Source organism: Legionella stuttgartensis, assembly GCF_977063405.2.
On sequence record NZ_CDRUHA020000011.1, the window covers coordinates 288,358 to 693,263 of the forward strand.

The window sequence follows — 404,906 nt, forward strand, 5'->3', positions numbered from 1 at the left end:
ACAATACATATCTCAAATAGGTCTCATACTACCATTCAGGGGGAAGTCATGGGCGCTCAAGTAAGTTTGCGGACATTAGGTGATGCTATTATTTGCTTTACCGGGGGCTTACTGATTGTTGTATCCATTATTTTGCCCATTGTTTTATGTTGTATTACCGCATTGATTGCGAGTATTTTGTGTGTGCTCTATTTAAAACCCACAGCTCATAATTAAAAATTCAGTGTTCTCAAAATTCAAATCGCTGTGGGTTGACCAGTAAAAATGGTGTTTAACGAAGTCTTGGATAATCAGTATATCCTTCTTTTCCACCACCATAATAAGTCCTATTATCAGCCACAGTAAGAGGAGCATTTTCAGTAAACCGTACAGGAAGATCCGGATTTCCAATAAACAAGGAGCCGAAAGATATTGCATCTGCGAGCCCTTGTGAGAGAACCTCTTCAGCTGTTTCTTTAGTGTAGCCCATATTCAAAACGAGAATGCCAGAAAATATTTTTCGTATCTGAGGAGCAAGAGGTTGTATCTCTTTAGGTAGATGGGTAGGCTCCATAAAATGAAGAATTCCCAGTTTTCTTTTTTCCAGTTGCTCTACTACGTATAAATAGGTTTGCTCAGGTGTTGAGTCACTCATACCATTAAAGGGATTCCTCGGCGATAAGCGGACAGAAACGCGTTCAGGTCCCCAAACACTAATGGCCGCATCGGTGACCTCAAGTAAAAATCGCGCTCTATTTTCAAGTGATCCACCATACATATCATCACGATGATTTGAACCATCTTCTAAAAACTGATGGGGTAAATACCCATTGGCACCATGTATTTCTACTCCATCAAATCCTGCCAATTGGGCTGCCTCAGCTGCTTTTCTATACTCTTCAATTGTATTTTTGATTTCATCAAGGAGGAGTGCACGTGGAGTCAGGGTATCTTTAGGCCCTTGCAGAGTAAATGCTTGTCCTTTAAATGAAATCGCAGAGGGGGCAACAGGTAGTTTTCCTCCCTGAAAATCAGGATGAGATACTCTTCCCACATGCCACAATTGAGCAAATATTTGGCCTCCATTTTCATGTACTGCCTGAGTTACTTTTTGCCATCCCTTAATCTGTTCTTCGGTATAAATTCCTGGCGTGAAAATATAACCAATTCCCTCTGGGCTAATTTGTGTTCCTTCCGTAAAGATTAAACCTGCAGAAGCCCTTTGCGCATAATATTCTGCCATAAGATCATTAGGTATTTGGGTAGTGGCTCTAGACCGCGTCATTGGTGCCATAAAGACTCGATTTTTAAATTGAAGATTCAATTTGTTTAGGGGCGATATAAGTTTTAAAGTGTTCATAAAACGATCCTTAAATGTTTCCTTTTATTAAAAGATAGCATGTTTTATCTATGGGATAATCATTTGATTTGGAATTAAACTATTGCAATAATAGAACTATGAAAGTCGATTACGAAAGTATTAAATATTTCAATAAGGTTGCGGAAAAATTAAGTTTTGTGCAGGCGGCCAATGAATTGAATATTCAGAAATCATTACTGAGTAGGCATATTGCTGAGCTTGAAAAACAACTTGGAGTCAGGCTATTTCATCGGACTACACGCAGGGTAGCACTTACAGAGGAAGGTCAGACTTTTTTTCAAGAGATTCGCGATGGGGTTCATATTTTTGATCAGGCCATTGAATCCGTGCAATCAACTCAAAGTACTCCGCATGGGACGGTGAGGATTTCTACACCTGTAGAATTAGGGCTTTATTTGCTTGAGCATGTTATGCCAGGTTTTCTTGAAGCTTATCCGTTAGTTAAAATTGAATGGGATTTTTCTTCTGAGAAAAGAAATTTATTGCAGAATCGACTTGATTTAGTGATTCGTGCGGGTCGTCCACTTGAAGACTCTCTGGTAATTCGAAAGATCGGAAAAGCTTCTTTTAGGGCGTTTGCTTCGCCCGAATTGAAAATTCCTAATCTCGAAAATTGTTCTATTAATATCATTGAACAATTACCTTGGATTTTATTCGAGCCCCATAATAAAAAAGCAGGTAATAAAATTAAAATAAAAAAGGAAGGAAGAGAATTTGAATTTTCACCGAATAAAATAGCATCGTATCAAGTAAATAACATTACTGCAGTAAGAACGCTGATAATGCAAGGTATTGGTATTGGTTTCTTACCTCGTTTAATATTTGAAAATGAAGTTGAGGCTGGCACGATAAAAGAACTTGTTCCAAGAATCGAATTGCAAACTGATACGGAGCTCTTTTTAGTTTTCCCATCTAAAAGCCATATATCGCCTAAAACCAGGGCATTAAGTGAATGGATTCTTTCTCGAATCAAGCTTGATTAAAATGTCCAATCCTAGGCCTCAATGAACTCGACCCGATTTCGTCCTCGCGTTTTTGCACGATACAATGCATCATCAGCAAGATTTAATAGACTGGTTGAATTATTTTCCTTGGGAATGCAAACAGCTACACCAACACTAATCGTTATAAAAGGAGATACATCTGAATCTGGATGGGGGAGCTCCAACTTACAAACGGCTTGTCGTAATGACTCGGCGAATTTGATTGCATCGGCAATTTGAGTATCGGGCAAAATACAGGTAAATTCTTCACCACCATAGCGTGCAAGTAAATCAGTGCTACGGGTAACTCTGTTTTTTAATGCTTGAGCGACATATTTTAAAGCATCATCACCCGCCAGGTGACCAAGACTGTCGTTGTAACGTTTAAAGAAATCAATATCCATCATAATAATTGCTATGGGTTTGGCATACCGCAAGGCACGGCTCCATTCCTGTTGAAGAAAGTCATCGAATCGACGACGATTCGCTATCCCGGTTAATCCATCCAAATATGACATTTCTTGTAGTAAAACTTGGAGCTTCTTTTTTTCAGTAATATCTTCACCTACACCCACAAAATGTTGAATTTCTCCATGAGTATTAAAAACAGGGGCAATGCTCCACGATTGCCAGAGGGTAATGCCATTTTTTCGATGGTAGAGAAGCTCTCCCCTCCAGCACATACCCGATTTAATTGTTTTCCATAAATTAGCTAAGTCATTTCTTGGTGTCATGTTCCCATGAAAAATATCTGTTTTTTGACCGTGCAATTCTTCTCTGGAATAGCCTGTCAATTTGATAATTTGCGGATTGGCGTAAATAATTGTTCTTTGTTTATCAACGATCAGAACTGATGCGGGGCTTTGTTCGATAGCCGCTTGCATTTCACGTAAACGATTTCTCTCCTGCATGGATTGAGTAATATCATGAAATGCGACCACAATCCCGTGGGTATTTTTTTTTAACTTAATTGGCGTTGTAATTAGAGAAACAGGGAAGCAGGTACCATCTTTACGCCAAAAATAATCCTCATCACTCATGTAAGGTTTTTCTGTTTGTATTACTTCCAAATTTTTACAATCTTCGATTGGATAGGGGATGCCACTATGGTAGGAGTAATGAAATAGTTGATGGGCGTTTTGACCAAGCATTTCGGCTTCTTCATAACCTAGGATGTTGCACGCTGCGGCATTCACAAACTCGATCTTAGCTTCTTTATTGATAACTAATAATCCCTCGCCTAGTGCAGATGTAATGTCACGTAAATATTGTTCACTTTGTTCCCCCTGCTTTTTGGCTTGTTGTAAATCACGGGCTATTTTTGCATTTATTTGGAGTGCTTCTTCTAATTCTTGGGTGCGTTTTCTGACTTTATCTTCAAGAATAATAGTATTTTGAAATACTCCAAAATCGGTACGTGGAGCATTCATATCTTGTTCTGCTCTATCAATCAACGCCTTAACAATTTTATTGAGGCGTTCGATTTCCGCCTGCAATTCTTTGTTATTAAGGGTGCTCTTTTCAGGCATCGCGGTTTTCCTGTAATGCACCTATAGCTAGGCCAGTAATGGTTTGATTTATATGAATACCCTTGAATTGTTCTCCATAAGTGCTAAAGCCAACAACGTTATTATTCTGAAAAATCTTTTCTACGTCTTGTTTCAGTCCCTGACGTTGCATCTCCAAATTACGGAGAATGCAATCACAAGCCAGGACCAATTGTGGCTTGCCAATGGATGTTTGAATGTCTTGGAATGTTTGCTCTACATTTTTTATTAGATCAATTCCGTGAGCAGCCATAAACACTAAACCGTTATCGATTGCGCAGTAAAACTTTAAACTGCCATCTGGATTAGCTTTTTGAATCGAGCGCACATAATCAACACCGTTAATGCGTATCACTAAGGGTGTCGCAGAAAACTGCATGGGATCTAGTTTATCCACTTGCGTTTTTACTATGCGAGCATATTCTTCCACTGCCGGATAGCCATTAATTTCATTCACAATACGTTGTTCGGGATCTGCTTGGGTCACGACCATTTTTTCGGTTCCACAAACAAAATGTTGGGCTTTGAATAATTTAAACGGATAGATCGTATTAATCAGGATAAGGGCTACAGAATCAGTGTGGAAAGCACCTTCAGCAAAGACCCATGTTTTCTTAAAACGGAGATCATCGCCGGCGGAACCACCAAAAAGGGCAATTTCTCCTAAGATATCTTGTAATACATTAGTTACTTGTTCTTCGCGTTGAGACAATCCATCCACTAACAAAAAGGCGAAGCTATTTTCAGAATTAGTAGAAGGCGCTCGTGCTTCAAGTCGCTGTAGCAGGTTATTCACAAACACCTGCCCTTTATCGTAATTAATATTTTTTAAATCGCTTAGGTATCCAGCAGCGGCTGTAAATCCATCCGATGCGAAGCTAACCCCTGAAAGAGTATGATCTGTATAACCATGGGGTCCAATTTCACCTGCGGTTGTACATCCAATCACCTTCACATTTGGAAAAAGGGAATTTATTGCATTAGCTATGCCATTAAGATCATAATGACTTGAACAAAAAAATAGAACAAGTTCCATATTAGGCTGACATACTGCGGCATGAAACTCCCTGACTGCGGTATGCGGTTCTTTCGAAGAGGACTGTCCAACACGAATGGATTGCTGAGTGCTCATCTAACCTACTCCATGTTTTAGATGCATGCTTGCAAAACAGGCTCTAAATCTCTTAATTGTTAATTATTCGCAATAACTAAATTAATATAAATATAGCATAGGCCTTTTTCACAATGAAGGTTAATACCAAAGAACTAAGGTCAACCTTAATGATACTAATTTAAGAATACTTTTCTATATCCTGTCTGCCTACGTCCCGCGACTTGTTCGGGGGATCCAGCTAGAAAGCCTACGTTTCGCGAACACGTAGCGGAACGTAGGCTCCAGGAGAATAAGCGGAACTTAGTGTCATTGTGATAACACCTATTTTTCCATATTAATAGATAACGTTTGTAGGGTGGCAGGAGAGAAAATTTTCCAGCCGCTCTAATTGTACGTGCAATGGGCTTCTATATTGGGATTGTTGTCGATAGTATTTGGCTTTGATAAAAAGCCATGTTGAAGCATGCTTGATAAAGGCCATTGTAGTTGCTGATGCTCCATTACTTTACCATTACACGAACTCAAAATAAGTTGTCCATTACGATTAAAAATAGAAAAATTTTTGTCATCCGGTAAATTTTGTATTCTTTCCACAGATAAGGAGGTCATTCTGGGATTGGTGATGAGGGCGGCATACATAGAGTCCATACGGTTTTCTAGCAATTCATTAGACATCGATTCAAAATATTTTTGCGCGCAAAGGGATAATGGGGCTGCGCTGCCTGCAAGAGTTTTTACTAATCCGTACTCTCCTGAGGGTAAAATCCCTTTTTTCAGAAGAAAATCACCTTTATTATCTGCCAAATAGAAACTATTTTGTTCCTTGAAAATATCCAAGGCTCCTAGTTTATAGGCTCCATCTTTACAACCTGTGGGACCTAAAGCATCCGTGACAAGAATAATTTTGTTTTTAATTGTATTTTGTATAAGAGAAATAAATGAATGTGATAAGTGTACTCCATCAACAATGAGCTCCACGCCAGCGGGACAACGATCCGGATTTTCAAGTATCCATTGGACAACGTGACTTTTCGAATCGTTTAAAGTAAGTTCTCGTGTTTCTCGGCTACATGATTCTTGGCAGCCATTACCGAGATGGGTAAATCCGCAGGCACCTGCTGCAACAGCACGCCCAATGACCTCTTTATCACTTGGATTGCAATGCCCAATGAATACTTTTACAAAAATGCCTTCTTGCTCAAGCGCTTTTGTTTGTTTAATAAATTCTTCTGCACCAGGTAAATCGGGGGCAATGGTAATTTTCCATTGTTTTATATTAGGTGCCACGCTAATAATATCTCTAAATTTTTCTAGAGAAATACTGTCTTGGAGCGCATCTTCAGCATGAGCTCCCTTACAACTCTTGGCAATGAAGGGGCCTTCTAGATGCACTCCAACAATTTGAGTGTGTCCTGCGGTAGGGGAAAGGTCTTGTTTCAGAATAAAATCATTAATTTTTATCAGTGATTTTTTTAGGGCGGGAATTGGCATAGATACTAAAGTTGCTAATGCGTAAGAAAGTCCGGTTTTTCCTAGAGCTTTAACGATGCATTCTAATGGTTCGTCACTCATTTCATTGTTTAAGTCAGCGAAATCAATACCACCTTGACCATGAACATGAGCGTCTAACATCCCTGGCATTAAGAAATAGGAGCCTTTAGAATCAATAATTTTTTCCTCTTGCAGAAGCGATAAATCATCCTCTAAATTGAATAATACTTTGACACCCTCATTGGTAACTTGTACATGCTTTAATTCTTTAATCCCTTCATCGTTATAAACATAAATATTTTTAATTAGCATCTAAATACCCTCATAGGGATAAACTCCAGTTAAGGATCTAAAATAATCTAAAATATATCTTTAAGAACTTAACCCCCTCAGGAAATGCCCTAGAGTTCCGCTGCTAAATTAGCTAGAATCGTAAGTCGATAAATCAAGTGTTTTACTATTCATTGGCATCCTGCGCAATCGTAATTGTAACAAAATATAAGAGTGAGATGAATGAATGGTTTGTGTCGCTTTTAGTCAGCCACTCTTTTTTATTCTGAATTCTTGTTTATATCGGATATAACGCCTCGAACTCTCGGAGAAAATATTTATGTTTAGTCGCATTTTTGTTAGGGAAACACCTGAAGGTATGGCAAGTAGGGCTGCTCGAGAAATTCAAAAGAAAATTATAGAAAATAATAAGAAAAATAAACCAACAGTTTTAGGACTCGCAACAGGAAGTACTCCTGAACCTTTATATAAAGAATTAGTTCGTCTGCATAAAGAAGAAAACTTAGATTTTTCATTAGTGATTACATTTAATTTAGATGAGTATTGGGGCTTAGAAGCAAACCATAATCAATCTTATAACTACTACATGCATCATCATTTTTTCAATCATGTGAATATCAAAGAAGAAAATATTCATATGCTTGATGGAACTGTGCCACTTGAGTTAATTGAAGAGCATGCGAAAAAATATGAAGAAATGATTAAAAAGGTTGGTGGCATAGATATTCAAATTTTAGGTGTAGGTTTAAACGGTCATATTGGTTTTAATGAACCACGCTCCCCATTTAATTCGATAACACGATTAATCGAGCTAGATGATAAGACTCGTATAGCGAATCAACGATTTTTTAAAACAATAAACGAGGTTCCGACTCATGCAATAACCATGGGAATTGGAACGATTTTGCAAAACAGCAAAGCCTGTTATTTGCTAGCGACAGGTCCGGCCAAAGCAGATATTATTTCTGCTGTTTATGCTGCCTCTTCACCGAATGAAGAGATTCCTGCAACCGCTTTGTATGCTCATAAAGATGTTACGATAATACTTGATAAAGAAGCAGCATCTAAGTTGCCGGCCTCGCTTCAAACTAGTAAATCATCATTATTATCTGGAAGTATTTATGCTCTTAAAACTCCAGTCGAGCCTCAATTCGTTCCTGTTTCTGAAGCACTTCAGCACAATAGTCTAACCCAGTAAAATAATACCGGTGCTCTATCTTTTGCCGCTTTAAAATGTATTAAATTTTCAAGCGGCAAAAATCGCTTAATCTAACAGAGGATTTTGAATTATCGTAACCTCTGGTGCGGGGGAATGAAACAAATATATAATCAGTACAATGAGAAAAATCACTGTAGAAATATAAAATACAATTTTAGCATTAGCTATGGACCCAGGATCGGTTCCTTTAAATGCAATGTATCCTGAGGCAATCGCTATAACTAAAAAAATAAAAGCTGCGGTTAACATTTTATCGTTCCTTTTTCAGAGTAAAAAGTATTAATTACATTGGTTACAATAGATTTTAAAAGTGGTCATACTTTTTACGTTCTATTCGTTCTAATTATAGATATCTTTGGCAGGGTTAGTATTTGCAGAGGTATTAACAGGTTAGGACCAAGCTCTGGTCCTAACCTACGTTTCGGAATTGGTAATTTTATTAATAACCTACCTGTCAATTTTGAGGAACCATTTGGCTTTTTCTATATGTTCCTTGTGATTGACCAGCCTGATAATTTACCTGTCCTTTTTGATAAGTTCCTTGACTATAATTAAACTGGGTATTTTGCTGGCCTAGCTGATTACTTTGGTAATTAACTTGGGAATGTCTATATCTTTTTTGATAATTGACTTGACCACCTTGATAACCGACCTGGTTCTTTTTATATCCTAAGTGGTGGTTATAATACTTGGTATTACCATATCCAACATAATTATTGTGGTATCCAATATGTCTATTATAGTTTCTATAGCCGGAATAATATCCTATGTTTCCAGTGCTATATCCTAAATTGTTAGAGTAATACCCGACCCCCGAGTAATAGTTAGGTGTATACCTATAAGAAGAAGTATTATAGTAGCGATAAGGACTGCTGTAGTAGCCACTATTCCATCCTACTCCATGATAACCTCTAGTATATCCTGGTGAAACATAGCCAGAAGAATAGGCATAGTTAGTACGGTATCCAGGTGAGTTAACAGACTCCGTTGTAGTACAAGCACCTAGACCCAGCATAGTTGAAGCAATACATACAAAATTGATAGTTTTATTCATTACGACCTCCATGTGATAAATGCAACTTTAGTGTAGTAGCTGATCTTAATTTAATCAAACTGAATTATTATCAAGCATTTATCTTGGTTGGGTCATACTGGGGTTCATTTATATGAATTAACGTTTATTACTTATAAATAATTACCCCATGAATTATGACGAAAAATGAAACAAATTGCGGGTAGATACCTAATTCTATCCTGGAATAAACCCGCAGAAAAAACGAGGGCGCCAATGTATATTATAATTAATGTAGTACATATGGAGTTAGCTACTCGATTCGATGTACCAGATAGGGAGACGCAACATGACTACTCAGGTTGATATTTTGTATGTAGAAGATGATGAGGTGGATATTGAGACGATGCAACGTGAGTTTACCAAAATGAATAAGGCAGTCGGGATTGCTATAGCAAAAAATGGGAAAGAGGCGCTGGATCTGCTATATGGACGTCATGGTAAGAATAAGATTAAGCCAAATGTGATATTACTTGATCTCAACATGCCTCAAATGAACGGCATTGATTTTTTGAAAAAGTTAAGGAAAGGCTTTGATTTTGGCGATATAAAGGTTTTTGTGCTTACTAGCGTATACACTACGGAAGAAAAGCTCATCACCAGGGATTTGCATGTATCTGGTTGTATTATCAAACCTCTGCAGTATACGGATGCGCTAAATATTTTGTGGTGTGCCTCTGCAAGTGATGAAATGTCAAAATTATTTTTTATGCAGTAAGTGACAGTATAGTTTAGTATGATTTCGAATATCTAATCCCCATAATCCTTTCTTTTATAAAGATATCAAAAATATCTACGTTGTTTGTGTATTGATGCTAACTAAAACTTTATTTTTGCGAATCAATAAAAGCTTTAATTTTGATAAAACAATAATGAAGAAATTGTTCATTGAGTTTAATTCGAGAAACTCCTTCTTCCTGATTCTGCAAATTAATTAGTTCAATTAGAGAGGCGTTTGCATCTGAGTTAAGAGAGTTTATGGTCTCTTTGGTATCTACTCCATATCGGTCTGAATCTAATCTTCCATTTCCATGTACGAGGCAATTTCGAACTTTAGAAATATCGATTAATGCGCTCCAGTACTCACTATCAATACGATATCCTAGTTCTCTAAGGGCCATTTCAAATCGCGATATACTTGCGTTTTTCTTAATTAAATGAGCACTGCACTGATGATACAAGGCTGCTTCTAATTGGGAATAAATTTGTAGAAAAGTCGATTCAATCAAGATATTTAAACGTTCTCTAGAACACTCGAGAGTATTTGCTTCATCTCTTGTTTGTTCCTGGTTGTTCTTCGATTCTAAAAGCGATATGTCTCTTTGGATTGATGCGGCTATCAATTCGTAAGTATTTAGTTGATAATTAATTATTTTTATAAATTTAAATTGATTCATTAATCATTATCCAAGATTATAAAAGTCGTTCTATTTTTTAATGGAAAACACAGCTGCAGATTGTAACAAAATAATATTAAATAATTCAGCTAAATAAGGACGAAAATGATTTTAATGAGTTTTTGGAGTTTTTTAAAAGAACTATTTAATAATTGGAGTGACGATAGAGTTTCAAGTAAGGCTGCAGCCCTAGCATATTATATGCTGTTTTCACTTGCTCCAATTTTATTAATTTGTATCTCCATTGTTGGTATGGTATTTGGAGAGGAAGCGTCTCGTGGCCAAATTTTGTCCCAAGCAAGCAGTTTAATAGGAAGAGAACCTGCGTTACAAATTCAAGAAATAATTCAAAATGCGAGCAAGCCCACCAACTCCTTTATTACTAAAATAGTAAGCTTCATTATTCTTTTGTTTAGTGCATCGGGCGTTTTCACGGAAATTCAAGTGGGATTAAATGAGATATGGGGCGTCAAAATTAATCCGAACAGGGGATGGTTTACCAAGATAAAAAATCGTTTTTTTCCTTTTGTAATTGTTTTAGGTGTGGCTTTTTTATTATTAGTCTCATTAATTTTTAGTACTTTTTTAGCACTTTTAGGTAAGTATTTAAATTATATTGTAGGTACAAGTATTTTAATGGATTTTATCATCAGCCATTTGCTCTCGTTTGTTCTAATTACATTATTATTTGCTATGACATTTAAAGTTCTTCCTGATGTGATTTTGCGATGGCGTGATGTGTGGTTAGGCGCATTAATCACTTCGGTATTATTTAGCTGCGGTAAAATTCTCATTGAATATTATCTGATTCAATTTCATAAATTTTCTATATTTGGAGCTGCAGGCTCTTTAATTATTATCTTGATATGGATGTTTTATTCTTCGCAAATTTTCTTCATTGGGGTAGAAATTACAAAAATACTCTTTATAAATGAGGGTAAAAAAATTGTAATTATGAGAAATGCCATTAAAGAAAATTAAGTGAATTAATACCTATTATACTGAGAAGATGAATCAGGCAGAGACTCGACCGTGTTCTGTGCCTCTTTGGGGGTGGTAAACGATGGTATTTGTTTAAATAAAGAACCGAAACAAGGGATATCCTCTAGAGTTTCCAGAACCTCATCTGAATTTTTTGGTAATTTGCTGTAGCTGTGTTTTATCGGCGTTTCGTCATTATTCATATCGAGTGCCGTAAAAAGACGACTTATTGCATCTTTTGCAAGAAGATACGCGCTACTCACGGCTAAGGCGGGGATCAATAAAGTGCAAATAACCCCTGCTGCAAGAACCGCTCCTACAGCAACGGGTGCTGGGAGTAATAAAAGGAAGAGGAGAGTTGTTGATATTGAGCTAATTAGAGGCCCATTTCCTGGATCTAATTCCTTATTTTGGTTTGGGAATAACCATTCCGTAAATTTCTCTGAGAGATACCCTGCGCCTTTGAAAGTACCGCCAAGAACTAGGACGGGAAAAACAAGGGCGAGCATGGCAAGCAACAATGCAACTATTGCAACGCTTGCAAGTGCAGTGAAGGGTAATAAAAGTAGGGTCAATATACCAGCTAGAGCGTTTCTCATTTTTATTGTTACCCCAGAGGTGGTTTGTTTTTTATATTAGCATAGTGATTATTAAGTGATGCTTAAGATGCTGTTTGGAACAGCATATATCGACTTCTTAAGCTATACTTTTGGGTATGGAATATTGCTAGAAAAATGATTATGCAAAGTAAACAAAGTAAATCGGATTCCCAACGATTAATTTCAGAAATAAAACAAAATCTTGAAGATTGGAAGCATTCGTCAATGCCTCCTCAATATCGCCAGGCAAAGGACGAGCTTAGAAAAGCGATTAAATTGCAAGTCAAACAGTTAGAAGAAGATATAGAGGATGTAACTAAGGTCGATCAAGCGCATAAGTCGCTCGAAACCTTGCATAGTAATACTAACAAAGCACAATTGTTAAGTAACGCTGTAATTATGACTTATGAGCGGACTAAAGACGAAAAAATTGATCCTGGTGCAGTTCTTAGTAACGCTAAAAATTCGATGAAAATCGCTTGGAACTTGGCTACTGGTTTTGCTTTCGATGATTCTAAGTCGCTGAAAGAAAAAGCAATCGGTTTTGCAAAGGCTTGCATTCAAGGGACTATTGGTATGTGTCAGGGAGCTTTAAAAGGTTATGAAGAAGGCAAAGGTTTTTTTGATACGGCCGCAAAAATGTGGGCAGGTAGTTTTGACCAAGGCATGAAGGGATATACTAAATCACTTGCGATGAGCACCTTAGATGAGCAAGATAGGGCCAAGAAAATTATAGAGGATATTAGAGCTGAACATAAAAAGGTACTGAATGACCCTGATGATAAAGACTTGATGAAAAATGCGCGAAAAAAAGTCATTGCGGCAGAGGAAGACTATTTAAAAGAACTGGAGGGAAAATTAAGCTCCAGCACTTCTAAAGAAGATCTTTCTAAAACAGTTCGTTCTTTAGAAGTATTACAATTGAGCAATGCAGCTACCTCCTTGCAAAGCACAGGGCTATCGTTCTTGCAACGGGCAGTTCTTGCACAAAATGACACCACTAAAGAATCAAACGAAGCAGAAAAGGATACTTCAAAAGCAGAGAATCCTTCAAAAGTTACCCCACAAGTATTAGAGAAATTAGGTAAAGACACTTTAAATGTCACCAAAAATTTGAATCGGATACTTGACGATGAAAAACAAAGTTTCCCATCAAAATTATGGACTATGACTAAAGCCTATGTTAACGCGGGACTAGAGGGAATAAAGTCATTCTTTCAAAGTTTTGAAGGAAAAGATTTAAAAGAAAAATCCGTTAATGCAGTGGTCGGTGGTTTTTCCAGTTTTATGAGTAAATTTTCTGAATCCCTTGAGAAAAGTAATTCAAAATCTGAATCACTTGAGCAGAGTAAAACGGAATCTCTCTCACTGGAAGAGGATGATGAGCCTATAGATATGACTCCTCTGTCTACGAGTAACATAGGCACGGTTAAAGAGATACCTCTAATCCCCCAAGATTCACCATCCTCTTCCAAAGAAGAGGTAACCAAAGAAGACACGCTAAGCATGACTACCCCACATAATTAGCTCCATCATATCTCACTTAAGGAGTTACTGAGCGCATGATGGGATTTTGTAATGAGATCAAGGTTTCAGTTGATTGTATTTCCTCAATAAGCTGAATTTTGTTAACTAAGAGCTGCTGTAACGTGTCTATTGAATGACACATTACTTTAATGAAGATATTAAAATGATGGCCAATCGTGTAATAAGCTTCAATGACTTCCTCTAAATCTTCCAGTTTTTTTAAGACTGCCTGGTAATCTTTTGCATGATTAAGAGTAATTCCAATGAAACAACAGACATCATAACCTAATCGTTTAGGGTTAACATGCACATGCACCCCTTCAATAATTCCGGCCTGACGCATTTTCTCTACACGTACATGAATCGTAGCTGGGCTTACAGCATACGCTTTAGCTAATTCGGCATAAGCGGTACGCGCATTTTTTATTAAGGCATTAAGTATTTTTTTGTCCAGATCATCGATTTGATAATTTTCAAGGTCTTTCATGGTAGTTTTTTAAATAAATTATAAAAATATTGCCATTTTAATGAATATTTTTTTCTTTATCTATATTTATTTTAAATACACAATAAATATAATCAAAAAAAGCAATATAATGTTAACTTTATTAATTTTGAAGGTTGAATTATGAAACAGGCATTTATCGAAAAACAAAAACAAATAAGCTTTGTTAAGGCTTTTTTTTCTCGTGAATTGGAAGAAAAATTAGGACTGATTGAGGTACAAGGACCATTATTAACGTGTGTCGGGGATGGTGTACAAGATAATTTATCAGGCACAGAACAAGCAGTCTCTGTTAAGGTGAAAGCCATACCGGATCGTTCTTTTGAGATTGTTCATTCATTAGCGAAATGGAAAAGAAAATTATTGGCAGACTTTGGATTTCAAGCAGAAGAGGGTATTTATACTCATATGAGTGCTTTAAGACCTGACGAGGAAGTGTTAAGTGCCACCCATTCAGTTTTTGTAGACCAATGGGATTGGGAGCGTGTCATTGATAATCAAAATCGCGGTTTAAGTTATTTGAAAAAAACGGTTATTGAGCTCTATGGAGCAATAAAGAAAACGGAAAAAATGGTTAGTGGATTATATGGATTAAAACCATTTCTCCCCGAATATATTCATTTTATTTATTCTGAAGAGTTACTCGCCTTGTATCCGCATCTATCACCAAAAGAAAGAGAACGGGCTATTACTAAAAAATATGGGGCAGTGTTTCTAATTGGAATTGGTGGGGCACTATCGGATGGAAAACCCCATGATTTACGAGCCCCGGATTATGACGATTGGAGTACGGTGAATGAAGTAGGATTAACTGGACTAAACGGAGATATTCTAGTTTGGAATCCGATACTTTCAGATGTTTTTGAAATTTCTTCTATGGGTATTCGCGTTAATGAATCCATCTTAAAATACCAACTGGCATTAACAGGGTGCCAACATCGATTGGATTTTGATTGGCACCAGAAATTAATATCCGGTTCTTTACCGCAAACAATTGGGGGCGGTATTGGTCAGTCGCGCTTGGTAATGCTTTTGTTACAGAAAAAACATATTGGGCAGGTTCAATGTGGCGTTTGGCCCCAAGCTGTAGAAATTTGAATAAAGATAGAGTATGGCAACCGTAATCCAAGATACTGCAAAGCACTTGGATTATGCGAGAAGTTCATCCGAAAAACTTTAATTTATTTCCTAAAAATATACTTATTTATAATGCCGAGGTTCATTTAATCAACTATAATTTTTTTATTATAAAGTTCGCTTTTTAATGGATAAGTAAATGAAAAAAGGACGGATTTCATTTTTATTCGGCAGTGTGGGCGGGATTATATTCATATTTCTTAATCTTGTTCAGCCCTCATTTGCCCAAGAAATCCAAGCGAGTAGTCAAATACCTATCAAGATTGGAAGTAGTACGGCCTTAGAGGGACCAGCACAAACCCTGGGACAAGGCATCACTCTTGGTGAAAAATTATATTTTGACAGAATAAACGCTGCCGGAGGGATCAATGGTCGAAAGTTAACATTGATCGTACTTAACGATTCATATGAACCTTCGCTTACGGCGCCTAACATGCGCAAATTAATTACTCACGAGCAGGTACTTGCTATTATAGGCAATGTGGGATCACCTACAGCGGCGGTTTCAGTTCCTATCGCTAAAGAATTAAAGACATTACTCTATGGATGTTACGCTGGGGCGCAAGTACTCCGTAAAACTCCCCCTGATCGATACGTTTTTAATTTTCGGGCAAGTTATGCAGAAGAAACTGCTTCCATGGTAAAAGGGTTACTGAAAGCAGGAATTAAACCGGATGAGATTGCATTTTTCACTCAAAATGATTTATTTGGGGACTCTGGATATTTTGGGGCTATAACCGCATTAAAAGAGGCCGGCTATAAAGATTCAAACAAATTGGCCCATGGCCGCTTCACCAGAAATACACTAAATGTGGAAGAGGGGTTATCAGAGATTCTGGATGCAAAAAAAACTCCTAAAGCCATCATTATCGTTGCTCCTTATCAGCCCGCTGCCCAATTCATTAAGTTGGCGATGAAAGACTTGCCACATACCTTGTTTCTTAATGTTTCTTTTGTAGGAAGTGAAACTTTAGCAAAGGAACTTGGAGCTGCTGGAAATAATCGTGTGATCGTGACCCAAGTGGTCCCGAATTATGCCTCGGATCTCCCCGCCGTCAAAGAGTATCGAGAAAGTCTAAAAAAATATGCAAAGGATGCCGCTCCTGACCACATATCATTGGAAGGTTATCTGGCGACGAAGTTATTTGTGTTGGCATTACAAAGAGCTGCAAATGCGAATAAGTTGACACGAGAAGGGATTGTTGATGTCATGGAACACTTGAATGATGTGGACATAGGAATCGGTATTTCCATTAGTTATGATAAAAACAATCACCAGGCCTTGCATACGGTTTGGCCTACTATATTAAGAAATGGAAAATTTACCTCTTTCGAATGGACTGAATTAAATCCAGTTCAGAATAAATGGAAGGAGCATTAATGTACCGGAAACTAAAATTATCATTGGCCAATGTGTTTCTGTTATTTTTTATTCTTACCCTTATTTTCACACTGATTCTTAGCTCGGCGGCGCTATATCTCAACCATCAACTGATTCAAAATCAGAATCTTTTATTAACCGTTTTTTCAATCGAAAGTGCCCGGTTTAAAATGAGTAATGCTCGCGCGCTATTTTTAGTGAGACAACAAAACATTTTAACAGCACGTGAAGAGCGTGATTTATTGAATTTAGAGCCTCGTCTACCTATAGAGATTCGTTTTATTGAAGGTCAAGAAAAGTTAACTAGGGTGACCAGTCAAGCTGCTTCTGTTTTGCAAGCCCTGAAAAATCTTAAGGTCATCTATCAGGAATTTCTAAAAATCGATGATAGATTATTGATATTGACTCAATCTTTCCTGAAAGTAAAAAAGGAATTAACTATACAAAAACAAATGGTTGATCAAGAAGTTAAAACCATCCACAACCAGTCAGAAAATATCAGTGGTCTTCTGACGTATCAATATAAAAAAAATATCCGCCAACTTCGTGGTTACCTTCAGGAGGGGAAACTGGGACACAGTGACCAGCTTAATAAAACTTTAGAAGATTTGATTTTTAATAATATTTCAGATGCCTTCCGCGTAGATGAAAAAATTAATACCGAACTGGCGCTGCTGATAGGATTAATCGAGCAACTTGCGGAAGAAGAGAATTCAGATGAATTGAATAATTTAGAAGAGAATCAATTGTTACCACTGATACCGTTAATTCATTCTAAGTTGCAGCAATTAATCAATTTATTACAGGATAATCCACAACTCCATCAATCTGCATTAGATTTAAGTCGTCAATTTGATGTGGTTGCTAATCAATTAACTAAAGGTTCTGGAAGTATTATTTCTCTAAGGAAAGAACTCAATAATTTCCATGTGCAATTACAAATAAATCACAGCGAAGTACAAAAAAATCTAGTAGGTCTCTCGAAGCAATTTGACAACTTGGATGCCATAATAAAGAATTTAAAGGAGCAATCATTATTGAGGTTTCAAAAGCTTATTTCCACCAATCGTATGATTATGATCAGTTTACCCATTGGAATTTTGTTTTTAACGATTATTGTGGCGTCCATTTTAATCCATGCTATTTCTAAGGCATTGAACACATTGACTGCGGCAATGCAAAGAATAACTAAAAATAATAGCTTACAACATCGTTTACACATGACTCCCTACGAGGATCTGAACAAGGTCGTGACAACGTTCAATGCAATGTCTGAAAGCCTACAATACACGCAAGAGCATTTACACGAATTGGTCGAGTCAAGAACCATGGAGCTGAAGAATGTAAATCAAAACCTGGAAAAGCTGGTGGTTCAATTAAACGAAGCGAAAAAAGATTCGGAAGTAGCCAATAAAGCAAAATCTGAATTTATTGCTAATACCAGTCACGAATTACGTACCCCGCTTAATGCCATCATAGGGTACTGCGAATTATTAGAAGAAGAGATGGAAGATGAGGGACATGAAAGTTATTTGGACGACCTCAAGAAAATAGAGTCCTCAGCAAAACATCTGTTGTCCCTTATCAACGATATATTGGATTTATCGAAGATGGAAGCGGGCAAGATGGACATTTTTCTGGAAGATGTCAACGTTCCCAATATGATAAAGGAGCTGGAGGCTATTATTGTTCCCTTGGTGAATAAGAATATGAATTCATTTAAATATGAGCTTGATCCTCAAGTGAATATCATGCACACCGATCTCGTCAAAGTCAGGCAATGTCTATTAAATTTAATAAGCAATGCAGCTAAATTTACTAAAGAGGGCACAATCGTTTTATCCGTGAAGCAGATAATGAGTAATGGTAAATCGTACATCCAATTTGCGGTCAGTGACACGGGAATTGGCTTGACCCGTGAGCAATTAGGAACATTATTCAAAGCGTTTTCTCAAGCAGAGTCATCCACATCCCGTCGATTTGGTGGTACTGGATTAGGTCTTTATCTGACCAAAAGCTTCTCTAAAATCTTAGGGGGTGATGTCACTATTGAGAGTGAATATGGTAAAGGCTCGACCTTTACTATTATGTTACCAACGATTAGTACCGTGGGCGTTGAGAAAATGCCCACGGAAAAATTATCAAAACTGACGGTCAAGGATGAGGCTGCAGTTAAAACGGTGTTAGTGGTCGATGATGATCCTGAAATACATAAAATATTGGAAAAAAGTCTGAATCAATCTGGAATTCGTGTATTGCATGCGTTCCATGGTGAAGAATGTCTTTCTTTGGCAAGAAAATATCATCCTGACTTAATTACTCTTGATGTTATTATGCCCATGATGGATGGATGGGCTACTTTATCGGCATTAAAATCTGATGCCAATCTTGTCGATATTCCCGTGATTTTAGTTTCTATGTTGCTAGAAAAAGACCTGGGTTTTGCTTTAGGTGCAGTTGACTATCTTAATAAACCGATTGAGCCAAGAGCACTTATGGATAAAATTGAGCACATCCTGCCTCAGGATGCACTCAAATCCGTATTAATTGTGGATGATGAAGCGGATGCGCGGCAAATCATGCGACGATCCATCAAAAAATCGAATGGGAATGTGCTGGAGGCTAAAAATGGTCGTGATGCTTTAGCTCTTTTGGCTGAACAAACCCCTTCTCTTATCCTCTTGGATTTACTCATGCCCGAGATGGATGGTTTTGCTGTGATTCGCGAATTACAAAAAAATGAAAAATGGGCTCAAATTCCAGTAATTATCGTCACTGCAAAAGAATTAACTCAGGAAGAACGCGATTTTCTAATGAATTCGAGTAAAGTTGTTTTACAAAAAAATTCTTATAATCGCGAGCAACTTATTGCAACGATTACAGAGCAGATTGGGCAAATAATTAAAAAACGGTAGGAGATAGTGCTATGGCGCTAAAGATCTTGATTGTGGAAGATAATGAATTGAATCTTGATATGCTATCAAGACGTTTGCAACGTAAGGGATATGAGGTGCTCAGCGCAATCGATGGAGAAAAAGGAGTCATCATGGCCCGAACTGAACATCCTGACCTTATTTTAATGGACTTAAGTCTACCTGTTTTAGACGGTTATGAGGCGACGCGACAACTCAAGTCAGATCCCAAAACCCAAGTTATCCCTATTATTGCTTTAACGGCCCATGCGATGGTGGGGGATCGGGAAAAAGCGGTCGCTGCAGGGTGTGACGAGTACGAAGTAAAGCCTATAGAGCTTCCGCGTTTACTTGAGAAAATTGAGCGCTTAGTAGAAAAACCTGCAGAGTAAAAAAGGATTAACTCGATTAGGAATAGAATGAGTCTCAATAAAAAAACAAAGCAAGATCGTGACTTAACACGGACACGTGAACGAGAAGCTTTATTTGCCAGTCTTCGGAGTGAGTTCTCTACACCTCTGGATGTTATTATTGGCTATGCTGAGATTTTACTCGATGAACTTGCATTCTATCAACTTGACATGCATGAGGATGATCTTAAAAAGATTTTACAATCAGGAAAACTTTTGCAAAGCCGTGTCGATGAAGTATTAAGCTTTGGGACGATTGCGAGAAAAACTAAAGCATTTAATTTGAAAACATTTAGCAGTGATTTGCAATTTAATTTACTTACACCGCTCAATTCGGTGATTGGCTATTGTGAGTTACTTTTAGATGAAGAGTTCTCAAGAGAGCAAGAACAGTTTGTTCATGATATCGAAAAAATTCTTCTGGCAGCAAAATTCTTTATTGAGTACATTGACGAAATCAATAAACTAGCTGAAGTACAATGGAAGGGTTCTGATTTATTAGCGCAGTTTAAGAAGTCGAACATAATAATTCATGATGTGATTATCTCTATTCCCCCCCTCGAAAAGAAAATTATATATCAACCTAAAGCATACAGAGGCTCTATTCTGGTGGTTGAAGATAATGAAATGGCACGAGACTTATTAATACGCCGTCTCAAGCATTATGGGTTTGATGCCACACCTTGCGGGGATGCTTCCAAAGTACTTGACGAAATCGATATTGGCAATTTCGATTTAATTCTTTTATCCATAATTACATCAGGGATAAGTGGCTTTGAAATTTTAAAAAGAATTAGAGGACACAATCTTTATTACTACCTACCTGTGATTGTCATTTCTCCTCTTAAAGAAATTGATGCAGTTGTACGTTGCCTCGAAATGGGAGCTGATGATTATCTGCTTAAACCATTTAATCCGGTTATTTTTAAAGCACGAATAGAATCGTCCATAGAGAAAAAAATGCTAAGGGATAAAGAAAAACTTTATCTTGCCCAATTAAAAGAAGCAAAGAAAAAATCAGATGATCTATTGTTGAGTATTGTACCAGGTGCTATTGCAGAGCGCTTAAAACAGGGCGAACAAACAATAGTTGAGCGATTTTCCTCGGTCACAGCCGTATTTATTGATATTGTCAATTTTTCGAAATTAGCTGACAAGCTGACTCCCAGTGAGTTAATCGAGATGTTAAATTTCATATTTTCAGCTATGGATGAGCTTACGGATCAATTCGGTCTTGAAAAAATTAAAACGATAGGCGATTGTTATATGGCGGTAGCAGGGGCACCAATCAATAACCGATTTCATGCTGAAAGCGTAGCTAATTTTGCATGCAGTGTCCTGGAAAAGATTAAGACGGTAAATGAAGACTCTCTTTTTCCCATTCATCTTCGCATAGGAATTCATACTGGCGCTGTAGTAGGTGGGGTTATTGGAAAGAAAAAATTTGCATATGATTTGTGGGGAAAAGCCATCAATATAGCCAGCCGCATGGAGTCTCATGGTGAGGCCGATCGAATTCATGTAAGTGAAGAAACTTATCAACTGCTTAAAGATCTCTTTGAGTTTGAAAAAAGAGGAACCATTTTAGTTAAGGGAATAGGGGATATGCCAACCTATTTTTTAGTAAAGCCCAAACCGACTAAGTGATTAGAAGTATATACATTAGGGTAGTTCTAGGGCTCGATTATTGATTTAATAAGGAATTACATACACTGTAGATTCATTTCATATAATTATAAATTAAAGTACTAAAATTAACTTATGGATACACTTTACCTTCACTTATATGGACATAAATTACAAGCTCGCAAGAAGTTCAATTATTTTAAAAGAATACGTGAGCAAGTATGCTTATATAGGATTAAGCATTTCGTTTTGCAGTATTTTAATCGCTTCCCTGGTTGTGTCTTATCAAATAACCGGATTTGTCAATCTGAATGGTTTTGTTAGGGCGCAAACAACAAACCCTGCCATTTGGATTCTCGATTTAACTCCTTTCCTCTTTGCTTATTGGGGACAATCATTTTTCCATGGATTGGTGAATACCACAGAATCACTTGTTGCTGATAAAACTGAAGCTCTTCTATATAAAAGTAGCGATCTTGAATCAAAACTAAAATATAAAAGCGAACATGATTATTTTACACAGTTACCTAATGCCTTTCTGTTTAGTGAGCAAATTAAACAAGCTATTAGTAAAATGGAAGAATTAAATGAATTGGCGGTCATTATATTAAAATTAAACGACTTTAAGGTGATTCACGATAATTTCGGTAATTTTAATGCCAACAGTGTTTTAATTCAGTTTGTTAAAAAATTAAAAGATATGTTAATTAATCCTTTTATGCTCAAGGCTACTATGGGGATAAATATTATTGCTCGGGTAGAAAGCGATGAATTTGCTTTATTATTACCCAGACTAAATAAACATGTTAATTATAATCACCTGTTGGAAACCATTGTTGAAACCACGACTCTTGATTTTATAGTAGATGGTATTCATGTAAATATTGGTACCACTGCCGGAGCTGCCATTTATCCTCGTGATGGAGAAGATGATGTTTCGTTAATCAGTCATGCACGAACAGCAGTTTTTCATGCAAGAAAGAAAGAAAAGCTTTTTGCTATTTATAATGCAAATATGGAAGAGGACTTTACTACCAACCGAATTGTAATGAATGCCTTAAAGAAATCCATAGAAAATCAGGAGATGAAAATCTATTATCAACCTTCTGTGGAACTGAAAACAGGGAGAATCATTGGGGCTGAGGTTATGGTTCGATTTGTGCATGAACAATATGGCTTAATCAGTCTGGAAAAATTTATGCCACTTATTGAGCGATCGACTCTAACCCAACAATTAACCTCGTTCATGTTAATAAATGTTACGAAACAATTAGCGCTTTGGCATCAGGCTGGACATAAAATTTTTGCATCCGTTAACCTTTCCGTTCAGGATGCGATTGATAAAAAATTACCAAAGTTTGTAGAGAAATTACTTAAAGAAAATAAAATTGCTCCTGAGTATCTCACCTTAGAGTTTAATGAGCGCGCTTGTTTATCGGATCAGGAACAATCAATTGAAGTGTTAAATCAATTAAGTAGTTTGGGTGTGAAGCTCTCAATACATGATTTTTGTAGTGGTTATGCTTCGATTCTTTATTTAGTCAATTTCCCAATCAATGAAATAAAAATCGATAAGTCCCTTATTTTAAACATGATTAAAGATCAGAAGAAATCTAAAATTGTTGAAGCCATTATTAAGTTGGCACAAACCTTAGAGCTAGAGGTTTTGGCTGATGGAGTAGAAAATAAGGAAATTAGAGAACAATTGAAACAATATGGTTGTAAATATGGACAAGGAACTTATTTCTCAAACCAACTAAGTCCTTATGAATTTATGGCTTTATTGAATTCTGGTATCAGGTAATTAGTACTTAAGGTGGTGGGAGGTCTTGGTTGTGCCTCCCCTTGATCACTTATTCTACTTCGGTTGAAAAGCCAGGCCTTGGAGAATTATTGGTTTCAGTGGGAGTGGTCTCACTATTTGTAGCATTAAAAATCCCAACTTTACCTAGGGCATCACTTAAAGCATGAGGATCTTTAATATTAACAGATGATCTAGCTAGCGCACCGGACTCTGGTACCGGAACAGATGTTTCTACCAGATTGTTATTGGCATCTAGTGGTGGATAGGTTTTAGATATCCCATCTTTAGTTGCTGTTTTCGTTTGCAAAATTACATTACTTAGTTCTATTGTGTTTGCAAAATCTATTGCACCTTGTACATATTCAACATTAGCTGACTCCAAAATTAACTTAACCTCTTTTCCAGCGAAAAATTTATTTATCGTGCCATCAAATAAAAAGGGCGCCAACTCTTCCTTTTTGTGAGTACATAGATTTAAATCGCCTCTATAAGTTACTTTATCAAAATCTCCACTCTGTTTAATGGTTGTTAATAATTCAAGGAGCTTATTTTTTACATCGTTATTATCATATTGCTCAGGAAGCTCTTTATCTAGTTTTTTTAAGTCTCCTGGTTTTAAGCCATCATTTTTAACTAAAGCGAAGCCATTAACCATGGATTGGACTTTTTCGTGATAGCTTGAGATAAATAGCTCTTTTTTGGGAGTAATTGCGTAAGAGATATAAATTTTAGGGGACATGACCAGAACCTCCCTTATTCATTTAAAATAAGAATCATTTGTAATTATTTATAATATAGACCATTTGTGCTATTTTAGATCAGAAATTGAGCTGTTCGAGCCCGGATCTGAGCTAGCTGCAATAGAATTTGTATAATGTGCAATAAAAAAATCCTTGGCTTGTGGGGGTAGTTCAAATCCCATAGAATTACTGCATTTAAGGCCCCTACCTATACTTGCATTTTGAATGCTGTACTCGCTCTTCTTTAAAATTAACTCTGCATAATCCAGTGCTTCTATAACATGAGCATATTCGGACTTTGCTTCTTCAGTCTTAGAATTATTGAGCAACCAAAAGCAGTAATGAGATATTGCTTCTGCTAAAACCATATAGCCATAACTGCCATAATGTGGAAGCATCAGTTTACTATTGGCGATTAGTTCTTGATAAAGAGCATAAGATTCTTCCGTGCTAGCCTGTTGCAGTTTTAGATAAATATATTCATTGTAACGTTGAATTGCATGAACAGAACCATATCGAATTGCAAATTTGAGCGATTCAAGCTCAGAAAATCCAAAATTGTTCTTTATATTTTTTCTTAGTTCTTGCGAGAGGTGAAAAAAATAGGCTCCCCGTACTAAATCAAATTGATTTAATTGGGGTTGAGAAAAAAACATCATCAAAGGTAAATTATTTTGTTCAGCTAAAGCTATCCCATAGGCACTCCATATTTTCCCCCAGTATTCATCTAATTCTGGATCTTTGCAAAAAACTTCGATAGAAGGAATGTGAGAGGCGATGCGCGCAATTGTTTCAATCTTCTGATTTTTAATCAGCCCCAACTGTTTTTCACGATTTGATTGGTTAAAAAGATAAATAAAAATTCTATCTTGTGCTGTTAATTTTAATGACATACCCAATCTCTTAAAATCAAAAAATCCATACATATTCGTACCTACTTGCTAAGTTTGAACTTGATTGAGAAGAGGGGGACCGTTACATCGTCAGTCTTTATCTCCTTGAACTCTATGTAATGATAGCATATCACTGAGTTTAAAATATGCGCATATAATGAGGAGTCGAGTAAGTTTGAGTTATGAGAAAATTAGATGAGAGTATCTCGTGCGAGGCTCGGAGCCCTTGCTCCGAGCTAAGACTACTATTTTGCAGCAATTTCTTTCCACCAATTTGTTTTGGTTTCTGTTACCCAGTGGCCTGCACGCATACGAGCAACAAATTCCTCAGCTTTTTCAGGAGTTGATGATTTTTGATCTAATTTGATGCACCAATCCCATTCACCTGATGTAGACCACATTTTTTCTACGCCATCCCATTTTGCCATTGCATTCATATCAGACATTGACTTGTTACTTTTTACAAAAATTACACTATTCCATGCATTCATTATTACTATCCTTATAATAAATTGTTTAAGTAATCTCCTTGAGTCGATGACTCAAGTTTATTAAGAATAGAATAATTCTCGAGTTCTTTCCATTTATCTGATAATTTTTTATTGATTGATTTTTATGATGATTTTTTAAATATTAACCATTAGCAATACAATCTAGTCTGGGTGCCCCAAAGCAGAACCCGGGTGTTTAATATCAGCGGCAAAAAACTACCGAATTCTTTTTGCGGTACCCCAGACTCCATAGTGAACACTTAAGTTTAACTGGATCATCAATTATACAATTGGTTTTTTTTGTATCCATACGCTTTTTTTGTTATTATTCGGCTCAAATTCAATATTGTTTAAAAAAATGTTTGAGAAAAAATTCGATATCCTTTCGTGTACCATTGAGCAAGATCAGGTTGCTGTTGCTCAGCAATGGGTTAAAACCTTTATCTATAATCCAAAGAATGATATTGCCGTTAATATGACCCAGTTATTGCTGTCTTGTTTAGCTTCTGGTGATTTCAAGGTACGCCCTTATTTATCCAAATCCTCAGAACTACAAGCCCCCTCGGATCAATTAACCATCGCTGATTATTTATCTCATGCCAGTCGTATTACTCTTGACTATAAAGGGTTAACTTTAGCAAATAGAGAGGAGTTATTAAATTATTTTCCTCCTGATGGAAAAAATGTTTTTTCGCGCTCAGCAACGCATAATGTGCGTCGCGGTAAGGACGACAAAGTTGTCGAAGGGAAGGGATTTTTGCTGGGTTTAATGGGGCAATTACCTGGACTTATCAAAACCCCCCAAGATTTTGGTATTAATATCGCTATGGGCGGTGAGGGGCAAGATAATTTTTACGGAAAAAAAATATCAGCCAATGGTTACAGTGGTCATTTTTATTTTCACCGCAATGACAGTGATTGCTTACTTATGCTTGGTCTTGAGCAAACAGCACCAGCCGCTTCAGCATTAGAATTTTTAATGGGGACAAAGAAGTATCCTGATAATGTCCAGCAAGATCATGATCAATTCGGTCAAGGCCATTCATTAAAGGGGGCCTCTGACACTTATACCGCTGCCGGCTCCTTATATTTTAGTGACCCCATATATCAATCAAAGCTAATGTATGAAAAAAAAGTTTTTCCACCGGATAAATATGGGGCAATGCAAGTCACAATTACCGATAAGAATTGGCCGGAGATCAAAAAAACTTTAGATAAACTCAGATTACTGGCTGACGAAGATCATAAAGAAAATTTACTAGCATTCCTGCTCACCAAACCCGAAAGTGCTGTAGCTATTGAAAATAGTTCCTTAAGTTACATTGCGCTTGATTTTGATAGTTATTTGAAACGTATTTATCAAGTGTTCATTATTGAGTGTCAATTGGATCTTGAGAGTCAACTCATCCTCTCCAATTTACAAGCTAATTTATTAGTGACGATTAAAAATTTACAACAAGGTCATATTGAAAGTTATGAAACGTTGAAACATCAGATTTCAGAAATTATTCAATTAAAAAATATTCCACTTCCTTATCAGAAGGCAATAGATCGTATCCAGAAGTTGTTTGAGTTACAGCTTAAGATTGATCCGAAACTGAATCAAACTCATCAGGAACTTTTACTAAAAAATCAATACGATGATTTACAGGAAGAAAGTAAAGTTGTCTTGGAAAAGTTATTGATTATTCAGAAACATTTTCAAAAACAGCCGATTACCCAAGAGCAAGAAGCACTGCAATTCTTTCTTCAACAGATTGAAAAGCAAATTAAGACTCTGGAAAATCCATTTCCATCTTCTCTTGAAGCGATGTCCGATTTGAGTACGAGCTGGGTGTTGTGCGATGAACCAGTTTCTATCAGCATGGATTCAATTGATAAACTGAGAAAGATCATAGATAAAGCTAAGGTATTGATTCAACCAATTACTTTAACTCCTGAAGAAGAAATTTCCTTTCCTCAACTGATATCAGGAATACAACAAAATCTCTTACCCCATGCTCAAATCAATCTTATTGATTATACGAGATTAGATTTAAATAATCTGGCTAAGCAATTTAATCAATATGTGGATTTTTTAGCACAAAACGCAGAAACACTTAATCTTTGGGAGCATGCTTCTTCGCAGACAGCAAATATTTTCGTTGACTACTGGAATAAAAATGCAGAGCTTAGTCTTGGACATGCTTTTGTACCTCAGTATCGTGAAAGTACTATCTTAAGACGTTTATTTACTCTTGATCTTAAAGATCTTGGTTCTTTGCGTTTTAAACCTTACGAAGATCCTGCCCAGCTATATGAAACATCTCATCCTTCTTCTTATTGGAGCAAGGTCAGTAGACTTCTTACTGCAGGCTCTGATGTGATTGCCATGCTCCGAACTTTAAAAAAACAACAGACGAATAAAGCCTCATGGGATGATATGAGGGATACAGTAGATATGTTTCAAGAAGCCGTAGAGCGATTTAAAGAAGCAAATGAATTGATAGCAAAAAAGCATCTCGGTGCTATAGAAAAACCTTCTGACGAAGTTTTTGAAAGTCCTTTTTTCTATTTCATCAGTGATGAAGCACTACACCAAATGAATGGTGTGCAACTTGTTACTCTATGTTTGGAAGAGTTACATGCAGAAATGCCGAGTGTTTTGGTACAACGTGTCACGAATAATCAAGAATTGTGGCAACGTATGGATAAAGCACTTCAAACTGAAGAGGCTGATTTCAAAAAGCGTAAAGATAATGTTGAACAGAAAATTATTAAATTACGCACAATCCACTATTTTGGAGAGCAAGTTCGTCAGTTTAAAGAACATGCCGATCTAATCTCCAAAGAGAAATTTTTTACAGAATTGCAAAAATTATCCCAAGAATTTTCCTTTATTTTTGAAGCGAGCAAAGCCGTTGAAAATGCTCAGGTAGAGCTCGCAAACCTACGAGAATTCCTAGAGCTCCTGCACAATTTTTCAAAAGAGGAAGATAAAAATGCAGCGCTTAAATTATTGAAACAAAAATATCAGATGCTTCCAGAAAAAGAGCAAGAATATTATGCTGCTCAATTAAGCGAGTGCACAGCACTTGCTTTTAAGACGTATCTTGAAAGAATCAATTCAGCGCAAACGATTACTGAGAGAGGAAGAAATTTTGCTTTCTTAAATCAATTAATTGGAGAGTTACCAGCAGAACCGTTTCAAGTTGAACATAAAATAAAACAAACAGAGGATAGTTTGTATCGATTATATTCTAAGCTAAGAAGAGCAACTTCTGTAAAGGAAAAAAAACTTATATTTGATAATCCATTATTTTCTAGCATCATAATGAATTTTGAACAATTAAATCCTGCAGTAACTGCTGAATGCGCCAAAAAAATTCATAAGCAATTAACGATGATCAAAATTATTTATGAAAAGCTTCTTGAGGCCAAAGTTATTTCACTTGAATCTTCAAACAAGTCTCTAGATTTACTTCTAAAACAACTCGGACCAATACTTGATGGCATTAAAGAGCCTCTTCAAAGTCAATTAATGAACGCCGTGTTGCAGGATAAAATTTTTAAGATAGCAATTCTAAGGCAAGGGAAATATAAAAAAATCACCTCAGTTTTGCTTCAAGATCTATTAACCCTAAAAGAGTTCCGCGATCAAAAAATTGCCCTAAGTAAAGAGAAAGAATATGAAAACGAATACGATCAATCAATTGATCGATTTTATAAAAAAGCGTTGGATATTCGATTGTCAGAGCTTCCCATTAAAAAACAAGCTGATGACATAATGATTGCTGCTCACACTGAGTTTAAACCTCGTCATGACGCTCCCCGTCTAATTGCCGATATAGCTATGATTTTGAGTTTCACTCTTTTTGGCTTAGGTGTTTTTATAGGGTTAGGGCGCTTAGCTGCAGGTAATCCTTTCTTTTTCAGTAGGTTTCTTAATGAGGTAAAAACGGATCGAGAAGTGGATTTAAAAGATCATTGGTTTGCTAAGAAATTATCGGAAGAAGAAGGCGAAACTCGCTTACTGAACGCTCCGGCTGCTTAAGAAGCGGTCAGAGCGTAAGCATCAAGATGGGAGTTTTATAAGTAGTAATTAAGTGCTAGTGCACCAGTTACGAATTTAGCTGCATGGGGTCCTGTTACAGAAAACCAAACACCACCAATAAGGCCGAGATTGGAGTTAAAATTATATTCAATTGCAGGAGCAAGCGATACTTGTTCGTTTGCTTTTCCGCCGATACCTGCAACAGTACCGCCAGGAGTGAATCCTGGATTACCTTCGAAATGACTGCTGGGGTTGTGTACATACAACACTTCAAAAACAGGAACCCAGCTTTGGGTTAACGTATACTCAAACGCTAAGTCAGCAGAATAACTATTATCAAGTTTTACTCTACCTTCGGTCGTAGGACTACCACCAAAAACATTCACACCTTGAACTGTGACATCAGAAAACTTCGCTCCGACCAAGCTCAAACGAGTCCGTAAATAATGGTCATTTTTCAACAGAAACAATCTTTGAAAGTTAAAGCCAAGATAAGTTTGATAAGATCCTAAACCTGTTTGATCGGTGCCCAATCTGTTAGGATCTAAGTTATCAAAGCGTCCTGTAGGGAAGACCTCTTGTACAACTATACGGAGATCTGGCAGCCATGAACCTTCTGTTTGTCGCAAAGCTTGAAATCCTAGAGCCAAGCTGTAATCTCCAACACCATCTCCATGCTGTCCTTTATCCCAACTGAAATCATAAGGAACAGAGGTTTGTAAATCTACAAAACTAAATACTCCGACGCTGAGAATTGGAACCACTTCAAAGTTTCTAAAGCCTTGTGGATAGCCGCTATAAAATGCATAGGGTTCAAAATTTAGATGCCCCCTCGGTATGGTTTTTCCAGCGGGTGCAAGTAATGGTCCTGTGAACCATGGACTTGCAATTGCAGCTTTAGCAAAGAAGAGAAATAAAAATAGAAGTCTTAAGCGCATGGTGAAATAGTTCTTAGTATTAGTAGACGAAAGATAGAATTTAAAGCTTTTTTTGTATTAATGGAATCTATTTTTACACGCTTCTTAGACTTTTTTGTGAAAATTTTTACTCCTCGGGAGTGAAGCGTCAAAAAATTTTCACAGTCTACAGTTTTGTATCCAATACTTAGTTCAGAAAATGGGTAGCAAGAGGGAGAAGCACTACATTTATAAGACCTATTAAAATCATAACTAAGCCCGCAATCGCTCCTTCGGGGTTCCCTATTTTATGGGCTTGTGCTGCCCCTGCTGCGTGTGCTCCCGCACCGAAAAGAGACCCGCGAGCTAAGGTTGAATGGAATGAAAACCGTTTGAGAATGAGATCACCAATAATCGCTCCCGATATTCCTGTAATGATCACGAATATGGCGGTTAATTCAGGGTTACCTCCAATTCTATGTGAGGCTTCAAGAGCAAAGGGTGTACTGATAGAGCGAGGTAACAGACTTAATTGTATGTTTTTATCAAGTCCTACCAGTTTCGCTAATTCCCAACTCGATAATACGGAAGTCAAACTTCCGACAAATACTCCAATTAATAATACAAGCCAATGTTGGCGAATGAGGGCACGTTTCTCATAAATGGGAATTGCGAACGCAACGGTCATCGGTCCAATCAATTGGACTAACCATTGTGTTCCGCGAAAATAATCCTGATAATTTTGATGGAGCAAAAGAACAAGGCTGGCAATAATGATAGGAGCTAATACCAGTGGCATCAACCACCAAAATGGCCAACGTCTATATAATTTTTTGGAAATAAAATACATACTAATGGTTATAAGTGACCAGAAGACGGCTTGTATTATTGGCCCAGAACGAATGTTACTTAACACGGTCAGTCCTCCAATGATAACAGTAATCTACAATAGTCCCGGTGACTAACATAACACAAAGGGTACTAAGTAAAATAACGAAGAGAATTTTAAGGCCCAAAAGACCAATGAACTCGTGATGCTCAAGGAGTGCCAGTACCGCAGGAATAAAAAAAAGCAGCATATCTGCAAGGATTAATTCAGCTCCATGTTTTATGAGGTTGAGGGTTAAGCGTTTTGTTGCTAAAAGTAGTAAAACCATTCCCAAACCAAAAATTCCTCCGGAAAATGGAAGCTTTAAAAAGTGAACAATAAGTTCGCTAGACAACCAGAAGAGACATACTAATCCAACTTGGAGAAATGAATTGTGCTGGATTTTTGATGTTATATATTTATTCATTATGATTATTCCCATTTCAATAAAGTGTACACTTTTTCATAATATGAATAAAATGAATTTATAGACTAATAATCATTCTAAAATGGAATAATCATGGAATTAAAATTACTTCGGGTATTTATTGAGGTTGTTCGACAAGGTGGTTTTTCTAAAGCAGCAGAAACTCTTTTTGCGACGCAGTCAACCGTGAGTAAGGCGATAAAGCAGCTTGAGGAAGAACTTGGTATTCCTCTTATTGAGCGCACTAAAAAGGGTAGTGTACCAACGGTTGCGGGTGAGATTGTTTATCGTCGAGGGATTAAACTTCTCGCCGATCGCGATGATCTTCTTAAAGAATTGGATGAAATTCGTGGTTTGAAGCAAGGACGATTGCGACTTGGTATTGCCCCAGTGGGAAGCAGTACTCTATTTGCTCCTCTTTTTGCTCGTTATAACCAACGCTATCCTGGTATTGAAGTAGAACTTATTGAACACGGAAGCGTAAAGCTGGCCGAATGTTTACGGGCTGGGGAAATTGATTTTGCTGGAACATTATTAACTACTTCTGATGAATTCGATAACCAATTAATCCGTAGTGAGCCATTAGTTGCTCTTCTAGCTGCGAGTCACCCTTTGGCAACTCGGCATTCAATTTCTTTATCCGAGCTTAAAGATACGCCATTTATCTTATTTGGTAGTGGTTTTGCCTTATATCGAATTATACTTGATGCGAGCCATAGGGCGGGTTTTGAACCCAAAGTAGTTTCCCAAAGCAGTCAGATTGATTTTATGTTGGAGCTTGTTGCTGCAGGTCTTGGAGTTGCGTTTTTGCCAAGAATGATTGCTCGTGAAAAGTCAAACCCTCAAATTTCCTTTCCGTTATTGGAAGGAGATGAGTTTCAATGGAATATGGCAATGACCTGGAGACGCGATGCTTATCTTTCTGATGCCGCAAAAGCATGGTTAGCTCTAGTACGCGAAGTACATGTTGAGTCTTAGTTTTTTTCCAATTTTACTAAACATCTAAACTCTTTCGAAAATTCACTAAGGTTGGGTCAATGACCCAACCTTAGGGTTGGTTGTTATGAAATATAAGCGTGTGACAGTTCTGATAACGCCTGATCGAGTGTTTCAAGGATGAAATTGACCTGCTCTCGATTAATTGTTAAAGGTGGCGCTATTCGGAAGACATTACCAAACTGTCCTCCTTTTCCAACTAAGAGCCCTTTGTCCTTGCAAAGATCCATTAATTGAAATGCTTCATCAGAAGCGGGTACTTTTGTTTGGGGATCTTTGACTAATTCAATTCCCAAAAGTAAACCGCGGCCTCGAACATCGCCGATGAGAGGATATTTCTTTTGTAGCTGGCAGAAACCATCTTTTAACAAGTCTCCCATGGCACGTGCATTTTCAACGAGTTGTTCTTCTTTAATAATTTCCAATGTCAGCTTAGATTGGATCATTTGTAGTGGGTCGCCTGCAAACGTATTAAAATATGTTTTGCCAGTCATTGTTTCCGCAACTTCACTTTTCATAAGCACAGCGCCGACTGGAGCACCATTACCTAAGCCTTTAGCCATGGTCACCATATCAGCATCGATATCTAAGGTTTTTGTGAGTAAGAGATCACCTCCCCCACGACCAGCCCCAGTTTGTACTTCATCACTGATGTATTTGCCACCGTAATTATGAACAATACGGGCCACTTCACTAAAATATTCATCGGGAGGAGTAATAAAGCCACCTACACCCATCACTGGTTCCAGAATAAAGGCTGCGATTTTTCCATGGGTTGAATTCTGAATGGTTGTTTCAACATTTTTTGCACATGATAGATCGCAACTATCGGGTTTTTGATTAAACGGACAGCGATAACAGTAGGGTTCAAGCGCAGAAGTTACGCCGGTGACGGGTTGTGCCTTGAATCGCCATATTGAATGGCCACATGAGGCAAGGGCAGCAGAGGTTCCGCCATGGTAAGAATGACGTACATTCACGACCATAGTTTCTCCTGTCGCATGGCGTGCTGCCATGATTGCCAATTCATTGGCTTCTGAACCGGAATTCGTAAAGGATACTCTATCCATACCATATGGGGCCTCTTCCAACAAGCGTTCGGCAGCTTCAATGGGTGCTTGATTTAAATAAAGAAGACTTGTGTGCTGAGGGACATCATTTTCAAGAGCTTCAATCAGTGCTTTTTTGATTTTAGGATGGTTATGTCCGGCTGAGATGCAAACAATTCCGCCTATGGCATCAAGATAACGTTTTCCTTCTGAGTCCCATACATAAGTGTCTTGGGCTTTGACGAGTTGGATTGGTTCTTTGTGGTAAAATCCTGCGGTAGGTAAAAAATGTTTTTTTCTGAAATTAGTTAATTCTTCGTTTGAACGTAATTGTACTGAATCGTTATTTTCATTCATGAGGGTTGCTTCCTTTTATGTTTATAAAGACTCGAACTCGTAAATAAAGAGCTTTTACAGACTCCTTTTACTTCAAATTCTTGCTGAGTTATTTTGAGATTTACATCTTTTCCAAGTGTTTGTTGAACACTATATTCTTCGAAATTCATATCTTTATCCTTCTCCTGTGTCTATTTTCGCTTAAAAAATGAATATAAATTGGCTCGACGTATCTAGGTTGGAGCCCTATTTTTTAACTTGCATAAACGTCAAATAATTTATCAGTGTTGATATCATCTTGAATATGCAAGATGAATAGATGCCACATTTCTTGGAGAATTAAAAGAGTTCTGTTCAATTTAATTTTGATTATTGAATAAGTACAGTAACTTACTAAAAATATTGAATAATTTTTAATTTCTAGACAAATAGCACAATTGGCAATGTGTTTACAGTTGCAAAATGTTGGTAGTCCTGGGCTAGAGCCTAATGTTTTAAACAAAATATATTCAACTTCAACGTCCAGCGGCTTGTCCTCGGGATCTACGGACTCATAGATAGAGATTATGACTACTTTAGTCATTGGTCAGCAGCTGCTTTAAGACTTGCTATATCCAGTTTATTCATTTTCAATAAAGCATTCATTACTTTTCCTGATGTGGCAGGATTTTGCATTAATTGATCCAAAACTGTTGGAGTCACTTGCCAGGAAACACCGAACTTGTCTTTGAGCCAACCACAAGGTCCTTCTTCACCACCTTTAGAAAGATTTTTCCAGAAGTAATCGATTTCTTCTTGAGTATCACAATTCACGATGAATGAAATGGCTTCATTGAATTTAAAGTGAGGACCGCCATTAAGTGCCATATATTTTTGGCCATTGAGATTAAAAATTACCGTCATAACACTGCCGGCAGGTCTTTTGTGGATTTCAAAGCCTTCTTTTCCATAATAAGAAGTTTTTTCAATATTCCCATTCTTAAAAATAGAAATGTAAAAATTAGCCGCTTCTTCAGCTTGGTTATCAAACCAGAGACAGGGTGTTATTTTTTGCATTAGCTTATATCCTTAAGAACTAATAAATAAAATAAGTATAGTAATTTACTGAATCATGACAAGAAGAACATTCGAATACCATGATTTAAGAGTATTTTGCACCTTATCTAACGTTTGAATTCCCAGCAGTACGTAATGCCTCTTCTGCAGTCGGCGCCGAGTCTTGGGTATCAAAAAAAGTATGTTTTAAAGAGGAAAGCATCCGCGTTGATTGGAGACGTGTTGCAACGGATCGCGCATAGGAGGCATCAGGAGTGAGGTGATGAGTTTTTGAACTATAAGGGGTCATCACACTCAATGCCGCCTGATTATTGTGATTCTTTGCGATCTCGTAAGCGGTTTCTCCGTTGAGGTTTGTGAGCTCGATTTCGGCTCCAGCGTCTAAAAGCAACTTAAATAATGCAGGATTTTTTTGTGTGTATGATGATTGACATGCCAGCATTAATGGTGTCATTTCTTCGGAGTCCTTGATATTCACCTTAATATTACTATCCCGAAGCAACAGTTGAACCACGCTTTCATTTCCATACTCGCAGGAAACACCAAGAGGCGAGCTCCCATTATCACAAGGACTGTTGATATCAATTTTTGGAATATTTTTTAGTTGATTCATAATATGCGAGCGATTGCAGGCCGCAGCATAAAAGAATGCATGTTTTAATTCAGATTGGCTAATTACAGGAAATGTATTATGTAATCTCAGTATTTTCGAAACCGTGTTCCTGTCATCATTTTGAACTCCAATGGCCAGTGCACCATAACCGCGACAATTGCTGATTTGAGCGTTCCTTAAATTGATGGGGTACAACGCATCAAGAGACTTTATTTGCTGGGTTAAATTTCGTTGGCCAGGTTTGGCAATAAAGGAACAATGAAATACTAATTGTTTACTGGTCTCAAAAAGAGATTGATATAATACGGGACAAAGTTCTTCACTTGTTAAAAGTTGATAAGGATAATCCTCACTTTGTTCATATAAGTGGTTGATATCCATGAATAACCATTCATTGTTTTTATACTTTTTAAAACCTACAGTGTGTTCTTCGCTACTACAGACTATTACGACATCATTTTTAGTGAAGAGGAGTTCGTTGAGCTGATATAAAAATTGGGTTACATCTCGAGGAGATGCAAAACTCATTGTTTTGCCAAATAAGTTTTTAACTGTATTTTTAGTTCTGCAGAGATGAAGTTGGATCATTTTGTAGATTGCATCGATATTCGATTGTTGGAGTGCCTGAGCATAGAACTCATAGTAATCATTAGGGGACTGAGCCAGGCATATGGCCTCCAAAAAAGGCCTTATTTCATTCCGTTTTTGTTCTTTTTCAGATAGAGTTTGACTTAATTTTATTTTTTCAGTGATGGCGTATAGGCTATTGGGTAAGGTCTGCTTTTCTCGTTTAATCAGATTTAGGCGATTATAAAATTGATAGTCAAAACCCAATGCTGCTTCTTGAGCCCAGGTTAAGGTAAAACCATGGCACACACCGTCATCGTGTTCATAATTAAATTTATCAAAAAGAGTCAACAAATCTTCGTGTTCTAAAGTATTACCTTGGGATGTATAAGAGGATAAAGTTGGGAGTACTCGATTAAATGCTATGAAATGCTTGTGCACCAGAATTAGTAGAAAGATTAAGATAAGCACGAAGAGAGCGTATATCATTTTACTAATTAGTTAATTCCTTTACCAAATCAAATCATAATCTGTAAATGAAAGCAACTTTATAAAAATAAGAAAATATGGACAAAATGGAACATGGAACTACACTTAATGTATCTAAAGTCTCCTGTTTGAATGGCAAAATAAATGATGGAGTTATTTCTCTCTATATGAGGAAAAACTCCAAATAAGTAAAGTATCACGGAGGATATAATGAGAATTTGGCAATCAATTGTGGTTGGAATTGTACTGCTGCTTTCCTTAAGTCAGTCCAATGCGCAAACGAACATCACCCCACTTACGCCTACTAACAATATCACTAGTTTTCTTCAATTAGTGGCAGCGGTTGAGAGTGGTAATGATGTCCGCGCAATTATTCATTTTGATGACTGTGAAGTGACAGGCTCCGCACTTCAGGATCAAATAAGAAGAAAATTAGAAGGAGCTACAACTCGCTTTAATTTTACTCAGTTTTTTCATGGCAAAGTAAAGATTGAAGATCGCACTTTCGATACTGTCACTACGTCCATGAAAATTTTGATAGAGAGTTCTTCAGGGGAGTTCTTAACGCTTTCTGGTCGCTTAAGTGTTTTTGATGATAATACCGCGACACTGCACGTGGATTTCTTCGACCCAATTCTGCATAAGCAAAAATTAGTTGTCGATTGGTTTTGCGCTATAAGTAATGGAGAAGACAATAATGGCTTGGTGTTATTTAATTTCTCTTAGCCATGAAAAAGTCGGAGGTATCCTCTTCATTCATTTCCTACGCCCCGCGGTTTGTCCCTAAGCGATCCACGCGAAATCTTAAACCCCCACATACCGTGCTTTATGCGCGGTATCCAGAACAACGGTCTATCCTAATCAGAACCTTCTGTGCTGCAATAACATCTTTTGGATACCTCGCATAAAGCGCGGCAAGTAGGGAGTTAAATAGATTCCATTGAATGACCCAATTTTTTTATAAAAAAATTATTTGTTAATCAATCCTTAAGCTTAATTGTTTTACACTGATGAAAAGGCAAGAGGAGATTAACATGTCAAACAAAAAACTCACTGAACGTTTGAACTATGAGCTTGATGAACTAGGTGTTCCAGCCTTAATGACAGAACGAGTTCAAGTATGTTCTAAATTATTTGAATTACCTAAATATAAAATAGAAGCGCTGTTATATGGTGTGGTTGCTCTAGATGCTCCCTCTATGCATAAAATTGCTGATGAGCTTGAAGTTAGTTTTGATTGGCTATTCGGTCAAGCAAAAGAAAAAGCACGACACTAATTACAAAAATCCCGTATTACAAAACATAATACGGGATTTTATTTCACCTTTCTCAACATTCTTTTAAACAATTTGCTGTCTGAGCGAACAGGACAGTTCCGGTTTGACCGATAGGTTTTGTCATACTAATCTGTAATTATCTACTTGATCCAAGGTATACCATGACACGGAATCGTTCCTTTAGTAGAGCATTTTACTCTAGCAATGAATCATTCGTTCGTTCTAGAGTATCTCGAAGTAAATTGGTTCTAATTGTTTTTATCGGACTATTGTTATCATATACCACCATAGCGAGGGCTTTGAATGTAGAACTGAGTGAGACAAGTCCGGCATCACCTGCAGTATTACATCAAGACGAAGCGCTGTATGTTCTTATTCATTATCAAAGTGAGCAGCCATTACGTTTCCAGGCTATAGGAACATATCTTGGAAAGGAGATAAAGGATAATATTCATATGAATCCCTCCCAAGCCTACTCTGTAGGTGAGGGGCAAGCTATTGCTTGGGTATCTTATACTAAGGGGGCAAAAATCGATTCCGTAATGGTCACGGTTTATAATGCCAATTGGCAGCCTTTGGAAACCCAATCCATTTCACTTTCAGCAGTCTGGCAGGAGGATAACAGTACTTTATCGAATCCCAAGGCTCCTTGGGTCAATGAGCTGAATCAGCAACAGCAAGCCAGTGTGAGACCCACAGAATCTCTTTCAACTTGGGATATTCTCTTTGTACAATTACTTTTTTTTTCGATACCCATATACTGGATTTTACAGATAAGATTGTTATGGACATGGTCTGGTAGAAGGAGAACGTATGCTTGCATTCCTTTATTAATTAGCCTTCCTTTGCTTGCTTATACTGTTTTTGCGCTCTTCCTGGGTTCGAATCTTTGGCCATTAATGATGCTTTTTATTACCCCAGTGGCTTTATTAATGTTGATAATCATTTGGGTTATAAAAAAATGAGGTCAAAGAGTTGACCGCAGTACCGCTTTCTTATTCAAACTATATTTTTGTTCAAATATGGGAAAGATGCTTAATGTTTTCGTTTTTCTTAACAAACTAAATATTCGTTAATCAGTTCTTAATCAATCGTATTTTATAATGATAAAAAGTGAATGAGTGTAAGAAGCTTCCTTGCTAGGTCAATTATACGCTCATAGTGTTTTATGAAAGAACAAAAAATGGCTTATAATTAGAAAATTAAGAGGTATGTTTTTTATATTTCTATTCGTTGAGTGAGTAAGTATTAGCTTTTAGTGGTACTCCAAGCAAAGAGGAGAAAATAAATGGCTCTTTCTAAACATGAAATTGAACAATTAGATGATGCTCTTATAAAAATGCAACTGCCAAAGGGAGCCTCGCGATTTTTTGAATCATCCTTCTCATCTGTCATGAACAAACTAAAGGATGAGATTATAAAGGGAGATAATCGGGAAAAAAGAGGGGATCAATATGCAGAGCTTATAATAGAGTTTGAGCTAGCCAAGAAAAAATTTGAGGATGCTGCAAAATCAATAAGAGAAGGAGGTTTTAAAGAAAAAAAGGATGCTGCAAAATCAATAAAAGAAGGAGGTTTTAAAGAAAAAAAGGAGGAATTTGAAAAATCAACAATGCAGTACTATGCCGCTTTAAAAGTTTTTAGTGAGTGCCACCTGGGCATACACAACCAATCAATATCAATGGTAAACTTAGAAAAAGAACATAAAACACTTGCAGGCAATATCACTTCATATAAAAACACATTAGAGGAGGTCGCGTTAGCTATAGCCGATCATCAATTAAGAGATATTGAGGAAGGAGAAGAGGTACGGCTTGAAGAAGTGATTCCCCATGTAAAAAAGGTATACGAACAAGCATATCATGATGAACATAAATCATTTTGGCGTTGGATTAAGATAAATGTATTGAGACAGAGCGATAGAGTTCAAGAAATTGATTTTTTAAATTCCATATCTCAACACCCAGATTGTAATGAATTTATTAGGTTACAAGCGGCACGTTTAGTGCATGATAAGATTATTGCAACTGAAAGATTTGGTAAAAACAGCAAGCTTGCTCAACAACTAGGTGAAGTTACTGAAAAAGGACACGTTTCTTTTGATGAAAATAGCCCTACAAAGCTAGTTACATTTCTGTATGACAATCATCTGGATGATAAAATTCCAGATAGTTTAAAGGAATATTTAAAGCAAAACCGAGAAAAATATGATATAGCTCCCAATGAATATATAACTCATACATCTCTTGTTTAATCTTTAACAAGAGATATCTATTAACCAAGGTGAAGCGGATTTTCAAGGACTCAGTGGGGCTCAATACTGTGACCTGCATGTCTATAATATAATAAGGATGTGCTGATAGAGGTCATCATGAGAGCCCGAGTGTTATTTGAATCGAAAAAATTAGATGAAATAGAGGCTATTTCACCGGATGCGAGGCACGTTAGTGCATATGCTGTATTGTTAAGAGATTTAGTTCATCAACTCGAGAACTATTTTGTTAAAAATGAAAAAACTTTAAAGTCATATACGCTGCAATTCTTTGAACCTCAATCAAAAATATTTAATATAGATAAAAAGTCTTTAAGTGTGATCCTTGAACATTTGGCAGGAGTGATGGATCAACACATAGTATCGTTTATTGAACATGACTTAAAACAATATCGGGAACAAGAATATGGAATTCCTGTAGATGCTGATTATAAAACGATAAACAAACTCATGAGGGAAATCGCATTAAATCGTCGGACGGAAAAAAAACCAATGACAGAAAACGAGGAAAATGCGTATTTTGATGCCTTTTTGAGAGATGAACTTAAAAAATATTATGCACAGCGCAAAGATTTTGCTGAATATTTTGCTCATTATCCTCAAATGGAACAATCGCTTCGTCAAATTCAGCAAGATGCGATACGAAATATCGAGAAAATGCTTCAACGTATTGAACATGATTTCCCAGTACTAGAAAAAGGTTTTTTAAGTACGATGAACGAGCCAAAACTAGTTGGTATTACACCAAGCGGTAGCGATATGCATAAGCAAGGCCAACAAGTTTATTTTTTGACATTTAGAGACAAGGATGAAAAAGAACTTAAAATTGTTTATAAGCCAACCTCTGTTCAAGCCGATGCTATGCTCGTCGGTGATGTGAACAGTCTAAAAAAATTAGATGCAAGTTATGAAGGACATGAGAGTTTAGCAGAAATATTTAATAGGCGTGCATTAGAAACTATCCCAACTTATTTAATCTTACCAAGAACTGACGATCCCGCCTCAAAATCTGTTACTCAGCACTATGGTTATATTGAATTTTTACCCTCACAATCGCATTTGGACCATGATATGGCAACAAAAGTAGGGCGGGCTAAGTTTAGCGAAGCATTATCTTTAGCTGCTCAAGATGAGAATTCTTCTTGTATTTTGAGGACAGAAAAGGAAGCTCAACAATTTTCATACATCATGGGAATGACTGTTCTATTAGTTCAGTCTGTTTCTGGCTCTGATTTTCATCATGAAAATTTGATTATTTCTCGAAAAAAACCCACCATTATTGATGCAGAGTGTATTTTTAATCCGCTTGTAACTCCGACATTTTCGGGTTGTTCTTTTCTTTTTCAGCCACTACAAGGCCCTTTAACAGGAGCAATCTCTCCATTTTCAATGAACTGCGAGACCTATTATTATCATAGTGATATTAATAATAAAGTTGAAGGAGCGCGCGAGTTTACGGCAAAAAATCGTGCGTATTATTATGATGCGGATACACAACAATTAACTTCCTATGCTGTAAATCAAGAATCTTTTATGGCCGGTTATCGGCATGGTTTAAATGTTATTACCGAAGATAATGATTTTTTAAAATGGTTTGATCAAGACAAAGTGAGAGAGATGTGTATACGTGTTATTCCTTTTGCAACCCAAGATTTTGGAAGACAAAATATTGAATATTGTAGCCAAAACTTTTCTTATGAATCATTTAAGGAATATGCTGAGAAGAAGTTAAAAGTAGGTTTACAGACCTATCAAGATGATTTAAGTCAGTATGAGAAAATTCAATCTCAAAAAAAAGATAAGGGAGATAGGGAAGAAAAATGTGAAGATAAGATATCAAGATATTTGCCAGTAATGCCTTTACCTAAGGCAGTTATCTATGCTGGTGAGAATAATTATAACCAAGAGCTATTAAACGAAGCGGCCTCTGCTTCAATTCCTTATTATTGTACACGTGCTGATGATCGGCAACTTTATGACTTTAATGGTAAACCAATTTTTATTCCGTTAAATTTCTTTATGGCGAGAGAGGAAGTGTTCAATCAAGAGTATGGTGACGGTACCAGCATCGATCCAAATGCTTTTTTTATGAAATCACCATTAGATTTGGCACGAGAAAGAGCAACTGCAATCGTAAGTAATCCGGAGCTAAGAGAGTTAATGTGTGAAGATGCCCAAAATAATCTGGCTTTATTGCATGCTGGTTTAGAATATCACATCCAATTAGAAGCAGAATATGTAGTTTCGATGACTGTACAACCACAAGTAACTGTGAAAAACTTTTAGTAGGAGGATAATAAATCCTACTGTTAATTTTTAAAAATATTAGCGGAACTGCCCATTTACCTTAATTCTTTTAAGTAAAACCGCCATTGTATAAAAAATACCTAGAATTTAAAATGAATTATCCTGGATTCATAGTCATTTAAACGGACTTAAAACTAGTTTTCATTAAGTATTTTTTCAATAAAAAACCATTGCTTTGAACTGCTAATAATAAAGGAATATGAAATGTCAGAAAAAATAAAAGGAACAGTAAAGTGGTTTAATGAACGCAAAGGTTTTGGATTTATTCAAAGCAATGATCAGGAGTTTTTTGTACATTTTAGTTCCATTCAAGGAGATGGTTTTAAAACACTTCAAGAAGGTGATGCGGTTGTCTTTAAACAAGGTAAAGGACAGAAAGGTCTTTTAGCGGAGGAAGTGCAAGTGGTTTAGTTTATCTATGGCACCTTTATTTTTTTCTTGATAGGCTAAACGTTGTAAAATTAGATAAGTTAATGAAAAACCCACCATTGAAATTCCGCGGGCCATCGTCCGCGGAGCTTCTTGTAAAATCCACATTAATTTTTGTTAAATTGAAACAAAATACATGTATTATCACTGAACTTGCGCTTATGCTTCAATTTCTTCTGGCAAATCAGCATCAACTTTTGCTGAGAATTCGTTTTTCATTGCGTATTTTTTCAAAAGATAAACCACGATTCCATCGATTTGATTGTCTATTTCTTCAAACGTTTCTTTATTTTTACTATCCATAATGACTCCATTCTTTAGGTTACTTCGATGTATTAATCAAGATACAGCGCAACTAAGCTATTATGAAACATTGATACTATACTGGCACATCAGTAAGTCTGTTTGATTATCAAATAAAAATCGATTGAAAATCATTCTAGCGTATTCATTTTCCGGAATAAAGTGTTATTGAATTTCTTAAGCAGCAATTGTTGCCATTTTAAGTTCTATCTACTATTTTTAACATCATTGATCGTACTTATAAAATTAAGGAAAACAGGTATGCGTTGCAAATTGTGAGAAGGGGGCTTGATGTAGAAATGAGCAAGGGTCAACGTGACCGAAGTCCCACTCCTCAGGAGATGCAATTTTATGGTTAGTAGTTTATCTTAAATTTTTGCAACGTTTGTTTTCATATACATCCCTGCTTCAAAATGACCTGGGATATTGCAAGAAAAAACCACTTCATGTTTTGAGCTAGATTGAAACTTCCAAGTCAGTTTTTTGGTTTCGCCTGGGTTAATGGTAATTGTATTTCCATCTTCATGAACCATTCCTGGCATGGCACGCATCATTTTCTGGTGTTCTTTTTGTTCCTCTTCATCCCCTATGGAAAACTCATGGGCGACTTTTCCCGTATTTGTCACTTCAAATGTGATAATCTCACCCTCACGAGGTTCAGGTTTTTCTGAAAACGTAAAGCGCATATCATCTGAAGCCGTTACCTTTATGATTTTGGTTTTTTTTGTTGCCGCCACAGGCTTTCCTATAGAACTTGTTTCATGATGAGTATGTGCATATGCGTTGATATAAATTCCGGTAAGAAGACTCGCCAACGTAATGTTTTTTGCTAATGCTGTTATCATATTTAAGATCCTATATTAATCAATAAATGTCGAATTAAATCCGTTGTGATGATTTAAAGTTGACAGTGTATCATTATGAGGCAATAACGGCATCCCATTTACACAACAAGAAAGCTACTTGGGTAAAGTAAAAACAAACCAGGCCCCTGTTCCATTATGATTTCGTATCGAAAGTTTTCCTTCATGGGCTTCTATGAGATTCTTGCAAATATTAAGACCCAAACCGGTTCCTTGTTTTTTTGTGGTAAAGTAGGAGTTGAAAATTTTACCTATGTGTTCCGGAATTACCCCTTTACCATTATCACGAAAATGAACTTCAACATGCTCTTCTTCATTTTTGGTTTGAATGGTGAGTTCTGGGGTATGATTTGGAATTTCTTGCATTGCTTCAATACTGTTTCGAGTTAAGTTAATAATGATTTGCATTATTTGAATTTTATCCATATTTATCTGAGGCAGATCTTGGTCCAATTCTAAATTGATTTTTAATTTTGAATTAGTTAGTTCATAATCTAAAAAAATGATTGTGTCTTTAATTAGTGAATTCAAATCGGTTAACTCGAGTAAATACACATCTTGATAAATAAAACTTTTCAATCGTTTCATTATCTCACCAGCATGTTTTGCTTGTGTAATAATTTTATTCATTAAGGATAATAAATTAGGATCTAATTGATTTTCTTCAACAAGTTTTTTTATTTGCAAAAGACATGTTTGACTGTATAAAAAAATCGCCGTCAGAGGTTGATTCATTTCATGTGCTAAGGCCGATGCCATTCCCTCCATCGTATTTAATCGAATAGAGTCCACTAATTTTGCTTGTTCCTTCATTTTTAATTTTTTTTGTAAATAAAACTCGGTTAAATCTTTAATTAGCAAAATAATTTCAGTATTTTGGGTAGTGTGGTTGTGGATGGGATTAAAATTTATTTCAAAACAAAAATTAGCTTCAGGTATCCCACAAGGGTTTTCAATTAAAATACTGGTTCCTATTCCTAAAAGCGCTTGATGGCACGCTTGAGTAAACTGCTGTTTATATTCTGTGAAAGCAGAAATAAGCGTTAAGAAATTCATTCCCCGTTCGATTCTTAGGGCAAAAATTTTAGAAAAATAGTTAATAAAAGATGGGGTGACTACTTTAAAATTAAATTCACTGTTTAAAGTAGCTATAGAGTCCGAAACATTTTGCAATAAATTGGTAATGGTCTCAATTGATTGATTTAATTGAACTTGCTGTGACTCTAATTGACGTATATATGTTATATCTCTAAGAAGCAAAAGAATTAACTTATCTTTGGTAAAGAAACATTCGATATTGATATATCTTCGGTTCCCTCCTTTTTGTAATAATTCTACTTCACAAACTTGTTTCACATTTTTTTTGATTAGGCTTTGGACACATTTTTTTAATGTATTTTCGTGAAAAGGATTAATAAAATTTAAGATATTCTGATTTATTAATTGCTTACGGGTGTATTCGAGTAAAAGAGCGCCTTGAAAATTTACAGCATGAATAAGAAAGTTCTCATCGATAGTAAAAAAAGCTGAGGAATTGAAATCATAAAATTCCATAAATTGATTTTTTAATTCATCTATTTCTGTATGGAGGGAGCTTATTTCTTGTTCTTTTTCATTTAACTTATTTCTTTTGAATAGCAGGCGGTCTTGTAAGTGTTTAATTTCTTTTTGAATTTGGGACGACGACTCTTCAATAACCGTTGAATCCATTATAGTTTCCTTTAAAGTCGGATTAAAAAATTCTTCTATTTCCTAGAACACGCGTTCTTAAAAATCCTAAGCTAGTAAGGGAATTCAAATGAATTTGAATTCCACCGATATCTATCTATTTATCTATTTACCCATTTTAAAAAGAACTAATACATAATCCAATAATTTTTGAATTGCTATTTTGCAAGAGAATCATTATCAATCCCTAGCATCCCTTCATAGTAGGTAATTTGTTTGGTGCTAAATTCCTCTAAAAAATGTTTCAATTTATCTTTATCTAACTTTAATTTTGATTTGAAAATATTTTGGGCCAGGATGTTTTCTTTATGTTCATTAAATTTGTTTTTTAAAGTGCTCATTAGCTAAAAGGATCTTAAACTGTTTATCTAAAACCAGGGCGGGAAATGGAGGCGTACTAATGATGTGACCTTCCATTTCTTTAGTAATTTGAAATTCTTTCTCGATTTTTATTTACAGGAATTTTAGAATAACGACTTATTATTTGATCTAATCGACAAATCGAATGAACATGCATTACTATAAGTATTGCTGCAGGAAATTCAGCAGGGAAAGGAGCAATTAAGCTTTGTAAAGCTTGGATCCCGCCAGCAGAACAACCGATTAAAATAGCATAACTTTTATACAATCTGTGCTCCTCCTAAGATGATCCACTATATTTCAAATTTGCTGATTCAAATATAGGGTAAACCTTAGCTCATCGAATGAATTACATAATATTTTTTTTCTTATCAATGTTATATTTTTAAATTGAAAAGCAATTTTGTAACTTATTAAATAACGTGCTTAATTGTTTGATTTAAAATTTTTCCGTTCCTACCTACTCTATAAACTAAATATGGCGACTTATTTCGATGTCTATAAAAAATGGAACAAGTCGCATATGCGCACAAAGAGTAAAATCTTTGAATTACAAGATTTTTTTTAGGGCATGAAATAAATCATTAAGTTCAAAAGGTTTGGGTAAAAAAGTTTCATACGGCATTTTTTCCATTTGTTCCAAATTAGTTTTAGCGGAGGTTATAATTGTTGGGATATTTTTTAGCCGCGGAGATATCTTTTTTTTCTCTCGAAATTCAAAGCCATCGAGAACAGGCATCATAAGATCTAAAAAAATAGCCATCGGCAGAGGATCCTTATCAAGCAGATTTAATGCTTCTTCACCATTTTGAACAGTCATAGTTATGTATCCTGCATATTCTAAAGCCCAAACTAAAGCTTCTTGGACCGCGCAGTTGTCTTCAACCAATAAAATGAATTGCTCTTTTTTTTCTAATTGCATGGATTATAGTAGTAAAGTTAAAAAAATGTGTTGCCGCAGCAATACCTTTAATAAATTAGGTTTGAAGTAAATTATATTCTACTGCAATTGACATATAACTTAGTTCCTCACTTATAGGAGTGCAAAAAAAAATCAATTGAGCTATGTTTTATGTAGGCGAATCGATGATTCTAGCATACATCAGGTTAATTTTTATAAGCTCAGCTAAAGACTTTGATTCCATTTTTCTCATAACATTCGCACGATGGACTTCGACTGTTGATATAGATATATTAAGTTCATAAGCAATCTGTTTATTTAATTTGCCTTCAACAACTAAATCCATAACCTCTTTTTCACGTTTGGTTAAACTATTTATGCGATCGTGAAAATTAGACTGCGATGGAATGGTACTGCTTTTAATTTTTTTAAGACATTTTTGCGTTGTTTCCAATAAACTCTGATGGTTGACCGGTTTTAGAATGAAGTCTTCAGCTCCTGCTTTCATAGCCCGTATTGCCATTGAAATATCACCATAACCCGTGATTACAATCACTGGAAGTGGAGCATTTAATGAGTTCAAATGCTCCAATAATTCTAAACCGCTCATTATTGGCATTCGCACATCGATGATTAAACACCCGGGTTGATTCGTATAATTATCAAGAAAATCCTTAGCATTTTTAAAAGTTTGAACTGAAAGATTAATCGATTCAAATAACCATTGAAATGATTGGCATATCTCAGGATCATCATCAACAATAAAAACAGTTACATTTTTAGAAGGCATATCCATTACCCTTAGTGAGAATTAATTGAAAACAACTTGCATCCATAAACAATTCAGCAAGTAGGTTATCATTATCTTTATTAAGTAAGGTACGACAATAAATTAGTTCGCTTTCAACATCTTCTTCTCTTATTAAAAAATTACTTTTTATTATAATTTTCGCTGCATTTTTTTCTTTATGAGTTTGAATCTCTAATTTTGCTTCAGGAATCTTATTTTTTTCTATGGTATTAATACATTGTTTCAATAAACGAAATAAAACCTGTTTGACCTGAAATTGATTGATATGGAAATCGGAAAAATTTTTTTGGAAGTTCAGGGTTAATTTTATATTGTGTTGTTCTATTTCATAGGAATAAAGAGAAATAATCTCTGTGATAATATTTTGAAGATCAATAGAGTCTTCCAATAATCGTTCTTGCGTTGAAAGCTCTTTCATGAATTCAATTTTACTTTTTAATAACTCAGTATGTTCATTAATTTTTTGCAAGACCCCGAGCATTTGTTTTGGATGTAGGTCATTTTTTTGTAGTCTGAGTTCACAACCGCCAAGATAGGCTTTAATTGCTGTTAATGGTTGATTTAAATCGTGGATCAGGTTTAAAAGCTCTTTCATTTGTGAATTTTTTTGAATTGGTATTTTCATTTTAACTCCCAACAAATATACATTAAATCAAGATAGCTTGATTATCTTGTTTCGATGTGTTGGGAAAACCTAGTTCTTAATCATTTCTTACACAAAGAACGATCATAGTAATCGATGTGATCTTTATAGTTTATTCTGGATAACCCCTAGTGAGATCCATGGCAACGGTTGGATATGAGCGATAACAGGTTTGAAAAGAGGGTCTTTTTAGTGTTTGTGCCTATGATGAATATCTGGAAAATGAGGATGGGAATGATATAAAGGCTTATGTTTATGCCAATGAGTATGAGGTACGCCGGGTGGATCGGTAGGTTGATGTTCATGTTGGTGATGTTCATCGTGAACATGACGATGTTCATGCTCCATTTCTTCATGTTGATGTCCATGAGCGTGAAACTCTGAAACGTGTAACCAAATACCATATCCCATAAAGAGAGACGCAAGAATAAGCTGAATGCTTACTGCTTCGTTTAGAAAGAGAATTGCAAATACTGCTCCAACGAACGGTGCCAGGGAAAAATAAGCCCCTGTTCGCGCAGTACCTATGTAACGTAAGCCTAGGATGAAGAATAATAAACTTAACCCATAACCTAGAAAACCCACTATTCCTGCAAAGAATACAAACACCGATGCAGGAAGAATGGCTCCATAGATCAGAGCAATAGACGTATTAGTCAATCCTGCAACAAGGCATTTAATTATTGCGATTTGCAGAGGATTTGCCGCAGAAATTTTTCGTGTAAAGTTATTATCCATTGCCCAACACAAACAGGCAGCAGCGATCAGTAACGGACCTGAAAAGCTTTGATAATTTAAATTCCCTTTCCAGGACAACATGAAACTTCCAACAACAATCGACAGCATACCTAAAGCGATTTTGCGGTCAACGTGCTCTTTAAAAGCAAACCATGCAATTAAGGCGGTAAATACCGATTCAAGATTTAATAGCAATGAGGCCGATGCAGCAGGAAGTCTCATTAAGCCGATCATCAAAAAAATCGGGCCAAGAATACCCCCAAGGAATACAGCGCTACAAAGCCAAGGTACATCACTATATTTCAGCGATGCCTCTTTTGTTGCTGATTTTGATAAGCAGGATTGAATAAAAAATATAAAGAATAACCCAATAGCAGACCCGAGATAGAGTAATCCCGCTAACAACAATGGATGAATTTTATCTAATAAAAATTTAGCCGCTGGTGTCGCGGCGCCAAATAATACGGCAGAAAGAATGGCATACCAGTATCCTGGATTGGTATTCGTTTTATTGTTCATAATACTAATAATAGCTTATGGTACTTAGCCAATTTTTGTTTCTTAGATTATCTAGGTATCGATATTCCTTTCATTCAAATCCTAATAAAATGCAATGATCTAAAAAGTTTGTGTTTATTGAATCAGTTATAGCAATTAAATGGTATAAAACCAGAGTAAATCAGGTTACACTGAAACAGTATTATGGAATGGAATAATTAAAGGTAAGGGATGCCAGTGGCTATTGGATTACTTGGGGAGGGCAGTTTGAGCAATTGCAATCTGCATCACAACGCTTAGAGCTTGTGGTACCCCGTTACCTTATTAGGTATCTTTTTATTATTATTCATGAGTTTTGGAAATGTTCGTGATGCACTCTTAGTTTTTTCAGGTATTCCTCTTGCGCTCACTGGGGGCGTATTTGCACTATGTATACGAGGGATTCCCTTATCTATTTCTGCCGGGGTGGGGTTTATTGCTTTATCTGGGTGGCTGTTTTAAATGGTCTTGTGATGATTACTTTTATCAATAAGTTGCGGGAGCAGAAAAAGTACTATTTAAAGGATGCAGTATTGGAGGGTTCTTTGGCAAGACTTAGGTCCGTATTAATGACCGCACTGGTTGCCTCCTTGGGGTTTGTACCTATTGCTTTGGCAACGGGCACCGGTTCAGAAGTACAAAGACCTTTAGCAACCGTAGTCATTGGCGGAATTATTTCTTCTACTTTTTTAACACTACTGGTTTTGCCGGGTTTGTATTATGTGTTTCATCAACGCCATAAAAAGAACAAATGAGTTTCACTAGTAAAAGTTCCAGGTCCTTTTTAGCCTGAATTGTGTTTGCAGTTTTTTTTAGGTAATTTATATTTAAATACAATATCTTATCTATGGAAGGTACTATGACCAATCTGATTATTTTGGCAGCGCGCAATCCTACAGTGACTTTTTTTATTTTAGGTTTGTTATTCTCGCTCGCAGGATGGTTGATCCAATCCAGGCCTATGGATAAAGTCAAAATTATTGAAATTATATTTTCCTGGTTTTTGCTGTTTAATATTGGTCTGTCCTTTATATTTAACTTTATCATGCATGTGTTCTTTGGCGATTTTACCGCACAGTTTATTGGCTGGCCACAAAGCCCATTTCAAATGGAGTTGGGGTTTGTAAGCTTGGGAATTGCTATCAATGGGATAATTAGCTTTAGAAGCAACATAGCGTTTCGTGCTGCAACGATTATAGCTCCTGCCGTATTCTTATGGGGGGCTGCAGCTGTGCATCTTTCTCAAATGTTTACTGCCCATAATTTCGAACCAGGTAATGCGGGTACTGTATTTTGGACTGATATTCTAATGCCTGCTCTCGCTTTTCTATTACTCTGGCTGCAATATCGAAATCCTCCTCGTTGGGTGGAGACGAATTGAGCGCAATTCCTCGCTGTTTTTGCTCTATACATTCATTTGACAAAACTACTATATGTACCAAAATTTTATAAATAGCATAGATTATATGGAGGTGCATCATGAGCAAAGTGACACAATTTAAGAAAGGAACCCCAAGTAAAGGTTCGTCCAGTAAAGGATCTTCCGTTCAAATTAATCGCCCACAAAATCCGTTTTTAAGTCTTCAAAATGAAGTGGATAGATTATTTAGCGATTTTAATGATTTTTTTTCTCCATCTCGATTTAATTGGGGAAAATTTGAAAAAATGGATCTTGCTCCTTCAATGGACATTGTTGAAGATAAAGAGCATTTTTGTGTTCAATTAGAAATGCCTGGTATGGATGAAAAAGATATTAAAGTAGCTATATCTGACAACGTGCTCACTATTAGTGGCGAAAAATCCAGTTCGAAAAAAAATGAAGGTAAAAAATATATTTCCCGAGAAATTAGTTTTGGACGATATGAGCGCTCTATTTCTTTACCTTCAACTGTTGATTTGGCTAAAGCGAAGGCAACCTTTAAAAAAGGAATGCTTTGGGTTGATTTACCTAAAAAAACAGAATCTAGAACAGGTTCTCACGATATAAAAGTTGAACAAGCCAAATAGTTTTATAATGGTCCTATAGTAAGGCTATAGGAGCCTAGGTATTATCATCAAGGTAATTATGTCATCCCCGCTTGCGCGGGAATGACAATATAAGGACTTAGGTGACAATAACTTAGGTTGTTTGAGCCATCAAATTTAAACTGTAAACAGTTGAGGAGGCCTAGGGGCCCTGCCTTAACTACTGCAGTTACTCAGGATTTTATCCAAAAAAAACGAACTAAAACGTACAAAATTGTCATGCCTAGAATAGGGATAACGAGAAAGGCAAGAAAGTTATAAAATCCTATTCTATTTTCCGCTGAAGCATTATAAAACTCTTTAAATTTTTTCCAGAGAGACATGAGGCAAAAGACTCCAGTTCTTAATCAGTATATCTTATGAGATTATAGCAAGCATAGCCCGTAAGGAGCAAAGCGGATTACGGGATTACTCAATTAATGATAAGATCTTCCATAGAGAGCAAGATAAAATAAATAAGTATGGGGATGTAATATGATACTTTTTAGCACGGCGTTATTTAACCATAAATTGAAGTTTACTCCGTTATCAGAATGTATGGAGCATTTGTCTCTAGCTGCAACTTGGATAGAAGGTGAGTGGGGATATATTCGCAATAAAGGGGTTGCATTTCGCCAGACGGTTCTTAATGGCTTGAAGGATTATGTATATGTAGGAACCTTGGGTGGTGAACCTGTCGCGCTCTTTGCTATTTTTCCTAAAGAAATGGCGGCGGAGTTTAATAACAAGAAATTTAAAGCGCCTGCTGTGAGTGAGTTAATGTATGTTTATGTGGACAAACCCTATCGCGGATTAGGATTGGGTAAGCAGATAATTGAGGCGGCGCAAGAAATAGCAAAAGCACAGAAAGCAGAATTTATCATGCTGGATACTTTAAAACCTTCATTAAATCGATTTTATGGGATTGCCAAGGAAAATTCCCAGACCGAAGTTATTGCAGAGAATCAATTATATTCTCATCCTACCGATGTATTAGTAATGAAATTGTAGTAACCAAATATTAATCATTAGTTATACCTGGGTAAAGCAGGGATCTCCAGAAGATCGATATGAGTCAAAATCAGGAGATCCTTCGTCGCAAAGTCCTCAGGATGACGTGGTTGTGAATGCCGCTACGATGATTAAAAATTATAATATAACAACTGGCGAGCTACAGCTCAAAAAGTCAAAATCACCAAGATCGGCGCCAAATTTTGCACTTGCTTGAACCAGGGTATCGGTGATCACTGCTTCCATAATGTCTGTGAGTGACATTTCATCTTTATAGCGTCTCATGGATCTAATGCGTTTTTCCAAATTTTGTCCAGCAACTGTTTGTGGATTGGTGCGGTTCAATTGAAATTGTCCTAGACCAATTTCACTGGTTACCTTATTCAATGCATCTTGATAACCGGCAGTCATACTGGATTTCATCGTCTGTACTAAAGGGGCAACTGTAGAACCTTGTTTTATTAACTGCGCGCATATAGTGGCTAATCTATTGATCTCATTGAGATAACTTTGTTGGTTGCGTAACATTAATATCTTCATGGCCGAAGTTGCTGTAGAACCCACATGGTGTATCTCTACAGTTTCCTCAAAGAGCTCTTCTAAAGAGAATAGGGATTGATTGGCTAAATCATTTTTACCTTGCACAGCAGACTCCAAAAAATAGGATTGAGACGAATGGGTTAATATGAGTAAAACAAATATTTGACCATTATGTGGTGAACTTGCTCAACTGTAAAGGCTTTTTAAAGCGAGAATACGCTCATGTTTAAGTATAAATAGGTCAGATGACGTGTATCTTTGGGACACTATATTTCATTTCCTGATATAATAGGTCGTTTTAATTTGAAACTGTTTTAGTGAGTAGTTAAATTGATTACCAATCGTATGGAGCTTCGTTCCTATCATACTGAAAGTTGTAGTCATTCCCATGATTTTGCACAATGGGTTCTTCCTCTTTCTGGCTCTATGGAGTTAGAAGCTGGTTATTATTCTGGGGTTGTGGATAATCATGTTGGCGTATTTATTGCGCCTAATGAACGGCATTGTTTTGCTGGGAGTAGGGAAAATCTTTTTTTAGTGATTGATGTGCCTACCCAAAACCATCTGCTCGAAGAACGCGGATCGCATGCTTTTGATTTAACTGCGAACATTAAAAAACTCATATATTTTACCCATCATTATTTGGCAGATCATGAAGGGGATATTTTTGCTGATTCTTTAATTAATCAACTACTAATTCATTTTGCCACTAAATCGTGCTCTCCTGAGTTGGATCACGTTGCGATTAAGGCAAAAAACTGGATTGATTTAAATTTCGCCAATCCAGTTGATGTAAGTAACGTGGCACAATACTGCTATCTAAGCGTAAGCCAATTGCAACGCCGATTTAAACTTGCTCTAGGATGTAGTATGGGAGAGTATTGGCGATTTAAAAAATTACACCATGCTCAGAAATTACTGTCCTCTAAAGATTGTTCTATTGAGGCCATAGCTTTAGCCGTAGGTTATGAAAATGTGTCTGCGTTTAGTCGACGATTCAGTAACGTATTTGGTGATTCTCCGTCACAATGGAGAATAAAGGCGTTATCAGCACATAAAATGCGTGAAATGGATAATTCAAATTAAGTTCAAAATTGATAAGCTATGAATTCGTTTCATGTGTCCTTCAATGAAGTAATTTATTATGAATAAATCCAGTGCTTCTTTTTTACAGGGTATGTTTTTCCTTATCTTGGCTCAAATTATGGTAGGGGTAAATATTGTTTTTTCCAAGTACGTCCTCTCTTCAATTCCAGTCTTAGTTATATTAACACTTCGCTTTACTTTGGCGGCGATCATTTTATTTCCTTTGCACTGGTTTACAGCAGCTAAAACTAAACCGGTTGGTTATTATTTTTCGCGTTTGACACGCAAAGATTGGTGTTTTATTGCGGCGCAGGCAGTCTCTGCAGGGGTATTGTTTAATTTCCTTATTCTATGGGGATTAAATGCTACGGATGCAAATGTGGCAGGTATTATTACCAGTGCGTTGCCTGCGATAATTGCGATTATGTCCTGGATTATTCTTGGTGAGAAAATTTCTGGTAAGAAAGCCATTTGTGTAGGGTTTGCCACACTGGGATTAATTGTGATTGCATGTGATAAGCTTGCTGGGATGCGAGTGAATCATTCTTTTAAAGGGGATGCACTTGTTTTAATTTCTCTTTTGCCTGAAGCAACCTATTATATTTTAAGTAAAATGCATGCGAATACGTTGCCAGTCTTTTTAATTTCTTCATTGCTGAATGCAATCAATGCCGTTTTATTATTGTTTTGTTTGAGTTTTAGTTCGTGGGTCGATTTAACCATTCATCCTGTAGATTGGCTTATTTTGATCATTTTAGGTTTAAGTTCGGGTTTGTTTTATGTTTTTTGGAATTTTGGTTGTCAAAAAGTAGATGGAGTAATGGCTTCCTTATCTACGGCGGTGATGCCCTTGGCTACAGTACTTATTGCCTGGATGCTGCTTGGTGAGCGTTTGACCTCTGGACAATCTATAGGGATGGGAATGGTTATTCTATCTATTGGGGTATATGCAAAGCGTTAGGCTAGTGAGGGTGATTTACTTTGCAACATCTCCTCCAACCACGTTATGATTTACAATGCTAATTTTTTAAGTTTGATTATTATGCCTCATTTGATTTTAGAATTAAGCAATAATATTAAGTCTCGGCCTTTAAATCAGTTATTTGATAAATTACACCATATGCTTGCAGAAAAACTCCCTACTCAATTATCAAATTGTAGGGGCAGATGTATTATGCATCCCTTGTTTTTTATTGGCGATCAAAGTGCAGAAAATGCATTTGTACATTTAACTCTGAAAATACTTCCGGGAAGAGATGATGCGAAGAAGAAAAACATTGCTAAAAAGCTTTTTGATTTGTTAGAAGATTTTTTTAAAACAGAAGAAAATAAATTAAATATCATGTTTTCGGTAGAAATTTTGGATTTGGATCATCATTATTTCAAAGGTTAAAGTATCTTTCTCCTGAACTAGGGTTCGCTAATTCAGGTCATTCTCAAGCAAATAAGAACGGGATTCTAATGAGTGCGCAAAAAACATGGGAGCATTTCTCTCACGAATCAGATATAGGGGTGAGAGGCTACGGTTCTACTTTATCCTCCGCTTTTGCCATGGGGGCTTTAGCTCTGACCAACGTGATTACTAACGCACAATTGGTCCAACCTGCCAAGACCTTGCATATAACGTGTGAGGCTCCAAGCGAGGAGATTTTATTCGTCGACTGGTTAAATGCCATTATTTATAAAATGGCAGTTCATAATATGCTCTTTAGTCAGTTCGATGTCTCCATTAGGGATTTGCAGTTAACTGCTATAATTGCAGGAGAGTCAGTAGATATCAAACGGCATCAACCTGCAGTAGAAGTCAAAGGTGCTACGTTCACCGAATTAAAAGTGTATCACAGCAATAATTCTTGGGTCGCACAATGTGTAGTTGATGTGTAAAACTTAAATTCATTTTCAATAGGCCCTTAGGAATTAAGGTGGGAAGCTAATGGACTTAAATCTGTTAGAAAAAATAAGTGATGTTGAGTGGCGAATTCCCAAACATGGGAACATGCGTGTGCCTGGGATTATTTTTGCTTCAGAAGAGTTGATCCGCAATATGGATATGAAAGTCTATGAACAAGTTACCAATGTAGCGACTTTACCAGGCATTGTTCGTGGCTCTTATGCGATGCCTGATGCCCATTGGGGGTATGGATTCCCAATTGGGGGTGTTGCAGCATTTGATCCAGATAATGACGGCGTGGTCTCTGCTGGTGGTGTTGGTTTTGATATTTCTTGTGGCGTAAGACTTTTATCTACAGGTCTTAAACGCGAAGAATTTGAACCTTACAAGGAGCAACTGGCCGATGCGCTTTTTGCCCATATTCCTGCAGGTGTAGGTAGCAAAAGTCGTATTAATCTAACGATGAAGCAAATGGATGATATGCTGCGTGGGGGCGCTGTTTGGGCTGTCAAGCAAGGATATGGTGAACGTGAAGATTTGGAACGAATTGAAGATAATGGTCGAGTAGAAGGGGCGTTACCCGAACATGTTTCAGAACATGCCAAAAAGAGACAAAAAAGTGAAATGGGTACTTTAGGCTCAGGAAATCATTATTTAGAAATTCAAGAGGTACGTACCATATATTGTGAAAAAACAGCTGCCGCATTTGGTTTAGCCAAAGGAGACGTGGTAGTAAGTATCCATTGTGGTTCTCGGGGCTTAGGCCATCAAATTGGAACTGATTTTCTGCGTTCCATGTTAATTAATGCACAACAACATGGTATTCAACTCATTGATCGGGAATTAGCCTGCGCGCCAATTCGTTCACCAATGGGTGAGCGTTATTTAGGCGCGATGCGCTCAGCAATTAATTGTGCTCTGGCAAATCGTGAAATTATTACTCATTTTATGCGTGAGGTTTTTCAGAATGAGATGCCAGGAACGAAAATAAAACTCATCTATGATGTATCGCATAACACCTGTAAGGAAGAAATGCATGAGGTAGGGGGTAAAATGATGCGTTTATTTGTTCATCGCAAAGGAGCAACGCGAGCTTTTGGTCCGCAACACCCCCAATTAACCGAGGCCTTTAGCCATGTAGGCCAACCGGTGATTATTGGTGGCAGTATGGGAACTTCATCTTATGTTCTTGTTGGAACAGCAAGTGCTGAACATAAATCGTTCGGGTCTGCTTGTCATGGTGCAGGACGGGCGATGAGTCGACATCAAGCAACCAAACAATGGCGGGGTAGTGAAATCATTGAGCGATTAGCACAACAAGGCATTCTAATTCGCAGTAGTTCTTATCGTGGTGTCGCAGAGGAAGCTCCTGGGGCGTACAAAAATGTTGATTTTGTTGTTGATTCGGCCCAGGCATCGGGATTAACAAAAAAAGTCGCTAAGCTTATACCCATTGTTTGTGTTAAAGGATAGGAACTTATTATTGAATTTTTCTGCACTCATCAAACACTATAAGTTATCGAAAAAAAATCCTTTTGAAAGACAATCTCCATACACAGGGTGTTCAAAAATAAATCAACTATAATAAGGATATTGTAGTAGAGATAAGCTGGAGCATTGTTATGCCTTTGAGTGCCAGATCATATAAAGGTGCAATTAAAAAATTAAGTGGTTCTTCAAATCATAGTAGTTACCAAGGTCGTTCGGATAGTGTTAATGTAGTAGCTTTTGATAGAGAAGATGAGGGATGGGGAATTCTATCTAATTACGCAGAAATCCCCATTAAAATGCAAACTCCGTTTGGAGAAAGAACGTTTCCCACGGTCGAGCATTATTTCCAATATCAAAAAGATCCTAAGGATGAAGAATATCTAAAGAAGATTCTTAAGGGAGACGCGCAGAATGCGAGAAATTTAGGGCAAGATAAACAATGGGCAGATTTTAAATTAGCAGACGAGGCGATGAAAAGGGCAATTCAGGCAAAATTAGAAAATCCCTTAGTCCGAAAAGCACTGAAAGAAACAGAAAATGCTTGTCTTATAGAAGATACAGGGAGTAGAAGCCCTCAAAATCAGGATGGTAATTGGGGTTGGCAAACAGGGGGGCAAATCAAGGCTTATTCTAAAACAGGTAATAAGCTTGGAATTTTATTGATGGAAGAGCGCAATCGTATACATCAACAAGAAGGTCATCCCGCCTTAGTCGTTCAAAATCCCAGAGATTTATCTGAGCGAGCTCGTGGTATTATGACCCGAAATCACAGCAAAACGGATCTTATTCATCTCAGTAAGCATTTGCCTGACGCCATGCCAAAACAGGACAGCTTTCCTTCTTCGCGCGTGAAAAATTCGTTGCACCAACTGACTCACAACCCCCCCACCCCTGATTCCAATAAGGAAGTCAGTACAATGATTCGCACGCTGATGACGACCTCTTCTTCAATTCCAGATATTCCAGTGGTTGGGAAGGGGGCAATGAATGGTACATTCAAAATTGCTTTTGATAACCCTCAAGATGCTGCTGTTTTTAGAAGCTTGCTGCAAAAGCAGGGTTTTGAAACTACTTATTTCGGGAATAATGAGCGTTATCCAATGGAGTCTTCTGGGAAAACTTTGAATCATATTGTTCGATTCGAGAATAAAGGTCCAAACACAGAAATTCCTAAAGAAGCTTTGCGGTTTCTCAAACAAAAATTTAACGATGATGATAGAGTTGCCAATATTATCGAAAAAATGGGATTTGACCGACCTAGCGTTCAGCAATCGATACATCCGTAAAATTAATCGATAGGGGCATGATAAGTCTTCCAGAAAAGACTCAGAATCTTTTCTGGCATGAAGCAATAGTTATTGCGTTTTTTGCGCCAGTAAAAGCCCGAAGAGGCCCTGAATAGGTTTGCCTGATTCATCAAGCTTATGCAGTTTTCCCAGGGTTTCTCTGTATTCTAAAATTGCCCAGCCGCAGTCTTGGTAATAATGGTAGAGTTCTTCGGGATCCGCCAAGTAAGTAAAGAATGAAGGTAATTCAAATTGCTCTGAGCGAATAGGGAAGACCAGAAAATGAAATCCTTGCACTGCGGTTGCTTCATGTAATTCGTGCAAAAGTGATGGAATTCGTTCCGCATTTAAAAATTGTAGCGATACGGTTGCAATGACTAAATCATAAGCTTCTTTTTTAAGCTTTAACGGATGATGAAGATCGTGAAGTACGGGAGTAAGGGTGGTTATTTTTTCATCATGAGCTATTTGACGAATTTTCTCTATTGCCGCCTCATTATGATCCATTCCAGTTACCGCATGTCCTTTGAGTGCGAAGAAAAGAGGGTTTCTTCCTGAACCACAGCCTACATCAAGAACATTTAATTTGTTTTGTTGCTGGAGGTAGGTGGTATAAACATAATATAAATCAGTATGTACATTACCTAATTTGTATTTTTTATCAAAATAGCGATGGGCTTTACAATAAAAGTCTAAAGTTGCATTAAAAACCGGGCTGATGGGTATTATTTTGTGCCACGAAGCGGGGGGAATTATGATTTGTGCATTCTTTTTATTCAAGCGATGGCGAGATAATTCGTCTCCATTTCCATCTAAAAAAACAAAATCAATTTCACCGGTATGAACATGTAACTTACCCCAAGTCCCTTCTTTGGTGCTGTGTTTTTCAAGAAAGAATTTAAGCTTCCCATCATGGGTTATTTGTAATTGTTTATAACAAATCAAATCGTCATTAAAAGCAGCCATGCATTCTCCTCGAGACTAGAATAGGTGAGTAGATCCCCAAGTGGAAATTATAGCGTTATTTGCCTAGTGTATTAAAAGGATTAATTAATATTTTCAACGAAAGGGTAGGTTAATTTGAGATGAACGCCTCTTTTATCTTACATCCGGTGGCGCCATTTAGATTGGATTATACTGTTTTTGCTTTACGCAGAAGAACCAAAAATAATGTGGATCTCTGGGATGGGCAACATTACACAAGACTATTAGTCATAGACAATGTACCTGTCAAAGTGGTTATTGAACAAAAAAAAGGGCTCAATGAGCCGGAGCTGTTGCTTTCTCTAGAAAGCGAATGCCACGAGCTACCTTCAAACCGAATCGTTGATGAACTAGAGATGGTCCTGGGTTTAAAACAAAATCTTGATGATTTTTATCAAATCATCAAAAACGACACTCAATTAAATTCCCTTGTTTGCCAATTTAAGGGCCTTAAACCACCACGATTCCCTTCCATTTTTGAAGCACTGGTTAATGCGATTTCCTGCCAGCAAATATCTTTAGATGCAGGGTTACAAATTCAAAATCGATTGACCGAGTTCTTAAGTATAAGCCTACAGGATAAAGAGCAAGTGCTTTATGCATTTCCAAGACCAGAGGCGGTTGCTAGTTGCACTGTTTCTGAACTTAAAAAAATAGGTTATAGCACTCACAAAAGTGAGACATTAATTCAACTCGCAGCGGCAATCGTGGACGATCCTTCAAGTTTTAGTTCCTTGAAGAATAAATCCAATGATGAGATCATTAACTTTTTAGGTCATTTTAAAGGAATAGGGCGTTGGACTGCTGAATATGCTATATTACGCGGTTTGGGACGAATTGATATTTTTCCTGGTGATGATGTGGGCGCACAAAACAATTTATATCAATTGCTCCATCTGGATAAGAAGCCTGATTATAAAAAAATAGCGGAAATTACTGCAAAACTGTACCCCTATGCAGGGCTCGTTTATTTTCATTTGTTATTAAAAAAGTTATATGAAAAAAGAGCTCTAAAATAATGATTCAAGCTCAAAAATCAATTCGATGAAGGACTTTGTTTTGCAATAAATCTTCTATAAAATTATGAGCTTATTTATGAGCAAACAAGAATATTCACATAAGGAATGTGTCCAATGGATAGTCTACCCTCAAATGCTGAGCCTATAGACTCGAATCAAGTCTCCAACGTATTAAAATGGGTTCTTTTAATTACGGCAATCATTTGTTTTATTGTATTAATTTGGGGCACCTATAAAACCTATCAACTTGTTCCTCCCTTACCGCAGCAATTTCAATCTCCTTCGGGACAGATCGTGATGACCGCAGATGATATAGTCGCGGGTAAAGCAGGTTTTCAACGTGCAGACCTTATGGATTATGGAAGTCTTTATGGGATGGGCTCTTATTTTGGCGAGGATTATACGGCAAAATATTTAGTAAGCCTTGGTCGAATTACAGAGGATAAAATAGCACAACAACGTTTTGGCAAACCTTTTATGAGTCTGGACGAAGGGAATCAATATGTGGTGCGCCAAACAATGCAACGAGATTTACAGCAGACGGATCTGAGTGAGCCAACCAGCATGCTGTCGCAGCCAGTTGCTGATGCAATATTACAATTACGAAATCAAATTTCACAAACGCTACTCAATCATGATCCAGAAGCAGGTTGGACTAAAGCGTACAGTTTGAATGAGCAAACGGCCTTACAGACGGCTGATTTTCTTATTTATTCTTCGCTCACTACGATTGCCCATAGACCCGGAAAAAATAGTTCATATACCAATAATTGGCCTTATGAACCTACAATGGGTAATACACCTACATCCAATACTTTCTTCTGGACTTGGGTATCGTTTTGTTTCGTATTCTTAGGATTTGGCGCAGTACTTTATATTTATCATCGCTTTTTAAGTGGGCCTGATGATGCATTCAAAACGCCTGTATTTTGGGGATTTGAGCCGTTGACGCCGAGTCAGCGTAAGGTGGGGCAGTATTTTGTAATTGTTGCACTTGTTTTGCTGATTCAAATCGCTGTGGGCGCAATTATGGCACATTATTATGCAGAGCGTACGGGTTTTTATGGAATAAATATTAATGAATTTTTACCCTTTAATTTCTTGCGTGATGTACACATCCAAACCCCGATTGTTTGGATTGCTCTTTCATGGGTGAGCGCTGCAGTTTTTATGGCCCCGCTTATTAGTAAAAAAGAAGCGAAAAGACAAGGTCTTCTTGTCGACATTCTGTTTTGGGTTACTCTGTTTATTGTTGGTGGCGCCATTGTTGGTAATTACTTGGGAATTATGGGGTATGTGAACGAATCCTGGTTTTGGATAGGTAATCAGGGATTATCTTATCTGCAGCTCGGTCGATTATGGCAAATTGGATTCTGTTTGGGGCTTTTCCTCTGGAGCTTTATCGTGTTCCGTGGGATGTGGCCGACGTGGAGTGGCTTAAAAACCGCAACCGTTGAGTTTTGGACAGGGCGTATTCGTTTAGAGCATCTTTTTTGGGCAAGCACGATAAATATCGCTGTATTATATTGTTTTGGCATGATTCCGTTAACCGGAATTGAAAAGTCGTTCACCATCACTGATTTTTGGCGTTGGTGGGTGGTCCATCTTTGGGTGGAGCAGTCATTTGAATTTTTTGCAGCTTGCGCTACTGCTTATCTTTTAATGGGAACAGGACTAGTTTCCCGTGCTCTAGCAGAACGAACAATGTATTTTGAAACAATTTTAGTATTTTTAGGCGGTATTATTGGCACGGGTCATCATTGGTATTGGACCGGTACTCCTGATCTCTGGGTGCCTTTAGGCACTATGTTTTCATTTATTGAAGTATTGCCTTTGGTTCTTCTTATTATTGATTCCATTGAACATCGTCAATTGATTAAACGAGAGCGTGCATTTACTTATAACCTGGCCTACATCTATATATTGGGAGCTTCTTTTTGGAATTTTGTTGGTGCAGGGGTATTTGGTGGCGGTACGCTCAATGCTCCACTTGTAAATTATTATGAGCATGGCACCTTTCTCACTTTAAATCATGCCCATACCGCATTATTTGGCGCATTTGGTTTATTGGGTCTTGGTTTAATTTATTTTTGCTTACGTTATGCCGCAGGAGATCGCTACCCCTGGAGTGATCGTTTAGGAATTTGGGCCTTTTGGTTATATAACCTGGGTCTTGTTTTATGGATTGTATTGAATTTCTTTCCTATTGGTTGGGCGCAGTTGATGGATGTGTATGAACATGGTTTTGCTCATTCACGAAGCCTTGAATTTTATAATACAACCTTGTTATGGCAATGGTTACGATTACCTGGGGATGTTGTATTTGCTCTAGGTGCATTATTGATGGCCTATGATTTTATCAAAAAGCTGGGCCCATTTTTTCCACGTTGGGCTGGAGCGAAGAGTTTAGAACAACAACCTGTTGAGGATATTTAAGGAGCCATGTAAACCCAAATTGCACTGTTCCTTTCTATTCTGCAGCTTGGGTGAAGCGCAGTGAATGTTTAGGCAACCATCTTGGGTTCTGCTGCGCTTCACCCAGGCTACAAAAAGCGGAGAATACGTCATCCCCAACGCAACGAGGGAACTCCAGAAGATTGTTATGTGTCAAAATCAGGAGATCCTTCGTCGCAAACTCCTTAGGATGACGTGGCCGTGAAAGTGGATTACCATCCCCCCTGATAGGGTCTATGTTTCTTCATTTGGCTTTCATTTTCACCGCGATGATAATGTAATTTCCAAACCGATTGATTGGCTTTTTTATCCCAAAACGGATGATAGTCAATGGCAAAACAGCGTCTTAATTTGCCATTTCCCAGTTCCTTATAAATATTGAAGCCACCTCCACCGCTTTTCTCATACAAAAGAAAAGCTGCTCTGTAATTGCCTTTGCGAAGTAGGGCATAAAGCGCTAAAGAGCTGGTTAAAAAACCAACTGTTCGATTTAATGTTTTTTGACTTTCTGGGGATATGTTTACCTCTGGGGATATTTTTTCGTTTTTATTCATCATTTTTATATTGTGACTAAGTACAAGGGCATTATAGAGCTGGATTTTATATTATTTTCGATGCTCTTGCTCAAAATTTTAAACCACCATAAAATCAATAAGTTAGTTGAAATAGTTCACAGTGCGGATGTTTTGATATACTTTGAATTAATCTAATATTCAATTTTGCCAAAATGTATATTAAATCCAGTCAATTAGTTTTTTCACCATCGGATCTCACTCAGTTTATGGAGAGTCCTTTCGTCTCTTGGATAGAGCATCTTGCCGTGGTGCACCCTAACTTATTACCTCCGCCTGATGAGAAAGATGATTTAATTGATGTATTGCAGCATTTAGGTCATCAACATGAATTAGAGCTCTTGGCCTTTTTTGAAAAACAAGGATTATCTGTTGCGAATTTGCATCAACAGACCAATTCATATGAAGCAACATTAACGGCCATGAATGATGGGGTCGATGTGATCTATCAGGCTCATTTGCAATTGCTTCCCTTTCAAGGTTATGCAGATTTTTTAATAAAAACTGCAGGGAAAAGTCGATTTGGTGAGTACAGTTATGAGGTTTGGGATACCAAACTTGCCCGCTCGGTGAAACCTAGTTTTCTGTTGCAATTATGTTGCTATGCGGAAATGCTCGAAGCCATGCAGAGTTGTCGAACAGAATACATCACCGTCGTTTTAGGAAATAAGGAGCAGAGACGCTTCCGTACTGCCGATTATTTTTATTTTTATCAGAATTTGAAACACCAGTTTTTATTGGCGCAGCAAAATTTTGATCCTACTGCATGTCCTGATCCTGCGGCATCTAAAAGTTGGGGAAGATGGAGCACTTATGCTGAGGAATTATTAGTCAATGCAGATCATCTAATTCAGGTTGCAACCATTACGGCAGGACAAATCAAAAAGCTGTATCAGGCGGATATTAAGACCATGACTGCATTAGCTCATGCAGATTGTTCCTGGGTAAAAGGAATTAAACCGGATCGTTTTGCGCGTTTGCAAGAACAAGCTAAAATCCAAAAAGAAAGTAGTGGCAAGGACATTCCTTTATATAAAATGATCCATCATGTTCCAGGTCACAAGCAAGGCTTGGCGCTTTTACCTTTTGGATCATCCCAAGATGTATTTTTTGATATTGAAGGGTTTCCTCTTGAAGAAGGAGGACTGGAGTATCTTTGGGGGATTGCTTATTTTGATGAGCAAGGTCAACGCCAGTATAAGGATTTTTGGGCTCATAATTCAGAACAAGAGAAAGAAAGTTTTCAAGCGTTTATAAAGTGGGTTTATCAGCGTTGGCAAGAAAATCCGCAAATGCATATATATCATTATGCCAACTATGAAATTTCTGCATGTCGCCGACTCATGGGGCGATATGGTGTGTGCGAAGAGGAGGTGGACCAGCTTTTACGTAATGAAGTATTTGTTGACTTATATAAAATCGTCAAAGCGTCTCTAATTATTGGTGAGCCGCGTTATTCCATTAAAAATATAGAGCATTTATATCGAGCCAAACGGGATACGAAGGTGGGATCTGGGGGGGATTCAGTCGTTGTTTACGAACATTGGCGAGAAAATCCAGATGGAGAAAATTGGCAAACGTCAAAAATATTAAATGATATTCGCGCTTACAATATTGATGATTGTTATTCCACTCAGGAGTTGGTTGATTGGTTAAGAGCGCGACAACAAGAACAAGGTATTAGTTATTTAGGTAAAACGGAACCTGTTGAACTCAAGGTCAAGGAAGAATTGAGTGAGCGTATTCTATTACGCGATCGATTACTGGCTAAGGCAGAAACCTTAAAAGCAGAGGGTAATTTACCCTTAGCCCAAATCAATTTGATTTTAGCATGGTCAATTGAGTTTCATCGACGTGAAGCCAAACCCGTGTTCTGGCGTATGTTTGAACGTCTGGGTCTGACTGGAGAAGAACTACTAGATGACATTGATTGCTTGGCCTATTGCCGACGAACTCCTAAACCACCGTATAAGCCTTCACCAAAATCGCGCAATATGGCTTATGAGTATTTTTTTGATCCAGAACAGGAGTTTAAAGGAGGAGCCCAGCAATATTTTATTTTAGGTCAGGAAACAGCAGAGGGGAAAACAGTTACTGCCAATTATTATGAAAAAGACAGTGATTTAGAACATGGGATTATTGTCTTACAAATGAAAAATAAAGTAGATGATCCCGTTACCTTGATTCCAAATGAATATGTAGATCCTCATTCGATTCCTGATGCAATTGCCAAACAGGCTGCTTTATTTGAACAAGGCTTACTTGAAAATACTGCGATATTGGATTTTCTGAACAAATCTTACCCGCGAATTAAGGATCATCCTGAAGGATTCGCGATAGCCCCAAGTCATCATCCCGAGGAACGATTAGATGAAATTATTCGTGCTGTTTTAAATTTAAATAATAGTTATTTAACACTTCAAGGACCTCCAGGTGCGGGGAAAACCTATACCGGGAAACATTTGATCGCCGAGCTTATTCAGAGAGGAAAAAAAGTAGGCATTTCATCAAATAGCCATAAAGCAATCAATAATTTGTTATTGAGTACCGCCGATTATTGCCACAAAAAAGGAATAAAAGGACACTTTGCTTGTATACGTAATACCGATGGCAAAATTGACGCTTTGGATATTGCTATACTGGAGAATAAAGATATTGTTAATTTCATTCAACCTGGGTGTGTTGTAGGCACTACCGCTTGGGGGTTGAGTAGAGAGGAATTAGCTGGTGCTTTTGATTATCTGTTTATTGATGAAGCTGGACAGGTGAGTGTGGCGAATTTAATTGCCATGAGTCGTTCAACGCACAATATTATATTAATGGGCGACCAAATGCAGTTGGGACAACCTTCCCAAGGAAGTCATCCTGAAGAAAGTGGTTTATCCATATTAGAGTACTTGTTACACACCACCCCAACAATTCCAGATTCTATGGGAGTTTTTCTGGGTACTACCTATAGAATGCATCCTGCAGTAAATCAATTTATCAGTGATGCGATTTATGAAAGCAAACTGGAAACTGCCCCTGAAAATGAACATCAATTAGTCATCGTTCCTCAGGGATATCAGGGGTTGCTGAATAAAGAAGCAGGAATTATCCCTGTACCCGTCACTCATGAGGGAAATACTCAAGCCAGTGATGAAGAGGTCCAGCAGATTGTATTGTTAAGCAAAGAACTGTTAGGCAGAACTTTTAAGGATAAAAATGGCACACAAAAAGTAATCGATTGGGAGGATATCCTTTTTGTGGCCCCATACAATCATCAGGTGAATAAATTAAGGATTGCACTTGGTGAACAGGCTAAAGTAGGAAGCGTCGATAAATTTCAAGGACAAGAAGCGCCAATCGTTTTTTTGAGTATGTGTGCGAGCAATGCAGATGAATCGCCTCGGGGACTTAATTTTCTTTTTGATAAAAACAGAATAAACGTTGCCATCTCTCGAGCCCAGAGTTTGGCGATTGTTGTCTATTCGCCTTCATTGCTTGATGCGATCCCAACGAACGTCGAGCAAATTGCGATGATGAATGTATTTTGTCAATTGGTAAAACATTAATTAACGTTTACGCTCTCTTCACTGAGCGGCTGTATTTAGCCTATCTTTCGCGAAAATATTACTTCGGAAGCTTCGCATACTCTGTATGCTCTGATGGCACTTTGTTAAGAATATTTTTCTATATTTGTTTTCTGTCTACGTACCGCGAACACGTCGCGGAACGTAGGCTCTAGGAATAATAAGCTTAACTTAGTGCCTTTAATGTATGCTACGTTTCCTCAGCATTTTCGTGCAAATCCACAGCTACAAAATTAGATGATCTTAGCAAGCAGTGAGGCCGTAATTAATTGAAGCCCAATGATTTCTAATAAACGCGGCGGGGCTTTAATTTATGAGCAATAATGGCAAGTATACTTACAATAGGCAATATAATTGGAAATAAAATACATTCAATTATTTTCATCAGATATTTTTTTACGCCTGTCGCTAAAGCATAACGTTCACTAAACTTTTTAACGATTGGCCAATTACTAATTAAAAAACCAGTTGGCTCTTTAAATCCGAGGAAAAAATATCCTGTAAAATATCCATAAATATGCAGTATTTTTTTAGGATAAAAAATATAACACGCAGAAGAAGAAGGCTCGAGATATTCAGTATAATGCCAACAATTTCTTGGCATAAATAACATATCACCTTTTTCAAGCGTAACTCGATACCCTTTAGCTTGGTTTGTTCTTGGATATTGTTGACTAATTTCCTCCAAGGGTTGGCTAAAGTCAATCAAGCTATCGCTCACAAAAGGAAGTTTATAGAGCGCATCGCTCTGATCTTGAGTAAATAATAAGAACCTCTTTCTTCCACTTAAACATACATGAAGATTGCTACAATGCTCTCTGTCATAATGCATATAGGTATGAGTGTTCTGGCCACCAAAAAAATAGATTACTTTTAAAGTCTTATTAAAGTATCTTGGTCTTAAAGGAATATGTTGCCAAAGGGGTATATGCTTTTCAATCTCAGCTGACTGTTTTTCAGTAAGAATTTGGCCAAAGATTCGATAGGGCATATTTTGTTTTATTTTAGCTATGATTGTTCCAAAATCAGCAGGTTGATGTGCGACCCGACGATTATTTTCAAAGGTAGCATAAGTTGTATCTGCCTGAATGTGTTTTTCAAAATAATCTAAAGTAAAGTTACCCCTAAAGTTTTTTATTTTTATGAGCAGAGGTTCGGTTGAATTGTATAGAATTTTTTTGATTTTCTCTTCATCGCCATAAGAATAATCTATGGTCTTAACATCCATGATCTTCATTGATTTACCTTTTGAATTAAATAATAAAAATAAAGTTTTTTACCATAGATAAGGTTTTTTTTACGTTCCTTTTTTGCAATACGGCTAAGAGATGACTTTTTAAACAAAAATACCCACCAGGGAAGGAATGCTAATCCCATAGAACCAACGAAATCTGAAAGCTCTGAACTCATTCCCTCTTCATCATCATCGAGCATCGAATGAATATAAGGTAATATTTTTTTCTCATTTACAACCAAGCGATGAAAAATAGCCGATTGAACCATTCGAGTTATATCTACCTTTTGAATTACTTTTAACGTTTTGCTTGTCTTAAGATATTCGTCTAATTTTTGTGCTTGTAATTTATCTTTAATATTAAGATCAGAATAACAAAAAAAACCATTAGGAGATAAAATCCGTTCTACTTCGGAAAAAAACAGCTCAATTTGTGGGTAAAGATGAGAGCTTTCAAGGTTTGTTATAATATCAAAACTGTTATTTGCAAAAGGTAAATACTCAGCATCGGATTGTATGTAATTGATTTTGTTTTCTTGGTAGAAATTATGGTGTGCATGTTTTACTAATTCGTTTGTTAAATCAACACCTAAAGCATATTTTGTTTTTAGTAATTCGGAACTAACTCTTAAACCAATCCCATTACCAGACCCAACTTCAAGCAGTTTTTTATCAAAAAATTGCCTTTGTATTAATGGTCTTATTAGATAAAAGACCAGTAAGGGAGAATAAATATCTTGTATCGTACATATTTTTGAAAAATCAAAGTTCAATGCAGCGTATTCTTTATATACGTGTTTATTCCATAAGCCCCAATTCAAAAAGGATTTATCAAAAATAATATGTGCGAAACTTTTATAGCTCTCTTGAATTTGATTTTTAATTAATTTTACTTCGGAGGAATGAAGCATCGTTCGTCTCAATAAGGAACGAATTTGCTTTAAAGCCTGGCCATACGTTTTAATGTTATTTTCCGAGATTAAATTACGCATTAAATAACCTATCATGGAGCGTTGTATTAATCAAATACAACTCCTTTTCAACTGCGACAAAGAAGTATTCTTGCTCTGTTTTTTTGTTCTATTGAATCTTTTGTGCTATTAAATAAGTATGAGTGTCGAGATGTTCATTTTCAAGGCACTTTATGAATAAATTTTTGAGCTATAACGTTATTGTGTTCAGATGGAATAAAGGTAGTGGGGATATGTTGTAGAAGCATATAAAAGAAACTGATATTCAACAATAAATAGAATTAAGGTGTGTTTATCCTATCGCGCAAAGATTCAGTGTCTTGTTATAAGTCCTTATTATTGCTATTTTTTATTTTTATTTTGTGTACTACCTCTGGTGGTCACCGCCATTAAATTTAATGGCATTGTCTCTGGTGGTATGGGAGTATTTTAAAGTGGTGAAAAAAAACCAGGAACTTAATCTAAAAGACATTCTTAATGAACCTCTTGCAATCATTGGAATGAATTGCCAATTTCCTGGTGTTGATTCGGATATAGAAGATGTTGAGGCATTTTATGCGATGCTGCTCAAAGGGCTTTCGCCTATTAAAGAAATGCCAAAAGATCGTTGGGATGTTGATGAATATTATGATCCTGATCGTGAGAAAGCCGATAAAATAATTGGTCGTAAAGGAGGTTTTCTTAATAATCCTCAATTATTTGATGCGTCTTTTTTTAAAATATCTGCAGTCGAAGCCAAACAAATGGATCCGCAACATCGTCTTTTTTTAGAGGTGGCAATTCGTGCTTTAAATCATGCCAATATTTCACTGGACTCATTAAATAATTCAAATGCAGGGGTATTTTATGGCGCTTCTACTCAGGATTACAGTCAACTCAATTATAAAGACAATATTGAATTTAATGCTTATACCCAGATTGGTGCCGCCAGTAGTGCTGCTGCAGGACGACTTTCGCACTTTCTCAATTTAAAAGGACCCAGCATGGCTGTGGATACAGCCTGTTCTTCTTCATTAGCAGCGCTATATGTTGCTGCAAATTCGTTGCGAATGAATCAATGTTCTATGGCAATTGTTGGTGGAATTCATCTCAGTCTTTGTCCTGAAAGTTTTATAAGTGTTACTAAAGCCAACATGTTATCTGCACAGGATCAGTGCAGCAGTTTTGATATCAATGCAGATGGTTATGTCCGAGGCGAAGGGTGTGGTGTTGTGATTGTAAAACGCTTAAGTGATGCGATTAAAGACCAAGACACAATCCATGCAGTACTCAAAAGTATTGCCATGAATCAGGATGGTGATGATGGGACGATTTTGGTGGCTCCAAATATTAAGTCACAGATTGCAATGCACCATGAAGTGCTGGCACAAGCTCATTTAACTCCCAGTGATATTGATTATATTGAGGCTCATGGAACAGGTACAATTGTTGGTGATTCAGTTGAGTTTAATGCAATCCAACAGATCCATAAAGGTTATCATACTCAAGATAAACCTCTAATTATTGGCGCAGTGAAGAGTAATATAGGCCACAGTATTGCATCATCTGGGGTCGCATCACTGATTAAAGCAATTGGTGCTTTGAAGCATGAAACAATTCCAGCCAATTTACATTATACAAAACCGAACAAAACTATAGATCCTGAAAGTATACCGGCGCTTTTACCGGTACAAGCAATTGCTTTTAAGAAACAAAAAAATAAAAAAAGACATGTACAAATATCTAATTTCGGCTTCAGTGGTACTAATGTAAGTGCCATCATTGAAGAAGCAGACAATGATACCGTACCCTCTGCATCATTAGATGATGGACAAGCAAAATGTTTTGTTGTTTCAGCAAATAGTGAGTATTCATTAAAGCAAATGTTAGAAAGCTATTCGCGATATCTTAGAGAGACCTCGACGAGTTTGCATGATATTTGTTTTACACTCATCAACTGTCGCGATCATTATAAATATCGTTGTGCCATTGTGATTCAAAATAAAGGAACATTGATCCAAAAGATTGAGTCTGGTGATTATGAGTTGCACAAGATTACTGTAAAAAAAGAAATACAAAAAATAACTCCTGATGCACATCAGATTCATGAGGCGTATCTTGCAGGATTTAATATAAAGATTGATCCAAATAATGTTCAATATAATAAAGCTGATTTACCACTTTATTATTTTGATAGAAAACCCTATTGGCATGAGTCTAGGAAGAATGGGCTAAATACTTTATCGCTGCAACCCAAAGAACAACAAGTCGAATCGATCAAAGAGAAGCTTGCCTCTCACATCCAATTTCTTTTAAAAAAAGGACACATTGGAGAACATCAGGATTTCGGTTCTTTAGGGTTCAACCAGGAATCATTAACCGAACTCGAGCAGAGTGTTTATGAACTGTTTTCCTATAAAATGTCCATTCCTGCTTTTCTAACTTTGGATAAGTTGGCCAGACACATACAACAAGTCCAGATGCCAGAACCCGTTTATCGACAGCCTACAGTCAATGTACTCAGTAATGAACCGATTGCTATCATAGGAATGAGTTGCCGTTTTCCCAAGGCAGAAACTATTGATGCGTTCTTATCCCTATTGGATCGTGGCGAAACTGGGATGGCGGATATACCTTTGGAGCGATGGGATAATGAGAAGTTTTATGATCCGGACGTGAATGCTTTAGGTCGACTCTATATTAAACAACTTGGCTTAATTGAAAATATAAAAAATTTTGATGCGGATTTCTTTAATATTAGCCCACGCGAAGCCAAACTCATGTCGCCACAATTACGCGTGTTTCTGGAGACGAGTTACCATGCTTTGGAAGATGCAAACTTATCCCTAGCTACGATTAAAGACAGTAAAACGGGAGTTTTTGTGGGATGTGGTACGAATGAGTATCCACGATTATTAGCAGGCCTTGGTGTAGGTTTAGAAGATCTAAATATTTATTTTGCGACGGGGAATGTTTTAAATGCGATACCTGGCCGAGTGGCTTATGCATTTGATTTTCATGGACCAATACAAGCAATTGATACAGCTTGTTCCTCATCAATGACCGCCATTCATGATGCGTGTTTGAGTTTGCAAAACGGTGATTGTGATATGGCGCTCGCTGGTGGTGTGAATATTTTGCTGGCTCCCGATTCAAATATCACTCTTTCAAAAGCCAGAATGTTATCCCCCGAAAGCCGTTGCAAGACATTCAGTGAGGATGCAGATGGTTATGCGCGTAGTGAGGGATGTGGTGTCATCGTTTTAAAGCGATTAAGTACGGCTCTAAAAGATAATGATAATATTCTTGCGGTAATTAAAGGAACTTCCATAAATAGCGATGGCAAGAGTGGTGGTTTTACTGTCCCTAATGGTATTGCTCAAGAAGAGGTAATTCGCAGTGCTCTTGCCAAATCACAATTATCACCAAAAGATATTGATTACATAGAAGCACACGGTACGGGTACGCCTTTGGCCGACCCAATCGAAGTGAATGCACTGAGCAAAATTTTTAGTGAGTCCCATAGCGCAGAAAATCCACTTTATATCAGCTCGGTAAAAACGAATATAGGTCATTCGGAAAGTGCTTCTGGAGTGGCTGGGGTTATTAAGACGGTTTTAAGTCTACACGCTCATAAGATATTCAAACACCTCAACTTCAAGAAATTAAATCCTGAAATTAAGTTAAAAAATACAGTCATTCCATTAGAAACCATGGATTGGGTTAAGGAAGATGGATTGCGATGTGCCGGTGTGAGCTCGTTTGGATTTAGTGGTGCGAACGCACATATTGTGCTGCAAGAGGCCCCTGTACCAACCATAGAAGTACGCACATTGCCGCAAGAGTCCTTATTAGTCATTTCAGCTAAAAGTAAAACTGCCCTTGAATTGCTTTTAACAAGTTATCAAAAGTATTTAGCTAATACAAAAGATGAATTTGCGGATATATGCTATACCGCTGCAACATGTCGAAGTCATTTCTTATTTCGGGTCGCTATTAAAGCACGTACAGCGAAAGAAGCGGCTGAAATGATTGAAAAAAATGAGTACACGCTCGCTCAGATTAAAAGAGAAAAAAGCAATCCAGCTTCTTTGCTACAACCAAGGTCATTGACGCAATTACAGGCTGATTATCAAGCAGGGCTAATTATTCATTGGGTTGAGTTTTATCAGTCACTCAATACCAAGTTTATAAAAGTTAAACTTCCTTTATACGAATTTGCTCGTGAAGAACATTGGTTTGAAACCAAAGACAAATTAAAAGATGCACCTTTACCTCAAGATTGGTGTTTTCAATTGCAATGGCTGCCTCAACTTTGTACTCGCAATAATCGCAAAATGCAGGGAAATAATTGGCTTTTAATCGGCGCACAAGAACTCGCTCCACGTTTAATTGCTCAGGGATTAGATATTCTGAGGGAGGAGGAAAACCCGCCTTTGGAACAATTGGATGGAATTATTTTTGCGGCAGGTTTAGATGCTCCTTCAACAGCAGATATTGAGTCCAGCATCGACTTTCAAAAAAACACCCTTAAAAAGTTATTAGGGCTTGTTAAAGAGCTCGATGATAAAGCTATTAAATTGCAACTCATTGTGCTTACCACCAATGCAATTGCTGAACTTGCATCAGGAGCGCTGAATCTGAGCGATAGCCCACTGATTGGATTTTGCCGAACTTTGGTATTAGAGCTGCCGCAATTGAATACCATTTTGATTGATACCGAAAAAACCGAAGATGAAAATTATGCGGGACAAATTGTAGATGAAATCAGGCATAATTTTGAAGAATGCTATGAACACATCGTCGCGTATCGTGAAAGCAAACGTTTTATTGCGCGATTGCAAAAAACCAAATTAGTTGATAAGCGAAGATCGCTTTATGGAGAAGGTCGTTATCTAATTACCGGCGGTTGTGGCGGTTTAGGCCTGATCACCGCGCAAGCTTTGCTTTCAGCAGGTGCAAGAGAGGTTATCCTTAGTTCGCGAAATGTGGATAAACCCGCAGTAAAAGAAGCCATTAAAAAAATTCAATACAGTTATACCGGGCGAATTATTCGTCCTGTGAGTTTGGATGTTACAGATAAAGAAAAAGTACGTGATTTGCTTCTTGAATTGAATGCAGATGGATTGTTAAAAGGCATTGTTCACGCAGCCGGTGTGGCAATTAAAGCTCCTTTATTGGCACATAACAATGAGGATATAGATTATTTATTTTCTGCCAAGGTACAAGGCAGTTGGTATTTGCATGAGTTAACTAAAAACCTCGATCTGGATTTCTTTGTTGTCTATTCTTCGATTTCCTCAGTATTTGGCAGCAATAAAGAGTCCGTTTACAGTGGTACTAATAGTTTCGTAGACGCTTTGATTGCGGAACGTCGACGTTTGGGATTGGTCGGAAGCGCCATTGAATGGGGGCCTTGGGGCGAGGTGGGGATGGCTAAAAAACGATCTCAAGACCAAGGGTTGAAACAGTCTTTAATCAGTAATGAACAAGGTCATACGTTCATTAAAATTCTTATTAATGACCTGTTGAGCCATGCAGTTATTATTTCCCCGGATTATCTCAAATTTATGCTTGATTTTGTTCCTAAGCCGGTACCTGGTTTCCACAAATATTTAGCTGATAATCTGCATGTCTCAGAGCAATTTGCAAATAAGAATTTATCCTCATGGCTTAATGATTATTTGGAAATTAACCCAGAGAATCGACTCCAAGTCTGTACCGAGTTGGTGCGTTTTATTTGTAAGGAAATTCTTGAGCTAACTGAGGTGGATGAGCTGGATGAAGATGAGGGATTTTTTGAGCTTGGTTTCGATTCATTGATGATCACCGAGCTGGCTACGAAGCTCAAAGAAAAACTAGCACCAACCCTTAAAGTGACTGCGACAATAGGTTTTGATTATCCATCAATTAATAAATTGGCTCAGCATATAGAGTCGGAATTGGGGAAACATTTAGTTATTAAACAAGCCCCCAAACCCATGGTAGAGAAAGCCTATGATGCAGTTGCAATTATTGGCATGAGTTGTACCTTTCCCAATGCCAGCGATATTGAGGCCTTTGAAACGCTCCTTGAAGAGGGCAAAAGTGGGATGAAGGATATCCCCCTGGAGCGTTGGGATAATCGAAAATATTATGATCCCAATATGGATGCACCAGGGAAGTCTTATGTCAATAAACTAGGGTTAATCGAAAACATTAAATGTTTTGATGCAAACTTCTTTGGCATTAGTCCTCGTGAGGCAAAGTTAATGGAGCCTCAACAACGAATCTTTTTAGAGTGCTCGTACAAGGCCATAGAAAATGCAAATTATTTGCCAGAGTCATTACGGGGTAGTTTAACGGGCGTCTTTGCAGGGGTAGGTCCGAATGAATACTATGCCCAGCTGGAGAAATCAGGCTTTTCTAACGAAGAACTCAGTGTTTACTCGATAACGGGGAATGTATCTAATCTAATTCCAGGACGGGTAGCGTATACTTTTGATTTGAAAGGCCCATCCATCAGTGTGGATACAGCCTGTTCATCATCATTAGTCGCCATTCATTACGCGTGTCAAAGTTTAAAAAACCAAGAAATTGATTATGCGCTTGCGGGTGGTGTCAATGTGCTTTTATTGCCTGAAGCAAATATTACTTTATGCAAAGCCAAAGCGTTAGCCCCTGATGGTCACTGTAAAACTTTTGATGAACATGCAGATGGATATGCGAGAGCAGAGGGTTGTGGTGTCCTGCTACTGAAAAGATTATCTGATGCATTACGTGATAAAGACACCATTTTAGCTGTTATAAAAGCTTCGGCAGTAAATAGTGATGGACGCTCTGCTGGATTGACTGTTCCTAATGGCAAAAGCCAGGAAGAAGTGATGCTAAAAGCATTGAGTCAAACGGATTTATCCAGTGGTGATATCAGTTATATTGAAGCGCATGGAACAGGTACACCCTTGGGCGATCCCATAGAAGTCCATGCAATCAATCAGGTTTATGGAACGGGACACGCTCCCAATAATCCCTTATACCTTGGTACTGTAAAAACCAATATTGGCCATCTTGAAAGTGCTGCTGGTGTAGCGAGTGTTATAAAAACCGTGATTAGTCTGCAAAAGAAGAAAATTTATAAGTTGCTCCATTTTAAAAAATTAAATCCCCATATTCATCTCGGAGATACTCGTCTCGCCTTGCAAAACATAGAATGGGAAACAAACTCAAAACTAAGAAGTGCTGGCGTTAGTGCATTTGGTTTTAGCGGAACAAATGCTCACCTTATCTTACAAGAGTTTCCTAAAACTGCAGAGCAGGAGGCAGTTCAATCCACTAAAGCCCAACTTTTGGTCCTCTCGGCGAGTTCGCAAACCGCTCTAGAACATTTGACTCAAAGTTATCAGCGCTATCTGGCAAAAACATCAGATGATTTTAGCGATATTTGTTTTACAGCATCTACCTGTCGTCCGCATTATACTTATCGATTGGCGTTGGTTGCTCATACCGCTCAAGAGGCCAGTCAATTGTTGAAATTAGGTCAGTTTGCTCTATCTCACGGAAAAAGCATTACTCTTGATTTACAAAATGAGCCTACACTCAAGTCCATTGTGACAAGTTACATGCAAGATAAATCAGTCGACTGGAATCTATATTATAAAAATAGTAGTAATGAATTTAACAAAGTTAATTTACCTCATTATGTATTTGATGCGACTGAATTTTGGGTTGATAAAAAAAACTCGACTCAGTCACCTCCAGATGTCGTGCATCCTCTTTTAGGACAAATGTTGTCGCTGCCTGGAAATGAGTTTTTATTTAGTAACAAGCTGGACTTAGAACATTTAACCTACATCAATCAGAATTTCGTTTTTGATAAAGTTGTTTTTCCGGCAACCGCTTTTATTGAGTCGGGTTTGGCGGCCGCCAAACTTGTATTGCAACGCAATGCTTTTTCTATTGAAAAATTTCATATTGAACGTCCATTATACCCAAAGCAGGCTCAAGAGTTTCAGTTGCAAGTCAAACCGAAAAGCGACGAACAATACAAAATTAATATTTTTGCGAAGCAAGATGATAATTGGCAATTATTTTCTGAAATGGAAATCAATTCGCGGTCGCCGGCGCTTTCTGAATCGGCTGATATAAATGAATTAAAATTATCTTTTGAGCGTCGTTTTGATTTATCGAAAATTTATGAGTATTTTAAAAATCATGCGCTTTTTTATCGAGATGAACTCCAGGTTCTGCAAGAAAGTTACCTACATCATGACCGCATTCTTTCCAAAATAGCACTAACTAAAAGCAGCCAAGGCCTCAACTATTATTATCCGCCTATTTTGCTTGATGGGGTGATGCAAAGTATTTTATTACTCAGAATGAATCAGTTTGAGCATTCCACCTATGTGCCTTATACGTTTGCACGAATGACTACAATACAGGAAGTTCCTCGAAGTGTGTGGACCTGTGTAACCCAAAGAACCTCAGAGCATGATAATGAACTGTGTTTTGATGTTAAATTTTATGATAATTCAGGTTTGCTGATTGGTGATATTGAACAGTTTAAATTAAGAAGAGTGACACAAAGTCATTTTATTCCTTATGAATCCTATCTACAGAATCTGTACCAAACTCGATGGATTCCATTCAAGTTTAATGGACTGACGCAAAAGCAGACTCCCATGTTATTGGTGATATCCAATGAGCCAGAAAAAGCAAAAACGCTATTGGGTGATCTGGATTATCAATTAATATCTAGTCTGGATGAGTTGGGACCTATTGAGAATAAAGATATAGTGTTCTTATACAATCAAAGCCAATTCAATGATTTATTTCATTGTTGTCAAAAAATGTTTAGGTCGCGGCCTCATAGCTTCATACTTGTTACAGAAAATGCATATGCGATTCATGAAACAGATAAGGTTAATCCTTACCATACTATGGCATGTGCTTTTTGGAAAACCTTTAGTAATGAACTGGAACTTGTTAACAATTATTCAATCGACTTGGATACCAAGAGTACCTTGTCAGAGCTATTAAAGTATTTATTGGCTACCAACAGCCTTGAAAATCAGTTTGCAATCCGCGACGCATTCTATATTCCCCGACTAAAGAAAGCATCGGTTTCTGCAAATCTTGTGCAACAAGAGCTATTTAAGAGTGATGCAACCTATCTGATCACAGGTGGGACCGGGGGGGTGGCACCAACATTAATTGAATACCTTATTCGTAGAGGGGCGCATCACATTGTCATCACCAGTAGATCTGAATGTTCTGAGGATACCAAAACGTTTATCGAACGGGCCCGCCAAAAACAAGTATTTATTAAACATCATCAGGCAGATGCGAGTAATTATCAGCAAATGGAACAGATCATTAAAGAGATCGAACAGAGCTCCAAACCACTACAAGGCGTCTTTCATCTCGCGGGCATTGTGCAAGATGGTTTATTGGTTAACTTAAGCGATGATGAGATGCAAAATGTATTAAGTGCAAAAATGGATAGTGCTTTGATTTTGCATCAATTAACCAAAGATATCCCACTGGATCTATTCGTTTTGTTTTCATCCTTAGCTTCAGTATTAGGTGCCAGAGGTCAGGCAAATTATGTGGCAGCGAATGGATTTCTCGATGGATTGGCTTATTTAAGACAACAACAAGGATTGCCCGGAATTTCAATTAACTGGGGACCTTTTCATGCAACGGGAATGACTGCAAACTTAAGCCAGGCAATCCAACAACGTGGCTTTAATTTATTAGATAAGGACATTATCGACGTTCTTGATGTTTTATTAACCGCTCACTTGGCGCAAATTGCTGTATGTCCTATCAACTGGGACATTTATTTTAAATATTCACCAAAACAGGCATGGTTGGTTGAGCTTATGAAGCATACGCATCCAGCCGATCAGCATTTCTTAAACTCTCTTCGTCAACATACTAAGGAAGAGTCTATTGCCATATTGAGTCAAGTTTTACGAGAAATTACTGTGGATGTTTTAGGGTTAGATGATATAGAACAAATTGAAGTGGGCGATGGTTTGTTTTCATTAGGTTTAGACTCGTTAATGGCCATAGAAATTCGCAATCGTATTCATGACAAATTACAAAGTCCTACCCTGAACTTATCCATAGAATACTTTATTAATGAGCCAAGTATTAGCAAGATTGCTAAAAATATTGCGAATGAATTACAAAGTTTATTTAACTTTGATAATAAAGCAGCACCTCATGCCGCTATAAACTTCGTTGGCGAAGAAGTGCCTTTATGTGATTTTCAATACGTTTTTTGGGTCCTTAATAGACAAGGCTATTCTTATAATGTTGGAACGCAATTACAAATTCAAGGCAAGCTGAATAAGGATTATGTTGCTCAAGCATTCGATGCTGTGGTGAAACAAAACAGTACTTTTTGGTTGAACTTCAATACCGAAGTGCCAACCCAAGTGTTAAAGAAAAAAGGAAAATTTGAATTAATCTATAAAGACATCTCCCTAGACAATGAAGAGACAGTACTCGATCAAGAATTCCAAAATAATATGAGATGTGGGATTTTGCTAACACATCAACCGCTGATTAGAGTCTTTCTTTATAAGATAAATAGTGATCTGCATGAACTACACATGATAATCCCTCATATCATAGTTGATGGTCCTTCATGCGATCTGGTATTGAGTCAATTTAAAAAATATTATGAAATGCTCGCACAAGGAAAACCGTTGATTCTGGAGGCAGAAAAGGATTCGTTTCTTAATTTTGTCAAAAAAAATAATCATCTTTATGAGGCGAATTTAAATCATAAAATTAATTTTTGGCAGAATTATAATAAAGGGTTCAAAATGCTGTATCTTGGACCTGAATACTTTATGCCTATAGACAGTCAGAAAAAGTATTTATTCCATTATCCTATTGATTCGCATCAGGCTGAACAATTTATTGAGTGGCATCGAGCTAAAAATATGAATGTTAGCACCGGATTAATTGCTGCATGCCATCTTGTTTTTTATAAGCTAAGCCGGCAAAAGAAAATACCCTTTATCCAGATTCATAGTGGTAGAGAGGGCAGTCAATATAATTGGGTTGTCGGTTTGTTTTCAGAATATAAACGAGTAAATATTGCTGTAGAGGATCAATACACGTTCATTGATTTTATTAAGGCTATTGAGGAGCAACAGTTAAAAACTGCTTCTTTTCAAAAGTGCTCTCATGTGATTAAAAACAGTGAGTTTAAAGATTCGGGATTAACAATGAGCCATTATTTATTTTATAGATGGAATAAACTCTGGTTAACCAAGCAATTTAAGAAAAGTAAACTTCATTCGGGTATTATTGATTTTTACCTTAAATATTTAAGTTGGGCGGAGACAATTAGTTTCAATACCTTACTTAAAAGAAAAGTTAATAAATTATTTAAATTAAATGTCCCCCTGAAAAAACCAGAACGATTAAGAGTTTTAGTGAATATTACCCCTTCGTTTTTTAGTAAAGCAGCTCCAGAATCGAGTAATACATCGATTAAATTTCAATATGCAAACCATTTTGGAAGTGAGGATCGTCCTGTAAGTAATCGATCTTTATGGATTTTGTTTTCCAGGAATCAGGAAGGTGAGTATTTAATTTCGATTAATGGGCCCGTAACCACTCATTGCAAAGAGTTAATTGCCCATGAATTTAATAAGGTGATCGCGAGGGTAATAGAACGAGAGGAATATATCGTGGAAGATTTGGTTCGATAATCTTAACTAACACAAGTCTACTGTTTATGAAAGATTTAAATCTGTGTTAAGGATAAATATAACCACGACAACTTGATTCAATAAAATACCGAATGCCCAATAAATAGACATATTTTGGTTGGTTCTGTATAATTAATATACTTATTGTTTTTTTTGTATAATCATTATGCCTAAGTTCCTTATCAAAACTGCCGATATTTTATTGCTTGATGTCCCTCGAGGTAAACGTTATGTCGGTGAGCCGGCAGTGCTTAGAGAACAGCATGCACAAAAGGGAGGTACTTGCGCCCTATATGCATTAAATCCATTGCGTTTTCGTTTTGGTAAAAAGGATAATCAACATCAAAAAGAACGATTTAGTGAGTTAGTTTTCTCTGATTATCGTCGTGGATTAAATAAAATTGAATCTGATAAACAAATTGCAAAAACATTATTAGAAGAATTTGATGATTTTATTCAAGAAACAAAAGATACAAGTAGCCCTCCGGAATTGGTAAAAAATTTCATTAAAAAGTGGGAGGAGGAGCTGGAGAGCCTTAAGTCGCTTTCAACGGATACCCGGCAAATGAAAAAAGAGATAGAAACTTATCTCGAACTGAGTGCTGATTATCTCAAGAAGCAAGATGAATATATTGATTTTGAAGAATACCTCAATAAAAAAGAATATGCGGACTGTGTCGCATTAGCAAAAAAAACGCTTACCAGTTTACACTATATCACTGGACTTGATCCCGAAAATGTAATGCAAAGTTATTTACAATCCTGTGTGAAATCAGTGGTCAATTCTCATGAGCACTATAGTGAGAATATAGAATTAACTAAAGATAATCCCGAGTTTATGGCACCATTTTATCATCAGGCAGTGGTCAATCAGGCTGCCTACTGCTATCAATTAGAGGGCTCCGGGTGGGATCCTTCCCAACCAATTGATGAGCTCATGGATGTCCTTATAGGGGATGGCCCTATGGTTATTTATACCCAACCTTGTGTGGTATTTGTTCCTGGGAAATGTACCATCGAGCGTGCTACTGAGAAATACCAAATTTATACTGAGAAGCAGGGGCCCCAGGAAACTATTGAGGGCAGTCATTCGCTTTTAATTGTTGGGGCAGAACGAGGAAAAGAAGCGAATTATGTTTATTTAATGGACCCTAATGTTCCGGCCCCACTAAACGGTCCCTGTCAATTCTATAAAATTCCCTATGAGGAACTGGTTAATAGGCTTGTCAATATTTATGGTGTATCGTTACATGAAAATGCTGATAAAATTCAGGGACCTTTTGCTTTTCAAGCGAAAAAAGGGAGTTTTGATCGGTTATGCCAATTTGTTGAGGGCTCTGTAGCGTATGAGAAAGTAGCGAATCCCAAAAAAGTTTCTATTGATCTTTTTTTAGAGGATTTTGTGCAACCCGACGAAAAATGGGGTAAAAAAGAATAGCGATATTGAAATGATGCATTTCCCTTTGCCCCAAGCTAGAGGACGTGCTCTTAAAGTTAAGGGAAGGTAAATTATGAAACACGGACATTGTGAACATGAGCATAAGCATCAGAAAAATTCATCAGAACAAGGAAGCGTGCCTCCGTCATGTCATCAACATCATGCGACAAAACAGCAACACCTCCCTGAACATATAATCGCAACAGGAATTTACACGTGTCCTATGCACCCAGAGGTTCGTCAGTCTGGCCCTGGGAATTGTCCTATTTGTGGGATGGCCTTAGAACCGGAAGCCGTTTCTGCAGAACAAGAAAATCCTGAATACAAAAGCATGAAGCATCGGTTTTGGCTTGCGCTTGTTTTGAGTATCCCGGTAGTTGTATTAGAAATGGGTGGCCATCTATTCCAGCACTTTATCGCCGCTAATCAATCTGCCTGGATTCAGTTTGTATTGGCTACACCTGTAGTTTTATGGTGTGGTTTTCCTTTTTTTCAGCGCGGTTTTATTTCCCTGAAAACACGCCAACTGAACATGTTTACGCTTATTGCTATGGGGATAGGTGTTGCATGGGTTTACAGTACCATCGCACTACTGTTTCCCGATCTTTTTCCTGCAGCTTTGCATAATCAAGGAGTAATCAATGTTTATTTTGAAGCAGCTGCAGTCATCACCACTTTGGTTTTACTCGGGCAGGTGCTGGAGTTAAAAGCACGAGAGCAAACAGGTGGTGCTATTCGTGCTTTATTAAACTTAGCTCCCGAAAGTGCCCACCGAATTGATCTGAAGGGCAATGAAGAAGAAGTAACTTTAGATCAAGTCCAGGTTGGAGACAAACTTCGTGTTCGACCTGGCGAAAAAATTCCTGTAGATGGTGAAGTGCTCGAAGGACGCAGTAATGTAGATGAATCTATGATTACTGGGGAATCGATGCCAATAAGTAAAGATGTGGGCTCAAAAGTGATTGGAGCTACGATAAACCAAAATGGCAGTTTTATAATGAAAGCAGAGCATGTTGGCAGCGATACCATGCTCTCACACATTGTACATATGGTAAGTGAGGCACAACGCAGTCGGGCTCCTATTCAACGACTGGCCGATACAGTTTCAGGTTGGTTTGTTCCAATTGTTATTTTAATCGCAGTACTTGCTTTCTTCGTTTGGTTCTTCTTAGGCCCGCAACCTGCGTTTAGCTATGGTTTACTTGCTGCGGTTTCGGTTCTGATTATTGCTTGTCCTTGTGCGCTCGGTTTAGCAACACCTATGTCCATTATGGTTGGTGTGGGCAAAGGTGCGCAGAACGGTGTCTTAGTTAAAAATGCAGTGGCTCTGGAGCAAATGGAGAAAGTTAAAATACTCGTTGTTGATAAAACGGGTACTTTAACGCTTGGACACCCCAAATTAACTCAAATAATTACGGAAAAAAAGTTTGAGGCTGATGAAATACTGGCTTTAGCGGCTGCACTCGAACATCAAAGTGAACATCCACTTGCCAATGCAATCATGACAGCAGCAAAAGAGAAACAATTATCACTTACCAAAGTATCGGATTTTGAAGCAATTTCAGGAAAAGGTGTTATTGGCAAGGTCGATGGTTTAAACATTGCGCTTGGTAATCTGCAATTGATGCAAGAATATGGAACAAATAACACCTCACTTATTGATAGCGCAGATGAGTTACGTGCTGCAGGAGCAACTGTGATGTTTCTGGCCATCTCTGGTGAAACGGTTGCGATTCTGGCAGTAGAGGATCCTATCAAGCCGAGCACACCTGATGCCATACTTGAGTTGCAAAAAAATGGGATTGAGGTCTATATGCTCACTGGAGACAGTCAAACAACTGCCGAGGCAGTGGCGAGTCGGTTAGGTATTAATAATGTAATTGCTGAAATTATGCCTGAAGATAAGCGCCGTATCGTAAGTGAGCTCAAAGAGAAAGGTTCTATTGTAGCAATGGCAGGGGATGGAGTGAATGATGCACCTGCTTTGGCTGTTGCAGATATTGGTATTGCGATGGGTACAGGGACTGATGTTGCAATTGAGAGTGCCGGAATTACTTTGCTCCATGGTGATCTGAATGGAATTGTTAAAGCCCACCATCTGTCTCGAGCAACAATGAGCAACATACGTCAGAATTTATTTTTTGCTTTTATTTATAACGGATTAGGAGTTCCCTTAGCAGCAGGAGTGTTGTATCCAGTAACAGGATTACTGCTAAATCCCATTATCGCCGCAACTGCAATGGCATTAAGTTCTGTTTCGGTGATTATTAACGCGCTCAGATTACGAAGAGTCGAACTGTAAATAGCCTTGTTTCAACGCATGCTATAAACTATAGTTTCGTTATCGGTGTGCTTTAATTGATACAAAAGTTTTTATGCCTAAAATACTCCTGAGTGCCTGTCTTCTTGGCCAAAAAGTTCGTTATGATGGGGGCGATTGTTTGCAAAATCATCCACTGTTACAGCAATGGTTTAAAGAAGGAAAAATAATTACCCTTTGCCCGGAAATGGCTGGTGGATTACCTACACCAAGACCTCCAGCTGAGATTCAGGGTAAAAAGTCAGGTGCAGATGTATTAAAGAACAATGCTTTAGTCAAAACAAAAAACAATCAGGATGTGACTGATTATTTTCTTCAAGGTGCACAAAAAGCACTCGAGCTCGTAAAGAAATATCACATACGTGTTGCGATTTTGAAGGCCAGAAGTCCTTCTTGCGGTGCAAGTGGGATTTACGATGGATCTTTTACACGCACATTAATGCATGGCGAAGGCGTTACGGCCGCATTATTAATTGAGCACGGTGTGCAGGTATTCGATGAAAACCATATTGATGAGGCATTACATGCTGCATTAAGGTAAACCCCAAAAAGGCTAATCTGTAATTTACAAGTCCATTATATTGTGTCTATATTTAACCTAGAAAAAGTGATGAGACCTATTGCACAAGCTATAGGTACTAACTCTGCGAGATTTTCGTGTTGAAAAAAATTTATTTTGACAAGGAGAATTGTAATGGAATACAAATGTCATAAATGTGGAATGGGTGTGAAAAACTTAACGTGCAGCAAGTGCAATTCCCTATTAGTTAGTGATGTTGTAAAAACGGACCATGGCAAGGTTCAGGTATCAAAATGTCCTCATGGGTGTGGGCAAATTAAATCACCAACATGTTGTGGTCATGACATGGTATGTTCTGATTAAATTAGGATATGTCATCCCAAAGGTAGTGAGGGATCTCCAGGGTAAAACGGGGAGATCCTTCGTCGTAGATTCTTGAGGATTACGTGATTTTGAGGCACGGCTTGCGCAATTTACTCATGCTACAAACGTATTCAGGCCTTAACATCTAAGGTAGGCTTGCAAACAGGTGGATTTGTAAATTAAGAATGAATCCATATTTCATGCAATACTCTGCTGCATATTCGTGATTACGTTGATTTTTTTCCAGATCTAAAAGATCCGGCTCCCAAAAGCTCACCACCTCATTGATTTCAGAGCGTTCTGCCAAAGTCAAATTGTGGCCTTTATCACGGATGGCACGAACACGCTGAGGTTCTTTTTGATATATATTCATGGGACTTACAAAAACCTGTTTATTTGTTTTTTCTGCCCACTCATGTGCCCATGCAGGTATTTCACTATAGGCTTTGTATTGTTCCTCTTCGGGGGCTGACATGACAAATTTCAAATAATCAGCTCGTTCCAGCATTTTGGTATTGGGCTCCAAGTATCTAATCGTTTTTCCATTTTTTTCCAAGCATTTGGGACTCACTACTAATATGGTGCTTTTAGGAAGGTCAGATAAAATAGAAATACCATTTGATTCAATTTGGGTATATTGGAAATATGTTTTGGCTTCCTCTAAAAATGCTGATAAATTTTGTTGTAGTGAGGGTTCTCCACCGGTAATGACTAAAACTATTTTTTTTGCTGGTCCCTGCGCCCAGGATGGAGTAGGGAGGCTGCGATTCTGAAAAAAAGCATCAATTAGAGCGTCGGCCTCTTCTAATAAAGAAGTAAAACTTCTCCATTCACCCACATCAAAGTAAGTATCACAAAAAGAACATGCTAAATTACATTTGGCTAGACGGATAAAATAGGCTGGATGACCTCGAAAAGGTCCTTCTCCTTGTAAAGTAAAAAAACGACTGGTAACAAAGAGCTCTCCTGGATTTGCCGCTTTAAAAAAGGATTTTCCTACTTTTTCGTTCAGGCCGAACATTGATTTACCTTGGTATGTATAAAATTTTTACATATTATACTCTATTGCATTCAAAATGTTAGCACCTGCCATTTATTTTTATTTATAAGTTATTAGACATCCTAACCTGGTGCACACGCTGTAGGACGGTGTTCCAATAGGAGATCACTCGTTGCATTCGGGATGACCGGGTTTGCTAAGCTCTGCCCAGGCTACAAGCCATCCATATTCATGATTACTTTTGACTTGCCATGGATTGGATCGAGGAGAAACGCTCAATTAAATGGATGTTTTCTGAGGCCAATTGATAAATTCTCGAGATGGTATTCTGGCCAATTTGATTGAAAATAAGTCTTATTTCATTTTGTTGGGCCTGCGAAATAGGTAAATATCGATGCGAATGCAGAATTTTTTTCATTGAATTCAAATCGATAGCATCAAAAGCATAAAAATTATTACGAGTATAAATTTTAAAGGGAAATGATGCCTTCTTTATTTGGGTATTAAAATCCAATTTACTAAAAGGGAGTTTATTGAAGCAGGAGCAATTCAATTCTTTATATCGTTTTATAAAGTTTATTCGATTTAAATAGAAAAAATCCTGAGAAATGCCGCTTAGTTTTCTATTCACAAAAGAGCAGTTAATTAAGGGAAGGCCAAAGCCTACATAATTAATAAAAAGCAATTCAAATATTTTTTCGATGTAGAGTTCTATTTTATGCTCATGATGACTTAACAATGCTTCGTGAATAAAATGAAAATCTAGTCCTTTCCATGGTGTTGTACCAGAATGTAAATACCAAAGCAGGTAGTAAACTCCATCCCAGGGTTTGGCGTAGTACTGCTCTGCTATTTTATTTTGCAGCTTACGAATCTCATGTACCAGAGACGGTGTAATAATATAAGGAATTTTAGGCTTTAAACAAACCGCCATGCCATTTGTTTTATGATCACGAATGGCGAGTAACTCAATATTATGCACAGCAATCCTTATTAAATAAAAATAAAGAATATCTAAATAAGGGAACAACCTATAAAAGTGTAGTAAAGAAAATAGAGTATTTCAAAAAAAGCTAATTTTATTATTTTTGAGTGTTAGTAACTAATCGTACATCTATTAAATTGGGAATATTTTTTAATAGGTCACAAAGTTGAGTTAATGAGTCTTTAGGTCCAGATATATCAATCAGATTCACAGCAATTTCTCCACGGGATTTATTTTCCATTTGTTCAATGTTGTATTTTAGTTTAGATATATTTTGGGTGATTTTACCCATAGCTCCTGGGGTATTTTTGTTGATCACTAAGATACGGTAACAATTGGGTACTTGGGTTGCAGAGAGGGATATATTAGGGAAATTAACAGAATATTCGATAATGCCATGTTCTAAATAATTACAAATATTGCTAATGACCATCTCTGCAGCACTCTGTTCTGCTTCCTGAGTGCTTGCTCCTAAATGGGGGAAGGACAAAACATTGGGGTGATCGGCCAAATTAATTGTTGGAAAATCGGTGATATATCCCATGATTTGCTGGTTATTTAATTGTTGCAAAATCGCCGCTTCGCTTACTATTTGTTCGCGTGAAAAATTAAGTAACAGCAGATGGGGTTTAACTAAGGCAATATTTTCTTCATTAATTAAATGGGTGGTCGCTGCATTTAAAGGGATATGTAGGGTAATAATATCTGCGTGAGCAAGCAATGTATTCATTTCCATAACTTTTTCAACGCCCGGCATCAATGCCAGAGCATTAGTTAACGTCATATTCGTATCAAAACCCAATACCTTCATCCCTAAAGCCAGTCCTGCATTAGCAACTTTAACGCCTATATTCCCTAAGCCTATAACGCCCAAAGTTTTACCTGAAATTTCATGCCCAATAAATTTCTTTTTTTTAGTTTCGATTTCTCGATTGAATAAATGATTATCCTCTTTTGACAGTTCAGTAATAAATGAGCGCGTTTCGTCTAAATGTCTATAACCCATTATCATGGCTGCCATCACCAATTCTTTTACTGCATTGGCATTTGCTCCAGGAGCATAAAATACCGGAACCCCCATATTCGTAAGTACTTCAATAGGGATATTATCAGTACCAGTTCCGGCTCGTGCTACCGCCTTTAAGCTTTTTGAAAATTGATGGTTATGTAATTTATGGGAACGTACCAGTATGGCATCGGGATCAACAGGGTTAAGACCTAATTGATAAATATCAGGATGGAACAAACTCAAACCCTGTGGCGATATATTATCAAGAATTTGAATGATAAACATGATTATCTCCCTTGATCAGAACACTAGAGTTGTAAATTTCTGTAAGTCCCTGTTCATAATAAGCATAATATTGGGAAGGCAATTTTTTCAACTCATCCTGAGTTAACCCTAAAGGTATTATTGGGTAAAAGCTTGCATTACTGATATAAAAATCAGAATGATTTTTCACCCATTCTTTAGGGCTTAGGCCTGCAAAACCAACAAATCGTGTTACTGCTTCTCGAGCTTCCCAATCACTTACGCCATCACCTACTAATAAGGAGTGCTCACCAGGTTTAAGTACGGAGGCAATTTCTATCGTTTTACCATTTCCTTGGGTCATATTGCTTTGTTCATCAAATCCTAGATAGTTACCTTGCTCATCAAAATATACTTCCACTGCGAGTACATTACTCGCAGGAATTCCCAAACTCTTGGCAAACTGAACTACTGCAAGCCTAATCCCTGCGGAAATAATATAGATTTTTTTATTCAAACGTTGTAATAGTTGAATGAGTTCTTGTGCTCCAGGAGCAATATGTTGTCTATAGCTCTTTGCCAACTCTTCTATTTGTTTTCGGGTGGGTTGTACATAATCCAAGCGCTGACGATAATCACTGGGTGTCATGCCGGTTTTACCCATACATCGTGCAGTAATCTGATGTACTTTTTCTGCAACCCCATTGGTTGTTGCTAAGACATTAATACCCTCAATAAGAGAGAGGGTACCATCACAATCAAAGAAAAAACTATCAATGGGTGTATTTAAAGCCCAGGGATTTTGATTAGGCATGAATAATAGCTCTTATTTTTAAACTAAGGATCATAGAACAGGTGTTCCTGAGTTATGGTTAAACTCTTCTTTGGTCATTAATAAGTGCAATTGTGCCGCAATTGTATGCCAATAGTTTTTATCATAAATTATCTCTGGTTGAGGCTTATATTCATGGCGCTCTAACAGGCGATCGAATTTTTCAAATAAATAAGAGGCAAAAGAGTGGTTCTCATAGCGAGTAGAAGGCTCTTCGAAAAATCGCTCCATCTGTATCATAATTTTATTAGTATCCTCACTTGCCAGTGCCTCATCATTGATTCTCTCTGCTCTTTTTTGCCCATCATCAGAATGGCGCCACCAACTAAACCAACCATTAGGTTGGCGATTATTGATACCTAGTTTATAGTAATTACTATAAGCAACCCATGCATCCGATATCGTATTTTTCAATTCTTTAAGCCAGTCTACAGTTACGTCCATATCCGTTGCTTCATCTGCTATTTGCTCATTTGTTTTAAAAAAATCATGCATTGATGTGGAGTTTCGCTGTGAACGTGAAGGTTTTTTATGCTTTATTTGGGGCCTAAATTTAGTAAGATGAGTGAGCATTCTCGGATTAGTATTATTCTCATCCGTATTAATGGAGGCCATCTCTTTTAATCTTAATTGCTCTTTAGCGGCGATTAACTCTGCTCTTCTTTGAGCAACTAATCCTGTAGGAATATCAAAATTCTTTTTTCTTATAAACGAAGTTGTCTGTTTATTGTTTTTGCCCATTATAATTCCTTATCCCTAAGTTATTAATTAGAGCACTTCTATCTCTTTGTTTCTGAGGTGCTCCTTTACTCCATATATATTCTAATGGCAAGTTATGAGTATTTTTCCATATTTTCTCACCTAAGAGCCTCCATTCCTTAGTTTCCGCGAAACAAGTCCCAAAACGTAGGTTCTAAGACAAAGATACCTTGTACCATCTATATTTATGGAATAGCTCTATATACATCATATTGATATGACTCTATGGCAACTTAATCATATAGGCTCTTTTTTTACTATGCAATAATTCTAGTCCTAAATTCATGTTTCCTGGATGTTAGATAAATTAAGGCTTAACGTCGCACCGGAAGGAATCAGTCTATACTTTGGAATAATATTGGTTCAGGTAAAGGAATGCCCATGAACGCTTATACTGTAGACATCCAACATCCAGTAACTATTCCCAGTAAAAATGTTTATCTCAACGGGTTTTTATTTATCCCTGAAGAGGCGAAAGGAATGGTGATTTTTGTACACGGGAGTGGGAGCAGTCGATTCAGTAGTCGAAATCAATATGTGGCAAGTATCTTAAACGAAGGAAAATATGCAACCTTGCTTTTTGATCTCCTTACCTCACAAGAAGATGTCATTGATAATGTCACTCGTGAGTTTCGTTTTGATATTCATTTATTAGCTTCTCGGCTTCTTGATGTCATTCATTGGTGTACTAGAGAATTTGCAGCATATCATTTTCCAATTGGTTTGTTTGGATCGAGCACCGGAGGAGGTGCAGCACTTGTAGCCGCTGCACAGGGGCCTAATTTAGTTAAAACGATTGTCTCACGTGGTGGAAGGCCTGATTTAGCCGGAGCCTATTTACCTCGAGTCAAAACCCCTACGTTACTTATTGTTGGTGGCAATGATGAGGTAGTTATTGGGCTTAATCAGCAAGCGATGAACCAAATGAGCTGTATCACTCAATTGGAACTAGTCGCTGGGGCAACTCATTTGTTTGAGGAGCCTGGAACATTACAGGAGGTTTCAAACTTAGCCAAAAAATGGTTTGACCAATATTGTATTGAATAATGTTTGTGACCGAGGAGGCTTTATGAATAAGGATGCTCTGCACAAGCTAGTCGATGAATTGAATAATACCATTGTACCTTTGGATGCCCAAGATGAAGAGTACGATGCGGTACTTGAACAAATAGGAGATGCTCGCTTTGTGATGATTGGCGAAGCATCCCATGGAACGCATGAATTTTATCAGACTCGTATCAAAATATCCCAGCGTCTTATTAAAGAGCGTGGATTTATGGCGGTTGCAATTGAAGGGGATTGGCCTGATGCTTATCGTGTCCATCGTTTTTTACGAGGAGAAGGATCTATAGCTCATAGTGAGCGCTCGTTGGATGCTTTTGAACGATTTCCAACCTGGATGTGGCGTAATACGACGCTTCCGCCATTTCTTCATTGGTTACGTCTCTATAATGACAGTTTGCCTGCAGCACAAAAAATTGGATTTTATGGACTTGATTTGTATAGTTTAAATTCCTCTATGCAAGCTGTAATTGATTTTTTAAATAAAGTCGATCCTGAAGCGGCACAACGTGCCAAACAGCGTTATGCGTGTTTTGATCATCTTAATCAAGATCCTCAAATGTATGGTTATTTAATTAACGCCGGCGTTAAAAAATCCTGTATTAATGAGGCTGTGGCTCAATTAGTGGATTTGCAACACCGTGCTTTTGAGTATGTGCATCGTGATGGAATTGCTGCTGAAGATGAGTATTTTTTTGCAACTCAAAATGCTCGATTGGTAAAAAATGCAGAAAATTATTATCGCTCCATGCTCGAAGGTAGGGTTTCTACATGGAATATTCGAGACACTCATATGGCAGAAACACTGAATGTGTTAGCAGATCATTTGGAAACACGATTTAATAAACCGGCTAAAATAATCATTTGGGCACATAATTCTCATGTGGGCGATTCGCGTGCGACTGAAATGGGTGAACGTGACGAACTTAATCTAGGTCGGTTAGTGCGAGAGCAATATGGCATACATGCTTATTCTTTGGGTTTTTCAACTTATGAAGGCACTGTTATGGCCGCATCCGATTGGGGAAGACCTGGAGAGAAAAAGCAAGTAAGACCTGGTTTGCAAGGAAGTTTTGAGGAACTTTTTCATCAATTAAAATGCAAAAATTTTTTCTTAAATTTACTAAATAATGAGAAATTGGAGCACTATTTAAATATTCCTCGCTTGCAGCGGGCAATAGGCGTGATCTATCTTCCAGATACCGAGCGCTTTAGTCATTACTTTTTTACCCGACTTCCTTATCAGTTTGACGGGCTAATTCATTTTGATAAAACGAGTGCTTTACACCCATTAAGTCAAAAGCAGGTTATGGGTAATCAATGAAACAAAAAGAAGTTGTTTTTCGGAGTGTAGATCCTACTGCGTCATCCTGAGGAGTTTACAAAGAAGGAACTCCTCAGTTTATTCATACCCATCTTCTGGTGAGCCCTCTCTACATTTGGGATGACGGGTGGCTAATTGAAGTATCCCAGGAATCCTGGGTTTCGCTGCAGTGCCCCTGGGCTACTTACTTATATTTAATGTCGTTAAATCTTCTTCATTCAGTGTTTCTTTTTTCAATAACAATGCTGCACCTTTTTCTAAAATTTTAATGTGCTTTTTTATAACTTCTACGGCATCGTCAAATGCAGTTTGGATAATTTTTCGGACTGCTGCATCAATCTCACGGGCAGTTTCTTCACTAAATTCTCGATCGTGGTGTACCATAGGAGATTCTAAAAATGGTGAGTTTTCTTTCTGGTAGGTTACAGGGCCTAGTTTTTTATCCATGCCATAGCGCATGACCATGTTTCGTGCAATATCTGTTGCTTTGGCGAGATCGTCTGCTGCTCCCGTCGAAAATCGACCCAAGACAACAAATTCTGCGGCCCTACCTCCGAGCAGCACCATCATTTTACTTTTTAATTCTTCCTCAGTCATCAGATAGCGGTCTTCAGTAGGGCGTTGAATGGTATAACCCAAACTCCCTATACCGCGTGGAATAATGGAAACTTTGTGGACCTGGTCTACATTAGGTAAAGAGAGAGCTATCAAAGTATGTCCCATTTCGTGATAGGCCACTGCTTTTCGCTCTTCGGGGTTGAGTAAGCGATTCTTTTTCTCCAAACCTGCTACAATTCGTTCAACAGCGTTGGTAAAGTCATCCATGCTAACAGAGTCAGCATCATGGCGCGTAGCAAGCAGAGCGGCTTCATTGACTAGATTTGCCAAATCCGCACCAGAAAAACCTGGGGTTAAGGCTGCAATTTTTTCAGGATCAACATCAGCGGCTTGTTTTATTTTTTTCAGATGGACATTTAAAATATCTACTCGGCCTTTTTTATCGGGTCGATCTACGAGTACATGACGATCAAAGCGTCCAGCACGTAATAATGCGGGATCAAGAATTTCTGGTCGATTCGTCGCGGCGAGTAAGATTAATCCTTCACTGGGGTCGAAGCCATCCATTTCTGAAAGTAACTGATTTAAAGTCTGTTCCTTCTCATCATGTCCACCGCCAATAGGATAAGCACCACGTGCTCTCCCTAGAGCATCAAGTTCATCAATAAATATAATTGCCGGAGCCGTTTCGCGTGCATGGACAAAGAGATCGCGTACACGAGCTGCCCCAACACCAACAAACATTTCTACGAATTCTGAACCATTAATTGAAAAAAATGGTACTCCTGCCTCACCGGCTACCGCTCTTGCGAGCAATGTTTTACCGGTTCCAGGCGGTCCAACTAAAAGTACTCCTTTAGGTATGTGAGCTCCGATACGAGTATAATGCTGCGGATTTTTGAGGAATTCGACTACTTCCATAAGCTCGGTTTTTGCTTCATCTACTCCGGCAACATCTTGAAATGATACATGGGTTTCTTTTTCCATGTAGATTTTGGCTTTACTCTTCCCGACATCTAAAACTCCGCCAGCCGCTGAGCCTATGCGTCTTATAAAAAAACTCCACAAAGCAAAAAAAAGCAATGCCGGAATAATCCAAGAGAGCAGCATGGTTAGCCATTTGTTTTCAGCCTTTCCCTTAAATTTGACTTTCGCTGCTTCTAGGGTGGAAACAAGAGAGGGATCATTAATGCGAACTGTAGTGACCTGAGGGTCTTTGCCACCGTATTCTTTGATTTCAGTGAGTTTATCTTCTGGAAGTAATTCTGTTAAACCTTCAGGCTTTAAGTTTGCGGTAATGTAGTCTTCCGTAAGTACGACATTGTCTATTTTTTCTGCTTTTAAAAGTTTGATGAAATCGCTATAAGCTATATCTACAGGATGTGATGCGAAAAAAAAATTCTGGAATAAGAGGATCATCCAGAAAATTATCAGAACATACCAGAGCGAAAACTGCCATTGTTTATTTTCCACCACTCCCCCCAATTTAAGACAATTATCTTATTAGTAGAAAAACGAACTGGTTTTATACAGTATATACCAAGGGATGAATGATGAAGTGTTATAAAAAGACTATTTCTCAGGCTTTTGTGAATTTAGAATCAAAATTAAACCTCAATAATCAAAATTTATCTTGGCCTGATATAAGAGTAAGAAGCGATTCAGTTATTTAGAGTTAGGTAAAATTTCTACATCAATTATTTATTTCTGTCGTTGAGTACCAGCCCTTTATAAAAGCCTTTACATTGATCACTATACCAAACCCCTTGAGTGATTCCTGCTTCACTGTATTTGTATAAAAAATAATCAATTCGATCGTGCCAGGCAGTTTTTGCTGTTTTTCCAGATGCAATCAGACTCCCATTAATAAGATAAATGCCGTCAACTTTATCCATGTTAAACGATATCTGCTTCAGATTGATGCCTTTATTGGTGATAATAGGGCGAGCAATTCCATCCTTTATGGTGTGAATAAAAGTACCCGGACTATGTTCCTTACAGTATTTTTTTGTAACCCCCTTTTTATGCGGGACTGCTTTATAATAAATTCCTTTCCAAGTAATTAAATCAAGATTGGCCAAAGAAGCATTGGAAAAAAATAAGGTATATAAAAAAACTAATGCATATTTCATCATGATTTATCCTTATCTGCATGGGTTCTGCTGTGCTTAACCCAAGCTACAACTACTTAAGTTCATAGTAGTGATTTGTAAAAAGTGGTTGAAAACCAATATGTTTGTAGAGATTAAGCCCTGAACTGGATGCTTCTAAAAAGCAGGTTTGAACTTTTAAATCCAATGCTTTTTTTAAGGCATAAATCATCATTGCATGAGCAAAACCACGCTTTTGAAAGTGCGGCATTGTGGCTAAATCATCGATGCGGGCAAGGTGCTCTTTTACCGTTAATGTCATAGATACAACGACTTCCCCCGAAAAAAAACCAGAAAAATGATAAATCCCTTGGGATTTTTTCAATGCTTCATCGTGTCTTTGTATATAAACCTGGTTAATTTCGGGAGTGGATTGAAAAGCATAAGTCATAGGGATTCCCCAGGTATGTAGCTCATCATTCATCTCTCTGAATTCAAGTTGATTATCTAAGCCTTGTAGTGGGCTTGATAAAAGATCGAATATCATGCCTACACCATTATCGGTTAATTCATAATCGTGTAGAAATTGACTCTTTTGTTGGGAACCAATTTGTGTATGCTCTGAAATTACAATGGTCCATGGTAAATTCTTTTGAACGAAGTAGGATCTGCAATGTGCGAGGTCGGTTGAAAATTCCTTGTCTGTTTGGGTTACAAAAGCAGGATTAAGTCCGGCTGCGAGAACTCCGGTTTCAAAAGCAGTTATGGTCGGATGATTCAGGCAATTTAAGCTAATGAGTGAGAAAAAATGCCGCTCCAACTCATGAAAATCATTAATCAGTTTTTGCATAAAATAAATCCAAAGCGATTTTTGCTTGCATTATAACAAACCCATGAGAGGATACTATGCTTTATTAAAAGTCAGTTAAGAAATACTCCACGAGAACGGATTTTTTTCAACAATAATTGCTTGTGTTAATTGCTATCAAAGCAAGACAGCGAAAGAATTCTCCATTCTTAGCACGCTCGCATATGGATAATCCTTCGCTAACAAATTATTGCAATCAACTCTTTTAGGACTGTTTGCCGCGGATAAGAAGAACTGGTATGGGTGCATTGCGAATAACTCCTTCGGCGACGCTACCCAGTAATAAATGCTGATAACCTCGACGACCATGAGTTCCTATGACAATCAAATCAGCAGGCCAATTTTTTGCTGCTTCAAGGATTTTTTCTGGAACTTTTTCCTTGGACGGATTTATTTCAAGGAGTTGCGCTTCACAATCGGCATATTGTTTTTTTGCCATGGTTTGCATTTTATCCAAAAATTGTTGGCCATATTCTTTGAATGAAGCCTCTAACTTCTCATAATCAACTCCAGTTCCAACATAAGGAGCATAAAATTCATTCGCAATGTGTACAATTCGTAATTTTGCCTTATGCATTTTACTCAGCTTAATGGCTTCCTGGAAGGCTTGCATTGATGTATCACTCTCATCAATCGCAACTAAAATATTTTGATACATTTCTATTTCCTTATAAAGGTAACGATTTCCACTTATGGGGAATATCTTACCTATAATCTAGAATGAAACATAGATAGAATGGTTAATTAAGCTAAAACAAATAAATGAATTATTTTTGATGAACAACCGCATGAGGCAAAATACTATGAACCATGAAACTTTATTTAGTCCCTTCAATTTAAGAGGGCTCCCGCTTAAAAATCGCATTGTTATGGCCCCACTAACGCGAAATCGTTCAATCCATGGAATTGATACTCCTTCAGAGCTTAATGCAGAGTATTATGCGCAGCGTGCAGATGCAGGCTTAATCATCGCGGAGGCAACCCAAATTTCGCCGACAGGAAAGGGATATGCTTGGACTCCGGGAATCTATTCCTCAGAACAAATTGCGGGATGGAAATTAGTTACGGATGCAGTTCATGCCAAAGGAGGTGCTATTTATTTACAGCTCTGGCATGTAGGACGAATTTCACATCCTTCCTTGCAACCCGGAGGTATTGCTCCTGTGGCTCCTTCTGCCATCCCGGCAACAGGACAGCGCACCTTTATTGAAAACGGTACTTTTGTCGAAGTCGGAGCGCCGCGCGCATTAAAGCTTAGTGAAATTCCTCGTATTATTGAAGATTATCGATCTGCTGCCAGAAATGCGGTTTTAGCGGGATTTGATGGGGTGGAAATTCATGCCGCAAATGGATATCTAATCCACCAATTTTTGTGTGATGGGACAAATCAACGAACGGATCAATATGGTGGTTCAATTACAAATCGATTGCGCTTTGCGCTGGAAGTGACCGATGCTATTGTCGCTGAAATTGGCGCAAATCGAACAGGAATCCGTCTTGCTCCTGTAAGTCATGCCAATGGAGTCACAGATACTTCACCTGCAGCTGTTTTTTTTCCACTTGTACAAGAACTGAGCCGACTTGAATTGGCTTATGTTCATGTTATTGAAGGAGAAACTCAAGGACCTCGCGAGTATTACGGTTTTGATTTCCAGGCATTACGCAAAGAATTTAATGGCCCCTGGATGGTAAATAATGGTTATACATTGGAAATGGCCGACGAAGCAGTAACTAGTGGTTATGCTGATCTTGTTGCTTTTGGAAGATATTTTATTTCCAATCCCGATCTGGTCATGCGATTTAGAAAAAATGCACCATTGAATGAATTAGAGCGTGCAACTTTATACGGTGGTAGTATAAAAGGTTATACGGATTATCCTTTTTTAAAATCAAATCAATGATGTGGATGGAATGAAACGATGCTAAAGCAATGGTTGCTGGGTCTCTTTCTTGTTATTTTAATTGTTACCGTAGCGTATTTTTGGCAACGTTATTTCATTTATTTCCCATCTGCTGAAGAACCTAAGCTGCAAGATTTTCAGGCAGAAGATATGCAAATTATTAAAATCCCTGTTGCGGATGGTTTGACTTTAAGCTCTTGGTATAAACCCCCACTGGATACGAAACCAATAATTGTCTATTTACATGGGAATGCAGGACATATTGGTTACCGTATGCCCCTTGTTCGACAGTTCCTCTCACAAGGTTTTGGCGTGTTATTACTTGAATATCGAGGATATGGAGGAAATCCAGGTAAGCCCACTGAATCAGGATTATATAAAGATGCACGAGCTGCAATGCAATTTTTGCAACGACAGGGGATTAAGGGAAATAATATCGTTCTCTATGGGGAATCCTTAGGAACCGGGGTTGCCACACAAATGGCGACAGAATTCCCAGTTTGCGCCTTAGTTCTGCAATCACCATATACCTCATTAACGGCATTGGCTCGCTATCATTACTCCTGGATACCCATGCCTATGATTGATAAGTATGATTCTTTATCACGGATTCAAAAAATTCATGTTCCCATCTTAATGTTGCATGGGAAACTGGATGGGGTGGTACCTTACAATCAAGGTTTAACTTTATTTCATCAAGCCAACCAACCTAAGGAATGGATTGAGTTTTCGGATAAAGGACATCAGAACTTATGGAATGATCAATTTGCAGAGACGGTCATTCATTTTATTCATGCTTATTGTGGCGCGGATTCCAAACATGTCCTTGAACGATATCCTCGGGGTAGCCTGGGTGAGACCTAAGCCGTAATCCGAGAATCCTTTATCTCAACAGCGGATACTTAAGAGCAAAACGCATAAAATATTTACAAAACTCCATTCATCAAGTACTATGAATATAGGCTTCATGGGACGCCTATACCCACAAAAGAGGATCTCACCCTGGTTAGTAATTGATTTATTAATTATTCATTAACCTTTTTGTTGCTAGAGAAGTGGGTGTCTGGCGATAGCAAAGGGGATTCACATGAATAAGCTGCACCCATCATTTAGCGTTGAAGAATGTAAAGTTCAAGCTTCTATTTTATTAAAATCGTTACGCGCTACCAATCAGACAACAGTACAAAACGCCGCAAAACGTTTTCAAAATTTACCTGAGTTTAGAAATTGTTCTCTTGAAGAAATAATTCACGCCGATATTAAGCGTAAACATGCACTTGCTGTTATCGCCCTTGGAAAAGGTTTTAGTTCTTGGAGCGATTTAAAATGTCAATTGCCATTCATTCGTGGCGGATTTCTTAATGTATGGTTTGCACATTATACCGAAGCTAAATCGCATCAGCACGCACAAGGGGGCTTCTTATTACCCTATAAAAATCAATTTTTTATTTGTGATGCGGACTATATTCGTAATCTTGGCTTTAATCCTGAGGATCAGGATTGGAAGTTAATAGGATATGATTGGGTTAATCCAGAAAGCAAAGAGGCTTGGAAAAGACTGTATAAAAAATGGATGGAAATCCAAAGACAATAATAAATTTGATAAATTTTGAACCAATACTCTTGCAGTAGGAAAAAAAATTAACATAGAATGGTTTATGTTTCTTGTTAAGGGGTTATGGATGACCTATTTGAAGCACATTACCATTCTTGTTAATACTTTATTGTTAACTCAGGGATTATGTTTTGCGAAAACACATATAGAAACGAGGATATGCGATGCGAGTATTTATAATCCCTGTATTGTGCAAGACACTGAATTTTCATCTTCTTCATTAAAATGGTTACGTGATGCCTCAATGATTGCTAATGTGTATCAAGGGAATACAATAGGCATTAACGAATTGACCATTTCTGGTAGTGAAGAGCCAAGCGAAAAGGGATGGAAAGATATTTCTGATTATATAGTCAGACATGGGCATTTAAAGGGTAAACCAGTCGTGGTGTTGGACCTTCGTCAGGAAAGCCATGGCTATCTTAACGGCAGAGCGATTACCTTAGTAAGTGAATACGATTGGATCAATCGCGGAAAAACAAATGATCAAAGTCTCACAGATCAAGAAAATTGGTTGAATTCATTAAAAACTCAGAAAAAGATAAGCGGAATTTTATCTTCACAACAGTTTGCTGCTAAGGATTTTTCCAGTGGTAAAAACATCTCGGTAAAAAAGATAAAAAATGAAGCGGAATTAGTTTCAAGATTGGGTTTTGAATATCATCGCGTATACGTTACAGATCATAGTGCACCGTCCGATTCAGAAGTGGATACATTTCTAACCATAATAAAAAATGCGCCTAAAGATACATGGTTTCACATCCATTGTAGAGGAGGAAAAGGGCGGACAACGAGCTTTTTTGTGATGTACGATATGTTAAAAAATGCAGACAAAGTGAGTTTCGAAGAAATTATCGCGCGACACGCTTCAATACCGCCTTATTATAATTTGTTTGAAGTCAATCGAGCAGAGCCTTCCCTTACACCTTATTATAAGCAGAGAGTTTTATTCCTTGCTCATTTTTATCGGTTTGCTCAACAGCGTTTGAAGGGGTATCAAGGAACGTGGAGGCAATGGAATATGAGTAATTCTGAAGGGTTTGATAAGGTTTAATTTGTCCCTCACCCTCTCCCAAAAAAGAGATAGAGGATTTTTTTAGAAGTTCCGTTTTCCCCGGCTAGGAGAGCAAATAGAAATCTCCCTTCTCTCTATGGGGGAGAAGGTGTCCGTAAGGACGGATGAGGGCTAGAGGTTTATAAAAAATAATTGATGCCTTACCAGAGAGAATAATATTGAACAATAATGCAATAAACCTCAGCCGCAAATTGATAAGATATGGCGTTTTTTTATTTTTATTAGGATTAATAACCGGCTTTATATTACCTTTAATGCATAATCCTAGAATGGGGCTTTCCAGCCATCTTGAAGGAGTACTCAATGGTATTTTCTTAATTCTATTAGGATTAATCTGGCCTCAATTAAACTTATCAACATATATACAAAGTTATGGATTCATTCTCTCCCTATTTGGTACCTATACCAATTGGGCAACCACTTTGTTAGCGGGCATCTGGGGGGCAGGTGCAGGAATGATGCCAATTGCTGGAGGTGGTTTTCATGGGATAGGCTGGCAAGAAGTGCTCATTAAATTGGGATTAATTTCTTTGTCGTTTGCAATGCTTATTGTCTGTGGCATAGTACTTTGGGGTCTGAGAGACCCAGTTTGCAAAAAAAGCGAAGAAGAGTTCTAACACGATACTCTTCTGCTATTAGTTTTATAATTTGATACCCTGACAAGGAGCTATCAGCTCCATATGAGTTCCTTCAAGTTATTTTTGTGTGGAGGTAGTCGTATACCATTTATCCCCACGGATGACTTGTTCCCACCAAGAGGGCATTGTTGACTCATTCATTTCTTGCCATTGTACAGGGTGTAACACCAAAGCATCAGCCATTCGTTTTGATAAATCATACATGGCAATTCGTTTAGGAAGAGAGTCTGTCTCCCATTCAATAATTGCTTGCTGAAAATCATCATATTTCCTGAGATGTTCGCTAAGGCTAAATGCATCCTGAATGGCTAAGGAAGCACCATTTCCGACATGGGGGCGTAATATGGTACTTGCGTCCCCCAATAACAGAGCTCCGTGAGTCACAAGACGATGAACACAGACATCAACAATTTTCTGCATAAAAGGAGATTGGGTATCAAGGATTATTTGTGCTGCCGCCTGAGGTAATTTTTCATGTGCTAATTGATAAAGATGTTCTTTTGCTTTTACAGAGAAGTCGATTAAAGAGGTTGAACCCAAGTCTTGTAGATCTTCAAGTGTTATTTTTTCGTAAAAAACCCAGTTTAATTTATTTGTTTGGTGATGATATACCGGATAAGTTAATAAATGTCCTTTATTAAAACAGTAATAAAGTCCTTGCTCATTAAAAAGCGCTTGATTTTTTATTCGTTCAAATTCTAGGGTACCCCGCCAAGCAACATAACCTGAATATTCTGGTTTAACATTGGATATCAATGATCTACCTACAGATTGAATCCCATCTGCAAAAACAATTAAATCAAATTGCAGTGTTTCGCCAGATTCTAAAGTAATTTGTCCAGGACCCTTATCCTTGAGTTGTACGTCCACGACTTTAACGCCAGAGCGGTATATCGGCTCGGGTATCCTTTTTCTTAAATTAGTAAATAAAGTATCCCAGTGCAGGCTTGCCATAGAAATTCCCTGCTGCCATAAAAATTTTCCATAAACAGATTCATTATCTGCTTGGCAATAAAAACTGCGTGCGGTACATGTATGAGATAATGTGTCTTGATCAATAAGATTTTTGGCGAGTAGAGCGTTCAGCAATTCGATAGAAATCGTAATTCCCGCTCCACGCGAATGTAAATTATCTACTTGCTCAAAAACCGTAACTTGGAATTGATCTTTTAATAATAAGGCCAGGGCGCAACCTGCTATAGAACCACCAATAATACCGACTTTCAATGTAATTTCTTCCTGGAAATTGAATGAATACAGTGGATTATATAAAGTAATCAAACAAAATCAATAAAGACCAATTAAACGCACAGGAGCTTCAGTTAAACCAGCAATTTTCATAGGCAAAACCATGCTGAAAGCTCCTGAAGCAGGTAATTTGTTTGCATTAAAAATATTTTCAACAATGTATTTTTTGTTTTCGAGCATAATTTGGTGAACGATATAGTCATTTTCTGGTCTATCTGGGGATAAGGTATCAATACCAATACCTGCGCAATTTCGTTCTACTAATAATTGAGCGGCTTCTTTGCTAACGCAGGGAAAAATTAAATTATTCCTATATTGCTTCGCATCATGCCAATGTCTTTCCCATCCAGTATAAAAAATAACGAAAGTATGTTCTGCTATTGCGCCATGGATTTTCTCGAAATTCAGAATGTCGTTCAGAGCAATGCTATAGCACTCATGTGATTGATGACTTACATCAATCACCACACATTGAGTAATCAAATGATGGTCAACAAGATTTAGCTCCGCAACATGAAGCCCATTTTTGATGCAATGTGCAGGGGCATCAATATGAGTGCCAATTCCTGCGGGCATGCTGATTTCTTGTACCTTAAATTGAACAGTAGTAGAACATTCTTCGTAATTCAGAATTGTTTTATGGTTAAACCCACAGCCAACGTCCCATGAGGGACTCTCGATAGTAAGAGTATGTGTTAAGTCAATGATCTTAAATGGAAGAGTCATTAGATTCTCAGGAAAGCAATATATTCATATGTTTTGCCATAATTTCAGGAAAAGGAAAATAGTTATTCATTTTTCTTATGAATAGTTTCTTGTGATTAAAACACCTGGATGCTGGGGTAGGGGCATAACTTAATGTTATTAAATAAAATATACTCAAGTTCTGATTGCCGCGCGCTTTATGCGCGGCTCATAGGCAAGGTATGGGCTCATTAAATATGAGCCACAAAGCGCAGAATTCCATTTGTACCTTGAGGACGATTTCTGGCATCTTGTTCAGAGTAGACATTAAAAAAGATAAAATGGTTTTTGCTAAGACTATAGACCATACCAGGACCAATCGCCCAAACACTTTCTTTACGACCTGGGAAGCCAACCCCATTAACCAAGGTGTCTGTAATCTGATTAAAAAAGTAGCCATTAACGCCCACAGTAAACTTCTCTATTATTGCGTAACCTACAGCAATGTCTGCAAAAATAGCCTGTCCTGCTTGGATAGATGAAACATTTGGTCCAAAGGCAACATTAGGAGTATGATTGACATCATTCCACAGATAATGAAATCGCGCAGACGTAGATAATTTAGGGGTCATCCAAAAGGTAAAAGCCCAATAGGGATTTATAGACCAGAAGCGGCTGCTGGCATTAATTGCATTAATGCTACTGTATCGTCCTATTGGAGCGACAATATCCAGTTCGAGGCGCGAAACAAATAAAGGTCCTTTGCCATCTTTTCGCATAATCGGAGCAAATTGCAGTGCAGGCCCAATCCACAAATCACCTGGGCCATTTTCTGCTTTTAATACTGTATTCCCCAATCCATCATCTACACGGTCATTAACTACCCAAGGTAATAGCGTAGAAAAACCTAAATTAGCTCCGAAAATTTTTATTGTTGTAACATAAATAAGCTGGGTTATATTTGCAACCACATCAAGATCAGTACGGGGCAGGGGAAGTTTGTTACCCTTGTTGTCGTTAAAGCGATTGGAGGTGTAGTATTGTAAATAATCTTGGAAGTAAAAGCCTGGTCCAGAAGGCGGACTTCCATCATAAAAACTTGTATAACCGAGATTCACAACCGGTTCATCGTAAGCTAGTGCTGATGATGCCAACAATAAGATTACTAAACTAAAACAAGAATGCAGTATCCCTTTCCATTGCATAAAAAATTGTCCTTTCTAAATCAGTCTCTTTTCGAGACTTGCTCGGTTGCTATGTTCTATTATATTGGTGCGGTGCTGAAATTGAAGAAATATTAGCTTGCTCGCTTCTCAGTGTTTTGCTGTGGAAGATCCCGATCATTCTTTTTGTATGTTTATTTTGCATAATTAAGTCATAATTCTATGATGCATCATGAAATTATGTCTGATTTATACAAGAAGAACAATATGAAAAAAAATTGATTTTTTCATATGAATCAATGAGTAAACGTAATGAGAGAATTTAATAAAATGAGTCCCATAGTTTTTATAGAAAATCCAAGTGAAGAAGATCATGGCGCTATATGCAAGGGAATTGATCAGTATGCAGCTCAACTCGGCCTTGCTGGAACAGGCGGTTATTTTTATGTGGCGTACGATGATGAGAACAACATAATTGCCGCAATCTCTGGTTTTGATAACTTTGGACCAGCGGAAATAGGTGGTTTATGGGTCGATGAACGGTATCGAGAGCAAGGCTATGGAAAAGCCCTACTTGCTAAAGCAGAAGAGTGGGCGAAACATAAAGGATGCAAGATGATGAGCGTATTTACATTAAAAGATTGGCCAGCATGTTCTTGGTATCAAAAGTTGGGTTTTGTTATCGAGTATGAGCGGCCTGGTCATGCAAATGACTCCATAGGGTGTTATTTGATAAAAAAACTCTAATTTTTTATTGATATTGGTACTCGAGGAGGTAAATATGATGCGTACCGCATTTATAGGTCTGGATTATATTATTGATATTATGCATCCACAAGGCAAGATTGCGCGTTCGGCAGCGCATGCCCAGCAACGTGATATAATTAAAAAGGTAAATAAAGCTCTTGAAATTGCAAAGTTAAAAAATTGGTTAACCATAATGGTAAAAGTTGGTTTTAGTGCACATTATACGGAACAACCAAAGAACTCACCTATCTTTGGTAAGGTTCATGAATTGGACGCACTAAAGCTTGGCTCCAAAGGAACCGAATTTCATCCAGAATTACAGATTGGTAATAGTTTAATAATAGTCAAACCAAGAGTTAGCGCATTTTATGGAACGGCTCTTGATTCAGCGTTACGAGCAAATCAAATTGAACGAGTGATACTAGGGGGTGTAAGTACTTCCTGGGCAGTTCAAAGCACGGCTCGCGATGCTCATGATCGGGATTATAAAGTGTGTATCGTTGAGGATATTTGTGCGGCAGCAAATCAGGAGGAACATCAAGGCTCCATCCAATTAATGGAAAAAATAGCGCAAATTGTCACCGTAAATGAATTAAAAGGTATCTAATGCATGTTATTTCTAAGACAATACAAGCACTAAAAGATGAAATTCAGATTGGATCTTTGCTGCGAGGGATCATTGTATTGTTGCCCTTTGCCCTTCTTTATTTGACTACCAATAATCCGATTTGGCTTCAATCTTCTGTTTTAACTATGTCGACCCTTATTGTAGAAGAACGACTTGAGTTGACTGCATTAGGGGTGTTACTTCATGGTTGTATGATCATTGTAATGTTTTATTTACTTTTTCTAACTCAACTTATGCCAGTGCTGTATATTGTCTCATGTACCCTCGCGGCTACGACAGTAATTTTGGTGACGATGAAGGGGGAGAAATTGCGTCCTTTAGGGAGTTGGACTTTTATTCCGGCCATAATTCTTGCTACAGAGTTTGCTGCGGAAACTAATCCTACAGAAATGTTACATCGGGCTCCTCAATTTTTACCTTATTTATTGATCGCATTAGTCCCTACTTTATTGCTTGCTCAATTTGATGAAATAAGCGCATATTACAAAAAACGAGAGATTCATTACCATCCATTGCGATTGGGAGGTTTAAATGATTTTGGAGCGCAAAATCCTTATGTTGAAAGTATGATCGCTATGGCAATCGCCGTTTGTATTTCAGCATTTCTGGTTGAATATTTTCACATGCAAAACGGTCAGTGGATGATTTGGGGGACTGCCAGTGTGGTTACTGGTAACGTAACGACCTCACCACAAAAATTGAGTCAACGCGTTATCGGGGTATCATTAGGTGTCCCCTTAGGCATTATATTCGGACTGATTCTACCCAGTACGCCTTTTGATTTGACCCTTGCCATTTGTGGCATTTTCTTAACTTTGGTTGCCTTCCGTCGTTATGTCATTGCATATTTTTTCCGCTGTTTCTTTGTTGCAACAACAGTGATGTTAGTCACTCATTCAGCCAGTGTCGCATCAGAACGCTTGACGCATGTTATATTGGGTGGACTCATAGGGTTCGGCTCAGTGATATTTTGTCATCTCGCTCAAACGTATTTGGTGAAAAAATAAAATCAAAACGTAAACTTAGCTGAGTTTTTACGATCATTTGTCTTTGTGTCGCCGCTGTATTTTAGCAAATTTCTTCTGTATTATTTTAAAGATCATCTGCAATACACCTTACAGGAGGTACCCATGCGTAGAATTGGTTTTTCAAAGTCTCTTAGTGCTGCTTTATTGACTTTTTTTATTCTTCCGACGCCCTCATTGGCAGCACAAAAATCTCATCTACGTGGAGAACGTTATTGTGAGATTATTATTTCTAAAAGCCTCAGTGAGTACGCGGTATACAATACAATCGGTCTTAATGATTGCCCACAAAAAATTTGGGAAAAAATAACCACTGAAGATGTAAAAAAAGAAACGAGATCTACTCACGTACATTTAAATGGTCCTCGCTACTGGATGATAGATGGGATGCAAAACTCCAATTTAGTGAACTCTAATGTCAAAACATTTAACGGGTTAGCTATGCGAGAGGCGGGTATACTCCATATTCCTTTAAAAGATTTATTATTAGATGCTCCTTATCGGCCTCTGGATGTTGCGCGTAAAACCACATGGATCTATGAAGGTGGAAAACCTGTTTATGAACTTATTGACCCTGATGGTAATGTGTTTGTAATGCAATCCTATAGTGTTCAAAAAATCCCACAAACCAAGCAATCTCTGTCGCAATTGGGCTCAAAATTGAAGTTGCCTGCTAATTGGCAATTTAAAACCGGAGTTCTTAAAAAAACGGATACTGTGCAAGCGATTAATGATATGGCGGTGGTTGTTCAAGACAACTTTTTAAACACCTATCAAAAAGCGACTCATGATTTGCTTGCAGACAAGTAAGTTCATGAGAGCTATCAACTTTAAAGTTGATGCGTATTATCTAAATATTCGTATTTTGGAACGATCTAGAGTTTAATGCTCATTGTTTGATAATGAGCCTTTCTGCGCTTGTTACAATAACCCAAATCCTTTATTTCCAAGCTAGAATTTCTGGGGATTTACGTGAAACCTCAGATGGTTCACCAGCTGGAATCCCTACAATAATTGGGGCAATTGCTGTGATATCAGAGGGAAGATTGAGTTTCATTTTCCACTCTGGAGTATTCAAAGTTGAAACAGCAAGGCCAATAACACAAGTACCTAGTCCTTGAGCACAAGCAGTCAACATTAGGTTTTCAGCCGCTAACCAACAATCAGCAGCTACAAAAGGACCATGTAATTTGCTGTAAATAACAATAAGGGTACTTGCATTATAAAACGCATGAAAATCAGGATTATTAACCAGTTCTTGCAGATATTTCATTTGCATTTTGGAATAATTATGGGCTTCAGTATAAATCAAGGCTTTCACGCTGTCTGATAAGCGATTTAAGATATCCTGATCTTGAATTATCACAAAGGACCAGGGTTCTTCATGCATCGCAGTAGGTGCTTGTACTGCAGCATCAAGCAATGAATGAATGAGCGCTTGATCCAGTTTTTGCGGTTTATAATTACGTACAGCGCGACGTTTATAGATTGCGTCAATTTCACTCATTAGGGCCGTTTCTTCCTTAACTTTTTTTGAAGTAGCCATAATTCTCTCCACATAAACCCCGTGACTTATATAGTTTTTTCATAACATCTTCTGGTTCTTAAATTCTGGTTCATCTTCCTACTTTGTCAAGTTTAATACTTAGAATTTCTGATGCACACAGTTCTTATCAAATAGATTATTTGCTTGTATAATAAATGGATATTTTGTTTATTTATAAGATTAAGAATGTCTTTTAAAGAATTAATGGAAATTGAGCGGTTAAAACTGAATGAGATCAGCGAACCAAAACAACGCGTTGAGCTTTTGACAACGATTCACCAAGTCTATATAAAAGAAATTAATTGTCTCATAGAACAATTAAACCAAAGCCAAGAGGATGAACGCAGCAAACTATTAAAGCAAATTAAAGAAACAGACCAACTCTATCTTGAATTAAAAGGGATTCAAATTACTGGTCATTTCTTATTTAGTCGTCATGGAAAATGCAGCGGTTGGGAACAAAAGAAATTTGGTTTAAGCCCCAATGCTGCTCTTTCTGAAGAAGCTGAACGAAACATGGAACAAACCAGTCAATCCACTAGTGACTTATTATTTTATTCAACAAGTGAGCGGCCTTTGTCAATTGCCATTTCACCGATGAATCGAGCACTGCAAACCGCTGGATGGGTGATTCCTAAGGAAATTAAAAATGCAAGAATCGCTGTTCTGCCTTTTTTGGCAGAAAACAGTAATGCACCCTCCGGCTATGATGTTCGTTCAATTGCTGATATGCAGAAATTATATGACAAGCTCTCTTTTTGGACATCCCCTATCAAAAAGCTTCTTTTAAAACTGTCCTTATGGATTTATAGTGAGGAAGACTTTGTTAGGCTTTATGAAAAGAGAAAACATGCGGCTGAAAAAATACAGGAGCATGGTAATAAGATTCTTCTCGAGGAACATGATGATGTGTACCAAGATTTGGATTACGCGGCTGACAAAATAGAAGAGACTAATATTTTTATTAGAAACCTGGAACAGCAAGATTGTTGGTTGTTTGGACATGGAAAAAATTTCAAAGCCTTTTTTCAAACAGTTTTAGGTATCACATTAGATTTTGATTATGGTGAAACACGCCGTGTTTATAAGATAGAAGATGAGGATCATAAATCGTCATTATTTGCTCCTCCCTATGTGATGCTCATTGATCAAGAAACGGGAAAAATAAAAGGAAAATATACTGGGGAAATTGGCACCTCCCTACAACTGGAGTCTGTAACTTCATCAGTTTCATCCAAGGAAGAGGCATACCCCAATGTATCAACGGCTATAGCCAATTTAGGGATGCCTATTCCAACAGCAGAAAACGAAATAGAACAATCGATTACCCCTTCAATTAGTATTGAGAGACCTACCGAATCAAAAACACAACATCAGGAGAGTCAGCCTCTAATCGTGAAAAATTTCTAATAGGGACACACAGATTTGATAGCAACTTTATAATCAGATTTATGTAATTATAAAATGATGCTAAAGTTTCTATGAAACTCAGCTTAATAAGGTACTTGGGAATATCATGTATGATGCGATTATCTTTGATTTTGACGGTGTTATTTTAGATAGTGAGCCCATTCATTATGACGCCTGTTGTTATGTTCTTAAGCCCCTAGGAATAAGCATAAGTTATTCTGAATATATGGAAAACTATTTAGGTCTAGCCGATAAAGATCTGTTCCCTAAGCTATTGCACAATAAGGGTGTTAGTAGTTCTGATACGGAAACTAAACGTTTGATTCAACAGAAATCCGAGGTCTACGTTCATATTATTAATACCTGCAACCCGTTGCCGCTGATTGTAGACTTTGAACAATTTATTTTTAAAATAGCTTCTAAAGTAAATAAAATTGCCATTTGTAGTGGATCCAGCCGTAGTGAAATATCGGCAGTACTTTCTAGAGTCAGACAGGGTAAATTGCAGGCTTATTTTGATGCAATTGTGACAACCGAGGACGTACAAAGCGGAAAGCCATCTCCTGAAGGGTATTTATTAGCGGCGACACGTCTCAATGTGATCCCAGGACGTTGTTTAGTCATCGAAGATACACTGCATGGAATAAAGGCAGCTAAAGCGGCCGGAATGCAGGTAATTGGTTTGACCACAACATATGGTCGAAATCAGTTTTTGCTTGCAGATCAAGTCATTACAGGTTATCGACAATTATTAAGCAGGGTGTGGTAAATTTCGTTATTGATTGGCTAACCAATCCTCGTAGGTGAGAGCAAAACGAAAATGATCACACCATATGCCATTAATTTTTAAGTATCTTGGTGAAAACCCTTCCTTGAGAAAACCATTTTGGGTGGCTAGGTGGATGGATGCAGTATTGGTTGGTTGAATGTTTGCTTCAATCCGATGCAGTTTTAGTTCTAAGAAAATTTCTTTTAAAACCAGCTTTAATGCCTGACTCATTAAGCCTTGGCCCGCATAAGTTACTGATGCAAAATATCCCATATAGGCGCTTTGAAATACGCCTTGAATTATTTCATTAATATTGAAGACACCGATAATGTGATCGTGTTGATTTAATGCCAAAAAGCATCGACGATCCTCGTGCTCGAATTTTTGTATATAGGCTTGGAATTCTTCACGAGTTTGGGGTGCAGTAACAAAAGGGTAGTGGAAGTTCCGGCTTTTTTGCATGGTCAAGAGAAAATTCGCTTCATCATATTGATTTAATTGGCGCAGGTATATCTTGTTTGTACTGTGCATGGGCGATAGGCATCTTGAGAAATAGGAAATTCTACCACAGTTCTTATTGTCAAGAATTAAGGGTAACTCTTAATTTGAAACACTCTATTTTTTGGAGTAAGATTGCGCGAAAAAATAACAGCTTATAATAATCATGCCAATCATTGTCAATTTATCATCCATACATGCTTTGCATCATATAAGTACATGTATACAATCATTTGAAGATATTTGCGATGATTAATCTACAGACTATTTTTAGTTCATGCTCGAGTTTCTTTCAGTCATGGACAGATTATGCTTAGGCATTATGCTATTTTTATTCTTAATCGGGAATTCAATGAGTATGATTATGGATATAGTAACTATAGAACAGCCTGAATACCGTCAGGTTCTAAAAAGTAACGCCCAAGAGGTTCAGTTTCCTTTAAGTCAAGCAGATAAAGATTTAATCACTGCTATGAAAAGTAAATTGTATGAGTTAGGTGGTGTTGGTTTGGCGGCTCCCCAGGTTAATTTTCCAAGAAGAATCATTACCGTATACATTCCTGAAGAGGCAACTTTATTAAGGGATAATGTTAAAAAATTCTATTCTATGCATGCGATGATTAATCCAAGCTATGAGCCAGTGTCAGGTTCTGTCATGCATCATGATTTCGAAGGGTGTTATTCTGTTTCCAGCAAATCAGGAAAGGTCCCTCGATATGAGCAAATTACAGTGAGCTATTATGATGAGTCAGGCCAGTTTCATCAGAATATGGAGGAAGGATTTTATGCTCGGGTTTTACAGCATGAAATTGATCATTTAAATGGCTTTTTAATTCTCGATCGTCTTACTCCAGATTGCATCCAAGGTTCTCTTGAAGAAATGATGGCTTTGCGGCGAGAGTCCTTGCCTCCAGAAAAAAGAGCTATCTTTGATCAGGTGATGGCGCGTAAGGCAAAAAAATAGGTTTGAATTTAAAGCTCAAATTACATTGCATTGCTCGTAGGATACGAAGGGTTTCTCTTTAATAACTCAGCTAAATTTTGAGCGGTAAGTTGAGCTTTTGCTTGTTCATAGCCTGCTTCGGTAATTTCTTTGTATTTTTTAAAATCCAAAATACCGAACTGGTCTACTTTTAAAGTAATACCATAGTCTGCCATGGCCATCATTTTTGCCGTATTTTGATGGGAGCTGATGGTTAATAATCGCAACACCAACTCACCTAAATTAATGGGCAATATTGATTCTTTCCCCATGAATTTGTTGTAAAGCAACTTCCAACCTGAAAGTGAATAAGGTATTGGCGTTAATTTGAAGAGGCTACTATTATTATTCACATTCGAAGCAATAATTTTACTACTGTGAGAATACCGTCTCATGACATCAGTAGGTATGTTATTCAATACTCCACCATCAATAAGCAGTTTGTCATTAAATGATACCGGTGGGTAGATAAAGGGTAAGGATATACTCGAGCGAATTGATTCCCATAACCGTCCTCTATCATGAATATATAAATTTTTGCTGATTAAGTCCGTTGAGACACAAAAGTAGTTCAGCCACAAATCTTCAATTTGACTGTCCTCACCATAGAGTTCAATTAAGCTGTCTGTGGCTCTTCTGCCGGTAGCAATTGCAATATATGGGAAGGTAAAATCAATTTTCGCTCCTTTGATTAAATATTCTTCTACATATTTTAAGAGCTCACTCGAAGAATATCCCTTCGCTAAAACAGCGGCAAGCATTGCACCCATACTTGTTCCGGCAATGTAATCTACCGGTATTCCCCGTTCTTCTAATAAGCGATAAACACCGATGTGCGCAAGACCGCGTGCTCCACCACCGCTGAGAACTAAAGAAATGGTATTGTCAGTGAAGATTCGCATCATGCGAGAAATACCTTCATCTGTATTGCTTCGAACATGAAAATGGCCATTTACGGCTCGTTTTTCTAGCCAGTTTTTAGTATTTCTAGGTGGGTTTGCAGTTTGGTGAAGAAGTACTAATACATTTCGTTTAATAAAATTATGTTGCATATTTAACATGTAATGCTCTACTTCAGATAAGTCAGCTTCATGTTCTTCGGCAAGCGCTAAATAGGCGAGCGAATCTGCTTGACGGGCACAAAATTTAGTCCAATTTGTTATTGTTTCATCGGCTAGATAAAAAATAAAAGAGTACTCTTTTTCGAGCTGGTTAATCCATAAAATTCCCTCATTACTCATATTCCCATTGTCATCTAAGAGGTCTTGTCTTTTCTCTAAGCAACTACTGGTTAATAAAAGAATTTTTTCCCCATAAGAAAAACGAAAAATCATTTCTTGTAATTGAAATTCGAGGTCTTTTATGGGTTGTATAGGAATTAAAGCAATTGATTTATTCCGTGAGGAGGCAGCATGCATTCCCTGTAGTGAATCGGTTAATCGCTTAATTGTGAATTGAGTTATTTTATTAAGTAGTTCTGGATAGGATCTACATAATTTTAAAAAATTTTTCTTCGATAATTTCAAGATGATGCTGTCGCGTAATGTATAGACATTAGCAGAGCGGGGCAAATCAGATAAAAGAGCCATTTCACCGATGATTGCGCCCTCATGTAACTCGCCTTGAAACGTCACATTCCCTTCGGAATCTGTTACCTGATAGTAAAGGCGGCCTTTAATTAGAATGTAAAGATCATTCATGTTTTCCCCTTTTTGAATCAAAAGGGAATCAGCAGTTCGAGATTCTATCTCCAAAACACGGGAAAGTTTTGAAAGACATGCTTCGCTCATGAAACTAAAAGGCTCATGTTGCTGAATGAATTCAAAAATCTCTTTTGGTGTGAATAGGGGTTGATTCATATTTTATTATTAATAGTCCGCTAATTATCCTTAATTATAGACATGTTTTTAATTAAGGGTGCCTTGCAAGGATAAAGCCTTTAAATAATAATCTTTAATTTATAAGTTATTCTTTTTACCAGGGAAAAGGAGAAAGGGAGCGTGTCACATAATTACAGTGAGTTTGATGCTGATGAACGAACTGGAACAGACTTGCGTATCGCGGTTCTGGGTATCTGTCTGCTTGCTTGTGCCTTATTTGCCCTAACCATGTTTCTTGATGTCCAGGCTCATAAGGGTAATATCAAATACCCAGGCTGGATTTCAATAGGTGATGTTGATGATGCCAGAGTGATGCTTGTTGCAATTATTGGTGCAGTGAGTACCGTTCTGGGCCTTGTTTTTTCTGTTGTACTTCTGGTGTTATCCATGGCATCAACTCAGTTTGGCCCTCGTCTTTTACGTCGATTTATCATTGAGCAGAATGGACAAGGAACAATAGGCCTATTCTCATCTACGTTTCTTTTTAGTTTATTTACCTTAGTCGTCGTTCGGTATCAGGATGGACATGAATTTGTACCTCATTTGACTACGTTAACTGCTGTTTTGATGATGATTCTCTCATTTGCAGCACTGATTAATTTTAGCCAAAATATCCGCAAAGAGATTCAAACCGGAAATTTGATTGCTAAAGTTGATGAAGATTTGTCTCGGGTAATTACTAACTATGTCGCATTGAGGAAGGAGCGCACCAAGGAAAGTGCAAATATCGCAGCAGAGGAGCATCCTGAGGTATTACGTAAACGCTCATTGGATGAGGGATATTCAGTTCTTGCTAGTAATCCAGGCTATTTACAGTCAATCAATTATAGTAAGTTAATCAAAGCTGCTACACGTGAAGATGCGGTGATTATTTTAAAAGTTCGCCCAGGTCATTTTGTCATTACTGATACAACCCTGGCTGAGATTATCCCCAAGGAAAAAGGTCATATTTTAATAAAAACCATCCATGACACTTTGCGCATAGGACCAAATCGAACATTATCACAAGATCCGGAATTTGCTATTGCCCAAATTGTTGAAATTGGGACTCGTGCTTTGGGAGATGCAATTAATGATACTTTTACCGGGGTTGCGTGTGTTGATTGGCTTACTAACAATATTAGTGTTTTAGTTGATCTGCCTGAAACTGGGGAATCTTGGCAAGATGAAGCAGGGCGTACTCGACTTATTGAAGTGCCTGTACAATTTTCCCGTCTCGTTGGTGCCGCATTTGATATGATTCGAGAGTCAGGGGGAAGTAATCCGGCAATTCTAATACGGATGTTGCAAAACTTTACCCGCATCGCACCTCATTTGCGCAGCGATAAGCAACGTGTTGCGATTCTGCGTCAGGTAACAGCAATTAGAGAGTTTGTCGATTTACACCCATTTACGCGCACCGACATGAAGGACATGATCGAAATTTATGATAAAGCGTGTGCTGCATTGAAGATTACACTTTAAGGAAAACCATTATTTTTCAAAGGTGAACTTGACAAAATTAAATTTTACTTCCTAAAATGCAAGTGGCTAAATTATATTTTGCCTATAGCTTATTTAACTAACTCTAAAAGGAATTAAGTAAATGAACAAATTACAATTAACTGGCGTTGCTTTAGCAATTGGTGCTGCTTCTATGTTTGCTATTGCTCCTGCTTTTGCAGCAGATGATGCTGCTGCTGGTATGGTAAAATGCCAAGGTGGTAACACTTGTAAAGGACAAGGCGCTTGCAAAACTGCTGACAATGCTTGCAAAGGCCAAAATGCTTGCAAAGGCAAGGGAATCGCTGAAATGACTAAAGAAGACTGCCAAAAAGCTGGTGGTACTGTAGCTCAATAATTTCAATTGAGTTTCGCATTATTCCAGGTATGCAAATGCATGCCTGGTTTTATCTATTCCTCGGATTTAATGTATGGAAAGCCCAAAATATAAAGTGACTAAAAAAATGCCTTTCTTAGGGTTTGGATTGGGATTACGACCCGATTATTATGAAGAAATCTTGCAGCAAAAGCCTAATTTAGATTGGTTTGAGATACTCACTGAAAATTATATGGTTCCGGGCGGAAAGCCACTTTATTATCTTGACCAAATACGATCCCATTATCCCATCGTAATGCATGGTGTATCCCTTTCATTAGGAAGTACTGATCCACTGGATAGTGATTATTTAAAGCAATTAAAGAAACTCGCAACTCGAATTGAACCCGTATGGATTTCTGATCATTTATGCTGGACAGGTGTTAACGGAATTAATGCACATGATTTGTTACCTATACCCTATACACGCGAAGCTGTAAGTCACATTGTATCGAGAATCCAACAAGTACAAGATTTTTTAGGACGGCCCATTTTAATTGAAAACGTTTCCAGTTATCTAACATACAAACAATCTGAAATGTCGGAGTGGGAATTTATCCTGGAAATTGTAAAACAAGCGGATTGTTATATTTTATTAGACGTGAATAACGTTTATGTCAGTTCGGTCAACCATCAGTTTAATCCAATGGATTATATTTTTGCCATGCCTCCTGAGCGTGTCGCCCAAATCCATTTAGCAGGACATTCGAATCATGGGAATTACATTATTGATACGCATGATGCACCCGTAATTCAACCCGTTTGGGATCTTTACGCTGCAACATTACAGCGTTTGGGGCCAATATCGTCAATGATTGAACGGGATGATAACATGCCTCCTTTTGCAGAGTTGCTTGCGGAAATCAATCATGCAAGGCGGATTGCTGAATCAATTTTGATTGAGGAGGTGCATGTATGAGTGGACTTTTACAGTTAGAAGATCAATTTCAAAAATTTCTATTATCAGGTCAGGCAGCAATTCGTGAGTCCATTGTGCAAACTGAATTGGTTTCGGTAGATACTCGTTTAAGCATATATCGTGATGCGTACAAACTTCGACTTATTGAAAGTTTGAGTATTAATTTTCCTGCCCTATATGCTTATTTAGGGACTGAGGAATTTAACACGTTAGCAACTTATTATATTGACGCCCACCCTTCTTCTTATCGTTCAATTCGCTGGTATGGTGATTTATTATCTGATTTCATTAAACACAATTACTCGCAATATCCTTATTTAGCAGAACTCGCTGATTTTGAATGGAAAATGAACTGGGCTTTTGATGCTGCTGATGACCAGGTTGTACGGGTTGAGGATATGGCTACTATTCCTCCTGAGGCGTGGGCGAATTTACAATTTGTGCTTCATCCATCCCTACAAAAAATCAATTACTCATGGAACATCATTCCCCTTTGGCAGGCTTTAGTTCATGATCGGGAACTGCCTGAATTGCAACAAAGTTCGGAGTCCACTGCTTGGGTCGTCTGGCGTGCACCAGAATATAAAATTCAATTTTACAGTTTATCTCAAGAAGAAGCTTGGGCTTTGGATGGCTTATCGCAAGGACTATCGTTTGGTGCTCTTTGTGAAGGATTATGTCAATGGATACAACCTGAAGAAGTGGGTATGACGGCTGCTTCTTATTTAAAGGGCTGGATTCAAAAGGGCATGCTATCGCAATTGCTCATTGTAAATTAGCCTACTTGTTCTTAAAACAGAATACTTACTATTGCGAGTTAACCTCTCTCGTAGCATAATATGTGAGCATCTTGTATTCCTAGATGTGAAATCGGGGGGGGAGCAAAAATCAATGTCTATGAGTAAAACTGAAAGTAGCAAGGAACAATCCACGGCTAATCTCAGCCCCGAAGATAACCTTATTATAGAGTTGCAAGAAAGAATAATCGATAATCCTGCCAAAGGTAATTGTGGTTATTATGCCTTCGCAATTGGTTTAATTAATATTATTCAACAAGAAGGAAATGGAATAACTTTTTACAAATGGACTCAATTGGACCCCTCAATAACAGATTATTATGAGGCCATTTGCAAATTTGATTTTGACAAACCTGATAACAAATTACTCGAAGTATTGCAAAGAGCATTAAGATTAATGACTTATAATTTGCAGATCGACGAATTACGCTGGGCATGCACATCGGCGCAAAAAAATGATGAATATAGAGCATTAGTAGCAATAAGTACCTATAGAAAATTTGCTGAAATGTATCATGGAACTGATTTAGATCCCCGTTTCAACCAATTTCTTTCATCCGCTGCCATTAAAGAAGCGTTTAAAAAAATTAATCATTCCAGCATTGTGGAGGAACACGAAGCATTGGTGTTGGTACCATTATTTATCTCATTAATTTATGGTGAAGAGGTCGCTCCAGGGACTATTACACTCTTGACCGAACCTAAATTTAATTCCCCAGTAATTCAGGCATTACAAAACATTACTCAAGATTCTGTTTGGGCAACTCATTTGGAACTGGATTATTTAGCTAATGCATTTGAGGTGAATCTGCATACGTTGGAAAATGGGATGCAGCGATATGAATACCAGGATATACCTTCGCAACATACTATTACGCTAAATAACCAGAATAATATTCATTGGACTACAAAAGTAGCAATAACTAAATCCCGAAAAGCTTCCGCTCAATCTCACGATTCCTCTGGAGTTACTTCGCTCGGTTTAAACAGAAAGAACATAAAAAGTTTGGACTCGGAACCTCATGTCCAAAATCAAACTGGGAAAGAGAAAGATACGGTTACATTAACTGTTCTAGATGTAGACTCACAGAAAAAGAAACCGGGTGTTCAAGGTAAAATTCAGCCTGTACGAATGAATGTTGCAAAAGGGCATAACAAAAAGCCGAGTAGACCCCAAGATTTTTCTGATAAACGCAATTTTTTCAGTCAACGTGAAGAGATACCCTTGGAGTTGATGACTTCAAAAGCAGAGCAAAGAGAATTGAATCGGTTAATCCGAATAGTAAATAGAGCGGTCCTGGACTATTGTTCTTACAGTGAAGGAATTTTTTTTTCAATTTTTCATAGACATAGTAATTCCGGTAGGGTACGAGCTCGGAATTTTAATGGTGAGTTCACTAAGTTTAATGATGGGTTATCTAAGACTGGTGGAGAATTTGTTGCTGAAACATCTCTTACTCAAGCCAAAAAAATGCTAATTGATTATCTACGCGATAGTAAAAACGGTAACACTCATCCGCATTCATTTAGGACGATGCTCTTACAGGGTTTATTAAAAGATATATTAAAAAGAGAAATGAATCTTAAAGATATTTCTAAAAATTATTCTGATATATTGGCCGAATTTCAAGAGTTGTTAATTCCAGATGCGGCGTACCAATATAGTTGATTAGGGTTTGTAACCTGAATGTAAAATTCAGGTTACTTTCTATTTGCCCAAAGTTCGCTTTCGATTTAGTAAAGTAAGAACAGGAGGTAATAGAGAGATGAAAATAATGCCGTAAATTACTATCGAGAAATTTTCTTTAACTATGGGAATTGAACCTAGGAAGTAACCTAAACTCAATAGGCTTAGGATCCATATTAAGGCGCTTACTAAATTGTAAAGGGTAAAATGAAGAACACGCATCGAGCCTATACCCGCAACAAAAGGAGCGAAAGTACGTATGATTGGAAGGAAACGGGCAAAAATGATCGTTTTACCTCCGTGTTTTTCATAAAATGCATGAGTTTCTTGTAAGTGTTTTTTATTAAGTAACCAGGACTTATCAGCAGAAAAAATTCTTGGTCCGAGTAAGCGTCCAATCATAAAATTGATTTGATTTCCTAAAACTGAAGCAAGAAAAAGTAGGAAAAATAAAATCGAAATATTTAATGGGTTTCCAGCTTGGGCTGAAATACTCCCTGCAGCAAAAAGCAAGGAATCACCTGGTAAAAATGGGGTCACTATTAGCCCTGTTTCACAGAAAATCACCGCAAATAAAAGCAAATAGGTCCAAAAACCATAAGTTGAAACGATGGTATTTAAATAGACATCAATATGAATTATGTAATCAAAAATAGAGTTCAAATGCATTTTATGTAACATTGGATTAAATAGAGTAAATATTTTTACACACTTATTTGTTAATTAATATAAATTTTATATCTTAAGGGGAATTTGCTTTGCTATTCTTTTATAAAATACTATTACAAGGAGTATGATGAAGACTTTATTTCATCTTGCGTTTCCAGTGCATGATCTCGCCTTAGCGAAACAGTTTTATCATCATCAATTAGGTTTTTCATTAGGACGTGAATCCGAACATGCATTGATTTTAGAATTTGGTAATCATCAAGTTGTTGCCCATAAAATTGACACTATTCTTCCCCCACAAGAGGGCATCTATCCGAGACATTTTGGTTTAATTTTTCTTGAGCGAGATGAGTTTGATGCCTTTGTGGAACATCTTAAAAAGGAACAGATTTCTTTTGAGATTCCATTGAAAATACGTTTTAAAGATACTCGAATTGAACATGAATCTTTTTTCTTGAAAGATCCCAGCAATAATTTGCTGGAATTTAAATATTACCAATTTGGATCAGCCATTTTTGGTGAAAAAGATTATAAAAGAATTGGCGAGTCATCTTCTCAGGAATGAGGGTAATGACAGAAAATCGTTGTCTGGTGAAACGAAGCGGGACCCTGGGCTTTATTTTTAAACGGTAGACCAAAAAACCGAGGATATGTTAATCCCGAACGCAGTGAGAGATTTCCAGAAGATGGGTAGAAATAAAAATCAGGAGATTTTTCGTCGTAAACTCCTCAGGATAACGTGGTCGTGAATGCATCGTAGAAACTGTCTTTAAAAGCACGTTAGTTTTCATTTGCTTGGCGTTTTTGAAAGCTTAAAAATAATAACCTAAAACATGATAAGTTGAATAACAGTTTTTGAAACTTTACAATGTTCTTTATGAGAGGTTTTCGAGTCAAGGATGCTTTGGTGCGTTTTTTATTCCCCATCACCTTATTCTTAAGTGCCATTCTTTTATTTAGCATACAGCCCATGGTGGCTAAATCTTTATTGCCCGTTTATGGAGGAACACCGGCAGTTTGGACCATTTGCATGCTTTTTTTTCAGGTATTGTTGCTTCTCGCCTATGGATATGCTGTTGTGCTTGGTTTTTTTTATAAACCTATAATATGGCGAACGATACATAGTGTTTTCATTCTTTTGAGTTTCACTGCCTTGCCTCTTTTATTTCAGCCCTTGATTATGAGTGGATCTCCTGAATGGAATATTTTATCTAATTTGGTAACCCAACTGGGATTTCCCTTACTTGTTATTGGCGCTTCAGCTCCATTGTTGCAATTTGCTTACAGCCAGAGCAAAGAAAAGGACGCCGGAGATCCTTATTTTTTATATGTTGCTTCTAATCTGGGGAGTCTCTTATCTTTATTAATTTATCCTTTGGTAATTGAGCGTTTTATCGGAATAAAAAATCAATTTTATTTATGGAGCATAGGGTATGGAATTTATGTCGCTCTATTGTTCTTTATTCTCTATGCTAATCGTTATCAATCATTGAAAAAAAAGAATGAGATTATTATCTCCTTGCCTTGGGAAAACATGCTGTATTGGATTTTTTTAAGTTTTGTCCCATGCAGTTTAATGCTTGGAGTGACCTTGTATATTACTACGGATATTGCAGCAACCCCTTTATTTTGGGTGCTACCCCTGGCTCTATACCTGCTCACTTTTGTGCTTGTATTCACTAATAAACCCTTGATTTCATTTCCATGGATCGCAAGAAATAGTATTTTTTTCCTTATTTTTCCAATTATTGGATTTATTTTAAATGCAGGGCAAATAAATATTTGGCAAAGTATTTTGTTTCATTTGTTGAATTTTTTCATTTTGGCCTTACTTTGTCATCGCCAGCTATTTTTAGATAGGCCTAAACCCCAAATGCTGACATTGTTTTATTTTTGTTTGGCTCTTGGTGGTGTATTAGCGGGAGTATTTAATGGGATTTTGGCGCCCCATTGGTTCAACGGGATTTATGAATATCCTTTAGCAATTTTACTGAGCTTATTTGCTTTGCCGCAATTGCCCAAGAAGAATGGTTGGTGGGTTCCTATTGTAGTTCTGATTACTTTGTTGCTTCACTACTGCCTCCCTGGTGTTCATTGGCCTGGAGGTTTTTCTTCTTTTCAAGTGTGTGCCCTATTGACGTTAATTATTATAGTTGTCTGGCAAAAAAGTAAAATTAGTTTGATTTTATCTTTATTGATTTTATTTGGATTTATTTTTTCACCATTATCACAAAATGACACTATTTTGATGCAGGCACGTGATTTTTATGGGGTAAAAAAAGTAGTAGATAAACAAGAGACCCATGTCTTAATTAATCAATCAACGATACATGGACTGCAAGTTATAGGAGAAAAGCCGAATGGGATGACTTCTTATTATGGAGCAATTAACCCCATCGTGGTTGCCATGCAACACCAAAGGAGCTCTTTATCAGTAATAATTATTGGTTTAGGTATTGGTACAATGGTCTGTCAATTTCGAGAAGAGGACCGGGTGAAAGTTATTGAAATTGATGATCAAGTCATTGATCTCGCAAAGAATCCCCAGTTATTTACTTATTTACGCGATTGCCCAGGTGTGACCATCATAAAAAATGATGGCCGTCTAGGAGTGGAGCAATTACCTGCACACTCCCAAAATTTAGTTATTGTGGATGCTTTTAATTCAGATGCAATCCCAATACATTTATTAACTCTTGAAGCATTCACTTTATACCAACAGAAAATTACAAAAGACGGGGGCATATTGATTCATTTAAGTAATCGACATTTGCAATTATTGCCAGTAATCAATGCGGCAGGAAAGTTTTTACAGCTGAAGATGCTTTATATAAATAACAAAGGTAGTCTGTCCTTGAATCAATTTGATTCGGAATGGGCTTTTTTGACTGCGAATGAACATTTGGCGTTTCAATTGGCGAAAGAGACGAATTGGCAGTTTTTTAAAGGTGATGAACAAATCTTATGGACTGATGATTATTCTAACATTATCCCGTTATTAAAATGGTGACATCTATGGTAGGACGGGGAAGGTGTAACTTGAAATAAGGTAAGGATTCTAGGCTGCCATTAAGTTAAGGAATGTCATTCCTACAAAGGCAGGAACCCATTTCTAGCAAGACGTAGTGCCAATCTAAGATAGATTCTCGCTTTCGCGGGAATGACAAAAAATTCTTAACTTAATGGAAGTGAATCCCCGGTATCACTTAGCTTCATTGCTATCGATAGGATGTTTGAATCCAAACAGCAAGTAGTCATTAAAGATTAAACCTCAGCTAAGTTACCTTTAGTTTCTAACCAAACTTTTCTATCGCTTGCCCGTTTTTTATTTAACATCATATCCATAATTGCTTCAGCCCCTTCCTCATCTTCCATCGTGAGTTGAACCAATCGTCGGGTATTGGGATCCATAGTTGTTTCACGTAGTTGTATGGGATTCATTTCACCTAGACCTTTAAAGCGTTGCACATTGGGTTTCGCTCGAGTTGTTAAATGGTTAAGGATACGAGTCTTTTCTTCATCGTCCAGGGCATAATAAACCTCTTTACCTGCATCGATTCGATAAAGTGGCGGCATCGCGACGAATACATGGCCGGCTTGAACCAGTGGTTTAAAGTGGCGTAAAAATAAAGCACAAATCAAAGTAGCAATGTGGGCACCATCTGAGTCTGCGTCTGCGAGAATACATAGTTTACCGTAACGAAGCCCGCTTAGATCAGAAGAGCCTGGATCTACTCCTATAGCGACGGAAATATCATGAATTTCCTGAGATGCTAAGACTTGGGAGGAATCCACTTCCCATGAATTAAGAATCTTTCCGCGCAACGGTAAAATCGCTTGGAAATCTTTATTGCGCGCTTGTTTTGCTGATCCGCCTGCGGAATCACCTTCCACTAAAAATAATTCAGCTTGGCTAAGATCAGTCAGCAAACAATCAGCTAACTTACCTGGGAGAGCGGGGCCTTGGCTCACGCGTTTACGTGCTACTTGTTTCGCTTGTCTTAAACGTTTCTGTGCGCGATCGATTGCCAAAGAAGCGATAGCTTCACCTTGGTTACGATGTTGATTGAGCCATAGTGCAAAAGCATCTTTAACTACATTACTGACAAAGGCAGAGATTTGGCGGGAGCTTAAGCGTTCTTTGGTTTGACCTGCAAATTGCGGTTCTTTCATTTTAACCGATAATACATATTGGCAGGGTTCCCATAGGTCATCTGCTGTAAGTTTTATTCCTCTGGGAAGTAGATTTCTTAGCTCACAAAATTCTGCCATCGCATCAAATAAACCGGAGCGTAAGCCATTGACATGAGTACCACCTTGGATGGTTGGAATTAAATTTACATAGCTCTCACTAAAACCACTATTTGACCCATTAGACCAAACCAAGGCCCAGTCAACAGTGGCTTCATCGCTTTTGAATTCACCGGTAAAGGGTTCTTCAGGTAAATAATCTCCATCGGACAATGATTGATTTAAATAATCAATAAGTCCTTGTTCATAACACCAATGCATTTCCTCATTAGTTGCCTTATTAATAAAAGTCATAGATAAACCCGTGCAAAGCACGGCTTTTGCTCTCAATACATGGGTTAAATGTTTTACGGAGATACGTGTCGTATCAAAATACTTAGGATTGGGCCAAAAGCGGATAATTGTGCCGGTATCTCTTTTTTTAGTGATACCTGTTTCATTTAATTCGCATAATTTATCACCATTTGCAAAAGACATTTGGTACACAATGCCATTGCGTTTGATGGTTACATCAAGACGGTCAGAAAGGGCATTTACCACAGAAACACCCACTCCATGCAATCCACCTGAAAAGCTGTAATTTTTATCAGAAAATTTACCTCCGGCATGTAATCGAGTCATAATGACTTCGACACCACTTAAGCCTAATTGTGGATGTAAATCCACAGGCATGCCGCGACCATCATCTTCCACTTCAATAGAGCCGTCTTCATGAAGTGTGACGCGGATATGACTTGCAAAGCCAGCCAGCACCTCATCCACACTGTTATCAATCACTTCTTGGGCCAAGTGGTTTGGACGCGTCGTATCGGTATACATGCCAGGGCGTCGTTGAACAGGTTCGAGTCCACTTAAGACTTCAATTGCTTGGGCAGTATAGTTTTCTGACATGGGTATTTCTCAAATAAAAGTTAGGTTTATTTTACCATATATTATGATACAGTAGACGAAAGACGAATAGTTCCTTTGTAAATCTATTATAAAGATCCCCTGTTCTGCAAGCGGGAGAAATCAGGATGAGTTATTGCAGCCTGGATTTGGCGAGCCTTAATCTGGGAAATGAATCAAGATGATTTCCTGATGCACGCTTTGATTAGGCCAGGCAAAATAGAAGACATATGCAAAAAAACAGTGCTGAAATTCACCAATTATCTGTAGCTTTTCAACAACACCATAAAACGGTGCCTGCTTTGGATGAAGTCAGCTTTAATTTATGTCCTGGTGAAACCTTAGTTTTATTGGGTGAATCAGGTTGTGGCAAATCCCTCACTTCTTTGGCGTTAATGCGCTTGTTACCTAAATCCGGTGTTTATGGCATTGATAGTTTAATCCATGTGGATGGACAAGATATTTTGGATTTACCAGAACACATGATGCGCCAATTAAGAGGTCGTAAGATGGCTATGATTTTTCAAGAGCCAATGACTGCACTTAATCCAGTAATGACAATAGGAGAACAGTTAACAGAGGCCTTAGTAAAATGTAACTCATTTAATGCTAAAGAGTTGCAAGAAGCATTATTATCTTTGCTTCATGAAGTGGAAATGCCTCAACCAGAAATTAAAATCCATCAATATCCGCATCAATTGTCCGGTGGACAGAAACAGCGGGTAGTTATTGCTATGGCTTTAGCCTGTAAGCCTGATATTTTAATTGCTGATGAACCAACAACCGCTTTGGACGTTACAATTCAAGCTCAAATCCTTGCTTTATTAAAAAAAGTACAAAGAACCCATCAGATGAGTTTATTATTGATTACTCATGATCTAGGAGTGGTGAGAGCCATGGCATCACGGGTCTGTGTGATGTATGCAGGACAGGTGGTAGCTCAATCTTCTGTAGAAGAATTTTTTTCGCGAGTTAAACAACATCCTTATGTCCAGCAGTTACTGGCTTCTATACCTTCTTTGGCAAAACGCGAAGAACGTTTGTCAGTAATTCGTGGATTGGTACCTGCTTTGGATGAAATGCCGACGGGGTGTCGTTTTCATCCTCGTTGTATTTATGCTTTTGAACGCTGTCCCGTGGAGGAGCCGCAATTACAAGAACAAGAGGGCCGATTGGTACGATGTCATCTCTACCCTGACTTTGAAGAGTTACCTCCTTTGCAAAAAAACAAAATAGTTTGGGATGTGGCGACTACGGAGGCAAAAACAATACTCACGGTGAATGATTTATCCGTTGGTTTTATCCAGAAAAAAGGTCTATTTAGTCGTCATAAAGTTTTATTTAAAGCTGTAGATGGTCTTTCATTTCGTTTGTTGCAAGGAAAAACGTTGGCTTTGGTGGGTGAGTCAGGGTGTGGTAAAACCACAGCAAGTCGTGCTTTGTTGCGTTTATTACCCATTAGCGGTGGTGAAATACACTATAAAGAACAGGATGTGTTGGCATTAAAAGGGCGTTCATTAAGAGAATACCGAAAAAAAGTACAAATTATTTTCCAAGATCCGTTTTCTTCTATGAACCCGCGCATGACAGTAGGTGAAATAATCGCCGAAGGCATGCATGCCCAAGGGATGAAACGTTCATTAATTAGTGCAAGACAAAAGGAACTACTCAATCAGGTGAATTTACCAAGCGGTAGCTTGCACCGTTATCCTCATCAATTTTCAGGTGGGCAAAGACAACGAATTTGCATTGCTCGTGCTTTAGCTACAGGACCAGATATCTTGATTTGTGATGAACCAACCAGTGCTTTGGATGTTTCAGTGCAGGCACAGATCCTTAATTTATTAAAGGAGTTACAGCAAGAAACAGGCATTTCTTATTTATTTATCACGCATAATATGGGGGTGGTTTCCTATATTGCCGATGAAGTATTAGTCATGAAGAATGGAGTTGGCGTCGAGTTTGGGAGTTGTGAATCTCTTTTTAAATGTCCTAAAGAAGCCTATACACAACAGCTTTTGAATGCTGTTTTGGATGTTTTTTAATTCACCTATTTAAGTCAGTAATGTTCTTCTTTCATATTTTATTCATTAAAAATGTGATATATTTGCGCACTATATGGATAATAAAGTCTTAGTATTTATTATTTGGGGGACATGGCTGCATGAGAATCACTCTGGGCGAATATATCTTTGATGAGATCGATAATTTTACTGCCTATTTAGAAACTACCTACGAGCAAGATAAGTTGGGTTCTGGAGAAGTCACTTTACTATTGACGTGTGATGCATTTAACCAAGAAGACTTTAACAAGTTGGTTGATTTTCTTTCAAAACCAGGACGTAGACCTTATAAATTTGAAATTGCCCCTCCGCTGACTCGATATCAATTAGCTTTTGATAATGCATATCTTATCAGTAAACGACAAAAATTTTCTTTCGAATTCCAACAACAAGTAGAAGAGTTTTCTAACTCAGCAATCGCTTTTCATCCCCATACGAATAGAGTACGAAAAGCTAAAAAAAATTGGGTTGAAGGTATAAAAACTCCCAGTATGGGTTTACAACTCCAATATCAAATTCCCTCGCAACATGAAGCTCTGCATCAAGAACGAAAAGCGACGCTGCGTAAGCGTAAAAATAATGAGGAACCACCATATCAACATCCAGAACAAGGGACTCCTTTGACGCAAGTTCCTGAGTTTGCTCAAGAAAATCCACGTAATATCGTGGGTTCTTACCGCCAATTCAGTTTCTTGAAAAATGACTTGGAAGACCGAGCTCGTTATAGAAAAGAGTTTAATGATTTACTGAGTGAAAGCAGCTCGCCGGAACAACGGCAAGAGGCTTTTATTTTATTTTTGTCTGACGTGACAGAACCTGATGCACCAAAATTAAAGAAGATAAAACGACTACTCCAGATAGTACCTTTAGCTGATCTTAATTATAAAGGTCTGGCTCAAGTGTTAATTCATACTGGAACTGATGGCGTTTTACTTTTATTGCAACATCTTAAGGAATTACATGATAAGGAGTTGTTTCAAGACTTTGATAAGTTATTTCTTGATCAACCCGAAAACTATCTTGCATTAATGTCATCCCAAGGTTTGGCAAATCTTAAAAAGTTGAGTGAATTAAGCCCTGAACAGAAAATATGGTGGATTGCTTTGGTTTCTCAACATAAAGCAACAAGTGTTCATACTGAATTTAATGATTTATTTGAAGCTTATAATTATTTTCTTGGGGAACTGGAGAAGAAAAATCTGACCTTGCCATTCTCCTGTACATTAGAAAATATCGGTCCTATGAAGCCCACATTAGATCGCTTATTGTTCATTATAAATAACAGCAGTGATCCAGAAGAGCAGTTGACTTATTTAGATGGATTAGATCTTAATGGAGCCTATCATGCCAGTCGTAATAACAATTACAAACTGGTATCAAGGCAAATGAATTTAAAATCCAATGTTGATGCAGAAACTCTTGATTATTCAACCCCTACAATGCCGGAGGAGCTGGGTATATGGTTATGCCCCATGAACCTTCCCTACGAGGAGGTTGTAACTCGTTTCTATCGTTTTATTGGCACGCAAGAGTGGGCATATAGTCTGGATGTATATCAAAAGATTGAGCGGGAAATTAGTAACAATTCAAAGTGGAGTGTCGACAATAAAGTATTATTACTCAATATCGCTGCGTTGATGACTACGGGGGAGCAGGCATGTACTAAAACAGAAGACCCTTATACCAGCTTTACATGTTTGCTTAACAGGTTTACGGCCATAGCCAATCGTTTTGATGAGCACATGAGTGACCAGTTATCAAAGGTGCTTCCTGTTTTTTTAACTGCTCTAAGGTATTCAAGTTGGGAGTTAATGCCTAGCATTAATGAGTTAATAAGACTTATTGATTTCTTGTCGCTCATGCAAAAAACGAACGTCCCAATCTCACAACAAGACCAGAGTGATTTTTATGAAGCATGTTCTCTGGCCTTGAGTCTCATGATACAACATGGTGATGCGGCTTCATCTATTATCAACAATTACGAACTGCGTTCGGGTATAGAACAGGCTCAAACGGTCCCCATTCAGAAATTTCCTTTTTCTTCATTGCTTCAACATTTAGTTCTTCCTTCTAAATTAGCCACTTCTTTATCTGAGCTTTTTCATGATCAAACTGAGTCATTATCTCCGTTTTTGGTGCTCCTCTCTTTGGTAAGTGATGAAGTAACCAAAGCATCACAACATGAACAAGACGAAAGTGAATTTGAAATAAAAATAAAAGCATTGGCAGAAGCCATAAATGCTATGCGGGCTGAGCGTAGAGAACAGTTATTAGCAATTCTCACTGATATTAATATAGAGGCTTCTTATCGTTTGCCTTCTCTTGAGCAACTTATAAAAATTGTTAACTCAGTTACCGAGGCAGAAAAGGAATTAGATACCTTTGCTAGCGTTGAAAATCAAAATAAAGCGCTTCTTGCTATGGTTCGTGCTGAATTGCCTGAGGTAAAAATAGGAAAAGATGGGATTACCGAAACAGAAATTAACCTCTTTAGCGTGCTTGAACAAACTTATGATGATTGGAAAATCCAAAGTAAGTTTGAAGATTTTCCAGAAAAACTCGAGGGATATTTGGAATCCTGGATAGGCTCCCATCAATCTGTTTTGTGGTATTTGAGACAACGTCCCGTGAATGCCCGAAGAGTGCACGAGGCTTTGGCTGAGGAAGAACAAGACGCAAAGAATTTGTTAAGCAGTAGGTGGTTTTTTTGGACTTTATCTGGATTTCCAGAAGAAAGAAAACAAATGGATCAGGTTTTGGGCAACGAGTTTTTTACACAGAAATCCTTCCTGGCAGTACTGAGACCCAGAATAGACGCTGGTTGCCAAGCCAGTTTAAGAACCGCTATAAATACATTACAAACATCAAATAAAGATTTTGACCGTATTTTATTTAAGCAGGTTAAAGAATTAGATACTGATCTACCTATTGATGAAGCCTTGTTGAAATTGGAAGAGCAATTAAATGCAGTGAATGGATTAATTAATTCATTAATTCGCATTAAAAACCAAAATAACATTGAGTTTCACCGCTCTATTCCATTATTAACAAATGTAATTAAGTCCACAGTACTTGGAAAAAATTCTCAAACAGTAGTTCAGATAAAGAATTTACTGGATGATTTAAGTCAAGTAAAAACTTGTACAGTGGCGTCCCCCTTAGCCATTTTATGCAAGATATTAAAAGAAACACCGGATTTCTCAACAGACCAGCTACAAAATGCTTTGAGCGAGGTTACTTATTTAACAAAATACCGAGAAATGCTTGGGGAAGAGGCATATGAAATCCTATTGCGTTGTTCATTTAGTCATAATTTAACTCAGCAATCCTTATTTCCATTAAAAAACATGATTGAATTGAAATCTTTAGAAGGTGTGGACAAACAACTTTCAGAAAATTTGCTCCATGCGTTAATCAATGGAATAAAAAAAGCAGGTCCGAAAGTTGATGAGAACTTACTAAATAAAGTTATTAATAAAACCGTATCGGTTATTCAGTCGAAGGCAGAGGTGCGTTCACTAGTCCCATTGCTTACTTTATTAATGCAATCATGCACTAAATGCGATGAGGATGAATTAAGTCGTTACTATAACTTAGTCTGCACGTTAGAAGGTACTAATAATTCTGATTTAAGTAATTGGGCTAAAATATTACTTGTGTTGGGTAAGCATACAACGGATGCAAATCTTCATCGCTTGTTGGCGGTTCAAGCAGGACTGGAGTTAAATCCGTTGAACCTTTCAGAACTTGCGGGATTATTTACTTATCCTCCTTATCCAGAGATGGAGCCGTTTATTAATGTGCTAAATGGATATGTTAACGATCTTAGGGATTATGTTGATGCATTTGATAAGGACCCTAAATCGGGACGTGCCCCACAAAAAAATGCATTTGATGTTATTATAAAACATGCAGACCAAGTTCTGAAGGAGCAATTTGAGACCGCAAGCGTTGCTCAAGTTATTGCTGATATTAAAAATATTGTTGAAGGAACCGCGTTAAGTAGTCAGGATCAATATGATTTAGCTCAACAAATTATCTATATCAATGCAGTAGGAAGACCAACAACATACCAAATTAAAAACCACCATGATTTAACGCAAGTCAGTCGTGCGCAACTTCGTGAATTATCAGATACACTGATTGCCGAAATAAGAGCACCGCATCTGGATGCCCACGATAAACTAAAAAATCAGTTGAGATTGCTTGCTGTGCTACGAGAACAGTATTTCCGGGCTACAGGTAAATTTGTTGATACCACACAGCTCATTGCCGTTTTAATGGCAATAAAAAATCAGCAAAACAATATGCTGATGGAGCTCAATACGGACGAAGGTAGCATTGCCACTGCACTGTTTTCTGTAATGCAATGGGTTGAAGCTGATGGTGGATCTGTTGATGTATGTGCCCCCAATCGCGATTTGATGATTCAGAGTTCTCAACATGATGAAGATTTTTTTGCTTCTCTAGGTATTCATTTCAGGCGTGTTGAGGTGGGTTCACCGAAAGGAACTTATCAGGTTGGTGGGATAAATTATTCTACTATAGGTGATCTGGCTGCATATAGTTCTCGGGCCAGGCTCGAAAATGAAGACATGACAGCGTATAAGGATGGTCATCCTCTATCGAGTAATCTAATTCTTTATGGAGCTGATTTCTCTGAATTAGATGAAAAGACTTTGTTTAATCTCGCTCTTAAGGGAGATGGAAATGATGAGGATAGTTCTTATGCCTGGGTTTATCCTTTAATTAATGAATTCATTAATCACAAAGGATTTAGAATTCTCGACAAAGGCTGGAGCGAAACTCGGGATATAACCCAGTTAAAAGAGCTTTTGGACCGGCATGCACCAACAGGTTCGCATAAAGCGCAGTTAAACGCCTTACCTGATAAGAAATTTAGTCTATGGATTAATGCCGCTATAGAGGCGCGACGTTTCGTTGAAGGGGTAGATTTTATTATTCCACCGTCTAAAACAACACGTCATGCAGCCATTCCCTTAAATCAAAAAGCCTCTCAAGATGAGTTAAGCTTTATGGTGCATCAATTTCTGCATGCTCGATTACAAAAGAAATACCCTGATTGGGAATTCGTTATTGAGCCTGAGATGCATTGTATTGATTCTGTTTCAACCATGGATTTTATTGATCACTATAAAAAACCGGGGCGGATTATTAGCCTCTCGAATACTTTAGGTCGAAAAGAGAGGTTAGTTGAACTATGCAATAAGTTCGATATGGATATCGCATGTACAATATCATCGCATAGAAGAATTAAACGTGAGGAACTGGCTACAACAGTTATTGCAAATAAAAACGCTCATGTACGCGTTATAACAGCAGCGATTAATCAAGCACAAGACGGGCAACCTATTGTCCTATTTGCGAAAGATGTTAATGAAGTCAAACTTCTTGAAGAAGAACTAAAAACACGATTCAGGGAAAGCCATATTGCAGCATTTACGGGTACTGAATCAGTAGATGAACGAAAAAAATGGATTAACAATCAGTCTGGAAAACAAAATACCATAACGATTACTACTGCAACACTAGCACAAGATGCTCATTTTAAGACACAACATCCGAAGGGATTTTTAGGGATTCAAACATATTTGGATGTTCGTGCAGCACAACGTGTCACACGGTGTCTTGGTGGAAAAGATAGGCCAGCTAATTACGTTGTACTCTATAAAACACAAGGTGCATCCGTTTTACAATCTGGGTTCTACAAGACCCAAAGTGAACGGAAAGAACTACTTGCTTCTTTAGCAGAATTGCAACGTCAGCAAAATGAGGAAGTTGCTGTTACCCGTCATTACATGCAAACAGTAAGTAATATACAACAAGTTGTTCTGCAACAATTCCAAGATTGGAAAGAGTTTTTACATCTTGTCTATCCAAAAACCGAGTGGCGCACACTAGATGCAGGCTTAGTACTACAAAGAGAAGATTTGATTCGTTCCTTGAGTGAACATTGGGATGAATGTCTAGAAAATTCTAAACCACAAAAAAAATATCCTAATCCATATATTCGCCATACTGCAAATAAGAAGTTACAGACTATTGCATTAGATAAATCACTAGCCGATTATGAAGTCGCTGCACGCTATGTTTGGGATCAGCATCGGGCGCTTCTTAAAGAAAAAGCTGAGACTTTTCTAGTAGAGGGTTCAATTAATGCATTACGTTGTCAGTATCTGGATGAGGTCTCCTTAGATGAACAATTAAAAGTTAATCGATTGGCTCTACGTACAAGCAAGAAAGAAATGCTTGCTCAGAAGAAAAAAACACGTCGTTATGTTGAATCCGGATTAGATATAAACGGAGCAATGTTACGATTTGCTGATAGTAATTTAGAAAGCTATCGTGAAGCTTTTGCTACAAGCCAAGTGAAATTATTTGTTAAGGACATTAGTGGTCTTATAGAAAATAATCCTCATTTAAAGAGCATTGTGCGATCCCTATTGGTTCAACAAGTGAAGGATGCAAGAAATTTAGATAATCTCATTGATCACTTATTGGAGTATGCCAATAGATTGCCTGAAGATCGATTTACTGATAAATACGCTATGCAACCAGTAATTCAAGAGTTGTTCCGGGTATATAAAGAAGCTGGCCTTGAAGCGCCAAGCGAGCTGGGGGATTTAAAAGCAGTTTATTTTGATGGAGTAATAGCCGAACTGGTTGATGAGTTGCAAACCAGTCTTTCCTGGGCTAGCGATAAACATCGTGGTTTAGGATATTTGCTTGAGCGTACCGCTGTAACGGATGCAGCTAGAGACATATTAAACGCTGCAAATTTGTTAGGTGAAGCCAATAAACTAAACGAAGATGATACACTAGACGAAGAAGAAAAAATTCTTTCGCAACAAAGTGCAATGAAGAATTTGTATCGAGTATTGGCAGAGCATGAAGCGAAACTTGAAGATTTATGGATATTTCCCTGGGGACATAAGAATACACGCACTCTAATTAAAGAAACATTAGCTACCCTTGATGGACTAACAGCTATTGGCACAAAGAGAAATAAACTAGACGCTGATTTCATCCATGATTGTAAAGAAGAGTCTATTTGTGCAGTAACAAAAGGAAAATTGAATTCTGCGATCCAAGCCATAGAAGAGGCGGAAATAGGTTTACAGAAAAACAGAGATTGGATTTCAATCAAGAATACATTAAATGCAATACGAGCCGAGAGCAATTCGATCTATGCTTTTCATGAGATGTACTTTGTCCTCTCGAATAAAATGGAAGAGCTCGCTAGAAAAAATTCTAAATTGCAGGGACCTCTAGCTCGACTACGAGGAGAGGTGCGACATCTTTGTGAATCATTAAGCCAGGAACATAAAGAATTACTTAATACAAGTAAGTATTTGAGATGTAAGGCTGAAAATCTCCAAGAAAAACTTAATGGACTAAACGGGTTTAGTGTCCGCGAGGTTAAGCTCAAGGAGGGGAGTAATGGCTTTAGCGATTATTTTGATTTGGTGATTGAAGGCACCGGTTTTCATCCACTATTGCAACATTTTACTCATTATAATTCACGTACTCAGGATTTAAGGGAGCAACAAGATTCTTTAGAAAAAAGTTTAATGCAAACTCAAGAAAAGATGAGGGCTTTAGATCAATTGATTAAAGAATACGTACCGCTACTTAAATGGAAAGAACAAACTCAGGAAAATGTGGCTAAGTTTCCTGAGCAATTTCAGGAGCAGGTCAAAGAAATTCTTGGTTTAAAAGGATTGATCGCTGAGAAAATGCCGGAAAATTTGGATTCTTTTCCTGAACCAGTTCGCAAGCATTTTCGTGACAGAGAGTTAATCAAAACATTTGATTTTCCTGATTTAGAGGAAGAAAAAATTGAACAAATTGAAAATATAATGCTAAGAATCGGATTCAGGGACTTGCATGAACGAATCGTAGAGGGGATGAAGCCCAAAACTTTATGGGGTAATATTTATGCTTACGTATTTACCCCCGAAAATATGGAAGATTGGCGTCTGGAGTTTGATGAATTGATGGGAAGACCTGTAAGACATTTGAATGATGCATTTCGTCTGGATATTGAAAAAAAACAGAATGCATTAGCGGGTCAACTCGACCAGTTACGTCAACAAATGGGAGAGCAAGCTGAGTCGCTGCAACAACAAGTTGCATTCTTGTATGAGAAAATTGATGAGGAAGAGAAAAAAGAAGGGATTTATGCCCTGCGAATTACCGATGTAGCAGAGCTTTTTAAATTTGAAAATGAACTAATGGCTGTTAAAGCGAAAGAAGCAGCTAAACCGTCTCGCCGAGAGATTCCAAAATCTAATGTATTACCATCACGTGTACCTATTGATATTCCTGACACAAAACTTGAATCAGTAACATTGGTCATGTAATTACCTGTAGCGCGGGAAACCGCGCTTCCCAATTATAAAGCTGATTCAACTACGTATTAAAAATAAGTAATCTTCCGAACAAAATTGTCTTTTTTGTTTAAATATTGAACTATACTCAAGTTTAGGTGATGTTGAAATTTTGGAATGGCAATGTTATCTCAAGATGTAATAAAAGTTATTGATACTATAAGCGAAAAAATCGAAACAAGTAATTTTGAGTCATTAACTTTTGAAGATATAAAAAATGCATGTTTTATGGTGATGGGACATATCGAGCATATAAAAACCAGCAACCAATTTCCTACAGAAGATCATTCTAAAGAAAAGGAACTCATTGCCTATAAGCGTATTGTGCTGCACTTAGTTGAATGGCAAGCAAGATTTATAGAAATGAAGAAAAGTAATGTGTTAGGGAATTATATTGCAGATTTAAATTTCTTACGTGATATGGTCCATTCAATTCCGGAGGTAGTAGGTGATGTTTATAAAGAAAAGATAGAGAAAATTAATTTCTACATTTCCAACATTCTTACCAATATAAATAGGCTGAAAGCTAAATTACTTGAAGCAAATTGTTTTGATGTTTCTCTAATGGCGCATACACAATGTGCTTATGAAGTTACTTTTTTATATTCTAAATTACTCGAAATGCACTACACCGAAAAAATGCGTTATTCAGTTGTCATTAAAGGTTATTTTGAAGCAATTCAAGAGACGTTCGATTTTTATTTAAAAGAAATAACCTATTTTCGTGACCTTGAGATTACCAATGCAAAATGTTTGAGCTACTGCGTGATGAATTATCTACCTAAAAATGTACGGCATTGAACACAGATTTGCTCGATTTATTCCTCTTTAAAATTGGAAAACCATTACTCGATTGCCCATAATTAGATCGTATAGAATAAAAAATACTATACTTTATTGAAATATGAGCAATAAAGCGGGTAATCACTGATGGGAATTCTTCATATATCACCAGATGAGCATTTAAAGCGTGTAATGGGCGATCCCAGCGATGCCATCTTAAAACAACGTGAGTTATCTGAAGCAACCTACCCTCTTTTAATTTCTTATTTAGAATGGCTTAGAAGGCTAAATTCGATCAAAAATAAAAATGATGTGATTCGTCAAAATGAACAATTTTTAAGTGAATTTATTCATTTGTGTGAGCACAATTTACTCTTTTTTCTTACGGTGACTGGCCAGTTTGATATTATCCGCTCGCTTTTTGAAGATAAAGATTTATTGGCAATAGAAATTGCCTTGCTTGAGGAAATAGAAAAAGAACAAGCTCAGGCTGCAGCAGCACAGCTACAGGATTTTGTGTTTGTTCCCCGAAAAAAAGAATCATCAACACCACAAACTGAAACACATAAATCATTTCCACCCCCCACTTCTGAATGGGAAAAATCGCTTTATGGTTTAACTAATATGGAGTTGTATCGATATTATGAAGATGAAATGAAACGAATTACTCATATCTACCATGGAAAGCAAATAAAACAAATCGATACATCTTATGAGCAACATCTTAAACTAATGCGAGAGACCTTAAATATAATTAATAAAGATGAAAATATTAATGAAGAAACAAAACAAAAAGCGCTATCACTTTATAAGAAGTTAGTAGTAATAAAAGAGGAAATGGATGCACAATGTCTGGAGATAACTTCAGTAGATGGAGAAGCTCCTTTAGAAATACAGGTTCTTGAAAAACAGCATCAAATCAAAGAAGAAAAATTTAAAGAAGCGCAAGGAGCTCTGGAAGCATTTTTTGAAGAAGTTCGTCATGAGTCACCACAATTACAAAAGATTTATGAAGAACACCAAACAATTACCATGAATTTTCAGAAGGAAAGTCAAGCGATTCAAAGCGAATGGAAACAGGCGATGGAGGAGCTTACTGTTCATTATGAAACTGCACGTGTTCATGCTTTAGAGGATGTAGATAGTAGTTTGAGTTTAATCATAGAGGAATTAAAAAAATGTCCTGTTCATGAATTGAATGAGGAGCAGATTAACAAACTTGATATGAGCGTTATGCAATTAGAAAAATATAAAGAAGAATTAAAAACAGTTAAAGATTATGATTCTACTCAGATTTTATTAAATAAATGTAATCAAGAATTAGAAAATATAGTGAGTATTGTTGAACCAATATTAGCAGAAGATGCAAAAAAACGTTTTGATGTTAATGTAAATTTAATAAAAACAATGTTTATCTTAACTCCAAAAAATTCTTCTATAGCTCCAGAATCTCTCAATGTGGATTCCAAAACATCTCCTCAAATGCCTACTAACCTTGAATTTGAAGAACAAAATTTGGATTTGAAATCAAGTATACCGGTTGTTGAACCTGTGAGTGAAGAATCGCTTGATTCTCTAGTACTCAATGAAATCCACTCTGCTTCCATACCTGAAGAGCAAGACCTTGACCTGAAATCAAGTACCCTTACTGTTGAGCCCATGAGTGAAGAACCGCATGATTCTACGGTCCTTAATGAACATACTTCCATTCCTTTTATGTCTACTGAGCGAGACGTTGACCTAAAATCGAGCAGCTCTACTGTTGAGGTGATGAATGGAGCGTCTAAGGATAGCCTTGATGAAAAACCTCATAGTGTTCCTATTCCAGATGCGCAAAATATTGATACGAAACCAAATACGTCTGTTATTGAACTTGCCAGTCCTAAAAAAGAGGGGTCTGAAGTTATTCCTAGTGAAGAACCACGTAATTCAGTACACGTTCAACGATATCGATTCTTTATGAATACCATCAGGGATGGTACTGAGCTCATTGAGTTTGATCCGGAAAAACAGCGTAATTATGAATCAATGATCGAAGAGTTATCCATTGTTTTAAGTGAATTGAATGAAGAAGCCGAACCAGAAATCGCAGAAAAAATAAAAAGAATCGAAAATCTCATTGAAGATGTAAAATCCATTGGCTTTGATAAAGGAAGCCCATCCCACATTCAAAAAATTTGTGAGGCATGTAATTTAGGCATTGATTATGAACCATTAAATCAAGTAAAAGATAACCTTGCCTCTATGTTTCAGCTCAAAAATAGCCCACAAAGTGGTGTGGGAATGTAAATGATTTTTGTATCATAATTGAAATTTTATACCACAGCATGCCTCTTTTTTGCTATAATGTGTCTAATTTTTTATAAAAGGGAGAGAAAAATGACGCCACATGAAGAAGCACTATGGCAAGCTGTAACTAAAAAAGAATATGAACAAGTTAAAAATTTGATTAATGATCATCCAGAGTTAATCAATGCAGTAAATACCAGTGGAAGAAGTCTTCTGATGCGAGTCGTTCTTCTCTTAACACCTCCGTTAGATTTGATAGAGTTTATTGCACAACACCCTGATCTTAGCTTTGAAAATCCTAAAGCCACTAAAACGACTATGAGTGTTATTTTATCCACAGGTCGTCCAGAAATTTTAGAAATATTTGCAAAAGATCCTCACATTATTTTTGATGGTGAGAATTTAGCTTATACAGCCGCCAAGAAGCTCGTAGAAGGTGCAGCACAAGAGAAGGTTGAAAAATACACAAAAATGCTGACAATCATTCGTGACGCGACTATACGCCATGCAATTAAAACAAATGATCCTTCTTTATTGGAGCGTTTAGAAAAAGCAGGGGATAACTTGGCTCAACCATTAAGCGATGGCAAACTTCCCGTGCGCCTAATCACTAAAGAGTGTCCTGCTCCTCGTGTTACATCATGGTTTCAATCTCAAATTGGGAAAAACCAAATAAGCATTGCAAGTACGGTCGATTCGTTCTTTTCTAATACACGTAAAATGCAAGATGCTCAAAAGGAGATGGAGGAAGCTAATCGACGTATGTTAGAGAGTGATATCCGATTACTTGGAAAAAATTATAGTAGTATGGAACAAGTAGCGTCTTCTATTAGTCTTACTAACTAAATCAATTGGATCATCTGGGTGAATGCGAAGCTGTAGCCCAGGATCTGATCTTCTCTAAGCTAATTTATCTTGTAACCCATTAATAAATCCTTTAACTTGGGTTATTTAAAACGCCAAAGGGTGATGGGATAAGTGTGGTATCAACACGATGCTGAAGGGTTAACCCTTCGTTTATATGTTCAGCCAGGTGCAAAAAAAACAGAGATTGTCGGTCTTCATGAGGGTGAGCTTAAAATTCGCTTAAATACACCACCTATTGAAGGTCGCGCTAATAAAGCACTTTTGAGATATATTGCAGAGATATTTAAAGTACCAATAAGACAAATAACCTTGCAACGAGGAGATAAATCCAGACATAAAGTACTGTCTATTATTGGTTCTATGGTAGATCCTGATGATTTGCTTTGAATCGTAACGTGAATTTTGCGATAGTAAATGGACTAATAACGTAATCGACAATCTTATGAAAATTGAACAATTCCCCATAGCCTTTAATACTTCAGGTCGAGGTACTCAGGATATTACTGCTAACGTAAAGACTGTGCAATCAAAAGCCGCAATCCAAAAAGGCTTATGTCATTTATTTCTCAAGCATACAAGCGCTTCTTTGATGCTTTGTGAAAACTATGACCCTCAAGTTCGCAAGGATTTGGAACAGTTTCTGGTTCGATTAATTCCCGATGGGGATCCACTTTTTAAACATGTGATTGAAGGGCAAGATGATATGCCCGCACATATTCGTACTGTATTAACTCAAACCAGCTTAACCCTACCTATACAAAATGGGCAATTAGCTTTAGGTACGTGGCAGGGGATTTATCTCTATGAGCATCGCTATCAAGCGCAAGAACGGCACCTGCTTATTACCGTTGTAGGAGACTAATCGAGTTTTTGCTATACTATTATTCTTTTTGAATGGAACAAACTATGTCCTCTCTACCTCAATGCCCTAAATGTAGTTCAGAATATACTTATGAAGATGGTAATCAATTAATTTGTCCTGAATGTTCCTATGAATGGGCAAAAGATGGAGCAGAAGAACAGATTCACGATGATCTACGCGTGATTAAAGATGCAAATGGTCAGATTCTGCAAGATGGAGATACGGTTACTGTAATCAAAGATTTAAAAATAAAAGGATCGTCTCAAGTAGTAAAAGTTGGTACCAAAGTAAAAAATATTCGTTTGGTTGAAGGGGATCATGATATTGATTGTAAAATTGATGGAATTGGTGCCATGAAATTAAAATCTCAATTTGTTAAAAAAGGATAACAGAGATGCATAAACCACTGCACATTACTTTCTTATTCTATGAAGGGATGACCGCTCTGGACGCTATTGGTCCCTATGAGGTACTTAGTCGTTTGCCAGAAGTAATTGTGCAACGGGTTGCTTTAAAGAGTGGACCGGTACGTACTTGTTCCGGACTCACACTCATTGCTGAGCATGCATTAACGGATATCTCCCATACTGATATTGTGTTGATTCCAGGTGCTGGTAATGCAACTGCATTACGTGAATGTCCTGAAATCCTTAAATGGATCAAAGAGATTCATGAGCATACTTTATGGACTACCTCAGTATGTACTGGAAGTTTGATCCTAGGTGCTGCAGGAATTTTATCTGGGGTGAAGGCAACCACGCATTGGGCGGTAATGAATCGATTAGAAAATTGGGGTGCCATACCGATGCATAAACGCTTTGTAACCGATGGAAAAATCATTACTGCAGCTGGGGTTTCAGCGGGTATCGATATGGCCTTGTTTCTTGCTGCAAAACTGACAGACGAAAACGTAGCGCAAAGTTTACAGCTCGGTTTGGAATATGATCCCGAACCACCTTTTGATTCAGGATCACCAGATAAAGCATCAAAAATATTGCTTCAATCGCTTCGTGAACGTTTGAAAAATAAGTTTGAACCGGAATAATTAGGGTAATACATAGAATATCAAAGAAACTAATCCGGCAAGACCCATTATAGGATGAACGAGTACTGCCAATTTAGGAATTTGTTTTCCTTTCTTAGCAAGTGCAACCAAGCTTAATCCACCCAATGCAGCAATAATTAAAAGAATTAAGCTCGCGACAAGTAGTGTCGCTTTACCTGTCATGAATGCAGACGTGTGAACAATGACGATGAGCAAACCTAAGGCTGCAAAAACTGCATGTAAATTCCTCACCGTTCTATTTACAGGTCTGTCTTGTAGTATTGCTGTAAAAAGAAAAAAGCCACACACTATTGCAAGAAGAAAAAAAACAATAGCAATTATTAACATATAATCTCCTGTACTGATTTACTTGTTCACATTGTATACCTGGGTGCAGCGAAGAGGACCCCGGGGACTGCTTAAGAAATACCTGGGCTCCATTTCGCCGCACCCAGGTAGTAAACGAATTTACTCAGGTGTTACATAATTTTCTTTTGGCTTTGGAAAACTCAAGAATTCGCTTTCCAGTTGCTCCCCAAGGGTATCTTTTTTCATAGAGGGAGAGAAATTAATGATTGGTGCTGGATTTTTCAGCGCCTCAGCTAAGCTAATAAACTTATATCCATTTTTTTGATACATTTCTAAAATATCCCCTAATAAATAGCTATTAAGAAGGTTGGCATGAATTAATAATATTTGCTTGCTGTTTTCACCCTTAGCATTTTTTTCCGCTCTTAAGGTTTGTTTCCATATATAAGCTAAATATCGTGGTTTTATTTTTTGAACATATTTTTCTCGGGAACGAAATGGGACTTTATAAAGCATTTCATTAAAGTCAAAATCTTTACTATCAATGGTTACCGGGGCAATGGTGTAATTATGTTCTTTTAAATAATCAAATACTTTTTGCTTTTTATCTTTATTGCCTTCTGCGAGATAGGGATAGCGAAAATATTTTGGTTGGGTCATTATTGGCGTAAGAATCTTATCGGCACGAGCCACATCAGCAATATATTTATCAGCACTGATCTGATTCAGGTTATAATGTGAATAAGTATGATTTCCCAACATAAAGCCTGCTTTCTGGAATTGCTCTAAGAAATCCCATTGCCCTTTTTCAATCGCTCCTGCAATCACAAATCCCGTGACTGGAACTTTATATTTTTGGAATGTTTGCACGATTTGGCTAAAACGTTCGGTGGAGCGTTGGCGATTTCCTGGAGTGTCCATTCTTGAAGCGACAAGGGGCAAATCATCTATAGTGATGGCAATTTCTTTTTCATCAGCAAAACATACTGAAGAAATCAGTGTAATAAAAAGAAAGAGTAATTTAAGCATCGATAGTCCTTATCAAGATCTAATAACAGGGATGGTATCATAATTCGTTAAATACGTTAAAAAAAGATTAGTCAACTGTGACGCCCTACATCATCAACGAGAGATCTTCTAGCGAAACATAGAGCTACAGAGGGCTATCTCTCGTTGCACTCAGGCGGACCTGCTCGGCTGAGCCTTCACTCAGGCTATACTGAATTCTTAAAAGTTCTGGCATTTATAAACATTCAGTGCATATTCCTTATGCTTAAAAGGAAATATATGTGTTGGTATTTTTTGACATTGATCAAAATATTGTGCCAAGCAATTCTGACGATCATACTGATCAATATACACTATTTCTTTCAATGTCTTATTTGCAATTTTTTTATTAATGTCAGTATTCCATAATGCATATTGGTTTTGCTCAGTGCCACAACCCAGAGTATAGATGATAGGCTTGTTTTGGAGAAAAAAGAGCATGCGTGCTGCAAACCAACCAGAAGTAAAAATCGTATCGGGTAATTTTGGATTTGTCGCATTCAATTGTTGTATTAAATGATAGAAAATAAGTTTTTTTGATTTGATAAGATTAAATTTAGAGGTGTTATCTATGAGAATGAACAAGCTAATTAGTACGTACAATATAGGCAATAAAATAGCGAATTTACGATAAGGAAAAGTGGTCAGCCAATATCCCAATAAAATCACACTGCTAATTAGATAAGGCGTTAGCCAGAACTCTCTTATCCCAGCTTGGCTTGCGGTATATAAGTAAAAACAGAGAAAAGTAATACAAATGATACGACACAATCTAATAATTAATGCACTTTTTTCATCCAGTTTTTGATTTCGTACTAAAAATGGAGGAAGCAGCATAATATTTAATGAAGGAACAAATAAGGTAAAAAATGTTTCTATCGTATGATAAAAAGGGTTTACTCCAGAATTAAGTTTATGAGTAGTTAACTGATAGATAAATGATTGCCACTGATTTTGATAGTTCCAGAGCATCACTGGACTAAAAATAATAATGGCTAGAAGCGTAGCAAAATAAAAATGTTTCGATTTCAAGATTGAGCGATAAGTACTAAAAATTAAAAAAATAAGCAGAGAAAGGATTAAAACGATGCCGCTATATTTGGATAACATCATCAAGCCTGCACTAATCCCTATTAAGTAGAGTTCTTTTATTTTATTGGTTTTAATAAATTTTATAGTGTAATACAGAGTTAATGACCAAAATAAAGTAAGGGGCGAATCATAGGTTGTTTGTTTTAAAATATCTAAGGTGACCAGTGGAGATAATAGCCACGATAACATTGCAATACAACTCGCTTCGCGGGATAAAAAAAATCGAGCACTTTTATAAATAATCCCACTCGTTAATGCAATGCAGATAATGCCTATAAAGCTCAATGCAAATAAGTTATCTCCGAATAATGAAGTTGCTAACCTAATGAAATAGGCAATCATAGGAGAGCCATCATAGTAGGATAATGCCAAGTGGCGACTCCAATCCCAATAATAGTACGTATCAAGCGATAATACATTAATAGGTGCTAACAGGAGTAAAATGATAAAATACAGAGTTAAAAACAGATAAACGCTTCGTGAGCTAAAAAATTCCCACGAAATAAGCCTATAGTGTGCTCTTTTCCCTGATGGATATCCATTTCCCGATTGATTCATTCTTGTGACAATTGTTATCTTTAATTACTAGAGACATATTTTTCTGCCCATATATGACGTGAATAAGTATAGTAATTTAAAAGAGATATTAAACCGATGCCGATACCCATGATTATATTTTCACGTAAGGGGCCGGCGCCAAAACAAACAACTCCTAGGCGTAACCAATAACTTTGTAAGTTTATTATAAATATGGAATAAATAGAAAAAAACAATAAACGCCTTATTTTCAATGGCCATGGTGATTTCTTTTGAACGCTAAATGTAATTTTGCTATTCAAAACGAAATTATTTATGATTGCTGCGCATACCGCAATTTGGGACGCGTCAAAAGGTGAGAATTGAAAATATTCACGCAACACATTGTAGATAATAAATTGTACAAAAATACCCAACGAGCCAACAAGACACATTTTTAAATAACGTTTAATTTCATGATAACGCAAAGTAAAAACGACACGCAGCGAGTCGACAATGCTGTTTTTAGGTAATTTGCTGTATCCTTTATTCCGATCGATGAAATCAATGGGATATTCACGAATTTTTGCTTTATTTTTATGTAAAAGCCACAACAACTGCATTTTATATGCATAGTGATTTGTAAGAAATTGATGAGGTAGAATTTTTAAAAGTTGCTGCCGGCGAGTGGCACGAAAACCACTGGTAAAATCCTTATATTTAGGTGTGAGTACTGCTCGAGCAACGTAATTACCTAAAACGGAGAATAATTTGCGATGTAATTCCCAATTATCCGGAATACTCCCTCCCTCGACGTAACGACTTCCCAGCACACAATCACACGTTTGTAACATATCTAACATGGGTTGAATATATTTGGGTTGGTGGGAAAGATCTGCATCAAACTCAAAAACAATATCTGCATTCAGAGCAGTTAATGCATAGTTCATGGCTTGCAAGTACGCAGACCCAAGGCCAGATTTAGTGGGCTCATTTTGTAAATGTAATTTGGGATAATTATTCTGTAACGAAGTAACAATATTTTTGGTGTTATCTGTAGAGGCGCTATCAAAAATTAAAACATGCACATCATGTTGCTCAATTTGTTCTACTGATGCAAATACTTGTTCTATTGTTGATTGAATGACCAATGCTTCATTATGCGTTGGAATAATAATAACCACTGTCTCTTTTTCTAAAGAATTTTTTTCAATGGAATCAGAGGAATTATTTGCATCAAAAGTCAACTTTATTTCTCGGGATTATAGATTATTTGGGGTGTGAGTTTATCAATTAGTCTTTATAAAAAAAAGAGGGGGGCTTTGTACTTAAATCATCCGTTTAATTTTTATTTTGATCATTTCTTTATTTTTAACTGTTTTTTTGCAGAAAATTAACAGTATTGATTTAATCTGTTTTTAATGACCCATAGTACAATTGAGCAATTCTTCACAATTCATCTCAAAGAGTTCTTTTATGGGAAAATCAAATATTGGTCTCATAAAGCATACTTTTTTTAATAATTCATTTAAACAAAATGATTTTTCCTTTAAAGAAGACGAGTTTCATTTAGATCGATTAAAGGATGAGTTCTTATCGTTAAATCAAGTGATTATATCGAATAAGTCTTCTTGGACCGAAGAGAGTGCCACAGTACATTATTTATACTTTTTATGTGATTTACTGATTTCTTACTATCAACTCGATTTTGTTGATTCTGATTTGAAAAAATTAAAACAACTTCGAAAAAATATAGAAGCATTTTATAAAATAGATCTTGCACAAGACAAGCGAGGATCAATTGATAGTTTCCCTGGGTACATTGCAGAGGAATTTCAAACAAGTATTTTAGATTATCTGTCCTCCTTCATTAGTATTTCCAAGCTACGTCAAAAGATCGGTACACTAAATACTAGGCGTTCTCAATTTTCCTACAGTCGTGGTCTTGCAAATTATGTAATTATTTATCTGCAAAAGAGTTCTTTATCCGACTTGATTCAAGAGATCAATAAGGTTCTTGGTAATCAATACAGTTTTATCGAAGGTCTTAATTTCCTGAATAACTCACGTGAAGCCATTACTGATCTGGGTATTTTGCTCTATATGTTCCGGTTTATGATTAATTTAATCTTGATGCTCAAGCATATTCTCCAGTCTGCAATAAGTGAGGAATTATCAACAAAGAAAGTACTGCAACAAGAAATGGAAAAGCGCGGTTTTATCATGGCTAGTGACTTAGTTTGGGGGGTAGTAGGTTTGTTAACTACTTATAATAACTTTTTTCATATAGCGGATTCTGTTGTTCCACTAATCACGGTTGTGTTCCTTACGTTTGATACATTATTGTTTCTAGCGCAGTGGCTTTTTGAAGCCAGCCAATACCAGGAGCATATGCACGAATTGCAGGCACAATTAAAGGATGCAACCCCCTTCGAAAAAGCAGTCATACAACGTCAAATTGATGTACTCAATGATGAATGGGGGGCTCAATGCACTTATTTTGCAATTAACATAGTAGGAGCCAATATAATTGCCACCTGTTTTGCAATCAGTATGTTATGTAGCGGTCCACTTGCTTTAGCCGGACTAGCCTTATTTAGTATGCTAGGGAATGCTCTGTATAACACCTCAGAGGAATATAAACAGTACCAAAGATCCTCTATTGCAGTACGACGTGAGTTGACAAATGGTACAATCTTGGACGATGAACATCATCGGCAAATCCTAAAAAAACTCAATGAGGAATGCAGCAAAAATTATCTCGAATTTTTGAAAAACTTGGCATTCAATGTTGGGGGAATTGCATTTCTTATTACTGCGGCCGTAGCTTCTTGGCCAGTCGCGTTGGGGGTAACCCTTATCTTTATAGGGTATCGATTAAATGATGCTTATCAAAAACAACTCCATCCTAAGGAGGAAACTCCTCAAGAGGTTTATCGTATTTTAGATCTTGATTCAGAGCAATCAGAGACCTCTTTAGAGTTTGCCTATAATTAATTTGCTACTACATCATATATTGTCTACATCAACTGTCTCTTGTGTTAGCTGCAGCGCATTCTTATAACAATGACAAAATCCCATCTACACTATGTATATAAAAGGATAATTTTTAAGGAATAGATTATGGCCGTAACCACAGGATTATCTGGAAACGAACTATTTTGTTTGCAACTTAAAAATTATTCTCCGGGTGTTATTGTGGTGGGAAACAGTGTTCATTCCTTAGGAATTATAGGCAGTGTTGGCTCGGGTTTTAAAGCAATGTTAGGTGGTGAATTAAACCAGATTACATCACTTATTGCGGAAGGAAGAGAAACTGCTTATAAGCGCTTGTTAGAAGAAGCTGTAAGCAAAAATGCAACTGGAATCACTGGAGTTACAAGTCAATTGATTTTACATGGTGCTAATGTTGAATTTTTATCAATAGGCTCAGTGATTTATGCTGAAAGTAACACGGATAAGGAAACATTCTCAACTTCGGCGGATGGACAAGAGTTATATGCACAACTTGATGCGGGTTATAAACCAATTTGTTTTTCTTTTGGTAATGTCGCCTATTCTATGGGGTTAGGTCGGGGATTAATCGGTAGTTTAAAAACTTTAGGACGTGGTGAAATCAAGGAGTACTCCGATATTTTTAATAAAACCAGGCACCTGGCTTTAAATCGTATTATTGATCATGCACGACAATACAAAGCAAATGCGGTATTGGGTATTAAAACAACAGTGTTGCCGTTTGGAGGAGTGAATGAAATGCTCATGATAGGCACCGCTTCTCAAAATCCTCAATTAATAACCAATGTTGATAATGATGTCGTAACGAGTGATATGACGAATATTGAGATGTGGAATATGGCTCGTTTAGGGTATGCTCCTGTGAAATTATTATTAGGTACATCGGTTTACTCTCTCGGTTTGGTTGGAGGAATTACTTCAGCAATAAAAGCATTTGTGCGCGGTGAAATTAATGAACTGACGCGCATGATTTATCATGCACGTGAGAATGCATTAGCAATTATCAATGACGAAGCGCAGGCCATAGGTGCCGATGATGTCGTAGGGGTTAAAACCTATGTGTATCAGTTAGGTAATGGTCTTATCGAGTTTCTGGCTATAGGTACAGCTGTTAAAAAGAACAATCGTATCAGAACAGAATCAGAACAATTACCACCCCAGGCAATTGTTGTTGATAAAGATACTTTTTATGATTCAACCAACTCAGACAGTATGAATGTCAACGTCAATAGCGGAGCAAAACCGATTAATAAAGGAAATTTAGCCTTATTTGTCCCTGTATTCATTATTATATTTTTTGTACTCCTTCAATTCTTTTTCACGCATATTCAATCTCTTTTTAGATAGATCTAGTGCTGAACTTCATATTTCAAATTTATAAACAAATTTTCTAAAAATTTACATTATTAGTTAATAATTACTTAATGTGGGTAATTTATAATCACCCGGTGTGGGGGCAAATAAACAAGAGTATCTTATATGAAAGATAACAAAACGAAACAGAAACAAAGAAAAAATCGGACACCTATAATTGAATCGTTTTCACCTGATCTGGAGTACAAAGAAGAAAAACATTTAACGGACGAAGCTGAAGCATTGGCCCAAGTAGTAACTACTCAGCAAAAAACCTACCGCTGTGTGGAAATCAATCAAGATGCAAAAGCCTTAGTATCGAAATTCAATAGTTGTACCGTTCATTTACTGGAGCAAATAAAGGCGATCGAAGAGCGTCTTGAAGAGCGTATGCCCAGAAGTGCGCGCATTATTTTACTTCAGAATCATAATAAACTGATGAAAGCAGCAATTGCAGAGAGAGGCCAGATTGAAACGGCTCTTGTTGCTATTGAAGAGGATTTATACCCTACACTTGATCCTCAAAAACATGGTGCTCTTTTTTTAAAAAACAAAAGCGCTGTTGCTTCACTTTATGCCCGATTAAAACAACGCAGTTTTGAAATCCAATTTAAACTAGAAAATATTGATCCTAGTTTACAGAACGCAATTCGGGCAGATCTGGAACGTTTGCAAAAACTTCTTGAGGAAATAGAGCAAATTACGGAGAAAACAAGCGAAATTTACGAGAATTTAAAAGGGGGAAGAATAACTTCCAACTTATATGCGGACATGGCTAATAAAGTATATGAGATTAATAAGAAAAAATTTGATTTCGAACAAGTCTGTAAACTAATTGAAGACAAATTAGAGATATCCAAATCATTAGATGCAGAGATTAGGAAACAGATTAAAGAGCTTAAAACCCGACAGCAAGGGTTATCTGCTGTGAAAGGGATTATTGATTCTGTTTATCATAATACAAATAGAGGTACGAAGGATTTAGCCACAGATTTAGGATCGGTTAATTTAAGTTTTAATGCTACGGACTATGAAGCAAAACTACTTACTTCCTCAATGCAATGGGATGATGATCTAGACACCAGAGAAAAAATTATAAAAGAGCGACAAAATATACTTGCTCAATTAGCTGAGAAAAGAAAATATATTGCCCAAGTTACTAGCATTATCGTAACTCATCAGCACATTATTAAAAATTTAATTGCCGAGGATTTAGAGTTTTGTGCAAAAAGGACCAGTCTTTATGAAGCATTTACCAATGCTCCTCATGAGTTTTACCAACGGTTTCAGAATTACCAAAAAGTGTTGGACTATAATTTTGAACAAGGAATAGATGATGAGAAGTCACAATGGTATTTACATAGACTATTAACTTATACTTTAGGTTTCTCACCCGATTCCCCTGAAGACTGTATTATTGTTCGCCATGTTAGAAATACAAGCAGAGACATTAAGAAATTAAAAGAGCAATTTGAAAAAGATTTTCCACTCCTAACAGAAAAAAGAAAATTTTTTGATTACGATAACAAGTCTTATTATATCTCCGATACGATTAGAAAAAATATAGAGCATTATACTTTAGCACATGCAAAGATTGTTGATGCTTTTGAGACGGGAGAGAAATCGGTCAGTTATACTGATAATATTGATTTTAAACAAGAATTAAAGACTCTTAGAGAAAGTAAAACTGAAATTGAACAGTATATTGTTGCGTATAAAAAAGAGAAAAAAAATAACAGACTGGATCTTTTAGAGGTAAAAAGCAAACTTTCAAAATCTGTTCTTAAATTCACTTTGCAGAATGACTCATTAGAATATCAAGGAGGAACTTATGTTCTGGATATTCAAACTAAAAGATTGGTTGAAGAATATAATCTTGCTCATAAACTATTATCCGAAGACTTAAATGGCGAAAAATTTTCAGTAGATCCAATTTCATTTAGGGATAAAAAAGAGCGGTTCGCTGCATTACAAGAAAATCAAAAAATCATTATTGCGTTTCTTGAAGAGCAAAGAAAAAACAGGCTAGAGTTTTTAGAAATAAAAGAAAAGTTATCAAATTTACAGAAAATTATCTTAAAGGAAAACGCTCTACCTTTTGAAGGTGCTAATTATGTTCTGGATTATACTACGCAACAAATGGTGGTGGTGCATAATTACCAATATGAACAGTTGGCTAAGATTTTTAATGAGTTTTCGTTGGTGTCCCAACCTTTAAATGCCGAATTCTTACAGAAGATAAAAGAACGGTTTACCCGGTTAGAGGAAAATCAAAATAATATCAATGCTTATCTTGAGGAGCAAAGAAACCGAAGACAAGAGCTTTTGGAGATACAAAAAGAGCTTTCAGGATTTTCCCTGTTTACTGTAAATGGAACCTCTCTACGGATTCAAGAAAGGAGTTATCCTTTAGATGACATTACCGAACAAAGAGTTGATAGGTATAATCATCTTCATGAGACCTTAACTAATACTTTACGCGATGAGCTCTCTTCGAAGTCAATCTCTTCAAAAGAGATAGATTTAGAGTCTTTACAGAAGATAAGATCAAATTTTACTCGATTATTAGATAATCATCGTAATATTGTTCAATTTATTGAAAAGCAAGTAGAGTTTGGCGCTTTAATACGTGATTTTTCAAAATACTCACATCTTACTTTAAATGAGTCAGGAAATTTGATTTATAAGGAGAAAACTTATCTTCTAAATGCGGGGCTTAAAAAACAAGTCCAAGAGTATAACAAAACTTATGATCAACTCATGCTAGCTTTTCAGAGCAGCGAGAATGTAGAGACTATAAAAGTATTACTTTCAGAGCTGCCGCAAAAAAGTCCTCTTAACAAAATTGATGAATTTAGCGAATTAATGGAGTCACTTCAAAAACAAAGTGCGCTTATACAAAAGAGAGCGGACATGGTGGGGCAAGTTTTGCAGAAGATAAATCAAGAAATATTCCAGTTAGGACAACTATATTTATCAGACACAGAAGAAAATGCAAAGTTCACGATATTGGATAATTTACGGAAAACATTTACAGAGCACAACGCAGAAATAGACCAATTGGCAGCAAGCGTTCATGAAACTCAGGAAGCTCTGCGTCTGGACAATCTGGAAGATTCAAAAAAACAATTAAGAAGTGTTGCAGTGAATAATAAAGGGAAAGTGGATACTTTAGTTCAGGACCTCACGAACAGATTTAATGAAGATCTTCCAAAACTTTCTTCAGGTAGTTATCTCAATCAATTTATGGAATGGATAGATAAAAATATTGTTGCTCCTGTCTATGAGGCATATTATAAAGAGGAAAAACCTTATAAGCCTGGATTTTTTGCTGCATCCACTGAAGCAAATCTCTTTACATTCCGCAAAAATCTTCTTCCAGGTCTAGAGGAATTTCAAAAAGAAGCCGCTAAAGCTGCACCAGCTGCTTAGAAGGCATATTTTTTATTTCCAGCTCATAGTTTCTAACATCTTTTGTGATTATGAGCTATCATTCAAGCACCTCTAATAAAATAAGGAAATGATTATGTCACAAAATTCTATGGGTCAATTCTGTTGGAATGAATTAGCTACTGCGGATGTGAACAAAGCGAAAGAGTTTTATAGCAAAGTACTGGGGTGGCAATTTAAAGAAATACATTCTGGTGAAATGACATACACTCTGATTCAAGCCAACGATAAAGAATTTGCAGGCATATGGCAAATTCCTAAAAATCAACAAAATGAAATTCCACCCCATTGGATGGCTTATATTTTGGTGAATAATGTTGCCGATACTCTAGCAAAAGCAAAACAAAACGGAGCTCAAGAAATTAAAGAAGTTACCCATGTTGGAGATATGGGGCTTTTTGCGATTATTAAAGATCCTACAGGGGCTCATATTGCATTCTGGGAAACAAAGTAAATGATTTTTAGTTAGTCTGATTGGATCCTACGTCCCTAGGTTTGTCCGCGGGATCTAGAGATCGACCTGGGTCCTGCGGACAAGCCGCAGGATATAGGCAAGACAGTACAACGCAATCGCCGTGCCTGGCCACGAATCTCTGAATCTTATGACTCGTTGTTCTTCTTTTGATTGAGTTCTTGCCAAAGCTCATATACTTTGATTCCTTCAGGATGGGCATGATAGGTCATTGGTAAACTTCTTTCTTGCCAAGGCTTAGCAAATTCATCATAAAAATTGTCTAAGGTAAAATATTTGCGATCATCAATATAATATTTTTTATAATCATCCCTTAAAGTAATAAATGTTACTTTTAGCGGACTGCAATAATACATCGCAGCCAAACACATAGGGCATGGATGGGCTAAAATATAAAACTCACAGTTATGAAGGTGTTCGGTATGCAGTTTTGCGGTAGCTTTTCTTATCGCTACAATTTCTGCATGTGCGGTAGGGTCGTTTGTTTGGGCAACCAGATTGGTTCCTTCAGCAATGATTTTACCGTTTTCTACAATTAAACAAGCAAAAGGTCTGCCGCCTTGTTTTACATTCTCTTTGGCCAGTTCAATGGTCTTTTTAATAAAATCCATTTTAAGTCCCTTTTAATTCAAGATACTTAAAAGTATAGACCCGTTTTTTAGAGTACTGCTCTAATATTGAACCCAATCTTGTTCGGGTGAGTTATCTATAGGCAATAGTTCATAAGTTTTGAAGATATCTCCGTCTTGGGATAAAAGAATCGCTATAGGTCTGGTCTTTTCAAAGTGGGCAAAGATAATCATCATCATGACGGTGATGGGTACTGAGAGAAACATGCCTAATATGCCCCATATCGCGCCCCAAACGGCTAATGCAATTAAGATAATTAATGGGCTTAAATTCAATGAATTACTTAAGAAACGTGGTTCAATCAAATTTCCTACAATAAATTGGATGGTTCCTAAAGCCAGAATGATTTCAGTAAAAGGAAGCCAACTAGCGAATTGAACTAGAGCCAGAGAGGCTGGAAAGGCAATAGCAATAATGGCACCAATATTGGGAATAAAATTGAGAAAAAAGATAAGGAGTGCCCAAAATTCTGCAAAATCTAATCTTACCCATTTCATGATTATCCAGCTTGAAAGTGCAGTAATAATGCTCAAAATAGATTTAATTCCCAGATAGGTCTGTGTGTTATTCGCGATATGGCTGATGATATTGTTTACTAAAAGACGACTTTCCAAAGAGGGAAACAGCGCATCAATTTTTTTGAGAAAGAAATGTTGTTCGACAAATAAAAAGGCAACATACAATAAAATGAGTACTGTAGAGCTGGCAAGGGTTGAGAATACTCCATAGACACTCGTAAAAATCGTTTGAAAATTTAGACTTTTGATCATGCTATTCATACTTGCTAATATTTGAATGTGAAATTTTTGATCAATATTGTTAAAAATTGTTAATAGGTTTTCTTGATAGCGATTGGATGCTGTTATGACATTAGTGACATTATTGGTAATAATATTGATAAAAATTAAAAAGGACACCCCAAGTATTGCAAAGGCACAGATCATACTTAGCCAATTAGGTATCGCGGGTATTCGTTGAATGATGTTACTTATCGTATTAAGAAGATACCAAATGAACACTGCAATCACAAAAGGAATCAATACATGGCTTCCTATTACCAAAAAATAACCAACTATCCATATAATTATTAAACCAGATGTAAACAGAATCATGCGGCTCATAAACTAGCTCCTGAAAAATGGGATGGCCGAGCAGAAAACTATAAATTATTTTAGGTATCTCGCGGAACATAATACACATTCTTTGATTTGAGATCACAATAGTAGCATTGATTGGTGAGGATAAGAATTAAAAATAAGGATGGTGAAATTTATTCATTGAAAATGAATTTTGAGGTTATGAATTTGTAGCCTGGGTTACGTTTTGCTGCCCCCCAGGCTACAAGTAAGAATCGGACTGTATAACAGCCAGGTCACACGAAAATAGGTAACTTAGAATCCAGGCATGCAGCTACATGGATCTTCACAATCATCCTGCGGGGGCATAAGATCAGTTTTTGCTTTGTTAAATGGATCTCTAAAGTTCTTCTCGAGCCCAAGTGTACTTTTCGTAACTTCAAAATCGGTGACCAACCCGAAATATTCTTCTAAAAATGCTTTGAAGTATGCTTTGAACTTATTTCCCCAACCAGGCGCTGCCATTAATGTTGGTTCGTACTTATACAAAGCAGAGCGACATTCTTCGGCAAAATTTCGACAGACCAACCCAAATTGCAAGACAGTCATTTTTTTATTGGTCTCATTGTCAAATTTCTCTCTTGCTTCATCTAATTTAGCTTCCAGTTGCACTAATGCCTCTCTAATATCGTGAGAGTGCTTTGATTTTCCTTTTTCTTGTTTGATTTCGATCATTAGCTTCCCAATCGTTCCATAAATATCGGGCTTATCAAATGATTTGAGTGCATTTGTAACTTGATCAAATTTCTTTTCACCCCAAGTCCAACCAAAAAATCCCGCCATTTTACCACCCCTTACTTTCATTATAAAAAAATCAAATTTTCTCTAACAGAAGAGAAGCCCGCGGCATTTTAGCACAACTAGATCACAAATTAATAGTCATGGAAAAAATAGCATCTAACTGGCTAAAAACAGTGCTTATCATATAAAAAATCAGAGATGATTTTTGCCACTAATATTGGATCTTCCATGTGGACATGATGTCCTCCGTCAATCTCATAAAGACCACAATTTTTTATTGTTTTCATACGTTCTTGAAAAATTTCATTTGGATAGAGCAGTCCTTGTTTTGCCCGTATAAGGCATACAGGTGTTTCAATTGCTGCAAACATCGCCCTTAGTTCATCTTCAAAAGGAAGCGTAGACCCAACACAATGTAAACGTTTATCAAAAGTCCAATGCCAACCTTCTTTACTTTGTACAACACCTCGAGATACCAATGCTTCGGCTGCTTGATAGCTGATCGGACCAATTTTCATACGATCCTGAATGGCGGAAACGCGATCATTAAACATGGTTCTTTGCTGCGGATTATAGGATAAATAAGTTGCTGCATCGCGTTGTAAATTGACTTTTGCTTGTTCTATAAAATTAATTTTTGGTCCTAAAATATCTAGAAAAATCAAAGATCTAACCTGTTGCGGTTGCATGATTGCTATGGTTGTTGCCAGTAACGAGCCCAATGAGTGCGCAATGATATCAAAATGCTCCCATTTGAGTTCTTTGATTAAATGCAACATAAGTAGTGCGTCATTTTTCCAATGCGGTAAGACTCCTGGTGGGTAATGACTTGAAAATCCAGTACCCGGATAATCAACAGCTACAAGTTGTCGATCAGGTATTAACGGAGCTAATAAATCAAAACTTGCTGCGTTATCCAGTTTTCCATGCAAACATAAAATAGGGTCCGGTTTTTCAGGGTGCCAAATTTTTAGGGCAAGAGTAAAACCTGGAATATGGATACGTCGTTCTTCATAGTTCTTCATAGTGCTCATAAAAACATCTTTGAACGTGAGGAGCTGATTCTATATTTTGCATGCGCAGGTTTATAGAGCAATGTGTGTAAAAAAATCGTAATAAAATCGTTAAGTATTAGCCCGCGTAAGACAAGTTTCTATAGCTTGAAAAACCTCACTACAAATCTGATGAATATTCATTTGTTCAGTATTAATACATAATTCACAGTGATCCTGAAAATCGAATCGTTTTAACCAATGAAGAGCAGAGCCTTTTAATCGGTCGCCTCGCGCCTCCTCTCTTTGCGCGATTACTGTTTCGGAGGCATAAAGATAAACAAATAAAATTCCATAGGGTTCTAATGTTTTTTTGTAGCTATTAAACTCATCCATGGTAGTAATAAATGAGTCAACAATAATATTAAATCCTTGTTCAGCCAGGAGTTTCAAGACATTAGGTATCGTTAAATAGAGTTTTGAACAGAGCCCTCCCGGCATAATTTCATAAGTTCCATCAGTATGTTTTCGTGCATAACAAATATCATTAGGGACACATACCTCAGGATTATCAGGATGCAATCCCTCAAATTTATCTCCGAGCATACCCAAATACCCATCAGTACTAAAACTGAGCCAGCCTTCATCAAGTCGGCTTTGCAACTCTAGACAAAGAGTCGATTTCCCTGAGGATGAAGTACCACAAACAATAATAATCATTCTTTACCTTGAAATAATAAAAACACTGCGTTTTAATTGTGATCAAACAATACCAAATTCAGTTGTTATTTAATAAATAGGGTGATTTTAATGCTAAAAATGTATATGCGACAGGGGATTAATTTTAAAAGAACTCAAGAAACGTTAAATGCAGGAACAGAAGTAATAGAGAAGGCGGGTAAAGATTCTACCCTTGATATAGTGCAACAAACAAAAAAAAATGTTGAGAATATTATTTCTGAGCACAAAGAAATTCATGCTGCATCGTCATTATGGGCAGACAATCAAATGAACGTAATGCAAGAGTTAAGGGAAAGCAGGGGGGACGACGCTCAATTAGAGGAGGAAACTGCATTTACCTTAAGTTTCTGATAACAAGAAAGTTTTGTCATTAAAAATAAGGAGGAAAAGGTGTCAAATCATAATTCAATTCGCCCGCAAGATATATTACCCGATGGAGTGGATAACACATCCATCAACGGCACAATTGTAAGAAAAGGTACTATTGCTGCTTTTTTAGCAAATGCAGAGATTCTTGAACAACACAATAGTACAGAAATACAAAAAGAAGACGCAATTAAGACTATGAAAGAGTTGGCACCCGCTGTAATTGCGACAGGCTTGCATCAACATGCAGTATTTAAAAATAAAGAAATTGAGCAAATTCTGATAGATGCTGAGTAATACATAATCGATAAAAAGTAAGGTATGAGCGATCCTATATTCTAGTAATATCGCCTATACTATGTATTGAATTTGCTCATTTACCATTATTCTTATGAATTCACCAAACTATCAGAGCCTTGCTTGGGCCCATCCGCTCGTTCAGGATTGGTTTATTCAGAACGTAGGAAAACCTACTGAGCCACAGAAGCAAGGATGGCCATTTATTTTGGCGGGGAACGATACGCTGATTTCCTCACCAACAGGCTCGGGAAAAACTCTGGCTGCATTTTTAGCATGCTTGGATGGTTTGGTGCGTCAAGCTGTATCCGGAAATTTACAGGATATGACTGAGGTCTTGTATGTTTCACCCCTCAAGGCACTCAGTAACGATGTACAAAAAAACTTACTCGTACCGCTCGAAGAAATTACTGAATTAGCCAGGGAACGAGGAATGCATATGCAGGAAATTCGGGTTGCAGTGAGAACTGGGGATACCCCCAGCAGTGAGCGCCAAAAAATGCTTAAGCAACCACCGCATATTCTTATAACTACTCCTGAATCTTTTTATATTTTATTAACTGCTGAAAAAAGTCGTATCAATTTGGCAAGTATTCATACGGTAATTGTTGATGAAATTCATGCTTTGGCCAACAACAAACGAGGTACGCACCTCGCTTTATCTCTTGAACGTTTGGAGGCGCTCGCTTTAAAACCATTTATTCGTATTGGATTATCGGCGACCCAAAAACCCTTGGAAAAAGTGGCCCATTTTTTAACGGGTGCTAAGAAAACTAGAGCGAAGCTTGTAAACATAGGCCATGCGCGCCAATTGGATTTACACGTTGTGGTGCCAGACAGTGAGTTAGCCGCTGTTGCTTCCAATGAGATGTGGGATGAAATTTATGAAAAAATTGCTGCTTACGCCCGAGAGCATCGTTCTACGTTGGTATTTGTCAATACTCGAAAATTGGCAGAACGGGTTGCTCATCATTTAGAGCAACGTTTAGGGGAGCATAAAGTTTTAGCGCATCATGGTAGTTTATCGCGAAAATTAAGACTCGAGGCAGAAACAAAATTAAAAAATGGAACGCTCCAAGTATTAGTTGCTACAGCCTCTTTGGAGTTGGGTATCGATATTGGAAGTATTGATCTGGTATGCCAAATAGGTTCACCACGTGCTATTGCCACCGCATTACAGCGCATTGGGAGGGCGGGGCACTGGCATGCCGCGATTTCTAAGGGACGTATTTTTGCAACCACGCGCGATGAATTATTAGAATGTGCAGCATTAGTCTATGCAATACGGCAAGGAGATTTGGATCAACTCATTATTCCCCAAGAGCCGCTTGATATCTTGGCACAACAAATTGTGGCCGCATGTGCTACTCAGGATTGGGAAGAAAAATCGCTCTTTAATTATTTTAAAAATGCTTATCCATATCATCATTTAACTTGGGAAAAGTTTGATGAAATTCTTATGATGTTATCAGAAGGAATCGCTGGCTCGCGAGGACGCTATGGTGCATATATTCATAGAGATCAGGTGAATCATGTGATTAAAGCCCGGCGAGGCAGCCGCCTTGCAGCGATTACAAGTGGCGGAGCTATTCCAGATAATGGGTTATTTACTGTTATTGCGATGCCTGATAATGCCATGGTAGGGACGTTGGATGAAGATTTTGCCGTAGAAAGCAATCGTGGTGACATTTTTTTATTAGGGACTAACTCGTGGAAAGTACTCCGCATTGAAAATGGACGCGTACTTGTGGAAGATGCACATGGTGCTCCACCAAGTGTACCTTTTTGGCTAGGAGAAGCACCGGCACGCAGCATCGAGTTATCACTACAGGTTTCGCAGATGCGCGAAAAAATAAGTGAATTGTTACCAGAAAAATGCCCTCAACTTGTTGATATAAAACATTATCCTGAAATTAAAACCGCGATCCAATGGTTAATAAGTCATTGTGGACTGGATAGTTCGGCTGCAGAGCAATTACTGGAATATGTTCGATTAGGTCGACAAATTTTGGGGGCTGTCCCGACCCAAAAAACAGTGATTGCAGAGCGATTTTTTGATGAAAGTGGCGGTATGCAACTGATTATTCATGCACCTTTTGGTGCGCGTATCAATAAAGCTTGGGGATTGGCTCTACGTAAGAAATTTTGTCGATCATTTAATTTTGAATTACAGGCTGCTGCAACTGATAATGGGTTAAATATTTCTTTGGCAGAACAACATAGTTTTCCTTTAGCTGATGTGTTCCATTTTTTGCATACCAACACGTTAAAAGAAGTAGTCACTCAAGCAGTATTGCAATCTCCTTTATTAGGTGTGCGATTTCGTGCAGTGGCCTCACGTTCATTATCTCTATTACGTTTTCGGGGCGGTAAAAAAACTCCTCCAAATATTCAACGGATGTTGGCAGAAGATTTATTGGCTGCTGTTTTTCCAGATGCGGCGGCATGTCAGGATAATTTGGGTGGACGTGATGTCATCTTGCCCCAGCATCCACTGATTGAAGAGACCATGAAAGATATTCTAAAGGAAGCTTTAGATATTGATGGATTTGCTGAGGTTATCCAGGCAATTGAGTCCAAGCGTATTACGTATCTTGCAGTGGATACTCCAGTTCCCTCGGTATTTTCCCATGAAATTTTAAATGCTAATCCCTACGCTTTTTTAGATGATGCACCTTTAGAAGAGCGACGCTCACGAGCAGTCGAAATGCGTCGAGTACTTCCCGAAGCACTTTTGGAGGAGGTGGGTAAACTGGATCCTAAAGCAATTTCTGAAGTACAAGAACAAGCTTGGCCCGATATTCGTTCTGCAGATGAATTACATGATGTCTTACAGACGGTAATTGTTTTTCCTGAAACAATACAATTGTCTGAGTATCAATCTACTTTGCCTACATGGGAACATTATTTTATTGAGTTACAGCAAGAGGGAAGGGCTGTTTTAGCTTCAGTTGCAGGAAAAAACTATTATGTGCCGGCTGAAAAGAAGAAAACTTTTCATTGCATTTTCCCACAAGCAACTTTTGCTAACGAAATTGCTGATATTGAGAATAAACCCAGCTCACAAGATGAGAGTATTCTGAATGCGTTACGTGGTTGGCTTTTACATACAGGTCCAATTACCCAAAATATACTCAGTGAGTGTTTGCAGCTTTCCTCTTTGGATGTGGAGCATGCTTTACTCAAACTGGAAGCCAGTGGGTATATATTACGCGGGAATTTTCGTGCAGAGCATGTCGGAGAAATCGAGTGGTGTGAGCGTCGTTTACTCGCACGTATCCATCGTTATACTACAGAATCCTTGCGTAAACAGATAAAACCCGTTACTCGGGCGCAATTTATGGCTTGGTTACTTAAATGGCAACATGTGGCAAAAGGAAATCAAATGCGCGGTGAGGCTGGGTTGTTGGAGGTTATTAAACAACTACAGGGTTTTGAACTCGCTGCAAATGCCTGGGAATCCGAGATTTTTCCTGCACGCGTGCATGATTATGATCTGTTAATGCTTGATAAGTTGTGTATGAGTGGTCTTGTGGGATGGGGACGGATGTCTCCTCATCCTTCTATAGTGGTTAGTGAAGAGGAAAGAACAAAATCAAGGCGTATAGCACCAACTCGAAATGCACCGATTACATTTTTTGTCCGAGAAGAAGCCGATTGGATTCCTCCTCATGAACTTGTGGATAATATCGAAGAGGTGGATAGCTTGAGTCATCCTGCACGTAATATTTATCAATTCTTACAAAAATACGGTGCCTCCTTTTATGCAGATATTGTCCGTGGCACGGGAAATTTAAAAGTTGAAGTAGAAAACGGTTTATGGGAGTTGGTTGCAGCAGGTATGGTCACCGCAGATAGCTTTGATAATGTGCGTACTTTGATTAGTACAAAACGTAAAAGCAGCAGTAGACATCGTCGCAGACCATTATTCCCACTTAGTACAGGACGTTGGTCTTTGTTGCATGTTCACGCACAAGCTGATTATGAAAAACGTGTTGAAGCTGCATGTTGGATGCTGTTGAAGCGCTATGGCGTAGTATTTCGTGATTTGCTCGTGCGTGAGAAAAATATTCCTCGCTGGCGTGATCTATTGATTTTTTTGCGACGTCTCGAATTACGTGGTGAGGTGCGCGGGGGGCGTTTTGTTGACGGATTCTTAGGCGAACAATTTGCATTACCTTATGCTGTGGACTCCTTACGGGCTATGCGAAATGAGGAGCTTGATGAGGTACCACAAATTATTTCCTCTGTAGATCCCCTTAATTTGGTAGGAATTGTGTTGCCAGGAGAGCGGGTCTCTGCAGCGATAAAGTCAGCGATACAGTTGGTTTCTGGTCAAGTTTCTTCGCAAGTGTAGATATACCCCCTCTCCCTTTTAGGGAGAGGGGCAGGGGTGAGGGTTTAACAGCAAGCCCTTCACGACTCAATGTCACTGCTACGTACGAATTTGACGCCTTGCCCTAGAAGTTCCAGTTTGATTTTTTTAAAAGCCTCTTCGTTCAAAGGTAGGGTACCATCTTCAATCAAATAGCATTTGAATCCTTCTTCCAATGCATCTTTTATAGTGAAATACACACAAATATCGGCGCATAATCCACAGAAATAAAGTTCTTTAGCTCCTTGGGCATTAAGATAACCCGCCAAGCCGATGTTTTTTTTATGGCCGCTATCATAAAAGGCACTATAAGTGTCGATTTCAGGATCCATGGCCTTACGAAAAATAGCTGCTACTGGCCTTGTTTCAAGCTGGGGATAAAATTCTGCGCCCAAGGTTCCCTGGACACAATGATCAGGCCATAATACGTGCTCTACTCCATGCCGCATAATTTTTTCAAACGGTTTTTTTCCAGGATAATTGGAGGCAAAACTCTTATGTTCTGAAGGATGCCAATCCTGAGTAGCAACAATCAATTCAAACTTGGGAAGTATTTGATTAATGATTGGAACAATAGAATCGGCGTGGGGTACTGCCAGGGAGCCACCCGGCATAAAATCATTTTGTACATCAATAACAATTAAGGTTTTCATTTGCTCGGTTTATTTTTTATATTGTTAATTAACACATCGCGTTTTATCTTAAGCTGTTTGCTTAATCCAACCTGATAGGTATTTGGTTTATCAAGTCGCTTGTATTCTTCGGGTAGTTGACTCAAGCGCATCCTGCTAAATTCTGCAATTTGTTGCGGTGTTTTCGAGGGTATTAACTGTTTGCCGTTTTCCATGACTTTTTGCAGCAAAGGCTCTTGCTGCTCAGAAACAACAGACATTAATTTTTCAGATGCAAAGGGCGCATAAACTCCATCAAAATCGGTCTCATCCATAAAACCAATAACATCAACACCTAGAAATGTGTTTTGATTTAATAGCCTGAAAACCTGTTTTTTATAAGGTAACGTAATTTTACTCATTGATTCAGAAAGTTTAAGTCTCGGTTTTTCATCAGCAAAAGCCAGTTTATATACTCCATCCAAGGCGGCATCGGGGGCGCCAATAACTAAATTTGTGCCTACACCAAAAATGTCGATAGGGGCTTTTTGTGTCCGGAGCGTTTTTATCCTGGTCTCATCGAGTTGATTGGAGACTACAATTTTAACATAATGCAATCCTGCCTCATCGAGCAGTTGACGGGATCGTTTTGCTAACTCAACCAAATCACCGCTGTCTAAACGAATGGCTTGCAATCGTTGACCACGTTGCTCCATCTCTTTGCCTATGCGAATAGCATTAGGTACGCCACTGTCCAGCGTGCTGTACGTATCCACGAGAAGGGTGCAATTCTCAGGCCATATCTCAGCAAAATCACGAAATGCAGCTAATTCATCGTCATAACTTTGGATAAATGAATGGGCCATAGTTCCAGAAACTGGGATCCCATAATCACGTCCTGCACATACATTGCTGGTCGCATTAAATCCTCCGATAATTGCAGCACGACTCGCGTAATACCCCCCAGGTCCTTGGGCTCTACGTAAACCAAAATCAACTAATGTACAATCACCTGCAGCGTTTCGTATGCGACTTGCTTTTGTTGCAATAAGTGTTTGAAAATTCAATACATTCAGTAGTATTGTTTCAATCAATTGTGCTTCAATCATGTTGGCTTCGATGGTCAAAATTGGACAATTAGGGAAAACCAAATCTCCCTCAGACGAAGCATAAACAGTTCCATTAAAGCGAAAGCTTTTTAAATATTTGAGAAAATCTGAATGCATTCCTTTACTTTGTAAAAAATCGAGATCATGTTCATTAAAACGATAGGTTTTTAATATCTCTAATAAATCGTCTAGCCCTGCAAAGACTGCATATCCGGAATCAAAAGGAAGTTTTCTGAAAAAGTAATCAAATATGGCAGTATGATTTTTGTGTCCCTTTAGAAAATAAACTTGTGCCATAGTCAGTTGATATAGATCAGTATAACTTCCGGTAAAATCAAACATTTTGAATAAGTATCCTTCTTGCCACAATAAAGTCTATGTAATAGTAGAGGCTGATTATATTGCCATAATAATGCACTTCCAGGAATTGTTGATGGAGAATAATTACCAGTTGTTGCGGTAGATTTGTGAAAAATTGACTTCATTAGGAGTTAAAGTGGCTTGTTTTATGTAATAAAAAACAGCATATTGCTATAGATTTAAAATAAATCTTTTGTTATATATTTAGATAAAATGTCAATAATTTGAAACAGTTGTCAGTGTAAGTTTGCTTGTGTTATTTCATAAAATTTTCCCCGTATAGCCTTCACTCAATCAGACATGGAGTAAAAAATGAAAGTCAGTGAGTTAAAAATACGAATTGGTGAACTTAAAAGTAATATTGAATTATTAGGAGCTCCTAAAGACATCGTTGAATTACTCTCAAGAAAGACTGAGATGATTGCCTTACTCGAGGACGAAAAAGATGTCGATTCGAATGAGATGTTTCCTGTTAAAGAACTCATCAAGCAATTCTGGTTATGGGTTATTAATAATGTTCCTTATGACCAATGGCAAACTGGTACGCTCGTTACGCATTGGCTTTTATTCCAAAAGTCATTGGTTAAAGCAAATTTGTTAGAAGCTGACATCCATCATCCTATTTTATATGAAGAGTTATGCAATCATTTTAATCATCTAGCAGGGAATCGCTTGATGATAACCGAACTCATGCAGGTAATTATTTCCGCTAGTCGACTGTTAGGTTATAAAGAGGTCAATGAGCAGGATTATCCTCTCCTAAGATTGGAGGTAGGGACAATTTCAGAAAAGCCTCAGGTGATTGCAAAAATAAAAGATGAAATGTTTTTGTTAAGAACACTTCTTTATTTAATTTATAGATACTGCACCGTTGAACAATGTTCTTTAATACCAACCCTGATTTATTTTCGTTCCCATACAACAGATGAAGAACGACGTTCCGAGCTGGCAATTTTTAATTGGTTAACCCAAAATACAATTGAATGCATCAAGTTTTTCAATGAACATGATGAATTCATAGATACCCGCTCAATTAAGCTCATTGATGCTTTGCAAAAGGTCGCTCATTTAATTCCACCCTCACGTGTTGATTTTTTATGTGCTACGAACCAAAGTCGTTGGCTTTATCCCTTTGTTCAGCAAAGAAGACTTGAGCAGAGCGAGGCAGAAGAGAACTTAATAGAAAAAACATTTGATTTGTTAGAGCTAGATTTTGCAACTCGAAAAGATAAATCTCTTGCTGCAAGCTTAAGCTTTGCGTCCGTAGTTAATCGGCAAGCACGAATTCTAACAAGCCAAGAAGCAAAAATAGTTCGTTCAGCAACTCGTTTGTTTTGTTTGGAAGAATATAAGAAAAATCGAGAAGAGGATTCGCGCGACAAATATTCTGTATGGTCACTTTCCGGAGACACGAAATGCCAAGCTGCTGAAAAAAGAAAGTTAGCAATTCTTGGCAAACCCGTCAGGCTGGGATTTTTTGAAAATTTAGCCATCAATCAAGGGCGTTTGAAAAAAGTAGATAATTTTCTTGATGAGGAGCAAACCTTAGATTTGGAAGATTACACTTCTTATCTATCTAATTAACTTTTATATCGAATTAAAACGATTGTTTTATATAAAAATTATTCCATTTGAAATTTGCTTTTCCATTTTGCGTAACATATATTTATTATTAGCTTAGGTATCTTAAAATAATTTTTAAGTTATTAAGAAAAGGAGTTCTTATGCGTGTCATCAATAAACTTTCCCTAGCAACCATGTTAGGTATTTTAGCAGTGTCACCCAGTATCTACTCTGCAGATACATCTGATATTTCTGGCTCATATAAATGTTCGTATCACGATCCTTTTACAACGCCCAATGACGGGACTGAAACCGTAGTGTTCAAAAAAAATGGTGATGTTTATAAAATTTCAGGTATTCCTACTGGAAGCGTATTTCCATATTACATTGGTAAAGGCATCTTTAATAAAAATGTCAATAATGCGATTGGCTACATATTTTGGCAACCCAAGTCCCCATCTGTAACAACAATCCAAATTTTTACTGTGAAGCCTGATGGTTCTTTGGATGGTGTTTTTGCAGAAAGTAACAAGGATAAAGGTGGTACTGAAACATGTACTAAGTCAACCCAATAGTAGATTTATTCGCATAAAGGTGAGAAAAGGAATTTATTATGAAAACTGTAATGAAAAGTATTTACTTAGTTACTGCATTATCCCTACCCACTCTAACAGCTTATGCAGATACAGATAATGCGAGCACAACTACTCCGAGTACTCCTAGTAGTAGTTCGAGTACGCCAAGCAACTCAAGCACTCCTACAAGTACCCCTGCGTCAAGTGATGCTTCGACAGGTAAGGCTGGGGCTTCTACTTTTTTAGGGGATTATCAATGTCAACGTGTTGATGGGGCAAATAATACTGCTGCTTATCCTCTTACAGTATCCAAAACAGGAGATACTTATACTTTAGAATGGGATAATAGTAACGGGGATCCAGTTCTTTACGGTACCGGTGTTATGCATCCAAATCAAACTAATGTGGTTGCTTCTTCATTTTGGGATCCAAGGAAACCAGACGTAATTGGTATTCAAATGATAGAAATCAAACCAGATGGTTCATTACAATCCAATTGGGTTTTGCAATCAGACAATCAACTTGGAACAGAGACTTGTACTAAAAGTAAATAATCAAGTTAATTCAAAAAAGCATAAAGGGTTACCTTGAGGGTAACCCTTTTCATTACTAAGTTTCTGACTAAATCATATTGTTGATCATAACGTTCAATAATCACACAACACGAAGAGCAAATAGGCTCATAACCTATTTTTTATTTTATAAAAAATTATTGCAAGCGGTTCTTTGAAAAAGTAACGCGAATATTTGTTCTTTATCCAGCATGTACTCGTTACTGCAGGAGAACTGAATACTTCAAGTCCCAGTTTTTGAGCTACGAGAATGGCTCTGGGGGCATGAAAAGGTTCAGTTACTAAGATAATGGATTTTAATTGTTTTGCTTGTAATAACTTTTTAGAAAAAAGAAGATTTTCAAATGTGGAGGTTGAGGCAGATTCAAGCAGAATGTCTTTGGCAGGTACACCCAAGGATACAGCAATTTTCTTCATGGTTTGTGCTTCATTGACGCCATCTTCCATATCTGTACCGCCTGAAAAAAGAAGTTTTGGGGCATAGTTCTCTTTATATAAATCAACAGCATGTTTTACGCGGGCCACGAGGCAAAGGTTGTAGGCATTATCGCGATAGGCTTTGGCTCCAAGAACTAAAATAACATCGGCCTGTCTTTTTTCGTCTTTTTCCGCATTTTTCATAACATACACTGCCACAAAAGAATAAATAGCAATGGCTGTGAGCACGAGAAAAATACCGATTTCCATGAACAGCTTCATGTTGCTCTCAAAATAATTGACGTAATCATTAGGAAAAGTTTAGCAGATCTTTGTGGAGGCTGAACAAAAAGAGTGGGCTATAAGTGAAAATTTTATCTCTTAATTCTTAAGAATGGGCCAATTTGGCCATTCCTAAGAAAACGTTTTTTTATAATCAATAGTGTTGATGGTATCTAGGGTAGGGTGCACCATTTTCCACTACAATATAATCTCTTGGTGGTGTCCAGCGATGAGCATTTCTCCATCTTGAATGATGATGGTGATGGCGGAAATTTTTAAATCGTGGATAATAATCATGAGTATGATAAAAAGCAAAGGATGCAGTGGAAAATAAAGTAGCCGCGCCTAACATCCCACACAGCAATAATTTTTTGAGCATCATTCGTATATTCCCCTCTTTAATTGTTATCTGCTGCCTAGTCTAAATAATGAATGTAACAGGGATATAACAAGATGATCTGAATTTGTAACAAAGTTGTTACAAAGTGATTAACAATCTATAAAATGAATCGGATTTGTGCATTTTATCGCCAGTTCATTTTCGCTTGTTGTTCTAATTCTTTCTGTGCAGCTATTTCAGTTTCCTTCTGAGTAACTACTTCAGTTAAATCAACTACTCCATCAGGAACCTTAGGCGTGCTGCAATGTGCTATAAGTTTTGATAATAAAATAGAGGCACAGGGACTGAAACATCCTGTAACTATTACCGTGGCAGGTATTGTAGCAAGGAACGTCATAGTCGTTGAATAAGGTGTTCCGGTTGCGCGAAGAATATAATAAATACCAAGATGAACTCCAGAACCCAGTGCCATCGAAGCAAGGGTTGAGCATTTTCTATAACAACAATTGTCGTTAAGTTTTGAAGATCGTTCATTAATCGTTTCTTTTCGTTCTTTTACATTTGCTAAATAAATTCGCTCCTCTTGGCTCACGAGCTTTTGTACTGAAGGATTAATATATTGATTTTCCAGTTCAGGAGGCAATTTTTTATTCTTGTAAAAAGTAAAAAAAAGATGAGGATTTGTTTTTTCGAGCTTCTGTGCTGCTAGAGTTATTAGCTTGGGTATTTGCGTTGGCATAATTAGGTCCCTTTGTAAAAATCTAATGAGGTATTAATGAGTAATTATTTATTATTTTGTATCTATTATTAGGATCTGTTTCGATCTACTCACTTGGTCAAACTATCCGGATGTTTGTTTTTTACCCGTGCACGTTGTGCTTCAATACTCAAAAAAACAGGTAATTTTAGCCCAAGCGCGTGAAATGTAAACAGCCCCTAAAAAATATGTGCTTTTGACAAAATGATTTATGCTATACGATTAATGGTTCTTATGGATTCGTTGTATCGCATTACCCACTATATTTTATAAGACATTGCAAGTTCACTCGGCTTCAGTCATATACATTCTCTTGCGCTTCTCTAAAACATAGTGGGTAATGCTATATTGCATCGAGATGATTTTGATTGAGGATAAAAATGTGGGATTTTTTTCACGGTATGAGCTTTTTGGTTCGAGGGGTTCGTAATCTTTCTACTCGAGGCTTGAGACGTTTTGTTCTATTACCTTTAGCAATTAATTTTATAATGTTCGCCGGTTTATTTTATCTGATATATCATTATGTGTTGCCTTATGCTTATCATTATCTTGATAAGTTGCCTTCTTGGCTCAGTTTTCTTAGCAGCATATTTTTTATCATTTTTATCCTGAGTTTTTTCTTAATGTTTTTGTCTCTTTTTACCGTGTTTTTTAATCTAATCGCAGCTCCGTTTAACGGATTATTAGCTGAGAAAACACAAAAAGTGCTTTTTGGAAGTGCAATTCCTTCCTTATCATTTTATCAAGTCGTACTTCGCAGTATAAAGCGTCAAGGTCAGTTTCTTGGCTATTTTCTGCCCCGGTTTTTCATTATAGGTATTTTATTTTTTGTACCCTTTATCCAGCCTATTTATCCTTTCTTATGGTTTATCTTTAATGCCTGGATACTCAGTATCCAATACCAGGATTTTGCGATGGATAATAACCTTATTAGTTTCAAAGAAGCTCGCAGAACACTTTCTCGTAATAAAATGTGTTCACTTGGATTGGGTTTTTCTATAAATCTGACCAGTTTTATACCCATTTTAAATTTCTTGACCATGCCTGCCGCGGTAATAGCAAGTACTATTCTCTACTGTGAACACAATAAGAATTTGCTTCAGCCTATAAAGCATGAGTTAGAGGTATAGCTTGGGTGTAGCGAGTGGAAACCGGGTTTAGTTAGTTGGATTCCCGGGGTTCGCTGCGCTACACCCGGGTTACGGTATCAATAAGCCTGGACTACAATTTTTCCTACTGCTTTTCCTGATTCGAGCAATGCATGGGCTTTATCAATATTCTCGAAATAAAAAAGATGGGGATCGATAAGCGGCTTTAAAGAACCCTCATCCGCTAATGTCGCGATCTCTTTTAGAATTTTGCCATGACGTTCACGTTCAATGTTACGTAATAATGGCAATAACATAAATACTGCATGTAAACTGGCCGATTTACTATGTAAGGGTGAAAGATCATGATTCGAAGCAGCTTGAATGCTGATCACATTTCCATATAAGGCAACCGCAGCTAATGATTTATCGAGATTCTCTCCACCGATTGTATCAAATACGATGTCAAACCCTTTGCCATGAGTTAGTCGATTAACATAATCTTGCACAGATTCAAGCCGATAATTAATTGTCTCTTTGGCTCCGAGCGATTTTGCTATATCTGCTTTATCTGGAGAAGATACCGTTGCATATACTTCAGCGCCAGCCCATTTGGCAAGCTGAATCGCAATATGTCCAACTCCTCCAGTACCGGCATGAATTAATACCTTTTGTCCGGATTTAATTTTAACTTTTTCAAATAATGCTTCCCAGGCGGTGATTACTACCAGAGGTAATGCAGCGGCTTCAACCATACTCAATGTTTTAGGTTTTTTTGCGATTAATCGGGCATCAGCAAGCATAAATTCAGCTAAAGCACCCGCTTCATTGAGGAATCCCCCTGCACATCCATAAACTTCATCACCTACAGCAAACTCAGTAACGTACTCACCAACTTGTTCAACAATACCTGCTACATCACTATGTAAAACGGCAGGAAATGGAGGGGAAATTTGGCTGTATTTCCCAGAGCGAACTTTGCAATCGACAGGATTTACGCTAGTTGCCACAACTCGAATGAGCACATAGCCGGGTTTAATTTGGGGAGTGGGGAGTTCAATCGTTTCAAAGATTGAAGAGTCACCAAAAGATGATATTGCTTGTGCTTTCATAGCGTCCTCCTAACTTGATGCACCAGACGTTTATTAAAAAATTGAAGAGAGCAGAAAAATCTATCTTCCTTAATGCAAAATAACATTCTAAAAAAAACGCAGAACATTTTCCAGCGACCCTTAGCTTTCTATGGGTTTTTTGGGGTATTAACTTTGCAATTGAGCACTTAGAATAGCAGTTGTAAAAGCAAATTGGCATAGTTGATTTTTACTTCACTATAGTGTTCATTAAACATCAAGTCTATGATTAATAAAAAGTTAAAAAAGGATGAGCAATTATGTGGCAGACAAGATTGGCTAAAAAAATAGATTTAAAATTTCCAATTATCCAGGCCCCTATGGCAGGTGGTGCCACTACCCCAGAATTAGTCGCAGCAGTATGCAATGCGGGTGGTTTAGGTTCATTAGGTGCGGGATATATGCCTCCAACGGAAATAAAAAGTGCGATCAAAACAATTCGAAAATTAACGAATAAACCCTTTGCAGTGAACCTTTTTATTCCCGAGAACCATTATGCCTCTGCAGAGCAAATTCGAAAATCGTGTATTGATATCAAACAATCTTGCCATGAGTTAAATATAGAGATTGAGGCCGTTTCAGAACCTTATGCACAATCTTTTGAGGAACAAATAAACGTTTTAATTGAAGAAAAAATCCCTGTTTTTAGTTACGCGTTTGGTTTGTTGGATTCGAAATGGATAGCCGAGTTTAAAAGAAATCACACTATTTTAGTGGGTACAGCAACCACTTTAGCTGAGGGACATGTACTTGCAGAATGTGGAATCGATGCGATTGTTGCTCAAGGAAGTGAAGCGGGCGGGCATAGAGGAACTTTTATAGGTCCAGCGGAGGATGGATTGATCGGTCTATTTAGCTTGATACCTCAACTAGTAGATCAAATCGACCTTCCTATTATTGCTGCTGGTGGAATTATGGATGGCAGAGGAATTACGGCAGCACTGAGTTTAGGTGCTGAAGGCATACAAATGGGAACTGCATTTTTAAGTTGTTTGGAAGCAGGGATTCCTGAGGTGTATAAACACGCTTTACTATCACAAAAGCAGGATAATACCGTACTTACACGAGCGTTCTCTGGTAAATTAGCACGAGGAATACGCAATCAATTTATCGAGCGCATGAATGCAAAAAAAACAAATATTCTTGATTACCCTATTCAAAATACCTTAACGACTGGGATGCGAAAAAAAGCAAAAGAGCAAAACAATCTCGATTTTATGTCCATGTGGGCAGGTCAATCGGCTCAGTTATGCAGAAACACGAGTGCAAAAGAGTTAATGAGTGCATTAGTGCAGGAAACCGAGGCATTAAACTGAAAGAACCTATTTTTTATTATTCTTTTTTATCTTTTGGGCGAGGAACTTGTAAAATGTGGCAGAGCAGCTTCCAATAAGGGGGGAGGGGCCTGCTTGGTCATTTCCTTGCTCATAAAGTCCTTTGCGGCCCTGATGTATTTTGAAGCATATTTCTTCGTCTTCTTGCGCTGCTTCTAAATAAGCTGCCTGCGCTGCTGCGCATAAGTCTGGATTAGATAACCAAATATCTTTTGGATGAAAAAACTCTACAATATTGATGCATGGATAAGATCTCCTTATCGCATTATATTAAATATCCTCAAAGTATCATCAACGCATATAATAATACTATGAGTTTACGTTTAATCGAAAATGAGAAGATGTGCGTGAATTGGTATTTTAAAAGATTCCGAGAGTATTGCTGCACCTGTGATTACTGAGCGGGTTCTACCAATGTCCCCCAATAAGCCTGGGGACGTTGGTTAGAGATATTTGGATTATAGTAACTATTTTTTTATTATTCTACTGCAATTAGGGTAGATAATTCACGTAGTGCAACAAAGAAAATCGTATAATCAATGCTTGAACTGCCAAGTAACATTTCCAGCAATTTTTCCCATCGCTGTTGAATAAAAGGATTTTTTGAGAACCAGTAGGAAATTAGCTCCTCCGAATTTAGTCCTTTTTGATTGTTCATTAAAATGACAATGGTGAGGCGACGTTGCAAGTTGTCCAATTCATCACGCAAAGATAAGCGTGCCAGGCTATTCCAATGTCCTTCTCGAGAATCATTACCAATTTGGTCACGGAACCAGACCAAACTAAATCTGCTGCCTACTTTAAAATAAACTTCAGCAGTTCTTCCCAAGTCAAATTTATTTTGTGTCGCTACTTCCACTACGTTTAATACGGTATACATAGCACGAGTAGCGGCGATTTTTTTTGCGGCTTGTTCGGGCAAACCAATGTCTACAAACTGAATGACAATTTTATCAAGATATTCTTTGGTAACCCCAGCCATTAAACTGGGAATGGATTGTTCAAGTTTGGCTATAGATCGACTGTAATGGGCAATATTATTGGTAATTCCGCCAGCAAGACGTTTATGGTGCAAGAACCATCGAGTTGCCAAATTCATCAATTGTCTGACGTGATGAAGTAACTCATACTGAGTTTGTACTGTTACTTTATAATTAAGCGAATCAATTAATTGATGTAATTCATCTATCCCATATGCTTTGGCAGCGATAATATAAGCACGTGCAATGTCTGCGACTGATTGTCCCGTTTCCATTTGTAAGCGATACATAAAGGTAATACCCATACTATTCACAATCTGATTACTGAGTTGCGTGGAAATTATTTCACGTCGCAAACGATGCCTCTGCATCGATTTGGCATAGGATTTCATCAACATTGCTGGGAAACCAGTTTCCAGTATGGTTGCAAAGTAGGGATCATCAGGTAAATCAGATTTTAATAATTCACTCGTGATATAAATTTTTGTATAGGCCATTATAATCGAGAGCTCTGGACGCGTTAGGCCTTGGCCAGCAGCTTTACGTTCCAAAAGATGTTTATCATCTGGAAGAAATTCGACGGTTCTATCTAAATGGACCATGCTCTCCAATTCCTTAATATAAACCTGATATAAACCGCTGTAAGCGAGTGCGTTTATCGCAGAAAAGCTTAATACCAGCGCTTGGTTGTAATTATCTTGTAAAACCAGTTGAGCAACTTGTTCCGTCATTTTTGTAAGCAGTTGGTTGCGTTTCTTTTCGGTAAGCTTTCCTTGACTCATTTCTTTATTGAGGAGAATTTTAATATTCACCTCGTGGTCTGAGCAATTTACCCCGGCGGAATTATCAATTGAATCGGTATTAATCAGACCACCGGTAAGTGCAAACTCAACTCTTCCAAGTTGAGTAAATCCAAGATTACCGCCTTCGCCCACAATTTTGCAGCGCAGCTCATTACCGTTAATACGTAAGAATTCATTTGTTTTATCCCCTACATCAGCATTGGATTCAGTGGATGCTTTTACATAGGTACCAATACCGCCGTTGAATAGTAGATCGACAGGGGCTTTTAATATTTCCTGAATAAGTTCATTGGGCGTTAAAGAGTCAGCTTGAATATCGAGTGCTTTTTTTACTTCGGGGGTAATGGTAATGGATTTGCTTGAACGTGGATAAATACCCCCACCTTTAGAAATTAATCGAGGATTGAAATCTTCCCAAGATGAGGTGGGCAAATTAAATAGACGCTGACGTTCTTCAAAAGATTTACGACCGTCGGGATTAGGATCAAGAAATATATGGCGATGATCAAAAGCTGCAAGCAAAAGGGAATGATTGGTATAGGTTAAGCCATTACCAAATACGTCTCCACTCATGTCGCCAATTCCAACAACCGTAAAATCTTGTTTCTCAATATTAATATCTATTTCACGAAAATGCCGTTTAATGGACTCCCAGGCTCCACGCGCTGTAATCCCCATTTTTTTATGATCATAGCCCGCAGATCCTCCAGAAGCGAAGGCGTCGCCAAGCCAGAACTTGTATTCTTTTGAAATGCCATTGGCAATATCGGAAAAGGTGGCTGTTCCTTTATCAGCTGCGACAACAAGGTAGGGATCGGCATCATCATAGCAAATGGTATTCAGGGGGGAGACAACAAGGTCATCCTCAAAATTGTCTGTAAGATCCAGCAAACCTCTGATAAATGATTGGTAACACGCAATGACCTCATGTTTTATTTGCTCTCGATCAAGCAGATTGGCAGCTTTCTTTAAAATAAAACCTCCTTTTGCTCCAGAGGGTACAATAACTGAGTTTTTTACTTTTTGAGCTTTCATCAGACCAAGAACTTCAGTACGAAAGTCCTCGGGACGATCGGACCAGCGAATACCACCACGAGCTACTTTTGCGCTGCGCAGATGTATGCCCTCAAAACGTGTGGAATAGACAAATATTTCATACATGGGTTGACCGGGGGGTAAATCAGGAACTTTGGCAGAATTGAGTTTAAATGATAAATAATCTTTGGGGTTTCCATCAGCTCCTAACTGAAAATAATTGGTGCGAAGTGTTGCTTTGATTAAAGACCAGAAAAAACGGATAATATAATCCTCATCTAGACTGGTAATCGCATCAATATCGGCTCGAATTTCTTTCTCCAATTCAATCCGTTTATTTTTAATTTTGGTATTCTGTTTCAAACTAAATTTTAAACAAAATAGTTCAATGAGTTTTTTGGCAATAGGGGAATAGTTGGCGATGGTTTTTTCAATATACTGTTGGCTGAAACGAAATCCAATTTGTTGCATGTATTTGGCATAAGCACGAATGATCATTATTTCACGCCAAGATAATCCCGCACCTAAAACCAATCTGTTGAACCCATCATTTTCACAAAGACCGACATTTATTTTTATCAAGGCTTCAGTAAAATTATTTTTTACTTGATCCAGAGTCAGTAAATTAGGATAGGAATAAGATACATTAAAATCACCAATCCAAATAAATTGATTGGACTCTATGGCGATTTTATAGGGCCTTTCGGTATAAGTTCGTAATCCCATGTTTTCAATCATGGGTAAGATATCTGACAACGGAATAGAACCGCCATATCGATACAGTTTAATATGTAAAGGATGTTCACCGCGTGGTGATTCATAAAAAACAATGGCCAATGGGTTTTCTAGTGATAGTTTATCAATTTGCGAGAGATCTTCTATTGCCTCTTCAATGGTGTGTTGTTCACAATAACTCATTGATAATGCGGGAAGATATTTTTCAGCAAATTCTTTCCCCTTTTTCGTACCTAATTGTTTTCTTAATTTTTTATGCAACTGATCTTTCCATGTGTTTTCCATTTTAAATCTCACACAGTTGAGAGTTATTATTCAATAAGTATAGGACATGAAATGAATTGCATGTAATGGGTAGATTGTTCCAGATAAATGCAAATTTCCATTGTATTTCAACGAGCATAATGACAATACCCTCATTCCCTACAAACGGAATGATGGGTATAAGTATGGTCTCATTTCACTTTTATTGTGACCAACAAGCCTGTGGCGTCCTTGTGGTATTGAGTCCATTAACAGTCAAGGTTAAAGTGGCACACGAAACACCATTTTGTGTGTCATTAGCTTGGGCACCTTGGGCGGTTGCAGTAAGCGTATACCCCGTTGCGGTATTATTAGTGGCTGCCAAAGCATAGTATCCATTTTCTGTGGTAGTTACTCCGTTCCAAACATTTGCTAAAGTACCATAAGTTGTGTTTTGACCACGGTATTTTTCTTGTGCAAGTTGGATGCTGTTTAGAGTATTAATTCCTTCTGTTCGTCTAGAACGCATAACATAATTAAAGTAACTTGGCATACTAATCATTACAAGAATAGCAATGATAGCCAGGGCGATTACTAATTCAATCAATGAAAATCCCTTTTTTTTCTTGAAATTATCCATTTTAAAGGCTCTCCTTAGTTACCCTCTTTAATCTTAGACTAAACTAATAATATAAAACTAATAATATATATTACCCATTTTGAATTGATTGGTTAGTAAATGGAGTTTCTTTATGACCGTTCAAAGGATTGGCACCAATAAAATGATGGGCTTTAGTTTTCTCGAGTTATTGATTACCGTCATAATACTCGTGATCATCACGGGGATAGCTTTTCCTGCATACACCAATTTTATGAATCAAAAACGTGTGAGGACAGGAACGGAAGAGTTGTATAATTTTATAAAAATCGCGCAATCAGAGGCTCTTACTACAAAGAATACTTTTTATCTTAGTTTTAGACCAACAACATGGTGTTATGGGCTTAGTGATACAGCTCCATGTGATTGCACTGTAGTAAATAGTTGTTTGGTTAATGGCATCCAAACCATAGTACGAAGTAGTGATTATTCAGGTAATCCGGTTGCTCTTTCTATAACTGGATTTTCAGGCACAGGTTCTGCCCCTTACATTGTTTTTGACGGATTTCATGGAACAATTACTTCTGCTGGTTCTATCACCGTTAGTTTATCAGATAAATCGGCCACGATTAATGCCAACAGTATGGGGTTGGTTACTGTGTGTTCCAATACTGTTTCAGGATACCAAACATGTCCTTAATATCGAATAAGCAGCACAAGGGTTATACCCTGCTCGAAATACTCATAGGAATTAGCATAGGCTTATTCTTATTGGGAGGCAGTATCGCGATTTATATTTCTTTAATGCGTTCTTTTTACAATGTCATAGCAGTGAATAGACTTGATCAACAATTACGTTCTGCAATGAATATGATGGTTATCGAAATCCGACGAGCGGGATATTCTGCAAACGCCGCTAATGATATAGGAACCGGAACTATTACTAATCCCTTTATTGCCTCTGCTAATGATATTACGGTTCCTATAAGCAGTTGTATCTTATTCACCTATGATACCGACTCAAATGGAGCTATGCCTTCATTAAATTCAACTGGCTATGATAAACGCTTTGGGTTTAGGCTCTCGAATAATGTCTTACAAGCAAGGGCATCAACGGACTCATTCTTTGATTGTACTAACGGCAGTTGGATCAATTTAACAGATCCCAGTCAGATCCAGGTGACTAATTTAGCGTTCACTCTGACCCCTACGGTCCTCACATTAAGTAACGGAGTAAGCACACTTACGATACGAAATGTTACTGTTAGTTTAACGGGGAATTTGATTTCTGACACTTCGGCGAGCCGAACTTTTGTCCAGGAAATACGAGTACGTAACGATAAATTTCAGCCCTGAATTAGGAGGGTCTATTGTCATGAAACATCAACGGGGCTATGTCCTGCTTGCTACATCAGTGATGATTCTGCTGGGAATTGCAATAACGGCACTATTAACCAGTAAAACAGTCGATTTTGATCAAAAAATCGAAAATAACTTTTATCGCACATCCCAATCATTTATGGCTGCTGAAGCCGGTTTAGAATATGGATTAGCTTATCTTGAAGCTAATAAAACAGCCATTCTTGTTGATTCGAACAATGATGGTTTTATAAATACCTACACCAACGCTCAGATAACCAATGTTCCTTTTAGTAATAATACCAATTATACCGTCACTTATAGCAACCCGGTATATACTAATTTCAACCGCATTACAGTATCTTCGAGGGGAACTGCTGATAATAACAGTGCTTCAACTACTATCGTACAAATCATGCAGATTTATCCCTTTGTACCAACGCCTACACCCGTGCCGCTCCTTGTAAAAGATAATGTGAATTTAAGTGGTTCGCTGACTATTAGCAATACGACAACAGGAACAACTATTTGGAGTGGAGGGGATACGATTTTGAGCGGCTCGGCAAGTACAACCTCAAATGCAAGTTCTGGCTCTAATAGTGGTGGTCTGCAAACTGATGTGGTGCACAATGATTCAAGTTTAAGCAGCTTGAGCGCAGATCAATTTTTTAGTAATTTTTTTGGGACTACAAAAACTTTAGCACAACAATCTGCAGATATTACCTATACTAATAGTAGTACTACAAATTACAGTGGACTCTTACATGGAGTTGTGAGTCAATCTATTTGGATTAACCAAACAGGAGCAAGTTCTGCTACTTTCACGGGTAATGCTACGATAGGTTCTCCTACCAATCCGGTTGTCTTAGTGGTTAATGGTCCTCTGCAAGCTAATGGTACTACTACGATTTACGGTATGGTTTATATCATGGGAGATTGGAATAATAGTGGGGGGGGAACATTGGATATAATCGGAGGAGCTGTAGTAGAGGGTTCTATAACATCTACTGGTTCACCGAATATTACTTATAGCGCAACGGTCCTGAATCAATTGAACAAAGTTGGATCTTTTGTCAAAGTTCCAGGATCTTGGCGAGATTTTTAAGGATTTGATAGTTGAGGAGCGAGCGATGAGCACTCATCAATTCAACTCAACCTCTGGCAAACAGAAAGGCTTGGGATTGGTTGAAGCCATGGTTGTGACCTCGTTATTGATTTTTGGAATGGTAGCTGGCAGCAAGACCGAGGTGCATCTCATTAAAGCTAAGGCCAATACCAATCAAGATTATCTATCAACGCAATTGTTTAACCAAAAAATGGAGCAATTACGTAATTACTCCACTATTGCAGGGTATAATGGCATTACAACGGGCTCCGATGTCACCACCGAATTCGATTCAACTTTTTACCGCACCTGGACAATTACCAATAATTCTAAATATAAAAAAGTGGATCATATTGTTACCTGGACCAATTCTAATAATGAAACCTTGTCTCTGGTATCCGCCAGTTATATTAGTCAAAATGATCCGGCGCTCAGTGGTCAATTGTTTAACTCTACTTACACGACTACGAGCTTACCCGCTATAGGTTCAGGAGTTCCTAATGCAAATCCAAACCCGAACCCTCCTTCTGTTCCATCTGGAACTACCTACACGGTTACAGTTCCTAACTCTGATATTGTGCTCACTTATGATTCAAATAATAATGTCACGTTAATTAATAGTGAACACGCAGTAACGCTATCAGGAACGATTGCTCTGGGTACAGGAGGCAATGCGCCTCCTAATTCTGTTGATCTGTCTAATGTCACTATATCCGTTGATTCATCCAATTCTCAGGTTGCCACATGTTTTTACGTTGGAACTTCAGCCGCTTTTAATTGCATTATGGCTTCAAGTTGGAGTGGCCGGGTCTTGTTGGGGGGAGTGAGTAATGTCAACGTATGCACCAGTAATCAGCAACCTTATACTAATCTGCTTACTTCGTTAAATAATCAAGATTATCTGATTATTAAATCTAATAGAAACTGTCCCTCCAGTAATCCCTATTTATTGCAGTCTCTCTAAAATCGATTTAAATCTTTAGGAATGTAGGAAAACCAAGAAATAAATTGATTATTTTCTATAATTAAAAGATTCAAATAAAAACTGTAGTTGATGCGCTGTTTATGATAAAGGACACATAATATGTACACACCAATTAATTTCAATGCAGGACCTGCAACACTACCCGTACAGGTATTGGATATTATTAATAGAGATTTATTCAATTGGAACAATACAGGTGTTTCAATCCTAACGATTGGTCATCGTACTCCCCAATTTTCTGAATTAGGAGAGAGGCTGGAAGCGTCAGTACGACGTTTGCTTCATGTTCCTAATGATTTTGCTGTTCTTTTTTTACCTGGTGGTGCACAAATTCAATTCGCAATGATCGCGATGAATTTAACGCGAGGTTTTCGATGTGTCAATTATGTCGAAACAGGTTATTGGTCAGGTATGGCTATAAAAGAAGCACAAAAATACACTCAAGTACATTTGGCAGCAAGTAGTAAGGAGCAGCAATTTAAGATTATTCCTCCTGAGGAAACATGGGATCTACGACAAGATGCTGCGTTTTTACATTTCACTGATAACGAAACAATTGGTGGGATTGAATTCCCAGATGTGCCGCAAGTGAGTGATCTGGTATTAGTCAGTGATATGAGTTCCAATATTTTTTCAAGGCCGGTAGATTTTAATCGTTTAGGGTGTATTTATGCATGTGCTCAGAAGAATTTTGGTATTGCAGGCATGAGTTTGGTAATTGTCCGTCGTGATTTACTGGAGCGGGCTTTACCTGAAACACCCGCGGTATTTAATTACGCGATGCAGGATAAAAATCATTCACTTTTAGCAACGCCTACCACCTTTGCCTGGTATGTAGCATCACTTATATGTGATTGGGTTGAGCAAGAAGGTGGGGTTGCAGAGATGGAAAAACGAAGTTTGGCCAAAGCCAAATTGCTTTATACATGTATTGATGAAAGTAATTTCTATCATAATTCAGTAGCAGCTCAATATCGTTCACGGATGAATGTTCCTTTTCAACTTCCAAACCCTCATTTGGAGGAAGAGTTTTTCTTAGCAGCAAAAAAAGCAGGACTCTTGTATTTGGAGGGGCATCGCAGCGTTGGGGGTGCCAGGGCCAGTATTTACAATGCCATTAGTTTAAAAGATGTTAAAAGACTGACTGAATTTTTAAACAATTTTGCAAAAACTCGCTGAATAGATTAAATATGTTCTCGAAAAGTCAAATACTTATGTCCCAGATAGGTTGTAAAAGTGGGGAAAATCAGGCCAATTCCGTGTGCTGTTTCCAGAGTAAATGATTCAATGCCTAAATCAGGCAGGATATGATAGGCAAGGAACAAACTAACGAGCCAAACTTGTAGCATGCCGATTAGATTGACGAGGATAAAAAACATAATCGAACGTAAAAAAGTTTGCTGACTGTTCTTAAATACAAATAATCTACCAAGAGTAAAAGATACAATCATTCCGGTAATATATGCTAAGATAATAGATGTTGAAAAACTGAACTCATAGTTATAGAAAATTCTGCTGTAGAAATTAACAATAACTGCAATTGCTCCTGCGACTATGAAAGCAAGGAACTGTTTTGATTTAAAATGACGTAACACAAAACACTCCCTTCAGTTTTATCATGTATTTAAAATAATAGCCCAATTAATACAGACTTATTTCTTAAATACAGTGTTCCTATTTCGCGAGATTATTCTTTTTGAAATTATTCCAGATTTTCTTCCCTATCCAAAAAACAATCAAAAAGATACAAATCCATAATAAGAGCAATGGTAAAACATACACAAAAAAGGCGATCAAACCATAGGTAAAATTGCGTAATTGATCAATCAATGCATGATAGGAGTCAATGAATGTTTCGGTGATTTTCCATTGTTTTTGTTGTTCTGTTTGAATGATTGGGTTCATGCTTAAATTAATATTGATTAATGAATAAGCAACAGACTCTTTGAAATATTTAATTTGCCCTTGGATCACATCAATTTGTCCTTGGGTATCGCTTAATTGCTTAAATACACTCAGAACATCGGATGTGTTCGTCGCACTATTCATAATTTTTGATAATTGTTCTTTGGCTTTTTGTAAGTTGCTCAGTTGGCTTTGTAAATCGACAAATTGTTGGGTAATGTCTTCGCCAGTTACTGATTCTTGCATAACTTGGGTTGCGAGTGACTTCAATGCACTTAATGCTTTATTTAAGCCTTGAGCGGGTACTCTTATGCTGATATTCGCATTAGTATTATTAGTGGCATCATTATCTTGAGTTACATTGGAACTGACTACATAACCACCTGAGTTTTCCGCTAATTGAGTGATTTTTTCCATCGCAGAGTTAATGTTATTCACTTGCAAGGAAATATTCGCATTACGAATAATCATTCCTCGCATCACATTTTCTGAGGATTGAGTTCCAGAAGCCGGGTTTGTAGTACTCATTGCTACAGTCCCAACAGCGTAATCCGGTTTTCCAACTACCGCTGGCATGGGCGCAGGAGCTCCCCCATACATTGTCGTTCCGGCTGTGCTAAACCATTGGGCGATAAAAAATAATATAGCCAAAGAGCCAATGAAGGCTAAAAAATAGAGGATTATTTTCTTCATTATTATTTCTACTTGTTACAATGGGTCAAATAAAGTGTGGCAAAAGTTTCTTAAATTGTAAAATAATTTGGCTATTTGTTCGTGCTAAAAGTAAAGAATTTAAAACCAGCAATTTGAGCTCCATCAATTGCTGGTTTTGCTTTGATTAGGTTGGAGAGGTAAAAATTTTTATTGTTGTTTGTCACAAAAAGCGACACATACTTTATGCTCTCTGACTTCGCCGCCACACTCTGAATAACATGCTCTATAGGTCGATTCACAGTGACACGAGTTGTTACAACTGCTGCTTCGATCAAAATCAGTTACAGATTTACTAATCGGTAGGCCCATTCTTTTTTGATCTTCTTTATATTGTTTGTATTCAAACATCGCATTTTGTTGGGCTCTCATGCGACAGTTTTCATTGTCTACACGACAACTTTGTTCGCAATCATTTTTACTTTGAATGCATTGGGCAGTACACATTTTTGAAATATCTGATTTTGGCGGAACAAAACTGTATTCGGTATTATAGATGGGACCACAGGCAGTCAACATGCCAGCTAGAACTAAAATAGAAGCAATGAAGAATTTTTGAAGCATATTATCCTCTTTTGGTGAGTTATGTGAAGTAGTAGTTCTGACATGGTGGCCATATAAAATGCAGATGAGTGTCAAACAGAACAAATTTGGCGTAGTTTATTAATGCCTAATTGAAAAAGCAAGCGGGTGTTTGAGCTCGAATATCCAGGATCTTATATAAAGTATCGTTACTTTTATTAATATTTTGATATATAATTAACCAACTTTTAATCGTTCAATGATATGCTTCGCATCATCAACATCTTAATTTAAAAAAACATGGATACTTCATTTTTATTTGGCTTTTTAAGCGGGTGTTTTACTACTGCTTTAGGTGGATGGCAAGTACAAAAATTCGTGAATAATAGGAATAAAACGGAACATATAAAAAAGAAAAAAATATTGGATTTAGATGGACTTTTTAATGATTATCCTCATTTTATGAGTGTCATTAAAAATGACGTTACCAATCCTAATTGTAAAAATATAAAAGAGTTCTTTGTAGTTGATAAGGACGCGATATTGAACTCTGCTGTACCTCGATTCCGATATGAATTGTCTCCAGATATCCTCCCAGCTTTAAATAGACTGGAGGAATTAGGTTATATTGAAAAAGTACAAAATAACTGCCTGCATTATAAAATAGAAGAAGAATTTATAATGCAGCTCAAGTCAATTAATTGATACCCATTTAAGAAGTTATGGCCTGTTCAACAGACACTACACATACTTGATTTTTGGCATGCTTGTGAATTAAATATACCAATGCTGTTCCCAAAAGAGCACACAAAGGGATAAGCACTAATGCATGATGATAAGATTGAATACTGTATTGTCTTAGACCATGTTCTGTGAAACCTCCCTCCCAGTAATGATCCATTATTTTGCCTATTGCTGTATGAAAAAACGATCCACCAAACATATTGATACAGTTTAAAAAGGCTATAGTTATTCCTAAATGTTTGGGGGAAACCAGGGTAGAGCCTGCTGCAAATACAATTACTTGATAACAGCACATGAGCCCAACCGCGAAGAATAGAAGACTAAGTATCCACCAATTACTCATACAATCTGCGAGAAGCATGAAAAAAATTAAGCTCAACCCGATTCCGCATCCTCCTATAACCGCAAAATTTCCTAGTTTTTTGCTCAAAAATGCCAGTAATGGCCCACCAAATAACATGCCTATAAAGATAAATGAGACGAGGAGGGCGGCATCAGATTTAGCAAAACCATAGGCGATAGTTAAATAAGATACCCCCCAAACATCTGCAAAACCTTCCAATGCGCCAACCATGAGTAAATTGGCTAGGGCAAGAGTCCATAATATTCTTGAGGTGAATAAAACAGATAAAGAAGATAGATTTATTTCATTCGCTTTTGTGTTTTTTATATTTTTTGGAGTCCGTACAACTAAATAAACCAAAAGTCCTATGCTGATTGAGCAGAGTGCAAGTGCCTGTCCTACATGTTGACTACCGTAGGTTGTGATCAGTTGCGTTACGGGTTTGCCTCCATAGACTGCTCCTAATAACCCCACACTAAAAGAAAATCCAACCATTTGGGAGTATTGGGTACTACTGAACCATTCAGAAATAACTTTGGATACTCCTAAAAAGCCAACCGCAGAACTGGCCCCAATTAAAAATCTACTTAATAAGGCTAGATAGAAATTATGGGTTGAGGTAAAGAGTAAGGCGCCTAAGCCGCAAAGAAGAGAAAAGGTAAAAACTACTCTTTTGGCACTAAATTTTTCGAGCAATAAGGCCATAGGAATTTGCATTCCTGCATATCCATAATAATAAAATGCAGCTAAAAGACCAAAACCGGCTGCATCTATTGAGAATTGGGTCATTATTTCTTGCATCATCAATCCCGGCCAAAGACGCAAAATAAATTGAAGCGCAAAAAATGATAGTGGGAAAAACCACATGACAAATGGCAAACAATTGTTTTTCAAATTAAAAAAGTTGGTTCGAGTCACGATACCCTCCAGTATTAACAAAGCTGTTATTCTAAACACCCGATGTTCCTCCCTAGAGAGGTTCGGGGATAAGAAACAGCTAACCGCTCTAGGGTAAAGAGGGCAAAATAATAATAATGTCTACTGAAGAGGTTGTTGTCGGTAATGTGTCATGACATGGCGATACCTTTGCAGTGAACACTGCAGCGTAGCTATTGCTTTTGTTCGTATCGCGATGATTCATATTGGTAGCAGTTTGATTAAATTTTATCTATTATTGGATTAACATATCAAATTGGACTTCAATGTGTCAATTTTATTTTTTAGTGTCAATTTTAAGTTTGATTTATTGAGAAAAGTTTTAGGACTTATTGGAGGGCAATCTATGAGACGAACCGCGCTATTTCTTTTATTGATGGCCTCATATCCGGTGTTTGCAACTGATAGTACCCAATGGACTCTTTCACCAGATGGTTTGGGTCCAATTAAAATGAATATGACACTAAAGCAGGTTGAGCGTAGTACTGGGAAAACATTTGAGTCTACAAAACCCAATCTTGATCAAGCTGAAAATGAAGGATGTTTTTATGTCACTTTGAAAGGAGTGAAGAACGTATCCTTCATGGTTTCAGGTAATAAAATTGTGCGGATTAACATTAATTCCCCAGATTATCTGACATCAAAAGGCGCAAAGATTGGCGATACTGAGCCTCATGTACAAGCTCTATATAAAGGTAAGTTAATCATAGAACCACATCATTATGATCCCAAAGGTCATTATCTCACTCTTTTTGAAAAGCCTGAGAATCGTGGTATTCGATTTGAGTCGGATGGCAAAGTAATCACCTTAATCTATAGCGGCAATCATGAAGAGGTTCAGTATGTTGAGGATTGTCTTTGATCGTCCTGAAAGAAGTCAAAGTTTTTGAGACGATGCCCCTTAAAAGCTAATGTATATGTGTCTAATCTGTTGGTGTGATGTTTGCAATGTGGATCATCGCACCCCCGTCGTGTCAATTTTCAATCTCATTGACAAAAAATGAGCCTTGTCGGTACTATGTGCAGTTGCATATTCTTAAATAGGAGTTATCATGCCTAATCCGTACCATCATTTTCTTAAATTGGAATTAAATGACGAAGACCTTAACCAACTGAAAGACGCATTCTATGGCAAAAAGCCACAAAAAACTGACGATTCTTTTCTTAAATTAGAATTAAATAGCGAAGACCTTAGTGAATTAGAAGATGCTTTTTATGGTAAAAAGTCACAAGAAATGGATCCAGCGGAACATTTAATAAAGCGAAAAATAGATTCTATAAAAAAACCAGAAGATGAAAGTCAACCTTCCTTAAAAAAGAGAAAAAATTTCTATTTCTATGAACCTGACCAATATACGCAGATGCAACAAAATATGTTTAATTTAGAGCTTGATATAAATATTAATCAAGAAGATTTTGAGATAAAAAATAAAGAAGAAAAGCAAGTTTTTGCAGATCAAAATATGTTTCTTTTGAACTCTAAAACAGGAAAGGTAACTCAATATCCTCGACGCAGCGGATCAAAAGGCCCACAGCCTCATAAGCAGATGCAACAATATATGTTTGAATTGGATGTGGATATAGAGGCGAATCAAAAAGATGTTCAGACAAAAAATACAGAAGATAAGCAGATTTCTGTAGATAAAAATATGTTTCTTTGGGACTCTAAAACAGGAAATGTAATTCCACCGCAACACAATAACTCTAAAGGTCCCCAACATCGTTATATTTTTCGATTAAATTCAAAAACTGGAAAACTCACCGAACCTAAAGAAGAACAGGAACAAACTTCTTTTTCGGTTAATAAACCTTAAAAATAACTCATTGATTAATTGAAAAACAGGCTCAATTTAGCTCGAGTCTTTTTTTCAATTTTTTCAAGATACTAAATTTAATCACGGAATGCTAAGTCCTTGACGACAATAGCTTTTTAATTATAAGTTGAATTGTTGTACCTAATAAAATTGTTCACTCAAAAATAAGGGATGATAATGAAAGGGCTTATTAGAATAAGTGGTATTCTATTATTTAGTGCAAGTTGTGGAGCATATGCTCATGGATCAATGGAAATACCTATTTCAAGGTCTTACCAATGTTACAAAGAAAATCCTGAAAATCCAAAATCCGCTGCGTGTCGCGCTGCTGTTGAAGTAGGGGGGGCGCAACCGCTGTATAATTGGAATGAAATCAATCAGGCAGCAGCCAATGATCGACATCAAGATCTCATTGCTGACGGGCAATTATGCGCAGGTGGGAGAGATTTTTTTAAAGGATTTAACCTTCCTCGTGCTGATTGGACTACTACTACGATTAAACCTGACTCTAATGGTCATTTTACCTTTACTTATATCGCGACGGCACCTCATCAAACAAAGTATTTTAAATTTTATATCACTAAAGACAGTTATAACTTTAATGAGCCGTTAAAGTGGTCTGATTTAGAAGCCAGCCCATTTTGTACTATCACTAATGTAACTCTTGCTAACGGGCGTTACAAAATGGACTGCCCATTACCTACTAATATGACTGGTAAAAAAATAGTGTATGTAATATGGCAGCGATCCGATAGTCCGGAAGCATTTTATTCGTGTAGTGATGTGTTTATAGATAATGTATCTCAGCCAACCTCCTGGTTTGAATTACAAGATTTTTATGCTTCTGCGGATATTGCGGCAAACACCAAAGTGGTCTTGCGTGTGTTCAAGAATGAAGTTGAAGTCGAAAATAATAGCTTGACGGTCACTGACAGTAATAATAAGGCAACTCAATGGCCTTTGGCTTTGGGACAAATAGTCAATGCTAATTCAAATCTAGTACATATTGGCAGGTTAGATCCACAGACAGGACAAGTCGTTTTAGAGCCCGATCAAGCAAATAAAATTTATCTAAGTGATAGTGTGACCCAAAATTATCATGTGGTAATTGATTTTATTGAGCCGAACAGTCAAGTTGATTACGTCTATCCGGACGGCATCAATAATTATAAAGCAGGTACTATAGTCATGGGGCGTACTGATCATAAACGTTATCAGTGTAAACCTTGGCCTTATTCAGGATGGTGTACGCAAGCCCCACTTTATTATGAACCTGGCGTTGGTTTGGCTTGGAAAGATGCTTGGAATTTGTTGAGTAATTAATTCGTACTCAAAACTTTTTTCTAACAAGTACCGGTTGGGTTTATCCAACCGGCACTATTAAGACCTATCATTTAGTAAGGACTGTTTGAACGGTTTGGACTGGCATATGGACTCTAAGACCGAGTAATACAGTATTTACATATGGCCTATAGCGACCTTGCAATGTTTCATCAGATAATGGTTCGATTTGAGTTCGTTCGATACTACTGTACTGGGTGAATTGATAGGTTAAGAGTAGGTCCAGAGTATTATTTAGTTTGGTGATTGTTCCTGCCTTTAAACCGCCACCGAGTAACCATTTTTTAAAATTCGTACTAACTCCCACATTCCCTGCAGTATTGTTCATGTTCACCGCAAAACGGCTGCCTGAAATTCCTGGCCCTACAAAAAAACGAGCTGACTCATTATATTGGTAGCTAGGTAGGAAAAAGAAGGAGAATCCATATTCTAATTTTTCTTCAGCATCAACATCTTCACTAAAGAACCAATCATTGATTTTATATCGTGACTTCCCTGTGAACAGGTCTGCATCGACCTCTAAAGCTGTAGAGAATCGTGTACTCAAGGGCAATTCATATCCGGCTATAAGTTGTCCATGAAAATTAGTATATGCATTGTTAAAACTTGAAGAAGTGGGTGTCACCTCTTCAAGAGGATAGCTCAAGTTTTTGTGTACAGTAACTGCATTAATACCTAAATTAAGACCGGAATAAACGCTTGTATATGCATTACATGACAAGATACACGCGATGATTGTTGATATGGATTGTTTATTCATATAAAGCCTTTTCTATAAAATACTGGGAATAGTAATTGGGTTTGAGGTTTGACTTATGTGATTTTCATTCGTCGCAGTAATCGTGACATTAGGGACTCTTTTCGGCGTCCGGATGTTTCCAATGACGAAACGATGGTTCTTGAGATCCAACTTCACGGTTGCACCAGGTAAACCATTCACTGTATAGACATCATTGGATATGGAAATACAATTAGAATATAAGACAAATGCTTCATTGGTGTTCATTGGATTACGTTCGGCTGTCGTTAATACTGGTGCTTCAGTCGGAACTGCAGTAATTGAGAAATTATTTTTGGAAATATTAAAGAAAGTCCCATTGCTTGCTTGCACCATAATACGGGCTGTAGTTGTATTTAAATTAGGTGCACAGATTTGTTCTTGTCCATTATTTGGTATGTTTGACAAAAGAGTATAGGGAAATGATTTTCCGCCATTAGTAGATAAAAGAATGGTTACATTCTTGGCATTAACCGGAGAAGAATTGGTATTTGCAACATCCCAAGTAATTGTTTGTAATGACAAGCCCCTCCAACGGATGCCTTTACTACTGGGGGAGGTCACTATAAAAGGACCTGCGTTAGTCGTTGTAGTTATCGTTGTATCTGTATATGCATTGCAAGAACCTCCTGTGGTATTTCCACGTACAGAAACTCTGAATTTCATAACACGAGAAACTGAAGGTAAAACTTCCCAGGTAAAAGGACCTCCATTGCTAAGTGCAGTGAGATTAGGGAAGAAGCGTGTACCTGTCGGTTGTGGGGAGAAACTTCTAAAACTGGGGCCTCCTGTTGCTGTACTGACCGGAGGTTGGGCAGAGACTTCGTTGTTCATTTGTTCCCAGGTATAAGTTAATACTTTGGGACCACTTTTAGTTGCTGATGCAGTCAAAGCAAAAGGGGTTTTGGCAGGAATTATGACTCCTCCATTAACCCGAGAAATCACAGGAGCACTAGGAATATCTGTTGTAACAGGACAGGTATGAGAAGGACTGGAGACAAAAGTGCCCATTTCCTGAAGGTTAATACCATTAAAATAGGCATCTGAATTTTTTTGCACATTAGGAGTACAAATTCCAGCATAACCCATGATTGTGCTGCCACTTCCTGGCTCTACAGCCGTAGGCCCATTTCTTTGACAGCTGTTATTTTGTACGTGATTTGCTCCAAATTGATGACCTATTTCATGAGCTACATAGTCAATATCGAAGGGATCTCCTACAGGACTGGTTCGGCCCGTAACTCCACTGGCTTTAAGTTGGTCCTTACAAACACTGGATAGTGCTGCTAGGCCACTTCCTGCTGAATCGACCACATGGCCAATATCATAATTAGGTGCACCAATAACTTGATTCACATTCTTTTGATTCTCATCAATCATCTTTCCGGGAACACCATGGGTGTAGGGTTCAGTATCAGGATCCGTATAGATAATGAGATCATTATTGGCAATAATTTGCATTGTAATTGCCATATCGATTTCATAAACACCGTTCACTCTGTTTATTGTGGTTGCTTCTGCCCCTAAAGCATCATTTACTGTTCCGCCTTGAAAATTTGTGTATTCTGCTGTTGCTGCCATAGCTAGGCGGTATTTTTTGAGTTGGCAGGGATTAAAATTTGCAAAATGCTTTGAACTAACCGGTGATGTTGCAAATTCATTTGGACTGTGGACGTCGCATTTTAAGCGCTTGGAGGTTATAAAATCCTTTTTATTATAAACAATATAATATTGAGTGTTTCCTTTTCTTAAGGGATCAATAAAAATTGGACTCTGTCCGGGCCTGAGAATCATCGCATGGAAGCCCTGGGGAGTAAGATCGAGTTTAACGAATTCACCTGGATCAGTAACTCCGGACGCATCATAGGTTTTAATAGTGGGGAATTTTGCACTGAGCTCTGGATGTAATGTACTGTTTTCAACAACCTGATACAGCTTAGTGGTCCCATCGGGTAGAGGAAGGGCAATTTGTAATCCAGCTCCTGATTTTAATTCATCTCGATGGGGAGCGTTCTCAAGTTCCGCGTAGAGTTGGCTGAGATCCATTTCAACAAGGCGGAAATGACTCGCCTGTATATTATTTTTCGTCTTGGAAGACATTACTGATGGATTCACATCTTTAAAAAAATGTTCAATCACTTGATCTTGTGCAGAGGCAATGGAACAACAAAATATGAGTGTTGAAGTAAAAAGCGTCCGTGTCATTATATTTATCTCTAATAATTGAGAGGCAAAATTTAACATTAGAATAAAAGGAATTCAATTTAAGGAAAAATTTTTTGCAAAAATAAAATGAGATCGTAGATCATTGTATTTAAAGCAATAAAATTATTTTTTATGTATCATCAAAAAGAATAGTTATAAAGGAGTGGCCATAATGATAATTGAAATAAATGTTATTCTCGGAGGTATTCTTCTTGGAGTTGCGGCCGGAATAATGTTGCTGGTTCGAGGGAGAATTTTAGGTTGCAGTGGTATACTATTCAATTCCTGGAATTTTGCAACGTATACCCCTAATCTCGATAATCTTTTATTTATTATGGGATTATTTTTAAGTGGATTACTTTTTAATTTGTTGCAAACAGTTCCCGATCCCCTCGCTATTTTTAAAACGAATTATTGGTTCATATTCTTTGGAGGGGTATTAGTTGGAGGCGGAACCTATCTGGGTAATGGTTGTACTAGCGGGCATGGGTTATGTGGGCTTTCCCTGTTACGCAAACGCTCCATAATCGCAGTAGCTATCTTCTTTCCTGTCGCAATAATTACCTCTTGGCTCGTGCACTAAGGAGTTAAAATATGAAATCTTTAATCTCATTAATTGCTGGATTGATATTTGGCTTAGGGTTAATTTTAACGGGAATGTACAGTCCAGACATTATTATTTCCGGTTTAAAAATTGGCGCAGCATCATTCAAAATAAATTTATATCTTACTTTTGTTACCGCTTTATTGGTTACTTTTCTTTTATTCCAATTACGTAAATGGCTTGTTAAACCTTTATTAAATGCATGGTATGAATTACCTACTAAAGAAAAAATTGATTGGCAACTTATTCTTGGTGCAACAGCTTTTGGTGTCGGTTGGGGAATTAGTGGAATTTGCCCGGGGCCCAATATTGTAGGACTGGGAATTTTTTCATGGCCATTTTATTGGATAAATTTTGCAGGCGTTATTATTGGATTCTTACTGATTCGGTTTTTTATGACAAAACGAGCGACGCATTCCAAAAACATCTCCTCCTGACCAATATTCAAGGACGCTCCTCGATTACCGAGGAGCAGTATGTTCTTGTATAAATGATATTTTTTTAGCAGAACGCTTTCTTCTTTCAATGCCTTGCTTTAAAATCGTTCTATTCATTACTGAGATGATAACAATGATTTGCCAATCGAGAGGGTAAACTTTGTTCAATATGTTGAAACTCAAAAATGAGGATAGTGTATGTGGCGGATACTCAAAAGATCTTATCTTGCGATAATTTTACTCACTGTAAGTCCTATTCTTTCGGCAAAGGCAATTATTGATGCTGACGTCCTCCAAACTTTTAAACATTCCAGAAGTTCTTCACATGCTCCTTTATCACTTCTGGTTTTTTTACATAATTTCTCAGAAAAAGAATCATTTATTGAAGAAATAAAAAAAATTCCTAATGTAAACATAAAAGATTTAGGATTTATGCCTGCAGTAGGAATACAAATTCCTAGAGATCGTAACCTGCTTTATCGTATCGCTAATTTAAATACAGCGGCACAAATCTCTTCACATCCAGCGGCTATGCCTGAGTTGGATGTTACAGCGCAAGTTTTAAAGCTAACTCCATCTTCCTTTTACCCTAATGTAAGTAATTGGTGGGATCATGGTTATACGGGTCAAAAAGGAGTCATTGGCATAATCGATACAGGAGTAGATCCTTTACACCCTGCTTTATCCGGTAAGCGATTAGTGGTGCGTCAAGATGTAGGTTCTGGATATTCTAATTCGATTAATGGTGTAAAAGAACCCCATGCAACCGGCGTAGCCTGTATTTATGCCAGTAATCATGAGAAATATAAAGGTATTGCTTATGGGGCTTCAGCCATCGTTTCTGGATTAGCAGGAGAGGAAACCGCTGATCCTGCAAGTATTATGCGTTCGATGGAAACTTTGGATTGGATGTTGAATCGTTCTGAACTGAAACCCACTATTATTAATTACAGCATGGGGAATGGTCGGCTCGATTTAAATTGTCCTGCTTGTCCTGAATGGAGCGGGCTAGCAAAAGTCATCGATTATGTAGTAAATACACAAAAAATCCTTTGGGTAAAATCAGCAGGAAATGCTGGATATATAGAACCTGCGCATAAATTTACTTTTGCCTCCACATTAACAGTCCCCGGCGATAATTATAATGCGCTTACCATTGCCAATATGAACACGCTTGTCGCTGAAAATGAAACTATGGTGAAAACCGTAGATAGAACCAAACATCATATAAAGAATACCAGTAGTCGAGGCCCTACACCTTTTGGTCGACGTAAACCTGATTTAACTGCCCCAGGCCATGATACGATGACGTGCGCCCCTGATCCTAAAATTTATGGTTTTGTCTATTCCAATGCGATGAACTACAAAGATGGATACCGCCTCATGGGGGGAACGAGCTCAGCCGCCCCTCATGTAGGGGCGGCTGCATTGTTATTGCAAGATGCAGGGATTCAGAATCCTATGGCCATCAAAGCCTTACTCATTAATAGTGCGGATACGTGGACTGATGCGGGTACAATGGATTCGGGACATACCGAAATCATGGGCTCTGCCTGGAGTCGAACTTATGGTTGGGGCTATCTCAATATGGAAAAAGCATTTCAACAAAGAAATAATATTGTGGAAAGTGAGTTAACCGTAGAACAGCCGACCTGGGAGTATCAAACTACTTTAAAACGAGGCGAAAAAGTTACCCTGGTTCATGAACGACGCGTTGGATATACTACAGAAGGACAAGAATGGAAGCTTAGTCATCTGGAGATAGTTCTTATCGATTTGGAACATCAAAAAGTGATTGATAGCGATAACAGCCCTATAGATACAGTACACCAGGTGGCAAACTGTAAGCGAGAGCCCAATGAAACAACATGTTCTGAGGACAGTAAAACCATGAAGGTCTTAGTAAGGGTTACGCTATTAAATAAAGCTATAGATGGCAGTTCAAGCGAACCGTTTGCTATCGTGGTCCCTCCCAACAATGAAGAACCCTAAAGTTTAATTATCTCATAAGATAAAAGTTAAACTTTTATACTGCGAGAGTAACAGCAAAGTAAATGCTCTCTTGGATGCGTATTTTGAATACTTCCACTATCGAGTATTTACTTAATCCTGAACAACTCACGTCCCCTCGTACATTTACGTTATCCAGAATATAGTGCTTTCAATTCGCTTTGAGTTCTCCGAAAGCCATTGAGCCTATGTGCTGAGACTTGTTCGCAGCATCCAGGAAAAGCGAGATTAGTGCCTCAATCCCTGGATCCCTCGGATAAGCCGAGGCACGTAGGTAGTGTAATAAGTCAATTAAAACTTAAGGCGAATTGAAAAGGTAGTGAGGGATCTCCAAAAGGTGTTTGAACAAAAAATCAGGAGATCCTTCATTGTAAACTCCACGATGAGATATGGTGGTAAAATGCTTGGGGGATGGGATATAAAATTTGCCTCAATTAAATTAATAAACATATACTATCTCCTTTAAAAATATATAGATTTTTTTATGTCAAAACTCTTAGCAAAACAGTTTTTAGAGCGTGTTATTAAAAATTTAAAGAAACAATCAGATCCATCCATTATCCAAAAAGTCCTAAAAGATTTTAGGTTAAATTCACTTAAAATTCGTGATCAAGGGTTCAAAAAATTCTTGGATAAACTCACTGAAGAATCTATTGATTTGAAACAACTTATTGAGTCTGTGACAGAAGGTTTGCTAAACAATCCACCCATATGCGAATTACTTGCTTTTATAGAGCGTGAAAAGTTAATTACAGACCAAGAGTTAAAAGAAATGTCAGAACAGCTGCAAATTCAGCTGAATTTATTATGTTTATTTGAAGCATTTGCAGTGACTATGGTAAACAGCTTCACATTTAATGAAGATATATATAGTTTTACTAAAAAACAAAGGAATACTTTTTATCCCGGAAATCCTATCAATAATTTCTTTTTTAGTTCGAATAAAAATAATTTTTCTATTTTTAAAAGCTTAAAATTAGTTTCTGTTGACCCGGTGATTACTGAGGGTGCATTTATTCGTGCATTGGGAAATGAGGAACTTAGCCAGGAAGAAATTGTTAAAAAATCAAAAGAATTTATTAATCAACATGGATTAGCACTGTGGAATGCCAACATTTGTCCCCCTCCATTAGGCGAAATGCATGATGATTCAGTTAAAAACGTGAGCTTGAATGTCTTAGAGGCAACTTGGGAAGAAAAAAGTAAGGAGGATGGAAAACCGGCTGATAATGCTCTTGCAGGAGCTACGCTTATTCGTCTGTTAGAATGCCTTCGACCATCTCATAGTTATTCTTTTAGAGATTTAGTTTTGCCTGCAAATAGTTCAATTACAGAGGATGAAACATATAGCGTATTACCGGACTTAATCGTTAATCGACTCCCTAAACGAGTCAGTCAATTTTATGTATCTAAAGAATGGATTCATTTGTACAACAGCTGGAATTTATTGTTCGTAATTCGAAATTTAGACGATAGTAAATTTCTAGCGCTTAAACTTCTTATTCCTTCGGTATTGAATGCCATCCCTATGCAATATATGGAAACACGGGTTTTTGTCCTTTATCTAATGGGTAATTTATATCATTTCAATAAATTAAGTATTTTTACAAATGAAGATAAGCTTGCTCAGGCCAATGCCATATTGGATAAATGGGGGGAGATAAATAAAAAATACGCGGATGTTCTGCTAAAAGCATGTGGCGCTGAATTAGATGAAACTCCTGAAGAGGTTTATCATGATATCTTTGGAGAACATGCTAATTTTTCGTTAGCATATCATATAGCAAATTTTATCCGAGATTTTGATAATTTTCGGGTCACCAGTGAAGAATCTCACTCGTATGGAATCGCTGCACCAGGAGGTGTTGTGTCTCGCATTTAAGGAATCTCATAAGTTGAGTTATTGGTTTTTATTTATCTTCGTGATACAACTCCATGTTCCTCTTAGGATAGCAGATTTAACAAAAGGATTAGGTTTCATAATGAGAAAAGTAGCTTTAAGTCTTGCGCTTGTATTGAGTGTAATGATTTCACCACTATTTGCGAAAGATAAAATAAAAAATTCTGATTTCCAATCTAATGAATGTGTTGAAAATATAGAACTACGTGTTAGCGATGGTGGTTTATTTCTGGATCAGTGTCATCTACATGATCGTGATATTCCTCAAATTTTAGCCTATCTCAATGAGCATCCAGAAATCACACGTTTAAGCATCTCGGACAATCAGATTGGTTACCAAGGGGCAGAATTACTCTCTACTAATACTCATATTCGATATCTTTTCCTATCAGGGAACCGTATTGGTTCACTAGGTGCTGAGGCATTAGCAAATAATACCTCCTTGATTTACCTGCTCTTGGGCGATAATCATATTGGTTCCTATGGGGCTGAAGCACTAGCAAATAATACTACTTTGATTTTTCTCTCACTTGATGGTAATCCTATAGGCTCTTCGGGCGCCAAATCATTAGCAAAAAATAAATCACTCATTCATCTTTCTCTAAAAAGAAGTCAAATTGGTGCTGAAGGTGCGAAAGCATTGTTTGAGAATCAAACATTGAAAAGCTTATATCTAGGCAATAACCACTTGGGGAATGAAGGTATAGCCTCTCTTGATAGAAATCAATCCCTCAACTTTATTGATTTGGAAAACAATAATATTGATAAATTGGGGGTCGAGATTATAGCAAGAAAACCCAACTTACTTTATCTCATTCTTAATAACAATCCTTTACAAAATGAGGGAGCAGTATTTCTAGCTCAGGCCAGTACACTTGAATGGCTTTCAATTGCTGGTTGTAGCATAGGTAGCGAAGGGGCTCAGTCTTTATCTGCGTTGAGTCATCTTACTTTACTTAATATCGACAATAATTTAATTAGTGATGAGGGTATTGCAGCTTTAGCAACAATGAGTTCGCTGAATAACTTATATGCGGATAATAATCTTATCGGGGATGAAGGGGCAAAAAGCTTAGCAAAAGCGACACCACTGCAAAATTTAAGTTTAAGTCATAATTATATTGGAGATGAAGGGGCATTAGCCTTAGCTGAAACTGCAACGCTGTATACTTTAGATGTGGGGTTTAATCAAATCACTGCAATCGGAATAAAGGCATTAAAAAGCAATGAGGTATTGGCTTATTTGAATACTGAAGGCAATCCTGGAGATGAAGATACTATTCTCTGAAGGTGTCGTCGGGATGAAACGTAGGGGAACCTGGGTTTGAACCCAGGCTACAGGTTTGAACTATTTTTTTGAAGCCAGTTGAGAGATTGTCTCAATTGCTATATCCAAGCTTAATTGTTGCGTCTCTCCATTCGCTCGATTTTTATATTCAACACAGTTTTGTTCCATATTTCGTTCACTTACTATGATGCGATGAGGAATCCCGATCAGATCGTGATCTGCAAACAAGACACCAGCTCTTTCATTGCGATCGTCAATTAATACATCGATGCCTAACTCTTTTAAACGTTCATATAACGCATCTGCTTGTTCTTGGACTACTTGGGAGCGATGTCCGTTTAATGGAATAATGACCACTTGGAATGGTGCAATATTTTGAGGCCACAGAATCCCTTTTTCATCATGATGTTGTTCGATTGCGGCTGCAACTACGCGAGTGATACCTAAGCCATAACATCCCATTAACATAGTCTCTAATTGACCTTGTTCATTAATGACCGCTGCATTCATGGCTTTAGCATATTTGTCGCCCAGCTGAAAGACATGGCCAACCTCAATGCCACGACAAGAGCGTAATACTCCTTTCCCATCTGGACTGATATCGCCTTCTTTTACATTACGTAAGTCATAAACTTGGTAGTCGCTCACATCTTTATCCCAAGCAGCATGTTGATAATGTTTGTCTGCTTGATTGGCACCACAAATAAAAGAATCCATCGCTAACGCATGATGATCTACGATTACAGGAATCGGTAAATTGACTGGTCCAAGTGAACCAATAGGTGTCTTCAAGTTCTTTAAGACCGATTCTTCATCTATAAATTGTAAGGGAGAATGTACCAAGGGATTTTTTATTGCTTTGACTTCATTGAGTTCATCATCACCTTTTAAAACTAAAGCAACCATAGGATGTTCTTTTCCTTTTACAATCAAGGTCTTGATGGTTTGATTGCTTGCTACACCGAAGAATTTTGATACTTCAGCTATAGTTTTTTGGTTTGGAGTATCAACCAGGATCATTTTTTGAGTGGTAGGAGTTGCTTTTTCTGGTTTTAAACTGGTTGCTTGCTCAATATTTGCGGCATAATCCCCTTTATCACTATAGAAAATTAAATCTTCACCAGAGTCAGCCAGCACTTGAAACTCATGAGATGCAGAACCTCCGATAGCACCTGTATCTGCTTCGACTGCACGATATTTAAGCCCCATGCGATCAAAGATGCGACAATAAGCCTGATACATATCTTTATAGGTCATTTGAAGACTTTCTAAATTTAAATGGAATGAATATGCATCTTTCATAATAAATTCTCGTGCACGCATCACACCAAAACGGGGTCTGATTTCGTCGCGGAACTTTGTCTGGATCTGATAAAAACTTGCAGGTAATTGCTTATAGGATTGCAATTCATTACGCATAATATCCGTGATAACTTCTTCATGAGTAGGGCCATAACAATACTCTCTACCATTAGAATCTTTCATAGTAAGAAGCTGCCCGCCAAAGGTATCCCAACGTCCAGTTTCTTGCCACAGCTCCGCAGGTTGTACTGCGGGCATGAGCAGCTCCATGGAGTTGATTCGATTCATCTCTTCTCGGACTATCTGTTCTATTTTGCGTAATACTTTTAAACCCAAAGGCATCCAGGTATAAAGACCTGAACCTAGCTTACGAATCATTCCAGTCCTCAGCATTAATTGATGAGAAACAATCTCTGCATCGTTTGGAGTTTCTTTGAGAGTGGCTAAAAACCATTGAGACGCACGCATTTCTGCTCCTGAAAATAGTATTGTTCTGAATTGCAAAGCATTATACAGAAGTTTCTATTCAAAAACAGAGGAATGGATGTGTGATATTGGGGCCAACGAGGTAGTCCCCAAGGTTATTAAATCAAAGTGTCCTGGGGTCTACTTCGCTAAAGATAAAGTTATACGTGGATCTTAGATTCTTCTAATAATGTATTTAATTTAGAAGCCAAGTGTTCGTAATTTTTTCCACCAAGTTGGCTTAGTTCATACTCATAATTTTTATAATGAACTTTACCTGTTTGAACATTATAAATCGCACCAACTATGGCTATATCATTTTGTTCGATCATGTCATGCAAGATAGAGCTGCGATCATAAATTTCTTGCATGGTGTGAGCTATGTTTAACTCGGTAACATTATCTACGAAGGTTTTATTTTTACTGTGACGATTTGTTTCGGTTTCGTTTTCAGCATTGATCGCTGGCTTTATTTTATTGAGTAACTCGGTGATATGGCCTTTTTCAACTCCGTCACACGCAGATTGAATGGCTCCACAACGAGTATGGCCAAGAACAATAATCAGTTTAACACCAACCACATGACACGCATATTCAATGCTGGCCAGAACATCATTGTTTACGACGTTTCCAGCAACGCGTACACAAAAAACATCACCAAAGCTCATATCAAAAATGGTTTCTACAGGAACTCGAGAATCAATACAACCAAGAACAATGGCTATAGGATGTTGCCCTTTCGCAGTGAGTTTAATGTCCAATTGGTTTGAACGGTGGATCGGGGTGTCATTGAGGAAGCGTTGGTTTCCTTCATATAAAATATTTAATACCTGTGCTGGAGATAGGTGCGATTGTACGTCATAAGTGGTTACATTTATAAAATCAATATAATTATGAATCTTATAATTTTCTTTGAAACCAATCAGATTCAATGCAATTTTTTTATTGGGAGCTTGCTCTTCTTTAAATTCTTTTAAAAGCTCCGTAATTTCCTTATCAATGTACTGAGAATAACGGGCATCAATAATTAATTGTGATTCTCTAGGTATGGAGTCAAGCTCCGCGACCAAAGCGGCTTTATTAAGGAACGTCATTTGTTGCGGAAGCATTAAACGGTTAATTTCTCCGGTCGGATGAATTTCTTTAAGAATATTAATCCGTGCCTGACTATTTGATTTTAATATATAGAATAAACTTACGGATAATCCGATTAAAATACCCGTCAAGAGGTTAAATACAATGATGCTGATCACTGTAGCAATAAATGGAATAAATCGGTCACTTCCTTGAGCATAAATAGAGCGGTAAATCGAAGGCTTATTTAGCTTATACCCTGTATAGATCAAAATGGCTGCTAAAGAAGATAAGGGGATTTTATTTAAAGTTCCTGGGATTAACATCACCGCAAAGAAAATAAAAACACCATGCAAAATGGCTGATATTTTGCTTTTCGAACCCGCTTGAATATTAATGGATGTTCTCACGATTACAGAAGTAACGGGAATTCCACCAATTAAACCTGCGGTCATGTTTCCAACTCCTTGAGCAACTAATTCTCGGTTTGAGGAAGCATGACGACGTTTTTTATCCAGTTTTTCTCCTGCCTTAAGGTTCAATAAGGTTTCAAGCGAAGCCACAATGCCAATAATAAAAGCATAAAGATAGACTTTGGGATTTGTTAAAGCAGCCCAATGGGGGTATTCCAATTTATTAAATAGCTCACGAAAATTATCTGTTTGAGGAATGTTAACTAATTGTGGTGAATTTTGGATCATGCTTGAGTCGGTCCATTGAAACAACTCATTAAGTAACACTCCCAAAATAACTACGAGTATTGGCGCAGGTATTTCTTTTAATATTTTATTTTTGGTCATATCAAAATAAATTAACGTACTGAGCGAAAGAATCGTAATCAGCATTGCCCCAGTATTGATATGTTGATACAAGGCAAGAATAGGACTTAAGGTAATCTCTTCCGCAGTTTCTAACAAATGCATTTTGAGTTCATTGAAATCTGCAGAAAGAGTAAATGCAAGGGGTAGTTGTTTGATTATTAATAGAATACCGATAGCGCAAAGTAAGCCTTGCACCACATTAGATGGGACATAGTCAGCGACAAATCCAGCGCGTAAGCTCCCTATAACCACTTGAAGTATACCGGCAAGAAACAGGGCAACTAAAAAGGTATTGAAATCCCCAAGTTGAGCAATGGCAGCAACCACCACCGCGGCCATTCCCGCTGCAGGTCCGCTGACACTAACGTGGGAGCCACTTAAGCAACCAACAACAATTCCGCCAATAACTCCACTCAAAATCCCAGAGAAAAGAGGTGCACCTGAAGCTAAGGCAATACCTAGACATAATGGAATGGCGACGAGAAATACGACTATGGCTGCTACAAAATCAAATTTGAAGTAACGCTTCATATAAATTCGAAATATACGTGAGTCAACCGTTGTATTTGTAAACATGGGGTTAGATCCTCTATTAGCAAAATAAAGAAAGGGTTAAGCAAAATTATTCTAATTTTAGACTAAAGTGCTATCTATTAAAACATCATTGTAACAAAAATGTTATTAAAATGTTACGTTTTAGTTAAGAATTTGTGTTTGATACCATCTTATTGATCTGTATTAGAACATTGTGTATGTCTATTAATGTGATTTGGATACGGAACTAACGAGAATAGCGGGAGAGGGAGTGAAGCATGAAGCAAAGAAAGAAAGTTTTGCTAATAACCTGGGAGAGGGGCTGTATCCTCACCCAGGTTTTGGATTAATTTAGACTTCAACTGGATCGAATTCTTCTGCGCTAAAGAGTTCGTCGGTATTTGTTTTTTGATTGGTGATTAATTCATTCTCAAGATTTCTAAAATTCCACATATTTTGATCCATAAGCTGGCTTGGCTTGATGCTTTGTAGCGCATGCAGGATATTACTCGGAACTTTGGGATTTTCTTCTGCAAGTTGATTAATTAAATGGGTTATCTTTTTGCGCATTAAATTTTCCTGAGAACCACAAAGTGTACATGGAATGATAGGGTAAGATTGCTCCTGGGCAAAGTTGATAATGTCTTTTTCTTGAACATAACATAATGGGCGAATGACTATATGCTTTTTATTATCACTCAGTAATTTGGGAGGCATTGAGCGGATATCACCATTATAGAGTATGGACATCATTAAAGTACGAACCAGATCATCTCGATGATGACCAAGAGCAATTTTATTGAAGCCATGCTCTTCGGCATAACGATAGATAATCCCACGACGTAAGCGAGAGCATAATGAACAATACGTTTTACCTTCAGGAATTTTTTCTTTAACGATACTGTACGTATCTCGAGTTAGGATTTCATGTGGAATGGAGCGATCAGCAAGCCATTGCCTTAATGCTGCATCATTCCACCCCGGCTGGGCCTGATCCAGAGTAAAAGAAAAGAGTTCAAATTTATTACCAGAACGCCGGCGTAATTGATCCAAAATCGTTAAAAGCGTAAAAGAATCTTTTCCGCCAGATAAACAGACCATCACCCGATCGCCACGCTGGATCATATTAAAATCTGCAATTGCTTTACCTGTGTAATGGAGTAGTTTTTTTTCAACTTGAGAGGGATTGGACATTATTAAAAACCTGAATAAAAATTGTTATTTAGTGGTAGTGGTCGTGCTTCCAGCAGAAACTAATCCGTTAATACGAGTTGTTTCTAACCATGAATTAATCAGCTCAAGATCATTTACATTTAATGTTCCGGCAAAATATTTTAGAGTTAAAACGGCATTAATTAAACTGTATTGGTCATTAGCAAGTTGGTTTTGTGCTTCGAAAAGACGCTGTTGGGCATTGACCACATCTACCATGGTGCGAGTACCTACTTCAAATTGAGCCTCAGTACTTTCCAATGAATTTTGTTGGGAAATAACAGTTTGCCTGTCTGCCTTTACTTTACTAATTCCATCGGTAATGGTGTTAAAAGCAATCCGGCTGTTTACCACTACATCTCGATAAGTTTGCTCGACTTGTTCGCTGGTAGCCCGAAAATTATGCTTTGCTTGCCGCGTTTGGGAAAGTACTAGTCCACCCTGGAAGGCAGGAAAGTTCAGCGCCAAACCTACACTGGATTGCTTTTGATTTGCCGGCAAGAAAGGGCTTGAGGTGTTGACTTCATTTGTTGTTTCTGTGGAGCTGCCTTGGATCGCAACAGTAGGCCAGTTTCCTGCAGATAGCGCTTTCATATTTTGACGTGCTACTTCAAGACTGCATTTGGCAGACAACAATTTATAGTTCTGTTTAAGACCCGTATCGATCCATTCATCTACATCATTTGGTTCTGGCTTAATGAGAGGAATTTTTCCATCGCGCAAGGGTGCTATGAGTTCGTAAACATGATTGGTTAATTTTCTTAAATTTTCTTTTTGGTTGATTTGGTTGTTCCGTGAGGCAATAACTGTAGCAATTGACTGATCATAAGCTGCTTTTGCTTCATAAACAGAGGTAATTGGATCAAGACCTACCTCAAAGCGCTGTTTGGCTTGCTCATATTGGCGCATGTTTGCACGTTTTTTTGCCTCAGCGAAATTTAAGGTATCTTGGGCAAACAATATATCAAAATAAGCCTTGGCTGTTCTAAGAATCAAATCTTGAGCTGCATTGTTAAACGTGGCTTGAGCCGCTCTAACGGAGGCCCTTGCTTGTTTTACTTTTGCCCAGGCCTGATAATTGAAAACAGCCTGAGATGCGGAAACTTGCCACGTCCGGGATTTGTAATAGTCGTCTTGGACACTAAAAAAGCCATCATTTACATGTAGAAAGTTTCGCGATGTTTGTGCCGTAAGCCCCCCTTGGGGAAGCAATGCAGACCAAGCTTGAGGAAGAGCTTCTTTGTTAGCCATATAGGTTTCATAGGCATTTTTGAATATAGGATCATTTTCAAGAGCTTGATGATAGATATCCATTAAATCTGTTGCAGCAAATGTTGGCGACAACAGACACAAAGTCATGAGATAGCAAATCAACAATTTTTTCATTTAAACTAAATCCTAAAATACAAATTCTTTCTGCATAGATTTATCGATCAACAAAGGAATATTTGTTTCAAAAAGCAGTGCTTCATGCCAATGTTCACTATGATCTAATTCATACAATCGACCTTGCATTACAGGGGATGTTCCTTCAATAACAAATAATTTCCCGCCTGGAAGTATCTGTAATTTTTGAGTCTCATTTATTTGTTCTTTGGCGCCAGTGAATACAACAACATCGTAAGGGGCACTTTCTAACCAACCTTGGCTGGCATCACCAGTAATCAATTCTACATTATTGCAGTGGTGTTTCTTTAATAGACGTGCCGCATTGGTCGTGAAATCGGCATAATAGTCTATGCTGATTACTTTTTTACATAGCTTACTGAGCAAAGCGGTGAAAAATCCACTGCCAGTTCCTACTTCCAAAACTGTTTCATGGCCTTGCAACTCTAGAGCCTGGAGGATTTGTCCTTCTTCTAAAGGCGTAAGCATGCGTTGATCATGATTCAGAGGGATTTGCATATCTGAATAAGCAAAATGGATAAATTGTTCGGGAACGAATTCGTGTCTGAGTACTATATCATACAAATTAAGTATGGATTCGTTTAAAACATCGCCAGTTCGAAGTTGTTGTTTGACCATGTTAATGCGTGCGCTTTGATAACTCATTTGCTCTACCGGGTTGATTGTTTTAGGTTAAGATTGACTATTCATTTGCCATATAACGTTTCGCGATTTATTCGCGGTGATCTACTTTTAATGATTTTAAAATTCCGCAAATATGCTGTGAAACGAGATGGCAGCAGTGAATTGTCAATACACTTTCAAAACTGTGGCATAATCTTAGCAAAAAAATAGCGCATGTGCTAAGAAATAATGTTTGAATCCCAAATTTCGTGGTTACTCTGTCTAAAGTTTGTTATGATCTGCAATTTTTAATGGTTTTTTTAACCGATTTATAATGACCGATACATCATTCAAGAGATGAATGACTGGGAATAAAAGATAATCTAACGTATGGGAGAATGCAGTGCTTGAGCAATTTACTGATTATTTGCAAACTGAAATAGCGACACTTAAGAGCGAAGGCTTATATAAGGGAGAGCGTGTTATTTCCAGCCAGCAACAAGCTGCTGTCACTGTGAATCATAAAGAAGTAATCAATCTTTGTGCTAATAATTATTTAGGTTTGGCCAATGATCCTCAACTTATTACTGAAGGACAAAAAGCACTGGCTCAGTACGGCTATGGTATGGCTTCTGTGCGTTTTATTTGTGGTACCCAAACCCCTCACAAACAGCTTGAACAGAAAATCAGTCAGTTTTTAAGTAAAGAAGATACCATATTATATTCTTCATGTTTTGATGCGAATACCGGTCTTTTTGAAACCTTATTAGGTGAAGAAGATGCGATTATTAGTGATGCATTAAATCACGCCAGTATCATTGATGGGGTCCGTTTGTGTAAGGCTGCACGGTATCGATATGCGAATAACGACATGAAGGCATTAGAAGAACAATTGATTGCCGCCAAAGGTGCACGATTTCGCTTGATTGCTACAGATGGTGTTTTTTCTATGGATGGGATTTTAGCAAATCTTCCAGCAATTTGTGAATTAGCAGATAAGTATGATGCCATGGTTATGGTTGATGATTCACATGCAGTGGGTTTTATGGGGGAAACAGGGCGTGGAACCCCTGAGCATTTCGGTGTGAGTGATCGGATTGATATTGTTACTGGTACTTTGGGTAAAGCCTTAGGCGGTGCTTCTGGCGGTTATACTTCATCAAATAAAACTGTAGTTGAGTGGTTACGCCAACGATCTAGACCTTATTTATTCTCAAATACTTTGGCTCCTGTTATTGCCCATACTTCTTGTGTTGTTTTAGATAATTTGATGGCCAATAATCACTGGGCTGAGAAATTAAAACGAAACAGCCGTTATTTCCGTGAAGGCATGACTAAATTAGGATTTAAGTTAATCCCCGGAGAGCATCCAATTATCCCCGTTATGTTGGGTGATGCGAGCTTGGCAGGACGTATGGCAAATCGTCTGTTGGACTTAGGTATCTATGTGGTTGGTTTTTCTTATCCTGTAGTACCTAAAGGGTTGGCTCGAATTCGTACCCAAATGTCAGCAGCACATGAGTTGCATCATTTGGACAAGGCAATCGAAGCTTTTGAAACCGTTGGTAAGGAATTTTCTGTAATTTAAGTAAAGCGCTTTTCTCTAATTTTATAGAAAAGCTTATTTTGAGGTACTTTTATGAAATCATTAGTCAAGGCGAAAAAGGAACCTGGAATATGGATGGAAGATGTTGCTATGCCAGAATATGGCGTCAACGATGTATTAATAAAGATTAAAAAAACAGCGATTTGTGGTACTGATATCCATATTTATTCCTGGGATGAATGGGCTCAAGCGACTATCCCCGTACCAATGACTGTAGGCCATGAGTTTTCTGGTGAAATTGTGGCAGTAGGGCAGGAAGTACAAGGACTGCATGTCGGACAACGAGTTTCTGGCGAAGGGCACATAACCTGCGGTTTCTGCCGAAATTGCCGTGCAGGTAAACGTCATCTTTGCCGTAATACTTTAGGCGTTGGTGTCAATCGTCCTGGATGTTTTGCGGAATATCTCGCTATCCCTGCCACTAATGTGATTGTCCTTCCCGATAATATTACTGACGAACAGGCTTCAATCCTGGATCCTTTTGGTAATGCAACTCATTGTGCCTTAGCTTTTGATGTAGTTGGAGAAGATGTATTGATTACTGGTGCTGGTCCCATTGGGGTTATGGCTGCCGCTATAGTAAGACATATAGGTGCTCGTCATGTAGTGATTACAGATGTGAATGATTACCGTTTGGATTTAGCCCGCAAAATGGGTGTAACTCGTGCAGTAAATGTTAAATATGAAAAGCTGTCTGATGTCACTGCAGAGTTGGGAATGCTAGAGGGGTTTGACGTAGGTTTGGAAATGTCAGGTAACCCTATGGCACTTAATGATATGATGAAAGCAATGAACCATGGTGGACATGTCGCCATGTTAGGTATTCCTCCTCAGGAAACAGCTATTGATTGGAATCAAGTTATTTTTAAAGGATTAGTAATTAAAGGTATTTACGGACGTGAAATGTTTGAAACTTGGTATAAAATGATTGCTATGTTACAAAGTGGATTGGATATTTCACCGGTTATAACGCATCGTTTCCCAGTGAATGATTTCCAGCATGCATTTCAAATTATGGCATCAGGTCAATCAGGCAAAGTAATTCTTGATTGGTAGGAAACGATGAATTTTAATTGCCTCACCCAGGCTATAAAGACAGTTTAAAGAAGACGGAGTAGTTATGTCACAATATATTTTTACCATGAATCGTGTCAGCAAAATTGTTGAAAACCAACGATTTATTTTAAAAGATATTTCATTGAGTTTTTTTCCTGGCGCTAAAATCGGTGTTTTAGGATTGAATGGTTCTGGTAAGTCAACTTTATTACGCATTATGGCGGGTGTTGATACTCAATTTGAAGGCGAGGCAAGACCTCAACCCGGAATTAAAATCGGTTATCTTGAACAAGAACCTCAATTGGATCCGAATAAAACGGTACGAGAAGTTGTCGAAGAAGGCGTTAAGGAAATGAAAGAAAAACTTACACGCTTTGACGAAATTAGTATGCGTTTTGCAGAGCCAATGAGCGACGATGAAATGAATACACTGCTTGCTGAACAGGGTGAGTTGCAAAATGATATTGAAGTCGGTGGCGGTTGGGATTTGGATAGAAAATTAGATGTTGCGGCTGATGCATTGCGATTACCTGATTGGAATGCTGTAGTGGGTAAATTATCAGGAGGCGAACGTCGCCGAGTTGCTTTATGTCGTTTATTGCTTTCTAACCCTGATATGTTGTTGCTTGATGAGCCAACCAACCATTTGGATGCAGAATCAGTAGCTTGGTTAGAACATTACCTGGAAAGTTTCCCTGGTACTGTTGTTGCAATTACGCACGATCGCTATTTCTTGGATAACGCTGCAGAGTGGATATTAGAATTGGATCGGGGTGAAGGGATACCTTATAAAGGCAATTACTCTGCTTGGCTTGAGCAGAAAGAAGAGCGCCTAGAGATGGAACAAAAGCAAGAAGATGCCCATATGCGCGCAATGAAAGCGGAGTTAGAGTGGGTACGCACCTCGCCTAAAGGACGTCATGCTAAAAATAAGGCTCGCCTTGCTCGATTTGAAGAAATGAATTCGAAGGAATTCCAAAAACGTAATGAGACCAACGAAATATACATTCCGCCTGGGGAGCGTTTGGGTGATCTCGTGCTCGAAGGTGAAAAAATCAGCAAATCATTTGGTGACCGAATCCTGATCGACAATTTGGATTTTAAACTTCCTAAAGGCGGTATTTTAGGAATTATTGGTCCTAACGGAGCAGGTAAGTCTACATTTTTGAAAATGATTACGGGCCAGGAAGAACCAGATAATGGAACGATTCGTATTGGGGAAACGGTACAATTGGCTTATGTAGACCAAATGCGTGATGAATTAGATCCCAATAAAACAGTATGGCAAGAGATTTCTGATGGCCATGACATAATGCAAGTAGGTAGTTTTCAAATGCCTTCACGTGCTTATGTAGGGCGTTTCAACTTTAAAGGAACAGACCAACAAAAGAAAATGGCTCAACTTTCTGGAGGTGAGCGTAACCGTGTTCATTTAGCAAAATTATTGAAAAGTGGTGGCAACGTATTGCTACTTGACGAACCAAGTAACGATTTGGATGTGGAAACGTTACGTGCGTTGGAAGGGGCGATTCTCAATTTCCCTGGTTGTGTTATCGTGATTTCGCATGATAGATGGTTTTTAGATAGAATCTGTACCCATTTGATGGCTTTTGAAGGTGATTCACAAATTACTTTTATTGAAGGAAATTACAGTGATTATGAAGCTGATAGAAGACGCCGTTTGGGTGATGCAGCCGATAGACCTTCACGCATTAAATACAGAAAATTAGAATCTTAAGTTTTAATCGAACGTATGAATACGAACTGTCAAATGGGGGTAAGGAGTAAACATCACTCCTTATTTCTAACTGCAGGTCTAGAGGATATGTTAGTTAATTTCTAGACTCTGCAGTATTTTTTTTAGCTATTCGCAGGGAATGGGGTATAGGGAAAAGAATAAGAACTTCAAGAAAGTTTTAATTAAGTGGAGATAAAATTTAAATGAATAAGTTGTTTTGGGCAGGTTTGTTACTGTGTATTGGGGGCTTAACATCCTGCGTTGAGAATGATCCATCTACTTTAATTACTGATGATGCTGGTTATGTGCATCGAACAGTTCATTATACAAAAGATAAACGAGGTCGTGATTATTATCCGCAGAAGATTCAAGCAACTGGTGAGAGACGTTTTATTTTTGATCCGAAAGTTTCTGCATGGGCTGCTTACGATGAGGATGGTAATCGATTATTGACTGGCGGTGGATCAGCAGGTATTGATGTATGCGAAGAAAATTCCAATCAGTCGTGCAGAACTGTTACTGGAACGTTTAAAGTTTATAATCGCCGGGGACTCGATTGTAAATCTGGAGAATATCCTGTCGATAAGAATGGCGGCGCTAAAATGCCTTATTGTACCTACTTTTATCAAGGATATACCGTTCACGCAGCCTATGATGTTCCTGAACATCCATCGAGCCATGGCTGTGTACGTATTTTCCCAAGTGCTGCAAAGTGGTTAAGTGAAAACTTTTTCAAAATAGGTACAAAAGTAATTGTATTAGAATATCCTAATGAAGTAGGTGTCAATAAACCTGCTGCTGTACCCGCTTAAGGGAACAAATTAAGGAAACTAGTCATCGTAGCCTGGGTTAAGGCAGTAAGCCTTAACCCAGGAATCTGATCCGCTTCATGATCTCCATACTTCACGTTTTAAATGATGCCATTAAGTGAACGGCTATGAATGGAACCGTATTTCCCCGGTTCGCGTTTGCTTCAATCGAACTTCAATCGCAGCAAGTACGTCATCTTGAACCACTATTCGTCCTCCCTCGCACAGTAAGGGATCTCCAGAAGATGGATATGGGTAAAATCAGGAGATCATTCGTCGTAAACTCCTCAGGATGACGTGGTTGTGAATGCCTCAAAGATACGGTCTTTAAACACTTAGCTTGCTTTAAAGACAGTATCTCAAATTCTCAACACAAGAAGGACAATACTCCTAATTAAGGAGTATTGGGGGGTAATGATGGTTGTGTGGAACGATTTTCAGGCAGAGTCGGTTGTCCAGGAGGGGTTTGTGTTGGAGTGGCCGAAGGATTTGCAGTAGTTGGTTGTGTCGTTGTTATTGGAGTTGATGGTGTTGCTTGATTTGGAGCAGTCGTTGTTGCCGGTGCCGGAGAACTCGTTGGCGTTGGAGGATTTTCAATGTTTGGATTCATCACCGTAGCAGGATTGGGGTTAAAATCAGGCGGTAGTTTTTGAGTTACTGTTCCTCTTGGAGCAGCAATCATCTGGGTAATTCCCAAGTCTCCAGTCATTTTACGACCTATAGTTACATCCACGCTAAGTAATTGTGTTACCTTTTCTTTTTCATTCTGATAAACAACTTGCAAAGGCAAATTAATTTTCCATTGATTGTCTTTTGCTTCCGTTAAGATAACTGGTCCGTCTACTTGACTGCTTACTGTTAGCTTTTGAGATTTAATGGCTTCGAGATTGCCTGATTTTTGCAAAGCAGTATTAAATCCAGTCCATCCTTGTTCGGTAAAACAAGGTTGCAATTTTTGTAGTTGAGTTTCCAAATTATTAGGATCAAAGTCAAAAGCTTGGCTCACTGCTTTCCCAGCCCATTTCAAAACTAATGATTGATCAATCGTTTTGGTTTCTGCGGGAATTTTATACTCACAATTGATTGGGGCTGCGGGTGCCTGTGCTGGATTTATTGATGGTATATTTTGACCTGGAGGCGTTGGTGTAGGAGGGGTCTGTTGTACAGCACCTGGAGTTTGAGGCGATGGCGTAGTTGGCTGAGTAACATCGGCATGTACTTGAGTACCAAGCAAAGCAAATAGAGTACTCCAGAGTAATGTGTTCTTCATGAAATTGACTCCTTAAATGGTATGTAGCAATTCTGCGATAATAAGAGCCGCCAGTCTAGCAGTTTTTTGTTCTTGATCCAAAGGCGGTGATAGTTCAGCAACATCAAAACTAACTACTTTGCCACTTTGAATAATGTATTTCAAGAGTGGTAAAATTTGCCAGGGAGTGACTCCCAACGGTTGAGGCGCACTGACTCCGGGAGCAAATGACTCTGCAAAAACATCCAAACAAATAGTCAGATAAATATGATCTAGATTGAGCATGAAATCATCAAGAAAAGCCAGGTGCCACGCTAAGCTGTTCGAATATAACTCTTCAGCAGTTAGGTAATTAACATTCAGTTCATCAGCGCGTTCAAAAAGGGAGGGAGTATTTCCCATTTTTTGGATACCCATACAGCAATAATTAAAAGGTTGATTATTTTCTTTGCAGTAGGCTGCAATTTGTGAAAAGGGCGTTCCCGATGTACCCGGCTGATTTTTTTGATGGGGTCTTAAATCAAAATGCGCATCAAAATTAATAATACCTAATTTAGAATAATGGGGCGCTAAACCTTGATAATGGGCCCAAGCGATTTCATGTCCTCCACCCAATGCAATTGTTTGATGGCCTTGTTGATGACAAAAACTGATTAAATTGGCAAATTGAGTTTGTGCTGTTTCCAATTCATCTTCTTCACAAAAAATCGTACCTAAATCAAAAAGTGGCTTTTCTATAGAGCATGGTAGTTTTGCTAATTGAGTTTTGATTTGATCAGGGCCTAATTTAGCTCCTGGTCTACCCATGTTTCGACGGACACCTGCATCACTGGCGAAACCGAGAAAAACCATTTTTTTCTCTTTAGTGATTAAATCGGTTTGTTTGACAGGAAAAATAATTTTTTGAAAGAATCGCTCCGCATTAATTGTATCTTTTCTACCTTGCCAGAGTGCAGGATTGGCACGTTGGTAATTGGAAAGATGTTCAAACATTAAATTCCCCCTATGATCATTTATGATATTCAAAGATGTGTTTTATAAAAATCTGTATTTATCCTTATCTTTTAAATCCTATAAAATTTTATTCTTTTCCCTCTTTTAACTCTGAGCTTAAATGCAGTTGATGGCAACTACTTTAAAATAATTTGCATTATAAGTTACAGTACATGATTTTGTTCCTGCAGGTATTTTTTGAATTAATTGAATTTGAGTATGTGTATACTCACAAGCAATCCAAGTTTCTTGTTCTCCAAATGTCCATGTTAGTTTTTTAATTTTAGAAGATTCACTATCAGGTGCAAGGCTTGCATGTTCTTTAGGATGTCCTGAATAAAATGTAATCCGTTCAAAATGATTGTTACTATTCAAATTATCTAAGAATCCATGCCATTTGCTTATATCATGCTGTAAAGACTGATTCGTTTGAATGGTCTGAGGGCACTGGATTGTTGCTGCAGACGCTAAGTGGTATGACCCGATAAATCCCAGAAAGAAGCTAATGCAAATAGTAATTTTCATTTTAATTGACCTTTGTGTATTGTACTTATTCAATTTATTATAACATGAGGGCGTCGTGTCAAAAGATTTGACTCTCTTTGCTAATTGGTTTGTTTTTTCGCCAGTTTCCTCAATGCATTACGATCAATCTTCCCTGTAAAACCATAGGGTAATTGGTTCATAATGATGACCTGATAAGGACGCTTGTTAATTGGCAGTGATTCATGAGCAAAATTCATTAATATTTGCGGTGTTAGTTGGTGATCTTGGGCTTTTAATGTTACATACACGATAATGTGATCCTGAAGCTTCTTATGTGTATTGGGTAAAGTAATAGCTGCGGCTTCTTTAACAGCATCCAATTGATAAAAGATCTTTTCAATTTCCATGGGCGAGATAAGTTCTTCATCACAGCGAATAATATCTACCTTACGACTTACGAACCAATAATATCCTTCTTTATCTTGATAAGCTAAATCACCTGTATGAAACCAGCCATCCTTTATGGTTTTTTCTGTTAGAGCCGCATTTTGCCAATAACCAGAACACATACTTTTACCACGAATAATGAGCTCACCTATTTTATCTGCGGTCCCAATGGTTTTGTTTTTTTCATCGATTAAGCGCATTTCCATATTTTCTATGGGGAGTCCAATTGAGCCAGTTTTCTTTTTTCCATAGGGCGGGTTCATGGAATAAATCTGTAATTCAGACATACCACAGCCTTCGGTAATTTCGATATGAAACAGTGCACTAAATTGGTTCTGGAGTGATACTGGTGTTGCATCACCTCCTGAAAAACAAAAATTAAGCGTGCTGATTTTATAACCTGAAGATTCTGCGTGATTGATGAGTTCCAGATAAAGCTTAGGGAAGCCATATATTTTTGTGATCTGATGTTCCTGTAGTTTTACCAATGCATCCTCGGGACGAAACTCAGGTAAGAGCACCACAGTTGCACCTACCGCGTGAAAAGGTAGAATTTGTGATCCCAGTCCAATCAAATAGCATACTGGAAACATCACTAGCGTGTGATCCTCATGATTAATTTGGATTTGTTTGATTTGATTTTGTGTCCCTTGAGCTAAGCTTTGATGGCTGTGTACAACGGCTTTGGGTAGCCCGGTGGTCCCCGATGTAAAGAAGATCAATGCGGGTTTTTCCAATTCAATATCTATATTTGGCAGAAACCCTGTTGAGGCTGAGAGTAATTGTTGAAAGTCGTGCACTCCAGGATAATTGTCCGATTTGGAAGTGAGATAGCATTCATTAATTTCGTTTAATATTTTTTCATCTAACTGATTATAATAATCGGGTGTGGTTATAAAAATACGCGCTTTACTGTGTTCTAGAACGTAATGTATCAGTTGATTATTAAATCGAATGTTGACAGGGACAGCTATAGCTCCTATCAAAAAACAGGCGTAGTAGCATAAAATAATCTCAATACTGTTTGGTAATAAAAAAGCGACACGGTCCCCTTGTGAGATACCTTTCTTCAATAATGAAGCAGCCAGACGTTGGGTTAAGTCATCGAGTTGTTGGTAGCTGTAGTTCTGTTGTTCAATAACCAAGGCAATTTTTTCAGGAAATTGTTTTGCTGATTTACTGAGTAATGTACCTAATTGAGACATAAGACCTCCTGGGTTATTTTTTACAGAATAATCTATTTACGTCAGCAGTTAATTATTGCATATGAATTTTAAATTTACCTAGCGGAGATAAGTTCTATAAATAATGAATCTAAAATCGTATGTAATTTTTCAAAGTCAGATTGAGTATGAAGCAGCATTATCAGTTGTTCGCTTCTTTATTACTTAATCTTTTTGGAGGGATTGCCTGGATCTTCTAGATTAACCTCTTCAATATTTTCTGCTTCATATAATATTTGAGTTGCTTTATCTCGCACGAATTTACTTTTGATTCCGGAAAATAAAGAAAAGAGCGCGCGTGTTTGGGGTTTTCTAATTTTATCAATTTCATCTTTAAAGTCTTGATAGGAAGAAAATGTGTCAACTTTTAGCTGCATCATTTGAGCTATCCTCATAGGAACTTTATAAGAGGTATCCTCATATTGTACAGTTGTTCCTCCATCCACTGATACTTTTTCTTGCCAATAGTTCAGATGTTCAGGATTTTGCGGGTCTAACTTTAACTTTTCTTTTAAAATATCAATTTTATTATTTTCTAACCCTTGTATTACTTGTACGTCGGTTTTGATTTTAAGGAGGGCATCATGAAAAGAATGAGATGTATCTGATCCTTCATAAGCTCTATTATCAGAAAAATATTGCTTCAATTCTTCTTTGAAATCGGCCTCGCATTTATCAATATTTAAATTTAGTACGAATTTTCTAAAACCCTTGCTTTTTAAAGCCTCTGTCCTAAATGTGTTTATACGCTCCTTAAAGAAGGATTGAATCTCTGCTTTTAACTCAAGATCAGCAGGCGCATTCACTTCTAGGATCATATCGAGCGTATCTGGTGGATAAACAAGTATTCTTAAAATTTGAAGATATACTTCTTGCTTAAATTCTTCATTTTTTTTAAGTTTCTCTTTTATTTCTTTTTTAAGTCCTCCAGCCCATATAACGGGGTGAAATACTTTGGGTGACAAAATATCGTCGAGATCCTCGAAACTAAAATCGATATTATTAATATCATTTTCTATGGACATTAATTTTTTAACAAAAGGCCATAAAGAAGAGTCATGATCAATTTTAACGCTTCTTTCATTAGAATTAGTACCAATGTTATCCGATTTTAGATCCGTTTCAGCGAGGACCAATGCACTAACAAGAATACGTGCAAAAGTCTTATAGTCAGTAGGCTCTAATCCTTTCTCCATTATTGTCTTGTAGGTTGTAAAACCAGGAACGCCTTCGGAGGCGACATAACGATTACCTAATTGGTCATTTACAAGACGAGTTTTAGGTTGCGTGTTTCCAATCCAGAACCGATAAACTTCGCCTGAAATCACTTCCAGTTCTAATGGTTCATCTGGGGAATATGCTTGTTTAACAAACCAAATTTTTTTATTACGTGCACTTACCTTATCAGTATCTTTGGTTTTTTTTTTGTAAACCACGGCTGTATGTCCACCAGAGTTGTCTTTAACGCCTTCTGATTCAAAGTTTTCTAGCGTTTTTTTGAGTTTATCTTTCGAGAACATATTCACCAGCTTTAAAATAGTCTGATTAAATATAATTATATCAAAAAATAAACAATTGGATTTTAAAACGAACATGTGTTGTTGTTTTTGATTGAATATTGGTAGATATCCAGTCGAAATGGAATAAAAGTGACGAGTAGGGTAGAATGCCAGTTTTGCTAAAATTGGTGTTCAGGTATGGAATTCTTCTCCCTTCAACCTTATCAATCTATTGAGGAAATGAAAAACGTATGGAGAATAGCCATGCATCTGGCATACGTTACCACCCACCAACAAAATCACACCGCTTTGGATTGTTCACTATGTGTAAATGAAGGAAGCAAGACAGAGTTAGTTAAGCGCCTGCAATGTACGCTATCTCAGACAAAATCAACGGATTTAACTTCATTAACTCTTTTTTGTTTAGGTGTATTTCATACCGCTTCTCAAGCAGATGAACTAACTTTTCAGCGCGGACTAGAATACCTAAGTCAAGCCGTCATAAATAAAAATAAGCATGCGGCTCATTATTTGGCTAGAATCTATTCTGGATGTCATCAAAATACCGACACTTCTTCTCTCAGAGATCAAGAAAGAGCGATCCAGTATTATCTTAGTTCGTTTCGATTAGCGTCTTATGAAGCCTTAAATGACCTCATGTTGAGCTTGAGAGTAGGGGAGGGAGTGATTGCTAGAGATAAAGATCGCTGGCATCATTTATTTATTCAATTATATATTGAGGCAGGAGAGAACAAAAATAATGATCTCATTCCTCATTTAATTCGTTGTCTCATTCAACAAGATTATGTACTTTCAAAAACCGAGCCCTTCTTAGCATTTGTTGCTGAAATTATCAATTCTTGGATGAAAACACCGCAGTGGAATCAACATTACACCAAACTGGTACAAGGTTACCTGGAGCAAGAACAAAAAAAGGGGAATCAAGGGAGCATTTATTTATTTTATAAGCTCGATTTCTTCAAGTCGTCACAAGGAGCCCATTTTTTTAATTCCACAATTTTTTTGAGTGAAGAGGACAGCCATTTCATTCAATACATCGAGGAACTGCCTGATAAATCGGAAGTGGAAATTCCAGAGCAGAGTCACGTGACTCGAGCAAATGAGACCTCTTCTATGCTATAGAAGAGAGAGGGTCATCTCTAATTGACCAAAAGATTGAATAATACTTGAATGAGCGTTGAAAAAGGAATAGGGATTTTCAGTGGAGAACAAAGAATGAGATACTTCATGAATTAAAAAAAGAATATGTTTGAATTCTCGATATTCTCCCCAACGCTTTGTTAAATCTTGTTTTGCTTGATCAATCAATTTATAGCATTTCAACTGAATATCAGATTGTTCTTTATGTTCATTTTGTGCATTCACTAAATGATAAAGCTCTTGTTTTATGAGAGATAAAGATGTTAATGAGTATTCAACATCTTCATTAAATTTTTGGTCAAGATTCTTAATTTTTTCTTCAATTGTTTTTATCGCTTCATATATAGCAAAAAATTTTTTTGTTTTGTTAATTAATTGTGGATGGTCTTCATTCCATTTTTGGATTGAAGGATTTTTGGCAATCATCAGAATAGAACGCCTTAAAGACCAATTTTTTTCCAATAAAGCAATAAGTCGTTGTTCTTCTCCGAAACGCAAACACGAAGTATCTTTAGGTTCAAGCGCTTTTCCTATTAATGCATCAATAAACTCTGCGATGTAGGAAGTAGGATTCGTTAAAGGAAGCATCAGAGAATCAGTCAGATTTCTAATATTCTGTTCTTGTCCTGAACTCAAAGTCCAACGTTGGAACTCTTTTTGATTAAGAAATGGAGCACAAAAGAAATCCAAATTTATCTTAATAAAATGTACAGCGTGTTGCGTATCTTTATGCATAGGTTTAGAAAAGTGAGAATTGATATATTTGTACACATTATAATGTTCTCGAGGATGCGGAGCTAGGGGTGGTGGCCTAGAATCAAATTAATTATAAGAATAAATGAGCATCTTGTGCGTGGTTATTGAACGAAGTTTCATACCCTTTAAAATTTTGAATTTTTCTTTCATTTTTTAGTGATAACACAATCACGCGCATAAAATTATGCCAACTTTATTCAATGTCTGGTATTATTTCTCGCATGTTAAATAAAAAAGTGTAAGAGGATATAGTGATTGTTATTACCGGTGGAGGGAGTGGGATAGGAAGATCATTGGCCTTTTCTTTGGCAAAACGAGAGCAATCCATCTTAATTGTAGGTAGAAGAGAGAAGGCACTGCAAGAAACAGCCGCCTTTTCTGAAAACATCCAATATGTTTGCGCTGATGTATCCACACGTGAAGGTTTAGAGTTAATCAAAAACCGTTTACATAATGAGAAACAAATTAGTGCGCTTGTTAACAATGCAGGAATTTTAAATCCATTGGTACCCATAAAGGAAATTGATTCTAAAGACTGGAATCATGCCTTAAATACTAATTTGAATGCGGCCCTTTTTCTTCCACAAATGATATACGATAAATTGACTCATGGTCGTGTTTTGAATATTGGTTCTGGAGCCGCCTATTTCGCGATTAGAGGTTGGGCTGCATACTGTGTTTCTAAAGCTGCTTTATCGATGTTAACCAAGTGTTGGCAGCTGGAATCTGAGTCCATTGCTTTCGCTAGCGTTATGCCAGGGATAATTGATACGAAAATGCAAGTTGTTGCGCGAAGCGAAGACAACCCAGATTATGAGCGCATAAATTTTTATCAGCGCTTGAAAGAGGAAAATCGATTGATTTCACCGGATACAGTTGCTGAATTTTTGACTTGGCTTTTGTTGGATGTAGACAAGAAAACTTATGTATCTAAAGAATGGGATATATACGAAACCAAGCACCATAAAGCCTGGCTTAAACCACCTCATCAAGTTCAACATTGGGATTTTTAATGTCTGCCTGCGACAAATTATTATTAAATGCGACGACCATTGATGCTCAGGGAAATCAATTAACACAGCAAGCTATTGCGATTAAAGATGGTCTTATTGCCTGGTGTGGATCGCAAGCACAATTGCCAATGCAATTTTACGAAGCGCAAGACAAAGAAGAATGTCAGGGGCAACTAATTACTCCAGGCCTTATAGATTGTCATACTCATTTGGTTTATGCAGGAAATAGGTCTGCTGAATTTCAAATGAAATTGGCAGGAGTTAGTTATGCGGAAATTGCTAAGGCGGGGGGAGGGATTTTATCTACTGTACGCCACACTCGAGAGGCTTCCGAAGAGGAGTTGCTCAAACAATCTCTGCCCAGAATTCTTGCTTTACGCGATGATGGCGTAACTACAGTCGAGATTAAATCAGGTTATGGACTGGATTTGGCTAATGAATTGAAAATGCTACGAGTAGCTAAGCGTTTAGGGGAGTTAACTGGCTTAAGAATTAGAAAAACCTTCCTTGGCGCGCATGCAATAGGTCCTGAATTTCAAGGAAACAGTCAAGCGTATATTGATGTACTTTGTCAGGAAATGCTGCCTGCATTATGTGAAGAGAATTTGGTAGATGCAGTGGATGTATTTTGTGAGTCCATTGCTTTTTCTCTGAAACAAACAGAGCAAGTTTTTACAGCTGCACGTGAATTAAAGCTCCCTTTAAAATGTCATGCTGAGCAATTATCCAATCTTGGGGCAAGCGAACTTGCAGCAGAATTTGGTGCTTTGTCTTGTGATCATTTGGAATTTCTAAATGAAAAAGGGGCATCGGCTATGGCCGAAGCAAACACGGTTGCTGTTTTGCTTCCAGGCGCTTATTACTTTTTACGCGAAAAGCAAAAACCCCCAGTAGAACTTTTGCGTCGAGCTGGAGTAGGTATAGCTGTTGCCACCGATTGTAATCCTGGTTCTTCACCAACTACTTCATTACGTTTGATGATGAGCATGGCCTGTCAATTCTTTTCATTAACAGTTCCCGAAGCTTTAGCAGCGGTTACCAGTCAAGCGGCAAGAGCATTAGGTTTGCAAAAAGAGCTTGGAGCAATTGCTGTAGGCATGAAAGCTGATTTGATATTGTGGTCTGTTAATGACAGTGCGGCTCTTTGTTATTACTTTGCCTATCCCTTACCCCATCATATGATGATTGCAGGGGAATGGGTTTCTACATCAGATAATTACTAGGAATAAAATTTATGTTAAAACCACTTAAAACCATTCTTTCTTTAGGCATTATCGTAAGTTCGTTTACTGCTTGGGCCGTAAATCCGATATCAATAAAAAAAGAAACTCCTGCGTATGTTATTGATGTTAAATATCCTCAGGGATTTAAGGATCCACGTATTAGTGCAGTAGTGCAAGACTTCATCGATAAAACAAAAAGTAGTTTTTTTAAAGAGCTTGCTGATGATGCCGACGTGCCTTTAGATGCACCTGGAAAATCCGGCTTGAATGTCACGTACTCTTTGCCTTACAAAACACAAGATGCTTTGAGCGTTGCATTTAATATTTCGATTAATCATCGTGGAGCTGCCCATCCTTCAAACACTGTTGCCGTGTTGAATTTTATCCATGGAAGCCAGGTCCAGTTAGCTGATTTATTTCGACCTGAAACAGATTATTTAAAACCTATAGCCAGTTTCTGCAGTAAAAAAATTGCTGAGAAAAATATTTCAGACAAAAAATGGCTCGAGGAAGGCACTAAGCCTATAGACAAAAATTATAAGATCTGGTCTTTTTCAAAAAATGGGATAGATATTATTTTTGATACCTATCAAGTAGCAGCCTATGTTTATGGTCCGCAAACGGTAAACATACCTTTGTCACAGATTTCTTCTTTACTAATTCCTGAAGTAAAGAATAGTGTTTGGGGTCGTTAATGGCTGATACTCCTTATATAGCTGCCGACAAAAAAGTGGCTGAACTTACTTTTCGAGTGGTGTTCCTTGCTATCATATTGACCGTGTTGTTAGCGATGTCTAATGCGTATCTTGCTTTGAAACTAGGGATTTTAACTTCAGCATCTATACCTGCTGCAATTATTTCCATGGGGGTCTTACGTTTTTTTAAAAACTCTACCATTCTAGAGAATAATGCCGTGCAAACCGCAGCTTCTGCAGGTGAGGCTGTTGCAGGGGGGATTGTTTATACCATCCCAGCATTGATAATTATTGGTTATTGGAATCATTTTGATTATATGACCAATTTTTTCATTGCAGTATGTGGTGGAATTCTAGGTGTATTATTTTCCATTCCTTTACGACGTATTTTGGTTCATGATCCCTCATTGAAATTTCCGGAGGGACGTGCAATTGCTGAAGTATTAAAATCGTCCGCCGAAAGAACAGGCATCAAAGACATATTAATCGGTGGGGGAATAGGCGCGCTTATCGAATTATTCCAAACTGGATTTAAAGTAATTGCTAACAGTTGGAATTATTGGTTTGTGGTAAAACGCTCTCTATTTGGTCTAGGCGCAGGTTTTTCTGCAACGATGATCGGTGCTGGTTATCTTGTTGGTCATGATATGGCAATCAGTATCTTCTTAGGTGCAGTGATATCGTGGCTAATTGCTTTACCTATTGTTAGTCAATTTTATCCCGAATTTCTAAATCAGCACCCTGCAGAGCAAGCTGCATCCCTATTATGGAATAGTGAAATGCGTTATTTGGGAATAGGGGCTATGTTGTTTGCTGGTGTGTGGACTTTTTTAAAATTGGCTAAACCTCTTTCTAGAAGTATCCAGACGTCCCTGAAAACATATACGTATAAAGGAATGGATGCGCGGGTACCACGTACGGATAAGGACATTCCTTTACCTTATATTTTGATAGGTATCGGTGCCTTAGCTGCAATCCTGTTTCTCTTTTTCCAGCTTGTTCTTCCTTTACATTCAGTAGGATTGGATAATGAATATTCTCCAACCCTAATTTTCATTGCCGTTCTTTATGTCTTGATTATAGGTTTTATTTTTTCAGTTATTACGGCCTATTTTTCTGGTATGGTTGGTGTCACAGCAAGTCCTGGAAGTTCAGTTGTTATTTCGGGGATGCTTTTTGCTGCCTGGTTGTTACTCGTTGCGGTAGATCATTTATTACCCTTACCGCTAAAGCCCGAACAAATTAAGGCTGCAGAAGCGATTACAATTATGATTGGCGCAGTAGTCACTGGTATTGCGGCGATTGCAAATGATAATACCCAAGATCTTAAAGTAGGGCAGTTGGTTGGTGCAACTCCATGGAAACAACAATTGATGCTGTTGCTGGGCGTAGTAATTTCCTCCTTGGTTATTCCGCCGGTAATGCAATTATTATTTAATGTATATGGGATTGCTGGTGTTATGCCACAGGCCGGGATGGATATTACTCAGTCATTACCTGCGCCTACTGCTGCTTTAATGGCAGCCATTACAGAGGCTGTTTTCAGAAATTCATTACCATGGACCATGATGTTTATTGGTTCGGCAATTATTTTGATTATTATATTTCTTAATCACTTTTTGCAATTACGACGCTATTTAAATTTATCCATTCTAGGCGTTGCAATAGGGATGTATTTACCACTTTCTTCTTCATTTCCATTGTTTATTGGGGGAATGATTGCATTGTTTGTTGAAAGACGTTTAAACCGTACAGTGCCTGTTAAAGAACAGGCAGTAATTCGTAAACAAAAAGGAACACTCATTGCCTGTGGCTTGGTAGCTGGTTCTGCTATTATGGACGTCCTGCTTGCAATTCCATTTTCAATTTTCCAAAGTCCTGATGCTTTGCAATTGGTAGGACCAAGTTGGAATAATATAGGTGTTTATTTGGGAATTTTATCCACCTTATTTCTTGCTTGGTGGATCAATCATAGAGTGGTTGGAAAAGGAAACGACTCAAATTCATAATTTGTAGCTTGGGTGGGACGAATCGAACCCGGGTTCCGGTCCTGCGGACCTGGACCCAGGCTACCATTTTTTACAATGACTCAACTCTGATTTTATGTTGCAACAGCTTTTCTTTAGTTTGTTGTGCTTGCGCTAATTTTTCACGTTCTTTAGCAATAATTTCCGCAGGTGCTTTATCAGTAAATTTAGGATTATTTAATTTACCTTCAGCAAGACTAATGTCTTTCTCTAATTTGGATAACTCTCTTGATAAGCGAGTCAGTTCCGCTTCTTTATCAATTAAATCAGCCATTGGAATAAGTAATTCAATTTCACCAAGCACAGCAGTTGCTGAGACTGGTATTTTTTCATCTGCTTCCAAATAATGGATCTGGCTTAATTTACTTAATGCTTTTAACGTGTGTTGATATTTTTCCACTCGGTCTTTAAGGATTGGCGTTATATTCCGAATATAAAGCGGAATAAGCTTAGCAGGTGAAATTGACATTTCACTACGGATTGTACGTATTGCTTGAATCGCTGCTTTTAACCATTCTAATTCTTCTTCAATGGTATCATTAATAAACTCGGGGTTCACTTGAGGATAAGCACTGATCATAATGCTGGAACCGTTATCAATGGTTAACTTTGTAGTACGTTGCCAGATTTCTTCGGTAATGAATGGCATTAAAGGATGCAACATTTTAAGAATCTGATCGAGTACGTGAATTAAAGTCTTACGAGTACCTCGTTTCAATGCACTCAAAGCATGTTCATCTTGTAAGATAGGCTTAGACAATTCGAGATACCAGTCACAGTACTCATGCCAGACAAATTCGTAAATTGTGTTTGATAACAAGTCAAATCGATAGGTTTCGAAATAATGATGTACTTTACTTATGGTATGTTGCAATCGTGATAAAATCCACTGATCTGCGGGGGTATATTGAAAAGCTCCATCATCGAAATCCATTTGTTCTTCAGCTGTATTGAGCAATACATAACGCGCTGCGTTCCATAATTTGTTACAAAAATTACGATAACCTTCAACTCGACCTATATCAAAGCGTACGTTTCGGCCGGTGGATGCAAGAGAACAATAGGTAAAACGAAGAGCGTCTGTTCCATAGGAGCTAATGCCTTCAGGGAATTCTTTACGAGTGTTTTTAATGATGGTGTCACGAACAGATTGCAACATTAAATTAGAGGTTCGTTTTGCAATAAGCGAATCAAGATCAATTCCATCAACAATGTCTAATGGGTCAAGAACATTCCCTTTGGATTTGGACATTTTGTGTCCTTCACTGTCTCGAATTAAGCCGGTAATAAAAACTTCTTTAAAAGGAATCTTTCCGGTAAATTTTAGCCCCATCATGATCATTCGAGCTACCCAGAAAAAGATAATATCAAAACCGGTAACTAGAACCGATGTGGGGTAGAACTGTTCTAATTCAGGAGTACGTTCTGGCCAACCCAAAGTCGAAAAGGGCCAAAGTGCAGATGAAAACCAAGTATCCAAGACATCTTCATCTTGCTTTAACACCGTTGAGTCTTTAATTTTATATTTAAAGCGAACATCATTTTCACTATATCCTACGTAGACATTTCCATTGCTGTCATACCATGCGGGTATTCGGTGTCCCCACCATAATTGACGGCTAATACACCAATCCTCAATGTTATCCATCCATTGAAAATAGGTTTTGCTCCAGTTTTCTGGAATAAAGCGAATTTCGCCATTTTTCACTGCAGCAATTGCAGGCTCAGCGAGTGGTTGAGTTTTAACATACCATTGATCGGTTAATAGAGGTTCTATAATGACATTCGATTTTTCACCACGGGGTACTTTTAATTTATGTGGTTCTGTTTTAACTAATAAGCCTTCTGTATCTAGATCTTTAATGATTTGTTCTCGGGCCACAAATCGATCCATGCCTTGATATTTTAAAGGGGCATTTTTATTAATAGATGCTTTTTTAGTTAAGATGCTGATAACAGGGAGTTCATGGCGCTTGCCCACTTCATGATCATTAAAATCATGCGCTGGGGTAATTTTAACGCAGCCACTACCAAATTCTTTATCGACATATTCATCCGCAATAATGGGAATCGTACGATCACAAAGTGGAAGATGAACCTCTTGTCCAATAAGATGTTTAAAACGTGCGTCTTCGGGATGTACAGCAACCGCCGTGTCACCCAACATCGTTTCAGGTCGAGTGGTCGCAACAATAAGAGACTCGGTTGAGTTCACTACTGGGTAGCGAATATGCCAGAGAAAACCATCTTCTTCTTCGGAAAGTACTTCGAGATCAGATACTGCAGTACCTAATTTAGGATCCCAATTCACTAAACGAGTTCCGCGATAAATCAAACCTTCGTCGTAGAGTTGTACGAATACTTTTTGTACGGCGGCGGACAATCCTTCATCCATGGTAAATCGTTCGCGACTCCAGTCTACTGAAGCCCCCAAACGTCGCATTTGTTGCGTTATAGTATTCCCTGATTCATTCTTCCATTGCCAAACGCGTTCTAAAAACTGTTCGCGGGTAAGATCTTTTCTAGAGGTTCCAGCGGCTTCAAGTTGACGCTCAACAACGAGTTGCGTTGAAATACCTGCATGGTCAGTACCAGGTTGCCATAAAGTCTTATGCCCTAACATTCGATGATAGCGGGTCAATGCATCCATAATCGTATGCTGAAAACCATGCCCCATATGCAGGCTGCCTGTTACATTGGGAGGAGGGAGCATAATACAATATCTTTTACCGTCACCATGCGGTTGGAAATAATGATGATTTTCCCAATTTTTATAGCATGCTTTTTCGATTGCTTCAGGGGAATAGACTTTATCCATGATTAAACCTGTACTGATAAAAGACGAAATATTATCACAAATTCAATCGTAAGTTGAATTAATAAGGGTAACAATACTCAGTGTTTAGATTAATTTAGAGGATATTATTATAGCAACTGCCTTGAATTTTATTTTAAGGCAGTTGCTACTCTTGCTTATTTTCAAACTTCTCTAGAATTAACTATAGCGCATTGTGAGGTATTTTGATCTGAGGTTGATGATTCTGCTAGAGCAAACAGACTAAATTGATTGGCCCTAGTGAACCACTTTGAATTTCATCATTTTGTTTGCTATTCGTTTCGAGGAGTTCTTCAAGCTGAAGGTGGCCGAATTTAAGAAGATGTGCCCGTTCGTACTCTTTGTCCTGATTGAGGGCCAATTTATTCTTGATGTAAGGAAGCTAAAAATTGGATGACAGATAAATAACCATTTTTTGTAGCTTCTATAAAAGCATAGTAATTTTCAGCTGTGATCATCTCTTGCAATTGTTCAGAGTTTTTTTCAGCTAAGAAGAGGAGGACCGATAAATGATCGTTTGCAGCAGCAAGTCTAAAAGCCAAATAGTCCTGAGACGTAATCATCTCTGGTAGTTTTTCAGGATCTTGTTCTTCGAGGTATTGGAGGATATGTAAGTGGCCATGCTCCGCAGACTCAATAAAAACGTTGTAATGATTCGCAGCAATCATAGCGTGCAATGCACTTGTAGAATATTTTGTTATTAAATCTTTAAAATAATTCTTATTCCCCCAATAAACTGCCGCATCAAACATCAATTTATCTGACATCCCCAATATATCTCCTATATTGTGAAGGGATTCTGAATTGAGCTCGGGATGACTGAGTGCAATTCCTAGCCAGATACATATTTTTTTCTTTTTCGAGAATGAAACTACTTCTAGATCATCAGTTAATATTTGAAATAAATCATTGTCCTTTTCTTGCATCAGTGGAATTAAATAGTCGGGAAGCTCATTTATAAAAAACTTTTCCCAGAGAGTCTGTGGGATTAGCTTCGCTTGTGCATGACACATTCTTTTTTCATGCGTTGAAAATTTCACTTCTATAAACTCAAATCATGATATGAATATGTGGCTAATAAGCAACCATTATGTTCATGACAGTGGCTTTGAGTAATTATTAAAAATTGCTTGTTTATATAAGAGGTATACAAATTTCTTATGGAGAAGCCCTAAAAGTGCATTCCAGTAATGGATAAAATTTGAAAGTCTTTTATTTAAAGGATGCAAGTCTTTTACCACTTATTCAAATTTTTAATGCTCGAACTAATTAAGTGGGATAACCAATGAACTCCTTCGTCATATTGACTCTTACTGTGCATTACAAGGTAAATAGGGGTGGGTTCTAAATTGAATGGCAGTGGCTGCATTTTTAATCGAAACTGTTCTGAAAAAATATTAATTAAAAAACTTGGAGCCGTGGAAATCACTGTGTCGGAATTTGCTACTGCAAAAATTGCAGGCAAAATATTTTTTACGAAGAGTATATCATTGCGTATTTTTTTCCGTTTATGTAGATATTCTGCTGAATGACTGTATCTTTCTGGATTAAAACTAAAGGCAATATGTTTACAGGTTAAATAATTTTTTAAAGATAATGGCTTGTGTATGAGTGGATTATTTTGGCTCGCAAAACAAATAATTTCTTCCTCATATAATTTTTCTGCTTTAAGCACCGAAGGAAATGAGTTTTCATTAATAGCCCCTATTGCTACATCGACGTTATCATCAATAAACAGAAGAGGATTATCCGCCATAGATTCAATAGTGGTGTCAATAACAATATGGGGTAGTTTTTCAAGGGCTGAAATTAAGGACGGCAATAAGATTAATTCAACATAATCAGGTAAAGCAATCTTAAATGATCTCTTTGAATGAAGGGGATCGAATCGTTCGCTAGGTTGCAAGATATTTCCTAAATCAAACATTACTTGTTCTAATTGAGGTTGCAATTCTTTTGCTTTTGGAGAAAGAAAATATCCCCCTTTACCAGGAATGAGCAGCGGATCCTTAAATAATTCTCTAAGTTGCTTCAAAGAAGAACTCATTGCGGGTTGACTGACGAATGCTTTAGAAGCAGCAGCACTGACACTTTTTTCGGTTAATAAAGCATCTAGATGCAATATTAAATTTAAGTTCATTCGTTTAAAAGGCGTCACGATTTTACCCTTTATAATAATTCTCCCTTACATGAAGTATAAGAAATTTAGAATTGTTTACAAAAGGTATAAGGATTAAAGGTAGACAAATAGTGATAGCTTTAATATTTAGTTGCTATGCTGATGCTGGTTTAAAGTATGCTGGGTTTGGCTAAGCTTCCCCCAGCTCTTACTTTTAATGATTTTTAGTAGGCACTTGAACATCAGGAATTTTTGCTTCATCAAACTGAGGTTCGGCTTTTTTTAAGCGATGGTCTTCTGCAATGTAGGTATACAAGGTAGGAACCACAAATAAAGTGAATCCTGTTCCAATTAACAAGCCCGTGGCAATAACTAATCCTATATCAAAACGACTCACTGCACCTGCTCCACTGGCAATCAAAAGAGGTAATACCCCAAATACCATGGCCGCAGTCGTCATGAGAATGGGTCTTAATCTAATTCCTGCAGCTTCTTCTACAGCAGCTCGTCTGTCCAGGTTTTTTTCACGTTGTAAATGGTTGGCGAAATCGACGATTAAAATTCCATGTTTTGAAATTAAGCCAATTAGGGTAATCAAACCGACCTGGGTATAAATATTGATGCTTGCCAAACCCAAATTCAAAGGAATTAAAGCACCGCAGATTGACATGGGTACGCTGATTAAAACGATTAGCGGATCGCGGAAACTTTCATATTGAGCTGAAAGTACCAAAAAGATAATGATGATTGCAAAAACGAATGCAAAGAGCAGGGCGCTCCCTTCTTGGATAAATTGCCTTGACTCACCACCATAATCAAAAGAAAAGCCTTTAGGTAAAGTATCATTGGCTGCATCTTGTAAGAATGCGAGACCTTCGCCTAAGGTTTTTCCAGGCATCATGACTGCTTGAATGGTCGCAGAATTCATTTGTTGAAAATGTGATGCTGCGTTAGGTGCAGTTCTTTCTTTGGCGGTGACTACCGTTGAAAGAGGGACCATGGTGCCGTTAATTGTTTTCACATATATTTGCCCTAATTGCTCAGGAGTCATGCGATAGGAGCGGTTTAATTGGGGTATTACCTGGTAACTGCGTCCTTCTAAGTTAAAATAATTTACATAACCACCGGATAAAGCACTGGTTAAGCTGCTTCCTACCGCTTGCATATCTAATCCCATTTCTGAAGCTTTGGAGCGATTAATATCCAATACAATTTGCGGCTTATTGAATTTGAGTGAATTATCGACGTAAATAAATAAACCACTTTTTTGGGCTTTTTCGGTCAGTTTATTGGAAACATCAAGTAAGCTTTGAAAGTCATTTGTGGTTTTGATGACGAATTGAACTGGCGTACCACCTCCGCCACCTGGAAGGGGAGGGGGGACAATTGCAAAAGCATTTAACCCAGCAACTTGTGACAATTTATCTTGCAAGGGTTGTTTTAAAGCAAACTGACTTTTACTGCGTTGATTCCATGGTTTTAATACCATTCCTGAAATGGTTTGACTGCTGTTGTTTACAGTAAAATAATTTTCTGTTTCCGGGAAACTTTTATAAATGTCATCAAATGGCTTGGTGAATGATTCAATATAATTAAGTGTCGCATATTGAGGAATCATCGCCATCACAAAAAAGAAGCCCTGGTCCTCATCGGGGGCTGTTTCAGCTGAAGTATGAGTATAGAGATAAGGCAGCATCAGTATAACAACGGCTGCAAAAAACAACATAATTACCCGAGTGTTCAGCAAACTATGTAATGCTTTTTGATATCTTACTTTGAGTTTATTGAAAAAAGTATCAAGAAAATGAACAAGCTTGCCACTACTAATATCTTTAGATAATACCCTTGAGCACATCATAGGAGAAAGAGTTAATGCAATAACTCCGGAAATGATTACTGCACTGGCTAAAGTAAAAGCGAACTCTTTGAACAAGGCGCCTGTTAATCCCCCCATAAATCCAATAGGTGCGTATACCGCCGCCAAGGTAATCGTCATTGCAATGACTGGAGTGGCTATTTCTCGGGCCCCAATCAATGCAGCGTCAAAAGGAGTTTTTCCTTCCTCGATATGTCGATGGACGTTTTCTACGACAACAATGGCATCATCGACTACCAAACCAATGGCTAGAACAAAGGCGAGTAATGTAAGTAAGTTGATACTGTACCCTAGAATAAGCATCAAGGTGCATACACCAACTAATGAAAGTGGAATGGTTACAACAGGTATGAGTACTGAACGAATGGAGCCTAGGAATAGAAAAATCACTACAATAACAATTAGGCCTGCTTCAATAATGGTATGCGTTACTTCATCCAGAGATGCTCTAATAAATGCTGTCGCATCATAAACTATTGTGCCTGTTAAGGATGGCGGAAACTCTCTAATAACCGAAGGAAGTATTTTTCTTACATCACTGATGACGGTTAGAGGATTTGCAGTAGGAGTCGGCGTAATGGATATAAATACTGCTTTTTTGCCATTGAATGTTACGGAGGTATCGTAGTCTTGTGAACCTAGTTCAATTCTCCCAACATCGCGTAAACGAACAATGGAGCCTTTATCACTTTTAACAATCAGGTTACTAAATTCTGTTGTGTCATTCAGATCTGTTTTTGCAGTGATGCTGATTGCAACGTATTCACCTTTAGTATTTCCTGCTGCAGTGAGGAAGTTATTTTTGGCAAGTACCATTGAGACATCTGAGGGAGAAACCCCCAGTGCAGCCATTTTAATAGGATCAAGAAAAATTCGCATGGAATAGGTGGCGCCACCCAAAATCTCGGCTTTAGCTACACCATCTACTGTTTGCAGCTGCGGCTGTACAACACGGGTAGCATAGTCAGTGATTTGTTGAGGGGTCATTTCTGTACTGTCTAAACTAATGTACATCAATGCTGTTGAGCTATCCGATGTTTTCAATATGACTGGTTGTTGAGACTCTTTGGGCAATTGGTTAAGTGTTTGTTGCACTTTACTCATCACATCAGTAAAAGCCACTTGAGGATCAAAGTTTAATTTAATATTTAGAGTAATAGTGCTTAAGCCTTGAGTACTGGAGGAGGTCATGTAATCAATCCCTTCCGCACTGGCTACGGCTTTTTCTAAAGGTGAAGTAATGAATCCTGCAATAAGATCGGCATCCGCACCAGGGTATCCCGTCATAATGGTAATTACTGTATTGTCCATGCGGGGGTATTGACGAATTTGCATCTTATAGATGGAGTTAATACCAAAAAGCAGAATGAGCAAACTAATTACCATGGCAAGTACGGGCCGCTTGATAAAAAGATCGGTAAACTTCATAACGTGTTCCTGATTAAAAAATTTTATAATAGGTGTGATACCTATAAAAATTAACCTGGGTTACGCTTCGCTGCACCCAGGCTACTACGATTCAATTTAGTTTATTGTCCTAACATATCCGGATTACTAATTTCATTTAGTTTGACATCATTATTGATTACAACAGGCGTGCCATTTTGTAATTTTATTTCTCCGGCACTTACAACTAATTGTCCTGCCTTAATTCCTTTTTTGATTACAGTATAATTTCCGCGTTGTTCTCCTGTGGTAACAAAAACACGCTTAACGGTGAGCAGATCAGAACCGTCGGGGTTTTTCTTACCCTCTGCATTTTTCTCTATAATGTACACTGCGTTACCGTATAAGCTGTAAGATATTGCGGTTGATGGCACAATCACTGTATTAGGCTCAGGAGGTTGACTTATTTCAATTGAAGCAAACATACCAGGTACGAAGGTAAAACTATGAACTTTATTCTTGCTGTTTAAATCAGAATTACAAGTAACAATTCTTTTAGTACCCATTGGCTCTTTTCGGGTTTGAACTAAGGGAGAATGTTCAGGGTCTTTAATTGCAGCTGCAGGGCAATTAGCCAGCGTACCTTGGACTAACATATTGTGTGTGTTTAGATCCACTTTAGAGTTAATCGCAGTTACTTTGGCCTCAAACAGCGCATTAGGAAATCCTTCTACAGAAAATGTAATGCTTTGATTGGGTCGAATACGTTTATACATTTGTTCTGGGAGATAAAACTCTAAATACAATGGGTCAAGTGATTGTAAGGAAACAATCGTTGTTTGCCCTGGGCTGATAAATTGGCCTAGATTTACTTGCCGTATACCTAATTTGCCCGCAAAAGGTGCAGTAATATGCTTTTGATTGATCTGTGCTTGAGTTTGATCTAATTTTGCCTGGGCTTGATCGAGATTTGCTTTAGCTTCATCAACACTGGAAATAGGGGCAGCACCTCGTTTATATAAGTCATCTTGACGTTTGTAGCTAAGTGTTTTCAGAGTTAATTCTGCTTGATTAAATTTTAATACTGCTTGATCAATGCTGTCATCAATAGTAATTAAGGGCGCATTTTTATCAACATACTGTCCGGATTCAAAATCAATTTTTACCACATTTCCTGAGGCCTGAGCGCTTACATCAACCCCATTAAATGCAACGAAATTCCCCACAGCGTTAATGCTAGGCTGCCAGTCAACTGATTTGGCAACCGCTGAGGCAACAGAAACAGCAGGTGGTTGGTAGCTTGCAAAAAAACGCTTAATCAAAAATGCTTTGATCAGGTTAAAAGCAATGATCCCACCGAAAACAATCAGTAAGGCTACTCCCATGATGATCATTCGCTTTTTCATTAATACTCCCCTAAATGCTTAAAAAAAACGATAATTTTGAAACCCGCCAAATATAACATGAAAGATGAATATTATTACCCTTATTGTGCTTATAAGTTTCAATTTTATTTATTTCATGGTTATAAAAATATCCTATTGACTAAATACAACACTTTGCTACTATGCAGCTTTTATTAAACGAAGGAGAAACCATGAAGTTGAAGTCCTTGTTATTTGCTCTTTGTTTTAGCTTGATAGGTCAAGCTTTTGCTGCAAATGCACATTTGCATCCTAAAGCTACCGAAGCTGACAAAAATAAACCTGCTGGTAAATCAATGATGTATCCAGGTTATTGTGAAATTGAAATCATCAATAACAGTGTTGATAATGTTCGTGTATACGGTTCTTTTGATGATGGTGCTCCTTTAGATCCATTCACAATATTTTACTATGATGCACCTCATTACATCAGCTTGTACTACTATGGTTACTGTCACTCTGGCATGAACCTTTTAATCCAATCTCCTTATGGAACTATTTACTCTGGTTGGACTAATGTAAATAGTACCGTACGTATCGTTAATTACCTGAACAAAGGTATTAAAGGTGATAAAGTTGAGATTACACCTAAGAAATAAGTAATTTCTAAAAATAAGCGTTAGCTTATTTGACGATAGGGAAGTTGCATGCAATGCACCTTCCCTTTTTTATTTGTATTTCAGGAGTTGTTCATGAAGCGTTTAATCCCTTGTCTTTTGTTATTACCCCTATTGACTTCGTGTGAGCTGAGCGAACCGGAATATTATGATGCAGGTTATTATCACTCTGTTCCTCCTCGCGCTGAAATTTATGGTTTCGATGAGCGTCCACATGACTACCGTCATCCTTCTCCTTATCATCGAGGTCACAAAAAAACAAATGCAGCACCAAGTCAGGCTAAGGTGCATGGCCATAGTCAACAGACTCATGAGCATACTTCTAATCAAAAACAAGTGGTTGTGAACAACTCAACTCAGAGCAATGTTCATGGACATGAAAAGAAAAAAAATCAGACAGTGAAACAACATCCTTCAGAATCTGGATCTAAGGTTGTAGTTACTGAATAATGAAAAGTACTTATGAATGGAATCTATGTGTGATTTTCCTGGGCATGCTTGGTCATAGCCCAGGGAATGCACTTTTTTAAATCAAAAATACAGCATGATTTTCAATTTATATTCACAATTCGTAACAAAGTAAATTTTGTGGTAGTCTTAGGACGTTTTTTCTTTAGGGGTTTTGAGGATGCGTAACTCACTTAAAATACTGTTTGTAGGACTTTTATCTATACTTATCATAGCATGTGTTGCTTCTCCTGGAAGTGAAAGTACTGGAGAGTTTTTGGATAGTTCGACTACCACTACTAAAGTCAAAGCAACATTAGTGAATCAATTAGGGCGTACGGGTTTAGCCGTCCAAGTTAAAACCTTTAAAGATGAAGTGCAACTTAGTGGTTTTGTTGCTACCCCAAGATTGAAGCAAAGAGCAGGGATGATTGCTGCAAGCGTGGATGGTGTTAGAAAGGTACGTAATGACATCATCGTTAGACCTTAACCATTTTCCCAAGGATTACTCATGTTTGACCGAAGCTATACTATAGAAAATTTTGATAATGAATTATTTCAAGCTATTGTTGATGAGCAACGCCGGCAAGAAGAGCATGTAGAGCTTATTGCCTCGGAAAACTATGTGAGTCCTCGAGTACTGCAAGCTCAAGGTTCGGTGTTAACTAATAAATATGCAGAAGGTTATCCCGGCAAACGTTATTATGGCGGATGTGAGTACGTAGATGTTGCTGAAGAGTTAGCAATCGCTCGTGCTAAAAAACTTTTTTCAGCAGATTATGTTAATGTCCAACCTCATTCTGGATCCCAAGCTAATGCGGCAGTAATGATGGCTTTATTAGTTCCTGGTGATGTTGTTCTAGGTATGGCATTACCTCATGGTGGTCATTTGACTCATGGTTCCAAAGTTAATTTTTCTGGTAAGCTTTATGAGGCGATTCCTTATGGAGTAGATGCGAATACTGGTTTAATTGATTATGATGTATTAGAGAGTTTAGCCCTAGAGCATAAACCTAAATTAATCATTGCAGGGTTTTCTGCTTATTCACGAGTTCTTGATTGGCCACGGTTCAGAGCAATCGCAGATAAGGTCGGGGCTTACTTAATGGCAGATATTGCCCATGTTGCCGGATTGATTGCTGTCGGTCTTTATCCCTCTCCAGTACCTTATGCAGATGTTGTAACCACCACGACCCATAAAACACTCAGAGGGCCAAGAGGTGGAATGATTTTCTGTCGTGCAAACGAGGAAATAGAAAAAAAATTGAATTCTTCTGTTTTCCCTGGAAACCAGGGCGGACCATTAATGCATGTGATCGCTGCCAAAGCAGTTTCTTTTGCTGAGGCCTTACTGCCTGAATTTAAAACCTATCAACAACAAGTTTTGTTGAATGCTAAGACAATGGCTTCAGTACTTATGAGTCGCGGCTATAAAATTGTTTCAGGTGGCACTGATAATCATTTATTATTAGTTGATTTAATTGATAAGAATATTACTGGTAAAGAAGCTGATGCAGCTTTAGATAAAGCAAATATTACTGTGAACAAAAACACAGTACCTAATGATCCTCGCTCTCCTTTTGTAACGAGCGGCTTACGTTTGGGAACTCCAGCAGTTACAACAAGAGGATTTAAAGAAAAAGAAATAACGCTTTTATCTAATTGGATAGCAGATATTCTTGATGACATTAACAATGAAGCGACCATAGCAAAAGTTAAAGAACAAATATTGCTTTTGTGTCGTGAATTTCCGGTTTATGGATAATTATGTTTTGTCCTTTTTGCCACGCAGAAGAAACTAAAGTAGTGGACTCACGCTTGGTCGCGGAAGGTGCCCAGGTACGTAGAAGACGAGAATGTCTTGTTTGTCATGAACGGTTTACTACTTTTGAAACAGCTGAATTAATCATGCCGTTAATTGTTAAACGTGATGGTAGGCGTGAGCCGTTTAATATTGATAATTTACGTTCCGGCATGTTGCGCGCTTTGGAAAAAAGGCCTGTGAGTGTTGATGCTTTAGAGGCATCGATTATTGCGATTACCCAGGAAATTCGCCGTCGAGGAGAACGAGAGATTGACTCCCAGATCATAGGTGAATTGGTCATGAAGGAATTATATAGTTTGGATCATGTAGCTTACGTGCGGTTTGCGTCTGTTTATAAACGCTTTAAAGACGTAAGTGACTTCAGACAAACAATAGATCAGATGAATAAAGACTAGGGTAGCTAGGAAAATTTACTTATTCGGCCACTAGGCCCCCCAATAGGTAAATTTTTAATACCTTAGTATTGGCTTTTTTATGCCCCCTCTTAATTAAATTAAAGAGGGGTTTTATAGATGTTTACAAAGAATTCATGAGGTTAAGGTGGAAAAGCAGTCAATTAGCGGTAAAAGAAAAGCCAGAAAATTAGCACTTCAGGCTCTTTATCAATGGTTAATGTCTGGAAGTGATTTAAATGAAATCGAAGCACAATTTCGAATTGTTAACAACATGGATAAAGTAGACGTAGAGTACTTTTGCCGTATTTTACATGGCGTTCCAACTCATGTTGAAACCTTGGAAGCAAGTATTACTCCTTTTCTTGATAGAGAAATTACCGGTTTAAATCCTATTGAGTTGACTGTATTACGTATTGGTTCTTTTGAATTATTACATTGTCCTGAAATTCCATACAAAGTCGTCCTTGATGAATCAATATCATTGACTAAAGAATTTGGTTCTCAAGATGGGCATCGTTATGTCAATGGTGTATTAAATAGCTTGGCACAACAAGTACGTTCAGTCGAAATCAGTCATAACTATGGATGAATTCTCACTTATTAATCATTTTTTTAAACCACTAGATTGTGAACGTGAAGATGTATTATTAGGTATTGGTGATGATGCTGCCTGTGTGCAGGTTTCCCAGGAAATGAATTTACTGGTGAGTACGGATACTCTGGTGTCAGGAGTGCATTTTCTCCCTCAATGGAATGCCTATGATGTCGCATTCCGAGCAGTTATGGTTAATGTGAGCGATATGGCCGCTATGGCGGCAAAACCTTGTTGGATTACTCTTGCTCTAACTTTACCAGAATTCAATCAGCAATGGTTAACTTTATTTACGCAAGGACTAAACGATTCGCTAAACCAATTTGATATGAGTTTAATAGGCGGTGATACCACACAAGGTCCTTTATCGATAACGCTTACTGTTTTTGGGACTGCGCCCAATGGAAAAGCGATATCACGAAAAGGGGCAAAACCTGGGGACATAATCGTGGTTTCAGGTGAATTGGGTGGTGCCGCTTTAGCAGTAAAACTTCTTGAAAATCAGCACATATCTGAGCAAGATAAAGCTGAATTAATGGGCAAATTAGTACACCCAAAACCTCGAGTGGATTTAATTGAATTTTTACGAGGTTATGCAACTGCAGCAATAGATATTTCAGATGGACTTAGTGCGGATTTAAGCCATATCTGTGTTGCGAGTGGTGTTGGTGCTTGCCTCAATAAAGAAGCAATTCCAGTACACCCCTTGCTTGATAAATATTGGTCTGAGAATGCAGTTGAGTTGGCTTTGACTGGTGGTGATGACTATGAGTTATGTTTTACCATACCAGAATATCATTTAGACTCCTTGATGAATGATTTTAAAAGCGCTAATTTGCAGTGTTACCCCATTGGAATTGTTGAGGAACGACCTGGTTTAAGAATGAAAGATGTGAACCATCAATATCATGAGCTAATCCCCAAAGGATACTCACATTTTTAGCCTAGAGGTACGAATAGAACCGAGGGGAGTGACTATTGTAAATTAATGCATTTTGATCCAACCTTCCAAGATTAGCTAAGTAAGAGAAGAAGAAATGAAACCAATAAATTTAGCAAAAAGTGTTTTTCAGGATCCTATTTATTTTATTGCCTTCGGGTTTGGCAGTGGTTTAATGCCGACTGCTCCAGGTACTTGGGGCACATTAGCTGCTATACCCGTGTATTTACTGCTTATGGGTTCGAATTGGGTGGTATACCTTTTATTTACCCTCCTTGCTTTTCTATTGGGCGTATGGGTCTGTGAGAAAGTTTCTCAAGATTTGGGTGTGCATGATTATAAAGGGATTGTTTGGGATGAAGTTGTAGGCTATTTGTTAACTATGTTTATGGCACCCCACGGAGTAAAATGGATGATCTGTGGTTTTGTTTTGTTTCGAATTTTTGATATTTGGAAACCACAACCTATTGATTACATCGATCAAAAAGTACGTGGTGGTTTCGGAATTATGCTTGATGATGTATTGGCCGCAGTGCCTGCCTGGTTATTGATGCAACTTTTAGCATGGAGTTTTGCATAATGAATGAAAACCATAAAGAGCTCATTAGTATGGGCTTAACTGTTGGGATTGTAGTTCTTAGTTTATTTATTATTCATCGTTTTATTCCTTCATTAATATGGGCCTCCATAATCGTTATTGCTACCTACCCTTGGTATGAAAAATGGCGTAGGTTTTTTAGCAATAAAAATAATTTAGCAGCGTTACTGTTTACAACCTTGATTGGTTTGTTGTTTTTACTTCCATTGAGCTGGTTATTGGGCCTGTTAATTAAGGAATTACAGATATTTATTAATTTCCTGCAAGATATAAATAATCAAGGTGGTGCTGCCCCTGTATTTTTAAGAGACTTTCCATTTTTGGGGAATGATTTAGTTGCTTATTGGGATGAGCATATTGGTAAGCCAGGAATGATTAAAAGTTTATTATCTAATGTACATTTATCGCTCACCCCAACAAGCTATTATGTGAAACAAATAGGGGCAAGTTTAGCTCATCGAAGTGTCCAAGTAGGCTTCACGCTATTAAGTTTGTTTTTCTTTTATCGTGATGGCGATCAACTATTATCACAAATTTACCAAGTAGGAGAATATTGCCTCGGAAAAAGATGGTTTCGTTACGCAGATAGGTTACCCAGAGCATTGAGGGCTACAGTTAATGGAACTATAGTAGTTGGGCTTGGGGTAGGTATCTTAATGGGAATTTGTTATGGCTTGGTTGGTTTCCCAGCACCTACTTTAGTCGGATTTATCACCGCACTGGCAGCAATGATCCCCTTTGTTGTTCCTATAGTTTTTATTACGGTAGCAATGGTTCTGTTTTCTTTTGGTAGTATGATTGGCGCAATTGTAGTTTTGGTTTGGGGAACACTTGTAATGTTTGTTGCAGATCACTTTGTTAAACCTGTTTTGATTGGTGGCGCAATTGAGTTGCCTTTTTTAGCTGTATTATTTGGCATTTTGGGCGGGGTAGAAACTTTAGGTTTGCTTGGTTTATTTGTAGGACCGTTGGTTATGGTTTTGTTCATGACGTTATGGCAAGAACCGCAAATTCTGAATCCTAAAAAAACACTTCAGTATTAAAATAAGGATTAAGGCTGTCTCCATCTCTAGATCCCGCGGACAAGCCGCGGGACGTAGATATTATAAGTCTCGGAAAACTTAAGGTGAATTGAAAGGGCGCTGCGCTCGGGCTTGACGATACCCAACTTAAGATTTGGACTCAAGATACAATTATTTATAATTACATTGATCAAAGCGATAAACGATACCAGCGTTCCCCATCTGAACTTGTAAGGTCCGTCCAAAATCGTCGTTACTGGCTGTTGCTAAATAACGATAGGCAGCATTTAATGCCCAGTTTTCATTAAAATTAAAAGTTAGCCCAGCAGTTCCCTGATATGCAAAGGCACCTTCTGTAACACCAAAAGAGGCTGCTCCAAAAGGACCCGTACTATTCAAAGAAGTCTGAATATATGCATATCCAATACCTACTCCTAGGAAAGGAGAGATTGTCGGTAGGATAACATCAGCAAAATCATAATAAATATTCGCCATACCCACATTGGCATTCGTGTTACCTGATACTCCAGTTTGATCAATGAAGTCAACATCAAAGTCTTTGGTATTAGCCCGTAAGTAGGTGTACTCCAATTCATAACGGATGGGGTTACTTTGATAACCTAAACGTACCCCGGCATTAAAACCATTTTCATAAGCGACGTCATCAAATAGAAATCCCAGTTGGTGTTTTGATACATTCCCTGCTATGTGGGTATATCCACCAAATACGCTGGAATACCATCCATTCACTGGTACTGCAGCTACAGCAATACTACTTGATAATAAAGCAGCTGAAAAAAATGCAAATTTCATAACATCCCTTTGTTATTATTTTTTTTGTCGAATCATGTTAACGTGTTACTTTAAATTTGCAAGTATTAGACACGCATATTTTTTGGAAGGAATGATGGAGGTGCTTTTTAATTATAAAAGAGTGTTTAATTTCGGTAAAATTTATCAGCAATATTCTGGAGTTGGCTCGTGATTAGCAAAAACAGATTACCTTCTGTAAATTTAAAAGGGAAACTCTTTATGGCAAAATTTGGAACAAAGTCTATACTTCCAATTGGCATTTCTTATTTAAGAGTTCTTTGTAATAGGATGCCAATGCCAACAAAGATTAAAGCGAATGCTCAAAACATTCATTAGAGCACCTAGTTTTAGCGAAAGCGAGTCCAAATTTTTTCTTTTTGAAGATGCAAGTCTAGGCCATCGGCTAAATGGAATGATGTTTAGGAATGAACAATTGTATAACTTTGCGCGATGTAGAAAAATTAACATGACTATGCCGATACGATCAATTTAGCATAATAATTTTCTACTTGTATAAAATTAACATTAATGTAATGATGAATTTGCATCATGAAAAGGAGTTTCAAAATGCCAAAAAAAAAATCATTTAAAATACCCAAAGAATTTGTTGAACAAGTAGTAGGTATCATTGCAAATGAGTCCGAAGAAGGACGCCAAAAAATAGTTGCTATTGCTCGAAGAGCAGAAAAAAATTATCAGCAACCTGTAAAATCATGGCTAACCGGTTGGGTATATCAGTACACCAGAACTCGGGGTGAAAAAATAGAACAATCAATTAATGTCATGAAAGACTTCCCTGATGCTTATACTCGATTACTAGAATTAAAACTCATGATTAGCGAAGGTGAGTGGAATGTAAACAGCTCCTATAATTATTTCCTCTTTCTAGAATTAATCGATGCAGTCCCTGATTACCAAATGGTTGAAGACAGCCAACTTCCTAAATTTATTATGGAGCTTAAAGAAGACGTATTAGCAGAGATAAATAGCTTTATGTATCAATATAAAGGGACATTGGAAGAGAAAAAAAAGCAAGAAATTGAACGTGAAGCGATGATTCAATCATCAATGCAAGCAGTTAAAGATGTACTAATTTTTAATAATCTTGCCACGGCGAAAAATCAATCGGTGCAACAAGACAAAATTGTTTTTGCTTTAAGTTATAAAAATCCTCAATGGCATCTTTATTGGGTTGATTCAACGGGAGAGGTCTATCCTCTAACTCCGAGTGAAGAATTGGCTCAGAAGCTAGCCACATTTGAAGACCGAGACATCGAAAAATTAAACTCTGTTCATTTAAAACAAGTTAAACGAGAGTGTCTCAAAGCAAGAGAAGAATACCTTGCTAAAGTTCGTTTACTCATCAATCCAGAGAATACCAAAACAAAACTTGCATTAACTAATGAAGATCTTAAAGTAAAAGGAATTACTTCAACTTTTGTTCTACGTTGTGGCGAAAAGGAAGAGATAAGTCTTTGGTGGATAAACAGTCTGGGTAGTGCAAATAAAATTTCATTATCTGATTATCCCAAGCTGGATTTCTGGTTAGCCAATCAGAAAGGAACATTTAAAGAAGCAGATGTTTTGCAGCTTAAAGCCTATTTATTGCAATTGAACACTACTCAATCCATTGCCTCAGCGAAACTGGATGAAATGAATAGTATGTTTTCTCAAGTATTGCATAATAAGCCGAAGCAACAAGCACCTACCAGTCAAGGCAAAATAAACCTGAAGCAATTTGCTCTTATCGAACAACATATGAAAGCTAGGGTAGAAAAAGAAGCTACAAAAACCGCTAACTTATCTAAGGAAGAGATTGTTGATGAGACTGATGTAGAAGTGAAGCCTGACTTATCTCAACGAGAAGCTGTTAAAGAGAAAGAGACAACTATAGAAATCGATTCTAAAAAGTTAGAAAAAAGTAGATATGAAGCGCTTTCAAAGTTACCGAATTTCTGGCAACAACGTAAAATTGCTGCAGAACAATCAGCGATGGAAGAATCAAAAACTTTAACTAATGGTTAATTTTTATCTCCTCCCAGATGCACAAGCAAAACCAGGATAAATTATTATTTACCACGTCATCCTGAGAAGTTTGCGAACGAAGGATCCTCCTGAATTTAGCGTTATATATTGACAGGAGATCCTTCACTGGCATCTTCCATTCATCTTAATAGTTACGTGACTTATAACAATACCACGTCCCACGGCTTGTCCGCGTGAGGTACTGAGCTCGCTTATTCCTGAATGCTGCGAAGATAAGTGGCTGTCGAGGAAAACTTAAGGTGGATTAGAAGTCTGGCATACGGGATAACAAACTTGCGTTTAAAAACCATTGGTGATTGGATAACGCCAGTCTTTTCCAAAAGCAGTTGGACTTATTTTAATTCCTGGTGCCGATTGGCGGCGTTTATATTCATTGCGTTTGATCAAGTGAATTACTTTGTTTACAGTTTCCGCAGAAAATCCTTGTTGAATGATTTCGGCAGGTGTTAAGTACTGTTCCATGTAGGCAACAATGATTGCATCTAATATCTCATAGTCAGGTAAACTATCCTGATCGGTTTGATTTGCTCTTAATTCAGCCGATGGAGCACGAGTTAGAACACGCTCGGGAATGACTTCAGAAAGACCATTGCGATAACGTGCAAGCGCATAAACCTGAGTTTTAAGTACGTCTTTTAATACGCCAAATCCTCCGGCCATATCTCCGTATAATGTAGCGTATCCTACAGCGGATTCACTTTTATTCGATGTTGTGAGTACCATTTTTCCTGTTTTGTTAGACAATGCCATAATTAACAAACCACGAATACGTGCTTGAATATTTTCTTCGGTTGTATCAGGGGCTAGTCCTGTAAAAGCTGGCTCAAGAGTGGTCATCAGTGCATCAAAGGCGGGTTCAATCGATAGTATGGAATGAGATACGTTCAATTTTTTTATTTGAGCTAATGCATCTTCATTACTCATTTGCGCGGTATAACGCGAAGGCATAAGCACAGCATGAACTCGCTCTGCTCCTAAAGCATCTACTGCTACAGTCAAAGTTAATGCCGAATCGATTCCTCCTGAGAGTCCGACTAGAACTCCGGGAAAATGATTTTTATTTACATAATCGCGAGTACCACAAACTAGGGCGTCATAGATTAATGGTTCAAACTTAAGAAGAGGAGCCACTTCACCTTTGATTTGGTTTCCTTGGATTTCAACAGTACGTAAATCTTCTTTAAATGCGGGAGCGCGTGCGCAAACTGTCCCTTGTGTGTCGATCGCTAATGATTGACCATCAAATAATAGTTCATCCTGGCCACCAATTTGGTTCACATAGATTATGGATATACCGCGTTTTGCATAAGATTTTAAAAGCGATTCTCTTTTGTGATATTTACCGCAATCAAATGGAGAAGCATTCAAAATGAGTAGGACAGAAATTCCATTCTCTATCAAATCTTCGGTGGGGCCGGGATGCCATAAATCTTCGCAAATCATTACTCCTACTTTGTAATGATTTATATCTAAAATACATGGAATTTTTTTGCCTGGAGTAAAATAACGTGCTTCATCAAAAATTTCATAGTTAGGTAGATTTTGTTTGTGATATTCGGAAATCTTTTGCCCATTATGAAAAATACTAACACTATTGTACAGCTGTTGTGAGTTACGAGCAGGATGCCCAGCTAGAACATAGCAATCTTTGGTTACAGCTTGTATTTGTTTTAAATGCTCGTTAACTGCTTCTTGAAATTCTTTGCGAAAAAGTAAATCTTCAGGAGGATAACCTGTTAAAGCCAGTTCAGGAAAGAGGATTACATCATGCGCTTCTTGTTCGCTTTTTATAATCTCTATAATTTTATCTCTGTTTGACGTTAAGGCACCTACTGTGGGATTAATTTGTGCCATAAGTACACTAAGCTTATTTTGCATTATATATACTCTAAAAAGATCCAAAGTTCGAGTAAGCAGGTCTGATGACAACGACACTATCTTGGTCAAAATGATGAGACTTTAAAGGATCCAATTCTCACACACGTCGTAAGTTTCGGGTGTTTTAAAATCTCATCATTTTGTCTTAATCTAGCGAATTGTCAACAGACCCTTACATAAAAAGAATCTTAAATTTGAAGATAAAATTGTTAATTAATTTAAAAATTGACTAAAATAGATCCTTTGCCCAGTAAAAAGTCCGTTTTATGTTAAATGAAGCACTCTCAAAAATGCCAGAAGTCTTTGAAGCCAAAATATTATTGCGAGGTCAAGAATATTTTGAAAATGGACATGTGCTCAATATTCGTTTTAGCGATGGACTGTTAAAGGGACGAGTCAAAGGCAGCTCAAGTCAGATTTATGATGTACATATGGATTTGAAAGCTTGGCCCAAGAAATTAGCGCATTGTACTTGTGCGTATCAATACAATTGTAAACATGCCGCTGCTTGTCTGTTTGCTTTGCGTGATAGAGAAAAAGGAAGTTCGCAATCTGTTTCTGGGACTAAGTTAAATAGAAGACTGGATAGCTGGTTGAAAAATTTGCGGGCCCAAGAAGCTGCTGTAGTGAAAGCACCGGAAGTGACTCATCATTTAGTTTATCTCATAGAATTAAGACTTGATGGCTATGAACACCGAGTGGCGATTAAATTAGCTTTAGCCAAGTTATTAAAACGTGGCGGTTATGGAAAAATGATTCCTTTCAATAGTCTTTCTGATTCCAAAAAGCAACATTTTATTGATGATGATAATGAGCTGGTCGCCTTGCTGCTGTTTAAATGTGGTGTTTCAGGTTGGTTTGATACATTAACCATTCGTAATAGCGAATTATTAGAGAGAGTCCTTGCCACAGGAAGAGCTTTCTTTATACAAAATCAGGAGGAACCAATTCACTTAAGTGAGCCTATTCAAGGTACGTGTGAATGGGTGTTATCTCATAATGGCAGTCAAAATTTGTTATTAATGCATGAAGGAAAAGCACTTGAGCCTTTATTGTTGGATGACTGTTGGTATTTTAATTGTTTCGAAAGCAAAATGGGACATTTAACTACTCCATATCCAATAAAACAATTGGGTTATTTATTGGAAGCACCTCCAATACCAATGGATCAGACGGAATTATTAGCAAGTAAAATGGCTCAAACATGTCCTGAATTTCCCATACCTCAAGTTTTTAAAGAACGCGAAGTTCGTAAAGTTATGCCAGTACCGGTGCTTATCCTAGATGCCATTAGTGAGCTTGGTGAAGAATCCTCCTGGCTTTATGATACTGAAGAAGAATTGCATGCCTTATTCACAGCCCATATTGTATTTGATTATGCGGGTTTAAAGATCTCAGCCTCTGAAGAGTGCGACACCGTAGTTTGCCATCAGGAAGGGGTTTTAATTGAATATAAGCGTGATAGGGATTTTGAGAAATCAAAATGGGATGAAGTGCAGAGTATACTTGAGTTGCGGGTGCCAAGAGCTTGGGAAAATGAACAATGGGAAAAAGTAAAAAAAGCTGATTTTGTTTTGCAGAATATTAAAGTTTTGGCGGATTTGGAATTTCTTTACAGCCAATTATTGCCCGAGTTAAAAAGTCGTGACTGGCAAGTCGAGTGCATTAGTTCTTTGTATCAAGAAGTGATTCATGCTGATGATGTAGAGTGGTATTCAGATCTGTATGAAAATACAACCGATTTCTTCTCATACCAATTGGGAATTTTGGTTGAGGGTAAACCAGTCAGTATTGTACCTTTGGTGGCCGATTTGATTCATCGTTACAGTGGTAATGATTTGGATAATCTGCCGGATACACAATTAGTTAAATTACCCTTACATGATGGGAGGGCTTTGCAGTTAGAAATGGGACGAATTAAGCCTTTGGTTCGTTTGTTGCTGCAATTTGGTGTGCGTCATATAGATGAAAACCAACAGGTACAAATTAATAAATATCAGCTTATTCTGATGCGAGAGGCTGAATTAGCTATTGCAGCTACTAAAACTCGTTGGCAAGGGGCTGAAATCTTAAGAGAGCAAATCCGCCAACTTTCTCAATTAACTCAGATTCCTGAAGTACAGCCTCCCACCGGCTTAAATGCGCATTTGCGGGATTATCAGCGTGATGGATTGAATTGGTTACAGTTTTTACGGACAAGTCATTTTAGTGGAATTCTCGCTGACGACATGGGATTGGGAAAAACAGTACAAACCTTGTCTCATTTACAATATGAAAAAGAACAGGGTCGTATAAAGGCGGCGACCTTAATAGTTGCTCCAACGAGTCTTGTTGGAAATTGGCAGGCTGAAGCAAAACGTTTTACTCCTGAATTAAAGGTTCTAATCTACCATGGTTCAGATCGTCATCAGGATAATTTTGATGACTATGACATTGTTGTTTCTACTTATGGGTTAATACATCGTGATAAAGATAAATTTATAGCTTATCCATTCTATTACCTTATATTGGATGAAGCGCAATTTATAAAAAACGCGCGTACCAAGACCACGCAAATTATTCAGCAATTACATGCGACTCATCGTTTATGCCTGACGGGTACACCTTTGGAAAATCACTTAGGTGAGTTATGGTCTTTGTTTCATTTTTTAATGCCTGGTTTACTAGGTGATGCAAAACAATTTAGACTTTGGTTCAGAACCCCTATAGAGAAATATGCAGACTTGGGTAGACGGGAAGTACTCACTAAGAGAGTACAACCTTTTATATTGAGAAGAACAAAAAATCAGGTGGCTCGTGAATTGCCTCCCAAAACTGAAATGACCCGCACTATAGAGATTGTTGGCTCCCAGCGTGATCTCTATGAAGCGATTCGTATGAGTATGGAGAAAAAAGTTCGTGATGCCATAGCTAAACAAGGATTAGGTAAAAGTCATATTCTTCTTTTGGATGCACTACTGAAGTTACGTCAAGTGTGTTGTGACCCTAGACTATTGTCATTGCCAGCAGCAGAAATCGCCCATGGAACTTCCGCCAAACTAGAAGCACTAATGGATTTATTAGATAATTTGGTGGGTGAGGGTAGGCGCGTTTTGGTTTTTTCACAATTTACTTCGATGTTGCAATTAATTGAAGATGAATTACGCGCAAGAAATTATGATTACTTAAAGTTAACAGGTCAGACAGTACATCGGCAGGCAATGGTGGAAAAATTTCAGGAAGGAAAAACGCCTGTTTTCCTTATCAGCTTGAAAGCCGGGGGTACTGGACTTAACCTGACACGTGCTGACACAGTAATTCATTATGATCCCTGGTGGAATCCAGCAGTAGAAGACCAAGCGACCGATCGAACACATCGTATAGGTCAAGAAAACCCTGTGTTCGTTTATAAGTTGATTACCTCAGGTACTGTTGAGGAAGCTATTTTAGGGATGCAAGAGAAAAAGAGATTACTAGTAGAAGGTATTTTATCTGCTGATCCTGCCAAAGCGATGACTTTAAGTGAAGAGGATGTCGAGCAGTTTTTTATGCCCCTAGTATGAGTTGATGTTATTTTCTAGTAGCCTCCAATGTATATTTTACCCCAGATAAACATCCATTTTTTAAATTTATTCTATTTAAAACTGGCATAGTTTTCGATCATGGCATAAGCTATAAATGATTGTAAACACGGAGAAAATTATGAACTTATGGAAGCTAGCTTGTGGTTTTTTTGTTGCCGCGTTCTATTTACCTGCAGCACTTGCCGCATCTCAAGCACCGGTAGGTACCTGGGTAACAATTGATGATAAAACAGGTAAGAAAAGAGCAGTTGTTACCATTAGTGAGTCTGGTGGTACTTTAAACGCTGTTATTAACAAGGTATATCCACAACCTGGTGATACTGGTATTTGTGAGAAATGTCCTGGTGGATTTAAAGGTAAGAAAATTCAGGGACTACAGTTTATGTGGGGATTAAAAAACGAAGGCAATAATGAATGGAGTGGTGGGCAAATATTAGATCCTAAGTCAGGTAAAATCTATCGTGTCAAACTCACTGTCCAAGGAAATAAACTCTTGGTGAGAGGATATGTGGGTGTTTCTTTATTAGGCCGTACTCAAGTTTGGCAAAAGCAATAATTTATCAATTGAATTCACCCCGAATAGTTTGGTTCGGGGTGACATCCTTTTAAAAGAACATTACAATAGACATCGTTCCAAATTCTCATAATGTCACTACCATGTATGATCTGCAAAATTCCAAAAAGACGGTTGATCCTTTAAAACGCCCACCTCATTCCGTGGAAGCGGAACAATCCATCATTGGTGGATTAATGTTGGACAATGAGGTTTGGGATAAAGTCAGCAATAAATTATGTGAAGCTGATTTTTATCGCACTGAGCATCGAATTTTATTTCGAGCCATTTCTTCTTTGGTGAAGAAAGATCAACCTTTTGATGTAGTGACCCTTCTTGATGCATTAAAGTCTTACAACGAATTGGATGACGCAGGCGGGGAAGCCTATTTGTTTGAACTGGCAAATAATACACCCAGCGTTGCTAACGTATCTGCTTATGCTGATATTGTGCGAGAAAAATCGGTACAAAGACAGCTTATTGCTGTAGCTACTGAGATTGCTGATTCGGCTTATAATCCTGGGGGTAGGCAAGTCCCTGAGTTACTTGATATGGCTGAAACTCGAGTTTTTGCTATAGGTGAACAAACAGCCGGTGATGGTGGCCCTGAAAATATAAAATCCGTTTTAGTTCGTGCAGTGGAAAAAATTGATGCACTTTATCATAATGGTGATGCGATTACCGGACTTGCTACTGGCTTGTCTGATTTGGATGAAATGACCTCTGGATTGCAGCCTTCTGATTTAGTTATTGTTGCAGGTCGTCCCTCTATGGGTAAAACGACTTTAGTGATGAATATGGCAGAGCATGCTGCAATTAAATCTGGAAAACCTGTACTCGTTTTTTCTATGGAAATGCCCTCGGATTCTTTGGCAATGAGGATGATGTCTTCTTTAGGACGTATTGATCAGCATAAAATTAGAACGGGTAAACTGGATGACGATGATTGGCCTCGTGTCACTTCTGCCGTCCATATGCTTTCGGAAGCTCCTTTATTTATTGATGATACTCCTGCTTTAAGTCCTGGTGAAATGCGTGCACGAGCCCGTAGGTTGGCCAAGGATCATGGAAATATTGGGCTAATTGTGGTGGATTATTTACAATTAATGAAAGTACCAGGCTTTGGTGCTGATAACAGAACGGCAGAAATCTCTGAAATTTCACGCAGTCTCAAATCGCTTGCTAAAGAGTTGCAGGTACCCGTTATTGCTTTGTCCCAGTTGAATCGAAGTTTGGAGCAACGTTCAGATAAACGACCCGTTATGTCTGACTTACGTGAATCGGGTGCGATCGAGCAAGATGCTGATTTAATTTGTTTTATTTATCGGGATGAAGTCTACAATGAAGATAGTCCTGATAAAGGAACAGCAGAAATAATTGTAGCAAAACAAAGAAATGGTCCTATTGGTAAGGTACGTGTAGCCTTTATTGGTAAATACACCCGTTTTGAAGATTTAGCGTTCAATGGTTATCAAGGGGTAGATTAAGATGTCCAGACCCACCAGATTGGTGATAGATCCCAATGCATTACACCATAATTTAGCGCGGATAAGACGCTTTGCTCCAGGCAAGAAAATCATAGCTATGGTTAAAGCCAATGCCTATGGCTGTGGTGTACATGTTGTAGCACCAATATTGGAAGGGCACGTTGATGCTTTTGGGGTTGCTTGTATTGAAGAAGCTTTGGTTCTTCGTAAAATAGGAATTCGAACTCATTGTATCCTTTTTCAAGGTGTATTTAGTCCCGATGAGTTTAAGGTCGTATCTCAGCACCAATTTGGTTGTGTTATTCATCAACCCCACCAAGTCCAATGGCTTTTAAATACCCCTTTAGAAAGGCCTATTAAACTTTGGGTTAAAGTGAATACGGGTATGCATCGCTTGGGTTTTAAAACCGATGAGCTGCAAGGAGTTATGGATGCATTACAATCATGTCCTTGGGTGGATAAAGAGATTGGCTTGATGACTCATTTAGCATGTGCTGATGAGCCAGAGCGTATTGAAAATTCCCAACAAATTGCTTTGTTTGAAAATATTGCTGTCACAGGATTTAGTCAACGCAGTATAGCCAATTCTGCGGCTATTATTTCGTTTCCACAAACTCATGCAGATGTTGTCAGACCTGGGATAATGCTTTACGGTGTATCTCCTTTTGCCAATCAGACTGCAATTGATTTGGGTCTGCTCCCTGTGATGCGTTTTGTTTCAGCAATTAGTGCCGTTCATTATAATCCGCCTTTAGCTCAAGTTGGATATAGTGGCATTTGGAAAAGTGAAAAACCTTCAATTATTGGTATTGTTGCTGCTGGTTATGGTGATGGATATCCACGGCATATAGCGGAAAATACACCCGTCTGGGTCCAGGGCAAAGAAGTGCCTATTGTAGGGCGGGTCTCAATGGACATGCTTGCTGTCGATTTAACAGACCATTCAGAGGTAAAACCTGGGGCGCCTGTTGAGCTTTGGGGGACTCATATTTTAGTTGAGCGGGTTGCCCAAGCTGCAGGTACTTCAGGATATGAATTATTATGTCAAATCTCTGAGCGAGTGCGTCACGATTAAGAATATATGTAATCCAGGTGTAACGAAGAGGAATTTAGGGGATGTAGATCAACCCAAATCCCAGGTTTCGCACGCTATATCAGGATACTTATTTAACTATGGATAATAACTGAACGTGATGATAGAATTAAAACCGATTTCTATAACCTTTATATTGGGTGATATGTTATGAAAAAAATAGCTGTTGCATCATTGTCTTTATTATTAGTTGGTTGTGCATCAATGAACCATCAGGATGTTGGTACTATCTCAGGTGGAGTTATTGGCGGATTAATTGGAAGTCAATTTGGAGGTGGCCCAGCAGCTAAATTGGCAGCAACAGCTGGTGGTGCTATTGCTGGTGCTTATTTAGGTGGTCAAATTGGTAAATATATGGATAAAGTGGACCGAATGGAAATGCAACGTGCCTTAGAAACTGCACCCACCGGCAGATCAGTACATTGGTCAAATCCAGACACTGGAAATAGTTATACAGTACAACCCACTCGTACTTATTATCGTGAGCATTTACCTTGCCGCGAGTATTTAACTAAAGCAATCATTGATGGAAAACCACAAACATTACGTGGTAGTGCATGTCGCCAGCCAGATGGCACATGGCATGTTGTAAACTAAAGTAATTATATCTAGCCTGGGTAACGCGTAGCGAAGCCCGGGTTTTTTACACCAATTTCCCGGTTTACGATTTGCTATTCACCCAGGCCATACCATTGAGCTTTATTTAACTTCTTCATCCTTTTTCTTGTCACAGCACACACATTTGCAGCAAGAAAATACATTGTACAACCAGGCAATAATAACACCGGTGATGAATGCGTCAATAAAACCAATAATACCGCCTAATATACTTCCTTGGATTGAAGGCTCATATCCTGGATATAAAGAACCCACTGCAACCACAAAACCACGCCCATAGGTATAATAGTAAGCAATTAATCCCAATACCAAAATAGATACACCCCAAAGAACCCCAAATGCAAGACCTAAAGCTACAGGACTTAATTTGCAACCTTTCATGCTCGTCTCTCCTTATAGTGCCATTAAAATTGTAGCTGGGTGTAGTGTTGCGAACCCTGGGCTTCGTTAATGAACTCCTGGGGTTTACTAAGCTTTACCCAGACTACGAAAACAGCAAAACTACAATAAATTCAATTGCCTTTCTTAAAGTATAGACTACTTTGGCTCAAGCTACTGGGATGTAAACTGCCCTAATTAATTAACAATTTTTCACAAATTGAAAAATATAAAGCTTCTAATTGATATAGATCATTTAAGGAGACGCATTCATTCACTTGATGAATCGTGGCATTAACAGGGCCAAGTTCTACTACTTCAACGCCATAGGGTGCAATAAAGCGGCCATCAGATGTTCCACCACTAGTAGAAAGCTCAGGTGCATAGCCATTAAGCTCGGTGATCGCTTGCTTACAACTTTCTAATAAGGCGCCCTGAGCTGTCAAGAAAGGCTCGCCGCTGAGACGCCATTCAATGATAGGATTCAGATCGTGCTCCTGAAAAGCAGCAAGAACTTTTTCTTTTAATGTGCCATGTGTTTGCTCTGTAGAGTATCTAAAATTAAGGTGTAAAATCAGTTCTCCAGGAATTATATTTGGAGCATGTCCTCCTGATTGAAGGTGAGTAATTTGCATTGAGGTTGGTGGGAAATGATTATTGCCCTGATCCCATAGCGTGGAGGTCAGTTTCGCTAAGGCGGGGCTAATTTTATGGATTGGATTGTCTGCTAAATGCGGGTAAGCAACATGTCCTTGTTTTCCATGTAGACTAATTTTGGCGCTTAATGAACCGCGTCGCCCAATTTTAATCACATCACCAATTTTTTGACTACTTGATGGTTCACCTACTACACAGTAGTCAATGTGAATGCCTTGATTTTGCAAAAGCTGCATAACATAGGGGGTGCCTAGATCGTAATCATCACCTTCCTCACCACTAGTAATAAGAAAACCTAATCTTCCTTGAAATTTGGGATGGGTTTTAATAAATCGTTGTGCCATCAGTAACATGCAAGCTAGGCTTCCTTTCATGTCGGCAACACCCCGTCCGTAGAGCATTCCGTTTTTATTTTGTGTCACAAACGGATCAGACAACCATTTGGTGATATCGCCAACTGGAACCACATCTGTATGACCCGCAAAAACTAGAAGAGGTCCAGATTCTCCATAAGATGCAAAGAAGTTGGAGACAGAGCCCTTATTCATCCGCTGACAGGTAAATCCTGATTGCTCCAAAAATTGAATCATAAACTCTTGGCAACCAGCATCTTCGGGGGTAATCGAGGGAAAGCTCACAAGCTTCGCCACGATTTCTTGTAACTCTTCTATCATTTTTTTTGACTCAATCATATGCTAGTTAGCTCTCAATAGTTCATTAATGCTTACTTTCGCTCGGGTTTTTTCATCCACCTGTTTCACAATGACCGCGCAATATAAACTGTAGCTTTTATCTTCACTGGGTAAGCTACCCGCTACTACCACAGATCCTTCCGGGATACGACCATAGGTAATTTCACCGGTAAGACGATTGTATATTTTAGTACTTTGTCCTAAATAAACGCCCATAGATAAGACAGAGTTTCGCTCCACAATAACCCCTTCAACTACTTCTGAGCGGGCGCCGATAAAGCAATTGTCTTCGATAATTGTAGGATTAGCTTGCAATGGTTCTAGTACACCACCGATGCCTACTCCACCCGAAAGATGCACATTTTTACCGATTTGGGCACAAGAACCCACAGTTGCCCAGGTATCTACCATGACTCCTTCATCAATGTATGCACCCACATTGACATAAGAAGGCATTAAAACACAGTTTTTTGCAATGTATGCTCCTTTGCGGACCATGGCATGAGGTACCACGCGTACCCCTGTTTGTTTAAATTGCTCTTCAGTATAGTTATTGTATTTAAGCGGCACCTTGTCATAAAACTGACAAAAACCGGAATCAATTACTTGATTGGGGTAAAGTCTAAAAGATAAAAGAACTGCTTTTTTTATCCATTGATGTACGACCCATTCATTATTTATTTTTTCAGCAACTCGATATTGACCACTGTCCAAACACGAAAGCACCTCATTAACTGCGGTGACGAGTTCAGGAGGCGCTGTATCAATGGACAACGTTTGACGTTGCTCAAAACCTTGTTCAATTATAGTTTGTAAAGTCTGCATCTGTTTTTCCTCTGTTACTTTTGTATTCAGGGTGTATTGAAAAATTTAATTTGCCAGTGCATATTCCAAATCAGCTTGTAAATCTTCCACATGTTCTATGCCCACTGAGAGCCGAATAAAACCATCTTCAATTCCCAACGCTTTCCGTTGTTCTGGAGGGATCGATGCATGCGTCATAATTGCTGGATGCTCTATCAAACTTTCTACGCCCCCTAGACTTTCAGCTAGAGTAAATAATTCACAGCGAGCAAGAAAGCGTTTGGCTGCATCAATACCCCCATCAATTACCATGGAAATCATACCGCCAAACCCATGCATTTGCTCTTTAGCTAACTTATGTTGAGGATGGTTTGCAAGACCTGGATAAATGACCTTTTTTACTCCGGATTGATTACTGAGCCAATTTGCTAAATGATGCGCATTTTCACAATGTCGCTCCATACGCAACGACAGGGTTTTTAAACTTCTTAAAACCAGAAAACTGTCAAATGGACCTGCAATTCCACCACATGAGTTATGAAGAAAAGCGATTTTGTCCGCTAAATTCGGATCATCGCCCACGACCACGACCCCGCTGACTACGTCTGAATGGCCATTAAGATATTTAGTTGCCGAATGCAATACGATGTTAAATCCTAATTCAAGAGGTCTCTGAATCCAAGGAGTTGCAAATGTATTGTCTGCTACAGCGATGAGATTATTGCGCTTTGCTATTGCCGCTATTTCACGTAAATTGGCTAGTTTTAACATGGGATTTGAAGGGGTTTCTACCCAAAGCATGCGTGTTTTTGGTGTAATCGCCGCTTCTATATTGCGAGTATCAGACATGTCTACAAAGGAGAAGGATAACCCTGATGTGCGTGTTTTGACTTTGTCAAATAAACGAAAAGTGCCGCCATAAAGATCATCCATGGCCACAACATGATCTCCTACATCTAATAAATCAACAATTGTATTAATTGCAGCCATTCCAGAAGCAAAAGCAAAACCTCGTTCTCCAGACTCTAAACTGGCAATACACCCTTCATAGGCACCACGAGTCGGGTTATGTGTACGCGAATATTCATAACCGAGATGTTCGCCCGGTGCAATTTGTTTGTAAGTTGAGGTTGCATATATTGGTGTCATGACTGCACCGGTACTTGGGCAAGGGTGTTGACCTGCATGAATGGCTCGCGTTTCAAAGTGATTCTTTTTCATTGGACTGTCCTTAGGGCTGTAAATTTTTTTAATATCGATACCCTTCATTAGACCTCTTTCCAAACGCGACCGAGGAGATGAATAACTTCGACGAGGCGGTGCTCGCATCCGCATGTACTGGCGTGTACATTTAGGTTCTTCTCACTGCGTCTCTTCGTATTCACTTTCTCAGGGCGTTTGAAAAGAGGTTTATTTATAGACGGGCGATCTTTTCAGAGCGGTTTATGTAGGATATTCTAGTGGGGGTTCTATATATAGGCAAGTTCTACTTCTCTAAAGAACAATGAGGAGTCTAGGTCTAGGCAAGTTTATACTGCAGGGGCGTTTTGACAATGAAATTTGATATTCAAGCTTTATTTTCAGCAAAATACGCACAATGGATTATTATTGCCTTAATTTCGCTTTTTTCCATATTGATTATTACTGAATACGCTACATTGATATTTTCCCCGGCTAATATGCAGACAGAATCTGTAACCACAAATGAGATGCCGGTAATTGCAAAGCAAAATTCATTTGATGCTATTTTACATTCTTCTTTATTTGGTGTTTATGTTTCTGATAATTTAACTACTATTAAGAAATCGATGCTGAATGTTACTTTAGTAGGGATTTTGTTTGCTAATCAGATAAATGATTCTCAAGTAATTATTCGTTCTGCTGATGGAGAGGAAAATACTTATAAATTGGGGGATACTATTCCTGGGGGGGCAGTGATCAAACGCATTATGGCGTCTGGAATTTTGGTTGAACGCAATGGTGCTTTAGAGAGTTTAAGTTTGCCCAAAAATGAATTAATCTTTGAACCAGTAGCCAAGCCTTTGGAAGGGGAATAAAAAATTTATGAGACGTTTATTTAACCTATTAGTCGTTGTAATTTTTATTTCTATTCTTGCTGGATGTGCTATGACTAATGCCATCAATTTGCGTGAAGGAATTGATAACTTCAGACTCGAAGAATACCGCAAGGCGTTTATCCGTTTAAAACCATTAGCTAAGCAAGGTCTGCCTGATGCACAATATGCTGTAGGTTATATGTATTATTATGGCAAAGGAGTGGTAGAAGACCGAAAGAAAGCGTGGTTTTGGATCAATGCGGCTGCCAATTTAGGACAACCTGATGCAAAAGTAGCAATTCAAATATTAGCCAGTGGCGGTTCATTAAGCTAAAAACATTTTAAACTGAGTGTCACTTAAACGACACATTAAATCAGTTCAGTTTTTGGGCTACACCTGTCGTCATTAGACTTTTTTGACGATTGAGAAGAAAAATTTGAGCTGGAGAAATCGAAAAAAAGGAACCCTTTTCTATTTTTAGAATATTCATCCTCTAACTTTAATTGGGTATCCATGGAAATGAAGAGGTTGCCTTCCTGATACTTTTTCTGGATGGATTGAATGAAATCTTGTGGATGTAGCGGTTTATAGGTGGTAATAATCTTATCTTGTAACTTCAATAAGTAGCTATCTACCTTTGTAATGTATTGACGGTCTTTTAACAAAAAACATTGTTCACGTACGCATTTTATTGAGGCAAAAAGGATCAATAAGTTTTTGTGTATAAGGGGTGAGTCAACAGAAATGGAGTCGATTATATTATTGACCAAGGCAAGGGAAATAATTTGCTCGTCGTATGATAATGAATCGGATTTTCGAGCGTTTTGGATGAGAATTTTTAATAATTCATCCTTTGTATAACAATTTGACAAATAAAGTTGTGATGTTTTGATTAAAGTATCAATGGTATCTGAGGCATCAGCACTAATTCGAGTTTGCATCATTTCTTCAGAGTCCACGAAATCACTGATTGCGGAGTGGGTTGTACAAAAATGTCCGAAACTATCTCTGAGTTCAACGAGTTCCTGGACTGAGTTTTCAAGTGATTTTGATTTCTGCGGATCAAAACTAACAAAATATAACTCTTCGGGGTTGGAAAGCATTTGTGGATGTTCGATTATCTTTGTATCAATTAATCGGGCTTGGGCAAACATATTTCTTAAAAGCGCACCATTAGCAAAGTGCTGCCGTTTTACTTCCTCTAAAATTTGGCTGCAATTCATACTTATATAAGCGCCTATCCGCAAATCGACGTGACGATTAAAATCATTCTGGGCGTTTTTCTGTAATTCTTTAAGTAGGTCCTCTGCATAGCTTGCTTTAGCGCATAATCCATATACTTTGCCACATTGCGCTTGGTCGGTATGAAAGAGACCAAATTTTTGGTAGCTTTCATGGATTATTATTGAGAGCTTCCCCTCGACTACAAGAGCTTGAACTGCAGGATCTAAATGCAAATTTTTATACAATGCACTAGTTGCATCAATAATTACTGTCAGTGGCTTCTCTCGTTTATTATCAATACATTTGTATTTTATTAACTGATTAATATCAATACCAGGGATAATACCTTCTTCGTTGACAATTGGGCCAGCGGAAATAATAAACACATCTGCATCAGCAGATTCAGTTTCTTTTGTAATGTGTTCAAATTCATAATAACCGATTCCGTATACCTTAATTGTCGGTGGGAGATCGTCTTTAGTTTTCATTTTTTCAGCCAAATGCATGGCAATGACATATGCATTGGTTCCTGACATTGCAAGTGAAGCAAAAAAAGTCGTCTTCTCTAATTGTTCTTTTTTTAGTCCCAATGTATGAAGTAATACTTTTTCGGTTTCAAACATGAATCTGGAATAATCTTTTTTTAAGTGTCCAATGTCGTTTTGTTGTAATAACGCAAGGCTGATTTCATGGATAACTGTATAAATACAGAATGCAAATTTTGGATAATTATTTTCATAAAAAAGACAAGTTATATTGAGTACAAGCACAATACGCTGGATCGCATTTGGATTGAGTTCAGGAAGATCGATCAATAATTGTTTTAGCCCTTGGGCCAATTTGTTGGTTGTATGTTGGGAACTATCAGCAATTAAATTAAGTTTATTAAATAATTTACTTTTTAATAATGCTTCTTTGCTTGTAACCAAATTGAGCGCTGGGTCGATTTTCTCGAATTTGATAAGAGGATAGGGAGGGGTTTTTACATTGATTGCAATTTCCCAAGGGCTTGCGACCAAGCCACAAATACTCAAAACCCCTTTTATTTCATAAGACTTGGTATTGCTTTGGGGTATAGCAACCAATGCAATAGAATGCTTAGTATCTTTAATAATTTGTGGTTGGGGTTCTTCCTGGGGAAAGTAACGTTTAGCAATATCTTCAACAGGAGTATTATCCAACAATGTTACAGGGACATAATCATTTACTGCACGTGATGCGTCACTAATATTGAATGAGGAAATTAAATTATCCAACAAGATTCCAGATAAATCATCATCTCTATGATATTTTGCTTCGGAGTAAATATAAGGATTATTTATTCGATGTACTGAATCGCTTCTAATTTCTGCGACATGACTTCCAAATAAAATATGGGCGGGGACTCGCTGTTGTTCCTCTTCACTCATCATTGACAAATAAAAAGCATAAGGATTCTCCCCTATCTTTTGTTTTACTTTATAGCTGCGATATGTATGCTGAATTATTTTTGCAGCCCGATTTTGTATGAATTTTTGTTGTTCTTGAGTAAGTGAATTGTCGCTCAGTTGAGTAACGGTTTTCTTTCTAGGGAGAGAAGTTTTTAATGAAACTCCTATTTTTTGCACATACTGGACCAAAGTATTTAAAGCAGAGCTGGACTGAATAAACTCTTTCATTGAACAAGTCAACCAATAAAAAAGCCACGTTTATACCATAGAGCGCTTTAAATATACATATTGTAATGAAAAGATAATATTTTGCTGGTAGGCTGAGCTAATCCTAAAGCGCTTATTTGTTCTTTAGCAAACCACTGCCCTTGTTTTTCAGACAATACTTTACCTAAAACTTTAGTTTTTATGCTGAACGCATTGATTTCTAAATTAAAATGGCTGAAACGATGTTTAAAAGCCATTAGTTTTTGGGGGGACTCTCCTGATAAATCATAGTTCAAACGAATGAAATCAAGAGGGCAATCGCCTTCATCTAGATTGGGCAAACACCATAACCCTCCCCATAGTCCTACAGGGGGTCTTTTTTCTAAATAAATGTGGCCTTGATCATTATATAAGACGAGTAATTGCTGGTGTTGGGTGGGTAATGGTTTTTTTATTTTTCTTGTCGGATATAGATGTTGCTCTTTATGTTTAAATGCCAGACAACTTTTCTGTAAAGGGCAATTAAGGCAATTCGGATTTTTAGGGGTACAACACATGGCTCCTAAATCCATAATCGCTTGAGTGTAGTCAGCGCAGTGGTCTTGAGGCATACAGGAATTAGCGAGTTCCCATAATGTTTTTTTTATTTGTGTTTGTTCAGGATAACCTTTAATTGTGAAAAAGCGCGTCAGAACTCGTTTTACATTACCATCAAGAATAGCAACTGGTTGGTTAAAGGCTTGCGACACAATGGCTGCTGCAGTAGATGGACCAATTCCTGGTAGAGCTTCTAATAACTGATAATCGGCAGGTAAAACACCGTCATGGTTTTGTATCACTTTTTTTGCTGTTTGATGAAGATTTCTAGCGCGACTGTAATAACCAAGTCCTGACCATAAAGAAAGTACTTCATCTTCATTTGCTTGAGCTAGAGCGTAAATGTTAGGAAATCGTTGCATAAAACGTTCGAAGTAAGGGATAACAGTTTGCACTTGGGTTTGCTGGAGCATAATCTCGGAAATCCATACCCTGTAGGGCGTTCGAGGTAATTGCCACGGTAGGTTTTTACGCCCATGAAGAGCAAACCAATTGAGTAATGGTTTACTAAATTTTTTATATAAATTTTGTTTATCCACGTGCGTTATTCTTTGATTCTTTATTATTGGCGTACTGTAAAAAAAGTAATGTCCCGGGTCAATATTATGAAAAAATTAAAGTTCACTCGCGAAGTGTCGATATATGGTCTATCGTTTTAAATAGGGGGCCTGTTGTACTCAGGATGAGTCAAATCAAGCTGAATCATTTTGCTAAAGATTGTAGCGACGCGCTTATTACATTGAGATGGTGAGTTTTTAAGATTTTTTCATCAAACAAGAGTTTAACTGTTTAAAGACAAAAAAGATCTTAAGTGAACGCGCAGGTTCAATGGAAAAAGAGTGTGCTGTAAATCTGTTGGTGAGAGATTTAGGTTCAAAATCAAGGAGAGATTATGCGCCATAGCCAACATGAAATAGTGGTATTAAAGCCTACGGCTGTTTTTTTATCATTTCTTGCTTCACAACTACCTGATACAAAACTACCGGATCTTAGATTATTACAAATTGATAATACGGCTTATGTGTTGCCAAAACAAAATTCGGATGATGCAACTTTAGATGAAATAGAAAAACATTTTTCAAAAATGTTTCGCCATGAAATTTGTCGTTGGTTAGGTGATAAAGCGCGTCATGAAATTGAAACCAACTTTCTTGATTTTCTATGTTGTTTTAAATTTGAACTACACAACCATATTGTGTTGATGGAGCCTTCGATAGAAACAAGTCATCAATTATTGCTTATTCAGCCTCGTGCAGCTTTGCTCGATTGGATTAAAAAATCTCTAGAGGGGCAAGAGGATTTGATGGATGTTATTGAAAAAGTAGAATTATCGCATTTGGAAGAAAATGCTACCGCTTTAGTGAGGAATTTTTCTAATTTGACAGAAATAAAACCGTTCATTAAAGAGCATTATCTACCAATTTTCTCAGCAGCCATGAGTCGTATGTCAAGCCTACCTGATCAATGGCCAACGATTGATTCATATCAAACTTTTAGCGAGTATTTTGCAATTGAAATTCATACTCAATTGATTCATTTGTCTCATTCGAGGAGTTGATTATGGAGCCAGTTAGTATAGCGCTTATTTGTGCTGCAGTATTGGGAACGGTTGTTGTGTTGTCTGCATTTATTAGACAAATTCTGCTGAGCAGAGACAAGCAATTAAATGATACGGCTCAAAGTAGGGCCTTATCTCTGGAAGTCAAAGAACTAGAAAAAATGCGTACTCAAATGCAAAGCGAGAAGCGCTTTGATTCTCATTACCAAGTGCTTGGTACGAATAAAGATGCAATTAGGTACATAGATACTAAAATAGAGGAGATTTTAAGTAAAAAAACAGAGTTAGTTGAGCGTTATGCCAAGGCTATTATAAAAGAATCTGGTTGTATCGTTAGTGGGGAAATTTCATCTGAGCGTAAAATTGCATGTGATCGCTTAAGAGAGGAAATTGATCGTGAAATTGCCTTTTATGATACGGATCTTAAGCAATTACAAGAAAGAAGAGGGCTTCTATGGGATGCGCATACTGATTTTCAAAAATTTCTTTTAAACCAAGAAAAAGTTCGAAATGAAAGTTTGGATAATGTATACAAACAGCATTCAGCGCTATTGGAAAAAGTATATCTACGTCATATCGATAATACAGAAATCATAGCAGTGAAAAGTATCGAAGCTTCAACGACGACTTTTAAAGATATGCTGATGATTCCAATTCAATTTTTGATGCAATATTTTGGGGTTAGTCCTGGCATTTCGTTGATCCAAACGCGAGTAGAGCATGTTGCACGTGTTGAGGTTGATAAAATGCAACACGAAATAAATAATCCGCCAGCAAAGCAACAAGAAAATCAGGTACTTAAAGATGCCAAGTCCCACCAAAATAAGCGTCACGATAGCCTACCTAATGAAGAGAAGGAGGAGGATAGAAATCATTCAATAACATTTGCTTGAAAATTAATCTTCTAACCCATTTAGTGACATTTTTGATTGTTTATATTACAATTCAACTTGCATTTTTTGCAGGAATGCAAAATTTTTAGCTAATTGGTGGAGAATATATTGATGGCAAAACATCGTTTTTTATGGTTTATGACATTTATGTTATGTTCTATTCTGGCTTTGCCGGGGCATAGCACAGGTGTAAACTCTCTTCTTCCTGATGAACAAAATACGGTGACAGTATTTCATGACGCAGCACCAAAGGTAGTGTATGTTCATCGGTTAGCAACAATAACCAACCGATCGTTGCAGAAAAAACAAGTGCCAGATGGCGCGGGTTCTGGAATTGTGTGGAATAACAATGGGTATATAGTTACTAATTTCCATGTCATCAAAGGCGCTGACAAGTTGGCTATTACTTTAGGTAATTTGACAGTGCCGGCTAAGGTTGTTGGTGCAGAACCACGTAAGGACATCGCTGTATTAAAGATTGAGTCACCGCAAGCTTTGGCGTTACTTAAAGCATTTAAACCATTTGAAGTGGTACATCTGCATGAGCTCATGGTGGGACAAAAGGCGATTGCGATTGGTAATCCTTTTGGTCTGGATCATAGTTTGTCTAAGGGGGTAATTTCGGCCTTAGGGAGAAAGGTTCCTGGTATTGGCGGAGTTACAATTCGCAATATGATTCAAACAGATACTCCAATTAATCCAGGAAACTCAGGTGGTCCGTTATTGAATAGCGCCGGGCAGTTAATTGGTATGAACACGATGATTTATTCTCAGTCGGGTTCGTCTGCCGGAATTGGTTTTGCTGTACCTGCTGATGATATTGATCGTATTGTGACGCAAATTATTAAAAATGGTCGAGTTGTTTTGTCTGGCATAGGTATTCAAAGCGTGCCGCCTAAGGTTGCTCGTCAACTAGGCATACGCAAAGGGATATTAATTGCAGATGTTCTAGACAATACACCTGCAGCTAAAATTCATTTGCGAGGTACTCACCGAGATGCTTGGGGTCGTGTCCAGTTAGGTGATATTATTGTTGCACTTAATGGACATGCTGTTCCCAACTACGATGTTTTATACAATATGCTTACCGAAATAAGAGTAGGAGAGCAAATAACTGTATCCATTCAGCGTGGTAATAAGCAAATGGATGTTAAAATGAAAACAATTGATATAGCAGGGATATAGCTTTTACTCGAGTTTTTTCTGCTAATAGGTACAGCCTGGATTGAAGTTTCAAATCCAGGCTGTATGCTTTTATAAGTCTTAAAATTAATGGAGAATAAGGATGTTACTTAATAAAGAGGATTCACTTTTATTATTGGTTGATGTGCAAGAAAAATTAACACCAGCCGTACTGAATAGTGAAGCATTTATTGCGCGTTGTGAATGGCTTTTAAAATTAGCCAGAAAAATCGACGTACCCATTCTGGTTAGTGAACAATACCCGCAAGGTCTTGGTTCAACTCTGCAGCAATTTCAATCGTATTTTGATCCACAACAATGTATTGATAAGGTAAGCTTTTCCTGTATGGGTGAACCTAAATATGTGGAGCAATTAAAGCAGCTTCATAAAAGGCAATTAATTCTTATCGGTATAGAAACACATGTTTGTGTTTTGCAAACTGCATTAGAAATGAGAGAAGCCGGATTTGATGTTTTTGTTGTTGTTGACGCAGTAAGCTGTCGGGGTGAACAAAATATGAAATATGGACTGAAACGAATGAAAAATGAAGGGGTTCATTTGATTACTTCCGAAATGGTATTTTTTGAATGGTTAAGAAAAGCAGGCACTCCCGAGTTCAAACAACTGAGTAAGGAGTTTTTTTAGGGCCTGTTTACATTAAATATAATTGACTCAAGTTTATTGTAGCCTGGGTGCCACGCGTAGCAAACCCAGGTTAACAAACTAAATTTCCCGGGTTTCGATACGCTGTACCCAAACTACAAATTATGGAGAATAAAGTGAATTTTACGAATCAAATCGCATTGATAACAGGTGGTGCTTCAGGTATGGGAAAGGCAAGTGTACAATATCTGCAAACGCGTGGAATGCGAGTTGTGGCATGGGATAAGCAAGTAGACGATCAAAGCGAAGCCGATTTATTTATCAGCTGCGACGTAACCAGCGATGAATCGGTCGAAAAGGCAATGCAACAAACCATTGAGCAATTAGGAGCCCCAAGAGTTTGTGTTAATTGTGCAGGGATTGCCCCAGCAAAACGTATCGTTGGAAAAGAAGGAGCGATGCCTTTAGCAGCCTTTAGACAAGTTATTGATGTAAATCTCATTGGTACCTTCAATGTTATGAGGGTTGCAGCACATGCAATGAGCAGTTTAGAACTGGAAAGTAGTTCCCAGGAGCGGGGAGTCATTATTAACACAGCTTCAATTGCGGCGTTTGAAGGACAAATTGGCCAAGCTGCATACAGTGCCTCCAAGGGCGGAGTTGTCGCCATGACGCTTCCTGCTGCACGCGAGTTAGCTCAGTTTGCAATTCGAGTGAATACAATAGCTCCCGGGTTAATCGCTACGCCTATGCTGTTGAATATGCCGCAAGAAGTTCAAGACAATTTGATAGCAACTATGACCTTTCCCAAGCGATTTGGGAAACCTGATGAATTTGCTTCATTAGTAGCTCATATCATTGAAAATGGAATGATAAATGGTGAGGTGATTCGTTTGGATGGAGCTCTTCGTATGCGATAACTCTCGTGAATTCTAATGTCAGTTGTCAATAGCTACGAAGCATTCACCACCATGTCATCCTGACTAGTTTATAAGGAAGGATCTCCCGATTTTATTCATAACCATTTTTGGAGATCCCTCTCTACGTTCGGGATGACGCATCCTTGCCTGAATGGATTAGTGCGAAACCCAGGAATTTTAAGTTTTTCTTATTCTGAAGTATCTTTTGGTAAGGGCGGGCTAAAGTAGTGGCTCCTGAAACATGCTTAAATTTCTTTTCCTGTCTTAGGTTCTAAGTCATTTGGAATGGGATTTGTTCAGCATTCTCATAACTCTCGTCAGATAGCTTATCTTCATAATGCGGGTTAATTTCATTCGTATCTACTAAAACAACCTGTTTCGGTGGAGTGCCCTGAGGACCTTTTTCCCACCCCATTACAATTTTTTGTTTCCGTGCTTCGACCAGGCCATCATGTGCACCTAAATCAACCCAGCGATGTCCTGAACTATCAACAACCAAATAGGCTTTATAAGCAGCAATCTCAGTATAAATATTTTCATCAGCTAATTTTAATTGGAGCTTCTCTATGAATGCTTTCGCACCTCCAAGATGGCATGCGATGAACGTAATTCGTTTGACTGCGCTTAATGAACAATCCTCTACTAAACGTTCTACCAGCATATCTACGTCACAGCCGGAAAATTTTTGTTTTCCTTGAGCACTGTGTCCGATCAAGCATAAACGAGATTGAGAAGTGAGGTGACTCAGGTCAGGATAACTTTCAAGTAGAGCTGAATAAAACAATCGATTTTCTTCTTTAAAATGAGTACCTAACAAGTTTTTAGAATTTTCCCTTATTGCACTCTCTTTGGTCGACTTATCAGAGAAAAATTCAACTACAACTGTACTGTCATATTTTTTTGAAAAGAATTTCATATCAATTAAAATAAATTTTTATCCTATTATACCTATTTTTATTTTATTGTGTAAAAATAATACTTGTGTTTGGCTGTGTTTCATTAGGGATGGGTTGTTGATTGAGGTTTTTTCTGGGTTCAGCTCTGCTTTCACCCAGAAGTATTGTATTTTTAGGCTTCTTGATGATGTGAATTATCTTTTGTTGACTCAATGTTACCCTGGGAAGTATAGACACTGATCGCGTTTTCTTGATTTCCTGACAGTGTATTGACAATTTCTTGACGCACATAAAGATTGTTAGCTATTACTTGTCCATTGACTGCATTTAATTCGCGACAGCGTGTGAGAAGTTCAGCAAGCTTGGTATTTAACTGGTTGATCTCATTTACCTCTTCAGCACTGCAATCTTTAAGAAATTCAGTTAAAACCTGATTTATTGTTTGATTGGGATTGGTATGATTAAGAAGTTGCAGCCGTTGTTTAGCACTTTCTTCTAACTTATTCGATAATTCCTGTTTTTTATTTGCAAACTCTTCAAGTCTCTTAAATTCTCGAGATATTAATATTTCTTTTTCATCAACCAATAAAGAATTGAGCAGTTCTATCCAATTAATTTCTTGGGTCAAACAGCTACTCAATAAGTTCTTCTTATTATCCATATAATAGCCCTTAGAAATTAAGCAGGTTCTACATTTAACATTTTCATGGCAATTTTGTCACTATCAATCTGATAGTTTCCTAGCGCTATTTCAGTTTTAAAATATAAAACTCGAGCATCGTTGATTTCAGAGACTTCCTTAAGGGAGTTTTTTATTGCCTCTAATTGTTTGGAGGTGTCACTTATACTGACGAGTGAAGAGGGATCTTCAATCAAACTTTTAATTTTTTCTTGATGTTTTGTTTTCAATCGATTGTCTGCATCTAGAGTTTTTACAGGAACTGCATCACTAATTTGATTAAACATAATTTATCCTCAATCACGTTTGACTTCTATATGTATCGGCCGTTTTTTTAAAATCTTTAGTAAAATTTAATTAGTTATTGATTTTTTTAGATAATAACATTCACTTTTTTTGCATCAGTAATCTGAGCTTCAATAATTTTTTTGGAAGAAAGATTACGCACTTTAATGGTGTCACCTAGAGAACCTTCTTCCATAGCTACACCATCCATACTTATAGTTAAATTATTATCATTGACTACGATAGAAACACGTTCTCCTTTATTAATCAATTTTGCTGCCTCAATATTATGAGGATTCAGTGGGCTATTCGGTGAAATATTTTGTTTACAGATTTGCCCTACTAATAAATCCTTTTCAGTAAAATAGCCTTTGTTCAAACGTTGCACATCCATTTCTGTTTGATAGATGTCATCTTCAGTAAGTCGATTGCCTTTTATTAGGGCTCGTTTGGCGACATAGATCGTTTTTAATACGGTTATTTTAACAGGAACATATAACGACCAGTGATTATCATTTTCTTGACATTTAATACCCATCGTACTGGTGCTTAAGATGGGAGATTGATAGGGGTTAAAGACAACCAATTGATCCTCGGCACATGCTTTGAGATTTAAACGAGAATCAATTTTATCTGCTGTAACTCGAACTGTTCCTTCTTTATATGAAGAAAGTTCATTACGTATATGATGTTCTATTTTATTTGTTAATATATCAGGCGACTGAATTGCATCAGCATGTAATTCTGTGCTTGCAAAAAATAGTAAAACACTTAGTATGCACTTGTTCACAAATAATCCCTCTTTGAGTAACTTGCGGTAAGCTGCAAATATTGTGCCAATATTTTGGAGAATATTACATGATGATTCGTTTCAGTATTTATGTAGTCATTTTATTGATATGCCAACTACCGGTGTATGCAAAAACCCATCATCCTCAAGAGTTTTTGCAATCAATTAGTGGTAGCAAAAATGAAGGTGAACAAATCTATCATCATTTTTGTGCCAATTGTCATGCAAATAAACCATTAATCCCTCTAGGTGCACCAAGAATTGGCGAAGAAGCTGATTGGAAAATGCGTTTAAAACAAGGAATGAACGTGCTTTTTAAACATACTGATGAGGGTTTAAATGCAATGCCGGCAAGAGGTGGATGCTTTGAATGTACTGATAAACAGTTAATGAATGCCATTCGATTTATGCTTCCAAAACAACCAAAAAAGCAATCATTTAATGATCGTAGAGTTCATAAAAAACACACAGTGTAAAAAAAATTTATAAAAATACCTAAACCTATTTTTAAATCTCCCGATAACTAAGAAAAAAGAGGGAGAAATAAAGTGAAAAAATATCTAGTGTTGGTACCAGTGTGTGCTTTAGCAACATCCTGTGCTTCCATGGATAGGTCAGTCCCTATAGTTGATGATGCTGGCAACACTCATTATACGATGAGTATGCAATCAGACCATAAGGGTTCAAATTACTTTCCCATGAAAAGACCTGCTACAGGAAAAAAAGTTATTGTATTTGACCCTAAAGCAACAGCATGGGCAGCTTACGATAGAGAAGGTAATAGGGTAAATACCGGTAGTGCTTCTGGGGGTAAGGATTTCTGTGAGGATGCAGGTAAACCATGTCATACTGTGACAGGGACATTCAGTGTTTACTCTAAAAAAGGTGAAGATTGTACTTCCAGTATTTATCCATTAGAAACCCATGGCGGTGCAAAAATGCCATACTGTATGCATTTCCATGGGGGATATTCAATTCATGCTGCGTACGAAGTACCTAACTATAATGCGAGTCATGGTTGCATCCGTGTTTTACCTAGTGCAGCAAAATGGTTAAACGAAGATTTTGCTGATATTGGTACTACAGTAATTGTTAAACCCTACTAATCAATAGGCATCAATATGTTGCTATATTGAAGACATAATCTCCACTTCTGCCCTGCGTAAAGCAGGGCTTTTTCATTCAGAGTACTTCGGAAAATCTATTACAGAGAAAGGATCGCTTGATCGAGATGCTGCTCGAATCCTCATATACTTGCGTGTACACTCCAGTTCTGCGCTCCGTGTCTTCTTGTACTCCTCTTTCTGTAGCGAATTTCCGAAGAAGTCTATTATAAATTCATTCATTTTGCGGACTAATAACTTGCTAATAAAAGCATCGCAATTTACTATCGTGTTTTTTAACCTGGACGCATGACATTATGATTCTTTGTATTGATGTTGGAAACTCTCATATCTATGGTGGTGTTTTTGATGGAGAAGAGATAAAGTTGCGTTTTCGTCACACTTCTACCGTAAGTACATCTGATGAACTGGGCATCTTTTTGAAAAGTGTTTTAAGAGAAAACAATTGTTCTCCTGAAGCAATTAAACAAATTGGTATTTGTTCTGTAGTGCCTCAAATTGATTATTCATTGCGTTCAGCATGTGTTAAATACTTTTCTTTAGAACCTTTTTTGTTACAGGTAGGAGTTAAAACAGGTCTTAATATCAAATATCGTAACCCTATAGAAGTTGGTGCTGACCGAATCGCCAATGCTATTGCTGCAACCCATAGCCATCCAAATCAAAACGTGATTGTTATTGATTTTGGCACCGCAACTACTTTTTGTGTCATCAGTGCTCAAAAAGCATATATGGGAGGCGCAATTTTACCAGGGGTTAGACTCTCAGTTGATGCGTTATCAAAAAATACAGCTAAATTACCTGCTGTAGAAATCATAAAAACTGAAAATTCAGTGGGGCGTTCGACGATAGAAAGTATTCAATCGGGTGTTTATTACGGTGCAATTGGCGCTTGCCGTGAATTAATTCAACGCCTAAATCAGGAGGCTTTTGGTGCTGAGAAAGCATTAGTATTAGCAACAGGGGGGTTTGCTTCTTTATTTGAAAAACAGGGCTTATATGATCATCTGGTTCCTGACTTGGTTTTGCAAGGCATAAGGTTGGCTGCATTGATGAATCATTGATTTAATTGAACAAGATACAAAATTCATTCATATATAGTAGTAACTCCCCACCGTAATCCCGAGCACAGCGAGGGCTCTCCAGCAAAACGGTGCGTATTAAATTAATGTAAAAAAATATCTAAAAAATAATGCGGTTATAATTAAATAGCCGCAGCAGGAACGGCTACGAAAAAATCATATCAACACTTTTAGCAAAGATTGCTGAGCTGGAAAGGGTATCAAAAGCGAACCGCATTAATTATCCCTTGATTATATTCTTGTTGGTTCTCTTCAAAATATTCTTTTAAGCTTTTTGGCATGAGTTTCTTTATTTCTTCATGGTCTTGAAGAAATTGAACTAAATTTCCATGCTCTCCTACCTCTGGATCTTTTCCTTTTAAAAAGCTCTCCAAGATTAGAGCAAGCTGGCTTCCTCTACCAAATAATTCTGATGCGCGAATTTTATTATGTACTAAAGTTGCTGCTTGAACTTGAATTAACTTATCACAGTCGCTGTGTTCTGAAATGGTTTTTAAAAATTTAAGCTCTTGGACTCTGTCGCTCTTTTGAAAGAGACTTTTAATCCATCCCCAAAATCTACCATAGGAGTCCTCATATGCTTTTTCATATTTCGTAGCTATTGTTGGTAGAGAGATTTCTTGATCTTTAAAGTATTTCATTTTTTTGTCTTCAAAATGAAAAGAAACCTCGTTTACTTTTGTTTTAAAAATATTAACCTCTTCTTCTAGAAGTTTGTATTGCGTCTGTAAAAACTCAATTTTCTGTTCAAAATGTTCTCCATTTACTCGATTGTACATAAACAAGGATTCATTTATCACCAGTTGACAATTTCGAAGAAGTTTTAGAGCTTGATAATATTGTTTTGTACCTATTTCAAATTGACGTTTATTATTTGGGTTATCTTCCTGCATTATTTGTTCAGCTGATTGAATGAAGCGGTCTTTATATTTATAAAAGGCTGGTAAAAATTTTGTTGTATATAAAGTTTGTTGCTCATACCAAGAGTCTTTTTCTGCCATTTCATTGTACATCAAGTGTAATGCTATCCTTTCATTTATTCGTTCCATAGTCGTAGCGTTTTTATACGGATTACATTCGGCAAGAGTGTTCCATGCTTTGCGAGTTTTATCTATATTGAGTTGAACTTGTGCTCGTTTGGGGTCTTGACTCACATTTTCTCCATTTTATTCACGACAAAAACTTTATACCAATCATCACATTAAATGATACTTTCGTGATCAAATTATGAACTACATGGCCGTATTTTACAATACTATCTATAAATTTATATTTGGTGGTGTTTAGGCTGTTGCGCATATTATCTTCATTATAATTTGCATTTTTAATCCACGAATTCTGTTGTAGTTTGCAGTTCGGTGTGATTTTTTCCCTCAGCGACTAATCGAGCACAATCTTTTCATAAAGAGCTTTTTTTGATCATTTGTTTCATAATCCATAAATAAATTAACTAAAAAGTGGTTTTTTATCTTGACGCATGGAGAAATGTGTTTCTATAGTGTAGAAAAGTGGGGTAAAATAATAAAAAAGTGGAGAATTGTGGAGGGAGAAAAACTTCCACATAAAAAAAAACATGTTTCGTGGAATAAATGCCATCACCATTGATACTAAAGGGCGCTTAGCAATCCCTACGCGTTATCGCTCCGCGCTGGGTGCTGAAGAAAAAACGCCTTTGGTGGTGACTATTGATACGGAGGAGACATGTTTATTGCTCTACACCGCGGCTCAATGGCAGATAATTGAAGATAATTTGCAGAAACTGCCTAGTTTTAATGCTGCCGCTCGAAGAATACAGCGTTTATTGATTGGACATGCGACTGATGTCGAATTAGATGGTAATGGACGGGTGCTTTTACCCACAGTTTTAAGAAATTATGCACAGTTGGAAAAAGATGTAGTGATGATAGGCCAAGGAAATAAATTTGAAGTATGGAATAAGGATCTTTGGGAAACCCGACGTGAACAATGGTTGGCAGAGGAAAGTTCCGGAACTAGTGGGTTACCCGATGAAATGAAAACGTTTTCTTTGTAATGGAAACAAAAATGGCAATGCATCAATCAGTATTACTTCATGAATCAATAGATGGCCTGGCAATCAAAAGCGGCGGCATCTATTTTGACGGTACTTTTGGCCGCGGAGGTCATAGTAGGGAAATTATGCGTCATTTAAACGAGCAAGGTCGTTTATATGCCATAGATAAAGATTTAGAAGCAATTGCATACGCTACCGAACATTTTGGTCAAGATAAGCGTTTTCATATATTTCAAGGTTCCTTTGCAAGAATTGAAGAGTTTGCTACCGAAGCAGGTGTGTTGGGAAAAGTAGATGGTATTTTGCTGGATTTAGGGGTGTCTTCACCACAATTGGATAATCCAGAAAGAGGATTTAGTTTTATGCAGCAAGGACCATTGGATATGCGTATGGATTCATCGCAACCAATGAGTGCCGCACGATTTGTTAATGAGGCCGAGGCAGAAGAAATGGCTTCTGTTTTCAGATTATATGGTGAGGAACGTTTTGCAGGTCGTATCGCAAAGGCCATTGTTGCTGCCAGAAATGTAACTCCTATTTCAACAACCTTGCAGTTGGCCGAAATTGTTAAAGAAGCAAATCCTAAATGGGAAAAACACAAGCATCCAGCAACTCGAGTGTTTCAAGCAATACGGATTTATATAAATCAGGAATTGAATGATTTAAAGAGCTGTCTGGAACAATGTCTCAATGTTCTAGGGCCTAAAGGTAGACTGGCAGTGATTAGTTTTCACTCCCTGGAAGATCGCATAGTCAAACAATTTATGCGTGATAAAGAAGAAGGGGCCAAGCCTCCTCCCGAGGTGCCCATTCGTTATGAAGCATTAAAAACAAATTTTAAAAGAATAGGTAAGGCGATTATGCCACAAGAAGTTGAAGTAAAAGAGAACGTTAGATCTCGAAGTGCTGTACTTAGAATAGGGGAGAAATTAGCATGAACGCTGCAGCGAAAGTAATCAATCAAGGTACCTTATTTAATGGTCAACTGGCTGATATGCATATGTCAAAATCATTATACATGCTGATTATATTATTAGTGGCTGTGTTAGTGAGTGCTTTGGCTGTTGTGTACAGTACCAATTCATATCGAGTGACATTAAGTAAAGTAGAACAACAGGAGCAGTTAAGTCACTATTTACAGCTGCAATGGGGACAATTACTCTTAGAACAAGCAAGTTTAGCGAGACCAGCACGAGTTGAGGAGTTAGCTACCGAAAAATTACAAATGGTTTTACCAACGTCCACAAATACTTATTGGTTACAAGCACAGCAGTAGAAGTTTTGGTTTTAAACGAGTACCATTGCACCATTTAGTTTTAGTGTAACGTAGCCTGGGTGGAACAAGGTGGTAACCTGGGAGTTTTTGTGCAATCAAACCCAGGTTATGGCATTGCCTTCATCCTGGCTACAGATGGATAGTATCCATGAAAAACTCAACTCATTTGAACAGACTGATTGTAGTATCTACTTTTTTTTCATTACTTTTATTAATTTTGATTTGGCGAATGGTTGATCTCACTGTGCTGCATCGCCAATTTCTACAAGGGCAAGGTAATGCCCGCAGTTTGCGTGTTGTAGATATTCCTGCACATCGAGGGATGATTATGGACAGGAATGGTACCCCTTTAGCAATCAGTACTCCTGTAGAGTCGGTATGGGTGAATCCTAAAGAGTTTTCACCTGACAAAGAACAATTTATGTCTTTAGCCGAATATCTGAGTTTTACTCCCCAGCAATTAAGTAGAAAAATCGTCGATGCAGAAAAAAAAGAGTTAGAATTTCTCTATTTACAAAGACAATTGCCTCCTCCCTTGGCTAAAAAAATAAAAACACTAAAAATCCCAGGTGTTAATTTTCAAAAAGAGTTCAAACGTTATTATCCTGATTCAGATAGTATTTCCCAGCTTGTTGGATTTACTAATGTTGATGATCAAGGTTTGGAAGGAATTGAACTTGCCTATCAAGATTGGTTAAAGGGCGTTGTTGGTAAAAAAAGAGTAATTAAAGACCGTTTAGGACGAATTATTGAAGAGTTAGGTGTGATGAAACAACCGCGCCCTGGACGTGATATGGCTTTGAGTATCGATAGACGGCTACAATATTTAGCATACAGTGAATTAAATAAAACGGTTGAGGAGTTTGCAGCAAAATCAGGTTCTGTTGTCGTAGTTGATACAGAAAACGGTGAGATTTTGGCTATGGCTAATGTTCCTTCCTATAATCCTAATTCGCGGGGACACTACGATAAAGATACGTATAGAAATAGAGCAGTTACTGATACTTTCGAACCCGGTTCGGTTATCAAAACGTTTAGCATCGCCAGTGCATTGGAAACCGGTTTATTCACACCCTCTACGATTATTGATACGAATCCAAGTTGGATGAGTGTTCAAGGTCGGACAGTTCGCGATATTCATAATTATGGCGTCCTCGACGTAACGGGAGTGTTGCAACACTCAAGTAACGTTGGGGTTACAAAGATGGTTTTAGCCAGTCCTCCAGAACAATTAATTGGATTGCTGCAACGTTGTGGTTTTGGACAACGAACTGAAAGTACATATCCCGGGGAAAGCGAGGGAGGAATTGTTAGTGTTAAAGAAGCAAAACCGTTTGTATTGGCTACATTAAGCTTTGGTTATGGCTTGTCAGTTACAGCGCTTCAATTAGCTAAGGCCAATATGGTTTTTGCGAATCAAGGTAAATTGATTCCAGTAACCTTACTGCATAATGATCCACCAACCCCTGGCGTACAGGTAATGAAATCTGAGACAGCGAAACAGGTTTTGTCTATGATGGAAGCAGTTTTAGGAAAGGATGGTACCGGAAAATCAGCAAGAGTACCGGGGTATCGAGTAGCAGGGAAAACTGGGACAGCACGTGTAGCAGGGAAGGATGGCTATAAAGACAGAAAATATACTGCAAGTTTTATTGGTATTGCACCCGTATCAAAACCTAAGTTTGTTGTAGTAGTAATAATTCATGAGCCTTCACGTAAAGGTTATTATGCTGCAGCAGTTGCAGCGCCCCTGTTTGCTAAAGTGATGTCGGGAGCTTTGCGATTGTTTAATATCCCAACTGATGAGTTGGTAGGATAAGTTTTGGCCGTTAAAGATCTTTAGAGCACTTTGTAGCTGCGTGTTTTGTAGCCTGAGTGGCGCGTGGCGAAAACTCAGGATGAGAAAATCATTTTATAAAATCCGGCTGCGCTTCACCCAGCCTACAAAACATCTACTTTTAGAACTACTAGGAACCAAGTGATGAAACTTTCACAATTATTAAAACCTTGGATGCATCACATTAAATCGGATTGTACTGTTACAGGTCTGGAAAATGACAGCCGTCGCATTCAACCAGGTGACCTGTTTATCGCTTATGCTGGCGCAGCAGCTGATGGTCGTTTCTTTATAAGTAAAGCCGTTTCTGCGGGTGCTGTTGCCATTGCCTATGATCCTTATCATTTTCCCAAGGATTGCAGATTACCTGACTCAGTTCCTTGCATTCCTGTTCCCGAATTAGCAACACAGCTGGCCGCAATTGCCAAGCAGTTTTATGATGATCCTGGCCGTTTTTTAAATATAACCGGAGTAACTGGTACTAACGGCAAAACTACAATTGCATATCAATTAGCTCAAGCTCATCATTTATTAGGACAAGGGGCAGCATACATTGGTACTATTGGGCAAGGAAATGTAGATAAACTCCAATTATTGGATAATACAACACCTGATTCTCTTTGTTTACAAAAGCTATTACACCAATATAAAAATCAAGGTATGAGTCAAGTGTGCATGGAAGTCTCTTCTCATGCTCTTGCGCAACATCGAGTTGATGCGATTGAATTCAAGCAGGCTATATTTACTAATTTAACACTGGATCATCTCGATTATCATCTCACTATGGAAAATTATGCAGCTGCAAAAGCATTATTGTTTGCCAGAGAATCATTACAGTGGGCGATTATTAATCAAGATGATTCCTATCAAAGAATCATGGCAGCAGCTGTTAAGCCACATGCAAAAAAAGTAACTTATGGAATACACCAGAATTGTGATGTGAAAGTCATAGATTGGTCTATGGATATAAAAGGTACAGAAATTGAAGTTCACTCGCCATGGGGACAGCATCAATTGAGAATAAAAGCCCTTGGCCAATTTAACATTTATAATAGCTTGGCTGTATTTAGTAGTTTATTGGCTTCTGGTTATGCACCTGCAAAGGTGGTAGAAGTAATGACCCAATTAAAAGCCGCTCCTGGGCGGATGGAAATTATTTCCAATGCACCCTATGTCCTGGTTGATTATGCACATACCCCCGATGCTTTGGAAAATGCGCTTCTCACTTTAAATCAATTGAAAAAAGGACGTTTGTGGGTGGTCTTTGGTTGTGGTGGTGATAGGGATAAAAGCAAGAGACCGGTGATGGGAGGTGTTGCAAGTAAGCTTGCTGATCAAATCATAATTACCAGTGATAACCCACGTACAGAAGATCCACAAATCATTGTTAATGAGATAGCAGAAGGTATTACAAAATCATCCAATGTCATTCAACTTGTTGATCGCGAAGAAGCAATTGCTTATGCATTAAATGAAGCCGATGAAAATGATGTTATTTTAATTGCAGGCAAAGGACATGAAGCCTATCAACAGATTGGTTCCGTAAAACATGCTTTTTCAGATCAAGATGTAGTAAAGAGATTAATCCAGAAATAATTATTAATATTTAAAAATATATTGTATTGTTTTGTTTCCCGGGTGAGGCGCAGAGGATCCCGGGGCTAATCCTACTTGAATCCTCAGGCCCCAGGCTACGATTTTATTAACGAGCTTTATGTATGTATTGCTTAAACTTCATTGGTGACATTTCTTCATAATCTTTAATTGCCACTGCAAAAAGGTCAGGATCATTTGTTTCGTAAATACAAACTAATTCATCATCTTGACCAGACTCAGGAACTCCTGGAGCAGTTAAACCTGCTAAAATGTCATTGGTGATTTCTATTGTATCCTCTTCAGATTCTGCCTCTACAGGCCCAATAGCAAATCCCCAGCTTGAAGAAGTATTGTAATGATTAACTGAATAACCAATGTAATAGTTATAAGCCAGCTGCGACGCCATTGTAATTCCTACAGATTGAATATCACTCAATTTAGGACAGACTGCCTCTTCTGCAAAAGCAGATCCTGTGAGAACTAACGCAACAGCAGCAGAGGTTAATTTTGCTCTTAAAGACATATTATTACTCCTTGTTAAGTCTAATTATTCCGAATTAATTCAAATATCTAATTTTCTTTTTTATTTATGAGCTTTTTGTAAGTATTGTTTTAATTTCATTGGGCTGATTGCGTAATCTCTAACAGCCACAGAATAAACATAAGGATTACCTGTGTCATACAAACAAACTAATGTGTCATTATCCAGTTCTAAAGGAAATCCAGGAGTAGCCATATTATTTAAAATTTCATTTGAGACATCTAATGCATCATCTTCTGTATCTGCTTGCACGGGCCCAATAGCAAAGCCCCAAGTTGCAGAGTTGAATTGACCGATGGTGAAACCAATAAAATAGTTATTACCTATCTGTTGGGCTTCTACGAGTCCTTCGGCTTGAAGATCATTCAGATCAGGACAGGCGTTGTTTGCGAAAGCAGAACCAGCGAGAACGAATGCTGCTGCAAACGTTGATAACTTTACTCCTAAAGACATAACACATACTCCTTTGTTTTTTTAAAAATCGGAAAAAGAGTATCATTTGATATCCTAATTTACAATGGACATCTTTGGATTTGGCAATGAGCATTAGGCAATCAATTTGAACATTGTTTGATTTTCATTTGCCAAGTAATAATTTGCTTTTCTCGCTCAAAATTGAGTCCGCAAAATATTGAGAAAAATCATGGCGTGTTTGATGATTTTTACGCACATTTACGAACGCCGTTTTTTTGTCTGCAGCTTGTTTTAAAGCTAAGGTTTCTTCAAGAGGGTTATAAATTTCTAGAATAGTTTCATACCATAATTTATCTTTTTCAAAGCATAAAATTTGAGGTAATGCAGGGGCTGCAAAATGTGGTAGAGCTAGGCCTGCAATTTGATGCAAAATAGAGCTAACCATTGCAACAGCAGCGTATTTCGCCTCAAGGCTATGACCTGCAATATGGGGTGTACAGAGGGTAGAATTATCGATAACCCGTTTATCAATCTTTGGTTCATTAAGAAATACATCGGTACAGTAAATAAGTGGTTTTGATGAATGGAGAAGTTCTTCTTCATTAACAATTCCACCTCGTGCTGCATTGATAATAATGCAACCTGGTTTTAATTGATCGAGGAAATTCTTATTAATTAAATTGGCACTAGGATAGGGGGGATTACTATGTAGTTCAGCATGAATACATAGTAGATCAACGTCATATAATTCATCCAAACTACAACTTTGAAAAGCAGTGGGTTCGCGTACCGCTTTAAGAGGGTCATAAGTAATGGTTTCGAAATTGACTGCTTGCAAACGTGCCGCGACTTTTGTTCCCACTTTTCCAAGACCAATAATGCCTGCTTTATAACCATGGATAAGATGTTTTTGTTCCAGAAAAGAAAGGCAGGCAACCACATAATCAGCAACCGCTTGCGCATTAGAACCTTTTGCATCAATTACCTGAATATTCTGAGTCCTTAACCAGAAGTGATCCAGATGATCAGTACCACTACTTGCAGTAGCAACATACTGCAAACAATGATTTTTTAATAAAGATTGGTTTACTTTAAGCGTAGAACGACACAGGAGAATATCTTGTCCAGGAAGTAGCTGAGATATCTCGTCGGGATGATGGTATTCCGTTAAGTTAAAAGGCTTGGGAAAAGCCTGACTCAATCCAGGGAGTGAGGCATCAGCAAGAATATTCATAGTGACTTCTTATTCCACATCAAAAGGATAGGCCATCTCAAATTGTTGTCTCGAGCGCTCACATCGTCACCATTTCATATTTTAAAAATGGAGCTTAGTGCAATCAGCCCTAGATTGATTAACGGGGTCAGTATCATTCCCAAAATACCTGTAAACACTAAAATTAGTAGAATAAAAAAACCAAAAGGTTCTATTTTTGCGTAAGCCATCGCTTGTTTAGGAGGTAAAAGGCTACTGACTACTCGACTTCCATCCAGAGGTGGAATTGGAAGTAAATTTAATGCGGCCAAAATTAAATTAATAAATACGCCTGCTTGAGCGGTGGCATAAAGAAAAAGCACTGCCATCGAGGTATTAGGATTTAAGATGAGCGCGATTTTGTCACAGGCAGCCCATAAAAATGCCATAATAATATTCGCAAATGGTCCGGCAAGGGTTACCAAAATCATATCACGTCGAGGATGACGAAATTGGTTCCAGTTAATCGGGACGGGTTTTGCATAACCAATGACAAAATTAAATTGAGTTAAAATACCAACCAGTAAGGGTATGAGTACAGTACCTATCGGGTCAATATGGCGAAGAGGATTTAAACTTAATCGACCAAACATTTTTGCTGTAGTATCGCCGCAACGATATGCAACATAAGCATGTGCTGCCTCATGTAAGGTGATGGCAAGTAAAATGGGAATGGCCCAAATGCATATTTTTTGAATTAAAGTAAATTCTATCATTAAAAAAATGACCAGTAATCAATGTATCCTGATTCTATCGAATAGTTGCTTCCAATAACAAGTAAAAAGGAGCTAAAGTCTCCTTTCCCCTCGAAGTCTTTAATTTTTAACGCTATTTTTGATTTCTTCTTTATAAAAAAAGCAGTTTTTAATCAATTGATTAAATTGAAGTCACAAAGTTGATTGGTTGATCTATGCATGATAATATTCTGGCCGAAAAATAACTAGTCTAGGAGACAAAATGCCAATATTGAATAAATTACAGCCTGAACTTGTTAAGGCATTAGGCAAAACAAAAAATTTTGAAGAGCAATACGAGAACTTACGTGCAAAGAGCAAAGGTGAGTCGCTTCGAGATGATCAAGATGCAATTAAATACGTTGATGATGTAATTAAAAGATATAAATTAATCAAAGGAACCTCTCCTGCTTCACATTTAGTAGAACAAAGAGATTCATATCTTAAGTTATTGAAAGAACATGCTGGCGAACTCAGTGTGCTTTCATTTTCTAAGCCAGAAGATGTGGTTGCTCGACTCCAAGAACTAGATTTTGCCCCCGAAACAATTGACTCAATGGTGAAAGGTATCGAGCAAGCAGGAAATGATGAAGATACATGCCTCGCTATTTTCTTAACATTAGTCACCAGTGAAATTACACTTGGAAGCTGTGAAAATGGTCACCACCATGGCCATCCGAGTCGTTTCTAAATTCTGATATTAGGAACAGCAGTTATGTTAGTGATGAAGGACTGTGCTATTGAGCCAGGGGATATTTTGTTTGTAGTCTCAAATAGCGGTAAGCCTTGGGTACGCTTAAAACAGGCGGCCCAGTCACTAACTACTGCTGGCAACAAACATGGACATAGAGAAGTAATTACAGTTTTTGTTTGTACAGGTAAAAATAAATATGGCGTTATCTGTCATAATTATGAACGACAAATTACTGTATCAAAAGAAGCATTCATTAAGAATCTCCAAGAGAGCACTATAGAAGAATTGACCACGTTACTTCTAAATTATTGCAATAAACAATTCAAGGCCACCCAAATCAAGAAGGTGCTAGCAGGCGGTGCTCCGTGGATGAAGCGACTAGCTGCTACAATGACTGGAAATGAGGATTCAGAGGAGTTAATTGAACGATTTCTTAATGCGACTCAAGAACAAAAAGCAAAACTAATTCAGTTATTGGTTACCTTCTGGCGTGCTTCAGGAGAGTCAGAAGTTCTTCCTGCAGTTCATTCAAGTCTATTAGTGTTTAAACATACTGATACTAAACAAAGAGAGAAATTTCTTAATGCATATCGAGAGCAGGTTAAAGTTACAGAACGATTTCGTCAACAAGGAAAAAGTCGAACCAGTTTCTGGGCGGTGATTAAATCTCTTTTTCAATGGTCAAATCAGCAGGATAAAAAAGACAGAGACAGCATTACTCCCTCTGATGCAACGTTCTGTTCACGCAATGTGATGCAAGTTTTAAATCAGGTCGACCCTAATCTTGTAAACAGATGCAGACATGTGCTCCCCAAAACTCTGGAGGCTGGTCTTCGTGAAGCAACAAAAAGTAGGAAAAAATCAGAAGAGGCTGTAAATCAGGAACAGTTTGACGATTTTGAAGCGATGATTGCAGCGCAAGAACAATTTCTCCCCCCATTTAGATTGCAAATTTTACCTGCAACGGGCAAAGAATTAATGAGTACATTATTGGCGGTGGTAGATAATGAAATTGAGCGTATTGAAAACAAACGTTGGGCTAATCAAGAGGATAAGAAAAAAGCATCTGATTTGAAACAACTCCTTTTACCTTTTCGTGCTCCAAAATATCAAAAATATCCCATTAATTTACAAGTTGATGCGGCATTAAAGCTTATTGCAACTTTGCTCCCGGTACTACAGAGAAAAACAGGTTGGTTAGGTGAATGGTTCCCTGCAACGTCCTATGCCAATGTGAGAGCATTTGCTCGGACCCAAGGAATTTTTGACGGGGACATTCGTGACACATTGGAGAAGTTAAAGAACGAGCCTTCTATCAGTATTCAAGAGGAGGAGATCCCAGACGAAGTAGGTAATGATCATGAACCATTACCTGCTGGTGAAGTTTATATTTTTTCTGATTGGTCATTTTCCAGTTGGCCAACGAGTAAACGTGAATTAATGTTGAAACATATGTTAAAATTGCTTGCGGATGGACATGAGTTATATTGTTGGGAAAATGAGCAACTAATTAAAAAGAATAAAGAGTCTTTAAAAAGTGCTATTAATGGAGCGGACTTTGATGACTTGCTTGCTTCCAAATTAAAACCCGCAAAACATGGTACAATTCTTTCGCAAGCAGAACATCAACAATTAGACTCAACAAAGATCCATTTTCTTGATTATAAAGTCTGCCGCGCAATAACAGAGGATCGTGAATCTCTTGAGACACATCTTAACCAGGTTGCAGCAATATTTTCGCCTAAACTGGATCGGTATTCTTTAGATCAGACCAAGCAAACAATTATTGACGTTGAGCTTGCAAATTCTGCATATGATCAAAAAGAGAAACTCCAAATGCAGACCTTGAAAAAACGTATCGGGACTCAGAACGACATAAAACAAAAAACATATCAAAGCGGTATCGATACCAGGGCTTCCGTGTCTCAATCCTCTTATAGGGCACCCATATTTAAACCCGTAGATTTACTAACGATGACACCATCTCCAAAGTACTACCGCAATGAAGTATATTCTGAGCTGGTAATCCCTGAAAATCCGTCATCTCCATTTCAATATTTTGAATTGGTTGGAATGAATGCCACCGAAAATTTGGTGAAATGTAAATATGAGTTTCATCCTGAAGGAATAACAGAAAAACTAATTAATAAAAGAAAAAAAGAATCAAATCAGGTTCTATTACAAGGAAATAAAAGATTAAGTTTGACAAAAAATTGGCAGGCCTTGCCCTCTGTGCATCCAGGCGAAACCTTACTGGATATGGCAATTAAAGGATTAAAAAAAGACGATTTTGAAATAAAGTACTCTAAAGAGAATCGCTTACATTACATTCGCTTACTTAAACCAACAGCAGAGCCTCGGGACGCTTTTATTAATTTGTTGCTCCGCATGCCCAAGCAGTATCGAACAAATCCTGTTTTTGATACGTTATCAGCCATGTCTTCTGAGCACCAACAGATTCATCGCTTGTTAATGAAATACCTTAAGTTTGGTAAAGATCGTGGAACGCTACGTAACGCCATAGGTGTAACGGTACACAATGGTAACGAATATCTTGAGGAAGCAAGAAAGTTAGGTGTTGCAAGTTGCCGTTTAAGAGCTATTGCTTTTAAGGAAGAAATGAATCGTTTGTATCCTAATGTTCCTGTATCTATTGACGTTAATCCCGATCATTGTTTTATTGAGATGGAATTGAATGGTCAATGGCAGAGATATTGCCTGGGTGGATATAGAGATACTCCAAGTTTAGTGGAATCAGTTAGAGAAGATACTTCGGCGTCCCTCTATTCTAATCCTAAACCCCAACATTTTTTTACTGAAAAAAAGAAGCCCCAACGGCAAATTAATATTGCTACTGAAGAAGAGATGTTTATTAACAATTTTGCTTAGAAACTGGTAGCTAATGAGGTAAAGTGCCAAAAACCAATATAAGGATATCTAAGAAGGTGGGGTATAATGATTAACCTATTTGATGCGCATTTACATATTATCGATTTCCGTTTTCCCCTTGTTGCAAATCAATCGTATTTACCTGATGAATTTACAGTTGTTGATTATCTTAACCGTGCAAAACCATTGAAAATTGTTGGTGGAGCAGTGGTGTCTGGGTCTTTTCAAGCATTTGACCAAACGTATTTGGTAAATGCTTTGCACATATTGGGACCAAACTTTGTTGGTGTGACTCAACTACCGGCTACCGCAAGTGATAAGCAAATTATTGAATTAAATGATCAAGGTATACGAGGGATTCGGTTTAATCTCAAACGAGGTGGTTCAGAACAATTACTCTATTTAAGTGAAATGGCGCATCGAATTTATGAGATTGCCAAATGGCACGTAGAGTTGTACGTTGACTCTTCTGAGCTTACAGAGTTAGCCGATCTGTTGATAAGCTTACCTGCAGTTAGCATAGACCATCTGGGATTATCAAAAAATGGACTTTCAATATTGTTCAAACTCGTTGAAGAAGGAATAAAAGTAAAGGCATCAGGATTTGGCAGGGTTGATTTTGATGTGGCAAACACCTTAAAGATGATTGCATCGATTAATCCTGATGCTTTAATGTTCGGGACTGATCTTCCTTCAACGCGCGCGCCAAAGCCTTTTAAAAAAGAAGATATTACTCTAATTTTGGATACTTTTGATAATAGTATGGCAAACAAAATTTTATTGACTAATGCAGTCGACTTTTATCGTTTACAGCTTAAGTATTAAAATTTCCTGGGTTAGGGCAGTACCTTCACCCAGGAGACTTGGACTAGATTGAAGTTCGAGAAAATCGAGTAATATCAAATGCTAATAACTTGAAATAATCATAGGACATATAAAACTCACCATAATCCCCTACGGAAGTACCCCAAGAGTTACGTAAGAATAATAATCCCTTATGCTTTACTCCATTAGGATCAACGGCAACTGCATTATCATCATATCCGGTGATCACCATTTCATGAGCTGATTCTACATAATCAATACCTGCTATTATTTCTGGAGTTAAAACCCAGCTATCTTTATATATCCACGTCTTATATTTGCCAACTGCTCCGACAAATCCTAAATCAGTACGTGGAAGAAGTACTGCAAAAACAAGACGATCACCAGCATAGAGTGCTTGCTTCACATCATTTAAATTTTTTTCCGGATCAGTTCTTTGAAATACGTCAGTCCAATTAACTTCTTTGCCAAAAATAGGTTCACTAAGTGAACTAAATTGTTCAGGCTCTATAAAAGACTCAGGATCATGTTCTAAGTATGTTGGATATTGTGTCATACCACCACAACCGAATTTTAATTGTTTTATCTTATTAATGGCCCCATACTGCTCGATTTGTTCTATTACAAGACTTGCATAGCTTCCATTCCAACCGCTCATACCATAACCATGTTTTTCTAAATAACTACCTAACTGTAGATTACATAGTTGACTGATATAATCACCTTTAGTCATTGCGGCATCAAGAGCAGCAGTTATCGCAAAGGTAACACAAGTTCCATGGATTCCTTGATCTAATACAGGTACTTTATTCATACCTAAGTTAACACTATTGGGTATCGGTGATGCTATTTTATTGGAGGAAGTATAAGTAAATTGGTGCTTATGCTCTAAAGCATCTTGAGCGCGTTGGGCTAAAAGATTTTTTGTTTCATCAGAAAGTTGCACATGCAGTAATTGAATCACTTTTTCATCGGCCACAAGATTATTTTGTGGCAAATTTTTATTTGATTGTTTTAATGTCTGCTTCAGAGTACCAATAACTGTAACATCCTGGGCATAAACTCCCGTACTTGCCAATGCAGTAATAACAAATGCGTGCATTAACTTCATAGAAAATTTTGCTAAATCCATGCCAATTCGTTCCTGTTGTTAAGAGTTGATGTTGAATTGTTATGCTTATTGATTTTAATGTCAACAAACAAAATGGTGAGATTGAATGCATTTATGAATAAGGCTTAATTTGGCTACTGTAATCAGATGTCTTTATTAAGATTTATCGAATGGTTACAATGGTTAAAAATTCTTGGGTTATGGGGACATGCCGATAATAGATAAAATTTTGGGAAAACCTCTTTCTTTAAGGTCCAAAAAAAAACAAGAATTATCCATAGCAACGGGAGTTCCTGCACTTGGATTAGACTCATTGTCTTCAACGGCTTATGGCCCGGAAGCTACACTCACAGTGTTATTACCTGCAGGGCTAATAGGATTACATTATTTTTTTACGCTCACCCTCTTGGTTATTCTTGTTCTTATGTTTTTGTATTTTTCTTATATGCAAACTGCTGCAGCATATCCAGGTAAGGGGGGCGCTTATATTGTTGCAAGTGACAATTTAGGCAAAAAATATGGTTTAGGTGCAGCAATTTCATTAATACTGGATTATTTATTGAACGTTACTGTCGGAATATCAGCTGGTGTGGCTGCTATAGTATCAGCAATTCCATCGTTGCATCCTTATACACTTACTTTATGTCTTGTTATTTTACTGATGGTTACCCTATTTAATTTGCGAGGCATTCGCGAAACAGGAAGCCTTTTTTTGATCCCTGTCGTTATTTTTATCTTAAGCATGTTCATTGCTTTGGTCCTTGGCTTAGTAGACGTCTGGAATAGTGGTGGACATTCTCAACCTGTACATCAACTAACGAAAATACAAGCGAGTTCAGATGAAAGGGTATCGTTTTGGATGTTGTTAACTGCTTTTGCTTATGGATTAACTGCTATGACTGGTGTAGAAGCAGTCAGTAATGCAGTCTCGTTATTTCGCAAACCCAGAGTTCGAAATGCACAATGGACATTGACTATAATTGTGGGCACGCTCGCACTATTTTTAATACTCATTGGTTATCTTTGTCCCGCTTATCATATTTTAGCGATGAATCAGGATCAGCCTGGCTACCAAACAATATTGTCGCAATTAGTCGAAGCAACCACTGGTAAAGGTATTTTTTATTATATTTCGATTACCAGTATTTTTTTTGTACTTTCCTATTCGGCGCAAACCAGTTTTTCGGGTTTCCCTAGAATATGCCGTTTACTTGCCGAGGATAATTATTTACCTCATTTTTTTGCTGAGCGTGGTCGACGCTTGGTTTTCTCAGTAGGAATAATTATTTTGTCTCTTTTTTCTGCAATCATCCTGATTGCTTTTAAAGGAATTACGAATAATTTGATTCCATTATTTGCTGTTGGTTCTTTTAGTGCTTTTCTCTTTTCTCAGGTCGGCATGGTCGTATATTGGTTTCGTAAGGAGAATCGACATGTACGATATAAATTAGTAATCAATGCGGTGGGCGCAGTAGTAACTGCAATTGCACTTATTCTCATTATTATTACAAAATTTATTGAAGGGGCCTGGATAATTATTTTGCTTGCACCCACCTTAGCATTTTTAATGCATCGTATTAAACATCATTATGATAGAATTGCTCATGAAATAGAAAACCCTATAAAAATAGACCCTTTGACACTCAACCCACCAGTAGTCATTATTCCAATACATGGTTTGGATTTAATTGCAGAAAAAGCAATTCAATTTGGGATGCTGCTTTCGGATGATATTACGGCTGTTTTTATTGATGCTGGATATGGAGGTGTTGAGCGTTTGCAGCAGCTTTGGCATGAAAAAATTGAAATCCCAGCCAAAAGGGCCGGTAAAGAGAGCCCTAAGCTTGAAATTATTAAATCGCCATATCGTCGTATTTATAAACCTTTATTAAATTTTGTGAGTAAAGTCAGAAAAGAGAGGAAAAATCACCTCATTGCCCTTATTATACCTGAGTTAGTAGAACCTAAATGGTATGAGTATTTGTTACACAATATTCATGCTGCTGGCCTACGCGCTTTGCTTTTTTTAGAACGAGATTCCCGTACGATTGTTATTACCATCCCTTGGTATTTACGTGAGAACTAAAAAGAAGGACTTAATTGATGACGCAATTTGAAAAGTTGTTTAATTTTATGAAAAAACCTTGGGTTATTATTTTTTATGCAATTTTGGTTATTTTAGCCTATTATTTTGTAGATCGAACTGTGGCAACTTATTTCCATCAGTTAGATCTTGAAGCCAAATTACCTTTTTTGAGTGTATTGACTGCTTTAGGCAAATGGATTGCTTATATTGTTTTGTTTTTTGTTGCAGGATTGTATTTTCGATACATACAAGTTAATACTGTTTATGAAAACCGATCTTGGTATCTACTTGGATGTGTACTTTTAGCCAATTTAGTTTGTTTGTTTTTGAAAGTTGCTTTGAGTCGTGCTCGTCCTGAATTATTATTTGCAAGTAATGAATTTGGTTTTTATTGGTTTAAATTGAGTTCAAATTACTGGTCTTTTCCTTCAGGACATACAACAACAGTCATCAGTTTGGCTGCAGGATTGGGAACACTTTTTCCTCGTTATTTTTATAGTTTACTTGTCGTTGCCTTGTTAGTAGCTGCATCAAGAATCTTATTATGCTTTCATTATTTGAGTGATGTGATGAGTGCATTTTATATTAGTCTGTTGGTTGTTGGCTTTTTTACTGAATATGTTAAACGGACGAATTGGTTTAATAAAATCGATGATACTGTGTGATAACTAGGTCGCTGAAGCTCACCAGAGTTTAGCAGTATCGATCTAATAGCCAATCTAGGGAGAGTTATGACTATAGAGACTGAATTAAAAACCCTGGTTACTATCTATGCCAGTTATGATGAAGAAAAAAAATGTTACAACAGTGAACTGAATCAAGAAGCTCTTTTAAGGCTCGATGGTGATTTTATTAAATTAATTAATAAATTGTTGCTTAAGAACGGTCCAGATAAAGAAAAAATTAAAACAAATTATAAGGTCTTATCTTTAAAGTTTCATCCAGACCTTTTTGAGAAATTTAGCCCAGAAAGTAAATGGATTGAGAAAAATTTATCTGAAGCGCGCAATGATGGTGCTTGTTTTAAAACATTAAGCATCTGTTATGAAAAACTGACCTCACCTCAGGATTTTAAAACCATCAAATTTGATGAGATTACTACTCGGGAAGATCTAAAAAAATGGATGGAAAATTTAAGAAATACCTCGAGAACATTTACCGAACGTAATTTTTATGCAAGTCTGCTCGGCTTGCTTGACCAATCAACAGGATATTTTGATGAGGTCGGAAAAATAAAACCCACGGGAATTCGTGCTTTAATTTCATTTCTTCCAATGGTTTTCATTAGTTTTGGTACTTTTGTTTTTGCAGAAGAATTATTTGCTGTTTATGCACTTTATTTCGCTTTATTAAAGGGTGGGCAATTTATTGAAAAGAGCGATTCGAAAGAATTGCAAAAACTTGGGACTACCTTACAAAAAATTACTATGGTTTCTGCTACAGCAACTACTACTTTATTGGTTCGTTTACTTGAAATGACTTTTTGGGCATCGAGACACTGCTATGAGATGAGCTTGCAAATAGGTTCTACTCTTTTAACGCCATTAATTTGCGCTGCTCCTGAAATGAAGTTCGATGCCTCAATGGTCGATGAAAATTTATGCCGCGACTTAATACTTGCAAGTCAAAATCCGAATATTAGTGAGAACTTTACAACTCCTCAATTAAAAATGATTGCCGCGCCAATCGAATCCTATCTTGGATTACTAGAACAGCAGTTTTTTAGAAATTGGCGAGCGGGAGGCGAAAAATATCGTGCATTAGATGCATTTTTATTAAGAATGCGTGTAATAGATAAAGACGGCGAATTAAAAGTTGATGAGAAAATTACTCACACTTATGAGGCCTTACAATTAGTGAAAAAAAATTCAAATGTTTATACGGAAGGAGGAAAAACCGCCTTAGCAGTTGATCGGGCTGAACGTGTCATTAATCTCCTAAATGAAGAATCAGAGATGCAACTTTCTTTGGGTAAAACTTAACTTTTAGGGGTAAAATAGGCAATTTTGAGGCGAGATATCTTGTTTCATACTAAATTTTAGGCATTATATTTATTGAAGATATCGTCGTCGAATTCAGGTTAAATAAAAATAACCCCTTGAATTCGGCACGGTATCTCTGGCAAGATGCGGTTGTTTTGATTATCCAGTGAGGAATTATGAAAATTCTCGTGGCAGTGAAGCGTGTAATCGACCCTTATGTCAAAGTTCGGGTCAAATCGGACCATTCCGGAGTTGAAACACAGAATATTAAAATGGCAATGAATCCCTTCGATGAAATTGCTGTGGAGGAAGCCTTACGTTTACGCGAAAATAATTGGGCTACTGAGGTGCTTGCCGTCAGTATTGGTGGAGATAGTTCGCAAGAAACATTGCGTCATGCTTTGGCCTTAGGTGCTGACAGAGCAATTTTGGTTCATACCGAAGATACGTTTGAAAGCCTAAATATCGCTAAAATATTAAAAAAGATTATTGATGACGAAAAACCAGATTTAGTGTTGATGGGCAAGCAAGCTATTGATGGTGATAATAATCAGACACCACAAATGTTGGCTGCTCTATTAAATTGGCCACAGGCAACCTATGCATCTAAAATAGAGGCGACAAGTGATCATCTTCAAGTTACTCGTGAAATTGATGGAGGTCTTGAAACCATAGGCGTGCATTTACCTGCAGTAGTGAGTACGGATTTACGCTTAAATGAACCACGTTACGCTAGCCTCCCCAATATTATGAAAGCCAAAAAGAAACCTTTGGATGTTAGGAAACTGGAAAGTTTAGGATTGTCACTTAAAAAACATATTGAAGTATTAAATGTTACAGCACCTCCGACTCGTAGTGGTGGCGTGAAAGTTGAGTCAGTGACTGAATTATTGGATAAATTACAGCATGAAGCCAAAGTGCTTTGATAAGGGGGAGTGATGAGCACTTTAGTACTCGTTGAACATGATAATCAAACATTACACCCATCTACTCGTAATGCTTTATCTGCCGCATTGGAGTTGGATAACGAACCGACCTTACTTATTGTAGGGCATCAATGCAAGGCAGTAGCAGAACAGGCTGCAACTCTTGCAGGAGCACATGCCGTTTGGTACGTTGATAACCCTTGTTATGAGCATCCCTTAGCAGAACAAGTAAGCGATTTAATTCTTTCCTTTGCGGATTCATTTCAAGCCATCATCGTACCGGCGAGTACTTTTGGTAAAAATATTGCTCCTCGTATTGCAGCGCGACTGGATGTGGCGCAAGTTTCAGATGTTAGTAAAATTATTGATAAAGAAACTTTCGAACATCCAATATATGCAGGTAATGCAATAGAAACTGTACGAGTTCTTGATTCTATAAAAGTTTTAACCATCAGAGCAACGGCGTTTAATCCAGTAACTGCAAATCAGGCTAGTTGTTTCATCGAACAAATTGATAAAGAATTTGTTGCAAAAGAGAGCCAATTTGTTAAGCATGAGTTAAGTAAGTCCGAGCGACCTGATTTAGGCAGTGCTAAAATTGTTGTTTCTGGTGGAAGAGGTCTGCAAAGTGCTGAGAAGTTTCAGTTGATCGAAGAATTAGCTGATGTACTCGGTGCTGCTGTGGGGGCGTCCCGTGCTGCTGTAGATGCAGGGTTTGTTCCTAATGATTATCAAGTGGGGCAAACCGGAAGGATAGTTGCACCAATGCTTTATATTGCTGTGGGAATTTCTGGAGCGGTACAGCATTTGGCAGGGATGAAAGATTCCAAGATTATTGTTGCAATTAATAAGGATGAAGATGCCCCTATTTTTCAAATCGCTGACTATGGTTTGGTTGGTGATTTATTCGAGCTCGTGCCACAGTTAATAGCACAATTAAAAAACCGTTAGGGGAGAAAGTATGTTAGTAGGCGTTCCAAAAGAAATTAAACCTCAAGAAAATCGTGTGGGTCTTGTTCCTTCTAGTATTAGAGAAATTATTAGAGTAGGAAGTTCTGTTATAGTAGAGAAGAGTGCTGGATTAGGAATCGGTATTTCTGATGATGATTATCGAAATGCCGGTGCTGAGGTTGTTGACAGCGCTGATGAAGTTTTTTCAAGAGCTGATCTCATTGTAAAAGTAAAAGAACCACAACCAATTGAGTGCAAGCGTCTTCGCGAAGGCCAAACTTTATTTACTTATCTGCATTTGGCCCCAGATCCTCACCAAGCACGTATGCTTAAAGAGTCTGGAGTTACTGCTATTGCATATGAAACAGTAACTGAAGAAGGCGGTGGCCTGCCCTTATTGGCACCTATGTCTCAAGTTGCTGGGCGTATGTCTATCCAAGCAGGTGCTCATTGTCTGGAAATGGCTCAGGGTGGTAGTGGTATTTTATTAGGTGGGGTTCCTGGAGTCGCTGCGGCAAACGTAGTGGTTATTGGTGGTGGAGTGGTTGGTACTAATGCAGTACGTATGGCAATGGGTATGGAAGCACGAGTGACTGTACTGGATCGCTCTTTGCAACGTTTAAACGAATTGGATTTCCAATTTGGTTCTAAGCTCAATACGGTTTATTCCACTGCAGATGCCATAGAACGATATGTTGCTAGTGCTGATTTGGTCATTGGCGCAGTTTTAGTACCCGGTGCAGCAGCTCCAAAATTAGTAACTCGAGCCATGCTTAAATCAATGCGTCCTGGTTCAGTATTAGTCGATGTCGCTATTGACCAAGGCGGATGCTTTGAAACAAGTCGTCCTACAACACATCAAGAGCCTACATATGTTGTTGATAATGTCGTACATTATTGTGTTGCAAATATGCCTGGTGCGGTGCCAAGAACATCAACGTTTGCTTTGAATAATGCAACCCTACCTTTTGTTTTAAGTATTGTAACTAAAGGTGTGAAGTTGGCTTTATTGAATGATAAACATTTACTCAATGGCTTAAACGTTCACCAGGGTAAGATTACCTTTGATGCTGTTGCCCGTGATTTGGGTTATGAGTACACACCTGCAGCCATAGCATTAGCTGGTCGATAAAATTTTGTTGTTTGATTTACGCTCAATTTGTACCCGGGTGAAGGCGAAGCCATCACCCGGGATTTGAGAAACTCGCTCATTCTAGAAATCCGATTTTCACAGCCTTCCACCCATTACACTATAATTATTTTCTTTATTACTCTAAGATTTATTGATATAAAATTCAGATTCTCTTTTCCATCCATGAGGTTGATATGAGAGTACTTATTTCCGGAGCAGGGGTAGCAGGATTGACCGTTGCGTATTGGTTGAGGCGTTATGGTTTTACTGCCACGATCGTGGATCGTGCAAATTCATTGCTGACTGGGGGTTATAAAATCGATGTTCGAGGTTCGGCCTTACATGTTCTGCGAAGAATGGGCATTTATGAAACCATTGTGGGCGCAGGTACTGATATGCAGGGTGCATTGCTTGTTGATAGAAATGGAAAAGTGATTCAACAAATGAGCGGCGATGAATTCGGACATCGAGTTGGTGATGATGTAGAAATTATTCGTGGTACTTTGTGTCAGATTCTTATGGATCAAGTACTTGATGCAGAGTTTATTTTTGGAGATTGCATTCAGGAGATATCCCAATGTTCTGATCGAGTAGAGGTCAAGTTTCAAAGCAATAAAGTTCGAGATTTCGATTTGGTTATTGGTGCAGATGGACTTCATTCAAATGTAAGACAACTTGTATTTGGTGAAGAGTCACTTTTTTCTCAGCACCTAGGTTTATACCTCTGTGTGTTTACAGTTCCAAACTATTTGAATTTGGATCGAATGGAGATGCAATACTCGGAATTAGGTCGAGTTGCATCGGTTTGGAGTGCTTCAGGAGAACCTCAAGCTAAAGCATGTTTTGGATTTACAACGCCACAATCAATAAAAATCGATCTACGTGATGTAGAACAACAACAGCAAGTTCTGAAGAACGTTTATGAAGGAATTGGTTGGGAGATCCCAAGATTTTTGCAAATCATGCCCAATTCACCTGACTTTTATTTTGATGCAGCAGCACAGATTCATATGGATCATTGGTCTCAGGGTAGGGTGATTTTATTAGGAGATGCTGCTTATTGTGCTTCACCCATGTCAGGCCAAGGTACTAGTCTTGCAATAATAGGTGCTTACGTACTTGCTGGGGAGTTAGCAGCAGCCAATGGCAACCATCAGATTGCTTTTGAGGAATATGAAAAACTAATGCGTCCTTTTGTTCGACTCAATCAGGAGTTAGGGATTAAAGCGGCACAAGTGATGCGTTCTCAAGAGAAGAATAATTTACTCTCCTGGTTACTTAAAAGGCTCATGGAAACTGCTCCAAGTTATCTAATCAAATTTTTTATTAATTGCTCAACACGACGTATTAATAAAGCAGCTCGTTCGATTAAGCTTAAAGATTATTAGCTTTTACGACAGAGCTACTGGCTAAAATCTTTCCGAGGGTATGTGTTTTTTTAATCCCTACATACTGCGGTTTAAGCCCCGTACGTAGACCGTTGAATATATTTCATTTTAAAATAGGTTACATTAATAGAAGGAATGAGAAAGTTCAACATCCCAATGCTTGTCAGCGGGATCCAGCGATGTTGCGTAATTTTTGAATTTTTGTGACAAGAAAGAGCTATTGCATGTACAGCGGAATCTGAGAAAGTTCACTCACATCCGCTGCATTTTGGTAAGCTAAAATAAACTATCTTCGCTTGTTGGAAGTTGCTGCTGATCATTACCTGCATTATAAATAGGCGTTGGATCTTCTTCCGATGGAACTTCTTTATTGCGAAAATATTCGATAATGCCATTGGCCTGATTTGGATGAGCCAATAAGCCGCTGTGGGGATCAATACGAACAGCTACTACATCCTCAGGTTGTTTTATTTCACCCTCAGGTTTTCCTTTCAAGGCAACTTTCATGAAGTCGATCCATAAGGGCAGGGCGAGTCCTGCAGCATACTCATGTAAGGATTTAGGATTATCAAAACCAACCCAGGTGGTTACTACGAGGTCAGAGTTAAACCCCGCAAACCAGGCATCTACTTGATCATTAGTTGTTCCGGTTTTACCTGCTATATCCTGACGATTAAGCACTCTAGCTGCACGTGCAGTACCATGCTGAATCACATCTTTTAAAGCGGTATACATTAAAAAGTTAATATCTTCAGGGATGACTCGTGGTGCTAAAGTTGAATGATCTACATTGCCATCACAATTGTTACAAACAACAGTTGGTTTGGCTTGTAATAAAATCTTACCATCTTTATCAGTAATGTGATCGATGAGATAAGGTTCAATTTTATAACCACCATTTGCGAAAACAGCATAAGCAGCAGTAAGGTCCATAGGACTGACTGACAAACTACCTAAAGCCAAAGATAAACCTCTAGGAAGAGTTTTCTTATTAAAGCCAAAACGAGCTAGGAAATCGATCGTGTAATTAATACCGATGTCATCAAGGATACGTATGGACACGAGGTTTTTAGATTGGACCAGAGCTTGTTTTAAACGGGTTGGTCCATTGAATTTAAGATTCACATTATGAGGACGCCATAAGTTCGGTTGACTTGGATCATCAACAACAATAGGCGCATCATTAATTAATGTTGCTAGTGTATAACCATTGTTTAAGGCTGCAGCATAGACAAAAGGTTTAAAACTGGAGCCTGGTTGTCTACTTGATTGAGTTGCTCGGTTAAATTTGCTCTTTTGGAAATTGAACCCACCAACTAGGACTTCTATAGCACCGTTTTTAGGATTAAGTGCTACCATTGCTGACTCAGCTTCAGGGATTTGCGCTAACTCCCAATGATCCTTTGTTGAATGAACGTAAATAATATCTCCAACGGCAACAACTTGCATGGCTTTAGATGGCGATTTTCCTACCCAGCCATTTTTAAGTGCGGGTCTAGCCCAAGATAAACCTGCCCAAGGAATAATAATGGTACGACCACCTTGTAACGTGGCTGTTGCCTCTTTTTCTCCGACTTCGGTTACGACGGCTGGAGTAAGATGATTCAGCTCAGGATATTTTTCCAGATTTTTTTGAATAGAGTGTAAGGATTTACTGTCATTTTCACCAATAGTGGCGACAGGTCCTCGATAACCATGCCGGTGGTCATAGGCTATTAAATTTTTTTCGACGACATCATTGGCTGTATTTTGCAAATTCCCGTCAATAGTCGTATACACTTTGTAGCCTTTGGTATAGGCATCTGGGCCGAAATTGTCGTATAAAGATTGACGAATCATTTCAGCAACATAAGGAGCTTTTACTTCAATGGGAGTGCCATGATACTTAGCAGTAATCGGTTGATTTATGGCATTTTGATACTGTTCTTCATTGATATAATGTTCTTCAAGTAAACGTTCTAATACGTGATCCCTACGTTTTTTGGCAGCAAGTGGGTTTGCTATGGGGTTTTGTGTTGAAGGGGCTTGTGGAAGTCCTGCAATCATTGCTAGTTCTGATAGATTTAATTCTTTAAGCGGCTTTCCAAAATAAACCATCGCTGCTGCACCAACGCCATACGCGCGATTACCTAAATAGATTCGGTTAAGATAGAGCTCGAGAATTTTTTCCTTGCTCAACTCTCTATCTATTTTTATGGCCAGCATAATTTCATTAAATTTGCGTAAAAAGGTTTTTTTACGACTTAAGAAAAAATTACGCGCAACCTGCATGGTAATGGTACTACCACCTTGAGATTTTGTTCCGGTTTTTACCATGCGAACCGCTGCACGGCCCAGACCAAGAACATCAACACCAGGGTGCTCAAAAAAGCGTTGATCTTCAGTGGCAATCAGCGCATGGATCAACATAGGTGGTATTTCATCATAAGTAACAGGAATTCGTTTTTTCTCGCCATATTCCTGAATTAGCAGACCTTCCTTGCTGAAAATTTGTAGAGGTACTTGTAATTGTACTGTTTTCAACGAATCTACGTTGGGAAGTTGACTTTCAAGATAGAGGTACAACAGACAGCCTGCTACTATTAAAACAAAAGACAGGCTCATCAGCGCCCATAGACCTTTACGCCAGAAGTATGCCATTTTCATAGAGTCATGTGATTTTTAATGAAATTTGGCAGATATTATACAGTGATTCTCGATAAGAATGCGAGTTTTGTGCAAAAAAGAGGGTAATTTTACACTAATATTTAATGTTTCATTGAGTTTTTCTGAGAAAACTCAATGAAACCTAAGGAGTCAGCTAATAATATGAAAGCTTTATTCTATTGTCACACGTGATGAAGTCTCCTCAAAATCATCTATTGTGGGGCCAGTTTGTGATGATGTAGGTGGTGTTTGAATTGCTTGTGGAAAAAATCGAGAATGAACTGCCGGTCTTTGCAACATAGGTAGGCCAGCGAGACCATATAAAGTGGGATATCCAGTAACACGTCTAAAAGGTGCTTCCAATTCGTTTTGTTTTTTTAAGCTCTCGAGTTCGGACTGGACTTTTTGTAATTCCAATTTATTTTTTTCCAGTTCCTGAGTTAATTTCTCAATAATAGCAAGCGGTTCTTTATTTTTTTCTGTTAACTCTACTACCTTGAGTTCAAACTCAGACTTTTGTGCCGCCATTGATAATTTTAGTTGTTCTAACTCTAATTTTTCAGCATTTCTACCTAAATCTTCAGTTGCTTTTTTGGATTTTTCGCTTTGCAATTCCAATTTATCCTGTTGTTCTGAGCAGATATTTGCAGCAATATTTTTAAGTTCTTCATCAGAATCATCGGTTGTCATGTGAAGTACAAAAAGAACTTCATCAATGAGTAATTGGCCTGAATTACAATATTTACTACCTATATATCGATCATTCAATAAACCAGGTAGTTCTTTGATTTTAGAATCTTGAAGCGTTACTGGATGCTTGAGCCCTTTTTTGATGTTTAATAGTTTTCGAAAATCAATGAATAATTGAGTTAATTGCTCTTGGAATGCCTTTAACTCATGCTCTTTGAATGGGGTTTTATTGTCGAGTTGTTCCTTTAAAAAACAGATCTTATTTAAAAGGAAAAGAAGGAATTCTTCCCGGCCATGATAACCCTTTGTACACGCAGTGATTCGTCCTTCCAGATATGCAACAAAATTACAGTCTTGAATTATTTCTACTGCACGGTCATGAGATTTTTTTCTGTGAATTATGGGGTCAACTGCAGTAACTAGTTTATCTTTAGCCTCGATATTGTCTTGGCTGTCATGATAACGAACTATAACGGTTGCCAATGCATAAATTAACTCTTCTAACCTAGTCATGAAAATCTCCTTTTCAAAGCATAAATGCGAAATCCCCTTACAAGTTGGTCTTTCACTATATTAAATGTTTTTGGGTAGTGCAAGATGTTTTAACTAAATGACGAAAATGCCAACATGTAATCATTTTAATGAGTTTCACAAGCTAGAAAACAGTGTAATTTTTTAATAGGTTACGTTAACATCAGCATATGATCCTAGAGGAGTATTTTTTGAATGCATGGAAGACTTAAGGGAATAAGTGGCATGCTCAAATTGTTTCAGCCCAAGCATCGTTCAATTCTCGGAATAGACATTACATCAACAGCCGTTAAAATCTTAGAAATTTCAGGTCAAGGCGATGAGCTGGTTGTAGAAAACTATGGCCGTGAAGTACTGCCTGCAAATGCTATGGATGGCAACACCATTAAAGATATTGATGCGGTCTCCCAGTGTATTAAAAAAGTGATCGATCGGCTAAAAACTTCATGTAAACAAGCTGCTCTAGCTGTTCCTGATTCATCAATAATCAGTAAAGTAATACAAATCAATGAAGGTTTAAGTGACGCAGAGATGGAGGAGTTGATTGTTACAGAGGCAGATAAATATATTCCTTATCCAATAGACGAAATCAATCTTGATTTTGAAATTTTAGGCCACTCTGAAAAAAATCAGAATATGCTCGACGTGCTAATTGTTGCTTCACGAGCAGAAAATGTGAATCAACGTTTAGATGTTGCCGTTCACTCGGGTTTGGAGGCAATAGTGGTCGACGTCGAATCTTATGCTGTAGAACGCGCAGCCCAGCAACTTGCTAAGGATTTACCTGCATCTGGACAAGATAAAACAATCGCTATTATTGATATTGGGGCGAGCTACACGCATTTATTTGTATTACAAGGAATGAAATTAGTTTACTCCAGAGAAGAAAAATTTGGTGGAAAGCAATTAATAGACGCTACTGCTGAACATTATAAAATGACTTTGGAACAAGCTATCCTGGCTAAAGAGAATGGAGAATTACCTGAGGATTATGAAAAGGAAGTATTAGAGCCTTTTAAAGAAGATATTTTGTTGCAAATCAAGCGCACCTTGCAGTTTTTTTATTCCACAAGTCAGGATGGAGATGTAGATCATATTTTATTGGCGGGGGGATTAGCTAAGTTGCCGGGTTTGGTGGCGTTGGTTCAAGAGCGATTGGGGATGAGCACCACAATTGCCAATCCAATTTCACACATGACTCCAGGTAAAATGGTGCATTTGGATTCTATAAATAAGGATGCTCCAGGACTTATGGTCGCGTGCGGTTTGGCACTAAGGGAAGTTAAGTGAGACTATATGACGCAAATTAACCTTCTTCCTTGGCGAGAACTCAAGCGGGAGCAGGAGAAAAAACTGTTTATGACCATGCTGCTTGTCAGCATCGTGTTCGCTGCGTTTACTGTTTTTTTAATTAATTCTTATGCATCAGGATTGGTAAGTAATCAAATTACACGGAATGAAATGCTTCAGAAAGAAATTAATGCTATGGATGCGCAAATAAAAGAAATAAAAAATTTACAAAAAACGCGAGAAATGCTGATTTCTAGAATGTCTATAGTACAGCATTTACAGTCTACACGAACATTAATGGTTCATTTATTCGATGAGTTGATCAATGTAATTCCGGCAGGAGTTTATTTTACTCAGATAGTTGGAAAAAATGATGTTATCACCGTTATTGGCTATGCTGAATCGAACACTTTTGTTTCAATGTTAATGAGAAATATAGAAAATAATGAATGGCTCCATGATCCTATCCTAAGTGAAATCAAAAGAGAGGATCAAGATAAGGATAAAAATAAAGATAAAAACAAACAAGAATCCGCAGAGAATGAGTTTAAGTTAACTTTTGTGCTAGCGCCTCAATTCCAGATTGGGATAAAACTATGAACGGTATTAACCTGAATGAATTAACTCTGGAAAATTTGGGACAATGGCCAGTAGTCGTTAAGGTTTGTGTTCTTGCTGGTGTTAGTATTTTGATTATTGCTCTGGGGTATTGGCTAATCATACAAGATAATTTTACTCAGTTTGAACAACTACAAGCTCAGGAGGTTACATTAAAAACAGATTTTGAAAGCAAGCAACGTCAGTTAGTCAATTTGCCGGCTTATCGCCAACAACTACAGATTATGATGGAACGTTTTACCCAAATGCTTAAACAACTTCCAGAAAAAAATCAGATGCCTGGTCTATTGGAAGCCATTTCCAAAACAGGGGTTGCATCTGGCTTAAGATTTGAGTTATTTGCGCCACAGCCAGAGGTAAGGCATGATTTTTATATTGAGTTACCTATAAAAATTTCAGTAGTAGGTACTTATTTTCAATTGGCTATGTTTATCAGTCGTGTTGCTGAGATGGATCGTATTGTAACGTTACATGACTTTAGTATTGAAAGGGTGTCTTCCAAAGATAAAGAAGTTTCGGAGGATGAGTTGATAATGAGCATCACTGCCAAAATTTATCGATATCGCACACAATGATGAAACGAAAATTAGGGATTAGTTCTATCTGTTCATTATCGTTACTATTGGTTGCTTGCTCCAGTAGTAACGATGATTTGGTGCGATACATTCATGACGTAAAATTTAGAAAAACACGTGATATTGAACCAATCCCTTCATTTGCACCTTTACCTACTTTTAAATTTCCTGATAATAGTAATAGGCGAAATCCATTTAAGCCAACGGTTCAAAAAAAGCCGGAAGTTGATGTAAATGCTCCAGATAAAAACAGGCCTAAGGAATCGTTGGAGGCTTATCCTTTAGATGCATTACAATTTGTAGGCACTTTAACGCAAGGAAATGAAATATGGGCATTGATTAAATTACCTAATAAGGATATTACTCACGTCCGAATAGGTAATTATATGGGACAAAATTATGGCCGTATTGTTTCAATTAAGAATGGCTCCATTCAATTAATAGAAACAACACAAACTTCAGGAAAGTGGGAAAAGCATACAACCACGCTTGAATTACATACTGGGAAGTAGGAGCAAAAGTGCGGAAAATAGCTGCTTTATTCATTTTAATTGGCATGAGTTTAGGTATGGCTTTTGCCCAGAATAATTCTTTAATATCCGTCAAGGTAATTCCTTTGCCAGAGGAAAAGTTGCGTATGGATTTCGAATTTGCACAACCCATAAAGCAAGAGCCTGCAAGTTTTGTGACCCAAAGCCCCGCACGAATAGTCTTTGATTTTATTGATTCAAATCTGCAGTTACCTCAAAAACAAAAAGCCAAAGAAATTAAACTGGGATCGCTTAATAGGTACTCCGTTGTTGCGGTGGGTTCGCGTATTCGGGCTGTATTGGAGTTAAATTATTCTGTGCCTTATTCAGGAACAATATCTGGAAAAGTTTATACAGTTATTTTGAATGGCAAAAGTAATGAATTATTTCAGCCGCCGCAAGCACTGATAATCACGAATCGTCCTGCCAAAACAAATTATGTAATCAATCATTTTGATTTTCGAGGAATTGAACGACAGGGTGGTCGAGCCATAGTGAATGTCTCTAGTACGAGTGTTCCCACTGAAGTTGAGGAGCATGGGAAAGAAATTCTAGTTAAATTTTTAAATACTACAGTTCCTACGAATTTAAGGAAGCGATTCGATGTTTCGGATTTCCACAGTCCAGTGCAAATGGTTACTTTTCAGCAAGTTGGCAAAAATGCACATATGACCTTATTTAATAAAGGAGGTTTTGGCCAAAACGTCTATCAGGTTAATCAGCAATTTATGATTGATGTAATTCCTTTAACTCCAGAAGAGGAACAACAAGCCAAATTGAAAAAGAAAGTTTTTTCTGGAAAAAGACTTTCGTTAAATTTCCAAAACATCAGTTTACGAGCTGTATTACAGCTACTTGCGGATTTTACGGGAATTAATATTGTAGTGAGTGATCAGGTTCAAGGTGATATTACACTGAGATTAAATAATGTTCCTTGGGATCAAGCATTAGATATTATTTTAACTACTCAAGGTTTAGATAAGCGACAGTCAGGTAATGTGATTTTGATTGATAAAAAAGGGGTTTTTGAAACAATGGAGGCAGAACAACTCAAAAAACAACAAGCCATTCGAAAAATTGAGCCTGTACGTTCTGAATTAATACAAATCAATTACGCCAAAGCAACCGATCTTGCTATTTTGATTAAAGACAAACAAAATTCCCTTTTATCTGAGAAGGGTTCCGTGAGTGTTGATACACGTACAAATACCATCTGGATTCAAGATATCGGTGCTAAAATTGATGAAGTTAGAGAATTGGTTAAGCAATTAGATGTACCAGTCAAACAAGTGCTTATTGAAGCACGTATCGTGGAAGTAACGAAAGATTTTGCTCAGGATCTTGGAATTCGTTGGGGGGTTTCTAAACCGACCCATCTCAGTGGTACTTTAGAGGGGGCGAATCAATTAGCACAGGGAGTTGCGCCTGCAAATGTCAGGCCCTTTACCGACAGATTAAATCTCGATTTAATAGCTGCCCCATTAACAGGTGCTAATCCAGCTTCTGTTGGTATTGCATTAGCTCAGCTTGGCGATAATATTCTGCTTGATCTTGAGCTTTCTGCTTTGGAAAGTGAGGGACTTGCAGAATTAATATCTAGTCCTAGGCTCATTACAGCAAATCAACAGTCTGCAGAAATTCAATCAGGTCAGGAGATTCCCTATCAGGAGGCGACTTCAAGTGGTGCAACAGCAGTAGCGTTTAAAAAGGCAGTATTAAGTTTGAATGTAAAACCGCAAATTACCCCAGACAACAAGATACTTATGGAATTGAAGATTAATCAGGATAGGGCATTGCCCAACCTGACATTTAATGGGGTGCCAGCAATTGCAACTAAAGAAATTCAGACGAATGTTCTCGTCAGTAATGGACAAACCATAGTCCTTGGGGGAATTTATCAGCAAGATAAGAGCAAGACCATTACAAGGGTGCCATTTTTTGGTCAATTACCGGTAGTTGGAAATTTATTTAAAAACACGCAAGTTGGTCTTAGAAATGATGAGTTACTTATTTTTATAACCCCCAAAATAATAACAAATTCATTATCTATAACAGCAATTGAAGGTAGAAAAGTAGTGCGTTTTGATGAAAAATGAAATTGATTAGAGATAATAGGTGTCGCTTTGCTTCAACTAGCTACAATAAAGTACCCCATTGTATGAACGTTACTATACTTTGATGCCTGGCTGAATTAGGATAAAAATTACACACAAATAAGCTTGGTTTTATTTATAACTTGCCTTTAACAGGGCATTATTTTATTAATGAAGTGATATAATATAAATGAATAAGAGTAAACAGTTATAAAATATGCTCATTTGTTGTAGAATAATGGGCGGGAATTTCTAACTGCGAAAAATACAGTTAGGGTTGAGCCCCAAATATCCCCCACTTTTGGCTTTTGAATCATGTTTTAGTCTAATGCTAGAATGGGAAGTTATTTCGGACTCGATCTTTAATTAATGACATTTCAGTTAAAGAGGTATGTGATAAAAAATGAGCATAGTTAAAGTACGAAATATTTTTCTCATCGGACCCATGGGTGCAGGTAAAAGCACTATAGGTCGTGCTTTGGCAAAGGAGCTCAAATTAGAATTTTTTGATTCGGATGAAGTGATTGAAGAGCGTGCTGGCGCCGATATCTCTTGGATTTTTGATATTGAAGGTGAAGAGGGTTTCAGACGCCGCGAACAAAAAGTTATTGAAGAATTAACTCAGAAAACCAACATTGTTTTGGCAACAGGTGGTGGGGTGGTGATTACCCCTGAAAACAGGAATGCATTAGCAGGGCGTGGCACCGTAATCTATCTTAAAACCTCATTACAACAACAATTTGAAAGAACTAAGCGAGATACCAAGCGTCCTTTGTTGCAAACAACTGATCTTGAAGGAAGATTAGAATTGTTGAGAGATGAGCGAGAACCATTCTACACTGAGCTAGCTGATGTTAGTTTTGAAACAGATAAATTAACAGTCAAAGCTGTTGCAAACAATATAATTAAATATATTTATGGCGAACTTTGAGATTTATGATCAGGTTGATGTTTCTTTAACGGAACATCAATATCCTATTATTATTTGCCGTAATGGTTTGCAAAAACCAGATTTTCTGCAAACTCTTGTAACTTCTTCACAAATTTTAATTGTTACCAATCAAACAATAGCCCCTTTTTATTTAAACTACGTGCAATCGGCTTTTCCTAAAGCTCAGTGTGATGTGTTGATTTTAGAAGATGGTGAACAGTATAAAAATCAACAAAGTCTATTTGCTATTTATGATGCATTAATCCAAAAGAAACACCATCGAGATACAACCCTTATCGCTTTAGGTGGAGGAGTAATTGGTGATATGACGGGATTTGCAGCATCGACATATCAACGAGGGGTAAAGCTGATTCAAATTCCTACAACTTTACTAGCGCAAATTGATGCATCTGTAGGTGGAAAAACAGGAATTAATCATGCCTTGGGCAAAAATATGATTGGTAGTTTTTACCAACCTCAAGCAGTAGTTATTGATTTAAACACATTAAATACTCTTCCTGAAAGAGAGTTTCGTGCTGGTTTGGCGGAAATGATAAAATATGCCCTACTTGCTGGAGATGAGTTTTTTAAACAACTTAGTGAAGCGCTTCAGCAGGGATTAACTACTAAGAGTCCACAGTTACCTCATTTAATAGCTGAATGTTGCCGTATTAAAGCTCAATTTGTTGAAACGGATGAAAAGGAAGCGGGGCAACGAGCCCTATTGAATCTTGGCCATACTTTTGCCCATGCACTGGAAACTTATACTCATTATCAACAATGGTTACATGGTGAAGCAGTAGCAATTGGCTTATATTGTGCAGCAGTTTTGTCGCATAAAATGAATTTAATTAATAAACAAATGGTCGAACAAGTAGAGCAAATTCTACACTTAGCAGGTTTACCACATAAAATTCCAACAAATATTAATTTAGAAAAACTCAAAGATTTGATGCAATCAGATAAAAAAATTAAAAATAACCGTTTACGCTTTGTGTTGATTAAAAGGCCAGGTGATTGTTATCTTGAATCTGGAGTAACAGAGGATTGTTTGTATAATGCACTTGGTGCAGCTGTAAGAGGAGAATAAAAATGAAAGAGGGAATGATTCAGTCTGATGTAACGGCTGTAATTCAACCAAGAGTGTTATTTAAGCCAGGATCTTGGCTTGCTAAGATTGATTTCGTTAATCATTTGATTCTTTTTAACAATGTGCTCATTACGGTTTTATCCGAAAAAGAAGGAGGTAAAACTTCTTTTGGTACTTTGTTACAAGGCAATTTAGATCAACAGATCAAATCAATTTCTATGACAGTGACGCCTCCTTGTAATCGCGAAACTCTCATTCAGGAAATTGCAACCCAGCTGCATCTTAATTGCGATGAACATACAGATATTAGTTCATTAGTAGCACAAATTAATGAACGTAAAGCACATGTGTTATTACTTATCGATGATGCACAACATTTACCAGAAGCATTTATTAAAGAAGCAATGTTGGCGATAAAGAGTCAAGAAAATTTTAGTTTCTTCCATCTTTGCTTAATTTCGGACTATTCTATCGTCGCAACACTTAATAATTTAGTCGCTTCATTTTTTGAGAATTTAGTACACACTATTGAATTGGGCTCATTGAATGAAAGCGAAACCAGAACCTATGTATTACAGCGTGCCATGGCTGCACATTTGATTAGTAAACCCCTAACTGATGCGCAATTTAAACAGTTTTATCAATTAACGAAAGGGAATGTTGCAAAGATTAACAGCAATCTAGAGGCATTTGTATTTAAATGCGCCACCCAAAAGAAAAAGGAACCTTCTAAGTTGGTGAAAAAAGCAAGTATTGCTGCTAGTGTGGCGTTTTTTGCAGGGCTTGTTGGTTTTTATTTTGCTCAAAATTATGATCTTTCATCATTATATCGATCAATCCCTGATTCTAACCGAGAAGAAATAGCAATAAAGCAACAGACACAATCCGAAGTGCTTGAGAGTCGAATAGCTTCTTGGCAGGATTCTTCAACGCGACAATTGGTATATTCTTCTTTGCCTAAAAAGCAGATTTTGGATGATCTTAATGACGAGGTGCTTAGTGAGCCTCCAGTAGCTATTATTGATAAGGTCGTTGTGATTCCTAAATTGCAAATGCAGCATCTTGCAGAACAAGAGGCCAGAATTCCTGAGTCTGAGTTTCAACGTGAAAACCCAGAAGCTGATCTCCAACGTGAGTCAAAATTAGTTGAAATTCCAACAACAAAAGAAAATAAAGATAAAAAAGACCAGTCTTCAAGTAATACAACTCTTAATTTGTACACCATACAAGTCGCCGCAAGCCATAATAAAAAAGATATTGAACGTTTTCAGCAGAACAATAAGCTCCTTGCAGAGAATTCTAAAATAAGACATTTTAATAATGCTAAAGGGATTTGGTATGTGCTGACGGTAGGAGAGTATGGAACTCGGACTGAAGCACAACGCAGCATAAGTAAGTTACCAGCAAATATAACCAGATTAAACCCTTGGGTTAGACCCATATCAAGCCTGGGTTAATTAATTCAGGGCAAATATCAGAAGTGGCCTGGGTTCAGCGTAGCGTAACCCAGGTGACGTTGAATAAAAATTTCCGAGCTATGACTGGGCAACACTCATGTTGCGTTCTACAGTTACTCTCGAGTATTTAAAGATTGGGTTATTTGTCCAATACGTTCTTCTGCAGCTTCATAGATTTGTTTAAATAGATCAAAAAAATCAGTAAAAGAAAGTTTTTCCAAAGAGTGAGCAGTTACACCATGAGGAGTACTTACACCAGCTCGTAATTGGGAAAAAGAGCGCCCAGATTTTTTTGCTAATTCCGCAGCACCAAACAGAGATTCCAAGGCAATTTTTTCCGAAAGTTCTTCTGGAATTCCTCGGCTGATTGCCGCTTTTTGTAAGGCTTCAAGAAATAGAAAGACATAAGCTGGTGCACAACCAATCGGGGCTGTAAGTGTATCAAGCATGGATTCATGTTCGACCCAAAATGTGTATCCCACTTCATTAAACAGTGTTTCAATCAAGCGCTTTTCTTCAGATGTTGCGAAGGAGTTGGCAAATAAGGCAGAAGTTCCTTTACAAAATTCGGTTGGAGTATTGGTCATCACGCGAATAACCCCTAGGGTTTTCTTATCGAGCCAGCGGGTTATGTTATCAATGTCTATTACACCTGCCAAAGAAATAATAATAGGCTCTCTTGATTGCATGATTGGCGCAATCTCCTCACATACTTCCTGCATAAATTGAGGTTTTACAGCGAAAATAAGGATCTCTGCGTTTTGAGCTGCTTCAATGTTAGTTTTTGCTGAGAGCACCCCTAGTTCCTTCGCTAAACGCTTTGATTTACTGGTATCACGATTGCTGAATGTTATCGAACGTGGAGGATATCCACTTTTAATGAGACCTCGAGCTAACGCACTGCCTAAATGACCTGCGCCAATGATGGAAATAGTCTTGGTTTTAAACATATTGTCTTATATTTCGAATTTTACAAAAAAAATAGCAAGATGAATGGGGTATGTCAAGAATAGATTATGATTGAGTAATCAAAAATAACTCTTTTACATTGAATATCCTGCTTATCCTGTTAAACTAAAAAATTAAAAAGCTTTCTAATTGGTTCTGACCTACCTGTTACCTACTGTTGATAACGTCAGATCGAAAAATTAACTTATCGATTATTTATGGATAAAGAATAGTAATGATGGAAACAGTGCAACTGCAACAAAAAAATCATATTAAATGGCGCGATATCAATGGTTGGAACTATTATTTTTTGTTGAAATTCGCTCTTTTATGGGCAGGATATTTAAATTTTCATGCATTTATTAATTTGGTTTTTTTGGCTTTCTTGTTGTTTCCTTTGCCTTCAATAGTACTTCATCGTTGCCGTAATTGGATAGCTATTCCCATTGGTATTGTAATCTTTTACCATGATACATGGCTACCTGGTATCAGTACCATTATGAGTCAGGGAACAAATCTTTTTGTTTTCAATTTTAGCTATCTTATTGAATTATTAGATCGTTTTATTAATTGGCAACTAATCGGGATGGCATTTGTGCTTTTAGTCGCTTATCTGTTCCTTTCCCAATGGATACGAATTACCACATTTACTACAATTGCCTTAACTTGGTTAAACATCATCACGCTAACAGGTCCTGCGATTAACCTCTTACCCGTTCAAAGTAAGACTGCTGAACATAGCGTACAAGCTGAAGCAGGTGCTAATACAGGTGGGGGAGAACTTAACAGCAATTTGCCACCTACTAATGAAAATCTTAATGCATACTTGAATCAATTTTATGAACAGCAAAAAGAATTATATACGAATTTCCCAAGTTCTCTTGCCACTGATGCTCAGCCTTTTGATGTAATTTTTATTCAAGTTTGTTCACTCTCTTGGGCCGATATAGATGCTGTGCATCTAAGAGATCATCCATTATGGGGTAAATTTGATATTATGTTTAATAATTTCAATTCAGCCGCATCATATAGTGGACCTGCGGCAATACGCTTGTTACGTGCAAGCTGTGGTCAAACCCCGCACACAGGGCTTTATAAGTCTGTTAATCAAAAATGTTATATTTTGGATAACCTGGCTAAGCTTGGTTTTGCTCCGGAGATGATGCTCGATCATGAAGGTCTATTTGGCGATTTTCTCAACGAAATAAAAGAATATGGTGGTTTAGATGATGTATCTTTAATGTCACGAGCAGGTATAAATCCTGATCTTGTTTCATTTGATGGGAAATTGCTTTCAGATGATGGCCAATTACTGGATCGATGGCTTAAGCAACAGAACACGTCCGGTACAAAACGTAGCGTGACTTACTTTAATGAAATTTCTCTCCATGACGGTAATACTTTTATTGGTGAAAGTAAACCAGCCCCTTATGAAGTACGGGCCAAAAAACTCCTCGATCAAACGATGAATTTTTTTACAGCGTTGGAGAAGTCAGAACATAAAGTGATGGTGGTTTTTATCCCAGAACATGGTGCGAATCTTGTTGGGGATAAATTACAAATGCCGGGCTTACGTGACATTCCTAGTCCGACTATTACGCATGTTCCAGTCGGAATTAAATTTATTGGTATGAAAGGGAAGACCTCTCAAATACAAATAAATGACCCGAGCAGCTATCTTGCTATATCAGAGTTAGCCTCTCGTTTGGTAGATGGAAAGATATTTAATCAGGATAATGTAAGTTTAGAAACACTTACCAAAAAATTACCAAAGACGGCTTTTGTTTCCTCTAATGAAGGTGTTACTGTGATGAAGTACCAAGATAAATTTTACATTTTGTTAAAAGGTGACAGTAACTGGGTACCTTACCCTTAGGAGTTCCTCAAATAAGATGTAACCCGGGTTACTCAGCAAAAATCCCAGATGCAAGCTCAATTAATTTTTAAAATTAGCTTCACTGCGGTTATATCGATTATTTCTCAATCGTTTGTAATTAGCATCATTTCGCACAATCCAAAAAAGGCATATCGCTTGGATGAAGCGCACATCATGAGAAGATTCACTCATTTTTGAAACCCGGGTAATACTGTATCAGGTGTACCCAGGTAATGATCTTATCTAAAGTTAGAGTAGGGGACCAATGGGACAATAGGCATGTCCAAATCACCTTGCCAACCTTCAAATGAGTAACGAAGGAAAAGAGAGAGGTGACTGGGGGTATAGTCTGTTGATCGTTGGATATCCACCAGCCCACCTACAATAAAATGTGAACCAAGACGTCGCTCTAATAAGGCAAGGAATGACCAGCCGTAGCCTACGCTTGGTCCACCAGTTTGAATAGAGTTTTGGGTATTGTCAAAATTTGGGATAAGGTTAGGTAATGGATATGATGCAATGTCTTGAGTATTCGCACGAGACCAGGTTACAGTGCCTCCTAACTCATAAGACCAGTTTGCAACTCGTCGTCGATAATTAATCGGGGCAGTTAATGATAAATAAAACTGAGGGCTATAATACCCTCCTTGTCCAAGATTAAAGCCATAGAGATTTTTTTCATAATGCCAAACCATATTTGTAAGTCCGATGATAAAACGGCGATTTTCTTCATTGATTATTTTGTAATAATAGCCATCCAATAAAAGAATACGACTATTAGACACAACATTTTTTCCAGTTAATTCACTGCCAATGATATTTGCCCAAAAACCATGTGCTTCACCTCTATCATAACTGAGTGATAAAGTAAGGCCGGTAGCAACTACTCCACCCCATTCGTTTCCGGTATTGGGGTCAACAGCTCCTGCAAAAGAGAGCAAGGAATTAGTCATGGGTCGTTGCGATGCAGTAACTGTCCAGCCAATATGTCGTATTTCACCGCTATAATTAATACCTCCAATGAAATTCCCTACAGGAAATCCTATAGGTGTTTCGCCGACATCAAATCCCCAAGTTATACCTTGCCATCCTCCATCCCAGCCAATACCCTTTGCTCGTTGAACGATACCTGTAGTACATCCATTGATAGCGCAAGTACCAAAATCATCAAAATAAACTCCATTCACTGTAGAAAAACTACCGGCGCCTAGATTGACTCTATCTGCTCTGAAAAATGCACGGCCATTAGCATAGCCCCAATCTGCTTGAGCAATGGTATCTTCCGCACGCAGATCAGAGGTTCCAGCGGTACCTGTCAATCGCCAATAATCTTCGTCTATAGTGATGCGTGTTTCTTGCTGCTTATAAAGTAGGGCGGATTCAGAACGAATGCTACGTTTAAGCCAATCATCCTCTACATGGTTACGGGTTAACCAAGTATAATAATCATTGCTAGTAGGCCATACGGATGTTATCTCGCTTTGAACCATGGCTTTTTTATAGTCTTCTTGTGCCAACTTTGGCATACGAAGTTGTGTTTCCAAACGGGCTGCATCGCGAAAGATAAGCGCACTATCTGGGCTGGGTACCCCATGGCTGCTGTCTTGTTTGATTTGATTGAAAATAGCTAAAGCTTTTTGGGGTTCTCCAACAGCATTCCAAGCATTTGCTATTCTTCTTTGCATGTTATAATTGAATGTTAACTCTTGTTTTCCCAATTGCTCTAGTAATTGGTGTGCTTCGCTCTTTTTTCCTAGAGCAACTAGTGACTCTATAACCCCGAGATTTGCATCTGCATTAAGTGGCTCATGAATTTTCACATCCTGATAATAGTTTAGCGCATTGTCGAATTCACCATCCAATAAAGCCCAATCTGCTAAAGTAAGCTTAATGGGTGTGGTTTGTTTTTGACTCATTAAATAAGCTTTTGCGCCTTGTATATTGCCACTATCTCGTAATTCTTGTGCGTGTTTTAAAATCAATTCAGTAGTTAGGCGTTCTGCCAACTGACGCATACCTACACTCCATTGCTTTTGTGGAATGGTGTGAAGATGAGCAAGTGCTTGTGGCACCCGCTCCGTGCTCGATAAATAAAGTGCATAAGCATATACTTGGATGGGATTATTTTTTTGTTTTGCTATCAACTGTTGAAACAACTCATTGGCTTTTTGGGTTTTACCTACATGGTTCAATGCTAAGGCGAAATGATAAGTTAACCAGACATCTTCCGGCGTAAGCTTTTGTGCTTGGCTGTACTTTTCAATTGCTTTGTCCCATTGATTTGCTTTTTCAAGTTGTTCTCCTTGTTCTTGAAACAAAGAACTCTCTAAAATTAGCTTTACATCTTTAAATTTGTCTTTCAGATCATCAGGTAAACTGTTCAGATAATTTAATGCCTTTTTTAACGATTGATGTTTGTAAATGCCAAGAAGCCCATATACAGCACTACTTTTTCCTGGGCTAACAAGTAAGGCGTGTTTAAATGCTTTTTCTGAATCAATAAAATTCTTACGGGCAAATGCTACTTCACCTATTCCTACCCAAGCAGAATAATTTGTGTTATCTAGAAGGAGCGCTTGCTGATATCTTTTTTCAGCCAAATTCATATCACCCGATTGAAAAGCTTGTTCTCCACTAGAAACCCACAAGTCTGACACGACTTCTTTGACTGCATAAGACCAATTATCTTTATTGTTATTACTAGAATAAACTTGATGTTCGTTCAAAAAATTATAGATTTCTTGTAAGTGGGTAAATGCAATTTGGCGTTGAGCAGGGATCCTGGATAAGATGCGCCAATATTCAGCACTTAATTCAGGAGTCGGGAAAACACCATGAAAAAGGGCATCATATTGGGCTTTAGCCAAATCGAGATGCCCGGACATTGCCATTACTCTTGCTTGCTGGAGTTTTTGCTTTGCATCAACTTGCGTTAGAAATAAGCTCATTTGAGCTTGTTTGTAATCAACAGAATCAGGTGCTTTTTGTTTTAATTCTTCGAGTAGTTCTTCCGCTAGGATTAGATTTTTTTGGCGTATTGCAAGCCTAATTCGTGCAGCAAGCACAGCAGGATCATTAGGGGCGATCAATTGTAATCGATCGAGCGAATGCTTTACAAAATCATCTCGATAATAGGTTTCGCCCCAAATGACTTGATTCAAAAGGAACTGTTTTGGATCTATATCAACCGCATACGCTTTTTGAACTATTAAACTAAATAACAGTAAAACGAATCTGGCTATAAACATTAACTAATCCAATTGTTCTGTCGAATTATTTCCTTGGAGGTTTCGACTCCAGGTTGATCAAATGAATTTATATTCCAAATCACGCCTTGGACAAAAATTTTATGCTCGTATAAAGAAATTAATGAACCAAGAGTTCGTGGAGAGCAATCGTTCAAGCAGAGTAGATTTACCGGGATTTCTCCAGCAATGTAACTGTGCGGATTCTCACCATGATTTCCACCTTTTGTTAGTACCTCTTTGTGGGCGTGACATATTTTATTAATGACACTTCCATCGAAAGTACGGATACAAATTAAATCAGCAGCTATTTTATTAGTTCCTTGACACAATAGCTGATAATAACTATGTTGTGCATGATTACCCAGACCACCCCAAATAATAGGGCCTGTTGCATAATCTACTCTACGTCCTTGCTTGTTTATTGATTTTCCATTGCTTTCCATATCAAGTTGTTGAAGATAGGGAACAAAGTATTGTAAATCTTGAGAGTAAGCCATAACGAGCAAGTTATTAATATTCAAAAAATTAATGTTCCATAGTCCTAACAATGCTAAAAGAATCGGTACGTTTTTCGTAAAATGTTCTGTGCAGAAATGCATATCCATGTTGTATGCTCCAACAAGGATCTCTGAAAAATGTTCGAAACCAATAGCAATACAGGAAATTAAATTAATTGCAGAGCAGAAGGAATAGCGTCCACCAACCCAATCCCATATAGGAAGAATGGTTTCAAAACCCATTTCTTCTGCTTTCTTAACATTTGCAGTAATTGCAATAAAATGCTGATTAAAATGGGGTTTTTGATCGATCCATGATAAAGCTTTTTGAAAATGAGATAAGGTTTCTGGTGTAGTAAATGATTTTGAAGAAATAATAAATAGTGTGGTCTCAGGGTTTAGTTTTCTAGTAACACGTGCAAATGCGTTTGGATCGACATCCGAAATAAAATGAAACCCCAATTGGTCCGTTACTAAATCACTTAGTGCATTGATACAAAAAAAGGGGCCAAGCATAGAACCGCCAATTCCAATATTAACTACATCAGTTATAGGCTTTCCGGAGTAACCTAGCCATTCACCATTTCTAACTTTTGTGGAAATGTGCTTCATTGTGTTACGAACATTGACTACATCAGCCACAATATTCCGTTCATTTACCGATATGACTTTATTATCTGGGGCACGAAGCGCTGTATGTAAGACCGGTCTATTTTCTGTATTGTTGATAGGTTTTCCATTCATCATGGCATTTATCTGTTCATGCAGATTACACTCGTTGGCAAGTTCAATAAGTGCATCCATAATCTGGGTATTAACATGTTGTCCGCTATAATCCAGGGTGATGTTATCACTAGATATAGAGTAAATTTTTGTTTCTGGATTTTGATTAATGTATGTTTTTGCTAGTTTTTCGAGTTTTTTCCAGGAATTCATTTTTGTAAGTTGTTCCATATACCTTCTCAATCTTATTATTTAATCTTCAAGCCACTTGGAAAAATTTTTCCCTTCAGTAGGATGCTCCTTTCCTAAGTCTACATTCGCTTTAAGAAAACCGAGGACACTCCCACAATCATATCGTTTTCCCTCATAAGGTAATGCTAAAACCGTTTCTTTTTTTACTAACCCATTAATTGCATCAGTTAATTGAATCTCTTTATGTTCCACGCGAGGCAACATTTTGATGTGTTCAAAAATACTTGGGGTAAGAACATAACGACCTACGATTGCAATATTTGATGCAGCAAGGTGTGGTTTAGGTTTTTCCTCAAGATGATGTATGCTCAAAAGGTTTTGATCCCAAGGAGCACCTTGAATAATACCATAACATTCTGTTAATTCTTGAGGAACGTTTTCAACTGCAACAATACTATGACCATATTGTTGATACATTTCGTTCAATTGTTGGATAACTGGTGTTGTATTTGTCATTAGGTCATCTGCAAGAATTACAGCAAATGCTTCATTGCAAACGATTTGTTCCACACATAAAACGGCATGTCCCAAACCAAGTGGTTTTGCCTGACGCACATAAAAACATTCCATATCATCAGGTGTTACTGATTTCACTATAGATAAAAGTTCATTTTTATCATGAAGCTCTAACTCATTCTCGAGTTGATAGGCCAGGTCAAAATGATCTTCAATGGCACGTTTATTATGACATGTGACAAAGATCATTTGGCGTATTCCGGCTGCATAAGCTTCTTCAACCGCATATTGAATCAAAGGCTTATTTACAACAGTTAACATTTCTTTGGGTGCTGCTTTCGTTGCGGGTAAAAATCGTGTACCTAAACCTGCTACTGGAAATACTGCTTTACGTATCGGTGGAAATGTGGCATTCATTTGCTAATCTATCCATTAGTAACAATTAATAAATTGTGCAGTTTATTTGTAAGTATGCACTTAAAATTTTTTGAATTATATAGTTTTTTATCAAATTTTTGGTAAAAAGTAGAGTAAATTTCTGCAAAGGTCATTCAATGTATTCTTTAGATTGGTCCTATGTTAATGGAGTCCCAAAGTCCACTTCATTTTTTAAATGCACTCCCGAAGACTTTCAAGTGAATGAGTTTTTTGATAGTCCATTTTCTGGAGAAGGAGAACACATTGTTCTCAAAATACAAAAATCAGGCTTAACCACTACAGAAGTGGTTAAATCGTTGGCAAAACTAGTGCATAAGCCAGAGAAAGCGATTGGTTATGCGGGATTAAAGGACAGACACGCATTGACGACTCAATGGTTGAGCATTCATGCTCCTGGGGAACAGATTCCAGAAATCGCACAACTTTCGGCACCGGGTTGGCGCATTTTGGAGTGCACACGCCATCATAAAAAATTGAAACCGGGATTTTTAACGGGAAATCAATTTATTCTGCGTTTGCGCGAAATCACTCATCCAGAAGATTTACTCGATCGTATCGAACGAATTAAAAAGCTTGGTGTTCCTAACTATTTTGGAGAACAGCGATTTGGTCGTAATGCAGGCAATGTGTTAAAAGCAGAAGAGATGCTTGTTCGGGGGCATAAGGTCAAAGACCGTTTTTTACGAGGGATGTATTGTTCTGCCGCACGTTCATGGATTTATAATTTGATTCTATCTCATCGTGTTTTGGAACAAAGTTGGAATACTCCTCTGCCTGGAGATGTGATGCAACTTCAAGGATCAAACAGTATTTTTGTTATCGATCGCGTTGATAATGAATTACTTCAAAGGATTCAAGACAAAGATATCTCTCCTGCAAGCCCCTTACCGGGGAAAAGTAAATACAAAGTCAAAGATGAAGCATTACAATTGATTAATAAAATTTATCTTGATTGGCAACCCTGGTTAGCCGGTTTGGAGCGTTATGGTTTAGAGGAGGATTGGCGCGCTAATATTCTGCATGTAGAACAATTTAGCTGCGTGATTAAAGATAATTACGCTGAGTTATCTTTTAGTTTGCCTGCTGGAGCTTATGCAACGGCAGTATTACGTGAATTAACTCTTTATCAGAACGGATAATCCATATGTTGTATTACAGAGCTTTTTCATTAATTTGGCTCGCTCATTAGGATTTGCCTAGTACTTTTCTCATATTGTTTTATACAAACGAACTATACTTTCATTAATAGAATGAAAGATTAGGATAACCATTTAATGGGAAAAGAAGCGTTACTCAAAGCCGCAATTAAACAGGGAAATTTGGTTCAATTTCAATGGCTAATGTCCAGTGTATATGAAGAAAATTTTCTCATGACGGATGAAAGTGGTAATACGCTTATGCATCTGGCAGCAATATATGATCAACTTGAAATTCTGAAGGTGCTTATGAGAAAAGCAGAGGATTTCAATAGTTCAATACTTGAAATTACCAATGATAATGGATTTACCCCTCTAGAGTGTTGTTATTTGCATTCATCATTAAATACGATGCCATTATTAGAATCTAATCCCCAATTAAGTGAGTCTGCAAAATTGGTTATCTCAAAACAGTACAATAGATTAAAGGGCTTGCCTCCAACCGGTTTGCGTAGGCAAGGACTCGAAAAAATTGCCCTAGTTGCGAGTGCTCTTGGTGATGTTACGGCATTGCAGATTCTTTTAGATATTACTCGGAATAAAGAAAATTTACTTCGTCATCAAACCAAAGATGGATGGTCTGGTGTCCATTTCGCTGCATTGAACGATCGATTGGATGCAATTAAATTATTTCCTGAAGAGTTCGCAGCAAAAGTCAGAGACAATTACGGTAATACTCCGTTAATGCTGGCAGCTGGGAGGGGAAATTTAAAAATTTTGGAGTACTTACTTGAAAAAGGCGCAGACCTACATCAAAAAAATATTCACGAAGAAAATGCCGCCTTTTTTGCTGCTGAAAATGGACAATTAAATACACTTGAATTTTTAAGTGGCAAAGGTATTGATCTGACTATCGTGAATGATAAGGGGGAAAACGCTTTACTGGTAGCCGCAAAAAATGGACATTTGGCCTGCGTTACATTTCTGTTAGGGTGTGGACTCTCTGCTGATCTAAAAGACAATCAAGGGAAAACAGCTTTTCAACTTGCGTTAGAGACGTCTCAACTAGAGATCGCTGATTTACTAGCGACTCTTAGTACTTCAAATGAAAAAGACCAAGCTTTGATTGATGCTGTAAACAGAGGAGATTTGGTAACAGTACAATGGTTAGTGGAACATGGTGCTTCTTTATCAGTTACAGATCAATTTCAAATGACTCCTCTATTATTAGCGGCACATTTGGGTAAGACACAATTAGTCGATTATTTTCTTAAGTTAGATCCTTCACCTATTCATGATAAGGATAGGGAGGGAGATAATGCATTGTTTGTGGCAATAAAAAACGGTCAGACTACTCTTGTTGATCATTTAATTTCTGGAGGGCATTTTTCACTGCAAGATAGAAATTCTCAAGGAAAAACTCCATTATTAGTAGCCGCAGAAATTAATTCCGAGGATCTTGTCGAGCTCTTACATCACAAAGGTAGCTCGTTGGAGGAACAAGATGGAGAAGGAAATACAGCATTTCATTTGTTGCTCGCTAAAGGGAATTTCGGAAATGCTGAAAGTTATATTCATTCTCATAGTCCTAATTTGATCCTGAAAAAAAATAATAAAGGCGAATCGCCTTTACATTCAGGAGTTATGCATAAGCAAAGTGATGAAATAAATAAAATACTAAATGTTACTCTAGATCCTAAGACCAGAAACCAGTTGGTCAAATTAAGAGATGCTCAGGGTAATACTGCCTTATTGTCGGCTGTGGAATCTCATAATTTCGATGTCATTCCATTGTTGCTGAGAGCGAAAGCTGATGTCTTAGACAAAAATGATAAAAATCAATCAGTTATTACTATAACCCCTTTGAATACTTTTCCTCAGGAAATGATTAAGCATTTCTTTGATGCGTATCAGATTGATTATAGAGAATATTATGCTAGACGAAGACTTTATTTTATTTTTGGTGGAGAGAAGTTGAATGAAGTTCTTAAATTTCCTAATGCTGATGTCAAATATGGTTCGGGTCTATTTGATGAAGGAATTAAGGTCTTGGGTGACCATTTGCATGATTTTATTAAAGAGAAACATCCAGAGGACTCTTCAAAGTTTGAACCTTTATTAGCTGCGTTAGATAAACTTCAATCTGATACCACAGTTGAAGATATATTAAGGCGTTTAGATAGTGAGGGCATGGCTTTCCAGGCCACGGGTTTTACAGGCCATGCTATTCTTGCTACTTTAAAAAATATGTCAGATGAACATATGAAACTCTCACTTGCTGAGCGAGGTGCTCGGGTAGGTGGCGCTCCTTTTTTGAATGATGAAAACAAAAAATTCGCAGCGATTCGATCGATTGTTGTTCCTAAGGAAAAACGCCAGCAAGTGATCGAGCTTTTATATCAAGCAAGAAACTCATCTCAGGAAAAAGGAGTGGATATTTTGTTTAATCAAATACCTGAGTTGGTTGGAGAACCTTATCAATTTTCTTCGATTTATCAGAAAAAATTCATGGATATTTGTTTTTACAGTAATCCAAAAACAGGTTTATATGAACAATTTGTTGAAATTCTTGGCGATGAGAAGGGCAAGGCTTTTTACAAAGAATTTGAACTCTATATGCGAGAACAGGAGTTAGAGCAATATAAAGAACTCCGTAAATTAACTCATCCGGGGGAACCCTTACAAGAAAATCCAATCGTTGTTAAAGCAGAGGAACTCATTGAAAAAAGGCAGGCGTCAACTCATGCTTCTTTCTCTCATTCAAAGTGATTCAGGTATAGGGGGCTAGCTTGAACACAGTTCACACCAGTAGAGATATCGAAAAAGTAAACTCTTGTTTCACTTTGCTGAAACCTGATCACCATAATTGAGAGGTAACAGGCTAGATAAAATTGATTTTTTTATCAAAGCGAGCTATGTTTTAAATGAATAAGTCCGATTTATAGACAGCTTGTAAGGTGTAGCATGAAGAATCAAATATTAGATTCTCATGGACTGAAATCTCTAGGGCTTCAGGATGATTTGCTGGCACTGAGAAAGATCCACTCTTTACCTCAGTTAACTTATGTAGATGTATCAAAACAACGAATTATCACAGAAATAACCGAACGTTGGACAATATTAAAAGAGCTTTGTGACATGAGCTCAAAAATTAAATAGGAAAAAAAGCATGCCTGTAATTGCGCTGCAAGGAATCCGTGGAGGGGTAGGTGCAACCTCTATTGCTGTTGGCCTGGCTTGGGCATTGCAGCAACTGAAGCAATCAGTATTGGTTATTGATTTTACGCCAGATAATTTGTTGCGTTTGCATTTTAATATGCCTTTTGAACAGGTAGAGGGTTGGGCGCGATCCTATCAGGATAAACAAGATTGGAGCGAAAATATCCAGGCTTACACCCCCCAATTGGATTATTTGCCTTTTGGCAAAATAACTCATGTCGAGCGTGTTAACTTAGAAAACGATCTCCAGAAAAATCCTGATTTTTGGCAAAAAAATATAGAATATTTATTTACTAAAGATAATTATGATTGGATTGTACTAGACTTGCCCTCAGATACTAAGTTACTCACTCAACAAGGATTAGATAACGCTGATGTTGTATTCTTATTGTTGACCCCAGACGTTAATTGCCATATTCGTTTACATCAACAAAAAACTCCAGAGAATTGCTATTTTTTAATGAATCATTATTCTCCAGCCAAGTCATTACAAAAAGATTTATATGAATTATGGCAGCGGTTATTACCTAATTTTTTACCAATAATACTTCATAGTGATGAAGCAATGGCTGAGTCGCTTGCTGCTAAAAAACCTATAGGTGAATATCACCCACATAGTTTAATAACTCAAGATGTTAATGCATTAGCCGATTGGTGCATGAGTAATGATTTTGGAAATACAAAATGAGTAATCTCTTGTATTTTCTTTTGTCTCATGAGGCTTATAAAAAAGTTGAAAAGATTAGCCATCATTTTCGGCATCGTCAAATTTCATTTTTGACCACAACGTGCATCATTTTATTCCAATTAATAGGTTGGACTTTTTTAAGACTGGAGTCGACTAGTTGGCAATGGATGCGTAAGAATCATCAATGTTGGTTTCCACATATTTCAACAAAACATCCTCGTCCTGGAGACATATTTCGGTATTTAATCCAAAGCATGTGGTTAATTTTGTTCTTTCCAGAACAAAATAAAAATTCGGTTTATGATAAAAATAGTCTTTGGAAAAGAGGTCTTGATTATTACTATTCTTGGATAGAACAGCTGCCCTCAAAGATCGAAGCCAGTAAAGTCGGAAAACAGACTACCAAGCATTTTAGACAAGCAAATAATATTGTGCGCCGTATCTTGTTTATTGTATTAAGCATTTTTTCAGCGTTATTGTTATTAATTTGTATTACTCAACCATTTGCACCAATAGCACAATTTATTTTTGTCGTGCTCCTCTGGTTAATGGCAATGAGTATCCGTAAAGTTCCTGGGCATATGAGTACCATTATGCTCGTGGTTCTTTCTGTGATTGTGTCATGTCGTTATCTGTGGTGGAGATATGCCTACACTTTGGTCTGGGATGATACCGTGAGTGTGATATTTGGCAGCTTGCTTATCTTTGCTGAAACTTATATTTGGCTGGTGATGATATTGGGATACTTTCAAAGCCTTTGGCCATTACATCGTCAGCCTGTAGAATTGCCTGCTGATCATTCTACATGGCCCACTGTAGATATTATGATCGCAACTTATAATGAGGATCTCAGTATATTAAAACCTGGAGTATACTCGGCCTTAGGAGTGAATTGGCCAAAAGAAAAACTTAATATTTATATCTTAGATGATGGTAACCGTCCTGAATTTAAAGCATTTGCAGAGGAAGTCGGTGTGCATTATATAGCACGTCCTAACCATGATCATGCAAAAGCTGGCAATATTAACTATGCCCTAAAGCATTCAAATGGTGAGTTGGTGGCAATTTTTGATTGCGACTATGTGATTACCCATCCTTTTTTGCAATTGACTGTAGGTTGGTTTTTGAAAGATCCTAATCTTGCTATTTTACAAACCCCACATCACTTTTTCTCACCAGATCCCTTCGAGCGCAATTTGAAATCGTTTCGCAAAACTCCTAACGAAAGTGCCTTGTTCTATGGAGTGGTTCAGGACGGGAATGATACTTGGAATGCAACATACTTTTGTGGTTCCAGCGGTATTATGCGCCGTTCGGCATTGGAAAAAATTGGTGGTCTTGCAGTAGAAAGTGTTACCGAAGATGCCCATACTTCATTACGACTTCAACGGCTTGGTTATAATTCTGCTTACATTCGAATTCCATTGGCTGCAGGACTAGCCACTGAAAGTCTTGCAAATCATGTGGCTCAACGTATTCGTTGGGCACGTGGTATGACACAGATTTTGCGAATAGATAATCCCTTACTGGGCAGAGGCTTAGACTTTGGGCAACGACTTTGCTATTTCAATGCAATGTTGCATTTTCTTTCTGGACTTCCTCGCTTAATCTTTTTTATCACTCCAGCAGCATTCTTAATTTTGGATGCTTACGTGGTCTATGCGTCTGGAGTGATGATATTGCTTTATGCTATACCTCATATTATTCATGCTGTATTAACGAATAACCAAATTCAAGGACGGTTTCGTCATTTTCTTTGGAATGAAATCTATGAAACTGTTATGGCCTGGTATATTGCGGTGCCTACGACCATGGCTTTGATCAATCCCCATAAAGGGCGTTTTAATGTCACTCCCAAAGGGGATATTACTGCAGAAACACATGTAGATTGGCTGACTGCACGACCTTATATCACGTTATTAATTATTAATATTGCGGGCTTGATCGCGGCAGGTTTTCGTTTGACGGTTGACCCGGCGGCAACAATTTTAGCTGTTCTCATTACAGCAACCTGGTCTTTGTATAATATAGCTATTCTTGGCGGGGCGCTGGGTGTAAGTATTGAAGCAAGGCAAAGGCGTAGAGCACCTCGCGTAACTTTTGTTATGCCCGCAGCAGTTATGCGCGCTGATGGCCATGTATTTCAATGTACTTTGAGGGATTATTCTGATAAAGGAGTAGGTATACAACTGGAAAAACAGGGCTTGTTTGAGGCAGGAGAAGAGATCACTCTTCTTCTCAAACGTGGACATGATGAATTTGCTTTTCAAGGAACTATTGCCTATACCTTTAATCGCAAAATTGGTATTCAATTACATGAGTTATCTCTAAGGCAAAATATTGACTTTATCCAATGCACCTTCGCACGAGCGGATGTCTGGTCGTTGTGGCAAGATGAGTTTAGTCAGGATAAGCCCCTAAAAAGCATGCAAGACGTATTTGCTCTGGACTTGCGTGGTTATTACGATATCATAGAATATACACCCTATAGAATTCGAAAAATGCTAATAGGCTTTAGCAACGCAGTTATTTGGATGGGAACATTTCTTCCTCACAAGCCTAAATTAAAGAGTAATTGCTAATTATTATTATTTGAATTTGAATTAAATTTAAAAACTAATGGATGAGATAATGAGAAGAAGAATAATCCGTATTATATTGCTGACTTTGGGATGTGCTAGTGTTCAGTTAAACGCGGCCCCTGACGTTTCAGTGAATCCTCCTTCTGCAAAACCGATATTATCTGCTCCAGCCAATGTTCCAACCCGAAAAGTTCAATTGTATTTTAATAACTTAAATCAGCAGCAAGGGAATTTTACTTTAGGTAATTTCACTACGGGAAGAAATATCGAGTTCAGCATGCGTAAGGATGAGCTGGTATTTCAAGCAGTATTGCATTTGCAATTCATTCCTTCACCAGCACTGATTCCTTTATTATCACAGCTTAAAATTTATCTAAATGATCAATTGGTAGATGTTATCGCAATTAGTGAGGAACAATTAGGTAAACTAAATTCTAAAGATGTACCCATCGATCCTCGTTTTATAAATGATTTTAATCGTCTCCGACTGGAGTTTATTGGTCATTATAAATCAATTTGTGAAAATCCGGCACACAGCTCCATATGGATAGATATTGACAAACTTAGCTACCTTGAGTTGAATTTTCAAACCTTGCTTTTGAAAAATGATCTTTCACATTTTCCAGAACCTTTCTTCGATCCACTTGATAATAATCAGTTAAATATGCCCATAATATTCGCTAATCAACCTGATTTAATGCAACAACGTGCCGCAGCAATTTTGGCCTCTTGGTTTGGTAGTAAATCCTTATGGCGCGGTGCTTTTTTTCCTGTTTTATATAACCAATTACCCACAGGCCATGCAGTAGTATTTGCTACGAATACCCAGAGACCTGATTTCTTGAAAAATCATAAAACTGTAGAAGCGCCTACAGTCGAGATGATCAGTCATCCAAATAATCCCTATGTCAAACTACTGTTGATTTTGGGGCGTGACGATCAGGATTTATTAACTGCAGTTCAAGGCATTGCACAAGGTAATGTTCTTTTCCGAGGACCAAGTGTAACAATCGAAAACGTAAAAATGTTAGCGGTCCGAAAACCTTACGACGCACCAAATTGGGTTCCTACAGATAGACCAGTATCTTTTGCAAAATTAGAAGAATTTGAGGGGCAACTACAAACCAAAGGCTATACTCCTTATCCAGTTTCTCTCCGATTTAATACACCACCTGATTTATATTTAAATCAAACCAGAGGCATTGATTTACGATTAAAGTATAGTTACTCGCTACCACCAGCAGCCAGTATGTCACAACTGGGTATTAGTCTGAATAATTCTTTTGTGAAAAGCTATCAGCTGGAACCTAAGGGAGAGAAAACGCTTACCGCAAATATGGCAGTAACAAGTAAAAAACTATATGTTCCAGTGAAGTTAGGGGCACATAATCAATTTATCTTTGATTTTGCATATGGCACACAGATTGCCGGGGGAATGCAAAATGATCAGTGTATTACCTATCAGGTAATTAATAATTCGGGAGCTATTGATGGTTCTTCAACCTTAAATTTATCCAATTATTCTCATTTTATTACTTTGCCCAATTTAAAAGTATTTATGAACTCTGGTTTTCCTTTTAGCATTCTGGCGGATCTGTCACAAACAATTGTGTATATTGATCCACGATCACAGACTGAAGCATTGACTACATTACTTAATGTATCCGGTAATATTGGTGCAGCAACAGGTTATCCTATTTTGGCGATGACTTTAACAGATGACTGGTCTCATGTGAAAAATAGAGATGCAGATCTCTTGATAATTGGTGTACTACCCAAAGAGCTTCAAGATAATGACGATCTCAATATATTGATCAATAAAACGGATTGGATTAAAAAACCTTTAAATAGAAATGCGATGCCAGATACACATCGAGAGACTCCTTTCAGCGCTGCTGAGAGCAAAACTACTGTTAGTGCTATGGGGTCTGTAGCTGCTATTCTTGGTATTGAATCACCCTATTATAAAAAACGCAGCATTATTGCTTTATTAGCAGAAAACCAACAAGGCTTTACCCTGCTCAATAGGGCAATAACCAATAATAAAAATGTAGACAAAATCTTTGGTTCGATAGCGGTAATCCGTGATTCTGGTATTAACAGCTTCCGAGTGGGTAATACGTATCAACTAGGATATTTGCCATTTTGGGAGCGTTTTTGGTACTCATTGCAAAAGCATCCAATTAATTTAGCACTCTTATCTCTTTTGGCCGCTATCATAGTCACATTCTTGATTTGGAATGCTTTATTGCGAATTAGTAAGCGTCGTTTAAATAGTTCTCAACAGGATAAAACGTGATTTTTAAATTAAGAAATAAGAAATTAATATCTGGTTTTTTCTTATTTTTATTAGGTATTAGTAACGGTCTGGCAGGTACACAATGGCCAATGTGGGAAAAATTTAAGCAATACTACATTAGTAAGGATGGACGAGTTATTGATCCACAGCTTCCTGAAAGGAAGACTACGTCCGAAGGCCAAAGTTATGGATTATTTTTTGCATTGGTTGCTAATGATCAATCTACGTTTGATCAATTATTACATTGGACAGAAAATAATCTTGCTGAAGGTGATTTGGGAAAACGTCTACCTGCATGGGCATGGGGACAAAATTCCAAAAAAAAATGGACTGTTTTAGACAGTAATTCTGCAGCCGATGCTGATCTATGGATTGCTTATGATTTACTTGAAGCGGGACGTTTATGGAAAAAAGAACGTTATAATTCTCTTGGTAAAAAGCTTCTCCAACGCATTCTTAAAGAAGAAGTTACTCAAATTCCGGGATTTGGACTTATGTTACTTCCAGGTAAATTCGGGTTTAATTTTAAAAATTCCTGGCGCCTTAATCCCAGTTATTTACCGCCACAGTTATTTGCTCGATTTACTTCACTGAACAGCAAATGGAGTAAGCTAGAACGCAACAGCAGGCGCTTGCTGTTAGAAACGTCTCCTAAAGGGTTCGCCCCAGATTGGGTTATTTGGAAAAAGAATGTTGGTTGGCAGCCTGATCAAAAGGATCCTAATTTAGGTAGTTATAATGCGATTCGTGTGTATCTTTGGGTAGGGATGTTAGATCATCAAGCAACTCAGGCAACAGAATTGATACAACATTATTTACCTATTATTAGTTTGACGCAACAACTGGGTGCGCCTCCAGAGAAAATTGATATTGTTAGCGGTAAAACACAGGGTAAGGGCTCTATTGGTTTTACTGCTGCACTATTACCTTTATTTGCAAATATTCCTTCTGAGCTTGTAGTACAAAGACAGCATATTGATGCAGTCGAACTGACAGCTGACAGTTACTACAGTTCAGTACTAAGACTTTTTGGTGAAGGGTGGGATCAAAAGCGATATCGTTTTAACGCTCAGGGCGAGTTGATATTACCATAACAATGGAGGGCTTTTGTGCCCAGTACTCCTGCTTTTGTTGTACTATCTAGGTTGTCGAAGCTAATTGTTCCCTCAGCTCATTTATTCACTATAGTTATTCAAAACAGTAAGGAACTGGCTTCCATAATGAGCCAACTTATGTTGCCCCACACCAGGTACTGCAAGTAGCTGATCCAAGTTTTGAGGTCTTATTTCAGTCATTGCATGCAAGGTTGCATCACTGAAAATCATAAAGGGTGGTTTGTTTTCCTCATCTGCTAACTCACGTCTTAATGCACGCAGCAACTCGAATAGAGGGCTATTTGTGGCTTGAATCGAACGTCGTTCTTTGGCTTTCTTTTTACTGCCCTGAAACTCAGTATTAGGTATGGTCAGTGATATTTTTTCTTCGCCTTTAAGCAAAGGAATAGCTTTGGGTGTTAGTTTAAGAACTTGAAACTGATTCATATCTTGTAGGCAATATTCTTTATGGATGAGTTGCCAGGCGAGTTGCTTCCAGTAATAGGCTGATTTGTTTTTACCAATGCCAAAGGTACTGAGCTGCTCATGGCCATATTGTTTAATTTTATCTGAAGAACTACCACGTAATACTTCTATGGTATACGTTAAACCATAATTTTGACGCAATCGATAAACACAGGATAAGAATTTTTGCGCGTCTTCTGTCGCATCAGCAGTTATTGGTGGATTATCACAGACGTCACAATACTTGCATTCAGTGTCACAGAGCTCATCAAAATAGCGTAATAAAATTTGTCGACGGCAATGAGATGCTTCAGCAAAAGCAAGCATATGGTTAAGCTTGCTGGTTTCAACTCGTCTTTGTTCATCCAGCGGGTTATTCATGATCCACGAGCGTAGTCTGGCGCTGTCTGCTGCGTTATAAAGTAAGAGTGCTTGAGCTGGTAGGCCATCACGCCCAGCACGTCCTGTTTCTTGATAGTACCCTTCAATATTTTTAGGTAAATCGTGATGTACGACGAAACGAACATTAGGCTTATCTATTCCCATCCCAAAAGCGATGGTAGCAACAACAATATCAATGCGATCATATCTGAATAAAGTTTGCACTTCTCGACGCTCATTATGAGAAAGTCCGGCATGATAGGCACGGGCTTTGAATCCCATTTCTTGTAGTTTTTGAGCCAGATTTTCTACCCCATTACGTGTCCCACAATAAATAATTCCTGATTGTTGTTCCACGGTTTGTAAAAACTGATTTAATTGCTTGGCAACATTGGTCTTAGGAACTACTTTGTAATGGATATTGGGTCTGTTAAATGAAGCAATATATTTTTTGGGTAAATAGTTTAACCTATCCACAATATCTTGGCGTGTTTGTTTATCAGCCGTGGCAGTTAAAGCAATAATTGGAATATCAGGAAAATGATTTTTTAAAATACCTAACGCAGAATACTCGGGACGAAAATCATGCCCCCACTGGGAGATGCAATGGGCTTCATCAATGGCAAAAAGTGCGATGTGACATTCGTTTAATCGCTCCAAGAAGGAGGTGCTAATCAAGCGCTCAGGAGCAATGTACAGCAAATCCAGTTCATCTTGATGTAATTGCATTAATACATTCTTTGCTTCTTCACTGGTTAAAGAGGAGTTATAATAAGCAGCACGAATTCCCTGTAATCTGAGCGCAGTTACTTGATCCTCCATTAACGCAATTAATGGAGAAACAACGATACCTACACCGGGTCTTACAAGGGCAGGTATTTGATAACACAGCGATTTCCCACCGCCGGTGGGCATTAAAACAAGCACGTCATGTCCAGCTATAACATCATTAATGATGTCTTCTTGTGGTGTTCTGAACGAGTCAAAGCCAAAATATTCTTTGAGTACAGCAAGTGAGTTTTTATTGCGAGTTACCGGTGCTGCAAGAGTTTCCATGTGATTATTCTTATTATTTTCACGGACGCAGAAAATTCGCAATCATATCATCATCCTTAAAAAAGCAGTAGAGTTCTATTACGAATGCCTAGGGTCATTACGGTTAAGTTAAGGATTTGGGTCATTGGTTTAAGGGTTTTTGTCATTCCCGCGAAGGCGGAAATCTATTCTTATAGTCGTACTGTGTCACTTTAGAAATGGCGGGAGCGACAGTTTTTTCAGTAGTGATACCTAGGGCTATGCTGTTTTTATAAGGATTATGGCTTGGAAATAAACACATTATCTTTGATATAAAAGCGCAGTAATTTTTCTGCCCAATCTTTTGCATAATGGACCCCTATTCTTGGTTTTTCTACAATAGTAATGGATGGTTGATTTTCAGCTTCGGCGATATAGAAGGTATCACCGGTTAGATCGTGTTGGTTTAATTGTCTATCTATATGCATTGCCTTAGAAAGTAGACCAGGTCCTTGGGTTCGTCCTTGAATGTTTTTGATGGGTTCAATTGCGCGCAACAATATCGCCGAACCTGTCCCTTCAGTTTCAGTAACGACATTGGTACAGTAATACATTCCATAAATTAAGTAGATGTAAGCGTAACCAGCAGGCCCATACATAACTTTTGTTCTTTGAGTAATGCCCTTAGAAGAATGGGATGCCAGATCATGTTGTCCTAGGTATGCTTCAACCTCAACGATCCTTCCTATGTATTCGATTCCTGAATAATTATGAATAATGTATTTGCCTAAAAGTTCTTTGGCAACAATAATAGTATCCCGTTCATAAAATGTTTTGGGTAATTTTCGAAGCATATATCTTTCACGGATGGTAAAAATTCGCAATAATAATACATTTGAATAAATTTTCTAAGGACAGTTTATGGATTTTGAATTCACAGCAGAGCATATAGCTTTTCGTGAGATGGCAGCTGATTTTGCACGCGACAAATTAGCTCCCATGGCCGATAATTGGGATGAGCATCATTATTTTCCCATTGAGGTTTTACGTGAGGCGGCCACATTAGGAATGGCTGGGATGATGGCGCGTGAGGATATTGGTGGATCACAATTGACACGTTTGGACTCTGCATTATTGTTCGAACAATTGGCGACTGGTTGTATCAGTACCAGTGCTTACCTTTCTATTCATAACATGGTTACCTCTTTAGTTGATCGATATGCCGATTCTGAGTTACGAAAGAAATGGGGACCTAAATTAACGTCTATGGAAGTAATCGGAAGTTATTGCCTGACTGAACCTGAATCGGGCTCTGATGCGGCTTCTTTAAAAACTCGAGCTATGAAGGATGGGGATTATTACATTCTTAATGGTTCCAAGGCCTTTATTTCAGGAGGTTCAGTAAGTGATGTTTATTTATGTATGGTTCGAACTGGTGATGAATCACATCATGGAATAAGTTGCTTATTGATCGAAAAAAACACTCCAGGATTGAGTTTCGGGAAATTAGAGCAAAAAATGGGTTGGAATAGTCAACCTACCTGCATGGTCTATTTTGAAAATTGTCGTGTACCTGTTGCCAATCGTGTTGGCGAGGAGGGGATGGGATTTAAAATTGCCTTGAATGCTTTAAATGGAGGACGGATTAATATTGCTTCATGTTCTTTAGGAGGAGCTCTCGCCTGCTTACGATTAACGCAAAGCTATATGCATGAGCGTAAACAATTTGGTAAGCCACTTACCGATATGCAGGCATTGCGTTTTTATTTCGCCGATATGTTAACAGATTACGAAGCGGCACGCTTAATGGTTTATCGGGCAGCAAGTGCCATGGATAAAAATGATCCGCAAGTCCCTATATACTGTGCTATGGCTAAACGTTTGGCTACGGATGTCGCGTTTCGCATTTGTGACAAGGCTATGCAAATTCACGGTGGTTATGGTTATTTACGTGATTATAAGATTGAGCGAATATTCAGGGACTTAAGAGTGCATCAAATTCTTGAAGGTACGAACGAAATTATGCGAGAAATTGTAGCCAAGGCAACTTTGGATGAGGAGCACTTTCTGTGCTGATTGAGTGGTTGTAATTTGTAGCTAGTGTTAGTAAACCGGAACCCGAGCTACGTTATGTTCTTCAATAGAAAGGGAGTAAAAGAATGAATTTAATTGAACAAGATTTGGATAGCCAGGGAATTTTAACTTTAACTTTAAACAGACCAGAGAAGTTAAATGCTTTAAGTTCCGAAGTGTTAGATGCTTTAGAAGAATTATTTCATTATGCAAAAACAAATCCAAAAGTTAAGGCATTGATGATTACTGGCAATGGCAAAGCTTTTTGTGCCGGTGCAGATATTAACCGCTTGGCTGAATGTACCGCTCAAACAGGATATGAATTTGCTTGTCGTGGACAAGAAGTGTTTCGACTTTTGGAAACTTTGGGTAAACCTTCATTGGCAGCGGTAAATGGATTTTCCTTCGGTGGTGGTTGCGAATTAGCTATCTCTGCAACATTAAGAATTGCTTCAACAAAAGCTCAGTTTGGTCAGCCTGAAGTAAAGCTAGGGGTTATTCCCGGTTATGGTGGCACACAACGATTAGCCCGTTTAATTGGTAAAGGACGAGCTCTGGATTTGTGTTTGACTGGACGATTTATTAATGCAGAAACGGCATTACATTGGGGATTGGTTAGTGAGGTTGTTGAACCAGAAGCTTTGTTAGAACGTGGTAAAGCATTATTGTATGGAATATTAAGTATGTCGCCTCTTGCTGTAGCGGGTATTATAGAAGTTATAGATCATGGCTATGATTTATCTTTAACAGATGCGTTACATCTAGAGGCAATTCATTTTGCTAAAGTGTGTGCTTCTGAAGATAAGCGAGAAGGAGTTGCGGCATTTCTAGAGAAACGAGTTGCTCAGTTCAAAGGAAGATAATCATGACTGATGAAGTACTTTTTAATCAAGAAGGTTCATTAGGTGTCATTACATTAAATAGACCTAACGCATTGAATGCGTTGACTTTAAATATGATTCTTAACATCCAGAGACAATTAAGTTTTTGGAAGGAAGATGACGCCATACATGCTGTCGTAGTGCGGGCAGTTCCTGGAAATGCTTTTTGTGCCGGAGGTGATATCCGTTCCCTTTATTTTTCCGGGCAAGTTAATGATGCGGAGCAAATGCAATTTTTTTGGCACGAATATCGTTTAAATCATTTTATCCATCATTTTGGCAAACCTTATATTGCTCTGATTGATGGTATGGTGATGGGGGGGGGAGTAGGAATTTCCATGCACGGAAGCCACCCTATAGCCAGTGAGCGTTTTGTATTCGCTATGCCTGAGACCGGCATTGGTTTCTTTCCTGATATTGGTGCAAGTTATTTGTTAACCCGATGCCCAGGATCTTTGGGTATTTACCTGGGGTTAACAGGAAATCGCTTGAGCTCGCATGATGCAATGAAAGCAGGATTAATTAAAAAAATAGTCCCCTCCCAACAAATGCCGGCTTTGTATGATGCATTAATGAATGAAGATTTATCAGCAGATGCGATGGAGCAAGTAAATCGATGTGTGGACGCCTTTTCGACTACCTCTTCTACTGAGGAAGTTAGTCAAATTAAACCTGCGATTAATGTCTGTTTTGCTCATCCAACAGTCGAAATGATCCGCGGGTCGTTACAAAGTGCTAATACAGTTTGGGCTGAGGCGGTTGATAATACTTTAGCACAGAAATCTCCTTTGAGTCTTAAAGTGACATTAGCGCAATTACAAAAAGCCAAGGGGTTATCTTTAGCACAATGTTTGCAAATGGACTATGATATGGTCAGTCATTTTATGCATGGCCACGATTTTTATGAAGGTGTTCGAGCTCTATTAATTGATAAAGATAAGAATCCTCAATGGCATCCAGTGCGTTTGGATTTAGTTTCAGACCAAATGGTTCAGAAGTACTTTGAACGTTCTCATCCTGGTTTGGAATGGGCTTAGAGTTTCAATTTATTATAAAATTGATTGGATTGGTGTTGTAAATTAAATTTTGACAACACCATCCTTAGGTTATTAATTGAAATAAATATGAGGATTTTGAATTAAAAATTTAATTTTGTATTACTGGGGGTATTTTCTTGCTCTTGGGATACTGGCATTTTTTCTTTGCTTTTATCTTGAAACGTTGTGAATCTATAAACTCCGGAGCCTACGGCTGCGGCAGCAAGGGAGTAGCCTGTGGTTTCAGCAACTGCTTTAACAGGTCCAGCAAAAAATCGTGATAGCATTTTTAATCCTTTTAATAACGTTAAACACTGCAGTGTGTACTAAAATTACACACTACAGTATTTATCATACACTATATTTTTACATAACAAACCATTTTTTTGAAAAATTAAATGATTTGTTATGCAATTATCCTTATCACTAATTTAATTTGGAACCAGTGCTATTTTCTTTTTCCTTGGTTTGCTCTTCAACGATTTCTTCAATTCGAGGCGTTGATTCCTTGGTTGCAAACATAGTATGTCTAGATTTTCCAGGTGAAGGTTGATATTTTTCTGGAACAACTTTCTTCAGTGGTTCAGGCCCCATTGTTTCACCAACACCAGCCACAAGACCAAATATTACGGCGCTTAAGGTCATGCGGATAGGAACTTGTTTCAAAGCCATTTGCCCAAAGGATTTCAGCGAAGCTTTTGGATCGTTAATGAAGCAATAAAATAACGCTTTGGTTACTTTATATGTACTCGCATTGTGCAGACGTCCATCAGGTGTAACAGTCGATTGCAAGAGTAAGTGATCTTTAAATACGGTAGGTGTATATGCGAAACCACCAGCAATCGCTCCAGCTGCTGCTCCGGCTATATAATGTGATTTGTCACCTTTAATTGGCAATCTTTTGGCTATAAGTTCTTCAACAACACATAAAGCTTCAAAATTTATCAAACCTGATGCGTATCTGGGTATAAAACCTCCCATCATCAAACTTCCTGCGTTATGAGGAGTTTTCCACACAAAATTCTTAGGAAGGATATTAGCTTTTCGTAGTGTAGATAAAGACTCGGGTATTTGGGTGACCAAAATATCGCCTAATGCCATAGCCATAACATAATGAAAACTCGCTAAGGAATATTTCTTTCCTTCTTCTTTGCTTATCTCTTCTCTCAGAATTCCTTCTTCTACAGGCTTGGCACCACCTTTAGCACCGGTAACATAGCCAGTTCGAATTAGTGAACCTGAAATAGAGGCTGAAGTCCCAGCATACATCGCATTAAAGAATCCCCAAACGCCCCCTTGGTAAGGAGGAACCATCGTACCGTTCTTGGTTAAATTAACCAAGGAGGTTTTGACTGGGCTTTGAACTAATACGATAGTCATACTGGTAAACAATGCAACGATTGAAAAATTAAGTCCATCCCAAGCTGTTTTGTATACTTGATCCATTGGGGGCATCCATTTAGGAAACTCAGGACCTTTTTTCCCTGGAGGTGGAACATTAGGACCTGAACCAACTGGAGTTGTTACAGGCTTTGATGTTTGTACCGATTTGGCTTGCAAATTATGCTTGACTACATCCATTGGTGTAGTAAACCACTGAGTTGGATATAGGGTTGAGAACCATTTTGTGGTTAACTGTCCGGTTGGCGACGTTTTTATTTGTTCTCTTATAAAATCCATTGGTGTTGGAAACCAAGAATTTTTACCAAGATTTGGTAAATTCCATACTGGTGTAATCGGAGGTGCTTTCCCATCTTTTACGTCTTGCATTCTTTGCTTGATCAAATCCATTGGTGACAACGTACTCCATATAGACGGAACTATGATTCTTTGCCCAGATTTTGAATTTGAAGTTTCACTTTTAGTCTGCATAGTTATATCTTATATTAATTGTTGAATTTGAATTCTAATTATACGGACCAAAAATTAACTAAACCTTAACAAATATGATTAATTAGAACAAAATAAATTCTTCGGGATCATTTTGTGGGCATGCGGGTGTTCAAAGTGAAACAAAACCTCCAGTAGGTTGCTTTTTTTGTTGAAGAAAAATTGTATGTTTACAGGAGGTTACATAAGAAATGCATTCTGCTAATTCGGAAACTGAAACTCAATCTGGAGGTCAGGAAATTTATTATTTAGATGCTCTAAATTTTTAAAACTCAAATGTAAAATCAAAATGTGGAATTATTTTAACCAATCACCTAGGATTTCAATAATTTTTTGTGCTTGTTCTGCACTGGAAATATTAAATTTAGATTTTTGCCAGTATTGATTATTACGTTTTTGATAACGTCTAATTGAAAATTTAACTGGGCCGAAATCATTTTGGGCATTATCCCAATCTTGATACTTAAACATAATCGTAGTCCATGCCCCACGAGTTAATACTTTCTTATCCAATTCTTTAACTGTTTCTGTTCCATTTTCGCCATATGCAATAGTAATTTCATCTATACTTGCTGTCATTTCGTGGTTTACCCCAATGAATATTTCAAAAAACAAAGAACGAATCAATAATATTGCGTCTTTGCGCTAAAATTTTGAGAGTTTATCTTATTTTTTGAACTTACCATAGGGTTGAATTGGGATTTACCCAAAAATAGAAAATCAACGGAAAATGAATGTTTGCAGTTTATTGAATGGATTGTAGTTTACCGTTAACAAAAGTCATGGACACAGTAGGTTGATATTCTCCAGGCTGATAGATCCAAACAACAGGTTTTGTTGCTGTGGGCACGATTTCATTGATAAAAGAATTATTTACTAAAGAAGGGCTGCCACAAGCATAATATACTTTTTGCACCGGATCACCGGCCTGAATACTTGCTCCTTGGCATACAGAAACTGCATTGCTATCAGAACCATTCATTTTAATGGATCGTACTTTTTGATTCACAATATCAATTTCAAGCTGTACTCCGCCACTACCGGTAGGCATATTCCATACCCCATAAAAAGCAGTACTCGTTCCCATATTATTGTAAATGAGTTGTTGTACGGGAATTTTTTGCATCACAGGTTGATTGGATTCCTGTTGGCTTACTGGTTGGCCACAAGCCGCGATCACTTCATCTGGAGTCATCCCCACATTAATGTATCCGTGGTTTTGTGGGCAATAATAAGATTGGGTATCAGCAAACAGACTAAAAGGTAACAGGAGCAATCCTAAGCCAGTACTACTGAGGAGCGTCAATTTCATAATTTAATCCTGATAATCCTCTGCTTAAAATTAAGTATAGTCGCTTTTATAATAATCTCCAGGGTAGGCTTGCGCTAATAAATAAAGTAATAATTTTTAATAAAACCAGGATGATAAAGGGTGAAAAATCAAAGCCTGAAATCTCCGGAACAATCTTTCTACCAAGCTTTAACAAGGGCTCTGTTAGCATGCGTAAAAAATCAGGAATTGGGCCTTGCCAATTTGGATTAACAAAACTCATGATGACGCGCACGAGTATCGCATAAAATAAAATATCACAGGGTTGAATGATTAAGTCTGCAATGATGTAAATGAATAGGAATACAATAGGCATTAACCCGCCTAAGGCCAGAACGCTGATGCAGATAATTTTTAATAGCTCCACCAGAACTAAAGTAATAAAAGCGGGAATATCATATTTTTGTCCCGGCTTATAGGGTTGCTTTGTTATCAGTTGAATGGGATTGACTATGGGGTTAGTCACTTTATAAATCAGTTGGCTTATTGGGTGAAGCGCACTAACACGTAAATAGCGTAGGGCGATGCGAAGCCATAAACTGAAAATGACGAGTGAAAAAAATAAAGAAACAACAAAGATCATTACTACGATAATCCCAGACATATATTCCCCTCTACATGTATTTATGCAACTGATTTTTCAGGATTATATCGCGTCGCTTTATTTTTGTCGCTCACCAAATAATGCTCGCCCAATACGGACAATAGTAGCACCGGCTTTAATTGCTGGGACTAAATCATCACTCATCCCCATAGACAAGGTATCCATGTTTAGACCAAGTTCATGATTGAGTGAGTGCATCAATTGATTAAGCTGCATAAATATCTCATATTGAGTTTGTATATCCTGTTGTGGGGGAGGGATGGTCATTAAACCTCTTAATTTAAGATGAGGAAGTTGACTGACTGCTAAGGCTAATTCTGCAGCCTCTTCTGGTGGTATTCCCGATTTGGTTTTTTCCTCTACTAAACTAATTTGTAAACAAATATTGAGTGGGTCTAAATTGATTGGTCGGTACCCATTGAGTTGCTGAGCAATTTTAAGGCGACTAATACTGTGAACCCAACTAAAGGAAGTAGCAATTCCTTTGGTTTTATTACTTTGAATAGGACCGATAAAATGCCAGCATATAGGTATATTTTTTAATGCATTTATTTTTTGTTGGGCTTCTTGGAAGTAGCTTTCACCAAAGTGATTGATTCCCAGATGAAATAATTCATTAATTGCCTTGATGCTTTGTTGTTTGCTGACAGCAAGCAAGAGCACACTCCCAGGTGTTCTGTCGCATTCAAGCTCAGTTTGCGTGACTATTTGTTTTATTTGATTTAGATTGTGATGAAAATTCATGTTTTTTTGGTACATCATGGAAAAGCTTAACAATAGCAAAAGAAACAATGTTTGCCGAGTACCACTTCGTGAGCTAATCTAATAACATCAGATTTAGATTGGGTCATCAAGTCCAATCTATTATTGATTCAATCGGGATGATTAAGCAATGGACATAGCAGAACTATTGGCGTTTTCAGTAAAAAATAAATCATCAGACTTACATCTTTCCGCAGGTTTGCCTCCAATGATTCGAGTTGATGGAGATTTACGTAAAATCAATTTGCCCGCCATGGAACATAAAGAGGTAATGAAAATTGTCTATGATGTAATGAATGATCGGCAAAGAAAAGAATTTGAAGAGTATTTAGAGGTTGATTTTTCTTTTGAAATAACAAATCTAGCCCGTTTTAGGGTGAACGTGTTTAATCAATTACGCGGTGCAGCAGCAGTTTTTCGTACGATTCCTTCTGATATTTTAAGCATGGATGACCTGGGATTACCGGCTATTTTTGAAGAGATGGCCAGTTATCCTAAAGGATTAGTATTGATTACGGGGCCAACAGGCTCCGGTAAAAGTACTACTTTGGCTGCTATTATCGATTACATCAATGCAAATCGTTACGATCACATTTTAACGGTGGAAGATCCTATAGAGTTTGTACATCAAAGTAAGAAATGTTTGTTGAATCAGCGTGAGGTTCATCGTGACACGTTGAGTTTTAATGCGGCATTACGTTCAGCACTCCGTGAGGATCCGGATGTCATTCTCGTGGGCGAGTTGCGGGATTTGGAAACAATTCGTTTGGCAATGACTGCTGCAGAAACAGGGCACCTAGTATTTGGAACCTTACATACCAATTCGGCAACTAAGACTATCAATAGGATTATTGATGTGTTTCCTGCTGAAGAAAAATCAATGGTACGTTCCATGTTGTCTGAATCTTTGCAAGCTGTAGTAGCGCAAACTTTATTGAAAAAAAATGGTGGAGGACGCGTTGCTGCTTTGGAAATTATGATTTGTACCGGTGCGATACGGAACTTAATTCGTGAAGATAAAGTGGCCCAAATGTATTCCTCCATCCAAACAGGTCAAGGCAAAGGAATGCAAACCTTGGATCAGCATTTAACTGAGCTGGTGAAAAAAAATATTATCTCCACCTATACAGCACGTGAAGTGGCTATCGATAAAAATTTATTTTAAAGTGCTTGCTTCTTTGTTATCTCCGCGAAAGCGGATATTCCATTTTTGAGAGCTGAGAGTTTATTTAAAAATAGATTCCCGCTTTCGCGGGAATGACAAACAATGCTTAAATGACAGGAAGGCCGGGACTTTAAGGCTTAGGCATTTTTCTGTAATTCAATTAATTGAGGAATGCCAATTTCGGCAAGTGCCAGCATGTTATTTAGTTCATCGCGATTAAAATGCTTGTCTTCGGCAGTCCCTTGAATCTCTATGAAATGTCCTGCTTCGTTCATTACTACATTCATGTCCGTTTCAGCAAGCACGTCTTCTGCGTAATCTAAATCAAGGACCGCTTGACCTCGATAGAGCCCCACAGAAATTGCAGCAATGTAATGAAATGCAGGCATTCTACGTATTTTTTCTCGTTCGACCATCCAGTTTATCGCATCTCTCATAGCAACGCAGGCACCTGTAATAGCGGCGGTCCTTGTGCCTCCATCAGCCTGAATTACATCACAATCTAGAGTTATTGTATTTTCACCTAAGACTTTTAAATCAACACAAGCTCTTAGAGAACGTCCGATTAGACGTTGAATTTCCATGGTTCTGCCGCCTTGTTTTCCCTTGCTTGCTTCGCGTTCAGTGCGGCTATGCGTTGCACGGGGAAGCATGCCATATTCAGCAGTAACCCAGCCTTGGTTTTTACCTTTAATAAAACGAGGAACTCCATCAGTTACTGAAGCATTACATAACACTTTAGTTTGCCCAAATTCAACCAGGACAGAACCTTCAGCGTGTTTGGTATAGTTTCTGGTAATTTTAACAGAACGTAGTTGATTGGCTTCTCGATTACTTGGGCGCATAGGATAATCCTCGTTAAAAATTATGAATTATAACGCTTAACTCTGGGAGTTGCATCCTAAAGTATATCCGCCGCAATAAAACAAATCAGGATGGGGTTGAAGATTGATTTATTGAGATAATAATATGTTGAACATTATAGAGGAGAATAATTCACACAGAGCACTAATTAAATGCAAAAATTTTCTTTATATTCATATTGATTAATATTGATTCATCATGTAATTTTGAATTCTATCTATAAAAAAGCGTCCATTATGTACAGTTGCAGTCATGAACACCGTGTTGCTTTATCTGCAGATTTATCTGCAAGCTCGCTGTTTGCCTGCGATTTAGTTGTTTCTCAAAATCTTTCTTCTTTATTAGTGATTCTTTTCTTACCCCTTTTTCCCTAGGGCGGTCTTTGTGAATTATCCGCGCCTCTCTAGGGAGGATGCGAGCGGGTAATGAATACAATTTAACATCGCTTTTGGAGAATATTATGACTCAAACTAAATTTGAGGCGCATAAAGACGAGACGCGCCCTAAAGAAAAGAAAAACAATCTAAGTGTAGTTCAAAGCATCATCTCGGGAAGTATTACTGGGGCTTTTGAAGTGTTCGTGGATCATCCTTTGTGGTCTATAAAGACGCGAATGCAAAAAAGAGAACCCTTTACTCTAAATCCACAAGTATTGTATCGAGGTATATTGCCAAATGCCGCCAGCATGGTCCCAATAACTGCAGTACAAGTAGGTTTGAATCGTTTTTTCCAAAAATGGTTTTTTGAGAATAAATATGAATTGTCTGATACTCAAAAACTGATGAGTGCATTTGCTGCTGGGGTTGGTTCTGCTGCAATTAGTTGCCCGACTGAAATGATCATGACCCATCAAAAAACCAGCTTTATTTCAGCGGGAACTCATTTGGTGAGGCAGGGGGGATGCTCTCGTCTTTATACGGGAATGATGGCAACGATGCTGCGAGAGGGGATGTTTTCTACATTTTTTTTGGCGGTGACTCCTGCATTGAAAGTTAGAATTAAGGAGTATTGCCCCAATGATTTTGCTGCTTCTTCACTTGCAGGTATATTTGCAGGAATAGGCGCAACAGTAGCGTCACAAAAATTTGATGTAATAAAGACAGTCCAACAGTCTTCAATTGCTAAAAATCCTGCTGGTTTTTTCAAAACGACTCAAAAGATCCGTGCAGAACATGGCCTTTATGGCTTTTTTAATGGTGGATTTCCTCGCGGTCTGCGGGTTATGTCTGCAGTTACACTGATGAGTTGGATGAATGAGAAAATGACTGAGATGTTGGCGCATCATCAGCAATCAAAATCCATATCAGGTTCCTCGCTAAGTAAATAATTTTTAATCCCGGGTTAAAAATATTAATCCGGGATATCATGCTTCGATGGGTTTTTAAGTTGGGGTCTTTAATTAATTGTCAAATTGATTTAATATTGTTCATGATAATTGCTAAACTGAGGTAAATATCAAGAGATTTGTCTCTGTCCAATTGCTTTAAATTGGGGTATATTCGCGCAAGGTTTATTCATTGGTATTCTATATGCTTCAAAGTATGACGGCTTTCTCACGAGTTCAACAGCAAATCGAAGAGGGTCATTTTTGCTGGGAAATCAAATCAGTTAATCATCGATATCTGGATGTTTCATTTCGTTTACCTGAATCGTTCCGATTTATAGAGCCTCAATTGCGTCATGCGTTGCGAGATGTAATCAATCGCGGCAAATTGGAGTGTCAGCTTAAGTATCAAGACACAAGTTCTAATAATCAGTCTATGCTTATAAATATAGGCATGGTTAATGCATTAGTTAATTTAAGTGAGAAACTTTCTGCATCACATCATTTGCCGAATGATTTAGGTGTTAGTCGTGTCTTATCTTGGCCTGGTGTGGTGCAAGCGAGTGTGCCCGATGCGGATGTTTTAGGGGAGCACGCAATTTCTTTATTTAAAAGAGGGATTGAGCAGCTAAAACAAATGCGTGTAACAGAAGGGAGCGCATTGAAAGCACATATAGAAGGACGATTAAGTGATTTAGGTCAAGAAGTTAAGCGCGCACGATCTATAGTATTAATGCAAACAGAACAAGTAAAAGATAAACTATTGACCCGATTACACTCAGTGAAACTTGAAGTTCAAGAGTCACGTGTGGAGCAGGAAATTGCTTTAATTTTGACTCGTATTGATGTCAGCGAGGAATTGGATAGATTACAGACTCATCTTGATGAAGTGAGTCGGACGTTAAATTGCGATAAAATCGCAGGAAGACGTCTTGATTTTTTGATGCAAGAATTAAATAGGGAGGCGAATACGCTCAGCTCAAAATCGGACTCTGTAGAATTGACTAAGAGTGCAGTGGATATGAAAGTTTTAATTGAGCAAATGCGTGAGCAAATTCAAAATATTGAGTGAGTACTATTGTGGGTGATTATTCCGGTAATTTATTTATTGTTGCAGCACCTTCAGGGGGAGGCAAAACAAGCTTAGTAAAAAGGTTAATCGAAACCATGGACGATATTGAGGTATCCATTTCGCATACAACTCGAACAATGCGGCCTGGAGAACGACATGGAGTGGATTACTTTTTTACTGATGAAAAAGAATTTATGCGTATGATTGATGATTGTGCTTTTTTAGAGCATGCCCGAGTCTTTAATCATTTGTATGGAACATCGATGGAGCAAATTGCAAGGCGTTTGCAAAATGGTATCGATGTGGTTCTGGATATAGATTGGCAAGGAGCGACTCAGATTAGACGTTCTTTTCCTGAGGCTGTGAGTATTTTTATTGTACCACCATCCTTGGAGGTTTTAAGAGAACGATTGTTGAATAGACGACAAGATAAAGATGATGTGGTTAGTGACCGAATGAAAAAGGCTCAAGATGAGTTAAGTCATTATCCTGAATTTGATTATTTAATAGTTAATGATAATTTTGAAAAAGCAGCGATGGAGTTAGGGGCGATTGTGATTGCAAACCGCTTATGTATTCAGCGACAGATAAATAAACAATCAAAATTGCTTTCTTTCCTAATGTCATCGCAGTAAAATACAAGGTTTTGCTACCGGAGAATGATTTATGGCACGAGTTACAGTTGAAGATTGTTTAAAGAATGTTGCAAATCGATTTGAGCTGGTTATGGTAGCCACGAAACGTGCACGCCAAATTGCGGTTCGAGGAGATCAACCGATGGTTGAATGGGAAAATGATAAACCTACAGTAGTGGCGTTACGTGAAATAGCAGAAGGTTTAATTACCCCAGAAATTTTGGATAAAGAATAGTTAATACTATTTATATAGCCTGGGCGAAGCGGACCTGGGTTAGGTAACTAATTCCAGGATTCCGCTTGTTCACCCTAGCTACGAATCATAGAGAGGATGGTGATTATTCGAGGGTGCCTTAATAGGGTGAATTTAGGGGTATAGGGGTATGGTCATGTTAGATACTAGGGAGTACTGCGTGAGCTACTTTAAGGAGCTCGATGAAGAGCTGAAATGCTATCTTGAGCAGTCGCAAATAGAAAAATGTTACCAAGCCTACTTGGTCGCGGAGAAAGCGCATCAAGGACAAATGCGTCGTTCTGGCGAGCCTTATATTACCCACCCAGTTGCAGCAGCCCTGATTCTCGCCCGAATGCGTCTTGATTATCAAACGATTATGGCTACTTTACTCCATGATGTGGTTGAAGATACCTCTGTGAGTAAAGAAGATTTAACACGCCAATTTGGCGAAGAAATTACCTCTCTTGTTGATGGTGTTACCAAACTAACTAAAATCAAATTTGAATCAAAGGCTGAAGCGCAAGCGGAAAATTTCCGTAAAATGGTCTTGGCTATGGTCAAAGACATCCGCGTAATTATCGTTAAGTTGGCTGACCGACTACACAACATGAAAACTCTTGGTGCAATGCCTTATGCAAAGCGCAGACGCATTGCCATAGAAACCTTAGAAATTTATGCACCAATCGCTAACCGTTTAGGGATGCATTCAATTTATGTAGGCTTGGAGGATTTAGGATTCCAGGCTTTATATCCCATGCGTTATAGAGCAATTAAATCAGCTGTTGAAAAATCTCGAGGCAATCGACGTGAGTTGACCCAAACGATTGAACGTGATTTACAACTGGCTTTGGCACAGTTGAATATTCCTTATGAACAAGTATTCGGTAGACAAAAGCACTTATACAGCATATATAAGAAGATGCGTCAGAAAAAAGCCTCCTTTACCGAGATTACTGATGTTTTTGCTTTTCGCGTTATTACTGAAGATATTGATTCTTGTTACCGTATTTTAGGTGCTTTGCATTGTACTTATAAACCGGTGCCTCAACGATTTAAAGATTATATTGGCATACCTAAAGCGAATGGATATCAATCGCTGCATACGACCTTGTTCGGACCTTTTGGGGTTCCTCTGGAAGTGCAAATTCGTACACGAGATATGGATAAAGTAGCTGATAATGGAGTCGCGGCACACTGGATCTATAAATCATCCGGTCTCGAAGTAAATGAGGCACAATTACGCGCAAGAGAGTGGGTACAAAGTTTATTAGAAATGCAACGGAGTACAGGGAGTTCATTGGAGTTTATCGAAAACGTCAAAATCGATTTATTCCCTGATGAAGTATACGTATTTACTCCTAAAGGTCATATCATGGAATTACCCAAAGGGGCGACTCCGGTTGATTTTGCCTACTCAGTACATTCTGGAGTGGGGAATAGTTGCGTCGCAGCGAAAGTAAACCGAAAACTGGTTCCGCTCAGCATCCCCTTATCTAATGGGCAAACGGTTGAGATTATTACTGCACAGGGAGCTCATCCTAATCCGGCATGGTTAAACTTTGTTGTTACAGGAAAAGCCCGTTCTAATATTCGTCATTTTCTGAAGAGCCAACAAAATACCGAATCAATTAGCTTAGGAAAACGACTTCTTGAGCAATCATTAAATGAGTTGTCTAGTGATTATGCTAAAATACCACCTGAATCCTTACAGGCATTATTAAGTGACTTACATTATAAAGTGATGGACGATCTACTCTATGCGATTGGTATAGGCAATCAAATGGCAATGGTAATTGCCAAAAGATTAGTGGTTTCTCAAGATTCTAATGAGTTAGATAAAGGAATTAAAACACGACCATTGGCAATTAAGGGTACCGAAGGAATGGTGGTGCATTTTAGTGAGTGCTGTCAGCCGATTCCTGGTGATAATATTGTAGGGAAATTCCAGCAAGGTCGAGGAATTATAGTTCATAGCAGTGATTGTGCGACCTTAAAAAATTCACGAAGCAATCCAGAACAATTTGTTGCCTTGCGTTGGGATGAGAAAGTTGAAGGCGAGTACTGGGTTGATATTACTGTTGATGTAGTGAATGAACGCGGGGTATTGGCGGCACTAGCAACGGCCATTGCTGAAGCGGGATCAAATATTGGTAATATTAATGTAGATCCGCGTGATGGTCGGCATAATGCAGTTACTTTCTCAATTAGTGTTGTGGATAGAACGCATTTGGCTCGTGTTATGCGTCGATTACGAGCAAATAAAGTAGTCATGCGTCTTTATAGAAAAAAACAAGGGGATAATTAATGCAACCTGTACATACAAAATTGGCTCCTGAGGCTATTGGAACTTATTCACAAGCAATCCAGTGTGGCAATACAGTTTATCTTTCAGGACAAATACCACTTGATCCAGTAACGATGCAAATATGTAGTGAAGATATTAAATTGCAAATTACACAGGTTTTGGAAAATTTATCAGCAGTTTGTGAAGCTGCTGGCGGCAGTTTGGCGCAAATAGCGAAATTGAATGTTTATCTAACTGATTTGCGTCATTTTCCGTTAATTAATGAAGCAATGAGCCGTTATTTTGCGGCACCTTATCCAGCACGGGCTGCCATAGAAGTTTCTGCCTTACCACGTGGCGCTCAAGTTGAGATGGATGGTATAATGGTTTTGTCTTCGAAGTAATTCATTTACAAGTAGCCTTGATGAAGTTTCAAGCCGTAACCTGAGAAATCAATAATAAGAAAACCGAGCTTTGCTTCATCCAGGCTACATATTTTAACGTCAGAGTTAGTGTATGAGTATAGTTTCCCTTCATAGCGTGTCCCTCAATATTGCGGGTAATCAGTTATTGGATAATGCAGATTGGCAGATTCAGCCTCAGGATCGTATTGCATTAGTTGGACGAAATGGAGCAGGTAAATCTACTCTTCTTAAACTTCTGCAGGGAGATCTGATTCCTGATAGTGGTCAAATCAATCAGCTTTCTGGATTGCGTGTTGCTGGATTAACGCAGGAAGTTCCAATCGCAGAAGAAGAGTCTGTCTATCATTTTCTAGTAAAAAGCCTTGGTGAAGTAGGTGAGGTTTTATCCCGTTTTAATGAATTATCCCAGTTAGGCGATATGGATAAATTAGCCGCATGTCAGCAACAAATGGATAATTTACATGCTTGGGATAAATTGCCACAAATTGAGACTATGGCCAGTCGTTTAGGCATAGACACCCGTGAGCGTATGAATAATCTGTCAGGAGGTATGAAACGCCGCGTGCTTTTAGGCGCTGCGCTGATCGCGACTCCAGATTTATTATTATTGGATGAACCGACAAACCATTTGGATATAGAAGCAATTGAATGGCTAGAATCTTATTTGAAAAGTTTCAAAGGATCGGTATTGTTAGTAACCCATGATAGGGAATTTTTAAGTCAAGTATCCAATCGGATTGTAGAAATTGATAGAGGGAAACTATACCAGCACGATTGTGATTATGAAACATACCTGGACAGAAGAGAGTCCATTCGTCTAAGCGAGCAAAAGCAAAATGATTTATTTGATAAAAAGCTAGCTGAGGAGGAGGTATGGATTCGCACAGGAATCAAAGCACGACGAACCCGAAATGAAGGTCGAGTTCGTGCATTAAAAGCATTGCGTGAAGAATATAAGGCGCGTCGTAATCAATTGGGTAAGGTCAAATCATTTTCCTTAGATGTAACTCGTTCAGGTTCAGTAGTCATTGAAGCAAACCATGTTAATTACAGGTTAGGGGATAAAACGATTTTACATGATTTGTCCTTATTGCTGAGTAGGGGGGATAAACTTGGTATCATTGGTCCCAATGGGTGTGGTAAAACGACTTTAGTACGGCTATTGCTTGGAGAACTACAGCCTGATTCTGGGCAGATAAAGCTTGGTACTTCCTTGAGTGTTGCTTATTTTGATCAATTACGCCGTCAATTACATGAGGATCAAACCGTCATGTTTAATGTAGGTGATGGGGCAGATTATGTAACGATCAATGGCAAACAAAAACATGTAGCCAGTTATTTGCGTGATTTTTTATTTTCGTCCGAACGTTTTAATCAACCGGTTTCAGTGCTTTCTGGTGGCGAACGAAACAGATTATTACTCGCAAAACTCTTTGCCAAACCAGTCAATCTGTTGGTGATGGATGAACCTACTAATGATTTAGATATTGAAACATTAGAACTCCTGGAAGGTATGTTAGCTGATTACCCTGGGACGTTAATATTAATTAGCCATGATAGGGCGTTTATTAATCAGGTCGTTACCAGTGTTCTGGTTTATGAAGAAGCAGGACAGTTTAATGAGTTTGTTGGTGGTTATGATGAATATAAAATGCATAAGAAACAACAACAGCGTGATCTGGCAACAAAAGCACCGATTGTAAAACGAACTACTGCCACAAATAAATTAAGTTTTAATGAGCAACGTGAGCTTGCGCAATTACCACAAAAAATTGAGAAATTGGAAGGAAAAATTGCGGAGTTACAATTACAAATGGCTGACCCTAAGTTTTACCAGCAAGATGCTCAGATGATTGCAAAAGTAAATCAAGGGTTGGCTGAAGATGAAACGTTATTATCCCAGCTTTATGAGCGTTGGGAGGTGTTAGAAGATGTTGAAAAAAGGGACAGGTAAATGTTATTGACATTAGCTTTGGTTGTTCTGTTTAGTTCTATTGTAGTTTTCTTTTCAGAAGAATTTATCAAAGCCTTTAAAAAACTCTTTGCTATAAAAGGTGCCAAAATACTGATACCTATGTTTGCTGCCTCCTGGCTCATTTACACTTTTAATTTTTGGGTTTTATGGGCAGTATTTTACGCGCATGAAATATTGCAAGATGTATTAAATTTTTTAGTGCGTATAATGCCTTTTCAAAAGGGCGCGGTCTCATTAGTATTGGTGTTTATGCTCACCTTTCTTTCCGTAGTCCCTGTACTTATTCTTGATGTGATATCCCGAAGAAAAAGTTTTAAAGGATATCAGCATCCGTATGTTGCGAGTGGAGTAATTTGGATACTATCTGTTTTTCTTTTAATCATCATGTGAGCTTTGTAAAGAAATGTAATTTTTTTGTAAAGATTCATTGTTTTTTTAATAAAACCTTAAGTTTTCTTTTTTATACTTCTTGCTTCAAGTTTGGAATTTAATAAAAACAAAAGGAGAATAAAAGTGTCGTATACTCACCATCATAATCATGATCGAGCTACTGGTGTTCATTCTGGGGGCGCTCATAATCACCATCATCAGGGGCCTCGTGTTATAACTCAACCATATACACCTGTTGTTACTACATCCTATAATCCGCGAGTTCACGTTCATACAACTCGTTCTCCTCAGTTGGCAGTAGTCTCTACTCCCGGTTATCGCTCGAATTATTACTATTCTGGAGGTACTGGAGTACTCGTAGGTTCTTTGATCATCCTTCCTATTATTGTTTTGGCCTTGATATTCAAGCTTACTATGGGCTTTACTGCCGCGTCATTAACTACGGCAGGAGTGGCAGGAGCGGGTGTTGCGGGTGCAATTGGTTTGAATGTTGCAACTTTTGGAATTGGTGCACTTGTTTTATATGGCGCATTAGGTTTGGTTTCTTTGTATTCTAGTGCTAAAGAATGCTACAAAAGCGATAAAAATGTATTTGATATGATCAAATCACGAGTTATTAACGAAGATGGATTGAGTTTTAAAGGAGTTATGAAATCTATAGGGGCGGTACTTTGGTCACCATTTTTACTGCTCGGTGGTTTAGCTGGGATGGGCGTTAAATTAGCGGTCAATGCTCGTACTTCAAAATCTTCAAGTACAGAACAGGATGAGGTGGACTTGGATATAAGAGGTTCTTATACTGAGATGAGTAGTGATTTTCCTCCCCAAAATTCTAAAACCCCTCGAAAAGATGTAGAACCAATCTATTCTGAGTTATATACTAAAGCTTCTTCAGACGTTTCTGGTAGCTATCTTTTAGATTCTCAGACATCTTTTGATACTTTAAGTATAAAAAAATAAAGACTTTTTCAATTAAAAGTAAATTACAGGTTTTTGGGTTCGTGGTTACAGAACCCAAAAATCAGAAAAGAAATAGATACTCATTCAGTTCTTAATTAAAATTTCGCCCCATAGTCATACTTGCTCTGTTTGAGATTAGAGGTGTAGTCTGTCTCATAAGCCATTTTCCTCTTAAGTAGCCTATAATTTCATTAATAGTGCTTTGTTGGAGTTTTAATATGGCTTCTAATATATTGAGAATTCCCGAGCATACTATTTTAATAGGGCAAGAGTTAAATGGAACAGAACTAAAGTTTATTTCGAGTCGATTGGAACAATGGTTTACAGATATAGAAAAAAATCGAGCCCTCAATACAGCTGAAACAAATTCTTATTTAACTACTCAATTTCTTTCACATTTCGGACTCAAAAATTCCTCAGAGGTATTTGATTTTCTTAAATCAGCCGGTGGGAGGGCTACATTAACGATGATAGCTCGAGAACTGATAGAAGAAGAGGCACAGATTCAATCTAAGAGAGAACAAAATGCTGAGGAATTGCTTAAAAAGCAACGGTTACTTTATCTTCTGATGGGGTTAATCGCTGATCGGGAAGCTATGGCCAAAAATGTGGACCGACTCGTTAGACTGGAAATGGAAAAATTACTTACAAAGGAGAAGTATGCTGAGACGAGCCAAGAAACAACTTTTGTCCGATCACCAATTGAAATTATAGATGCTATGATTTATTACTACCTTGAGACCATTCAAGCTCTAGATGAAAAACTGGAACAATTGGAATATCAATTAGAAGAAATCGAAGCAGAATTGGCCACGATTGAAGTAGAAGAACAGCGGATGAACGCTTATCACGAAGAACTTCATGCTCATATTGATATATTGGATACCTATTTAAAGCTCCCTATATTGAATCAACCTAAAGAATCGCCTTCAACTGTTGCCGAACGAAGAATAACCGTTCTAATGAAAGATCTTGAAGCGTTTAAAGAACAAGAGAGAATATATAAAAATACAAACTCCGAAGAGAGCAGGCCTCAAGAAATTGAGGAGCGTCGCATTAGTAGACACATTAAAGTACTTGAGCATGAACTCAATTTTCATCAAGTTCATCTGAGCCAAACAGTGACGAATTATGAGGAATTATTTCGTTTAGCTTTAGAACAAACTCGAGCTCAAATACAGGAACTTCAATCGCGACAAACTTATTTCGGACAGTTCGACACTGAAATTGAAGGGTTGCAATTGCGTGAACGAGGATTGGCTTCTGCGTTAAAAGTTATGAGAAACAAGAAAATACTTCTTAACGATCAATTAGAACAAGTTTTTGATTTTACTCAGGCTCGCTTTATTATCAAACCCGAGGATGAAAAACGTCTTATTCAAAAAAGTGATGGTTCATATGCTTTAATCGCACAAGATGTGGATCCTGCGAATTTAACCGAAGAAGATTGGCTACAAGCGAAACTTAATTTTGATCAAACAAAAGCACGTATTCAAACCCCTCGTTTTAATTTTATGGATAAAATACAAGAAAATTTACATAACCAAATTCAGCGCAAAGAGAAACATTTGAAATTAAGGGATGTATTGGTCAATCAAAGATTGGAGATGCGTCAAGCAAGAGAGACTATGGGGCAATGTTTAAACGATGCACAAGCTCAAAAAACACGGATATTAGGTACTCACACACCTACTCCAAAACCTAATCCACAAGGAAGCTATTTGCAAATGGTTGAAAATTTTGAGTTTTTGACAATAAAAGCCCCCAAGAAAGAGGATATAGAAAAAGTACAAAATGTTATTAAGAACTCCTCAATATCTTCTGAAGTTAAAGGAGAGCTTAATAAATTAATCGAAGAGGTTACACCCGAGAAGATTATGGAGCCCGATAGGAGGCTCAAATGGTTGTATAGTGCCAAACGCTTGATAAAGGATGTAGCACCTACGCCTGAGGTGGATGTGACTATGCGAAAAAAAGAGTAACGAAATTTCCCTTAATATAATGTAATTCAGCTCTTATTCATCAGGGATGATGAATGGTTGTAATCCGTGTATAATAGCGGCAATTTATTTTCAGGTTGCTCTATGAATAAACAGGATTTTTACTTTGATTTACCCCCAGAGCTTATTGCGCAGTATCCATTGGCTAATCGCAGTGACTCACGTCTTTTAACCTATGATCGAAAGAAGGGTGAATATGGTCATTACCAGTTTCGTGAAATAGCTGATTTTTTAAATCCTGGCGATTTATTGGTTATGAATGATTCCAAGGTAATTCCAGCCAGACTCTATGGCCATAAAACTACTGGGGGAAAAGTAGAATTATTGGTAGAACGTATTACTGGTGAGTCGACATTTCTTGCTCATATTAAGGCCAGTAAAGCATTAAAAGCTGGCTCAAAGATTAAGTTGGAACAAAATAAAGAAATTGAAGTGATTGATAGACACGATGATTTATTTCTTTGTCAAGCGGATATGGATGTCTTAAATTTATTGAATGGAATAGGACATATTCCATTACCCCCCTACATTACCCGTAATGATGAAACTCTGGATCAGAATCGTTATCAAACAGTTTATGCAAAATACGAAGGATCTGTTGCTGCTCCCACAGCGGGTTTGCATTTTGATGAGCTTGTATTATCCAGCATACGTTCAAGAGGAGTTTCTGTAGCCTATCTTACTTTGCATGTAGGAGCAGGGACATTTAGACCAGTTCGTTGTGATAATATCAAAGATCATAAAATGCATAGTGAGCGCTTTACAATTAGCCCTGAATTATGTGAGGCAGTGCATGCCACAAAAGCTGCAGGAAATCGAGTAATTGCCGTAGGTACAACCGCTTTGCGTAGTCTTGAAAGTGCTGTACAAAATGGAATACTAACTCCATGTAGCAAAGACACAGATATCTTTATTTACCCAGGATATGAGTTTAAGATTTGCGATGGATTAATGACTAATTTTCACTTGCCTGAGTCTACTTTATTAATGCTCGTTTCAGCGTTTATTGGCCATAAACAAGCAATGATGCTTTACCAAGAAGCAATTGAAAAAGGATACAGGTTTTTTAGTTATGGTGACACCAGTTTATTGCTATAAATCAGGAGATCAGGAATGTTGGCTGCAATACAAAATTTTATACCTGTTTTAACTTCTGAAGCAGGTTTGTGTCTTACAACGGCAAATTGGCAAGAGGCAAAGGTTACTGCAGCATCCTATTCATTAGAAAGTTTGTTGTATAAGCCTGGTCGGGATGTACTTCAAAAAATATCTGATTTAGCGAATTATTTGGCATGTCCTGGGATGATGGTAATTAATGCCTCATCACTCATTGCTAATAAAGAAAAAGTTTATGTTCTTAAGTCTCCGTACGATGGTTCTCGAGTCAAATTGACCTCGTGGGAACTCATCGAACTGATTCAGCATCTTAAACCTAATGTAGTACTCTTACCCAAAAATATCATGCGCGATTTCCCGCAAATTTGGGATAATTGGGATGAGAAAATTGTCCCTTTTATTCATAGTGATGATTTCGAAAAGCACGCAGTTATTAAACCACATGGGGTTTATTTTAAGATTTTAAATGAGCCTAATTGGGTTCAATTAGAACAATGGTCCCATATCCCTCGTTATGTAGTGGGGTATTTTGATGCTGAGTTAATCCAACGTTTGCGTCATCTGGAAATAGGATTTATTGAAACGGATGAGCCAGCCCAAGCCGCAATGCAAGGAAGAGTGTATAGTAATACAGGCACTGTGGATCTAATGGATGCAAAAACAGCGATGCAATTTGAACTGATCGATGCGAATTGTGTTTGCCCTACGTGTTCGCAACAATTTACTCGCGCTTATTTGCATCATTTATTGAACCATACTCCTTTGCTATGTCAGCGATTTTTGATTCAGCATAATGTGTTTTATGTGCAGAATTATGGGGTGAGTTGAGGATTTTTTTACCCTCATCCTAGCCCCCTCCCATAAATGGGAGAGGGGCATGCGGTATTCTTTCCATGCATGGAGGGAGCAATTTTCCTCCCTTCTCCCCCTGGGGGAGAAGGGACTCGTCAGAGCGGATGAGAGGCCTCTTATAATATTTGACAGTTTTTCCCATACCAGCTAGCATTACGGGCAATTTGATGGCGCGGGGTGTCGTGATAAACGTCTGAGAAATACCCGTTGAACTTGATCTGGTTCATACCAGCGTAAGAACGCCTTAAATCTGTATTCGTTTTTTGAGCAGTTAATCTCTTAGAGTACTCTGTACCGTATGGTGGGGTAGTCTTTATAAGTTATTCACGGTTCGCAGAATGCAGATTCATTTCTTCTATTAAGTCTTAACGCGATATCTTTAGCCATCCTATTTTATTAATTAATACAAGGAGCTATGGCATGAGCGCGTTATCTACGAGAACTACCCTATTACTTAATTGGTATGCGAACCCTTATCATACCCCCATTTTTGTGGCCCATGCATTAGGCTATTATCAACAAGAAGGTATAAAACTCGCGATTTTAGAGCCCAGCGATCCAAGCGATGTGACTGAAATTGTAGGTATGGGCCATGTTGATTTTGGGGTCAAGGCCATGATTCATACCTTAGCGGCTCGCGCAAAAGGTTATCCTGTTACCTCAATTGGTACCTTATTGGATGAGCCTCCTACAGGTCTGATTGCGCTTAAATCCAGTGGCATCAATTCCTTTCAGGATATTGTTGGCAAACGAGTTGGTTACATTGGGGAGTTTGGTAAAATCATTATCGATAATTTGGCAACGTTAGCGGGAATTGAGCCTTCCAGTTATGAAACAGTTCGCATTGGCATGAATGTTACTGATGCGATTTGTCGTGACATTGTTGATACAGGCATTGGTTTTATTAATTTTCAAAAAGTTGAATTAGAGCATTTACGAGGCGAAACGGTATTTCTGCGTATCGATCAGCTTGCTGGCTTAGGTTGCTGCTGCTTTTGTTCCATTCAATTTATTGTGCCAGAACGCATGTTAAAACAACCTGAAATTCTTAAAGGATTTCTCAATGCTACTCAACGTGGAGCTGCCTTTACCACCGAAAATCCAGATGAAGCCTATGAACTTTTATGTAGGGCAAAACCTCAATTAAGAACCCCTATGTATCATACAATTTTCATCCGTAGTTTACCTTTTTTCTCGCGGACACTTTTAAATGTGGAACGTGATTGGAGTAAAGTAGGGCGTTTCGGCAAGCATTTGGGAATTATCGATGAGTCCTTTGCAGTAAATGCTTGTTATACAAATGAGTTTCTTCCTAAGATGCCTCATTCTGAGCTGGAACCTATTGCGTGTTGTGTTAGTGAGTGAAATTAAGAGCATTGCCTGAATGCAACTGCACTCAGGCTTCCGTCTATTGAGAAAAGTGATTCTAATTAAATGAAAAATGTTGCTGTTGTTGGTGCTGGAATTATGGGGTGTTTATTGGCTTTACGTTTACAAAATGATGGTTGGCAAGTGACATTATTTGAGGCGGAAAGTTTTTTTAATAATTGCAGTAATGCAGCAGCAGGGCTTTTGGCACCCATGTCTGAACTGGATAAAGCGGACCAAGTGATTTTTAATTTGGGAATGGAATCGGTTGACCGCTTATGGGAGTCCATTCTAAATCAATTAGCTGACCCCGTGTATTTTCGCCAAAAAGGATGCCTTGTGGTGCACCATCCTCAAGATAAAGCAGAATGGCAACAATTTAGTGGCAGAATTGTAAATAAATTAAGTGATTCTTGTTATCAGTTACTCACTCAAAATGAACTAAGCCAACTGGAGCCTGAACTGCATCAGTTGAAAATGGCTTATTATTTTCCTAAAGAAGCACAACTTGATAATCAGACCTTGTTGCTGGCACTTAAAAAACATATGTGTCAGTGCGGTGTAATCTGGCGAGATCATACTTTTGTTTCTGGTGTGAGTCCAGGCAAGATAGAAATGGGAGGGAGGTCATATCCATTTGATTTTGTTTTTGATTGCAGGGGGCTTGGGGCGAAAAGTACTTTTCCAAATTTACGTGGGCTTCGTGGAGAACTGCTTTGGCTATATGCACCTGATGTTCAATTAAAAAGACCAATCCGTCTCTTGCATCCACGGTATAATATTTATATTGCACCACGTCCTAATTCTTATTACCTTATCGGTGCCAGCGAATTAGAGACAGAAGATTCCAGTCCCATTTCAGTGCGTACAACACTTGAGTTATTAACTGCGGCATACTATGTGCATCGAGGTTTTGCTGAAGCCCGGGTAATTAAGACTGTGACCCATTGTCGCCCGACTTTAGTGCATCATCAGCCCCGCATAAGATATGCCCCGCAATTTATTGCTGTGAATGGACTTTATCGGCATGGATATTTAATCGCTCCGGCATTAGTAGAGGAAATTCTACGTGGATTAAAGAGCAATCAAAAAGACATTTGTTATCCTGAGCTTTGGGAGGCTTATTCATGATCGTTTATATAAATGATAAACCACTCACTCTTGATTCATCCTGTATCTTACAGGAAATGCTTGAGCAGAGAGTAGGTATTGCCGCACATGTAGCAGTCGCAATAAATAATCAGTTTGTTCCTAAGTATATGTTTTCAAAAACTATATTGTGTGAAGGAGATCGTATTGATTTAATTGTTCCGATGCAAGGAGGATAGGCTATGTGGTATTTAGCAGATAAACCCATAACAAGTCGGTTGCTTTTGGGTACAGCGGGCTATCCATCACTTGAGGTGATGACTGATGCTGTCCGAGCCTCTAAAACCAACGTGATTACGGTGTCTTTAAAACGGCAAATGCCTTGTGATATGGGGGGCGATTTATTTTGGCGAACCATACAGTCTTTGGATTGCAATATACTACCTAATACTGCGGGCTGCCGTGACGCGCAAACTGCGATTACTACAGCCGAAATGGCACGCGAATTATTTCAAACCTCATGGATTAAATTGGAAGTAATAGGAGATGATTACAGTTTACAACCCGATCCTTTCGAATTGTTGCATGCGGCCACCGAATTAGTAAAACGAGGCTTTGAAGTGTTTCCTTATTGTACTGATGATTTAGTTTTATGTCAGCGTTTAGTGGATTGCGGATGTCGGATTTTGATGCCATGGGCCGCTCCTATCGGTTCTGGAAAAGGATTACTTAATCCTTTTGCTTTGGAGACGTTACGGCAACGATTACCTGATGTAACTCTGATTGTCGATGCAGGAATTGGGAAACCCTCTCATGCAGCACGTATTTTGGAATTAGGTTTTGATGCGGTCCTGTTAAATAGTGCAGTTGCTTCATCGATTCATCCAGTGACTATGGCTGAAGCTTTTTCACATGCAGTCATCGCAGGACGCCTTGCTTTTGAAGCAGGTCTTATGCCTGAACGAATTACGGCACAATCGTGTACTCCTTTAATCGACACGCCATTTTGGCATCAGGAGATTGCATTATGACTATTGTGTGGACCAACACTAATAATGAAGCAGATAGACAAACATTTCGCGGCTTGGGTCTTGAGCAAACACTGCAATTTCATAAAGAAAGTCAGCCTGCAGCGATCAAAATAGAAGATCGATTTTCTGCTGAGGACTTTCAGATTCTCAATCATTTTACGGGGCCTGTAGTTCGGGATTTTAACTTATCTTTATCCAAAAATGCTGAAGAAAACAGGAGTAATGTAAGCGCAGGATTTTCTTTTGCCGATGTTTTGGTGCTGAATACACGTGAAACTGAATTTATTTTAAATGGCCAGGTCCGAACACACCAAGCCATGCAAGAAGCGGCACATAAACTCCTAACTCTTGGTGCTAAAAGTGTATTTCTCCTAGGATCGCCTATCCAGAATTCCTCATGGCAGCATGATTATTGGACCAATGGTACTACTTGCTTTTGGCTGACTCAAAATTGTGTTTCTGATGCAAAATACCCAGAACTTCGATCAATTCTCTCCGCGGCAATTACTGGGGCACTGGCTCTTGGTCATTTAATTGAAGATGCATTAATCATTAGTAAAATGTATGTACATCAAGCAATACGTCGAGGACAAAAGAGTGTTTATTACGGTGGTTTTCCAGAGGATGAATCAGATTTACCTTATCTTGCATCTAAACCATTGTACGAAGTGCCGCAACCATTTAAGCCATGTCATCGATTAGGTCTTTATCCGGTGGTTGATCGATTTTCCTGGGTAGAAAGGCTCTTGAATCTTGGGGTAAAAACCATCCAATTACGAATTAAAGAAAAAACAAAGACGCTAGAAGAGGAGATGCGGCAAAGTATTGCTTTGGCTAAAAAGCATCAGGCTACTTTATTTATAAATGATTACTGGGAAATGGCGTTAGAGTTAAATGCAGAAGCAGTACATTTAGGTCAATCTGATTTGGATACAGCAGATCTTGATGCAATTAGAAAACAAGGGCTTTTGCTTGGAGTGAGTACTCATTGTTACTACGAAGTCGCACGAGCGCATGCACTGCGTCCTTCATATATTGCAATTGGACCTGTTTTTCCAACAACAAGCAAAGAAATGTCTTTTGCAGCTCAAGGCATTGAATGCTTACAGCGCTGGAAACGTACGTTAAATTATCCTTTAGTTGCAATAGGGGGAATTAATATTGAGCGTATGCCTAATGTAGTAGCTACAGGTGTTGAAGGTGTTGCTCTTATTTCTGCAATTACAGAAGCTGCAGATCCACAGCAATCCACGCTGAAACTTTTGAGTTTAATGGAACAATGAGAGGCTCAATATGGCTGTTTCATCCGAATTAAAGCGCTATGCACAGCAAATAAAATTAGAAGAAATAGGCCTTCATGGACAAGAAAAACTTCAAAAAGCACGTGTATTATGTGTTGGAGCGGGAGGAATTGGCGCGACGTTACTCCCCTACCTTGCAGGGGCTGGGGTAGGGACCTTAGGCATAATTGATGATGATCGTATTGAAGAAAGTAATTTACATCGTCAAATACTTTATCAGGAAAAAGACATCCACCAACTCAAAGCAACCACTGCAAAAATGAAATTGCAGGCATTGAATTCGAATATTAACATTCAGGCTTATGACGTTCGTTTAAATGATGAGAATGCTGAGGATATAATCTCACAATATGATCTTGTTGCTGACTGTTCGGATAATTTTCATACCCGTTATTTGACCCACGGTATTTGCTATCGCTTGGAAAAACCTTACGTTTATGCCAGTGCATACCAATTCCAAGGTCATTGTTCGTTGTTTTATGGTAGAGAAAATCCATGTTTACACTGTTTGTTTCCAGTAATTCCTGATTCAGTTGCAAATTGTCAGAATGGTGGGGTTTTAGGACCGCTCCCTGGTTTGCTAGGAATTTTGCAAGCCACAGAAATTATCAAATGGATAACTCAAAGTGGTGTTTCTCTATTGAATCGTTTGCTGTGTATCGATTTTTTATCGATGGAAATGAAAAATATTCATTTGGTAAAAAATAAAGAATGTCAGTTCTGTGTTTACGGTCAAGCAATGGAAAAAAATGTTTTTACTCAATGCGTATCATCCTATGACTTGCAGTCTTTTGCAGTATCATCGGATGATTTATCAAGCTTTTTGCACCAATATCCCGATGCATTATTGTTGGATGTAAGAACAGAGGCAGAACATAATAGGTATAATTTAGGTGAACTATTCATTCCACTGTCTGAATTGCCCGATCGCCTTAATGATTTAAATTCTTTGCAGCCCATCCTTATTTATTGTCAATCAGGTCAAAGAAGTCAGCGCGCTCTGATGTTATTAAAAAAGGCTGGGTTTCGTAGCGTTTATCATTTGGCTAATGGACTCGATTCTATGAGTAAGATAAACACCGGGGGGACTAAACCCGGGTTAAGTTTCCTCGATAGCCACTGAGCCCTATATGTTTCGACTTGTTCGCAGCATCGAGGAAAAAGCGAGCTGAGTACCTCAATCCCTGGATCCCGCGGACAAGCCGCGGGACGTGGGTATTGTTATAAATGAAGTTAAACTTAAGTGAATTGCAAGGCGTAGTGAGGGATGTCTAGAAGGGATATGAGTAAAAATCAGGAGATCCTAGGTTTTAGACTCCTCAGGATACCATGGTCTTGAATGCCGCTAGATTTTAATATCATTGTGATGGAAGAAGGACTTTTATTTATGAAAATAATCTTTTTTGAAGTCTGGTAATTTGGTGCCATTATAATTAATAAAAGTCATCATTCCCGTTGCCTCATGATAGAGCATATGGCAATGAAACATCCAGTTTCCTGGATTGTCAGTATCAAATTGTATTTTGACAATGGAATGAGGCAAAACTAAAACCGTGTCTCGCATGGGGCCCTCTTTAAGTAATTGGCCATCAATCTCTGTGACTTCAAATAAATGGCCATGCAAGTGCATTGGATGAGCCATATTCGTTTTATTAATTAAAACGATTTCAATTCGTTTGTTTCTATCAACACGTAATGGAGTAATATCAGGCCAGACTTGATTATTCATTTTCCAAATATAGTTCATCATATCGCCATCTAAAGTAACAGTGAGGGTTTGTTCGGGTTGTTTTACAGGAAGAGGAAATAAGGCGTGGGTTTTCAATTCTTGTTCATTGTTTAGTCCACCTGCGAGTGTAGGTGCTTTTTCGCTAACTGCTATTTTAGAAGCGCCTGGAGTAGATAAAATGAGTCCTGTTTGCAGTTGGGTTCCAGCTCCTTGAGCAAGAATAGGATATGCGCCTTCACCTTTAGGAATTTTGATGAGAATATCAACACGTTGTCCAACCGCCAGTTGAAATTGATTCCCTTCTATTTCTTGGATAGGTTGTCCATCAACAGCAATTGCTTTGCCTGTAAGTTTGCCTAAATTGATAAAAAAATTAGTCATTGCTGCGCCATCAATAATGCGGAGTCGAACTGTTTCTCCGCTGGAGACAGGAATAATTTCCGGATTAGAAAGACTATGATAATTTGTTAGAAAAGCATCATAAGTCACATCATTTAAATCAGGTTTTGAAGCTTTAGAGGCATTGTCAATCGACTTGTTATACGTGGGTGTTTTTTGCTTCATACTATCCATTGCTTTTAGCGGCATAGATCCTTTGTTTTTTAATTCATATAACAGCGTTTTAGGTTTTTTATAACTATAATCGGCAAGAAATAAAACCACATCGTGTTCTTTATTCTTTTCATTAGGGTTGGTAATGATAAATGGAGCGGAAAGAAAGCGTTGAACCTGTAAATCAAAATGCGAGTGCATCCAATAAGTGCCTGATTGGTGTAGTTTAAACCGATAATGAGATTCACCACCTGCAGGGATTGGGAGTTGCGTTACATAAGGCACTCCATCTTGTGAGTTAGGTAAAATTAACCCATGCCAATGAATTACTGTTGGTTTATCGGTGGTATTTTTAACAATTGTATCAAAGTATTGTCCTTGTACTCCACGATACCCCCAAGTTCCATCGGGTTGCTCAATTTTGAATACTTCTGTTTTTTTCCCGTGAATGACAAGAGGTACTTTTTTTATAATAAGGACTGTGGGTTGTTTGGTATTATCTGCAGCATTGGGATTTATTACTGTCGATGAGTAACTTGATAGCAAATAGGTCATTATAAATAAAAAAATAAAGACCTTAAATTGGTTCATTTGAATTCCCTTTTAAATGCTTATAGAAAATTATAGTTCAAAATAAAAACTACTATTGTGAAAAACTGTTTTAATTTCCGCGTTGATTCATTTACCTTAAGACCAATTCGCTATATGATGTCACGCGATTATCAATAGTAGATTAAAGGAGACAATATGAGTTTTTTTATTAGTGATGCTCTAGCTGCAGCGGGGACTACAGCAGCGCCTCAAGCAGATGGAACTTTTTCGCTCATTATGATCGCCGCTATTTTTGTGTTGTTCTACTTTATGCTTATAAGACCCCAAAACAAAAGAGCAAAAGAACATCGTGATTTAATAAGCCGCTTAAAGAAAGGCGATGAGATTATTACCTCAGGCGGTATATTAGCTAAAGTAGTTAGTTTAGATGAGCAATATATGAAGATCAGTCTTGCCGAAGGTGTCGAGATTAATATACAAAGAGGTGCTGTGAGCACAGTATTGCCCAAAGGCACTTTAAAATCGCTTTAAGAAGGTCAGGACACGGAAATGCAAAATAAATATCCTTTATGGAAAAACCTGCTGCTGATTATCATTGCAGTGGTTGGGTTTATTTACGCCATACCCAATTTGTATACAGAAAATCCTGTAGTACAAATTTCGTCTGAAACACCTGTGGATTATGATGAACTAAAAAACCAGGTAGAAGATATCTTAAAAAAAGGTAATCTATCTTATAAATCACTCATCACTCAAGGTGAGTCCGTTGAAGTTATATTTTCATCTACTGATTCCCAGTTGTTAGCTCGCGATGCCATTAAGAATGCTTTGGGATCTCAATATACTGTAGCCTTGAATTTGGCTCCATCTACACCAAGATGGTTGGACTCTATTCGTGCGGCCCCAATGAAACAAGGTCTTGACTTACGCGGAGGAGTACACTTTCTGTTAGAAGTTGACGTGGAAAGTGTGATTAGCCGTCGTTATGAAGGGGTAATGAAAAATATCAGTCAAGAATTGCGAGAGCTTGGTATTCGTTATACCGGTATTCGTTATGTAGCAGACAAAGGCGTAAGTTTACATTTCCGTGATAGCGAGTCGATGAATAATGCCTATTTGGGCTTAAAGGAAAAAATCCCTGATCTTGTTTTTGTAAAAAGTAAAACAAGCAATGAAATTTTAGTGTCGATTTCACCCGTTGAGTTAAACAATACCCGTCAAAATACCATTGAACAAACAATGAGTATTTTACGAAATCGAGTTAATGAGTTAGGCGTTGGTGAAGCGGTAGTGCAACAACAAGGGGCAACCCGTGTAGCTGTTGACTTACCTGGAATTCAAGATGCAGCTCGTGCTAAGCAAATTCTTGGTGGAACTGCAACCTTACAATTCTATATGGTAGATCAAGATAATGACCCGCAAATTGCGAAACAAACTGGGGCTATTCCTGTCAATGATAAGTTACTGATAATGGATGGACGTCCTATTCTGTTAAAAAGACAAGTGGTATTGAGTGGTGATTCAATTACCTCAGCAGTTTCCAGTTATGATCAGCAGTCAGCGACTCCAGCAGTACAAATACAACTTGGTGGGGGCGGGGAAAGTTTGTTTACCAAAGTAACTCGCGAGAATATTGGTAAACGTATGGCCATTGTTTATGTTGAAACAAAAAATTCCATTCAAACTGTAAATGGAGTGGAAAAAAGAGTTACTCATAGAGAAGAGCGTGTTATTAGTGCTCCAGTCATTCAAAATGCTTTGGGTAATAATTTCCAAATTACTGGCCTTACTGATAGTAAAGAAGCAAGTAATTTGGCGTTATTGCTTCGAGCAGGGGCTTTGCCTGCTGCGATCTATCCAATAGAAGAACGCACCGTAGGACCGACTTTAGGTAAAGAAAATATCCGTAGAGGTATTATTTCATTGCAAGTTGGCATGGGCTTAATCCTCATCTTGATGTTGGTTTATTACCGTCTTTTTGGTCTTATCGCTAATATTGCGCTGCTGCTTAACTTGGTTCTGCTTTGTGCATTATTGTCTGTGATCGATGCAACCTTAACCCTTCCAGGTATTGCCGGGATTGTATTGACGGTAGGTATGGCGGTAGATGCTAACGTACTGATTTATGAACGTATTCGCGAAGAGTTGCGGCATGGATTATCACCTCAGGCTGCAATTAATGCAGGATATGAGCGTGCATTTTCTACGATTCTTGACGCAAACGTGACTACCTTAATCGTAGCAATCATTTTGTTTGCTGTGGGTACAGGACCAGTACGTGGATTTGCTGTAACGCTTTCTTTAGGATTGCTGACCTCCATGTTAACGGGTATTACGTACACTCGAGGAATTGTAAATTGGTATTATGGTGGTAGGGCTGTTAAAAAATTATCTATTGGTATTTAAGGCGAGGCTCAGATGGAATTTTTTAATCCAAATTCAAATGTGGACTTTATGGGTGCTCGTCGTTGGACGGCGAGCTTCTCCATATTGATCTTTGTACTTTCTATTGGTGCTTTAGCGATTCATGGTTTGAAGTGGGGACTTGATTTTACGGGTGGAACTCAAATAGAAGTTTCATATTCTTCTGCTGCAGATTTACCTTCAATCAGGGAAAGCTTGAGTAAGGCAGGATTTAAGGAAGCTCAGGTAGTGAGCTATGGTACTTCTAAAGATGTATTAATTAGTATTGCTCCTCGAGAAGACAAAGAACAGGCTCGCTTGGTTGATCAGGTCATGAGTGCTCTGCCTGGGGCCGCAAAACAAAGAGTCGATTTTGTTGGGCCACAAGTAGGGCAAGAGCTAGCGACTAAAGGAGCCCTGGCTGTCGTTGTTTCTTTGTTAGCAACGATGATTTATATTGCCATGCGTTTTGAATACCGACTTGCAGTGAGTTCTGCTGTTGCCTTGGTCCATGATCCTGTGTTGATCCTGGGTATCTTTGCTTTTTTTGGTATTGAGTTTGATCTTAAGGCATTGGCGGGTTTGTTAGCAGTCATTGGGTATTCGTTAAATGATACCATTGTAGTTTTTGATAGGGTGCGTGAGAATTTCGTGAAAATTCGTCGTGCCAGCTCTATAGAAATTATGAATATTTCGATTAACCAAACTTTATCACGTACCATCATGACGTCCATGTTGACGCTCTTTGTGGTGGTTGCTCTGTTTATTTATGGCGGTGAAGCCATTCATGGATTTTCTCTGGCATTGATCATTGGTATTGTGATAGGTACTTATTCCTCTATCTATGTTGCGGGAGCTTTAGCAGTAGCAATGGGGCTTGATCGAAAAGACTTCATGCCTAGTCAGCGCAAAGAAGTGGATAATCGACCCTAATACATAACCTGGGTGTAGCACAGCATGACCCAGGAACTCGGAAATGCAATGATATTGCATCGCAATACGAAATGCATTTCTGAGTTTTTCTTACCCCCCATTGTATTTTCAACAGAAACAGCTTATACAAGGGAGAATGAGTCTCCTAAAGCCTCTTCCTCTTTTGAGGTTTTTCTTGCGTCTTTTTCTTGCTCGACTCCAGTGGATTCAGGTGTTTGAGTGGAGCGAGTTGCCAATTGTTTTTTTAATTCTTCAAGCACTTCAGAGGGAATTTGCATGGGAGTGTTACTGTCTTTTACCTCTTCTCCTTCAATACGAATTTCACCTTCTTCAGTTATTTCAAGAATTTTTTTAGTACACCCTTCTGGTAGAGCATTCTCAGCAACCCATTGAATAGGAATGCCCGCAATGATTGTAGCCCCATCAACAATACGTATTCCATCAATAGGAGCAAGCTCTGGTGTTTTACTGTAGTGACGACTTATGAGCGAGCAAATAGACCAAAGTAAATTATATGCGGCATCAAAAGGGAAACCTATTCCTATTCCTACGCCTTGTCCAAGATATCCCGCTGCAGTTCCCATAAGATGAGCCAAACTGATTGTACAAAAAGATGTAAAGAGTTTCGTTGCAATTACTGGTGCAAAGAGGGCGACGCCTGTTGCTCCTGCTGGACTGAAAATCAATAAGGTGCTTCCAACTAGAGCAGTTAATTGAACCCGAGGGGATATCGCCGTTGTTGAGTTAGTAGCTCCCTCTGCTATTACGACACCTACAGTGGCTCCTACGTATGCAAAGGCAGCGCCAAATAATGGTTGCGTGATGGAGATGACGGGAAATTTGGTGATTTGTTCTGGGACTTCTTTTTTATGGCACATTTCCCCTAAATAATCTGTAAACTGTTTCCATTCTTTCTCGCTAAATGGCTTAAGTCCTTCCTTTTGGAGAAACACATTCGCATGCTCTAGGGCATGGGGCGTTTTTATAAGCCGCTCTGCAGTTAAAAAACATGTTTCTTTATCTTCCTCATCCAGGAAGTTTTCATCAGTTATTCCCAAATTATTCTCAATGATGCGGTATAAGGCAGAATTTCGTTTTGAACTCCCGATTTGGGATTGTACATACAGGCCTGCTGCAATCATAAATCGTGCAGCAATGATATATACTTGTCGTTGTGCCGGAGTTTTGATGTCTTGTTCGTGAAGTAAATGTATTTTAAGAACTGTGTTTATTTTTTCTAAAAATGAAACCTGCTTGCTTCTACTGACAACATCTGTTCCTCCAAAAAAAACAGGTGTTCCTATCATCGAAGGTTTTTCATTCAAATCAACATGTTTTTCTTCTTCATAGGCTTTACGTAGGCTGTTAAATTTTTCAATACGTCCCGGTATAAGAATAAAGTGCATGATAACCCCCCGTCCATTGGCATTCTGGTATGTAATATTCGTGTGTAATTCCTTTTGTATATTTTATCTTACTTCGTAATTGTATAAATGCAATGTTATTTGATTATTTTTTACTAAATTGCTTCAATATATTGAAAGGTTATATTTTATTTAGTGATTAAGCTTTTGAAATGATGCATTTTTTCAGGATTATGATACTTTAAACTTAATGATTATAGTTATAGTAGATGTGCTGGGTATGTAAGTCGTTTAATTTGGGGGCCCAAGTTAGGCGCTACTTGTTGCCTGAGCTGTATTTTACAGGAACAGAGAAGGTGATTGAATTGACAAATGATATAAAAATAGTGAGTGTCATGGAAAGGCTGAAACATTTATTTCTGCTTCTTCGTGTGTCCCACTGGGCCAAAGCCGTCTTTGTGATGCTGGGATTTTGTTATACACCTACTCCTGGATATTTTATACCTGCTTTACTCGCTTCTTTAGCCTTTTGCCTGATTTCAAGTGCCATATACATTTATAACGACCTTGAAGACAGAACCGAAGACAGCTTGCATCCCCACAAACGCCATAGGCCAATAGCAAGTGGAAGCGTTTCTGTTTCTGAAGCAATTTTTATGTTGTTTTTATTGCTACTCACTGGACTTACTTTAGGTTGGTTAATTTCTAAAAAACTAGCGATTATACTCTGTATTTATTTAGTCATTAATGTTGCCTACAATCATCTGTTCAAGTTGATTCCTATTGTTGATGTACTCTGCATTGCTGCTGGATTTATGCTGCGGGTATTAGCCGGGACGTTGGGTATCGGCTTACCCATTTCTATTTGGTTAATTGTTGCAGCAACATTGCTTAGTCTTTTTATTGCTTTAAACAAGCGACGAATGGAAATGCAGTTAGGTCTAAAGCATGCAACACGTCAAGTATTGAAGAAGTATAATCCTTTAATACTTCATTGGCTTATTCTGGTAATTGGTTTTACCACTTTCCTTACCTACGTTTTCTATATTATTTATGCTCGAGATGAATCATTTTATTTTATGCTAACCGTTCCCTTTGCAGCGATCGCATTGTGGCGTTTTGCCTGGCTTGCAACGCAAGACATTGAAAATGATGACCCCGTGATTGTTTTTTTAAGTGATCGATTATCACGAATTAATCTTTGGTGTTTTGTAGTTTTAACGTTTATGGCTTTAGCTCAATGAAATCTGGAGTGCATTGGTATGACAGCACTCTAATTTTAATCTTTGTTTATTTATTTGTTCTCCAGGTCCAAGCAATTTGGCCATTTACTATCGATGATATGTATATTTCTTTGCGCTATGCCAAGCATTGGGCTGCTGGAGAGGGCATATTATGGAATCTGCATGACTCTCCAGTGGAAGGATATTCTAACTTTAGCTTTGTTGCTCTAGGCGCTTTAACCCTCTTATTAAAAGGTAACCCGGTAATTGCTTTAAAAATGGCTGGTCTATTAGGGCTGCTTTTTACGTGTTCCTTCATTTTTTTAATTAGCCGACTTTGGCTTTCCATACGTGAATCCCTTCTTCCATGTATGGGCTTATTATTTTATAAAGGACAAATTATATGGGGGACTAGTGGTTTAGAAACTACAGTATATGAGGCACTTATATGTGGAGCCGTATATTGCTGTTTTAGAGGTATGGGGTATAACCTTTTTCCTAATGTACGCGCAACCCCAAGAAAAGCTTATTTTGTAAGCGCTGGAATTTTGCTTGCTCTGGCTGGAATAACAAGACCCGAAGCACCTGCATTTATTTTATTGTTTTTTATTTTGATGTGTTGGGATAGGCCTAAAGAAAAAATAGAACAATACTGGCATGGAGTATTACTTTTTTGTCTAAGCCTCATACTGTTTTATGGACCTTATTTTTTTTGGCGTCTCACTTATTTTGGATATTTGTTTCCTAACTCAGTTTATTGTAAAGGACTATCTCAATCGCTCTCTTTTTCTTTGGATATTCATTACCTCAAATTAATTTGGCCTCTAGCTCTGATATCTTTGCCTGCCTGCATCAAGTCTCAAGATAAACGACATTATTTTTTATGGTTACCCAGTCTTGTTTACCTAATTATATTAGCAGATGCGGATCCTGTGGTGGCGTTTGATAATCGACTCTTTTTACCTGCTTTTGCTCTGTTGTTTCCCTTGGTAGTACAAGGTATTCGTAGAATAGTGCTTGTAATTAGACAAAAGGAAGATTACATTTTTGCATCGCTTTTTTATTTAAGTTTTTTTGTTGTTTTGTTTCTATTTGTCCCAGCCATGAGTTTGGCCGATTACCGATACTTTACCCAAAATCCAGTCAAAGGCGAACAATTACGTACTAAGGTAGTAGATTGGTTAAATAGTCATGCCGCTCCCAGCGATTGGGTGGTATTAGCGGACAACGGGTTGATTCCTTATGCCAGTCCATTAAATTATATTGATTCATACTGTTTAAATAATTTGACAATGGCCCACTATTCGAAAAAACAGATGTATGAGCAATTTTGTAGTGAAGTTTTGCATAAAAAGCCAGCATTTATCATTTTAACTTCGCTTATTGAGCAAGGAAGAGTAATATATACCCCGAGCGATGTTTGTTTAAAAACAGCTTTGAGCAACAATCACGACTATAAACTAAGTAAGACTTATGTGAGCAATAATCGTGATTCAATTTATCGCTATGAAATATATGAAAATTCCTCTTCTCTTTCATCAGAAAAGAAATAGATGTGAATTAAGGATTACCACGGTTCGTAGTGATTTTTGATGAGATACATATCAACATAGTGTACTATCTTATGATAATAAGAAATAAAATGAGTGAAGGATGATTCTTGTATGATACACAAAATGCCAATATTTCTGCAAAAACTGCATAAAAAATTACCAGTTTTTCTCTGCGATATTCTTGCTATTCCGGTGGCTTGGTATACAGCATATTGGTTGCGTTATAATATGCACCCATCGGCGAAAATATTTACTTCAATGCATTTCGTTATTGCCTTGGCTCTGTTAACAACGATTCAAGTTTCTTGTTACTTCTATTTTAAGACATATCGTGGCCTGTGGCGCTTTTTTTCATTGAACGACGTCATGCGGATTTTAAAAGCTACCCTTTCGGCTACAGTATTGGGAATCCCAGTTTTATATGTTGCATCAATACTTCATGAAGTTCCGCGCTCTGTATTTCCTTTATATTGTCTGATTTTAACCACTCTTCTTTGTAGTTTTAGAATATTGAGAAGAATTTATTGGGATAAGCGAGCTAAGTGGAATAAGTCAACTGAAATGAAACGAGTCCTCATTATCGGAGCAGGTATGGCTGGCGAAGGACTTGGTCGTGATTTAAAACGTTCCAATCAGTATATCCCTGTAGGGTTTATTGACGATAATTTAGCAAAACGTGGTTTAGAGGTTCATGGAATTCCTGTTTTGGGAACGACTAGCCAAATTGCTGAGCGAGTCAAAGAATATGATATTGATTTGATTTTTATTGCTATTCCATCAGCAAGTTCTTCATTAATGCGCCGTATTGTAACCTGTTGTGAGGAAACCCAAACACCATTCAGCACTCTCCCAGGTCTTAATGCTTTAGCGGCAGGAAGAGTAGAGGTTAATGCATTAAGACCCGTTAATATTGAAGATTTGTTAGGTAGGGATCAGGTTAGCTTGCAATGGGACCGATTAACAGCGGGCATCGCTGGAAAGCGAGTATTGGTTACTGGAGGGGGAGGCTCAATTGGTTCAGAGCTATGTCGACAAGTTTTAGCCCTTAAACCTAAGAGTTTGGCGATAGTCGAAAACAGCGAGTTTAATTTATATCAAATTGAACTCGAGCTGAGAGAAAGTTTCCCAGACATTCCTTTAGAACTTAAATTGATCAGTGTTACCGATGAAGTAGCGATTAATCATCTCTTTGCTGATTTTCTCCCGGAAATAGTGTTTCATGCGGCAGCATACAAGCATGTTCCGCTGTTACAAGATCAAATACGAGTTGCTGTGATAAATAATGTACTTGGAACTCAGATTGTTGCCAAGGCTAGCATTACTGTTGGTGTTGGAAAGTTCATTTTGATTTCTACGGATAAAGCAGTAAATCCAACCAACATTATGGGAACTACCAAGCGAGTTGCTGAGATTTATTGTCAGAACCTGAATGGACGGGTTAACACCCAATTCATTACAGTGCGTTTTGGAAATGTTTTAGGTTCTGCGGGAAGTGTTGTCCCATTATTTCAAAAACAATTACAAAGTGGTGGTCCGATAAAAGTAACTCATCCAGATATGCAACGGTATTTTATGACCATTCCTGAAGCATGTCAGTTGATTTTACAGGCTATGGTCAACGGAACAGGAGGAGAAATTTTTGTTCTGGACATGGGTGAGCCTGTTAAAATCAGCTATTTGGCAGAGCAAATGATTCGCTTAGCAGGGAAGGAGCCAGGGAAGGATATTATGATTGAGTACACTGGATTACGCCCCGGAGAGAAATTATTTGAAGAATTGTTCCACGAGTCTGAACAATTGGCTTCTACGGAACATGAAAAATTGTTTAAAGCAAAATTCCGCGAGCTCAATTGGGACGAGTTAATTCAGACTATGCGTTTGTTAAATACAGCGTGTCAGGAAAATCAGAACGATGAATTGTTTATCTTATTAAAGAGCTTAGTCCCTGAGTTAAATACCGACAGTGTAGTATCGGTAAATTAATGGGTATGAATCGGTTTTCTGATTTATGAGGAAGAGGTTTCAAATGATTATATCGTTCGATGATTTTGCTAAAGTTGAATTGCGCTCAGGTACCGTTGTTAAAGTGGAAGAGTTCCCTCGTGCAAAGAAGCCGGCTTATAAAGTATGGGTAGATTTTGGTAAAGAGATAGGTGTATTACAAACCTCTGCTCAAGTGACGGCACATTATACTCCTGAAACCTTATTAGGGCGTTCCGTAGTAGGGTGTGTCAATTTAGGTGAAAAAAATATTGCTGGTTTTACCTCCCAATTTTTGCTGGTGGGATTTTCTGATGAGAATGGGGCGATATGCCTCATAAGATCCGAGCCTAAAGTCCCTAATGGACAAAAGTTGCATTAATTTTTTAGTGAACTTAAAGATGAAGCTTTTTGGGACTAGCCTCCAAAATTTCGAGTTGTTCACTTAAAGGGAGAATATCTTTTCTTTTTAGATATTTTTTAATTTCGGGTAGATTTTCTGCCCATTCTAGATAACTTTTCAAGCTGGTATAAGTTTCTTGATTCCCCTTAAACAGATCATTTTCGTCTATTAATCTCTTAGGTCTAAGTAAGTCAGCTACTTTTACCTCAGAATGAAGTAGATTCTTATCATACAAAAAACAAATCAATTTATACAAAGATAATGAGGAGGGCTTATAATGGCCGCTATTATTATCGATTGAAGTGACTTTCCCATTTTCAACTAACCACATTCCTGCACCTCTAACCTTTTTACCGGAAGTCATCGTTGAATGATGATAGGTACCAGATTCATGAACATGGGTGAAAAAATGATTCTTATCTTTTGCATCCCAGACAAATGCAGCTGCACCCAGCGGGCAGCCTATTTTAAAAACAAAATCATCTAATTTATTTGTATTTAATTCAAATTCATCTTCGGAATTTATTCTTTTAGCCATTAATTTATAATCTCTATCCACATTTACAATATGCACCGATTGATTTTCTGGGGATTCATAACTTACTGGACCCATTTTATTTTTATAATAACCACGCCAATTATCACTTAAATCTCTGGTTGCCGTGCTGAGTGGATGTTTTTCTAACCAAAGAAAAAATGGGGCCTTAGTGCGGCTTTTAATCCATTGGTAAAAGGCCGCATTCATTGGATACTCTGCTGGGTTGCGTTTATTTTTTAAGTCCTTCAGCATAAATTCAATAGGTCGATGAACTGGATCTTGTTTTTCTAATAAGGTGCCACTACTTAGGCGAAAAAATTTCTGTTTATTATGTTCTTTTTCTTCAGTCTTAATTGTTTTAAGTAATGATTTCTTACCTACATATTTAGGATTTGCATGTATATAATACTCATTTAATTTATTTAGATAATTTATTTTTTTGATTGCTCTCTGCTGTAATCCATGAATCCATGGATCTATGGAACCTTTAAGACGTGTATCTTTTCGTGGTTCTTTAGAAGTTGAATATATAGCTGCACAGGGTATTTCATCTTCGATTACATTTTCTTGTTGTTTAGTTATAAATTGATTGCCTAAATATTCCTTATACACTTGAGCAAGCTCTGCTATTTGTGCTAATTTTTTTTGCCTCTTGGGGATATTTTTTAAGTTTGCTTTTGAAATATTATGATATTCTTCTAATAGTTTAGATAATTTGTTAATTAGTTCTTCAGCATTGTGATCATCATGTTGTTTACAACTTTTTAAAATCAGAAGCCAATCATCAAGGGCGTAAACATCTTGCCATATAGCCATGGATTAAAACCTATACTCTAAACGTGTACAAAAACAGATTATACAATTCAATTATAATCCAATTTGATTTAAATGTGAGACTTATATGCCTAGGTACAGAAAAATAAATTTAAATGAAGCAATTGCCTTACTACAAAATAATGTACCAGATTTAGTGTCTTTAGACTTGAGTGATCAAGAGATAAGTAAGGAACGTTTGTATGAACTGGTTGACGCAATCAACGGCAATAGCTATTTAAAACGAATTAAAATGAATTGCTGTATGATTGATGATGAGAAAGTTAAAATCTTATCAAGATTAAGCACTATTGAAGTACTTTCCTTACGAGCCAATAAAATCACCGATAAAGGGATGTACTTAATGGCGGATATGACATCACTTAAAAAATTAGACCTAAGTTCTAATAACGGTTGTAACAAGAATATTACTGCCCAAGGTTTGAAGTTTTTTGTAAGAAATTCGACTTTAGAACAACTCACTTTAAGTGATAATGAACTTGATGATAAATGTGCAAAAAATTTAGCACGAACTAATGTACGTCGACTCATTCTCAGTAATAATCAAATGACTTATAGAGGAGCAAGGTATCTTGCTGCACATAAAAAACTTAACTTTCTCGATATAAGCACAAATACAATAGGTGATGCTGGCGCTATTGCTTTAATTAATCAGAATCAAAGAATTAGAGCGATGATTCTTAATAATAATAAATTAACTATTAAATCAATAGCTAAAATGAAACCTGAACAGATAAAAAAATTAGAGCGATTAGACATCTGTTTAAATCCTTTGGGTCAAGATGGAGTTAAGTTATTACAAGATAAGCGGGGATCAAAGGATGGATTAAGTACTTTTTTTTGTCAAAAAAGAAATAATAGTTTCATTAAAGGATTATTTCATACGGTCCATACTCAATTTTCAACTGACAAAGAAAATAGGGTAGAGCGATCTATGGGGATTAAATACTTTATGTGAGAGTAAGCCTCAGAATTTTTGCTTAAAATAAAACAAGCCCAAAATGAGTTTGGGCTTGTTTGGTGTTGATAATTTGTTGTACTTATTATACTGGAGGAAAGAGATCCTGGAACTTAACACGCGTCTTGAGATGCAGTGCTTTCTTTCTTTTCTTCGACAAATCAAAAATCTTGTAGATTATGATAGGAACGATAAAGCTTACCATACCGATGTAAAAAGCAAGCTTATAGGTAGGATCTTTATTCAATACCAGGAAGAATAAGGCAAAACACATCAGAATGATTGCGAGGATTCCAGTATAGGGGGAATAAGGAGTCACATAGCGCAGGTTCGCTGTGGTATATCCAGCTTGGTATAATCGATTCCTAAAACGAATTTGTGAGGTGCACAAGGATATCCATGCCAGAGTTCCTGTAAATCCAGATACAAGTAGTAAGGCAATGTAGAGTTTGGTTTGTCCGAAAAAGTACCCTACGCCTAGAAGAATCCAGATGGTAATTAAGGTTGCGATAATGGCATTTTGGGGTACTGAATTGTGATTGAATTTAGCAAAAGTATGAGGCGCCATACCATCACGAGCTAAAGCATTCAGAGCACGAACGGTGCCATAGAATCCTGAGTTAGCACAAGATAAGGTAGCGCTCAGAGTCACAAAACTGGTTACAGCACCGGCCCATTTGAGATTGTAATAGTTTAGAGCATCTGCAAACACAGAGTTAGATAATCCAGCTTTTTGCCAAGGAAAAATTAATACCAAGCAAAATACGGGAATGATGTAGATGAAAAGGATTCTTAAGGTTACATTGCGAATGGCGTGTGGAATCATCCGGGCAGGGTTTTCTGATTCTCCTGCAGCAAGACCAATGATTTCAGAGCCTTGATAGTTAACCAGCAAGAGAACCATCGCGGTTAATAAGGACATGGTCCCGTTTGGAAGGAGTCCTCCATCGCCGAAAATGTACTTAGAACCAATAAATCCATCCGATTCTGGACTGTGGATTAGGCCTACGAAAATTAAAATAGCTAAAATAACAAAGCCAAACAAAGCCAAAATCTTAATTAAAGCCAACCAAAATTCGATTTCACCAAAGGTATCTACTTTTGCAAGGTTAATGTAGGTAATCAGTAAGCCAAAACAAACAGCCCATACATAACCATTTACGCCAGTAAACATCTCCATGATGATCCCCCCCGCAACACATTCGGCAGGGATATAGGCTACCCAACTGATCCAATAAGACCATCCTACGCCACAGGCAACGGATGGAGATATAAAGTCAGCGGTATAAGTGACAAAGGAGCCTGAAATGGGAATTGCCACAGCAAGTTCACCCATGCAGAGCATGGTGAGAAAAATAATCAAGCCGCCTAGTATATAAGCTAGAAACACGGCAGGACCGACAAGGTTAATTACTTCACCGGTACCTAAAAAATAACCTGAGCCGATAATTCCCCCCAAGGCTATTAGCTGCACATGACGGTCTTTCAATCTTCGGCTATAACCACTATCTTTAATAGGTTTATCTGTTTCAATCTTACTCTTTTTCACGGGCTGTTTGTTTCTCACAAGTTGTCATAATTTTGGGTGACGCTATGTTATATTCATCTGCAATAATTTAAAACCATTCTCAATTAAAAAATTAGAAATATTTTCTATTTATACTAAATTTCTTTTTTAACTGATATAAAAAATTTTTCAGCACGGCATTATAAATCATTTTTTATCTATTTGGGTATTTTTTTACTAAGTTAGTGAAAATTATTACAGAAAAAAATCATAGTTTATTGATTTATCTAAGAGATTAGCCAGTAATAAGAGATTGTACTCACTAGTTTTTATATAAAAAAGAACTTATTGGCTTGATTCCAAGATTACGAATGATTACAAGCAGTTGCATCATCATCCAACTTGAGTATACTTTTCATACGCCGCTGTAGCTCAGTCGGTAGAGCAGTTGATTCGTAATCAAAAGGTCGTGTGTTCGATTCACATCAGCGGCATTGTAAAATCAAGGCCTAATAGGATTATTGGAGCAGAGTAAGAATTTTTGGTACTAGTTTGGCTACCATTTTTACAATGTAATTAATTGTTATCCTTTGTAGTATCGCTCCCAATTTAGTGACATGCATTTAAATGTTATTTACAACAATGTGTAGGCCAGCTTCCATTCAATCTTAAAATAGTAGTTTGTATCTTACATAAACATGGTGTTTTTGAAATATACTCTTAAATTCAACTGCTTCAATTGAACCTATAATCGCATTCCTGTTTTTGCAGTAGTTAACGACTTCTTGGAGCTCTTAGCTTTTGAGCAAATCTGGATTTTTATTCAAACTGAAAAATTCAAATTTGTTCATTTGTTTTAGATGGATAAATACTTTTAGTCCCCCAGGATTATGGGGCGGTGTAACTATAAGAAATTGGGGTTGTTCTCATTTGAATTACTACGTCCTATTCGATGATATAATTCATATTTAAAAATTAACCATAGCTATTTTAGATTTTTGAATTGGTACATACTCGATGAAACGAAAATATAGTGTTTTAAATAGAAGAAATAATCCCCGAGATAAAACAATAGTCCCAGTAACAAAGAAACTAAGACTATTCGACGTTAATGAAAATTCTGAGCGAAAATCAGCGTTAAATAAAAGCGAAGGTAATGGAAAGTTAAGACTCATTTGTACTATGAACAAATCGGGTTATCAATGTAATGAAAAATGGCCAGAATACATTCAACAAATCATTGCAAATCATCAGCGGAATCCAGCTTGGCGTATTAATCTTTTTGACAGATATTTGGTGTCTCCTGAATTAAAAATAGATTCTCAACTCGTGTTGAGAAATGCTATGCCACATCTTAAACAAGAGGGAATGGGACTTTTTATATTTAAAGATTGTAACGGTTCTATTAGTCTTCAAGAGAGCTCTCTTGAGTATTGCACGCGCTTGATCATCACAAATACTGAACAACACTTAGTTCTAGATAGCCATTTACAAATAGCAGTAGCGGAGATAGATGAATTTATAAATGAAGATTTCAGATATGTAGCGAAATATCTAAAAGAGTGTAACGTAGATTTACATAGTCCATCAACTCAAATCACTGTTATTTATGGACCCTATCCTGATTATATAAATGAAGAAGAGGAAGAGCCAAACGATATCGAGCTTCCTGGATTTTTAATCGCATTTATGTTGGAAGAAACCCTAAAGAGATCTATTGTTTCCATAAAAGCATGTCCTGAAAAAATATCTCAAATTGATTTGGCAACTGGAGTAATCAGCAGAGCGGTTTTAAATAAACAATTAGACAGTGATGCGGATGATGAATATAACATCGATAAGGAAACATATTCTTTTGTAATTTGAGAAATTTAGATTAAAAGAAAACGAGGTCTTATACAAACGCGATTTTAACATCTTGGTAAGGAAAATGTTAACGGTGATTGTATGTGTTTTCCAGACCAGGCATCAGCAAATGATTTTTTCCAAAAACAGGCAGATAAAGGCCGTGCGTTTTTAGAGAAAGAGGTAAATAAAGACAATTATGCTTTTTCTGATGGTAAAGGTCATTATTTAATGGGTAGTGAGGCAGAAATTAACTCTTACTGCGAGAAAAACTCTCTAAAATCGCCATTTAGTCAAGAAAAATCCCTTGAACACAATTATTCACCTGTGATGGCCCCATTAATAATGAAAAATAAGCAAGCGTGGACTGGGCTGAAAAGCTAATTAGCAACCTACTTACTCAATTTTGTCAGAATTTATAAATTAAATTTTATTCAAATCAGGATTTGTCGGGCCGAGGGCCCGACCTACGTATGGTAATGGTTTTATGATATTAAACAACTAGTCTGCGGTCTGTTCTCATCCATCTCGTCAGAGTCTTCCTGGAAGATTTTACTGATTTGCTGAGTTACATCGTTAGCTCTTTGTTGATTGAAAAATCCTTTGAAAACACTAGATTTTTCAATATTAAAAAATTTTAAAATATTATATAACACGTTTAATACAGGTGAAGGAGCAGAGTTTTGCTGTAGCTCATCTCTTACTTGATATAAAATAGGTTTCATTTTTGCTTTATCTTCAAAGCTCTCTATTTCTAACTCATCTAGTTCCATCCATGTTTCTTCTGAAATAAAGTTTTTACCTAGTTCTTGAAGAACTTTAAGCTGCTGTTGAACATAAAGTTTGGTTACTTCTTTTTCAACGAAGTTAATCATACCTGTGTATGTATTTACATCTAGGTAAACAGAGTTATAATTTTTGAATTTTTCAAATTCAACTTTAAATTCGGTTATATATTTAAAAGTTAAAGAATAATCAGGGCCAGTTTCTTTTAATATAGAGTCAGCAAATTGATAATATAGATCAACTAACTTTCGTTGTGTTTTAATTGCTTCTTTAAAGTCAGGACGGTCATAAAGACGACCGCCATCCCCAGTTGTAGCTAAATAGATTACCGCATCAGCCAAAGTTAGCAATCCAGCATGGTCGACCCCTGGTCTACATGGTTCTTTGAATTTATCAAAATTGTAATTTTTCAAAATCTTTTTGGCGATACCTGTTGGGTAAAAGGAAAAGTTGTAAATTAACTTCCTCCCCATGCAATATTCTGCAAGTTCTTTTTTATTAGCAATGCCCATAAAAAACCTCATTAATTCCAATAAAATATATGAGTAGTAATCGTTACAATGCCTTCCATTAATTTAAAATAGCTCATATTGATTCTTTAGCTATCGGGATTATATCACATATTCAGCAAGTATAGCCGTATGCGATGAAATGATGATGTAGAGCCGATTTTAATCATCCCTTAATGTTCGAATGGGTTCTCGAACGCTATCCCATCTTCTTCCTCTTCCTCCTCTTCTTCGTCTTTACTTGAAGGTTCAGAAGCGCTTGCTCGCATTCCTGCGATCTCTGCTTTCATCTTGCATGCGATTGATTGTTCTTGTTGTTCTTCTTCTGAATGTCCATCAGACGAGAACTAATATAAGTATAGTAAATGCTCTTGATTCAATCAGACGATTAAATTAACTTGCTTCCAGATTAAAGATACAATCCCGTTTGCTTGCAAACGGGATTTAACAACACAATAATAAACAAATCTTAACGCGAAGCTGAAGTGTTCCCTGGAGATAAGGGGTTCGGGTTTTCACTGGGTGGTGTTGGTTTTTCTGTTTTCATATTTGCAAGTTGTGCTTTAAATAGTGTCGTTGACACGTGGTCGGCTACTGCAGCTCCATCTGATGGCGGTGCATTGGTTTTAGGATTCGTGGGTTCTTTAATTGGTGGAGATGTTCCTGCAGCGGCAGTGGCGCCGCCAGATTTAGAATGACCATCAATGTGTGCTGTTTTGCTGTGCCCATAATAAGCAAATGACTGATGAGGTGGAGGAGGGCGGTCTGCTTTAATATCGTATAATGGCTGCTTAAATTGGGCGCTTACTGCCGGGTTTCCTGCTGCGGACATTGGTGCAGGAGTTGTCATTTTATGCAGATTTTTTAGGCAGACATCAATACTAGGCCGATCTTTAGGATCGAGACTTTGCATGCTGTTGAGCATATCGATTAGTTCTTTTCCCAATTGTTCTTTATAAGGAGAAAAGTTGTAGGGCGTATTAACATAGGTTGTAATAAATTTCTCTAAATTAGGATTTTTTTTATGCGCCTGGATGGCTGGTGTAAAAAAAACATCGCCCAGATTGGCTGCTTTTTCAAATTCTGCAGCAATGTCTTTTTGTAATTTTGGATCATCTATCGATTTAAAGGCTTCATTCATCCTGGCTCTAATCAGTGCGCGTTTATTCACCCCTAAAATTTCAGCTACAATGGGTGTTGCTGCAAAAACATCCATTGATGGGTGCGCATCTGCTCCTTTAAGGTATTCTGGTGGCATTTCAAAAGCAAATACAGAGGACTCAATGTCAGTATACTTCATTTTTGTTTTGACTGTTTCTGCACAACCAAAATCAATGATTTGCATTTTATGATGCAAGGGATCATAGATAATATTTTGTGGTTTTAAATCATTATGGTTAATCCCCTTCTTGTGCACGGAATTTAAATCCATTAGAAATTGTTCTGCCATCACCAGGCGCTCATGATTATTGATCACGGGGTTTTTTTCGAGATAACGATCAAGCTGTTCCCCTTGTCTTCGCGGCATGACGAGATAACTATGCTGGCCAATATTTTCACGCAACAATTGATCTTCAGGATGTGCAGTTTGGAACATACGGAATTCTTTATCTAATTCTTTGGATTGTGCGTTAGGCAATTTTTTTGCAATTGATGGGGGAGTAATAGTGATATACCCTTGTTTATCTAACTTATAATGTTGCGCTGTATGTATCGCGCCAAAATTTCCTGCATTATGTGCTCCAGAAGCTATCACATAAGCACCATCTGCAGTTTTCATGATGATCGTATTGGGTGGTGGTGGTTTTTTATTGGTTAATACATCGCGCCAATCTAAAGTGGACATTTGAGGTTTTTTATCAAGGGGAGGGAGCCCAGAATATTTATTGAATGTACTCAGTAAGAATTGATTTGCTAGATATTCTGGTCTGGCATCTATCGCTTTTTGTAATGCACTAAAATATTCTTTCTCCTGCTCAGGCGACAGCGCCTTTGCATTAATCCCTAAATTTTTTAAGGCTGTTTCTCCGGCAATGTAGAGATTACTGCCAAACATGGGATTGTCGGGTGCAACGTATTTATATTCCGCCTCAATGCTCTTTTTATTTAATAATAACAGACCGATAAACGCCTTATCTTCATAGTCTGCATTAAAGGTATCAAATGATCGCATAAGGTCTTGAAAAGAATGGTGCATCATGACTCGTTGAGGCGCATTTTCAACAGTGGCATTGTTGATATGAGTGAGTGCAGAGAAATAAGTTGCTTTTTTAGTCATCGAGTATTGTTTTTCTGGATGCTCTTGTTGTAGCTGAGCAAGATAGGTTTTTCCTTCAGGATTTTTGCTGTGTAAAAGAGTACCGATGGCTTGCTTGTCTTGATGTGTTTGTGCTCGTTGCAGCAGAGCATCCACTAAACCATAATCTCTTGCATCTAAAGCGACGGCTAAAATACTTTTACCATCGGCGGGTCTCGGAATAAATGGACTAATTTGGGCTCTTTCCATAAACCGAAATGCACCAACACGATTATTGGTTGTAACTATCTCAAAACCTAATTGTTCGGTTACTCTGTAAAATGGTGCAAATGGTCCGAAACTCTCTTTTCCAGGAGCGTAATCAATGATGCATTGATTATTTACCGTGGTAAAAATATTAATATTTCCTTGGCGCATAAGCCTTATCGCATCATGGGGTTTATTTTGTTGCAACAAGCGGACCGCCTCTTCGGGATTCCACAATAAGCCCTCACGTACAACCGCACTCGTAAAATTGGAATTTCTTATAACATTTTGACTGGCATTGACAAAATTTGCTTGCAGCTCTGGGGTTCGTAAAAGCTGTCCGAGGCGAGCGTATTCAGGATCCGAGCGTGCATTACGTAAAAGGGTTAATGTTTCGCTGATTGCGGCATTTTGCTGTGATGCTTCTTTTATCGCCTTATCATAGTCATTAATTAACACTTTTTTATGGGCCAGTGTTTCATAAACCATGATTTTATTCGCACTGGTGGCTTCACCTAGCGATTGGTCGCCTGTTGATCCCATCAGTGGCCCTGATAATGCAGTACAGGCAATCATAGATTCGTGCGTCATTTTAGGAGCATAAATGGCTCTATATGTTTTACCCGGGCTATCACTATGATACAACACTACCTCTTTCTGTGTGGCTGTATTAAAAAAAGAGATGTGGGTAAACCCATCGGCAATTAATTTATCTTTAATTGCCGCCAATGCCTCCATTTTTTTCTCTTGATTGCCGCCAACCAGGAGTACATCCTGGTTTTTACTGTTGCCTTTTATAAATTCTCGGTGAACACGTAGATAGTGCTCAGCAGCATTACCTACATAAGTATCATGACTATATTGCATGGACAGCTCAGTGCTTGCCTGATAATTCGCAAGCGAGTTAGCTCCATAGATTTGTGCACGGACTTTTCCATCAATTTGATTAAGCAACTGATCTGCTGGGGGAGGAGCGCTCAAAATAATTCCTTTTTCATTTTTAGCGGTGTTAAAACCCGAATAAAGTGTTCTTGTGTATCTGATATTGGATAGTTCTTTTCGAAAATCAGCATGGCGAGCGAGACTTGTTCGGTCTTGATCGCTGTTGAATCCATATTCTGGCAACATAAGTAACGGTATTCCTGTTTCAGATTTAGGAAGCATCTCATTAATTTCTGTGAGCCATTCGTCATTGAATACAGGACCTTCAATGATTTGCCCCACATCAATTGCCTTTTCTGCAATACGCTGTTTTAAGCGGGTTGATGAGATGACTTGAACGTTGAACTCAGCATGTCCTTGAAGCCGTACAATAGCTCCTTTGCCTTCCTCTTGACTGACTACATAAATAGGAGGGGCCTCTCCTTGATACTGATTTTTGATTTGCTCTGCTAATTTAAGCGCAAAAAAGAAGTCTCCATGTCCTTGAAATCCTGTGCTTGCCAGAATAATGATCGCTTTCTTCATAATGAGCGCTTCCTTGCGGTACTTATTATCATTATAGGTCAGCGCTTTGGAACTTGGGGTTCTCGAATCGTATGGAACAAGGAATGTATATGTTTGATTAAAATACCATTTGATCGATCAACAAGATTAACAGTAAAAAATATGTGGATATTCCATTAGATTTGACTCAATTTTTCCATAAGTCTGAATTTATAAATAAAATTTTGATCTCAAATTAATGAATTGTCGGGCCGGGGCCCGACCTACGTCGTATCTCTACCAGTCGATTTGCACATTAACTTGCCTCAGGATAATGGATAATATCATGGAACGTGGCTGCTTCGGCCAAAAGATTTCGGTAGCCATGCGGCTGGTTGGCATTAAATCGAATGCCTTCGCCTTTTGAGAGTTTTTGCCACGTACCATCTACTAAAACCTCTACAGTACCTTGAGCCACCACCACATGCTCAATTACTCCATCTTTATGAGCAGGTGATAAATGCTCACAGCCTGGTAATAATTCGATAACAAATAGTTCAAAATTTAATTGAGGCTCAAAAGGGAAAAGAGGTAACACTCGGATTTTTTTATCGTCAGGATGAATTGTTTGTACCTGTCCTGTACGATACATTGCTTCACTCGATGTTGAGTCGATTTCCTCAATAAACGAAGAGAATGAGACTTCAAAACCCGTTGCTATTTTCCATAACGTAGCAATGGTTGGACTGGATTCTTCTCGTTCTATTTGTCCCAGCATCGCTTTGCTTACTCCGGTAGCAAGGGCTGTTTTGTCCAAGCTCCAGCCCTTTTTTTGCCGTAAATCTTTTAAAGTCGTTGCGATATGTTTGTATATATTTTCCACAAATAATCCACCCAAGCTATTGTGCGTTATGGCGCACAATGATAATATAGGATATTATGCGTTATAACGCACATTTTGTAAATTGTTAAACTAAGGAGTGAATGATGTCTGCTGAGTTCCAAAACAAATTAGTTGCAGTACTTAATAAAAGTATTGATGCGGGTAAAGTCATGAATGCTTTAGCACATATGTGTATTGGGCTAGGTTCAGCTATTGGTCAAAAGGATTTGCGACTTACTGATTACCAAGATGCTGATGGTGGCTCCCATCCTTTTATTTCGGAAATACCCTTTATTATCTTGTCCGAAAACTCGAATAAAATAAGAAAATTACGTCAGGCTGCTCTAGCGGAACATATTTTATTAAATGATTTCACAGATACAATGACGATAGGTACATATCAAGAGCAAATCGAAAGAACTGCTCAAACAAAAGAAGACGATCTAATCTATTACGGTATTGTCTTATTTGGTGAGTGGGCAAAAGTTTCCGAACTCACCAAAAAATGCTCTTTGTGGCGATAAGGAGGCTTTCTCATGTCTAATGAACATAAAATATTAAGCAAAAGCGCTCAAAGCGTACAACACGCTTTAGCCCAAAAAGGGTTATTTTTTGAAGTAATTGAGCTTTCTGAAAGTACCCGTACTGCTCATGACGCTGCAAGTACCATAGGATGCGATGTAGCGCAAATTATAAAGTCTTTGTTATTTTGTTCTGCAACAACAAATCAGCCGATTCTCGTATTGGCAAGTGGTATCAATCGTGTGAATGAGAAAATCATTGAGCAATGGGTGGGTGAAAAAATAGTTAAAGCAGATGCTCCTTTTACGCGTGATATCACTGGCTTTGCTATTGGTGGCGTTCCTCCTGTAGGGCATAAACAAACGATCACCCATATTTTCATTGATGAAGATTTACTGCAGCATAGTGTTCTATGGGCTGCAGCGGGTACACCTAATGCTGTTTTTAGCTTGAATTCCAGCGACATTGAGTCGTTAACACATGGCAAAATCATTGCGATTAAGTAGGGCTATCATGCGAAAAATATTTTGGGAGAATCCTTATCAATCCGATTTAGAAACGCGCGTAGCTGCAGTGGATAAGAATTACGTTTTATTCGAAGAAACCATCGCTTTTTCTTTTTCAGGAGGACAGGAAAGTGACCATGCTTGTGTTAATGGACTCCCTATTGTTGACTCAGAGATAGATGGCAATTTTATTTACTATGTACTTCTAGATGGGCATAACCTTAAGCCTGGTGATGTTGTGACGATGAACATTGATTGGCCTCGACGATACAGGCTTATGCGTTTACATTTTGCTGCTGAATTGATTCTTGAGCTTGTGACCCAAGAACTTAAGCTTGAAAAAATAGGGGCACATATCGCGGAATCTAAAGCAAGAATAGATTTTTTCTGTGATAAAAATATTTCTTTCTTATTTGAAAGGCTGCTGAGTGATTACAATAAAATCATACAACACGATTTAAAGATTAAAACAGGATTTAGTGATCTCCAAAATCAAAGACGCTTCTGGGAAATTGACGGATTTTCCAAAGTCGCTTGTGGGGGGACTCATGTTAAAACTACTTCAGAGGTTGGTCTTATTGCTCTTAAAAGAATAAATATCGGAAGCGAGAAAGAGCGTATTGAAATTAAACTCCTAGATGATAATTTGGGATTGTCTTAATTAAGATGAAATAGGATTATCATTAGCTAAAAATAACTCAACTTATTTAGTCATTCCCGCGCCGGGAAGCCATCTCACATAAAGTTAGGAATTAATTTGATGAATAGATTTCCGCCTATGCGGGATGACTATATATAAGCAATGATCCTATATATATAATCCATAACACTATATGTAAGCATGACACTATAACGATTGCCCATTAATGAACTGAAAAATAGTGTCTAAAAAGGTGACGATATCTCAGTTCATTTGACCTAACACTAGGATGTTTGATTTGTTTGCTGGGTCAAATTCCACCTAATTACTTAGTCCCTTCTCTGATTTTGGTTCGTCCTCCTCATGCTTAATAGATGATAGTTCTCCTTTCAATTTTGTTTGTTGTTTAAAGCGTTCTTTTTCTGTGGTTTCTTGGTGAGTATCAGCTAAACTACTCCAACCCTTAGATAGAAAATCCCATATTAGTCGTAATACACTTCGTACCTCAGGAGGTTGTACATTTAAAACATACTCGGGGACTGCTTTTTTAAACGCCTTAGCAGCAGTTTGATATTCTTCGTGTGTTTTTGCTGTATCTAAACTCTTTTCGAAGTTTGTTAAAGCTAGATAAGGTCCTTCGTTCAGAGGTAACAAACCTGTTTTTTTGAAATGGTCACCTTCTATTTTTTTTAGCGCGGCAGTTATCATAGGCTTCAAATAACTTATTTTTTCTTTGACCTCTTCATCTGTTATTTTTTCTGCGACCTCTTTATCTGCTATTTTCGTTGGTTTCTCTGATGGTAGTTGATTTTGTTTAGGCGCTCTTGCTAAAGCGATAATACTCTTTTGTAAATCTTTGCAATTCTCCTGCTTAGCACTTGTTTTAATCGTCTCAGAGGTAATATTATATTTATCTTTAAATTCCGAGATTTCCTCATCTGAAATGTTACTTTCCTTATCTGTTTTGGTGATAGCAATGATAATAGGAGCATTATCACCTAACTTTAATTGAACCTCTTCCACGTATTTCTCAGCGGCTTTCAATGAAGATGGATTGCTTTGATCGATACAAATAACACTTATTTCTGAGAATGATTTAATAAGGTCAGGGTGATTTAACTTTGTTGAAAAGTCAGATAGACCAAGCAGGATGTTTTCTTCTTTTAAGCTTACGTTGTTTGTGCGGACCGTTGTGTTGCTCGGAGAGTAGGTAGAAAAAGCGTTGCCCGCCAATACATTAACAAGTTGTGACTTTCCACTTCCTGCCCCTCCAAAAAATCCAACTTTGACATGTTTTCTCGGGACCAATTTCTCTGTACTCATGATTTTCTCACAATTATTTATCTATATGATAATTATATATGCATATCGATCATTTGTTGTTGATGGAGGGGTAAGATTAAGATTTTTCCGTAAAAAGACGCAATAGGCAGGTAGATGTCAATTTACGCCAAATTGATGTCATTTCCGCGCAGGCGGGAATCAATCTCCAAACAAAGTAAGGAATTAATTTGAGGAATAGATTCCGCCTGCGCGGGAGTGACATGATGTAGAGCAAGAACCTATATTAACAAAATGACATCTATAACAATGGGCATGACGATTAAAAATAAAATAAAAATAGTGGGAGTCAAGACTGTTTTTTTATTTTTTATTTGTATAAGATAGCTGTATTAAATTCTTTCCCTTATCCTTTTCCTGTGGATATCTTTTTTACCAAATATGAATTATTAATCAGCAATATATAAGAAAACCTTGCTGTGTCTGAATTATATCATTTTTAAATCGCTGCAATTTCCTTTAAGTTATGCACATTTTCTGTGGATAAGTCTGTTTATAGACTGTCAAACTCCTTGTGGAATTGAGTAGTTAAGCAGATGATTCATCATTTACCAATGTGCTCCATATCAATGTGCAGGCAGCTACCTACTTGCTCCATAACTAACAAAGAGCCACTAAATTATTTTTAGTTCGTGTTGCTTAGTTAAGTAAGCCTCGATATTTTCTCTCAAATGAAGTTCATGATAAGTGAAATTGCATGCATTAGAAAAAAATCCACCAATATAGAGTAGATAATTTACATTATTACGCCCTAAGTTGTACGCGACGATATTGTCGGTTGTTTTTACATCAAGGTCACTGGAGTACATTAAATAATCATAAAAATTCTGACATTTCTCAAGATAGGAAACGATTGTTTTGTGCCCATTATTACCACTGCTTTTCGAGATCCTTTTCATTTCTTTAAAATGAAAATTTTTATCTAAAAAATCGCTCACTTCATTCTTCGAATTCATAATTTTTCCCTTGAAATGCGTATGAAATAAAATCCCCCCTAAAATTAATTTACAGGTAAGAATTACGAGTTTCAATGTGTGACGCATAATCTTCATCCCAAAGATCAAACGTGCTTGCCATTGTCAAAATAAAAAAATTACAAGAAAATTTTTATTATTCTCGATGACTTAGTATTGATTTTAGCCTTTGAACCTTTAAGGAGGGATTTACAGCTTGTTTTTCCTTGTCTATGATATTTGTACATAAATCAAAAAAAGAGTCATTATGTCACCACGAGGCGGAAAAAGAACAGGAGCAGGGCGTCCTAGGGGTGAGCCTACCAAAGCAGTTCGTTTAACGGTATCTCAGCTTGCTGAATTAGAGCGCTTAAAGAATCGTAAGAGTTACCAATTGCCCTTATTCGCGAGCAAAATACAAGCTGGATTTCCTTCACCTGCCGATGATTATATAGAGGGATATCTCGATTTAAATACCAAGTTTATTAAACATCCATCAGCTACCTTTGTTTTGCAAGCAACCGGTGATTCGATGATTGATGCAGGGATTTTTTCAGGTGATTGGCTTTTAGTGGATAGAAGCATAGAACCCGCTGATGGGCGTATTGTGATTGCGGCAGTCAATGGTGAGCTCACAGTGAAGCGTCTTTCAAAAAAGTCAGGTAAGGTGCAATTGCTTCCTGCAAATCCCAAATTTAAACCCATTGAAATTACCGAAGGAAATGAAATGGTGATTTGGGGTGTGGTTACTTTAGTCCTTCACGAGCCTGCCTAACATGTTTGCTCTTATCGACTGCAATAATTTTTACGCCAGCTGCGAGCGCTTGTTTCGTCCTGATTTAAAGGATGTTCCCATCGTAGTGCTCTCTAATAATGATGGATGTTGCATTGCGCGCTCGAATGAGGCAAAAGCCTTAGGCATTGCAATGGGGGAGCCTTATTTTAAAATTAAAGATTTGTGCAAAAAGCATGGAGTGCAAGCTTTTTCATCAAACTACACGCTTTATGGGAATATTAGTCATCGAGTGATGTGTACCATTGAGGAAAGCTGGCCACATGTGGAAATCTACTCCATTGATGAAGCATTTCTTGATTTAAGTAGCTTACCGATAGGCTGTTCTACTTCTTTTTGCGAGCAATTACAGCAGAAAATCTTAAAACACACGGGAATTCCTACTTCCATAGGTATTGGATCGACTAAAACATTAGCCAAAGCGGCAAATTATTTATGTAAAAAGGTTTTTAAGATACCGGTATTTAACATTACCTCGAATCACGAGCAATTACTGCAGCAAATTTCAGTAGGGGATATATGGGGGGTGGGGCGCCAATGGGAAAATAAGTTAATCGCCCGAGGTATACATACGGCCTACGACTTGGCAATGACCAATGCTCATTTTTTGAAGAAGAGTTTTAATGTCGTTTTAATGCGAACTGCAATGGAACTTCGAGGAATTGCTTGTGGTGGATTAGATGAAGTGGAACCTAAACAAAATATCATGTCCTCAAAAAGTTTTGGACAAATGCAAACGCACTTTTCTGCTGTGGCCGAGTCTGTAAGTAGTCATTGCGCCAGAGCCGTGGAGAAAATGCGCAATCAGCAATTGGTTGCACAGCGCCTGAGTGTTTTTGTACATACCAATCGGTTTCGGGAAGATTTGGCACAACACTTTCAATCTATAGAGTTTAAGTTCATTAATCCTACCGATGATTTGCGATTAGTTACCAAGATTGCCAAGCGATGTTTGCAACGTATTTTTAGATCAGGATATTACTATAAGAAAGCAGGGGTTTGTCTTGAGGATTTAATTCCCAAAGACCCCATGCAATTGGATATGTTCAATCAGCCCAGTGATGAGCAACTAAACCATACAGAACAATTGATGAGTGTATTTGAGCGAATTAATCAAAAGTATGGAAGAAGCACGATTCGACTGGCTGCTGAAGGATATTCAAAACCTTGGGAAATGCGCGCGGAGCTTAAATCACCTGCTTATACCACGCGCTGGTCTGAGGTTCCTCAAGTTCGTTTGTATTAAGCGGGTTTTATCATGAATGAACTAAAGGATAGAAATTGAGATGAGCCCAATAAGAAAAATCATTCATATTGATATGGACTGTTTTTATGCTGCAATCGAAATGCGAGATTTTCCTGAGCTTGCCGATAAACCCATCGCGGTAGGAGGGGCGGCGGATCGAAGAGGAGTTATTGCAACGTGCAATTATGCGGCACGCGCATATGGGGTACGCTCAGCCATGCCTACAGCAAAAGCACTGAAGTTATGTCGTCACCTCATCTTACGGCCTGTACGTATGGAGGTTTATCGAAACGAAAGCCAATATATCAGATCCTTATTTGAAGAATATACCGATCTCATTGAACCTTTATCTTTGGATGAAGCCTTTCTTGATGTAACAAACTCTACCAATTGTAAAGGAAGTGCTACCTGGATGGCACAAGAGTTACGTGAGCGAATTTATCAGACACGACGACTTACCGCGAGCGCAGGAATTGCGCCGAATAAGAGCTTGGCCAAAATTGCCAGTGATTGGCATAAACCCAATGGGCAAAAGGTGATTAAGCCAGAAGAAGTGGCTTCATTTATGATTGATTTACCTGTACGCAAATTATTTGGTGTGGGGCCTAAAATGGAAAAAAAACTAAACTCTTTAAATATTAAAACATGTGGCGATGTGCAACAGCATTCAGTAGATTATTTATTTAATGAGTTTGGCGTTATGGGTCAGAGACTTTATGATTTAGCGCGTGGAGTTGATGAGCGTCCAGTTAATCCTGAGCGTATTCGAAAATCCATAAGTGTCGAAGAAACATATTTGCAGGATTTACCGGATGTGGAAGCATGTTTTGCTGCTCTGCCCGAATTAATGGCGCGTCTTGAGGTAAGAATACAGCGTATAGGGAAAATTTCAGGTATTCATAGTCTATTTGTTAAATTAAAATTTAATGATTTTCAGCAAACTACCGTTGAATGTATACACGATAAAATTGACTTAATTATTCTACAGCGGCTTATCCAAGAAGGTTTTTGCAGAAAATATATGCCCATAAGATTATTGGGTATAGGCATTAAATTAACGCAAGAAAAGACAACGGAAATGATTCAACTGCCTTTGTTCGACTTATAATTCTTATTTACAGGAGAGCTTAAAAAAGAATTCAATTCAGATTTATTGCCTAGAATAAGATGTGCTGTACCATGGGTACATATAATGAGGGCTATACTTGTTTTATAAAGAATTGGAAAAAATTAATATCAAATGTTATGAGAAAGTTTCATTTAGAAGAAGACAAAACCCCAACTCATGCTAATTTAGCACGTTTTTTGAAGGCTGAGGGGTGGAAGTCAAGTAAGTTTTCGGCGTTGGCCTCAGTGAATGAGGAATGGCTCCATTTTTCACCCCTGATTAGCCAAACCTTGGAGTATAAGCATTTGCTTGCGGCTTTTTTACAAGCCAATCATCTCGACTATTTGATGCCAGAGACTCATTATATCGATGATCAGAATTGGCCTACTGTTTTGACTCATATTAGTAATTCTCATCCTACGAACAGCCCATGGATATTAAAACCATCGATGTTAAATAATGGGCAACACATTCATATATTTAATGATTTAAACGCCATTGAATCCCATTTTCTTTCCCATCAGCGCATGGGAGGTCCCCAAGTTTTGCAACGTTATATTGTAAAGCCGCAATTAATTCAGGGGCCCACATGGGGGCATAAATTTTCTATTCGAGAACTGGTAGTGGTGTCTACACATGCCGGTTCAGCGCTTTTTCCAAGTGGCTATGTGAATATCGCATTAAAACCTTATCAAGAAGATAATTTCAACCAATTGGAAGCTCATCTGACTAATGAGCATCTTAGTGATGATCGGTATAATGTAGTTCAACGTTTAAGCGATGAGATCTCAATTTTCCAACCCTATAAAATGGATATAATTTCTAACTGCCAACTTTTAGTTCATACATTGAAAAATCAGTTTGCCCCTATTTGGCATGATAGCCAGCCTCGAATTGCATGCTTTGGTTTTGATTTTATGGTTGAAGCAGCGGGTAATAAACTTTGGCTATTGGAAGTGAATCATGGGCCTTGTTTTCCTGTTGATGATTCCCATCCTTTATTTAATGCTTTGTATCGCCCTTTCTGGCAACAATTAATCAAGCGGTTTATTGAGAGAGAACCTTCAGATTTTATTGCTTTAGATTGATTTTTTTTATTAAATTCAAACAAAGAAAAGTGGCGTGTAAGTAGTGCCCTAAAGTGTATTTTGATAGGCAATAATAAGTCATTTTTAAAATAACAGAAGGAAGATAGGCCATTACCAAATAATTGGGCTTACTGATTAAGGTCAGTTTTGCAAATGAAAGTTAGGATCGATCTGTCCCATTTTTAAGCAACGTATTTTCTTGTCGAAGTTTAGTTATCTAATAGTTCCTTTATTGTTTGAATTTTTTTTCTATTTCATCAAGCTTGTCTTGGAAGTATTGTACATTCTCAGAATTATTGTGTTTCGCCCGGGTCACTATATTACTTGCAAGACTTTTCTTTTCTTCCAAAGCGCGCGCAATGCTGTCCATAAAGCTATTTCTGCCTTTTCTTGTTTATCCTTGAACAAACCATCGAGTGGAAACTAATTTATTTTACCTATTTTCAATGGATCAAACGAACTTCTACATTATTCTTTTTACATCTCTTTCTTATAAAGTAAATGTGTTGCAGAGTTTGTTCTGGGTAAGTGGTGTATATTATATATATATCTTAATATGGCAGATACGTTATGGACGACTATTTGATAAAAACCAAACATCTCGGTTTGCGCTTACTTAGAAGAGATGATGTTAAGCATTTAAAACATATAGAACGAGATCCAAAAGTCAAAGAATTTTTTCCTGAAGGTCTCTTAAGCGATAAGGAAATAAAGGATTATATTAATGAAACCCTAGTTCTTTATGAAGAAAAGCATTTACCTTCTTGTATTATTTTTAAGTTATCTAATGAAGAGTTTGTTGGTGAGGCTTATTTTAACCAGTTAGAAACTGGAGAAATAAAAGTAGGATATCTTTTAGATCAAAAATTTTGGAATAAAGGGTATGCGACCGAAATATTAAAAGCTCTTCTGAGATGGGCAAGGGAGAATATAGATACAGATTATATAATTGCTTACGCGGATCGGAACAATACTGCTTCATTTCGGGTGATGCAAAAGTGTGGGATGAAATATTATAAAAAAGGACGGTATCTGGAGATGGATTGCTATTTTTACCGAATTCGTAATAAATAAATTTTAAATTTGGTCACTATTGTGTGGATGGGCGCAAAAAAAAGTAACCACATTTTTAATTACTTTTTCGCACATATTAAGTTGTTCTATAGTTACAAATTCATTCGGATTATGTGCTTGTTTAATATCGCCTGGTCCACAAATAACGGTGGGAATATTTGCATTTTGAATGACACTTGCCTCAGTTCCATAGGAAACCTTTAATCGCTCTTTTATTCCAGTTACTGCACGAACGACTCTAAGGATGGTTGAGTTTTCTAAAGCATGAAATCCAGGTGCATCAGAAGTTTCATCAAAATAAATCCTGGCTTCTGAATAGGCCTTTTTCATCTCAGGTAACAGCTCTTCATTGATATAATTTTCAATTTGGCTACGAAAGTTTACAATGGGAAATTGATTGATATAACGAACTTCGAGAATAAATTCACATGTGCCAGGAATGACATTTGTTGCAATTCCGCCACTGACAATATTAATCGTTATGGTACTGAATGGACAATCAAAATCATTATCAAATGGTCCATTTTCTTTTATATAATGAGCAATGGAGTTAATGTAGTTGATTAAACGACTTCCATACTCAATTGCATTACATCCTTCAAAAGCTAGAGAAGAGTGAACTGCTTTTCCCTGTATCTGACAATGATAAAGTTTTCTGGCTTTTCCACCGATAATAGGTCGCATATTAGAAGGTTCACCAACAATACAACCTTCAGGTAGAATCTGATTTTTTTTAATAAAATCAATTACATAATCTATTCCAAGGCAGCCTATTTCTTCGTCGCAGGTAAATGAAAAGTGAATGGGTTTCACTAGGTTAAATTTTTTAAACTCAGGAGTAAGCGCGAGGATCACCGCAATAAAACCTTTCATATCGCATGTGCCACGACCATAAATTTTATTATCTAATTTCGTCGCTACAAAAGGCTCGGTATTCCATATTTGTCCACCAACAGGTACTACATCAGTATGACCCGACAAAAGAATCCCTCCTTCTGTTTGCCCATTACTTGCAGGAATGGTTGCAAATAAATTAACTCTGGACTCCGCGGGGCCAGGGATAACTTGCGAAGGAATATGATGTAATTTGAACCACTCATCAATTGTTTTAATAATTTCCAAATTCGAAGTATTGGAAATAGAATTAAAACTGATGAGCTGTTCAAGCCATTGTAAAGTATCCATCGCCCTCCTTGGTCGCTCAATAAGTAAGCACAATGAGCTATAAATTACATAATAGTCAAGTCAATTAAACATTGCAATTTATCATATTTATATGAGAAATTGCGTTATAATTAATCAAATGGATTGTTATTTTATCAAGGAGGGTTTTTATGAGAAGAAATCTGCCATTTAAAAAATCTTCAGTGGCCTCAATAGGAGTTGAATTAGAACTTCAACTTATAAATCCCAATTCCTTTTCATTAATTTCTAGGGCTAAAGATCTGATTAGAAATATTAAAGCGGGGCCAAATCAAATTAGAGTAAAGCCTGAAATTACCCAAAGCATGATCGAAATCAATACCTCGATTCATCAGTCTCCACAAACTATGGAACAGGAATTAATTGAATTGCAAGCTTATTTATTAGAACAGGCTTCTGATTTGGGGATAGCGATTTGTGGTGGTGGTTCTCATCCATTTCAAACTTGGGCGATGCAAAAAATATTTCCGACTTTAAGATATAAAAAAATATCTACAAAATATCGGTTTCTATCCAAAATGGCTACGGAATTTGGCCAGCATATTCATATAGGTTGTGGGAATTCAGCGGATGCACTTTATCTAACCCATGCCCTTTCGCGGTATGTTCCCCAACTAATTGCACTATCAGCTTCTTCACCTTTTTATCAAGGCGTTAATACCCACTTTTGTTCATCTCGTTCGATTATGTTTAATGCATTTCCATTGAGTGGGTTTATGCCTTATCTAACGGATTGGAAACAATTTTCAGATTATTATTATAAAATGCGAAGCTTAGACATCATAGTAAATATGAAAGATTTTTATTGGGATATCCGGCCTAAGCCTGAATTTGGCACGGTTGAAATAAGGGTTTTTGATGCACCACTGACCATCAATAAAGCAGTTTTAATTGCAGCATATATTCAATCTGTAGCGCTTTATTTATTAGAAGAAAGACCAACTCAAGTTTGCCATGATGTATACAATCTTTACAATACTAATAGATTTGAGGCCTCTCGATATGGTTTTGATGGCACTTTTATTAATCCTTACACTAAGGATCGTAGTTTAATTATTGACGATATAATGGATACTGCAGAGACAATTCAGAAATATACAAATCAATTAGGAAATACTGAGTATGTGGGGCGATTACTTGAGGATGTAAGAAATAAAGTGAATGACACTACTTTATTATTACAAATATTTCACCAAGTGGGCTCCTTGCCTAAAGTGGTTTCAGAGCAATGTAAAATTTGGTCCAAAGAATTGAAACAACATAAATCCATATAAATTTGAGTTATTATTTGCAATAGCGATTTAGATTAAAAGAATTACAAGTTAATATCTTGAGAAATTATTTCAATCTCATCATTATTGGATTTTCTGGCAAGCACAAGAGTATATTCAGGAACTTCAAGCCATGTAGTAGTGTCCTCTGTCAAGGGTTCGGAGGCAATAATAATGCTTTTTTTGGAATCACCACCATTCATTTTATATACATCATCATAAAAGCCGTAATTTTCCCCGTAGGTATACCATAAGGAATGGTAATAAGCATGGGTAGAAGGCAATTCCGATGGTAAAGGCCAACCGTAATCAAACACAAATCGAGTTGCCGCAATGAACTCACCATTTGTAATAAATAAATTCACAGGGGAGTTTATTTTTATTTTTCTCCTTTGCCGCACATTCTGTATTATTTTTAATGTTTCAATAACAGCATTAATAATCTCTTCGGTTTCATAACTACTTGATGAATCGGGTAATTGCGATAAAAATATAGAATAAATCCATTCACTATCAGTGGTTCCATGAATATCTTCTTTATATTCAGGACGGATATATTCTAATAAATCATATCGCATCTCTTCAAAATTGCTTAATGACCCATTATGAGCAAGAACGACATTGGTGTTCGAAAAAATAAAAGGATGAACATTTTGGTTAGAGACGATTTGTTCTTCGTGATAAGAAACCCCGCGTAAATGCGCCAAAAGACAATAAGGGGAAATTTTAGAAGCAAGATTTCGTAAATTACTATCGTAAAATGGTAATTGAGGTGTCTTATATAAGTAAGGAAATTTGGGATTAGGTGATGTAGTATCCCAAGCAGCCATGCCAAATCCCGCCAAATTAAGTAAATGAGACATGTATTTGGGATTATAGCTCTGTTCTATAAATGAATTATCAGGTTTATAAAGCAATTCTTCAATTACTAGCGGTTTTCCAAGATAAGTCAATATTCTGCACATAGCATTTACCTATTGTAGTTTTCAATGTGTAATCGGATGTCTAATTTATCAATCGATTTTTTTAATGATGTAAACGAAGTACAAATTAAATTAAATAGCTTATACCAAAGCTGTGGGTAATTATTTTTAATCAATTGCAGGGCTGATTCGGGTAACTTACATAAAATCGTATGTTCGCAGGTAATATAAGTAAAATTAAATGTGGCATTATTTTCAATGCAACCGATGCTAGCAAGGAATGTTCCTGGACCAATAACAGATAATTTTGCAAGTTTGCTGTCCTTAATAATGCATGATTGAATGCCTCCATATATGACTAGATAACAACATGCACTTTTTTCTCCTTCGCTGATTAATATACTGTTTTTAGGGGCATCTAGAATAATAAAATGAGAACATAACAAAAGGGTTTCTTCTTTAGTTAATGACTTTAATGAGGGAATATTTTGAATCATGGTTTTATCAATTTCTTTCTCACCTAAAATAATTTTCTTTGGCTGATTTAATGAGTAAATCACTCGCTCAAAAAACGACAAACTAGTCATATCTGAATCAGAAATAAAAGAAGTGACCACATCATGTATTGTTTTTAAACGGTTGCAGGTTTGCTGAGCAATAACAAGAAGTAACTTATATTTTGTTTCAGGGTAATCAAGAGAAAGTAGTTCAAAATAGCTCTTGGAAATAATTAAACATAGTCCGTTACTTGTAGCTATAAAAGATGTAGGAGAAGGGCAGTGTTCATTGAGTCCAATGGTAGTTAAGAATTGTCCTGAGTGAAGTGTTTCAAGATTAGTGACTCCACGTCCCATTATTTGGGCGCTTATCAGAATTGTTCCTTTAAGAATCATATAAATTTTATTTATTTTTTCTCCTTGATGAAGGAGGACTTCTCCTGATTCGAATGGAGCTATTTGACTATGTTTCATCAGGAGCTCTAACTCATGCTGATCTAAAAAATCCCCTAAACTTTTACCTAATAGTTTATTTGGACTCTCGGTTAATTCATATTCCAGCTCAACCACATTCTTATTATTCATGTAAAATATCCTTTTCTAATAAGGTGTTTGATTTAAATCGGATCTCTTTTAATAAATTATAGACACATTGCTGTGTTTGTTTTACGTAAGAGGAATGTTACTTTAGAAAAAGATAAATGAGATTTTAAACAACCCACTTTTGATTTTTTAAAAGTAGAGTCTATACTTAAAACATAGGAGGTGTTGTGGAGAGGTCCATAAACGCCACTATTGCGAAAACCACCTTCGGGTGGTTTTTGTCATTCTTAAGACGGTAAGTTCTAATAGTCTCTCCAATAAAAAACGGCTTATGTTAGCTGAGTTATGTACTAACCTCAGCCAGCCGGTGACGACAAGCACCGAAACTACATCTTCCTTGACTCTTATTAGTTTAGTAACAATACTTAAACAGTTAGGCTTTGATTCGCTCAAAGAAATAAGGAGGTGTTTCATGGATGGAACCATTCTTGTTAATTGCCCGGAAGTAGAAACAAGGCAGATACAAACAAATATACGTCCACATGCTGGAATTTTTCTAAAACAAATAATACTTGCCTTTACCTTGTTCATGCTCATTCCATTTGCATCGGCCCAATCGTGTCGTTGGGATGGAACTGCTCCATTTTGCAGTGGTTCTTGTGGAGCAAATGAAACTGAAGTGACACGACTAGATGCAATTCCAGACTTCTGGGTGCCTCCCTTTGTTAATATGACTCCGTCATTCGGATCGAAGTGTGCAACAGGTACTAAGGCATTGTGTTGTTCAACGCCTGGCCGATCCTGCCGTTGGGATGGCACTGCACCTTTTTGCTCAGGTTCATGTAAAAGCAATGAAACGAAGTCAACGCCTCCATCTGGTACTTCAAGTGGTTCCGCATGTGTGACTGGCTCCAAGGTCTATTGTTGTACTAAATTAGGTACCTCCGGACAAATGCTTGTTGTAAAAGATTGCTCTTACGGACCCGGTACTTGCGCTTCAGGATATGTTTGGCGCGAGGCCAATTCAACTGATCATGTTTGTGTCACACCCCAAGTTCACCAAGCAACAAAAAATGACAATAAGCAGGCAGCAAAACGCCGCAATCCCAATGGAGCGTATGGACCAGATACGTGCATTCAAGGGTTTGTCTGGCGTGAGGCTTTTCCAGGTGATCATGTCTGTGTAACACCCAAAACCAGGTCTCAAGCTGCTCAGGACAATCACTGGGCAAAGATCCGTAATGCATGTCCTTAATATGTTGGGTGTTGTCGCCCAAAAAATATACAAATATAGGTTGGGTCATTTGACCCAACATTGGGAGATTGATGGATTGGTTGTTGGGGTCAAAAGACTCCGCCTACTGGTACTACCACGATTTTTCTCATTATTACGCTGTTTAGTTCAGTCTAGGCTTGTTTGATTAGTCTATAATTTAAACTACCAACACAAATTTGGAATATTCTCATGTGGTCGCAGCCTCAAAAAAATCCTTCGAAGCCAGGAGATGATCAATACGCTAAATTCATTAATAAACATCGCGAACTTAGAAATGTTATTGGTGGAGAGTTCACTGTTAATTTAGAGATGGCCCAAAAGGAATTAGCCAAGATAGAACAGGTTATTCAAATTATCGAGGATCATCAACGAAAACCGTTCGATGATCTTGAGGAGCGATTAAAAAAAGCAATGGAATATGGGAAGCTGGTAGAAAGACTGAGCGAGGAAAAACAGCGAGAGGAGGTTGCGAAGAAAAACTTGCAAAGACTTCCTTTACCATTGGAAGAAATAAAATTGCTTTCAAGCATTTTTGGCCATGAGGATGGCGGAATGCAATATTTATCTCAGGAAGATTTTCTAGCCAAATTAGAAAGTCTTTTAACGAGCAAAAATGAGAGGGACCAAAAAATTGTTGCCAAACTTGGACCTGAGGGCGGTGCAGTAGTGCAAAGTCTTATAAGTAACGTTAAAGAGGGCTTAGTCAAAACCCCATGGGATGAAATGAAAGGCATATTAGCCAAGGGAGTTAAGAATTTAGCTGATTATAACGATTGTAGCCAAATCTACAATGAAACGCTTTCTTTGCAAAGAAAATTGGATGCAGAAATCGAACAGTTATCAGGTGAAAAACCGTCTCCAAGTAGTATGGAACATCTTAAACAAAGAAAAGCAGCAATCTCAAAGTATATTCAAGAACTGGAAGCTATAAACAATGTGGAGCGTAAATATTTTACTGCTCTTACTACCACTACAGGCAGGAAAATAACTACTCTAGAAAGGGATCTAAAAGCGCTCGATGTCACTATAAAGCAATGTAAGAAAGATATTAAGGAAGATAAAAAACATGAGAAATCTGCTAAATTTGGCATCATGCGACTTGAGGGGCTTGAACTATCCCAAAAAGTATTATCATCCCTTGCAAAAAAAGGAAAACTGGAGCAAGCCATTCAAGAGATAGATGACGCGTTAGCTTCCAGTCAAAATGTCAAACCTTTTGATGATCTGTTAAAAAGGCTAGATAAGGAAAGCTCCAAGCAAGAGGATCATAAAGTTTTGGTCATGCCTGATAGTCCCTTGAGGAGTCAAAAAGAAGATAAACAAAGAAAATTTGAACAAAATCAACGAGAAATAGCAAAATTAATGGCTTCATTGGATGCAATAAAAATTGAAGGTAAAATTATTACTAAAGAAGAGCGAGAAAAGTGGGAAAAAATAGAGAAAAAAATAGATAAACTAATGTATGAAAATGATGCGCTTAAACCAGATAGTCCTCGAGTAAATGAAGAAGTAATTTATAATTTAAAACAAAGTATGCGAATGACATTAGCTCTAAGTGAGGGGAAAGATAAAAAAACTAAAGAAAGAGCGACTTCGTACTTTAAAAATATAAAACAAACAATAAAAGAGATGAGAGAAGAAGACGAAAAAATTGAGCGGGATGATAGTTATTCTTTAAAATGAAAAGTGAAGTTTGAGTCATGGAGTTCAGAATGAGTCGTACACAAGGGAATTGGTATGAAAAAAAAGCTTTTCGAAAACAAAATTATAATATTAGGATTTGGTTGTATAGGCCAAGCCTTATTACCTTTACTTACAAGTAAACTGGGTATTCCTTCTTCTAACATTTCAATAATTACTAATGAAAATTCTTCAATTCTCATAGCAAAGGAATTTTCAGTGAATATTTTTATACATAATATTAATCAAAACAATTATAAAACTTTGATTGGCTCTTTACTCACCTTTGAAGACCTTGTAATTGATGTTTCAATAGGTATTTCTACTGCTTCCCTTATTAAATTATGTAATGAACATCATGCGTTATATATCAATGCTTCCATTGAAGAATGGGGAGAGAGTATTTTTGAGAAAAACGATCCCGAAACATGGACTAATTATTGGTTACGAGAAAAAATTCTGGGTTTAAGAGAAACAATAAAAAAAACAAGTGTACTAACTCATGGGGCTAACCCTGGTCTTGTTTCTCACTTTGTAAAACAAGCTTTATTAAATATTGCAAAAGATAATTCGCTTCAAATTTCTCCTCCCCAAAATAGATTTGAATGGGCTTCTCTTGCAAAAACACTAAACATTAAAAGTGTCCATATTGCAGAACATGATACTCAAGTTGCGACTTCATTTAAAAAATGGGATGAGTTTGTGAATACGTGGTCGATTAAAGGATTTATTGAAGAAATCAAACAACCCATTGAAATAGGGTGGGGTACTCATGAGCGACACGTTCCACAGGGCGCTAAGTTTCATTCTCAAGGAGCGAAATCCAGTATCTATATAGAATGTCCTAGTGCGAGCATGAAAGTTCGGTCATGGACTCCAAGTTTTGGGGCCTATCATGGATATTTAATTACTCATCCTGAAAATACCTCAATTGCGAATTATTTAACCTTGGAAAAAGACAATAGAGTCTTATATCGACCCACGGTACTGTATTCCTATTGTCCCTGTCCTGATGCACTTCTTTCGTTACACGAACTTCAAGGAAATGAATGGATTCCTCAAAAAAATAGCCGATTGATTGTAGATGAAATAGCAGAAGGCATTGATGAGCTTGGTGTATTATTAATGGGGAATTCTAAAGGTGTCTATTGGTATGGATCTACTCTGTCAATAGAAGAATCACGCAAACTGGTTGCTCATAATAATGCTACAAGTTTACAAGTTGTTGCTGGATTAATTAGCGGAATTATTTGGGCCATTCAGCATCCTAATGAAGGCTTAGTTGAACCAGATGAATTACCTTATGATGAAATTTTAAAGAATGCCGTACCTTACCTAGGTAAAGTACAGGGGCATTATTCAAAATGGAGCCCTTTAAATAATAGAAAAGAATTATATCACGAAGATTTAGATGAGGCTGATCCATGGCAATTTGTAAATATGCAAGTTAAATAAAAACCTTTAATATTGAATCATACTTTTTGAAATGATCTATTTTCAGTGACCTAAATCTCCCTTGTTAATGGTCAACGATTCATTATCAACAGGAATAATAGAACGCTCATCACTTACATTCCAAATATTGGCATCATTAGGAGGAAAGAGTCTAAATTCATTTTTATAAATTTTGCTTGAAGGGAAACTCGGTTTCTTGCCAAACTTATCAGAAATGGGGATTGGAGAAATACAAATATAATAAACAAGAGAAGACATAATTCTTAAGGTATTTGTATTGATATTGTTTATATATAAATTTGGATAAGAACTTTGAAGGATTTCATGCGTAGTCCATTTATTTAACGGAAGAGAAATTGAAATAAATTTATCTGCATTTAATAAAAAACAGAGTTCATGGTAGTCTTTTTCATTATCCCATTGCAAATGAAACCAAAAGCCTAACAATGGATTATTGTTCCAATACAGCTCAGGAGTTTCAATATAAATAGACCATTCTGGAAGCTGGTAAAATTTCGTTTTATCCGGTGTGCTGGTATTCATTTCACCCAGTTTTTTATATAAATTTGAATCAAAGCGATAAATGCCCTGAGTATAACGCCATGTTCCAATTGCTGCCAAATACATCGCCTCTCGGGATTGCTCTAAATCAAGGCTGGAAGTGTTATATTCTTGAGCCACTATTGCTTTCCATGCATTTATAGGTAGAAAGCACCAAGAGGGCCATTCTTCTTTAAAGTAATTAATTGTTCTGTATTTGTTAACAAGATTCCAGGCATTAGGAAATTCATGAGATAATGTGACTAAATGGTCTTGAGGTTTCATAATTACTAATCCTTATTCATTAAACCAAACTTGTACCAAGTACGAATTTTGGTTTGAATGAAACCATATCATATTGAGAAATTAGGGTTTGAACTTATGTCCTTAATTCATATCAAAGTTGATTAAAGGGGATAAATCAGAGATTAGAATTGTTTATAATTATTTTATTTAACGCCAATATCTATAAGTATTCATTTTTTTCTTTGATTAGGAACTAACATTCGTTACGGCTCTATTTAAATTATAGCTTAAACTTTAAATTTATATTTGTGACTATAATTTAATAGGATTTCTATTTTTTTATTGCACTGCAACAAAGTAAATATATATATCAATTTGTTTTCTTAAGCTAAAAGATTTTATTTAATATTCAGGGAAATAATTATGGATAACTTAAGATTATGGTTTCAAAAATTTTCATCTTTTATTAGCGAAGTATCAGGAAGCTTAGTAGCTTTTATTACGGCCTTTTTACTTATAATTGTGTGGTTAATAACAGGTCCTATTTTTAAATTCTCAGATACTTGGCAACTCGTCATCAATACAGGGACAACTATTATTACCTTTTTAATGGTTTTTTTAATTCAACATACTCAAAATCGTGATAATAAAATAATAAATTTAAAATTAGATGAGTTAATAAAATCTCATCCTCCGGCGGATAATCATGCTCTTGATTTAGAAAAATTGACTGATGAAGAGCTACAATTTCTAGAAAAAAAATATAAAAAAATTTGCGGAGAAATTTTAAAAAAATAAACTCCTTTATTTCTGGGATTAAGGTAATAAGGGGAGGATGGTATCTTCCCCCAATAACTCAATTATCGCTTCCCATTACTTAATTTTTTTCCAGCTATTCAAATGAGCTATAATCGCTTTATTAAATTCGGGTATATCATCTGGGTTTCTACTTGTAATTAAATTTCCATCCTTAACTACAGCTTCATCGACCCATATTCCGCCAGCATTAATTAAATCAGTCTTCACGGAAGGCCAAGAAGTAAGACGTTTATTTTTAACTGCCATGGCATTAATAAGAAGCCATGGTCCATGACAAATAGCAGCAATAGTTTTTTGTTGAGCATTAATTTTTTTAGTAAATTCTACAGCTTCTGGCAAGGTACGTAATGTATCGGGGTTCATTACCCCTCCCGGTAAAAGTAATGCATCGTATTCATGTGGGTCGGCATTTTTTAAGAGTATATCTACATCAAAAAAATCTGCTTTATCTGAATGGTTCCAGCCCTGAACTTTTTGTTTATTTGAAATGAGAACAGTTTGAGCTCCTTGAGTTTCCAATGCTTCTCTAGGCTTTACCATTTCTACTTGTTCAAAACCATCTGTTAATAAAATAGCGATTTTAAGTCCATTAAGTGAGTTCATGATTAATCATCCTTAAAAGTAACGAATTTAATAAAGAATAGTAGGCTTTATGATTTTTGTAACTTAAGGTAAATAGTAAAATTTAGAGTTCGAATATAGATGACTAATAGCTATCGAAGTCATTTGATCCATGTTCTGCATAATTGGACGCGTATCTTATTGTTGAGTTAGCGCGCCAGAATCTAGGATTTAGTTTTTATATTTTAGAATTTCTATGAGTATTTAACTTTTTTGCAGACATCGTCAGATGCTTCTTCAGTTATATCACCGATATGTTTAATGTGCGTACCCTCGGGATGTCTTTCTGTTCACTTTTTTTCATTGAAAACTCCTTTTTTCATAATCTTTTAATATTAGTAGAAAATGGTAAAAGTAAAAGTTTTATATTGTTTTTAGATTAGGGGAAAAAGATAATACTTGTAAAAAAAGCTACCCACTTCACAAAAGAAATGGGTAGTCTTAAATTATATTTTTTCATTAGGTATATTTTGTGGGGGCACATTCATGGTGACCTCTTCTTTTCTACAACGCATACCATAACATGCTCCGATGCAGCTGGAAAACGCGCCTATAAAAAAGAGAATAAAAAGAACCCAACCACTCCAAGCTAAATGTTTTGCTTGTACGGATACACCAGGGGCATTGTTATTGTTCTCTCCAGCAACTACTTTATTTCCTACTGCTGAATTAGTAACTTCTATTGGTGCGAAAGAAGGACTTAGACTATTTTCATAGGATGAAAGATAACTTGTTGTAGGACCAATCAGTAAGATACTCAATATTAAAGCAATACTCCAGGTTATAAAACCATAAAGCACGCCACCATGGCAATAACAATGATAAAATCGGCCTATATATCCCGCTACAAATCCAGCGGTTCCCATTGCAGCAATCACCCCAATGATCAAACCAATTACACCACCTATAGCAATTACAGCAGCACCATTTGGAGATGAACTGTAGGCACTCAAGCCAATTGCCACTCCAAAGAGATTGAGTAGAAAACCAAGTCCTACTCCTACAAATGCACCAGCGACAATTGCGGTCCAACAAATATGAGTAGAAGTAGTTTTACAGCACCCTGATGTTTTTATTAGTGTTTCAGTATGCATGATAATTTCCTTTTTAAAGATGAGAGATAAGCCAAATTAATATAAGAATGCTCACTGGTATACCTAACAACCATCCAATAATATAACCCATTGTTTTCTCCTTAATGATTTAAATACAACTTACTCATGCAAATTAAGTATAAATCTTATTTTTTTTCCTGGGACATTTCCGTTTTTTTATCAGAGGCTGTATGTTGAGACGCGTTTCTAGAGGTATTGTTCTTGGATAAATTTGAGCTGGAGCTCGATGCTTTTTTTCTTAAATGAGAAGTGCTTTTAGCAGATGCTCTAGATGGCGAAGAGCGAGACATTTCTTTGCTGGCTGTAGAAGCGTAAGCTTGAGTTTGTTTCATTATATCTTGCGTTTTTTCACGAGCTTCTTGAGATATATTTTCCCACGAATGTCCCCAAATATTAAATAATTGATGCATGTAATCGAGACTATGGTGAGAATTCTCGATAAAAACTTGAACACTTTTTTCTAACAAAACTTGAGGATTATTCATTTGAAAATCTTCTGGTCTTAAATAAGAAAATTTTTGAAATGTTTCATTATTTAATTCTGCAATTTGTTGTAATGGCTGATTCAGTTTATTAAATGAATTCGATTTAAATTGTTGCATAATACGCTCCTTGTTGCATTGCACAATTTTATAATAGTGCATTATGGAGCAAAGTCAAAGAGAGGCTAACCCCTAGATGCTAGGGTAAACAGTAGTTTTATAGGCATGATGAAAAATAGATTACCTAATTATTTTTTACTCACGAATTTCTTGTTTTCTATAAATGATAAAATTACTTTCATTCCATATTCAATAACGCTTAATTTACTTAAAGAAACTGGAACTTTACTTCTTGTAATTTTGGAAAGAATAAATTGAAAGAGTTTTATTTTAAGATAGTTTAATAAAAATCGATATAACATGGTTTTCTCTAAAAAGCATAGACCATCCTATGATGGCCTGTATAATACTTGTATTTTTAATATAGTATAAGATTTAAAATTATCCAATTTACCTAATCATGAACCTTTGTGATTATCTAAATGTTTTAGATTGAAGTACTCGAATCCTCTCTATATTATTAATTTTTATTCTCTAGGTTTTCATTAGTTTTTCCAATTTTATTTAGTATGCTTTTGTTTTGAAAAAAATAGGTTCTTGTTTTCTCAAAACTCATGTTTTTTAAATTAAAAGAAAGATATCGAATTAAAACCAGCAATAAACCTATATTTAAAAATATAATAAGTAGTAGAGCAAGAACAGGACGATTAGAAATTAAAAACAAGGAATATCCTATTAATGTTGTAATTGATAACCAAACGGTCATTAATACAATAAAAAGCATGAATATAGTGAGCAATAGTGGAACAATAGATAATTTGGCGAGTTGCGCCTCCAGGCAAACTAAAGAGTAGGCTGTTTTATAAACAGATATTTTTGCCAATATAAGTTTTTTTAGCTGTTGTAAAAATTCCATTTTTCAGAGCTCGATTAAGTCTATTTCAAATTATTAAAACATAGTTTATTGGTTGTATTAATCCAAGCTTAAATTTAAAGTTTAGGGATTGTCTTAGGAAATCTAGGTATATTACCTAATATCAATCAAGCTAAGTTGGTCCATAGATTTAGATTAGAAAGATAAATTAATCCTATTCCTCCAACTAACCCAAATGACTCCTCTGAACTTGTTTTTTTGACTAAGCAATTCTAAATGCACATTAATTTTCTGTTAAAAGTATAACTAATTAGAAAGTCTGGATTAAAACTTTCATATTGTTGGCCACCGGAATTTGCTCGATCACTTAATTCAGGAGTATTTACTTGAGTTCCCTCACCAATTATTTGTTTGAAATCCTCCCTCTATAAGGAGTTTATTAGGAGGAACTGTACATGCACTATCTGAAAAGGACGGTCTGTTAATTAAAGTGAGTAACATGGTCTTACCCCGACAAGGAGCGCCCGCGAAAAGAGGGAAAGAACAAAGTAAAAGCACAACACTCCATTTAAATTTACTTTTTTATTCATAATTTTGAATCATTTAAAATAATATAATTCAATAACATATTTGCTCTTTTTAGAATTAGGGGATTTAAGATGTACCCTAGATGAAAAATTAAATGAAGTTATAGTCTCTACCCATTCACTATCACTCCTCCATTAGGATGTAGGATTTGCCCCGTCATATAAGATGAATCTTCAGAGGCAAGGTATAAATATGCGGGCGCAATTTCATAAGGATGAGCAGCGCGTTTCATAGGAACTTGCTCTCCAAAATGACTCACTTCATCTGCTTCAAAACTAGAGGGTATTAATGGGGTCCATACAGGGCCTGGGGCCACTCCATTCACTCGAATCCCTTTTTTCACTAAATTTTGCGAAAGTGAGCGGGTAAAGGCAACTAATGCTCCTTTTGTTGAAGCATAATCAATTAAGTGATCATTTCCTTTATAAGCGGTGACCGAAGTGGTGTTTATAATTCCACAGCCTTTTTTAAGATGGGGTAAAAAAACTTTAGTCATATAAAAGCAAGAAAAGAAATTGGTTTTAAACGTGTTTTCCATTTGCTCACAACTAATTTCTTCTAGACTATCTTGAGGATATTGAATTGCAATATTATTAATAAGAACATCAATTGACCCACATTCCTTTATAAATATTTTACTCAGTTCTTCACATGCTGAATACTCTTGTAAGTCGCCATGATTTAACCAACATTTTTGTCCTATTTCCTCTATAATTTTTTTGGTATTTTTTGCTTCATCATGTTCATTTGTAGACAGTGCTAATAACCCGCTAGTAAATGGCGCAGGCCATCAATAAAGTTTCACCAGAAAATACCCCAAGAAGTTTACAAAAAGACCAAGACAGAAAACTCATCTAAAATAAAGGGACTAATGA

344 protein-coding genes, 1 tRNA gene, 2 pseudogenes and 1 riboswitch (1 of these 348 running past the window's edge) are annotated in these 404,906 nt (G+C 37.6%); of the genes and pseudogenes, 206 read left to right on the top strand and 141 right to left on the bottom strand.

The features are described 5' to 3' along the window. Positions 1-216, top strand: the 3' portion of a protein-coding gene (locus tag ACWTEW_RS03575) for an MFS transporter (RefSeq protein ID WP_454780388.1). It extends 1,038 nt beyond the left edge of the window; the window shows 216 of its 1,254 coding nt (coding positions 1,039-1,254); its start codon lies off the left edge, out of view; it ends in the stop codon at positions 214-216. Between the two features lie 55 nt (positions 217-271). Here ACWTEW_RS03575 and ACWTEW_RS03580 read toward each other — a convergent pair whose 3' ends face one another. Next, on the bottom strand, positions 272-1,339 hold the full coding sequence (locus tag ACWTEW_RS03580; protein ID WP_454780389.1) for an alkene reductase: 1,068 nt from the start codon (positions 1,337-1,339) through the stop codon (positions 272-274). A gap of 98 nt (positions 1,340-1,437) precedes the next feature. Between ACWTEW_RS03580 and ACWTEW_RS03585 the strand changes: the two genes are divergently transcribed. Beyond that, positions 1,438-2,343 carry a LysR family transcriptional regulator gene (locus ACWTEW_RS03585; protein WP_454780390.1) on the top strand — a complete coding sequence of 302 codons (906 nt, stop codon included), beginning with the start codon at positions 1,438-1,440 and terminating at the stop codon, positions 2,341-2,343. A gap of 11 nt (positions 2,344-2,354) precedes the next feature. Here ACWTEW_RS03585 and ACWTEW_RS03590 read toward each other — a convergent pair whose 3' ends face one another. The 3 genes from ACWTEW_RS03590 to ACWTEW_RS03600 all read right to left on the bottom strand — a co-directional run bounded on the left by ACWTEW_RS03590 (position 2,355) and on the right by ACWTEW_RS03600 (position 6,807). Next, positions 2,355-3,872, bottom strand: a complete 1,518-nt coding sequence (locus tag ACWTEW_RS03590) for a sensor domain-containing diguanylate cyclase (protein WP_454780391.1) — start codon at positions 3,870-3,872, stop codon at positions 2,355-2,357. Then, a complete protein-coding gene (gene nosP, locus ACWTEW_RS03595) occupies positions 3,865-5,022 on the bottom strand; it encodes a nitric oxide-sensing protein NosP (RefSeq protein ID WP_454780392.1) in 1,158 nt (385 codons plus the stop codon). Before nosP ends, ACWTEW_RS03590 begins: the two co-directional genes overlap by 8 nt. A 366-nt stretch (positions 5,023-5,388) precedes the next feature. Further along, entirely contained in the window at positions 5,389-6,807 is a 1,419-nt protein-coding gene (locus ACWTEW_RS03600) for an N-acetylglucosamine-6-phosphate deacetylase (protein ID WP_454780393.1), read from the bottom strand. Between the two features lie 298 nt (positions 6,808-7,105). On the opposite strand from ACWTEW_RS03600, the gene nagB reads away from it, so the two are divergent. Then, entirely contained in the window at positions 7,106-7,984 is an 879-nt protein-coding gene (gene nagB / locus ACWTEW_RS03605) for a glucosamine-6-phosphate deaminase (RefSeq protein WP_454780394.1), read from the top strand. Positions 7,985-8,050: 66 nt separating this feature from the next. Here nagB and ACWTEW_RS03610 read toward each other — a convergent pair whose 3' ends face one another. Both ACWTEW_RS03610 and ACWTEW_RS03615 read right to left on the bottom strand, forming a co-directional pair. Then, positions 8,051-8,254 carry a DUF1328 domain-containing protein gene (locus ACWTEW_RS03610; RefSeq protein WP_454780395.1) on the bottom strand — a complete coding sequence of 68 codons (204 nt, stop codon included), beginning with the start codon at positions 8,252-8,254 and terminating at the stop codon, positions 8,051-8,053. Positions 8,255-8,459: 205 nt separating this feature from the next. Then, a complete protein-coding gene (locus ACWTEW_RS03615) occupies positions 8,460-9,059 on the bottom strand; it encodes a hypothetical protein (RefSeq protein ID WP_454780396.1) in 600 nt (199 codons plus the stop codon). Positions 9,060-9,366: 307 nt separating this feature from the next. Between ACWTEW_RS03615 and ACWTEW_RS03620 the strand changes: the two genes are divergently transcribed. Beyond that, positions 9,367-9,795 carry a response regulator gene (locus ACWTEW_RS03620; RefSeq protein ID WP_454780397.1) on the top strand — a complete coding sequence of 143 codons (429 nt, stop codon included), beginning with the start codon at positions 9,367-9,369 and terminating at the stop codon, positions 9,793-9,795. A 109-nt stretch (positions 9,796-9,904) separates the two neighbouring features. Here the strand turns inward: ACWTEW_RS03620 and ACWTEW_RS03625 are convergent, their stop codons facing one another. Then, positions 9,905-10,474 (bottom strand): hypothetical protein, encoded by a 570-nt coding sequence (locus tag ACWTEW_RS03625; protein ID WP_454780398.1) that lies wholly within the window; start codon positions 10,472-10,474, stop codon positions 9,905-9,907. A gap of 105 nt (positions 10,475-10,579) precedes the next feature. Between ACWTEW_RS03625 and ACWTEW_RS03630 the strand changes: the two genes are divergently transcribed. After that, complete coding sequence (locus tag ACWTEW_RS03630; protein WP_454780399.1) at positions 10,580-11,455, top strand: YihY/virulence factor BrkB family protein; 876 nt, start codon at positions 10,580-10,582, stop codon at positions 11,453-11,455. Between the two features lie 5 nt (positions 11,456-11,460). Here the strand turns inward: ACWTEW_RS03630 and ACWTEW_RS03635 are convergent, their stop codons facing one another. Further along, on the bottom strand, positions 11,461-12,054 hold the full coding sequence (locus ACWTEW_RS03635; RefSeq protein WP_454780400.1) for a hypothetical protein: 594 nt from the start codon (positions 12,052-12,054) through the stop codon (positions 11,461-11,463). Between the two features lie 141 nt (positions 12,055-12,195). On the opposite strand from ACWTEW_RS03635, the gene ACWTEW_RS03640 reads away from it, so the two are divergent. After that, the gene (locus ACWTEW_RS03640) at positions 12,196-13,581 is read left to right on the top strand and encodes a hypothetical protein (protein ID WP_454780401.1); all 1,386 of its coding nucleotides are present in this window, start codon (positions 12,196-12,198) and stop codon (positions 13,579-13,581) included. 16 nt (positions 13,582-13,597) lie between these two features. Here ACWTEW_RS03640 and asnC read toward each other — a convergent pair whose 3' ends face one another. After that, on the bottom strand, positions 13,598-14,068 hold the full coding sequence (asnC, locus tag ACWTEW_RS03645; RefSeq protein ID WP_454780402.1) for a transcriptional regulator AsnC: 471 nt from the start codon (positions 14,066-14,068) through the stop codon (positions 13,598-13,600). 141 nt (positions 14,069-14,209) lie between these two features. Between asnC and asnA the strand changes: the two genes are divergently transcribed. The 6 genes from asnA to ACWTEW_RS03675 all read left to right on the top strand — a co-directional run bounded on the left by asnA (position 14,210) and on the right by ACWTEW_RS03675 (position 23,356). Beyond that, complete coding sequence (gene asnA / locus ACWTEW_RS03650; protein WP_454780403.1) at positions 14,210-15,184, top strand: aspartate--ammonia ligase; 975 nt, start codon at positions 14,210-14,212, stop codon at positions 15,182-15,184. A 178-nt stretch (positions 15,185-15,362) separates the two neighbouring features. Beyond that, complete coding sequence (locus tag ACWTEW_RS03655) at positions 15,363-16,604, top strand: ABC transporter substrate-binding protein (RefSeq protein ID WP_454780404.1); 1,242 nt, start codon at positions 15,363-15,365, stop codon at positions 16,602-16,604. Beyond that, positions 16,604-19,519, top strand: coding sequence for a response regulator (locus ACWTEW_RS03660; RefSeq protein WP_454780405.1), 2,916 nt, complete (start codon positions 16,604-16,606; stop codon positions 19,517-19,519). The genes ACWTEW_RS03655 and ACWTEW_RS03660 overlap by 1 nt, the downstream gene beginning before the upstream one ends. 11 nt (positions 19,520-19,530) lie before the next feature. Continuing rightward, positions 19,531-19,908, top strand: coding sequence for a response regulator (locus ACWTEW_RS03665; protein ID WP_454780406.1), 378 nt, complete (start codon positions 19,531-19,533; stop codon positions 19,906-19,908). A gap of 27 nt (positions 19,909-19,935) precedes the next feature. Further along, a complete protein-coding gene (locus ACWTEW_RS03670) occupies positions 19,936-21,573 on the top strand; it encodes an adenylate/guanylate cyclase domain-containing protein (RefSeq protein ID WP_454780407.1) in 1,638 nt (545 codons plus the stop codon). Positions 21,574-21,712: 139 nt separating this feature from the next. After that, a complete protein-coding gene (locus ACWTEW_RS03675) occupies positions 21,713-23,356 on the top strand; it encodes a putative bifunctional diguanylate cyclase/phosphodiesterase (RefSeq protein ID WP_454780408.1) in 1,644 nt (547 codons plus the stop codon). 49 nt (positions 23,357-23,405) lie between these two features. Here ACWTEW_RS03675 and ACWTEW_RS03680 read toward each other — a convergent pair whose 3' ends face one another. The 3 genes from ACWTEW_RS03680 to ACWTEW_RS03690 all read right to left on the bottom strand — a co-directional run bounded on the left by ACWTEW_RS03680 (position 23,406) and on the right by ACWTEW_RS03690 (position 25,480). After that, the gene (locus ACWTEW_RS03680) at positions 23,406-24,095 is read right to left on the bottom strand and encodes a hypothetical protein (protein WP_454780409.1); all 690 of its coding nucleotides are present in this window, start codon (positions 24,093-24,095) and stop codon (positions 23,406-23,408) included. A gap of 69 nt (positions 24,096-24,164) precedes the next feature. Further along, entirely contained in the window at positions 24,165-24,989 is an 825-nt protein-coding gene (locus ACWTEW_RS03685) for a DUF5630 domain-containing protein (protein ID WP_454780410.1), read from the bottom strand. Between the two features lie 245 nt (positions 24,990-25,234). After that, entirely contained in the window at positions 25,235-25,480 is a 246-nt protein-coding gene (locus tag ACWTEW_RS03690; protein WP_454780411.1) for a hypothetical protein, read from the bottom strand. A 358-nt stretch (positions 25,481-25,838) separates the two neighbouring features. On the opposite strand from ACWTEW_RS03690, the gene ACWTEW_RS03695 reads away from it, so the two are divergent. Then, positions 25,839-29,513 (top strand): LepB GTPase-activating domain-containing protein, encoded by a 3,675-nt coding sequence (locus tag ACWTEW_RS03695; protein WP_454780412.1) that lies wholly within the window; start codon positions 25,839-25,841, stop codon positions 29,511-29,513. A 35-nt stretch (positions 29,514-29,548) separates the two neighbouring features. Here ACWTEW_RS03695 and ACWTEW_RS03700 read toward each other — a convergent pair whose 3' ends face one another. The 3 genes from ACWTEW_RS03700 to ACWTEW_RS03710 all read right to left on the bottom strand — a co-directional run bounded on the left by ACWTEW_RS03700 (position 29,549) and on the right by ACWTEW_RS03710 (position 31,704). After that, positions 29,549-30,451 carry a hypothetical protein gene (locus ACWTEW_RS03700; RefSeq protein WP_454780413.1) on the bottom strand — a complete coding sequence of 301 codons (903 nt, stop codon included), beginning with the start codon at positions 30,449-30,451 and terminating at the stop codon, positions 29,549-29,551. 166 nt (positions 30,452-30,617) lie between these two features. Continuing rightward, positions 30,618-31,325 (bottom strand): LrgB family protein, encoded by a 708-nt coding sequence (locus ACWTEW_RS03705; RefSeq protein WP_454780414.1) that lies wholly within the window; start codon positions 31,323-31,325, stop codon positions 30,618-30,620. Further along, positions 31,315-31,704, bottom strand: coding sequence for a CidA/LrgA family protein (locus ACWTEW_RS03710; RefSeq protein ID WP_454780415.1), 390 nt, complete (start codon positions 31,702-31,704; stop codon positions 31,315-31,317). Before ACWTEW_RS03710 ends, ACWTEW_RS03705 begins: the two co-directional genes overlap by 11 nt. A gap of 93 nt (positions 31,705-31,797) precedes the next feature. On the opposite strand from ACWTEW_RS03710, the gene ACWTEW_RS03715 reads away from it, so the two are divergent. Then, positions 31,798-32,682, top strand: coding sequence for a LysR family transcriptional regulator (locus ACWTEW_RS03715; RefSeq protein WP_454780416.1), 885 nt, complete (start codon positions 31,798-31,800; stop codon positions 32,680-32,682). An 83-nt stretch (positions 32,683-32,765) separates the two neighbouring features. On the opposite strand, the gene ACWTEW_RS03720 is transcribed toward ACWTEW_RS03715, so the two are convergent. The 4 genes from ACWTEW_RS03720 to ankG form a co-directional block, all read right to left on the bottom strand. Beyond that, on the bottom strand, positions 32,766-34,106 hold the full coding sequence (locus ACWTEW_RS03720; protein WP_454780417.1) for an aspartate aminotransferase family protein: 1,341 nt from the start codon (positions 34,104-34,106) through the stop codon (positions 32,766-32,768). Then, a complete protein-coding gene (locus tag ACWTEW_RS03725) occupies positions 34,103-34,255 on the bottom strand; it encodes a hypothetical protein (protein ID WP_454780418.1) in 153 nt (50 codons plus the stop codon). The genes ACWTEW_RS03720 and ACWTEW_RS03725 overlap by 4 nt, the downstream gene beginning before the upstream one ends. Before the next feature lie 409 nt (positions 34,256-34,664). Continuing rightward, on the bottom strand, positions 34,665-35,141 hold the full coding sequence (locus ACWTEW_RS03730; protein ID WP_454780419.1) for a VOC family protein: 477 nt from the start codon (positions 35,139-35,141) through the stop codon (positions 34,665-34,667). A gap of 103 nt (positions 35,142-35,244) precedes the next feature. After that, positions 35,245-36,810, bottom strand: a complete 1,566-nt coding sequence (ankG, locus tag ACWTEW_RS03735; protein WP_454780420.1) for a Dot/Icm T4SS effector AnkG/AnkZ/LegA7 — start codon at positions 36,808-36,810, stop codon at positions 35,245-35,247. A 210-nt stretch (positions 36,811-37,020) separates the two neighbouring features. Here ankG and ACWTEW_RS03740 point away from each other — a divergent pair, with 210 nt between their 5' ends. The 6 genes from ACWTEW_RS03740 to ACWTEW_RS03765 all read left to right on the top strand — a co-directional run bounded on the left by ACWTEW_RS03740 (position 37,021) and on the right by ACWTEW_RS03765 (position 43,077). Continuing rightward, positions 37,021-37,536: a hypothetical protein gene (locus tag ACWTEW_RS03740; protein WP_454780421.1), complete on the top strand. Its 516-nt coding sequence runs from the start codon at positions 37,021-37,023 to the stop codon at positions 37,534-37,536. A 308-nt stretch (positions 37,537-37,844) separates the two neighbouring features. Further along, positions 37,845-38,087: a hypothetical protein gene (locus ACWTEW_RS03745; RefSeq protein WP_454780422.1), complete on the top strand. Its 243-nt coding sequence runs from the start codon at positions 37,845-37,847 to the stop codon at positions 38,085-38,087. Between the two features lie 161 nt (positions 38,088-38,248). Next, positions 38,249-39,052, top strand: a complete 804-nt coding sequence (locus ACWTEW_RS03750) for a hypothetical protein (protein WP_454780423.1) — start codon at positions 38,249-38,251, stop codon at positions 39,050-39,052. Positions 39,053-39,375: 323 nt separating this feature from the next. After that, the gene (locus tag ACWTEW_RS03755; RefSeq protein WP_454780424.1) at positions 39,376-40,341 is read left to right on the top strand and encodes a hypothetical protein; all 966 of its coding nucleotides are present in this window, start codon (positions 39,376-39,378) and stop codon (positions 40,339-40,341) included. A 117-nt stretch (positions 40,342-40,458) separates the two neighbouring features. Further along, positions 40,459-42,645 (top strand): DUF4135 domain-containing protein, encoded by a 2,187-nt coding sequence (locus ACWTEW_RS03760; protein ID WP_454780425.1) that lies wholly within the window; start codon positions 40,459-40,461, stop codon positions 42,643-42,645. Positions 42,646-42,870: 225 nt separating this feature from the next. Next, complete coding sequence (locus tag ACWTEW_RS03765; RefSeq protein WP_454780426.1) at positions 42,871-43,077, top strand: cold-shock protein; 207 nt, start codon at positions 42,871-42,873, stop codon at positions 43,075-43,077. 177 nt (positions 43,078-43,254) lie between these two features. On the opposite strand, the gene ACWTEW_RS03770 is transcribed toward ACWTEW_RS03765, so the two are convergent. The 9 genes from ACWTEW_RS03770 to ACWTEW_RS03810 all read right to left on the bottom strand — a co-directional run bounded on the left by ACWTEW_RS03770 (position 43,255) and on the right by ACWTEW_RS03810 (position 49,961). Next, entirely contained in the window at positions 43,255-43,398 is a 144-nt protein-coding gene (locus ACWTEW_RS03770) for a hypothetical protein (protein ID WP_454780427.1), read from the bottom strand. A 368-nt stretch (positions 43,399-43,766) separates the two neighbouring features. Continuing rightward, the gene (locus tag ACWTEW_RS03775) at positions 43,767-44,243 is read right to left on the bottom strand and encodes a cupredoxin domain-containing protein (protein WP_454780428.1); all 477 of its coding nucleotides are present in this window, start codon (positions 44,241-44,243) and stop codon (positions 43,767-43,769) included. A 114-nt stretch (positions 44,244-44,357) separates the two neighbouring features. Further along, the gene (locus ACWTEW_RS03780) at positions 44,358-45,971 is read right to left on the bottom strand and encodes a PAS domain-containing sensor histidine kinase (protein WP_454780429.1); all 1,614 of its coding nucleotides are present in this window, start codon (positions 45,969-45,971) and stop codon (positions 44,358-44,360) included. Between the two features lie 176 nt (positions 45,972-46,147). After that, positions 46,148-46,330, bottom strand: a complete 183-nt coding sequence (locus ACWTEW_RS03785) for a hypothetical protein (protein ID WP_454780430.1) — start codon at positions 46,328-46,330, stop codon at positions 46,148-46,150. Positions 46,331-46,410: 80 nt separating this feature from the next. Next, positions 46,411-46,617, bottom strand: coding sequence for a chemotaxis protein CheB (locus ACWTEW_RS03790; RefSeq protein ID WP_454780431.1), 207 nt, complete (start codon positions 46,615-46,617; stop codon positions 46,411-46,413). Positions 46,618-46,899: 282 nt separating this feature from the next. After that, positions 46,900-47,271: a response regulator gene (locus ACWTEW_RS03795; protein ID WP_454780432.1), complete on the bottom strand. Its 372-nt coding sequence runs from the start codon at positions 47,269-47,271 to the stop codon at positions 46,900-46,902. Positions 47,272-47,419: 148 nt separating this feature from the next. Beyond that, positions 47,420-48,040 carry a response regulator transcription factor gene (locus ACWTEW_RS03800; protein ID WP_454780433.1) on the bottom strand — a complete coding sequence of 207 codons (621 nt, stop codon included), beginning with the start codon at positions 48,038-48,040 and terminating at the stop codon, positions 47,420-47,422. Further along, entirely contained in the window at positions 48,030-48,686 is a 657-nt protein-coding gene (locus ACWTEW_RS03805; protein ID WP_454780434.1) for a sensor histidine kinase, read from the bottom strand. Before ACWTEW_RS03805 ends, ACWTEW_RS03800 begins: the two co-directional genes overlap by 11 nt. Before the next feature lie 207 nt (positions 48,687-48,893). Then, complete coding sequence (locus ACWTEW_RS03810; protein ID WP_454780435.1) at positions 48,894-49,961, bottom strand: DMT family transporter; 1,068 nt, start codon at positions 49,959-49,961, stop codon at positions 48,894-48,896. 327 nt (positions 49,962-50,288) lie between these two features. On the opposite strand from ACWTEW_RS03810, the pseudogene ACWTEW_RS03815 reads away from it, so the two are divergent. The 4 genes and pseudogenes from ACWTEW_RS03815 (at position 50,289) to ACWTEW_RS03830 (ending at position 52,994) form a co-directional block, all read left to right on the top strand. Further along, a pseudogene (locus ACWTEW_RS03815) lies at positions 50,289-50,734 on the top strand (efflux RND transporter permease subunit). A gap of 104 nt (positions 50,735-50,838) precedes the next feature. Continuing rightward, on the top strand, positions 50,839-51,360 hold the full coding sequence (locus ACWTEW_RS03820; RefSeq protein WP_454780436.1) for a DUF6790 family protein: 522 nt from the start codon (positions 50,839-50,841) through the stop codon (positions 51,358-51,360). Positions 51,361-51,458: 98 nt separating this feature from the next. Beyond that, on the top strand, positions 51,459-51,986 hold the full coding sequence (locus ACWTEW_RS03825) for an Hsp20/alpha crystallin family protein (protein WP_454780437.1): 528 nt from the start codon (positions 51,459-51,461) through the stop codon (positions 51,984-51,986). A 492-nt stretch (positions 51,987-52,478) separates the two neighbouring features. Then, entirely contained in the window at positions 52,479-52,994 is a 516-nt protein-coding gene (locus ACWTEW_RS03830; protein WP_454780438.1) for a GNAT family N-acetyltransferase, read from the top strand. Between the two features lie 138 nt (positions 52,995-53,132). Here ACWTEW_RS03830 and ACWTEW_RS03835 read toward each other — a convergent pair whose 3' ends face one another. Then, positions 53,133-53,639, bottom strand: a complete 507-nt coding sequence (locus tag ACWTEW_RS03835; protein ID WP_454780439.1) for a hypothetical protein — start codon at positions 53,637-53,639, stop codon at positions 53,133-53,135. Positions 53,640-53,879: 240 nt separating this feature from the next. Here ACWTEW_RS03835 and ACWTEW_RS03840 point away from each other — a divergent pair, with 240 nt between their 5' ends. The 6 genes from ACWTEW_RS03840 to ACWTEW_RS03865 all read left to right on the top strand — a co-directional run bounded on the left by ACWTEW_RS03840 (position 53,880) and on the right by ACWTEW_RS03865 (position 59,288). Further along, entirely contained in the window at positions 53,880-54,620 is a 741-nt protein-coding gene (locus tag ACWTEW_RS03840; RefSeq protein ID WP_454780727.1) for a helix-turn-helix domain-containing protein, read from the top strand. Between the two features lie 58 nt (positions 54,621-54,678). Beyond that, positions 54,679-55,581, top strand: a complete 903-nt coding sequence (locus ACWTEW_RS03845) for a DMT family transporter (RefSeq protein WP_454780440.1) — start codon at positions 54,679-54,681, stop codon at positions 55,579-55,581. Between the two features lie 81 nt (positions 55,582-55,662). After that, positions 55,663-56,013, top strand: a complete 351-nt coding sequence (locus tag ACWTEW_RS03850) for a 5-carboxymethyl-2-hydroxymuconate Delta-isomerase (protein WP_454780441.1) — start codon at positions 55,663-55,665, stop codon at positions 56,011-56,013. A 68-nt stretch (positions 56,014-56,081) separates the two neighbouring features. Beyond that, positions 56,082-56,504 (top strand): archease, encoded by a 423-nt coding sequence (locus tag ACWTEW_RS03855; protein ID WP_454780442.1) that lies wholly within the window; start codon positions 56,082-56,084, stop codon positions 56,502-56,504. Positions 56,505-56,553: 49 nt separating this feature from the next. Then, positions 56,554-57,984, top strand: a complete 1,431-nt coding sequence (locus ACWTEW_RS03860) for an RtcB family protein (RefSeq protein WP_454780443.1) — start codon at positions 56,554-56,556, stop codon at positions 57,982-57,984. Between the two features lie 149 nt (positions 57,985-58,133). Then, complete coding sequence (locus ACWTEW_RS03865; protein WP_454780444.1) at positions 58,134-59,288, top strand: NADAR family protein; 1,155 nt, start codon at positions 58,134-58,136, stop codon at positions 59,286-59,288. 69 nt (positions 59,289-59,357) lie between these two features. Here ACWTEW_RS03865 and tehB read toward each other — a convergent pair whose 3' ends face one another. Beyond that, positions 59,358-60,254, bottom strand: coding sequence for an SAM-dependent methyltransferase TehB (gene tehB, locus ACWTEW_RS03870; RefSeq protein WP_454780445.1), 897 nt, complete (start codon positions 60,252-60,254; stop codon positions 59,358-59,360). Positions 60,255-60,373: 119 nt separating this feature from the next. Here tehB and ACWTEW_RS03875 point away from each other — a divergent pair, with 119 nt between their 5' ends. Beyond that, positions 60,374-61,291, top strand: coding sequence for a DNA-3-methyladenine glycosylase family protein (locus ACWTEW_RS03875; RefSeq protein WP_454780446.1), 918 nt, complete (start codon positions 60,374-60,376; stop codon positions 61,289-61,291). 114 nt (positions 61,292-61,405) lie between these two features. Then, positions 61,406-63,727, top strand: coding sequence for a nitric-oxide reductase large subunit (locus tag ACWTEW_RS03880; RefSeq protein WP_454780447.1), 2,322 nt, complete (start codon positions 61,406-61,408; stop codon positions 63,725-63,727). 230 nt (positions 63,728-63,957) lie between these two features. On the opposite strand, the gene ACWTEW_RS03885 is transcribed toward ACWTEW_RS03880, so the two are convergent. Further along, positions 63,958-64,302, bottom strand: coding sequence for a hypothetical protein (locus tag ACWTEW_RS03885; protein ID WP_454780448.1), 345 nt, complete (start codon positions 64,300-64,302; stop codon positions 63,958-63,960). A 170-nt stretch (positions 64,303-64,472) separates the two neighbouring features. Between ACWTEW_RS03885 and ACWTEW_RS03890 the strand changes: the two genes are divergently transcribed. Further along, positions 64,473-67,871: a TM0106 family RecB-like putative nuclease gene (locus ACWTEW_RS03890; RefSeq protein ID WP_454780449.1), complete on the top strand. Its 3,399-nt coding sequence runs from the start codon at positions 64,473-64,475 to the stop codon at positions 67,869-67,871. Positions 67,872-68,175: 304 nt separating this feature from the next. On the opposite strand, the gene ACWTEW_RS03895 is transcribed toward ACWTEW_RS03890, so the two are convergent. Both ACWTEW_RS03895 and ACWTEW_RS03900 read right to left on the bottom strand, forming a co-directional pair. After that, entirely contained in the window at positions 68,176-69,126 is a 951-nt protein-coding gene (locus ACWTEW_RS03895) for a cupin-like domain-containing protein (protein ID WP_454780450.1), read from the bottom strand. Further along, the gene (locus tag ACWTEW_RS03900; RefSeq protein ID WP_454780451.1) at positions 69,123-70,115 is read right to left on the bottom strand and encodes a class I SAM-dependent methyltransferase; all 993 of its coding nucleotides are present in this window, start codon (positions 70,113-70,115) and stop codon (positions 69,123-69,125) included. Before ACWTEW_RS03900 ends, ACWTEW_RS03895 begins: the two co-directional genes overlap by 4 nt. A 413-nt stretch (positions 70,116-70,528) precedes the next feature. Here ACWTEW_RS03900 and ACWTEW_RS03905 point away from each other — a divergent pair, with 413 nt between their 5' ends. The 4 genes from ACWTEW_RS03905 to ACWTEW_RS03920 all read left to right on the top strand — a co-directional run bounded on the left by ACWTEW_RS03905 (position 70,529) and on the right by ACWTEW_RS03920 (position 86,083). Continuing rightward, on the top strand, positions 70,529-81,784 hold the full coding sequence (locus ACWTEW_RS03905; RefSeq protein ID WP_454780452.1) for an SDR family NAD(P)-dependent oxidoreductase: 11,256 nt from the start codon (positions 70,529-70,531) through the stop codon (positions 81,782-81,784). A gap of 166 nt (positions 81,785-81,950) precedes the next feature. Beyond that, a complete protein-coding gene (locus tag ACWTEW_RS03910) occupies positions 81,951-83,222 on the top strand; it encodes a V-type ATP synthase subunit I domain-containing protein (protein WP_454780453.1) in 1,272 nt (423 codons plus the stop codon). A 73-nt stretch (positions 83,223-83,295) separates the two neighbouring features. Next, positions 83,296-85,524 (top strand): copper-transporting P-type ATPase, encoded by a 2,229-nt coding sequence (copA, locus tag ACWTEW_RS03915; RefSeq protein ID WP_454780454.1) that lies wholly within the window; start codon positions 83,296-83,298, stop codon positions 85,522-85,524. A gap of 73 nt (positions 85,525-85,597) precedes the next feature. Continuing rightward, entirely contained in the window at positions 85,598-86,083 is a 486-nt protein-coding gene (locus tag ACWTEW_RS03920) for a 2-thiouracil desulfurase family protein (RefSeq protein ID WP_454780455.1), read from the top strand. A gap of 487 nt (positions 86,084-86,570) precedes the next feature. On the opposite strand, the gene ACWTEW_RS03925 is transcribed toward ACWTEW_RS03920, so the two are convergent. The 5 genes from ACWTEW_RS03925 to ACWTEW_RS03945 all read right to left on the bottom strand — a co-directional run bounded on the left by ACWTEW_RS03925 (position 86,571) and on the right by ACWTEW_RS03945 (position 91,235). After that, on the bottom strand, positions 86,571-87,446 hold the full coding sequence (locus tag ACWTEW_RS03925; protein WP_454780456.1) for a 7-carboxy-7-deazaguanine synthase QueE: 876 nt from the start codon (positions 87,444-87,446) through the stop codon (positions 86,571-86,573). A gap of 214 nt (positions 87,447-87,660) precedes the next feature. Next, positions 87,661-88,407, bottom strand: coding sequence for a hypothetical protein (locus ACWTEW_RS03930; RefSeq protein WP_454780457.1), 747 nt, complete (start codon positions 88,405-88,407; stop codon positions 87,661-87,663). A 100-nt stretch (positions 88,408-88,507) separates the two neighbouring features. Next, positions 88,508-89,704 (bottom strand): 3-phosphoglycerate dehydrogenase family protein, encoded by a 1,197-nt coding sequence (locus ACWTEW_RS03935; protein ID WP_454780458.1) that lies wholly within the window; start codon positions 89,702-89,704, stop codon positions 88,508-88,510. After that, positions 89,682-90,476 (bottom strand): HAD-IB family phosphatase, encoded by a 795-nt coding sequence (locus tag ACWTEW_RS03940; protein ID WP_454780459.1) that lies wholly within the window; start codon positions 90,474-90,476, stop codon positions 89,682-89,684. Before ACWTEW_RS03940 ends, ACWTEW_RS03935 begins: the two co-directional genes overlap by 23 nt. 30 nt (positions 90,477-90,506) lie before the next feature. Further along, a complete protein-coding gene (locus ACWTEW_RS03945) occupies positions 90,507-91,235 on the bottom strand; it encodes a hypothetical protein (protein WP_454780460.1) in 729 nt (242 codons plus the stop codon). A 399-nt stretch (positions 91,236-91,634) separates the two neighbouring features. Between ACWTEW_RS03945 and ACWTEW_RS03950 the strand changes: the two genes are divergently transcribed. Both ACWTEW_RS03950 and ACWTEW_RS03955 read left to right on the top strand, forming a co-directional pair. Then, the gene (locus tag ACWTEW_RS03950) at positions 91,635-92,300 is read left to right on the top strand and encodes a dienelactone hydrolase family protein (protein ID WP_454780461.1); all 666 of its coding nucleotides are present in this window, start codon (positions 91,635-91,637) and stop codon (positions 92,298-92,300) included. 22 nt (positions 92,301-92,322) lie between these two features. Next, entirely contained in the window at positions 92,323-93,639 is a 1,317-nt protein-coding gene (locus ACWTEW_RS03955) for an erythromycin esterase family protein (RefSeq protein ID WP_454780462.1), read from the top strand. Positions 93,640-93,819: 180 nt separating this feature from the next. Here ACWTEW_RS03955 and ftsH read toward each other — a convergent pair whose 3' ends face one another. The 4 genes from ftsH to ACWTEW_RS03975 form a co-directional block, all read right to left on the bottom strand. Further along, positions 93,820-95,670: an ATP-dependent zinc metalloprotease FtsH gene (ftsH, locus tag ACWTEW_RS03960; RefSeq protein ID WP_454780463.1), complete on the bottom strand. Its 1,851-nt coding sequence runs from the start codon at positions 95,668-95,670 to the stop codon at positions 93,820-93,822. A 224-nt stretch (positions 95,671-95,894) separates the two neighbouring features. Further along, a complete protein-coding gene (locus tag ACWTEW_RS03965) occupies positions 95,895-96,332 on the bottom strand; it encodes a hypothetical protein (RefSeq protein ID WP_454780464.1) in 438 nt (145 codons plus the stop codon). 49 nt (positions 96,333-96,381) lie between these two features. After that, positions 96,382-97,137: a GNAT family N-acetyltransferase gene (locus tag ACWTEW_RS03970; protein WP_454780465.1), complete on the bottom strand. Its 756-nt coding sequence runs from the start codon at positions 97,135-97,137 to the stop codon at positions 96,382-96,384. Positions 97,138-97,360: 223 nt separating this feature from the next. Then, positions 97,361-97,813, bottom strand: coding sequence for a universal stress protein (locus ACWTEW_RS03975; RefSeq protein ID WP_454780466.1), 453 nt, complete (start codon positions 97,811-97,813; stop codon positions 97,361-97,363). Positions 97,814-97,958: 145 nt separating this feature from the next. Between ACWTEW_RS03975 and ACWTEW_RS03980 the strand changes: the two genes are divergently transcribed. From ACWTEW_RS03980 to ACWTEW_RS04000, 5 genes are all read left to right on the top strand, one after another. Next, entirely contained in the window at positions 97,959-99,056 is a 1,098-nt protein-coding gene (locus tag ACWTEW_RS03980; RefSeq protein WP_454780467.1) for an alkene reductase, read from the top strand. Between the two features lie 18 nt (positions 99,057-99,074). After that, a complete protein-coding gene (locus ACWTEW_RS03985) occupies positions 99,075-99,920 on the top strand; it encodes an alpha/beta hydrolase (RefSeq protein ID WP_454780468.1) in 846 nt (281 codons plus the stop codon). 223 nt (positions 99,921-100,143) lie between these two features. Next, a complete protein-coding gene (locus ACWTEW_RS03990) occupies positions 100,144-100,650 on the top strand; it encodes a hypothetical protein (RefSeq protein WP_454780469.1) in 507 nt (168 codons plus the stop codon). Between the two features lie 88 nt (positions 100,651-100,738). Then, positions 100,739-101,725 (top strand): phosphatase domain-containing putative toxin, encoded by a 987-nt coding sequence (locus ACWTEW_RS03995; RefSeq protein WP_454780470.1) that lies wholly within the window; start codon positions 100,739-100,741, stop codon positions 101,723-101,725. Positions 101,726-101,904: 179 nt separating this feature from the next. Further along, a complete protein-coding gene (locus ACWTEW_RS04000; protein ID WP_454780471.1) occupies positions 101,905-102,363 on the top strand; it encodes a hypothetical protein in 459 nt (152 codons plus the stop codon). Between the two features lie 78 nt (positions 102,364-102,441). On the opposite strand, the gene ACWTEW_RS04005 is transcribed toward ACWTEW_RS04000, so the two are convergent. From ACWTEW_RS04005 to ACWTEW_RS04015, 3 genes are all read right to left on the bottom strand, one after another. After that, positions 102,442-103,611, bottom strand: a complete 1,170-nt coding sequence (locus ACWTEW_RS04005) for an FAD binding domain-containing protein (RefSeq protein WP_483099560.1) — start codon at positions 103,609-103,611, stop codon at positions 102,442-102,444. A 60-nt stretch (positions 103,612-103,671) separates the two neighbouring features. Beyond that, positions 103,672-104,358 carry a cyclase family protein gene (locus ACWTEW_RS04010; protein WP_454780473.1) on the bottom strand — a complete coding sequence of 229 codons (687 nt, stop codon included), beginning with the start codon at positions 104,356-104,358 and terminating at the stop codon, positions 103,672-103,674. A gap of 209 nt (positions 104,359-104,567) precedes the next feature. After that, a complete protein-coding gene (locus tag ACWTEW_RS04015; protein WP_454780474.1) occupies positions 104,568-105,521 on the bottom strand; it encodes a SphA family protein in 954 nt (317 codons plus the stop codon). 270 nt (positions 105,522-105,791) lie between these two features. On the opposite strand from ACWTEW_RS04015, the gene ACWTEW_RS04020 reads away from it, so the two are divergent. The 4 genes from ACWTEW_RS04020 (at position 105,792) to ACWTEW_RS04035 (ending at position 108,689) form a co-directional block, all read left to right on the top strand. Next, positions 105,792-106,226 (top strand): GNAT family N-acetyltransferase, encoded by a 435-nt coding sequence (locus ACWTEW_RS04020; protein ID WP_454780475.1) that lies wholly within the window; start codon positions 105,792-105,794, stop codon positions 106,224-106,226. A 34-nt stretch (positions 106,227-106,260) separates the two neighbouring features. Next, positions 106,261-106,833 carry a cysteine hydrolase family protein gene (locus tag ACWTEW_RS04025; protein ID WP_454780476.1) on the top strand — a complete coding sequence of 191 codons (573 nt, stop codon included), beginning with the start codon at positions 106,261-106,263 and terminating at the stop codon, positions 106,831-106,833. Further along, entirely contained in the window at positions 106,833-107,861 is a 1,029-nt protein-coding gene (locus tag ACWTEW_RS04030; protein WP_454780477.1) for an FUSC family protein, read from the top strand. The genes ACWTEW_RS04025 and ACWTEW_RS04030 overlap by 1 nt, the downstream gene beginning before the upstream one ends. A 123-nt stretch (positions 107,862-107,984) precedes the next feature. Next, positions 107,985-108,689, top strand: coding sequence for a hypothetical protein (locus ACWTEW_RS04035; protein WP_454780478.1), 705 nt, complete (start codon positions 107,985-107,987; stop codon positions 108,687-108,689). 130 nt (positions 108,690-108,819) lie between these two features. Here the strand turns inward: ACWTEW_RS04035 and ACWTEW_RS04040 are convergent, their stop codons facing one another. Then, positions 108,820-109,425, bottom strand: a complete 606-nt coding sequence (locus ACWTEW_RS04040; RefSeq protein WP_454780479.1) for a nitroreductase family protein — start codon at positions 109,423-109,425, stop codon at positions 108,820-108,822. Between the two features lie 186 nt (positions 109,426-109,611). On the opposite strand from ACWTEW_RS04040, the gene ACWTEW_RS04045 reads away from it, so the two are divergent. Next, complete coding sequence (locus tag ACWTEW_RS04045; RefSeq protein WP_454780480.1) at positions 109,612-110,835, top strand: histidine phosphatase family protein; 1,224 nt, start codon at positions 109,612-109,614, stop codon at positions 110,833-110,835. A 106-nt stretch (positions 110,836-110,941) separates the two neighbouring features. Next, positions 110,942-111,604: an HAD family hydrolase gene (locus tag ACWTEW_RS04050; protein ID WP_454780481.1), complete on the top strand. Its 663-nt coding sequence runs from the start codon at positions 110,942-110,944 to the stop codon at positions 111,602-111,604. A gap of 6 nt (positions 111,605-111,610) precedes the next feature. Here the strand turns inward: ACWTEW_RS04050 and ACWTEW_RS04055 are convergent, their stop codons facing one another. Beyond that, positions 111,611-112,135 (bottom strand): GNAT family N-acetyltransferase, encoded by a 525-nt coding sequence (locus ACWTEW_RS04055; RefSeq protein ID WP_454780482.1) that lies wholly within the window; start codon positions 112,133-112,135, stop codon positions 111,611-111,613. Between the two features lie 325 nt (positions 112,136-112,460). On the opposite strand from ACWTEW_RS04055, the gene def reads away from it, so the two are divergent. Next, a complete protein-coding gene (def, locus tag ACWTEW_RS04060; RefSeq protein WP_454780728.1) occupies positions 112,461-113,066 on the top strand; it encodes a peptide deformylase in 606 nt (201 codons plus the stop codon). A 20-nt stretch (positions 113,067-113,086) separates the two neighbouring features. Here the strand turns inward: def and ACWTEW_RS04065 are convergent, their stop codons facing one another. Then, positions 113,087-114,943: a cyclic nucleotide-binding and patatin-like phospholipase domain-containing protein gene (locus ACWTEW_RS04065; RefSeq protein WP_454780483.1), complete on the bottom strand. Its 1,857-nt coding sequence runs from the start codon at positions 114,941-114,943 to the stop codon at positions 113,087-113,089. 141 nt (positions 114,944-115,084) lie between these two features. Between ACWTEW_RS04065 and ACWTEW_RS04070 the strand changes: the two genes are divergently transcribed. The 5 genes from ACWTEW_RS04070 (at position 115,085) to ACWTEW_RS04090 (ending at position 120,207) form a co-directional block, all read left to right on the top strand. Then, a complete protein-coding gene (locus ACWTEW_RS04070) occupies positions 115,085-116,428 on the top strand; it encodes a DUF2254 domain-containing protein (RefSeq protein ID WP_454780484.1) in 1,344 nt (447 codons plus the stop codon). A 121-nt stretch (positions 116,429-116,549) separates the two neighbouring features. Beyond that, positions 116,550-116,804 (top strand): BufA2 family periplasmic bufferin-type metallophore, encoded by a 255-nt coding sequence (gene bufA2 / locus ACWTEW_RS04075; protein WP_454780485.1) that lies wholly within the window; start codon positions 116,550-116,552, stop codon positions 116,802-116,804. 73 nt (positions 116,805-116,877) lie between these two features. Beyond that, positions 116,878-117,741, top strand: coding sequence for an MNIO family bufferin maturase (gene bufB / locus ACWTEW_RS04080; RefSeq protein ID WP_454780486.1), 864 nt, complete (start codon positions 116,878-116,880; stop codon positions 117,739-117,741). Beyond that, on the top strand, positions 117,738-118,520 hold the full coding sequence (locus tag ACWTEW_RS04085; RefSeq protein WP_454780487.1) for an HvfC/BufC N-terminal domain-containing protein: 783 nt from the start codon (positions 117,738-117,740) through the stop codon (positions 118,518-118,520). The genes bufB and ACWTEW_RS04085 overlap by 4 nt, the downstream gene beginning before the upstream one ends. Before the next feature lie 112 nt (positions 118,521-118,632). Beyond that, entirely contained in the window at positions 118,633-120,207 is a 1,575-nt protein-coding gene (locus tag ACWTEW_RS04090; RefSeq protein WP_454780488.1) for an OTU domain-containing protein, read from the top strand. Between the two features lie 39 nt (positions 120,208-120,246). Here ACWTEW_RS04090 and ACWTEW_RS04095 read toward each other — a convergent pair whose 3' ends face one another. Beyond that, complete coding sequence (locus ACWTEW_RS04095) at positions 120,247-120,894, bottom strand: DedA family protein (RefSeq protein WP_454780489.1); 648 nt, start codon at positions 120,892-120,894, stop codon at positions 120,247-120,249. 124 nt (positions 120,895-121,018) lie between these two features. On the opposite strand from ACWTEW_RS04095, the gene ACWTEW_RS04100 reads away from it, so the two are divergent. Both ACWTEW_RS04100 and ACWTEW_RS04105 read left to right on the top strand, forming a co-directional pair. After that, positions 121,019-121,459, top strand: a complete 441-nt coding sequence (locus ACWTEW_RS04100) for a VOC family protein (RefSeq protein ID WP_454780490.1) — start codon at positions 121,019-121,021, stop codon at positions 121,457-121,459. Between the two features lie 339 nt (positions 121,460-121,798). Beyond that, on the top strand, positions 121,799-123,904 hold the full coding sequence (locus ACWTEW_RS04105) for a spermidine synthase (protein WP_454780729.1): 2,106 nt from the start codon (positions 121,799-121,801) through the stop codon (positions 123,902-123,904). A gap of 254 nt (positions 123,905-124,158) precedes the next feature. On the opposite strand, the gene parE is transcribed toward ACWTEW_RS04105, so the two are convergent. Beyond that, positions 124,159-126,036 (bottom strand): DNA topoisomerase IV subunit B, encoded by a 1,878-nt coding sequence (gene parE / locus ACWTEW_RS04110; RefSeq protein WP_454780491.1) that lies wholly within the window; start codon positions 126,034-126,036, stop codon positions 124,159-124,161. Positions 126,037-126,263: 227 nt separating this feature from the next. On the opposite strand from parE, the gene ACWTEW_RS04115 reads away from it, so the two are divergent. The 9 genes from ACWTEW_RS04115 (at position 126,264) to ACWTEW_RS04155 (ending at position 142,353) form a co-directional block, all read left to right on the top strand. Then, positions 126,264-128,078: an ABC transporter ATP-binding protein gene (locus ACWTEW_RS04115; protein ID WP_454780492.1), complete on the top strand. Its 1,815-nt coding sequence runs from the start codon at positions 126,264-126,266 to the stop codon at positions 128,076-128,078. 119 nt (positions 128,079-128,197) lie between these two features. Continuing rightward, a complete protein-coding gene (locus ACWTEW_RS04120; RefSeq protein ID WP_454780493.1) occupies positions 128,198-136,480 on the top strand; it encodes a hypothetical protein in 8,283 nt (2,760 codons plus the stop codon). A gap of 150 nt (positions 136,481-136,630) precedes the next feature. Beyond that, positions 136,631-137,308 (top strand): hypothetical protein, encoded by a 678-nt coding sequence (locus tag ACWTEW_RS04125; RefSeq protein ID WP_454780494.1) that lies wholly within the window; start codon positions 136,631-136,633, stop codon positions 137,306-137,308. 129 nt (positions 137,309-137,437) lie between these two features. Then, complete coding sequence (locus ACWTEW_RS04130; RefSeq protein WP_454780495.1) at positions 137,438-139,579, top strand: hypothetical protein; 2,142 nt, start codon at positions 137,438-137,440, stop codon at positions 139,577-139,579. Positions 139,580-139,669: 90 nt separating this feature from the next. Beyond that, a complete protein-coding gene (locus tag ACWTEW_RS04135; protein WP_454780496.1) occupies positions 139,670-140,425 on the top strand; it encodes a hypothetical protein in 756 nt (251 codons plus the stop codon). Between the two features lie 132 nt (positions 140,426-140,557). Beyond that, on the top strand, positions 140,558-140,833 hold the full coding sequence (locus ACWTEW_RS04140) for a DUF167 domain-containing protein (RefSeq protein WP_454780497.1): 276 nt from the start codon (positions 140,558-140,560) through the stop codon (positions 140,831-140,833). Between the two features lie 55 nt (positions 140,834-140,888). Further along, the gene (locus ACWTEW_RS04145) at positions 140,889-141,308 is read left to right on the top strand and encodes a secondary thiamine-phosphate synthase enzyme YjbQ (protein ID WP_454780498.1); all 420 of its coding nucleotides are present in this window, start codon (positions 140,889-140,891) and stop codon (positions 141,306-141,308) included. Between the two features lie 44 nt (positions 141,309-141,352). Next, positions 141,353-141,697 carry a zinc ribbon domain-containing protein YjdM gene (locus ACWTEW_RS04150; RefSeq protein ID WP_454780499.1) on the top strand — a complete coding sequence of 115 codons (345 nt, stop codon included), beginning with the start codon at positions 141,353-141,355 and terminating at the stop codon, positions 141,695-141,697. A 5-nt stretch (positions 141,698-141,702) separates the two neighbouring features. Then, positions 141,703-142,353, top strand: coding sequence for a DJ-1/PfpI family protein (locus tag ACWTEW_RS04155; protein ID WP_454780500.1), 651 nt, complete (start codon positions 141,703-141,705; stop codon positions 142,351-142,353). Here the strand turns inward: ACWTEW_RS04155 and ACWTEW_RS04160 are convergent, their stop codons facing one another. The 4 genes from ACWTEW_RS04160 to ACWTEW_RS04175 all read right to left on the bottom strand — a co-directional run bounded on the left by ACWTEW_RS04160 (position 142,354) and on the right by ACWTEW_RS04175 (position 146,564). Continuing rightward, on the bottom strand, positions 142,354-142,701 hold the full coding sequence (locus ACWTEW_RS04160; protein ID WP_454780501.1) for a hypothetical protein: 348 nt from the start codon (positions 142,699-142,701) through the stop codon (positions 142,354-142,356). A 120-nt stretch (positions 142,702-142,821) separates the two neighbouring features. Continuing rightward, positions 142,822-143,691: a polysaccharide deacetylase family protein gene (locus ACWTEW_RS04165; RefSeq protein ID WP_454780502.1), complete on the bottom strand. Its 870-nt coding sequence runs from the start codon at positions 143,689-143,691 to the stop codon at positions 142,822-142,824. Positions 143,692-143,889: 198 nt separating this feature from the next. After that, entirely contained in the window at positions 143,890-145,359 is a 1,470-nt protein-coding gene (locus tag ACWTEW_RS04170; protein ID WP_454780503.1) for a glycosyltransferase family 39 protein, read from the bottom strand. 20 nt (positions 145,360-145,379) lie between these two features. Continuing rightward, positions 145,380-146,564 (bottom strand): glycosyltransferase family 2 protein, encoded by a 1,185-nt coding sequence (locus tag ACWTEW_RS04175; protein ID WP_454780504.1) that lies wholly within the window; start codon positions 146,562-146,564, stop codon positions 145,380-145,382. Between the two features lie 229 nt (positions 146,565-146,793). Here ACWTEW_RS04175 and ACWTEW_RS04180 point away from each other — a divergent pair, with 229 nt between their 5' ends. The 4 genes from ACWTEW_RS04180 (at position 146,794) to ACWTEW_RS04195 (ending at position 153,589) form a co-directional block, all read left to right on the top strand. Further along, positions 146,794-148,314: a hypothetical protein gene (locus ACWTEW_RS04180; protein ID WP_454780505.1), complete on the top strand. Its 1,521-nt coding sequence runs from the start codon at positions 146,794-146,796 to the stop codon at positions 148,312-148,314. Positions 148,315-148,440: 126 nt separating this feature from the next. Further along, positions 148,441-149,679, top strand: a complete 1,239-nt coding sequence (locus ACWTEW_RS04185) for a heavy metal-binding domain-containing protein (protein ID WP_454780506.1) — start codon at positions 148,441-148,443, stop codon at positions 149,677-149,679. 132 nt (positions 149,680-149,811) lie between these two features. Further along, positions 149,812-153,117 (top strand): hypothetical protein, encoded by a 3,306-nt coding sequence (locus tag ACWTEW_RS04190; protein WP_454780507.1) that lies wholly within the window; start codon positions 149,812-149,814, stop codon positions 153,115-153,117. A gap of 94 nt (positions 153,118-153,211) precedes the next feature. Continuing rightward, complete coding sequence (locus ACWTEW_RS04195) at positions 153,212-153,589, top strand: VOC family protein (RefSeq protein WP_454780508.1); 378 nt, start codon at positions 153,212-153,214, stop codon at positions 153,587-153,589. Between the two features lie 146 nt (positions 153,590-153,735). On the opposite strand, the gene ACWTEW_RS04200 is transcribed toward ACWTEW_RS04195, so the two are convergent. From ACWTEW_RS04200 to ACWTEW_RS04220, 5 genes are all read right to left on the bottom strand, one after another. After that, a complete protein-coding gene (locus ACWTEW_RS04200) occupies positions 153,736-154,218 on the bottom strand; it encodes a nucleoside deaminase (protein WP_454780509.1) in 483 nt (160 codons plus the stop codon). Positions 154,219-154,278: 60 nt separating this feature from the next. After that, entirely contained in the window at positions 154,279-155,358 is a 1,080-nt protein-coding gene (locus ACWTEW_RS04205) for an AI-2E family transporter (RefSeq protein WP_454780510.1), read from the bottom strand. A gap of 270 nt (positions 155,359-155,628) precedes the next feature. After that, positions 155,629-156,156: a hypothetical protein gene (locus ACWTEW_RS04210; protein WP_454780511.1), complete on the bottom strand. Its 528-nt coding sequence runs from the start codon at positions 156,154-156,156 to the stop codon at positions 155,629-155,631. A gap of 122 nt (positions 156,157-156,278) precedes the next feature. After that, positions 156,279-157,148: an alpha/beta fold hydrolase gene (locus tag ACWTEW_RS04215; protein ID WP_454780512.1), complete on the bottom strand. Its 870-nt coding sequence runs from the start codon at positions 157,146-157,148 to the stop codon at positions 156,279-156,281. A gap of 90 nt (positions 157,149-157,238) precedes the next feature. After that, positions 157,239-157,826, bottom strand: coding sequence for a phosphotransferase-like protein (locus ACWTEW_RS04220; RefSeq protein WP_454780513.1), 588 nt, complete (start codon positions 157,824-157,826; stop codon positions 157,239-157,241). 90 nt (positions 157,827-157,916) lie between these two features. Here ACWTEW_RS04220 and ACWTEW_RS04225 point away from each other — a divergent pair, with 90 nt between their 5' ends. The 3 genes from ACWTEW_RS04225 to ACWTEW_RS04235 all read left to right on the top strand — a co-directional run bounded on the left by ACWTEW_RS04225 (position 157,917) and on the right by ACWTEW_RS04235 (position 162,867). Next, complete coding sequence (locus tag ACWTEW_RS04225) at positions 157,917-158,198, top strand: hypothetical protein (protein ID WP_454780514.1); 282 nt, start codon at positions 157,917-157,919, stop codon at positions 158,196-158,198. Between the two features lie 39 nt (positions 158,199-158,237). After that, positions 158,238-158,510 (top strand): hypothetical protein, encoded by a 273-nt coding sequence (locus ACWTEW_RS04230; protein WP_454780515.1) that lies wholly within the window; start codon positions 158,238-158,240, stop codon positions 158,508-158,510. Positions 158,511-158,604: 94 nt separating this feature from the next. Further along, a complete protein-coding gene (locus ACWTEW_RS04235; protein WP_454780516.1) occupies positions 158,605-162,867 on the top strand; it encodes a DEAD/DEAH box helicase in 4,263 nt (1,420 codons plus the stop codon). Between the two features lie 59 nt (positions 162,868-162,926). Here ACWTEW_RS04235 and pncA read toward each other — a convergent pair whose 3' ends face one another. Both pncA and ACWTEW_RS04245 read right to left on the bottom strand, forming a co-directional pair. Then, positions 162,927-163,538: a bifunctional nicotinamidase/pyrazinamidase gene (gene pncA, locus ACWTEW_RS04240; protein WP_454780517.1), complete on the bottom strand. Its 612-nt coding sequence runs from the start codon at positions 163,536-163,538 to the stop codon at positions 162,927-162,929. Further along, a complete protein-coding gene (locus ACWTEW_RS04245) occupies positions 163,535-164,947 on the bottom strand; it encodes a nicotinate phosphoribosyltransferase (protein ID WP_454780518.1) in 1,413 nt (470 codons plus the stop codon). The genes pncA and ACWTEW_RS04245 overlap by 4 nt, the downstream gene beginning before the upstream one ends. A 330-nt stretch (positions 164,948-165,277) precedes the next feature. On the opposite strand from ACWTEW_RS04245, the gene ACWTEW_RS04250 reads away from it, so the two are divergent. From ACWTEW_RS04250 to ACWTEW_RS04260, 3 genes are all read left to right on the top strand, one after another. Then, complete coding sequence (locus ACWTEW_RS04250) at positions 165,278-166,549, top strand: hypothetical protein (protein ID WP_454780519.1); 1,272 nt, start codon at positions 165,278-165,280, stop codon at positions 166,547-166,549. Between the two features lie 140 nt (positions 166,550-166,689). Next, positions 166,690-167,103, top strand: coding sequence for a hypothetical protein (locus ACWTEW_RS04255; RefSeq protein WP_454780520.1), 414 nt, complete (start codon positions 166,690-166,692; stop codon positions 167,101-167,103). Between the two features lie 38 nt (positions 167,104-167,141). Next, the gene (locus ACWTEW_RS04260; RefSeq protein WP_454780521.1) at positions 167,142-167,657 is read left to right on the top strand and encodes a hypothetical protein; all 516 of its coding nucleotides are present in this window, start codon (positions 167,142-167,144) and stop codon (positions 167,655-167,657) included. A gap of 126 nt (positions 167,658-167,783) precedes the next feature. Here the strand turns inward: ACWTEW_RS04260 and ACWTEW_RS04265 are convergent, their stop codons facing one another. The 3 genes from ACWTEW_RS04265 to ACWTEW_RS04275 all read right to left on the bottom strand — a co-directional run bounded on the left by ACWTEW_RS04265 (position 167,784) and on the right by ACWTEW_RS04275 (position 169,453). Further along, entirely contained in the window at positions 167,784-168,374 is a 591-nt protein-coding gene (locus ACWTEW_RS04265; protein WP_454780522.1) for a YdcF family protein, read from the bottom strand. A gap of 154 nt (positions 168,375-168,528) precedes the next feature. Then, a complete protein-coding gene (locus ACWTEW_RS04270) occupies positions 168,529-168,756 on the bottom strand; it encodes a hypothetical protein (RefSeq protein ID WP_454780523.1) in 228 nt (75 codons plus the stop codon). Positions 168,757-168,898: 142 nt separating this feature from the next. Next, positions 168,899-169,453 carry a hypothetical protein gene (locus ACWTEW_RS04275; RefSeq protein WP_454780524.1) on the bottom strand — a complete coding sequence of 185 codons (555 nt, stop codon included), beginning with the start codon at positions 169,451-169,453 and terminating at the stop codon, positions 168,899-168,901. A 398-nt stretch (positions 169,454-169,851) separates the two neighbouring features. Here ACWTEW_RS04275 and cysZ point away from each other — a divergent pair, with 398 nt between their 5' ends. After that, a complete protein-coding gene (cysZ, locus tag ACWTEW_RS04280; protein WP_454780525.1) occupies positions 169,852-170,601 on the top strand; it encodes a sulfate transporter CysZ in 750 nt (249 codons plus the stop codon). A gap of 77 nt (positions 170,602-170,678) precedes the next feature. Here cysZ and ACWTEW_RS04285 read toward each other — a convergent pair whose 3' ends face one another. Then, complete coding sequence (locus ACWTEW_RS04285; RefSeq protein ID WP_454780526.1) at positions 170,679-171,671, bottom strand: zinc-dependent alcohol dehydrogenase family protein; 993 nt, start codon at positions 171,669-171,671, stop codon at positions 170,679-170,681. Positions 171,672-171,949: 278 nt separating this feature from the next. Here ACWTEW_RS04285 and ACWTEW_RS04290 point away from each other — a divergent pair, with 278 nt between their 5' ends. Continuing rightward, the gene (locus tag ACWTEW_RS04290) at positions 171,950-173,005 is read left to right on the top strand and encodes an NAD(P)H-dependent flavin oxidoreductase (RefSeq protein WP_454780527.1); all 1,056 of its coding nucleotides are present in this window, start codon (positions 171,950-171,952) and stop codon (positions 173,003-173,005) included. A 496-nt stretch (positions 173,006-173,501) separates the two neighbouring features. Here the strand turns inward: ACWTEW_RS04290 and ACWTEW_RS04295 are convergent, their stop codons facing one another. Next, positions 173,502-176,861 (bottom strand): NAD-glutamate dehydrogenase, encoded by a 3,360-nt coding sequence (locus ACWTEW_RS04295; RefSeq protein ID WP_454780528.1) that lies wholly within the window; start codon positions 176,859-176,861, stop codon positions 173,502-173,504. Between the two features lie 181 nt (positions 176,862-177,042). After that, complete coding sequence (locus ACWTEW_RS04300; protein WP_454780529.1) at positions 177,043-177,459, bottom strand: type IV pilin protein; 417 nt, start codon at positions 177,457-177,459, stop codon at positions 177,043-177,045. A 112-nt stretch (positions 177,460-177,571) separates the two neighbouring features. Between ACWTEW_RS04300 and ACWTEW_RS04305 the strand changes: the two genes are divergently transcribed. The 5 genes from ACWTEW_RS04305 to serC all read left to right on the top strand — a co-directional run bounded on the left by ACWTEW_RS04305 (position 177,572) and on the right by serC (position 182,045). Then, positions 177,572-178,117 (top strand): GspH/FimT family pseudopilin, encoded by a 546-nt coding sequence (locus ACWTEW_RS04305; protein ID WP_454780530.1) that lies wholly within the window; start codon positions 177,572-177,574, stop codon positions 178,115-178,117. Then, entirely contained in the window at positions 178,108-178,773 is a 666-nt protein-coding gene (locus ACWTEW_RS04310; protein ID WP_454780531.1) for a prepilin-type N-terminal cleavage/methylation domain-containing protein, read from the top strand. The genes ACWTEW_RS04305 and ACWTEW_RS04310 overlap by 10 nt, the downstream gene beginning before the upstream one ends. Positions 178,774-178,792: 19 nt before the next feature. After that, positions 178,793-179,881 (top strand): pilus assembly PilX family protein, encoded by a 1,089-nt coding sequence (locus tag ACWTEW_RS04315; RefSeq protein ID WP_454780532.1) that lies wholly within the window; start codon positions 178,793-178,795, stop codon positions 179,879-179,881. A gap of 25 nt (positions 179,882-179,906) precedes the next feature. Then, entirely contained in the window at positions 179,907-180,845 is a 939-nt protein-coding gene (locus ACWTEW_RS04320) for a type IV pilus modification PilV family protein (protein ID WP_454780533.1), read from the top strand. Between the two features lie 120 nt (positions 180,846-180,965). After that, a complete protein-coding gene (gene serC, locus ACWTEW_RS04325) occupies positions 180,966-182,045 on the top strand; it encodes a 3-phosphoserine/phosphohydroxythreonine transaminase (RefSeq protein ID WP_454780534.1) in 1,080 nt (359 codons plus the stop codon). 5 nt (positions 182,046-182,050) lie between these two features. On the opposite strand, the gene ACWTEW_RS04330 is transcribed toward serC, so the two are convergent. From ACWTEW_RS04330 to ACWTEW_RS04340, 3 genes are all read right to left on the bottom strand, one after another. Continuing rightward, a complete protein-coding gene (locus ACWTEW_RS04330) occupies positions 182,051-182,461 on the bottom strand; it encodes a GtrA family protein (RefSeq protein ID WP_454780535.1) in 411 nt (136 codons plus the stop codon). A gap of 79 nt (positions 182,462-182,540) precedes the next feature. Beyond that, on the bottom strand, positions 182,541-183,464 hold the full coding sequence (locus ACWTEW_RS04335; RefSeq protein WP_454780536.1) for a DUF4349 domain-containing protein: 924 nt from the start codon (positions 183,462-183,464) through the stop codon (positions 182,541-182,543). 168 nt (positions 183,465-183,632) lie between these two features. Next, a complete protein-coding gene (locus tag ACWTEW_RS04340) occupies positions 183,633-184,046 on the bottom strand; it encodes a hypothetical protein (RefSeq protein ID WP_454780537.1) in 414 nt (137 codons plus the stop codon). Between the two features lie 258 nt (positions 184,047-184,304). Between ACWTEW_RS04340 and ACWTEW_RS04345 the strand changes: the two genes are divergently transcribed. Beyond that, positions 184,305-184,709: a hypothetical protein gene (locus ACWTEW_RS04345; RefSeq protein ID WP_454780538.1), complete on the top strand. Its 405-nt coding sequence runs from the start codon at positions 184,305-184,307 to the stop codon at positions 184,707-184,709. 7 nt (positions 184,710-184,716) lie between these two features. Here the strand turns inward: ACWTEW_RS04345 and ACWTEW_RS04350 are convergent, their stop codons facing one another. Continuing rightward, positions 184,717-186,009 (bottom strand): MFS transporter, encoded by a 1,293-nt coding sequence (locus ACWTEW_RS04350; RefSeq protein ID WP_454780539.1) that lies wholly within the window; start codon positions 186,007-186,009, stop codon positions 184,717-184,719. 364 nt (positions 186,010-186,373) lie between these two features. Here ACWTEW_RS04350 and ACWTEW_RS04355 point away from each other — a divergent pair, with 364 nt between their 5' ends. The 3 genes from ACWTEW_RS04355 to ACWTEW_RS04365 all read left to right on the top strand — a co-directional run bounded on the left by ACWTEW_RS04355 (position 186,374) and on the right by ACWTEW_RS04365 (position 189,164). Continuing rightward, positions 186,374-186,889 carry a hypothetical protein gene (locus ACWTEW_RS04355; RefSeq protein ID WP_454780540.1) on the top strand — a complete coding sequence of 172 codons (516 nt, stop codon included), beginning with the start codon at positions 186,374-186,376 and terminating at the stop codon, positions 186,887-186,889. A 190-nt stretch (positions 186,890-187,079) separates the two neighbouring features. Then, positions 187,080-187,841 (top strand): hypothetical protein, encoded by a 762-nt coding sequence (locus ACWTEW_RS04360; RefSeq protein WP_454780541.1) that lies wholly within the window; start codon positions 187,080-187,082, stop codon positions 187,839-187,841. A 177-nt stretch (positions 187,842-188,018) separates the two neighbouring features. Next, positions 188,019-189,164 carry a lytic polysaccharide monooxygenase gene (locus ACWTEW_RS04365; RefSeq protein WP_454780542.1) on the top strand — a complete coding sequence of 382 codons (1,146 nt, stop codon included), beginning with the start codon at positions 188,019-188,021 and terminating at the stop codon, positions 189,162-189,164. Between the two features lie 67 nt (positions 189,165-189,231). On the opposite strand, the gene ACWTEW_RS04370 is transcribed toward ACWTEW_RS04365, so the two are convergent. Continuing rightward, positions 189,232-189,942 carry an outer membrane beta-barrel protein gene (locus ACWTEW_RS04370; protein ID WP_454780543.1) on the bottom strand — a complete coding sequence of 237 codons (711 nt, stop codon included), beginning with the start codon at positions 189,940-189,942 and terminating at the stop codon, positions 189,232-189,234. A 12-nt stretch (positions 189,943-189,954) separates the two neighbouring features. Next, positions 189,955-192,165, bottom strand: coding sequence for a reprolysin-like metallopeptidase (locus tag ACWTEW_RS04375; protein WP_454780544.1), 2,211 nt, complete (start codon positions 192,163-192,165; stop codon positions 189,955-189,957). Between the two features lie 172 nt (positions 192,166-192,337). Between ACWTEW_RS04375 and ACWTEW_RS04380 the strand changes: the two genes are divergently transcribed. The 5 genes from ACWTEW_RS04380 (at position 192,338) to ACWTEW_RS04400 (ending at position 198,404) form a co-directional block, all read left to right on the top strand. After that, entirely contained in the window at positions 192,338-192,748 is a 411-nt protein-coding gene (locus ACWTEW_RS04380) for a YeeE/YedE family protein (protein ID WP_454780545.1), read from the top strand. A gap of 11 nt (positions 192,749-192,759) precedes the next feature. Further along, a complete protein-coding gene (locus tag ACWTEW_RS04385) occupies positions 192,760-193,206 on the top strand; it encodes a DUF6691 family protein (protein WP_454780546.1) in 447 nt (148 codons plus the stop codon). Positions 193,207-193,404: 198 nt separating this feature from the next. Next, on the top strand, positions 193,405-195,198 hold the full coding sequence (locus tag ACWTEW_RS04390; protein ID WP_454780547.1) for a S8 family serine peptidase: 1,794 nt from the start codon (positions 193,405-193,407) through the stop codon (positions 195,196-195,198). Between the two features lie 502 nt (positions 195,199-195,700). Continuing rightward, positions 195,701-197,098 (top strand): hypothetical protein, encoded by a 1,398-nt coding sequence (locus tag ACWTEW_RS04395; RefSeq protein ID WP_454780548.1) that lies wholly within the window; start codon positions 195,701-195,703, stop codon positions 197,096-197,098. A gap of 100 nt (positions 197,099-197,198) precedes the next feature. Next, positions 197,199-198,404, top strand: coding sequence for a leucine-rich repeat domain-containing protein (locus ACWTEW_RS04400; RefSeq protein ID WP_454780549.1), 1,206 nt, complete (start codon positions 197,199-197,201; stop codon positions 198,402-198,404). Positions 198,405-198,464: 60 nt separating this feature from the next. Here ACWTEW_RS04400 and ACWTEW_RS04405 read toward each other — a convergent pair whose 3' ends face one another. The 5 genes from ACWTEW_RS04405 to ACWTEW_RS04425 all read right to left on the bottom strand — a co-directional run bounded on the left by ACWTEW_RS04405 (position 198,465) and on the right by ACWTEW_RS04425 (position 205,864). Beyond that, positions 198,465-200,174 carry a proline--tRNA ligase gene (locus ACWTEW_RS04405; RefSeq protein WP_454780550.1) on the bottom strand — a complete coding sequence of 570 codons (1,710 nt, stop codon included), beginning with the start codon at positions 200,172-200,174 and terminating at the stop codon, positions 198,465-198,467. Positions 200,175-200,332: 158 nt separating this feature from the next. Beyond that, complete coding sequence (locus tag ACWTEW_RS04410) at positions 200,333-202,642, bottom strand: bifunctional SulP family inorganic anion transporter/carbonic anhydrase (RefSeq protein WP_454780551.1); 2,310 nt, start codon at positions 202,640-202,642, stop codon at positions 200,333-200,335. Positions 202,643-202,951: 309 nt separating this feature from the next. Next, positions 202,952-203,794, bottom strand: a complete 843-nt coding sequence (gene ttcA, locus ACWTEW_RS04415; RefSeq protein WP_454780552.1) for a tRNA 2-thiocytidine(32) synthetase TtcA — start codon at positions 203,792-203,794, stop codon at positions 202,952-202,954. A gap of 24 nt (positions 203,795-203,818) precedes the next feature. Next, a complete protein-coding gene (locus tag ACWTEW_RS04420) occupies positions 203,819-205,198 on the bottom strand; it encodes a TolC family outer membrane protein (RefSeq protein WP_454780553.1) in 1,380 nt (459 codons plus the stop codon). Between the two features lie 12 nt (positions 205,199-205,210). Further along, on the bottom strand, positions 205,211-205,864 hold the full coding sequence (locus ACWTEW_RS04425) for a protein-L-isoaspartate O-methyltransferase family protein (protein WP_454780554.1): 654 nt from the start codon (positions 205,862-205,864) through the stop codon (positions 205,211-205,213). A gap of 361 nt (positions 205,865-206,225) precedes the next feature. On the opposite strand from ACWTEW_RS04425, the gene ACWTEW_RS04430 reads away from it, so the two are divergent. The 4 genes from ACWTEW_RS04430 (at position 206,226) to ACWTEW_RS04445 (ending at position 211,034) form a co-directional block, all read left to right on the top strand. Continuing rightward, on the top strand, positions 206,226-207,410 hold the full coding sequence (locus ACWTEW_RS04430) for a glycine C-acetyltransferase (protein WP_454780555.1): 1,185 nt from the start codon (positions 206,226-206,228) through the stop codon (positions 207,408-207,410). A 51-nt stretch (positions 207,411-207,461) separates the two neighbouring features. Next, positions 207,462-208,484 (top strand): L-threonine 3-dehydrogenase, encoded by a 1,023-nt coding sequence (gene tdh / locus ACWTEW_RS04435; RefSeq protein WP_454780556.1) that lies wholly within the window; start codon positions 207,462-207,464, stop codon positions 208,482-208,484. A 64-nt stretch (positions 208,485-208,548) separates the two neighbouring features. Next, on the top strand, positions 208,549-210,222 hold the full coding sequence (ettA, locus tag ACWTEW_RS04440; protein ID WP_454780557.1) for an energy-dependent translational throttle protein EttA: 1,674 nt from the start codon (positions 208,549-208,551) through the stop codon (positions 210,220-210,222). A gap of 203 nt (positions 210,223-210,425) precedes the next feature. Further along, positions 210,426-211,034: a L,D-transpeptidase gene (locus ACWTEW_RS04445; protein ID WP_454780558.1), complete on the top strand. Its 609-nt coding sequence runs from the start codon at positions 210,426-210,428 to the stop codon at positions 211,032-211,034. 391 nt (positions 211,035-211,425) lie between these two features. Here ACWTEW_RS04445 and ACWTEW_RS04450 read toward each other — a convergent pair whose 3' ends face one another. The 5 genes from ACWTEW_RS04450 to ACWTEW_RS04470 form a co-directional block, all read right to left on the bottom strand. Continuing rightward, on the bottom strand, positions 211,426-212,301 hold the full coding sequence (locus ACWTEW_RS04450; RefSeq protein ID WP_454780559.1) for a DotI/IcmL family type IV secretion protein: 876 nt from the start codon (positions 212,299-212,301) through the stop codon (positions 211,426-211,428). A 12-nt stretch (positions 212,302-212,313) separates the two neighbouring features. After that, the gene (gene hutG / locus ACWTEW_RS04455) at positions 212,314-213,273 is read right to left on the bottom strand and encodes a formimidoylglutamase (protein ID WP_454780560.1); all 960 of its coding nucleotides are present in this window, start codon (positions 213,271-213,273) and stop codon (positions 212,314-212,316) included. Between the two features lie 117 nt (positions 213,274-213,390). Then, positions 213,391-213,798, bottom strand: coding sequence for an STY0301 family protein (locus ACWTEW_RS04460; RefSeq protein WP_454780561.1), 408 nt, complete (start codon positions 213,796-213,798; stop codon positions 213,391-213,393). Positions 213,799-213,878: 80 nt separating this feature from the next. Next, the gene (locus ACWTEW_RS04465) at positions 213,879-215,411 is read right to left on the bottom strand and encodes a class I adenylate-forming enzyme family protein (protein WP_454780562.1); all 1,533 of its coding nucleotides are present in this window, start codon (positions 215,409-215,411) and stop codon (positions 213,879-213,881) included. Between the two features lie 179 nt (positions 215,412-215,590). Beyond that, entirely contained in the window at positions 215,591-216,949 is a 1,359-nt protein-coding gene (locus ACWTEW_RS04470) for a hypothetical protein (protein WP_454780563.1), read from the bottom strand. A gap of 243 nt (positions 216,950-217,192) precedes the next feature. On the opposite strand from ACWTEW_RS04470, the gene ACWTEW_RS04475 reads away from it, so the two are divergent. Next, positions 217,193-218,071, top strand: coding sequence for a hypothetical protein (locus tag ACWTEW_RS04475; protein ID WP_454780564.1), 879 nt, complete (start codon positions 217,193-217,195; stop codon positions 218,069-218,071). Here the strand turns inward: ACWTEW_RS04475 and ACWTEW_RS04480 are convergent. After that, complete coding sequence (locus ACWTEW_RS04480; protein ID WP_483099561.1) at positions 218,066-218,824, bottom strand: hypothetical protein; 759 nt, start codon at positions 218,822-218,824, stop codon at positions 218,066-218,068. The genes ACWTEW_RS04475 and ACWTEW_RS04480 overlap by 6 nt on opposite strands. A 272-nt stretch (positions 218,825-219,096) precedes the next feature. Here ACWTEW_RS04480 and ACWTEW_RS04485 point away from each other — a divergent pair, with 272 nt between their 5' ends. Genes ACWTEW_RS04485 through ACWTEW_RS04500 form a run of 4 tightly spaced genes read left to right on the top strand, consistent with a single transcriptional unit; the run spans position 219,097 to position 223,785 of the window. Further along, positions 219,097-219,858, top strand: a complete 762-nt coding sequence (locus ACWTEW_RS04485) for an SDR family NAD(P)-dependent oxidoreductase (protein ID WP_454780566.1) — start codon at positions 219,097-219,099, stop codon at positions 219,856-219,858. Then, positions 219,858-221,081, top strand: a complete 1,224-nt coding sequence (gene hutI / locus ACWTEW_RS04490) for an imidazolonepropionase (protein WP_454780567.1) — start codon at positions 219,858-219,860, stop codon at positions 221,079-221,081. The genes ACWTEW_RS04485 and hutI overlap by 1 nt, the downstream gene beginning before the upstream one ends. 11 nt (positions 221,082-221,092) lie before the next feature. Next, positions 221,093-221,776 (top strand): DUF3298 and DUF4163 domain-containing protein, encoded by a 684-nt coding sequence (locus ACWTEW_RS04495; protein ID WP_454780568.1) that lies wholly within the window; start codon positions 221,093-221,095, stop codon positions 221,774-221,776. Continuing rightward, positions 221,776-223,785, top strand: coding sequence for an OPT family oligopeptide transporter (locus ACWTEW_RS04500; RefSeq protein WP_454780569.1), 2,010 nt, complete (start codon positions 221,776-221,778; stop codon positions 223,783-223,785). The genes ACWTEW_RS04495 and ACWTEW_RS04500 overlap by 1 nt, the downstream gene beginning before the upstream one ends. A 70-nt stretch (positions 223,786-223,855) precedes the next feature. Here the strand turns inward: ACWTEW_RS04500 and ACWTEW_RS04505 are convergent, their stop codons facing one another. The 5 genes from ACWTEW_RS04505 to ACWTEW_RS04525 all read right to left on the bottom strand — a co-directional run bounded on the left by ACWTEW_RS04505 (position 223,856) and on the right by ACWTEW_RS04525 (position 233,426). After that, a complete protein-coding gene (locus ACWTEW_RS04505; protein WP_454780570.1) occupies positions 223,856-226,621 on the bottom strand; it encodes a valine--tRNA ligase in 2,766 nt (921 codons plus the stop codon). Positions 226,622-227,001: 380 nt separating this feature from the next. After that, the gene (locus ACWTEW_RS04510; protein WP_454780571.1) at positions 227,002-227,679 is read right to left on the bottom strand and encodes a hypothetical protein; all 678 of its coding nucleotides are present in this window, start codon (positions 227,677-227,679) and stop codon (positions 227,002-227,004) included. A gap of 194 nt (positions 227,680-227,873) precedes the next feature. Further along, positions 227,874-228,800: a LysR family transcriptional regulator LelA gene (gene lelA / locus ACWTEW_RS04515; RefSeq protein WP_454780730.1), complete on the bottom strand. Its 927-nt coding sequence runs from the start codon at positions 228,798-228,800 to the stop codon at positions 227,874-227,876. Between the two features lie 172 nt (positions 228,801-228,972). Then, on the bottom strand, positions 228,973-232,062 hold the full coding sequence (locus ACWTEW_RS04520; protein WP_454780572.1) for an efflux RND transporter permease subunit: 3,090 nt from the start codon (positions 232,060-232,062) through the stop codon (positions 228,973-228,975). A 101-nt stretch (positions 232,063-232,163) separates the two neighbouring features. Beyond that, positions 232,164-233,426, bottom strand: coding sequence for an efflux RND transporter periplasmic adaptor subunit (locus ACWTEW_RS04525; RefSeq protein WP_454780573.1), 1,263 nt, complete (start codon positions 233,424-233,426; stop codon positions 232,164-232,166). 191 nt (positions 233,427-233,617) lie between these two features. On the opposite strand from ACWTEW_RS04525, the gene ACWTEW_RS04530 reads away from it, so the two are divergent. The 9 genes from ACWTEW_RS04530 (at position 233,618) to ACWTEW_RS04570 (ending at position 239,901) form a co-directional block, all read left to right on the top strand. Next, positions 233,618-234,043, top strand: coding sequence for a hypothetical protein (locus tag ACWTEW_RS04530; RefSeq protein WP_454780574.1), 426 nt, complete (start codon positions 233,618-233,620; stop codon positions 234,041-234,043). Positions 234,044-234,136: 93 nt separating this feature from the next. After that, positions 234,137-234,511: a hypothetical protein gene (locus ACWTEW_RS04535; protein ID WP_454780575.1), complete on the top strand. Its 375-nt coding sequence runs from the start codon at positions 234,137-234,139 to the stop codon at positions 234,509-234,511. Positions 234,512-234,689: 178 nt separating this feature from the next. Further along, the gene (locus ACWTEW_RS04540) at positions 234,690-234,998 is read left to right on the top strand and encodes a BON domain-containing protein (protein WP_454780576.1); all 309 of its coding nucleotides are present in this window, start codon (positions 234,690-234,692) and stop codon (positions 234,996-234,998) included. A gap of 21 nt (positions 234,999-235,019) precedes the next feature. Further along, positions 235,020-236,273: a serine hydroxymethyltransferase gene (gene glyA, locus ACWTEW_RS04545; protein WP_454780577.1), complete on the top strand. Its 1,254-nt coding sequence runs from the start codon at positions 235,020-235,022 to the stop codon at positions 236,271-236,273. Between the two features lie 2 nt (positions 236,274-236,275). Further along, complete coding sequence (gene nrdR / locus ACWTEW_RS04550) at positions 236,276-236,728, top strand: transcriptional regulator NrdR (RefSeq protein WP_058468406.1); 453 nt, start codon at positions 236,276-236,278, stop codon at positions 236,726-236,728. A 145-nt stretch (positions 236,729-236,873) separates the two neighbouring features. Continuing rightward, positions 236,874-237,317: a transcription antitermination factor NusB gene (gene nusB / locus ACWTEW_RS04555; RefSeq protein WP_454780578.1), complete on the top strand. Its 444-nt coding sequence runs from the start codon at positions 236,874-236,876 to the stop codon at positions 237,315-237,317. After that, on the top strand, positions 237,310-238,263 hold the full coding sequence (gene thiL, locus ACWTEW_RS04560) for a thiamine-phosphate kinase (protein WP_454780579.1): 954 nt from the start codon (positions 237,310-237,312) through the stop codon (positions 238,261-238,263). The genes nusB and thiL overlap by 8 nt, the downstream gene beginning before the upstream one ends. Positions 238,264-238,357: 94 nt before the next feature. Then, positions 238,358-238,840, top strand: a complete 483-nt coding sequence (locus ACWTEW_RS04565; RefSeq protein WP_454780580.1) for a phosphatidylglycerophosphatase A family protein — start codon at positions 238,358-238,360, stop codon at positions 238,838-238,840. After that, positions 238,840-239,901, top strand: a complete 1,062-nt coding sequence (locus ACWTEW_RS04570) for an AI-2E family transporter (RefSeq protein ID WP_454780581.1) — start codon at positions 238,840-238,842, stop codon at positions 239,899-239,901. The genes ACWTEW_RS04565 and ACWTEW_RS04570 overlap by 1 nt, the downstream gene beginning before the upstream one ends. Before the next feature lie 150 nt (positions 239,902-240,051). Here the strand turns inward: ACWTEW_RS04570 and ACWTEW_RS04575 are convergent, their stop codons facing one another. Continuing rightward, entirely contained in the window at positions 240,052-240,693 is a 642-nt protein-coding gene (locus ACWTEW_RS04575; protein WP_454780582.1) for an outer membrane protein, read from the bottom strand. Positions 240,694-241,260: 567 nt separating this feature from the next. Here ACWTEW_RS04575 and ACWTEW_RS04580 point away from each other — a divergent pair. After that, positions 241,261-242,718, top strand: coding sequence for a hypothetical protein (locus ACWTEW_RS04580; RefSeq protein WP_454780583.1), 1,458 nt, complete (start codon positions 241,261-241,263; stop codon positions 242,716-242,718). Positions 242,719-243,018: 300 nt separating this feature from the next. On the opposite strand, the gene ACWTEW_RS04585 is transcribed toward ACWTEW_RS04580, so the two are convergent. Continuing rightward, positions 243,019-244,617 (bottom strand): NAD+ synthase, encoded by a 1,599-nt coding sequence (locus ACWTEW_RS04585; RefSeq protein WP_454780584.1) that lies wholly within the window; start codon positions 244,615-244,617, stop codon positions 243,019-243,021. A gap of 266 nt (positions 244,618-244,883) precedes the next feature. Between ACWTEW_RS04585 and ACWTEW_RS04590 the strand changes: the two genes are divergently transcribed. The 5 genes from ACWTEW_RS04590 (at position 244,884) to ACWTEW_RS04610 (ending at position 251,910) form a co-directional block, all read left to right on the top strand. After that, positions 244,884-248,159 (top strand): DEAD/DEAH box helicase, encoded by a 3,276-nt coding sequence (locus ACWTEW_RS04590; protein ID WP_454780585.1) that lies wholly within the window; start codon positions 244,884-244,886, stop codon positions 248,157-248,159. A 139-nt stretch (positions 248,160-248,298) separates the two neighbouring features. After that, positions 248,299-248,736, top strand: coding sequence for a DUF2147 domain-containing protein (locus ACWTEW_RS04595; RefSeq protein WP_454780586.1), 438 nt, complete (start codon positions 248,299-248,301; stop codon positions 248,734-248,736). Positions 248,737-248,837: 101 nt separating this feature from the next. Beyond that, positions 248,838-250,220 carry a replicative DNA helicase gene (gene dnaB / locus ACWTEW_RS04600; protein WP_454780587.1) on the top strand — a complete coding sequence of 461 codons (1,383 nt, stop codon included), beginning with the start codon at positions 248,838-248,840 and terminating at the stop codon, positions 250,218-250,220. Between the two features lies 1 nt (position 250,221). Next, positions 250,222-251,295, top strand: coding sequence for an alanine racemase (alr, locus tag ACWTEW_RS04605; RefSeq protein ID WP_454780588.1), 1,074 nt, complete (start codon positions 250,222-250,224; stop codon positions 251,293-251,295). A 168-nt stretch (positions 251,296-251,463) separates the two neighbouring features. Beyond that, entirely contained in the window at positions 251,464-251,910 is a 447-nt protein-coding gene (locus tag ACWTEW_RS04610) for an RT0821/Lpp0805 family surface protein (protein ID WP_454780589.1), read from the top strand. A 102-nt stretch (positions 251,911-252,012) separates the two neighbouring features. Here ACWTEW_RS04610 and ACWTEW_RS04615 read toward each other — a convergent pair whose 3' ends face one another. The 4 genes from ACWTEW_RS04615 to ACWTEW_RS04630 all read right to left on the bottom strand — a co-directional run bounded on the left by ACWTEW_RS04615 (position 252,013) and on the right by ACWTEW_RS04630 (position 255,683). Continuing rightward, positions 252,013-252,312: a bacteriophage holin gene (locus ACWTEW_RS04615; protein ID WP_454780590.1), complete on the bottom strand. Its 300-nt coding sequence runs from the start codon at positions 252,310-252,312 to the stop codon at positions 252,013-252,015. Between the two features lie 191 nt (positions 252,313-252,503). Beyond that, positions 252,504-253,640, bottom strand: a complete 1,137-nt coding sequence (gene dapE / locus ACWTEW_RS04620) for a succinyl-diaminopimelate desuccinylase (protein WP_483099562.1) — start codon at positions 253,638-253,640, stop codon at positions 252,504-252,506. A 21-nt stretch (positions 253,641-253,661) separates the two neighbouring features. Next, entirely contained in the window at positions 253,662-254,483 is an 822-nt protein-coding gene (dapD, locus tag ACWTEW_RS04625) for a 2,3,4,5-tetrahydropyridine-2,6-dicarboxylate N-succinyltransferase (protein WP_454780592.1), read from the bottom strand. 45 nt (positions 254,484-254,528) lie between these two features. Further along, positions 254,529-255,683, bottom strand: coding sequence for a trans-sulfuration enzyme family protein (locus tag ACWTEW_RS04630; RefSeq protein WP_454780593.1), 1,155 nt, complete (start codon positions 255,681-255,683; stop codon positions 254,529-254,531). A 332-nt stretch (positions 255,684-256,015) separates the two neighbouring features. Between ACWTEW_RS04630 and ACWTEW_RS04635 the strand changes: the two genes are divergently transcribed. Both ACWTEW_RS04635 and ACWTEW_RS04640 read left to right on the top strand, forming a co-directional pair. Then, entirely contained in the window at positions 256,016-256,519 is a 504-nt protein-coding gene (locus tag ACWTEW_RS04635; protein WP_454780594.1) for a type II secretion system protein N, read from the top strand. Between the two features lie 7 nt (positions 256,520-256,526). Beyond that, the gene (locus tag ACWTEW_RS04640; protein ID WP_454780595.1) at positions 256,527-256,853 is read left to right on the top strand and encodes a tetratricopeptide repeat protein; all 327 of its coding nucleotides are present in this window, start codon (positions 256,527-256,529) and stop codon (positions 256,851-256,853) included. Positions 256,854-256,888: 35 nt separating this feature from the next. Here ACWTEW_RS04640 and ACWTEW_RS04645 read toward each other — a convergent pair whose 3' ends face one another. Both ACWTEW_RS04645 and mutY read right to left on the bottom strand, forming a co-directional pair. Then, positions 256,889-259,402 carry a hypothetical protein gene (locus tag ACWTEW_RS04645; protein WP_454780596.1) on the bottom strand — a complete coding sequence of 838 codons (2,514 nt, stop codon included), beginning with the start codon at positions 259,400-259,402 and terminating at the stop codon, positions 256,889-256,891. Positions 259,403-259,449: 47 nt separating this feature from the next. Then, on the bottom strand, positions 259,450-260,517 hold the full coding sequence (mutY, locus tag ACWTEW_RS04650) for an A/G-specific adenine glycosylase (protein ID WP_454780597.1): 1,068 nt from the start codon (positions 260,515-260,517) through the stop codon (positions 259,450-259,452). 353 nt (positions 260,518-260,870) lie between these two features. Between mutY and ACWTEW_RS04655 the strand changes: the two genes are divergently transcribed. The 5 genes from ACWTEW_RS04655 to ACWTEW_RS04675 all read left to right on the top strand — a co-directional run bounded on the left by ACWTEW_RS04655 (position 260,871) and on the right by ACWTEW_RS04675 (position 265,135). Further along, a complete protein-coding gene (locus ACWTEW_RS04655; RefSeq protein ID WP_454780598.1) occupies positions 260,871-261,536 on the top strand; it encodes a hypothetical protein in 666 nt (221 codons plus the stop codon). Positions 261,537-261,538: 2 nt separating this feature from the next. Beyond that, positions 261,539-262,429 carry a hypothetical protein gene (locus ACWTEW_RS04660; RefSeq protein WP_454780599.1) on the top strand — a complete coding sequence of 297 codons (891 nt, stop codon included), beginning with the start codon at positions 261,539-261,541 and terminating at the stop codon, positions 262,427-262,429. Between the two features lie 111 nt (positions 262,430-262,540). After that, positions 262,541-263,614: a S1C family serine protease gene (locus ACWTEW_RS04665; RefSeq protein WP_454780600.1), complete on the top strand. Its 1,074-nt coding sequence runs from the start codon at positions 262,541-262,543 to the stop codon at positions 263,612-263,614. A gap of 100 nt (positions 263,615-263,714) precedes the next feature. Then, entirely contained in the window at positions 263,715-264,257 is a 543-nt protein-coding gene (locus tag ACWTEW_RS04670) for an isochorismatase family protein (RefSeq protein WP_454780601.1), read from the top strand. A gap of 134 nt (positions 264,258-264,391) precedes the next feature. Then, positions 264,392-265,135: an SDR family NAD(P)-dependent oxidoreductase gene (locus ACWTEW_RS04675; RefSeq protein WP_454780602.1), complete on the top strand. Its 744-nt coding sequence runs from the start codon at positions 264,392-264,394 to the stop codon at positions 265,133-265,135. Positions 265,136-265,406: 271 nt separating this feature from the next. On the opposite strand, the gene ACWTEW_RS04680 is transcribed toward ACWTEW_RS04675, so the two are convergent. The 4 genes from ACWTEW_RS04680 to flgA form a co-directional block, all read right to left on the bottom strand. Then, positions 265,407-266,051 (bottom strand): C80 family cysteine peptidase, encoded by a 645-nt coding sequence (locus tag ACWTEW_RS04680; protein ID WP_454780603.1) that lies wholly within the window; start codon positions 266,049-266,051, stop codon positions 265,407-265,409. Between the two features lie 152 nt (positions 266,052-266,203). Continuing rightward, positions 266,204-266,692, bottom strand: coding sequence for a flagella synthesis protein FlgN (locus ACWTEW_RS04685; RefSeq protein WP_454780604.1), 489 nt, complete (start codon positions 266,690-266,692; stop codon positions 266,204-266,206). 17 nt (positions 266,693-266,709) lie between these two features. Further along, positions 266,710-266,997: a flagellar biosynthesis anti-sigma factor FlgM gene (gene flgM, locus ACWTEW_RS04690; protein ID WP_454780605.1), complete on the bottom strand. Its 288-nt coding sequence runs from the start codon at positions 266,995-266,997 to the stop codon at positions 266,710-266,712. Between the two features lie 86 nt (positions 266,998-267,083). Further along, complete coding sequence (gene flgA, locus ACWTEW_RS04695) at positions 267,084-267,785, bottom strand: flagellar basal body P-ring formation chaperone FlgA (RefSeq protein WP_454780606.1); 702 nt, start codon at positions 267,783-267,785, stop codon at positions 267,084-267,086. A gap of 68 nt (positions 267,786-267,853) precedes the next feature. On the opposite strand from flgA, the gene ACWTEW_RS04700 reads away from it, so the two are divergent. From ACWTEW_RS04700 to ACWTEW_RS04710, 3 genes are all read left to right on the top strand, one after another. Then, a complete protein-coding gene (locus ACWTEW_RS04700; protein ID WP_454780607.1) occupies positions 267,854-268,261 on the top strand; it encodes a c-type cytochrome in 408 nt (135 codons plus the stop codon). A 72-nt stretch (positions 268,262-268,333) separates the two neighbouring features. Then, positions 268,334-268,891 (top strand): L,D-transpeptidase, encoded by a 558-nt coding sequence (locus ACWTEW_RS04705; RefSeq protein ID WP_454780608.1) that lies wholly within the window; start codon positions 268,334-268,336, stop codon positions 268,889-268,891. A gap of 314 nt (positions 268,892-269,205) precedes the next feature. Continuing rightward, entirely contained in the window at positions 269,206-269,973 is a 768-nt protein-coding gene (locus ACWTEW_RS04710; protein WP_454780609.1) for a type III pantothenate kinase, read from the top strand. A 218-nt stretch (positions 269,974-270,191) separates the two neighbouring features. On the opposite strand, the gene ACWTEW_RS04715 is transcribed toward ACWTEW_RS04710, so the two are convergent. Continuing rightward, complete coding sequence (locus ACWTEW_RS04715) at positions 270,192-271,040, bottom strand: hypothetical protein (protein ID WP_454780610.1); 849 nt, start codon at positions 271,038-271,040, stop codon at positions 270,192-270,194. A 524-nt stretch (positions 271,041-271,564) separates the two neighbouring features. Between ACWTEW_RS04715 and mraZ the strand changes: the two genes are divergently transcribed. From mraZ to ACWTEW_RS04740, 5 genes are all read left to right on the top strand, one after another. Next, the gene (gene mraZ / locus ACWTEW_RS04720) at positions 271,565-272,023 is read left to right on the top strand and encodes a division/cell wall cluster transcriptional repressor MraZ (RefSeq protein WP_454780611.1); all 459 of its coding nucleotides are present in this window, start codon (positions 271,565-271,567) and stop codon (positions 272,021-272,023) included. An 11-nt stretch (positions 272,024-272,034) separates the two neighbouring features. Beyond that, the gene (rsmH, locus tag ACWTEW_RS04725; RefSeq protein WP_454780612.1) at positions 272,035-272,961 is read left to right on the top strand and encodes a 16S rRNA (cytosine(1402)-N(4))-methyltransferase RsmH; all 927 of its coding nucleotides are present in this window, start codon (positions 272,035-272,037) and stop codon (positions 272,959-272,961) included. Beyond that, on the top strand, positions 272,958-273,299 hold the full coding sequence (gene ftsL, locus ACWTEW_RS04730; protein WP_454780613.1) for a cell division protein FtsL: 342 nt from the start codon (positions 272,958-272,960) through the stop codon (positions 273,297-273,299). The genes rsmH and ftsL overlap by 4 nt, the downstream gene beginning before the upstream one ends. Before the next feature lie 148 nt (positions 273,300-273,447). Beyond that, entirely contained in the window at positions 273,448-275,118 is a 1,671-nt protein-coding gene (locus tag ACWTEW_RS04735; protein WP_454780614.1) for a peptidoglycan D,D-transpeptidase FtsI family protein, read from the top strand. A 162-nt stretch (positions 275,119-275,280) separates the two neighbouring features. Next, positions 275,281-276,732, top strand: a complete 1,452-nt coding sequence (locus ACWTEW_RS04740) for a UDP-N-acetylmuramoyl-L-alanyl-D-glutamate--2,6-diaminopimelate ligase (RefSeq protein ID WP_454780615.1) — start codon at positions 275,281-275,283, stop codon at positions 276,730-276,732. A 106-nt stretch (positions 276,733-276,838) separates the two neighbouring features. Here the strand turns inward: ACWTEW_RS04740 and ACWTEW_RS04745 are convergent, their stop codons facing one another. The 4 genes from ACWTEW_RS04745 to ACWTEW_RS04760 all read right to left on the bottom strand — a co-directional run bounded on the left by ACWTEW_RS04745 (position 276,839) and on the right by ACWTEW_RS04760 (position 279,655). Continuing rightward, complete coding sequence (locus ACWTEW_RS04745; protein WP_454780616.1) at positions 276,839-277,255, bottom strand: DUF4949 domain-containing protein; 417 nt, start codon at positions 277,253-277,255, stop codon at positions 276,839-276,841. A gap of 60 nt (positions 277,256-277,315) precedes the next feature. After that, positions 277,316-277,726, bottom strand: coding sequence for a DUF4949 domain-containing protein (locus ACWTEW_RS04750; RefSeq protein WP_454780617.1), 411 nt, complete (start codon positions 277,724-277,726; stop codon positions 277,316-277,318). Positions 277,727-277,850: 124 nt separating this feature from the next. Beyond that, a complete protein-coding gene (locus ACWTEW_RS04755; protein ID WP_454780618.1) occupies positions 277,851-278,921 on the bottom strand; it encodes an NAD(P)-dependent oxidoreductase in 1,071 nt (356 codons plus the stop codon). Positions 278,922-278,995: 74 nt separating this feature from the next. Further along, the gene (locus ACWTEW_RS04760; RefSeq protein ID WP_454780619.1) at positions 278,996-279,655 is read right to left on the bottom strand and encodes a site-2 protease family protein; all 660 of its coding nucleotides are present in this window, start codon (positions 279,653-279,655) and stop codon (positions 278,996-278,998) included. Between the two features lie 241 nt (positions 279,656-279,896). Between ACWTEW_RS04760 and ACWTEW_RS04765 the strand changes: the two genes are divergently transcribed. The 3 genes from ACWTEW_RS04765 (at position 279,897) to ACWTEW_RS04775 (ending at position 284,081) form a co-directional block, all read left to right on the top strand. Further along, entirely contained in the window at positions 279,897-280,364 is a 468-nt protein-coding gene (locus ACWTEW_RS04765; RefSeq protein ID WP_454780620.1) for a coiled coil protein, read from the top strand. Positions 280,365-280,388: 24 nt separating this feature from the next. After that, positions 280,389-283,256 carry a hypothetical protein gene (locus ACWTEW_RS04770; RefSeq protein WP_454780621.1) on the top strand — a complete coding sequence of 956 codons (2,868 nt, stop codon included), beginning with the start codon at positions 280,389-280,391 and terminating at the stop codon, positions 283,254-283,256. Positions 283,257-283,322: 66 nt separating this feature from the next. Beyond that, on the top strand, positions 283,323-284,081 hold the full coding sequence (locus tag ACWTEW_RS04775; RefSeq protein ID WP_454780622.1) for an amidohydrolase family protein: 759 nt from the start codon (positions 283,323-283,325) through the stop codon (positions 284,079-284,081). A 43-nt stretch (positions 284,082-284,124) separates the two neighbouring features. On the opposite strand, the gene ACWTEW_RS04780 is transcribed toward ACWTEW_RS04775, so the two are convergent. Next, complete coding sequence (locus tag ACWTEW_RS04780; RefSeq protein ID WP_454780623.1) at positions 284,125-285,213, bottom strand: C1 family peptidase; 1,089 nt, start codon at positions 285,211-285,213, stop codon at positions 284,125-284,127. A 187-nt stretch (positions 285,214-285,400) separates the two neighbouring features. On the opposite strand from ACWTEW_RS04780, the gene ACWTEW_RS04785 reads away from it, so the two are divergent. The 7 genes from ACWTEW_RS04785 to ACWTEW_RS04815 all read left to right on the top strand — a co-directional run bounded on the left by ACWTEW_RS04785 (position 285,401) and on the right by ACWTEW_RS04815 (position 293,657). Further along, positions 285,401-287,278, top strand: a complete 1,878-nt coding sequence (locus tag ACWTEW_RS04785) for an APC family permease (protein ID WP_454780624.1) — start codon at positions 285,401-285,403, stop codon at positions 287,276-287,278. Between the two features lie 17 nt (positions 287,279-287,295). Further along, the gene (locus ACWTEW_RS04790; protein WP_454780625.1) at positions 287,296-287,943 is read left to right on the top strand and encodes a phosphatase PAP2 family protein; all 648 of its coding nucleotides are present in this window, start codon (positions 287,296-287,298) and stop codon (positions 287,941-287,943) included. A 66-nt stretch (positions 287,944-288,009) separates the two neighbouring features. Next, the gene (locus tag ACWTEW_RS04795; protein ID WP_454780626.1) at positions 288,010-289,260 is read left to right on the top strand and encodes a J domain-containing protein; all 1,251 of its coding nucleotides are present in this window, start codon (positions 288,010-288,012) and stop codon (positions 289,258-289,260) included. A gap of 176 nt (positions 289,261-289,436) precedes the next feature. Continuing rightward, complete coding sequence (locus tag ACWTEW_RS04800) at positions 289,437-290,186, top strand: electron transfer flavoprotein subunit beta/FixA family protein (protein WP_454780627.1); 750 nt, start codon at positions 289,437-289,439, stop codon at positions 290,184-290,186. A 12-nt stretch (positions 290,187-290,198) separates the two neighbouring features. Continuing rightward, complete coding sequence (locus ACWTEW_RS04805) at positions 290,199-291,137, top strand: electron transfer flavoprotein subunit alpha/FixB family protein (protein ID WP_454780628.1); 939 nt, start codon at positions 290,199-290,201, stop codon at positions 291,135-291,137. Positions 291,138-291,147: 10 nt separating this feature from the next. Then, on the top strand, positions 291,148-292,269 hold the full coding sequence (gene ald, locus ACWTEW_RS04810) for an alanine dehydrogenase (RefSeq protein WP_454780629.1): 1,122 nt from the start codon (positions 291,148-291,150) through the stop codon (positions 292,267-292,269). A 194-nt stretch (positions 292,270-292,463) separates the two neighbouring features. Beyond that, positions 292,464-293,657 carry an FAD-dependent monooxygenase gene (locus ACWTEW_RS04815; protein ID WP_454780630.1) on the top strand — a complete coding sequence of 398 codons (1,194 nt, stop codon included), beginning with the start codon at positions 292,464-292,466 and terminating at the stop codon, positions 293,655-293,657. 276 nt (positions 293,658-293,933) lie between these two features. Here the strand turns inward: ACWTEW_RS04815 and ACWTEW_RS04820 are convergent, their stop codons facing one another. Both ACWTEW_RS04820 and ACWTEW_RS04825 read right to left on the bottom strand, forming a co-directional pair. Further along, positions 293,934-296,303 carry a penicillin-binding protein 1A gene (locus ACWTEW_RS04820; RefSeq protein WP_454780631.1) on the bottom strand — a complete coding sequence of 790 codons (2,370 nt, stop codon included), beginning with the start codon at positions 296,301-296,303 and terminating at the stop codon, positions 293,934-293,936. Positions 296,304-296,474: 171 nt separating this feature from the next. After that, positions 296,475-297,506, bottom strand: a complete 1,032-nt coding sequence (locus ACWTEW_RS04825) for an SPFH domain-containing protein (RefSeq protein ID WP_454780632.1) — start codon at positions 297,504-297,506, stop codon at positions 296,475-296,477. Positions 297,507-297,749: 243 nt separating this feature from the next. Here ACWTEW_RS04825 and pilM point away from each other — a divergent pair, with 243 nt between their 5' ends. The 8 genes from pilM (at position 297,750) to ACWTEW_RS04865 (ending at position 306,108) form a co-directional block, all read left to right on the top strand. Next, positions 297,750-298,814: a type IV pilus assembly protein PilM gene (gene pilM, locus ACWTEW_RS04830; protein ID WP_454780731.1), complete on the top strand. Its 1,065-nt coding sequence runs from the start codon at positions 297,750-297,752 to the stop codon at positions 298,812-298,814. Between the two features lie 6 nt (positions 298,815-298,820). After that, a complete protein-coding gene (locus tag ACWTEW_RS04835) occupies positions 298,821-299,414 on the top strand; it encodes a PilN domain-containing protein (protein ID WP_454780633.1) in 594 nt (197 codons plus the stop codon). Then, positions 299,411-300,007 (top strand): type IV pilus inner membrane component PilO, encoded by a 597-nt coding sequence (locus ACWTEW_RS04840; RefSeq protein ID WP_454780634.1) that lies wholly within the window; start codon positions 299,411-299,413, stop codon positions 300,005-300,007. The genes ACWTEW_RS04835 and ACWTEW_RS04840 overlap by 4 nt, the downstream gene beginning before the upstream one ends. After that, positions 300,004-300,519 (top strand): pilus assembly protein PilP, encoded by a 516-nt coding sequence (locus tag ACWTEW_RS04845; RefSeq protein ID WP_454780635.1) that lies wholly within the window; start codon positions 300,004-300,006, stop codon positions 300,517-300,519. The genes ACWTEW_RS04840 and ACWTEW_RS04845 overlap by 4 nt, the downstream gene beginning before the upstream one ends. A gap of 8 nt (positions 300,520-300,527) precedes the next feature. Next, a complete protein-coding gene (locus ACWTEW_RS04850; RefSeq protein ID WP_454780636.1) occupies positions 300,528-302,633 on the top strand; it encodes a type IV pilus secretin PilQ in 2,106 nt (701 codons plus the stop codon). Between the two features lie 400 nt (positions 302,634-303,033). Further along, positions 303,034-303,561, top strand: a complete 528-nt coding sequence (gene aroK, locus ACWTEW_RS04855; RefSeq protein WP_220471005.1) for a shikimate kinase AroK — start codon at positions 303,034-303,036, stop codon at positions 303,559-303,561. Then, positions 303,548-304,651, top strand: a complete 1,104-nt coding sequence (aroB, locus tag ACWTEW_RS04860) for a 3-dehydroquinate synthase (RefSeq protein ID WP_454780637.1) — start codon at positions 303,548-303,550, stop codon at positions 304,649-304,651. The genes aroK and aroB overlap by 14 nt, the downstream gene beginning before the upstream one ends. Before the next feature lie 2 nt (positions 304,652-304,653). After that, the gene (locus ACWTEW_RS04865; RefSeq protein WP_454780638.1) at positions 304,654-306,108 is read left to right on the top strand and encodes an SPOR domain-containing protein; all 1,455 of its coding nucleotides are present in this window, start codon (positions 304,654-304,656) and stop codon (positions 306,106-306,108) included. A 113-nt stretch (positions 306,109-306,221) separates the two neighbouring features. Here ACWTEW_RS04865 and proC read toward each other — a convergent pair whose 3' ends face one another. After that, positions 306,222-307,058, bottom strand: coding sequence for a pyrroline-5-carboxylate reductase (gene proC, locus ACWTEW_RS04870; protein ID WP_454780639.1), 837 nt, complete (start codon positions 307,056-307,058; stop codon positions 306,222-306,224). A gap of 233 nt (positions 307,059-307,291) precedes the next feature. Here proC and bcsG point away from each other — a divergent pair, with 233 nt between their 5' ends. After that, the gene (bcsG, locus tag ACWTEW_RS04875; RefSeq protein ID WP_454780640.1) at positions 307,292-308,932 is read left to right on the top strand and encodes a cellulose biosynthesis protein BcsG; all 1,641 of its coding nucleotides are present in this window, start codon (positions 307,292-307,294) and stop codon (positions 308,930-308,932) included. A 239-nt stretch (positions 308,933-309,171) separates the two neighbouring features. Here the strand turns inward: bcsG and bcsC are convergent, their stop codons facing one another. The 3 genes from bcsC to galU are packed head-to-tail and all read right to left on the bottom strand — an operon-like array spanning position 309,172 to position 314,525. After that, positions 309,172-312,180, bottom strand: coding sequence for a cellulose synthase complex outer membrane protein BcsC (gene bcsC, locus ACWTEW_RS04880; RefSeq protein WP_454780641.1), 3,009 nt, complete (start codon positions 312,178-312,180; stop codon positions 309,172-309,174). Next, the gene (gene pgi / locus ACWTEW_RS04885) at positions 312,180-313,631 is read right to left on the bottom strand and encodes a glucose-6-phosphate isomerase (RefSeq protein ID WP_454780642.1); all 1,452 of its coding nucleotides are present in this window, start codon (positions 313,629-313,631) and stop codon (positions 312,180-312,182) included. The genes bcsC and pgi overlap by 1 nt, the downstream gene beginning before the upstream one ends. Before the next feature lie 21 nt (positions 313,632-313,652). Then, entirely contained in the window at positions 313,653-314,525 is an 873-nt protein-coding gene (galU, locus tag ACWTEW_RS04890) for a UTP--glucose-1-phosphate uridylyltransferase GalU (protein ID WP_454780643.1), read from the bottom strand. A gap of 137 nt (positions 314,526-314,662) precedes the next feature. Between galU and truD the strand changes: the two genes are divergently transcribed. The 7 genes from truD (at position 314,663) to bcsZ (ending at position 325,564) form a co-directional block, all read left to right on the top strand. Beyond that, entirely contained in the window at positions 314,663-315,685 is a 1,023-nt protein-coding gene (gene truD, locus ACWTEW_RS04895; RefSeq protein ID WP_454780644.1) for a tRNA pseudouridine(13) synthase TruD, read from the top strand. A gap of 135 nt (positions 315,686-315,820) precedes the next feature. Next, positions 315,821-318,451, top strand: a complete 2,631-nt coding sequence (locus ACWTEW_RS04900; protein WP_454780645.1) for an ankyrin repeat domain-containing protein — start codon at positions 315,821-315,823, stop codon at positions 318,449-318,451. Between the two features lie 195 nt (positions 318,452-318,646). Then, complete coding sequence (bcsR, locus tag ACWTEW_RS04905; RefSeq protein WP_454780646.1) at positions 318,647-318,841, top strand: cellulose biosynthesis protein BcsR; 195 nt, start codon at positions 318,647-318,649, stop codon at positions 318,839-318,841. Between the two features lie 10 nt (positions 318,842-318,851). Next, a complete protein-coding gene (bcsQ, locus tag ACWTEW_RS04910; protein ID WP_454780647.1) occupies positions 318,852-319,589 on the top strand; it encodes a cellulose biosynthesis protein BcsQ in 738 nt (245 codons plus the stop codon). Continuing rightward, positions 319,586-322,171, top strand: coding sequence for a UDP-forming cellulose synthase catalytic subunit (gene bcsA, locus ACWTEW_RS04915; RefSeq protein ID WP_454780648.1), 2,586 nt, complete (start codon positions 319,586-319,588; stop codon positions 322,169-322,171). Before bcsQ ends, bcsA begins: the two co-directional genes overlap by 4 nt. A 49-nt stretch (positions 322,172-322,220) precedes the next feature. Further along, the gene (gene bcsB / locus ACWTEW_RS04920) at positions 322,221-324,470 is read left to right on the top strand and encodes a cellulose biosynthesis cyclic di-GMP-binding regulatory protein BcsB (protein ID WP_454780649.1); all 2,250 of its coding nucleotides are present in this window, start codon (positions 322,221-322,223) and stop codon (positions 324,468-324,470) included. Continuing rightward, a complete protein-coding gene (gene bcsZ / locus ACWTEW_RS04925) occupies positions 324,467-325,564 on the top strand; it encodes a cellulose synthase complex periplasmic endoglucanase BcsZ (protein WP_454780650.1) in 1,098 nt (365 codons plus the stop codon). Before bcsB ends, bcsZ begins: the two co-directional genes overlap by 4 nt. An 81-nt stretch (positions 325,565-325,645) precedes the next feature. Here bcsZ and recQ read toward each other — a convergent pair whose 3' ends face one another. After that, a complete protein-coding gene (recQ, locus tag ACWTEW_RS04930) occupies positions 325,646-327,466 on the bottom strand; it encodes a DNA helicase RecQ (protein WP_454780651.1) in 1,821 nt (606 codons plus the stop codon). Between the two features lie 257 nt (positions 327,467-327,723). Then, the gene (locus tag ACWTEW_RS04935) at positions 327,724-328,278 is read right to left on the bottom strand and encodes a DNA-3-methyladenine glycosylase (protein WP_454780652.1); all 555 of its coding nucleotides are present in this window, start codon (positions 328,276-328,278) and stop codon (positions 327,724-327,726) included. A 67-nt stretch (positions 328,279-328,345) separates the two neighbouring features. Between ACWTEW_RS04935 and ACWTEW_RS04940 the strand changes: the two genes are divergently transcribed. The 3 genes from ACWTEW_RS04940 (at position 328,346) to ACWTEW_RS04950 (ending at position 331,415) form a co-directional block, all read left to right on the top strand. Continuing rightward, on the top strand, positions 328,346-329,500 hold the full coding sequence (locus ACWTEW_RS04940; protein ID WP_454780653.1) for an acyl-CoA dehydrogenase family protein: 1,155 nt from the start codon (positions 328,346-328,348) through the stop codon (positions 329,498-329,500). Between the two features lie 83 nt (positions 329,501-329,583). Then, a complete protein-coding gene (locus ACWTEW_RS04945; RefSeq protein ID WP_454780654.1) occupies positions 329,584-330,360 on the top strand; it encodes an enoyl-CoA hydratase/isomerase family protein in 777 nt (258 codons plus the stop codon). Between the two features lie 2 nt (positions 330,361-330,362). Beyond that, entirely contained in the window at positions 330,363-331,415 is a 1,053-nt protein-coding gene (locus ACWTEW_RS04950) for an enoyl-CoA hydratase/isomerase family protein (RefSeq protein WP_454780655.1), read from the top strand. Positions 331,416-331,516: 101 nt separating this feature from the next. Here the strand turns inward: ACWTEW_RS04950 and ACWTEW_RS04955 are convergent, their stop codons facing one another. The 6 genes from ACWTEW_RS04955 to ACWTEW_RS04980 form a co-directional block, all read right to left on the bottom strand. Further along, the gene (locus ACWTEW_RS04955; RefSeq protein ID WP_454780656.1) at positions 331,517-331,702 is read right to left on the bottom strand and encodes a hypothetical protein; all 186 of its coding nucleotides are present in this window, start codon (positions 331,700-331,702) and stop codon (positions 331,517-331,519) included. A gap of 139 nt (positions 331,703-331,841) precedes the next feature. Continuing rightward, positions 331,842-333,206 (bottom strand): hypothetical protein, encoded by a 1,365-nt coding sequence (locus ACWTEW_RS04960; RefSeq protein WP_454780657.1) that lies wholly within the window; start codon positions 333,204-333,206, stop codon positions 331,842-331,844. A 396-nt stretch (positions 333,207-333,602) separates the two neighbouring features. Continuing rightward, positions 333,603-333,884, bottom strand: a complete 282-nt coding sequence (locus ACWTEW_RS04965) for a hypothetical protein (RefSeq protein WP_454780658.1) — start codon at positions 333,882-333,884, stop codon at positions 333,603-333,605. A 166-nt stretch (positions 333,885-334,050) separates the two neighbouring features. Further along, positions 334,051-334,617 (bottom strand): DUF2845 domain-containing protein, encoded by a 567-nt coding sequence (locus ACWTEW_RS04970; RefSeq protein ID WP_454780659.1) that lies wholly within the window; start codon positions 334,615-334,617, stop codon positions 334,051-334,053. A gap of 46 nt (positions 334,618-334,663) precedes the next feature. Continuing rightward, on the bottom strand, positions 334,664-335,239 hold the full coding sequence (locus ACWTEW_RS04975) for a YggT family protein (RefSeq protein WP_454780660.1): 576 nt from the start codon (positions 335,237-335,239) through the stop codon (positions 334,664-334,666). Between the two features lie 57 nt (positions 335,240-335,296). Then, positions 335,297-335,983 carry a YggS family pyridoxal phosphate-dependent enzyme gene (locus ACWTEW_RS04980; RefSeq protein WP_454780732.1) on the bottom strand — a complete coding sequence of 229 codons (687 nt, stop codon included), beginning with the start codon at positions 335,981-335,983 and terminating at the stop codon, positions 335,297-335,299. Positions 335,984-336,131: 148 nt separating this feature from the next. Here ACWTEW_RS04980 and ACWTEW_RS04985 point away from each other — a divergent pair, with 148 nt between their 5' ends. Beyond that, positions 336,132-337,166 carry a type IV pilus twitching motility protein PilT gene (locus tag ACWTEW_RS04985; RefSeq protein ID WP_454780661.1) on the top strand — a complete coding sequence of 345 codons (1,035 nt, stop codon included), beginning with the start codon at positions 336,132-336,134 and terminating at the stop codon, positions 337,164-337,166. 137 nt (positions 337,167-337,303) lie between these two features. On the opposite strand, the gene rph is transcribed toward ACWTEW_RS04985, so the two are convergent. Further along, positions 337,304-338,011, bottom strand: coding sequence for a ribonuclease PH (rph, locus tag ACWTEW_RS04990; protein ID WP_454780662.1), 708 nt, complete (start codon positions 338,009-338,011; stop codon positions 337,304-337,306). 255 nt (positions 338,012-338,266) lie between these two features. Between rph and ACWTEW_RS04995 the strand changes: the two genes are divergently transcribed. From ACWTEW_RS04995 to ACWTEW_RS05085, 19 genes are all read left to right on the top strand, one after another. Next, positions 338,267-338,404, top strand: coding sequence for a hypothetical protein (locus tag ACWTEW_RS04995; RefSeq protein WP_454780663.1), 138 nt, complete (start codon positions 338,267-338,269; stop codon positions 338,402-338,404). A gap of 86 nt (positions 338,405-338,490) precedes the next feature. After that, positions 338,491-339,357: an MC/SLC25 family protein gene (locus tag ACWTEW_RS05000; RefSeq protein ID WP_454780664.1), complete on the top strand. Its 867-nt coding sequence runs from the start codon at positions 338,491-338,493 to the stop codon at positions 339,355-339,357. Positions 339,358-339,559: 202 nt separating this feature from the next. Further along, on the top strand, positions 339,560-340,426 hold the full coding sequence (locus ACWTEW_RS05005; RefSeq protein ID WP_454780665.1) for a YicC/YloC family endoribonuclease: 867 nt from the start codon (positions 339,560-339,562) through the stop codon (positions 340,424-340,426). 5 nt (positions 340,427-340,431) lie between these two features. Then, positions 340,432-341,061, top strand: a complete 630-nt coding sequence (gene gmk, locus ACWTEW_RS05010) for a guanylate kinase (protein ID WP_454780733.1) — start codon at positions 340,432-340,434, stop codon at positions 341,059-341,061. Between the two features lie 31 nt (positions 341,062-341,092). Then, entirely contained in the window at positions 341,093-341,296 is a 204-nt protein-coding gene (rpoZ, locus tag ACWTEW_RS05015; RefSeq protein WP_010653170.1) for a DNA-directed RNA polymerase subunit omega, read from the top strand. 178 nt (positions 341,297-341,474) lie between these two features. Continuing rightward, positions 341,475-343,601, top strand: a complete 2,127-nt coding sequence (spoT, locus tag ACWTEW_RS05020) for a bifunctional GTP diphosphokinase/guanosine-3',5'-bis pyrophosphate 3'-pyrophosphohydrolase (protein ID WP_454780666.1) — start codon at positions 341,475-341,477, stop codon at positions 343,599-343,601. Beyond that, on the top strand, positions 343,601-343,984 hold the full coding sequence (locus ACWTEW_RS05025; protein ID WP_454780667.1) for a RidA family protein: 384 nt from the start codon (positions 343,601-343,603) through the stop codon (positions 343,982-343,984). Before spoT ends, ACWTEW_RS05025 begins: the two co-directional genes overlap by 1 nt. Before the next feature lie 112 nt (positions 343,985-344,096). After that, on the top strand, positions 344,097-345,959 hold the full coding sequence (locus ACWTEW_RS05030; RefSeq protein WP_454780668.1) for an ATP-binding cassette domain-containing protein: 1,863 nt from the start codon (positions 344,097-344,099) through the stop codon (positions 345,957-345,959). Beyond that, positions 345,960-346,370 (top strand): hypothetical protein, encoded by a 411-nt coding sequence (locus ACWTEW_RS05035; protein WP_454780669.1) that lies wholly within the window; start codon positions 345,960-345,962, stop codon positions 346,368-346,370. It abuts the gene before it with no gap. Positions 346,371-346,493: 123 nt separating this feature from the next. Continuing rightward, the gene (locus ACWTEW_RS05040; RefSeq protein WP_454780670.1) at positions 346,494-347,330 is read left to right on the top strand and encodes a hypothetical protein; all 837 of its coding nucleotides are present in this window, start codon (positions 346,494-346,496) and stop codon (positions 347,328-347,330) included. A 218-nt stretch (positions 347,331-347,548) separates the two neighbouring features. Next, complete coding sequence (locus ACWTEW_RS05045; protein ID WP_454780671.1) at positions 347,549-349,312, top strand: hypothetical protein; 1,764 nt, start codon at positions 347,549-347,551, stop codon at positions 349,310-349,312. 102 nt (positions 349,313-349,414) lie between these two features. Next, a complete protein-coding gene (queA, locus tag ACWTEW_RS05050; protein WP_454780672.1) occupies positions 349,415-350,428 on the top strand; it encodes a tRNA preQ1(34) S-adenosylmethionine ribosyltransferase-isomerase QueA in 1,014 nt (337 codons plus the stop codon). Between the two features lie 15 nt (positions 350,429-350,443). Beyond that, the gene (locus tag ACWTEW_RS05055; RefSeq protein ID WP_454780673.1) at positions 350,444-351,274 is read left to right on the top strand and encodes a queuine tRNA-ribosyltransferase; all 831 of its coding nucleotides are present in this window, start codon (positions 350,444-350,446) and stop codon (positions 351,272-351,274) included. Positions 351,275-351,461: 187 nt separating this feature from the next. Beyond that, positions 351,462-351,555: riboswitch (TPP riboswitch) on the top strand. 163 nt (positions 351,556-351,718) lie between these two features. After that, a complete protein-coding gene (locus ACWTEW_RS05060; RefSeq protein ID WP_454780674.1) occupies positions 351,719-352,663 on the top strand; it encodes an ABC transporter substrate-binding protein in 945 nt (314 codons plus the stop codon). A 69-nt stretch (positions 352,664-352,732) separates the two neighbouring features. Next, on the top strand, positions 352,733-353,797 hold the full coding sequence (locus ACWTEW_RS05065; protein WP_454780675.1) for an FAD-dependent oxidoreductase: 1,065 nt from the start codon (positions 352,733-352,735) through the stop codon (positions 353,795-353,797). Beyond that, positions 353,794-353,994 (top strand): sulfur carrier protein ThiS, encoded by a 201-nt coding sequence (thiS, locus tag ACWTEW_RS05070; protein WP_454780676.1) that lies wholly within the window; start codon positions 353,794-353,796, stop codon positions 353,992-353,994. Before ACWTEW_RS05065 ends, thiS begins: the two co-directional genes overlap by 4 nt. A gap of 3 nt (positions 353,995-353,997) precedes the next feature. After that, the gene (locus ACWTEW_RS05075) at positions 353,998-354,786 is read left to right on the top strand and encodes a thiazole synthase (protein WP_454780677.1); all 789 of its coding nucleotides are present in this window, start codon (positions 353,998-354,000) and stop codon (positions 354,784-354,786) included. Then, positions 354,783-356,069, top strand: coding sequence for a thiamine phosphate synthase (thiE, locus tag ACWTEW_RS05080; RefSeq protein ID WP_454780678.1), 1,287 nt, complete (start codon positions 354,783-354,785; stop codon positions 356,067-356,069). Before ACWTEW_RS05075 ends, thiE begins: the two co-directional genes overlap by 4 nt. A gap of 10 nt (positions 356,070-356,079) precedes the next feature. After that, complete coding sequence (locus ACWTEW_RS05085; RefSeq protein ID WP_454780679.1) at positions 356,080-357,210, top strand: ThiF family adenylyltransferase; 1,131 nt, start codon at positions 356,080-356,082, stop codon at positions 357,208-357,210. Positions 357,211-357,468: 258 nt separating this feature from the next. On the opposite strand, the gene ACWTEW_RS05090 is transcribed toward ACWTEW_RS05085, so the two are convergent. Then, entirely contained in the window at positions 357,469-358,959 is a 1,491-nt protein-coding gene (locus ACWTEW_RS05090) for a multicopper oxidase family protein (protein ID WP_454780680.1), read from the bottom strand. 156 nt (positions 358,960-359,115) lie between these two features. Here ACWTEW_RS05090 and yajC point away from each other — a divergent pair, with 156 nt between their 5' ends. From yajC to secF, 3 genes are read left to right on the top strand one after another with little or no spacing between them, the layout of a single operon-like run. After that, positions 359,116-359,451 (top strand): preprotein translocase subunit YajC, encoded by a 336-nt coding sequence (gene yajC / locus ACWTEW_RS05095; RefSeq protein ID WP_454780681.1) that lies wholly within the window; start codon positions 359,116-359,118, stop codon positions 359,449-359,451. Between the two features lie 18 nt (positions 359,452-359,469). Further along, on the top strand, positions 359,470-361,326 hold the full coding sequence (secD, locus tag ACWTEW_RS05100) for a protein translocase subunit SecD (RefSeq protein ID WP_454780682.1): 1,857 nt from the start codon (positions 359,470-359,472) through the stop codon (positions 361,324-361,326). Positions 361,327-361,338: 12 nt separating this feature from the next. Then, the gene (gene secF, locus ACWTEW_RS05105) at positions 361,339-362,256 is read left to right on the top strand and encodes a protein translocase subunit SecF (RefSeq protein ID WP_454780683.1); all 918 of its coding nucleotides are present in this window, start codon (positions 361,339-361,341) and stop codon (positions 362,254-362,256) included. Positions 362,257-362,378: 122 nt separating this feature from the next. Here the strand turns inward: secF and ACWTEW_RS05110 are convergent, their stop codons facing one another. Further along, positions 362,379-363,662, bottom strand: coding sequence for a hypothetical protein (locus tag ACWTEW_RS05110; protein WP_454780684.1), 1,284 nt, complete (start codon positions 363,660-363,662; stop codon positions 362,379-362,381). A gap of 314 nt (positions 363,663-363,976) precedes the next feature. On the opposite strand from ACWTEW_RS05110, the gene ACWTEW_RS05115 reads away from it, so the two are divergent. The 4 genes from ACWTEW_RS05115 (at position 363,977) to ACWTEW_RS05130 (ending at position 368,758) form a co-directional block, all read left to right on the top strand. After that, on the top strand, positions 363,977-364,864 hold the full coding sequence (locus tag ACWTEW_RS05115) for a decaprenyl-phosphate phosphoribosyltransferase (RefSeq protein WP_454780685.1): 888 nt from the start codon (positions 363,977-363,979) through the stop codon (positions 364,862-364,864). After that, the gene (locus ACWTEW_RS05120) at positions 364,861-366,396 is read left to right on the top strand and encodes a protein LphB (RefSeq protein WP_454780686.1); all 1,536 of its coding nucleotides are present in this window, start codon (positions 364,861-364,863) and stop codon (positions 366,394-366,396) included. Before ACWTEW_RS05115 ends, ACWTEW_RS05120 begins: the two co-directional genes overlap by 4 nt. Positions 366,397-366,507: 111 nt before the next feature. Next, the gene (locus ACWTEW_RS05125) at positions 366,508-368,379 is read left to right on the top strand and encodes a polysaccharide biosynthesis protein (RefSeq protein WP_454780687.1); all 1,872 of its coding nucleotides are present in this window, start codon (positions 366,508-366,510) and stop codon (positions 368,377-368,379) included. A gap of 43 nt (positions 368,380-368,422) precedes the next feature. Next, positions 368,423-368,758 carry a tRNA-binding protein gene (locus tag ACWTEW_RS05130; RefSeq protein WP_454780688.1) on the top strand — a complete coding sequence of 112 codons (336 nt, stop codon included), beginning with the start codon at positions 368,423-368,425 and terminating at the stop codon, positions 368,756-368,758. Between the two features lie 13 nt (positions 368,759-368,771). Here ACWTEW_RS05130 and ACWTEW_RS05135 read toward each other — a convergent pair whose 3' ends face one another. Further along, on the bottom strand, positions 368,772-370,133 hold the full coding sequence (locus ACWTEW_RS05135) for a hypothetical protein (RefSeq protein ID WP_454780689.1): 1,362 nt from the start codon (positions 370,131-370,133) through the stop codon (positions 368,772-368,774). A gap of 85 nt (positions 370,134-370,218) precedes the next feature. On the opposite strand from ACWTEW_RS05135, the gene ACWTEW_RS05140 reads away from it, so the two are divergent. Continuing rightward, positions 370,219-371,109, top strand: a complete 891-nt coding sequence (locus tag ACWTEW_RS05140; RefSeq protein WP_454780690.1) for a leucine-rich repeat domain-containing protein — start codon at positions 370,219-370,221, stop codon at positions 371,107-371,109. Between the two features lie 85 nt (positions 371,110-371,194). On the opposite strand, the gene ACWTEW_RS05145 is transcribed toward ACWTEW_RS05140, so the two are convergent. Further along, complete coding sequence (locus tag ACWTEW_RS05145) at positions 371,195-372,658, bottom strand: amino acid permease (RefSeq protein WP_454780691.1); 1,464 nt, start codon at positions 372,656-372,658, stop codon at positions 371,195-371,197. Positions 372,659-373,037: 379 nt separating this feature from the next. Between ACWTEW_RS05145 and ACWTEW_RS05150 the strand changes: the two genes are divergently transcribed. From ACWTEW_RS05150 to ACWTEW_RS05165, 4 genes and pseudogenes are all read left to right on the top strand, one after another. After that, positions 373,038-373,110: transfer RNA gene (locus ACWTEW_RS05150), tRNA-Thr, on the top strand. Positions 373,111-373,371: 261 nt separating this feature from the next. Beyond that, a pseudogene (locus ACWTEW_RS05155) lies at positions 373,372-373,525 on the top strand (2OG-Fe(II) oxygenase); the annotation flags it as partial. 108 nt (positions 373,526-373,633) lie between these two features. Beyond that, entirely contained in the window at positions 373,634-374,482 is an 849-nt protein-coding gene (locus ACWTEW_RS05160) for a hypothetical protein (protein ID WP_454780692.1), read from the top strand. 81 nt (positions 374,483-374,563) lie between these two features. Then, entirely contained in the window at positions 374,564-374,845 is a 282-nt protein-coding gene (locus tag ACWTEW_RS05165) for a hypothetical protein (RefSeq protein WP_454780693.1), read from the top strand. Between the two features lie 101 nt (positions 374,846-374,946). Here ACWTEW_RS05165 and ACWTEW_RS05170 read toward each other — a convergent pair whose 3' ends face one another. The 3 genes from ACWTEW_RS05170 to ACWTEW_RS05180 all read right to left on the bottom strand — a co-directional run bounded on the left by ACWTEW_RS05170 (position 374,947) and on the right by ACWTEW_RS05180 (position 380,567). Continuing rightward, positions 374,947-375,759 carry a hypothetical protein gene (locus tag ACWTEW_RS05170; RefSeq protein ID WP_454780694.1) on the bottom strand — a complete coding sequence of 271 codons (813 nt, stop codon included), beginning with the start codon at positions 375,757-375,759 and terminating at the stop codon, positions 374,947-374,949. 466 nt (positions 375,760-376,225) lie between these two features. Further along, the gene (locus ACWTEW_RS05175) at positions 376,226-379,726 is read right to left on the bottom strand and encodes a protein kinase domain-containing protein (protein WP_454780695.1); all 3,501 of its coding nucleotides are present in this window, start codon (positions 379,724-379,726) and stop codon (positions 376,226-376,228) included. Positions 379,727-380,000: 274 nt separating this feature from the next. Then, positions 380,001-380,567: a helix-turn-helix domain-containing protein gene (locus ACWTEW_RS05180; RefSeq protein WP_454780696.1), complete on the bottom strand. Its 567-nt coding sequence runs from the start codon at positions 380,565-380,567 to the stop codon at positions 380,001-380,003. A 101-nt stretch (positions 380,568-380,668) separates the two neighbouring features. Between ACWTEW_RS05180 and ACWTEW_RS05185 the strand changes: the two genes are divergently transcribed. From ACWTEW_RS05185 to ACWTEW_RS05195, 3 genes are read left to right on the top strand one after another with little or no spacing between them, the layout of a single operon-like run. Further along, positions 380,669-381,091 carry a DUF2000 domain-containing protein gene (locus ACWTEW_RS05185; RefSeq protein ID WP_454780697.1) on the top strand — a complete coding sequence of 141 codons (423 nt, stop codon included), beginning with the start codon at positions 380,669-380,671 and terminating at the stop codon, positions 381,089-381,091. Positions 381,092-381,103: 12 nt separating this feature from the next. Further along, positions 381,104-381,595, top strand: coding sequence for a YbaK/EbsC family protein (locus tag ACWTEW_RS05190; protein ID WP_454780698.1), 492 nt, complete (start codon positions 381,104-381,106; stop codon positions 381,593-381,595). Positions 381,596-381,602: 7 nt separating this feature from the next. Then, a complete protein-coding gene (locus ACWTEW_RS05195; protein WP_454780699.1) occupies positions 381,603-382,256 on the top strand; it encodes an alanyl-tRNA editing protein in 654 nt (217 codons plus the stop codon). 300 nt (positions 382,257-382,556) lie between these two features. Here the strand turns inward: ACWTEW_RS05195 and ACWTEW_RS05200 are convergent, their stop codons facing one another. Then, complete coding sequence (locus tag ACWTEW_RS05200) at positions 382,557-383,558, bottom strand: Rab family GTPase (protein ID WP_454780700.1); 1,002 nt, start codon at positions 383,556-383,558, stop codon at positions 382,557-382,559. 632 nt (positions 383,559-384,190) lie between these two features. After that, positions 384,191-384,532, bottom strand: coding sequence for a hypothetical protein (locus ACWTEW_RS05205; protein ID WP_454780701.1), 342 nt, complete (start codon positions 384,530-384,532; stop codon positions 384,191-384,193). Positions 384,533-384,797: 265 nt separating this feature from the next. Between ACWTEW_RS05205 and ACWTEW_RS05210 the strand changes: the two genes are divergently transcribed. The 4 genes from ACWTEW_RS05210 (at position 384,798) to ACWTEW_RS05225 (ending at position 388,764) form a co-directional block, all read left to right on the top strand. After that, a complete protein-coding gene (locus ACWTEW_RS05210; RefSeq protein WP_454780702.1) occupies positions 384,798-385,304 on the top strand; it encodes a LexA family protein in 507 nt (168 codons plus the stop codon). Between the two features lies 1 nt (position 385,305). Further along, positions 385,306-386,568 (top strand): Y-family DNA polymerase, encoded by a 1,263-nt coding sequence (locus tag ACWTEW_RS05215; RefSeq protein WP_454780703.1) that lies wholly within the window; start codon positions 385,306-385,308, stop codon positions 386,566-386,568. Positions 386,569-386,608: 40 nt separating this feature from the next. Further along, positions 386,609-387,676: a DNA polymerase IV gene (gene dinB / locus ACWTEW_RS05220; RefSeq protein WP_454780704.1), complete on the top strand. Its 1,068-nt coding sequence runs from the start codon at positions 386,609-386,611 to the stop codon at positions 387,674-387,676. A gap of 137 nt (positions 387,677-387,813) precedes the next feature. Further along, positions 387,814-388,764 (top strand): ATP-grasp domain-containing protein, encoded by a 951-nt coding sequence (locus ACWTEW_RS05225; RefSeq protein WP_454780705.1) that lies wholly within the window; start codon positions 387,814-387,816, stop codon positions 388,762-388,764. 229 nt (positions 388,765-388,993) lie between these two features. Here ACWTEW_RS05225 and ACWTEW_RS05230 read toward each other — a convergent pair whose 3' ends face one another. After that, positions 388,994-389,134 (bottom strand): hypothetical protein, encoded by a 141-nt coding sequence (locus ACWTEW_RS05230; RefSeq protein WP_454780706.1) that lies wholly within the window; start codon positions 389,132-389,134, stop codon positions 388,994-388,996. Positions 389,135-389,334: 200 nt separating this feature from the next. Here ACWTEW_RS05230 and ACWTEW_RS05235 point away from each other — a divergent pair, with 200 nt between their 5' ends. Then, positions 389,335-389,838: a GNAT family N-acetyltransferase gene (locus ACWTEW_RS05235; RefSeq protein WP_454780707.1), complete on the top strand. Its 504-nt coding sequence runs from the start codon at positions 389,335-389,337 to the stop codon at positions 389,836-389,838. Between the two features lie 3 nt (positions 389,839-389,841). Here the strand turns inward: ACWTEW_RS05235 and argE are convergent, their stop codons facing one another. Then, on the bottom strand, positions 389,842-391,023 hold the full coding sequence (argE, locus tag ACWTEW_RS05240) for an acetylornithine deacetylase (protein WP_454780708.1): 1,182 nt from the start codon (positions 391,021-391,023) through the stop codon (positions 389,842-389,844). 149 nt (positions 391,024-391,172) lie between these two features. Between argE and ACWTEW_RS05245 the strand changes: the two genes are divergently transcribed. Then, the gene (locus ACWTEW_RS05245; RefSeq protein ID WP_454780709.1) at positions 391,173-392,315 is read left to right on the top strand and encodes a YbdK family carboxylate-amine ligase; all 1,143 of its coding nucleotides are present in this window, start codon (positions 391,173-391,175) and stop codon (positions 392,313-392,315) included. 41 nt (positions 392,316-392,356) lie between these two features. On the opposite strand, the gene ACWTEW_RS05250 is transcribed toward ACWTEW_RS05245, so the two are convergent. Both ACWTEW_RS05250 and ACWTEW_RS05255 read right to left on the bottom strand, forming a co-directional pair. Continuing rightward, complete coding sequence (locus ACWTEW_RS05250) at positions 392,357-393,277, bottom strand: class II glutamine amidotransferase (protein WP_454780710.1); 921 nt, start codon at positions 393,275-393,277, stop codon at positions 392,357-392,359. 5 nt (positions 393,278-393,282) lie between these two features. Then, positions 393,283-394,317, bottom strand: a complete 1,035-nt coding sequence (locus tag ACWTEW_RS05255; protein WP_454780711.1) for a cyclic nucleotide-binding domain-containing protein — start codon at positions 394,315-394,317, stop codon at positions 393,283-393,285. 430 nt (positions 394,318-394,747) lie between these two features. On the opposite strand from ACWTEW_RS05255, the gene ACWTEW_RS05260 reads away from it, so the two are divergent. The 3 genes from ACWTEW_RS05260 to ACWTEW_RS05270 all read left to right on the top strand — a co-directional run bounded on the left by ACWTEW_RS05260 (position 394,748) and on the right by ACWTEW_RS05270 (position 398,686). Then, on the top strand, positions 394,748-395,530 hold the full coding sequence (locus ACWTEW_RS05260; protein WP_454780712.1) for a hypothetical protein: 783 nt from the start codon (positions 394,748-394,750) through the stop codon (positions 395,528-395,530). Positions 395,531-395,740: 210 nt separating this feature from the next. Continuing rightward, on the top strand, positions 395,741-397,234 hold the full coding sequence (locus tag ACWTEW_RS05265; protein WP_454780713.1) for a hypothetical protein: 1,494 nt from the start codon (positions 395,741-395,743) through the stop codon (positions 397,232-397,234). Between the two features lie 54 nt (positions 397,235-397,288). After that, positions 397,289-398,686, top strand: coding sequence for a saccharopine dehydrogenase C-terminal domain-containing protein (locus ACWTEW_RS05270; protein ID WP_454780714.1), 1,398 nt, complete (start codon positions 397,289-397,291; stop codon positions 398,684-398,686). A gap of 42 nt (positions 398,687-398,728) precedes the next feature. Here the strand turns inward: ACWTEW_RS05270 and ACWTEW_RS05275 are convergent, their stop codons facing one another. Continuing rightward, positions 398,729-399,511: an AcrVA2 family anti-CRISPR protein gene (locus ACWTEW_RS05275; RefSeq protein ID WP_454780715.1), complete on the bottom strand. Its 783-nt coding sequence runs from the start codon at positions 399,509-399,511 to the stop codon at positions 398,729-398,731. Positions 399,512-399,895: 384 nt separating this feature from the next. Between ACWTEW_RS05275 and ACWTEW_RS05280 the strand changes: the two genes are divergently transcribed. After that, complete coding sequence (locus ACWTEW_RS05280) at positions 399,896-400,270, top strand: low affinity iron permease family protein (protein WP_454780716.1); 375 nt, start codon at positions 399,896-399,898, stop codon at positions 400,268-400,270. A gap of 75 nt (positions 400,271-400,345) precedes the next feature. Here ACWTEW_RS05280 and ACWTEW_RS05285 read toward each other — a convergent pair whose 3' ends face one another. The 5 genes from ACWTEW_RS05285 to ACWTEW_RS05305 all read right to left on the bottom strand — a co-directional run bounded on the left by ACWTEW_RS05285 (position 400,346) and on the right by ACWTEW_RS05305 (position 404,788). Continuing rightward, entirely contained in the window at positions 400,346-400,894 is a 549-nt protein-coding gene (locus ACWTEW_RS05285) for a type 1 glutamine amidotransferase domain-containing protein (protein ID WP_454780717.1), read from the bottom strand. 464 nt (positions 400,895-401,358) lie between these two features. Beyond that, positions 401,359-402,006, bottom strand: a complete 648-nt coding sequence (locus ACWTEW_RS05290) for a hypothetical protein (RefSeq protein ID WP_454780718.1) — start codon at positions 402,004-402,006, stop codon at positions 401,359-401,361. Between the two features lie 146 nt (positions 402,007-402,152). Then, positions 402,153-402,629, bottom strand: coding sequence for a hypothetical protein (locus ACWTEW_RS05295; RefSeq protein ID WP_454780719.1), 477 nt, complete (start codon positions 402,627-402,629; stop codon positions 402,153-402,155). A gap of 460 nt (positions 402,630-403,089) precedes the next feature. Beyond that, positions 403,090-403,485, bottom strand: a complete 396-nt coding sequence (locus ACWTEW_RS05300) for a hypothetical protein (RefSeq protein ID WP_454780720.1) — start codon at positions 403,483-403,485, stop codon at positions 403,090-403,092. Between the two features lie 655 nt (positions 403,486-404,140). After that, positions 404,141-404,788: an SDR family oxidoreductase gene (locus tag ACWTEW_RS05305; RefSeq protein WP_454780734.1), complete on the bottom strand. Its 648-nt coding sequence runs from the start codon at positions 404,786-404,788 to the stop codon at positions 404,141-404,143. Positions 404,789-404,906 lie beyond the last annotated feature (118 nt).

Excerpts from the sequence above, each read along its gene's own strand:
- ACWTEW_RS03580 (WP_454780389.1), bottom strand. The coding sequence starts at position 1,339 with ATGAACACTTTAAAACTTATATCGCCCCTAAACAAATTGAATCTTCAA.
- ACWTEW_RS03585 (WP_454780390.1), top strand. The coding sequence starts at position 1,438 with ATGAAAGTCGATTACGAAAGTATTAAATATTTCAATAAGGTTGCGGAA.
- ACWTEW_RS03590 (WP_454780391.1), bottom strand. The coding sequence starts at position 3,872 with ATGCCTGAAAAGAGCACCCTTAATAACAAAGAATTGCAGGCGGAAATC.
- nosP (WP_454780392.1), bottom strand. The coding sequence starts at position 5,022 with ATGAGCACTCAGCAATCCATTCGTGTTGGACAGTCCTCTTCGAAAGAA.
- ACWTEW_RS03600 (WP_454780393.1), bottom strand. The coding sequence starts at position 6,807 with ATGCTAATTAAAAATATTTATGTTTATAACGATGAAGGGATTAAAGAA.
- nagB (WP_454780394.1), top strand. The coding sequence starts at position 7,106 with ATGTTTAGTCGCATTTTTGTTAGGGAAACACCTGAAGGTATGGCAAGT.
- ACWTEW_RS03610 (WP_454780395.1), bottom strand. The coding sequence starts at position 8,254 with ATGTTAACCGCAGCTTTTATTTTTTTAGTTATAGCGATTGCCTCAGGA.
- ACWTEW_RS03615 (WP_454780396.1), bottom strand. The coding sequence starts at position 9,059 with ATGAATAAAACTATCAATTTTGTATGTATTGCTTCAACTATGCTGGGT.
- ACWTEW_RS03620 (WP_454780397.1), top strand. The coding sequence starts at position 9,367 with ATGACTACTCAGGTTGATATTTTGTATGTAGAAGATGATGAGGTGGAT.
- ACWTEW_RS03625 (WP_454780398.1), bottom strand. The coding sequence starts at position 10,474 with ATGAATCAATTTAAATTTATAAAAATAATTAATTATCAACTAAATACT.
- ACWTEW_RS03630 (WP_454780399.1), top strand. The coding sequence starts at position 10,580 with ATGATTTTAATGAGTTTTTGGAGTTTTTTAAAAGAACTATTTAATAAT.
- ACWTEW_RS03635 (WP_454780400.1), bottom strand. The coding sequence starts at position 12,054 with ATGAGAAACGCTCTAGCTGGTATATTGACCCTACTTTTATTACCCTTC.
- ACWTEW_RS03640 (WP_454780401.1), top strand. The coding sequence starts at position 12,196 with ATGCAAAGTAAACAAAGTAAATCGGATTCCCAACGATTAATTTCAGAA.
- asnC (WP_454780402.1), bottom strand. The coding sequence starts at position 14,068 with ATGAAAGACCTTGAAAATTATCAAATCGATGATCTGGACAAAAAAATA.
- asnA (WP_454780403.1), top strand. The coding sequence starts at position 14,210 with ATGAAACAGGCATTTATCGAAAAACAAAAACAAATAAGCTTTGTTAAG.
- ACWTEW_RS03655 (WP_454780404.1), top strand. The coding sequence starts at position 15,363 with ATGAAAAAAGGACGGATTTCATTTTTATTCGGCAGTGTGGGCGGGATT.
- ACWTEW_RS03660 (WP_454780405.1), top strand. The coding sequence starts at position 16,604 with ATGTACCGGAAACTAAAATTATCATTGGCCAATGTGTTTCTGTTATTT.
- ACWTEW_RS03665 (WP_454780406.1), top strand. The coding sequence starts at position 19,531 with ATGGCGCTAAAGATCTTGATTGTGGAAGATAATGAATTGAATCTTGAT.
- ACWTEW_RS03670 (WP_454780407.1), top strand. The coding sequence starts at position 19,936 with ATGAGTCTCAATAAAAAAACAAAGCAAGATCGTGACTTAACACGGACA.
- ACWTEW_RS03675 (WP_454780408.1), top strand. The coding sequence starts at position 21,713 with ATGGACATAAATTACAAGCTCGCAAGAAGTTCAATTATTTTAAAAGAA.
- ACWTEW_RS03680 (WP_454780409.1), bottom strand. The coding sequence starts at position 24,095 with ATGTCCCCTAAAATTTATATCTCTTACGCAATTACTCCCAAAAAAGAG.
- ACWTEW_RS03685 (WP_454780410.1), bottom strand. The coding sequence starts at position 24,989 with ATGTCATTAAAATTAACAGCACAAGATAGAATTTTTATTTATCTTTTT.
- ACWTEW_RS03690 (WP_454780411.1), bottom strand. The coding sequence starts at position 25,480 with ATGAATGCATGGAATAGTGTAATTTTTGTAAAAAGTAACAAGTCAATG.
- ACWTEW_RS03695 (WP_454780412.1), top strand. The coding sequence starts at position 25,839 with ATGTTTGAGAAAAAATTCGATATCCTTTCGTGTACCATTGAGCAAGAT.
- ACWTEW_RS03700 (WP_454780413.1), bottom strand. The coding sequence starts at position 30,451 with ATGCGCTTAAGACTTCTATTTTTATTTCTCTTCTTTGCTAAAGCTGCA.
- ACWTEW_RS03710 (WP_454780415.1), bottom strand. The coding sequence starts at position 31,704 with ATGAATAAATATATAACATCAAAAATCCAGCACAATTCATTTCTCCAA.
- ACWTEW_RS03715 (WP_454780416.1), top strand. The coding sequence starts at position 31,798 with ATGGAATTAAAATTACTTCGGGTATTTATTGAGGTTGTTCGACAAGGT.
- ACWTEW_RS03720 (WP_454780417.1), bottom strand. The coding sequence starts at position 34,106 with ATGAATGAAAATAACGATTCAGTACAATTACGTTCAAACGAAGAATTA.
- ACWTEW_RS03725 (WP_454780418.1), bottom strand. The coding sequence starts at position 34,255 with ATGAATTTCGAAGAATATAGTGTTCAACAAACACTTGGAAAAGATGTA.
- ACWTEW_RS03730 (WP_454780419.1), bottom strand. The coding sequence starts at position 35,141 with ATGCAAAAAATAACACCCTGTCTCTGGTTTGATAACCAAGCTGAAGAA.
- ankG (WP_454780420.1), bottom strand. The coding sequence starts at position 36,810 with ATGATATACGCTCTCTTCGTGCTTATCTTAATCTTTCTACTAATTCTG.
- ACWTEW_RS03740 (WP_454780421.1), top strand. The coding sequence starts at position 37,021 with ATGAGAATTTGGCAATCAATTGTGGTTGGAATTGTACTGCTGCTTTCC.
- ACWTEW_RS03745 (WP_454780422.1), top strand. The coding sequence starts at position 37,845 with ATGTCAAACAAAAAACTCACTGAACGTTTGAACTATGAGCTTGATGAA.
- ACWTEW_RS03750 (WP_454780423.1), top strand. The coding sequence starts at position 38,249 with ATGACACGGAATCGTTCCTTTAGTAGAGCATTTTACTCTAGCAATGAA.
- ACWTEW_RS03755 (WP_454780424.1), top strand. The coding sequence starts at position 39,376 with ATGGCTCTTTCTAAACATGAAATTGAACAATTAGATGATGCTCTTATA.
- ACWTEW_RS03760 (WP_454780425.1), top strand. The coding sequence starts at position 40,459 with ATGAGAGCCCGAGTGTTATTTGAATCGAAAAAATTAGATGAAATAGAG.
- ACWTEW_RS03765 (WP_454780426.1), top strand. The coding sequence starts at position 42,871 with ATGTCAGAAAAAATAAAAGGAACAGTAAAGTGGTTTAATGAACGCAAA.
- ACWTEW_RS03770 (WP_454780427.1), bottom strand. The coding sequence starts at position 43,398 with ATGGATAGTAAAAATAAAGAAACGTTTGAAGAAATAGACAATCAAATC.
- ACWTEW_RS03775 (WP_454780428.1), bottom strand. The coding sequence starts at position 44,243 with ATGATAACAGCATTAGCAAAAAACATTACGTTGGCGAGTCTTCTTACC.
- ACWTEW_RS03780 (WP_454780429.1), bottom strand. The coding sequence starts at position 45,971 with ATGGATTCAACGGTTATTGAAGAGTCGTCGTCCCAAATTCAAAAAGAA.
- ACWTEW_RS03785 (WP_454780430.1), bottom strand. The coding sequence starts at position 46,330 with ATGAGCACTTTAAAAAACAAATTTAATGAACATAAAGAAAACATCCTG.
- ACWTEW_RS03795 (WP_454780432.1), bottom strand. The coding sequence starts at position 47,271 with ATGCAATTAGAAAAAAAAGAGCAATTCATTTTATTGGTTGAAGACAAC.
- ACWTEW_RS03800 (WP_454780433.1), bottom strand. The coding sequence starts at position 48,040 with ATGCCTTCTAAAAATGTAACTGTTTTTATTGTTGATGATGATCCTGAG.
- ACWTEW_RS03805 (WP_454780434.1), bottom strand. The coding sequence starts at position 48,686 with ATGAAAATACCAATTCAAAAAAATTCACAAATGAAAGAGCTTTTAAAC.
- ACWTEW_RS03810 (WP_454780435.1), bottom strand. The coding sequence starts at position 49,961 with ATGAACAATAAAACGAATACCAATCCAGGATACTGGTATGCCATTCTT.
- ACWTEW_RS03820 (WP_454780436.1), top strand. The coding sequence starts at position 50,839 with ATGACCAATCTGATTATTTTGGCAGCGCGCAATCCTACAGTGACTTTT.
- ACWTEW_RS03825 (WP_454780437.1), top strand. The coding sequence starts at position 51,459 with ATGAGCAAAGTGACACAATTTAAGAAAGGAACCCCAAGTAAAGGTTCG.
- ACWTEW_RS03830 (WP_454780438.1), top strand. The coding sequence starts at position 52,479 with ATGATACTTTTTAGCACGGCGTTATTTAACCATAAATTGAAGTTTACT.
- ACWTEW_RS03840 (WP_454780727.1), top strand. The coding sequence starts at position 53,880 with ATGGAGCTTCGTTCCTATCATACTGAAAGTTGTAGTCATTCCCATGAT.
- ACWTEW_RS03845 (WP_454780440.1), top strand. The coding sequence starts at position 54,679 with ATGAATAAATCCAGTGCTTCTTTTTTACAGGGTATGTTTTTCCTTATC.
- ACWTEW_RS03850 (WP_454780441.1), top strand. The coding sequence starts at position 55,663 with ATGCCTCATTTGATTTTAGAATTAAGCAATAATATTAAGTCTCGGCCT.
- ACWTEW_RS03855 (WP_454780442.1), top strand. The coding sequence starts at position 56,082 with ATGAGTGCGCAAAAAACATGGGAGCATTTCTCTCACGAATCAGATATA.
- ACWTEW_RS03860 (WP_454780443.1), top strand. The coding sequence starts at position 56,554 with ATGGACTTAAATCTGTTAGAAAAAATAAGTGATGTTGAGTGGCGAATT.
- ACWTEW_RS03865 (WP_454780444.1), top strand. The coding sequence starts at position 58,134 with ATGCCTTTGAGTGCCAGATCATATAAAGGTGCAATTAAAAAATTAAGT.
- tehB (WP_454780445.1), bottom strand. The coding sequence starts at position 60,254 with ATGGCTGCTTTTAATGACGATTTGATTTGTTATAAACAATTACAAATA.
- ACWTEW_RS03875 (WP_454780446.1), top strand. The coding sequence starts at position 60,374 with ATGAACGCCTCTTTTATCTTACATCCGGTGGCGCCATTTAGATTGGAT.
- ACWTEW_RS03880 (WP_454780447.1), top strand. The coding sequence starts at position 61,406 with ATGGATAGTCTACCCTCAAATGCTGAGCCTATAGACTCGAATCAAGTC.
- ACWTEW_RS03885 (WP_454780448.1), bottom strand. The coding sequence starts at position 64,302 with ATGATGAATAAAAACGAAAAAATATCCCCAGAGGTAAACATATCCCCA.
- ACWTEW_RS03890 (WP_454780449.1), top strand. The coding sequence starts at position 64,473 with ATGTATATTAAATCCAGTCAATTAGTTTTTTCACCATCGGATCTCACT.
- ACWTEW_RS03895 (WP_454780450.1), bottom strand. The coding sequence starts at position 69,126 with ATGAAGATCATGGATGTTAAGACCATAGATTATTCTTATGGCGATGAA.
- ACWTEW_RS03900 (WP_454780451.1), bottom strand. The coding sequence starts at position 70,115 with ATGCGTAATTTAATCTCGGAAAATAACATTAAAACGTATGGCCAGGCT.
- ACWTEW_RS03910 (WP_454780453.1), top strand. The coding sequence starts at position 81,951 with ATGCCTAAGTTCCTTATCAAAACTGCCGATATTTTATTGCTTGATGTC.
- copA (WP_454780454.1), top strand. The coding sequence starts at position 83,296 with ATGAAACACGGACATTGTGAACATGAGCATAAGCATCAGAAAAATTCA.
- ACWTEW_RS03920 (WP_454780455.1), top strand. The coding sequence starts at position 85,598 with ATGCCTAAAATACTCCTGAGTGCCTGTCTTCTTGGCCAAAAAGTTCGT.
- ACWTEW_RS03925 (WP_454780456.1), bottom strand. The coding sequence starts at position 87,446 with ATGTTCGGCCTGAACGAAAAAGTAGGAAAATCCTTTTTTAAAGCGGCA.
- ACWTEW_RS03935 (WP_454780458.1), bottom strand. The coding sequence starts at position 89,704 with ATGTTTATCATTCAAATTCTTGATAATATATCGCCACAGGGTTTGAGT.
- ACWTEW_RS03940 (WP_454780459.1), bottom strand. The coding sequence starts at position 90,476 with ATGCCTAATCAAAATCCCTGGGCTTTAAATACACCCATTGATAGTTTT.
- ACWTEW_RS03945 (WP_454780460.1), bottom strand. The coding sequence starts at position 91,235 with ATGGGCAAAAACAATAAACAGACAACTTCGTTTATAAGAAAAAAGAAT.
- ACWTEW_RS03950 (WP_454780461.1), top strand. The coding sequence starts at position 91,635 with ATGAACGCTTATACTGTAGACATCCAACATCCAGTAACTATTCCCAGT.
- ACWTEW_RS03955 (WP_454780462.1), top strand. The coding sequence starts at position 92,323 with ATGAATAAGGATGCTCTGCACAAGCTAGTCGATGAATTGAATAATACC.
- ACWTEW_RS03965 (WP_454780464.1), bottom strand. The coding sequence starts at position 96,332 with ATGATGAAATATGCATTAGTTTTTTTATATACCTTATTTTTTTCCAAT.
- ACWTEW_RS03970 (WP_454780465.1), bottom strand. The coding sequence starts at position 97,137 with ATGCAAAAACTGATTAATGATTTTCATGAGTTGGAGCGGCATTTTTTC.
- ACWTEW_RS03975 (WP_454780466.1), bottom strand. The coding sequence starts at position 97,813 with ATGTATCAAAATATTTTAGTTGCGATTGATGAGAGTGATACATCAATG.
- ACWTEW_RS03980 (WP_454780467.1), top strand. The coding sequence starts at position 97,959 with ATGAACCATGAAACTTTATTTAGTCCCTTCAATTTAAGAGGGCTCCCG.
- ACWTEW_RS03985 (WP_454780468.1), top strand. The coding sequence starts at position 99,075 with ATGCTAAAGCAATGGTTGCTGGGTCTCTTTCTTGTTATTTTAATTGTT.
- ACWTEW_RS03990 (WP_454780469.1), top strand. The coding sequence starts at position 100,144 with ATGAATAAGCTGCACCCATCATTTAGCGTTGAAGAATGTAAAGTTCAA.
- ACWTEW_RS03995 (WP_454780470.1), top strand. The coding sequence starts at position 100,739 with ATGACCTATTTGAAGCACATTACCATTCTTGTTAATACTTTATTGTTA.
- ACWTEW_RS04010 (WP_454780473.1), bottom strand. The coding sequence starts at position 104,358 with ATGACTCTTCCATTTAAGATCATTGACTTAACACATACTCTTACTATC.
- ACWTEW_RS04015 (WP_454780474.1), bottom strand. The coding sequence starts at position 105,521 with ATGCAATGGAAAGGGATACTGCATTCTTGTTTTAGTTTAGTAATCTTA.
- ACWTEW_RS04020 (WP_454780475.1), top strand. The coding sequence starts at position 105,792 with ATGAGAGAATTTAATAAAATGAGTCCCATAGTTTTTATAGAAAATCCA.
- ACWTEW_RS04025 (WP_454780476.1), top strand. The coding sequence starts at position 106,261 with ATGATGCGTACCGCATTTATAGGTCTGGATTATATTATTGATATTATG.
- ACWTEW_RS04030 (WP_454780477.1), top strand. The coding sequence starts at position 106,833 with ATGCATGTTATTTCTAAGACAATACAAGCACTAAAAGATGAAATTCAG.
- ACWTEW_RS04035 (WP_454780478.1), top strand. The coding sequence starts at position 107,985 with ATGCGTAGAATTGGTTTTTCAAAGTCTCTTAGTGCTGCTTTATTGACT.
- ACWTEW_RS04040 (WP_454780479.1), bottom strand. The coding sequence starts at position 109,425 with ATGGCTACTTCAAAAAAAGTTAAGGAAGAAACGGCCCTAATGAGTGAA.
- ACWTEW_RS04045 (WP_454780480.1), top strand. The coding sequence starts at position 109,612 with ATGTCTTTTAAAGAATTAATGGAAATTGAGCGGTTAAAACTGAATGAG.
- ACWTEW_RS04050 (WP_454780481.1), top strand. The coding sequence starts at position 110,942 with ATGTATGATGCGATTATCTTTGATTTTGACGGTGTTATTTTAGATAGT.
- ACWTEW_RS04055 (WP_454780482.1), bottom strand. The coding sequence starts at position 112,135 with ATGCACAGTACAAACAAGATATACCTGCGCCAATTAAATCAATATGAT.
- def (WP_454780728.1), top strand. The coding sequence starts at position 112,461 with ATGATTATGGATATAGTAACTATAGAACAGCCTGAATACCGTCAGGTT.
- ACWTEW_RS04065 (WP_454780483.1), bottom strand. The coding sequence starts at position 114,943 with ATGAATCAACCCCTATTCACACCAAAAGAGATTTTTGAATTCATTCAG.
- bufA2 (WP_454780485.1), top strand. The coding sequence starts at position 116,550 with ATGAACAAATTACAATTAACTGGCGTTGCTTTAGCAATTGGTGCTGCT.
- bufB (WP_454780486.1), top strand. The coding sequence starts at position 116,878 with ATGGAAAGCCCAAAATATAAAGTGACTAAAAAAATGCCTTTCTTAGGG.
- ACWTEW_RS04085 (WP_454780487.1), top strand. The coding sequence starts at position 117,738 with ATGAGTGGACTTTTACAGTTAGAAGATCAATTTCAAAAATTTCTATTA.
- ACWTEW_RS04090 (WP_454780488.1), top strand. The coding sequence starts at position 118,633 with ATGTCTATGAGTAAAACTGAAAGTAGCAAGGAACAATCCACGGCTAAT.
- ACWTEW_RS04095 (WP_454780489.1), bottom strand. The coding sequence starts at position 120,894 with ATGCATTTGAACTCTATTTTTGATTACATAATTCATATTGATGTCTAT.
- ACWTEW_RS04100 (WP_454780490.1), top strand. The coding sequence starts at position 121,019 with ATGATGAAGACTTTATTTCATCTTGCGTTTCCAGTGCATGATCTCGCC.
- parE (WP_454780491.1), bottom strand. The coding sequence starts at position 126,036 with ATGTCAGAAAACTATACTGCCCAAGCAATTGAAGTCTTAAGTGGACTC.
- ACWTEW_RS04115 (WP_454780492.1), top strand. The coding sequence starts at position 126,264 with ATGCAAAAAAACAGTGCTGAAATTCACCAATTATCTGTAGCTTTTCAA.
- ACWTEW_RS04120 (WP_454780493.1), top strand. The coding sequence starts at position 128,198 with ATGAGAATCACTCTGGGCGAATATATCTTTGATGAGATCGATAATTTT.
- ACWTEW_RS04125 (WP_454780494.1), top strand. The coding sequence starts at position 136,631 with ATGTTATCTCAAGATGTAATAAAAGTTATTGATACTATAAGCGAAAAA.
- ACWTEW_RS04130 (WP_454780495.1), top strand. The coding sequence starts at position 137,438 with ATGGGAATTCTTCATATATCACCAGATGAGCATTTAAAGCGTGTAATG.
- ACWTEW_RS04135 (WP_454780496.1), top strand. The coding sequence starts at position 139,670 with ATGACGCCACATGAAGAAGCACTATGGCAAGCTGTAACTAAAAAAGAA.
- ACWTEW_RS04145 (WP_454780498.1), top strand. The coding sequence starts at position 140,889 with ATGAAAATTGAACAATTCCCCATAGCCTTTAATACTTCAGGTCGAGGT.
- ACWTEW_RS04150 (WP_454780499.1), top strand. The coding sequence starts at position 141,353 with ATGTCCTCTCTACCTCAATGCCCTAAATGTAGTTCAGAATATACTTAT.
- ACWTEW_RS04155 (WP_454780500.1), top strand. The coding sequence starts at position 141,703 with ATGCATAAACCACTGCACATTACTTTCTTATTCTATGAAGGGATGACC.
- ACWTEW_RS04160 (WP_454780501.1), bottom strand. The coding sequence starts at position 142,701 with ATGTTAATAATTGCTATTGTTTTTTTTCTTCTTGCAATAGTGTGTGGC.
- ACWTEW_RS04165 (WP_454780502.1), bottom strand. The coding sequence starts at position 143,691 with ATGCTTAAATTACTCTTTCTTTTTATTACACTGATTTCTTCAGTATGT.
- ACWTEW_RS04170 (WP_454780503.1), bottom strand. The coding sequence starts at position 145,359 with ATGAATCAATCGGGAAATGGATATCCATCAGGGAAAAGAGCACACTAT.
- ACWTEW_RS04180 (WP_454780505.1), top strand. The coding sequence starts at position 146,794 with ATGGGAAAATCAAATATTGGTCTCATAAAGCATACTTTTTTTAATAAT.
- ACWTEW_RS04185 (WP_454780506.1), top strand. The coding sequence starts at position 148,441 with ATGGCCGTAACCACAGGATTATCTGGAAACGAACTATTTTGTTTGCAA.
- ACWTEW_RS04190 (WP_454780507.1), top strand. The coding sequence starts at position 149,812 with ATGAAAGATAACAAAACGAAACAGAAACAAAGAAAAAATCGGACACCT.
- ACWTEW_RS04195 (WP_454780508.1), top strand. The coding sequence starts at position 153,212 with ATGTCACAAAATTCTATGGGTCAATTCTGTTGGAATGAATTAGCTACT.
- ACWTEW_RS04200 (WP_454780509.1), bottom strand. The coding sequence starts at position 154,218 with ATGGATTTTATTAAAAAGACCATTGAACTGGCCAAAGAGAATGTAAAA.
- ACWTEW_RS04205 (WP_454780510.1), bottom strand. The coding sequence starts at position 155,358 with ATGAGCCGCATGATTCTGTTTACATCTGGTTTAATAATTATATGGATA.
- ACWTEW_RS04210 (WP_454780511.1), bottom strand. The coding sequence starts at position 156,156 with ATGGCGGGATTTTTTGGTTGGACTTGGGGTGAAAAGAAATTTGATCAA.
- ACWTEW_RS04215 (WP_454780512.1), bottom strand. The coding sequence starts at position 157,148 with ATGAGCACTATGAAGAACTATGAAGAACGACGTATCCATATTCCAGGT.
- ACWTEW_RS04220 (WP_454780513.1), bottom strand. The coding sequence starts at position 157,826 with ATGATTATTATTGTTTGTGGTACTTCATCCTCAGGGAAATCGACTCTT.
- ACWTEW_RS04225 (WP_454780514.1), top strand. The coding sequence starts at position 157,917 with ATGCTAAAAATGTATATGCGACAGGGGATTAATTTTAAAAGAACTCAA.
- ACWTEW_RS04235 (WP_454780516.1), top strand. The coding sequence starts at position 158,605 with ATGAATTCACCAAACTATCAGAGCCTTGCTTGGGCCCATCCGCTCGTT.
- pncA (WP_454780517.1), bottom strand. The coding sequence starts at position 163,538 with ATGAAAACCTTAATTGTTATTGATGTACAAAATGATTTTATGCCGGGT.
- ACWTEW_RS04245 (WP_454780518.1), bottom strand. The coding sequence starts at position 164,947 with ATGTTTGATTTTACCGGAAGTTATACTGATCTATATCAACTGACTATG.
- ACWTEW_RS04250 (WP_454780519.1), top strand. The coding sequence starts at position 165,278 with ATGAAAGTCAGTGAGTTAAAAATACGAATTGGTGAACTTAAAAGTAAT.
- ACWTEW_RS04255 (WP_454780520.1), top strand. The coding sequence starts at position 166,690 with ATGCGTGTCATCAATAAACTTTCCCTAGCAACCATGTTAGGTATTTTA.
- ACWTEW_RS04260 (WP_454780521.1), top strand. The coding sequence starts at position 167,142 with ATGAAAACTGTAATGAAAAGTATTTACTTAGTTACTGCATTATCCCTA.
- ACWTEW_RS04265 (WP_454780522.1), bottom strand. The coding sequence starts at position 168,374 with ATGAAGCTGTTCATGGAAATCGGTATTTTTCTCGTGCTCACAGCCATT.
- ACWTEW_RS04270 (WP_454780523.1), bottom strand. The coding sequence starts at position 168,756 with ATGATGCTCAAAAAATTATTGCTGTGTGGGATGTTAGGCGCGGCTACT.
- ACWTEW_RS04275 (WP_454780524.1), bottom strand. The coding sequence starts at position 169,453 with ATGCCAACGCAAATACCCAAGCTAATAACTCTAGCAGCACAGAAGCTC.
- cysZ (WP_454780525.1), top strand. The coding sequence starts at position 169,852 with ATGTGGGATTTTTTTCACGGTATGAGCTTTTTGGTTCGAGGGGTTCGT.
- ACWTEW_RS04285 (WP_454780526.1), bottom strand. The coding sequence starts at position 171,671 with ATGAAAGCACAAGCAATATCATCTTTTGGTGACTCTTCAATCTTTGAA.
- ACWTEW_RS04290 (WP_454780527.1), top strand. The coding sequence starts at position 171,950 with ATGTGGCAGACAAGATTGGCTAAAAAAATAGATTTAAAATTTCCAATT.
- ACWTEW_RS04295 (WP_454780528.1), bottom strand. The coding sequence starts at position 176,861 with ATGGAAAACACATGGAAAGATCAGTTGCATAAAAAATTAAGAAAACAA.
- ACWTEW_RS04300 (WP_454780529.1), bottom strand. The coding sequence starts at position 177,459 with ATGGATAATTTCAAGAAAAAAAAGGGATTTTCATTGATTGAATTAGTA.
- ACWTEW_RS04305 (WP_454780530.1), top strand. The coding sequence starts at position 177,572 with ATGACCGTTCAAAGGATTGGCACCAATAAAATGATGGGCTTTAGTTTT.
- ACWTEW_RS04310 (WP_454780531.1), top strand. The coding sequence starts at position 178,108 with ATGTCCTTAATATCGAATAAGCAGCACAAGGGTTATACCCTGCTCGAA.
- ACWTEW_RS04315 (WP_454780532.1), top strand. The coding sequence starts at position 178,793 with ATGAAACATCAACGGGGCTATGTCCTGCTTGCTACATCAGTGATGATT.
- ACWTEW_RS04320 (WP_454780533.1), top strand. The coding sequence starts at position 179,907 with ATGAGCACTCATCAATTCAACTCAACCTCTGGCAAACAGAAAGGCTTG.
- serC (WP_454780534.1), top strand. The coding sequence starts at position 180,966 with ATGTACACACCAATTAATTTCAATGCAGGACCTGCAACACTACCCGTA.
- ACWTEW_RS04335 (WP_454780536.1), bottom strand. The coding sequence starts at position 183,464 with ATGAAGAAAATAATCCTCTATTTTTTAGCCTTCATTGGCTCTTTGGCT.
- ACWTEW_RS04340 (WP_454780537.1), bottom strand. The coding sequence starts at position 184,046 with ATGCTTCAAAAATTCTTCATTGCTTCTATTTTAGTTCTAGCTGGCATG.
- ACWTEW_RS04345 (WP_454780538.1), top strand. The coding sequence starts at position 184,305 with ATGGATACTTCATTTTTATTTGGCTTTTTAAGCGGGTGTTTTACTACT.
- ACWTEW_RS04355 (WP_454780540.1), top strand. The coding sequence starts at position 186,374 with ATGAGACGAACCGCGCTATTTCTTTTATTGATGGCCTCATATCCGGTG.
- ACWTEW_RS04360 (WP_454780541.1), top strand. The coding sequence starts at position 187,080 with ATGCCTAATCCGTACCATCATTTTCTTAAATTGGAATTAAATGACGAA.
- ACWTEW_RS04365 (WP_454780542.1), top strand. The coding sequence starts at position 188,019 with ATGAAAGGGCTTATTAGAATAAGTGGTATTCTATTATTTAGTGCAAGT.
- ACWTEW_RS04370 (WP_454780543.1), bottom strand. The coding sequence starts at position 189,942 with ATGAATAAACAATCCATATCAACAATCATCGCGTGTATCTTGTCATGT.
- ACWTEW_RS04375 (WP_454780544.1), bottom strand. The coding sequence starts at position 192,165 with ATGACACGGACGCTTTTTACTTCAACACTCATATTTTGTTGTTCCATT.
- ACWTEW_RS04380 (WP_454780545.1), top strand. The coding sequence starts at position 192,338 with ATGATAATTGAAATAAATGTTATTCTCGGAGGTATTCTTCTTGGAGTT.
- ACWTEW_RS04385 (WP_454780546.1), top strand. The coding sequence starts at position 192,760 with ATGAAATCTTTAATCTCATTAATTGCTGGATTGATATTTGGCTTAGGG.
- ACWTEW_RS04390 (WP_454780547.1), top strand. The coding sequence starts at position 193,405 with ATGTGGCGGATACTCAAAAGATCTTATCTTGCGATAATTTTACTCACT.
- ACWTEW_RS04395 (WP_454780548.1), top strand. The coding sequence starts at position 195,701 with ATGTCAAAACTCTTAGCAAAACAGTTTTTAGAGCGTGTTATTAAAAAT.
- ACWTEW_RS04400 (WP_454780549.1), top strand. The coding sequence starts at position 197,199 with ATGAGAAAAGTAGCTTTAAGTCTTGCGCTTGTATTGAGTGTAATGATT.
- ACWTEW_RS04405 (WP_454780550.1), bottom strand. The coding sequence starts at position 200,174 with ATGCGTGCGTCTCAATGGTTTTTAGCCACTCTCAAAGAAACTCCAAAC.
- ACWTEW_RS04410 (WP_454780551.1), bottom strand. The coding sequence starts at position 202,642 with ATGTTTACAAATACAACGGTTGACTCACGTATATTTCGAATTTATATG.
- ttcA (WP_454780552.1), bottom strand. The coding sequence starts at position 203,794 with ATGTCCAATCCCTCTCAAGTTGAAAAAAAACTACTCCATTACACAGGT.
- ACWTEW_RS04420 (WP_454780553.1), bottom strand. The coding sequence starts at position 205,198 with ATGAAAAAATTGTTGATTTGCTATCTCATGACTTTGTGTCTGTTGTCG.
- ACWTEW_RS04425 (WP_454780554.1), bottom strand. The coding sequence starts at position 205,864 with ATGAGTTATCAAAGCGCACGCATTAACATGGTCAAACAACAACTTCGA.
- tdh (WP_454780556.1), top strand. The coding sequence starts at position 207,462 with ATGAAATCATTAGTCAAGGCGAAAAAGGAACCTGGAATATGGATGGAA.
- ettA (WP_454780557.1), top strand. The coding sequence starts at position 208,549 with ATGTCACAATATATTTTTACCATGAATCGTGTCAGCAAAATTGTTGAA.
- ACWTEW_RS04445 (WP_454780558.1), top strand. The coding sequence starts at position 210,426 with ATGAATAAGTTGTTTTGGGCAGGTTTGTTACTGTGTATTGGGGGCTTA.
- ACWTEW_RS04450 (WP_454780559.1), bottom strand. The coding sequence starts at position 212,301 with ATGAAGAACACATTACTCTGGAGTACTCTATTTGCTTTGCTTGGTACT.
- hutG (WP_454780560.1), bottom strand. The coding sequence starts at position 213,273 with ATGTTTGAACATCTTTCCAATTACCAACGTGCCAATCCTGCACTCTGG.
- ACWTEW_RS04460 (WP_454780561.1), bottom strand. The coding sequence starts at position 213,798 with ATGAAAATTACTATTTGCATTAGCTTCTTTCTGGGATTTATCGGGTCA.
- ACWTEW_RS04465 (WP_454780562.1), bottom strand. The coding sequence starts at position 215,411 with ATGTCTCAATTAGGTACATTACTCAGTAAATCAGCAAAACAATTTCCT.
- ACWTEW_RS04470 (WP_454780563.1), bottom strand. The coding sequence starts at position 216,949 with ATGTTCTCGAAAGATAAACTCAAAAAAACGCTAGAAAACTTTGAATCA.
- ACWTEW_RS04475 (WP_454780564.1), top strand. The coding sequence starts at position 217,193 with ATGCATCTGGCATACGTTACCACCCACCAACAAAATCACACCGCTTTG.
- ACWTEW_RS04480 (WP_483099561.1), bottom strand. The coding sequence starts at position 218,824 with ATGCATAAAGATACGCAACACGCTGTACATTTTATTAAGATAAATTTG.
- hutI (WP_454780567.1), top strand. The coding sequence starts at position 219,858 with ATGTCTGCCTGCGACAAATTATTATTAAATGCGACGACCATTGATGCT.
- ACWTEW_RS04495 (WP_454780568.1), top strand. The coding sequence starts at position 221,093 with ATGTTAAAACCACTTAAAACCATTCTTTCTTTAGGCATTATCGTAAGT.
- ACWTEW_RS04500 (WP_454780569.1), top strand. The coding sequence starts at position 221,776 with ATGGCTGATACTCCTTATATAGCTGCCGACAAAAAAGTGGCTGAACTT.
- ACWTEW_RS04505 (WP_454780570.1), bottom strand. The coding sequence starts at position 226,621 with ATGGATAAAGTCTATTCCCCTGAAGCAATCGAAAAAGCATGCTATAAA.
- ACWTEW_RS04520 (WP_454780572.1), bottom strand. The coding sequence starts at position 232,062 with ATGAAGTTTACCGATCTTTTTATCAAGCGGCCCGTACTTGCCATGGTA.
- ACWTEW_RS04525 (WP_454780573.1), bottom strand. The coding sequence starts at position 233,426 with ATGAAAAAGCGAATGATCATCATGGGAGTAGCCTTACTGATTGTTTTC.
- ACWTEW_RS04530 (WP_454780574.1), top strand. The coding sequence starts at position 233,618 with ATGAAGTTGAAGTCCTTGTTATTTGCTCTTTGTTTTAGCTTGATAGGT.
- ACWTEW_RS04535 (WP_454780575.1), top strand. The coding sequence starts at position 234,137 with ATGAAGCGTTTAATCCCTTGTCTTTTGTTATTACCCCTATTGACTTCG.
- ACWTEW_RS04540 (WP_454780576.1), top strand. The coding sequence starts at position 234,690 with ATGCGTAACTCACTTAAAATACTGTTTGTAGGACTTTTATCTATACTT.
- glyA (WP_454780577.1), top strand. The coding sequence starts at position 235,020 with ATGTTTGACCGAAGCTATACTATAGAAAATTTTGATAATGAATTATTT.
- nrdR (WP_058468406.1), top strand. The coding sequence starts at position 236,276 with ATGTTTTGTCCTTTTTGCCACGCAGAAGAAACTAAAGTAGTGGACTCA.
- thiL (WP_454780579.1), top strand. The coding sequence starts at position 237,310 with ATGGATGAATTCTCACTTATTAATCATTTTTTTAAACCACTAGATTGT.
- ACWTEW_RS04565 (WP_454780580.1), top strand. The coding sequence starts at position 238,358 with ATGAAACCAATAAATTTAGCAAAAAGTGTTTTTCAGGATCCTATTTAT.
- ACWTEW_RS04570 (WP_454780581.1), top strand. The coding sequence starts at position 238,840 with ATGAATGAAAACCATAAAGAGCTCATTAGTATGGGCTTAACTGTTGGG.
- ACWTEW_RS04575 (WP_454780582.1), bottom strand. The coding sequence starts at position 240,693 with ATGAAATTTGCATTTTTTTCAGCTGCTTTATTATCAAGTAGTATTGCT.
- ACWTEW_RS04580 (WP_454780583.1), top strand. The coding sequence starts at position 241,261 with ATGCCAAAAAAAAAATCATTTAAAATACCCAAAGAATTTGTTGAACAA.
- ACWTEW_RS04585 (WP_454780584.1), bottom strand. The coding sequence starts at position 244,617 with ATGCAAAATAAGCTTAGTGTACTTATGGCACAAATTAATCCCACAGTA.
- ACWTEW_RS04590 (WP_454780585.1), top strand. The coding sequence starts at position 244,884 with ATGTTAAATGAAGCACTCTCAAAAATGCCAGAAGTCTTTGAAGCCAAA.
- ACWTEW_RS04595 (WP_454780586.1), top strand. The coding sequence starts at position 248,299 with ATGAACTTATGGAAGCTAGCTTGTGGTTTTTTTGTTGCCGCGTTCTAT.
- dnaB (WP_454780587.1), top strand. The coding sequence starts at position 248,838 with ATGTATGATCTGCAAAATTCCAAAAAGACGGTTGATCCTTTAAAACGC.
- alr (WP_454780588.1), top strand. The coding sequence starts at position 250,222 with ATGTCCAGACCCACCAGATTGGTGATAGATCCCAATGCATTACACCAT.
- ACWTEW_RS04610 (WP_454780589.1), top strand. The coding sequence starts at position 251,464 with ATGAAAAAAATAGCTGTTGCATCATTGTCTTTATTATTAGTTGGTTGT.
- ACWTEW_RS04615 (WP_454780590.1), bottom strand. The coding sequence starts at position 252,312 with ATGAAAGGTTGCAAATTAAGTCCTGTAGCTTTAGGTCTTGCATTTGGG.
- dapE (WP_483099562.1), bottom strand. The coding sequence starts at position 253,640 with ATGATAGAAGAGTTACAAGAAATCGTGGCGAAGCTTGTGAGCTTTCCC.
- dapD (WP_454780592.1), bottom strand. The coding sequence starts at position 254,483 with ATGCAGACTTTACAAACTATAATTGAACAAGGTTTTGAGCAACGTCAA.
- ACWTEW_RS04630 (WP_454780593.1), bottom strand. The coding sequence starts at position 255,683 with ATGAAAAAGAATCACTTTGAAACGCGAGCCATTCATGCAGGTCAACAC.
- ACWTEW_RS04635 (WP_454780594.1), top strand. The coding sequence starts at position 256,016 with ATGAAATTTGATATTCAAGCTTTATTTTCAGCAAAATACGCACAATGG.
- ACWTEW_RS04640 (WP_454780595.1), top strand. The coding sequence starts at position 256,527 with ATGAGACGTTTATTTAACCTATTAGTCGTTGTAATTTTTATTTCTATT.
- ACWTEW_RS04645 (WP_454780596.1), bottom strand. The coding sequence starts at position 259,402 with ATGAAAGAGTTTATTCAGTCCAGCTCTGCTTTAAATACTTTGGTCCAG.
- ACWTEW_RS04655 (WP_454780598.1), top strand. The coding sequence starts at position 260,871 with ATGCGCCATAGCCAACATGAAATAGTGGTATTAAAGCCTACGGCTGTT.
- ACWTEW_RS04660 (WP_454780599.1), top strand. The coding sequence starts at position 261,539 with ATGGAGCCAGTTAGTATAGCGCTTATTTGTGCTGCAGTATTGGGAACG.
- ACWTEW_RS04665 (WP_454780600.1), top strand. The coding sequence starts at position 262,541 with ATGGCAAAACATCGTTTTTTATGGTTTATGACATTTATGTTATGTTCT.
- ACWTEW_RS04670 (WP_454780601.1), top strand. The coding sequence starts at position 263,715 with ATGTTACTTAATAAAGAGGATTCACTTTTATTATTGGTTGATGTGCAA.
- ACWTEW_RS04680 (WP_454780603.1), bottom strand. The coding sequence starts at position 266,051 with ATGAAATTCTTTTCAAAAAAATATGACAGTACAGTTGTAGTTGAATTT.
- ACWTEW_RS04685 (WP_454780604.1), bottom strand. The coding sequence starts at position 266,692 with ATGGATAATAAGAAGAACTTATTGAGTAGCTGTTTGACCCAAGAAATT.
- flgM (WP_454780605.1), bottom strand. The coding sequence starts at position 266,997 with ATGTTTAATCAAATTAGTGATGCAGTTCCTGTAAAAACTCTAGATGCA.
- ACWTEW_RS04700 (WP_454780607.1), top strand. The coding sequence starts at position 267,854 with ATGATGATTCGTTTCAGTATTTATGTAGTCATTTTATTGATATGCCAA.
- ACWTEW_RS04710 (WP_454780609.1), top strand. The coding sequence starts at position 269,206 with ATGATTCTTTGTATTGATGTTGGAAACTCTCATATCTATGGTGGTGTT.
- ACWTEW_RS04715 (WP_454780610.1), bottom strand. The coding sequence starts at position 271,040 with ATGGAACGAATAAATGAAAGGATAGCATTACACTTGATGTACAATGAA.
- mraZ (WP_454780611.1), top strand. The coding sequence starts at position 271,565 with ATGTTTCGTGGAATAAATGCCATCACCATTGATACTAAAGGGCGCTTA.
- rsmH (WP_454780612.1), top strand. The coding sequence starts at position 272,035 with ATGGCAATGCATCAATCAGTATTACTTCATGAATCAATAGATGGCCTG.
- ftsL (WP_454780613.1), top strand. The coding sequence starts at position 272,958 with ATGAACGCTGCAGCGAAAGTAATCAATCAAGGTACCTTATTTAATGGT.
- ACWTEW_RS04735 (WP_454780614.1), top strand. The coding sequence starts at position 273,448 with ATGAAAAACTCAACTCATTTGAACAGACTGATTGTAGTATCTACTTTT.
- ACWTEW_RS04740 (WP_454780615.1), top strand. The coding sequence starts at position 275,281 with ATGAAACTTTCACAATTATTAAAACCTTGGATGCATCACATTAAATCG.
- ACWTEW_RS04745 (WP_454780616.1), bottom strand. The coding sequence starts at position 277,255 with ATGTCTTTAAGAGCAAAATTAACCTCTGCTGCTGTTGCGTTAGTTCTC.
- ACWTEW_RS04750 (WP_454780617.1), bottom strand. The coding sequence starts at position 277,726 with ATGTCTTTAGGAGTAAAGTTATCAACGTTTGCAGCAGCATTCGTTCTC.
- ACWTEW_RS04755 (WP_454780618.1), bottom strand. The coding sequence starts at position 278,921 with ATGAATATTCTTGCTGATGCCTCACTCCCTGGATTGAGTCAGGCTTTT.
- ACWTEW_RS04760 (WP_454780619.1), bottom strand. The coding sequence starts at position 279,655 with ATGATAGAATTTACTTTAATTCAAAAAATATGCATTTGGGCCATTCCC.
- ACWTEW_RS04765 (WP_454780620.1), top strand. The coding sequence starts at position 279,897 with ATGCCAATATTGAATAAATTACAGCCTGAACTTGTTAAGGCATTAGGC.
- ACWTEW_RS04770 (WP_454780621.1), top strand. The coding sequence starts at position 280,389 with ATGTTAGTGATGAAGGACTGTGCTATTGAGCCAGGGGATATTTTGTTT.
- ACWTEW_RS04775 (WP_454780622.1), top strand. The coding sequence starts at position 283,323 with ATGATTAACCTATTTGATGCGCATTTACATATTATCGATTTCCGTTTT.
- ACWTEW_RS04780 (WP_454780623.1), bottom strand. The coding sequence starts at position 285,213 with ATGGATTTAGCAAAATTTTCTATGAAGTTAATGCACGCATTTGTTATT.
- ACWTEW_RS04785 (WP_454780624.1), top strand. The coding sequence starts at position 285,401 with ATGCCGATAATAGATAAAATTTTGGGAAAACCTCTTTCTTTAAGGTCC.
- ACWTEW_RS04790 (WP_454780625.1), top strand. The coding sequence starts at position 287,296 with ATGACGCAATTTGAAAAGTTGTTTAATTTTATGAAAAAACCTTGGGTT.
- ACWTEW_RS04795 (WP_454780626.1), top strand. The coding sequence starts at position 288,010 with ATGACTATAGAGACTGAATTAAAAACCCTGGTTACTATCTATGCCAGT.
- ACWTEW_RS04800 (WP_454780627.1), top strand. The coding sequence starts at position 289,437 with ATGAAAATTCTCGTGGCAGTGAAGCGTGTAATCGACCCTTATGTCAAA.
- ACWTEW_RS04805 (WP_454780628.1), top strand. The coding sequence starts at position 290,199 with ATGAGCACTTTAGTACTCGTTGAACATGATAATCAAACATTACACCCA.
- ald (WP_454780629.1), top strand. The coding sequence starts at position 291,148 with ATGTTAGTAGGCGTTCCAAAAGAAATTAAACCTCAAGAAAATCGTGTG.
- ACWTEW_RS04815 (WP_454780630.1), top strand. The coding sequence starts at position 292,464 with ATGAGAGTACTTATTTCCGGAGCAGGGGTAGCAGGATTGACCGTTGCG.
- ACWTEW_RS04820 (WP_454780631.1), bottom strand. The coding sequence starts at position 296,303 with ATGAAAATGGCATACTTCTGGCGTAAAGGTCTATGGGCGCTGATGAGC.
- ACWTEW_RS04825 (WP_454780632.1), bottom strand. The coding sequence starts at position 297,506 with ATGACTAGGTTAGAAGAGTTAATTTATGCATTGGCAACCGTTATAGTT.
- pilM (WP_454780731.1), top strand. The coding sequence starts at position 297,750 with ATGCTCAAATTGTTTCAGCCCAAGCATCGTTCAATTCTCGGAATAGAC.
- ACWTEW_RS04835 (WP_454780633.1), top strand. The coding sequence starts at position 298,821 with ATGACGCAAATTAACCTTCTTCCTTGGCGAGAACTCAAGCGGGAGCAG.
- ACWTEW_RS04840 (WP_454780634.1), top strand. The coding sequence starts at position 299,411 with ATGAACGGTATTAACCTGAATGAATTAACTCTGGAAAATTTGGGACAA.
- ACWTEW_RS04845 (WP_454780635.1), top strand. The coding sequence starts at position 300,004 with ATGATGAAACGAAAATTAGGGATTAGTTCTATCTGTTCATTATCGTTA.
- aroK (WP_220471005.1), top strand. The coding sequence starts at position 303,034 with ATGAGCATAGTTAAAGTACGAAATATTTTTCTCATCGGACCCATGGGT.
- aroB (WP_454780637.1), top strand. The coding sequence starts at position 303,548 with ATGGCGAACTTTGAGATTTATGATCAGGTTGATGTTTCTTTAACGGAA.
- ACWTEW_RS04865 (WP_454780638.1), top strand. The coding sequence starts at position 304,654 with ATGAAAGAGGGAATGATTCAGTCTGATGTAACGGCTGTAATTCAACCA.
- proC (WP_454780639.1), bottom strand. The coding sequence starts at position 307,058 with ATGTTTAAAACCAAGACTATTTCCATCATTGGCGCAGGTCATTTAGGC.
- bcsG (WP_454780640.1), top strand. The coding sequence starts at position 307,292 with ATGATGGAAACAGTGCAACTGCAACAAAAAAATCATATTAAATGGCGC.
- bcsC (WP_454780641.1), bottom strand. The coding sequence starts at position 312,180 with ATGTTTATAGCCAGATTCGTTTTACTGTTATTTAGTTTAATAGTTCAA.
- pgi (WP_454780642.1), bottom strand. The coding sequence starts at position 313,631 with ATGGAACAACTTACAAAAATGAATTCCTGGAAAAAACTCGAAAAACTA.
- galU (WP_454780643.1), bottom strand. The coding sequence starts at position 314,525 with ATGAATGCCACATTTCCACCGATACGTAAAGCAGTATTTCCAGTAGCA.
- truD (WP_454780644.1), top strand. The coding sequence starts at position 314,663 with ATGTATTCTTTAGATTGGTCCTATGTTAATGGAGTCCCAAAGTCCACT.
- ACWTEW_RS04900 (WP_454780645.1), top strand. The coding sequence starts at position 315,821 with ATGGGAAAAGAAGCGTTACTCAAAGCCGCAATTAAACAGGGAAATTTG.
- bcsR (WP_454780646.1), top strand. The coding sequence starts at position 318,647 with ATGAAGAATCAAATATTAGATTCTCATGGACTGAAATCTCTAGGGCTT.
- bcsQ (WP_454780647.1), top strand. The coding sequence starts at position 318,852 with ATGCCTGTAATTGCGCTGCAAGGAATCCGTGGAGGGGTAGGTGCAACC.
- bcsA (WP_454780648.1), top strand. The coding sequence starts at position 319,586 with ATGAGTAATCTCTTGTATTTTCTTTTGTCTCATGAGGCTTATAAAAAA.
- bcsB (WP_454780649.1), top strand. The coding sequence starts at position 322,221 with ATGAGAAGAAGAATAATCCGTATTATATTGCTGACTTTGGGATGTGCT.
- recQ (WP_454780651.1), bottom strand. The coding sequence starts at position 327,466 with ATGGAAACTCTTGCAGCACCGGTAACTCGCAATAAAAACTCACTTGCT.
- ACWTEW_RS04935 (WP_454780652.1), bottom strand. The coding sequence starts at position 328,278 with ATGCTTCGAAAATTACCCAAAACATTTTATGAACGGGATACTATTATT.
- ACWTEW_RS04940 (WP_454780653.1), top strand. The coding sequence starts at position 328,346 with ATGGATTTTGAATTCACAGCAGAGCATATAGCTTTTCGTGAGATGGCA.
- ACWTEW_RS04945 (WP_454780654.1), top strand. The coding sequence starts at position 329,584 with ATGAATTTAATTGAACAAGATTTGGATAGCCAGGGAATTTTAACTTTA.
- ACWTEW_RS04950 (WP_454780655.1), top strand. The coding sequence starts at position 330,363 with ATGACTGATGAAGTACTTTTTAATCAAGAAGGTTCATTAGGTGTCATT.
- ACWTEW_RS04955 (WP_454780656.1), bottom strand. The coding sequence starts at position 331,702 with ATGCTATCACGATTTTTTGCTGGACCTGTTAAAGCAGTTGCTGAAACC.
- ACWTEW_RS04960 (WP_454780657.1), bottom strand. The coding sequence starts at position 333,206 with ATGGATTTGATCAAGCAAAGAATGCAAGACGTAAAAGATGGGAAAGCA.
- ACWTEW_RS04965 (WP_454780658.1), bottom strand. The coding sequence starts at position 333,884 with ATGACAGCAAGTATAGATGAAATTACTATTGCATATGGCGAAAATGGA.
- ACWTEW_RS04970 (WP_454780659.1), bottom strand. The coding sequence starts at position 334,617 with ATGAAATTGACGCTCCTCAGTAGTACTGGCTTAGGATTGCTCCTGTTA.
- ACWTEW_RS04975 (WP_454780660.1), bottom strand. The coding sequence starts at position 335,239 with ATGTCTGGGATTATCGTAGTAATGATCTTTGTTGTTTCTTTATTTTTT.
- ACWTEW_RS04980 (WP_454780732.1), bottom strand. The coding sequence starts at position 335,983 with ATGAATTTTCATCACAATCTAAATCAAATAAAACAAATAGTCACGCAA.
- ACWTEW_RS04985 (WP_454780661.1), top strand. The coding sequence starts at position 336,132 with ATGGACATAGCAGAACTATTGGCGTTTTCAGTAAAAAATAAATCATCA.
- rph (WP_454780662.1), bottom strand. The coding sequence starts at position 338,011 with ATGCGCCCAAGTAATCGAGAAGCCAATCAACTACGTTCTGTTAAAATT.
- ACWTEW_RS04995 (WP_454780663.1), top strand. The coding sequence starts at position 338,267 with ATGTACAGTTGCAGTCATGAACACCGTGTTGCTTTATCTGCAGATTTA.
- ACWTEW_RS05000 (WP_454780664.1), top strand. The coding sequence starts at position 338,491 with ATGACTCAAACTAAATTTGAGGCGCATAAAGACGAGACGCGCCCTAAA.
- ACWTEW_RS05005 (WP_454780665.1), top strand. The coding sequence starts at position 339,560 with ATGCTTCAAAGTATGACGGCTTTCTCACGAGTTCAACAGCAAATCGAA.
- rpoZ (WP_010653170.1), top strand. The coding sequence starts at position 341,093 with ATGGCACGAGTTACAGTTGAAGATTGTTTAAAGAATGTTGCAAATCGA.
- ACWTEW_RS05025 (WP_454780667.1), top strand. The coding sequence starts at position 343,601 with ATGCAACCTGTACATACAAAATTGGCTCCTGAGGCTATTGGAACTTAT.
- ACWTEW_RS05030 (WP_454780668.1), top strand. The coding sequence starts at position 344,097 with ATGAGTATAGTTTCCCTTCATAGCGTGTCCCTCAATATTGCGGGTAAT.
- ACWTEW_RS05035 (WP_454780669.1), top strand. The coding sequence starts at position 345,960 with ATGTTATTGACATTAGCTTTGGTTGTTCTGTTTAGTTCTATTGTAGTT.
- ACWTEW_RS05045 (WP_454780671.1), top strand. The coding sequence starts at position 347,549 with ATGGCTTCTAATATATTGAGAATTCCCGAGCATACTATTTTAATAGGG.
- queA (WP_454780672.1), top strand. The coding sequence starts at position 349,415 with ATGAATAAACAGGATTTTTACTTTGATTTACCCCCAGAGCTTATTGCG.
- ACWTEW_RS05055 (WP_454780673.1), top strand. The coding sequence starts at position 350,444 with ATGTTGGCTGCAATACAAAATTTTATACCTGTTTTAACTTCTGAAGCA.
- ACWTEW_RS05060 (WP_454780674.1), top strand. The coding sequence starts at position 351,719 with ATGAGCGCGTTATCTACGAGAACTACCCTATTACTTAATTGGTATGCG.
- ACWTEW_RS05065 (WP_454780675.1), top strand. The coding sequence starts at position 352,733 with ATGAAAAATGTTGCTGTTGTTGGTGCTGGAATTATGGGGTGTTTATTG.
- thiS (WP_454780676.1), top strand. The coding sequence starts at position 353,794 with ATGATCGTTTATATAAATGATAAACCACTCACTCTTGATTCATCCTGT.
- ACWTEW_RS05075 (WP_454780677.1), top strand. The coding sequence starts at position 353,998 with ATGTGGTATTTAGCAGATAAACCCATAACAAGTCGGTTGCTTTTGGGT.
- thiE (WP_454780678.1), top strand. The coding sequence starts at position 354,783 with ATGACTATTGTGTGGACCAACACTAATAATGAAGCAGATAGACAAACA.
- ACWTEW_RS05085 (WP_454780679.1), top strand. The coding sequence starts at position 356,080 with ATGGCTGTTTCATCCGAATTAAAGCGCTATGCACAGCAAATAAAATTA.
- ACWTEW_RS05090 (WP_454780680.1), bottom strand. The coding sequence starts at position 358,959 with ATGAACCAATTTAAGGTCTTTATTTTTTTATTTATAATGACCTATTTG.
- yajC (WP_454780681.1), top strand. The coding sequence starts at position 359,116 with ATGAGTTTTTTTATTAGTGATGCTCTAGCTGCAGCGGGGACTACAGCA.
- secD (WP_454780682.1), top strand. The coding sequence starts at position 359,470 with ATGCAAAATAAATATCCTTTATGGAAAAACCTGCTGCTGATTATCATT.
- secF (WP_454780683.1), top strand. The coding sequence starts at position 361,339 with ATGGAATTTTTTAATCCAAATTCAAATGTGGACTTTATGGGTGCTCGT.
- ACWTEW_RS05110 (WP_454780684.1), bottom strand. The coding sequence starts at position 363,662 with ATGCACTTTATTCTTATACCGGGACGTATTGAAAAATTTAACAGCCTA.
- ACWTEW_RS05120 (WP_454780686.1), top strand. The coding sequence starts at position 364,861 with ATGAAATCTGGAGTGCATTGGTATGACAGCACTCTAATTTTAATCTTT.
- ACWTEW_RS05125 (WP_454780687.1), top strand. The coding sequence starts at position 366,508 with ATGATACACAAAATGCCAATATTTCTGCAAAAACTGCATAAAAAATTA.
- ACWTEW_RS05130 (WP_454780688.1), top strand. The coding sequence starts at position 368,423 with ATGATTATATCGTTCGATGATTTTGCTAAAGTTGAATTGCGCTCAGGT.
- ACWTEW_RS05135 (WP_454780689.1), bottom strand. The coding sequence starts at position 370,133 with ATGGCTATATGGCAAGATGTTTACGCCCTTGATGATTGGCTTCTGATT.
- ACWTEW_RS05140 (WP_454780690.1), top strand. The coding sequence starts at position 370,219 with ATGCCTAGGTACAGAAAAATAAATTTAAATGAAGCAATTGCCTTACTA.
- ACWTEW_RS05160 (WP_454780692.1), top strand. The coding sequence starts at position 373,634 with ATGAAACGAAAATATAGTGTTTTAAATAGAAGAAATAATCCCCGAGAT.
- ACWTEW_RS05165 (WP_454780693.1), top strand. The coding sequence starts at position 374,564 with ATGTGTTTTCCAGACCAGGCATCAGCAAATGATTTTTTCCAAAAACAG.
- ACWTEW_RS05170 (WP_454780694.1), bottom strand. The coding sequence starts at position 375,759 with ATGGGCATTGCTAATAAAAAAGAACTTGCAGAATATTGCATGGGGAGG.
- ACWTEW_RS05175 (WP_454780695.1), bottom strand. The coding sequence starts at position 379,726 with ATGAAGAAAGCGATCATTATTCTGGCAAGCACAGGATTTCAAGGACAT.
- ACWTEW_RS05185 (WP_454780697.1), top strand. The coding sequence starts at position 380,669 with ATGATGTCTGCTGAGTTCCAAAACAAATTAGTTGCAGTACTTAATAAA.
- ACWTEW_RS05190 (WP_454780698.1), top strand. The coding sequence starts at position 381,104 with ATGTCTAATGAACATAAAATATTAAGCAAAAGCGCTCAAAGCGTACAA.
- ACWTEW_RS05195 (WP_454780699.1), top strand. The coding sequence starts at position 381,603 with ATGCGAAAAATATTTTGGGAGAATCCTTATCAATCCGATTTAGAAACG.
- ACWTEW_RS05200 (WP_454780700.1), bottom strand. The coding sequence starts at position 383,558 with ATGAGTACAGAGAAATTGGTCCCGAGAAAACATGTCAAAGTTGGATTT.
- ACWTEW_RS05205 (WP_454780701.1), bottom strand. The coding sequence starts at position 384,532 with ATGAATTCGAAGAATGAAGTGAGCGATTTTTTAGATAAAAATTTTCAT.
- ACWTEW_RS05210 (WP_454780702.1), top strand. The coding sequence starts at position 384,798 with ATGTCACCACGAGGCGGAAAAAGAACAGGAGCAGGGCGTCCTAGGGGT.
- ACWTEW_RS05215 (WP_454780703.1), top strand. The coding sequence starts at position 385,306 with ATGTTTGCTCTTATCGACTGCAATAATTTTTACGCCAGCTGCGAGCGC.
- dinB (WP_454780704.1), top strand. The coding sequence starts at position 386,609 with ATGAGCCCAATAAGAAAAATCATTCATATTGATATGGACTGTTTTTAT.
- ACWTEW_RS05225 (WP_454780705.1), top strand. The coding sequence starts at position 387,814 with ATGAGAAAGTTTCATTTAGAAGAAGACAAAACCCCAACTCATGCTAAT.
- ACWTEW_RS05230 (WP_454780706.1), bottom strand. The coding sequence starts at position 389,134 with ATGGACAGCATTGCGCGCGCTTTGGAAGAAAAGAAAAGTCTTGCAAGT.
- ACWTEW_RS05235 (WP_454780707.1), top strand. The coding sequence starts at position 389,335 with ATGGACGACTATTTGATAAAAACCAAACATCTCGGTTTGCGCTTACTT.
- argE (WP_454780708.1), bottom strand. The coding sequence starts at position 391,023 with ATGGATACTTTACAATGGCTTGAACAGCTCATCAGTTTTAATTCTATT.
- ACWTEW_RS05245 (WP_454780709.1), top strand. The coding sequence starts at position 391,173 with ATGAGAAGAAATCTGCCATTTAAAAAATCTTCAGTGGCCTCAATAGGA.
- ACWTEW_RS05250 (WP_454780710.1), bottom strand. The coding sequence starts at position 393,277 with ATGTGCAGAATATTGACTTATCTTGGAAAACCGCTAGTAATTGAAGAA.
- ACWTEW_RS05255 (WP_454780711.1), bottom strand. The coding sequence starts at position 394,317 with ATGAATAATAAGAATGTGGTTGAGCTGGAATATGAATTAACCGAGAGT.
- ACWTEW_RS05260 (WP_454780712.1), top strand. The coding sequence starts at position 394,748 with ATGGATGGAACCATTCTTGTTAATTGCCCGGAAGTAGAAACAAGGCAG.
- ACWTEW_RS05265 (WP_454780713.1), top strand. The coding sequence starts at position 395,741 with ATGTGGTCGCAGCCTCAAAAAAATCCTTCGAAGCCAGGAGATGATCAA.
- ACWTEW_RS05270 (WP_454780714.1), top strand. The coding sequence starts at position 397,289 with ATGAAAAAAAAGCTTTTCGAAAACAAAATTATAATATTAGGATTTGGT.
- ACWTEW_RS05275 (WP_454780715.1), bottom strand. The coding sequence starts at position 399,511 with ATGAAACCTCAAGACCATTTAGTCACATTATCTCATGAATTTCCTAAT.
- ACWTEW_RS05280 (WP_454780716.1), top strand. The coding sequence starts at position 399,896 with ATGGATAACTTAAGATTATGGTTTCAAAAATTTTCATCTTTTATTAGC.
- ACWTEW_RS05285 (WP_454780717.1), bottom strand. The coding sequence starts at position 400,894 with ATGAACTCACTTAATGGACTTAAAATCGCTATTTTATTAACAGATGGT.
- ACWTEW_RS05290 (WP_454780718.1), bottom strand. The coding sequence starts at position 402,006 with ATGCATACTGAAACACTAATAAAAACATCAGGGTGCTGTAAAACTACT.
- ACWTEW_RS05295 (WP_454780719.1), bottom strand. The coding sequence starts at position 402,629 with ATGCAACAATTTAAATCGAATTCATTTAATAAACTGAATCAGCCATTA.
- ACWTEW_RS05300 (WP_454780720.1), bottom strand. The coding sequence starts at position 403,485 with ATGGAATTTTTACAACAGCTAAAAAAACTTATATTGGCAAAAATATCT.